This window comes from Micromonospora sp. NBC_01405 (assembly GCF_045040155.1).
Classification (GTDB): Bacteria; Actinomycetota; Actinomycetes; order Mycobacteriales; family Micromonosporaceae; genus Micromonospora.
Genome location: NZ_CP109532.1, coordinates 4,644,512 through 5,105,884, shown reverse-complemented (window position 1 = coordinate 5,105,884; position 461,373 = coordinate 4,644,512). Strand labels below are relative to the sequence as shown.

The following is a 461,373-nucleotide window of genomic DNA, read 5'->3' as shown; positions in this document are numbered from 1 at the left end:
GCTCGGTCTGGCGGCCGTTCGACTTGCCCATCGGCCGGCCGGTGCCGCAGACCGGGGTGGTGCTCCTCGACGGCACCGGGGAGATCGCACTCTCCGGTGACGGGCTGGCCCTGGGCTACCTCAACGACCCGGACGAGACCGCGCGCCGGTTCTTCGACCGGGACAGTGTCCGCTACTACCGCACGGGTGACCGTGGCGAACTCGGCCCGGACGGCGAGTTGCGGTACCGGGGCCGGATCGACCGGCAGTTCAAGATCCGTGGTGTGCGGATCGAGCCGGGCGAGGTCGAGGCGGTGCTGCGGTCGTACCCGTCGATCGCCTCGTGCGCGGTGCTGCGGGTGACGCGGCGCGCCGGTGCCGCGGAGCTGGCCTGCGTCTTCAGCTCCACCGACGGGCGTCCGGTGGAGCTCGCGCCGCTGCGCGACTTCGCCGCGCGCACCCTGCTCGACGCGATGAGCCCGACCCGGTTCCACCAGGTCAGCTGCGGCCGGACCGGTCCCGGCATCCCTTCTTCCAGGTCTGGGCGGTGCTCCAGGCGGAGACGCCACCGGTGACGATGGGCGCGGACGTCGTTGTCGAACGGGTCCGGGTCCGGCCCCCCACCACCGCCATCGAGCTGATGTTCGAAGCGTTTCCCCGCCCGGACGGTTCCTGGTCGCTGATCATGCTGTGGCGGGCCGACGGGATGACCGAGGACACCGCCGTGCGCCTGCTCGCCGAGATGGACGACGCCCTGCACACGCTGGGATAACGCACATCAACCCGGTCAGCGCAGATCTACACCTACGACCAGGCGGCCCGGCTCACCGGTGTCGCGGACACCGTCGCCGGTCAGTGCACCACCCGCAATACTCCACTCGGATCCGCTGCAACGAGTGCCGCTTGCGGGCCGTTTCGTGCACGACGATGCTTCGGCGCATGCGGGGGAAATCGACAAAGCCGGCAGTCCCTGGCACGGCGACATGGCCGTCGGGGCCGCCCTCGTCTCGGGCGGCCCCGCTCGCGGAGACCTTCGTGCTGGTCTTCGTCCGTCCGCTGGCCTAGCAGCCGACCGGGTTCTGGGAGTACACGACGAGCGTGTCGAAGCTGGCCCTCGCGCGGCAGTATCCCCGTTCGGCGGGGTCCATGAAGTAGGCGGTGGCTGCCGTACCGTCGGAGGACTGCTGCAGGTAGTAGAGCGCCTCCGGGTCCTCCTGGTACGGGCCGGCGGGCGCGTCCGCGCGTTCCAGGGCGATGTCGATCGGGCCACTGCACCCGCCCGAGAGCCTGGCGAAGGCGGTCTGCATGCCAATGGAGTAGTAGAGGTTGGTGACCGTCAGCGAGCACGCCGATTCTTGTTGGGGCGCGGCGGCGGGCGCGGCGGCGGCCGGCGCCGCTGCGGCGACCAGGCCCCCAGCGAGTATGGCTGCACTCACCATGCTGCGGATGCGCATGATTCGTCCTCCCCAGTCGAAGCGTGTAGAAATCTTCCACACGTGATGTGAATCCTGGCAAAGAATGCCGGGCGGGGGAACCCATCAAGGGAAGCCAGAGGGCCATGCTCGGCATCGCCCGGGCACCCGCCGATGCGGACACGGACACTCTGCCGCTCGTCGTTCTCCGCGTGGCCGCTGCGGCCCGAGCCGAGGGGTACGCCGAGGGCTACGTCGACGGCATCGCCAGCCCCCTACGAACCGAGTTCCCCCACCACGCCCCTACGACGACTCAGGCCCCCTCCACCGGAGGGGGCCTGAGCTGCTGTTTCAAAGATCAATTCTTGGTGTCCGAGGGGGGACTTGAACCCCCACGCCCTTTACGGGCACTAGCACCTCAAGCTAGCGCGTCTGCCATTCCGCCACCCGGACCTACTCGTTCAGCCTACCCTGTCGACCTGGGCGGCCTCACCGCCCGTTGGCCGACCCGGAGGGCCGCACGGGGCATTACTGTACACGGCGGCGATGGATCATGCACATCACCTTCCCGCCGGCCCGTTTGCCCAGTTCAGGGGGCTAAAGGACCCGACTGGGGTGGGCTGATTCGATCATGGCCGGCAGGGCGGGTGGCGTCGACCCCCCCTCTCCGGGCAGCATGACTGACGTGTCACAGCCCTCTCCCTTGGCCGCCCTCCAGCATCGGGCGCTGGCCCAACGCGCCGCCGGTGACATCGCCGGCGCGCGTCGGCTGCTGGCCGACGCGCTCGGACCGATCCGGGCCAGCTACGGCGAGGACCATCCGGAGGTGCTGCGCAGTGCGCACCTCCTGGCCCGCCTGCATCGTGAGGCCGACGACCCGGCTGCCGCGCGGCGCGTACTGGAGGAATGCCTCTCGGCCGGTGAGCGCCGGTGGCATCCCGCCGATCCGCTGATGCTCGCGCTCTCCCTCGACCTCGCCTCGGTCTCCGAGGAGCTGGGCAACCGGCACGAGGCCCGCCGCCACTACTCCCGCATCGCCGACGCCGGGCCCGCCGTGCTCGGCGCGGACCACCCGGCGGTACGCGAGGCGCGGCAATACCTCGGCGCCGCCGCGCCCGGGGCGGCCCCCATTCCTCAGCACAACCCATCCGCCGCCCCGCACCACCCAACCGCCCCTCAGCCCAGCCCGACGGTTCCTCAGCCCGGCGCGACGGCCCCCCAGCACGGTCCGCCGGCCGGCCAGCTTGGTCCGCCGAAGCTCGACGGTCCGACCATTTCCCTCGCACCGGTGCCGATGCTCCCGCCGCAGAGGCAGGCGCAGGCCGCCGCGCCCCGGCCGGCTGCAGCGCCGCCCCCGCCCCCGGTGTCCACCCCGCCACGGCAGTCGCCACCTCCACCGCCGGTCCCGGCAACGCAGCGTCACCTGCCGGCTCCGCCCCAGATTCCGGCGCCGCCCCAGCAACTCCCGCCGCGAATCCCACCTCCGCCCCGGGTTCCGGCCCCACCGACCGAGCCGCCGCCGACCCAGGCACCTGCACCTGCACAACGCCGTCCCGAGCCGCCCCGGGCACCGGGGCACGCGCCCGTGCCCCGGCTCCCCGCTCCCCCGCCCCCCACACCGATTGGCGTGCCGGCCCAGCAGGCGGGCTCCTCGTGGACTCCGGCCCAGATCGCCGCGCCGCCGGCATCCCGGGCCCCGGCTCCCCCACCGCGGGTCCCCAGCGCCCAGCCCGGGCCGCCGCCGCATCAGGCCCTCCCTCCGACCCCGGCCGCGCCGTCTCCGCGTACCGGACCGGTCACACCACCCCAGCCGCCGGCGCCGCCCGGGCCCGCCACCCCGGGGGTGCCACGGTCCGCATCGAGCGGCACCCAGCCCACGTCCGCCCCACCGGCACCCGCACCGGCCACGCCGCAGGCCACACCCACACCTCGCCCGCCCGTCGGCCCGGCAACGCAGCCGGCATCGCCGCCCGTCCCGGCACCGGGTTGGGACAAACCGACCATTCAGGTACGGCAGATCGACGCGCTGCTGCGGGAGGAGGCCGCCCGAACGGCCGGTACGCAGGCCGGACCGGTCAGCGGCGGCCCGGCGGCGGTGAGTGGTGCCCCGTCAGAGGGCGGTGCCCCGGTCAGCGCACCGCCCGCGAGCGGTCCCCCGGCCGTCCCGGCCAGCACGCCTCCCACGGCCGCACGGCCGGTCAGCGGCACACCGGTCAGTGGGCCACCGGTCAGCGCACCACCCGTGGGCGGCACACCGGTCAGCATGCCGCCCGTGGCCGGACCACCGGTGGGCGGCACACCGTTCACGACTCCGCCCGTGAGCGGAGCACCGATCAGCGGTACGCCATACAGCGCACCGCCCGTGAGCGGCACGCCCTTCAGCGCACCGCCGTACAGCGCACCGCCGGTCAGCGCACCGCCCGTGAGCGGCATGCCGTACAGCGCACCGCCGGTCAGCGGGCCGCCGGCGCCGCCCTGGGGCGTGACGGCGCCGCCGTGGAGCAGCGTCGCGCCGCCGCAGCCGCTGGCTCCGACCGTCGAGGAGCCGGACGCGGCCCCGGACCCGCGAGACGGGGTCGACCGTCCCGCCGAGAAGCCGGACGCGCCGTACGCCGGCTGGGAGCCGGAGGCCGGCCCTGCGCCGGCACCGCCGCCTCGGTCACCCGGTCCGGAGCCGTCGGTGCCGCGGCTCGACGCGTCCGCCGCCGCGCCGTTCCCGGTCCTACCGCCTCCGTCCACGGTCCCACCGTCTCCGCATCGGGACCACCGCTCCGACGCGACCGAGCGGGGACCGGGCGAGCGGGGAACGGGCGAGCGGGGACCGGGCGCGCTGGACTGGGCGGAGCAGCAGCCGGCCGAGCACAGACCGGCCGAACACGGCCAGGGGCAGGGGCAGCAGCAGGAGGGGCAGGCCTGGCACGAGCGGGACGGCTGGCGGGCCGACGACGGCTATCCCTCGCCGCCGGATGCCTGGCAGACGACGTACCAGGAGAAGGAGCGCGCCGGGCGCGGCCGGACGGTGGTCCTGGTCGCGGTGGTGGCGCTGGTGGCCCTGGCGATCGTGGTCGGCGTCGCGGTGCTGGTGTTCGGTCGCGATGAGGCCCCTTCCCCGGGCGCGACACCGGCGTCGGCGTCGGCGGGTCCGAAGGTGAGCGGCCCTCCGCCGGGTGGCCTGAAGCTGCGCGACGACAGCAGCACGATCAGCCTCACCTGGACGGATCCGTCCTCCGGCGCGGTGCCGTTCATGGTGGCCGGCGGGCGGACCGGGCAGAAGCTGGGCGTGCTGGCCACCGTGGACCCGGGGCAGACCAGCTACACGGTCAACGGCCTCAACTCGCGGGTGGACTACTGCTTCACCGTGCTGGCGGTCTACTCCACCGACGCCTTCGCCACGTCCGGGCAGGTCTGCACCGCGCGGGGTCCGGCCCCGACGCCGAGCTGACCGGTCGTCCACACCGCACACGCTGGGTGTCCACAGCCGGACCGTGCGGGTTTCCCCTGCCTCAGGGTGGCCATATGATGGCACCCGGCTCAGGGGAGGGTCGCCGGTCTCCGGCGCGCCGACCAGCATGACGACACGGGGAGGCAGCCGCTTGTGGCCACCAACGACGACGCCGTGAGCACCGGGCCGGAGATCCCCGCTCGCCGTTCCCGCTGGCGCGGCGGTCTGGTCACCGTCGGCACGGTGGGCGCGCTGCTGGCCGCGATGGGACTCACCGTCCTCGGGCTGGGCGCCGCCGACAACGCGGTGGCCAACTACGACGCCAGCAGTTGGCTGTGGAGCGCGGCGCGCAGCGAGATGGCCCGGGTCAACGGCATCACCGCGCGGGTGGACACCCGGGTGGAGGTCCCGGACGCCCGCCGGCATCCGATGCAGGTCATCCAGACCGACCGGCTGTTGGTCCTGCGTGACCTGAACACGGGACAGGTCAACTCGCTGGACCTGGCCACCCTCCAGATCACCGCCACCACCCGGACCACCCCCGGCCTGGGCGTCAACGTCGCACTGCACGAGGACGCCGCGTTCGTGGTGGACGCCGTGCAGGGCATCGTCCGGCAGCTCGACCCGCGTTCACTGGCCCCGGTGGGTGAGCCGGTGCGCTATCCCCCGGGCATCACCGGCGGGGCGTTCGACGGGGAGGGCCGGCTCTGGATCGCCGTCCCGGCCGAGGGCACCGTCTCGGCGGTCACGGCGGCGGAGCTGCCGTCCGAGCCGGGCTCGGCCGCGCCGGCCGACGCCGGCGTCAGCCCGAAGAAGGTCGAGACGTACGAGATCGCCGAGCCCAGCCACGAGTTGATCGTCTCCACGCTGGACGACGGGGTGGCGGTGCTCGACCGCACGTCGGGCGAGCTGGTGCGGGTGCAGCGCGGCGAGGTCAGCCGGACGCCGCCGCTGACGATCGCCGGGCCGGGTGCCCTGCCCGCGCGGACCAGCGGTCCGAAGGTGCCGGTGACCGTCCCCGGTGACCGGACGGTGCATGTGGTCGGCGCCGGCGGCGAGGAACGCGCGTTCACCGTGCCGGGCCGGGGCGACGGGCTCAGCCCGGCCGTGGCCTGGGCCGACCGCTACTACTGCGCCGACGAGACCACCGGCACCGTGTACTCCTTCGACGCCAACGGCCAGCTCGTCGACACGATCGGCGGCAAGGGCTCGACGGGCCCGCTTGAGCTGGAGGTGCGGGAGAACCGCCTGTTCATCAACGCGCCGGACTCGTCGACCGCCCGAGTGGTGGACGACAAGCACCAGGTGCGCGAGGTCGACAAGTACGCCAACGACGTGCTCGGCGGCGACCCGCCGCCGGTGCCCCCGCCACCGCCCCCGCCGAAGAAGCCGAAGGTGGGCAAGCCGAGCGCGCCGCGCAGCGTCACCGCGTCGGCCGGCAACGCGCAGGCCCGGGTGAGCTGGCGGCCGGCCGCCGCGAACGGCGCGGAGATCATCCGGTACGTGGTGGAGGGCGCCGGCCAGCGCCGGGAGGTGGGGGCCAACCAGCGGTCGGTGGAGATCACCGGCCTGACCAACGGCGAGACGTACCGGTTCTCGGTGCACGCGGTGAACGCCAAGGGCGACGGCCCGGCCCGGACCAGCAACCCGGTCATCCCGACCGCGGCCGTGCCGGACCCGCCGGCCAGCGTCACGGCCGAGGCCCGGCCGGACGGCACGGTGCTGGTCAAGTGGCCGGCCGCCAACGGCCAGGGCAACACCATCGCGAAGTACGCGGTGACGGCGGCCTCGGCCGGCGCGAACGCCCCGGCGGGCGAGTCGGCGAAGACGGAGCTGGTGGTGCCGGCCGGCGAGCTGGAGTACGGCACGCAGTACGCGTTCACCGTCGTCGCGGTCAACGACCGGGGCGCCGGGTCGACGGCGTCCCCGGTGAGCAACAGCGTGGTGCCGTTCGCGGCGCCCGGCCAGCCGGTCGGCCTGCGGGCGTCGACGGTGGCGGACCAGCCGGGCACCGTCGCGGTGCAGTGGTCCCCGGCGCCGGCCAACGGCCGGCCGGTGACGAAGTACCTGGTGGACGTGGGCGGCCGGGCCAGCGAGGTGACCGACACCCAGGCCACCGTGAACGGCCTGGGCGACGGGCAGAACGTCACCGTGAAGGTGAAGGCCGTCAACGAGGCCGGCCCGGGCCCGGAGGCCACCGCCACCGCGCGTACGGTCGCCGAGCCCCGGATCACCGTCACCGGCTCGTCGGCGACGGCCACGGCGGTCACGGTCACCTTCACCGTGGACGCCGGGGGCGGGAAGGCGAACTGCACGGTCAGCGTCCCGGGCGAGGCGCCGGTGCAGGCGAGGAACTGCGCCAGCGCGACCGTGTCCGGCCTGACGCCGGGCACGAGGTACACGGCCACGGTGACGGCGAGCAACGCCGCCGGCAAGGGCACCGCGACCCGGGCCCAGGACACCGACCCGCTGTACGGCATCGCGACCTGCAACAACGGTCCCGACGGCGACCAGCGGACGTACTGCGACAAGGAGATCGACGGCCGCAACGGCAACGAGGTCTTCCGGGTGACCCGGCAGGACAACGACCAGCAGGCCGGCTGGGCCAAGCCGGGCCGGCGGCTGAAGGCGTACTGCCGCAAGCAGGGCGAGAACGTCGACTCCTGGATCTACAACAACCAGAAGCAGAGCACCTGGTGGGTGCAGGTCGAGTTCGACGGGAAGAACTACATTCCGTGGGCCTGGCTCAACCTCGAGGGCGGGGACAACATCAACGTCCTGCCCACCTGCTGACCGCGCCACCAGGCAAGGAGCACCACCGTGAACACCAACGAACCGCTCACCCAGCCGGAGGTGCAGGGCTTCGCCGCCCTCGCCGCCCGGCTGGCGGAGAACGTCAACTCGGTGGTGCTGGGCAAGCCGCAGGTGGTCCGGCTCGCGCTGACGGCCTTGTTCGCGCAGGGGCACGTGCTGCTGGAGGACGTGCCGGGGGTCGGCAAGACCACCCTGGCCCGGGCGATCGCCGCCACCGTCAAGGGGCGGTGGCGGCGCATCCAGTTCACCCCGGACCTGCTGCCCTCGGACGTGTCCGGGGTGACCATCTTCAACCAGGCCACCCGGGGCTTCGAGTTCCACCCGGGGCCGGTGTTCGCCAACATCGTCATCGCCGACGAGATCAACCGGGCGTCGCCGAAGACCCAGTCGGCGCTGCTGGAGGTCATGGAGGAGCGCACGGTCACCGTGGACGGGGTCCGGCACCCGGTGCCGCAGCCGTTCCTGGTGGTGGCGACGCAGAACCCGGTGGAGATGGACGGCACGTACCGGCTGCCGGAGGCGCAGCTCGACCGGTTCCTGGTGAAGCTCTCCGTCGGCTATCCCGACGAGGCGGTCGAGGTGGAGGTGCTGCGCGGGGCGACGGTCCGCTCCCCCGAGGCGCTGTCGGCGATCGCCGACACCGACACCGTCGGGGAGATGGTGCAGATGGCCCGGCGGGTGCACATCGCCGAGCCGCTGTACGCGTACGCGGTCCGGCTGGCCGCCGCGACCCGCAGCCACCCGCAGGTGCGGGTGGGGGTGAGCCCCCGGGGGGTGATCGCGCTGACCCGGGCGGCGTGCGCGTACGCGCTGATCGACGGGCGGGGCTGGATCATGCCGGAGGACCTCAAGGCGCTGGTCGAGCCGGTGTTCGCGCACCGGCTGCTGCTCAGTTCGGACGCGCAGGTGCGCGGGGTGACCCCCGCCGAGGTGCTGCGTCAGGCGGTCGCCTCGGTGCCGGTGCCGCTGCCGTCGGGGCAGGTCGCCCCGGCCCGGGTTCAGGGCTGAGGCGGGCCGTACGGACGTGGGGATCACCGCCCGGGGCGCCGGGCTGCTCGTGGCCGCCGTGGCGCTGCTGGTCGCCGGGTTCCGGTTCGCGTACCCGGAGTTGACGCTGCTCGGTGCGGCGGCGGCGGTCGCGGTGGGGTACGCCCTGCTGGTGGCGCTGTGGCGGCCCCGGCTGGAGGTGACCCGGCATGCGGACCCGGACCGGGTGTCCCGGGGCGAGCCGGCGCGGATGGTGCTGACGGTGCGCAACGCGGGGCGGCTGCGGGCGGTGAACCTGCTGGCCGAGGACCGCTGCGGCGAGCGGACGGTGCCGGTGCCGGTGCTGCGGCTGCGCCCCGGCCGGGACACCACGATCAGCTACGACGTGCCGACCGACCGGCGGGGCGTGGTGCCGGTCGGGCCGCTGCGGGTGACCCGGCGCGACCCGCTGGGGCTGGTGGCGCTGGCCCGCCCGTACTCGGGCACGGTGCCCGTGTGGGTGCACCCGCGCATCCACCCGCTGGTGGCGGTGCCGAGGGGGGCTGGTCGCAGCCTCGACGGCCGGCTGGACGGGGTGCCGCACGGGTCGATCACGTTCGACTCGTTGCGGGAGTACGTGGTCGGCGACGAGTTGCGCCGGGTGCACTGGCGCACCAGCGCCCGGGTCGGCGAGCTGATGGTGCGGGAGAACGTGGACACCAGCCTGCCCCGGATCGTGGTGCTGCTGGACGACCGGGCCGCCGCCCACCCCGACCCGGAGTCGTTCGAGTCGGCCTGCGAGGCGGCGGCGTCGGTGGTCGCGGCGGCGCTGCGCGCCGACCTGCCGGTGGCGCTGCTGCTGGTGGCCCCGGAGCAGTCCACCGGCGAGGGACAGTCGGCGTCGGCCGGGAACCGGTGGGTCTCCCGGGTCGTGGGCCGGCTGCGGGCCCGTCCCGCCGCGCCGCCGGCCACCACGGTGGCGAGCCGGGCGGCCGGGGCCGCGACCCCGCCGCTGGACCGGCTCGCCGCGGTCCGGCTGGACCCGGGGGACGCCGGTGCGGCGCTGGGCGCGGCGACGGCCCGGCTGCGTCAGCAGCGCCTCGGTGACACGCTGGTCTTCCTCACCGGGCCGGGCGGCCGGGGTGACCTGGGACACCTCGGCGCGCTGCGCGGGGCGTACCCGTCGGTGGTGGTGGGGGTGTTCGGGGCGGCTGAGCCGACGCCGGCCGGCGCGACCGGGATGGTGGTCGTCGACGCGGCCGACGGGGCCGCGTTCGCGGCCGAGTGGGACGGGGTCCGCCGGTGGTGAGGGCGCTTCGGGCGGTGCCGCTGCCGCTCGCGCTGATCGCGATGGTCGCGCTGACCGGGGTGGTGCTGGGCCGGGTGTACGCCGGGGGCCTGCTGCCCCGGCTGGTGATCGGCGCGGCGGTGGGCTCGGTGCTGGTCAGCGTGGCCGCCCGGCGGCTGCCGTCCTGGCTGGTCGCCCCGCTGTCGGTGGCCGGCCTGGCCGGGTTCACGGCGTGGTCGTTGCGGCTGTCCGCCGACGCGGCCGGGCTGTCGGGCTCGCTGGCCGACGTGACGGCGGACGCGGCGCGCAACGGCATCCCCCGGCTGTTGACCGCGATGATCCCGGTCGAGCCGACCCCGGACACGGTGCTGGTGCCGTTGGTCGCGGCGTGGCTGGCCGGGCTGGCCGGCGCGGAGGTGGCGCTGCGGGCCGGCCGGGTGCTGCTGGGCTGTCTCCCACCGGCGCTGCTCTACGCCGGCGCGCTGTACGTGGTCGGGCCGAACGCGGACCCGGCGATCTGGCCGACGGTGGCGTTCGCGGCGGTCGCCGCGGTCGGGCTGGCCGCGCCGTCCCGGGGGCCGGGTCCGTCGGGCCCGGACCCGACCGCCGGCCTGGCCCCGGGGGTACGGGCGGCGGTGCGGGTACGTCTCGCCGCCACCACCGCCGCCGGGCTGGTCGTGGTGGTGGGACTGGCCGCCCTGCTCGGCCCGGTGGTGGCGGGCCGGGTCGACGACCGGCCGGTGGACCCGCGCCGGTACGTGGAGCCGCCGCAGGTGGAGTCCCTGGACGAGAACCCGCTGATCCGCATCTCCGGCTGGGCGTTGAACCCGCAGCAGAAGCTGCTGGACGTGACGACGCGCCGCCCCGGCGCGCCGGCCGACGCCCCGGACCCGGTGCCGACCCCGGCGGGGTCGACCGGGCCGGGCAGCGGCGACGGGGGCCGGTCGGTGCGGATCCGGCTCGCGGTGCTCAGCGACTACGACGGGGTGACGTGGCGGGTCGGGGCGACGTACCGCAACGCCGGGCGGATCCTGCCGGCAACCGAGCCCGCCCCCGGGGCCACGGTGGAGACGGTCCGGCAGGAGATCACCGTGGCGGACCTGAGCGGGCGGTTACTGCCCGCGGTGGCCACCCCGCGCGAGGTCAGCGGCGCCCGGGTGGCGTACGACCCGCAGACCGGGACGCTGATCCGGCCGGAGGGGCTGACGCCGGGGCTGCGGTACACGGTCACCTCGGCGGCGGAGCGGCCGGACGACAACCTCCTCGGCATGGCGGACGTGCCGGCCGGGGACGAGGTGGCCCGGGTGCTGCGGGTGGCCGACGGGGTGCCTGACCCGGTACGTCGGCTCGCCGCTCAGCTCGCCGAGGACAACGGCGCCCCGTACGCGCGGGCGGCGGCGATCGAGCAGTTCCTCGCCGAGCACTACCGGATGGTGGCGGACGCGCCGAGCGGGCACGCGTACCCGAATTTGGGCTTCTTCCTCTTCGGACCGCGCAACGCGGGCGGCCAGCGGGGCACCTCCGAGCAGTTCGCGGCGGCGTTCGCCCTGCTGGGCCGGTTGACCGGGCTGCCGACCCGGGTGGTGGTGGGCTTCCGTGCCTCCGGCGACGGGCCGGTCCGGGCCGGCGACGCGTACGCCTGGCCGGAGGTGCTCTTCTCCGGCCTCGGCTGGGTGCCGTTCGACCCGCTGCCCCGTCCGGACGACGAGCCGCGCCCAGTGGAGGAGGACTTCCGCCCCACGCCGGAGGATCCGCCCCCGTCGGAGGTGCCGGAGCCGACGGTCGGGCCGACCGCGACGCCGGAGCCGGTGGCCGGGCCGGGCGGGCCGGCCGAGGCAGGTGGGCCGTCGACGGCGCTGCTGGTGGGCGTCGGGGCGGGCGGCACGTTGTTGCTGGTCGTGGCCGGGCTGCTCACGCTCCTGCTGATGCGCCGCGCGCGGACCCGGGCGCGGCTGGAGCGGGGCGACCCCGGCCAGCGGATCGCCGGCGCCTGGCGGGAGGTCACCGACGCGCTGCGGCTGGCCGGCCGGCCGGTGGGCGGCGACCTCTCCGCCTCCGAGGTCGCCGCCCATGCCGGCCGGGCCGTCGCCGACGCCGGTCCCCCGTCCATCCCGGCCGCCGGTGCCGCCCCCGCCTTCGTCCCGGCCGCCGGGCCACGGAAAACCGGGACAGCCCCCGGGGATCTCGGCGCGCGGCTGGAGGAGTTGGCCGGTCTGCTCAACCGGACGGCCTTCGCCCCGGGCACGGCCACCGCCGAGCAGGCCACCCGGGCCGCCGCGACCGCCACCGACTACGTGGCCGCGCTGCGCGCCGGCCGTCCCTGGTGGGGCCGCCTCCTCTGGTCGGTCCGACCCGGTCCCCTGCGTTGGCCCCGCTGAGCGCTCGATGCCCAGCGCCGGGATCGGGCCGGTGCAGAAATCCGGCCAGTCCCACCCCCCTTCCCGGACGGGGTCGGAACCCAGAGCCTCGGCAAGGTCGTGAGGGTCTCCGGCTCGGCAGGCCCCAGGGGATACGCGCGCTACCGACATCGTCGGCCCCTGTCGGGTCGCCCTTCGCCCGGTCGACCCCGTCGGCGAGCCGGTCGAGGGTGGTGTGCGCGGCCGGTCCACCCTCCGTCGGGTCGGTCCACCCTCCGTCGTCCCTTTGGAGCTGCCCCGTTTGTGCTACCGATGGAGCGGGCGCGCAAACGGGGCAGCTCCAAAGGGACCGACAGACAGGTCCCCGACCGGATGCGGGAGGCAAACGTCCGGCCACCACCGGACTGCCCGATGCACGGGGCGGCATGGGGTGCCGTTGGTGCTCGGCGCTGCGGCGCTCGCGGTCAGCAGTTGCTCGTATGCGGGGAGTGTGAACGCCCCGTCAGGGATTAGTCACCACAGCGGCGTGCCGGTGATGTTCCACGTAGCGGCACCCTTGCCATCGTTGTTGATGTCGTAGGTGACCTTCGCGTCGGCTGACCAGTAGCCCTGCCAGCTGTAGCCAATCCACGGCATCCAGCAGACCTCACTGGGCAGGTTGGCTGGCCGCGGTCCGTTGACGTAAGCCTTCAGGTCACAGGTCCACCGAGAAATCACGTGGTCCGCGCTGGTTTTGGTGTCCCGCCGTTCGATGGTTACTTCGATGGTGTAGGCGTCGAACCGGACACCGGGCACGGGAGGGACGATGTCCTCGAAGTCCCAATAGGTCAATGACCTAGCGTCGGCCTTGCCGTCATCGAACGACCGGAAGCAAAGCATCACGTGGTGGATCACGTCCGGTTTACCCGGCAGAGCAAACGTCTTGCTCTGCACATGTTCGTTGCAACGCTGGCCGTTGTCAGCGGCTGCGGGCGCCGCTGGAACCAGTGACGCGACCACGACCGTCAGGCTGGCGGCCAGCGCGGCCAAGATCTTTCTCGTCAGTCTCTTGCGCACATCAGCTCCTCGTGTTCGCGTTGGGGTCGATCGGCACAGGCCGGGTATCGGCAGGACCAGCCCCGGCCTGATCACGATGGCGCCGGGCCAGTGGGTTCCCGCCGGAACCGGTCGGTCCTGGACACCGGCGCAGGGCGGGGTGGCCCGGTACGAAGACACTAATTCCCGTATCGACGGGCCGCGTCATCTCGGTGACTGACCCTCTTCCGCAACCACAGCGGCAACCGCCCAGGGTGCCTACCACTGTGGTTGCAGGCGTCTGCTCCACCGGACGGCCTTCGCCCCGGGCACGCACCGCGGAGCAGAAGCCCGGGCAGCGACTTGCCGACCGCTGCCACACCAGCTGACTACGATCAATCAATGCCACACCGCGAGGGCCCCCGACGGCGGTCGTCTGAGGTGCCCGCGACGGTCGTCGACGCCGCCGTCGCCATCGGGATCGTCGTGGTCACGTCGTGGATGGGCCGCGACTACCAGCTGCCCGGGTTCCGCGAGTTCGACGACACGGCCGTGGCGATGACCTGCCTGGCCAACTTTCCGCTCGCAGCGCGCCGCCGTGCCCCGATGACCGTCCTGCTGACCTGCTGCGCGGCGGGGGCCTGGTTCCTCAGCCTCGGCTACGTGCCCAGCCTGAACCTGTTCGGGCCGCTGCTCGCGATGTATACCGTGGCGGCGACGCACCGCACCCGCACGGCCATGCCCGGGGCCGCCGCCACGGCCGCCGTGATCTTCTACAGCGGGGTGGTGATCGACGTATACACCCCGTGGACGGCGCTCGCCCAGGCGATGGTGGCAACCCTGATCGCCTGGCTGTTCGGGGCCGGGTCCAGGCGGTTGGCCGACCGCAACAGGCGGCTGCTCGCCCTCGCCGAGGAACTGCGCCAGGAGCGGGAGGCCCGGGCCCGCAGCGCGGTCGTGGCGGAGCGGATACGTATCGCCCGCGAGCTGCACGACGTGGTCGCCCACCACATGTCGGTGATCTCGGTGCAGGCCGGCCTGGCCCGGTACGTGCTCTCCACCGATCCGGCGACGGTGGGCACGGCGTTGGACACCATCGCCGGCAGCAGCCACGAGGCGTTGGAGGAGATGCGTCGGATGCTCGCCCTGCTCCGGGTTCCCGACACCGATCCGCGCGGCGGAACCGGCGCCCACGATCCCGCACCGGGGCTGGGCCGGCTCGACGAGTTGGTCGAGCGGGTCAGGGCCGCCGGCATTCAGGTCAGCGTGGCGGTTGCCGGGTCACCCCGCCCGCTGCCGCCGGGGGCCGACCTCTGCGCCTACCGGGTGGTGCAGGAGTCGTTGACGAACGTCCTCAAACACGCGCCCGGCGCCCGGGCGGACGTGACGCTCGACTACGGCCGGCCGGGACAACTGACCATCCGGATCACCGACGACGGGCCGGGCGCCGCCGCCGGGCAGGTGGGCGGCCACGGTCTCGTCGGCATGGACGAGCGGGCCCGGCTCTACGGCGGAAGCGTGCACGCCGGCACCGCCCCGCAGGGGGGCTTCGCCGTCACCCTCACCCTGCCCGTCGGAGCCATCCCGGTCGACGGCCACGAGACGGTGCACGGCGACCCGCGGTCGCCGGCCCCGATCGGATCGAGCTAACCGGCCTGGTCGCCCCGGCCCGGTCGGACCAGCCCCGACTCGTACGCGAAGACCACCGCTTGCGCCCGGCTGGCCAGGTCGAGCTTGGCCATGGTCCGGTTCAGGTGGGTCTTGACGGTCGCCTCGGCGATGACCAGCCGCTCGGCGATCTCCGCGTTGGACAGGCCCGCGCCGACCAGTCGCAGCACCTCCCGCTCCCGTCCGGTGAGGACGTCGAGCGCCGGCAGCGCGTGGGGCGGCGACGCGGCGGAGCCGGCGAAGGCCTCGACGAGCCGGTGGGCGACGCGGGGCGTGAAGAGCATGTCCCCGCGCGCCACGGTCGTGACGGCGGCGAGCAGGCGTTCCGGTGGGGTGTCCTTGAGCAGGAAGCCGGTGGCCCCGGCCCGGAGCGCGTCGTAGACGTCCTCGTCGGTGTCGAACGTGGTCAGCACGAGGACCCGGGGCGGGTCGTCACCGGCTGCGGCGATGATCTCGCGGGTGGCCTCGACGCCTCCGACGCCGGGCATGCGGAGGTCCATCAGGATCACCTGGGGTCGGGTGGCGGCAGCCAGGGCCATCGCCTCGCGGCCGTCCGCGGCCTCGCCCACCACGCGGATTCCCGGTGCCGCCCGGAGCAGGGCGGCCAGGCCGGCGCGGATCAGCACCTGGTCGTCGACGACGAGGACCTCGACCGGCGCACTGCTGCGGGACATGAGCCTCCTGCCCTTCCGGTTCGACGCCGAAGATCGGCAGGCCTGAGCGTACGGTTACCGGCCCCGCCGGGGTCGAGCCGGCTGACCCGCCCACCATGGCCTGCCGCCGGAGCCGCGACGGGGCTAGGAACGGAGGCGGCGGACGAGCTTGCGCAGGCCGGACTGCCAGCCGTCCGGGTCCTCCGCCCGGCGTCGGGCGTAGGCGGCGACCTCGGGGTGCGGGAGGATGAGGAAGCGCTCCTCGGCGAGGCCGGCGACCACCGTGTCGGCGACCTGGTCGGCGGTGAGCACGGCGCCGGACGCGGCGATGACCCGGGCGCCCAGGTGGCCGGCGGCCAACCCGTCGGCGAGCATCGGGGTGTCCACCCCCTGCGGGCACAGCGCGCTGATCCGGACGCCCTGGTCCCGGTAGGTGATGGAGAGCCACTCGGCGAAGCCGACGGCGGCGTGCTTGGTCGTGGCGTACGGGGCGTCGCCGACGGAGGTCAGCACGCCCGCCGCCGAGCAGGTGTGCAGCAGGTAGCCGCCGCCCCGGGCCAGCATCGCCGGCAGCACCGCGCGGGCGGCGTAGACGTGGGAGAGCACGTTCACCCGCCAGGCCCGGTCCCAGCCGGCGTCGTCGACCTCCATCCCGCCGCCGGAGGTGACGCCCGCGTTCGCGCAGAACAGGTCGATCCGCCCGTACCGCCGCTCGGTGTCGGCGACCAGCGCGCGGACCTGCTCCTCGTCGGTGACGTCGAGCTGCACGGCATGGGCGACCGGGCCGACGCCCTCGGCGGCGGCGCGGGCCCCGGCGGCGTCGAGGTCGGCCACCACCACGGCCGCCGCGCCCTCGGCGGCGAACCGGCGGGCCAGGGCGGAGCCGATGCCGCCGGCCCCGCCGGTGACCACCACGATCCGGTCGGTCAGGTTCACCGCGACTCACCCCCGCCCAGGCGCGCGAAGAGGTCCCCCAGCGCCGCCGCGCCGCCGCCGGCCAGCTCGGGGGTGGGCAGCAGGGCCAGCACCGGCACGTCCACCCCGGCGTCGGCGTAGCGGCGTACCTGGTCGCGGCAGCGCTCGGGCGAGCCGTGCAGCACCAGCGCGTCGACCACCTCGTCGGGCACGGCGGCGCCAGCGCCGCGCCGGTCCCCCGCCGCCCAGGCCCGCCACATCGGCCCGAGCGTCTCCGCCCGGCCCAGCCAGCGGTGGAACTCCGCGTACGCGGGCACGGTGAGGTAGCTGGTGATCAGCCGGCGGCCGAGGGCGCGGGCGTGCGTGGCGTCCTCGGTGGGGCAGACGAAGATCCTGGCCACCACCTCGAAGCCGGCCCGCCGCTCCCCCAGCGCGCCGAGGGCGGTCGGCACGTCGGCGGCGGCGAGCCAGTTGAGGATCACCCCGTCGGCCTCGGCGCCGGCCAGCCGCAGCATTCCCGGACGCAGGGCGGCCAGCAGCAGCGGCGGCGGCACGGCCGGCGGCCGTTCCAGGGTGAACCGGCGCACCGCGAAGGTGTCGTACGCGCCGTCGACGGTCCGCCCGGCCAGGGCTGCCCGCAGGAAGCGCAGCATGTCCCGGGTGCGCTTGAACGGCTCGTCGAAGGGCACGGCGTTCCAGTCCCGCACCAGCACCGGCGAGGACGCGCCGAGGCCCAGGGCGAACCGGCCGGGGGCGGCCTCGGCGAGCGCGGCGGCGTGCATCGCGAGCAGGCCCGGCCCCCGGGTGAACACCGGGGCGATGGCGGTGCCGAGGCGCAGCTCGGGCTGCCAGGCGGCGGCGAGCGTCAACGGGGTGAACGCGTCGGCCCCGGCGACCTCGGACGACCAGAGGTCGGTGAAGCCCGCCCGGTGCAGGGCCGCGTAGACAGCCGCATGGTCGGCCAGCGGGATGCCGCTCAGCGGCACGGTCATACCCCATCGGTTCGTCACCGGCCGATCCTCCCGCTGGCCGGGCTGCCCGGCAAGGTCGGGCCGTCGGGCCGCCGTGCCGATCGGCCGGGTGTCCGGGAGCGGGCGGCCGACGCGCTGGTACCGGACGCCGCGGCGAAGGTCGGCGCGCTGGTGGAAGTCAGCCGCCAAAGGCGAGCCAGCGCAGCCCGGCTCCCTCGGCCGCGGCCCGATCCCGGTCGGTGAGCGGGGCCCGACCGGTGGCCTTACGGACCAGCGTCAGCCGGTCCCAGCCGAACTCCGCCGGGACGTCCCGGCCGCCGGTCAGCAGCGCCGCGACGACCTCGGCTGCGGCCGGCGTCAGCCACGGCGCGCGGCCCAGGGCGGCGGCCAGGTCCAGGCCGTGCACGCCGACCTCCACCACCCGGGTGACCAGGAACTCGGACAGGGCCATGGCGTCGCCGTGCCGGGTGCGGACCACCTGGTCGACCGGCTGGCGGCCCACTGCGGCGTCGGCCGCCCGCCAGGCCCGGCCGAATTCGGCCGCCACCGCCGCCGGGTCGGGCAGTTCGCGGGCCTCCCGGCGGGCGCTGTCGATCCGCGCCCGGTCGACTTCGGGGGCGAACTTCGCCGCGCCGAAGTACCCGGCCGCGTCCACCTCGGCCCGGCCGGGCGCCGGCGCGGCGAGCATGCCGGCAAGGCGGCCGGCGCCGGTGGAGACGTGGGCGATCAGTTCCCGTACCCGCCAGGGCGGGCAGCCGGTGGGCCGATCCAGGTCGGCGGGGCCGAGGCCGCGCAGGACCCCGCCCAGCGTGACGCACTCGTCGTGGAACGCCGCCCGTACCGCTCGCATGGGCCTCCCCGTCCGGTAGGTGACGGCTCCAGTTTCGCAACCCCGCTGGTCAGTTGCGGCCGGTTGCCGGGCCCGGGGCATCGAGGGTCTCGCCCTCGACCAGTTCGCAGGGAAGCAGCCGTTGGTGGTCGCTGATCCGGCCGTGCAGGATGTCGTCGAGCACCTCGATGGCCTGCCAGCCCATGTCCTCGCGGGGGATGCGGAAGCCGGTGAAGTCGAGGTCGGTCTCGGCCTGTTCGGTGGGATCGCCAAGCGCCAACAGGGACAGGTCACCGGGCACGGACAGGCCCCGGGCCCGCGCCGCCTCGGCCATCGCCACCGCCTCGACCAGTTCCTCGCAGAAGACGGCGGTGACCCTGGCCGAGCACAGTGCGTCGAGCAGTTCCGCCCGGGTGCGTCCGCCGACCGGTTCGTGCCGACCGTCGACTCCGGTCTCCCGGACCGCGGCGGTGAAGCCGGCCAGCCGGTCGATGGCGGACTCGGGGCCGTCACCAGCGCCGACGTACGCCATCACCCGGTGCCCGAGGTCGACGGCGCGGTGGACGAGGGCGGCGGTGGCCTGGGCGTAGTCCGCACCGACATGGGGCACCGGACCGCCCTTACCGGAGGGTAGATAGGCGTCGTCGCGTCGACCGACAGACACGAAGGGCATGTCCTCGGCGACCATCCGGGCCAGCTCGTCGCGGGGAATCTCCCGACCGAGCAGTACGCACCCGTCGGCGAGCCGGATGCGGTTGTTGTCGTGGAAGATCCGCCGGCTGCCGCCACTCACGGGGGCGCTCGTGAACAGCAACAGGTCGCACCCGATGCTCTCCGCGCACGCCTCGATGCCGGACAGGAACGGGTGGTAGAAGTTCCCGCTGGTGCTCGGGAACACCGACTCGTAGGTGAACACGCCCAGGATCTGGTTGTGCTGCTGGAGCAGCCGCCGGGCGAGCGGGTCGGCGACGTATCCCGTCTCGCGAATGACCCGCAGCACTCGTTCCCGGGTCTCCGGGGCGATCCGCCAGGCCGCATCACAACGGTTGTTGAGCACAAGGGACACCGTCGTCTGGCTCACCCCGGCCATCCGGGCGATCTCATTCTGCGTCAGCCTGCCCCGCCCTGCGGACACGGACACCGGCCACCTTTCGAGGTAGTAGGTATTGCCGACCGTTGTTGCGGAGAATGTTGCCCGGCCCGCGAAACCAGTGTCAAGGGTGGACAGAGGCAGTAATACGAATTACGGGCTCCGGCGGTCTTGACCCGGGGTTCCCGTTGATCCAACACTCAGCGCACCCCCCGGCAACGCAAGGAGCCGAAATGCCTGATCACGCCCTGTCCCGACGTGGCCTTCTCCGGGCAGCAGGCCTCGCCGGTCTGGCCGGCGCCGGCCTCGCCGCCCTCAGCCCCCCGGCTCACGCCCGGCCGAGGACCCGACGGCTCGGCGGTATCGCTCTTGTCCCGCTCGACGACCGGCCCTACACCTGGTACGCCCCGCAACAGATCGCCACCGGCGCCGGCTACGACACCCTGTTGCCGCCACGGAAGACCCTGGGCCGGCACTTCACCCCCGGCGACGGTCGCGCCGTCGGCCGGTGGCTCACCTCGTCCACCACGTCGGCGGACGCGCTGGTCGTCGCCCTACCGATGCTCGCCTACGGTGGGCTGCTCAACTCCCGCAACAGCTCCGTACCAGAGGCCGAGGTTCTCGCCCGGCTGGCGGCGGTACGGACCGTCCGACGGCGCCGCCCGCACCGGCGGCTCTACGCCTTCGACACCATCATGCGGCTCACCCCCGAGGGGCCGTGGCGCAACGAGCTGCGGGCCTGGGCGACGGTGAAGGACGAGGTCGACAACCTCGCAATGGTGGAGAAGCGTCCTCAGCTCGACGCGCTGGAGTCCCAGATCCCGGCCGACGTGCGAAGCGACTATCTGTCCACCCGGGCCCGGAATCACCGGGTCAACCTGACGATGATCGAATGGGCTGCCGAGGGGATCTTCGACTTCCTCGTGGTGGGCCAGGACGACGCCACCGGCAACGGCCTGCACCGACCGGAGTCCCAGGCACTCGCCGCCCGCATCGCCGAGCTGGGCGTCGGTGACCGGGTGGTGATCTACCCGGGTGCCGACGTGGTGGCCGCCCTACTCATCGCCAAGATCGCCATCAGCGACGCCGGCGTGCGTCCGAAGGTGAGCATCGAGTATTCCCGGGTGCCGGGTGACGCCTGGACCGCGCCCTTCCAGAACATCCCGTACGCCCAGCTCGTCCGGGGCTACATCGACATCCTCGGCGGGACGGTCGTGGACCAGCCGGAGCAGTCCGACCTGGTCCTGATGGCCAACACAGGTGGCAGTTCCGCGTCGGTGGCGCCTTTCGCCGACCGTCTGGTGGCCCACGTCCGGGCCGGCCGCCCCGTGGCCCTCGGCGACGACGCGATCGCCGGACACTCCGACCGGCGACTGCTGTCCCTGCTCAACGGCCGAATCCGGTACGTCGAGCTGGCCGGCTACTCCGGCTGGAACGTCGGGATCAGCCTCGCCCAGGCGATGTCCCGCTGGGCGCTGCGGCAACGATCGGCATGTGGTGACCTGCCACCCGGCGCGCGGGCCACCGCCGGTGAGCCGGTGCTGGCCGCACGACGGGCGCTCCTGCACGACGCGGCCCGAGCCAGCATCGAACTGTCCGTCTCGGAGCTGGTGCAGACCGACTCGTACCGCAACAACGTCCGCACCGCCACCACCGCCTACGCCTCCTCGCTGGGCGAGCCGGACCCGCAGATCATCAAGACCTACTTCTCCGAGATCAACACGTACGCGGTCGACAACACCACCCCGTACGCGGAGAAGCTGTTCGCCGACGAGTTCGCCGGGGCCACGCTCGCCCTCGGCAGCGATGGACGATCGCCGGTGACGGCCCGCGTGGACCGACTCGACGCCTGGAACATCCACCTACCCTGGGACCGTACCGGCGAGATAGCCGCTGAGCCCCGGATCGCCCTGACCTCGAATCGGGGGCACCGGTGAGGGCGCGGGCAGCGGCACTGGTGGCCGCGCTCATCGTCGGCGTCGCGGCACCGATCCCGGCCGCTCCGGCCGTCGCCTCCACCCCCGTCCCGCTCGTCGACAGCTACTTCGACTGGATCCTGGCGTCGTACGACGGGGTACGCAACGGGTTGCGCCGGGACATCGAACACATCTACGCCAACCAGTTCACGGTAGCCGGCCGGCCATGCTCCCCGGCGAGTCCGTGCACCGTCGGCGGACCGCAGCAGAGCACCGCCGCCTGCACCAGCCTCCAGTTCATCTCGGTCTACCTCGACCAGCGGGCCGCGTACGAGCAGCGGTCGCTGTCGAGCGTGGAGACCGGAATCATCGACGAGTTCGCCAACGCGGTACTCGCCCACCGACTGACCAAGAACCCGAACGCCCCGAAGATCTTCGACGATGCGGTGGCCAGTACCCCGGACGGTGCGATCCGCTACTTCACCTCGTTCGGCAACGCGGCGTGTGGCGAGGCTCTGCTGGCCGCCCACCAGGCGACCGGCACCTCCGGATACCTCGACGCGGCCACCGGCATCGGCGAGTTCCTGCTCCGTATGCAGGACCCGCGCGCCTACTACCTGTCCTACGGCATCCATCCGTTCGTCGACGCACTCGACCAGCCCACCACCCCGCCGGGCGGCTACGTGGACCAGATCTCCAGTTGGAGCAACCTCTACTCGACGATCTCCATCTGGAATCTCACGGCGATCGCGTTCATGCAGCGGTTGGAGACAGCCGTGGCACCGCTGGACAACAGGTACGGCCAGTCGGCCGCCACCGCCCGGCAGTTCCTCAGCACGGGCCTCCAAGCCGGTGCGGACTGGTACACCTTCGACTTCGACTCCCCCACCACCAGCCAGAACCGGGTGGTCGCGCAGAGCGCGTACAGCGCGGACTGCCGTGACAACCGGTGGCACCGCAAGGGATCCTGCACCTACACCAACGGCCAGATCGCCGGCGGAACCCTGGGCACCGACATGATCGAGTACGGACTGGCCGGGCTCTACGACCACGAACGCCAGCTCAACGGCGTCAGTTCCGCGGCTGCCGCCGTAGCGACCCTCTACACCACCTACACCAGCCTCCCGGGCTGGCACACCGCCTCGGCCAACGACCCGCTCGACTGTGTCGACGACACCGCGTCCGGAGCCGTGGACCCGTACTACCCACCGGACAACCAGGGGGCGACGCCGTCGGGTGACGCGTGGGACTACGACTCGCACCTGTCCTTCGGCGGCTTCTTCCGCCTCACCTCGCCCAACATGAACGCCGAGGCGAAGTACTACGACATCGTCGGCTTCGGCGTCCTCGCCGAGGTGCGCAAGGAGCTGGTACCGGCCAAGTTCACGGCGGGCTACCAACGGTTGCAGCAGGCGGACCGGCAGGACGCGCTCTACGCCCTGCTCGACCGCTCACTGGTCGCGATGTTCCTGCCCACCCGGGACACCAACGACCTCGACGGTGACAGCGACACCACCGAATACCTGTGCAAGGGCACCCGGGGCACTCTCCCGATCGCCCACAACGGGCTCGGCATCCTCAAGGCGGTCGGATACGCCGGCACCCGGTGACCGCGCCACCGACCGGCGCCCTTCACCGCCCATCACCGAACGAGAGAGAACCGATGCGTCGCACCAGACGACTCATACCTCGCACCCTCAGCATCATCACCACAACCGCGGTCACCCTCACCGTCGCGGTCGCCCTCCCGGGCACTCCGGCCGCAGCCGCCCGAACGCCCGCCAACCTGGGTCAGCTCGCCGTCGTACCCCTGGACGACCGGCCGTTCACCGCGTACACGCCGGTCGCGGTCGCCGAGGCCGGCGGGCACCAGGCACTGACACCACCGAAGAACCTGCTCGGCGAGTACTTCACCTATGGTCAGGCCGACGCGGTCGGCGCCTGGTGGCGGAAGGCCGCCGCCGGCGCGGACGGCTCGGTCGTCGCGGCCCCGATGCTCGCCTACGGCGGACTCGTCGCCTCCCGATCCTGCGACACCAGCCTGGCCGACGCGCGGCGGCGGCTCACCGTGCTGGACGAGGTGAAGCGGAAGAACCCCGACAAGCCCCTCTACGCGTTCGACGTGATCATGCGCCTCACCATCGAGCCGACCAGCAGCTATCCCGGCATGTACTCCGGGCCGATCCGGCGCTGGGCGATTCTGATGGACCAGGTGGAGAACCTCGGGCAGGAGGAGCACCGGGCCGAGTACGAGCAGGTCACCAAGGAGATCCCCGAGGAGATCAGGGCGGACTTCAGCTGTGCCCGGGCTCGGGACCACCAGATCAACCGGGACATGATCGAACGGGTCGCGAACGGCACCGTCGACTACCTGATCCTCGGCCAGGACGACGCCACCGAGTACGGCCCGCACCGCCTGGAGAAGGCGGGCCTGGCCGCGCTCGCGGCGAAACTCGGGGTCCAGGACCGGGTCAAGATCTACCCGGGCGCGGACATCGTCGGCGCGCTGCTGGTGGCCAAGCACATCACCAAACGGCTCGGCGAATCCCCGACGGTCGACGTCGAGTGGTCCCGTACCCCTGGCGACCAGTGGGTCGCGCCCTACCAGGACGTCCCCTACGCCACCCTGGTCGACGAATACGTGCGCACCCTCGGTGCCCGCCCCTCGGACCGGCCCGACGCCGACATCCTGTTGATGGCGAACACGGCCGGGGGCGGAGACCTGGAACCCTTCGCCGACCAGATCCACGACGCGGTGGCTCGGGGCCGCCTCGTCGCGGTCGGCGACGACGCGGTGGCCGGGAAGGTGGACAGCGAGCTACGTTCGCTGCTCGCCCCCCGGATTCGGTTCGGGGAACTGGCCGGCTGGTCCGGTTGGAACATCGGTCTGTCGATCTCCCAGTCGGTGGTCCGCGCGGCGCTGTTGCAGGCGAGCCGGAGCGGACGCCTGCCGGGTTTCCCGGGCAAGTCGAAGGGGCTTCCCTTCCAGAACGCACGCCAGGCCATCCTGCTGGGCGCCGCCACCGCACACGTCGAGTTGACGTTGCAGGAGCTGGCCCACACCGATGTCTACCGAAACGAGGTGCTCAGCCAGGTCCAGGCGTACGCCCGGGACAACGGCGACGATCCGCAGCACATGACGAAGGTGTTCGCGGGCGCCAACCAGATCGCGGTGGAACGGACCAGGCTGCTGGCCGACCAGCTCTTCGCCGACGAGTTCGCCGGCACCCCGATCCGAGCCGGCAACAACGGCTGGTACGAGGTGAGCGCGGTCGTGCACCGGCTGAAGTCCTGGGAGATGACGCTGGCCTGGTCGCGCTACCAGGAGCTGGAGGCTTTCCCCACTCTCGTCCTGAGCACCGCCCCCACCGACCGCAGCGCGCTGCTCACCGTCTCGGCCCTGCCCGTGCGAACCACGGTTCGGCCGGACTCGGACGTGGACGCCCGGATCACCGCGGTGCTCCGTAACGACGTCGGCATACCGGTGACGGCAAAGCTCGGTGCCGTCGTCCCGCAGGGCTGGGTCAGCCCGGCCCCGGTCGAGGTACGGCTCGCCCCGTTCGCGGTGGTGCAGGTTCCGTTGACCGTGGGGGTCCGACAGCTCGGGGCCGAGCAGAGCGCCACCGTCACGGTCGACGCCCCGCACGGTGTGCTGCCGAGCTGGTTCCGCCCGTTCACCGCGAGCGCCACCACGACCGTCAGCGCGGTGTGGCGCAACGTGGCGCTGGCGTCCGAGGGCGCCACGGCCACCGCGTCGGGCTGGTGGCAGAAGTACGTGCCAGCGCACGTGATCGACGGCAACCAGGTCAGCGCCGGTAGTCGCTGGATCACCGACCCGGCCGGCAGCCACTGGCTCCAGGTGGGGTTCGCCGACCCGGAGCTGATCGACACCGTGCAGCTCCACCAGTACGGCGGGTACGAGCTGACCGCGTACCGGATCTCGGGCCTCGTCGACGGGGTCTGGCAGGTGCTCAGCGAGATCACCGGAAACACGACCCAGGTCACCACGCACACGTTCACGCCGGTCCGCGCAACCGCGGTCCGCCTCGACGTGCTCCGCAGCCGGGACAGCCGGGCGCGGCTCTACGAGATCGAGGTGACCTGCCGGGCCGCCTCCTGCGGCTGACCGTCCGCCCCACCGGGCCCGCGGACCAACGTCAACACCACCGCTCGACCCAGGTCCGGTTACCGGATGGCTCTCCACCCGGTGACCGGACCGGCGGGCGGTCTGCGGGTCCGCGACGCTCCGGGTGCGGGTAGGGCCGGCGGCTGTTCCTCGCCGGCCCTACCCGTCCAGCTCGGCGGCCTGCTTCGGGTGCCGGGCCCGCCACTGCCCAGGCAGGTCGGCTGTCACCAGGCGTCGCCGGGGCGGCCCGTTTCGCGCCGGCCCCGGCGGGTACGCGCCCCAGACGAGGAAAGGGGCACCCAGAGATGGCCGGCATCATGCTACGCAGCACCGCGTTCAACGATCATGACCAGTTGCCCGGACGCTTCGCCCGTGGCGACGCGAACGTCTCGCCGCCGTTGCAGTGGGCCGACGTGCCCGACTCGGCGCAGGAGCTGGTGCTGCTCGTCGAGGACCCCGATGCCGGCCGGGAGCCGTTCGTGCACTGGCTGGTCACGGGGATCACGCCGGAAAGCGGCGGGGTGGCCGAGGGCGCGGTGCCCGACGGGGGGCGGGAGTGGCCGAACGGATTCGGCGCGGCCGGCTGGGGTGGCCCGCGCCCGCCGCAGGGCGAGGAGGCCCACCGCTACTTCTTCCGCCTGTACGCGCTGGACCGGCCGCTGGAGCTGCCCGCCGAGCCCTCCGCCGGGGAGGTGCACCGGGCGTTGGCCGGCCGGGAGCTGGCAAGCGGCACCATGGTCGGCACCTTCCGCCGCTGACCGAGCGCCGGCTGTGCGGGCCGGCAGCCGGGTGCCCCGGGCGTCGGGCCCGGGGTCAGCCCTTGATCCGGGGGACGAGCCGGTGCACGACTGCGAGCAACAGCGCCGCGACGATGGCCATGGTGCCGGCGATGCCGGCGGCGCTGCCCGCGTAGCCGACGAAGAGCGACCGGCGGCCCAGCTCGTCGGGGTCCAGCCGGGGCAGGTCGACCAGCCAGGACAGGGCCAGCGCCGAGCTGACCACGGCCAGTGCGCCGGCCAGGCCGAGCACGATGGCGGCGACGCGGTGGGCGTCGGCCGGTTCCACCTGGGCCTGTTCCCGCTGGGTGACCAGCAGCATCAGCCCGGCCAGCGCCGCCCAGGCCCCGACCACCAGGAACGCCGCCATGGCGTCGCTCGGGCGGTGCCAGCCCGCGGAGAGGGTGGCCACCCCGGCGACGGCCGCGTACCCGACGCCGACGAACGCGCCGAGCACCCGCACGTTACGCGGGAGGACCAGGATCAGCGCCAGGGCCACCGAGGCGGCCACGGCGGTGTGCCCGCTGGGCAGGCTGTTGCCGGCTACGGCCCGTTCGGGGTCGATGCCGTACTCGGGACGGACCAGGAAGTGCTTGAGCAGTTGGGTGGTCACGTTCGCCCCGGCGATCAGCAGGGTGGCCGTGATGGCCAGTGCGACCCGACGCCGGATCAGCGCGATGAAGCCGATCACCGCGGTCGCCACCAGCAGCGACAGGGCGGACATGGTGTTGAGGATGCGGTCCACCGGTGAGGCGATGGTGTCCTGGCCGATCCGGTTGCCGGTCAGCGCCACCGTGTCGACCCACTGGCCGAGCTCGGTGTGCAGGGCTGCGCGCCACACCACGACGAAGGCGGCTGTCTGGGCCAGGGCCAGTATGACCAACCAGACTGCCGTCCAACCTCTCGCCGTCGCACGCACCCGCACACCGTAGCGGCACGCCCGGGAGCGTCTCCCGGTGGCCCGCCGACACTATGGCGCTAGTTTGGGGCGGACCGACAGGAGGTTGCCGGTGACCGTCACACCCGAGCCTGGAGGGCCGTCCACCCGCGAGCCGCGCCCCGCCGGCCAGCCGGAGTCGCTCGCGGACCTGCTCGGCGGCCGGCAGGGCGCGGTCGACGCCACGCTGCCGCCGGTGGCTTTCGCGGTCGGCTGGCTGTCCACCGGTCACTCACTGGTCGGCGGGGTGGCCGCCGCGGTGCTGGCCGGGACGGCGGTGGCGGGCTGGCGGCTGCGCCGGGGGGACCGGCCTCGCTCGGTGCTGGTCGGCCTGCTCGCGGTGTGCGTGGCCGCGCTGATCGCGTTGCGCACCGGGCGGGCCACCGACTTCTTCCTCATCCAACTGCTGTCCAACGCGGCCAGCATGCTGGCCTGGGTCGTCAGCATCGTGGTCCGCTGGCCGCTGCTGGGCGCCGTGGTGGGGGTGGTGCTGCGCCAGCGGGGGCGGTGGCGGCGCGACCCGGCGCTGCTGCGGGCGTACTCGCGGGGAAGCTGGGTGTGGGCGGCCACGTACGTGCTGCGGCTGGCGGTCTTCGTGCCGCTCTACCTCGGCGGCCAGGTGGTGGCGCTGGTGGTGGCGCGGGTCGCGCTGACCTGGCCGCTGGTGGCGGCGGCGCTGGCGGTGAGCTGGCTGGTGATCCGCCGGTCGCTGCCGGCGGGGCATCCGGGGGTGCGGCACCCGGTCACCGTGCCCGGCCCCGCTGCCAGGGAGGCGGAGGCGGGCGGGGCCGACAGGTGAGGGCCGGGGCCCGGACGTGAAGGGAGAGGCCGCCACGGGGGGAGCGGCCTCTCCGGTGACGTACGTTACTCCGTCGACGACCGTCGCGTGATCCCTCGACGGCCGATTTTCGCGGCGCTTTTCGCGGCAACTTCGGTTTCGGGCGGTGGGACGGGCCGGCCGGTCCGCTGCGTCGACCGGACGGACGGCCCGTCCCGGCCTGACCGTGGAAGTCAGGCCGTCCGCCGACCGGGCTCATAGTTCCCCCTGGCCCGGCCGGGCTCCGGGTGGGCGGGCCGCGCCGCCCACCCGGAGGACCTGGGTCACCCGTTCGGGAACAGGTTCCCGTAGTCGGCGTACGCCATGGCGACGTCGGCCTGGGCCCAGAACCGGTGGTAGTTGAACGTCGGCTCCGCGCCGCCGTTCAGGTACGCCTGCACCTTCGGCCAGTCGGGGTCGTTCTTGTAGAACGACCGGATGTCGAGGAAGCTCTTGCCGGCGGCGATGGCGTCGCCGTTGGGCATCTTCCCGGTCCAGCCCGGCGGGACGTAGAGGCCCTGGCCGTCGGCGGCGTTGTAGACGTCGTCGAAGCGCTTGTAGTCGCCGCGCTTCTCCGGCATCGAGACGCCCTTGGCGTCGCTGGCCGCGTACAGCGCGTCGAGCAGGCCCTTGGCGGTGGTCTTGGCCGCCGCGTTGCCGGACTTCGCCGCGTACGCGATCAGGGTCCGGGCGTAGGCGGCGGCGACGCCGACGTCCTGGCCCTTGACGGTGACCTCGACGTGCAGGTTGGTGTTGGGCTGCGGGCTGGCCGGGTTCCAGTTGGTGGGCTGGCCGGTCCACTTCATGTCCGACGGAATCGACCAGTTGGCGCCCACCGTGGTGTTGGCGATCGCCCACGGCACCCACTTGTCCAGCAGGGCCTTGGCCTTGGCGTTGCCGGTCTCCAGGTACAGCTCGGCGATCCGCTGCATCGACCACGCCTGCATGCCGAACCACTGGTTCGACGGCGGGTCGTTGTAGACCGGGTCGACGTCGTAGAACATGCCGTAGAAGGTGGCGGTGCCGGCCGGCGGGGTGCCGTAGTTGCCGTCCCAGCTGTTGGTGGCGCCGCCGGCGATGCCGCCCTCGGCGGACTGGAGCCAGGTGTAGAACTCCAACTGCCGGTCGAGGCTCTTCTGCCAGTCCGCGACGGCGGTCGGGGACTGCGGCTTGAGCTCGGCCACGTTGGTCAGCGCCCAGGCCGCGAACGGGTTCTGGTAGCCGAAGTGGTTGTGGCTGGAGCCGATCCGCCACGACCAGTTCTGGTTGGCCTCGTACGCGCCGCCCCAGGCGTAGTACCAGGACATCAGGTAGTGCGCCGAGTCCTTGCCGGTGCCGGCCGGGCAGGCGCTGGCGCCGACGCAGTTGCCGATCTTCTTGAAGTACTTGTCGAACATCGCGTACCGCAGGTAGTCACCCATCTTCGCGGCCTTGGCCACGGTGGCGGCGACGTCGGCCTGCTTGCCCTGCGCCTTGGCCCAGGTCAGGGCCCAGTACGCGGCCTGCACGGCGCGGGCGTCCGCGTCGGGGGCGTTGGTGTACTTCCACTGCTTGGCGGGGGCGTTGGCCTCCTTGACGAACAGGTCGAGGTAGCCGTACTGGCCGCCGTGCTTGAACGTGTCGCAGGACGGCTGCGGCACGGTCTCCCACACCGACTCCTGGGTGCCCCGCTGGAAGGTGTTGATGTACGCCGGCCTGGTGGTGCCGTCGCCGCAGCGGCCGAAGCCGTAGGTGTTGTCGACGTCCAGCAGCCAGTGCATGCCGTAGATGTCGCCGGTGCCGTAGGTGCTCTGCAGCTCCGAGCGCAGCGGGTCCGCACCGACCGGGACGTTCGGCTGGAGCTGCGACGGGTACTGGTTGGGCAGCGGCCACTCCGCGGCGTACTGCGGGGTGCCCGCGGCGCCGGCGGTCGCCTGGTCTGCGTGCGACGGGATGATGTACTTCTCCATCACCGTCCAGGAGTTGTTGAACGGGGCCCAGTTCTGGGTGACCCGGCCGTACTGGGCCTCCAGCCACAGCCAGAAGCTGAACGCCTCGGACGTGGTCTCGTGGCCGTGGTCGGGCGCCTCGACGATCAGCGTCTCGATCGAGTGGTAGGGCACGCCCTCGGCGCTGAAGTAGCCCGAGTTCTTGATCTTGCCGTACTGGTCGAGGAAGCGCTTGATGTAGGCGTTGTCCCCGCCGGGGGTGTCGTTGTCGATCTCCGTGGCGGTGACGGCCAGGGGGGCGATGCCGGTGCCGGAGGCGGTGACGGTGGCCGTGCCCCCGACGGTGTCGGCGTCCTCCGCCGCGGCCACGGTGACGGTTGCGCCGGTGTTCCAGTTGGCGGGCGTCAAAGTGACCGAGGCCGGCGTGACGGTGATGTCGGCGTCGCCGGTGCGGGCGAGCGTCACCGGCACGTTGGCCGTCGGCGCCGCGCTGAGCTTGAGGTTGAACGTGGCGGTGCCGCCCTCGCTCACGCTGACGGCGGACGGGGTGGCCACCAACCTCGGGCCGGAGGCCGCGGTGACGGTGAACGCCTTCTCGTCGACGGCGATGCCGTTGGCGTTGTCGTAGGCCTTGGCCTGGACGGTGTAGCTGCCGGCCGGCAGGTCCTCCAGGGTGTAGCCGTACGGGGCGGTGGTGTCGGTGTTGACCAGCAGGCCGTTGCGGTAGAACTCGACCTTGCTGATCGTCCCGTCCGGGTCGCTGGCGGTGGCGGTCAGCGGCACGTCCGCCGGGGCCTCGAACGGGCCGGCCGGAACGCCCAGGGACACCGTCGGCGGCTTGTTGGCGGGGGTGCCGTTGCAGGTGACGCCGTTGAGGGTGAACGCGGTGGGCTTCGGGTTGCTGCCGGAGTAGCTGCCGTTGAAGCCGATGGTCGTCGACGCCCCGGTGCCGAGGCTGCCGTTGTACGACTCGTTGGTCGCGGTCACCTCGCTGCCGGTCTGGCTGTACTTCGCCGACCAGCCCTGGGTCACCTTCTGGCTGCTGTTGGGGAACGTCCACTTGAGCGCCCAGCCGTTGATGGCGTCGCCCAGGTTCTTGATGGTGACGTTGGCGGTGAAGCCGCTGCCCCAGTCGTTGGTGGCGTAGACCACGTCGCAGGCCGGGGCGGCCTGCGCGGCGCCGGCCGGCAGGGCGACCCCGCCGACGGCCAACGTGGCGGCGGCGAGCATCGCCGTCCGGCGACGTCTTGCCATGAGTCTCATGTGCGCGGTGTCTCCTCGGACCAGGCCGGGGCACGGGGCCCCGGCGGGAGCGCCTCCACGTGCGGGTCGCACGGGGGGACGGAGGTGCTCGGGATGGTGGTCGATCCGGCCCGGCCGGGTTCGGGACGGGACGTCGGCGCTGGCAGACAGCGGCCGTACGTCCTGTCGGGTGCCGTCCGGTGACCGGATGCCCTCGGCGACCCACGCTCACGCGAGCTGGCTCCTCGTCGCGGTAGGTCGACAGTGTGGCATGGAAGCGCTCCCACAACAAGGAGTCGCCAGGGAGAAGCAGGCAGATGTTTCGATCTCGTTTTGGGTCTTTCACAAACCCGTGACGGGCGTTACAGTCGCTTCATCCCCGATGGGAGCGCTTCCATCGATGGAGATCCACCGAAGATGTTGCCCGGGGTCGTCGTGCCCGCGACGTTCCCGGGACACTGCCCGAAGGCTGACGGCGGGCCAGCCCGGACGCCGCCGCCAGCCACCACCCACCGGCAATGGAGGGAGGTGGAACCAGAGCCACTCGCGTGGCCCGGCTCCCGCGCGACACGCACGGCAGGACGCCAATTCCACTCGTGCGTGTTTGCATCGAAGGTGGGGACGGGGGTTGCCCTCCCCCGTCCCCACACTAAACCCCCCGCCACGATGGGAAAAGAGGCCGACGGGTCAGGCGTGCCACGCCGCCCGGCCGGCCTCGCTCGCTATCGGCCCACACCCGCGCGCCCCGACCGTCGCCCGCAGCGCCCCACTTGGCGCGTCCGCGCGACCGGCCGCGCGCCAAACCATTCCGCACAGCAGAGCCGACCCGGCGCAGTGGGGTCGGCCGCCCCCGCCTGCCCTATGCTGGGAGCGCTCCCGGCCGGTTGCGGCGGGCACCCACCACAAGGAGAAGGCCCCATGTCGATGCTCAGCCGCCCCGCACTCTCCGCCACCGCCGGGACCACCGGCGCCGGCCCGCGCGCCGGCGGCCCCGCCTCCGCCGACGCCGCGCCCGCCGGCAGCCCGGCCGCCGGCTGCGGAACCGGGTCGGACCCCGACACCGACCCGACCGACCGGCCCCGGGGCGCGCTGCGCTTCCCGACCGGTTTCGGCTGGGGCGCGGCCACCTCGGCGTACCAGATCGAGGGCGCCGCCAAGGAGGACGGCCGGGGCGAGTCCGTCTGGGACACCTTCAGCCGCACCCCCGGCCGCACCCGCAACGGCGACACCGGCGACGTGGCCGCCGACCACTACCACCGCTACGCCGACGACCTCGACCTGATGCGCGACCTGGGGCTGCGCAGCTACCGGTTCTCCATCTCCTGGCCGCGCATCCAGGCCGACGGCGCCGGCACGGTCAACCAGCGCGGCCTCGACTTCTACCGCCGGCTGGTCGACGGGCTGCACGAGCGGGGCATCTCGCCGATGGCCACCCTGTTCCACTGGGACCTGCCGCAGGCGTTGCAGGACGCCGGCGGCTGGGAGAACCGGGACACCGCGTACCGGTTCGCCGAGTACGCCGAGGCGGTCTTCCGGGGCCTCGGCGACCAGGTGCCGGTCTGGCTGACCATCAACGAGCCGAAGACCGTCGTGCAGAACGGCTACCTGACCGGCCACCACGCCCCCGGCTTCCAGGACCCGCAGGCGGCGTACCTGGTCGCCCACCACCTCCAGCTCGCCCACGGGCTGGCCGTGCGGGCGCTGCGCGCCACCGGCAGCGCCGGCCGGATCGGTCCCGCGCTCAACCTGCACCCCTGCTACGCCGCCGACGACAGCCCCGAGGCCGCCCGCGCCGCGCGCCTCTACGACGGGTACGAGAACCGCCTCTACCTCGACTCGATCCTCAAGGGCAGCTATCCGACTGACGTGCTCGACGACCTCGGCGCCGACAGCCGGCTGGCCCGAGGCGTCGCCGACGGCGATCTGGAGATCATCTCCTCGCCCATCGACCTGCTCGCGGTGCAGTACTACACCCCGTACTACCTCACCGGCGACGGCGCGACCGTCACGCGCTGGCCCACCTCGCAGGCGGACTGGCAGCAGATCTACCCGGACGGCATGTACGACATCCTGACCCGGGTCACCCACGACTACGGACCCCTCCCGCTGACCATCACCGAGAACGGCCTGCCGCAGGCGGACACCCTCTCCGCCGACGGCACGGTCGACGACGCCGGGCGGATCAGCTTCCTGCGCGACCACATCGCCGCCGCGCACCGGGCCGTCTCCGACGGGGTGCCGCTGGAGAGTTACCACGTCTGGTCACTGCTCGACAACTTCGAGTGGGCCGAGGGGTACGACCAGCGCTGGGGCCTGGTCTACGTGGACTACCCCACCCAGCGCCGGGTGCCCAAGCGCAGCGCGCACTGGTACCGCGAGGTGATCCGGGCCAACGGCCTGTAGCCCGACCGCGTCCCACCCGGGCGGGCGTGGCACGGCCGCGCCCGCCCGGGTGGCGTCGAATGGTCGCGTCGTCCCGGCCCCGTCGGACGGGGCCGGGACGACGTGGTCAGCGGGGCAGCGCCTGCTGGAGTTCGGCCCGCAGCGCCGGAGTGAGCATCTCACCGGTCTGCTTGGCCAGCCGGGCCATCTCGTAGCCGACCACGCCGATGTCGGCGTCCCCGGCCGCCAGGGTGGCCAGGATCGAGCCGTCGCGGACCTGCATCACCAGGAAGTACCCGCGACCCATCTCCACCACCGTCTGCTTGACGATGTCGTCGTCGAACATCTGCGCCGCCCCGGCGGCGATGCTCATCAGGCCCGAGGTGACCGCGGCGAGCTTGTCGGCGTTGTCGCGGGGCAGGTGGTCGGAGATCGCCACGAGCAGCCCGTCGGACGAGACCACGATCGCGTGCGCCACACCGGGCACCCGCTCCGCGAACCCGCTCACCAGCCAGCTCAGGTCCCGGGCTTCCTGGCTCAACGTCATCACTGTTGTCCCCCTTCGGTGCTCCCGCCGGCCGGCGGCAGGATGATCTCGGTGGTCTCCTCAGCCTCGGCCCGCCGCACCCCGCTGTAAAGCCGGGACAGCATGCCGCCGACGGCTTCCGGGTCCGGGTCGTGCCGTGGAGTCGGCTCCTGCGGCCGGGCGGGCCGCGTCACAGCGGACAGCTGCGCCATCGGCACCCGCACCGGCAGGCCGCGCTCGTTGGTGCCCCCGGTGACCGGGACCGCCGGGGGCGCCGGGGCCGCCGGGGCGGAGCCCGGGGCCGGGCCCTCCCGCGACCACCAGCCGCCCCCGGCATCCGCGGGCATCCCGGCGGCCGGGGCGAGCACGTCATCCGCCCGCACCGGCACCGGCCGGGACTGCCGCGGCACGGTCACCCGTCGCGGCGGGCGACCGGCCACCGGCGGCTCGCCCGGGCCCGCCGGGCCGCCGTCGCCGGCCCGGCCCGCGGCGGTGCCGCCCGGCTGCGCGGACCCGGCGGCAACGGCGAAGCCGGCCCGCGCGGACCCCGCAACGCCGTTCCGCGCGGCAACGACCCCACCCGGGCGCGCCGTCGGGGTCAGCGCGGTGGTCAGCATCCGCCGTGACGGCGGCGGGTCGAGCTGGACCGGCGGGGCGTCGGTGAGCAGGGCCGCCGGAATCCGGACCAGGGCCACCAGGCCGTCCTCGCGGGGGTGCAGGCGCACCTGCACCGCGTGCCGGGCGGCCAGGTGGCTCACCACGAACAGGCCCATCCGCTCGGACGCCGCGACGTCGGCTGCCGGCGGGGACGCCAGCACCTCGTTCGCCTCGGCCAGCGCGGCCGGGCTCATCCCCAGCCCCCGGTCGGTCAGCTCCACCAGGGCGCCGGGGCCCTCGGATCGGGCGGCGACGAACACGACGGTGTCCGGCCGAGAGAACGCGGTGGCGTTCTCCAGCAGCTCGGCGAACAGGTGCACCAGGTCGCCGATGACGTGCCCGACGACGTGCAGGTCGGCCACCTGTCCGCGGTGTACCCGCTGGTAGTGCTCGATCTCGGCGCTCGCGGCCAGCAGCACGGCGGCGAGACTCACCGGGCGGTTCCACCGCCGGGTCGACTCGCTGCCGGCGAGCACCAGCAGGCTCTCGTCGTTGCGCCGCAGCCGGGCGGCGAGGTGGTCGAGCCGGAACAGGTTCTCCAGTTGGTCCGGGTCGCTCTCGTCGCGTTCCAGGCCGTCGAGGAGGTCGAGCTGCCGCTCCACCAGCACCTGGCTGCGCCGGGCCAGGTTGACGAACATCAGGTTGACGTTGCGACGCATGGTCGCCTGCTCCACCGCGACGCTGACCGCGCTGCGGTGCACCGCGACGAACGCCTCGGCCAACTCGCCGATCTCGTCCAGCGAGCGGACCACCGCCGGCGGCACCTCGATGTCGGACACCCCGCTGTTGACCTGCCGCAGCTGGTCGAGAGCGTCGGGCAGGTCGATCTGGGCGATCCGCAGCGCCTGGCCACGAAGCAACCGCATCGAGCGGGCGACGGACCGCCCGACCACCACCGAGATCAGCAGGGCGACCAGCAGCACCGTGCCGATCCCGCCGACCACCAGCAGGGTGGTCCGCAACTGCCCGGATCTGGCGTCATCGGCCCGGGTCACCGCGTCGCCGAGGACGCCCACCTCCAACTGTCGCAGCCGATCCTGGCGCTGCTCGCTGGCCACCCACCACTGCGGCGCGTTCAGCACCCGCGGCGCGGCGCCGCCGCTGGGCAGGCTCTGCTCCTCCAGCTTCGTGGCGGCGGCAAGGGCCGGCTCCGCCGAGGCCGCGTCGTACCGGCGGATCTGGTCGGCGGTGGCGGCCACCCGGAACGCGCCGAGGGCGGTGAGCTGCTGGGCCCGCAGGTCGGTCAGCTTGACCTGGTCCGCCACTCCGTACCGGCCGGCGCGGGCGGCGGCGTAGAGCTCGGCTCGGGCCCGGGAGGACAGCTCCTTGACCCGGGCGAGCTGGACGTAGCGCAGCACGCTGTCGTTGAGCACCCGCTGGCCCTCGCCCGGCGAGGGCTGGGCGAGCAGGGTCAGCAGCGCGTCGACCGCCCGGTGGTAGTTGCCGAGGACGGTGTCGCTGGCCAGCACCGCCGGGGGCACGGTCGGCCGGATGTAGATCACCTGGTCGTACGCCTCCAGCGCCTGCGAGTAGGCGATCTGCCAGGCGGCGTCGGCGTCGGCCAGCGGGCCGGCTGCCCGCCGCAGCTCCCGCACTGCGGCGTCGCTGGCGGCATACAACGGCCGCAGCGCGGCGATCGCGGCGTCCCGGTCGGCCCGGCCGCCGACCCGGCGCAGCTCGGCCAGCTCACCGGCGGTGCGGTCGCGTTCCTGTTGGAGCTGGTGCACCACGGCGGTGATCTCCCGGCCGATGCTGACCTGCCGGGCGAAGTCGCTCAGCGTCGTGGTCTGCCCGACCAGCCCCCGGGTCTGCACCCCGGCCAGCACCAGGAACGCCACCGAGGGAATGACGAGCACCGTGACGAGCTTGGTTCCCATCCGCCAGTCCCGCAGCCGAAACGGCGAGCGGCGGCGGTGCGGCACGACGCGGACGTCGAACCGGCGCCGACTGTGGTTGGACACCCCACTCCCGGCCGGGTCGGGACCTACGCCCACACATGCCTCCTAGGCCCTCGCGTCCGCCGCATCGGGGAGCGGGGTCCATCCAACCAGCCAAGCCGCCGCTGTCAACGGGCTCACCTGAGCAGAAGCTCAGGAAGGATACCGAGGGCTGCGCGGAGCTGACGGGGTCGGTGAGGACACCTCATCCGTCCGGCCGATGTCGCGGAGCGCCACCGGCGCGTCCAGCCGGCCCAGCGCCACCCGGGCCGCGCCGGTCGCGCCGATCTCCGGGTCGGGCCGGTAGCGCACCCGGCGAGGTGCCAGGACGGCCGCGAACGACTCCCGCCACCACTCGGACGCGGCCAGCGCGCCGCCGCCCAGCACCACCTCGACCGGCCCGTCCACGGTGGACTCCAGCTCGGCCAGGTCGGTGGCGACCAGCCGGCAGATCCCGGACATCAGTCCGGCGAGGATGTCGACCGCGCCGGTGCCGAGGCTCAGCCCGCGCAGCTCGCCGGCGCCGGCCGGGGCGTGCCCGGGCGGCCGGTCGCCGCCGAAACGCGGGTTGGCCGACACCCCGCCGCCCGGGGCGATCCGCGCCAGCGCGGCGTCCAGTTCGGCGCCCTCGGGCAGCCGCAGCTCCCGCCCGGCCCAGGCGAACAGGTTGCCCCCGCTGGAGTACGCCGCCCCGGTGACCACGTGGTCGTGGTCGACCCGGTACCGCCACAGCCCGGCGGGCAGCGGCGGCAGCTCCGCGCCGGCCGGCATGGCCTGGACCAGCCGGACGGCCGCTGACGTGCCGACGGTCACCGCCGCCCGGCCCGGGCCCACCGCGCCGGAGCCGACGTTCGAGGCGGCCCCGTCCCCCACCGGCGCAGCCCAGGCCGCGTCGGCGAGCTGCGGCCAGCGGCGGGCGTGCTCCCGCCGCAGCCGGCCCCGCCAACCGTCGGGGGCCAGCTCGGGCAGCTCTCCCGGGCCCGCGCCGGCCAGCTCGCACGCCTCGGCGTCCCAGGTCAGCGAGCCCAGGTCGAGCAGCCCGGTGCCGGATGCCTCGGACACCGACATCGGGGCCGCGTCGAGCAGGGCGCCGAGCACGAACTCGGCCAGGCCGAGGAACCGGGCCGGCCGGGTCGAGGTGCGCTCCCGCAGCCAGGGCAGCCGGACCGACCAGTAGCAGCGGTGCCACCAGGTGCCGGTGCGCCGGTGGTAGGCGGCCTCGTCGGCCGGGCCGGTCGCGCCGGCCGGGGGCGCCGGGCGGGTGTCCAGCCAGGTGAGCACCGGACCGAGCGGCTCGCCGGCCCGGTCCACCGGCAGCACCGAGTGCCACTGGGCTGAGACGGCGACCAGCCCGACGTCGCGCAGGTGACCGCCGGCGGCCAGCTCGTCCAGGCACTCGGCGAGGCAGGCCAGGTAGGTGGGGCCGTCGAGGGTGCCGGCGCCGTCGTCGTCGACGGTGAGGCGCACCTTGCGGCGGGCGAGGGCGCCGGGCCGCGGGGTCGCGCCGGTGTCCAGCACGAGACCCCGCACCGAGGAGGTGCCCAGGTCGAGGGCGAGGATGTCCATCGTCGATCACCGTACCCGGCGACCGGCCCGGCGGCCCGGCGGTCCGCGTCGCCGCAGGTGGCCGCCGCCCGGTCCCGTACCCCGGGATCGGGTTCCGGGCACGCGGCGGCGCGCGTAGGGTGATCACATGCCCGCGCAACCGACCTGCTGGTGGCCCGCCGACCCGGCGGCCCACCCCCGCGCGTAGCTTCCCACGCGGCCGCCCGACAAGGCGGTCGCCGGTTCTCTCCCCCGGCCCAGGGCCGCCCCCGACGGCGACGCCCGGCCCACAGGAGAAACCCCATGACCAGCCCGCACGACCTGCTCGCCGCCGTCGCCCGCGGCGTCGACCCCGGCCCCTTCGCGCTCGTGCGCCGCGAGGGCGCCGACCATCTGGAGCTCTTCACCGGCACGGTACGCCCCGTCGACCGGCTCGCCGACGTCCCGCTGCCCGACGGGCCGCCCGGCCCCCGCACCCTGGCGCTGGTGCCCTACCGGCAGGTCACCGAGCGCGGGTTCGACTGTGTGGACGACGGCACCCCGCTGGAGTGCCTGGAGATCGCCGGGCACGCCCGGTTGCCCCTGGCCGACGCGCTCGCCGCCCTGCCCGACGCCCCGGTGGCCACCGCCGACGCCGGGTTCGACATCGCCGACGCCGAGTACGCCGACATCGTCGCCCGGGTGCTCGCCGAGGAGATCGGCCGGGGCGAGGGGGCGAACTTCGTCATCCACCGCGCCCTGCGGGCCACCGTGCAGGGCTCCCCGCTGGTCGCCGCCCTGGCCGCGCTGCGCCGGCTGCTGCTGCGCGAGCGGGGCGCGTACTGGACGTTCGTGGTGCACACCGGGACGCGGATCCTCGTCGGGGCCAGCCCGGAGCGGCACGTCAGCGTCGACGACGGGCTGGTCATGATGAACCCGATCAGCGGCACCTTCCGGCACGGCGGGACGGCGGACCGGGCGGCGTTGCTGCGCTTCCTCACCGACCCGAAGGAGGTCGACGAGCTGTACATGGTGCTCGACGAGGAGCTGAAGATGATGGCCTGCGTCGCCGAGCACGGCGGGCAGGTCGTCGGCCCGTACCTCAAGGAGATGTCCCACCTGGCGCACACCGAGTACCTGCTGGCCGGGCGGGGCCGCCTGGACGTGCGGGAGGTGCTGCGGGAGACGATGTTCGCCCCCACCGTGACGGGCAGCCCGATGGAGAACGCCTGCCGGGTGATCGCCCGGCACGAGACGACCGGGCGGCGCTACTACGCCGGGGTGCTGGCCCTGCTGGGCCGCGACGACGCCGGCCGGCAGACCCTGGACGCGCCGATCCTGATCCGGACCGCCGAGATCTCCCCCGCCGGCGCGCTGCGGGTGCCGGTCGGGGCGACCCTGGTGCGCCACTCCACGCCCGAGGGCGAGGTGGCCGAGACCCACGCGAAGGCCGCCGGGGTGCTGGCCGCCCTCGGCCTGCGCCCCGACGCCCCCGACCGGGGTCCCGGCCCGGTCGACCGGCTCGCCGACGACCCGGAGGTACGGGCGGCGCTGGCCGCCCGCAACGCCCCGCTGGCCCGGTTCTGGCTGGATCAGCGGCCCACGGGGGCGGTGGCGCTGCCCGGGCTGACCGGTCGCCGGGCTCTGATCGTGGACGGCGAGGACACCTTCACGGGCATGCTCGCCCACCAGCTACGCGCCCTCGGGCTGGCCGTCGAGCTGACCCCGTGGCACCGCGCCGCCACCGACGGGTACGACCTGGTGGTGGCCGGCCCCGGCCCCGGTGACCCACGGGCGGTGGACCAGCCGAAGATGGCCGCCCTGCGCGGTCTGCTCGCCGGGCGGCTCGCCGTCGCCGCCCCCACCCTGGCCGTGTGCCTGAGCCACCAGCTCCTGGCCGGGCTGCTGGGGCTGCCGCTGCACCGCCGGGACGCGCCCTACCAGGGGTTACAGCGGGACGTCACGGTGTTCGGCACCAACCGGAGGGTCGGGTTCTACTCCACCTTCACCCCCGTCGCCGACGCCGACCGGGTGGCCACCGCGTACGGGCCGGTGGAGCTGTCCCGGGACCCCGTCGACCACGCGGTGCACGCGCTGCGCGGGCCCGGCTTCGCCGGCGTGCAGTTCCACCCCGAGTCGGTGCTCAGCCGCGACGGCCTGGCGGTGCTGGCCGACCTGCTCGGGCACCTGCTGTCGGTGCCACCGGGTCGCTCGCCGGCCGACGCGCACCCGACGCCGGCCGGTTCCGCGCCTGGATCCGCCGACCGGGGGTAGGGATGCCGGCGACCGGTGGCCGGACGAGGCTCTCGTACCGCCACCGGTCGCCGAACGAAGAGGAGTCAGCCGGCGGCCATGCCCTTCTTCAGCGCCGCGCCGATCCGCACCGCCCGCTTCGCGGTCAGCGCCGTCGCGCCGAGCGCCACGGAGTCCGGGGCCACCTCGCCGTTGTTGCTGGTGTGCGAGGCGCCGTACGGGTTGCCGGCGATGAACTGGCTCGGGTCGGTATAGCCGGGGGTGACCACGACGCCGCCCCAGTGGTAGAAGACCGTCAGCAGCGACAGCAGCGTGGACTCCTGCCCGCCGTGCGTGGTCGCCGTCGAGGTGAACGCGGAGTAGACCTTGTCGGCCAGCGCGCCCTGCGCCCACAGCGGGCCGGTGGTGTCGATGAACTGCTTGAGCTGCGCGGCGACCATGCCGTACCGGGTCGGCGAGCCGAAGATCACCACGTCGGCCCAGGACAGGTCGTCGGGCTCGGCCTCCATGACCTCCTGGGTCTCCAGGCGGTGCGCCTGCCACCCCGAGTTGGAGCGGATCGCCTCGTCCGGCGCCAGCTCACGCACCTTGCGCAGGCGGACCTCCGCACCGGCCTCCCCGGCGGCCTCGGCAGCCGCAACCGCCATCTGGTACGTGATGCCGGTCGCGCTGTAGTAGATCACCGCGACCTTGATCTGGCCGTCCATCAGATGTTCCTCTCCTCGATTCAGGTCAGCTCCCGCGCCTACCCGTTCCCCGCGACCGCAAACGCCGGGTCGGTGCCGCCGCCGGGCCGCGCGCTGGCATGCTCGGCGCATGCCGATCAGGGAGGCCACCGCCGCCGACTGGCCCGAGATCTGGCCGTTCCTGCGCCGGATCGTGGCCGCCGGTGAGACGTACACCTGGCCCCGGGACGTCGACGAGGCGACCGCCCGGCGGCTGTGGCTGCCCGGCCCGCCCGCCCGCGCGGTCGTCGCCGTCGACGACGACGGGACGGTGCTGGGGACGGCGAAGCTGGCCCCCAACCAGCTCGGCCCCGGCGACCACGTGGCCAACGCGAGCTTCATGGTCTCCCCTGCCGCCGCCGGGCGCGGGGTGGGCCGGGCGCTGGGCGCGCACGTGCTGGACCTCGCCCGGGCCGAGGGCTACCGGGCGATGCAGTTCAACGCGGTGGTGGCCAGCAACGAGCGGGCGGTCGCGCTGTGGCGGTCCCTCGGCTTCGCGGTGGTCGGCCGGATCCCCGAGGGCTTCCGGCACCCGAGCCGGGGGTACGTCGACCTGCTCGTCATGCACCGCCGGCTCTGACCGGCCGGCGGCCGGGCCCGCCAACGCGCAACCGGCGAAGTTCCGCACCGAAGCGCGGGTCGGCGATGGGCGACACGGCGCGTCCCGGTACGACCCTCGGCCGGCCGGCGCAACCGGGTCGACCCGACACCATCCGCCGTGATGCCGGGGCCGGGGGCCGGTCCGATCTCGCCAACATCAACACCACGCCGGAACCGGTTCCGTAACCGACTTATCCACCGTGGAGGCTACGGATGCTTTCGGGCCATGACGAACCATCGGCGATCATCATTTATCCAGAGTGGATCACAAAAGATGCCCCCCTACCAGGGAAAACGTATGGGATGGATCTTCACAGTGCCGGGTGGCTGCGGTAGCTTCGGGCCACCTTGCAAGGAGGCTGTCAATGTCTGCTGCGCGGTTCACCCGTGCTCTCGCCGCCGCCGTCACCGGCACGGCTCTGGTCCTGACCTCAACCCACCCGGCGCTCGCCGAACCGGCCACACCGGACGATCCGCCACCCCCGACAGCCCCGTCGGCCCCACGACCCGAACCGGGAGAGATCGGCACGCACCGCGTACCGCTGCTCACCGGTGACACGGTCACCGTGACCACCGGTGCCGACGGCCGATCGACGTACGCGGTCGACGCCGCCGACGATCCGACCCGGTCCGCCACGTTCACCGTTCAGGGCAGCGGCGACGACCTGTTCGTCATCCCGTCCGACGCGGCACCGTACGTGACCTCCGGTTTCCTGGAGCGCGACCTGTTCAACGTCCGCGAACTGGTCCGCCAGGGAATCACCGGCACCGCGAAGACCCTGCCGGTGATCGTCACCTTCCACGGCGACCCGGCCGCCAAGACCCTGACCCGACAGGCCGACGCGCTACCGGCCAGCGAGAACAAGCGCACGTTGGCCAGCATCGACGGGGCGGCGCTGAGCGTGTCGACGGCGGATGCCGGGGAGTTCTGGAACGCGCTCGCCCCGGCCACGCCCGACCGCACCGCCCGCGCCGCACTCGGCAGGAGCGTCGAAAAGGTCTGGCTGGACCGCAAGTTCAAGGTCAACCTGGCCGAGAGCGTGCCCCAGATCGGCGCCCCCGCCGCCTGGGCGGCGGGTGTCACCGGCACCGGGGTGAAGGTCGGTGTGATCGACACCGGCATCGACCCGACCCACCCGGACCTGTCCGGCAACATTGCCGGCATCGCCAACTTCACCGGCGAAGCGGACGGCGTCGACCACCACGGCCACGGTACCCACGTGGCCTCCACGGTGGCCGGCACCGGCGCCGCCTCCGGCGGACGTCACAAGGGTGTGGCACCGGGCGCCCAGGTGCTCTCGGCGAAGGCCCTCGACAGCAGCGGGTTCGGGCAGGACTCCTGGATCATCGCCAGCATGGAGTGGGCCGCCGCACAGGGGGCCGACGTGGTCAACATGAGCCTGTCGGCGCCCACCACCACCGACGGCACCGACCCGATGAGCCAGGCGGTCGACTCGCTGACCGCCTCCACCGGCACGCTGTTCGTGGTCGCCGCCGGCAACAACCAGGGTGACCTCGCCATCGGCAGCCCCGGCGCGGCGAACGCCGCGCTGACCGTCGGAGCGGTCGACAAGCGGGACGCGCTCGCGCCGTTCTCCAACCGTGGTCCCCGCTACGGCGACGCCGCGGTCAAGCCGGAGATCACCGCGCCGGGCGCCGAGATCGTGGCGGCCCGCGCGGCCGGCACCTCCCTCTGGCCGATCGTGGACGGGCAGTACACCAGGGTCAGCGGCACCTCGATGGCCACGCCCCACGTTGCCGGCGCAGCCGCACTGCTCGCCCAGGCCAACCCGGACTGGACCCCGGCGCAGCTCAAGGACGCGCTGGTGACCACCACCAAGGCCGGCGCCTACTCGTGGTGGCAGGGCGGCACCGGGCGGCTGGACGTTCCGCGCGCCCTCCAGCAGCATGTCTACGGCTCGGCCACGGTCAACGTGGGCAGGATCGCCGACGGCACGCAGGCACCGATCGAGCGGAAGGTCACCTACACCAACGCCGGCAGCGCCCCGGTCACGCTCAACCTCGCGCTGGACGTGAAGGCGTTCGACGGCAAGCCGGTGCCCGCCGGTTCCGCCACGCTCTCCGCGAACAGCGTCGTCGTCCCTGCGAAGGGTGCCGCCGAGGTGACGTTCACCGTGGACCCCAAGGCCGGCCCGACCGGTGGGTACGGCGGTCTGCTGCTCGCGAGCACCGCCGACGGCTCGGTGTCGGTGCGGACCGCGCTGTCCTGGTACAAGGAGACCGCGATGCAGCCGGTGACCATCCGGCTCGTCGGGTCCAGGGGCGACACCCCGCGCCCGGAGACGGTGGGCGCGATCAGGGTCGACAACCCGGTCGACAACGACCCGATGACGCTGCCGGCGTACTACGAGATGGCCCGCAACGGTGTCGTGACGATGCGCCTGCCGGTCGGGGTGTACGACATCCAGGTAGCGATGATGGAGCACGAGGAGGGCGTCCGGCGGGCGACGCTGATGACCGAGACCGAGGTAGAGGTCACCGCGCCGACCGAGGTGACGTTGGACGCCCGCACGGCGGTCAACGTCCGGCCGCCCACGGCTGCGCCGACCGACATGCCGAGCGTCAGCTACGGCACCCTTCGCGGGTTGGCCGACGGCTCGGTGCTGCCCTTCGCGATGCTCATCGGCGGCAGCCAGTACGAGGGCTACGCCACGCCGACCAAGCCGGTGAAGATCGGCTTCTTCGAGTTCCACAACCAGTGGACCCTGTCCGAGGCGCTCGTGGACCTGCGGGTGCGGGGTGGGGGCCGGCTCGCACCGGACTACGACCTGCTGTCCGCCAGCAGCCACCTGGACGGCAGGAAGCGAAACCTGCCGATGGTGTTCGCCGGTGCCGGTAGCCCGCAGGAGTTGGCCGCAGCCGGCGTCAGGGGCAAGGCGGCGCTGATCCGGATCCAGATCCCGACGGACATGGAGTGGCCGTGGCGGCACGCGTACGCGCAGAACGCGGCGCGTACGGCACGGGACAACGCGGCAGCCGCGGGGGCCGGGCTCACCCTGATCTATGTGGACGTCGCGAGGGCTCCCGCGCTGCTGGGCAACCTCGTGCCGAGCACCGACACGATGCTCGCCCTCACCCTGTCCCGCGACGAGGGTGAGTCGCTGCGCAGGCGCGGCAGGAGCACCGTCACCCTGGGCGGCACCAGCGGCCCGTCGTACGTCTACCACCTGCGTCGGGACCACCCCAACGGCGTGCCGGGCACGCCGGAGCGGCCGGTGGACCCGAAGGCGATGGTGAAGCTGAAGACGACCTACCACGCCGACAAGCCGCTCATGTTCGACTCGATCTGGGGGACGCTGGGTCCGAGGGACCCGTGGTCCTCGCAGAGCACCTGGCGGTTCCCCGGCCCGACCGCACGTACCGAGTACGTCGGTGAGGGTGACCACCTGCAGTGGCTGCGGTACATCGTGCAGGTGGGCAAGACCCAGGCGGGCGGGGAGGAACAGTTCTGGTGGACCTCGGACGACTACTTCCGGGCGGGCACCCGCAGCCGGGACGAGTCGTGGTTCGCCGCGCCCACCCGGATCGGGGCGCTCGAGGTCACGTCGCCCGTGGTGCGGCAGAACACCTGCGGGTTCTGCCGGGACGGCGACATCTTCCTCGCCGGGCAGTACTGGCTGGACGGCACCGCCGGACACAGCATGGTCGCCTCCACCGCCAACAGCACCTGGAAGCTGACCCGGAACGGCGTGGTGATCCCACCGCTGACCACGTCCCCGCGCCGCTTCCAGCTACCGGCCGGGTCGGGCGTCTACCGCCTGGAGACCACGGACACCGGCTACGGGCTCACCTCGGTCCAGACCCTCGCCCCCCGGGTGGACTCCGTCTACACCTTCCGCTCGGCGACCCCGACGAAGGGCACCCCGGCCGGGTACGCCTGTCCGATCGGCACCGGCTCGTGCGCGTTCCAGCCGGTGCTGCAGCTCGACTACGACCTTGAACTGGACCTGAACAACCAGGCCAAGGCCGGCCGGGGACACCAGTTCACGATCACCGCGGCCGCGCACGGGCTCACCCCCGACAGGTCGCGGGTGAAGGGGATGACCGTCTCGGCGTCGACTGACGGAGGGGCCACCTGGCACCCCGCGCGGGCGGTGTCGACCGGCGGCGGGAAGTTCAACGTCCGCACCGTTCACCCGGCGTTGTCCAGCACGGACGGCTACGTCTGGCTGAACGTCAACGCCTGGGACGCCGACGGCAACCGAACCGAGCAGACCGTCCAGCGGGCGTACGCCCTCCGGTAGCTCACCGTGGTGGGGCGCGGTCGGACACTCCCGTCCGCGCCCCACCGTCAGGGAGCCCGCTCAGCGGACCAGGGCGTCCAGCAGCCGGTCCAGCTCCGTCGCCGGGTCGGCGGTCAGCCCGGTGTGCACCGGGCTGGTCTGGATCATCGTGCTGCGCGGCGCGGCCAGCCAGCGGAACCGCTCCCCGCGCTTCATCCGCCCCGACGGCCCGTCCCCGGCACACGTCCGGTCCCAGGAACCCAGCGCCGCCGCGACGTCGGCCAGGTCCACGTCCGGCGCGAGGGCCCGGACGCGGTCGGCGTCCAGATGGGTACGCGCCGCGAGGAAGTCCCGCCCCTGGCAGTACAGGATCACCCCGACGTTGATCTGCTCGCCGCGCTCGATCCGGGGCACCAGCCGGATCACCGCGTACTCGAAGGGTTCTCTCACGCGGGGCTCCCCTGCGGCAGCCAGTCGGCGGTGCGCGCGACCCGGCGGGTGAGGTGGTCGACGTACGCGGCGCGGGCCGCGTCGGCGGAGTCGAAGTCCGGCCCGGCCAGCCAGGCGTCGGGGACCAGGGCCAGCACCTCGGCCAGCAGCCCGGGGGTGACCCGGGGCGTCAGGTCCGCGTCCGCCTCGGCCAGCCGACTCGCGTACGGGGCGAGCACGTGATCGTCGGCCCGATACGCCCGGTGCACCGCAGCCTCGGCACGCGGCCAGTTGTGGTGGAAGTACAGGCAGGCTCCGTGGTCGATCAGCCACAGCTCGCGGTGCCAGATCAGCAGGTTGGGGTTGCGCCAGCTCCGGTCGACGTTCTCGGTGAACGCGTCGAACCACAGCACCCGGGACGCCAGCGCCGGGTCGACCGGGTGCGCCACCGGGTCGTAGCCGAGCGCGCCGGGCAGGAAGTCCATCCCGAGGTTCGGCCCGCCGCTGCCGCGCAGCAGCTCCTGCACCTCCTGGTCGGGCTCGGCCCGGCCGATCACCGGGTCGATGCCGAGGACCACCAGCCGGGGCACCGCCAGCCCGAGCCGGCGGGCCAGCTCGCCGCAGATCACCTCGGCGACCAGCGCCTTCGGCCCCTGCCCCGCGCCCCGGAACTTCGCCACGTACGTGCCGAGGTCGTCGGCCTCGACCACACCGGGCAGCGAGCCGCCCTCGCGCAGGGGGGTGACATACCGGATCCCGGTGACCTGACGGAGCACGAGCCCACCCTAACCGGGCCGGCACGGGGGCGACCGCACGGGCACGCCCCCAGCTCACGGCGCACCACCCGCTCCCGCGTCCGGGCGCGCGGGCCCGGCGGGTGTCGGTGCCCGGTCCTATGCTGACCACCGACCCGGAGGAAGGCGGCTGACCACGTGGCAACGAGCGGCGCGAGGACAAGGACGGCGACGACACCGGTCGGGTCGGCGGCACTGACCGGCGCCGAGGCCCTCGCGCTGCGGACGACCAGCCTGCTGCTGCGCCCCCACCCCACCGCCCGGCCGACCGACGTGGCCGGCGTGGTCGAGTGGTTCGGCGCGATGCAGGCGCAGGACATGGCGAGCGGCCTGTGGTCGCTCGGGCTGCGGCTGCCCGGCTGGACGCAGGCCGACGTGCGGGAGGCGCTGGAGCGTCGGGAGGCGCTGCGCACCTGGCCGATGCGCGGCACCGTGCACCTGGTGCCGGCCCGGGACGCCCGTTGGATGCTGGAGGTGACCGGGGTGCGCATCCTGGCCGCCGCCGGGCCCCGGCGGGCGAGCCTCGGCCTCAGCCTGGAAGACGCCGACCGGGCCGCCGACGTGCTCGGCGAGGCGCTGGCCGGCGGCGTCCGGCTGACCCGCTCGGAATGCCTGGGCACGCTCAACGCGGCCGGCATCGACACCACCGGGCAGCGCGGCTACCACCTGATCTGGTACGCGGCCCAGCGCGGCGTCACCTGCATCGCCCCGCACGTCGGCACCGAGCAGACCTTCGCCCTGCTCGACGAGTGGGTGCCCGACCCGCACCGCCCCGACCGCGACGAGGCGCTGGGCATCCTGGCCCTGCGCTACTTCCGCAGCCACGGCCCCACCACCCGGAAGGACTTCGCCGGCTGGACGGGCCTGACCGCCGCCGACGCCAAGCGGGGCATCGCCGCCGCCGGGGCGGCGCTGACCACCGTGACGGTCGACGGGGTCGAGGCGGTGGTCGACCCGGCCCTGCTCGACGCGCCCCGGGAGCCGGTCGACGACGTGCACACCCTGCCCGGCTTCGACGAATACCTGCTGGGCTACAAGGACCGGTCGCTGATGCTCGACGCCGCGCACAAGCAGGCGATCATCCCCGGCGCCAACGGGGTCTTCCAGTCCACGGTGGTGCGCGGCGGCCGGGTGGTCGGCACCTGGAAGCGGACGCTGACCAAGACGAAGGTGAAGGTGGCGGCGCGCCCGCTGGTCGACCTCGACGCCGCCACCCGGGCCCGCGTCGACGCGGCGCTGGAGGCGTACACAGCGTTCGTCGGGCTGCCCCTGGCCGTCGAATGGACCACCGCCTGACCCACCGCGTTCGGTGTGGTCATTGCCGGGTTTCGGCCCCCGCCTGCCCGCATTCGCGATGCAACTCGACCAACGGGCCGCAGCCTTCCTCATCGCCACCTGACTACGCGACCGCCTCGCCGCACTGGCCCGTCGTCGTGCGATCGGCGGCGGCGCGAAGCACCGGTTCGGGTTCACCGATCCGGCTGCTGGCCACCCTGACCGCCCGTCGCCGCGACCTGGCTTTGGCTTCGTCCATGATCCGCCGGATGGAACCTGGCGGTGAGCCGCTCGATAACCAGTGGCGCAGCGCCGCTGTGCGCCATTACCGTGCTGCCGAACCAAGTCGTCTAGTCAAGGACGTGCCGTTGTACACCCTGTGAGTCCTTCCGAACGCTGATTTGTCGCGCGTCGCGCATATGCGCCGCGCTCCTTTTTGCTGCGGATTTCTCACTGAAACCGGTGTACTTCTATGCTCAAATACTGGGTGGTCGTGCCCACCTGCCTGCCGCTCGTTCTCCGCCGTTGCCACGTGTGCGCGTCCGAGCACTTCCGGGCAAGCGGTAAATTTCGCGTCAACGCAAACCACAAGCTTATCGACGTCTGGCTCCTCGCGCTCTGTACCGCTTGCGGGGAAACCGCAAAGTTCACGGTACTGGAACGGATGGCTGTGCGCTCCATACGCCCTGAGCTGCTGGACCGGCTACATGACAACGACCCTGGCCTGACAGCTGATCTGCTCCAGGATCCGGTCGTGCAGTCCCGTAATCGCATAGCCCTCGACTGGAACAACGCCTGGCGCCTCGACACCGGAGGATCGGATCACCTGGACCGTGAGGTGATCGACGTCTCGGTCCGCTTTGCTGCGCGGATCCCTGTCCGGCCGGTGCGACTAATCGCTGAAGGTTGCGGTCTTTCGAGGGCCGAGGTCGAGCGACTGATCACGGAGGGAAAACTCGTTTCGGCAGTCCGGCTGAGCGGCAAGCTCTCCAGCGACTTCACCTTCACGCTCAAGCGCTGAGCCCTCCTCGGGACCACGGGCCTGTCCGGCATGATCCGCCGGACAGGCCCTGCGGCCAACAGGCGCCGGGCACGAGAGGCGGCGACTTACAGCACCCGCAACGCCTCGACTGTCGAGGTGTCCGGGGCGTACACCAACTCGTACATCTCGGCGTCGAGCACCATCAGTGAGCCTTTTTCATCGTGACGGTGCAGGTCACGGCAGGTGGAACCCTGGCGCGCCAGTGCCGCGGCCGCGTCGGCTGCGAAAATCGCTGTCCGATTTTCGGAGCACACTGGTAGAAAGCCGGAGTGCAAAAGACTTTGACGTTCTCTGATCATCTGCGGCTGATTGACGAACGGTCGACCGCCTTCCGCGCCGCGGTCGCTGCGGCGCCCAGCCTCGACGTGCCGGTGCCGAGCTGCCCAGAATGGACGCTGTTCGATCTCGTGCAGCACCTGGGCATGGGCCGCCGCAGGTCGGCCGCCATCGTCGCCGCCGGGCCGGCCGACGCTCCCCCGGAGAAGTCCGCTTGGGACGACGGCACGGGTGCGCCTCGGGAACGCGAGGCTCTCCTGGCCTGGTGGACCGAGTCCGTCGAGCGACTGACGAGCGCGCTGCGTGAGGCCGGCCCGGACCGCGGTTGTTGGACGTGGTGGGGTGACTCGCAGTCACCGGAAACCTCCGGTGCATGGGCTCGGCGTCAGGTTCCCGAGATCGCGGTGCACACCTACGATGTCCAGCTCACCGTGGGGGACCCGGAGCCGCTACCAGTCGAGGTCGCCCTCGACGGTTTCGACGACTGCCAGTTCACCCTCTGCTCGACGGATGTCGCCTGGCCGCACGAACCCGCCGTCGTCGATTACTACGCCACCGAGGGCCGCTCTTGGCGCCTTCGGCTGTCCCGCGACGGCGCATGGGCCGCCCGCCTCGGCGTGCCGGCTGCCAGCGAGGACCCGGACCCGGACGCGGCCGATGCCTCCGCCCGGGGCACGGCCAGTGACCTGGTCCTGTTCTTTTACGGCCGCATACCGCTGGATTCTCTGAAGCTGGAGCTGGACGGCGACCGTCGCATCTTCGATCAGCTCATCGCCTGGGACCCGTCCGTGTAACAACGTGATATCTCAACACAGCGGTGAACGCGGATTCTCCCGGGAACCTGTCGGCCGGCCGGGTGGCCGAGCAGCCCGCCGCAGTCGCCGCCCGCTACCTCGGCCGCGGCAACACCTGAGCCGTTTCCACCGTAGTTGGGGCAGTCCTCGTAGCGGGTGATCGGCTGGAGGACCGCCAGCAACGCGAGGAAGATGACGCCCCCGACGAAACAGGCCCGGAACCCGCTGAGACGGGAGGCCGCTGCCGGTTTTCGATCATCAGCTCAGCTAGCGGCGTGCCGGTTCGCGACGTCATGACCAGCATGGGCCTCGGTGCGGCAAGCACCCATCCGCTCGGGAGGAGCGGGCCGGAACAACAAGACCAAGGCCCAAGCCGTCCGCGCACCCACCCGCGCGCAACGGACAGCCGTGCTCGACCGAGGCGCTCGGCTCGTCGCCCAAGTCAACGACAGGAAGCCGCAGTGCATCGAGAGCAGGGCCCGGCAAAGTCGCGGAGTGTCCGGTGCCGCGCAGATCGGAGCCCCGTACGTGGATGCCGCCGGCGCGGCGATCACCGCGCAACTCGGCTACTTAGCCGCGCCACCGCCGACCATCACCCCACCGAATCCTGTCCTGCCGCACTGTCCCCCGCCCCCGCCCCCGCCCCCGCCCCCGCCCCCGCCCCCGCCCCCGCCCAACGTGCCCGCAGCCGTCCACACAACGGTACTTGCGTTCCACTAATTGGGATGGCTGAAGATCTTGGAGGGAAGTGGCCCCTGGGGGGGCCAGATTCTTCCAAGATCTTGCATGGGGTCAGCCGTGGCCCGGGTGGGCGTCGGAAATGACGCTCGTAGGCGTGACGCGCGGTGTGAGGGGCCGGGGTATCGGTTCGAGAACTCGACGATCTTCTGAAACGGCTCTGCCTGCGCTGCTCCTGCCAGCAGGGGCGCGTCTCCGCCAGCCACCCCGGGCCGGGAGAGCCGCCCGGCTCTGAGATCCGCGAGTTCATGAGGTGAGAGTTCCGGTCCGCGCCTCGGGTTCAGCCGTTGGACCACTCTTCGAGCACTCGCTCAGGTCCGCCGTGGACGGCCTGACGAACACGAGGGCCGAGGCGGTGAGGGCGACACTGTCGTGTCCGAGTCCCCGAGTGCGTCCGCGAGCACCGCGGTCGCCTCGTCACCGGACATCTCGGCGATCGCCAGGACCGCGCGCCGCCGGATGTCGACGTTCTCCGAGTACACGCCGAACGCCACGCTCGCCACAGCGTCACCGCCCGCCCGCGCGAGGGCCCACCGCAGGGCACCGGCGACGGTCGGATCGGACTCGGCGAGGACCGCCCCAGCCATCAGCTCGGTGGGAAACCGGCACGTCCTCGGCCGGGGCCAGGACGGTCTGCTGTCGGCGGGCGGCGCTGGGCGAGTTGAGCCCGTGCAGGAGCTCGACGATGCGCAGGACGCCCTGCCAGCCGGAGGGCGGAGGCATCGACCGTACGGAGTCGTTCGAGTAGCTCCTGCTCCCGCTTCAGTCGGTCTTCGGTCCGTCGGATGAGGTCGCCGACCAGTGCGGACGGCGCGAAGGCGGGATCCTCCAGGGCACGTCCGATCTGTCGCAGCGACAGTCCCAGGGACCGCAGACTTTCCATGTGGAAGATCCGGCGAATGTCCTCGGCGGAGTACTCGCGGTAGCCACCCACGGTGCGGCCCGTTGGTCGCACCAGCCCGAGGGAGTCGTAGTGCCTGAGCATCCGGGTGCTCACCCCCGAGCGGCGTGCCACCTCGCCGATCAGCACGCTGTTCCCTCGACCCGTTCCGGGCCGAGGGCGACGATCCGTTTCGCCTCGCCGACGGCTGGGCCGAAACCGGCAGCCGGGTCGCGCAGGAGCCGCTCCGTGGCGTGAGCATGCGCACGCACTGTCGGGTCGGCGCTCGCCAGTCCCGTCTGCAGGGCCGGCTCGATCACGTCTCCGAGTGCGACGAGCGCTCGGCTGAGACTCAGTTGCACATTCCCGTCGCCGCGACCGAGTTGTGCGGCCAGCTCCGCGGCCAGCCCCTTTTGTTCCCCGGCGGGCACGAGGACGACGGCAGCACGCCATGCGCTTCGCGCGACCTCGTCGTCGGCGTCACGCAGCAACGACCGCGTGATCGCGGGCCACGCGCTCCCGTCCCCGATCTTGGACAGCGTATGCAACGCCTGGCTTCGGGCCTGAGCGCGCTCGGAACGGAGTTCCGCGCGGAGTCTGGGCACCGTGATCTCCGACGGGAAGCGGGTCAACGCCCAGGTGAGCGTGTCGCGCACGAAGAAGTCCGGCTCGATCGCGCACCGTGCCACGAGCGCATCGAGGAGGCCGGGGTCAGCGTGCGTGCCAACGGCCAGAGCCGCCTGGAGCCGCGCCGACGAGTCTCCGGCGCCCAACGCGTCGGGCAGACGTGTGTCCGGTGAATTCCTGTGTGTCGAGTTGACGGGGACCACCTCCTGCACCCAGTGAAGACCTTGTCACGGTGTCAACGTCAAGTGCAGGATGCCCGGGCAGGGCCCCGGCAAGTTCGCGGAGTGTCCGATCCCGCCCGAAGCTCATCCATCCTCCGGGAATCCCGTTCCGCTCCTTGCGGATGACCCGAAATCCTGGCCAGGGCCTCGGTCTCACCGGTCCTCAGCCATATCCCTCTGCCGCACATGCCCTGGGAAGGCCGCCGCTACGCCGCCCCATGCCGCCCCGCACAGCGGGCAGTCGGGTAGAGCGGGCCGACGAATACCCCCACCCGGTCGGGGACCCACCCTCCGGCCCCTATGGAGCTGCCCCGTCCACGCTCCCACTCCACAGACCGCACAAACGGGGCAGCTCCATAGGGACCAACGTAAGGCAGGCCGACCCGGTAAAGGCCGACCAGGCTGGGGCCGATGGTGTCGGCAGCACGCGCATCCCCTGGGGCCGGCCGCATCAGCGAGGCGTCGATCTGGGCGCGCGCCAACTGTCCGGTCCGGATGAACCTGGCACGCCCGGTCGCCCGCGACCTGCGGTGGTGCCAGGTAGCTCGGACGGTCCGGCCCGATGTTGTCCGGACCTACTTGGCGCTTTCTGTGATCCTCAAGGTCACTCAGCGCCGCAGCGTTCCGGCGCTGAGTGACCTGTCTCATTGAATCTTGCAGAGGTGGAGCCGATGAACTGCGGAGTGACAGGCTGCTTGCAGAGTTCGCCGGGTGTTTGTCAGTGGGCGTTCAGCGGATCGGTGTCGTCTGCGCCAGGGCAATGCGCCAGTCGTCGCCCCTGCGGGTCATGACGTAGGTCATGATGCCGGCCAAGGGCAGCTCGGATGAGTCCTCCGCCTCGGGCCGTTCGTCGTGGATCGTCTTTGTCAGGCTCACGATGGCGACGTCGGGGGTGGCGAACCGGATGTCGTTGACTTCCAGCACGGTCCGGATGTCCTTGAGCGGGGAGGAGAGCGCTTCGGCCATGGCCGAAGCGAAGGACTCGCGCCCGAAGAGGCGCCGCCCGGCGAGGTTGATGAGCACCAGGTCGGAGGTGTGCAGGGCGGGCAGTACGTCCGGGTCGATCTGCGCCTCCTGGGTCCGCGCGACGAGTTCGCGGATCCTCTTCTCGTCGTCGTTGGTGGGGGGAGTGGAGTTCGTGGTGTCCATGGGGACAACCTAGAACCTCAACTTAGGTTGAGATCAACTCCTCGGGCGACCCTCACCTGGACTGGACCACCCGCTGGACCAGATAGCCCGGACTGGGCCACTTTCACCCGGACGGGACACCAACGAGCGCGTAATCGCATCTGATCGAACAGGCGCCGGTCAGACCAAGACGGAACGATCATTACGAGAAGACGTCCACACTCGGGGGTTACCCCTGGGCAGTTGCCGTTGCGGTAGTCAGGAAAGGTCCCCTGCTATCAAAATCCGATAGCAGGGGACCTTTCCTTGCGCACATCGTTGCCGCGCTGGGGCCCCGTCCGGGCTGCCGCGCTGCCGCGTTAGACGCGGGTGATGCGGATCGCGTCGGCGATCACGTAGCCGGTGCTACCGGACCAACGGCTGATGCCCACCTTGTTGGCGTCCCCGGCGGCCAGGGTGAAGTTGCCCAGCGAGCGCCAACCACCACCGTTGGCCGACTGGTTCACGTTGACCGTCTGGTTGCCGCTGCTGGTCGCCACGATGTACGGCGTGGTGGCGTTGTAACCGGCGACGGCCGGGTACCAGACCTCCACCCGGTAGGTGGCGGTGGCCGGGATGTTCACCTTGTACCAGGCGGCGTCGCTGGCCGCGACAGGGTTGGCGTAGCGGTAGTCGGCCCCGTAGCGCTGCGACGAGTACGACGAGGTGCTCCAGTTGGCGCTCGCGGTGAACCGGCCGGCGGTGGTGTTGTCCACGATGGTCGACCAGGTCGGCGGCGGCGTCGTGGTGCCGGTGACGAGTTGCATGTAGTAGGTCCAGTTCCAGTTCGGACCCGGGTCGGTGTGCGTGGCGCCCGGCACCTGGTTGTGACCGATGATGTTGCTGCGGGTCTTCGGGATGCCGTACTTGTCGGCCAGGTGCCGCGTCAGCGCGGCCGACGACCGGTACATCGCGTCGGTGTACCAGGAGGCGTTGTCGACGTAGCCCTCGTGCTCGATACCGATCGACTGGGTGTTGTAGGTCCAGTTGCCGGCGTGCCAGGCGACGTCCTTGTCCCGCACCATCTGGGTCACCGCGCCGTCCGAGGAACGGAGCAGGTAGTGCGCACTGGTGCCGGCCGCTGCGTTCTGGAACCAGCTGATCGAGCCGGCGTAGCTGCCCTGCATGGTGTGGATGATGATGTAGTTGATCGGGTACGACGACTCGCGGCTGGAGGCCGTGTAGTTGGACGAGTTCGCCGCCACCCAGGCCGCCGGGCCGTAGTCGGTGCTCTGGGTGCCCATGTCGGCGGCGCCCAGCGGCGCCACCGCGGCGTAGTCGCCCCGCTGGGGCGCGACCGGACGGCCGTCCACGGTGACCTCGCCGGTGGCCGTGATCGCCCTGAAGCCGCTGCCGAGCAGATCGTACACGGCGTCGGCGTACAGCCGGGCGGTGGCCTTGTCCGACGAACCGCCGTAGCGGGCGATCAAGCCGTACCACTGGTTGACGTCGTCGCGCTGCTTCGCGGTGAGCCCGGCCTGATCGGCGTACGAGCGGAGCACCGCCGCCGCGCCGGCGACGTTCGCCGCGTCACGGGTGCGCAGTTCGGTGCGGTCCAGTCGGGCACGGCGCGCGGCCTCGTCGAGGGTCCGCACCTTCGGGTTGCTGGTCAGGTGCATCACGCCGTACCCGCCGGAGGCGCTGGGCTCGCCGTTGTGACCGTCCAGCCGGGTCTCCGCGTACCCGAGCGCGGCGAGCAGGTCGCGCGGCACGTCGGAGCGGGCCGCCGCCTGGTCGAAGGCGGCGGCGAGCGTCTCCGCGCCCTGCTGCGGCGCGGCCTGGGCCGGCTGGCTGGTCAGGCCGATCATCAAAATCGCTGCGCCGCCGAGCAGTTGGCTCACCCGACGCGAGGGTCTCCGAACAGTCACCGTCACTCCTCGTCGACTACAAAGGGCGACTGCAATCATGTCGCCCGGGTCGCCGCACCATATAGCGCGACATCTGTCTATGTCGAGACCTTGCATCGGGCTTGATGATGATGAAGAATTCCTTCACCTCGCGGACGTCGGGACAACAGCGGCGTGCCGCCCGGGGCACGCCGTCAGCCGGGCAGGATCGGCTCGCCGGTCAGCCCGGTGGCGACCACCCGGGGCCGGACCAGGGTGGCGCGGCCTTGCCGGAGTGAGTCCTCACTCCCTAGCATGAGGGTGTGACGGAGACACCGGCCCGGCGCCGAGCGCCGGGAATGAGTCCGGAGCGCCGACGCGAGATGATCGTGGCGGCGGCGCTGCCGCTGTTGGTCGAGCATGGTGCCGCGGTCAGCACCTTGCAGATCGCGAAGGCGGCCGGGATCGGCGAGGCGACAGTCTTTCGCGCCTTCGCAGACAAGGACGAGTTGTTGGACGCCTGCGTGACGGCGGCTCTGCGCAATGATCACGTCCTGGCCGAGCTCGACGCCGTACCGCTGGATCAGCCGTTGGCCGCCCGGCTGGCCGAGGTCGCGGCGACCCTGCAGGCCTATCTGGAGCGGGTGGGTGCGGTGATCGACGCGGTGCACGCGGCCGGCCGTCGAGGCCAGCGCGGCGAGCCGCGTGATCGCAGCGCGACCGGCGACCGGGCGACCGCGACCGGACGCACCCATCAGGCCGTGGTCCGGCTGCTGGAACCCGATCGGGCCGCGCTGCGACTGCCGGTCGAACAACTCGCCGTCATCTTCCTCGGCATGCTGTTCGGCCGGCGGGGAGCGCCCGGGGGCGCCGGGACCCCGATCGAGACGCTGGTCGACGTGTTCCTGCACGGCGTGGTGGGCTCCGCGGCCGACCCCGCTGTCATCGCCGGAGGAAGCGCATGAGTATCACGCTGAACCACACCATCGTGCCCGCCGTCGACAACGAGCAAGCCGCCGTGTTCTTCGCCGGCATCATGGGGCTGCCCTACTCCGGCAGGGTCCGCCACTTCGCGCCGGTACGGGTCAACGAGCAGCTCACCCTCGACTTCATGACCGTCGACCAGCCGGTCGGCCTGCACATGGCGTTCGACGTCGACCCGGCAACGTTCGACCAGATCCTCGCCCGGCTGCACGCCGGCGGCGTGCCCTATGGCAGCGAACCCGACGAGCCCGACAACGGCCGCACCGATCACGCGCTGAGCGCCCGCGGCCTCTACTTCAGCGACGACGCCGGCAACCTCTACGAACTCATGTCACCTGCGTGACCCTCCACTACCGGTGACGCCGGCGGTGGTCTGGAAGCGGCCGAGCGAGCAGGCCACTCGTCCCAGCGTCGGGCGACCGTGGCCCGCTGCGGTCCGGCCCGTCCCGCCGTACGCTCGGCCGATGGACGCCACCTTCTTCTTCGACCCCGCCTGCCCGTGGACCTGGCGCACCTCGCGCTGGCTGGTGGTCGTGGCCGACGCCCGCAAGCTGACCGTCGAGTGGCGGTCGTTCAGCCTGGCCATCCTCAACGAGGGGAAGGTGGCGCCGCAGTTCGCCGAGGCGATGGCCGCCTCCGGCCGGGCGCTGCGGCTGGTGGAGGCGCTGCGCGCCGAGGGCCGCGGCGACGACGCCGGCCGCTTCTACGCCGAGTTGGGCGCGCGCACCCACGACGCCGGCAACCCGCTGTCGGACAAGCTGGTCGACGCGGCCGTGGAGGCGGCCGGCCTCACCGCCGCCGCGCCGGCCCTCGACGACGACCGCTGGGACGAGGCGGTACGCGAGTCGCACGCCCTGGCGTACTCCTCGGCAGGCCCGGACATCGGCTCGCCGGTGCTGACGGTGCCCGGCGCGGAGCGCGGCATCCACGGCCCGATCCTGACCGAGGTCCCCGGCACCGACGACGCGCTGACCGTGTGGGACTCGCTGCTGCCGCTGCTGCGGCTGCCGGCCTTCCACGAGATCAAGCGGGGCCGCCGCTGACCGTTACGGGACGCGGCGTCGGGACCCGGCCAGCATAATGAACGGATGATCGCGCGCTTCAAGGCCCTCTGCATGGACGCCAACGACCTTTTCGGGCTGGCCGGCTTCTGGGCCGGCGTGCTCGACGGCGAGGTGGTCGACACCGGCGACGGAGACGCCCGGATCGACCCCCGGGGCGGCCCCGGCGCCGAGTCGATCTGGGTCAACCGGGTGCCCGAGCCGCGCGCCGCCAAGACCCGGGTGCATCTCGACCTGTGGCTGGCCGGGCCGGAGCCGACGGAGCTGCTGGCGGCCGGGGCCCGGCTGGTCCGCAAGCCGGACGCGGAGGTGAGCTGGTGGGTGCTGGCCGACCCGGAGGGCAACGAGTTCTGCGCCTTCGCCCCCCGGCAGGGCTCCCGGCCGGGCCCGTTCGAGCTGGTGGTGGACAGCGCCGACCCGGCCGCCCAGGCAACCTGGTGGGCGGGGATCGTCGGCGGCCGGGTGGAGACCCCCGCGGAGGACGCCGTCTCCGTCGTCGGCGCGGCGGGCTTCCCCTGGGACCACTGGGTCTTCGTCCCGGTGCCGGAGCGCAAGCGGGTGAAGAACCGGCTGCACTGGGACGTCGACCTGACCGGCCCCGACGCCACCCGGCTGATCGCCGCCGGCGCGACGCTGCTGCGCGAGCCCGACGCGGACATCGGCTGGTGGGTGCTGGCCGACCCGGAGGGCAACGAGTTCTGCGCCTTCGCGCCGCGCCCCAAGCCCTGAGCGCCCGCCAGGCGGCAGAAGCGTTCCGACCCGGCCCGGCGATGCCACCCAGCGTCCGCCGGCTGGAGCAGCGTTTCCCCAGCGCTCTCCCACCTCGGCCGCCAGCGCGTCGCCGTCTCAGGCCATACGCCTCCGGCCGGGCCCCGGCCTGCCCGATCGGTGGGTAATCGAGCGATCCCCCCGCTGCCGGTCCATTGGTTGGGCAGGATCGTTGACGACGAGGATCTCCTACCAGGTACAGAGGGCCGCCGTGCCGGCCGTGGTTTGACCGACGCCCGAGGTGGGGTACCGCGGACGCCGAGGAAGGGAGCGCCGATGTCGGAGCCACATGTCACGCTCGACCCGAGCGGGCTCGACCCCGTGCAGCAGAAGTTGCGGGGTCCGCTGGAGGATCAGCTGACCTCGGCCCTGCAGGCGGCCACCGAACGGATCCGGGTCAGCTACGCGGGCGAGCCGGTCGAGCAGGTCTGCCAGCGGCTGCTGGACGAGACCCGGTCCGGGCTGCACCCGGACATCGCCGCCGGCTTCCGGCCGGACATGGACGAGTTCTGCCGGGTGGCGGTGGCGATCGTCCGGGGCGAGATCTCCTGAACCACGGTCGCCGGCCCGCGACCGGCGGCGTCGGCCCGCCGGGTCGGCTCGGGTCAGGACCGGGTCCGCAACTCCCCGGCCCTGACCCACCAGCCGTCGTCCGGCATGGCAGCGGAATCCGCCGCGACGAGCGCGCGGGCGGGCGGGCACGCCGCCCACGCCGGGCTCAACGCGGCGAGCCAGCCCGCCCGCACCTCAGCTCCGCGGTGCTCCACCACCGGACTTCGGCACGCTCCCGACTCACCCCGACGAGCCGCGAGCGCCGGCCAAGGCTAGGTCCGTCACCACAGGTCGAACAAGATTTCCCACCGCCAGACGGGGATGATTGATGTCAATGCCGAATACCGGCATGTCCCCGTAACACGGTCAGCGGTCCGGGCGCTTTACCCACCGGGAGCGGGTCCGTCCGGGTGGTTCGCGGAAGCCGGACGAGGGCTCAGAAGTGCCGGAGCAGCTCCGGGAAGGCGGCCAGCCGGAGCACCCCGGCGTCCGTCGGGTCGAGGTCGTCGTGCTCCAGTACCCAGGTGTTCTCGTTCGGGATGAACACGGCCCGCATCCCGGCCGCCCGCGCCGGCAGGATGTCCGACCTCGGGGAGTTGCCGATCATCCAGGCGGCGGCCGGGTCGAAGCCGTGCTCCCCGACCAGCCACCGGTAGGTCTCGGCGTCCTTCTCCCGCACGATGTGCGCGGCGTGGAAGTGGTGCAGCAGCCCGGACGCGTCCAGCTTGCGCTGCTGCTCCTCGCGGTCGCCCTTGGTGAGCAGCAGCAGCCGGTGCCGCCCGGCCAGCGCGTCGAGCGTTTCGGCGACCCCGGGCATCAGCTCGACCCGGTGCGCGACGAGCGCCTCGGCCAGTTGGTCGATCTCCCGACGCTCGGCGTCGGTGGCGGGACGCTCGCGCAGCCGCTCCAGGCACTCGCCCAGGCTCCGCAGGAAGACCTTGCTGCCGTACCCGTGGGCGACGGCGTTGGCACGCTCCACGTCGTCGAGCACCTTCCGGATCTCGACCCGGTCGAGCGTGGGGTGGTCCAGCCAGTCGAGGAAGTCGTCGATCACCCGCTCGAACAGCACGTTGTTCTCCCACAGCGTGTCGTCGGCGTCGAAGACCATCACCTGCGCGCCCCGGCGCCGCCCCATGGCGTGTCCCATTGTTCTTCCCTCCCGCATAACCCGGGACACCGTACTGCCGGCGCGGGAACGGGGCATGCCGGTTTACGCCGGGCAGAACGGGTACCGCCAGGGGACGGGCCCGCGACGAGAGGACTGCTGGCCACGATCGGCTGACCCGGCGCCCCGGCCGGTCGGACTGGCCGGAGCCGGTCGGCGGGTCAGCGGCGCAGGGTGAGGATCAGGTCGGCGACCAGGGCCGTCCAGCCGGTCTGGTGCCACGCGCCCAGGCCCGCGCCGTTGTCGCCGTGGAAGTACTCGGGGAAGCAGATGAGGTCCCGCCAGTCCGGGTGGGTCTGGAAGAGCTGGGCGGCCCCGTAGATCGGTCGGCGGCCCCAGTCGTCCCGGGTGAACAGCGAAATCAGCCGGGCGGAGAGGTCGTCGGCGATCTCGTCGAGGGTGTGCTTCACCCCCGACCGGGTCGGGTACTCCACCTGGAGGTCGTCGCCGAAGAACGCGGCGTAGTCGCGCAGCGCGCTGATCAGCAGGAAGTTGGTCGGCATCCAGATCGGGCCGCGCCAGTTGGAGTTGCCGCCGAACAGGCCGCTGGTCGACTCGGCCGGCTCGTAGCCGACGCTGAACTCCTGCCCGCCGAGGGTGACGGTGAACGGCTTGTCCAGGTGGGCGCGGCTGAGCGTGCGCAGGCCGTACTCGGAGAGGAACTCGTCGGTGTCCAGCATCCGGGCCAGCAGCCGGACCACCTGCTCCGGGCCGACCATGGACAGCAGCCGCTGCTGGCTGCCGTCCGGGCCGATCCGGCGGGCGCCGATCACGTCGGCGTACTCGGGGCGGTTGGTGAGGAACCAGCGCAGCCGGGCGCCCAGTTCGGGCAGCCGGCGCAGGGTCCGCGCGGTGAGCCGGGTGGTCGCCGCCAGCGGCAGCAGCCCGACCACCGAGCGGACCTTCAGCGGCACCTGGCTGCCGTCGGCCAGCCGCAGCACGTCGTAGAAGAACGCGTCCTCGTCGTCCCACAGCCCCTGCTCGTACGCGGCGGCGGCGATGTAGGCGAAGTGTTCGAAGAACTTGGTGGCGGTGTCGGCCCAGGTGGGGTCGTGTTCGGTCAGGACGATGGCGATGTCGAGCAGGTTGAGCGCGTACATGCCCATCCAGCCGGTGCCGTCGGACTGCTCCAGCGTCCCGGCCACCGGCAGCGCCGCCGAACGGTCGAACGGGCCGACGTTGTCCAGCCCGAGGAAGCCGCCCTCGAAGACGTTGTTGCCGCCGGTGTCCTTGCGGTTGACCCACCAGGTGAAGTTGAGCAGCAGCTTGTGCATCACCCGGGCGAGGAACTCGTGGTCGCGGGAGCCGTCGATCTCGAACACCTTCAGTGCTGCCCAGGCGTGCACCGGCGGGTTGACGTCGCCGAACGCCCACTCGTACGCGGGGATCTGCCCGTTGGGGTGCAGGTACCACTCCCGCAGCAGGAGCAGGAGCTGCGACTTGGCGAAGCCCGGGTCGACCCGGGCGATGCTCACGCAGTGGAAGGCCAGGTCCCAGGCCGCGTACCAGGGGTACTCCCAGGGGTCCGGCATGGAGATCACGTCGAAGCTGGTCATGTGCCACCAGTGGCTGTTGCGCCCGTGCCGGCGGCCGGCCGGCGGGGGCGCGGAGCCGGGGTCGCCGGCCAGCCACCGCTGCACGTCGAAGTGGTAGAACTGCTTGCCCCACATCAGCCCGGCGATGGCCTGCCGGGCGACCAGCGCCTCGTCGGCCGTGGCGGCGTCCGGCACGACGCTGTCGTAGAACCGGTTCGCCTCGGCCCGCCGGGCCCACACCACCGCGTCGAAGCCGTCGCCCAGGTCGGCCCGGGGCGGTGGCGTCCCACCGGGCGGCGGGACGGTGCGGGTCAGCCGCAGCCGAATCTGCCGTCGCCCGCCGGCGGGCACGTCGAGCACGTAGTGCAGCGCCCCCTTGGTCCCCACCCGGTCCGGGTTGACCGTCGCCGCGCCGTCGACCACGTGGTCGTTGATCCCGTCCTTCGGGTACGGCGAGCGGCCGGGCAGCCCCCAGAGCCGCTCGGCGTTGGTGTCGTTGTCGCACAGCAGCGGGACGGGATCGCCGTCGCCCTCCAGCAGGATCTGGCCGAGCACCCAGTGCTCGCCGACCAGTCGGGCCCCGCCGCCCGAGCCCGAGCCGGTGCCGGAGCCCGAGCCGACGATCCGGGGCACCCGGTCGCCGCCGGGCAGTCCCCACGCCCAGGTGTTGCGGAACCACAGCGACGGCAGCACGTGCAGCCGCTCGTCGGTGTCCCCCCGGTTGGCCACGGTCACCACGACGCACATGTCGCTCGGGGACGCCTTGGCGTAGTCGACGGTCACCGCCCAGTACCGGTCGTCGTCGAAGACCCCGGTGTCGACCAGCTCGTACTCGGTGTCGTCGCGACCGCGCAGGGCGTTGACGGCGACCAGTTCGTCGTACGGGAAGGCGGCCTGGGGATAGTGGTAGCGCCAACGCATCCAGGAGTGGGTCGGCGTCGAATCCAGGTACCACCAGTAGTCCTTGGCGTCCTCGCCGTGGTTGCCGCCGTCCCCGCCCAGGCCGAACATCCGTTCCTTGAGGATCGGGTCCCGGCCGTTCCACAGGGCGAGGGCGAAGCAGAACGTCTGCCGGTCGTCGCAGACGCCCGCCATGCCGTCCTCGTTCCACCGGTAGGCTCTGGACCGCGCGTGGTCGTGGGGGAAGTAGTCCCACGCCGTACCGTGCTCGCTGTAGTCCTCCCGTACCGTCCCCCACGCCCGCTCGGACAGATAGGGCCCCCATGCGCGCCAGTCCTGCTCCCCCGAGTCGGCCTGGGCGAGCCGGAGCCGTTCGGCGTCGGGTGCGGACGCGGGTCCATGGGGCACGTCGGTGATCACGTGCCTATCTTCGACGCCGCCGGGGTACTTCACCACAGCGGCCATTCTCGTCGTGGCGTGTTACACCTCGGCGCTGCTGGAGGAAAGTTGATCGACATTCGTTTCGGCCCCCAGGTGTGCGGGGAGCTGACCGGCGGGGCCACCAGGGAGTGGCTGGTCCCGGACGGCCTGGGCGGGTACGCGATGGGCACCGTGAGCGGGCTGCGCACCCGCCGCTACCACGGGCTGCTGGTGGTCCCCGGCCAGACACCGGCGTCCCGCCGGATGGGACTGGTCAGCCTGGACCCGGCGGTCGTCCTCCCCTCCGGGGCCCGGCTGCGCCTCGGCGCGCACGAGTGGTCCTCCGGCGACATCGACCCGCGCGGCTTCGAGCTGCTGGAGGGCTTCGACCTGACCGACGGCCTGCCACGCTGGCGGTGGCGCATCGGCGACGTGGTCATCGAACGCGAGCTGGCCATGGCGTACGGGCGCTCGTGCGTTGCCGTGGTGCACCGGCTCGTCGCCGGCGGGCCGGTCCGGCTGGAGCTGTCGGCGGCCTGCACCTGGCGGGACGCGCACGGCGAGCGGCGCGCGGACGGCCCGGCGCCCCGGGTCGAGCCGGTGGACGGCGGCGCGGTGGTGGAGGGCGCGTTCCGCCTCGCCGGGCCGGGCTGGGCCCCGGAGGGCCAGTGGTGGGTCGGCGTGCACCACCGCGAGGAGGAGGCGCGGGGCCTGCACCCCGACGAGGACGTGTGGCACGCCGGGCGGTTCTCCGGCGCCCTGGAGCGCCCCGGCGACACGGTGTCGGTGCTGGCCTGGGCCGGCGACCTGGCCGCCGATCCGCCCCCGGCGGAGGAGATCGTCGCGGCGGCCCGGCGGCGCAACCGGCGGGTGGTGGCGCGGGCCGCGCCGGCCGACGCGGTCGAGGCCACCCTCGCGCTGGCCGCCGACGCGTTCGTGGTGCACACCGCCGCCGGCCCCGACGTGGTCGCCGGCTACCCGTGGTTCGGCGCCTGGTCGCGGGACACGATGACCTCCTACGAGGGGCTCTTCCTGAGCACCAACCGGGCCGACGAGGGGCGGGAGCTGCTGCGGGCGTACGCGGCGACGCTGTCGGAGGGGATGCTCGCCAACACCGCCGACACCGGGCAGGTGGAGTACAACACGGTCGACGCGACGCTGTGGTTCCTGCACGCGGTGAGCCGGCACGTCACCGTCAGCGGGGACACCGACCTCGGCGACGAGCTGCTGCCCGCGCTGCGCGGGATCGTCGACGCACACCTGGCCGGCACCCGGTACGGCATCGCCGTCGACCCGGCCGACGGGCTGATCACCCAGGGCGGCACCCCGGGCACGGCGCTGACCTGGATGGACGCCAGGGTGCACGGGGTGCCGGTCACCCCGCGCACCGGCAAGCCGGTGGAGGTCAACGCGCTGTGGGTCAACGGCCTCGCGGGGTTGGCCGAGCTGACCGAGCTGGCCGGCTCCGACGCCGCCGAACTGTGGCGGCTGCACGCCCGGGCCACCGCGTCGTTCGCCGCCCGGTTCCCCTCGCCGGTCGGCTGGCTGCACGACGTGGTGGACGCGCCCGCGCCCGCGTACCCGCTGGGTGGGGCGCCGTTCCACGACGACGACCTGCTGCGGCCGAACCAGCTGCTGGCCTGGTCGCTGCCGTACGCGCCGTTGGAGCCGGACGAGCCGACCCTGCGCCGGGTGGCCGCCGGGCTGCTCACCCCGCTCGGGCCGCGCAGCCTCTCCCCCGGCTGCCCCGGCTACGTCGCCCGGCACCGGGGCGGCCCGGCCGAGCGGGACGGCGGCTACCACCAGGGCACGGTGTGGCCGTGGCTGCTCGGGCCGTACGTGGACGCCGCCCGGCGGGCGAATATGGACGTCGACGGGTTGTTCGCGGGCGTCGACGCGCACCTGAGCGAGTACGGGCTGGGTTCGGTCAGCGAGACCGCCGACGGGGCGGCCCCGCACGGCGCGACCGGCTGCCCGTTCCAGGCGTGGTCGGTGGCCGAGGTGCTGCGCGCCCGGCGGGTCCGCCGGTAAGGCTTTACATCCCGGCAACGGTGACGTCTCCGCCGGTTATCCGGCCGGGGACAGGATGGGCCCCGATCCAGGGCGCGTCGGCGGCATCCGGTCTGCGGGTGCGGCCCGGCGCGCGCCGGAGCCAACTCCGAGGGGGCCGCATGTCACCTGACGCCGAAGTGATCGACATCCACCCCGCCCGGCGCCAGCGGGTGCTGATGCTGTCCTGGGAGTACCCGCCGGTGCTCGTCGGCGGCCTCGGCCGCCACGTCCACGCCCTCTCCGTCGCCCTCGCCACCGCCGGCCACGAAGTCACCGTCATCACCCGCCACACCGACGGCGCACCCCACGAGGAATACGCCGACGGCGTACGCATCCTCCGCGCCGCCGAAGACCCCGTCACCTTCCCCCTCGCCACCAGCAGCCTCCTCGCCTGGACCATGGCCTTCAACCACACCCTCACCCGCGCCGCCCTACGCGCCACCGAGAGCAGCACCTACGACATCGTCCACGCCCACGACTGGCTCGTCGCACACACCGCCATCACCCTCCGGGACCACCTCGACATCCCACTCGTCACCACCATCCACGCCACCGAAGCCGGCCGACACCAAGGCTGGCTCCCCGAAGAGATGAACCGCACCATCCACGGCGTCGAACACTGGATCAGCGGCGAATCCAACCGGGTGATCGCCTGCTCCGGATACATGCGCGAGCAGGTGACCCGGCTGTTCGACGTGCCGGCGGGCCGGGTCGACGTGGTGCCCAACGGGGTGGACGATCGGGCCTGGCACGCCCGCCCCCGGGCGGTGGCCTCGGCCCGGGCCCGGTTCGCCGGGAGCGGCCCCCTGGTCGGGTACGCCGGCCGGCTGGTCTACGAGAAGGGCGTGCAACACCTGATGCACGCGGTGCCGTACCTGCGCGAGCGGCACCCCGGGCTGCGGGTGGTGATCGCCGGCGACGGCCCGTACCGGGAGGAACTGGTGGACCAGGCGCACCGGCTGCGCCTTGGCGACACGGTGCGCTTCGCCGGCTTCATGAACTCCACCCAACTCCCGGCCATGCTGGCCGCCACCGACGCCACCGTGGTGCCGAGCCTCTACGAGCCGTTCGGCATGGTCGCCCTGGAGGCCGCAGCGGCCGGCGCGCCGCTGGCGGTCGCCGCGACCGGCGGCCTCGCCGAGATCGTCGAGCCCGGCGTCACCGGGGTCACCTTCCCGCACAGCGACCCGGACGCGCTCGCCGGCGCGGTCGACCGGCTCCTCGGCGACGAGGTCTTCGCCCGCCGGGTGGCCCGCCGGGCCCGCACGATGGTCAGCGAGCGGTACGGCTGGGCGACCGTCGCCGCGCACACCGCGAGCAGCTACGCCGCGGCCCGCCGCGAGCACGGCACGTTCCAGGACCGGCGGGCGGCGAGCCGGCTGGCCACCGGGCGCACCCGGATCGCCATTCCGGAGGGGAACCTGTTGACGACTGGCCATACGGCCTGCTGACAGCTTTCCCCGGCCTGTCGTCCGATAGGTCCACACCGATCCGCTGGCTATGGTGTACGTCGACCAGCGGTGAGGAGAACGGTGCAGCAGGTAGTGATCGCCGGCCGGTACCGCCTGCTCGACCTCGTGGGTCGCGGCGGGATGGGCCGGGTGTGGCGGGCGAGGGACGACGTGTTGCACCGCGACGTCGCGGTCAAGCAGGTCGTCCCGCCGGCCTGGTTGTCCGACGAGGAGCGCGACGAGCTGCGCCTGCGCACCCTGCGGGAGGGCCGGACGGCGGCCCGGCTCAACCACCCCAACGTGGTCCGGGTGTACGACGTGGTGCCGGTGGGCGACGACCCGTGGTTGATCATGGAGTACGTCCCGTCCCGGTCGTTGCAGAACGTGCTGGAAACCTCCGGGCCGGTGTCGCCCCGGCAGGCCGCGTCGATCGGGCTGGCGCTGCTGGCCGCGCTGCGCGCCGCGCACCACGCCGGGGTGCTGCACCGCGACGTGAAGCCGGCCAACGTGCTGATCGCCCACGACGGGCGGGTGATGCTCACCGACTTCGGGCTGGCCGTGTTCGACGACGGGGACCCGGCGATGACCCGGCCGGGGCTGGTGCTCGGCTCGCCGCAGTTCGTCGCCCCCGAGCGGGCCGCCGAGGGGTGCTCCAGCGTGGCGGCGGACCTGTGGTCGCTCGGGGCGACCCTGCACGCATCCGTCGAGGGCCGGTCCCCGTACGCCCGCAGCACCGCGATGGCGACGCTGAGCGCCCTGGCCACCCGGCCGCCCGACCCGGCGCCGCACGCCGGCCCGCTGGGCCCGGTCCTGGCCGGCCTGCTGCGCCGCGACCCGCGCGACCGCACCGACCACGACGAGACGCAGCGGCGGTTGGCCTCGGCCACCACCGGGGGTGGGGAGCCGCGCCCGCTGGCCCTCGCCGCGCCGGCCACGGTGCAGCCGCCGGACGACCTCGACCCGGGTGCCGCCCCGTGGCCGTCCGCCCCGGCCGGCCACGGCCGCCCGGCCGGATCCGGCCCGAACGGCCGGCGCTGGCCGTTGGCAGTGGCGGCCGGGGCGTTCGCCGCGCTCGCCGCGATCTCCACCGCGATCGCGCTCGGCCAACGCGAGCACGACCGGGGCGCGCCGCCGGGGACCGAGGCCGGGCGGACGGGAGCCGTACCGGACCAGACGGGAGCCGAGCCCGGAGCGGGGCCACCCGGAGCGGGGCCGCCCGGCAGGCGCGTGCCGCCTCCACCCTTCCCCTGTCTGCGGCCCTACCCCGCCGGCGAACCCGTTCCCACCGTCTCCCCCGCCCGGGGCGAGCGGCTCCGGCTGCCGGCGGGTTGGCGCTGGTACGCCGACCCGGCCGGGTTCCGGCTCGCCGTGCCGCCGGGCTGGCGGCACTACCGGGTGGGGGACGCGGTCTGCCTCCAGGATCCGACGGCCCGGCGGGTGCTGACCGTCGCCCCGGCCAGCGATCCCGACGCCGCCCCACTGGCCCAGCTACGGGTGAACGAACGGCGCGCGCTGGACGCGGGCGCCCTGCGCGGGTACGCGAGGCTCCGGCTGGAGACGGTGGCCGGCCGGGGGTCGGAGTGGGAGGCCGCCTGGGACGCCCCGTACGGGGGGCGGCTGCACGCGGTGCAGCTGATCCCGCGTGACGCCCAAGCGTGGTCGCTCGCCTGGAGCGCCCCCGACGCGGACTGGCCGACCGGCGTGACCGAGCGGAACACGGTGCGGGTCAGCTTCCGGCCCGGCACCCCGGGCTGAGGCCGGCGCGCGCCGACACCGTCCTATCTGGACCGTTTGGGTTGTTGCCCCCGGGCGGCGGCTCTGCCAGAGTGACGTAGTTTGTGGATCAAGAACCCTGGGGAGGGCGAGGCGTCATGATGGGACCGTCCCACGCGCTGTCGGGCGCGGCGGTGTGGCTGACCGGCTCCTGGGCGCTCGACCAGTTCGCCGACTACCACCAGTCGCCGCTGGCACTGGCGGTCGGCACCGCGGTCTGCGCCGGCGGAGCGCTCTTCCCCGACCTCGACCTGTCCGGCAAGGTGACCCGCAACCAGGGCGGCGCCACGGTGGCCCGCACCTTCGGGGTGGTCAGCCTCTTCGTCGCCGAGGTGATGGAGAAGATCTCGCTCGGCGTCTACTACGCCACCAAACTGAGCAAGGACCCGCGCCGCAACAACGGCCACCGCACGCTGACCCACACCATCCCGTTCACCGTGCTGGTCGGCTGGGGCACCACCGCGCTGTGTGCCGCGTACGGCAAGTGGGCCGTGGTCGGCATCCTGTTCTTCATGTTCGGGCTGGCCCTGCGCGGGCTGTTCGACCGGTGGGCGGAGCGCGCGGGCTGGGTCATCGTGACCCTGTCCTCGGCCGCCGCCGCCTGGTTCACCTTCGTCAACCTGCCCGGCGACCGGGGGTACCCGCTGATCGGGCTGGCCGTCGGGGTGGGCTGCTTCGTGCACATCCTCGGCGACATGATCACCCGTGCCGGGGTGCCGATCCTCTGGCCGATCCCGATCAAGCGCCGGATGTGGACGATGGTCGGCCTGCCGAACAGCATCGCCCTGCGCACCGGCAGCAAGGCCGAGGTCATCGTGCTGCGCGGCGTGCTGACCGCAATCACCGTGCTGGCCGCCGTGGGCCTGGTCGCCCCCTCGGTGCTGCGGAAGTTCAACATCGAGATCTGACCGCGCCCGGTCAGCCGCCCGAGTGGCGCCGCCGGACCGACCGCCCACCTCGCCTGCGGGTCCGGTCGGGGACGGCGCCGCGGGCCGGTTCCCGTCGGCGCCGTCCCCGACCGTTGGGCGTCAACCTCCGACGCCCAACGCGGGCTCGGCGGCCTCCAGCAGCGGCCCGCGCACGGATCGGCCGATTCGGTGGGCCTCGGCCAGGATGTGGGTGCGCCAGCGTCGCCACACCGGGGTGAGCCGGGAGGTGACCAGGACGACGTCGACGGCGTCGTCGGGCAGGACGGTGCGGATGCCGATGGCGTGGTGGGTCGGGTGCGCCGGGTCGGCGGGCAGCCGTTCGAGCAGCGTCTCGTCGTAGTCGAACAGGTCGGCGGGCGGGAACCCGGCCGGCAGGGTGTCGCCGCAGCCGAACACGGCGACCCGGGTGCCCGGCGGCAGGGTGTCACGCAGGTGGGCCAGCTCCGCCGTCACGTCCAGGCCGCGAACCCGGTTGGTCCCCCGGCGGATGGCGGGCAGTTCCAGCCTGACGTGCCAGTCGCGGGTGTCCTCGAGCTGGGGCAGGTGCTTGGAGTACCAGGCCCACAGCAGTTCTATCAATGGCTCGGGATGCTTGTGCAGGAACGTGAGCATGTTGCTGCGGTTGTCGCTGAGGTCCGGGTCCGACCGGCGCGGGTGCGGCGTGTCCACCGCCCAGCCATCGCGGCTGACCTCGAACGAGACGCCGTGCCGGTACAGGCGGAAGCCCAGCTCCGTGTCCTCGGCGCCCCAGGAGCGGAAGATCTCGTCGAAGCCGCCCACGGCCCAGAACTCCTCGGCCGGGACGGAACAGTTGCACGTCCAGAACAGTTGCCAGGGCAGCGCCGTGCGGGCGAGGAAGAAACGGGCGGTCGCGAAGAGGGAGTGCCGGGAGTCCTGGAATTCCGGGTCGCTGCCGTAGTCGCGTACGACCTCCTCGGGGGTGTGTGTCTGGAGGATCCCCTCCAGACCGGGGGTCGGGTAGTCGGGACGGAAGCCGTAGGTGTAGCCGATCACCGCCCGCGCCGGGCCGGGCTCCCGGTGCGCGGCCAGGTGCCCGGCGACGAAGTCGGGGCCGGGCAGGATGCCGCTGTCCACGAAGGCCAGGATCTCGCCACGGGCGAGGCGGGCGCCTGCGTTGCGGGCGGCGGCGGCCCGGAAGCCCAGGTCCTCCTGGAAGTGGTAGCGCAGGCGGAGCCGGCCGGTGAAGTCCTCCACCGTCTGGCGGGTGTCGTCGGTCGAACCGTCGTCGGCGACGATGACCTCGAACGCGTCCGTCGGTATCCGCTGGTCGGCCAGGGCCGTCAGCGTGCCGCGCAACAGACGCGAGCGGTTGTAGGTGGGGATGATGACGGAGATCATCGGCGTTGCGGCGCCAGAGGACATTGCGGCGACTCCGTGTGGTCGGGGCGTAACAACGTAACTGTCGCCGAGCGCCGGGGTCCATCATCCGTGAGGGTTGTTCATCTTCTCCTCGCTACCAGAACCGGAAAGACTCCGCCGAGCGGTCCACGTGGAGGTGGCACCGACCGCTGCCCTGGGGCCGTCACTGCGTGGCCGCCGCGACCCGTACGCCTTGTCTGGACCCGGCCGCCTGTCCGCAGGAACCGGGTAGGCCTAGCCATACCCGCGTTCCGCCTACTGATGCCAGTGACCGCCACGCGAAGCAGATGATCTCCTGGATCTTGCATTCGACGGGCGGGAGATAGGTGCAGTCGTGACGAGGAAAACCAAAGGCGTGCTGGCGTTCCTGGCCATTTCCTTCGGGGCGTCCTGGGTCTGGTTGCTCGGCGCGCGATTGGGCCTGGGAATCTCCCTGGTCAACCCGCTTGTTCAGCTTCCCTTTGGCTTCGCCCCGGCTGTCGCCGCCATAGTTGTACGCCGTTGGGTGACAAGGGAGGGGTTCCACGACGCAGGGCTTGCGCTGCGTTTACGAAGCGGATGGTCCTCCTATTTGATCGCTTGGCTCGCTCCACTGGCGATGGTCGGGGCGACCGTCGGGCTGGCGGCGTCGCTCGGGTTGTGGAGTCCGGACGCATCGAGCCTGGACGACGCCGTTCCTGGCCTTCCGGGGTGGGCGTTCATTCTCCTGCTGATGGCCGCCGTTCCGCTGCTCACGCCCCTCTACTGGGGTGAGGAGTTCGGCTGGACCAGCTACTTGAGGCTTCGCCTCTTCGTGGACCGCCCACTTCTGTCGGTTACCGCGACGGGGCTCATCTGGGCAGTTTGGCACTATCCACTCGCCTTCTTCGGCTACATCGAGTTCACCAACATCTTCCTTGGCCTGCTGGTGTGGACGGTGGGCTTTTTGTTGCAGGAGGTCATCCTTGCCTGGCTCAGGTCGCGCAGCGACAGTGTCTGGCCGCCGAGCTTGGCGCACGCTGGCAACAACATGGTCCTGTCTCTTCTCACGGGCGCACTGCTGACCGAGGGCGGCAGCCTCGACGAAATCGCCGTAATGCTCCTGGTGGCGGCGCCGATGACGGTCGTGTGCGCCTGGGTGCTTCTCGGCAGGCGACTCACCGCCCCGAGACCCGTCAGCGGCACAGTGACGGCGGAGAGCGGAGCGCAGCCAGAACTCGCCAAGAGGTAGCGGAGCCGGTGCAGATGGCCGGAGCCAGATGCCGCAAAGTCCATTCATCCGTCTTGTCCGCGCCGGGTGGCAGACCCCCGCCGGCGCTTGCCGGTGTGATCGGGGACGCCAGCGTCGCCACGTCCGTGGACGAGACCCCACCCCCTGGCGACCCACCCCGCCATCAACTATTGACGCCCTCGTGACACGTGTCCTACGGTCTGCCGAAACGCTTTCGTCGAAGCGTTTCGACTAGGCCCACGATGCTCGCCGGCCCGCCGGTGCAGGAGGTGCGCGATGTCCCGGGCCAGGCCGGCGTCGGTTGGGCCGCCGAGCTGGCCGCCGGAGTTCTGTCACCCGAGGCTGCGGACGTACCCGGACGCTGGTTGACTCGCCGCGACGTCACGGTAGGAGCCGAGAAGTGAAGTTCACCGACGGGTACTGGCTACTGCGGCCGGGGGTCAGCGTGCTGCGCCCCGGCCCGGTCGAATCGGTCGAGCCGGACGAACGGGGCTTCACCGTCTTCGCGCCGACCGGCCGGATCACCGGGCGGGGCGACACCCTCAACCGGCCGGTCGTCACCGTCCGGTTCTTCTCCCCCGCCCCCGGCGTCGTCGGGGTGACCATCGGCCACCATTGCGGCGGGCTGCCGAAGCAGCCCCGCTTCGCGCTGTCGGCCGGCGACGACCACCCGGTCACCGTGGAGGTCACCGGAGACAGCGCGTCCCTGACCACCGGCGAGCTGACCACCCGGGTCACGCTCGGCGACCGGTGGCGGGTCGACTTCCTGCGCGGCGACCGCCTGGTCACCGCGTCCACCGAGCGCAGCGTCGGCATCGCCACCGACGGCGAGGGCCGCACGTACGTCCACGAGCGGCTGGCGCTGGGCGTCGGCGAGACGGTGTACGGCCTCGGCGAGCGCTTCGGCCCGTTCGTCAAGAACGGTCAGACCGTCGACATCTGGAACGCCGACGGCGGCACCGCCAGCGAGCAGGCGTACAAGAACGTGCCGTTCTACCTCAGCAGCGCCGGGTACGGGGTCTTCGTCGACCACCCCGAGCACGTGTCGTTCGAGATCGGCTCCGAGGTCGTCTCGCAGACCCAGTTCAGCGTCGAGGGACAGTCGCTGACCTACTACCTGATCGACGGGCCCACCCCGAAGGACGTGCTGCGCCGCTACACCGCGCTGACCGGCCGGCCCGCCCGCGTCCCGGCCTGGTCGTACGGGCTGTGGCTGTCGACGTCGTTCACCACCTCGTACGACGAGAAGACCGTCACCGAGTTCATCGACGGGATGGCCGAGCGGGACCTGCCGCTGTCGGTGTTCCACTTCGACTGCTTCTGGATGCGGCAGTTCCACTGGGTCGACTTCGTCTGGGACCCGGCGACCTTCCCCGACCCGGAGGGCATGCTGCGCCGGCTGCACGAGCGCGGCCTGAAGGTGTGCGTCTGGATCAACCCGTACCTCGCCCAGCGCTCCTACCTGTTCGAGGAGGGCCGCCACGCCGGGTACCTGGTCCGCAACCCCGACGGGTCGGTGTGGCAGTGGGACAGGTGGCAGGCCGGCATGGCGCTGGTCGACTTCACCAACCCCGACGCCGTGGCCTGGTTCACCGGCAAGCTCAGGGCGCTGCTCGACATGGGCGTGGACTGCTTCAAGACCGACTTCGGCGAGCGCATCCCCACCGACGTGGTCTGGCACGACGGGTCGGACCCGCAGCGGATGCACAACTACTACACCCACCTCTACAACCGGGCGGTCTTCGAGCTGCTGGAGGCCGAGCGCGGGATCGGCGAGGCGGTGGTGTTCGCCCGGTCGGCCACGGCCGGCGGCCAGCAGTTCCCGGTGCACTGGGGCGGCGACTGCGAATCCACGTTCGCGGCGATGGCCGAGTCGCTGCGCGGCGGGCTGTCGCTGTCCGCGTCCGGGTTCGGCTACTGGAGCCACGACATCGGCGGCTTCGAGGGCACCCCCGACCCGGCGGTGTTCAAGCGGTGGATCGCGTTCGGGCTGCTCTCCTCCCACTCCCGGCTGCACGGCTCCGGCTCGTACCGGGTGCCGTGGGCGTTCGACGACGAGGCCGTCGAGGTGCTGCGCCACTTCACCCGACTCAAGCTGCGCCTGATGCCGTACCTCGCGGCGGCGGCCGAGGAGGCGCACCGCGACGGCGTGCCGGTGATGCGGCCGATGGTGGTGGAGTTCCCGGACGACCCGGCCGCGGCGTACCTGGACCGGCAGTACATGCTCGGCCCCGACCTGCTGGTGGCGCCCGTGCTGAGCGCCGACGGCCGGGTGACGTTCTGGGTGCCGGCCGGCACCTGGACCCACGTGGTCACCGGCGAGCAGCTCGCCGGACCGGCCTGGGTGGACCAGCGGCACGGCTTCGACAGCCTGCCGGTGCTGGCCCGGCCCGGCGCGGTGCTCGCCGTCGGGTCCACCCACGACCGGCCGGACTACGCGTGGGCCGACGGCGTCGAGCTGCGGCTGTACGCGCCCGCCGAGGGGCAGCGGACCCGGGTGCGGGTGCCCTCGCCCGGCGACGGGCCCGGGGCGGAGTTCGAGATCCGGTACGCCGACGGGGCGGCCACCGCCGACCTGGTGGGCGGAGAATCATCGGGGTACACCCTGGTGGTCGTGGGAGCGGAGGCGAACCGGTGACGAGGAGTTTTCCCGAGGGGTTCCTGTGGGGGGCCGCCACAGCGGCATACCAGATCGAGGGCGCGGCCACCGAGGACGGCCGGGGCCCGTCCATCTGGGACACCTACAGCCATACCCCCGGCCGCACCCTGAACGGGGACACCGGCGACGTGGCCGCCGACCACTACCACCGGTGGGTCGACGACCTCGGCCACCTGTCGGAGCTGGGGCTCGGGGCGTACCGGTTCTCGATCTCCTGGCCCCGGGTGCAGCCCGGCGGCTCCGGCGCGTTCAACCGGGCCGGGGTGGACTTCTACTCCCGCCTCGTCGACGGCCTGCTGGAACGGGGCATCCGCCCGGTGGCCACCATGTACCACTGGGACCTGCCGCAGGAGTTGGAGGACGCGGGCGGCTGGCCGGCGCGGGACACCGCGCTGCGCTTCCGGGACTACGCGGCCGGCATCGTCGGCGCGCTCGGCGACCGGGTGCACACCTGGACCACGTTCAACGAGCCGTGGTGCTCGGCGTACCTCGGCTACGGCTCCGGGGTACACGCGCCGGGCCGCACCGAGCCGGCCGGGGCGCTGGCCGCCGTGCACCACCTGAACCTGGCGCACGGGCTGGCCGGGCGGGCGGTGCGGGAGCTGGCCCCGGCGGCGGAGCTGTCGGTGACGCTGAACCTGCACGTGATCCGCCCGGCGTCGGACTCGGCCGCCGACGCCGACGCGGTGCGCCGCATCGACGCGCTGGCCAACCGGGCGTTCCTCGGACCGATGCTCGGCGGGGCGTACCCGGCCGACCTGATCGCCGACACCGCGAAGGTCACCGACTGGTCGTTCGTGCGCGACGGCGACGAGCGGGCGGCGGGGGCGCCGCTGGACGTGCTCGGGGTGAACTACTACTCGACCACCCTGGTCCGAGCCTGGGACGGCGCCTCGGCCCGTTCCGCCGCCGACGGGCACGGCAGCTCGGCACACACCCCGTGGGTCGGCGCTGCGAACGTCGACTTCCTGCCCCAGCCCGGGCCGCACACCGCGATGGGCTGGAACATCGACCCGAACGGGATGACCGAGCTGCTGCTGCGGCTGTCCCGGGAGCACCCGGGCCAGCCGCTGATGATCACCGAGAACGGCGCCGCGTTCGACGACGTGGTCTCCCCCGACGGCCGGGTGCACGACGACCGGCGCGTCGACTACCTGTACCGGCACGTCGACGCGGTCGGGGCGGCGATGGACGCGGGCGCGGACGTCCGCGGCTACTTCGCGTGGTCGCTGCTGGACAACTTCGAGTGGTCGTACGGCTACGATCGGCGGTTCGGCATCATCCGGGTCGACTACGACACCCAGGCCCGGACCTGGAAGGACAGCGCGTACTGGTACCGGGGTCTGGTCGCCACGGGCCAGTTGGAGCCGCCGGCCGGTTCCTGACCGGCCCTGCTCGCCCGGGCGGTCCGGCCCCGGCTGCTCCCCCTCCGAGAGCCGGCCGGCGCGCTCAGCGGAGCTGCTCGTCCGCCCAACGGACGAGCAGCTCCAGCAGCGGCCGGCGGCCGGCGAACATCTCGGCCTCGCCGCGCAGGTCGTAGGTCTGTGCGGTGCCGCCGCCGGCCCGGCCCAGCATCAGCGGGGCCAGCCAGAAGTACTTCGCCGCCCCGGTGAGCCGCACCGCGCGGGCGACCTCGGTCCGGTCGAGGGCACCGCGCAGGCCGTCGGCGTACCGGTCGACGACCGTGGTCGCCACCTCGTCGAGCAGGGCAACGTCGACCAGCCCGTCGAGGAAGGTGTCCAGCACCAGGTTGGCGGCGTCCTCGCCGACCGGCCCGGGGCCGACGAACGACCAGTCCAGCAGGACCGGGCCGGCGGCGCCGAAGACCAGGTTCATCGGCCAGCAGTCGTGGTGGCACAGGGTGCGCGGCAGCCCGTCGGCGGCGGCCAGCAGCGCGTGCCGGCGTTCCCAGAGGCCGCGCAGCGCGGCGCGCAGCGGCGCGGGCCACGCGGCCACGGCGACCGGGTGGTCCCACGGCACCGGCTCGACGACCGGCCGGGTCAGGGTGTAGTCGCGCAGCCAGTCCCGGGCCAGCCAGTCGTGACCGGGCGACCGGCCGAGCCAGGCGGCGTGCCCGGCACCGAGCCGGGCCGCGACGTCGCCGAGGTCGGCGACCGTGCCGGCGGTGCCGGGCCGCCCCGCGACGTCAGCCAGCCAGAGCGCCACGCTGCCGTCCGGGCGCTCGTCGGCCCCCAGCGGCTCGGGCGCGGCCAGCCCGGCGTCGGCGTACGCCCGGCCGGCCAGGCCGCCGCGGTACGCCTCGACCTCGCGCCGCCAGTAGTTCCAATGCCCGGGGTCGACGCTGCCGGCCCAGTGCGTCGGGCCCTCGCGGCCCGGCGGAGTGATCAGCTTCAGCACGGCCGGGCGGCCGTGGTGGCGGGTCCGCCAGATGCCGCCGGTCACCGCGTTGAGCGGGTTGTGGGTCAGTTCCTCGGCCGGCTCGTCGGCGGGCACCAGGCCGATGGGGGGGACGCGACACCCGTTCGACCCTACGTCCAGCGTCCCGCCCGTCGCACGGCGCTTGTCGTCATCACTGTTTGTCCCTCGAACGCTCCGCTACCCACAGGCCCCGGCCCTGCAGGCCGACAACCAGGCCACGGTCCTGCAAGATGATCACGGCTCGCTGCACGGTTGTCACGCTGACCTGGAACAGGTCGGAAAGCTCTCGGTACGTGGGCAGACGGTCACCCGGGGCGTACTCGCCGCTCTTGATCCGGGCGGAGATGTCCTCGGCGACCTCACGGTAGCCGCCAGTCGGTATGGGCATTGATCTCATCTATCGCCCTGGCAGGAGTGGCGGTGCTCCGGCTTCGCGGCTGGGCTGTTCCTGTTCACGGTCAAGTCGCGGTGGTGTCGGCGGTGCGGGTCGGTGTTGAGCTGCCCATGCTGTCGGGGCAGGGCCGACCGTGACAGCGCCGGAGCGGTGGAGGCATCGTAGCCAGTCATCGTTACCGGGCTTCCGGGTCCACGCCTCTAGCTTGATGCGGGCGGTGGACCTCGATCCACGCTTCTACATCTTCAACCAGCCAGACCGCTCCTCCGGCCAACCGGTCGAACGGGGACGGGAAGTCCGGCCGCGAAACGATCTGCACGATCCGGGCGCGGGAGACGCCAAGACGGTCCTGTAGCTCTGCGCTCCCGTACAACCTGCGGACCATGGATCGAAGCTATGCGACACGACACTGTCATATTCGACACCTGTCGCACTTGACACTGACGCGTGTGACACTGAATCGTATGCGCTGAGACCTCCGGGCAGCGGCTCGCGAGGGCGGCTCCGGGCCAGCCATGGCCAAGTGAGGGGAGGCGACCGAACTTGATCTCGTCTATCGCTCTGGCAGGAGCGGCGGTGCTCGGCTTCGCGGCTGGGCTGTTCCTGTTCACGGTCAAGTCGCGGTGGTGTCGGCGGTGCGGGTCCGTGTTGAGCTGCCCATGCTGTCGTGCAGGGCCGACCGTGACAGCGCCGGAGCGGCGGTGGCGGCGTGGACAGTGATCTCCTGCCGATAGGTCGGCGGGTCGCGCACTGGCGCGGGCGGCGGAGGATGTCGCAGCAGGTGTTCGCCGACCGGCTCGGCAAGTCGAAGAGCTGGGTCGACAAGATCGAACGCGGCGTCCGCTCCCTCGACAAGGTCTCCACCCTCCAGGACATCGCCGCCGTCCTGCGGATCGACACGACGGTGCTGCTCGGCCGGGAGGTCCGACCGGCCGACGTAACCGAGCGGGCCGAGGGTGTGGACCGGATCCGGTCGGCGCTTTCGGCGTACGAGATCGCTCTTGGTCTGCCGGCGGCCCGCCTTGTCGTGGTGCCGGCTGACCGGCTGGCCCGCAATGTCGAGCATGCGTGGACCACCTTCCAGCATGCCCGGTACCCGCAGTTGATCGCGCTGGTGCCGGACCTGCTGGCCGGCGCGCAGCGCACCCACGCCGACGATCCGGGGACAGGCCGCGCGCCGCTGGTCGAGGTGTACCGGGTGACCGCGTCGCTGCTGGTGAAGCTCGGCGAGGCCGAGCTGGGTTGGCTGGCCGCCGACCGGGCCATGGCCGTGGCGACCGGTGAACCGCTGCTGGTGGCCGCCGCAGCCGTGCAACTCGGCCAGGTGCTACGCGCATCGGGTCGGACCCGGGTGGCCATGTCGACGGTGCTGGCCGCCGCGTACCGGATCGCCCCACGCGATCCCGATGCCGGCACACCGGAGGAACTGTCGTTGTGTGGGACGCTGCTCGTCCAGGCGGCCCTGGCGGCAGCCCGACACGGCGACGACCGGGCCACCGCCGAGCTGATCGACGAGGCCGCCGACATGGCCGCCCGGGTGGGTGAGGGCCACGACCACCACCGGACCGCATTCGGGCCGACGGCGGTCGGCCTGGCCCGGACCGCCGCAGCCGTCGACCTGGGCGACGGACACGAGGCCATTGCCTGGCACGAGAGGGCCACCGCACGGGACGGCTGGCGCTGGCTGCCCGCCGAACACCGCGCCGCGCACCTGCTCGACGCCGCCCGCGCCTACCTCCACGTTGACGACCCGGCCAACGCCGGCCGGACGCTGATCGACGCCGACCACACCGCACCAGCCGAGTTACGCCATCGACCGGCGGCACGAACCGTGCTCGCCCAGGTCGCCCGCGACCCCCACGCTCCCGCCACGATCATCCAACTCGCCACCACCCTCGGGGTGACGTGAGGCCACGGATCACACGCCGAGGTACAATTTTCTGTACTTACCCTGGAGGTGATCATGCGGACCGTGAATTTCACCCAACTGCGACAGAACCTGGCCGCCGAACTCGACAGCGTCATCGACGACGCGGAGGAAGTGGTGGTGACCCGGTCGGGCCATGAGCCGGTGGTCATCGTGCCGCTTTCGGAGTACGAGGCGATGAAGGAAACCGAGTACCTGCTCCGCAGCCCGAGCAATGCCGCAGCCCTGCGTCGATCGATCGCGGAGCTTGAGGAGGGCGACGCCACCGAGCGGGAACTGATCGATCCGGCCGACATTCGGGACGTCGCGTGAGACTGGTCTTCACAGCGACGGCATGGAGCCAGTACCTCAGCCACACAGACCGCAAACTGGTGAAGCGCATCAACGACCTCATCGCGGACGTGATGCGCAACGGATACGAGGGCATCGGCAAACCGGAGCCCCTTCGGGGGGAGCTGTCCGGATTCTGGTCCCGGCGGATCGATCGCGAGCACCGGCTGGTGTATCGGATCACCAAGGACGACATCGAAATCATCGCCTGCCGGTACCACTACGGCGACAGGTAGCGGCCCAGAACCGGAGCGTCGGTCGCCCTGGTCACCGTGCCGGCTGACCGACCCGATCCGGCCGGCGCAGGGTCAAGCGCCGACGCGCTGGGGTGGGACGGTCAGGCCGTACAGGGCCATCAGCTCGGGGGTGTCCACGCGGCTGCCGTCGGCCACCGAGTCGCAGGCGATGTCCACGATCTGGTCCTTGTGCGCCAGCAGGTAGGGCCGGGCGCCGACGTCCGCGCTGGCCAGGGTGGCGATGCCGGCCCAGTGCCGGCGGCCGAAGAGCATCGGGTACCCGCGCAGCCCGCTGTAGGTGGCGCAGGCCAGCACGTCGGGGTACGGCAGCGCGGCCACCCGCCGCACCGCCGCCGGGGTGAGCCCCGGCATGTCGACGGGCACCACCACCACCGCCTCGACCGCCTCGTCGGTCAGCGCGGCCAGGCCCGCCCGGATCGACGAGCCGACCCCGGTCCCCCACGCGCGGTTGACCACCACCGTGGCCCGGGTCAGGTCGGCGGTCTGCCGGACCTGGTCAGCCGCCGCGCCCAGCACCACCACGAGCTGCTCGCAGCCCGCCTCGGTCATCGTTCCGATCATCCGGTCCACCAGGGGTTGCCCGCCCTGGTGGAGCAATGCCTCCGGGCCGCCGAGGCGGCGTCCCCCGCCCGCCGCGATGATCATTCCTGCGATTCGCACACCGGGTGCAACGAGCGCCCGACAGATCAGTGTCGGGGCGAAACGGGTATTTGCCACGCATCGCCCCGACGTCGACTCAGCGGCGGTACGCGTCGGCCAGCGCCGCGAAGGCCGCCTTGGGCTCCCACGGCAGGTCGGGGTACGTGTCGCCGAGCCGGTCCTCGAACACCTTCACCAGGCCGTACGAGGCCCGGTCCACGTCGCGCACCGGGTCCTCGCGGTGCGGCAGGTTGTACGTCGCAAAGGTGCACCAGAACGCCGTGTCCACCCCCTCGGCGGCGAAGATGCCGAGCAGCTTCCGCAGGTACCCGGCCTGCTCGTCCTCGTCGCGGGCGTAGTCGCCGGTCAGCCGGGCACCGTTGGCGCCGTCCCACTCGACGATGAACATGCCGCGCGCCCCGAGGTCGGCGGCCCCACGGTGGGTCGTACACCCGAACTCGGTGATCGCCACCGGCTTGCCCTGGGCGACGAGGGCGCGGATGCCGTCGACGTACGCGTCGGCGACCTCGGCCGAGTGGTAGGCGTCGGACGAGACGTAGTCGAAGGGCGTCCAGTCGATGCGCTCGCTCGGCAGCGAGGCGTAGCTGACCTCCCCGCCGAACCGCGCGCGGACGATCCGGACGGCCTCGCCGAGGAAGGCGTTCAGCCGGGCGGGCACCTCGGGCAGCACCTCGCGGAGGAGGTCCGGCCGGGTCAGCACGTCCAGCCGCTCGGCGAGCGTGTCGCCGGGCAGGAACCCCTTCGTGAACAGCGTCAGCTCGGCCCCGGTGACGAGGACGACCTCCGCGCCCCGCCGGCGCAGCCCCTCGGCACGCTCGGCGCAGTCGGCCAGGACGTCGAGCAGCTCGTCGGTGGTCAGGTCGCAGGTGAACGGGGAGAACCACACCTCCAGCCCGACGTCGGCGGCGTGCCGGGCGGCGACCTCCAGCCGCTCGGGGATGCCGCCGGTGACCCGGACCGCCGTGCAGTGCAGGTCCTCCCGGATGACCCGCATCTCGCGCCGCACGACGTCCGGGTCGAACGGCTCACGGGTGCTCTCGCCGGCGTCGACGAAGCCGGTGTCGTACGTGATTCCCTTGCCGCGCACAGCTGCCCACCTTCGTTAGGGTACGCAGCGTACCTTAAAGCGGTGGCGTGGCGCGGCGCAAGACGAGGGCTGGGGTACGATCCGTACCCGTCATGGCAGGCGACGGGGCGGAACGGACCGGGGCGACGCGGCGGCGCGGGGCGGCCCTGGAACAGGCGATCCTGCGCGCCGCCGCCGACGAGCTGCTGGAGTCCGGCTACGCCGGCCTCACCATGGACCGGGTCGCCCGGCGGGCCGGCACCAACAAGAACGCGATCTACCGGCGCTGGCCGAACCGGGCCGCGCTCGGCGTCGCCGCGTACCGGCAGCTCGCCGTGGCCAACCTGGATCCGCCGGACACCGGCGAGCTGCGCGGCGACGCGCTGGAGCTGCTGCGCCGGGCCAACTGCCACTGGACGTCCCCGCTGGGCGAGGTGCTGCGCGGCCTGCTGTCCGGCGTCGGCGAGGAGCCGGAGCTACTGGCCCGGTTGCAGGAGCAGGCCGGCGCCGCCGGGACGGCCGGCTGGCTGACGGTCCTCGACCGCGCCGTCGCCCGGGGGCAGGCGTCACCCGAGGCCCGGCACCCCCGGGTGGCCACGGTGGCCCTCGCGCTGCTGCGCAACGAGATCGTCACCCGCGGGATCGCCAGCGCGCCGGACGCCGTGCTCGTCGAGATCGTCGACGAGGTGTACCTGCCGCTGCTGCGCGGGCGCGCCCGCCCGGGCGTCGGCTGACCGGCGCGCGGACCCGACCAGCGCCGGCCCCGGGTGCGTTGGCGTCTCAGGCGTCGGCATAACAGTCGACGACGGACAGGTCCAGCGGGAACCTGACCGGGGTGTCGCCGAACAGCAACGCGGCTGCCCGCTCGCCGCTGGCGCGCACCACCTCGGCCACCGCGTCGGCCTGCGCCGCCGGGCAGTGCACGATCACCTCGTCGTGCTGGAAGAAGACCAGCTCGGCATCGGTGCCGGCGAGCGCCGTCCGCAGGGTGGCCAGCAGGGTGGAGGCCCACTCGGCGGCGGTGGCCTGGATGACGAAGTTGCGGGTGAACCGGCCCCGGGAGCGGGCCGCCCGAGCCCGGGGGCCCTGCGGGTCGGCCGCCGCGCCAGGGTCGACCCCGGCGTCGTCGCCGTCGGTGAAGCCGGCCGTGCCGGGCGGGCACGTCCGGCCCAGCCAGGACCGGACCAGCCCGCCCGCCTCGCCGGTGCGGGCCGCCGCCTCGACGTACGCGAAGGCGGTCGGGTAGTTGCGCCGCAGCACCGCGAGGGCGGGGACGGCCATCCCGCCGGTCTGCCCGTACATCGCGCCGAGCAGGGCCACCTTGGCCCGGGCGCGGTCGCCGCCGAAGGAGTCCCGGGCGAGGGCGGCGTAGAGGTCGCCGGCCCCGCCGGCGGCGGCGAGCCGGGCATCGCCGGAGACCGCCGCGAGCACCCTCGGTTCGAGCTGACCGGCGTCGGCGACGACGAGCCGCCAGCCCGGGTCGGCCGCCACCGCCCGCCGGATCACCTTCGGGATCTGCAACGCGCCGCCGCCCCGGGTGGCCCACCGGCCGGAGACCACCCCGCCGGGGACGTACTCCGGATGGAACCGGCCGCCGCGCACCCAGGCGTCCCGCCAGGCCCAGCCGTGCGCCGTCCAGATCCGGTAGAGCTCCTTGTGCTCCAGCACCAGCGGCACCGCGGGGTGGTCGACCCCGCGCAGCACCCAGGCCCGGGTGTTGGGCAGCTCCACCCCGGCCCGGGCGAACGCCTTGAGCAGCTCGGCCGGGGAGTCGGCGTGCACCTGGCGCAGCCCGAACGCCGCAGCGATCCCGGCGGCCAACTCGGCCAGCCGACGGGGCGGGCCGCCGACCGGGGACGGCTCGCCGAGCAGCTCGGTGAGGAGCTCGTCGTGCACCTCGGCGCGCCAGGGCAGCCCGGTCGCGCCCATCTCGCCCGCGATCAGGGCACCGGCCGACTCGGCGGCCACCAGCAGCCGAAACCGGCCGGGGTGCTCGGTGGCCGCGACCCGGGCGAGCTGGTCGGCGTACACCCGGGTCAGGGCCTCGACGCCCGGGCCCGGCGGGCCGGGCAGCGCGTCGAAGAGCGCGCCCTGCCCGTGGCCCGGCGGTTCGGCTGCGCGGGGCGGCGGGTCCGGCGGCACCGGCGCGCCGGTCAGCCGGGCCCAGGCGGCGGCGAGCGAGCGGGGCTCACCCCAGCGGCCGACGTGCCCGAGCAGCAGCGACTCGGTCAGCTCGACGTCGTGGCAACGGTCGAGCCGGACCCCGGCGCGCAGCAGCGCCGGGTAGACGGCCGCGCCGCAGGCCCAGACCCAGCGCGGATGCTCCGTGGCCTCCCGGGCGGCCACGGCGGCGGCGAGGTCGGCCACCGACTCGGCCGGGGCCGCGGGCCGGCCGACGGGGTCGAGGGGTTGCAGCACTCCCCCGCCCCGGTCGTCCGACACCACCGCCACCAGCACGGACGTGATTCTGCCTCGCCCCTCTGACACTCCGCGCCCCACCGCCCACCCGGCCACCCGCCCACCCGGCCGCCCGGCCGCCCGGCCGTGCAGATTCACGGAAAGAGTGGCCATTCGACGTGAAATGGCCACTCTTTCCGTGAATCTGCGCCCCCACAGGGGTGGGGTGGGGTGGGGCTACTTCACCGCGCCGGAGGTCAGACCGGACTGGATCTGCCGCTGGAACACGGCGTACACGATGATCATCGGCAGGATGGCGATGGTGAGGGCGGCAAAGAGGCCGGACCAGTCGGCCTCGTAGCCCGCATTGACCGAGATATCCGCGATGCCCTGGGTGAGCACCCACTTGTCCTTGGCGTTGGACAGCAGCACCAGCGGCAGCTGGTACTGCGCCCACTGGCCGATGATGTTGAAGATCGCGACGCTGATCAGGCCCGGCTTGGCCATCGGCACCATCACCTGGAAGAACAGCCGGGTGTGCGAGCAGCCGTCGATCATCCCGGCCTCGGCCACCGAGTTCGGCAGCGTCCGGAAGAACGCCGCGAGGAAGAACACGGTGAACGGCAGCGAGTACGCGGTGTAGACCAGGATCACGCCGGTGTGGGTGTCCAGCAGGCCCAGGTTCTTCACCACGAAGAACAGCGGCACCAGGGCCAGGAAGACCGGGAACGCCAGCCCCGAGACGAACAGGTAGTACACCGCCCGGTTGCCCCAGAACTTGTAGCGAGCCAGCACGTACGCGGCCATCGAGCCGAGCAGCATGGTGGCGAAGGTGCTGCACCCGACCACGATGACGCTGTTGACGAAGTATCTGCCGACGCGCGCCTTGGTCCACGCCCGGCCGAAGTTCTCCCAGCGCAGCTCGGCCGGCAGGGTCCAGGGGCTGCTGAAGATCTCGCCGGTGTTCTTGAACGCCGCGAGGAACGTCCACAGGATCGGCACGATGACGATCACCGCCCAGACTGCGAGCGCGACGTGACCGAGGCCGGCGAGCAGTCGCACCTCCGAGCGTTGGCTCTTCGGGTCGGGCCCGGTGGTGGACTTCCCGGTACGGGGTGGCAGCGCAGCCGGCGCCGACGGCAACGTGGTCTTCATGTCAGTACTCCACGCTTTCCCGCTTGGTCAGCCGCAGCGTCAGCGCCGCGAACGTGAGGGTGAAGAAGAACAGCGCCACGCCCATCGCCGAGGCGTAACCGTACTTCGAGTAGACGAACGCGTTGCGGTAGATCTCGTTCGCCAGCACCGTGGTCGCCCCGTCGGGGCCCCCGCTGTCCACCGAGAGCACCGCGACGATGGCGAACGCGTCGAACGCGGCGATGCCGAGATAGACCCAGGCCACCTGGAGGGTGTCCCAGAGCAGCGGCAGGGTGACCCGGAAGAAGAGCGTGACCCGGGTAGCCCCGTCCATCTCGGCCGCCTCGTAGATCTCGCCCGGGATGGAGGCCATCCCGGCCGAGAAGAGCACCACGTAGAAGCCGACGGCCTGCCAGACCAGCACCGCGATGATCGACCAGAGCGCCAGGTTCGGCTTGACCAGGAACAGCACCGGGTCGAGACCGAGCTCCATCAGCACGCCGTTGATCAGGCCGGACTCGTTGGGCCGGTAGACCATCTGGAACAGCACCGCGATGATCGCCACGGCCAGGACCTGGGGGAAGAAGAACACCACCCGGTAGAACCTCGCCCCCCAGACCCCCTGACGCTGACCGCCGACGCTCCGGCCGCCCACGTTGAGCTGGAAGGAGAAGAACAGCGCGATGGCGATCGTGATCAGCGGCAGGGCAAGCAGCAGTACGCCGTGGTGCTGGACCGCCTTCCAGAAGTTGCCGTCGTCCAGCAGCCTGCGGTAGTTGTCGAAGCCCACCCACTGGGGGGCGGACAGGCCCCGCCAGTTGGTCATCGAAATCTGGAACGCCTGGGCGTACGGTGCGATGACGAAGACCACGTACAGCGTGACCGGGGCGAAGAGGAACCCGATCACGAATGGATACTTGCCGTGCCGCATGACCCCGCTCCGATCAGCGCTTGAACTTGGTGATGGAGCTGTCCTTCTTGATGGCGTCGGCGCGCTTCTGCACCCGCTCGACGAAGGCGTCGGCCTTGATGCGGCCGAACATCAACTCGTTGGTGGCGGTGCGGACCTCGGTGTCCAGCTCCTTGTACCAACCGTCGAAGTAGATGTTGAACACGTCCGGGCCGGCCGCCTTGAGCGCGGCCTGCGAGCTGGCCACGCCGGGCGGGAAGGCGTACCCGTCCGAGCCGGCGGTGACGACGGTCGGGGCCTTGACCACCTCGGTGAAGCCCTTCGCGCCGGCCGTGGACAGCATCTGGCGCATGTACTCCAGGCCGCCGCGCGGGTTCTTGCTCTTGGCCGAGACGAAGTAGCCCTCACCCGCCGTGGCCCGCAGGGCGGTGGCCGGCAGCTTGTCGGACCCCGCCAGGCTCGGCACCGGCATGAGCTGGTACTCGAAGCCGGCCGGGGTGTCCTTCTTCTGCTCGCCCTCCAGCCAGTCGCCGCTGGGGTAGAAGGCCAACTTGTACTGGTTCTGCCGGAGCTGCACGTCGGTGTGCTTGAGCCCCTCGAAGCTCTTGTCGATGTACTTGGCACCGATTTCGGCCCACGCCGTGGCGGCCTGCTTGACGGCGTCCTGCTGCCAGGCGCCGTCCTCCAGGTTGTCGATGTTCTTCAACACGTCCGCGCCGCCGATCTTCGCGGCCTGGGTGAGGATCACGTTCCACTGGTAGTACGCGGCGTTCGCGCCGGCGTAGCCGTAGGGGGTGATGCCCTTGGCCTTGATCTTGTCGAGCAGGGCGGTGAACTCGCTCCAGTCCTTCGCGGGCGCCCAGCCGTTGTCCTTGAACAGCTTGCCGGAGTACCAGATGCCGAAGACGGTGGAGACGTAGTAGAGAACGTACGGCTTGCCGTTGAACGAGCCGGCATCGACGGTGCCGGGGACCACGGTGTCGCGGACCTTCTTGCTCGGGTCGTCGACCGACGGGGCGTCCCACAGCTCGGTGAGGTCCTGAAGCTGCCCGTCGGCGACCAGGGCGCCGAAGTCCATCAGCTTCTCGCCCGAGTTGTTGACGAACTCCGGCGGGTTGCCGGAGGCGAACCGGGGCTGGAGCACCGTGGAAACCGCCTGGGTCGCCTGGTGCTTGACCTCCGCCTTGGGGAACGCCTTCTTGTAGAGCGGCTCGTGCACGTCGGTGGCGTACTTCTCGCCGTAACCGCCGTTGAAGATGATCACCTCCAGCGGGGCGTCGTCCTTGACACCGAGCGGGTTGGTGGCGCTCTTGGTGCCGGTCTCGGCCTTGGTGTTGCCCTCCTCGTCGGAGCCGCTGGTCGCGCAGGCGCTGAGCAGGCCGGCGGCCGGGATGGCGAGCAGGCCCGCGGCGGCGGCGCGGCGCAGCAGGGTCCGGCGGTTCAGATCGGCCGGGTGCTCGGGGGTAACCGACATCGTTGTCTCTCCTTGGTGGTGTCGAATCAGGCGGTCCGCCGGAGACGCCCGGCGTACCGCGACTCAAGGGCGAGGTTGTGCTCGTCCCCACCGGGGACGTTGGCGGAGAGGTAGACAGGGGGTACCTCTCCGGCCTGGTGGAACCGTCGTACGACCTCGGCGGTCAGCAGCTGCGCCAGCAGCGCGGCGGTGACCGAGGAGACCGCACAGACCGCGCCGCCGCCCTCGAGCGGCAGCAGTGCGTCACCGTACGGCGCGCCGTTGTCCAGCACGACGTCGGCGAGGTCGGCGAGCCGGTGCCCCGACGGGTGCCGAGGGGCGACCCGAGCGGTGTGCTCGACGGAGGTGACCGCGATCAGCGGATGGCCGTTGCCCCTGACCAGCGTCGCCAGCTCGACCACCGAGCCGTTGATGCCGGACTGGGACGCGATCAGGAAGACGTCCCGCGGGCGCGGGGCGGCCAGGGCGTAGAGCTGGTGGGCGACGGCCGGGTCGCGTTCCAGCTTCGGGTCGGCGAGCAGGTCGCGGGGAGCGTCGCCGTGCAGCACCAGATCGTGCAGGGTGATCCGGTTGGTCGGGACCAGCCCGCCGGCCCGGGCCACCAGCTCGGCGGCCAACACCTCGGAGTGGCCGGCGCCGAACGCCTGGAGCACCCCGCCGGCGCGCAGGCTGGCGGCGATCAGGTCGGCGGCCCGGTCGACCGCCTCGGCCTGCGAGTCGACGACCCGGTCGAGGACGGGACGGACGGCGTCAGCGTACCCCCGTGCGCTGATCATGCGGCGGCCCCCTTTGCCGCCTTGTGCCCGTCGACGGCCTGGGCGGTGCGCCGGAAGGCCGCGTGGGCGCGGGCGTGGGTGCGCTGCGCCACCGCGATGTAGAGCAGGTCGAGCACGACGAGCTGCGGGTGCCGGGCGGACAGCGCGTCCGGTCGGAAGGTGGTGGCCTGGCTGGCGGTGAGCAGCACGATGTCCGCCAGTTCGGCCAGCGGCGAGCGGGGGAAGCCGGTGAGGGCGACGGTGGTCGTGCCCCGGCTGCCCGCCTCGGCGAGCATCTCGATGGTCTCCCGGGTCTGCCCGGTGTGCGAGATGCCCAGCGCCACGTCGCCGGGGCCCAGCAGCGCGGCGCTGGCCAGACCCTCGTGCACGTCGCTCCAGGCCCAGGCGGCCACCCCGATGCGGTGCAGGCTGAACTGCATCTCCGCGCCGACCAGGGCGCTGCCGGAGGCGCCGAAGATGTTGACCCGGCTGGCGCCGGCGATGGCCACCGCCGCCCGCTCGACCTCGGTCAGGTCGAGCAGCGCCGCGGTGTCGTGCATGGCCCGGGTGTCGGCTGCCATGATCTGGCCGAGCACCCGCTCCAGGGGATCGCCGGGCTGGATCTCCCGGCCGATGTCGACGGTCCAGCCGGCGGAGCGGGCCCGGCCGGTCTCGGCGGCGATGCCGAGCCGCAGGTCCGCGTACCCCTCGAAGCCCATCGCCCGGCAGAACCGGGTGATGGTGGCCGGGGAGGTGCCGCTGCGCTCGGCCAGCTCGACGATGGTCGCGCGGGCCGCGGACTCCGGGTCGCTGAGCACGTGCTCGGCGACCCGGCGCAGGGCGCCGGTCAGCTCGCCCACGCCGGCCCGGACCCGGGCGAGCACGCCGTCGGTGGGGAGCGCGCCCCGCCGGTCGGCCGTGTCGGCGTCGACCACGGCGGTGCCCCCGGGGGTCTCCACCTCGTGATCCACCATGCGACGCCTTTCGGAAAAGGTTCTTAACTGTTAGTGGTAAAATTTCTTACTAAAGGCCCCCCGGTGTCAAGACCGTGGGCGAAGTTTTCAAACCGTTACCTGGACAACAGCCGCCGACCGGGCCCGGGGTCTTGCCTCCGGCAGCCGGGCCGACCAGCATGAGTCCGCCCGCACCCGCAGTCCAGGGAGGCCCAAACGATGTCCGACACCGTCGTGGTCGGTCTCGACGTCGGGGGTACGTCCACCCGGGCGGTCGCCCTCACCCTGGCCGGGGAACGCCTCGGCGCCGGGCGGGGTGGCGGGGGCAACCCGACCAGCCACGGCGCCGAGCGGGCCGCCGGGGAGCTGTTGACCGCCCTGCGCGGGGCCCTGTCGGGGGCGGACCCGGCCCGGGTCCGGGCCGGTACCATCGGGCTGGCCGGTGCCGGCCGGCTGCTCGCCGACCCGGCCGGGAAGGCCGCCTTCGACCGGGCCTGGCGGGACGCCGGGCTACGCTGCCCCTACACGGTGCACGGCGACGCTCTGGTGGCGTACGCCTCGGGCACCGCCAGCCCGGACGGCACGGTGCTCATCGCCGGCACCGGCGCGATCGCCGCACAGGTCAGCGACCTGCGGCTGGATCGCGTGGCTGACGGGCACGGCTGGCTGCTCGGCGACGCGGGCTCGGGCTTCTGGCTGGGCCGTGAGGCGGTCCGTCGGCTCCTGGCCGACCTGGACCGGGGCCGGGCCGCGGGGCCGCTGGCCGCCCAGGTGCTCACCGAACTGGTCGGCTCCGACCGGGTGGCGGCCCGCCCCCGGGACACCGTCGACACGGTGGTCCAGGCCGTGACCCGCCGTCCGCCGGTGGAACTGGCCCGGCTGGCGCCGCTCGTGGTGGCCGCCGCCGCCGCGGGCGACCCGGTCGCCACCGGGCTGCTCGACGAGGCCGCCGGACAACTGGCGGAAAGCGCCGGGCGGATCCGTCCGCCCGGCGCTGTCGACCCGGTGGTCCTCGGTGGCGGCCTACTCACCGGCGACACCCCGCTGGCCGCGGCGGTCCGGGCGGAGCTGGGCCGGCGATGGCCGGACGCGCCGCTGCGCACCGCCGGCGACGGTGCCGCGGCGGCGGCCTGGCTCGCCGCCCGGGACCTGCCCGAGGTCACCGACCCGGCGGACCTTCATCCGCTGCTGGTGCCGCCGACGACATGACGGCGCCGGTCGAGCACGACCCACGCCCGCCGTTCCGAATTGGGACTGTCGCAGACCCGGAGCTTGATCAGGCTGCCCTCGTGCATGTCCTTGTTGCAGTACCCCCAACCGTTGGAGGTGAAGGTGCAGGTGCCCTGCCGGTAGAGCGTGCTGTCGCTCGGGTAGTAGTTCCACCAGACCGCGGTGGGCGTGCTGCCGAGCGTGCTGTTGTTGGAGATCAAGAGCACGTCACCGTACGGCTGCCAACACGCGACGGAATGGCTGAAGGGATCGTCATCGGTGCAATTCTTGGGATGTCCGTTGTCGACATCCCCGCCGGTGGCGGAATTCTTTTCCCAGGCGACCGCCGCCACGGCCGGGCCCGCCCACGACGTGGCGACACCCAGGCCGACCGTGAGCGCCACCAGGGCGGCTCCCGCCCTCCTCATCGCCGAAGGCCACCGCCCCGTTGCTGCACCTCGCCCACCCCTTGAACGGGCCGTAGTCGCACGAGATCCCCGCCGTGTACCTGTCGTTCCAGACCAACGAGCAGGCCGTGGCGGCCCCCGGCGGGTGCCGCCGCGGAGCCGGACCCCACGCCGGCGACCGCCTGGGCGGGCGCGGCGACCCCACCGATCGCGAGCACCGCGCCCAATGCGAGGGGAGCGATCATCAATCCATTCCGCATTGTTTCCTCCGAATCGATCGGTTATTGCCGGACCTTCGCCATGCGATTCGTCAGCTCGCCCAGCGAGGAGAGGGCACGCCATGGCCCAGGGAGCTCCTGAGGAGCGATCAGCCCGGGCACCAGGCGCTCCCCACCGGATCGACTCCTGTCCTCGAAGACGAGGCCCTGCGGGTGGGGAACCAACGTCCGTACCCGGGGAGCGAGTTCCGCATTCACCACCCGATTGGAAATCGTCGGCGCATCGGTGAGGAAGAGGGCGACCCTGGTCCCCCGCGGAACCTCACGCTCGAACACGTCCATTGAATTCAACGGCGTCTTTCCGTCCAGCGTGTTGATCGGTCCCCGGTCGAACTCGACGAACAGTCGTCCGTCCGCGAGCACACTGCGGTCGGCAGCGCCCTTGAACGCCCGATCCACCCGCACCACCATGTAGACCCGGGGATAGGGGGTGTCGGCCGGCTCCGTCAGGTACGTCACGCCCTCCCGGAAACCCTCGACGGTCCCGACCGCGGTGACTTTGACGAAGTCCGCCGCCGCCAACGCCTCCGGCGTCTGCTGGGGGGTGTAGGAGTACTCCTTGAACCGCAGCGCCCGGGGATCCACCACGGCTGCGCTGGCCACGGCCTCGTCCGACGTGCGGGCCGCGCCGTCACCGCAGCCCGGCATCAGGGTGATCACACACGCGGCGGTCAGGACGACGCCCAGCACGCGTGAGTTTCGCTGTCGCATGGGGCCGAGGCAGGGGCGAACCTCGGCGACACCCTGCGCGGGGCCGGCGACCCCGAGAGGGCCGCCGCCGCGTGGCGGCACGCGCTTGCCATCCTCGACGACGTCGACGACCCGAAGGCCGACGGGGTCCGGGCCAGCCTCGACGAGTTGGTCTGCGCCGAGCTGGACCCGGACGGCCCCCGAGCCGGCCGGCGGCGACGGCAGTCCGGGTGAGCCGACCGGCGGCGGGGTCGGCCGGGACCAGGTCAGCCGGGCCGACCCGCCGCGCGGTCGGTGGCGACGCCGCACCAGAACCGCTACCGGGTCAGCTACTTGAGCTGGCCGGCGGTGAGCCCGGACTGCACCTGACGCTGGAAGAGCAGGTACACCACCAGCACCGGGATCACCGCGATGGTGAGGCCGGCGAAGAGCTGGGCGTAGTCGCCGGCGTATCCCTGGCTGATCGACAGGGCGGCCAGGCCCTGGGCGAGCATCCACTTCGAATCGTCGCCCTGGAGCAGCACCTGCGGCAGCAGGAACTGGTTCCAGTGGCTGAGGAAGTTGAAGATGGCGACGCTGATCAGTCCCGGTCGGGCCATCGGCAGCATCACCCGGAAGAACAGCCGGAAGTGGCCGCACCCGTCGACCAGCGCCGCCTCCGCGACCGAGGTGGGCAGGGTGCGGAAGAACGCGGTGAGGAAGAAGACCGTGAACGGCAGCGAGTACGCCGCGTAGACCAGCACCAGCCCGGTCCAGGTGCCGAACAGCCCGGCACTGCGGACCACGAAGAACAGCGGCACCAGCGCCAGGAAGACCGGGAACATCAGCCCGCCGACGAACAGGTAGTAGGCGAGCTGGCGGCCCCGGAACTCGTACCGGGCGAAGACGTACGCGGCGGTGGCCCCCATCAGCATGGTGAGGGCGACCGAGCCGGTGACCACCACGGCGCTGTTGAGGAAGTACCGGCCGATGTGCGCCCCGGTCCAGGCCCGGGCCCAGTTGTCGAACCGCAGCGCGCCGGGCAGGCCCCACGGGTCGGCGATGATCTCGGCGTTGGTCTTGAACGAGCTGACGAGCATCCACAGCAGCGGCAGCACGGTCAACGCGCTCCAGAACAACAGGAAGCCGTGCGAGAGGAGATTCACGACTCCCCGCTCGCGGCGTACCGGCCGGGGTTCCCGGGCGGCCCGGTCACCGTCGACGACCACGCCGACGGGCCTGTCCAGAGCGGTCATGACAGCTCGATCCGTTCCCGCCGGCTGACCCGCAGCGCCAGCACGGCCACCGACAGGGTCAGGAAGAACATCACCACGCCGATCGCCGACGCGTAGCCGAACTTGGTCTCGCTGCCGAACGCCGTGTCGTACATCCGCACCCCGATCACGTCCGAGGAGAAGTTGGGGCCACCGTTGGTCATGAGCTGCACCAGGATGAACCCGTCCAGGGCCGCGACGGCCAAATAGATCCAGGCGACCTGCACGGTGTCCCAGAGCAGCGGGATGGTGATCCGGCGCAGGGTGGCCCACCGGGACGCCCCGTCGAGCAGCACCGCCTCGTAGATCTCCCTCGGGATCGCCGACATGGCGGCCCCGAAGAGCACCACGTAGAACCCGACGTTGGACCACACCATCACCGCCAGCACGCACCAGAAGGCGAAGTCCGGGTCGCCCAGCCAGGCCGGCCCGGACAGCCCCACCGTCCCCAGGATGCCGTTGAGCAGCCCGCTCGTGGGGTGGTAGACCTCCTTCCACAGCGCCGCGATGATCACCACCGAGAGCACCTGCGGGAAGAAGTAGACGGTGCGGTAGAACGCGCCGCCGCGTACCCCGGTGACCCCGGCCCGGCCCCGGCGCCCACCCATGCTGAGCATCGTGGCGAAGAACAACCCGAACGCGATGGTGAACACGGGCACCAGGGCGAGCAGGATCGCGTTGTTCTTCAGCGCGTTCCACACGTAGTCGTCGTGCCACAGGGCCTTGAAGTTGGCCAGCCCCACCGGGTTGGCCTCGGCCGAGTAGCCGAGCCAGTCGGTGGTGGAGATCTGGAACGCCTGAAGGTACGGCGACACGACGAAAACGACGTAGAGCAGCAGGGGCGGTACCAGGAAGGTGACGATCAGCGGGATTTTGCCGTGCTTCACGCCGACCGCTTGTACTTCTTGATCGAGGTGTCGGCGGCGATCGAGTCGGCGCCCTTCTGGCACTGGGCGAGGAACTCCGCCGGGCCGATCCGTCCGCTGAAGAACTCGCCGCAGGCGGCGTCGACGAGGTTGCGCTCCAGCTTGCGGTAGTAGTTGTTGTAGACCCAGTTGAAGCCGTTGGCACCGGACGCCTCCAGGGCCTTGACCACGCTGGTCAGCCCGAACGGCAGCTCGACGCCCTCGGTGGCACCGGCGATCACGGTGAGGCTGGAGACCTTCTTCGTGAAGTCCTGTGCGCCCTGCTTCGACAGCATGGTGCGGAAGTACTCCAGGCCGCCGGCGACGTTCTTCGCCTTGGCCGGCACCATGAACGGCTCGCCGGCGGTGCCCCGGACCGCCTCGAACGGCAGCTTGTCGCCGGCGCCCAGGCTCGGGGTGGGCGCGACGGTCATGTTGAACCCGGCCGGGGTGACCGCCTTCTGCTCGCTCTCCAGCCAGGAGCCGCAGGAGATGAACGCGGCCTTGCCCTGGCACCACGCGGTCTGCGACTGGACGTGGTCCAGGCCGGGCGAGCCGTCGAGGATGAACTTGTCCTTGACGATCTGGTGCCAGGCGTCGGCCGCGGCCTTCATCGCGTCGGACTTCCAGGCGTTCGGCTCCAGGTTGTCGATCGCCATGGCGACCGAGGGGCCACCGAACTTGATCGCGGTGGAGATCACCGGCCAGCTCATGTAGCGGGGGTGCTTACCCGCGTACGTCCAGGGGGCGATACCCGCGGCCTTGATCTTCTTGCACAGGGCGATGTGCTCGTCCCAGGTCTTCGCGTACTCCCAGCCCCGGTCGGCGAAGAGCTTGGTGGAGTGCCAGATGCCGTAGACGGTGTAGGTGTAGTTCATCACCAGGAACTTGCCGTCGTACGAGCCGACCTCGACCGCGCCCGGCAGCAGGGTGTCCTTGACGGTCTTGCCGGGAATGTCGAGGCTCGGGGCGGCGAGCAGCTCGCCCAGGTCGGCGAGGGCGTTCTGGGAGACCAGGCCGTTGAAGTCGATCTGCCCGGCGCCGGAGTTGTTCACCACGTCCGGCGGGGTGCCGTCGACGAAGCGCGGCTGGAGGGTCTTGCTGATCTCCGCGGTGGCCGAGTGCTTGATCTTGGCCTTCGGGTGCTTCGCGGTGTACATGGCCTCGTGGGCCTTGGCGTAGTCCTCGCCGAAGCCGCCGTTGAAGATGACGACCTCCAGCGGGGCGTCCTCGGCGACCCCGAGCGGGTTCTCCGCGGACTTGGTGCCCTTGTACACCTCGGCGTCGGCGGAGTCGTCGCCGCCGGAACTGGCGCAGCCGGCGAGCAGGCCGGCGGCGGGGGTGGCCAGCAGGCCGGCGGCGGCGCTGCGCCGCAGGATGTCACGCCTGTCCATCGTTGCTCCTCGGATCGTCCCGGGCGGATCTGTTTTTTCTCTTCACGTCACTGAAGTCGACTGAAGAATTTCTACGGCAGGAGGGCGTCGACTTCAAGCCCTGGCCACCGAACCGTTATCACCACCGGGCAGCCCGGCCTGGCATAGCCTGAGCCCATGCGCCGCCTCCGGCAGCTCGCCGAGCGCACGCCGGCAGGGCGCGAGCGCTACGTCGACCTGCTCCGGGCGGTCGCGATCGGGATGGTCGTCGTCGGTCACTGGGGCGTCACCGTGATCGGCCGGGACGCCGCCGGGCGGCCCACCGGGCACTCGGCGCTCGGCGACCTGCCGTGGGCGTACCCGCTGACCTGGGTCGCCCAGGTGCTTCCCGTGTTCTTCCTGGTCGGCGGGTTCGCCAACGCGGCCTCGCTGACCGCGCACCGGGGCCGGGGCGGCGACGCCACCGGCTGGCTGCTTGACCGCAGCGCCCGGCTGGTGCCGCCGACCACCGTCCTGCTGCTGGTCCTGGCCCTCGGCGCGGCGGGCGCCCACCTGTGGGGCATCGACCCGGCCCAGGTCCGCGAGGTGGTCTGGTTCGCCACCATCCCGCTGTGGTTCCTCGTGCCCTACCTGGCCGTCGTGGCCCTCACCCCGCCGATGCACGCGCTGCACCGCCGCTTCGGGCTCGCCGTGCCGGTGGCGCTGGTCGGGCTCGTGGCCCTCGGCGACCTGGGTCGGCTGGCCGGGCCGGAGGCGCTGGCCACCGGCAACCAGCTGGCCGGCTGGCTCGCCGTGCACCAGGTCGGCTTCGCCTGGTACGACGCCCACGCCCGGCCGGCCGGGGACCCGGGACGCGACAACGCCCGGCATCCCCTGCCGACCTCGCGGCGGGCGGCGACGGCCCTGCTGGTCGGCGGGTTCGGCGCGCTGCTGCTGCTCACCACCATCGGGCCGTACCCGGTCGCCATGCTGCACGTGCCCGGTGAGCGGCTGGAGAACGACGGCCCGCCCAGCCTGGCACTGCTCGCCCTGGCCACCGCGCAGCTCGGGCTGATCCTGCTGCTGGCCGACCCGGCGCGGCGGTGGCTGCGCCGGCCCGGCCCGTGGCAGGCGGTGATCGCGGTCAACTCCGTGGTGCTGACCGTGTTCCTCTGGCACCTCACCGCCGTCCTGCTGCTGATCGGGCTGCTGGACGCCGTCGGCCTGCTGCCCACCCCGGCGGCGGGGACCACGGCCTGGTACGCCTGGCGGGTGCCGTGGCTGCTGCTGCTCGCCCTGGTGCTGGCCGGCCTGGTCGCCGTCTTCGGGCCGGTCGAGGCACGGGCCGGCCGGCACCGGTCGGCCGGGGGACGGTCGACGGGCGGCCGGCGGGTCCGGACCGCGCTGGTGGTCGCCGGGTACGCCGCCGTGCTCGGCGGGCTGCTGGTCAACACCGTCACCCCGAAGAGCGCGCCCGCGCCGCTGGGGCTGCCCGCCCCGGCGCTGATCGCGTACCTGGCCGGGGCGGGGCTGCTCCGGCTACTCAGGTCTGGGTGGGGAACCCGAGGTTGACCCCGCCGTGCCGGGGATCAGGCCACCGGCTGGTGACCACCTTGCCGCGGGTGAAGAACGCCACCCCGTCCGCGCCGTGGGCGTGCAGGTCACCGAAGAGGGACGCCTTCCAGCCGCCGAAGGAGTAGTACGCCATCGGCACCGGGATCGGCACGTTGATGCCGACCATGCCGACCTCCACCTCGTGCTGGTAGCGCCGGGCCGCGCCGCCGTCGTTGGTGAAGATCGCCGTGCCGTTGCCGTACGGGTTGGCGTTGACCAGGTCCACCGCCTCGTCGTACGAGCCGACCCGCAGGACGCCGAGCACCGGGCCGAAGATCTCGTCGGTGTAGATCGACATGTCCGGGGTGACCCGGTCGAACAGGGTCGGGCCGAGCCAGAACCCGGCCGGGTCCCCGTCCGGGGTGACGCCCCGCCCGTCGACCACCGGGACCGCCCCGGCGGCCACCCCCGCCTCGACGTACCCGCGCACCCGGGCCGCGTGCGCGGCGGTCACCAGGGGACCCATGTCGCAGCCCCGCCGGCCGTCGCCGGTGCGCAGCCGGGCCATCCGCTCGGCGATCCGCGCCACCAGGGCGTCGGCGACCGGCTCCACCGCGACCAGCGCGGAGATCGCCATGCACCGCTCCCCCGCCGAGCCGAACCCGGCGTTGACCGCCGCGTCGGCGGCCAGGTCCAGGTCGGCGTCCGGGAGCACCACCATGTGGTTCTTCGCCCCGCCGAGGGCCTGCACCCGCTTGCCGGCGGCGGTGCCGCGCTGGTGCACATGCCGGGCGACCGGGGTGGAGCCGACGAACGACACCGCCCGCACGTCGGGGTGGTCGAGCAGGGCGTCGACCGCCTCGGCGTCGCCGTTGACCACGTTGAGCACCCCGTCGGGCAGGCCGGCCTCGGCGAACCACTCGGCCAGCAGCAGCGCCGCGCCCGGGTCCTTCTCGCTCGGCTTGAGCACCACCGCGTTGCCGCAGGCCACCGCGACCGGGACGAACCACAGCGGCACCATCACCGGGAAGTTGAACGGGGCGATCACCGCGACCACCCCGAGCGGCTGGCGCAGGCTGTACGAGTCGACCTCGGTGGAGACGTTCTCGCTGAACCCGCCGCGCAGCACCGAGGGGATGCCGCAGGCGTACTCGATGACCTCCAGGCCGCGCTGCACCTCGCCGGCGGCGTCGGCGAGCACCTTGCCGTGCTCGGCGGTGATCACCTCGGCGAGCCGGTCCCGGCGGGCGTTCACCAGCTCGCGGAAGGCGAACAGCACGGCCGTCCGCTTCGCCAGGGAGGCGTCCCGCCAGCTCCGCGCGGCCCGCCCGGCGGCCCGTACCGCGACCGCCACGTCCTCGGCGCAGGCCAGCGCCACCTGCCCGGTGCGCCGGCCGGTGGCCGGGTCGAAGACGTCGCCGCGCCGGGTGGACGTGCCGTCGACCCGCTCGCCGTCGACGAAGTGCCCGATCACCGGCCCGTCCCCCGCCGCGCTCACGCCGCCGCCCCGGGCGCCGCCGCCGAGGCGCGGATCGCCTCGACGAGGATGGCCAGCCCTTCGCGGGCCTCGTCCTCGGTGAGGGTCAGCGGCGGCCCCATCCGCAGCACGTTGCCGTACAGGCCGCCCTTGCCGACCAGCAGGCCGCCGGCCCGGCACGCCTCGAACACGAGCGTGGTCAGCGTCGGGTCGGGCTCGACGCCGCCGGGGTGGACGAACTCGACGCCGAGCATCAGGCCCTTGCCGCGTACCTCGGCGACGCAGTCGAGGCCGCCCACGGCGGCGCGCAGGCCGTCGGCGAGGATCGCCCCGGTGCGGGCGGCGTTGGCCTGCAGGTCGTGGTCGAGCAGGTAGTCCAGGACGGCGTTGCCGGCGGCCGTGGAGACCGGGTTGCCGCCGAAGGTGGAGAAGCTGATCGCCGGCACCGACTCCATGATCTCGGCCCGGCCGACCACCCCGGCCAGGGCGAAGCCGTTGCCGATGCCCTTGGCGAAGGTGAGCAGGTCCGGGGTGACGCCGTGCGCCTGGTACCCCCAGAAGTGCTCGCCGGTGCGCCCCCAGCCGGTCTGCACCTCGTCGGAGATCAGCAGGATGCCGTGGGCGTCGAGTTCCTTCTTCCAGGCGGCGAACAGGCCGTCCGGGCCGTGCACGAACCCACCGACGCCCTGGACCGGCTCGGCGATCAGGCAGGCCACATCGCCGGCCGTCTGGGTGGCGAGCACCTCGCGCAGGTCCTCCACCGCGGCGTCGACCCGGTCGGCCGGGTCGAGCCGGGACAGCAGGCCGCGCAGCCGCTCGCCGGAGTGCAGCCAGGCCACCTGGAGGGGGTTGAGCGCGCTGGCCGACCAGCTCCGGTTCCCGGTGACGCCCATCGCCGCGTACGACCGGCCGTGGTAGCTGTTGCGCACCGCGAGGATCTGGTGCGAGCGGCGGTGGTTGGTGGCGGCCAGCAGGGCGGCCTCGTTGGCCTCGGTGCCGGAGTTGGTGAAGAACACCCGGGCGTCGGGGATGCCGGAGAGCCGGGCGATCTTCTCGGCCAGCTCGACCTGCTGGCGGATCAGGTAGAGCGTCGAGCTGTGCACGACGCCCGTGCGGAGCTGCCGCTCGACGGCCTCCCGGATCTCCGGGATGTCGTAGCCGATCATGTTGGTCAGCACGCCACCGAAGAAGTCCAGGTAGCTGCGTCCCCGCGCGTCGGTGACCCGGCGACCGGAGCCGGCGACCAGCTCGATCGGCTCGGCGTAGTAGAGCGGCATCCAGGAAGGCAGCACGGCCCGGTGCCGGGCCAGCAGGTCGTCGGTCATTCGTCGCACCCTTCAGGGCGTTGGCGGTCACCGCACGCTCCCACCCGGACGGCGCGGGGACAACTGCCACTGTGTAGCGCACCGCCGGCCACCGCCTGACACCACGTCAACCGACCACCACGATTTCCGGCACGCTCCGGGCACCAGAGCGGCGTTTCCGGTGGTCAGATCCGGCCGAGACGACTCTTTCCGCAACAGGGGCCGGGTGGCGCGCCCACGGGGCCGCGGCCTCCGGGAGGGCGGCTGCCGGTACGATCCGGCGAGTGCCGATCATCCCGGACGACCTGTCGGCGCCGCGCCAGCGGCACACCGGCGCCCACGTGGCGCTGCCGAGCGGCGGGGCTGGCACGACCCCGCAGGAGATCGCCGACGGCGTGCGGTCCTGGGTGACCTCGCCGCCGCTGCGGGAGCTGGTGGCGCGCTTCGGCGGGGACTGGCCGGCCGGGAACCTGGCGGCGGTGCTGGCGTGGCTGGACGACTTCTCCGCCCGGCACTGGGACTTCCGGGGCGGCCGGGAACGCCCCGAGGCCCGGGAGCCGGCCCTCGACCCGCGCACCGCCGGGCTGGTGCTCGCCGCGGCGTCCGCGCTCGGCCTGGTCCGCCCGGTCCCGCCGGCCCGCCCCGGGTACGCCCACCTGGTCGTCCTCGGCGGGCTGGCGCACGCCTGCCTGCGCCGGGTCGGGTACGCCGCGCACCTGCTGCGTTCCGGCACGCGGGTGGCCGGCGAGGTGGCCGTGCTGGGCAGCTTCCGTCCGCTGTCCGGCGCCGAGCTGCGGGCGCTGGCCGAGGCGGGCGTGACGGGCGGCGACACCGAGGTGGACGCCCTCGACGCGGCGGTCCGGCTGGCGTTCCGGGTGGCCGGGCCGGCCGCGTCCGACGGGGCGGACGCCGGGCACCCGCACCACTCCTGGTCCTCGCGGACCTACCGGCCGGCGGGGCTGCCCCCGGTGCGGGTGCTCGCCGCCCCGTCCAGCGAGCCGGACCGGCGGCGGGCACACACGGCCGACACCCAGCGGTTCTGGGCCGAGCACGTGCGGCTCTCGCCGGGCGATCCGGTGCTGGTGGTCACCGCGCCGATCTACGTGCCGTTCCAGCACTGCGACGCGCTGCGCACCCTCGCCGTGCCGTACGGGTGCGCGATCGAGACCGTCGGCGTCGACCCGGAGGTGCCGGGCCTGGCCCGGCTGCCCGAGCCGGCGCTCACCCCGGGCCGCCACCTTCAGGAGATCCGCTCGGCGATCCGGTCGATGCGCGCCCTGCACGCGAGCCTCGCCGCCGGCTGAGGCGGCGCGGGCCGACGCCCGACGGGGATGTCGGACGCCGACCCGGACCGGGTGCGTGGGGTCAGTTCACGTAGACGATCGGGCTGCCCGCCTGGGTGGTGTCCCGGACCGGCGAGTACGTGGCGCTGAAGTACGCGGTCGAGAAGCAGGTGCCCGGCCCGGCGGACTTGGTGAAGGGCTGGTTGACGAAGGCGATCGAGGTGGTGGCGTTGGACGCCGTCCCCTTCACGGTGTTGCCGTTGGCCTTGTAGACGCAGGTGATGTTCCCGAGCAGGGTGCGCAGCGAGACGGTGCTCTGGATCGCCCCGGTGAGGGTGACCGCGCCGGCGCTGGTGACGGAGACGGAGTACGGCAGGTTGTTGACGAGCACGCTGTTGACGCCGAGCGTGCCGACCACGTTGGTGGTGCAGCTGGTGAAGGTCTGCCCGGTGAGGCTCTCGGTGGCGGTCCCCGGCGCGGCCGGGTTGGTCAGCACCTTGGCGGTGAAGGCGGACGCGGCGCACTTCACGCCGGTGGTGCCGGTGGCGGAGGAGTAGAAGTTGGCGGTGGTGGTGGCCTGAAGGCTGGCCTGCAGGACGTCCCCGACCGCGACGGCGGTGCCGGCAACGCTGCCGGTGGTGAGCACCGTGTTGGCGAGGGAGGCGGGCGGGGCTGCGGCAGCGGGGGCCGCCGCGACGAGGGAGCCGAGCAGCGCGGCGGCGGCGAGGCCGACGACGGCGCGTCCGTACCTGGGCATGGTGGATCCTTTCGACGGTGGTGCGACGGTGGCGGCCGGCCGGGGTCGACCGTGCCCGGCGTGGACCGGGCGCGACCGGATGGCCGCTCGGGGGACGGCCGCGTAGGGACACATCGCGGCCGATGGGCCGTCGCCGGGGACAGCCTCGGCGGCGGGTGGGGCCCGTCGCCGGGGACGGCCTCGACGGCGGATTGGACGCCGCCGGGGACAGCCTCGGCGGCGGGTTGGACGCCGCCGGGCGGCGCGACGTGCGCGCATCGGCGGCCGGGCGACCGGTGAACACCGGGCCCGAGAGCTTCCTGCCGGTCAGCGGGCGGTGCGGGCTGGTGCACTGCGGCGCAGCCGCGTCACCTGCGATCTTCCGGCCTTGGGTGCGAGGGTGCGGTCAGCGATAATGGCGAACATCGAGCCCTCCTTCGGCGCTGCTCGGTGCGGCCGTCCGGTGAGGATGACCATGAGTGACACGACCGGAACTCAACGTGGTGAAGTTATAAACCCCGGAGGGTCGCAAAGTCAATCGTTGATTCAGGGAGGTCGATGTCAATGTCGCTGGCACCGCACCCGGCGGCCGGGGCGACCCCCCTTCCCGGAGCCCGCCCCGGCCGCGATCCCGAACGGGCGATCAAACGCGGCCCGCGCCGCCTGTCCGCCGAGGCGGTGGCGGCGACCCAGCGCGACCGACTGTTCGACGGTCTCGTCCACGAGGTGGCGGCGAGGGGCTACGACAACGCCCGGGTCACCGACATCTGCCGCGCGGCCGGGGTGACCCGCCCCGCCTTCTACACCCTCTTCGCCGGCAAGGAGGACGCCTTCCTGGCCACCTACCGGCACGGCACCGCCGTCCTGCTGCGCCTGATGGACGACGCCTACGCCGCAGCCGGGCCGGACTGGACGGACACCGCGCGGGCCACCCTGCGGACCCTGCTGGAGGTGCTGGCCAGCGTGCCCGCGTTCGCCCGGATGGCGCTGGTGGAGATCGACGCCGCCGGCCCGGCCGCCCGGGGCGAGCGGGACCTGCTACTGGCGGAGTTCCACCGGTTCTTCCGCCCGCCCCGCCCCCGGTCCCCGCTGACCGAACAGGACGACGAACTGCTGGTCACCGCCGTGGTCGGCGGCATCCACACCACCGTCCGGCAGCGGGTCGCCCAGGGCCGCACGGCGGAACTGCCCCAGCTCCTGCCGGCGCTGACGTACGCCATGACGGCACCGTTCCTCGGCCCGGCCGCCGGCGGCCGGGCCGCCCAGGCCTCCGGCGCGGACGCCACCCCGGGCGCTACGGCCCCCTGCGCGGCCGACCCGGCCCACTCGCGCAGGCCGGGCGCCTGACCGACCCGCCGACCACGATCAGAAACCGCTGCGGTTTCTCACTATTGGCCGCATTTCGCAGATCCGCCGATTCCACCGGACGTCAATCTTGACCCGCCCTTTACTCGGCGGTAACTTCGCGGGGCAGCGACCCGAACAGCACAACGCGCAACCAATTCAGATCATCCCCCATGATCCGCGTCGCGTTCATCGCATTGTCGCGGACGAATCGATCTCGAAGAGGAGCCGTCATGTCGGACGACACCGTACCCATCGAGCCGGTCCCGCCCCAGGGCGGCGTGCGCTGGCGGCGGTTCGCGGCCAGCCTGGCCGTCGTCGGCGCCGGCGCCGCAGGAATGGTGGTGCTGACCGCCCAGGGAGTGCTCGGCGCTCAGTTCGCGATCTCCGGAATGCCCTTCGTGGTCACCGCCGACAAGCTCAGCGGGACCGGGTTCGAGCAGTTCGCCACCCTCGACCAGATGATCGAGGACAGCCCCAACCAGGGCGACACGGGCGGCCAGGTCGTCGTGATCGTCTCGGCGATCGACAAGGCCGAGCTGACCAACCTGTGCCAGAGCATCAACCTCGGCGGCATGTACATGAAGCTCACCGCCGGCAACGGCGGCAAGCCGGTCAGCGCCCGCACCCTGGTCGTGGACTCGGACGAGCTCTCCGGCAACGCCTCGTTCAAGTCCATCGACATCGGGCAGGACGCCAGCACGCTGGATCAGGTGCCCGGAGTGCGGGGCAACCCGGGGGTCTTCGGCCAGCAGGCCGACACGGTGACCATCACCGACCTGCGGCAGAACAACTACGCGACCACGGCGGCGGTCTTCACCCTGCCGAACCTGCGGATGCGGTTCACCTCCGAAGGGTGCTGAGATGACCGACGGTGGCGGGGCACGCGTGGCCAGGGCGTGGCGTGGTGGCGGGGCACGCGTGGCCGGGGCAACGCGCGGTGGCGAGACGCGGGGCGGCCGGTGGCGGGCCTGGCGGCGCAGCCGCCCCTTCTGGGGCGGGCTGCTGGTCGCCCTCGGCGGCGCCGAGATCCTGGTGACCCTGCGCGCCCCGCTGCCGGTGATCCTGCACATCGGGCCGCAGGGGCTGGCCGGCTACCTCGTGCCGGTCATCCTGCTGCTCTGCGGCGTGCTGCTGGTGGCCCACCCGCCCCAGCGGATCTTCTACGCGCTGGTCTCCCTGGTGCTCGCCCTGGTCTCCTGGCTGACCTCCAATTTGGGCGGGTTCTTCGTCGGGATGCTGCTCGCGCTGGTCGGCGGTTGCCTGGCGTTCGCCTGGACCCCGGCCAGGACGCCCCGCCCCGGCACCGCCCCGGCGACCCAACCCGCCGCGACGACCGCAGTGGACCCGATGGACCCGGAGGCTCCCGCCGGTCCGGAGGCTCCCGCCGGTCCGGAGGCTCCCGCCGGTCCCGAGCCCGTCCCCGTGACCGACGGGCGGCACCGGTGGGGAGTCGACCAGACGTAGCCGCGCGGGTGGGCGCACCGGACGGCCTGGCCTGCGGGGGCCGGTGAGGGCCGGCACCTTCGGCCAGGGAACGCGCGCCAGCCGGGTGCGCGGCCCCGGCGCCCACCCCCACGACGCGGTGAGCAGGCACTACGCGAGCGAACCGGCCGGGGATGGCTTTCCCGGTGCTGCGGACCCCCGGGCCGTCCGGTGCGTAACCTGTGCCCTGATCGGGTGGCCCTGCGGACAGACCGGCCCACCCGGGACGGGAGAAAAGCATGACCGACGTGCCCACACCAGGACCGGAGCCGTTCGTCCTGGGCCTGGTGGTTCATCCGCGCAACGACGTCAGCGAGTCGGTCGCGACGGTGACGCGGGCCGCCGCGCGTCACGGCTCACCCGTCGTGGCGCGCCCGGGCGACGCCGCCCGGCTGGGCGACGGCGTGCTGGCCATGAACGACCAGGAGTTCGTCGAGCGCGTCGACGCCGTGATCAGCCTCGGCGGGGACGGCACCATGCTCGGCGCCATGCGCCTGATGGCGGGGCGGCAGACTCCCGTGCTCGGCGTCAACCACGGCAACCTCGGGTTCCTCATCGAGGTCTCCCCGGTGCAACTGCCCGCGGCGCTCGAGGAGATGGTCAACGGCCGATTCAGCCTCGAACCACACAGCTGCCTGGAAGTCGACGGCGATACCGACTCCCCCGGGCCGGCGACCTCGTTCAACGACATCGTGCTCACCTGCGAACGGCCAGGGACGGCGGTGACCCTGGACCTGGAGATCAACGACGTCCGCCACGGCTACTACCGTTGTGACGCGGTGATCGCGTGCACGCCCACCGGTTCCACCGCCTACAACTACGCCGCGGGAGGACCGGTCATCTCCCCGTCGATCCCCGCGATCGGGCTGACGCCGGTCGCGCCCATGTCGGGCGTCAGCCGCACCATCGTCCTCGGCGGCGAGGAAACCGTCACGCTCCGCAACCCCTCCGAGGAGGAGACCCTGCGGATGTCCCTCGACGGCGCGGCCGTCAGCCGGATCGGGCCCAGGGGCCACGTGATCCTGCGGCTACGACCGAACGTCGTCAACGTGGTCCGGTTCGACGCCGCCGCACTCGGGCGACGCAACCGCATCAAGCTCAGCCTCCTCGACCTGCCGCTGCGCCCCGACCAACTGCTCGAACTCGTACCCGAGCACCTGCGGGAGCGCGCCCGGCGGCTGCGGCAGTCGCGGGACGAGGCGGCTGCGGCGGACTAGGTTCTGTCGCAATCCTGGGTTCTCCAGCCTCCGGGACTTTCGTTCCGCGCCTTGAGGCTGACCCGAGATCCGGGGGCAGGGCCCCGGCCTCGCCGGTCTGCGCTGTGTCCCCTCTTTCGCGAACGCCCCGGGAGATCACCGCCCCCTGCCGCCCCGCACGCCGGCCAGTCGTGCGGCGGCCGGCCGACTGCGCCCCGCGTCCGGTCGGGGACCTGCCATTCGGCTCCTGTGGAGCTGCCCCGTCTACGCTCCCGCTCAATCGGTAGCACAAACGGGGCAGCTCCACAGGAGCCGAAGGAGGATAGGCCGACCCGGTGAAGGCCGATGATGTCGGCAGCGCGCGCATCCCCTGGGGCCAACGCACGACGGCCGAAACCCTCGGCTGGTTACGCGCCGCCCCACCACCGAGCCTGCGGCAGAACCTAACCGGCGGCGGTGTCCCGGACCGCCTCGGCGAAGACCTCGGAGCGGTGCTCGAAGTTGCGGAACCGCCCGTAGCTGGGCGCGGCCGGGGAGAGCAGCACCACCCCGTCGGCCGGGGTCAGCTCCCGGGCCCGGCGCACGGCGGCGACCAGGTCCTCGACCACCTCGGTACGCACCTTCGGCAGCCCGGCGAGGGCACCCGCGATCCGCTCCCCGCTGTCCGGGATGCCGAGCACGGTCAGCTCCCGCTCGGCCAGGTGCTCGCGCAGCGGCGTGTAGTCCAGCCCCCGGTCGGCGCCCCCGACGATCACCGTCAACGGCCGCCCCTCGTACGCGTCGATCGCGTGCATCGCCGCGTACGGACTGGTGGCCAGGGTGTCGTCGACGAAGGTCAGCCCGGACGGGTCGGCGATCTCGGTGAGCCGGTGGGCCAGCCCCTGGAACCCGGCGACCGCGACGGCGAGGGTGTCCTTCCGGGCCACCACGTCCACGCCGATGGCGTCGAGCACGGCGAGTGCGACACACAGGTTGCCCTCGTTGTGCCGGCCCACCAGGGGCAGCACGGCGCGGGGGAACAGTGGCCGGTCAGCGAGGTGGAACCAGGGCGCGCCGTCCGGGCCGGTGGCCACGTGGGTGGTGTCCGGGGAGCCGGCGCGCACGGCCGACCGGTCGCCCAGTTCGGCGGCGAGCCGCGGATCGGCGCCGTTGACCACCACGGTCTCCGGCCCGTACGCCAGCAGGTTGAGCTTGTCCCGGTAGTACTCCCGCTCGCCGCCGTGCGCGTCCAGGTGCTCGGGGAAGAGCGAGGTGACCACCGCGACCCGGGGCGAGTCGGTCAGGTCGGTGCACTGGTAGCTGGACAGCTCCAGCACGTACAGGTCGGACTCGGGCAGGTCCAGCAGCGGCACCCCGATGTTGCCGCCGAAGACGTTCGACCGGTCGACCGCGGTGAGCAGATGGCTGATCAGGCTGGACGTGGTGGACTTGCCCTTGCTGCCGGTCACCCCGACCGTACGCCGGGCGTGGTCGGCCATCCACAACGCGCTGCCCTGGGTGACGGTGACGCCCCGGCGGCGCAGCTCGACCATCCACGGGTGGGTGTTCGGCACCCCGGGGGAGCGGACCACCACGTCGGCGGCGGCCAGCCGGGCGAGGCCCTCGTCGCCGGTGACCAGCGGGGCCGCCTCGGCCAGCGGGCTGTCCCACGGCAGGGCGAGGAAGTTGGCGCTGTCGTCCACGGCGACCAGGCCGGCCGGGCCGTGCGCGGCGATCGCGGTCACCGCCGCCCGGCCCTCCCGGCCGGCACCCCAGACGGCGACGGCACGTCCGCGCAGGTCAGACAGGCGCACAGGTGTTCTCCTCGGGCTGGGGGACGGTCGGCGGCCCGGTCCGGCGCAGCCGGGCACGGCCGGACGAACCAGGGCCTAGTATGGCGTGTGCCCAACGAGCAGCTCCGGCGGATGGACGCCTTCACCTTCCCGTCCTACTCGATCGACCTCGCCACCGGAGAGGCGTTGTTCGACTACGCCCTCACCGGCCCCGACGGCGAGCAACGGTTCACCGAGGTGATCACCCTGCCGCTGCCGGCCGGGCCACCCTCGGACGAGACGGTGGCCACCCTGGGCCGGGTCCTGGAGCTGCTGCACGTCGTCGCCGGGGTCAGCTACTACAAGGCCGCCGCGCCGCCCCGGCTGGTGCTGCCGGCGCCGCTCGGCCCGGCCGCCGCCGAGCTGGTCACCGCCGTCTACACCAGGGGCCTCGCCGAGTACGCGTACCGCAACCAGCTCCCGCACGTGCTGGAGCTGCTCCCGGAGATCCCCCCGGGCTCGGTGTCGCCCGCCCGCGAGTACGACAACTCCGACCTGCGCCCACTGTCGGCCGTCGGCGGCGGCAAGGACTCCATCGTCAGCCTGGAGGCGCTGCGCCGGGCCGGCCTCGACCCGGTGCCGTTCTCGGTGAACCCGAACCACGTCATCGTCTCCGTCAACGCGGCGTCCGGGCTGGCCCCCCTTGCCGCCCGGCGGCGGCTCGACCCGGTGCTGTTCGACCTCAACGCGGCCGGCGCGCGCAACGGCCACATCCCGGTCACCGCGATCAACTCGCTGATCGCGGTCGCCACGGCGGTGCTCAACGGGCTCGGCCCGGTGGTGATGTCCAACGAGCGGTCCGCGTCCGACCCGAACCTCGTCTGGAACGGGCACGAGATCAACCACCAGTGGTCCAAGGGGGTCGAGGCGGAGGGGCTGCTGCGGGCGGCGCTGGCCGAGCACGCGGGGCTCACCGAGCCGTACTTCTCGCTGCTGCGCTCGCTGTCCGAGCTGCACATCGCCCGGCTGTTCGCCGCGATCGACCGGTACGACGACGTGGTGACGAGCTGCAACGCCGCGTTCAAGCTGCGCGACGCGAGCGAGCGGTGGTGCCGCGACTGCCCGAAGTGCCGGTTCGTCTTCCTGGCCATGGCGCCGTTCATGCCGCGCGAGCGGATCATCCACATCTTCGGCGGCGACCTGCTGGCCGACGCGGCCCAGATCCCCGGGTACCGGGAGCTGCTGGGCGTCGACGGGCACAAGCCGTTCGAGTGCGTCGGCGAGGTCGAGGAGTCGGTGGTGGCGCTCAGCCTGTTGGCCGAGCAGGACCAGTGGCGCGAGGCCCCGACCGTCCGCGCCCTGGTCGACGCGATCCCGGAGACCGCCTGGTCGGCGGCGGCCAACTCGGACGTCTTCACCCCGGGCGGCCCCAACCACATCCCCGCCCCCTACGCCAAGGCCCTGACCGCCCAAACCTGACCCACCCACGCCGGCGGGGGCTGTTTCATGGTGGGCGGCCCCACCCCACCCGGCCCCACCCGGCCCCACCCGGCCCGGCCCCACCTGGCCCCGCCCCGCCCCCACCTGGCCCCGCCCCGGCCCCACCTGGCCCCGCCCCGCCCCGTTGATCATGAAGTTATTGCCGTCCGGCTCCGCGTGTCGTAGCAATAACTTCATGATCAACGGGGCCAGGGAGGGGTGGGGTGGGTCAGGGGGTGCGGACGGCGTCCAGGGCGAGCAGTGCGACGTGTAGGGAGATGCACGCCTCCACGGAGTGGAGGTCGACGTCGAGGATCCGGGCGATGCGGGCCAGCCGCTCGTAGAAGGCGGGCCGGGACAGGTGTGCCGCGGCGGCACCGGCCGACTTGTTCCGGCCCTGCTCCAGGTACGCCCGCAGGGTGCCGAGCAGCTGCTCCCGGGGGTGCCGGGCGTCGTACGCCAGCAGTGCGCCCAGCTCGCGCTCGACGAAGGTCTGGAGGCGCGGCTCGTCCCGCAGCAGGTGCAGCAGGCCGGCCAGCCCGACATGCGGCAGCCGGAAGATCGGCAGGTCCCTGCGGTCCCGGCGGGCCGCGTCGGCGACCTGCCGCGCCTCGACCAGCGAACGGCGTGCCTCCCGCAGGCTGCCCACCCCGGACCCGGCGGCGACGATCACCGAGGCCGGCCCGGCGGTCCGGAGCAGCGACGGCGGTGCGCCGGTCCCGGCGGTCCGGGCGTGCGGGGGCGCGCCGAGCCCGGCCAGGGCCGCAGGGCCGGCGCCGCCCGGCCGGACGGACCCGGCACCCGCAGCGGTCGTACCGGTTCGGGCGGACCCGGCACCCGCAGCGGTCGTACCGGTTCGGACGGACCCGGCACCCGCAGCGGTCGTACCGGTTCGGACGGACCCGGCACCCGCAGCGGTCGTACCGGTTCGGGCGGACCCGGCACCCGCAGCGCTCGTACCGGTTCGGGCGGACCCGGCACCCGCAGCGCTCGTACCGGTTCGGGCGGACCCGGCACCCGCAGCGCTCGTACCGGTTCGGGCGGGGGTAGCACCCGGGGCGGATCCGCCGGGGCGGGCGGGGACCGCGTCGGGCGGGCGGGGCGGGGCGGCGTCCATCCGGTTGCGGCGCAGCGCCGCGGCGAAGGCGGCCAGCGCCCGCTCCTCGGCCGCCGCGTCGGGCAGGGCGAGCAGCACGCCGACGGCCTGGTCGTCGATGGCGCTGCTCAACCCGATCAGCTTCGCCTCGTCCAGGGCCTGCCCGACCGCCTCGGACAGGTCCCGCAGCCGGGCCGGTCCGGCCTCCGGGTCGACCTGGCCGGACTCGCCCGGGCTGCCCACCTCGGCGGCCGGCTCGTCGGCCCGGTACCGCACCACCACGCCGACCAGGTGCCGGCGTTCCAGCACCACCCCGAGCGCCCGGGCCCGCAGGGCCACCTCGTCGACGGGGCGGGAGTGGTCCAGCAGGGCGGTGAGCAGCGTCCGGTGGATCTGCCGCTCCAACCCTTCCGCGTCGCGGCGGATCAGCCGCCCCAGCGCGAGGGCGGAGGCGGCCCGCTCGACGAGGATGGTCAGCCGGGTCGGCGGTCCACCCGGGACCTGCCCAACTTGACCCGCCTCCAGGTCCGGCATCCCGTCGGGGACCGGCGCGGGGGTGGTCAGCTCACCGCCGCCCGGCCAGCGCAGCAGCAGCCGGCCCCAGTCCTGCCCACGGGCCCCGACGGTGGTCACCAGCCAGCCACTGTCCGAGTCGTACGCGGTGCGCCCGGCCGGGCTGATCCGCCGCGAGTGCTGCTCCCAGCCGTCCAGCAGCAGCTCGGCGCTCTCCCCCGCCGGGTCGTACGCGAGCACCTGCCGGGACAGGTTCTCCAGCACCACCGGGCAGCCGGACAGCTCGGCGGCCTGCCGGACCACCTCCGCCGGGCCGGCGCCCTCGACCGACAGCTCGGTGAACCGCTGGTGGATCTCCTCGGTCGCCCGCAACTCGGTGAGCTGGGCGTCGACGATCAGCGCGTGCACGGCCTCGGTCACCCGGACGAACGGGGTGGCCCGGCGCAACTCCACCAGCGGCAGGCCGCGCCGCTCGGCGGCGGCGGCCATCACCCGGGGCACGCCGCTGACGTACCGGCGACCCAGCTCGACCACCAGACCGGAGACCCCGACGTCGGCCAGTGCGCCGATGAACACGCGCAGGCCGGCGTCGTCGGCGGGCAGCCCGATGCCGGTGGTGAGCACCAGTTCGCCGCCGCGCAGCAGGGTGGCGATGTCCGGCACCTCGGCCACGTGCACCCAGCGCACCGGCCGGTCCAGGCCAGCCTCCCCGGCGACCAGGCGGGGCGCGCCATGGCGGACCGGGTCCAACGCAAGGACCTCACGGACGGTAGGGAACACGGGCGACACGCTACCGTCCGTGACGTCGATCCTGTACCACCAGTCGGCCCGGCCGTGCCCCCTCGACATCGATCTTGTGCAGTACGGTGCCTTTCGATCACGACCAATCGGAAGGAGCGGCATGGACGGGACAACTGTCAGCCGGCGCGGGTTCGGCAAGCTGGTGGGCGCCGCCGCAGGGGCGGGGGCGCTGGGGGCGCTGGGGGTGGGCGCGACGGCGGCCCAGGCGTTGCCGGACACCTGGACCGCCACCGGCACCACGGTCGCCGCGCTGAGCGCGTTCGACAACGCGATGAAGGCGTTCATGCAGGCCAGACACATATCCGCCGGGCAGCTCGCGGTCACCTACCAGGGGCGGTTGGTGCTCGCCCGGGGGTACGGCGACAACTCCCCCCAGCCCATCCAGCCGACCTCGCTGTTCCGGGTGGCCAGCCTCTCCAAGTCGCTGACCGCCGCCGCGCTGGTCCGGCTGGCCCAGGACGGCAAGCTGGGCCTCGACGATCCGATCACGCAGTTCCTCCAGTTCACCCCGCCGGCCGGCCAGGCGACCGATTCCCGGCTGCCCCAGGTCACCCTCCGGCGGCTGCTCCAGCACACCGGCGGTTGGAACCGGGACCTGACGGCGTTCGACCCCCTGTTCAAGGACGGGGTCATCGCCAGCTCGCTCGGGGTGCCGATGGAGCTGACGCACGCCGATGTCATCCGGTACATGTCCGGCCAGCCGCTGTCGCACGCCCCCGGCTCGACGGTCTCCTACAGCAACTACGGCTACCTGCTGGCCGGTCGGATCGTGGAGAAGGTCAGCGGCCTGCCCTACGAGACGTACGTGCGGCAGAAGCTGCTCGCGCCGCTGGGCATCACCCGGATGGCGACCGGGTGGACGATCAGCCCGCACAGCGGCGAGGTCGGCTACGAGTCCCAGTACACGGGCCCGACCGTGCTGGACAACTCCGGCACGGTCGTCAACGCCCCGTACGGCACGTTCAGCATGCGGCTGCACGACGCCAACGGCGGCTGGCTCGCCTCGGCGGTCGACCTGGTCCGCTGGGCCCGCGCGTTCGAAAGTGGCAGCCCGGTGCTCAACAGCACCTCGACCGGGCAGGTCTTCGCCACGCCCGCCGGGCTCGGGGTGAACCCGGACGGTTGGTACTACGGGATGGGCTGGGCGGCCCGCCCGGTCACCGGCGGCACCGGACGCAACATCTGGCACACCGGCAGCTTCGCCGGTACGTACAGCCTGCTGGTCCGCACGTACCACGGGCTGAGCTGGGCGGCGGTGTTCAACCGGCGCGACGATCCCTCCGGGCTGAGCTACGCCCCGATCGACTCCGCGCTGTGGACGGCGTCGAGCGCCGTGACGAGCTGGCCGACCCACAACTTCTGGTCGACGTACTTCCCCGCCTGACCCGGCCGCCAGCGGTGGGCGGAACGTCGCCCGCCGCCGGCGCGGGGACGGAGACGCCCGTCCCGTGGCCCGGAACGGGCGGACGTTCCGGGCCCGCGGGCGCGGCTGATCCGCCGCGATTGCTGCTGCCGCCGCTCAGTCCCGGGCCCGCGCCCAGTTGAGGACCGGTACTCCACCAGCAGGCCGGGCCGGCTGGCCGGCCGCGGAGGTCGCGGATGGCGGTGGTGATCGGGGTCGAGACCACCGGAAGCAGGTCCCGCGTCGCGGCGGGGCGGTGTTCGGGGCGGGGCCGGACGCCGCGGCACCACCGTTGGACCTTCAAAACCCTCCGCAAGGTCAGCCCGCGTCCCTGGAAGATCGGGTACATCGTCACTGCGACCCTGGCCCAGGGCCCTGAGGGTCTCCGGCTTGGCAGGCCCCAGGGGACGCGCGCGCTGCCGACACCATCGACCCCTGCCGGGTCGGGTCGACCCGCCCTGCGTCGGCCCCTATGGAGCTGCCCCGTTTGTGCTGTCGGTGGAGTGGGAGCGTGGACGGGGCAGCTCCATAGGGGCCGAAGGGCAGGTCCCTGACCGGGTGGGGGCATTCATCAGGCCGCCGCCCGACCGCCCGGTGTACGGGCCGGCGTGGCGGCGACCTCCCGGGGGCATGTGCGGGAGAGGGGACATGGCCGAGGACCGGCCAGACCGAGGCCCTGGCCAAAGGATCTCGGGTCATCCGCAAGGAGCGGAACGGGATTCCCGGAAGATGAATGAACCCCGTCACTCGGAAACGCTCGTTCAGTCCCATAAATACCCGACGGGTACTGACGGATTCTGGACAGAAAGTGATTCGTGAGGCAACGGTCCGTCGCTGTTCGGTATTGTCGGCGACACCAACGCCGAGAAGTCACCCCGAGGAGCGGAATTGCTCTACATCAACAAGGTGCCGATCCCCGACCTGAGCGTCGAGGGCGCGGTGGCTCCGCACGCTCAAGACATTGAGAGCGCATTCACCAAGTTCATCGAATCAAGCGGGGAGGCCCTCGACAACCCCACCAAACAATCAGTTCTCGAACAGTTGATCAGGTGGTCCGGGCCGGCGGGAAAGGAAATGTTCCCGTCCTGGTTGGCGGCCGTACGCGCCGCTAACGCCAAAGTCAAGACCGGCGGGCTTCTCGGGGCCAGCCGCATGGAGGAGGCGAAAGCCCACAACGAAGAGCACTTCAACATGGCCATGGGCAGCGTCAACTGGGCCAACTGCGGCAAGACCTCCGACAACATCCTGTTCGAGCTGAAGAAACTCCACCCCGAACTCGCGGACGGAATCACGAACGTAGAGCGGCTGACGGTCCCCGCCGGCAAGGGCGAAGCGGCGAGGCAGGCTCTCAGCGCAGTGCCGCAACAAGGGCAGATCCTGCTCCTCGACTGCACCTTTCCCTTGGTCCACACATTCGTACTTGAGGTCCACTCGAACGGGAACCGCTACCTGTGCCAGGGTTACCAGGGCGCTTATTTCACCAGCTGGTGGACGGGCAAGGACGACAGCGGTCTGAACATCGGCAAAGAGCAGGACAAGGACGTCACCGAAGCGGACCGGATCCGGCTGAACGGGATCCGGGATGGATGGGGCCTCGGCAAGACCATTCCCGTCGACAGGTTCGAAGCCATGGTGCGCACCCTCGCCAAGGCGCTCGACATCGCTGGCGCGCAGGACATCGCCGAGGACCACAACGACAGCGACAAGGTGGCCGAACTCGCGGAACGCGAGACCGCCGCGTGGCGTGCGTTCGCGAATTTTTGGTTGGACCTGCCGTTCTTCCCGGTCAAGAGGGAGGCCGACAGCATCGGAAAGCGGACCACGCGCCCCGAGATCCAGATCACCCGCATCCAGTTGCCGGACCTCACCAAGGGCGCCGGCACCTCGATCTCCGTCTCGGTGGTGCCCAACTCCATCAAGGGCTGACGCCTCCTCAGGCCGGGTCGTCGCGGCCCAGCTCCCAGCAGGTCGCGGCGGCTGCGGCGGCCGCGGCGGCCGCGGCGGCCACGTTGAGCGAGTCCACGCCCCGGCGCATCGGGATCACCACCCGCACGTCGCTGGCGTCCATCGCGGCCCGGGTCAGCCCGGCCCCCTCCGCGCCGAGCAGCAGCGCCGAGCGGGCCCGGGCGGCGGGTTCGAGCCCTACGGCTTACCGATCCCGTCCCGAGGCGTCGCTCAGTCGACGCCGAACTCCATCGCGGCGCGGTCAAGTGCCTCGTCGTCGGCGGAGGAGACGCCCCGGGAGGCGATCGCTTCCGCGCCGCCCTGTGGCATCGCACCGATCAGCCCGGTCGAGGCTGCCTGTGCAGCGCCGACCATCCGCTGAGGGGTCGTGCCGCCGACCATGCCAAGGGTGGCGTACTGCTCCAGCTTCGCCCGCGAGTCGGCGATGTCCAGGTTGCGCATGGTGAGCTGGCCGATCCGGTCCGACGGGCCGAACGCCGAGTCCTCGGTACGCTCCATCGACAGCTTGTCCGGGTGGTAGCTGAACGCCGGGCCGGTAGTGTCCAGGATCGAGTAGTCCTCGCCCCGGCGCAGCCGCAACGTCACCTCGCCGGTGACCGCCGTGCCGACCCAGCGCTGCAACGACTCGCGCAGCATCAGCGCCTGCGGGTCCAGCCAACGCCCCTCGTACATCAGCCGACCGAGGCGGCGGCCCTCGTTGTGGTAGTTCGCCACGGTGTCCTCGTTGTGGATGGCGTTGACCAGCCGTTCGTACGCGGCATGCAGCAGCGCCATGCCCGGCGCCTCGTAGATGCCCCGGCTCTTGGCCTCGATGATCCGGTTCTCGATCTGGTCCGACATGCCCAGGCCGTGCCGGCCGCCGATGGCGTTGGCCTCCAGCACCAGATCGACGGGGCTGCCGAACTCCTTACCGTTGATCGTCACCGGGCGACCCTGGTCAAAGCCGATCGTGACATCCTCGGTCGGGATCTCCACCGACGGGTCCCAGAACCGGACTCCCATGATCGGGTTGACCGTCTCGATGCCGGTGTCGAGGTGCTCGAGGGTCTTCGCCTCGTGCGTGGCGCCCCAGATGTTGGCGTCGGTGGAGTACGCCTTCTCGGTGCTGTCCCGGTACGGCAGGTCGCGTTCGAGCAGCCACTCCGACATCTCCTTACGCCCGCCCAGTTCGGTGACGAAGTCGGTGTCGAGCCACGGCTTGTAGATGCGTAGCTGCGGGTTGGCCAGCAGGCCGTACCGGTAGAACCGCTCGATGTCGTTGCCCTTGAAGGTCGAGCCGTCGCCCCAGATCTGGACGTCGTCCGAGATCATCGCCCGTACCAGCAGGGTCCCCGTCACGGCCCGGCCCAGCGGGGTGGTGTTGAAGTACGCCCGCCCGCCCGAGCGGATGTGGAAGGCCCCGCAGGTCAACGCTGCCAGGCCCTCCTCGACCAGGGCGGCGCGGCAATCGACCAGGCGGGCGACCTCGGCGCCGTAGCTGAGCGCGCGACCGGGCACCGAGGCGATGTCTGGCTCGTCGTACTGGCCGATGTCAGCGGTGTAGGCGCAGGGAACGGCGCCCTTGTCGCGCATCCAGGCGACCGCGACCGAGGTGTCGAGGCCGCCGGAGAAGGCGATGCCGACACGCTCGCCGATGGGCAGGGAGGTGAGAACCTTGGACACCAGGAAGACTATGCACTAGACCGCATCATCATGCAAACCGAAGTGCTCGGCTGGACCGGCGTCAGCCCGGTGGGTCGTCGCGACCCAGTTCCCAGAACGCCACCGCCGCAGCGGCGGCGACATTCAACGAATCCACTCCGCGCCGCATCGGGATGACCACCCGTACGTCGCTGGCGGACTGGGCCGCCGCGGTGAGGCCGGGACCCTCGGCTCCCAGCAGCAGCGCTGCCCGCTCGCGCTGCGCCGGAGTCAACCGCTGGATCGGTACGGCGTCCGGAGCCGGCGTCATGGCGAGCACGGTGAAGCCCGCTTCCCGCACCTGGTCCAAACCCGCGGGCCAGCGCTCGTGCTTGGCGTACGGAACCGCGAAGACCTCCCCCATGCTGACCCGCACGCTGCGCCGGTAGAGGGGGTCGGCGCAGGACGGGGACAGCAGCACCGCGTCGATGCCAAGCGCGGCGGCCCCCCTGAAAACCGCGCCGAGGTTGGTGTGGTTGTTGACGTCCTCCAGGATCACCACCCGCCGGGCGTCGGCGAGCACCTCGGCCACGTCCGGCAGCGGCTTGCGGCGGAACGAGGCGAGCACCCCCCGGTGCACGTGGAAGCCGGTGGCCCGCTCCAGCACCTCCTGGGTGGCCGCGTACACGGGGGCGTCGCCGGTGTCGAGGTCGGCGAGCTGATCGGCCCGCTTGGCGTCGACCAGGAACGACCGGGCCGGGTAGCCGGCCCGCAGCGCCCGGCGCAGCACCAGCTCCCCCTCGGCGATGAACAGGCCGTGCGGCGGCTCCCACCGGGTGCGCAGCTCCACGTCGGTGAGGGCGCGGTAGTCGGAGATCCGGTCGTCGTCGGGGTCGGTGATCTGGTGGACGGACACCCGGCGATTCTGCCGGACCGCGCCGCCGGCCCCGCGCGCCGGTCGTCCCGGGGCGTTTTCCACGGGTACGACGGGGAACGCGCCCGAGGACAGCGGACGCGACCGGAGGGACCAGACGGGTGAGCGCGAACCAGGCAGGCGGGCCGACCCCGGACGGACAGGGTGGCCTGCCGAAGGGCGCCACCGTCGCCGACCACATCGTGGCCCGGCTGTCCCTGTGGGGCGTCCGCCGGTACTTCGGCCTCCCCGGCGACGGCATCAACGGCATGACCTCGGCGCTGCAACGCGCCGCCGGGCGGGCGGAGTTCGTCCAGGTGCGGCACGAGGAGACCGCCGGTTTCGCCGCCTCGGCCCACGTGAAGTACGGCGGCGGCCCGCTCGGCTGCGCCCTCGTCACCAGCGGCCCCGGGGCGGTCCACCTGCTCAACGGCCTGTACGACGCGAAGCTGGACCACCAGCCGGTGGTGGCCCTGGTCGGGAACACCGCGCTGACCGCCGAGGGCGGCGGCTACTACCAGGAGATCGACCTGCTCGCCCTCTACAAGGATGTCGCCTCGGCGTTCCTGGCCCAACTCGACGACCCGTCCCAGGTGCGGCATCTGGTGGACCGGGCCTGCCGGACGGCGCTGGCCCGGCGTACCGTCACCGCGCTGGTGCTCCCCCTGGACGTGCAGGACCGGCCGGCGGTGCCGGACCCGCCGCACGCGCACGGCTACTACCACACCAGCGCCGTGCCGAGCAGCGCCACCACCGTGCCGCCGGAGGCGGACGTGCGCCGGGCCGCCGAGGTGCTGCGCGGCGGCGAGCGGGTGGCGATGCTGGTCGGCCAGGGCGCGCTGGGCGCCGAGGCCGAGGTACGCCAGGTCGCCGAACGGCTCGGCGCCGGGGTGGCCGCCGCCCTGCTCGGGTTCGCCGCCGTCGACCACCGCGAGCCGTGGGTCACCGGGGCGATCGGGCTGCTCGGCACCCGGCCGAGCTGGCAGCTCATGCGCGACTGCGACCGGCTGCTGATCGTGGGCAGCAACATGCCGTACTCGGAGTTCTACCCGCCCGAGGGGCAGGCCCGGGCCGTGCAGATCGACGTGGACGGCAGCCGGATGGGGCTGCGCTACCCCACCGAGGTCAACCTCACCGGCGACGCCGGGCCGACGCTGCGGGCGCTGCTGCGCGAGTTGGGCCCCGGCCCGGCCCCGACCGCCTGGCGGCAGAAGATCGTCGACGCCACCTCCGCCTGGCGGCGTGCCCAGCGGGAGATCGCCGGCCAGCCCGCCGACCCGGTGAACCCGCAGTCGCTGTTCACGGCGCTGGACGACCAGCTACCGGGGGACGTGATGCTCTCGGTGGACTGCGGCACCAGCACCGCCTGGTACGCCCGGCACGTGCGGGTCCGCCCCGGGATGCTGGCCAGCCTGTCGGGCACCCTGCTGTCCATGGGCGGGGGCATGCCGTACGGGATCGCGGCCAAGTTCGCCCACCCGGACCGGCCGCTGGTGGCGCTGCTCGGCGACGGGGCGATGCAGATGAACGGGGTCAACGAGCTGATCACCGTGGCGAAGTACTGGCGGAGCTGGTCGGACCCCCGGTTCGTGGTGCTGGTGCTGAACAACCGGGACCTCGCCTTCGTCAGCTGGGAGCAGCGCTCCACCGAGGGCACGCCGATGTTCCCGGCCAGCCAGGACCTGCCCGACGTCGACTACCACCGGTGGGCGGAGGTGCTCGGCCTGCGCGGCGTCCTGGTCGACTCCCCCGACCAGGTGCCGAACGTGTGGCAGCGCGCCCTGACCGCCGACCGGCCGACGGTGATCAACGCGGTGGTGGACTCGGCGGAGCTGATGCTGCCCCCGCACTTCACCGCCGAACAGGCGCGCAACACGGCGGCGGCGATGCTGCGCGGCGACGCCGACCGGGCGGGGATCATCCGGCGCGGCCTGCCCAGCGCCGTCGCCACCTGGCGTCCCCGCCGCCGCTGAGCGCGCGCCTCAGCCTCGGCCGCGGTTGAGCCAGCGGAGCACGTCCGGCGGGAGGTTCCGTTCCTGCTGCCGGCGCTGCTGCGTGGGGCTCGGCTCCGGGGCCGGGCGGTGCACCTCGCCGGCCAGCTTCCGGCTGGGCGGGGTGAAGTCGCGCACCGGCTGGCCGTTGACGGCGGTGCGGATGGTCCGGGCCACCGCGTCGATCACCTTCGCCTGCACGGCCGAGCCGACCGAGTCGCCCGGGTCGTCCGGGTTGGCGGCGATGCCGGCGACGGCTACCTGCGGGGTGAATCCGACGAACGTCTCGGTGGCGTTCTTCTCCGAGCTGCCGGTCTTGCCGGCGACCTGGCGGCCCACGATCCGGTCCACCGAGGTCGCGGTGCCGCCGTCGCACTGGCCGAACGTGGTCTGCTGGCCGACCGGGCAGCGCGCCGCGTCGGTGGCCGCCCGGGCCACGTCGGCGTCGAGCACCTTGCGGCAGGACGGGTCGCCGACCGGAACCCGGTCGCCGTTTGCGGCGGTCACCGAGACCACCGGCAGCGGGGCGCAGTACGTGCCCTCGGCGGCCACGGTCGCGTACGCGTTCGCGAGGTCGAGGGGGGTGGTGGCGGCCACGCCGAGGGTGAACGACCCCCAGTTGGCGGCGTTGTCCTTCGCGAAGGCGGCGTCCGAGTCGGCCCGGAAGGTGATGCCGAGGCGCTGGGCCATCTCCACCACCTTCGCCGGGCCGACCTGTTCGGCGAGCCAGACGAAGTAGGTGTTCACCGAGCGGCCGAAGCCGTCCCACATGGTGCGGTAGCCGTCCATCCACTGCGGGTTGGCGTTCGCCGGGCACCACTTGCCGTCGCAGCTTGCCTCGCCCTCGGCGGCGTACCGGGTGGGCAGCCGGCTGGGCGCGTCGAAGCCGGTGGCGAGCTGCTTGCCGTTCTCCAGGGCGGCGAGCATGGTGAACAGCTTGAACGTCGACCCGGCCTGGTACCCGTCGACGCCGCCGCCACCGGAGATCAGCGGGTTGACGGTGTTGGGGTGGTTGGCCTTCCCGGCCGGGTTCGCGTCGAGGCTGTAGTGCCGGTTGACCGCCATGGCGAGCACCCGGCCGGTGCCGGGCTGCACGGCCGCGATCGGCAGGGCGCGCTTGTTGTCGTACCCGTAGACGGCGGTGGCCTGCTGCTGCGCCGTGGCCTGGATCTTCGGGTCGAGGGAGGTGACGACGGTGTAGCCGCCCCGGCGCAGCGCCTGCTCACGCTCCTCGACGGTCTCGCCGAACGTGGGCTGGGTGAGCCACCACTGGCGCAGGTAGTCGCAGAAGAAGCCCCAGTCGTCGTGGCCCTGCGCCACGGCGGTGCAGCCGTTGGGCTGCCGGGTGGGGCTCAGCGCCAGCTTCTCCGCCTTGGCCGCCGAGGCCTGCTCGGCGGTGATCGCGCCGGTGCCGGCCATCGCGTCGAGCACGTACCCGCGCCGGGCCAGCGCCGCGTCGGCGTCGCCGTCGATCGGGCTGTACGCGTCCGGCGACTGGACCAGGCCGGCGAGCAGGGCCGCCTCGGGCAGGGTCAGCTCGGCCGGGGACTTGGCGAAGTAGCGCTGGCTGGCCGCCGCGATGCCGTACGCGCCGGAGCCGAAGTACGCGATGTTGAGGTAGCCGTTGAGGATCTCGTCCTTGCTGAGCCGCTGCTCCAGCGCCGTGGCGTACCGGATCTCCTGGAGCTTGCGCCCGACGGTCTGCTCGGTGGCGGCCTGCCGCTCCTCGGCGGTGCGGTTCGGGTCGGTCTTGAGCACGTTGCGGACGTACTGCATGGTCAGCGTGGAGCCGCCCTGCTCGGTACCGCCGCCGGTGACGTTGGCGACCAGGGCGCGGGCGAGCCCGCGCAGGTCGGCGCCCCCGTGCGAGTAGAATCGCCGGTCCTCGGCCGCCACGATGGCCTGGCGCAGCACCGGGGCGATCTCGGCCAGCGGCACGTCGGTGCGGTTGACGTCGTAGAACGTGGTGATCAGCGTCTTGCCGTCGTTGGCGTAGAGGTACGACCGCTGCGGGGTGATCGGGGTGCGCAGCGCCTCGGGCAGCACGGCGTACGACCCGATCGCCGACTTCGCGGCGTACCCGAGCAGCAGGTTGCCCGGCAGCGCCGCGACCGCCAGGACGAGACCGGCGAGCACGCCGGCGAGGAGCACGGTGAACAGCCGCGACAGCGGCGACCGGGGTGGCGGCATGGAGCCAAGGATTGCCACGAAAGCCGCGATCCGACCAGCCCCGGGGGCGATTGTCAGGTAATTCACCGCGTCCCGCCAGGCGCTTCCCCACCTGGGCGGCAGGTAGCGGGACGAACCTCCCGAACGGCCGGCGGAGATCCGGGTCAGCCTGCGGCGAGCGGGCCGCCGCCGGGACCTGGCGCCGCGCCGCCGCCCGGGGCGGTGGCGGTGGCGACGCTGGCGCTGGCCGCGTCCCGGGCGATCGCGGCGGGGACCAGGCGGCCGGAGCGGTAGCCGATGCCGATGCCGGCGATCAGCACGAAGATCGCCCCGAAGGTCTGCAGGGAACCGATCAGCGCGCCGCCGATGCCGACCAGCGGGGCGGCGATCATCAGCATCGTGCCGTCGCCGATGCTGAACATGCCGGAACGGGCCACCGCCCATCCGGTGAGGAACCAGCCCACCGTGTAGCAGGTGGCCCCGAGCAGCACGAGCGTGCGGGCCGTGGTGCCGAAGACCGGGGCCTGCTCGGTCAGCCCGGCGAAGGGCAGCATGAGCACGGTGCCGGCGATGCTGACCAGCAGCCCCGCGGCGGCCACCCGACGGCTGCGGGTGGCGGCGAGCAGGCCGGTCAGGGCCAGCAGGGCGAGCAGCCCGAGCCAGACGGCGGCGACCCAGCCGATCAGGTAGAGCTGCCCCCCGTCGGCCGGGTACGGGGCGTTGCCCACGCCGCCGTCGCTGGCCATCGCGACCACGCCGTACAGCACCGCGTACGCCGGCAGCAGCCACACGGCGGCGCGGCCGAAGCGGCGCAGCGACCAGGCCCAGGTGGCGTCGGTCGCGGGACGGGCGGGCGTCGGCTCGCCGACGAACGGCAGTACCCCGAACCCTCCCCCGGCGCGTCGGGTGCCGATCGGCCCGGCCGGGTCGTGCGCGCCGGGCACCGGGGTGCTGGAGAAGAGCTTGTCCGCGGGATCCTTCATGCGTCACCTCGCTGCGCTGGTCGGCGGAGCGGGACGCGCCGCGGCGCCCCGGCTCCTGGTCACCACCCGTCCTTCGGACCGATCGTGTCAGGTGCCGGAGCGCCGCATGAGGGTTATTCGCATTCCGCCCCGGGGCCTCGCCCGGGTAGTCGTCAGCCCCGCTCGCGCTGGTCGGCCGGGTCGTGCAGCAGGCTCCCCGGGGACACCGGCTCGGGGGCCGGCAGCCCCTGCGGACCATGGCCGCCGGTGGCCTGCGCCTCGGCGACGCGTACCTCGTCGTGGATCTGCTGGGCGGCGGCGGCCGCGGCCTCGGCGGCCTCGGCGGCCTCCCGCTCGACGGCGCTCGCGTGGCCGGCCGCCTCGGGCGCGGGCTGGTCGCCGACCATCTGGCTCAGCCCGCCCAGCGCGCCGCCCATTCCCTCCAGGGCCTTGGTCAGCTCGGCCGGGACGATCCAGACCTTGTTGGCCGTGCCGTTGGCGATCTGCGGCAGCGCCTGGAGGTACTGGTAGGCGAGCACCTTCTGGCTCGGGTTGGCCTGGTGGATCGCGTCGAACACCGTCCGGATGGCCTTCGCCTGGCCCTCGGCCTGGAGGATCCGGGCCTGCCGGTCACCGTCGGCCCGCAGCACCGCGGACTGCTTGTCACCCTCGGCGGTGAGGATCTGCGACTGCTTGTGGCCCTCGGCGGTCAGGATCGCCGCCCGGCGGTCCCGCTCGGCGCGCATCTGCTTCTCCATCGAGTCGCGGATGCTGGCCGGCGGCTCGATGGCCTTGATCTCCACCCGGGTGACCTTGATGCCCCACCGGCCGGTGGTCTCGTCCAGCACGCCCGAGAGGTGCCGGTTGATCTCCTCCCGGCTGGTCAGCGCCCGCTCCAGGTCCAGCGAGCCGATCACGTTACGCAGGGTGGTGACGGTGAGCTGCTCGATGGCCTGGAGGAAGTTCGAGATCTCGTACGTCGCCCGAGCCGCGTCGATGACCTTGAAGTAGAGCACCGTGTCGATCGACACCACCAGGTTGTCCGAGGTGATCACCGGCTGCGGCGGGAAGCTGACCACCTGCTCCCGCATGTCGACCTTGGTGCGGACCGCGTCGACGAACGGGACCAGCAGGTTCAGGCCCGGGTTCAAGGTGCGCTTGTACTTGCCGAGCCGCTCGACCACGTCCTGGCGCTGCTGCGGCACGATCCGCACCGCCTTGACCAGCGTCACCATGACGATCAACGCCACGGCGACCAACAGCACCGTCACAAATTCCATGCCTTTCACCCTCTCGCTTCGGGCAGCTCACCCGAGGTGGAAACGTCGTCATCCCATACCAGGGCCGTCGCGCCCTGGATCTTGATCACCCGCACCCGTCGACCGGGGAGGAAGCTCTGCGTCGCGTCGAACGACCGGGCGGTCCACAGCTCCCCGTCGATCTTGACCAGTCCCTGGTCGGCGTCGACCCGCTCCAGCACCAGGGCGGTGGACCCCTCGATCGCCTCCACCCCGAACGGCTGCTCGCCGCTCTCCTGGGCGGAGCGGGCGTGCCGGCGGATCGCCGGCCGGGCCACCGCCACGGTGAGCGCCGAGACCACCGCGAACACCAGCGCCTGGATGCCGGTCGGCGCGCCCAGGGCCGCGGCCCCGGCGGCGGCGAACGCGCCGACCGAGAACATGATCAGGAACAGCGTCGTCGTGAAGATCTCGGCGACCGCCAACACCACACCCAGTACGACCCAGAACACCGCGTCCACCACCCAAGAGTGACACGTCGGAGCACGCGCGGCCCCTCGACAAGATCAGTAAGCTCGGCGGGAGCCATTTCGGGAGGACGCCGACAGCCGTCCCGCGAGCCGTGGAGGAGCCATGTCACTGCCATCCGAGACCGTCCGAGAGGTCGACGCCGCAGTCGCCCGGGCACAGTCCGCCGGGCGTACCCCGTCGCTCGTGCTCGGCGTGGTGCGCGACGGCGAGTTGGCCCACGTCGCCGCAGCCGGGGAGCATCCCCGCCCGGATTCCGACCGGCAGTACCGACTCGGCTCGATCACCAAGACGATGACCGCGGTGCTGGTCATGCAGCAACGCGACGCCGGGACGCTGGCCCTGGACGACCCCCTCGACGCGCACCTGCCCGGCACCGGCGTCGGCGCGCTCACCCTGCGCCAACTCCTCGGCCACGCCAGCGGCCTCCAGCGCGAGCCCGACGGCCCCTGGTGGGAACGGGTCGAGGTCGGCGACCTGGCGTCCGTACTGGCCGGGGTGGGCGAACACAAGATCGCCTACCCGCCGCACCGGGCCTACCACTACTCCAACCTGGCGTACGGGCTGCTCGGCGGGGTGCTGGAGACGGTCACCGGTACGGGCTGGTTCGACCTGCTCCGGGAGCGCATCCTTGAGCCGCTGGGCATGACCCGCACCACGTACCAGGCCACCGAGCCGTACGCCCGGGGGTACGTGGTGCACCCGTGGCACGACACGCTGCGGGAGGAGCCGCGCACCGACACCGGGGCGATGGCCCCCGCCGGGCAGCTCTGGTCGACGATCACCGACCTCGGCCGCTGGGCCGCGTTCCTGGCCGACCCCGACCCGGCCGTCCTCGCCCCGACGACGCTCGCCGAGATGTGCGCGCCGGTGGTGATCAGCGACCTCGACTCGTGGACCGGCGGGCACGGCCTCGGCATCGAGCTGCACCGGGTCGGCGACCGGGTGTACGTCGGCCACGGCGGGTCGATGCCCGGGTACGTCGCCGGGCTGGCCGTGCACCGCCCCACCCGCACCGCCGTGGTGGGCTTCGCCAACTCGTACGGCCTGCGGGTCGGCCACGTCGGCGGCCTCGGCCGGGAGGTGCTGACCACCGTACTGGACGCGCTGCCGGACCCGGTCGAGCCGTGGCGCCCGGCCGACGCCCCGCCCCCGGCCGAGCTGGCCGAGCTGACCGGCCGCTGGTGGTGGATGGGCGCGGAGGTCGAGTTCAGCGCCGACGCCGCCACCGGCGAGCTACGGGCCGGCCCGGTCGGCAGCCCAATCATGCGGTTCACCCGGGAGGGCCCGGACCGCTGGCGGGGCATCTCCGGCCCGCAGGACGGCGAGATCCTCACCGTGCTCCGCGACGCCGAGGCCCACCCCGTCGCCCTGGACATCGCCACCTTCGTCCTGACCCGCACCCCCGACGAACAACCCTGACCCCCACCCCCACCCCACGCCACCCCCACCCCCGCCCCGACGCCGCCCCGACGCCGCCCCGACGCCGGTCCCGGTGCCGCCCCGACGCCGGTCCCGGTGCCGGCTAATTCACGGAAAGCGTGGCCATTCGCCGAGGAATGGCCACGCTTTCCGTGAATTTGCGCGGCCGGGATGGGTGTGGGGTGGGTGGGGTGGGTCAGGACGGGGGCGTGGTGACGAAGTCGATCAGGCGTTCCATGGCGTTGATCAGCGGGGTCTCCACGTCGGCGAAGCTGTCCACCCGGGACAGGATGTGCCGCCACATGTCGGCCGGCTCCGCCACCCCGAGGGCCGCGCAGACCCCCTCCTTCCACGGCCGCCCCGGCGGCACCACCGGCCACGCCGCGATGCCCAGCGCGGCCGGCTTGACGGCCTGCCACACGTCGACGTAGGGGTGGCCGGTGACCAGCACGTGCGGGGAGTTCACCCGGGCCACGATCCGGCTCTCCTTCGAGCCGGGCACCAGATGGTCGACCAGCACGCCGAGCCGCCGGGAGGGGCCGGGGGCGAAGTCGCGCACCTGCGCGGAAAGCTCGTCGATGCCGTCCAGCGGCTCCACCACCACGCCCTCGACGCGCAGGTCGTCGCCCCAGATCCGCTCGACGAGGGCGGCGTCGTGCACGCCCTCGACCCAGATCCGGCTGGCCTTCGCCACCTGCGCCCGCACGCCGTCGACCGCGATCGAGCCGGACGCGGTACGTCGGCGGGCCGCCGGCACGGGCGCGCGGGCCGGACGGCGCAGCGTGACCTGCCGGCCGTCGAGCAGGAACGCCGCCGGCAACAGCGGGAAGTTGCGCCGCCGGCCGTGCCGGTCCTCCAGCACCACCGCCCCCGACTCGAAGCCGACCACCGCGCCGCAGAACCCGGAGTCGGCGTCCTCGACCACGAGATCGGGTTCCGCGTCCACCTCGGGGGTCGTCTTCCGCCGCCGCCAGTCCCCCGCCAACACGTCCTCGCCGTACCGCCCCACCATCCCGCCACGCTAACCCCCGCCCCACCCCGGGGGCGCGTCAGCCGCGCCGATCATTGAGTCGAAGCACCTCCGCAAAAGGCGCACGAACGGAATATCCGGTCACCATGAGTCCATGGTCGACGCTAACCGGAGCGGGGCACGCGGCAGTCGAGACAGGGGCGGCGCACACCACGTACCCTCTCTTGCATGTCCTCCCCCGCAGCGGGCGCAGTCACCCTCGCGCCCCGCCGGTCGAGCCGGTTCGTTGCCTGGGTGCGCGCGTGGCGCGCCGGCCTCGTGCCGTACGACGAGGTCGCCGAGGAGATCGCCGGCGACGAGGAGCACCTCGTCTCGGACGCACCCGGCACCTGGACCGACGTCCCACTACGGGACGCGCTGCCCACCCTGGCGAAGCTCTCCCCGGACGAGATCCGGCTGGTGCTGCCCGCGCCCGGCGATCCTCGGGGGCTGCCCGGGCCGGGCGACTTCGCGGGCACCGCGCTGGTCACCGGCGAGGCGGTGGTGGCCGGCGGGATCGGGCTGATCCCGCAGGTGCGCACGCACACCTCCGGCTCCGGGATGACCTTCGAGACGGTGCTCTGGCGCTGCTACCCGCTGCCCGCCGACGCCCCGGCCGCCTCGCTGGCCTCGCCCGGCGCCGCCGAGGCGGAGGCGGAACTGGCCAGCGCGCTAGCCGAGACCACTGCGGCGCTGACCCGGCTCGACGTGGCCCAGTGGCGGCCCGAGCTGGCCGGCGCACTGGCCGCGCTGCGCCGCCCCGACGGGACCACCGACCTGCCACCGGGCTTCGACCCCCGGGCGCGGCGGCTGTTCGCCCGCGCCGCCGTGCTGGACCGGGTGCTGGCGCTGGCCGGGCACAGCGCGCTGGGCGGCGCGATCAACAACTACGAGGCCCAGCAGCGCGACGCCGCGCTGCGCCCGCTCACCACCGCCTGCCGGCAGGCCCTCGTCGCCGCCTGCAACGCCCCGCTGCGCCCCTGACCCCTCGCCGGCCCTCAGCCCCCTGGCACCCGCCTGGCCCTCAGCGCCCTGGCACCCGCCTGGCCCGACCCCTGGCCAGGTCGGCCACCGCGTTGACGACCGTCGGGTCAGATGTCGTCCATCAGGTCGGCAACCGAGTTGACGATCCGCGACGGGCGGTACGGGTACCGCTCGGCCTCGGCCCGGGTGCTGATCCCGGTCAGCACCAGGATCGTCTCCAGCCCGGCCTCCAGGCCGCACAGCACGTCGGTGTCCATCCGGTCGCCGATCATGGCGGTCGTCTCGGAGTGCGCGTCGATGGTGTTCAGCGCCGAGCGCATCATCATCGGGTTGGGCTTGCCGACGAAGTACGGCGCCACCCCGGTCGCCTTCGAGATCATCGCCGCGACCGAGCCGGCCGCCGGCAGCGCGCCCTCGACCGACGGGCCGGTGACGTCGGGGTTGGTGCAGATGAACCGCGCCCCCTCGTTGATCAGCCGGACCGCCTTGGTGATCGCCTCGAAGCTGTACGTCCGGGTCTCCCCCAGCACCACGTAGTCGGGGGCGAAGTCGGTGAGCACGTAGCCGACCGCGTGCAGCGCCGTGGTCAGCCCGGCCTCCCCGATCGCGTACGCGGTGCCGCCCGGCCGCTGGTCGGCCAGGAACTGGGCGGTGGCCAGCGCCGCCGTCCAGATGGCGTGCTCGGGCACCTCGAAGCCCATCCGGGTCAGCCGGGCCCGCAGGTCGCGCGGGGTGTAGATGGAGTTGTTGGTCAGCACCAGGAACGGCTTGCTGGAGGAGCGGAGCTTGTTGATGAACTCCGGCGCGCCGGGTACGGGCTGGCCCTCGTGCACCAGCACGCCGTCCATGTCGGTCAGCCAGCTCTGCACCGGCTTACGTTCGTGCATTCGTCGTCCCAGGGGATGTCGGGGCGGGGCCGTCGGACGGTGACCCGCACGGGTGTCGGAGGCGGCGGGTCAGGGCCGGCGGGTCGGCACGCAGCACACCGTCGGGCAGGTGTCCCACAGCGGCAGCTCGCCGAGGCGGCGGCGCAGCCGCTCCCCGCCCGGCTCGGTGCGCTCGGCGACCAGTTCGCGCGCCATGGCCACGAAACGCGGATCGGTGCCCGGGGTGCCGGCCCGGACGAAGTCCAGCCCGAGTTGTTTGGCCGTCTCCGCCGCCTCGGTGTCGAGGTCCCACACCACCTCCAGGTGGTCGGAGACGAACCCGATCGGGCTGACCACCACGGCGGTGGTGGTGCCGGCCTCGGCGAGGGCGGCCAGGTGGTCGTTGACGTCCGGCTCCAGCCACGGCACCTGGGGCGGGCCGGAGCGGCTCTGCCACACCAGGTCGTACGGCAGGTCGGGCGCGGCGGCGGCGTGCACCAGCCGGGCCACCTCCGCGAGTTGGGCGGTGTACCGGCCGCCGTGCGGGCCGGCGTTCGCGGCCATCGAGACGGGGACGGAGTGGGCGGTGAAGACCAGCCGGGTGGTGGCCCGCTTCGCCGGGTCGAGCCGGCCCAGCGCCGCCCTGACCGCGTCGGCGTGCGGCTCGACGAAGCCCGGGTGGTCCCAGAACTGGCGCAGCTTCTCGATCACCGGGGCGTCCGGGCCGACGGCCGCGCGGGCCTTCGCGATGTCCTCCTGGTACTGGCGGCAGGAGGAGTAGCCGCCGTACGCGCTGGTCACGAGCGCCAGGGCGTTGGTGACCCCGTCGTCGCGCATCCGGGCCACGGTGTCGGCGAGCATCGGGTCCCAGTTCCGGTTGCCCCAGTAGACCGGCAGGTCGACGCCGTGGGCGGCGAAGTCCGCCCGGATGGCGGCGAGCAGGTCGCGGCACTGCTGGTTGATCGGGGAGACCCCGCCGAAGTGCTGGTAGTGCTCGACGACCTCCGCCAGCCGCTCCGGGGGCACGCCCCGCCCCCGGGTCACGTTCTGGAGGAAGGGCAGCACGTCCTCGGGCCGCTCCGGGCCGCCGAAGGAGACCAGCACCAACGCGTCGTACGCCATGGGCCTATTCTTCCCCGCCCCCGGCGGCGGCCGGGCGACGCCCCCTGGTCCGGGGTGTGCGGGGGCGGGCCCCCGCGCCGGCGGGCCCGCCCGCGACGTCAGGCGCCGATGGCGTGGTAGCCGCCGTCGACGTGGACGATCTCGCCGGTGGTGGCCGGGAACCAGTCCGACATCAGCGCCAGGCAGGCCCGGGCGGCCGGCTCCTGGTCGGTGAGGCTCCAGCCCAGCGGGGCGCGCTCGGCCCAGGCGTCCTCGAACTGTTCGAAGCCGGGGATCGACTTCGCCGCGATGGTGCGCAGCGGGCCGGCGGCGACCAGGTTGCTGCGGATGCCCTGCTTGCCCAGGTGCATCGCGAGGTAGCGGGAGGCGGACTCCAGCCCGGCCTTGGCCACGCCCATCCAGTCGTAGACCGGCCACGCCTTGGTGGCGTCGAAGGTCAGCCCGACCACCGCGCCGCCCGGCTGCATCAGCGGCAGCGCCGCCATGGCCAGGGACTTGTAGGAGTACGTCGAGACGTGCAGCGCGGTGGCCACGTCCTCCCACGGCGCGTCGAGGAACCCGCCGCCGAGGCAGCTCTGCGGGGCGAAGCCGATCGAGTGCACCACCCCGTCGAGGCCGTCGACGTGCTCCCGGACCTTGTCGGCCAGGCCGGCGAGGTGCTCGGCGTTGGACACGTCCAGCTCGATCACCGGGGCCGGCTCGGGCAGCCGCCTGGCGATCCGCTCGACCAGGGAGAGCCTGCCGTAGCCGGTGAGCACGACCTGCGCGCCGTTCTCCTGGGCGAGCTTCGCCACGGAGAAGGCGATCGAGGCGTCGGTGATGACGCCGGTGACCAGCAGCCGCTTACCGGCCAGCAGTCCGGACATGTCGGGGTTCCTCCGTTGAGTCGGTGCGATGAGCAGCGTCAGTGGCCCATGCCCAGGCCGCCGTCGACCGGGATCACGGCGCCGGAGATGTAGCCGGCGGCGTCCGAGGCCAGCCAGGCGACCACCGCGGCGACCTCGTCGGGGGTGGCGAACCGGCCGGCGGGGATGGACTTGAGGTACTCGGCCCGGCGGTCCTCGGGCAGCGCGGCGGTCATGTCGGTGTCGATGAAGCCGGGTGCGACGACGTTGGCGGTGATGTTGCGTCCGCCCAGCTCCCGGGTGATCGAGCGGGCCACGCCGACCATGCCGGCTTTGCTCGCCGCGTAGTTGACCTGACCGGGGCCGCCGTACAGGCCGACGACCGAGGAGATGAAGATCATCCGACCCCACCTGGCCCGGAGCATCTTCGTCGAGGCCCGCTTGGCGCAGCGGAACGCGCCGGTGAGGTTGGTGTCCACCACCCGGGTGAACTGCTCCTCCGACATCCGCATGATCAGGGTGTCGTCGGTGATGCCGGCGTTGGCCACCAGCACCTCGACCGGGCCCAGCTCGGCCTCGATGGTGCCGAAGGCCGCGTCGACGGAGGCGGAGTCGGTCACGTCGCACCGCACCCCGAACAGCCCCTCGGGTGCGTCGCCACTACGGTGCGTCACCGCCACCCGGTCGCCCTGCTTGGCGAAGGCCTGCGCGATGGCCAGGCCGATCCCCCGGTTGCCGCCGGTCACCAGCACGGTTCGGGCCACGGGTCCCCCCTCTGCTCCGCTGATCCACGTCGGTGGGGAGCCTAGGCGTTACCGACAGGTAAGCGCTAACGGCGGGGCGCGTCGCCCGCCCCTGGCACCGCTCGGGGACCGCCGGGCGGGTGCGGGCGGGCGGGCGCCCGGGTGTACGATCATCAGCGTTCCGGACCAGGCCGACCGCAGGAGGTGATCGCTGTGCGAGATAGCGATCCTCCCAGTCGTGGCCGGGCCGATCGTCAGCCCCGCTGAGCCACGACTCAGCAGGTGAGCTGACCCAGCTCCGCTCCCCGCCGCCCGCCCCCGCCCACCGGCGAGGGGGGCCGCGCCGCGTCGTCCGATGAGGACGGCGCCGGGAGCCCCCGGTCACGACTTCGTGTGCGCGTCCTGCCTACCCCTGCGGTCCCGCGACAGCGCGGACCGTCGAGCCGCCACCGGAGCCTTCCCATGAGCCGTTACGTCGCCCCGCTGGGCTTCACCCTCGCCGCCGTCTGGGTGGCCGTCGTCTTCGTCCTCACCTCCGCCGGCCACTGACCGCCCGCCCCACGCCGACCTCCACGGGTCGACGCGGGCCGGGGTCGGTCAGATCAGGCGGGAGGACCACAGGAGACTCGTGGCGCCCGCGCAGAGGGCCAGCAGCAACGCGATCCCGGCGTACCACTGGGTGATCTCGCGGGGCTCGGTGCGGAACCCGATCGAGCTGCCCATGTCCTGGTAGACCTGCTTGAGTTCGCTGACCGAGGCCGCCTCGTAGAAGTACCCGTCGGTGGTCTCCGCCAGGTCGGCCAGCGCCAGTCGGTCCACCGGCACCCGCTGGAGCTGCCCGCCGATGTCGACCTGGCCGGCGTCGGTGCCGAAGGCGATGGTGGAGACCGGCACGTTGGCCGCCTGGGCGGCGGCGGCGGCCTCCTCCACCGACCGCCCGGAGGTGCGGAAGCCGTCGGAGAGCAGCACGATCCGGGCCGGCGGGATGCCCGCCGCGCCGTCGGCCGGCACCGACCGGATCGCCTCCAGGCAGGTGAACACCGCCTCGCCGGTCGCCGTCGCCTCGGCCAGCACCAGCCCGTCGATCGCGCTGGTCACCGCGCCCCGATCCTTGCCGGGCGGCACCAGCACGTTCGCCGACTTGGCGAACGAGACCAGGCCGAGGTTGTAGCTCTCCGGCAGTTCGCCGACGAACTGCTTGGCCGCCTCCTGGGCGGCCTCCAGCCGGTTCGGCGGCACGTCGTCGGCCTGCATGGACAGCGAGACGTCGATGGCCAGCATGACGGTGGCCCGCTCCAGCGGCTCCCTGGTGTCGATCGCCGGCCGGGCCAGGGCGGTGGACAGCACCAGCAGGCAGAGCAGGAACGCCACCGCCGGCACGTGCCGCCGCCAGCCCAGCCCCTTCGGTGCCAGGGTGCGCAGCAGGTCCACGTTGGTGAACCGCATCGCGTACGCCCGGCGGTGCAGCTGCCGCCACACGTACAGCGCGGCGAGGGCGAGCACCGGCAGCACGGCCAGCAGCCACCACGGTTGCAGAAAACGGATCATCGTGTCGTCCCCCGGGTGCGGGCGTGCCGCTGAGCGGCGACGAAGCGCACCATGTCGAGCAGCCAGTCGGTGTCGGTCCGCAGTCGCAGGTGGGCCGCTCCGGCGGCGCGGAGCTGGGCGGAGATCTCCGCGCGCTGGGCGGCGGCGGCCTCGGCGTACCGGCGGCGCAGCCGCGGGTCGGCGGTCTGCACCTCGTGCAGCTCCCCGGTCTCCGGGTCGACCACCGGCAGCACCCCCACGTCGGGCAGCTCCAGCTCGCGCGGGTCGACCACCTCGATCGCCAGCACGTCGTGCCGGACCCGCAGCTTACGCATCGGCCGCGCCCACTGCGGCGGCGGCGCGAGGAAGTCGGAGATGACCACCGCGACCCCCCGCCGGCGGGGCGGCCGGTTCAGCATGTCGACCAGCGCGCCCAGGTCGCTGCGCCCGGGCCGGATCTCGGTGCCGGCGATCGCCCGCAGCAGCCCCTGCGCCTCCTTCCGCCCGGACCGGGCGGGCAGCCGGACCAGCCGGCCGGGGCCGGGCGGCGGCGTGCCCCGGCGGCGTCCGGCCGGGGCTGCCGGAGCTGCGCCGCTGCCGACCACCGCCCCGATCCGGTTGCCGCCGCGCACGGTCAGGTGGGTCAGCGCGGCGGCGGCGGCCACCACCACGTCCCGCTTCAGCCATTGGCCGGTGCCGAAGTCCAGGCTCGCGGACAGGTCCACCGCGAGCCACGTCTCCAGCTCCCGGTCGGCGACCGTGCGCCGCACGTGCGGCGTCGTCGTGCGCGCGGTCACCGGCCAGTCCATCCGGCGTACGTCGTCGCCCGGGCGGTACTCGCGCGACTCCCCCGCCTCGCTGCCCGGGCCGGGCAGCAGTCCGGCGTAGTCGCCCTGGAGCAGGCCGTCGAGCTTGCGGGTGACCATCAGCTGGAGCCGGAGCAGCAGCGCGTCGCTGCGGGGGGCGGCGGGTGAGGGCGACCACCGCGTACCCCCGCTGGGGGTGGGGGTGGGTGAGGTCACGGCCGCTGCCCGGGCCACCCGGCGGCGGCCGGCGGCGGGCCGTTCGGGGTGGCCTGCTGGCGCGGGGCCACCGACGGCAGCGGGATGGTCGACATCACCCGGTGCACCACGTGGTCGGCCGGCACGTCGTCGGCGAGCGCGTCGTAGCTGAGCACCAGCCGGTGACGCAGGATGTCCGGCGCGATGTCCTGCACATCCTGCGGGAGGGCGTAGTCCCGGCCACGCAGCAGCGCCAGCGCCCGGGCGGCCCGGACCAGTCCGAGCGAGGCGCGCGGGCTGGCACCGTACTGGATCAGTTGCGCGACGTCGGGCATGCCGTGCTCGGCGGGGGCGCGGGTGGCCAGCACCAGCCGAACCGCGTAGTCGACCAGCGCGTTGTGCACGAAGACCTGGTCGGCCTTGCGCTGCAGGGCGATCAGGTCCTCGGTGTCGAAGACCCGCGTCGACTGCGGCGGGGTCACCCCCATCCGGTACACGATCTCCCGCTCCTCGGCGTCGGTCGGATACCCGACGACGATCTTCATCAGGAAGCGGTCCCGCTGCGCCTCCGGAAGCGGGTAGACGCCCTCCTGCTCGATCGGGTTCTGGGTGGCCATCACGAGGAACGGGTCCGGCACCCGGTGGGTCTGGCCGCCGATGGACACCTGCCGCTCGCCCATCACCTCCAGCAGGGCCGACTGCACCTTTGCCGGGGCCCGGTTGATCTCGTCGGCGAGCAGGAAGTTGACGAAGACCGGGCCCAGCTCGACGTCGAACTTCTCGCTGGACTGCCGGTAGATCCGGGTGCCCATGATGTCGGCGGGGACCAGGTCCGGGGTGAACTGCACCCGGGCGAAGGATCCGCCGACCACCTTGGCGAGGGTCTCCACGGCGAGGGTCTTCGCCACCCCGGGCACCCCCTCCAGCAGGCAGTGCCCCCGGGCGAGCAGCGCCACGAACATCCGCTCGACCATCCGGTCCTGGCCGACGATCACCCGCTTGATCTCGAACAGCGCGCGCTCCAGCAGCGTCGCGTCCTGGGCGGGGGTGGTCGTCGGCGGCGCCGACGTCGGGGGGATGTCCGGCGCGCTGCCGTTCGGCGTCGGGGTGTCGGGCGTGGTCGGCTGGGCCACCGGTCCTCCACAGCATGATCGATTGTCGCGGCGTGGTGCGTGTCAAGACTCGCATGCCCGGCTGAGTGCCGAGGCGGGGAGAAGCCGTTTTCCGCCACGCCGTCCCACCGTCCCGAATCGCCGGTCACGGGTTTACACCAAGGGGTCCGGCGTGTGTACCATTCACCCCGTCGCCGGGCGGCTCCCCCCGTGGCCGCCCGGCGCTCAGCCTTCTCACCGCGCGCCTAGACTGGCCCGGATGAGCCTCCCCCTCCCCACCGACGCGGCACCGATCTGCTCGGCCCGAGGCTGTCGCGCGCCCGCCGAGTGGGCGCTGCGCTGGAACAATCCCCGCCTGCACACCGCCGACCGGCGCAAGACCTGGCTCGCCTGCGCCGACCACCGGTCCTCACTCGGCGACTTCCTCGACGCACGCGGCTTCCTTCGGGAGGTCACGCCGCTCGCCGGATCGCCTACGCTCGACTGGTGAACGCGCAGAGCGGACCCTCCCGGTGACCGGCGACCCCGTCGGCGGCCCACCGGCCGTCCCACCCGGCCCGCACCCCGCGCCACCGCCGGCCCCGGCCTGGTCGGCGCCGTTTCCGCCGGGCCCGCTGGAGCCGTGGCCGGACACCGTGCGGTGGCAACCGGTGTCCGGCGACCTGATCTGGGTGGAGCTGCTGCGGCTGGCGGCGCTGCTCGGGGTGCTGCTGCTGGGTCTCGCCGTCGGTTGGGCGTTGAGCGGGCACTGGCTGTTCGGCGCCGCGCTCGGCGCGGTCGTGCTGGCCGGCGCGTGGCGGGTCGTCACCATCGTGCGCGCGGTGCACGCCTGGGGGTACGCCGAGCGCGAGAACGACCTGCTGGTGCGACACGGGCTGCTGGTCCGCCGGCTGTCCATCGTGCCGTACTCGCGAATGCAGTTCGTCGACGTCAGCGCCGGCCCACTGGAGCGAGCCTTCGACCTGGCCACGGTGCAGCTGCACACCGCCGCCGCGGCCAGCGACGCCCGGGTGCCGGGGCTGCGCCCGGCGGAGGCGTCCCGGCTGCGCGACCGGCTCACCGCGCTCGGCGAGGACCGCGCGGAGGGCCTGTGAACCAGGGCCAGCACAACACCGACCCCGCCGGCGCCCCCCACCCCCCGCAGTTCCCGACCCCCGCGCCCGCCGTGCCGCCCGCCGGCCCCCCGTACGGGCCCGAGGTGGCCGTCGCCCCGCCCGGCGGGCCGGGGCAGCAGCTCCCTGACCAGCGGGCCGGGGGCGGGGAGCCCCGGCAGCGGTTGCACCCGCTGAGTCCCGCGCTGCACGGGGCCAAGTCGCTGGTCGTGGTCATCGCCGGGCTGTCCTGGTCGACCCTGTCCCGGGTCGGCTTCGGCTGGTTCGCGGCGATGGTGGCCGTGCTGGCCCTCGGCGCGACCGTGCTCGCGGTGGTCAGTTGGTACAACACCGGCTATCACGTGGTCGGCCGCGAGCTGCGGGTGTACGAGGGCCTGCTCTGGCGGCGTACCCGGGCCATCCCGCTGGAGCGCCTCCAGGCCGTCGAGGTGGTCCGCCCGCTGCTCGCCCAGCTCACCGGCCTGGCCGAGCTGCGGCTGGAGGTGGTCGGCGGCGGAAAGACCGAGGCGCCGCTGGCGTACCTGGGGGTGGCCGAGGCCGCCGCCCTGCGGCAGCGGCTGCTCGCGCTCGCCGGTACCGGGGCCACCCCCGGCCCCCAGCCGGCGACCACGGCGACGGACGGACCGGGGGTGGAGCACGCGGCCTCGCCGGTCCCGCCGGGGCGGGCGCTGCACGACGTGTCGAACCGGGACCTGCTGGTCAGCCAGCTACTCACCCCGCAGGCGCTCCTGCTCCCCCTCGGCGTGGCCTTCGTCGTGGCACAGTTCCTCTCCGAGGACTCCTGGTCGTTCATCGCGGTGGCGAGCACGCTCACCGCGATGGCCGGCGTGCTGCTGCAACCGGTACGCCGCGTCCTCGACGACTGGAACTTCCGGCTGGCCCGGGACGAGGGCACCCTGCGGATCCGCAACGGTCTGCTGGAGACCCGGGCGCAGACCGTGCCGCTGAGCCGGGTACAGACTGTCGGGGTCACCTGGCCACTGCTCTGGCGCGCCAAGGGCTGGCTTCGGCTGCGGCTGGAGGTGGCCGGTTACGCGGCCGGCGAACCGGACGACCGCAACCGGCCCGACCGGCTGCTGCCGGTGGGCGACGCGCACACCGGGGAACGGATCGTGACGGAGGTGCTGCCGGGGGTGCGGCTGAGCGGGCTGGCGACGAGCCTCCCGCCGGCCCGGGCCCGGTGGCTGCGCCCGCTGAGCCGCCGGGCCGTCGGCGCCGGGCTCGACGAACGGGTCTTCGCCGCCCGGTCCGGGCTGATCACCCGGCAGCTCACCGTCGTGCCGTACGCGCGGATCCAGAGCGTGCGGGTGACCCAGGGCCCGGCGCAGCGGCGGCTACGGCTGGCGACCGTGCACGCGGACACCGCGGGCGGCGCGGGCGCCGCCGCCCTCGACCGCGACCTCGCCGAGGCGTGGTGGCTGGCGGCGGAGCTGACCGCGCGGGCGCACGCCGCCCGCAACCCCGGCTGAGCCGGCCCACCGCGCGGCCGGGACATCGGCCGCGACGACGGTCGCGACGACGGTCGCGGCGGCAGCCCGCGCAGAGTCCTCAGCGCGCGGCCGGGACCGCCGGCGGATCGCCGGCGGCGGCGGGACCGACCGGCTCGGGCCCCCCGTCGGCCGGCTCCGGACCACCCGGCCCCCCGTCGGCCGGCTCCGGCGCGACCGGTGCCCGGCGCGACCGACGGGCCGCCCACCAGCGCTCGGCCAGGCCGACCACGAGGAAGGTCATCCCCACGTACGCCCAGCCGACCAGCACGTCGATGACGTAGTGCTCGCCGGAGTAGACCAGGGTGAAGGTCATCGCCAACGGGTACGCCAGTAGCAGCGGCCACCACCGGCGGCGGGTCGCCCCCAGGAAGAACAGCACCACGAACAGTGCCCACGCGGTGTGCAGCGACGGCATCGCGGCCACCGGGTTGGAGGCGATCTGCCCGGCGTTGAGCAGGTTGCCCGCGCCGTGCATGCCGAACGCCTTCCAACCCCGGGTGGAGATCCGGGCCACCTCGGTGAGCAGGCCGTTCTGCGCCGCCCACCAGGGCGGGGCGGCCGGGTAGAGGAAGTACGTGACCAGCCCGGCCGCGCAGAGGAACCCGAAGCGCCGCATGAAGGCGGCCCACCGGCGCCGGTTCCGCATCCAGAGCACCGCGGCGGCGGCGAGGGTCACCACGAAGTGGGAGAAGTAGACCCAGCTGGCGAGCACGTCCCACCAGCGCACCTCGGGCCGGTAGAAGTGCTCCTGCAACCAGACGGTCGGCACCTCGCCGCCGGTCGCCCAGCCGAACATGAACCGGTCGGCGACGATCAACTCCATCGCGTGCGGGGTGGCGCCGTTGTCGGCGAACCCCCGGGACAGGTTGTAGGCCGCGAGGAGCAGCACCACCGGCACCCAGTCCCGGGCGAACAGCAGGTGGGTGCGCCACGGGCGGTGCGAGTTCCAGGCGACGGCGGCCGCCCAGATCCAGAGGAACGCGTACGCCGGGTCGGTGGGCAGGCCGATGCCGAGCCAGCCGGCCACGAAGGCGACGGCCCAGATCGACATGGCGATCACCCGGCGGCGACGACCGCCGTCGGGCGGGGCGGGCGGTCCGGCGGGGGCGGGGGTCTGTGGGTCAGTCACAACGGCCATCGCCGTCCAGGTTAACGGCGGCACCGCGACCCGCCGACGGCGACCACCTAGGGTGGGCGCATGCAGGAGCAGTCGGAGCAATCCTTCGCGCCGGGCCTGTCGGCCCGGGTCGAGCTGACCGTGACCGACGCCGACACCGCGCGGGCCCTCGGCTCCGGCGACGTGCCGGTGCTGGGCACCCCCCGGGTGCTCGCCCTGGTCGAGGCGGCCACGGTCGCGGCCACCGCCGACGGCATGCCGCCGGGCCGGACCACGGTCGGGCTCCGGGTCGAGCTGGACCACCTGGCACCCACCCCGGTCGGCCGCACGGTGGCGGCGCACGCCCGGCTCGCCACGGTGGACGGGCGACGGCTGCGGTTCGAGGTGAGCGTCACCGACGGCGCGGAGACGGTCGCCCGGGGGCTGGTGGACCGGGTGCTGGTCGACCGGCAGCGCTTCGTCGAGCGGGCCGGCGGGACTCGGCCCGGCTCTCCGGCAGGCGGGGGGCCCGCCGACGCGCCGGCCGGCGGTCGCCCCGGTGACCGTGCGGCGGCGGCCGGGCCGTGACGCTGCGGTTCGTCGAGGTCGCCGACGGGGTGCACGTGCTGCGGGAGCCGCTGCTCGACGTCAACGTCACGCTGGTCGTCGGCGACGGCGCGGCGCTGGTGGTGGACACCCTCTCCACCGCCGGGCAGGCCACCGAGCTGGCCGCCGCAGCCCGCGCGGTCACCCCGCACCCATGGACGGTGGTGAACACCCACCACCACTTCGACCACTGTTTCGGCAACGCCACGCTCGCCGCCGACCCGGCCCGCCCGGTGTACGCGCACGAGGTCGCCGCTGCGGCTCTGCGCGAGCGCCCCGACGAGCTGCGCCGGGCGGCGTACGAGGAGATGCGCGGTGAGCGGCCGGGGCTGGCCGCCGAGCTGACCGGCACGGCGCTGCTGGCCCCGACGCATGTCGTGCGCCGGGAGACGGTGCTGGACATCGGGGGCCGGCGGGTGCTGCTGCGCCATCCGGGGCACGGGCACACCGACGCCGACCTGATGGTGCACGTGCCGGACGCGGACGTGCTGGTCGCCGGGGACCTCGTCGAACAGGGCGGGCCGCCGGCGTTCGAGGAGTCGTACCCCTTGCGGTGGCCGGACGCGGTGGCCGAGCTGCTGCGGCTGACCACCCCGGGCACGGTCGTCGTGCCGGGGCACGGCGAGCTGGTCGACCCGGAGTTCGTCCGGGCCCAGCACGGCGAACTGGTCGAGCTGGCCCGGCTGATCCGGGCCGGCCACACCGGGGGCGCCCCGCCGGAGCGGGTGGCCGCCGAGGCCCCCTTCGGTGCCCGCGCCGCCCTGCTCGCGGCCCGCCGGGGCTACGCCGAACTCGACGGCGCCGGCTGACCCGACCGGGTCAGCCGGCGGGGGTGATGAGGGCGGCCAGGCGGGGCAGGTGGGGCAGGGCCTCCGCCAGGGCCCGGCGGGCGGCCGGGTCGAGGGCGGCGAGGGCGTCGGCGAGCAGCTCGGCCCGGTGCCGCTCGTAGTCGGCCATCCACTGCCGCGCGGCGTCGGTGAGGCGCAGCAGGACCAGCCGCCGGTCGCCCGGGTCGCGCTCGCGGTGCAGCAGCCCGGCGCCGGCCAGGTCGCCGACCAGGGTGCTCACCGTGTTCGGCGCGGTGCCCAGCCGCCGGGCCGTCTCCTTGACGCTGATGTCCGGGTGGGCGCGGACCACCAACAGCAACTCCACCTGCGCCTCCGGCAGCGCCGGCCGGTTGGCCCGCCGGACGGTCGATCGGCGCAGCAGCCGGTGCAGCTCCGCCACGGCGGCGCCGAGCCGCGCGGGGGTCTCGTCGGTGGACACGAGTCACCTACTTCACAGCGCAACATCTCTGGATACAGAGCTAAGGTTACCCGGATCCGACTTCTTCTGGGGGCCTCGTGGCGCGTGTGGTGCAGTCGACCGGCAGTCCGACGCCGGTCACCGGGCGGCGGGGCTCCGGCGTCCCGGCACCCGGCGGGCGGACCGCGGGACCCGGGGTGCCGCCCCAGCGCGCCGGGGCAGCCGCCCCGGGGGCCGGGACCGGGGCCGCCGACCGGGGCACCGGGATCGGGCTGCTGGTGCTGCTCGGGGCGCTCACCGCCGTCGGCCCCCTCTCGCTGGACATGTACCTGCCGGCGTTCCCGGCCATGGCCGACGAGTTGGGTGCCAGCCAGGCCCAGATCCAGCTCTCGCTCACCACCTGCCTGATCGGCATGGCCCTCGGCCAGCTCGTCACCGGCCCGCTCAGCGACCGTTGGGGCCGCCGCCGGCCGGTGCTCGTCGGCCTCGTCGGGTACGCGCTGCTGGCCCTGGTCTGCGCGGTCGCCCCGAACGCCGGCACGCTCGCCGCGGCCCGCTTCATGCAGGGCTTCGCCGGCGGGACGGGCGTGGTGGTGGCCCGGGCGATCGTCCGCGACCTGTACGCCGGCCGGGCCGCCGCGAAGTACTTCTCCCGGCTCACCCTGATCTTCGGGGTGGCCCCGGTGGCCGCGCCCGGCGTCGGCAGCCTGGTGCTGCGGTTCGGGTCCTGGCGGGCGGTCTTCGTCACCCTCGCGGTGATCGGCCTGCTGCTCGCCGCCGCGGCGGCCTGGCGGCTGCCCGAGACGCTTCCCGTCGAGCGGCGCAGCACCAGGGGCGTGACCGGCACCGCCCGGACCATGGGGTCGCTGCTGACCGACCGGGTCTACCTCGGGTACGTGCTGACCCAGGGGCTGGCCTTCGCCGCCCTGTTCGCGTACATCTCCGGCTCGCCGTTCGTCTTCCAGGACGTGTTCGGTGTCTCCAGCGGCACGTTCAGCCTGATCTTCGGCCTCAACGCGCTCGCCCTGGTCGCCGCCGGGCAGGCCAACGCCCGGCTGCTCGACCGGTTCAGCCCACGCGTCCTGCTGGTCGCCACCCTGCTGGTCGGTGCCGTGGCCGCCGTGGGCGTGCTGACCGGCGCGGTGGCCGGCAGCCTGTGGCCGCTCGCCGTGGCGTTGTTCGTCTTCGTCGGCACGATCGGCATGGTGATGCCCAACAGCACGGCGCTGGCGCTGGACCGGCACGCCAGCCACGCCGGTACGGCCGCCGCGCTGCTGGGGGCGCTCCAGTCGGTGATCGGCGCGCTGGCCGCGCCGCTCGTCGGGCTGGGCGGCGAGGGCAGCGCCGTGCCGATGGCGGCGGTACTGGCCGCCGCCGCCGCGCTCTCCCTGGCCGCCGTGCTCACCCTGGCCCGGTCCGGTCGGCCGTAGGCAGCCAGGGTCGGCGAAGGCAGCGGAGGTCGGCGGAGGCAGCGGGGTCGGGCGGAGGCAGCCGGGGTCGGGCCGGAGCCGGCCGGGGTCAGCCGGCGAAGCGGCGTAGCACCTCGGCGCGGCTGGGCATGGCCACCGCGCCGCCCCGGGACTCGCAGACCAGGCTGGCGACCCGCAGCGCGAACGCGACCCGCCGGTGCCAGTCGGCCGGGTCGGCCGGCTCGCCGTCGAGAAGCAGGTCGGCGACGAGCGCCCCCATCACCGAGTCGCCGGCGCCGGTGGCGTCCACCGCGCGCACCCTGGGCGCGGGCACGCGTACCGGATCGGCGCCCGCGGCGGCGACCACCGCGCCGGCCGGGCCGAGGGTGACCACCACGGTCGCAGCCCCCAGTTCGCGCAGGTACGCCGCGACCCCCTCGACCGGCTCGCCGGGGTAGAGCAGCTCGGCGTCGGCGGTACTCAGCTTGACCAGGTGGGCGGAGGCGGCGAACTCGGCCACCGTCTCGCGCAGCCCGGCCAGCGCGGCCGGCCCGTCGAGCAGCCGGGGCCGCACGTTCGGGTCGAAGACCCGCAGCCCGGGGGCGATCCCCCAGGCCCGGCGCGCGGCAGCCAGCACCGACGGCTGGAGCAGCACGATCGACCCGCAGTAGACGACGTCGGCGCCCGCGACCAGGTCGGTGTCGAGGTCGTCGGGACCGAGCAGGCCGTAGGAGGGCGGCTCGCCGTAGAACCGGAAGTCAGGCTCGGGACCGGCGAAGGTGGCCACCGCCAGCGTGGTCGGGACGGGGACGGTGGCCACCCCGGCCAGGCCGACGCCCGCCCCGGTCAGGAAGTCACGGATCCGCCCGGCCAGGACGTCGTCGCCGAGCGACCCGACGAACTGCACCGCACCGCCGAGCCGGGCGACGGCGACCGCCACGTTCAGCGGCCCGCCGCCGACGGCCTGCCGGTAGACCGGCTCGCCGGCGCACTCGGTGTCGAGCAGGTCGACCAGTGCCTCGCCGAGCACCACCGCGTATCCCATTCCGGTCCCTCCGTCCACACCGCGCGCCGAGCGATCTTGTGGTACCAGGCTGGCACAGTACGCGAGGTGACGAGCGCCGAAGCCACCGTATTGGCTTAGTCAGGTGTGCGGGGCAGGGACTGGGAGGCCGCACCTGCCCCTACTGACACATCGAGCAACAGCTATTGCGCGCCGTCGGCGTCCCGTGGTGGGATGGCGCTTGCCGGGCGGTGCGGGGGCTGCCGTGCCGCCGGCGCCGGGTTCACATCCACGCGAGGGCACCGGTCCGCGAGTCGGACCGCCGACGGCGCACGTACGCCGGCCATCCGCCGGGGCACGTCCGCCTCGCCCGCCGTATCCGCGTCGGGCGGCGCTGCCGCCCCGCGTTGCCCGCGGGGCGCCCGCGTCCCGCGAGTGAGGAGAACCCGTGTCCCACCGTTCGCGTACGGCCGCCTTGCTCACCGCGGCCACCACTCTTCTCCTGGGCGCCGTCGCCCTGACGGCGGGGCCCGACCCCGCCGTCGCGCACGGCGCCGCGATGACCCCCGGCAGCCGGACCTACCTGTGCTGGAAGGACGGCCTCAGCCCCACCGGTGAGATCAAGCCGATCAACCCGGCCTGCACGGCGGCGGTCGCCCAGAGCGGGGCGAACTCGCTGTACAACTGGTTCAGCGTGCTGCGCTCCGACGCTGGCGGCCGAACCGTCGGCTTCATCCCCGACGGCAAGCTGTGCAGCGGCGGAAACCCCGGCTACACCGGGTACGACCTGGCCCGCACCGACTGGCCGCTGACCCACCTGACCGCCGGGGCCCGGCACAACTTCAAGTACAGCAACTGGGCCCACCACCCGGGCACCTTCTACTTCTACGTGACGAAGGACAGTTGGAGCCCGACCCGGGCGCTGGCCTGGAGCGACCTGGAGGAGCAGCCCTTCCTCACGGTGACCAACCCGCCGCAGAACGGCGGGGTGGGCACCAACGAGGGGCACTACTACTTCAGCGGCAACCTGCCGTCGAACAAGAGCGGCCGGCACATCATCTACTCACGCTGGGTCCGCTCCGACAGCCAGGAGAACTTCTTCGGCTGCTCCGACGTGGCCTTCGACGGGGGCAACGGCGAGGTCACCGGAGTGGGCAACGGCGGCTCGCCGAGCCCGACCACCCCGCCGCCGAGCCCGACGACTCCCCCGCCGAGCCCCACCAGCCCGCCGCCGAGCCCGACCACGCCGCCGCCGCACAGCGGGGACTGCATGGCGGTCTACAAGGTGGTCGGCGCCTGGTCCGGCGGATTCCAGGGCGAGGTGACGATCATGAACCACGGCGCGACGTCGTTCGCCGGCTGGAAGGCGACCCTGGTCTGGCCCAGCGGTCAGACGGTCAACAGCCTGTGGAACGGCTCGTACACCACGTCCGGGTCGACCACCACGGTGACCAACGCGGCCTGGAACGGCACGGTCGCCCCGGAGGGGACGACGTCGTTCGGCTTCCTCGCCAGCAGCCCCGGCGCCAACGCCCTGCCCACGGTGAGCTGCGCCCGGGCGTGACCCCGCCCGGGTGAGAACGGCGGTCCCCTGCCACGCGGCGGCAGGGGACCGCCCTCACCGGCTCAGCGGACCATGGAGCCGACCACCGGCTTGGTCAGCAGCGCGGACTGGTTGCGCTGGATGCCCGGGTCGAGCGTCTTGGCCACGAAGATCGCGTGCCAGATGCAGAAGATCAGCACCGTCCACACCTTGCGGGAGTTGTCGGCCTCCTCCCGCTTGTGCTCCTCCAGCAGCCGCATCGCGTACGACAGGTCGATCAGCTCGCCCGCGCCGGAGTTGGAGATCACCCAGCGGGCCCACTCGTACATCTCGCCGCGCAGCCACACCCGCGTCGGGGTGGGGAAGCCGAGCTTTCTGCGGTTGACGATGGCCGGGGGCACCACGCCCTGGAGGGCCTGGCGCATGGCGTACTTGGTGGCGTCGGAGCGCGGCGGGAGCTTCAGGTCCACCGGGATGGTGGCTGCCACGTCGAACACCGCCCGGTCCAGGAACGGCACCCGCACCTCCAGCGAGTGCGCCATCGAGATCCGGTCGGCCTTGACCAGGATGTCGCCGCGCAGCCAGGTGTACAGGTCGATGTACTGCATCTTGGTGACGTCGTCGAGCTCGGTGCACTCGGCGTAGATCGGGGCGGTGACGTCGGTGTAGCGCACCGAGGGGTCGTAGCGGCGCATCAGGTGCTGCTTCTCCTCCTCGGTGAACATCCGCGCGTTGCCGTAGTAGCGCTCCTCGATCGGGGTGGTGCCGCGCTCCAGGAAGCTCTTGCCCTTCACCCCCTGCGGGATGGCCTTCGAGACCGCGCGCAGGCCCTTCTGCACCCCGCCGGGCAGGCCGTTGACCGTGCCGAGGGAGAGCGGCTCCCGGTAGATGGTGTACCCGCCGAAGAACTCGTCGGCGCCCTCGCCGGAGAGGACCACGGTGACGTGCTCGGCGGCCTTCTTCGCCACGAAGTACAGCGGCACCAGCGCCGGGTCGGCGACCGGGTCGTCCAGGTGCCAGACGATCTTCGGCAGCGCGTCGATCATGTCCTGCGGCCCGATCTTGGTCGGCATGATGGTCACGTCGAGGTGCTGGGCCGACTCCTGGGCGACGTCGATCTCCGAGTACCCGGGGACGTCGTAGCCGACGGTGAAGGTGAGGATGTGCGGGTTGAACTCCCGGGCCAGGGCGACCACGGCGGTGGAGTCGATGCCGCTGGACAGGAACGAGCCGACCGGCACGTCCGAGCGCATGTGCACCCGGACGCTCTCGCGCAGCGTCTCCCGGATCTCGTGGTAGAGCCGCTGCTCGTCGCTGACCGGGGCCGGCCGGAACACCGGCCGGTACCACCGGCGCACGTCGATCCGGCCACCCGGGGTCCAGGTCAGGTACTCCCCCGAGCCGATCCGGTTGATCCCCCGGTGCAGGGTGCCGGGCTCCGGAACGTACTGGAGGGTCAGGTAGTGGCTCAGGTTCGCCGGGTCGATCCCGGCGTCCCCGGCGTACGCGGACTGCGCGAACGGCAGCAGCGCCTTCTTCTCCGAGGCGAGGTAGAGCCCGTCGGCGGTCTCCAGGTAGTGCAGCGGCTTGATGCCGAAGTAGTCGCGGGCGCCGAACGCGCGGCGCTCCTGCCGGTCCCAGATCACGAACGCGAACATGCCGCGCAGCCGGGTGAGCACCTGCTCGCCCCAGAAGTGGTAGCCGGCGACGATCACCTCGCCGTCGCCGGCGGTGGCGAACTGGGCCCCGTAGGTGCGCACCAGCTCGTCGCGCAGCTCGATGTAGTTGTAGATCTCGCCGTTGAAGGTCAGCAGGTAGCGCCCGCCCGCGTACGGCAGCGGCTCGTGGCTGGACGCCACGTCGATGATCGCGAGCCGCTTGTGCCCGAACACCCCGTCCGCGTACTGGCCGGTCGCGTCGCCCACCACCTCGACACCTGTCTCGTCCGGTCCGCGGTGGTGCAGGCACTCCAACGCCCCCGCGATGTGGTCGCGGTGGGCGGCGGCGTTGCCGTTCGCGCTGAAGAAGGCCAGGAGTCCGCACATGCCGGTCATCTTTCCACGCGGCTGGGACCGACGTCGCAGGCACCGCAGGCACCCCACATCCGCGCGCGAGGGGTAGCGTCTGGGCCAGCGGCCTGGCGGAGGGAGCGGATCATGAGCGAGAAGCGGGCGGGCGACCAGCCTACGGACGGCACCGAGTCACACGACCCCGATTTCCCGGAGGCGTTCCTGTCGTTCATGCGCCAGGGCTGGCGGGACACGGCCCTTCCGGTCGGCCCCCGGGTGGAGGTGCCCAACCACGCCAAGCGGCGGGCCGCGCTCTCCGCGGCCTTCCCGGGCGAGACGCTGGTGATCCCCACCGGCGAGGAGAAGGTACGCGCCAACGACACCGAGTACCGGTTCCGGCCGGGCAGCGACTTCGCGTACCTGACCGGCGACCACGACCCGGACGGCGTGCTGGTGCTGCGCCCGAACGGCTCGGGGCACGACGCCACCCTGTACACGCGGCCCCGGTCCTCCCGGGAGACCGACGAGTTCTTCCGCAGCCGGCACGGCGAGCTGTGGGTGGGCCGGCGGCACACCCTGGCCGAGAAGTCGACCGAGCTGGGCCTGCCCACCGCCGACCTGACCGAGCTGGACGCGGCGCTGGCCGAGCTGGCGCCGGGGCGTACCCGGGTGCTGCGCGGCTTCGACGCCCGGGTGGACTCGGCCGTGCGCCCGTACGACGGGCCGCGCGAGGAGGGGCAGCCCGCCCGGGACCGGGAGCTGGCGATCGCGATCTCCGAGGCCAAGCTGGTCAAGGACGAGTGGGAGATCGCCCAGCTCCAGGACGCGATCGACGCCACGGTGCGGGGCTTCGAGGACGTGGCCCGGGTGCTGCCGGCCGACCGGGCGGTCTCCGAGCGGCTGCTGGAGGGGATCTTCGCGCTGCGCGCCCGGCACGACGGCAACGACGTCGGCTACGGCTCGATCGTCGGGGCCGGCGAGCACGCCACGATCCTGCACTGGGTGCACAACCACGGCGTCACCCGGCCGGGCGAGCTGCTGCTCATGGACATGGGCGTGGAGAACCGCAACCTCTACACCGCCGACGTGACCCGGGTGTTCCCGGTCGACGGCCGGTTCACCCCGCTGCAGCGGCAGGTCTACGACATCGTGTACGCCTCCCAGCAGGCCGGCATCGACCTCATCAGGCCGGGGGTGCAGTTCAAGGACGTCCAGCTGACGTGCATGCGGGTGCTGGCCGAGGGCCTGCACGACCTGGGCCTGCTGCCGGTGAGCGTGGACGAGGCGATGGACGAGAAGTCGACGGTCTACCGCCGGTGGACGCTGCACGGCTTCGGCCACATGCTCGGCATCGACGTGCACGACTGCGCGAACGCCCGCAAGGAGACGTACCGCGACGGCGCGCTCGGCGAGGGCTACGTGCTCACCGTCGAGCCGGGCCTGTACTTCCAGCCGGAGGACGAGCTGGTCCCCGAGGAGCTGCACGGCATCGGCATCCGGATCGAGGACGACGTGCTGGTGACCGCGACCGGCGCGGTCAACCTCTCGGCCGGGCTGCCGCGCCGGGCCGACGAGGTGGAGACGTGGCTGGCCGAGCAGCGCGAGGCGGGTCCGCGCCTGCCCGGCTGATCCTCAAGTACGACCACGGCGGGCTCCGCCGCCGGTACGCGACGTTTCGACCGTCGACGCACCGGTGGCGGGGCCCGCCGCCGTTTCCCCCTGCGGCACCTTCGTGCACAGCATCGCCCGACTGCGGACTCCCGTCCCATCCGAGAACAATGCGGGGTTTTTTCGGATACGTCCTCCTCGTGAGGAACGCTCTCATACGGTGGGGATCAGAAGGCTGCAACCCATTTGTAGCTGGTCGCGCCCCTTCGGGCGGTGCGGCCCCGTCTGGTAGCAGGAAAGGGCGGAAGGTTCTGATGTCCAACGACGAAACGACTCCCGGCGGCGGGGTGCACGCCACCCCGCCGGCGAAACGACGGCGGGCTCTCTGGGTCGCCACCGGCGTTGCCGGCCTGACCGGCGTCGTCGGTCTGGCGGCGCTCGGCGGACTGGCCACCCGCGAAGACAAGTCAGACGACGCGAACCGACTGTCGGATCAGCACTCGGCCACCGCGAAGCAGAACGTCAGCGACGCCGGCCGGGCCGACGAGGAACGCGGCAAGGAGAACGACGGCCAGGATCCCGGCAAGCAGGACGACTGGAGCGACGCCGAGTGGTCCGGCCAGGACGACTGGTCGGGCAAGGACCGGGACAAGGACCGGGGCGGCCGGGGTGAGCGTGACGAGGAGGGCCGGGTCCGTGAGGTGCCCTGCGACGACGACGCGCTGGTCGAAGCGGTGGTACGGGCCAACAACGAACTCGGCGGCACGCTGAAACTCGCCCGGGACTGCAAGTACGAACTCAGCGACCACGACCGCAAGAACGGCTCCGCCCTGCCCACGATCCGCCAACGGATCACCATCAAGGGCGACAAGTCCATCATCAAGCGCGACTCCAGCAACGCCTTCCGCATCTTCACCGTCGGCGAAGGCGGCGAACTCACCCTCAAGGGCGTCACCGTCAAGGACGGCAACGCCGCCCGCGAGAAGAAGAAGGAACAAGAACCCTGGCCCACCACACCCGACAACACCACCCCACCGAAGACCGACACCCCACCGACCGGCACCAAGCCAGACCCGGCAACCGCACCGGTCGTACCGGTCGTACCGGTCGCGCCGGCCGTGCCGGTCGTGCCGGTCGTGCCGGGTGAGTCCGGTGAGTCGGGTGAGTCGGGTGAGTCGGGTGAGGGTTCGAAGCCCGGCACCTACGACGAGGGCGCCGACGGCGGCGCGATCCTCGTCAAGCCCGGCGGCAGCGCCTTCCTCGAAGACAGCAACCTGTTCAACAACAACGCCAGCGGCAACGGCGGCGCCATCGCCAACTTCGGCCGCGTCCACCTCGACCGCACCACCGTGGAAAACAACCACGCCAAGGAAAACGGCGGCGGCATCTTCAACGCCGGCATCCTCAGGATCAAGGAATCCCACATCACCAACAACACCGCCGGCAAAAACGGCGGCGGCATCGCCAACGGCAACACCCACGAACCCAAGACCAACACCTACGAACCCACAATCACCATCGGCACCACCGCCACCGGCACCGTCGAAATCACCAAGAGCACCATCAACAGAAACACCGCCAACCACAACGGCGGCGGCATCTACACCGCCAACGGCTTCCTCGACATCACCTCCACCGACATCAAGGACAACACCGCCTGCCACAGCGGCGGCGGCATCTACGCCACCGACACCAACCTCCACCTCCGCCACGTCACCATCGACAACAACAAAGCCAGCCAAGACGGCGGCGGCATCTTCAACACCAGCACCACCAACAAGCCCAAAACCACCACCGAACACGACAACGACGACAACAAAGACCGCGGCAGCGCCACCATCGACGACAGCGCCATCCGCGGCAACACCGCCGGCCGCCGCGGCGGCGGCATCTTCAACGGCGACCCCGACCTCAAACCCGGCCCCAACAAAGACAACCGCGCAACCCTCACCCTCCGCAACAGCGAGGTCAAGGGCAACACCGCCGGCAACGGCGGCGGCATCTTCAACAACCGCGGCCACGTCAACATCATCAACACCAAAATCACCAAGAACACCGCCACCGACACCAACAAGCCCTACGACATCGCCGGCGGCATCGTCAACAACGACGGCAAAGTCCGCCTCGACGACGAATCCATCGTCATCGACAACGACCCCACCAACTGCACCGGCCACATCCCCAACTGCTTCGCCTGACCGAGGCTGCACCACATAGCGGAGACAGGGCCCCTTCCGACCGCCGACCGGCGGCGGGAGGGGCTCCTCGCGCCCCGACAGCTACGTCCGGATTAGGGCCAGCCTGAGCGTGCCGTACCCCTAATGTGCGGTTCCTTCGGATATGACCGCGCTACGAAGAACATTCTCATAAGGTGTTCTTAAGTAGCTACAACCGATTTGTAGCCAAGGCGCCTCGCGATGGCGAAGCACCTTGTCTGGTACGAGGAGAGAGCAGAGAGCTCCGATGTCCAACTACCTTCCGAAGAGCACCGATACGGCGCGGGAAACCGGGGCGGCGCCGCGCCACCGCAAGCTGTGGCTCGCCACCGGCGTGGCCGGCCTGACCGGCGTTGTCAGCCTCGTCACCGTGGGTGCCGCCACCGGCGCGGGGGCGGCGGGAATGAACCGGCTGGACAACCTCAAGTGGTCCACCGCCGAGCAGGTCGTCAAGGACGACGGGCCCGGCAGGGACGCTCGTGACGAGCACCGCGACAAGGACCGGGACAAGGACCGGGACGGCCGGGGTGAGCGTGACGAGGAGGGCCGGGTCCGTGAGGTGCCCTGCGACGACGACGCGCTGGTCGAAGCGGTGGTACGGGCCAACAACGAACTCGGCGGCACGCTGAAACTCGCCCGGGACTGCAAGTACGAGCTCAGCGACCACGACCGCAAGAACGGCTCCGCCCTGCCCACGATCCGCCAACGGATCACCATCAAGGGCGACAAGTCCATCATCAAGCGCGACTCCAGCAACGCCTTCCGCATCTTCACCGTCGGCGAAGGCGGCGAACTCACCCTCAAGGGCGTCACCGTCAAGGACGGCAACGCCGCCCGCGAGAAGAAGAAGGAACAAGAACCCTGGCCCACCACACCCGACAACACCACCCCACCGAAGACCGACACCCCACCAACCGGCACCAAGCCAGACCCGGCAACCGCACCGGCCGCCAAGCCAGACCCGGCAACCGCACCGGCCGCCAAGCCAGAGCCGGCAGCCGCACCGGCCGCCAAGGCAGAGCCGGCCGCCAAGCCGGGCCCGGCAGCCGCGCCGGTGGTCAAGGCAGATTCGGCCGCCGCACCGGTAGCCGCACCGGCCGCCAAGCCGGACCCGGCAGTCGCCGCACCGGTTGCCGGGACCACTCCGGCCGCGCCAACCGCGCCGGTCATGCCGGGGATGCCAGCCGCGCCGGCCGCGCCGGTCGCACCGGCCGCACCGGCCGCACCGGCCGCACCGGCCGCACCGGCCGTGCCGGTCGTGCCGGGTGAGTCGGGTGAGTCGGGTGAGGGTTCGAAGCCCGGCACCTACGACGAGGGCGCCGACGGCGGCGCGATCCTCGTCAAGCCCGGCGGCAGCGCCTTCCTCGAAGACAGCAACCTGTTCAACAACAACGCCAGCGGCAACGGCGGCGCCATCGCCAACTTCGGCCGCGTCCACCTCGACCGCACCACCGTGGAAAACAACCACGCCAAGGAAAACGGCGGCGGCATCTTCAACGCCGGCATCCTCAGGATCAAGGAATCCCACATCACCAACAACACCGCCGGCAAAAACGGCGGCGGCATCGCCAACGGCAACACCCACGAACCCAAGACCAACACCTACGAACCCACAATCACCATCGGCACCACCGCCACCGGCACCGTCGAAATCACCAAGAGCACCATCAACAGAAACACCGCCAACCACAACGGCGGCGGCATCTACACCGCCAACGGCTTCCTCGACATCACCTCCACCGACATCAAGGACAACACCGCCTGCCACAGCGGCGGCGGCATCTACGCCACCGACACCAACCTCCACCTCCGCCACGTCACCATCGACAACAACAAAGCCAGCCAAGACGGCGGCGGCATCTTCAACACCAGCACCACCAACAAGCCCAAAACCACCACCGAACACGACAACGACGACAACAAAGACCGCGGCAGCGCCACCATCGACGACAGCGCCATCCGCGGCAACACCGCCGGCCGCCGCGGCGGCGGCATCTTCAACGGCGACCCCGACCTCAAACCCGGCCCCAACAAAGACAACCGCGCAACCCTCACCCTCCGCAACAGCGAGGTCAAGGGCAACACCGCCGGCAACGGCGGCGGCATCTTCAACAACCGCGGCCACGTCAACATCATCAACACCAAAATCACCAAGAACACCGCCACCGACACCAACAAGCCCTACGACATCGCCGGCGGCATCGTCAACAACGACGGCAAAGTCCGCCTCGACGACGAATCCATCGTCATCGACAACGACCCCACCAACTGCACCGGCCACATCCCCAACTGCTTCGCCTGACGGCAGGCAGGGCTGGTAGCCGGCAACGGTGACACCGGCCACGGGCAGTCCACCGGCCCCGCTCGGGAAGGATCCGCACACGGATCCCACCGGGCGGGGCCGGCGGCCGTCTCCGGTGCCGACGGGCCGGACACGGGCCGGCCCCCTTCCGCCACGGACGGAAGGGGGCCGGTCGGTCGACGGCTACCTCTGGACGAAGACCGCCACGCTGCGCGCCGGCACCGTGAAGGTTCCGGTGCCCCGGTCGAACGACGCGGTGCGCAGCACCGGGTCGGCGGAGGCCCTCAGCACCGGGTGCAGCGCCACGTCCGCCCCGCGCAGCCCGGCGACCCGCTGCCGCGCCGCCCCCGGGGTGGCGTTGAAGACGACGGTCACCGACCGCCACTTCCCGTCGAGCCCGCGGGTGTCGAGGGTCATGGTGAGCACGCCCGGGGTCTCGGCGGTGCCGGAGAGCGGGAAGGCGACCCGCTTCTGCACCTGCTCGGCGGTGGCCAGCCCGAACACCGGCGAGGACTCGCGGATACGCAGCAACTCCGCGTACCGGGCATCGGCCAGGTCGATCGCCGCGCAGCCCGGCACCAGCGACGGATCGGCCAGCAGCGGCTTCGCGTACGGCCACTTGTCCTGGTTGTCCGCCGCCGGCGGGAGGCCGGCACCGAAGCCGTTGCCCTCGGTGCAGTCCCAGCGGATCTGGTTGAACCAGTCACCGGAGTTGTACGAGTTGCGGTCCAGCGACTTCGAGCGCAGCCGTTCCGAGCCGGCCGTCACGAACCCGGTCCCCTGGCCCATCACCACCGTGGAGAGGGCGAGCACCTGCATCCGGGCCCGGTCCGCCGCCGAGGTGGCCTGCGGCAGCTTGTACGCCAACGCGTCGTACAGGATCTCGTTGTCGTGCGCGTCGACGTAGGTGACCGCCTCCCCCGGCGCGGCGGTGTAGCCGGCGGGCGAGCCGTTGTAGTCGACCTGGCCGCCGGTGACCTGCCGGCCGGCCGAGTCGGTGAACCGGTAGCCGCGCAGGTTGCCCGTCAGCCCGACCTTGATCAGGTCGTGGGCGTGCAGCAGCCGGGCCTTCTGCTCGGCAGCCGACCCGTTCACCGGGTCGCCGTTGGGGTCGGTGAACAGGCCCGACGCGAAGCCCTGCACCCGCGGGTTCGGGTCGAACGGCCCGCCGCCGCGCACCGCGTCACGGAGCCGGTCGTTGAACGTGCCGATCCCGGTCCCCGCCATGTTGGCCTGGGTGGCCTGCACGAACCGGGCGTCGTCGGCCACCTCGCCGAAGTTCCAGCCCTCGCCGTACAGCAGGATCTTCTGCCCGTCCACGCCGTCGCGGGCGACGGTGAGCCGGTCCAGGGCGGCCCGCACGGCCAGGATGTTCGCCTTCGGGTGGTGGCCCATCAGGTCGAACCGGAACCCGTCCACCTTGTACTGCTTCGCCCAGGTGACCAGGGAGTCGACCACCAGCTTGCCCATCATGGCGTGCTCGGGGGCGGTGTTCGCGCAGCAGGTCGAGTTGGCGACCGTACCGTCGGACAGCAGCCGGTGGTAGTAGCCCGGCACGACCTGGTCGAGCACCGACTTGCCGTCGGTGCCCGAGGCCGACGTGTGGTTGTAGACCACGTCCATGACCACCCGCAGGCCGGCGCCGTTGACCCCGGCGACCATCTGGCGGAACTCGGTGGTCCGCTTCGCCCCGGCCGGGTCGACGGCGTAGCCGCCCTCCGGCACGGTGTAGTGCAGCGGGTCGTACCCCCAGTTGTAGCCGTCGGACTCCGCCACCGCCGCCACGCACTTCTGCTGCTCGTCGGAGTCCGGGGGCAGCTTCGCCAGGTCACAGGCCGGCTGCCGCTGGTCGGCCCGGCGCTCGGGGATGGTGGCGAAGTCGAACGCCGGCAGCAGGTGCAGGTAGTCGACCCCGGCGCCGCCGAGCGCCCTCAGGTGCCTCATCCCGGCCGTGTCCGGGTCGGTGAAGGCGAGGTAGGTGCCCCGCCGCTCGGCCGGCACGGTGCTGTCGGCGATGGAGAAGTCCCGGACGGAAACCTCCTGGACCTGCGCCTTCGCGGCGGGTGGCGCGGCAGGCTTGCGCAGGTTCGCCCACCCTCTCGGGGCCAGCGCCGGGTCGGCCAGGTCGACGACCTGGCTGTGCGTGGAGTCCGGCGCGAGCGCCACCGAGTACGGGTCGGTCACCGAGGCGGTGACCACCTTCTGCGCCGCCGGCTGCCACGCCTCGACCCGGTACCGGTAGTACTTCCCGGTCCAGCCCCGGTCGCCGCGCGCCGACCAGACGCCGGTGCGGTCGTCGCGGCGCATCGACACGGTACGCGGCGCGGCGGTCGGCGAGTCGAACAGTTCCAGCGCCACCGTCCGCGCGGTGGGCGCCCACACCGCGAGGGTGGGCACCCCGCCGGCGAAGGTCGCCCCGAGCCTCGCCTCGGTGGCGGCGGCGTAGACGTCGTCGAGCACGCCCGGGACCTGCACCCCGGTCGCGCCGAGCAGCGCGCCCCGCGCGTCCCGCTCGGTCACCACGAGCTGCCCGCGCAGCGCCGCCGGGACCTTCGCCAGGTCGCCCCGGTCCAGGCTGAACGCCTGGTACGCCCACAGGTGCGGGTGCTTCGCGCGCTGGGCCTCGGTGAGCCCGTTGCGCTGCGCCCGCAGCGGCAACGTGGTGTACGTCCCGGACAGCTCCCCGTCGACGACGCTCAGCCCGCCGGCCGGGGCGGCCGCCAGGGCGTACGTCCGGCCGTCGGTGGGCCCGGCCTGCCAGGCCACGGTGGACCGGTCGATCCACTGTGCCTTTTGCTGGGTGATGTCCACGTCCCTGGACGCCCCGGACGAGGTCGACGGCAGCAGCCGGCCCGGCGTGCCGGCGAGCAGCCACACCTCCCGGCCTGCCGCGGCGAAGTCGAGCCGCTGGTCGTCCGGCAGGTCCTTGGCGTCGCCGTTGTGGATGATGTAGCTCAGCCCGGTGGCCCCGGCCGCCAGCGGCACCCGGAAGACCGCGCCGAACGCGTCGGTCCGCTCCGGCTTGAGCGGGGCGGACCACTCGGTCGGGTTGGCCGCGCCGTCCCACAGGTGCAGGCCCCAGCCGTCGTAGTTGTTGTCGGCCCGGCGGTAGTGGATCAGCGCGGTGCCCTCGTCGACCGGCGGATCCGGCTCGCCGGTGGCCGCCTGCCGGGTCGGGTAGAGCGCGGCGTCGCCCTGTTTCACCCACACCTCGCCAGTTTGCGTGACGTCGATGGTCCGGTCGTTGGCGACGTCCTTGTTCCCATCGGAGTCGACCACCAGGAAGCCGACCGACTTCGCGCCCGGCTTCAGCTTCACCCAGGCGAACCGGCCGAACGAGTCCTCGCCGGCGAACGGCTGCCCCTTCGGCCACTCGGTGACGTACGCGGGGTCGATGTCGCCCCAGGCGTACAAACCCCAGTCGTCGTACCCGCCGGCCGGGCGCTGGTAGTGCACCACCGCCCAGTCCCGCGACGCGCCCTGCGCCGGCGTGCCGACGGTGGCGGTGGAGCGGGTGCTCGCGGTGCGCCCCCTGCCGTCGCGGACGACGGCCTTGTACTCGATCCGCGTGCCGCCGGCCAGGCCGGTCAGGTCGTGGTGCACGGTGTACGGGGCCCGGTGGGCGCTGCCCAGCAGCGTCCACCTGCCGCCGGCGACCCGGGCGGCGACGGTGACGGTGGCCAGCGGATCGCCGGTGACCTGGGCGGTGACGGCGGCGCGGGTGGCGACCGGGGCGTCCGGGGCGGGGGCGGTGATGCCGATCGACGGCTTCGCGTCGGCCTGCGGGATCGCCTGGCCGGCCCGGTACACCACGGCGGACAGCGCCGGCACGGTCACGGCCAGCCTGCCGTCGGCCCCGGCGGTCGCGGTCGCCGCGCCGCCGTAGATCCCGGCGAAGGCCGCCCCGGCCGACCAGGTGTCCACGGTGACGGTCTGCGCGGTGCCGGCGTTGTTCACGGCGACGACGTACTCGGTGCGGCGCTTCGGGTCGATCCGGGAGAAGGCGAAGACGCCGGGCCCGTCGGCGGCGTACCGGGTGACCTGGACGCCGTCGCGCAGCGCCGGGTGGGCCTGCCGGAGCCGCCCCAGCTCGGCGATGGTGCGGTAGAGCGGGTGCGTCGGGTCGAACTGGTCGCCGGCATGGGTGCGGTCGGTCCCGATCAGGTCGTCGTCGAGGTAGTCGGGCACCTCCGACGCGAACATGTCCTGCCGGGCGTCCTTGTCGCCGCCCGGGCCGGTGAAGCCCTGCTCGTCGCCGGAGTACACCACCGGCTGGCCCCGGGTGAGAAACATGAGCTGGTGGGCGAGCTGGTCGCGGCGTAGCTGCGCGGCGTCGTCGCCGCCGGAGGCCGCGATGAACGAACCGATCCGGCCCATGTCGTGGTTGCCGAGGAAGGTGGTCAGCCGGTTGGCGTCGGTGTCCCGGGAGGCGTAGAGGTCGTCGCGGGCGTACACGTCGGCGAGCGCCTTCGCGGAGCCGTCGGCGGCGGTGTAGCCCCGGGCCGCCTCCTGGAAGGCGAAGTCGAGGGTGGCCGGCAGGCCGCCACGCCGCACATAGCTGGAGGTGATCTCCGGGTCGGCACTGTAGACCTCGCCGAACATGAAGAAGTCCTTCTTTCCGGCGGCTTCGGCGGCCCGCTGGATGCCCCGGCTGAACTGCGGCCAGAACTCCAGGTTGGTGTGCTTGACGGTGTCCAGGCGGAACCCGTCGACGCCGGTGCCGCCGATCCAGTCGCCGTAGACCTTGGTCAGGCCGCGCACCACCTCGGGGCGCTCGGTCCACAGGTCGTCCAGGCCGTAGAAGTCGCCGTACTCGCTGTTCTCGCCGGAGAAGGTCGAGTCGCCCCGGTTGTGGTACATGGTGGCGTCGTTGAGCCACGCCGGGACCTTGGCCTTCGCGTCGGCCGGGGTGTCGAAGGCCGGGGTGTACGGGAAGGAGTCGGTGTTCACCTTCGGGAAGTCCCGGCTGCCGTCGGCGTAGTTACTGTCCTCGAAGGCCCGCCCCCGCGCATCGGTGTACGGCGCGGTCTTCTTGTCGATGTACGCGTACTTGCCCTCGGCGTACTTGATGACGTCGGCGGTGTGGTTGACGATGACGTCGAGGTACACCTTGATGCCCCGCTGGTGCGAGAGCTTGACCAGCCTCTTCAGCTCCTCATTGGTGCCGAAGTGCGGGTCGACCTGGGTGAAGTCGGTGATCCAGTAGCCGTGGTAGCCGGCCGACACGTCCGCGCCTGCGCCCTGCACGGGCCGGTTCTTGAAGATCGGGGCGAGCCAGATCGCCGTGGTGCCGAGCCCCTGGATGTAGTCGAGCTTGTCCAGCACCCCCTTGAGGTCGCCGCCGTGGTAGAAGCCCTTGTCCTTGGGGTCGAGGCCGGTCTTCAGCCGGTCCCCGGCGAGCCCACCGGAATCGTTGCGCGGGTCGCCGTTGGCGAACCGGTCCGGCAGGACGAAGTAGAACTGCTCGGCGCGGGCGTCGCCGGAGCCTGCCTTCAGCAGGGCCTCGACGGAGGGTTCGGAGCGCCACTGCACCGCGCCGGCGGCGGCGAGAGGGTCGGTGCCGGTCGGGTTCGGGGCGGCCTCGGCGGCGAGCTGGTGCGCGGCGACGGGGGTGCCGACGAGGGCGAGTGTGAGGGTGGAGACCAAGGCGAGCAACGCCTTACGGGACATCGGCGAGCGTTTCATCGACGGCCTTCCTCTGGTCGTGATTCGCCCGCACGCTAGCCCTTGCCGAAACGTTCTGCAAGACCTTGCAAACGAGAGCGCAACAATGCCGACATCTTGCAAGCGCCGGCTCGCGGGTGGACGCCATCGCGGGCGGCGGGCGCGGGCGGCGCGGGCGGCTGCAGCCGGCAGCGACCGGGCCCGGCTGCGGCCCCGGCGGGAACCTTGCGGCTCGGCGGGGTCAGGCGATGCGGATGACCGTGCAGATGGCGGGGCCCTTGTCGGTGCCGCGCAGCAGATACCGGTAGCGCTCGCCGGGCACCCGCCGCCCCTGGCTGTCCAGGAACTCCCACTCCACGGCCACCTCGATGAGCAGCGCGGAGACCCGCTGCACGTCCTCGATCAGGGCGTTGGCCGCCACCAGCTCGCGCTCCTGGTAGTCCGGGGCCGCGCCGACGAAGGAGAGCGCCACCGCGGCCGGGGAGACGAACGAGAAACTGTAGGTGTCGGCGACCACCAGCCCGGGCAGGGCGTAGCAGCCGGCCACGGCCGCCACGTCACCGGTGGTGAGCGCGACGCCGTACCGGTCGAAGAAGTCGGTCAGCGCGTCGAGATCGGCTGGGGCTGTCACGAGGACTGTCAATTGCCACCCGGCCGCCCCGGCAAACCGGCCCCTGGCAGCGCCCCGGCGGGCGACGCCGCCGTCGCTCAGCGTTGCGGGATGTGTACCTCGATCTCGGCGCCGAGCTGGGCCCCGGCGGCCAGGCCGAGGTCGTCGCCGCTCCAGAACCGGCCCGGGTCGTACCAGTTCGGCCGGCGGCCCGCCGGCAGCAGGCCCATCGCCTCGTAGGTCACCGCGACCACCTCGGCGCAGTACGCCGTCTCCAGCGCCCGGTCACGTACCGCGACGTCGCCGGGGGTGTCCCGCCGGGCCGGCAGGGGCAGCCGCACCCGTGGCATCCGGCCCCGCGCCCAGCGCCAGGCGAGCTGGGCGGTGGAGGGGAAGGGGGTGCCGTCGAGGCGGGCGACGGTACGCAGCACCGCCTTCTCCATCTCCGCGTCGGCGGACGGTTCGAGCTGCCGGAGCCAGGCCCGCTGGCCGTACCGGTTGGCCCAGACGCAGACCGCGTTTCGCAGGTCGTGCAGCTGCACCCCGCGCTGGTGGGTGCCGGTCCACATGTCCGGCAGCGACCGGCCCAACTCGGCGTGCCACATCAGCGGCGGCATGTCGTCCAGCACCACCGCCATGCCGACGTGGTTGACCGGGCTGTTGGTGGTGAACTGGATGGCGCGGTCGGGCGCGCTACGGCCCCGGAACACCCATACGTCGCCGGTTCGGGTCAACTCCACGGCCTCGTCCAGGCTGATGCTCATACCCTCACCCCGGCACCGTCGGCGCTCTGTTCGCTCATGGGGGTCTACCCTAAGCGGATGCGGCAAAGGATGCGGTGGTGGAAGGTGCTCGGGCTGGCTGGTCTCGCTGGTGTCGCCGCGACCGGGGTGGTCGTCGCCCGGGCGGAACGGCGGCGGCGGGCGTACACCCCGGAGGAGATCCGGGCCCGGCTGCGCGACCGGCACGCGGAGGCCAGCGCCCCCGGCACCGGCCCCGACACCCCGGCCTGAGCCCTCCGGCCCGTCGGCCCGTTCCCCAACGGTGCTCTGCACCACCGCCTCAGGCCGGTCACCCCTTGGGGTGCGCGTCCACCCCGGCCGGGAGGTTTCGCCGGGCGCTTCCGGCCCCGGGCATCCGGTCCAGCACCCACAGGTCGTGTTAATCAAGAGGTTTGTGTCGGAATCCCCGCTTCGATGGGGGCCGAAGGCAAGCAGCATCCGTCGTCGCCGGCCGGCGGGTGATACCTGTTCGACCCCCTTTGCTCTGCTGCCCTCCGTGCAACGCTCAGGAGCGTGGCCGATGTTTCCTGCCGTCCGTGTTGGCCCGCGGCCCGAAGCGGATGCGCGGTGCCGGTGTTGCGGTGACGGCAGCAGAGCAAAGGGACCGGGGGCACTCCGGCTTGAGGATGGCCGGAACCCGTCTGCAGCAGCCAGCTTCGTCGGTGGCGGCGGTCGGCCATCCTGCCTGCCATCGGACCCGGCAAGCCGAGCAGAAGGCAGCCCGCCGTACGGACCGCGCCCCGGCCTCACCCCGTTGATCAAGCGGCTTGTGTCGGATTTCGCCTTTTTGACAGGAGCCTCTTGACCAAGCCAACGGGGTGGTGGGTGGTTTGGGGTGGGGTGTCCGGTGGTCGGGGTCACCGTGGGGGTGGAATCGGTGGGGGGTCGGGGGCGTTGTACATGGTTCACCCGGGCGAGACCGGCCCGGGGTAGCTCCCGGGGCCGGGGCCGTGTGTGGAATGCGGGGCCGGCCGGGATGGTTACACCCCCCGGACAACGCGAGCAGGTGAGTTCCCCCGAGCCGCCGTGGTTGTCCCCCTGAACTGATCCCCCCTTTCGCGGTGCACGTCGCTTCCTTGCGGGTGTTGCCGCGTGTCCCCCGAACCAGAGGAGCACGCTCATGCGTACCGATCTGATCCGTAGGACCGCTCTGGCCGCTGGTGTTTTCGCCGCCACCGCTGGTGGTATCGCCGCTCCGGCCGTCGCCGCTCACGCGGCCCCCGCCGCCGAGAAGGCCCCCGTCGTGTCGGTGCACGCCGACCGCAAGGCGGGTGGGGAGCGGCAGCTCGACGTGCGGTATGAGGCGCAGCCGAACTTCTACTTCTGTGGTCCGGCCGCCGCCCGTAACGCCCTGTCGGTGCAGGGCAAGGCCATCAGCGTGGACGCGATGGCGAAGGAGATGGGCACCACCGAGGACGGCACCGACTCGATCAACGACATCACCCCCATCCTGAACAAGGAGACCGGTAAGGGCGACGCGTACCGCAGCGTCGAGATCAAGAGCGGTAAGGCCGACGGCGGGCAGACCGACAAGCTGCGCGCTGACATCGTCCGCACCGTCGACGACGGCCGGGCTGTGGTGGCCAACATCGCCGGCACGGCAACCGACACCGACGGCACTGTGCACTCCTTCGAGGGCGGCCACTACATCAGCGTCGTGGGCTACCGCGACGACGGCCGGACGGTGAAGATCGCCGACTCGGCCAACCCCGCCCAGGCCAGCTACGACATCACCGTCGACAACCTCGCCGACTGGATCGCCACCCGCGGCTACGCCACCTCCTGACCCACACCCACAAACGACAAGGGCCGGCCCCCACCCGGGAGCCGGCCCTTTCGTCGGTCTGGCACCGCTCAAGAGGGTCAGCGGTCGGTGCCCGCGCGGACCGGCTCGGCGTCGGCGTCCGCATCGGCCGGCTCCACCGGCTCCAGCCGCCGGGCCCGCCGCCGCAGCCACCAGGTGCTGCCCAGGCCGGCGAGCACCGCGAGGACCAGCCCGGCCCAGGAGATGTCCTTGAGCCAGTGCTCGGCGGCCCGGCCGACGCTGTACAGCAGGTAGGTGGTGCCGAAGGCCCAGACCAGGCCGCCGGCCGCGTTGGCCAGCAGGAACCGGCGGTACGGCACGTGCAGCGCACCGGCCAGGGGGCCGGCGAGGATCCGCAGCAGCGCCACGAACCGGCCGAAGAAGACCGCCCACACCCCGTGCCGGGCGAAGCTCTGCTCGGCGCGGGCGAGGTGTGCGGGGCCGAGGTGTTTGGGGAAGCGTCGGCCTAGCCGGGCCAGCAGCGGACGGCCGCCCCGGCGGCCCACCGCGTACCCGATCGAGTCGCCCGCGATGGCGCCGAAGGCCGCGGCGATCGCCACCCACTCCGGCTCGACCACGCCGGTGGCCGCGAGCAGGGCGGAGCTGACCAGGACGATCTCGCCGGGCAGCGGGACGCCCATGCTCTCCACGCCGATCACCCCGGCGACGATCAGGTAGACCGCGACCGGGGGCAGCGCGGACAGCCAGTGCGACACATCGATCACGGCCCCCCCTCTCAGGTCCGGGCCTCGAACCCTACCCGGGCCGCAGGGGCACCGGGGCCCCTCGCCGCCGGCACCACCCGCTCGGGCGGCCCGGTGGCTGGTCAGAGCGGGGTTACGAACTCCAGGCGGTTGCCGTGGGCGTCCTCGGTGTGGAAGCGCCGCATCCCGGGCAGCTCGTCCTCGCCGCCCCAGTCGACCGGGTGGCCGGCGGCGGCCAGCCGGGCGGCGAGGTCGTCGAGGTCGGGGCGGAGCAGGGCGACGTGGGCCTTGCGGGCGGGGCGGAAGTCGTCGGAGACGCCGAGGTGCAGCTCGGCGCCGTACCCGGTGAACCAGCAACCACCGCGGCGGGCGAGGGCCGGGGGTTTGGGCTTCTCGGCCATGCCGAGCAGCCCGCCGTAGAACGCCCGGGAAGCGGCCTCGGAGCCGGGTGGGCAGGCGAGCAGAACGTGATGGATCATGGTGGCACCTCCTCGTCCCGGAGCCTGGCACGAGGTTGCGCCGATAGCAAGACGGACGTACGGTTTTGTAGGAAGCGGGAATCACGGTAAGTGTCACCTAACCGGGGCGTCGTCCCGGACGGTGCGAAAGACTGCTCAGGACTACTCACGGTCGCTGGTGTGAAGGAGTACGACGTGGCGAGCCTCGACACCTTCGGTGCGAAGACCCAGCTACGCGTCGGAGACGCGAGCTACGAGATTTTCAAGATCAGTAAGGTGGAGGGGCAGGAGCGGCTGCCATACAGCCTGAAGGTCCTGCTGGAGAACCTGCTGCGGACCGAGGACGGCGCGAACATCACCGCCGACCACATCCGCCAGCTCGGCGGCTGGGACGCGACGGCCGACCCGAGCGTGGAGATCCAGTTCACCCCGGCGCGGGTGCTCATGCAGGACTTCACCGGCGTGCCCTGCGTGGTCGACCTGGCCACCATGCGCGAGGCGGTCCGCGACCTCGGCGGCGACGCCACCAAGGTCAACCCGCTCGCCCCGGCCGAGCTGGTCATCGACCACTCGGTCATCGCCGACCTGTTCGGCCGCGCGGACGCCTTCGAGCGCAACGTCGAGCTGGAGTACGAGCGCAACAAGGAGCGCTACCAGTTCCTGCGCTGGGGCCAGAGCGCGTTCAACGAGTTCAAGGTCGTCCCGCCGGGCACCGGCATCGTGCACCAGGTCAACATCGAGTACCTGGCCCGTACGATCATGGAGCGCAACGGCCAGGCGTACCCGGACACCGTGGTCGGCACCGACTCGCACACCACGATGGTCAACGGCCTGGGCGTGCTCGGCTGGGGCGTCGGCGGCATCGAGGCCGAGGCCGCGATGCTCGGCCAGCCGGTCAGCATGCTGATCCCCCGGGTCGTCGGCTTCAAGCTGCACGGCGAGATGCCGGCCGGCACCACCGCCACCGACCTGGTGCTCACCATCACCGAGATGCTGCGCAAGCACGGCGTGGTCGGCAAGTTCGTCGAGTTCTACGGCCCCGGCGTCAGCGCGGTGCCGCTGGCCAACCGGGCCACCATCGGCAACATGTCCCCGGAGTACGGCTCCACCGTGGCGATCTTCCCGATCGACGCCGAGACGATCCGCTACCTGGAGCTGACCGGCCGGGACCCGCAGCAGGTCGCGCTCGTCGAGGCGTACGCCAAGGAGCAGGGCCTCTGGCACGACCCGGCCGCCGAGCCGGAGTACTCCGAGCGGCTGGAGCTCGACCTGGGCACCATCGAGCCGTCCCTGGCCGGCCCGAAGCGCCCACAGGACCGGGTGCCGCTGGGCAGCGCCAAGACCCTGTTCCGCTCCGCGCTGACCGACTACGTAGCCGACGACTCCGCCGGCGAGCGGGACCTCAAGCCGGGCGTCGCCCGCGAGCAGCTCCCCCGGGGCGCCAACGGCCCGGCCGACGAGGCCAGCGCCGAGTCGTTCCCGGCCAGCGACCCGCCGGCCAACGAGTTCAGCGACCCGGCCGACGAGCCGCGCGACCTGGAGACCGCCGCCGTGGGCTCGGGCGGCCGGGCCAGCAACCCGATCCAGGTCACCAGCCCCGACGGCGTCTCCTACGAGCTCGACCACGGCGCCGTGGTGATCGCCGCGATCACCTCCTGCACCAACACCTCGAACCCGCAGGTGATGATCGGCGCGGCGCTGCTGGCCCGCAACGCTGTCGACAAGGGCCTGTCCCGCAAGCCGTGGGTGAAGACCACGCTGGCGCCGGGCTCCAAGGTCGTCATGGACTACTACGACCGCGCCGGCCTCACGCCGTACCTGGAGAAGCTCGGCTTCAACCTGGTCGGCTACGGCTGCACCACCTGTATCGGCAACTCCGGCCCGCTGCCGGAGGAGGTCTCCGCCGCCGTCAACGAGGCCGACCTAGCCGTCGTCTCGGTGCTGTCGGGCAACCGGAACTTCGAGGGCCGGATCAACCCGGACGTCAAGATGAACTACCTGGCGTCCCCGCCGCTGGTGGTCGCGTACGCGCTCGCCGGCACCATGGACATCGACCTGGCCAACGAGCCGATCGGCGAGGACAGCCAGGGCGACCCGGTCTTCCTGCGCGACATCTGGCCGAACAGCGCCGAGATCCAGGACGTCATCGCCCAGGCGATCGGCGCGACCGGGTTCAGCGCGGCGTACGCGGACGTGTTCGCCGGTGACGAGCGCTGGCAGTCGCTGCCGACCCCGACCGGCGACACCTTCGCCTGGGAGAGCGAGAGCACCTACGTCCGCAAGCCCCCGTACTTCGAGGGCATGGAGCGGAAGCCGAAGGCGGTCGTCGACATCGCCGACGCCCGGGTGCTGGCCAAGCTGGGCGACTCGGTGACCACCGACCACATCTCCCCGGCCGGCTCGATCAAGGCCGACTCCCCCGCCGGGACGTACCTCGCCGAGCACGGCGTGCCGCGTCACGAGTTCAACTCGTACGGCTCGCGCCGGGGCAACCACGAGGTGATGATCCGGGGCACGTTCGCCAACATCCGGCTGCGCAACCAGCTCGTCCCGGGTGTGGAGGGCGGCTTCACGGTCAATCACCTGACCGGCGAGCAGACCTCGATCTACGACGCCTCCACCGCCTACCAGGAGGCGGGCGTGCCGCTGGTCATCCTGGCCGGCAAGGAGTACGGCTCCGGCTCGTCGCGGGACTGGGCGGCCAAGGGCACCATGCTGCTCGGCGTCCGGGCGGTCATCGCCGAGTCGTACGAGCGGATCCACCGCTCGAACCTGATCGGCATGGGCGTCCTGCCGTTGCAGTTCCCGGTCGACTGCACCGCCGAATCGCTCGGCCTCACCGGTGCCGAGACCTTCTCGATCACCGGCGTGACCGCGCTGAACGACGGCGAGACCCCGCGCACCGTGAAGGTCACCACCGACACCGGCGTCGAGTTCGACGCCGTGCTCCGGATCGACACTCCCGGTGAGGCGGACTACTACCGCCATGGTGGCATCCTGCAGTACGTCCTGCGCCGCATGATCGCCGGCTGACCCGTACCCGCACGACGAGGGGCCCCTGCCGCGGCGGCAGGGGCCCCTCGTCGGGAACCGGAGCGGCTGCCCGGCGACACGCGCCGGCCGGAGCCGGGCTACTCGGTCGACGCGGCGCGGCGGGCGTCGCGGGTCTTCATGGCGTGCTCCATCAGCGTGATGAGCACCTCCTTGCTCGACTCCCGCTGCCGGGCGTCACAGAGCAGCACCGGCACCCCCGGGTCGAGGTTGAGCGCGGCCTGCACCTCGTCCAGCCGGTACTGGCGGGCCCCCTCGAAGCAGTTGACCGCCACCACGAACGGGGTGCCGCGCCCCTCGAAGTAGTCGATCGAGGGGAAGCAGTCGGCGAGCCGGCGGGTGTCGGCGAGCACCACCGCGCCGAGCGCGCCGAGCGCCAACTCGTCCCAGACGAACCAGAAGCGGTCCTGCCCGGGCGTGCCGAACAGGTAGAGGACCAGGTCGTCGCTGATGGTGATCCGGCCGAAGTCCATCGCCACCGTGGTGGTGGTCTTGCCCTCCACCCCCGACAGATCGTCGATCCCGACCCCGGTCTCGGTCAGCACCTCCTCGGTGCGCAGCGGCCGAGTCTCGCTCACCGCGCCGACCATGGTGGTCTTGCCGACGCCGAAACCGCCCGCGATCAGGATCTTGATCGCGGTGGGCAGCGGCACGGCTCCCGCCGGCCGCTCAGAGTGCCCGTAGTCCATTGATAACCGCCTCGAAAATGCTGTCGTCGGGAAGGCCCGCGGTGACCCGGGGCTCGCGCACCTCGACCAGGTCACGGGCCACCAGGTCACCGAGCAGGACCCGGATGGTGCCCACCGGCAGGTCCAGGTGGGCGGCGACCTCGGCGACGGACTGGATCCGCTGGCAGAGCGCGACGATGGCCAGGTGCTCGGGGCCCAGCCCGACCTCCGGTGACGCCTCCACGCGGGTGGCCGTCACCAGGGAGATCAGGTCGAACGTGCCGGTGACCGGCCGGGCCCGGCCACGCGTCACCGCGTACGGGCGGACCACCGGGCCTGCGTGGTCGTCGACCCACTGTTCCTCCGTGGACTCCCCTGGGGCCGTCATCGCGGCTACTTCTCGCCGACCGGCGGCTCGGGGAGCCGGGTCGGGGAGGCCACGTACTTGCCCACCCGGGTGACCAGCATGGCCATCTCGTACGCGATGAGCCCGACGTCGGCGTCCTCGGAGGCCAGCACCGCGAGGCAGGCGTTGCGGCCGGCGGCTGTGACGAAGAGGAAGGACGACTGCATCTCGATGATGGTCTGCTGGACCTGCCCGCCACCGAACCGCTTCCCCGCGCCCCGGGCCAGGCTCTGGATCCCGGCCGCCATCGCCGCGAGGTGCTCGCCGTCGTCCCGGCCCAACTCCCGCGACGACGCCATCAGCAGGCCGTCTGTGGAGAGCGCGACAGCGTGTTCGGCCTGCTTCACCCTGCCGACCAGATCATCCAGCAACCACGTCAGGTCGGCACTCGATGCCGTCTTCTGCCCCACTCGTCGTCCTCTTCTTCCCGGCTGGTGTCGCCGTTGTCGTCTGGGACCTGCCGTCCCGCCAAGGAGTGCGGGTTCCCCCGCGCCGCCCCTCAGGTGGCCTCGCGCCCACCGGCGTCGCCGTCGGCGGGCTCCGTCCCATCGGTCTCGCCGGCACCGTCGAGCAGCCGGGCCGCGTCGGTGCGGCCACGGAGGGTGCCGGTCTGGTAGGAGCTCATCATCCGGCGGACCTGCTCCGGCGGCCGGATCGTGTCCTCGTCGTCGTCCACCTGCTGCGCGGACGGATCCTCCCGCAGCTCGGGCACGATGTTCGCCTGCCGGACCCGCACCGGCAGCCCGGAGCCGGTCTGCTGCGCCGGCGACGCCGCCGGGGTCAACCCGGCCGACTCGTCCGGGGCGTGCGGGCTGTCCGGGGCCGGCGAGCCGGCCTCCTCCGCGACCGGACGGGGCGCGGTCATCGGGAACCCGCCCGGCACGGTCGGCGCGTCCAACGCCGACTGTCCGGCCGGGCGGCGCGGGCGTACCGGCAGCCCCGCGCCCTCCCCGGCCGGCGCGTCCAGGGTGGCCGGGGCCGTGCGCGGGCGCGCGCGGGTGGGCAGGGCCGGTCCGCCGCCGGCCCCGGCGGGCTCCGGGGCCGGCGGCGCGACCGGGGCCGTCACGGGCTCCGCCACCGCGACGGGCGCGGACGGGCGGGCGGCCGGCCTCCCGGCCGTCGGGGCCGGCGGGGCCACCGCGACCGGGGCGGACGTCCCCGGCAGGCCGGGACGCTCCGGGGCGGCGGCGTCGCCGTTCGGGTCGGCGACCATGTCCGGCGGGATCAGCACGACCGCGGTGGTGCCGCCGTACGCCGACTCCTTGAGCTGCACCCGGACGCCGTGCCGCTCGGTGAGCCTGCTGACCACGTACAGCCCGAGCCGGGCGGCGTTGGCCAGGTTCAGCTCGGACCGGTCGACGATCCGGTGGTTCGCGGCGGCGAGGTCATCGTCGCTCATCCCGAGGCCCCGGTCCTCGATCTCCAGGACGAAGCCGTTGGCCACCATCTGGCCGCGCACCTCGACGGTGGTGTGCGGGGGCGAGAAGGACAGGCCGTTCTCGATCAGCTCGGCCAGCAGGTGGATGACGTCGCCGACGGCCCGGCCGGCCAGCGACACCGCCCCCAGCGGCAGCACGTTGACCCGGGTGTAGTCCTCCACCTCGGCGACCGCGCCGCGCACCACGTCGACCATCGGGACGTTGCGTCGCCAGGCCCGGCCCGGGGTGGAGCCGGAGAGCACGATCAGGTTCTCGGCGTTACGCCGCATCCGGGTGGCGAGGTGGTCGACCCGGAACAGGTCCTCCAGTTCCTCGGCGTCATGCTCGCGCCGTTCCATCGCGTCGAGCAGGGTGAGCTGGCGGTGCACCAGGGCCTGGGTGCGCCGGGCCAGGCTGAGGAAGACCTCGCGGACGTTGCGGCGCAGCTCGGCCTGCTCGACGGCGGTGCGCAGCGCGGTCTCCTGGACCGCGTTGAACGCCTTGCCCACCTGCCCGACCTCGTCGTCGCCGAACTCCAGCGGTGGCGCCTCTTTGGCGACGTCCACCTCCTCGCCGTGGCCCAGCCGTTCGACCACGCTGGGCAGTTGGTCGTTGGCGAGCGTGAAGGCCGCCTCGCGCAGCCGCTCCAGCTGCCGCAGCAGCGCCCGGGCGGTGGTGATCGACACGATGACGGACGCCACGACGGCGAGCAGGCCCAGGCCGGTGGCGAGCACCAGCCGGACGACCACCATGACGGCGACCGGGACGGCCCGGTCCACGACGTCGTCGCCGCCCTCGACCACCACCTCGCTCCACCGGGCCAGCGCCGGCGCCACGGCCTCGTCCCACTCGGGGGCCTCGAACCCCAGTCGGGGGTCGCTGCCCCGGCTCTGGAGGATGCCGTCCTCCAGGGCGCGCAGCTTCTCGAACGCCGAACCGCCGACCATGGCGTCGTAGCGCTGACGGTCGGCGGCCGGCAGCCGGCTCACCGCGAGGTCGGCGGCGAACCGCTGCGCGCCGATGATCTGGGCGACCTGGGCCCGCTCGGCGTCGGTCACCCGGCCCGCCGCGAGCACGCCGGTGAGCAGGGCGTCCTCCTGGGAGAGCAGCTCGCGGGCGCGGTTGAGCTCGATCAGCGCGGTGGTGTCCTCGGCGACCTGCTCGTCGTCGAGCAGGCCGAGGGCCGTGTAGACGTCGAAGATGGACCGCACCACACTGCCGTACGCGGTGAAGGTGGACGCCCGGTCCGCGCTACGGGCGTCCACCTCGGAGCGGGCCTGCCCCAGCCGGGACAGCTGCCCGTAGGCCACGTCGAGCCGCTGTTCCAGGGTGTCGCTGGCGGCCACGGCGGTGAGCCACTCGCCGGACGACTCTCGGAACGCCGCCGCCAGTTCGTCGGTGCGCCGCCGCTCCGCGCCCAGCGTCTCCCGCCGCGCGTCGTCCGGTCGCCCGAGGTACGCCAGCGATGTCCGGCGTTCCCGCTGCAACTGGAGCACCAGCGTCTCGCTCGGCTCGGACACCGACTCGTTGAGCGTCTGCACACCGAGGAGGTTGAACCCGTCCCGCACGGTCACCCACGCCGCGAAGGCCCAGAGCGCGACGAGCGACGCCAGCAGAGCGACGACTTTGGTACGGAGATTCGTACTGCGGGAACGCATCACACCGTCCTGGCCGGGTGTTCGAGGGGGATGCCGGAGCGCCCGTGGCCGGTACACCGTCGGCCACGGGCGCACGCTAGCAGCGTCCGATTGTTCACTCAAGCGGCACTGATCAACGAGGGCGTCCGATTCCCGGGCCCCTCGGCGGTGCCGTCACCGGCCCCGGCGCGGACGAGATGGCGGGCGGCGACGACGGCGGCGCGGACGATCACGGCGGGCCGGTACAGGTCCTTGTCGTGCCAGAGCGCGGGCTCCCCGTCGCGTCCCTCCATGGTGGCCAGGTAGCACCGGGCGCGCCCGAGCGCCGCCCCGACGCCGGCCGGCGCGGCCGGACCGGCAGCGTGCAGGGCGTGCACGGCGTACGCGGTCTCCTCGACGGTGCCGCCCCAACGCCCCCAGGAGCCGTCGGCGCGCTGCCCCGCCAACACCCACCCGGCGGCCCGGGTCACCGCGCCCGCCACGGCCGCCCCCCGGCCGTAGCCGGCCAGGGCGAGCACCGCGCAGCTCGTGGCGTAGTACGGCGAGGCGTGCCAGCGGTCGGACCACCGACCGTCGGGCTGCTGCCGCTCGACGAGCCAGCCGGTGAGCCGCCGCACCACCTCGGCGAGCCGGGCGTCGTCCGGTGCCCGGCGCCCCAGGTGCCAGCCGAGCGCGTCGAGCACGTGGGCGTTGGTGGTGACCGAGGCCCCGTCCTCCCCCCGCCAGGTGCAGAAGTGCTCGCCGGTGTCGTACCCCCAGAGGCTGTCCGGGCCGACCGGGCGGCCGAGCCGGGCCAACGCGTACAGGGTCACCGCGGTGGTGTCGGCGTCGGCGGGCAGGCCGGGGGCGGTGGCGGTGCCGGCGGGACCGATCGTCGCCACCAGGCCGGCCAGCAGCCGGGGCGGTACCGGCAGCGCGATGCCGGCCCGGCTCATCGTGCTCAGCGCCCAGGCCCGCTCGAACACGGTGATCGGGGTGGCGCAGGGCACCGGCCCGCCCTGCTGACGGGCCACGTCCTCCAGGTAGGACACCGCCGCGCGGACCCCGGCCCCGGGGACGGGCACGCCGAGCCAGGCCGCGGTGGCCGCCGGCGAGGCACCGACGGTGCCCGGCCCGACGGGGGCGACATCGGCGGCGCGGTGGGCCGCCGGGCCGCCGACCTCCAGGGCGTGCAGCAGCTTCTCCGGCAGCGGCCGGCCGGCGGTGAGCAGCGCGCGGACCCGGTCGAGCCGTGCGCCGTCCAGCCCCGACGGCAGCGGCAGCGCCCGGAAGTCACGCCAGGCGGTCAGGCCGGGCAGCGGGGCGGCACGTAGCGCGTCGAGGTGCGCGTTGAGCGAGCCGACCAGCGCCGGGACGGTCAGGTCGGTGGCCGGCAGGTCGGGCAGCTCGGGGCCGGCCGGGCCGGTGAGCCGGGCGTACAGGACGCGCAGGCCGCCGTCGACGGCCCCGGTCAGCCGCTCGGCGGCACGGGGCTCGCGCAGCCAGGCGGCGTCGCCGCGACGTAGGGCGGTGAGCAGCGCCTCGGTGGCGCTCAGCGTCGGCACCAGGGCGTACCCCTCCGGGCCGCCCCACGCCCCGTCCGGGCGCTGGGCGTCCAGCAGGTACGCGATCCGCTCCACGTGGTGGGTCAGCCACGGCGCGAGGCCGACCAGGCGGGCGGTCTCGTAGACCGACACGGAGGACTGCCCCGAGGAGGTGAGGGTCATCGCGGAGACCAGCTCGCGGGCGTCGGCCGCGGACTCCGGGTCCCGCGGGGGCGGGTGGGCGGCGCCGTCGCCGGTGGCCTGCGGGGGCCGGTGGGCGGTGTTCCCGGACCCGCCGTCGCGGCGGGTCCACGACCGGACGGCCGTCACCGTTCCCCCCAGAAGTCGGCCGACCGGTAGAAGCCGCTGCTGAAGCCGATCTGCCGGGACAGGTACGCCGCCTGCAACGGGCAGCCGCCGGCCAGCGGGGCGAGCAGCTCGGTGCACCGCTCGACCAGCTCGACGATGCGCTGGTCCACCTCGGCGCGGTCGGCGACGAGGAGCAGTGCGTTCAGGTCCCCCCACTGGAGGTCCCGCTCGTAGGTGGCCAGGTCGTTGACCAGCCGCAGCACCCGCTGAACCTCGTCGCTGACCGTGACCAGCCGGTCGAGCCGCCGGTGCGTCTCGGCGTCTCCCGTCCAGATCCAGTGCGCGACGTTGACCACGGTGCAGGCGAGGTTGTCGGCGTTGTCGAGGTACTCGGCGAAGCCGGGCAGCGGCGCGCCGTCGCGCTCCCGGCCGGTCTTCCAGTCCCACTCGCGGGCCATCGCGGTGACCGTCCGGCGTACCGCCGCACGCCAGGCGTCGCCCAGTTCGGCGAAGGCCGGAACTCCGGCCAGCTCGTCGCGCAGCTCGGCGAGCAGGCGGCCGAGCGGGTCGTCGGCGTCCGGGCTGGCGCCGTCGGCGACCGCCAGGGCGCCGGCCACCACCCGGTCGACGTCCGCCCGGGACTTCGCCAGGTAGTCGATCTGCCAGTCCAGGGCGAACCCCCACAGCACCGCCCGGTTGGTCAGTCGCAGCTGCTCGGCGGTGCACCAGGGCGCCCCGAAGGCGATGGCCAGGGCGATGTTGCTGAACAGGGCGCCGTCGAAGGGCGGGCCGGAGAAGAGGTCCGGGTACCGGGCGGCCTGCCGTTGCAGGTCCCGCTGTCCCTTGGCGGCGAGCGCGCAGATCCGGCCCTGCTCGGCGGCGGCGGAGAGCTGGTCGGGCAGCACCGCCGAGGGGCGGGCGGAGACGTTCATGCGACGCCCACGGGGTGGGCCGGGCGCAGTTCCAGCTCCACGCGGTCCTTGGTGCGCAGCGCGGCGGCGAGTTGCATGGCGGGCAGGCGTGGGCTGTGCACTCGCAGCCGGTAGCGGCTCAGCATGTTGGCCACGATCAGTTGCGCCTCCAGATAGAACAGGTGCATCCCCAGGCACTGGTGCGGCCCGCCGCCGAAGGGGAAGAAGGCGTACCGGTGCCGGGCCCGGACCCGGTCCGGGGCGAACCGGTCCGGGTCGAAGACCTCGGGTCGCTCCCAGTACCGCTCCAGCCGCTGGGTGATCAGCGGGCTGACCAGCAGCGTCGCCCCCTCCTCCAGCTCCACCCCGCCGAGGGAGACCGACCGGACCACCTGTCGGGGGGCCAGCCAGGCCACCGGGTAGAGCCGGATCAGCTCGTCCAGCACCATCCGGGTGTAGCGCAGCTGCGGCAGGTGCTCCGGGCCGACCCGGTCGCCACCGACCACCTGGTCGATCTCCTCCTGGAGCCGGGCGGCGACCTCGGGCGAGCGTTCCAGGTGCGGCCAGAGCCAGGTCAGCACGTTGACGGTCGTCTCGGTGGTGACCGCGACCATCGCGACGGTGTCGTTGCGGACCTGCCGCTCGTCCAGTGGCCGCCCGTCGTCCGTGGTGCCCCGCCACAGGGTGGAGATGATGTCGTCGCCGCCGTGCGCGGCGGTGGCCCGCGCCGAACGGACGATGGGCACCAGCACCTCGTCGATGCGCCGGACGGCGTCGCGGAAGGTCCGGTCGCCCGGCATGGGCAGCGAGAGCGGGACGAACGGCACCAGCACCCGGGGGATGACCGAGGTGGCGATCGCGTCCTGGGCCTCGATGACGCGCAGCGCGTCGGCAACCGAGATGCGGTCGGCGAACAACGCCTTCATCATCGCCCGGCAGACGATCCGGGCCTGTTCGGCACCGATGTCCACCGGGCGGCCGGCCCGGGCCGGGGCGTCCAGCTCGGCGACCGCGTCGGCGATCGTCTCGGCGATCCCCCCCATCATCGCCTCGACCCGTCTGGCCGTGAATAGGGGCTGGAGGATGCGCCGGCTGTCCGACCACGCCGGACCGTCGCTGAGGATGCCATCGCCGAACAGCCGGCGCAGCGGGCCCCAGAACGGCCCGTCACCGGCGCGGCCGAAGTTGTCGGCCCGATCGCCCAGCACCTGCTGCACGTGGGCCGGGTCGGTAACCAGGTAGGGGCGGAACGAGCCGAGGTTGAGCCGGACGACCTCGCCGGCGGCGCGCTCGCCGAACCCGATCAGGGCCCGGACCGGGTCTCGTGCCAGGCCCGGCAGCACCTGCCACAGTGGAACGGATCTCGCTCGCCGGGCGCGGGTCGGGGCGGTGTGTGGGGTTGCCACGGCTGGTTGAGCTCCCCTTATCGCAATGCGTCGCGGGACGACTGTGCAAAGTCACGGTCTGCCCGAGCATGCCATTGAGCAGGGCAACTTCTCCATAGGCAAGGGGAGAAATTTTCGCGGACAGAATTTGACGAGTCCACAAAAGAACCGGCGTGGGCCTCCTACCAGCGCAGATCCCGCCGGTAGCGCCACTGGTCCGCGACCGGCCGGTAACCGAGCCAGGCGTTGAGGCCGAGCATCGCGTCGTTGCCGGCGTCGTTGACCGTCACCGCGTGGCGGAAACCGGCTGCCCTGGCCCGGGCCAGGGCGGCGTGCTTGACGAGCCGGGCCAGGCCGCGCCGCCGGTACGCCTGCCGGGTGCCGGTCATCCCGGACTGGTGCCGGTCCCGGCCGTCGGTCAGCGCCACGGTGAACGCGGCCACCTCCCCGTCCACCACGGCCACCGTGGTCAGCGTCCGGTCCAGGTCGGGGCGGTCCCAGTAGGCGGCCAGCCAGTCGGCGTACCCGATCTCGTCCATCCCGACCTCGCCCGGCTCGTCTCGCGCCGCGTCCAGGTCAGCCACGTACAGCGGGCGCGGGTCGGGCAGGTCGGCGGCGCTGAGCACCCGGACGCCCCGCGCCGGCACCGGCGCCGGGGGCAGCGGCGCCGCCAGGTCACGGACCAGCAGCCGGGAGCGCCAGCCCCGCCGGTAGCCGCGCCGCCCGGCGAAGGCCAGGTCCGCAGGCACGTCGGCGACCGTCGCGTACGCCGTCCGGACGCCGAGCCCGGCCAGCCGACGCTCGGCGGCGGCGAGCAGGGCCGACCCGGCCCCCCGGCCCCGCCGGTCCGGGCGCACCGCCAGATTGACGAACCCCAGCCCTGGCTCGGCGCTCTCGTGCAGCAGCCCGGTGCGCGCCAGCCCGACCGGCACGCCGTCGCCCTCGGCCACCAGGGCGCCGAACCGCTCGGCGGCCCGGACGCCGCCGACCTGCCAGCGGATCAACGCAGGGGTGGCCACCAGATGCGGATGGGTCGCCCGGAGCACCTCGACGGCGGCGCCGGTGTCGGCATCGGTGAACGGCCGCACGGTGAGCGTCATGGTGTGGCAACGTATCGTAGCCGCCCGGCCCGCGCGACAGCTCCCGCCTCTCCGGCGCGCCGGAGAGGCGGGCACGCCCCCGGCCGCTGTGCCAGGCTCAGGGCATGGACGACAAGACCATTCTGAACCGCATCTCCGAGCTGGTCGACGAGGAGCACCGGCTCCGCTCGACGGCGCAGGCCCACGAGTCCGGCACCGAGGGCGACCGGGACCGGCTGCGCGCGCTGGAGGAGTCCCTGGACCAGTGCTGGGACCTGCTGCGCCGGCGGCGGGCCGCGCGCGAGACCCACGGCGACCCCGACGCCTCGGGGGTACGCCCCAGGCCGGAGGTGGAGCGGTACCTGCAGTAGCCGACGCCGGGGACGGACGGCGCACCGCCCGTCCCCGGAGCCGACGGCCCACTCAGCGGATGCCGGCCTCGCGCAGCAACAACCCGGTCAGGGCGGCCGGGTCGGTCCGCTCGGCCGGCAGGCCGCGCGCCGCGAACCAGGCCGCCACCACCCGGACGTCCCGGGCCAGGAACTCCGGGCCCTGCGGGTTGGCCACCACGTCGACCACCTGCGGCAGGTCGATCATGACCAGCCGCCCGTCGTGCACCAGCAGGTTGTACGGGGACAGGTCCCCGTGCGCGTGCCCGGCCCGGGCCAGCACCACCAGTGCGTCGACGAGCTGCTCCCACAGGGAGCGCAGCTCGGCCGGCTCGGGGCGACACTGCGCCAGCCGGGGTGCCGCCCGCCCCTCGGCCGGGTCCCCCACGAACTCCAGCATCAGCTCGGTGCCGATCAGCTGCACCGGGTACGGCACGGCGATCCGGCCGTGCGCCGCGCCGATCTCCCAGAGCTGAGACAGGGCGGCGAACTCGGCGGCGGCCCACTGCCCGGCAATCATCTGCCGGCCGAACGCGGTCCGCCCGGCCATCGCCCGGTTCTCCCGGGACCGGCGCACCCGGCGGCCCTCCAGGTAGCCCGCGTCCCGGTGGAACAGCCGGTGCTGGGCATCCCGGTAGCGCTTGACCGCCAGCAGGCAGGACCGGTCGGTCTCCGGCACGGCGCGGCGGACCAGGTGGACGTCCGCCTCCTTGCCGGTCTTGAGCACGCCCAGCTCGGTGTCCCGGGCGGCCAGCTCGGTGACCAGCCAGGCCGGGTGCGGCTCGGGGCCGTGCACGGCCCGGTCCCAGCTCGACCAGGCGTCGTTCGGTGCCTGGTCGCCGGGGGTGTCGTCGTCGGGGGTGTGGTCCGGGTCGGTCAGGACCGGCTCGGCGGGCCGACCACGCTTCAGGAACTGCGGTTCGTCATCGTCGAAGCGGCTCTTGCCGCGGGTCCGGCGCCCGCGCGCCGGGAAGTCATCGTCACGCACTGTGCTGGTGATCCCTTGATCGAGGCTGGTGGAGGCAGGTGGAAACGCCCTGCGAAGACGGCCATGACCGACCTCCCCTCCTCGACCGGGAACACCCCGGCTGCGCACTCGCGCGGCACCATGCTCGGCCGCGCCGACCCGATTCGCAACCGATTTACCCGCCCCGCCGACGCCGGCCCGGACGACGGGGGGCTCGGGCGGGCGCACCGCCGCGGCCCGGAGGACTCAGGCGGCGAGCACCGTAGCGACGGCGGCGATCAGGCCGTCCACGGTGAACGTCGGGGCGAAGCGGGTGTCCGTCCAGGCCCGACCCCGGTGCAGCCAGACGCTGGGCAGACCCACCGCCGCCGCCCCGCCGATGTCCGCCTCCGGGCCGTCCCCCACCACCCAGGCCCCGTGCAGCGGCATCCGGACCCGCCGGGCCGCCAGCGCGAAGATCCTCGGGTTGGGCTTGCTGACCCCGACCTCCTCGGAGATCACCCAGTCGGCGACAAACCGGTCGAGGCCGGTTCGGCGGATCATCGCGCCCTGCTGGCGTACGGCGCCGTTGCTGACCACCACCGGCATCCAGCCGGCCCCGTCGGCGATGCGCAGCGCGCAGGCCACCAGCGGGTCCAGGCGGCTGTTGGCCAGCACCCCGTCGTGCAGCTGCTCGACCAGGTCGATCGAGGGGATGAGCAGGCCGTACCGGTCCCGGATCGCGTCCGCGACGTCCCAACGGTCGGTCAGCCCGTCGGCGTCGACGGACAGCAGCCAGTCGATGTCGGTGGCCGGGGCGCCGACACCGTCGAGGAAGCGCTCGCCCCAGACACGGAACGGGCCGGCCCGGTCGAGCAGGGTGTTGTCCAGATTTAGCAGGAGCAACGGCACTCGGGCACCTTAAGGCAGAGGAGCCACCGGCCGACAGGGTCAGCCTGCGGCCACCTCGGTCAGCTCAGCCGCGCAGCGCCGCGCGGGCCGCCCCGGCGTCGGCGGGAATATCGGCCAGCATGGAGTGCTCCGCCCGGGTGGCCACGAGCACCGCCGGGTCGAGGACGGCCACCAGCACGTCCTCGCCGGTGTCCGCGCCCCGGGCCAGCGGCCGGCCCTCCGGGTCGTAGACCGCCGCACCGCCGTTGAACCGCCACGGGTCCACCCCGTCGACGGCGTTGGCGAACACGACGAACATGGTGTTGTCCAGCGCCCGCGCCGCGTAGTAGAGGTCCCTGCGGTGGGCGGAGCCGGCGAGGTAGCCACTCGGGCAGAGGTAGCCGTGCGCCCCGTCGGCCGCGGCGGCGCGGGCGTGCTCGGGGAAGCAGCCGTCGTAGCAGATGCCCAGACCGAACCGCCAGTCGTCGACGAGCAGGGTCGCCCCACGCCGGCCGGGCTGGAACAGCTCGCGCTCGTCGCCCCAGAGCTGCTGCTTGTCGTACGCCACGTGGGCGACGCCGCCGCGGTCGACGACCAGGGCGGAGACGGTCCGCCGGCCGTCCGGGTGCCGGACCGCCGCGCCGACCACCACGACCGCGGCGCCGTCGCGGGCCGCGGCCCGCAGCGGGTCGAGCCGGGCGTCGTCCACCGTGCCGTCCCCGGCCGCCGCGAGGTCGGTGCCGGCCGGATCGGCGGCCAGCGTCGGCAGGTGGTACGCGGGCAGGAACAGCTCCGGCAGCACCACCACCCGCGCGCCCTCGGCGACGGCCCGGCCGGTGAGCCGGGCGGCGGTGATGGCGTTGCCGGCGACATCCCCGGGCACCGGGTCGGCTTGGACGGCCGCCACGGCCAGCGGCGCGACGGGGGCGGGGGCGGCGGGGGGTGTCATCACCGGGCGATCGTAACCGGCCGCAGGCGGTCGATCATCGCGCGCGGCCCGCCGGCACCCGTCGCCGCTGCGGGCGACCTCCCGCCACCGCCTCCAAGCCGTACGTACGGTTTGCAGAGCGTCCGGGCACCTGACACGATCAGTGCCGTGCCCAGAGTAAGTCAGGACCAGCTCGACGCCCGCCGGCAGGAGATCCTCACCGCGGCCCGGGCGTGTTTCGCCCGGCACGGGTACGAGGGCGCCACGGTCCGGCGGCTCGAGGAGGCCACCGGGCTCTCCCGCGGCGCCATCTTCCACCACTTCCGGGACAAGGACTCGCTCTTCCTGGCGGTGGCCGAGGACGACGCGGCGGCCATGGTGGAGACGGTCGCCCGCAACGGCCTGGTCCAGGTGATGCGGGACCTGCTGGCCCGGGCCGTCTCGCCCGACACCACCGGCTGGCTGGGCAGCCAGCTGGAGGTGTCCCGGCGGTTGCGCACCGACCCCGCGTTCGCCCGGCGCTGGGCCGAGCGCTCCGCCGCCATCGCCGAGGCCACCCGGGAGCGGTTGATCCGCCAGCGGGAGGCCGGCGTGCTCCGCGAGGACGTGCCGATCGACGTGCTGGCCCAGTTCCTCGAACTCGCCTACGACGGCCTGGTGCTGCACCTGGCGATGGGGCGCCCGGCCGGCGACCTCGGCCCGGTGCTCGACCTGGTCGAGGAGGCCGTCCGTCGCCGCTGACCGGCACCCGCCCGGCCCGGTCTCGGTCCGGTAACTGCGCTCCCCGGCCGAGGCCGCCCGTGGCGGGCCTGTTCCACAATGGGGCCGCGTTCCCTCGCGCGACAGGAGAGCAGCATGACCGTCATCGCGGCGCCCGGCGACACCTGGGGCATCTCCGGTCCCACCTTCCTCTGGGTCTACCTGCTGGCGGCCCTCGTGGTCGTCGTCGGCTCGATCGTGCACCGGCGCCGGATCCTCGCCGGCCCTCCGGCCGCCGACGTCAGCCAGCTCGGTCCCCAGCAGGTGGCCTTCCTCAACGGCGGCAACCAGCTCGCGATCTGGGCCTCGGTCAGCGGCCTGCGCGGCACCGGGATCATCGGCGTCCAGCCCAACCGGCGGCTGGCGGTCGGCAGCCAACTGCCGGCCGGGTCCACCCCGCTGGACCGGGCGGTCCACCACGCCGCCAGCCGCAACCTGTACGCCAGCGAGCTGGGCCGCGACGGGTGGGTGCTGCGGGCGCTCGAACAGCTGCGTGACGGCCTGCAGCGGCAGGGCCTGGCGCTGACGCAGGCGCAGCGGCTCTCCGCCCGACGCGGGTCGTTCCTGCTGCTCTCACTCGTGCTGCTCGGCGTTGCCCGGGTCGTCGCCGGGCTGGCCAACGACCACCCGGTCGGCTTCCTGATCCTCGCCCTGATTCCGCTGGCCGTCGCCGCCGCGCTGATCGCCCGGGTGCCCTGGCGGACCCGGGCCGCCGACGTCGCCCTGCGCGAGCTGCGCCGGCGCAACCTGCACCTCGCCCCCGATTCCGCCCCGGCCTACGCCACCTACGGAGCGGCCGGCGCGGCGCTGGGCGTCGCCCTGTTCGGCACCGCCTCGCTCTGGGCGATGGACCCGGGCTTCGCCGAGCAGGCCGAGATCCAGCGGCAGGCGCTCTCCTCCGGTGGCAACTCCAGCGGCGGTACCTCATGCAGCGGCGGGGGGAGCTCGTGCAGCGGTGGCAGCTCCTGCGGCGGCGGGGGCGGGTGCGGAGGCGGAGGCGGGTGCGGCGGATGACCGACCCGGGAACCGCCACGACCGACCCGGGCGCCTGGGTGGCCGAGGCGGGCCGGGACGCGGCCGGCGCGGGCGAGGCGGCCGGGGGCGGCCCGGGTCCCACCGGGGTCGGCATCGGTTGGCGGCCGGAGATCGCCGGGTTCGTGGCCGAGCTGCCGGGGCTGCGGTTCGTCGAGGTGGTGGCGGAGGCCGTCGCCCCGCAGGGGCCGCCGCCGGCCGGTCTCGCCGAACTGGTCGAGCGCGGCGTCACCGTCGTACCGCACGGTGTGCGGCTCTCCCTCGGCGGCGCGGAGCCGGTCAACCCGGCCCGGGTCGCCCACCTGGCGCGGGTGGCCGAACTGGTCGGGGCACCGCTGGTCAGCGAGCACATCGCCTTCGTCCGGGCCGGCGGGCTGGAGGCCGGTCACCTGCTGCCGCTGCCGCGCAGCCGAGAGGCCGTCGCCGCGGTGGTGGCAAACGTCCGCCGGGCGCAGGCCGAGCTACCGGTGCCGCTGGCGTTGGAGCCGATCGCGGCGCTGTTCGACTGGCCGGACGACGAGCTGGACGAGGCGGACTTCCTCACCGAGATCCTGGACGCCACCGGCGCGACGCTGCTGTTGGACATCGCCAACGTGCACGCCAACGCCCGCAACCGGGGCACGGACCCGCTCGCCCTGCTGGATCGGCTGCCGCTGGACCGGGTCGCGTACGTGCACGTCGCCGGCGGCGCCGAGCAGGGCGGCTTCTACCACGACACGCACACCGACCCGGTGCCGCCGGTCGTGCTCGACCTGGTCGGCGCGCTGTGCGCCCGGCACCGCCCACCGGCGCTGCTGCTGGAGCGCGACGGCCGCTGGCCGCCCGCGCCGGAGCTGCGCGCCGAACTGGACGCGATCGCCGCCGCGTCCGGGTACCCGGTGGTGACGTGAGCGACGACCGGGGCCACCCCGCTGCGTCCCACCGGCCCGGCACCCTGGCCGCCCGGCAGGCCGAGCTGGTGGCGACCCTGGTCGCGGGCGGACCACTGCCGCCCGGGTTCGCCCCGGGGCCGGTCGATGCCGCCCGCCGGGCCCTGCTGCGCAAGCGGGCCGGCGACGTGGCCCGGCACTGGCCACTGCTCGCCGCCGGCCTCGGTGCGGCCTGGCCGGCTACGTTCACCGGATGGGCCGCCGGCCGGCCCACCAACGGCTCGTTGCGCGACGGCTGGGACCTGGCCCGGGAGCTGCGCGAACGGGGCCAGCTGCCGCCGCTGGGCGCCGAGGAACTGGCCGCCCGGGAAGCGGCCAGCCGTTACGACGGCGCGGGGGCGCCGCGCCGCCGCCGGCTGCCGGCCGTGGCCCGCACCGGCGGCGCCGTCGCGGTGCAGCTCGCCGGCCGGGTACGCCTGCTCCGCCCGGCCCGTCGCTGACCGACTCCCGCGTCGTACGGCAGGATCGGTCCCATGGATCTGGGACTCACCGACCGGGTGTACGTGCTGACCGGCGCCTCGCGCGGACTGGGCTTCGCCACCGCCGAGTGTCTCGTCGCCGACGGGGCGCGGGTGGTCGTCTCCGCCCGGGCCCCCGAGCGGGTGGCCGAGGCGGTGCAGCGGCTCGGCGGCCCGGAACGGGCCATCGGGCTGGCCGCCGACCTGGCCGACCCGGCCACCCCCGACCGGCTGGTCGCCGCCGCCCGGGAACACTTCGGCCGACTCGACGGCGCGCTGGTGTCGGTCGGCGGCCCACCCCCGGGCACGGCGGCCGGGGCGACCGACGCGCAGTGGCGCGAGTCCTTCGAGACCGTCTTCCTCGGCACCGTCCGCACCGCCCGGACGGTCGCCGCCGGGCTGTCCGACGGTGGCGCGATCGGGCTGGTCCTGTCCAGCTCGGTGCGCAGCCCACTGGCCGGGCTGGGCATCTCCAACGGGCTTCGGCCGGGCCTGGCCGGGGTGGCCAAGGACATGGCCGACGAGTACGGCCCCCGGGGCGTGCGGGTCGTCGGCCTGCTCCCGGGGCGGATCATGACCGACCGGAACCGGGAGCTGCTCGCCGCCTCCGGGGATGCGGGGCGGGCCCGGGCCGAGGCCGAGGCCGGCATCCCACTGCGCCGCATCGGCGAGCCGGCGGAGTTCGGCCGGGTCGCCGCGTTCGTCCTCTCCCCCGCCGCCGGCTACCTGACCGGGATCACCCTCCCGGTCGACGGCGGCGCGCTGCGCGGCCTCTGATGCCCGCCCGCGCCCCCGGGCCCAGCCGGGAGCCGACGCCGACCTCCCCGACACCGACCGGACCGACGCTGAGCGGACCCGCCCCGACCGGAGCGAAGCCCGCCGGAGCGAAGCCGACCGGACCGACGCTGAGCGGATCCGCCCCGACCGGAGCGAAGCCCGCCGGAGCGGCCCCGGCCAGGGCCGGCGGGGCGGACCGGGGCCGGCGGCCGACGCGGGAGGAGTTGGCCGCCGCGGCGGACCGGGTCATCCCCGACGTCATCGCGCCGGGGCTGGCCGTGCTCTTCGTCGGGATCAACCCCGGGCTCTGGTCGGCGGCGACCGGCTGGCACTTCGCCCGGCCCGGCAACCGGTTCTGGCCGGCCCTGCACCAGGGCGGCTTCACCCCCCGGCAGCTGCACCCGAGCGAGCAGGACGCGCTGCCCGGGTACGGGCTGGGCATCACCAACATGGTGGCCCGGGCCAGCGCCCGGGCCGACGAGCTGACCGCCACCGAGCTGGTCGACGGGGCGGAGATCCTGGCCGACAAGGTACGGCGGCACCGGCCTGCCTGGGTGGCGGTGGTCAGGGTGACCGCGTACCGGATCGGGTTCGGTCGACCGAAGGCGACCTTCGGGCCGCAGCCGACGCTGCTCGGCGACGCCCGGCTGTGGGTGCTGCCCAACCCGAGCGGGCTGAACGCCCACTTCACGGCGGAGACCCTGGGCGTGGCCTTCGGCGAGCTACGCGCCGCGACCGCCGCCCCGGCCTGACCCGGCCGACAGGACGGGCCGACAGGACGGCCGGTCAGTTGGCGGTGGCCGGGGGCATCGCCTCGTCGGCGACGTAGTTGGCCATCGGCATGGTGATCACGGTCTCCCGCCCGGTCGCGTCGACGTACGGCGCGGGCGACTCGGCCAACGCGAACTGGGTGCGGTACAGCTCGGCGTAGAGCCCGCCGACAGCGACCAACTCCTCGTGCCGGCCCCGCTCGATGATCCGGCCCTCGTCGAGGACCAGGATCTGGTCGGCGTCCCGGACGGTGGAGAACCGGTGCGCGATCACCAACGCGGTACGCCCGGTCAGCGCCACCGACAGGGCCCGCTGCACCGCCGCCTCACTCTCCGAGTCCAGGTGCGCGGTCGCCTCGTCGAGGATCACGATCGACGGGGCCTTGAGCAGCAGCCGGGCGATCGCGATGCGCTGCTTCTCGCCGCCGGAGAAGCGGTACCCCCGCTCGCCCACGGTGGTTGCCAGCCCGTCGGGCAACGACCGGACCAGGTCGGCGACCTGCGCCCCCGCGAGGGCCGCCCAGATCTCGTCGTCGGTGGCATCCGGTTTGGCGTAACGCAGGTTCTCGGCGATCGTCTCGTGGAAGAGGTGGGAGTCCTGGGTTACCACGCCGATCTCGTCGCGCAGCGAGGCGAGCGTGGCGTCCCGGACGTCTACCCCACCGACCAGCACCTGGCCGTCGCTGACGTCGTAGATCCGGGAGATCAGCATGGACAGGGTGGACTTGCCGGCGCCGGACGGGCCGACCAGGGCCACCATCTGGCCCGGCTCCACGGCGAACGAGACGCCCTTGAGCACCGGCTCGTTGACGGTGCGGTCCAGCGTGGTGACCTCCTCGAGGGAGGCCAGCGACACCTCGGCGGCGCTCGGGTAGCGGAACCGGACGTCGTGGAACTCGACCCGGCCGTTGCCGCGTGGCACGGCGACGGCGTCCGGCTTCTCCTCGATGCCGGGGCGCAGGTCGAGCACCTCGAAGACCCGGTCGAAGGAGACCAGCGCGCTCATCACGTCCACCCGGACGTTGGACAGCGCGGTCAGCGGGCCGTAGAGGCGGGTGAGCAGCAGCGCCAGTGTCACCACCGTGCCGGCGCTGACACTGCCGGTGACCGCCAGCCAGCCGCCGAGGCCGTAGGTGAGCGCCTGGGCCAGCGAGGCGACCAGCAGCATCGCCACGAAGAACGTCCGGGAGTACATGGCTGACTGGATGCCGATGTCGCGGACCCGCTCGGCCCGGCCGGCGAACCGGCGCGCCTCCATGTCGGGCGAGCCGAACAGCTTGACCAGCAGCGCCCCGGCCACCCCGAACCGCTCGGTCATCGTGGCGCTCATCTTGGCGTTGAGGTCGTACGACTCGCGGGTGATGTCGGCCAGCCGTCGGCCGACCCGGCGGGCCGGGATGATGAAGATCGGCAGCAGGATCAGCGACAGCACGGTGATCTGCCAGGAGAGGGTCAGCATCACCACGGCGGTGAGCACCAGCTGGATGACGTTGCTGACCACCCCGGAGAGGGTGGAGGTGAACGCCCGCTGCGCCCCCATCACGTCGTTGTTGAGCCGACTGACCAACGCGCCGGTCTGGGTGCGGGTGAAGAACTGCAGCGGCATCCGCTGGACGTGGTCGTAGACCCGGGTCCGCAGGTCGAGGATGATCCCCTCGCCGATCCGGGCCGAGTACCACCGCTGGGCCAGCGAGAAGAGCGCGTCGGCGACCGCCAGGGCGGCGATGACCAGGGCCAGCCGGACCACGGTCGACCCGGCGTCCGGGCCACTGCGGCTGATCGCGTTGATCACGTCACCGGCAAGCACCGGGGTGGCGACGCCGATCACCGCGGCGATCACCACGGTGACCAGGAAGACGACCATGTCCCGCCGGTAGGGCCGGGCGAACTCGACGATCCGCCGGGCGGTGCCGCTCTTGAGCCGGTGGGCGGAGACCTCGTCCCGGTTACGCATCGATCGGATCATGTTCCAGCCGGCCATGCCGCCGTCAGACATCGCGCGTCACCTCCGGGTCGTGGGCGGACTCGTGCCGTCAGGTCGATTCTCCCGACGCCTACGACAACCTCGGCCGTAACCCGATTCTTCCCGGGCAGTCCTTACTGTCCGGACCGCCCGGCGAGACCGTTCCGGCCTGCGCGGCGCGGCTATTCGCCGCGGCCGGCGAGGTCTCGGAGGCGGCGGGTCTGGGCCTCCCGCTCGGCCCGCTGCTGCTCGGCGTGGGACCGGCCGGCGGCGCCGGCGAGCAGCGCCTTGATCTCCACCACGGCGTTCCGGTCGTTGGCGAGCAGACCGGCGGTGAGGTCACGCACAGCGGCATCCAGCTCGGCGTTCGGCACCACCAGGGTGGCCAGCCCGAGCCGGTCGGCCTCAGCGGCGTCCATCCGCCGGCCGGTGGCGCAGATCTCCAGGGCGCGGGCGTAGCCGACCAGCTCGACCAGCCGCTTGGTGCCGGCCAGGTCGGGGACGAGGCCCAGGGTCACCTCGGCCATGGAGACCTTGGCATCGGTGGCCAGCACCCGCAGGTCGCAGGCGAGCGCGAGCTGGAACCCGGCGCCGATGGCGTGCCCCTGCACGGCCGCCACCGAGATCACGTCTGGCCGATGAAGCCAGGTGAAGCCGCCCTGGAACTCCGCGATCCGGTCGGCGCACTCCTGCTCGGGCAGGGTGGCCAGCTCGGCGAAGGAGCCCGGGCCGGAGGCACCGGCCACCGACAGGTCGAGACCGGCGGAGAACGCCCGCCCCTCGCCGCGCACGACGACGACCCGCACGTCACCGGGCAGGTCGCGGGAGAAGTCGCTCATCGCGCGCCACATCGCCGGGGTCTGGGCGTTGAGCACGTCGGGCCGGCACAACGTGACCGTCGCGACCGGCCCGTCGCAGTCGAGTCGTACCCCGGCCGCGCCGGGGGTCACCGGGCGGCCCGGGGGACGGCGCTGGTGGACGACGTCGGTGGGCGGGTCACGCCTTCTTGCGACGCCGGGCGCCGCCGCGTTGACGCAGCTGGACGCCGGATTCGGTGAGCACCCGGTGGATGAACCCGTAGGAACGCCCGGTGGAGGCCGCGAGCGCGCGGATGCTCTCCCCCGAGGTGTACCGCTTTACCAGGTCCTTGGCGAGCGTCTGACGCTCGGCTCCGACGATCCGGCGACCCTTCTCAGTGCTGGTGGCTGTGCCAGTGGCTGCCATGCTGATTCCTCACGTCCCAGACTGTGCGGTTCGGATACGGTCCCACCTATTAGACCGCCTCGAACGATCATGCGCCAGATATCAACTATTCGCCAACCGACACGCTATGCAGTGTCGGTTAACCGATAGGGTGACGGTTGCGGACGGCTGACGGTGCCCCTGCGGGCGGCGGCCGGGGCGGGCGAGCGGCGGCCGTACCCTGCCTGGCGTGACCGACCTGATCGCGACCGCGGCCGCCGCGGCGCTGGTGTTCGCCGCCACCAACGTCGACGACGTCATCGTGCTGACCGTGCTCTTCGTGGCAGCCCGGAGCACCGGGCGGCCCCGGCCGTGGCACATCGTCGGCGGCCAGTACCTGGGCATCGGCGCGCTGGTCACCGCCGCCATGGTGGTCGCCGCCGGGCTGCTCGTGGTGCCCGACCCGTGGACCGGCCTGCTCGGCCTGCTGCCGATCGCGCTCGGCGTGCGCGCCCTGTTGGCCCGGCGCGACGACGCCGAGCCGCCGGCCGTGGTCGGCGGGCTGCTGGGCGTGACCGGGGTGACGATCGCCAACGGCGCCGACAACATCGCCGTGTACGTGCCGGTGTTCCGCGCCCTCGACCCGGTCGACGGACTGGTCTGGCTGGTGGTGTTCGCCGCGCTGGTCGGGCTGTGGTGCGCGGTCGCCGCCGGCCTCGGCGGCCACCCGGCGGTGGTCCGGCTGGTCGGCCGGGCCGGCCACTGGCTGGTCCCGGCCGTCTTCGTCGCCATCGGCGTGGTGATCCTGGTCAGCTCCGGCGTGCTGACCCAGTTGACCGCCTGACCCCCGCCCCGCCGGGAGGTCATGGAGTGCGGCACTTCGCGAAAGGTGCGTAAAGTCGCTTTCCGCCCAGCACTGCTCCGCGATCGACGCGGCGGCGGCTCAGGCCAGCTCGACCAGTTCGAGCAGGTCGTCGCTCCAGGCGTCCTCGTCGCCGTCGGGGAGCAGGATCGCCCGGTCCGGCTTGAGCGCCAGCACCGCGCCGGGATCGTGGGTGACCAGCACGATCGCGCCCGGGTAGTTGGCGATGGCGTCGAGCACCTGCTCCCGGCTGACCGGGTCGAGGTTGTTCGTCGGCTCGTCGAGCAGCAGCACGTTGGCGCCGGAGCAGACGAGGGTGGACAGGGCCAGCCGGGTCTTCTCCCCACCGGAGAGCACCCCGGCCGGCTTGTCCACGTCCTCGCCGGAGAACAGGAACGCGCCGAGGATCTTCCGCAGCTCGGTGTCGGTCTGCTCGATGGCGGCGGCGCGCATGTTCTCCAGCACCGTCCGGTTCACGTCCAGGGTCTCGTGCTCCTGGGCGTAGTAGCCCAGCCGCAGCCCGTGCCCGGCGTGCACCTCGCCGGTGTCCGGCTTGAGCAGGCCGCCGAGCATCCGCAGCAGGGTGGTCTTGCCGGCGCCGTTGAGGCCGAGGATGGCCACCCGGGAGCCCCGGTCAACCGCCACGTTGACGTCGGTGAAGATCTCCAGCGAGCCGTACGACTTGGACAGCCCGGACGCGGTGAGCGGCGTCTTGCCGCACGACGCGGGATTCGGGAAGCGGACCTTGGCCACCCGGTCGGAGACCCGGACCTCCTCCAGCCCGGAGATCAGCTTCTCGGCCCGGCGGGCCATGTTCTGCGCGGCGACGGTCTTGGTGGCCTTGGCCCGCATCTTGTCGGCCTGGGCCATCAGCGCGCCGGCCTTCTTCTCGGCGTTGGCCCGCTCCCGGCGGCGACGCCGCTCGTCGGTCTCCCGCGCCTCCAGGTACGCCTTCCAGCCCAGGTTGTAGACGTCGACCACGGAACGGGTGGCGTCGAGGAACCAGACCTTGTTGACCACCGACTCCAGCAGCGCGCCGTCGTGGGAGATCACGATCAGCCCGCCCTTGTGGTTGGCGAGGAAGCCGCGCAGCCAGGTGATCGAGTCGGCGTCGAGGTGGTTGGTCGGCTCGTCGAGCAGCAGGATGCCGCCGCCGTTCTCCCCGGCGTCGCGGAACAGGATCCGGGCCAGCTCGATGCGGCGGCGCTGACCGCCGGAGAGGGTGCCGATGGTCTGGGCGAGGGCCCGGTCGGGCAGGCCGAGGTTGGCGCAGATCCGGGCGGCCTCGGCCTCGGCCGCGTACCCGCCGAGGGCGGCGAACTGGTCCTCCAGGGCGCCGTAGCGGCGGACCAGCTTGTCCTCGACGCTGTCGGCGAGCTTGGCCTCGACCTCCTGCATCTGGGCCATCAGCACGTCGAGGCCCCGGGCGGAGAGCACCCGGTCCCGGCCGGTGACCTCCAGGTCACCGGTGCGCGGGTCCTGGGGGAGGTAGCCGACGGCGCTGCGCCGATCGATCTGGCCGGCGTACGGCTGCCCCTCCCCCGCGAGCACCTTCAGGGTGGTGGTCTTGCCGGCACCGTTGCGGCCGACCAGGCCGATGCGGTCGCCCGGCTGCACCCGCAGGGTGGTGTCGGACAGCAGGATCCGGGCGCCGGCGCGCAGTTCCAGGCCGGTGGCAGTGATCATGTGAGGGGCTCGCTCTCGAGGTCTGGAAGGGCTGACTCAGGGCACGCGAAAGCGCCGGCGGGTCGATGGTTCCCGTCGGCGCGGGGCGGTTCAGCCTTCGCAGAGCAGCACGCCGCAATTGTACCGGGCGTCCCGGAGGACGCCGCCACGGTTACCGATCAAGATCATCGGGTACCAGAAACGCCGTCCGGACCCGGTCCGGTACCGCAACCGCCAAACGTGATGAATCGGTGATCGGGGTCAACATGGAGCTGAACGAGAACGCGCGGGTCGACACCAGTCAGGTGGACGATCGGCGGGGGTCCGGAGGAGGCGGCGGCCTGGGTGGCATCCCCATCCCGATCGGCGGTGGGCGCGGCGGCATCGTCGGCATCATCGTCGCGGTGCTGGTCGCCCTGGTCGGCGGCGGCTTCGGGCTGAACGCGATGACCGGCGGAGACGGCGGCTCCGAGCAGGGCGACAACACCTCGCTCACGCAGAAGTGCTCGGCCGACGACGCCCTGAAGCAGCTCGACTGCCGCAACACCCTCTACGTCAACTCGATCCAGGCGTACTGGCGCACCGCCCTGCCCGAGACCTTCGGCGAGCAGTACCAGCCATCCAAGACCGTCTTCTTCAGCCAGGGCGTCAACACCCGCTGCGGCCAGGCCGACTCGGGCGTCGGGCCGTTCTACTGCCCCGCCGACGACCTGGTCTACATCGACCTGACCTTCTACCGGCAGCTCGCCGACCAGCTCGGCGCGAAGGGCGAGTTCGCCCAGCCGTACGTGCTGGCCCACGAGTACGGCCACCACGTGCAGGACCTGCTCGGCACCGAGGCACAGATGCGCCGCCAGCAGCAGCGCGACCCGAACAACGCCAACGCGCTGTCGGTGAAGCTGGAACTCCAGGCCGACTGCTACGCCGGCGCGTGGGCCAAGAACGCCACCGGCACCGCCGACGAGAAGGGCCAGAAGATCTTCAAAAGCATCACCGAGCAGGACATCCAGCAGGCCATCGACACCGCCGAGAAGATCGGCGACGACGCCATCCAGCAGCGCTCGGGCCGCCCGGTGAACCCGGACGAGTTCACCCACGGCACGTCCGAGCAGCGCAGGCAGTGGTTCACCAAGGGGTACGACACCGGCGACCCGAAGTCCTGCGACACCTTCGGCGGCAGCCTCTGACCCGCCGCTCCGGTACACGCGGGACGGGCCCGGTCGCCACCACGGCGACCGGGCCCGTCCCGTCCCTCGAGAGGGCTCAGACCTGCTGCCACAGGGCGGGGACGATCGGCGGCTCCCAGCCCACCTGGGCCGTGTGCCCCTGCAGGCACCGGTACGACTGGCCGGCGTAGGTCACCGTCGCCCCGGCGGCGTACCCGGTGCCCGCCTGCCAGGTCGTGCCGCCCGGCGGGGTGCCGGTCGCGGTGGGCGTCGGCGTCGGCCCCGGACCGGAGGTGATCAGGCTCAGTCCGTACGCGGCCAGGATCGGGTTCACCGGCTGGAAGTACATGGTGCCGCCGCTGGTGCAGTTGCCCGAGCCACCGGAGGTGACCCCCTGGGCCTGGCTGCCGGCCAGCCAGGAGCCGCCGGAGTCACCCGGCTCGGCGCAGGCGTTGCTGCGGGTCAGCCCGGAGACGGTGCCCTCGGGGTAGGTGACGGAGGCGTTCTTCTGCTGGATGGTGCCGCAGCGCCAACCGGTGGTGGACCCGGACCGGCAGACCGCCGCGCCGACGGCGGCCTCGGTGCTGCCGGCCACGGCGACCGTGCCGCCGGTGTAGTTGTTCACCAGCCCGCGCGGGGTGTTGCCGGCGTCCACCTGCACCCAGGCGTAGTCCCGGCCGGGGAAGGTGGAGCCCCGGAACGTGCCGCCCGGCTGGGAGGTCCGGGCGCCCGTGCTACCGCAGTGCCCGGCGGTGACGAACCCGCCCTGCACGGAGAAGCCGATCGAGCAGCGACTGCTGCCGATGTAGTACGCGTTGCCGCCGATCACGTCGGCGTACGGCCGGGGGTCCTCCGTGGTGGCCTGGACCCGGACCGTGCCGGCCGGCGCGCCGGCGGCGAACGACTCGGCCTCGGCGGCGCCGCCGGGGCGGGCAATCACCACGACGCTGTTCGTGGGCAGGTCGGCGTACCAGCCGGCCACCCCGTCGGGCGCGTCGCCGGCCCGCCGGTCCAGCCGGTCCACCACCGCCGCCAGGGCCTGCTCGCCGTGCCGCACCCGGGTGGGGACCGCGCCGAGGCCACGCACCGTCGCGGCGTCGGCGGCAGTGGTGACTCCGACGGTCACGGCGGTGCCGTCGGGCGTCACCCAGGCGCCCCCGTAGCGGCTGCCGAGGGTGGCCATCAGCACCTGCTGGACCCGGACGGCCCGGGCGTCCGTGTCGAGCCGGGCGCGGGCCTGCGCCGGGGTCAGCCGCAGGTCCCGTTGGAGCGCGGCGAACATCTCCGGCGCGATGCCGTCGGGAGCCGCCACGCCGGCCGGGCCGCCGGCGGCCGGACCGGCACCGGGGTCGGCCTGCGCGTTCAGGGTGAAGGTGAGCACCGTGGCGGCGGCGCCCAGGAGGGCGACAGCCATGGTGGCGGATCGTCGGCGCATGGGGGATCTCCTCGCGAACGGGGGGGGAGGGAGCGGGTGGGCGGCGGGCACGGGTGACCGCCGCCCGCCGCGCTACCGGCGAGCCAACTTTTGTTGTTAACTCTGTTGCCAGTACGGTAAGTGAGGCATCCGAATGCGTCAATAAGTTCCCCGGTCGGCCGCATCCGGCTGCCATGACCGCCTGGAGTGGCCGTTGTCCACCTCGCCCCGCCCCGCCCCTGCCCGCCGCCGGGCAGACCCCGGCCCGCCACCGGCTCTGCCCCGCCACGAGCTGGACGTCCCCACGCCCGACGAGATCCCCTTCGCCGTCGGCTCCTTCGCCGAGCTCGGGCCGCTGTCCCGCGCCGACTTCCCGCACCGGCACACCTTCTACGAGCTGGTGTACGTGACCCACGGGCACGCCACCCACGTCGTCGACCTCGTCGCGTACGCCGTCCGACCACCCCAGCTCTTCCTCGTCACCCCCGGCCAGGTGCACCACTGGCGCGACGCGGACGACCTGCGGGGGCACGTCGTGCTGTGCGCCCCAGAGTTCCTGCTGGCCGACCCGGGCGACCGGGACGCGCTGCACCGCTCGGGCCACCGCTCGTGGCACCCGCGCGACGCCGCACACGCGGGCCGGATCCGGTCGGTGCTGGACCGGATGGCCGGGGAGCAGGGCCGGGCCGAGCCGAGCTGCCGCAGCGTGCTCCGGGCGTACCTGCACATCCTCGTCGTCGAGGTGGGCCGCTCGAAGCCGGCCGGACCAGCGGGGCACCCGTGCGGCGACGCCCCGGCACCCGCGGGCCGGGCCGCGGCGGTGGCCCGCCGCTTCGACGAGCTGCTCGCCGAGCCGGCCCTGCTCGGCGAACCGACCCACGCCTACGCGCGCCGCCTCGGTGTCTCGGTACGGCACCTCAACGAGGCGGTCCCCCGGGCCACCGGCGCCACTCCGGCCCAGCTCATCCGCCGGGCCCGGGTGCTGGAGGCGAAGCGGCTGCTGGTCCAGACCGACCTCACCGTGGCCCGGATCGCCGACCGGCTGGGCTTCGCCGACGCCGCCTACTTCTGCCGGTTCTTCCGCCGCGAGGTCGGCGACACCCCCGGCGGCTTCCGCCTGCACGGTGGAAAACACCACGACCCGGGCATCGATTACATCGACGCCGGCGGATAAATCTCCCTAGGGTCGGTGCAGCGGCCGGCCCGACCGGGTCGGCTCGGAAGGTCACCACCGAGCGACAAGGAGCTGCCATGACCGGCGCATCCACCGGCGCGGACGAGCCCCGCGACACCAAGGGTGTCACCCGCAAGACCGTGCTGAGGGCCGTGGCCCTCACCCTGCCCGCCCCGCTGCTCCTCGGCGGCGCGGCGCGGGCGCTGGCGACGGGCGGCGGCCCCGCCGGGCCGGCGCTGACGCCCACCCCGATGTGCGACGACGGCGACGACCCGACGCCGGCGCAGATGGAGGGCCCCTACTTCAAGCCCAACTCACCGCGCCGCACCTCCCTGATCGAGGCCGGCACGGTCGGCACCCGGCTGACCGTCAGCGGTTACGTCTTCGGCCTGGGCTGCCAGGCGATCCCCAACGTGCTGCTCGACTTCTGGCAGGCCGACGCGAACGGCGGCTACGACAACGCCGGCTACCGGTTTCGCGGGCACCAGTTCACCGACGCGGCGGGCGCGTACCGGCTGACCACGATCGTGCCGGGCCTCTACCCCGGCCGGACCCGGCACATCCACGTCAAGGTCCAGGCCCCGGGCCGACCGGTGCTCACCACCCAGCTCTACTTCCCCAACGAGCCCCGCAACAGCACCGACTCGCTGTTCAACCCGGCCCTGCTGATGACCGTGCGCGCGGTGGACGGCGGCCGGGAGGCCACCTTCGACTTCGTGCTCAACGTGCCGCAGAACCCCTCCCCCACCCCCACCCCCACCGCCACCCCCACCGGCACCCCGCCGCCGTCGGGCACCTGGGCGGTGGGGACCGCGTACCGGGCCGGCGACCGGGTGACGTACGGCGGCGTCGGCTACCGCTGCCTCCAGGCGCACACCGCCCAGGCTGGCTGGGAACCGCCGAACACCCCGGCGCTCTGGGCCCGCGACTGAGCGGCCGACCGGACGGCCGTGACGGGGTGGTGCCCGGCGGGCGGCCCGCCACACCCGACAGGCGGGCGACCGAAGGACGGCTGGTGGGCGTCAGGTGGCCGGGCGCACCGCCGAGGGTGGCCGCTCGCCAAGCCGCTCCACCGCGCGCAACCCCTCACGCATCAGGTCCAACGCCTCGGCGGGCCGGCCGGCGGAGGCGAGGTGATCGGCCAGCGCCAGCACGGTGCCCGCCAGCTCGCGCCGCCGGCCGGCGGCGCGGAACCCCTCGGCCGCCGCCCGTAGGTAGCGCTCCGCCCCGGGCCGGTCGCCGGCGTCCGCGCGGAGCAGTCCGCGCACCCGCGCCGCCCGGGCGACGCCGGGGCCCTCGCCACCCCGGTCCAGCACCTCCCCCACCAGGGCGTCCGCCGTCGCCGGCCGCCCGAGCGCCCGGTACGCCTCGGCCAACTCGACCGCGGCGTCCCCGGCCAGCCCCGGCTGGCCGGCCGCGCGCAGCGCGTCGTACGCGGTGGTGAGGTCCGCCAGCGCGCCCGGGACGTCCCCGGCGGCCCACCGGCCGCGCCCACGGGCCCGGTGGCACGACGCCAACTGCACGTCCAGCGTGGCCTGCCGGGCGGCCTGCCAGGCCTGTTCCACCGCCGTGGCCGCCTCCGCCGTGCGGCCCCCGGCCAGCAGGCTGCCCGCCACCGTCAGGTGCAGCCCGGCCACCCGGGCCGGCTCGGCCAGCACCGCCAGGGCCAGGGCCTCCGCCGCAGCCTCCGCCGCAGCCGGCTCGTCGTCCAGCTGGAGATGGCAGACCGCGAGCTCCGCGTGCAGGGTCAGCAGCGCAGCGGGATCCGGAAAGCCGTCCCGCACCAGCCCGTCCCGGGCCGACGCCAGCAGGTACGTCGCGTACCGGAGGTCGCCACCGCGGCCCACCAGCACCGCGCGGACGGCGGTCGCCTCGGCGCGGACGTGCGGCGCCGCCCCCGCCAGCAACTCCTCGGCCCGTTCGAGCTGCGCCGCCGCCTCGCCGGCGTCCCCCCGCCGCAGGGCGAGGCCGGCGAGGCCGAGCCGGGCCCGGGCGACCAGGACCGGGGCGTCCAGCGACGCGGCGGCCGAGAACACCTCCCGGTAGCCCGTGCCCGCCCCGGCGGGATCGGCCGGCCCGGCGCAGTCGGCCTCGACCAGCCGCAGGTGCAGACACACCACCTCGGCCGGTGAGCGGCCGGTGGTCAGGTCGACCGGGGTGACTCCGAGCCGCTCGGCGAAGTGGGCGACGGCGTCGGCCGAGGGGGTGCGCCGGCCGCCCTCCACCGCGGAGACGTAGGCCGCGGTGTAGCGCGGCTCGGCCAGGGCTCGCTGGGTCAGCCCCCGCGCGGCGCGCAACTGCTGGAGGCGGGCACCCACCTGGTCCCGTCGCTGCGTCACCGACGCCGCCCCGCCGCGCGCCGGCCACCCGCGTCAGCCGTCCCACCGCACCCCGCCGCGCGCCGGGCGCTCACGTCAGTCGCTCCGCCGCGCGCAGGCCCCGGCGCAGCACCTCGGCCGCCCCCGGGTGGTCCCCCTCGGCGAGCAGCGACTCGCCGAGGTGTCGGCAGGCGACGACGACCTCCCCCATCAGCCCGGCCTGCTCGTACCTGTCGGCCGCCCGGGACAGCAACCGGCGGGCATCCTCGCCGTCGCCCCGGCCCACGCGCACCAGGCCGAGCACGAGGTCGGCCTCCGCCATCAGCTCCCGGTGCCGATACTCGGCCGCCGTCCGGGCGGCCTCCCCGGCCAGTTCCTCCGCCTCGTCCAACGCGCCCTCCCGGCGGCGGGACTCGGCCAGCTCCAGGGTCGCCCCCGCGTGGTCGAGCACGGCACCGACCGCGCCGAGCATCTCCCGGGCCCGGCGCAGCTCCGGACCGGCCTCGCCGGGCCGCCCGGCCCGGCGCAGAACGTACCCCCGGGCCCAGTGACACAGCGCGATCTCCCGGGTGAGTCCCAGCTCGGCGTAGCGGCGGACCGCCTCGCGCAGGTAGCGGTCGGCCTCGTCCAGCTCGCCGTCGCGCCGGAGCTGGCCCGCGACGGCGTAGAACTGGGCCACCCACTCTCCCCGGGTGGCCCGGCTCAGCAGCGGCAGCGCGTCCCGTTCCAGCCGGCGGGCCCGGTGCCGCCAGCTCAGTTCCAGGAACGTGTACATCAACGCGTTGGTCAGCCGCAGCTCGGCGTCAGGGTCCACCGGCGTCGATGCCCGCAGCTCCCGCAGCCCATCCTCCAGCACGGCCACCGCGCGGGGGGCGTCCCCGTCGACGAGCAGGCAGTAGGACTGCCGGGCGAGCACCGCCGCGCGCAACGCGGGGCAGTCCGCCGGCGGCTGCGCCGCCAGCCGCGCGTAGCCCGCCGCGGCGGCCGGTGCCCTGCCCCGGTGCAGGTCCGCCTCCGCCGCGTAGTACCGCGCCCAGCCGCCCACCTCAGGCAGGTGGTAGTCATCGGCCCGGCGACCGATGTCGGCGAGCGCGCGGTCTGCGGCGTCGAGATCGCCGGCCGACAGTGCCCGCCGGGCCGCCGCCAGCTCCCCGCCCAGTCGGGCCGCCGCGTCGGCCGGCCGCCCGTAGCGCAGGTCGTCGACCGGCAGCCCGAGCCGGCCCGCGACGTAAGCCAGCGCCTCCGGGCTGGGGGTACGGGTGCCGGACTCGATCGCGCCGAGGAACGCCCGGGTGTACCGGGGCGCGGCGACCTGCTGCTGGGTCAGCCCTCGGGCGGTGCGCAGGCGGCGGATCCGGTCGCCGAGACGCTCCCCGCCCGGGCCGGCGCCACCGGAGACGCCGTCCGTCGCCTCCATCCCGACCCCCTTCGCGCGCTGCCGCCAGCCTAGTGGCCCGGGCATGCGCGTCGATCGGTCAGGGGGCGGCCGGCCCGGGATCCCGGACCAGGACCCGCACGGCGCGGGCCGCGTCCACCGCGGAGACCAGCACCGCGCGCCGGGGCTCCGGCACGTCGAGCAGCCGGTCGGCGCGCAGCGCGGCCAGCGGGGCCAGCCGCCGGTCCGCCAGCACGGTGTCCACCGCCCGCCGATCGCCCCCGCCGACCAGGGCGGTGAGCGTGGCGGCCTCGGGCAGCAGCAGGCGGACGGCCAGCTCGACCGCGTCGCCCAGCGCCGCCTTCGCCTGGTTGTCCCGGCGGCGGGCGAAGCGCTGCTGGGACCAGCCGCCCGCGGCGGTGCGCCCCTGCACGTACCGGGTGTCGACCTTGGACACCACGATGTCGCCCCCCTCGGCGATCCCGACCGCCACCGCGCCCTTACGGGCGAGCAGCAGCCCGATCCGGCGCGGCGCGACGACGGCCGCCACGAACCCGGCAACGTCGGGGGTCGGGGGTACGCCCGGCGGGGCGTGCAGCTCTGCGGTCGCCCCGTCCGGGGCGGCGAGCAGCAGGCCGTACTCCTGGGGGGTGGTGGTCGGCGGGCCGTGCCGGTCGGCGAAGCCCTCGGCCCAGCGGGCGACACGGGCCGGGTCGACCTCGACCCACCGGCCGCCCCCTGCTGCGGGTCGACTGGTCACCGCCCGACCGTACGGCACCACCGGGCCGCGCCGGGAGCGGCATCCGGTTCCGGTCGAGGCCCCCGATCAGCCGAACGGCCCCAGTCAGCGCGCGAGCAGCATGACGACCGCGAGCGCCCCGATGATCGCGCTGGAGACCAGGGCGGTCACCAGCCTGCCCCGGGGCCCGGTCAGCGCCCGGCCGACCAGGGTGCCACCGCCGGCGATCAGCAACTGCCAGCTCGCCGAGGCGAGGAACGCTCCGGCCACGAAGAGGGCGGCGGATGGGCGGTCCGGGCCGACCGCCTCGCCGTGCCCCAGCACGAGCGCCACGAAGTAGACCACCGTCGCCGGGTTGAGCAGGGTCAGCGTCAGCACCCCGGCGAAGGCCCGCCCGGGGGTGCCGAGACCCCGTCCGCCGCCCGCACCGGCGGATGTGGCGCGCGGGCGCAGCGCCCGCCACGCGGTGTGCCCGGCGAGGGCGAACAGCATGGCTGCCGCCACCAGCCGCAACGGCTCGGCGATCGGGGTCACCAGTTCGGCGACCGCCACCCCACCGAGCACGGCGACGGCGGCGTAGAGACCATCGGCGGTCGCCACGCCGAACGCGGCGGCGGCACCGACCCGGAACGACGTCCGCGCGCTGAGCCCCAAAATCAGCACGGCGATCGCGCCGACGGGCACAGCGACACCGTAGCCGGCGACCAGGCCGGCGAGGAACGCCGCCGTCATGACGAAGTGCGGCGGGTCGAGACGCCACCGGGCAAGGTCCGCTGTCGGGGCGCGGTGTCGGCCGCGCGGACAGGGACCTGCTTCGAGTACGCCTCGATCATGGGCTCATCATCGGCCCTGGCCACTTCGGCTCGCGAGCGATTTTCTGGCTCCCGCGCCTCTGGCGGCACCACCCATGAGCATGGTCACGCTACGTCGGCCCGCTGCTTCAGGGTGCCGACACGGACCCGCCCCTTTGCTCTGCTGCCGTCAGCGCAACACCGACGCTGAGCAGCCACTTCCCGTCGCAGGCCAGCACGGACGGACGGTAGGGAGCATCACGCTCCGCAAGCGTTGCATGGGGCGCAGCAGAGCAAAGGTGGCCTTAGCAGGTGTCGCCCGCAGGGCGGCGACCATGGGGGGCGCGAGGGTGGGGCGAGCTGCGCCCCGACATGTCAGAAGCCAGCGGGCCCAGGCGGCGGGCGGGCGGCGTACCGGGAACCCGGGCGGGTTGCAAGTGGGTGGGGCCGCCGGGCGGCGACGCGGAGCAGGCGGGCCGGACGAAGAGAACGCCGCGAGCGTTCCCCGGGCGGGGACACGCTCGCGGCGCGATGCGTGGTACGGGCCGACTTCAGACGTTGAAGCCGAGGGAACGGAGCTGGTCGCGTCCCTCATCGGTGATCTTGTCGGGGCCCCACGGGGGCAGCCAGACCCAGTTGATCCGGATGTCGTCGACCAGTCCCCCGCCGGGGCCGGTGGTCAGTGCCTGCCGGGTCTGGTCCTCGATCACGTCGGTCAGCGGGCAGGCCGCCGAGGTCAGCGTCATGTCCAGGGTGGCGACGTTGTCGTCGTCGACGTGGACGCCGTACAGCAGGCCGAGGTCGACCACGTTGATGCCCAACTCCGGGTCGACGACGTCCTTCATCGCCTCCTCGACGTCGGCGACGGCGGCCTTACCGCCAGCCGCCGCACCGTTGGCCGCCGCACCGTTGGCCGCCGCACCGTTGGCCGCCGCACCGTTGGCCGCCGACGTGGCCGTGCCCTCGGTGGCCGGTGCCGCACCGTCGGTCGCCACGGCGCCGGCGCCCGGCGTGGTGGCAGTTTCCTCGCTACTCATGCCGTCCCCTCGTTTCGCTCGGCACCGGCATGAGCTGTGCCGGCACTGTGCCGATGATTCGCTCGCTGACGCTCGCTCATGCCTTCACCTCCGGGCTCGCGCCCACCCCGGCGCGTGCCGCGGCGTCCTTGAACGCCATCCACGGCAGCAGCGCGCACTTGACCCGGGCGGGGTAGCGCGCGACACCCGCGAACGCCACCCCGTCACCGAGCACGTCCTCGTCCGGCGTGACCTGGCCACGGCCGGACATCAACTCGACGAACGCCTCATGCACCGTGAACGCCTCACCCGCGCCCCGACCCCGCAGCAGCTCGTGCAGCACGCTCGCCGACGCCTGGCTGATCGAGCAGCCCATGCCGTCGTACGAGATGTCGTGCAGCACGTCGCCGTCGGTGGCGACCCGGACGGTCACCTCGTCGCCGCAGGTCGGGTTGACGTGGTGCGCCTCGGCGACCTGATCGGTCGGGTCCTCGGCGTCGCGCAGGCCACGGCCGTGCGGGTGCTTGTAGTGGTCCAGGATGATCTCCTGGTAGAGCTGGTCGAGCTGCATCAGTCGAACACCTTCCGCACCTGCTCCAGACCGCCCACCAGGGCGTCGATCTCCTCGGTGGTGGTGTACAGGTAGAACGAGGCCCGCGTCATGGCCGGCACGCCGAACCGGGTGCACAGCGGCTTGGCGCAGTGGTGGCCGACGCGCACCTGCACGCCGAGCGAGTCGAGCACCTGGCCCACGTCGTGCGGGTGGATGTCACCGAGCGCGAACGAGATCGTCCCACCCCGGCCAACCGGCACGGTCGGCCCGAAGATCCGCAGGTCGGGCACGGTGGCGAGGGCGTCCAACGCGTACGCCGTCAGCTCCTTCTCGTGCCACTGGATCGCCCGCATGCCGATCCCGGTGAGGTAGTCCACCGCCGCGCCGAGCGCCACGGCCTCGGCGATCGGCGGGGTGCCCGCCTCGAACCGGGCCGGCGGGGCGGCGAACGTCGACCGGGCCATGGTGACCGTCTCGATCATCGAGCCGCCGCCGAACACCGGGGGCATCGCCGCGAGCAGCTCGCCCCGGCCCCAGAGCACGCCGATGCCGGTGGGGCCGCACATCTTGTGCCCGGTGAAGACGATGAAGTCGGCGTCGAGGTCGACCACGTCGATCGGCAGGTGCGGCACCGACTGCGAGCAGTCGAGCAGCAGCAGCGCCCCCACCTCGCGGACCCGCGCGGTGATCCGGGCGGTGGCGTTGACGGTGCCGAGGATGTTCGACATGTGCACCAGCGAGACGATCTTCGTCCGCTCGGTGACCAGTTCGTCCAGCCCCGACTCGTCCAGTCGACCCTGGTCGGTGACCGGGAACCAGCGCAGGGTCGCACCGGTGCGCTCGGCCAGCAACTGCCACGGGACGATGTTCGAGTGGTGCTCCATCTCGGAGATCACGATCTCGTCGCCGGGGCCGAGCCGGAAGCGTGGGTCGGCGTCGGTGCGCGGCGAGGCGTTGGAGAACGCGTACGCCACGATGTTGATCGCCTCGGTGGAGTTCTTGGTGAACACCACCTCGTCCACGCTCGGCGCGTTGACGAACGCGGCGATCTTCGCCCGCGCGCCGTCGTACGCCTCCGTCGCCTCGGTGCCCAGCGTGTGCACCGAGCGGGACACGTTGGCGTTGTGCAGCGCGTAGTGCTCGGCGAGCGCGTCGAGCACCTGGCGCGGCTTGTGCGAGGTGTTCGCGCTGTCGAGGTAGACCAGCGGGTGTCCGTTGACCTCCCGGTCGAGAATCGGGAAGTCCGCACGCACCGCCGCCACGTCGAAGCGCGGCACGTCGTCGAACTGCGGCATCCCCTCGGGGATCGTGATGGTGGTCATCTGCGTGACCGGCCCCTTCCTCAGGCCCGCGCCGAGCCGGCCCCGGCGACGTACCGCTCGTAGCCCTCGGCCTCAAGCTTGTCGGCCAGCTCCGGACCGCCCTGCTCGACGATCCGGCCGGCGACGAAGACGTGTACGAAGTCCGGCTTGATGTAGCGCAGGATACGCGTGTAGTGGGTGATCAGCAGCAGGCCCGTGTCGCCGGTGTCGCGGACCCGGTTGACGCCCTCGCTGACGACGCGCAGCGCGTCCACGTCGAGGCCGGAGTCGGTCTCGTCGAGGATGGCGATCTTCGGCTTGAGCAACTCCAGCTGCACGATCTCGTGCCGCTTCTTCTCGCCGCCGGAGAAGCCCTCGTTGACGTTGCGCTGGGCGAACGCCGGATCCATCTGGAGGCGCTCCATGGCCCCGCGCAGCTCGCCGCCCCAGGTGCGCAGCTTCGGCGCCGTGCCGTCGATCGCGGTCTTGGCGGTACGCAGGAAGTTGGCCACCGAGACGCCGGGCACCTCGACCGGGTACTGCATGGCGAGGAAGAGCCCGGCGCGGGCCCGCTCGTCGACGGACATGGCGAGCACGTCGACGCCGTCGAGGGTCACCGAGCCGCCGGTGATCTCGTACTTCGGGTGACCGGCGATGGAGTACGCCAGGGTGGACTTGCCGGAGCCGTTCGGGCCCATGATGGCGTGGGTCTCGCCCGACCTCACGGTCAGGTCGACGCCGGCCAGGATCGGCTTGAGCTCACCCTCGGGCAGCTTGACCGACACCTTCAGGTCGCGGATCTCCAGGGTGTTCATTATCGGGTCACTCCATTGCTCGGCATCGGGCGGCCGTCGGCGCCCACGGGAAGGTAGATGTCGCCGTCGCGGATCTCGACGGCGTAGACGGGAATGGGTTCGGTGGCGGGCAGCCCGGTCGGCTCACCGGTATGCAGGTCGAAACGGGAGCCGTGCAGCCAGCATTCCAGCGTGCAGCCCTCGACCTCACCCTCGGAGAGGGCAACCGCGGCGTGCGAGCACTCGTCGTGCACGGCGTAGAACCGGTCGTCCTCGCCGTGTACGAGGGCGACCTGCGTGCCGTCGACGTCGGCGCTGATCACCGTGCCCTTCGGCACGTCCTCGGTGGCACAGATCCGGATCATCAGGCGCCCGTCCTGGCCAGCCGGGCCTCGATCGCGTCACCGAGCCGCTCGCGCAACTCCTCGACCGGGATCTTGTTGATCATCTCGGCGAAGAAGCCGCGGACCACCAGGCGGCGGGCCTCGCCCTCCGGGATGCCCCGGGCCATCAGGTAGAACAGTTGCTCGTCATCGAAACGGCCGGTCGCGCTGGCGTGCCCGGCGCCGGCGATCTCGCCGGTCTCGATCTCCAGGTTCGGCACGGAGTCCGCCCGGGCACCGTCGCTGAGCAGCAGGTTCCGGTTGATCTCGTACGTGTCGGTGCCGGTCGCCTCGGCCCGGATCAGCACGTCTCCCACCCAGACCGTGTGCGCGTCCGCGCCCTGCAACGCGCCCCGATAGCCGACGTAGCTGCGGCAGTCGGGCACGTTGTGGTCGACGAGCTGGCGGTGCTCCAGGTGCTGGCCGCCGTCGGCGAAGTAGACGCCGTACAGCTCGGCCTCGCCGCCGCGCCCGGTGTACTCCACCGAGGTGTACTGCCGGACCAGGTCGCCGCCGAGGCTGACCTGGATGTGCACCACCTTGGCGTCCCGGCCGAGCTTCACCCGCAGGTGCTGGGCCTGCACCGCGTCGGCGGCCCAGTCGGCCACGGTGACCAGGGTCAGCTTCGCCCCGTCGGCCACCGACACCTCGACGTTGTCGGCGAGGGTCGCCGAGCCGACGTGCTCCAGCACCAGGGTCACCTCGGCGAACCGGCCCACGTCGACGAAGGTGTGCCCGAACGCCAGGTGATCGGCGCCGTCGCCGACCACCCGCAGGACCACCGGCTCGCCGACCACCGCGTCGCGGGCGACCTCCACCAGCAGCGCCTCGCCGGCACCGCCGTACGCCAGCGCGCTGACCCGGTCGACCGGGGTGAGCACGCTGCCCACCCGTGGGTCGTCCCTGCCGATCCGGGAGACGGCGACGCCGGAGGGCAGGTCGCCGTACTCGTGCCGGACCGCGCCGGTCGAGGCCTGGGCCTCGCCGACCAGCCCACGCAGCCGCTTGAGCGGGGTGAATCGCCACTCCTCCTCCAGGCCGGTGAGGGCCGGGAAGTCGGCGACGTCGTACGAGCGGAGCGCCTGCGACTTGGTGCTGGGCGGCGCGGAAGCCTGGGTAGTCATCTCTTCCTTGGTCTGTTCTGCGACGACGATGTCATCAACCGGAGGGCGGGTTGGGCTGGTCGCGACGCGACGCGACGGGTCGGGGCCGCGCCGGGTCAACCGACCGCGCCCTCCATCTGGAGCTCGATCAGGCGGTTCAGCTCAAGGGCGTACTCCATGGGGAGCTCCTTGGCGACCGGCTCGATGAAGCCGCGCACGATCATCGCCATCGCCTCGTCCTCGCTCAGGCCCCGGCTCATCAGGTAGAAGAGCTGGTCGTCGCTGATCTTGGAGACGGTCGCCTCGTGCCCCATCGACACGTCGTCCTCGCGGATGTCGACGTACGGGTAGGTGTCCGAGCGGGAGATGGTGTCGACCAGCAGCGCGTCGCACTTGACCGTGCTGCGGCTGTGGTGCGAGCCCTCCAGCACCTGCACCAGGCCCCGGTACGAGGTGCGGCCGCCGCCCCGGGCGATCGACTTGGAGATGATGGTGGAGGAGGTGTGCGGCGCGGCGTGCACCATCTTGGCGCCGGCGTCCTGGTGCTGGCCCTCGCCGGCCATGGCCACCGAGAGCACCTCGCCCTTGGCGTGCTCGCCGGTCATGTAGACCGCCGGGTACTTCATGGTGACCTTGGAGCCGATGTTGCCGTCGACCCACTCCATGGTCGCGCCCTCGTGGCACACGGCCCGCTTGGTGACCAGGTTGTAGACGTTGTTCGACCAGTTCTGGATGGTCGTGTAGCGGCACCGGGCGTTCTTCTTGACGATGATCTCCACGACCGCGCTGTGCAGCGAGTCGGACGAGTACAGCGGCGCGGTGCAGCCCTCGACGTAGTGCACGTACGCGCCCTCGTCGACGATGATCAGCGTCCGCTCGAACTGGCCCATGTTCTCGGTGTTGATCCGGAAGTACGCCTGCAGCGGGATCTCGACCTGCACGCCCTTCGGCACGTAGATGAACGAGCCGCCGGACCACACGGAGGTGTTCAGCGCGGCGAACTTGTTGTCGCCCACCGGGATCACCGTGCCGAAGTACTCCTTGAAGACGTCCTCGTGCTCCTTGAGCGCGGTGTCGGTGTCCAGGAACAGGACGCCCTGCTCCTCGAGGTCCTCACGGATCTTGTGGTAGACCACCTCGGACTCGTACTGGGCCGCGACGCCGGCGACCAGCCGCTGCTTCTCCGCCTCGGGGATGCCCAGCCGGTCGTAGGTGTTCTTGATGTCCTCGGGCAGGTCCTCCCAGCTGGTGGCCTGCTTCTCCGTGGACCGGACGAAGTACTTGATGTTGTCGAAGTCGATCCCGGTGAGATCGGCGCCCCAGGCCGGCATCGGCTTGCGGCCGAACAGCCGCAGACCCTTCAGGCGCAGGTCGAGCATCCAGGCCGGCTCGCTCTTCTTCGCCGAGATGTCCCGCACCACAGCCTCGTTGAGGCCGCGCTGGGCGGTGGCGCCGGCGACGTCGGAGTCGGACCAGCCATACTCGTAGCGACCGAGGGCGGCGAGCTGCTCCTCCTGGGTCAGGGGCTGGACGATCTGCTCGGTCATCTATCTGTCCTCACAGTGGTGACGGTTCTACCGGACTGGGCACGCCCCGGCTGGGCGGGGATGTGCGTGGTGCACACCCCGTCGCCGTGCGCGATGGTGGCCAGACGCTGCACGTGGGTGCCGACCAGGCGGGAGATCACCGTGGTCTCGGCCTCGCACAGCTGGGGGAACTCGGCGGCCACGTGCGCCACCGGGCAGTGGTGCTGACAAAGCTGGCCGCCGGAGGCGATCGTGGACGCGCTGGCGGCGTAGCCCTCGGCGGTCAGCGCCCCGGCGAGCGCCTCGGCCCGCGCAAGGGGGTCGTCGCCGGCGTCCTCCATGGCGGCCCGACAGCGGTCCTCCAGGGCGGCGACCTGGTCGGCCGCGAACGCCTCCACCGCCTTGGAACCGCTGTTGCGGGCGATCCAGCGCAGCGCGGCGGTGGCGATGTTGTCGTAGTGGTGGGTGCCGCAGCGGCCCCGGGCCGCGTCCGTCAGCACGAACACCTTCGCGGGGCGGCCCCGCCCCCGGCTGCCCCGGACGGTCTGCTCACGGGCGGTCACGTCGCCCTCGACGAGCATCGCGTCGAGGTGCCGGCGGATCGCCGCCGGGCTGAGCCCGAGCGCCGAGCCGAGCTGCGCGGCGGTGGTCGCCCCCCGCTCCAGCAGCAGCTGGGTCACCCGGTCCCGGGTGGAGAGGTCGGTCGCGGCGGAACCGGCGGACACGGGCGCACCGGCGACCGGACCGGTCACCGGCTGTCGCCCGGAAAGCGCCGCCGCGTTTTTCACAACGCCAACGTTACGTAATTCGCCGGAGGCCCGCAAACCCGGGGCGGTGATCCGAGCCACCGGCGCGGCGGAGTCACCCGATCGGGCTCCACTACGTTGCGTAGGATTTGCCCCGTGAAGCGATCCGTCCGGTTCCCGGCCTCCACCACCCTGCTGCGCCGCCTGGCGCTCGCCTCGATCATCGCGAACGTGGCCATCGTGGTCACCGGCGGGGCGGTCCGGTTGACCGCGTCCGGCCTCGGCTGCCCCACCTGGCCCAGGTGCACCGACGCGTCGTACACGACGACGTCGGAGATGGGCGTGCACGGCGTCATCGAGTTCGGCAACCGGCTGCTCACCTTCGCCGTCGGCGCGATCGCGCTGGCGGTGGTGGTGGCCGTGCTGCTGCACGGGGCGCGGCGGCGGGCCCTGCTGCCGCTGGCGATCGGGGTGCTGTTCGGCATCCCCGCGCAGGCGGTCATCGGCGGGATCACCGTGCTGACCAACCTGAACCCGTGGGTGGTCGGCCTGCACTTCCTCGCCTCGATGGCGGTGATCGCGGTCGCGTACGCGCTCTGGCGGCGCATCAACGAACCGGACGGCCCGACGGCGCCCACGGTGCCGGGGCCGCTGCGGACGCTGGCGCTGGTCACCACCGTGGTGAGCGTCGCGGTGCTGGTGATCGGCACCTGGGTCACCGGCAGCGGCCCACACGCCGGCGACCAGGGCGCGGCCCGCAACGGCCTCGACCCGCAGTCGATCTCGCAGGTGCACGCCGACGGGGTGTTCCTGCTGATCGGGCTCTCGGTGGCACTGGTCTTCGCGTTCCGCGCGGTCGGCGCCCGACGGGCCGAGCGAGCTGCCCTCGTGCTGGTCGCGGTGGAGCTGAGTCAGGGCCTGATCGGCTTCGTCCAGTACTTCACCCACCTGCCCGGTGTGCTGGTCGCAGCGCACATGCTCGGCTCCTGCCTGGTCCTGCTCGCCACCCTGGCGGTGCTCTGGTCGACCCGGGAACGCCACCCGACCGACACCCCGGCGCCGACCAGGACCCCCACCGTCCCGGCAACCATCTGACCCCACCCCGCCCGGCGCGGGGCCCGACCGCGCCGGGCGCAACCGCACCCCGCGCCGGGCGCAAATTCACGGAAAGAGTGGCCTCCGCGAGGGTGCGAGGCCACTCTTTCCGTGAATTTGCGCGATCAGGTCGGGGCGGCGCGCCCCGCGGGGCCCGCGGGTCGGGGCGGGGCGGGTTCAGCGGGGGTGGGACAGGTGGGTGAGGATCGCTTCGGCCAGGCGGTCGGGGGCGCCGTCGGCGTACCCGAGGAACAGGGACGGCTCGGTCAGTTCCAGCTCGACCAGCACGGGTGACCCGTCGGGGCCCGGGATGAGGTCGACCCGGGCGTAGAGCAGGCGCTCCGACCCGCCGGGGACCGCCGCCAGGGTCCGCTCGGCGACGGCGAGCTGGTCGGGGGTGGCCGTCCGGGAGCTGATGTTCTCGGCCTTGTACAGCCCGCCGGGGCCCAGGTCGGGGCCGGTGAGCATCGGGCCCTTGCGGATCGCGTGACTGAACCGGAGCCCGTCCGGCCCGGCCAGGTACAGCAGCGCGGTCTCCCCGGCGGTGTCCACCGCCGTCAGGTACGGCTGGACCATGGTCACCCGGCCGGCCCGGGACAGCCGACGCACGTGGGCCGTGGCCAGCTCGCGGTGCCCGGGGTCGGCCAGGTCGTACCGGCCGGTGTCCTGGCTGCCGGCGCTGACCGCCGGCTTGAGCACGTACTCGCCGTGGGTGGCCGGCGGTTCCCAGCTCTCCCCCGGCAGGACCCAGCCGGTCGGTACGGTGGGCACGCCGGCGGCCGACAGTTCCCCGAGGTAGCGCTTGTCGGTGTTCCAGCGCACCACGTCGGCCGGGTTGACCAGCCGGGGCACGGTGTCGGCCCAGGCCACGAACTCGTCGCGACGCAGCGCGTAGTCCCAGGGCGAGCGGATCACGACCAGGTCGTACGCGGCCCAGTCGACCGCCGGGTCGTCCCAGACGGCGACGGTGACCGAAACGCCGCGCCCGGTCAGCGGGGCGAACAGAAGCCGCTCGTCCGGGTCTAGGTCGGACAGCTCGGCGCACGTCACGAGGGCGACCCGGGGTTCCCCCCGGGTCGACTGGTGGTGGTGTTCGGTCATCTCGGGTGTCAACGGGCCATCGCGCGCCGGGCCATCGACCGCCACAGGTCGTTGCTCGGGCGCATCTGGTCCATCAGCTCCCGCTCCCAGGCGTTCTCGACGGTGACTCCCGCCCTGGCGCACGCCTCCCGCGCGACGCCGGTGTCCTCCGCGAACTGGTCGCCCCAGGCCCCGTCGGAGCCTACGAGGACGATGCGCGCGCCGCGCTTGCCGACGTACTCGATGACCGCCTTCGCCCCGCCGTGCCCGGCGGCGAACGACTTGATGCCCGCGACCAGACCGTTGGGGGTCTGGTCGGCGACGGTCTGCTGAGCCGCCAGCGTCGTATCGGAACCTTCTGCCATGACGCGAAGCCTAAGCAGAGTTCCCTTCTTAGGTGCGAGAACCATGAACTATTTGTGATGCCCATTACCCGACCGTTTAAGGAAGCCCACAGGCACTTTGCGCGGATTTATCCGGCTTAAGGGGCTATAACTCAGCGACAAAGTCACCCGTTGTTACCTGAGTTGAGTGAACCCGACTCAGGGTGAAAATCATTCCGATAGGTCACCAAAGGTGGACAACTCATCAATGATGATGATTTGTCGGAGCGATACGGGAGGCCGGCGCACACCGGACCGCCGGAGCCGGACCCGCCAGAGCCGGACCGCCGGAGCCGGGCGGTGATGCGGCGCGGGCCGGGGCCCGAACGGCCCCGGCCCGCGCCCTCGCGGAGACCGCGGCTAGATCAGGGCGTCCACGGCGACGGCGGCGAACAGGATGGTCAGGTAGACGTACGACCAGTGGAACAGTCGCATCGGCCTGACCGCCCCGCCCCGGGCCACCTGGCGGCACAGCTTGTGCGCCTCGTACACGAAGACGCCGCCGGACACCAGCGCGGTGACGCCGTAGATGGCGCTCATCCCGAGCGGCCAGACGGCCAGCGAGGAGAGCAGGGTCAGCCAGGCGAAGCCGATGATCTCGGCGTTGACCCGGCGGGTCGAGGCGACGACCGGCAGCATCGGGATGCCGGCGCGGGCGTAGTCCGCCTTGTACTTCATGGCGAGGGGGTAGAAGTGCGGCATCTGCCAGAAGAAGACCACCGCGAACAACGCCCACGCCGCCGGGGCCAGCGAGCCGGTCACCGCGGCCCAGCCGATCAGCACCGGGGCCGCACCGCACGCGCCGCCCCAGAAGGTGTTCTGCGGCGTGGTCCGCTTTAACCAGAGCGTGTAGACCAGGTCGTAGTAGGCGATCGCGGCCAGCGTCAGCCCGGCGGCCAGCCAGTTGGTGAACGCGGCCATCAGGGTCACCGAGATCACCGCCAGCACCAGCCCGAAGGTGAGCGCGCTGCGCGGCGAGACGATGTGCGTCGGCAGCGGGCGGCGCTTGGTGCGCCGCATGAGCTGGTCGATGTCCCGGTCGATGTAGCAGTTGAGCACGCTGGCCGCGCCGGCGGCGAGCGAGCCGCCCACCAGCACCACCGCCATCAGCCACAACGACGGCAGGCCCCCCTGGGCCAGCATCATCGCCGGGACGGTCGTGACCAGCAGCAGCTCGACGATGCGGGGCTTGGTCAGCGAGACGTACGCCGAGACCACCGCCCGGACGTCCCGCCGGGACGCCGCCGGTGTCTCGGTCACCGTGCGCACCGGCGGCTGCCCGGCAGAGTCGCTGACGGGGCGCTCGGTGATCATGCTCACGGATAGCCACCTTCCGGCGTCGGCAGGGGGGTTGGGTCGGTCGGACCCGTCCGGGTCCACACACCGATCCACACACTACGCGTCGTCGTTTTGGCTGCCCGCGCGACCCGACAACGGTGCGGGCCGTCACACCCCGGTGGAAGTCGGACCCGCACGGACGGGCGTGCAGAGATCCCTGGGCGCAGGTTTAGGGCCGCTCGATAGGGTCATCAGTGAGGGTTCCGCCCAACTGCCGAGGAGCACAACCATCGTGGCTGCCAACCGACCCGAGCAACCCGCACTCAACTGGTCCGACCTCGACCGCCGGGCCGTCGACCTCGTCCGCGTGCTGGCCATGGACGCCGTGGAGAAATCCGGCAACGGCCACCCCGGTACGGCGATGAGCCTCGCCCCCGCGGCGTACCTTCTGTTCAACCGGGTGATCCGGCACAACCCGACCGACCCGAACTGGGCGGGCCGGGACCGGTTCGTGCTCTCCGCCGGCCACTCCAGCCTGACCCTCTACATCCAGCTCTTCCTCTCCGGGTACCCGCTGGCTCTGGACGACCTCAAGTCGCTGCGGCAGTGGGACTCGCTCACCCCGGGCCACCCGGAGCACGGGCACACCCCGGGCGTGGAGACCACCACCGGCCCGCTCGGCCAGGGCCTGGGCAACGCGGTCGGCATGGCGATGGCGGCCCGCCGCGAGCGCGGCCTGTTCGACCCGGAGTCCGAGGCGGGCGCGTCGGTCTTCGACCACGACATCTGGTGCATCGTCTCCGACGGTGACATCGAGGAGGGCATCAGCCACGAGGTCAGCGCGCTCGCCGGGCACCAGCAGCTCGGCAACCTCACGGTGATCTACGACGACAACGAGATCTCGATCGAGGACGACACCCGCATCGCCAAGAGCGAGGACGTCGCGGCCCGCTACGAGGCGTACGGCTGGCACGTGCAGACCGTCGACTGGCGCACCGGCGACGCCGACCAGGGCGACTACCACGAGGACGTCGAGGCGCTGCACCGGGCGCTGCTGGCGGCGAAGGCCGAGACCGGGCGTCCCTCGTTCGTCGCACTGCGCACCATCATCGGCTGGCCCGCCCCGAACAAGCAGAACACCGGCAAGATCCACGGCTCGGCGCTGGGCGCCGACGAGGTGGCCGCCACCAAGCAGCTCCTCGGCTTCGACCCGGCCCAGAGCTTCGAGGTCGACGAGGAGGTCCTCGGCCACGCCCGCCGGGTGCTGGAGCGCGGCGCGCAGGCCCAGCAGGAGTGGGAGAAGGCGTACGAGGGCTGGGCGAAGGCCAACCCGGAGCGCAAGGCGCTGTGGGACCGGATGTCCCAGCGGGTGCTGCCGGAGGGCTGGACCGAGGCGCTGCCGACCTTCCCGGCCGACGCCAAGGGCGTCGCCACCCGGGCCGCGTCCGGCAAGGTGCTGGAGGCCCTCGCCCCGGTGCTGCCCGAGCTGTGGGGTGGCTCGGCCGACCTGGCGGAGAGCAACAACACCACGATGAAGGGCGAGCCGTCGTTCATCCCGGCGGCGCACGCGACCAAGGACTTCCCGGGCCACGAGTACGGCCGCACGCTGCACTTCGGCATCCGCGAGCACGCCATGGGCGCCATCCTCAACGGCATCTCCCTGCACGGCGGCACCCGCCCGTACGGCGGCACCTTCCTGGTGTTCAGCGACTACATGCGCCCGTCGGTGCGGCTCGCCGCGCTGATGAAGCTGCCGGTCGTCTACGTCTGGACGCACGACTCGATCGGCCTCGGCGAGGACGGCCCGACCCACCAGCCGGTGGAGCACCTGACCGCGCTTCGGGCGATCCCCGGCCTGGACGTGGTCCGGCCGGCCGACGCCAACGAGACCGCGTGGGCGTGGCGGCAGGCGCTGGAGCACACCGACCGGCCGACCGCGCTGGCGCTGAGCCGGCAGGCCCTGCCGACCCTGGACCGTTCGACGCTGGGCGGCGCCGAGGGCGTCACCAAGGGCGGCTACGTGCTGGCCGAGGCGTCCAACGGCAAGCCGCAGGTGATCATCGTCGGGACCGGCTCCGAGGTGCAGCTCTGCCTCACCGCCCGGGAGCGGCTGGAGGCCGACGGCACCCCCACCCGGGTGGTGTCGATGCCGTGCCAGGAGTGGTTCTACGCGCAGGACGAGGCGTACCGGGAGTCGGTCCTGCCGCGCGGGGTAAAGGCACGGGTGAGCGTGGAGGCGGGCATCGGCATGTCCTGGCGCGGGATCGTCGGTGACTCCGGCGAGAGCGTGAGCCTGGAGCACTACGGCGCGAGCGCCCCGCACTCCGTGCTCTTCGAGCAGTTCGGGTTCACCCCCGACCGGATCGTGGCCGCCGCGCACGCGGCGCTGACCCGGGTGGGCGACATCACCGGTTTCACGACCGGCAACTGAGGGGAGCGTGGACGGCATGACGGACAGGATTAGCAAGCTCACCGCCGCCGGGGTGGCGGTCTGGCTCGACGATCTCTCCCGGGTGCGGCTCAGCTCCGGCGGGCTGGACCAGCTCCGCCGGGAGAAGCACGTGGTCGGGGTGACCACCAACCCGACGATCTTCGCGAAGGCGCTCGCCGACGCCGACGAGTACGACTGGCAGCTGCGCGACCTCGCCACCCGTGGGGTGGAGGTGGAGGAGTCGGTGCGCATGCTCACCACGTACGACGTGCGGTGGGCGTGCGACGTGATGCGGCCGTCGTACGACGCCAGCCACGGCGTCGACGGCCGGGTCTCCATCGAGGTGGACCCGCGGCTGGCCCACGAGACCGACAAGACGGTCGCCGAGGCCAAGGCGCTGTGGTGGCTGGTCGACCGGCCGAACCTGTTCATCAAGATCCCGGCCACCGAGGCGGGCCTGCCGGCGATCACCGCGACCCTGGCCGAGGGGATCAGCGTCAACGTCACGCTGATCTTCGGCCTGGACCGGTACTCGCAGGTGATGGAGGCGTTCCTCGCCGGCCTGGAGCAGGCGAAGGCCAACGGCCACGACCTGTCCAAGATCGGCTCGGTGGCGTCGTTCTTCGTCTCCCGCGTCGACTCCGAGGTCGACAAGCGGCTGGAGAAGATCGGCTCCGACGAGGCCAAGGCGCTGCGCGGCAAGGCCGCCGTCGCCAACGCCCAGCTCGCGTACGAGCGCTACAGCGAGGTCTTCTCCTCCGACCGGTGGCAGTCCCTGGCCGACGCGGGCGCCCACCCGCAGCGCCCGCTGTGGGCGTCCACCTCGACGAAGAACCCGGACTACCGGGACGTCATCTACGTCGAGGAGCTGATCGCCCCCGGCACGGTCAACACGATGCCGGAGTCGGTCATCCACGCGTACGCCGACCACGGTGAGACCCCCGGCGACACCATCACCGGCGCGTACGACGCGGCCCGCAAGGTCTTCACCGACCTGGAGGCCGTCGGCGTCGACATGTCCGACGTCATCGCCGTCCTGGAGCAGGAGGGCGTGGAGAAGTTCGAGGCGAGCTGGCTGGAGCTGCTCGACGGGGTGCGCAAGTCGCTCGCCGCGGCGGGCCAGGGCACCGGGCGGCCCGGCCAGGCCGCGCAGGGCAACGCGCAGGCCGCCCAGCAGGCGGGGGGCAACGCGTGACCGACGCTCACGTGGCCGCACCGGGGCACCACCCCGGGACGGCCGCGTGAGCGACCTGCTCGCCGGCCCGGCGGACGCGTCCGCCGGGCTGGTCGTGCACGGCGCGGACGCGGTCGACCGGTCCGCGCCCGCGTCGACCCGGGACGCCCTGGTGACCCGGGGCGTCCCGGCGGGACTGGCCGCGAAGGACCCCACGCTGTGGGGGCCGGAGGTCGAGGCCGAGGCGAGGGCCCGGCTCGGCTGGCTGGACACCCACCGGCGCAGCTGGGAGCTACTCCCCCAGCTCGCCGAACTGACCGCCGAACTGGCGGACCTGGACCACGTGGTGCTCGCCGGGATGGGCGGCTCGTCGCTGGCCGCCGAGGTGATCACCCGCACCCTGGGCCGGCCGCTGACCGTGCTGGACACCACCGACCCGGGCCAGGTCCGGGCGGCGCTGGCCGACCGGCTGGAGCGCACCGTGGTGGTGCTGGCCAGCAAGTCCGGCAGCACGGTGGAGACCGACAGCCACCGGCGGGCCTACCTCCAGGCGTTCCTCGACGCCGGGCTGACCGAGGCGGAGGCCGGCCGGCACTTCGTGGTGGTCACCGACCCGGGCTCCCCGCTGGAGTCCGTCGCCGCCGAGTTGGGCGCGGTCACCGTGCTCGCCGACCCGCAGGTGGGCGGCCGGTACTCGGCGCTGACCGCGTTCGGGCTGGTGCCGGCGGCGTTGGCCGGGGTCGAGGTGACGGAGCTGCTCGAACAGGCCGAGGCGCTGTCGCAGTCGCTGGCCCGGGACACCGACAACCCGGGCCTGGCGCTGGGCGCCGCGCTCGGCGCGGCGGCCACCGGGGGCCGGGACAAGATCGCCCTGATCGGCGACGGCACCGGGATCGACGGGCTCGGCGACTGGATCGAGCAGTTGCTCGCCGAGTCCACCGGCAAGGCCGGCCTCGGCATCCTGCCGGTCGTGCTGGAGTCCCCTGACGCCCCCGGCGGCGCCGGCCCGGACGTGCTCACCGTCAGCTACGGCGGGGCGCTGCCCCCCGGGGCCGTCCCCGGCGGCGGGTGCGCGCCGGACGTCGCGGTCAACGGTCCGCTCGGCGCCCAGTTCCTGGCCTGGGAGTACGCCACGGCGGTGGCCGGCGCGGTGCTCGGGGTGAATCCGTTCGACCAGCCGAACGTCGCCGAGAGCAAGGAGAACACCGCACGCATCCTGGCCTCGGCCGCGCCGGCGGAGCCGCCGTCTTCCACCGCGGGCGCGATCGAGGTGTACGCCCCGGCGGGCAGCCCCGGCGACCTGGCCGGCGCGCTGCGTCACCTGCTCGACGGCGTCGGCGACGGCTACCTCGCCGTGCTGGCGTACCTGGACCGGCTCGCCGACGCCGACGCCGCCCGGCTGCGTCCGCTGCTCGCCGAGGCGTCCGGCCGGCCGGTCACCTTCGGCTGGGGGCCGCGCTTCCTGCATTCCACCGGCCAGTACCACAGGGGTGGTCCTCAGGTGGGCCGTTACCTCCAGGTGACCGGTACCGTCGACAATGATCTGCACGTGCCCGGGAAGCCGTATTCCTTCGGGGAGCTTCAGGCTGCCCAGGCTGCGGGCGACCGGCAGGCCCTGGCCGGCCGGGGGCGTCCGGTGCTGCGGCTGCACCTGACCGACCGGTCGGCGGGAGTGGCCCAGCTGCTCGACGCGGTCCGGCAACTACGAACCTGACGATGGACGATGTGACACCAGCGGAGCGAGGAGGCGGCGTGAACCCGCTGCGCGACGCGCAGGACCGGCGGCTGCCGCGGATCCCGGAGCCCTGCGCTCTGGTGATCTTCGGGGTGACCGGTGACCTGGCGCGGAAGAAGCTGCTACCGGCGGTCTACGACCTGGCGAACCGGGGGCTGCTGCCACCCGGTTTCGTGGTCCTGGGCTTCGCCCGGCGCGACTGGGGCGACGGCGACTTCGAGTCGCTGGCCCACGAGGCGGCCAAGAAGCACGCCCGGACGCCCTGGCGGGAGGAGGTCTGGGCGCGGCTGGCCGGCAACATCAAGTTCGTCGGCGGCTCGTTCGACGACGACAACGCCTTCGACCAGCTCAACCGGACACTGGACGAGCTGCGCGGCACCCACGGCATCCACGGCAACGCGGCCTTCTACTTCTCCATCCCCCCGGCGGCGTTCCCCGTGGTGCTCAAGCAGCTCGCCCGCACCGGAATGGCCGACAACGACAAGTGCGGCGGCTGGCGCCGGGTGGTGGTGGAGAAGCCGTTCGGGCACGACCTGCCCTCGGCGAAGGAGCTCAACGACCTCGTCGACGACGTGTTCACCCGGCAGGACGTCTTCCGGATCGACCACTACCTGGGCAAGGAGACCGTCCAGAACATCCTGGCCCTGCGGTTCGCCAACAGCCTGTTCGAGCCACTGTGGAACTCCAAGTACGTCGACTCGGTGCAGATCACGATGGCCGAGGACGTCGGCATCGGCAGCCGGGCCGGCTTCTACGACTCGGTCGGCACCGCCCGGGACGTCTTCCAGAACCACCTGCTCCAACTCCTGGCGCTGGTGGCGATGGAGGAGCCGACCAGCTTCGACGCCGACGAGATCCGGGCCGAGAAGCTGAAGGTGCTCAAGGCGATCACCCTGCCGAAGGACGTCTCCCGGGGCACCGTGCGCGGGCAGTACCTGCCGGGCTGGGTCGCCGGGCAGCGGGCGGTCGGCTACCTGGACGAGGAGGGTGTCCCGGCGGACTCCACCACGGAGACGTACGTGGCGGTGGAGCTGGGCATCCAGAACCGCCGCTGGGCGGGGGTGCCGTTCTACATCCGGGCCGGCAAGCGGCTGCCCCGGCGGGTGACCGAGGTCGCCATCATGTTCAAGAAGGCCCCGCACCTGCCGTTCAACGCGGCCGACATGGAGATGCTCGGCAACAACCAGCTCGTCATCCGGGTGCAGCCGGACGAGGGCGTGGTGCTGAAGTTCGGCTCCAAGGTGCCGGGCACCACGATGGAGGTCCGCGACATCGCGATGGACTTCCAGTACGGCGAGGCGTTCACCGAGTCCAGCCCCGAGGCGTACGAACGGCTGGTGCTGGACGTGCTGATCGGCGACCGTACCCTCTTCCCCGACGCCGCCGAGGTCGAGCAGAGCTGGGCGGTGGTGGACCCCCTGGAACACGCCTGGGAGGGCACGAAGCCGGAGCCGTACCGGGCCGGCGAGTGGGGCCCCCGGGCCTCCGACGAGATGCTGGCCCGCGAGGGCCGGGCGTGGCGGAGAGCGTGAGCGGGCACAGCGAGCGAACCAGGAGGTTCCATTGATCGGGCTCTGGGACACCACCGGCAACGAGGTGGTCAAGGCGCTCGCCGCGGAGCGGCGCAGCGCGGGCGGGGTGGCCAGCGGCATGGCGCTCACCCTGATCGTGGTGGTCGACGAGAAGCGGGTCCGCGAGGCGGAGGCGGCGGCGACCATCGCCGCCGCCGCCCACCCGTGCCGGCTGCTCGTGGTGGTCCGAACCGACGTCGAGCGGGAGCGCAACCGGCTGGACGCGGAAATCGTCGTCGGCGGCCGGCTCGGCCCGTGCGAGGCGGTGGTCACCCGGATGTACGGCCGGCTGGCGCTGCACGCCGAGTCGGTGGTGATGCCGCTGCTGGTGCCGGACGTTCCGGTGGTGACGTGGTGGCACGGCGAGCCGGCGGCGGAGATCGCGACGGACTTCCTCGGGGTGGTCGCCGACCGGCGGATCACCGACACGGCGCAGGCCGCCGACCCGATCGAGGCGCTACGCCAGCGGGCCCGGGACTACGCCCCGGGGGACACCGACCTGGCGTGGACCCGGATCACCCCGTGGCGCACCCTGGTGGCCGGCGCGTTCGACACCACGGAGGCCCGGGTCACCGAGGCCCGGGTGGTGGCCCCGCCGACCGACCCGACGGCCGCGCTGATGTGCGGCTGGCTGGGCAGCCGGCTCGGGATCACCCCGCGCTGGGAGCCCAGCGACGCGTCCCCCCGGATGCGGGAGGTGCAGCTGAGCTGCGCCAACGGCGAAGTGCTCACCCTGACCCGGGAGGACAGCCTGGCCACGTTCCGGCGCACCGGGCAGGACGACCGGCAGTTGCCGCTGATGCGCCGGCCGCTCGGTGACGAGTTGGCCGAGGAGCTGCGTCGGCTGGACGCCGACCAGGTCTACGCCGAGGCGCTGGGCGCCATGGCCGGTGTCTCCGGGCTGGACGAGCGGCCCGCCCAGCGGGTGCACGTCTGGAAGGACCCGGCGACCGCGAAGCGGGCCGAGGCGGGGGTCACCGCCCACACCGGCACCAGCGCGAGGTCCTGACGACGGCGCCGGCGGGCCGGGTCCGGCCCGCCGGCCCGGTTCGCGGGCACGCGCGACGGAGGGCCGCCGGCCCCCGGGCACCACGAACAGGGACCGCGCGGGCGGTCCGGAGACGAGGGCACAACACATGAGTGAGACGAGTGTCGCCGTCCACGCCGATGCCGAACTGCTGGCGCAGGCGGTGGCGGCCCGGTTGCTGGTGAAGCTGCTCGACGCGCAGGCGGATCGCGGCCAGGCGGCGATGGTGCTGACCGGCGGCCGGATCGCCGCCGCCGTGTACCGGGCGGTGGACGCGCTGCCGGCGCGGGACGCGGTCGACTGGTCCCGGGTCGACGTCTGGTGGGGCGACGAGCGGTTCCTGCCGGCCGGGGACCCGGAGCGCAACGAGACGCAGGCCCGGGCGGCGCTGCTGGACGCGCTGCCGCTGGACCCGGCCCGGGTGCACCCGATGCCGGCCTCCGACGGCCCGGCCGGGGCCGACCCCGAGGCCGCCGCCGCCGGGTACGCCGCCGAGCTGGCCCGGGCGGCCCGCCCCGGGCACGCCGTGCTCCCCCACTTCGACGTGCTGATGCTCGGGGTGGGCGAGGACGGGCACGTCGCCTCGGTCTTCCCGGAGCACCCCGTGCACCACGACAGCCGGCCGGTCAGCGCTGTGCGGGGCAGCCCCAAGCCGCCGCCGGTGCGCACCACGCTCACCCTCCCGGCGATCAACACCGCCGAGGAGGTCTGGCTGGTCGCCAGCGGCGCCGACAAGGCCCGCGCGGTCGCCATGGCGCTGGCCGGGGCCGGCCAGGTGCAGCTCCCGGCGGCCGGGGCGCAGGGCGTCGGGCGCACCCTCTGGCTGCTGGACCGGGCGGCGGCGGCCGACACCCCGCCCCGACTGCGCAGCCTGCGCTGAGCCCTACGGAAGGGCCCCCGCGGGGGCCCTTCCTTGTGTCCGGCGGGGCCGGCCGCTCAGGCCATACCCCGGCTGCTCAGGCCCCGGCCCGGCGCTCAGGCCCGGCCCCGGCGGCGGCGCAGGGCGGCCAGGGCCTCGGCCAGCAGGGCCTCACCCTCCTCCGGGGTGCGCCGTTCCTTCACGTACGCCAGGTGGGTCTTGTAGGGCTCCGGGCGCGCCCGGCCCGGCGGGTTGCCCTGGTCCTGGCCGGCCGGAACCCCGCAACGGGGGCAGTCCCACTGCGGCGGCGGCTCGGCATCCGCCGCGATCGGGACGTCGATCCGGTGGTCGTTGCGGCACCAGTAGGTGACCGACCGGCGCGGGGCCGGCGCGTGCCGCTCGTTGAAGCGTTCCGGGCCGGATCCGGTCCGGGCACCCCGAATCAGGTTGCCACTCGCCACGGCTGCTCGCTCCTGTCATCGGAGGGGACCACCGCTCGGGCGGGCGGCGGGCGACGCGGTGCAGCGGGAAAAACAACTGCGCGCGGCCCGTCGGTGACGGACCGCGCGCAGATTGTACGACTCGGCGGGCTCGCTCTCAGGCCCCGCTGCTGAGCTGGAGTCGCAGCCAAAGCCCCAGCCCGACGATACAGGCGAACCAGACGATGCCCACCAGGACCGTGTAGCGGTCGAGGTTCTTCTCGGCCACCGAGGAGCCGGCGAGGCTGGAGCTGACCCCACCGCCGAACATGCTCGACATCCCACCGCCCTTACCGCGGTGCAGCAGGATGAGCATGGTGAGCATGACGCTCGTGATGACCAGCAACACGATCAACGTGTATGCGAACCAGATCGGCATGGCTGGGGTCAGTCCTCTCGTAGCGATCCTCGCCCGGACAGGTCGGGCACTGCGGCACCGACCGACGGACGGGCGGAGTCAAGGATAGCGAGCCGTCAGCGGGTGATGTGCTCCGGGAACCGGCAGATCTTGGCGAATTCCTCGCCGTCCAGGCTCGCGCCGCCCACCAGGGCACCGTCCACGTCCGGCTTGGCCATGATCGAGGCGATGTTCGAGGACTTCACCGACCCGCCGTAGAGGATCCGGACCTGGTCCGCGGTCGTCTGGTCGAAGGTCTCGACCAGCCGCTTGCGGACCTCCCCGCACACCTCCTGGGCGTCCTCGGGGGTGGCCGTCTTGCCCGTCCCGATCGCCCAGACCGGCTCGTACGCCACGACGACCTTGGTGATCTGCTCGCGGCTGAGCCCGCGCAGCGCGCCGTCGAGCTGGTCGCAGCAGTGCGGCACGTGCCGGAGCTGCTCGCGGACCTCCAGCCCCTCCCCGATGCACAGGATCGGGGTGAGCCCGTTGGCCAGCGCGGCGGACACCTTGTCGTTGACCAGCGCGTCGTCCTCGTGGTGGTACTGCCGCCGCTCGGAGTGGCCGACCAACACGTACGTGCAGCCGAGCTTCGCCAGCATCGCCCCGGAGATGTCGCCGGTGTAGGCCCCCGACTGGTACGGCGACAGGTCCTGCCCGCCGTAGCCGATCAGCACCTTGTCGCCGTCCACCGCGGTCTGCACGCTGCGCAGGTCGGTGAAGGGCGGCAGCACGACGCACTCGACGTCGGTGAGCTGCTTCTCGGTCAGGCTCGCGGCCAGCTTCTGCACCAGCGCGTTGGCCTCGAAGTGGTTGAGGTTCATCTTCCAGTTGCCGGCCATCAGCGGCCGGCGGTTGGTCACCGCCATCAGTCCTCCAGCGCCGCGATGCCGGGGAGGGTCTTGCCCTCCAGGTATTCCAGGGAGGCGCCGCCGCCTGTGGAGATGTGGTTGAAGGCGGACTCGTCCAGCCCCAACGCACGGACCGCCGCGGCGGAGTCGCCGCCGCCGACCACGCTGAACGCGTCGGCGGAGGTGATCGCCTCGGCGACGCCCCGGGTGCCGTTGGCGAACGCCGGCATCTCGAACACGCCCATCGGCCCGTTCCAGAAGATCGTCTTCGCCTGGGCCAGGGCCGCCGCGAAGCCGGCCACCGTCTCCGGGCCGATGTCGAGCCCGAGCCGGTGGCTGGGGATGGCGTCGGCGCGGACCGTGTCGTGCGCCGCGTCGGGGGCGAAGGCGTCCGCCACCACCACGTCGACCGGGAGCATGATCTTGCCCTCGGACCGCTCCAGGAGGTTGCGGCAGGTCTCCACCATCTCCTTCTCCAGCAGCGAGGTGCCCACCTCGTGGCCCTGGGCCTTGAGGAAGGTGAAGCACATCCCGCCGCCGATGAGCAGCCTGTCCACCTTCGGCAGCAGCGCCTCGATCACCGCGAGCTTGTCGGACACCTTGGAGCCACCGAGCACCACCACGTACGGCCGCGCCGGCTCGCCGGCGAGCTTCGCCAGCACCTCCACCTCACGCAGCACCAGCCGACCGGCGACGTGCGGCAGCCGGGCCGGCACGTCGAAGACGCTGGCGTGCTTGCGGTGCACCGCGCCGAACGCGTCGTCGACGTACGCCTCGCCCAACGCGGCGAGCTGGTCGGCGAACGCGCCCCGCTCGGCGTCGTCCTTGCTGGTCTCTCCCTTGTTGAAGCGGAGGTTCTCCAGCAGGGCGACCTCGCCGTCGGCGAGCGCGTCGACCGTGGACCGGGCGGAGTCGCCGACGGTGTCCTCGGCGAACCGCACCTGCGCGTCGAGCAGCTCGCCGAGGCGGGCCGCGACCGGGCGGAGGCTGAACTGCGGGTCGGGCGAGCCCTTCGGGCGGCCCAGGTGCGAGAACACCACGACCTTCGCGCCGGCCCCGGTCAGGGCGGTCAGCGTCGGCAGCACCGCGCGGATCCGGCCGTCGTCGGCGATCGCGCCGGTCTGCTTGTCGAGTGGGACGTTCAGGTCGGCGCGTACCAGTACGCGCCGACCCGACACCCCCTCGGCGAGCAGGTCGTCGAGGTTGCGGATACTCACAGCGAGGAACCCACCAGCTTGACCAGGTCGACCAGGCGGTTGGAGTAGCCCCACTCGTTGTCGTACCAGCCGACGACCTTGACCTGGTTGCCCACGACCTTGGTCAGCGGCGCGTCGAAGATGCACGACGCCGGGTCGGTGACGATGTCCGAGGAGACGATCGGGTCCTCGTTGTAGACCAGGATGCCCTTGAGCGGGCCCTCGGCGGCGGCCTTCAGCGCTGCGTTGACCTCGTCCACCGTGGTTTCCCGGTTGACGTTGACCGTGAGGTCGGTGGCCGAGCCGGTCGGGATCGGCACCCGCAGCGCGTACCCGTCGAGCTTGCCCTTCAGCTCCGGCAGCACCAGGCCGATGGCCTTCGCGGCGCCGGTGGAGGTCGGGACGATGTTCAGCGCGGCGGCCCGGGCGCGACGCAGGTCGGAGTGCGGCGCGTCCTGGAGGTTCTGGTCCTGGGTGTACGCGTGGATCGTCGTCATCAGGCCGTGCTGGATGCCGAACGTGTCGTGCAGCACCTTCGCCATCGGGGCGAGGCAGTTGGTGGTGCAGGAGGCGTTCGAGATGATCGTGTGCTTGGCCGGGTCGTACTGGTCCTGGTTCACGCCCATGACGACCGTGACGTCCTCGTTCTTCGCCGGGGCGGAGATGATGACCTTCTTGGCCCCGCCGGCGACGTGCGCCTTCGCCTTGTTGGCGTCGGTGAAGAAGCCGGTGGACTCGATGACCACGTCCACGCCGGCCTCGCCCCACGGCAGCTTCGCCGGGTCCTTCTCGGCGTACGCCTTGATGGCCTTGCCACCCACGATGATCTCGTCGGCGGTCGCCTTGACCTCGTGCGGCAGGCGACCCAGGATGCTGTCGTACTTGAGCAGGTGAGCGAGCGTCGCGTTGTCGGTCAGGTCGTTGACGGCCACGACCTCGATGTCCGCGCCGGACGCCAGCACGGCCCGGAAGAAGTTACGGCCGATGCGGCCGAAGCCGTTGATGCCAACCCGGATGGTCACAGGTCCCGTCTCCTCGCGTTCTGATCCGCCGGCGTCAGCTTCGGCCGGCGAGGTGATGTGCGCCGGCCGTTGGAGCCGGCCGTTGACAGTTCATGTCGGCCACCCCGCCGCGGTCCGCAGGACCATGACCGCCCGAGGCGGTGAGCACGGCGAGGAGTGCCGGTGCCGGCCCCCTTGCCGTATGCAGCGACCCTATCCGAGCGCATGGCGGCGTGCTGCGCCGGGTGGTGATCCGCTTCGCGTTCCCGGGCCGGGTCCCGGCCCGGGGACGTGCGGCGGGGCGGGCCGCCGCCCGCCGCCGCGCGCGCCGCCGTCCGCCTACCGCCACCGTCCTATCAGACCACGAGCATGTCGGGCGTGACGGCCGCTTCCGTATCCGGGATGCCCAGGTCACGGGCTCGCTTGTCGGCCAGCGCCAGCAGCCGGCGGATCCGCCCGGCGATGGCGTCCTTGGTCAGCGGCGGGTCGGCGAGCGCGCCCAGTTCCTCCAGGGACGCCTGCCGGTGCTCCAGTCGCAGCTGGCCGGCGGACGTGAGGTGGTTCGGGGCGTCGTCGGCGAGAATCTCCAGGGCCCGGGTCACCCGCGCGGCGGCGGCCACCGCGGCCCGCGCCGAGCGGCGCAGGTTGGCGTCGTCGAAGTTGGCCAGCCGGTTGGCCGTCGCCCGCACCTCACGGCGCACCCGGCGTTCCTCCCAGGCCAGCACGCTGGAGTGTGCCCCCACCCGGGTGAGCAGCGCGGCGATCGCGTCGCCGTCCTTGACCACCACCCGGTCCACGCCGCGCACCTCGCGGTTCTTCGCGGTGATGCCGAGCCGGCGGGCCGCGCCCACCAGCGCCAGCGCCGACTCCGGGCCGGGGCAGGTGATCTCCAGGGCGCTGGAGCGGCCCGGCTCGGTCAGGGAGCCGTGTGCCATGAACGCCCCCCGCCACGCGGACACCGCGCAGCAGACGTTCGCGGCCACCACGTGCGGGGGCAGCCCTCGCACCGGCCGGCCCCGGACGTCGAGCAGCCCGGTCTGCCGGGCCAGGGCCTCGCCGTCCTTGACCACCCGGACGATGAAGTGGCTGCCCTTGCGCAGCCCGCCGGAGGCCAACACGTGGATCTCGCTGGAGTAGCCGTAGACCTCGGCGATCTCCCGGCGCAGCCGCCGGGCCACCGCCCCGGTGTCGAGTTCGGCCTCCACCACCACCCGGCCGGAGACGATGTGCAGCCCGCCGGCGAAGCGCAGCAGCGCCGCCATCTCTGCCCGCCGGCAGCAGGGCTTGGGCACGTCGACCCGGCTCAGCTCGTCCTTGACCGCAGCCGTCATCGCCATTGTGCGCCCCCTCACGGACCGGTTCCGGCGTATCGCCGGAGATTACGTACGTGCTTAACGATCGGCGCCCAGGACAGGCACCAGGGCTGCGCCCAGGGCTGCCGGATCGTGATGGGGCCCGCCGTCGGTGACGGCGACCGGGGCGAGGAGCAGCCGGGCACCCAGCGATTCTGCCGCACGCTCGACGGGGCCGGGATCGCCCACCGCCTTGGAGTCCGCCAGCACGGCGTCCACCGTCAACTCGGGCAGGTAGTGCCGCAGGGTGGCCAGGTGGTCGGCCAGGGAGAGCCCGAGGGTCTCCTTCTCCGCCGCCAGGTTGAGGGTGACCAGCCGGCGGGCCGGGCTGGCCACGATGGCGGCGGCCAGCCCCGGCACCAGCAGGTGCGGCAGCAGGCTGGTGTACCAGCTCCCCGGCCCGAAGATCAACCAGTCCGCCTCGGCGGTGGCCGCAACGGCCTCCGCGCAGGCCGCCGGGGCGGTCGGGGTGAGTCGCAGCGCCTCCACCCGCCCGGTGGTGACCGCCACCTGGTGCTGCCCGCTCACCGTACGCGCCTCGTCCGGGCACGCCGGGTCGACGCCGCGTACCCGGGCCTCGATGCCGACCGGCTGGCGGGACATCGGCAGCACCCGGCCCACCGCGCCGAGCATCGCCCCGGCGTGTTCCAGCGCGGCGACCGGGTCGCCGAGCAGCTCGATCAGCCCGCACAGGACCAGGTTGCCGACGGCGTGCCCGGCGATCCCGTCGTCGGTGTCCGCCGGGTCACCGGGGGTGCCGGCGAAGCGGTGCTGGAACAGCGTCGCGCTGCGCCTGGTGGCCGGGTGGTCGCCGGCGAGGGCCACCAACGCCTGGCGCAGGTCCCCCGGCGGCAGGCCGCCGCGCCGGGCCCGCAGCCGCCCGCTGGAGCCGCCGTCGTCGCCGACGGTGACCACGGCGGTGATGTCCAGGTCGAGCTCGGGCGCGCAGCGGCGCAGCGCCCGCAGGGACACCGACAGGCCGTGCCCGCCGCCGAACGCGACCACCCGCGTCGGCGTCATTCCCGCCCCAGGTCGCGGTGCTGGGCCTTGGCGGCGAGGCCGGCGTGACGCAGCCGGGCGGCCAGCTCCTCGGCGATGGCGACGCTGCGGTGCTTGCCGCCGGTACAGCCGACCGCCACGGTGAGGTAGCGCTTGCCCTCCCGCTCGAAGCCGGCGGTGGTGGCGTTGACCAGGTCCGCGTACGTGCCGACGAAGGCGTCCGCGCCCTCCTGGCCGAGCACGTACGCGCTGACCGCCTCCTCCCGGCCGGTGTGCTCGCGCAGCTCGGGCACCCAGTACGGGTTCGGGAGGAACCGGGCGTCGAGGACGAAGTCGGCGTCGGGCGGGAGGCCGTACTTGAAGCCGAAGGAGAGCACGGTGACCCGCAGCCGGCGGCTGTCCTCGCCGCCGAACAGCTCCTCGATCCGGCGGCGGAGCTGGTTGACGTTCAGGTGGCTGGTGTCGATGATCACGTCGGCCTGGTCCCGGGCCTCCTCCAGCAGGCCCCGCTCCACGGCGATGCCGTCGGCGAGCCGCCCGTCGCCCTGCAACGGGTGCGAGCGCCGGACGCTCTCGAACCGGCGGATCAGCACCTCGTCGTCGGCGTCGACGAAGACCACCCGGGGGGAGAAGCCCCGCTCCTTCAGCTCCCGGATCGCCCCGACCAGGTCGGTGGAGAAGGCGCGCGAGCGCACGTCCAGCACCATCGCGGTACGCCGGGCCGCGCCGCCGGCCTTGACGGCCAGCTCGGCCATGTCGAGCATCAGCGCCTGGGGCAGGTTGTCGACCACGTAGTAGCCGACGTTCTCCAGCGCCCGCGCCACGGTGCTGCGACCACCGCCGGACACGCCGGTCACCACCACCAGGGTGGTCTCCGCTTCCGATGTCGGATCGCTGGTCACCGGAACCTCGGGCGTCCGCGCCTCGTTCACTGCCTACTCCCCCACGGGTGACGCCACGGTCGAGATGACCGCGCACGGCCAATCTGCGACTCTATCCCGCCGAACCCCGCCCCCGGCGCAGCCCACACCGCAACACCCCACCCCACCCACCCTCCCCCGCTCCCACCCATCCCCGCTCCACCCCCCAAGCCCCGCTCCACGCCCCCCCAAGCCCCGCTCCATGCCGATCTTGCACTTGCGGCCCAGACATAGGGCGCGTGAGCGACATATCGAGGGCCGCAAGTGCAAGATCGCGGTTCCGGGGGTGCTGGGGTGGCGGGATTGGGCACGGGGTGGCGGGATTGGGCACGATGGAAGAAGTCAGTCGGCGAAAGCCGCGCCACACTGCGATTGGACATTGATCCGTGTCAATCTACTGCGTTTCGGTGGGTTGGGCGGGTGCGTCCACGCGGCCGGCGGTCACCGGCCTCCCGGTCCGGGCGTCGTCGCCAGCGTCGCCGTCGCGCCCGCGCCCGGGTCTCGTCCCCCCAGCGTGAGGAGCGCAGCGTGACGCAGACCCACAATTCCCCCCGACGGCCCGAGGTGCCGGCAGGGCTCCGGCCGGACACCGGGCAGGAGGGGACGTCCGCCTTCGTCAACGGGCACTTCCCCCGGCGGCGGGCGCTGATCGTCCTGCTCAGCGTGCTCGGCGGCTTCCTGCTCACCGTGATCTGGTCGGCGGAGTTCGTGGACCAGACCATCGGCGACAACGTGGCCAACACCCTCCTCGGCCACGACGCCAAGGAGACCCCGATCCAGGGGATCGCGGCGGGCATCGTGTTCGCCTTCGTCTCCGGGATCGCCGGTACGTTCACCGCCTGCAACATCGCCGCCTTCGGCGCCCTCGCCCCGCTGACCGGCACCACCACCGGAAGCAGGTTCAGCAGGTTCGTCCAGCCGCTGAAGCCGCTGGGCTGGATGTCGGTGGGCATGATCGCGGTGTCGGCCGTCTACGGCGCGATCGTCGGCATCGTCGGCACCTCCATGCCGCAGTTCTCCACCGCCCCCACCACGCCCGGCGGCCTGTCGCCGAGAAGCATCCAGTCGATGGTCGTCTTCGGCGTGATCGGGCTGGTGATGGTCTATCTCGGGCTGGCCTCGATCGGCGTGGTGCGGGACCCGTTCGCCCGGCTCGCCCGCCGGTACCCCAACGCCCCGATGATCTTCATGGGCGTGCTGATCGCCGGCTTCCTGATCGGTCGGCCGTTCGGGCTGTTCCGGCAGATGTTCCGCGACGCCGCGGAGAGCGGCAACCCGCTGTACGGGGCGGCGGCGTTCACGCTCCAGTCCATCGGCAACATCGTCATCATGGCGGTGCTGTTCCTGCTGCTGGCCTGGCTCGCCGGTTCCCGACTGCAACGGTGGTTCACCGAACGGCCGACCCGACTGGCGGTGCTGACCGCGGTCGCGTTCATCGTCGCCGGCGCGTTCACGTTCCTCTACTGGGACGTACGGCTGCTCGCCCGCCGCGAGATCATCCCCTGGTACCCGCTGGCCCCCTGGGCCTGACCCGGCACGCCGCCGCTGGTGACCACCAGCGACGAGAACGCAAATTCACGGAATGAGTGGCCTTCCCGTGCGGGAAGGCCACTCATTCCGTGAATTTGCACGACTTCGGGGGGCGGGAACCGCCCCGGGGCAGAGCCGAGTTGAGGTGACGGGCCCAGCAGTGCGACTGCGACCTGACCGCCCGGCAGCCGCCGACCACCCGTGGGCCGGCGGCGCGGATCGTGACGGCCGTCAGCGGCGATTCCGTAGCGCCTTGACCCGGTCGCGGCCGAGCACGCCGAGGTAATCCCACGGCTCGTCGAGGCAGGAGTCGACCTCGGCCGCTCCGACGATCCCGGCCAGCCGCTCCGACAGCCCATCCGGGTCCGGCTGCACCTGCTCGCAGAGCTGGACGTGGACCGCCCGTAGCGCGCCGCCGATCTCGCCGGGCTCCTCCTCGTACGTCTCCCAGGCGTCGAGGAAGGGCGGGACGATCCGGTCCCAGGCGCGGGCGGCCCGCTCGACCACCAGCAGGGCTTCCTCCGTCGCCGGCCGCTCGGCCAGCACCCGCACCTCTTCGACGATCGCCCGGCCGGCCTTCTCGACGTCGTGCAGGTCCCAACGGTCACCGCTGGTCGCCTCGTGGGCGATGTTGTCGATGGTCCGGCCGACGTCGTCCAGCTCGGCGGCGGTGAGAGGCGCGAGCTGCCCGGCCTGTGCCAGCAGCCTTGTCTCCAAAATCCGATCCGTGGCCGCCCACTCGGCGACCAGCAACGCGAGCCGCTTGGTGGGAATGCCCCGCGCGAGTTCGGCCAGCTCGGCAACCCTCGGGTCGATCTCCGGAGCCGACACCGAGATGGCCGCCGAGGACCAGTCGAACTCGTCCTGCACGGCGACGACGGTGAGAGCGACCGCGTGGGCGCACAGTTCCGCACTGGATCGACAGTCGCAATCGGAGGTGAAGCCGTCCGCCGTAATTCCTACCCAAACCTCGTACGGCGGCTGCCCGGCCTCCCGGATCACGCAGGACGCACCCCCGCCGTCCAAGGTGATGGCCGCCGGCTGCCCTGCCGCCAGCAGCTTGTCCGCCGCGTCGCAAGCCACGGCCCCGGCCTCGCCCCGCAGAGCGTCGATGTCGATACGTACCGCCATCCGGCCATCTAACCGGGCGGGGCGATGCCCCCGGCATCAGGGCAGCGACCAACTCGCCGAGGGCGTCAGGCTCGCAGGCCGCACCGCAGGCCGACGACGAATGACGACCAGGCGTCCCGGTCGAAGAGGAGCGCAGGCCCGTCCGGGTCTCCACCAGCCATTCTGCCGGGACTACCGGGCGCGCGATCTTGCGACTGCGACCCCGTCGGCGCGACCGCGCCGACCGCGACCGCGCTGGCGCGGGATGCGCGCGGGGCCGCGGGTCAGATCGCGCGGGATGCGCGGGGGCGGCGGGTCAGGTCGCGCGGGCCACGCGGATGCGGGCGCCGAGGCGGGGGCCGGCCTCGTAGAGCATGTACGACACCCCGCCGTCCGTGCCGAACGTCGGCGCGGCCACCCGGCCGTTGTCCGAGGCGACCGGGGTGTGGAAGACGCCCAGGTGCACCTCCCGGTCGAAGGCGTTGCCGACCTCGGTGAGATACATGTTGCCGCTGTTGCCGTGGTAGACGACGTACGTGGTGTTGTTGCGGTGCAGCAGATGCGGGCCGGAGATGTCGGTGAGCCCGTCGCCGGACGGTGAGACCAGCGGCTGCGGGTCGAAGCTCCACCGGTCCCAGCCGTTGGGCGACCAGCCCCAGAAGATCTTCCGGGTGCCGGGCTTCACGGTGTGCGCGCCCATGAAGAGCATCACGTACTTGTTGCCCAGCCCCGGCACGGCGTGCTCGAAGACCCGGGCGTACGAGGTCTCGGTGGTGTTCGGGACCAGCCTGGTGCTCAGGATCGGCGTCTCGTCGGTGAAGGTGACGCCGTCGCGGGACCGGGCGACCCGGGTGGTGAAGTTCTCCCCGTGGAAGTAGAGGAAGAACTCGCTGGTGGAGGCGTTCCAGACGACGTGCGGCGAGGAGACGTGGCTGACCGTCGCGCCGCCGGGCAGGAACCGGTCGATGATCGGGTTGCCCGGGTGCTCGGTGTAGGGGCCCTCCATCCGGTCGGCGTAGGCCAGGCAGATGCCGCCGGGGTTGTCGTGCGGGGCGTAGTACAGGTAGTACCGGCCCTTGGCGCCGGAGATCTTGTCGTAGACGCCCCGGACACAGGGGAAGATCGTCTCGCCGGTCGGGTTGTAGACCAGCGGCTTGTCGAACGCGTCGCGGACGTACCGGTAGCTGGGGAAGCCGGCCGGGCCGGCGAGCGCGGGGGTGCCGGCGGCCAGGGCGCCGAGGCCGCCGCCGGTCGCGGCGGCGGTGCCGAGCAGCGCCGCCCCCTGGAGCAGGCCGCGGCGGGTGACGGTGGACGGCGGTTGTGAGGTCGGCACGGGGGTCTCCGATCACGAGGGGGCACCCGGTGATCGCGGTCGCGACGAGGCCGGCCAAGCGACGGCGATCACCGAGCGTGACAATGCTGCGGGACGGTGAGCATGCCCTGTGATCGATGAGTTTGCGCCGGTCGGCGAGGCGGGTCAAGGTGCTAATACGGATTATCAAAGCGGGCCGCGCCGACCGCCCGTTGATCCGGCCGAACTGAGGGCTGCGGAACGGGAACTAGACGTCACTCACCGTGTCTGATTCGGGGGGCGCGGGGGGCGGCGCGTCCGAGGTCGGGTTGAGGGCCGCGGTGATCGCCTCGGCGGTGCGCCGGCCCACGCCGGGGACCTCGGTGATCTCCTCCACCGACGCGGCGGCGAGCCGCTTGAGCGAGCCGAAGTGGCGCAGCAGCGCCTTGCGCCGCACCTCGCCGAGCCCGGGCACGTTGTCCAGCGCCGACTCGGTCATCCGCTTGGAGCGGCGCTGCCGGTGGAACGTGATGGCGAAGCGGTGCGCCTCGTCGCGCACCCGTTGCAGCAGGTAGAGCCCCTCGGAGGTGCGCGGCAGGATGACCGGGAACTCGTCGTCGGGCAGCCACACCTCCTCCAGCCGCTTGGCCAGGCCGCACAGCGCCACGTCGTCGATGCCCAGCTCGGCGAGGGCCTGGGCCGCCGCCGCGACCTGCGGCGCGCCGCCGTCGACCACCACCAACTGCGGCGGGTACGCGAACTTGCGGGGCCGCCCGGTCGTCGGGTCGATGCCCGGCCGGTCCGGGTCGGAGGCGGTCTCCTCCCCCAGCTCGCCGGTCTCGGCGCGGGCGTCGAGGTAGCGGGCGAAGCGCCGCCGCAGCACCTCCGACATGGCCGACAGGTCGTCGGTGGCGCCCCGGACGATGAACCGGCGGTACTCGCCCTTGCGGGGCAGGCCGTCCTCGAAGACGACCATGCTGGCCACCACGTCGGTGCCCTGGATCTGGGAGACGTCGAAGCACTCGATGCGCAGCGGCGCGGTGCGCATGCCGAGCGCGTCGCTGATCTCGTCGAGCGCCTGGCCGCGGGTGGTCAGGTCGCCCGCGCGCTTGAGCTTGTGCCGGGCCAGGCCGTCCTTGGCGTTGCGTTCCACCGTCTCCAGCAGGGACCGCTTGTCGCCGCGCTGCGGCACCCGCAGGGACACCCGGCTGCCCCGGCGGCCCGACAGCCAGTCGGCCAGCGCGTCGGCGTCGGCGGGCAGGGCGGGGACCAGCAGCTCGCGGGGCACGTCGGCCTCGCCCTGCTCCCCGCCGTACACCTGGGTGCAGAAGTGGTGCACCAGGTCGCCGGCGGTCAGGTCCTCCGTCTTCTCCACCACCCAGCCGCGCTGGCCCCGGACCCGGCCGTCGCGGACGTGGAAGACCTGGACGGCGGCCTCCAGGGGGTCGTCGGCGAACGCGACCACGTCGGCGTCGGTGCCGTCGCCGAGCACCATGGTCTGCTTCTCCATGGCCCGGCGCAGGGCCGCGACGTCGTCGCGCAGCCGGGCGGCCTTCTCGAACTCCAGCGCCTCGCTGGCCTCGGTCATCTCGCGTTCGAGCCGGCGGACCATGGTGTCGGTGCGCCCGCCCATGAAGTCGCAGAAGCCGTCGACGATGCGCCGGTGTTCCTCGGCGGAGACGCTGCCCACACAGGGCGCGGAGCACTTGCCGATGTAGCCCAGCAGGCAGGGGCGGCCCACCTGGCCGGCGCGCTTGAACACGCCGGCCGAGCAGGTGCGCGCGGGGAAGACCCGCAGCAGCAGGTCGAGCGTCTCGCGGATGGCCCAGGCGTGCGAGTACGGCCCGAAGTAGCGCACCCCCTTGCGCTTGGCGCCGCGCATCACCTGGAACCGGGGGAACTCCTCGTCGACCGTGACGGCGAGGTACGGATACGACTTGTCGTCGCGGTAGCGGACGTTGAACCGGGGGTCGTACTGCTTGATCCAGGTGTATTCGAGCTGGAGGGCCTCGACCTCGGTGCCGACGGTGACCCAGTCGACCGACTCGGCGGTGGTGACCATCTGCTGGGTGCGCTGGTGCAGGCCCCACAGGTCGGCGAAGTAGGAGTTGAGCCGGCTGCGCAGGCTCTTCGCCTTGCCGACGTAGATCACCCGGCCGGTGCCGTCGCGGAACCGGTAGACCCCCGGGGAGTCGGGGATCGTGCCGGGCGCGGGACGGTAGGTGGAGGGATCAGCCACGCCTGGAAGACTAGCCGCCGGCCCCGACAGCCCAGATCACGCCGAGCTGGTCGACCTCGCTGCCGGAGCGGCCGAAGAAGCCGGCGAGCCGCCCGCCGGGCGGGGCGGTGAAGGTCACCGAGTCCGCGGTCGGCGTGCCGCCGGAGAGGGTGCGCCCGAGGTTGGTGGTGAACCGGGCGGAGAAGATCCGCAGCTTGCCGTCCTTCTTCCCCTGGGTGAGGGTGACCTGGGTGACGTGCTCGCCCTCGGCCAGGGCGAGGGTGGCCGGGGTGCCACCCGTGCCGCCGTGGGTGAGGGTGGCGCCACCGGCGAGGCCGGCGCCGACCTGGTCGAGCCGGGCGCCCCCGCGCAGCGAGACGGCGGTGACCCGGGGGCCGACCCGGTCGGCGTCGGTGAACGGGGTGCCGTACGGGCCGCCCCAGGTGTCGCTGGCCCGCAGCCCGTCGGTCAGGGTCCAGCCGAACCAGGCCGCGTGCGGGTAGTGGTCGGACAGCGGGTCGCCGGCCGGGTCCAGGAACCGGGCGTGCTCGTTGTGGTAGCGGGTCAGGCCGAGCCGGACCAACCGGTTGCCCCGGTAGAGGATCTTGTCGACCACCTCGCAGGCGTTGGTGACGTTCGCCGGGTCGCAGGTCAACGCCGGGCTGCCGAGCACCGGGGGCACCCCGCCGCGTTCCTGCTGCACCCAGGCGTCGGTGAGGCCGTTGGCGGACACCAGATCGCGGACGTTGTCGCCGACCCGGGTGTAGCGGGAGTTCAGGTCGCCCATCACGATCACCGCGTTGCCGGCGGAGTTGGCCGCGACGTACGCGGAGAGCTGGCTGACGTTGGACCGGCGGGCGGTGAAGTCGGCCTCGGTCGTGCCGGCGTTGGTGTGCACGTCGTACAGGTCCACGAAGGCGCCCTCGGCGAGCCGGACCCGGGACCGGCTGAAGCCCTTCGGGGTGAGGCAGTCGAAGCCGTTGCACTTGCTCCACTTGACCCGGACGAAGTCCGACACCGGGTAGTTGGACATCGTGTTGAGGCCGTCGCCGATGGGCACCCCGCCGCTGGTCGGCGTGCGGTGCGGGTGCCGGTCGGTGGCGTACAGGTCCGCGTGGTAGTTGAAGTCCTCCTGGACGTGCACGATGTCGTACGCGTTGACCCGCTCGCCGATGGGCCGGGTGTTGACCGCCGGCTTGCTGCCGGACAGCGGTTCGGGCAGGCCGGCGACGTTGTAGGTGAGCACCGAGAACGCGCCGGACGTGACGGCGGCCGGCGCCGGCGCGGATGCCGCGGCGGGCCCGGCGACGGCGGGCGCGGACGGGGGCAGCAGAACGGCGAGCAGCGCCACGGGGGCGAGCAGGCGGGCAGGTCTCATCCGACGTCCCTTCTCGACAGCGGGACCGGGTCCGGCCGACACCGGCTCGGGGGATCGAAGGGTATCGAATGATTCCGGCCGGCTCAACACTCGCGGGTGACGACGGACGATCCACGGATTGCCATCTTCCAATATCGGGGCGCGGAGATTACCATCCGGTAACTGAATGTTCTTCACGTAATGATCGGCACCCGTCCCTCGCCCTGATCCCCATCCCCCCGGAGGATCACCATGCCCCGTCCCACCACCACGCGCCGCCTACTGGCCGGCGCGACCGCCGCCGTCGGCGTCGCGGCCCTGCTCGTCGCCTCCCCCACCCCGACTCCCGCCGTGGGCGCGCCGGCCAACACCGCCGCCACCGCCGCCACCGCCACCGCCGCCGCCGCGTTCGCCGCCAACGACTACTGCCTTGGCGAGTGCGGCGACATCGTGCCGCCCGGCCAGAACGGCAACGCCACCCTCGTCGAGATCCTCGCCAACCAGACGCTGGGCACCCTGCCCCGGCACTCCGCCGACCAGCTCGGCAAGTACGCCGACCTGGTCTACGGCTACGCCGGCCTGCGCGAGGAGCAGATCGGCAGCTTCTTCAACGACGCCTCCTTCGGCGTACCGGCCGGACAGGTCGAACGCGACTACTCGCCCCGCTCCGACGTACGCATCCTGCGGGACAGGGCGTCCGGCGTCCCGCACGTCACCGGCACCACCCGCGGCGGCACCATGTACGGCGCCGGGTACGCCGGCGCCGAGGACCGACTGTTCACCATGGACCTGCTGCGCCACGTCGGCCGGGGAACCCTCACCCCGTTCGCCGGCGGGTCGCCGGGCAACCGGGCCCTGGAGCAGAGCGTCTGGCGCAACTCGCCCTACACCGACGCGGACCTCCAGTCGCAGGTCGACGCGCTGCGCACGAAGGGCCCGCGCGGCGAGCAGCTCTACACCGACGTGCAGGAGTACATCGCCGGCATCAACGCCTACATCGGCGTCTGCATGGCCAACCGCAACTGCCCCGGCGAGTACGTGCTGACCGGGCACCTCGACGCGATCACCAACAAGGGTGGCCCCGAGCCGTTCCGGATGACCGACCTGATCGCCATCGCCGGCGTGGTCGGCGGCCTGTTCGGCGGCGGGGGCGGCAACGAGATGCAGTCCGCGCTGGTGCGAATCGCCGCCCGGGCCAAGTACGGCCCCGTCGAGGGCGACAAGGTGTGGGCGGCCTTCCGCAACCAGAACGACCCCGAGACGGTGCTGACCCTGCACAACGGGCAGAGCTTCCCGTACGGCGCCGCCTCCCCGGACGCGGCCAGCGTGGCGCTGCCCGACGCCGGCTCCGCGAAGGCCGAACCGGTCTTCACCGACCCCACCGGCTCCGCCACCACCACCGCAGGCAAGGGCTCCGAGCTGGCCGCCGCGCTGTCCGGGCTGACCATCGACCCGGCGCACCGGGGCATGTCCAATGCGGCCCTGGTCTCCGCCGCCAACTCCGCGACCGGTCACCCGGTCGCCGTGTTCGGGCCGCAGACCGGCTACTTCTCCCCACAGCTCCTGATGGTCCAGGAGTTGCAGGGCCCGGGGATCAGCGCCCGGGGCGCCGCGTTCGCCGGCCTGAACCTCTACGTGCTGCTCGGCCGGGGCCAGGACTACGCCTGGAGCGCCACCTCGTCGACCCACGACATCACCGACACGTACGCGGTGCCGCTGTGCACCACCGACGGCAGCGCGCCCACCCTGGCCAGCGCCAACTACCTCTACCGGGGCCAGTGCCTGGCGATGGAGCAGCTCGCGCACACCAACAAGTGGAACCCGACCGCGGCGGACAGCACGCCCGCCGGGTCGTACAAGCTCACCGCCTGGCGGACGAAACTCGGCCTGGTCGCCTGGCGCGGGACCGTCGGCGGTAAGCCGCACGCCTTCACCCAGCTTCGCTCCACCTACCGGCACGAGGCCGATTCCGCGATCGGCTTCCAGATGTTCAACGACCCGTCCCAGATGGGCTCCGCCGACGCCTTCATCGCCTCGGCGAACAACGTCGAGTACGCGTTCAACTGGTTCTACGTCAACTCCACCCAGTCGGCGTACTTCAACTCCGGGCTCAACCCGATGCGCGCCGCCGGGTCGAACCCGAACCTGCCGATGAAGGCCGAGGCCGCGTACGAGTGGCAGGGCTACCAGCCGGCGACGAACACCGCGACGTACGCCCCGCTGGCCGCCCACCCCCGCTCGGTCGACCAGGACTACTACGTGAGCTGGAACAACAAGCAGGCCAAGGACTTCGGGGGGGCCGACGGCAACTTCAGCTTCGGCGCCGTGCACCGGGGCAACCTGCTCGACCGGCCGCTCAAGGCGGCCCTCGCGACGGGGAAGAAGTTCGACCGGGCGTCGCTGACCAGCCTCGTGGAGCAGGCCGGGCTGACCGACCTGCGCGGGGCCGAGGTGCTCGACGAACTGATCCGGGTGCTGGAGAGCCAGCCCGTCGGCGACGCCGCCCTGGCCGCCGAGATCGGCCGGCTGAAGGCGTGGCGGCAGGCCGGCGCGCTGCGGGTGGAGACGGCCAAGGGCTCGAAGGTGTACCAGCACGCCGACGCGATCCGCACCTTCGACGCCTGGTGGCCGCTGCTGGTCCGGGGGATGTTCTCCGCGCCGCTCGGCCCGGACCTCTACCAGGCGCTGGTCAACACCCTCCAGATCAACGAGTCCCCCGCCGAGGTGTCGCACAAGGGCTCGTCGTTCCAGTACGGCTGGTGGGGGTACGTCGACAAGGACCTGCGCGCGGTGCTCGGCGACCCGGTAGCCGGCGGACTCGGCCGCACGTACTGCGGCGGCGGAACCCTCGCCGGCTGCCGGCAGGTCCTGCTCGACACGCTGCGCGGCGCGGCGGCCACCCCGGCCGCCCAGGTCTACCCCGGCGACGCCACCTGCTCGGCCGGCGACCAGTGGTGCGCCGACGCGATCATCCAGTCGCCGCTGGGCGGGATCAAGCACGCCACGATCGCCTGGCAGAACCGGCCCACCTACCAGCAGGTGGTCTCGTTCCCCGCGAAGCGCGGCGACGACGTGACCAACCTCGCCGCCGGCCGGCCGGTGACCGCGTCGAGCACTCAGTTCCTCTACCCCGCGGGCAAGGCGGTCGACGGGAACCTCGGCACCCGGTGGGCCAGCTCCCGCAACGACGACCAGACGCTCACCGTCGACCTGGGCTCCGCCCGAGCCGTGGGCCGGGTGGTGCTGGACTGGGAGGCGGCGTACGCCCGGTCGTACCGGATCGAGGTGTCCGCCGACGGGACGACCTGGCGCACGGCCTGGTCGACCACGGCCGGCGACGGCGGCACCGACGTGGCGGCGTTCCCGGCCGGGAACGCCCGGTACGTGCGGATGCGCGGCCTGACCCGGGGCACCGAGTACGGCTTCTCGCTGTGGGAGATGTCGGTGTACGCCCGCTGACCCCCCCGCGCGGCGGCCGGCACGGATCATCCGTGCCGGCCGCCGCCGTCGTCAGGCGAGGGTGATCTGGTCGCCGTCGACCTTGATCTCCTTGGCCGCCAGCGGCTTCGTCGCCGGGCCCTGCTTCACCGAGCCGTCGGTGATGGAGAACTTGCTGTTGTGGCAGGTGCAGTTGATGGTGCCGCCGTCGACGTTCGACACCGGGCAGCCCTGGTGGGTGCAGATCGGGTCGAAGCCCTTGAACGTACCGGCCTCGGGCTGGGTGATCACCACGCCCTTGCTCGCGTACACCGCGCCACCCCCGACCGGGATGTCGGCGGTGCGGGCCAGCGGGGCGGACGTGTCCCGGTCGCCGCCCTCGGCGTCGCCCACGCCGGTCGCGCCCGGGCCGCCGCTGGTCGGGGCGGAGCCGCCTGCGGTGTCGTCGTCGCTCCCGCAGGCCGACAGGACGACCGCCGCACCCACCGCACCGGCACCGGCGAGGAGGACGCGGCGTGTCTGCGTGCCCGGAGGAGTCTGCGCCTGCTCGTCACTCATGTCTGGCCTCTCTGTCGACTGCCGCCGCCGTCACGATCCGCGGCCGTACCCGCTGTCCACGGATCACGGCGCCTGACGGTTCAACGAATAGACCACCGTGATCGCTTCGGGTCGGCGGCCCGGCGGTGCCCGTCACCGGGAGACCGCCGCGGCGCTCGCCTTCGGCCGGGTCCGGGTCCTCGGGTCGCCGCATACGTCGCCGGCCCGGAGCCGGTCCAGGGGTCAGCGCGCCCCGGCCGTGGCCTTCCGGCCGGGCCGGGCGCGGGTGGTGCCGTTGGCCTTCGCGGCCCGGCCGGTGGCCGCCTTGGCGCCCTTGGCCGCGCCGTCGAGCCTGAGCACCTGGCGCAGGAACTGGCCGGTGTGGCTCTCGGGCACCTCGGCGACCTCCTCCGGGGTGCCGGTGGCCAGCACGCTGCCGCCCCGGTGGCCGCCCTCGGGGCCCATGTCGATCAGCCAGTCCGCCGTCTTGATCACGTCGAGGTTGTGCTCGATGGTGATGACGGTGTTGCCCTTTTCGACCAGGCCCTCCAGCACCATCAGCAACTTGCGGATGTCCTCGAAGTGCAGGCCGGTGGTCGGCTCGTCGAGCACGTACACCGTCCGGCCGGTGGAGCGTTTCTGCAGCTCGGAGGCGAGCTTGACCCGCTGCGCCTCGCCGCCGGACAGCGTCGGCGCGGACTGGCCCAGCCGGACGTAGCCCAGGCCCACGTCGACCAGCGTCTTGAGGTGCCGGTGGATGGCCGGGATGGCGGAGAAGAACTCCGCCGCCTCCTCGATCGGCATCTCCAGCACGTCGGAGACGGTCCTGCCCTTGTAGTGCACCTCCAGGGTCTCCCGGTTGTACCGGGCGCCCTTGCAGACCTCGCACGGGACGTACACGTCGGGCAGGAAGTTCATCTCGATCTTGATCGTGCCGTCACCGGAGCACGCCTCGCACCGGCCGCCCTTGACGTTGAACGAGAACCGGCCCGGCCCGTACCCCCGGACCTTGGCCTCGGTGGTCTCGGCGAACAACTTGCGGACGTGGTCCCACACCCCGGTGTAGGTGGCTGGGTTGGAGCGTGGGGTGCGGCCGATCGGCGACTGGTCGACGCCGACGACCTTGTCCACGTGCTCCAGGCCGGTGATCCGGGTGTGCCGGCCCGGCACGTGCCGGGCCCCGTTGATCTGGTTGGCCAGCACCGCGTGCAGGATGTCGTTGACCAGCGTCGACTTGCCCGAGCCGCTGACCCCGGTGACCGCGATGAGCTGGCCCAGCGGGAACGACACGGTCAGGTTGCGCAGGTTGTGCTCGCGGGCGCCGTGCACCACCAGCTCCCGCTCCGGCGTCTGCGGCCGGCGCCGGCTCGGCGTCGGGATCTCCCGGCGCCCCGACAGGTACGCCCCGGTGACCGACTCCGGGTTCTCCAGCAGGGCGGGCACCGAGCCGGAGTGCACGATCCGGCCGCCGTGCTCGCCCGCGCCCGGGCCGATGTCGACGATCCAGTCGGCGGCGCGGATGGTGTCCTCGTCGTGCTCGACCACGATCAGCGTGTTGCCCAGGCCGCGCAGCCGGATCAGGGTCTCGATGAGCCGGTGGTTGTCGCGCTGGTGCAGGCCGATGGACGGCTCGTCGAGCACGTAGAGCACGCCGACCAGGCCGGAGCCGATCTGGGTGGCCAGCCGGATGCGCTGCGCCTCGCCGCCGGAGAGGGTGCCGGCCGGGCGGTCCAGGGAGAGGTAGTCCAGCCCGACGTCGAGCAGGAACTTCAGCCGGGCGTTGATCTCCTTGAGCACCCGCTCGGCGATCATCTTCTGCCGGTCGGTCAGCTCGATGCCGGCCAGCAGCTCGGCGCACTCGCCCACCGACAGGTTGCAGACCTCGGCGATGCTCTTGCCGGCCAGGGTGACCGCGAGCACCTCCGGCTTGAGCCGGGCCCCGCCGCAGGCCGCACAGGGCACGTCGCGCATGTAGCCCTCGTACTTCTCCCGCGACCACTCCGACTCGGTGTCGGTGTGCCGGCGCTCGATCCACTGCACCACGCCCTCGAAGCCGGTGTAGTAGGAACGCTCGCGGCCGAACTTGTTGCGGTAGCGCACGTGCACCTGGTCGCCGGAGCCGTGCAGGATGGTCTTCTGCGCCCGCGCCGGCAGGGCCCGCCACGGCGTGTCGACGTCGAAGTGCTCGGCCTCGCCGAGGGCCTCCAGCAGGCGCAGGAAGTATTCCAAATTGTGCCCGGTGGACCAGGGCTGGATAGCACCCTCACGCAGGCTGCGCTCCGGGTCGGGGACGACCAGCTCCGGGTCGATCTCCTTCCTGGTGCCCAGGCCGGTGCACTCGGGGCAGGCGCCGTACGGGGCGTTGAAGGAGAAGACCCGGGGCTCCAGGTCCTCGATCGCCAGGGGGTGGTCGTTGGGGCAGGCCAGGTGCTCGGAGTAGCGACGCTCGCGGTCGGGGTCGTCCTCGGCGAGGTCGACGAAGTCGAGCAGCACCAGGCCGCCGGAGAGGCCGAGCGCGGCCTCGACCGAGTCGGTCAGCCGCCGCTTGGCGCTGGGCTTGACGGTGAGCCGGTCGATCACCACCTCGATGGTGTGCTTCTCCTGCTTCTTGAGCTTCGGCGGCTCGGTCAGCGGGTGCACCACGCCATCGATCCGGGCCCGGGCGTACCCCTTGCCCTGGAGCTCGGCGAAGAGGTCGACGTACTCGCCCTTGCGGCCCCGCACAACCGGGGCGAGCACCATGAACTTGGTGCCCTCGGCCATCGCCAGCACCCGGTCGACGATCTGCTGCGGGCTCTGCCTGGAGATCCGCTCGCCGCAGACCGGGCAGTGCGGCTCGCCGACCCGGGCGTAGAGCAGGCGCAGGTAGTCGTAGACCTCGGTGATGGTGCCGACGGTCGAGCGCGGGTTACGCGAGGTGGACTTCTGGTCGATGGACACGGCGGGGCTGAGCCCCTCGATGAAGTCGACGTCCGGCTTGTCCATCTGACCGAGGAACTGCCGGGCGTACGAGGAGAGCGACTCCACGTACCGGCGCTGCCCCTCGGCGAAGATCGTGTCGAAGGCCAGGCTCGACTTGCCGGAGCCGGAGAGCCCGGTGAAGACGATCAGGGCGTCCCGGGGCAGGTCGAGACTGACGTCACGCAGGTTGTGCTCGCGCGCGCCACGGATGATCAGTCGGTCGGCCACGGTCCGTGTACTCCCGGGAGAAGAAGGCGAGGAGAATCTGTCCGCTCCGGGGCGGTCCGGGGGCTTCCAGGACGGCCCTGAGCGGTTGTGCGGGCGCAGAAGAAGCGCCTCGGCAACTCTAGCCCCGAGGTACGACAACTTCCCGCGCCCGCACATTCCCCCAGCTCATGCCGGTCGCGCCGGACCGCCGCCCCGCCCTGCGGGCAGCCATCGGCGGCGGCGTGACCCCGGCCACGGCGACGCCCGGGCAGCCCGGCCCACCCGAGCGCGCGGGGCGACGCCGCGGCAACCGTGCGTCACGACACCGGTGCCTTCGCGCGCCGGCCGGCCGCACTGTCGAGGTGCGGACGCAGTGGCCGTGCGGACATTCCGCGTCACGGTCGGCCCGTCCGGCGGCGCCCGCCGCGCCAGCCGCCCCGGCGTTCGGCGGCCAGCCGGGTCTCCCGCCGCCGGGTCTCGAAGGCCACCTCCCGTTGCAGCTTGCGCCAGCTGTCGTACCGGCGGGCGGTCAGCTCCCCGGCGGCAAGGGCGTCGCGGACCGCGCAGCCCGGCTCGGCGTCGTGCGCGCAGTCGGCGTACCGGCAGTCGGTGGCCAGCTCAGCGATGTCGGCGAAGGCCCGGTCCAGCCCGACCGCGGCGTCGAGCAGGCCGACCGCCCGCACCCCCGGGGTGTCCAGCACCGCGCCGCCGCCGGGGACCGGGACCAGCGCCCGCCAGGTGGTGGTGTGCCGACCCTTGCCGTCGACCCGGCGGATCGCCTGGGTCGGCATCACCACCGCCCCGGCCAGGGCGTTGACCAGGCTCGACTTGCCGGCCCCGGACGGCCCGAGCAGGGCCAGGGTGCGGCCCGGGACGACGTGGGCGCGCAGCGGGTCGAGGCCGACGCCCCGCTCGGCGCTGACCGGCAGCACCGGAACCCCGGGCGCGATCCCGGCGAACTGCCGGGCGATCGCAGCCGGGTCGGCGGCGAGGTCGGCCTTGGTGAGCACCACCAGCGGGGTGGCGCCCGAGAGGTGGGCCAGGGCGAGCAGCCGCTCGACGCGGGCGACGTCCGGCTCCGGGTGCACCGGCTCGACGACGGCGGCGGCGTCCAGGTTGGCGGCGAGCACCTGCCCGCTGGCGTCCTTGCCGGCGGTACGGCGCACCAGCGCGGTGCGCCGGGGCAGCACGGCCTCGATGGTGACCGGCCCGTCCGGCCAGGTGTGCAGGAGCACCCAGTCCCCCGCGCAGGGCAGCCGGGTCAGGTCACGGGCGGCGGCGGCCATTACCGCCGCGCCCAGGGTGGCGCGGACCGGGCCGTCGGCGCCGAGCACGGTGCACACGCCCCGGTCGACCCGGGCCACCCGGCCCGGCCGCTGGGTGCGATTACGTACGTGGGCCGCCCACTCGGCGTCCCAGCCGAGGGCGATCAGGTCGATGGTCATCGGAACCTCTCCGGTGTCGAGGTGAGCAGTGGCGCGACTCGCGTGCTACGACCGGCATGGGCACCACCTCCTCCGATGTCCCGGGTGCCGCCTACGACGCCGACGGTAGGGGGCGGACCGACGCGCCGAAAGCGATTTCCACGGCGAGCAGGGGGCGGGCCGACGCGCCGAATGCGATTTCCACGGCGACGCGGCGGGAACGGACCGCTAGGGTCGGGGCGTGACCGCAGATCCGCTGCTGCTGACCGGTGACCTCGACGATGCCACGGCCCGCCTGCTACGCACTGCGGCCGCCCTCGACACCGCGGGCGTCGCCGGGCCGTCCCTGCTGCCCGGCTGGACCCGGGGGCACGTGCTGACCCACCTGGCCCGCAACGCCGACGGGTTCGTCAACCTGCTCACCGCCGCCCGCACCGGCGAGCACATCCCGATGTACGCCAGCACCGCGGCCCGCGCCGCCGACATCTCCGCCGGCGCCTCCCGGCCGCCCGCCGCCCACCTGGACGACCTGCGCCGCTCGGCCGAGCGGTTCGACGAGGCGGTCGCGGCCATGCCGGTCGAGGCGTGGGCGGCCACGGTGCAGACGCGACGCGGCCCGTGGCCGGCCCCCATGCTGGTCTGGGGGCGGCTGCGCGAGATCGAGGTGCACCACGTGGACCTGGCCACCGGGTACCGCCCGGCCGACTGGTCGGAGGCGTTCGCCCAGCGGCTGCTGCACGAGGTCGCGACCGGCCTGTCCGGCCGGCCCGACGCGCCGGCACTGGTGCTGCGCTTCGACGGCAGCCACCACGAGCTGGTCGTCGGGGACCGCGGGGCGGCGCCCACGATCACCGGCCCCGCCCCCGAACTCGCCGCCTGGCTGACCGGCCGCGGTGCCGGCGAGACGCTCGCCGTCGCCCCCGACGGTCCCCTGCCGAACCCACCGGAATGGATGTAGAACCATGACCTACAGCGGAGACGTCAGCCCCGGCGGGGCGCCGGCCGTACGCGAACTCGACGGGCTCACCATCACCAAGGTGTCGGTGGGACCGATGGACAACAACGCCTACCTGCTGCGGTGCACGGGCACCGGCGAACAGTTGCTGATCGACGCCGCCAACGAGGCCCCCCGGCTGTTGGAGCTGGTCGGCGACGCCGGCCTGGCCACCGTGGTCACCACCCACCAGCACATGGACCACTGGGTGGCCCTGGAGGAGATGGTCGCCAAGACCGGCGCCCGTCCCCTGGTGCACGCCGACGACGCCGCCGGCCTGCCGATCGGGGCGGACACCCTCGCCGACGGGGACACCGTGACCGTCGGCGACCGCGAGCTGGAGGTGATCCACCTGCGAGGACACACTCCGGGCTCGATCGCCCTGCTCTACCGCGACCCGGCCGGGACCCCGCACCTGTTCACCGGGGACTCGCTCTTTCCCGGTGGCGTGGGCAATACGGACAAGGACCCGGAGCGCTTCGGTCAGCTCGTCGACGACGTGGAGCACCGACTGTTCGACCGGCTGCCGGACGAGACGTGGTTCTACCCGGGACACGGCGGGGACAGCACCCTCGGCGCGGAGCGTCCGTCGCTGCCCCAGTGGCGGGCGCGCGGCTGGTGACCTCGGCTGCGGCGCGCCTCCCCCGTGCCGGCGCGCCGCAGCCCACCGCGTCCTGATCCCTTCTCGGGGCACTCCCCTGAGCCGGGGCGTCAGCGGGGGCTGAGCACCTCGACGCGGCGCACCGGGGTGTCGACGGCGGGTTCGGTGGTGGGCACCTGGTAGCTGGCCACCAGGTCCAGCCGGTTGCGGGGCAGGTGGCCGCGGCCGGGGTCGCCGACCAGCACGTGGCTGCCCCGGGCGGCGGCGCGGCGCAGGAACGGCAGCATCCGGTCGGCCAGTTCCTGGTCGTAGAAGACGTCCCCGGCGACCAGCAGGTCCGTGTCGTCGGGGTCGGAGTCGAGCAGGTCCTCGCCGGTGGCGGCGAGGGTGACCCGGTTGGCCTGGGCGTTGAGCGTGACGGCGGCGACGGCGTACGGGTCGATGTCGTTGGCCACGACCCGGTCCGCGCCGGCCAGCGCGGCGGCGATCGCCACCAGGCCCGAGCCGGCGGCCAGGTCCAACACGCGGCGGCCGGCGACGAGCTCGGGGTGGTCGAGCAGGTGCCGGGCGAGGGCCTGCCCGCCGGCCCAGACCGACGCCCAGTACGGCGCCGGCAGGGCGTGCCCGGAGGCTGCCTCCATCCGGGCCCACCAGACGATGGCGTCCTCGGCCAGGTGCAGCCGCACCTCGGGGACGAAGGGGGTGGCGACCAGCCGGAGCCGGTCCAGCCCGTCCCCGGGCGCGCCGACCTCGCGTTCCAGCTCAGACAGCGCGGCGGCTGCGGGTCCTTCCACCGGGCAAGCATGCCCGAGCGGCCCGAACTCCGGGCGGCTTTCCCCCCGGCGTGGCCGGTGTGAATTTTTTTACCGGCCTTCCTGCGGCACTTCGACCAGCGGATCGGGGTTTCGCCAGTTACTCTCAGGGAGGTACAGGGCGATCATCGGCCGGCGGTCGGTGGTCTCCCGCTTTGAACAGGGAGAAATGCATGGCTACCGGCACGGTCAAGTGGTTCAACTCGGAAAAGGGCTTCGGCTTCATCGAGCAGGACGGCGGGGGTCCGGACGTCTTCGTCCACTACTCGGCCATCGCGTCCAGCGGTTACCGGGAACTCAATGAGGGCCAGAAGGTCGAGTTCGACGTGACCCAGGGGCAGAAGGGCCCGCAGGCGGACAACGTCCGTCCGATCTAGCTTCGTGCCGGTGGCGGCGGCCGGGTGTATCCGGCCGCCGTCACAGCGCGTGTCGGCCCGGGACGATTCACCCCGCCGCCGGCCAATCTCAAGTCCGCCATCCGCCGGGCGATCTCGTCGGCCACCTGCCTTGCCAGGCTGAGCGGCGGTGCGGCGGTGATCTTCTCCGAGGCCAGGACGCCGGCCACGATCGCCAACTCGTCCGTGAAGTCCTTGTCGGACAGGATGGCGTGCTGCGCCGCCCGAGCCGGTCCCACCGCCGGACCGTGGTCCCGTCCGGGGAGTAAATGATCTCGCGAATGTCCCGGGTGTCGTCCGCCCCGGCGACGCACTGCGCGACGCACCAGGCGAAGAAGGAACGCAGGTCGTGGACGTCTCCGCCCGAGATGGCTGAGAACCGGCCGCCGTTCAGCGCGGAGGCGTCGAGGGTGAGCCCCACGGCGTCCCGGGGCGACTCGACCATCGAGTAGGCGCCGGCGACGACTCGGTCGGAGCCGCAGTGGTAGCCCCGACGTGGGCGGCGTCGCCGAAAGTGCCGACCTCGGCCGGCTCCAGGCCCTCTGGTCGTGCGGCGGCGGGATCAAGGTCGAGATGGGTCAGCAGGAGACTTCGGACCGCCAACAGGTTCGTCGGGGCCCGGGTCATGGCGTCCCCTTCCGGTGGCGGGCCCGCCGGGCGGTGGCGACCCGTGCTCCTGGGCGGAGGCGAGCCCGGCCGGGGTGCACGAGCGCCGGGCAGGTGACTCGAAAGCAGCCGGGCTTTCTGGCGTTTCGCCAGTTCAGCGGCCTGTTTCTCGAAATAGGGCAACGGTCCGCCCAACCGGGCGGAGTTGTCGCGGCGGCGACCGGCGCGGTCAGCGGGTGCGCGGTCAGCCGGCCGGGCGGCGGGGCGGGGCGGGGCGGGCGGCCCGCACAATGTCGCGGTGCTCCCGCATCGCGGTGACCATCGTCGCCATGAAACGGTGCACGATCTCCAGCTCGGCGTCGCCGAAGTCGGCCATCACCCGGTCGGTCCGCCGGCCCAGCGGCTGGAAGAACTCCATGGCCAGCGCGGCACCCCGGTCGGCGTAGTGCAGGAACACCTTGCGCCGGTCGGCGGTGTCCCGGTCCCGGCGGATGTGGCCGGCCCGCTCCAGCCGGTCGACCAGCGCGGTGACCGAGCCGGAGGAGAGGTTGAGCTGCTCACCCAGCCGCCCCGGGGTGATCGGCGTGCCGAGCAGCTCGGCGTCCATGACGGCGATCAGGGCGTGCAGGTCGGTGGGGTTGAGCCCGTGCAGCCCGGCGAAGGCGTGCCCGATGTGCTGGGCGTCGACGGAGTACCGGCGCAGGTCGTTGGCGATCTCGGCGACGAGCTGGTCGCGCCGGCTGTCGCGCCGCCGATACATGCCGTGCCGTGTCACGCCGTCGTTTCCCCTGCCGTTGCGGTCCCGCTTGCAGCATAGAGGAGCGGCGGATAATCTCGCCTGTCAAGATACTCGACAGGCGTGCTAAATCGCACGGCCGCGTCGAACCGCACCGCGTACCCGGGACCACGTCCCGGCAACCCTGAGGGAACCCGATGTCTGTGTTCACCCGCGTCGCCCGGGGGCGGCTCGCCGCCTGGCTCACCGTGGCCGTCGCGATCGTCCTCGGCGCGGCCGTCTTCGGGTTCCCGGAGCCGGACAATCCCGCCCCCGTCTCGTCCACCGGATTGTCGGTGCAATGGCAGTCGACCCAGGTCGAACGGCTCCAGGAGGAGCTGCCCGCCAGCGACGTCGAACCGGCGATCGTCGTCGTCAGCCGCGCCGACGACGGGCCGCTCACCGAGCCGGACCGCGCCGAGGTCACCGGCATCTCGGGCGAGCTGGGCCGGTTCGCCGTCGGCGGGCGGGTCGCCCCGCCGCAGATCTCCCCGGACGGCACCGTGGCGCTCATCGCCGTCCCGCTGTCCACCGCCGGCGGCCAGGAGGCCGTCGCGACGACGGTGGCCGACCTCCGCGCGGCCCTCGACGGCCTGCCCGACGGGCTCACCGCCGAGGTGACCGGAGCCCCGGCGTTCTCCGCGGACCTCACGAAGGTCTTCGACGGCGCGGACATCACGCTGCTCGCCGTCACCGCCGGCGTCGTCGCCCTGCTGCTGCTCATCACCTACCGCAGCCCGTTCCTGTGGATCGTGCCGCTCGTCGTCGTCGCGGCCACCGAGCAGCTCACCCTGCGGGCCGTGGACACCATCGTCCCGGCCTTCGGCATCAACCTCCAGGAGGGTCAGGTCACCGGCATCGCCAGCGTCCTGGTCTTCGGCGCCGCCACGGACTACGCCCTGCTGCTCATCGCCCGCTACCGGGAGGAGCTGCGCCGCGAGGAGGACCGCTTCGCCGCCATGCGCGCCGCCCTGCGACGCACCGCCGAACCCATCCTGGCCAGCGGCGGAACCGTGGTCCTCGGCGTGCTCACCCTGCTGCTGTCGGAGCAGGAGACCAACCGGGCCCTCGCCGTGGCCTGCGCCACCGGCGTGGTGTTCGCCATGCTGTCGGCGCTGTTCCTCCTCCCCGCCGTGCTGGTGATCTTCGGCCGGGGGCTGTTCTGGCCGTTCGTGCCCCGGGTCGGCGGCCCCGCCCGCGAGGGCCGGCTCTGGGGCCGCCTCGGTGCCGCCGTCGTCCGCCGGCCCGTGCCGGTCGCGACCCTCGCGACGCTGCTGCTCGCCGGCCTCGCCCTCGGCGGGCTCGGCATCCGCACCGGGTTGTCGGAGACCGAGCAGTTCCGGGTCAAGCCCGAGGCGGTGGCCGGCGCGGAGACCCTCGCGAAGGCCTTCCCCGCTGGCACGACCCAGCCGGTCGCCGTGCTCACCACCCCCGCCGCCGTGGCGGCCGTCACCGACGCCGCCGCGAGCGTCCCCGGCGTGGCCTCGGCCCGGCCGGGAGACGCGGGCACGAGCGTCGCCCAGGTCGACGTGGTGCTGGAGGCCGAGCCGGGCACCGCCGCCTCGGACCGGGTGGTCGAGGCGCTGCGGGACGCCGTCGCCGCGGTCCCCGGCTCCGCGCCACCGGCCGTCGAGGGCACCGACCCGTTCACCGGCGCCGTGGTCGGCGGCACGGTCGCCGCCACCTACGACTCCGACAAGGCCGACGCCAAGGACCTGCGGCTGATCCTGCCGATCATCCTGCTGCTCGTCGGCGCGGTGCTCGTGCTGCTGCTACGCGGCCTGGTCGCGCCGCTGCTGCTGGTGCTCACCGTCATCGCGTCGTTCTTCGCCAGCCTCGGCGCGGCGTGGCTGCTGTTCGACCACGTCCTCGGCTTCCCCGCGCTGGACAGCGGCGTCCTGCTGCTCGCCTTCGTGTTCCTGGTGGCCCTCGGCGTGGACTACAACATCTTCCTGGTCACCCGGGCCCGCGAGGACGCCCGGCGCACCGGCACCCGGGACGGCATGCTGTCGGCGCTGCGCGTCACCGGCGGCGTGATCACCAGCGCCGGCATCCTGCTCGCCGCGGTCTTCGCCGTCCTCGGCGTCCTGCCGCTGATCACGCTGACCCAGATCGGGATCATCGTGTGCATCGGGGTGCTGCTCGACACCCTGCTGGTACGCACGGTGCTCGTGCCGGCGCTCGCGTTCGTGCTCGGCGAACGCTTCTGGTGGCCGGGCCGGATCGACCGGACGCCCGAGGACGCACCGGCGGACCGGGGCCACGGGCCCACGGAACCGGCCGCCACCCGCGACTGACCGCCCGCCCCGCCCTTCCGATCCCGGGCCTACCCCGTGTCGGGCCGCTGCCCCGTACCGGCGCAGCGGCCCGACCGCGCCTCGCCGTCGACCGCCGGCGGCGGGCCCTGCTCGGGGATCACCTCGCGCGCTCCCCCGCCGCCGCCCGCAGCCCGGTCCCGGGTGGCCCAGGCGACCATGAACAGCGCGGTCCAGGCCGATCCGAGCAGCACCGAGGTGACGGTGCCGCTGGCGGTGCTCAACCCGAGGTAGAGCCGGGCGCTGCCGATCGCCGACACGCCGGCCGCGGCCACCGTCCAGGCGGCCACCGCCACCTGCCAGCGCGCGCTCCGGGACAGCAGCCAGGCCAGCGTGCACAGGCTCGCCGCAACGACGGCGTTCTGCGTCGGGAACAGCGCGCTCTCCTCCCCCGACGCGGCCGGCCCCGGCGCGGTCAGGTCGGTGACCACGGCGAGGACCACCAGCGGCAGGAACGCCCCGACCGAGCCCACCACGCTGAGCAGGTCGGCCCGCCACGGCCGCTGCCGCCAGGCCAACCCGGCGGCCACCACCGCGACCAGCCCGATCAGCACCGAGCCGCGCAACACCGAGACCAGGGCGAACGCGACGTCGGCCGCGCCGGCGGTGCGCCGGTCGCTGAACCAGCCGGCGATCGCGTCGTCGACAGCGGCCAGCCCGCTCCACCGCATCGCCGCCCCGAGCAGCCAGGCGATGGCGAGACCGGCGGTGAACAGGAGCGCGAGCCCCGCCAAAAGGTTGATCAACAATGTCCAGGCCGGGCCGATCCGCATGGCCAGCAGGAAGAACAGCACGCCGTACCGGGCGGAGAGCCAGCGCACCGGCGGCAGCGCCGCCACCCGGCCCAGCAGCGCCCGGGCCGGGTCGGGGTGACGGCCCAGCCAGCGGCCGACCAGCAGCACGGCGAGGAGCCCGCCGAACAGCACCAGCACCGCCCCGGTGGCCCGCCCGAGCAGTCGGGACACCGTCCCGTACGACTCCCCGGCCACGTTGCCCAGCAGCACCGACCCGCCCACCCAGGTCGCCACCCCGGCGAGGTTCCACGGCGCGAACCGGCAGTACGGCATTCCGGCGGCCCCGGCCAGCCGGGGAGCCAGGGTCCGGGCGAAGGCGATCCAGCGGGCGGCGAGGACCCCCCGCCCGCCGAGCCGTTCCAGCAGCTCATCCGCCCGCCGCCAGCGGCCCGGTCCCACCCGGGCGCCCAGCCCCGAGGCCCGCAGCCGGGGCCCGTACCGGCGACCCGCACGGAATGCCACCGCGTCGCCGGTCACCGCTGCGACAATCATCACCAGCAGCGCCGGTCCCAACCGGAGGGCACCGGTGTACGTGAGAAAGCCGACCAGCAGGAGGGTCGCCTCCCCGGGCACCAGCAGCCCGACGATCACGGCGGTCTCGCCGGCCACGATCGTCGCGGCGGCCAGGTAGACCAGCAGGGGCGGCAGGTCCCGCACCGAGTTCAACAGATCGTGCACGACAGCCCGGGGGTCACGGCGGCCAGCATGCCAGCCGGGATAAGCAGGGCAACAGCGGTTTCGGCACAGATCCGGGAAGCGCCGGGGTGACCCCGACGCCGCCCCTGATCCGCACAGGCGGGAGGATGGAACCCATGCAGCTTCGCACCGACCTCCGTAACGTCGCCATCATCGCTCACGTCGACCACGGCAAGACCACCCTGGTCGACGCCATGTTGCGGCAGGCCGGTGCCTACGGCGCCCGCGGTGAGACGACCGAGCGGGTGATGGACTCGGGGGACCTGGAACGGGAAAAGGGCATCACCATTCTCGCCAAGAACACCGGCGTGCGGTACCTGCCGGCGGACGGCTCCGACCCGGTCACCATCAACATCATCGACACCCCCGGGCACGCCGACTTCGGCGGCGAGGTGGAGCGGGGCCTCACCATGGTCGACGGCGTGGTGCTGCTCGTCGACGCGAGCGAGGGCCCCCTGCCGCAGACCCGCTTCGTGCTGCGCAAGGCGCTTCGCGCCCGGATGCCGATCATCCTGGTGATCAACAAGGTGGACCGCCCCGACGCCCGGATCAAGGAGGTCGTGGACGACACCTACGAACTCTTCCTCGACCTGGACGCCGACGAGGAGCAGATCGACTTCCCGATCGTCTACGCCTGCGCCCGCGACGGCATCGCCTCGCTCACCCAGCCCGCCGACGGCTCGGTCCCTGAGGACAGCGAGAGCCTGGAGCCGCTGTTCCGCGCCCTGTTGGACACCATCCCGCCGCCCGCGTACGACGAGGGCGCGCCGTTGCAGGCGCACGTGACCAACCTCGACGCCTCGCCGTTCCTCGGCCGGCTGGCCCTGTGCCGGGTCCGACAGGGCACCATCGCCAAGGGCCAGACCGTCGCCTGGTGTCGCACCGACGGCACCAACCAGCGGGTCCGCATCTCCGAGATGCTGATGACCGAGGGCCTGGAGCGCAGGCCGGCCGAGTCGGCCGGACCGGGCGACATCATCGCGGTCGCCGGCATCCCGGAGATCATGATCGGCGAGACCCTCGCCGACGCGGAGAACCCGGTCGCGCTGCCGCTGATCACCGTCGACGAGCCGGCCATCTCGATGACCATCGGCACCAACACCTCGCCGCTGGTCGGCCGGGTCAAGGGCGCCAAGGTCACCGCCCGGATGGTCAAGGACCGCCTCGACAAGGAGCTGGTCGGCAACGTCTCGCTGCGGGTGCTGCCCACCGAGCGGCCCGACGCCTGGGAGGTGCAGGGCCGTGGCGAGCTGGCCCTGGCGATCCTGGTCGAGCAGATGCGCCGCGAGTCCTTCGAGCTGACCGTCGGCAAGCCGCAGGTGGTCACCAGGGAGATCGACGGAAAGATCTGTGAGCCGGTGGAACGGCTGACCATCGACGCGCCGGAGGAGTACCTGGGCGCGATCACCCAGCTCCTCGCGACCCGCAAGGGCCGGATGGAGCAACTGGTCAACCACGGCACCGGCTGGATCCGGATGGAGTGGCTGGTCCCGGCGCGCGGCCTGATCGGCTTCCGCACCGAGTTCCTCACCGACACCCGGGGCACCGGCATCCTGCACCACGTCTTCGAGTCCTACGAGCCGTGGTTCGGCGAGCTGCGCACCCGCAACAACGGCTCGCTCGTCGCCGACCGGTCCGGCGCGGTCACCTCGTTCGCCATGATCAACCTTCAGGAGCGCGGCCAGCTCTTCGTCGATCCGACCACCGAGGTGTACGAGGGCATGATCGTCGGGGAGAACTCCCGCTCCGACGACATGGACGTCAACATCACCAAGGAGAAGAAGCTCACCAACATGCGGGCCTCTTCCTCCGACGAGACCGAGAAGCTGATCCCGCCGCGCAAGCTGTCCCTGGAGCAGGCCCTGGAGTTCTGCCGCGAGGACGAGTGCGTCGAGGTGACCCCGGCGTCCGTGCGCATCCGCAAGGTCGTCCTCGACCAGACGCAGCGCGCCCGCGCGACCGCCCGCCGCAAGCACGCCGGCTGACGGCCGAGCACGACGTACCGGACGGGCCGGGAGGGACCACCTCCCGGCCCGCTCCGCGTCCGGCCCCCCCGCACCCGGCCCGCCGGCGGCCGGATCCGCTACGGTCACCGGCATGATCTGGGACGAGCTCGACGCGCATCTGGACACGCTGCCGGGCACCGTGTCGGCGTACCTGGGCCGGCTCGACGCCGCCCCCACCTGGACCCGCCACCCCGACGCCACCCACTACGCGGCCAGCACCATGAAGGTCGCCGTGCTGCTGGCCCTGCACCGGGCGGCCGAGGCCGGCACCCTCGACCTGGCCGCCCCCGTCGACGTACGCAACGAGTTCGACTCCGCCCGGCCCGGCGCGCCCCGATTCTCCTGCGCCCGGCACTACGACAACGACGAGGCCGTCTGGCAGCGGGAGGGCCACGGCGCGCCCCTGCGCTGGCTCGCCGAGCGGATGATCGTGCGCTCCAGCAACCTGGCCACCAACGTCTGCCTCGGCCACGTCGGGCTGCCCGCCGTGGCCGACGCCTGGGCGCTCGCCGGCGCCCGGCACAGCGTCACCGGGCGTGGCATCGAGGACTTCGCCGCCCGGGAGGCCGGGATCACCAACCTGGTCACCGCCGCCGACCTGGCGGCCCTGCTCGGCGGGCTGGCCGCCGGGGCGATCCGGCCCGGGCCGCTCGCCTCCCCCGCCGGCTGCGCCGCCATGCTCGATGTCCTGTTCGCCCAGGAGTTCCGCGAGGACCTCGCCGCCGGGCTGCCCGAGGGGGTCCGCATCGCCCACAAGAACGGCTGGGTACGCGGCGTCCGGCACGGCGCCGGGGTGATCTACCCACCCGACGCCCCGCCGTACGTGCTGGTCGTCTGCACCACCACCGAACTCGCCGACGGGGGTGCCACCGGCGACGAGTCCTCCGACGACGCCTGCCTGGTGCTCGCCGACGTCTCCGCCCGGGCCTGGGCTGCCCGCCACGACCTGCGCAGCGCCGGCTAGTCCCGCCCCGGCAGGCGCCGCCCCGGCAGGCGCCGCCACTGCGGCCCGCCACGCACCCGGCGGACGCCGCGCCGGCACAGCACGCGCACCCGGCGGACACCGCGCCGGCCCGCCACGCACCCGGCAGGCCGGCGCGGTGGCGTTCCCACCCCCGCCGCGCGCCGGCCTCAGTCCAGCAGGCTGTCCCGCAGCGCCGCCAGGTGCGCGTCGGTCAGGCCCAACCCGTCGCGCAGATACCGGTCGAACGAGCCGTGCACCCGGCGGACCTCGTCGTACGCGGCGTCCAGGTACTCACCGCGCACCTCCATCAGCGGCCGGATCGCCGCCTCCGCCAGCTCCGGCTGCCGGGCCCGCATCGCGGTGAGGATGACCTCCTTGAGGCTCTCCGTCTGCGCGTTGGTCCGCAGGTAGTCCGCCCGGATCGCCGCCTCGTCCACGCCCACCGCGGTGAGCAGGACCACCGACAGCCAGCCCGTGCGGTCCTTGCCGGCCGAGCAGTGGAACAGCAGCGGCAGGTTCCCCGCGTCGGCGGCCAACCGGGCCGCCGCGCCGAAGCCCGCCCGGGCCGGCTCCCCGGTGACGAACCACCGGTAGATCCCCGCCATCGCCGCCGGGCTGCCCTGCATGGCCAGCGTCGCCTCCGCACCCAGGTTGTGTCCGAGCAGCACCTCCGACACCGCCGTGAAGACCGGGTGGGCCTCGTCGTACACCGGCAGTCGAACCACCCGGGGCTCGCCGGCCAGCCGGTTCGGCGGGCCCGCCGCGATCTCCGAGTCGTCGCGCAGGTCCACCACGCAGGCCGGGGCGATCCTCCCCAGCGTCGACAGGTCGTCGTCGGTCAACCGGCCCAGCGCCGGTGTCCGGATCAACCGGCCCGCCCGCACCCGCCGCCCGTCCGCACCCACCATGCCGCCGAGGTCACGCGCGTTCGGCGCGCCTACCAGCTCCCAGCCCTGCCCCGTCATCCGGCCTCCCCTGTCGTCGTGCGCTGCCGTATAGGGTGCCGCACATGACAATCGCCGTGGTACGCACCCACCGGCTCTCCGCGCCCCTGCACACCCCGTTCGTGACGGCGCTGCGGCGTACCACCACCGTGGACACCCTGATCGTGGAGCTGGTCGACGAGGACGGGCGGTCCGGGTTCGGCGAGGCGCCGCAGGTGTGGCAGGTGACCGGGGCGTCGCTGGCCGGCGCCGAGGCATGCGTCCGGGAGATGCTCGCACCGGCCCTGGTCGGGCGGGACGCCGACGACCTGGTGGCCCGCTGCGTCGAGGTGCAGCGCGCGGTGGCCGGCAACGAGGCCGCCAAGGCCGCGGTGGACACCGCGCTGCACGACCTGGCCGCGCGCCGGCTCGGCGTACCCCTGGTGCGGTTGCTCGGCGGCACGGCCCTGCGGGTGCCGACGGACGTCACCCTGGCCGCGGGCGACGCCGCCGACCTGGCCGCTGCCGCGCGGCAGCGGCGGACCGAGGGATTCGCGGTGCTGAAACTGAAGGTGGGCACCGACGCGGCGGGCGACCTGGAACGGGTCCGCGCGGTCCGCGCCGCCGTCGGCCCGGGCGTGCAGATCCGGCTGGACGCCAACCAGGGCTGGACGCCCCGCGAGGCGGTCCGGGTGATCCGCGGCATCGAGGACGCGGGGCTGGACGTGGAGCTGGTGGAGCAGCCGGTGGCCCGCTGGGACCTCGACGGGCTGGCCTGGGTCAGCGACCGGGTCGGCGTGCCGATCCTGGCCGACGAGTCGGTGTTCGGCGTGCGCGACATGGTCGAGGTCATCCGCCGCCGGGCCGCCGACATGGTCAACGTCAAGCTCGCCAAGTGCGGCGGCCTGCACGCCGCCCGGACCCTGCTCGACCTGGCCGCCGCGCACGGCGTCGGCACCATCGTCGGTTCGATGATGGAGAGCCAGGTCGGGGTGGGGGCCGCGGCCAGCCTGGTCGCCGCGTACCGGACCACCGCAGTCTCCGACCTCGACGCCGCCTGGTGGCTGGCCTGGTCGCCGGTGCGCGGCGGCATCCGGTACGACGGGGCGACGGTGCTGCTGCCGGACGCCCCCGGCCTCGGCATCACCTCCGTGTCTGTAGCAAAGATGCGATCGCCCAGTTGATGCTCGGCACTTTCTTTCATAGGGTCACGGCAGGTGACTTCGGAGCTGGGAGTGGACGTGGAACTGCAAGCGGGCCATGAGGCCGTCGTCCGGGTCGCGGTCGCGACCCTGTGGACCAGCCCCGAGGAGGTACGCCCCGTCGACCGTCCCGCCCTCGACCCGCAAGCCGACGTCGCCGCCTGGATCTCCGGCATGGACCACGAGCAGCAGGTGGGTGACTGCGTCCTGAGCCAACTGCTGTTCGGGGAACGGGTGCTGGTCACCGCGCTGCGCCCCGACGGCTGGGCGCACGTGGTGGCCGTCGAGCAGCCGTCGGCCACCCATGACTCGCGCGGCTACCCGGGCTGGCTGCCCACCGCCCAGCTCGCCCCCGTCGCATCCGACGACCCGCAGGGACCGGACGCCCCCTGGGTCGTCGACGCGACCGTCACCGCCCTGCGTACGGCCCCGGGCGGCGAGCCGGTCGTCTCCGGCATCGTCCTCGGCACCCGGTTGGCCCCGGCGGGCCCGCCGGCCGACGGCTGGCGCCCCGTGCACGCCGCCGGGCACGACCGGCCGCTCTGGCTTCCCGACAGCCACCTCGTGCCCCTGCCCACCGAGCCGCCGCCCGCCCGGGACGTGCTGGCCGTCGCCGCCCGGCTGCGCGACGTGATCTACGTCTGGGGCGGATTGTCGACGTACGGGATCGACTGCTCCGGCCTGGTGCACCTGGCCTGGCGGCGGTTCGGCGTGGTGCTGCCCCGCGACGCCGCCGATCAGGCCCGGGCGACCACCCCGCTGCCGCTGGGCGCCGAACGACCCGGCGACCTGTACTTCTTCGCCCGGCCCGGCCAGCAGATCCACCACATCGGCTTCGTCAGCGCCGAGCCGGACGCCGCAGCGAACCGGCGGCTCCTGCACGCCTGCTACCAGCATCGGGGCGTGGTGGAGGAGGCGATGCCGGCCGGCCGGACCGCCACCCTGGTCGGCGTGCACCGGGTCTGACCCGTCGCCCGGCACCGACGCCGAGGGGCGCTCCCGCATTGGGAGCGCCCCTCGGCGTTCAGGGGGGTTGTCAGCCCCGGGCGGCGGTCAGCTCTCGCCGCCGGTCCCGGGCCGACTTGATCAGGCTGGCCACGGTCGCCACCAGCAGGGCGCCGAGGATGACCACCAGGGAGAGCCAGATCGGGATGTGCGGGGCCCAGCCCACCGGCTCCCCGCCGTTGACGAACGGCAGGTTGTTGTCGCCCAGCGCCTCCAGCACCAGCTTCACGCCGATGAAGCCGAGGACCACGGACAGCCCGATGCTCAGGTAGATCAACCGGTCCAGCAGCCCGCCCAGCAGGAAGTAGAGCTGGCGCAGCCCCATCAGCGCGAACACGTTCGCGGTGAAGACCAGGTACGGCTCCTGGGTGATGCCGAAGATCGCCGGGATCGAGTCCAGCGCAAAGATCAGGTCGGTGGTACCGATCGCGATCATGACGACCAGCATCGGGGTGAACAGCCGGCGGCCGCGCTCGTGCGTGGTCATCTTCGCGCCGTCGTAGTCCCGGGAGATCGGCAGCGCCCGCCGGCTCCACCGGATCAGCAGGTTCTCGGAGAAGTCGTCCTCGTTCGGCTCACCCTGCCGGAAAAAGTTGATCGCCGTGTAGATGAGGAACGCGCCGAACAGGTAGAAGACCCAGGAGAACTGCGAGATCAGCGCCGCACCGGCGGCGATGAATCCGCCACGCATGACCAGCGCCAGCACGATGCCGATGAGCAGCACCTTCTGCTGGTACGGCCGGGGCACCCCGAAGCGGGCCATGATGATCACGAAGACGAAGAGGTTGTCCACCGAGAGGCTGTACTCGGTGAGCCAGCCGGTGTAGAACTCGCCGGCCACGCCGGGGCCGGCTGCGAGCCAGAGCCCCACGCCGAAGACCAGGGCCAGCCCGACGTAGAAGGCGACCCAGAGACTTGACTCGCGGACGCTCGGCTCGTGCGGCCGGCGACCGATGATCAGCAGGTCGACGACCAGAACCGCTGTCAGTGCGACGAGGGTTACCGCCCACACCAATCCGGACACGTTCAATCCAATCCTCCGGCAGACACGCGGCGTCGGGCACACCGTACGCCCCGTGCGGGCGGGCGGGTTGCGGCAACGCGAAACAGTGGTGGCTGTCGGAGGTCTCTTCCGCCAGCGGCCCAGGTGTGGACCGCTGACCGACGGAGCCGGGTCGCGCCACCGGGGCGATGGTCGACCGTGCTGACGACTCCGTCACGGGGGAATACTCCCCTCCTTCGCCGCCATTCTTCCCCATCGAGGCCTCCGGCCGCATCTCCGGGCCCACACATCGACGATCCCACCACGTTCGGCGTGACGGAAGTCTCTGCCCGCAGAGCTTCCTAGGAGGCCATCCCGGGGCCGGTCCGAGGGGCGGGACAGTCCCCCCGCGTCGTCCTTCCCGGCCGGGGACGTGGCAGGCTCAGGGGCATGGTGCTTGAGGTCGCGCTCATCGATGTGGTGCCCGGACACGAGGACACGTTCGCAGCCGCGTACGCGCAGGGTCACGAGATCCTCGCGACGACGCCCGGCTGCCGCTCGGTGCGGATGACCCGCGGCATCGAGTCGCCGTCGCGATTCGTGCTGCTGGTCGAGTGGGACTCCGTCGAGGCGCACGAGGCGAACTTCCGGGGCACCGAGCGGTTCACCCGGTGGCGGGAGCTGATCGGCCCACACTTCGCCGGCCCGCCGCTGGTCGAGCACTTCGTCGACGTCCCTGCCTGAGCGACCCCGGCACCGCGGGTACGCCCGCCGTAGCGGTCGGCCGCGGAATGTCGTACCCCCCGCCTACAGTGCGCCTGACGCGCCGGCCACCGGTGCCGACGGGCTCGGGGCCGCCGGGCCCGGTGGCGGCGCGGCGACAGTCCGGGCTCAGTCCTGCGGCGGGCGGGGCCGGGGCACCGCCGCCACCTCCTCCGTCCGCACCCGGAAGGCCAGTGGATGGCCGCCCGGACCGGTCGGCGACGGCAGCGCCGGATCGTCGGCCAGCCGGGCCAGCAGCGCCGTCGTCTCGGCTGCCGGGAGGGCTGCGTCGAGCATCCGGTCGACCACGGTGTCGTACCAGGCGAGGTCGGCGGCGGAGACCAGCCGGACATCGGTGGTCAACGCCTCAAGCATCACGGTGCGCGGGTCGGCCGGGTCGGGGAAGGAATACCGGGCGAACGGGGTCAGCGGATGGGCGTCGCCGGTCGTGACGCCGGGCGGCACCACCCTGATCGTCACGTTCGGCTTGCGGGACAGGAGGGCCAGGTGGCGGACCTGCTCGCGCCAGACCCCTTCCGGCAACCCACCCGGGCCGCAGGCGGTGAACTCCAGCAGCGCCGTGTACTGCGGCGGCTCGGCCCGGTGCAAGACCTCCTGCCGAACCAGCCGGGCCCGTACGTCGGCCTCCACGTCGACGTCGGGGTGCAGCAGCCGGGCGACCCCGAGACGCAGCCGGGCGTACGCCGGGGTCTGCAACAGGCCCGGCACGACGGCCGGCTGGTACTCCACCACGGTCGCCGCCCCGGCCTCCAGCTCGGCATACGCACGCTGGCGCTCGCCCATCGCGCCGAGGGTCTTCCACCAGCCACGACCGATGGCCGCGTCCCGGGCGATGACGATCAGCGCGTCGCGTTCCTCGGCGGCGACCCGGTAGACGTCCAGCAGGTCGAGCACGTCGGCGAGATCGGGGCGGCTCTGGCCCAGCTCGATGCGGGACAGCTTGGAGGTCGACGCCCAGCCCAGCCGCTCGCAGACCTGCTCAAGGGTGAGCTCCTCCCGCCTGCGTAGCTGGCGCAACTCGGCACCGAGTCGCGCACGTCGAATCACCGGACTCGTTGGCAACGGCATCCCCGCCTCCCAGGACGGAGAGTACGCAGATCGATCACACGCTGCAATACCTCGCTCGCCGTCCGCAACGGCCGCAGGTGGTTTCCCCGGTCAACCGCCCTCGGTCACTTCACGCCGGCCGCGTCCATCCCCCGCAACTCCTTCTTGAGGTCGGAGACCTCGTCGCGGATGCGGGCGGCCAACTCGAACTGCAGCTCCCGGGCGGCGGCCAGCATCTGGTCGCTGAGCTCCTGAATGAGCTGGGCCAGGTCGGCCCGGGCCATCCCCTCACGGGACGGGCCCGCCGCGCCGATCCGGCTGCGGCTGCGGGTCTCCTTGACCGGTGCCTTGCCCCGGGAAAGCTGCCGCGCCGCCCCGCCGATCCGGGAGTTCTCGGTGTCCTCCGCCTCCCGGTAGATGTCGTCGAGGATGTCGTGAATCTTCTTGCGCAGCGGCTCGGGGCTGATGCCGTGCGCCTTGTTGTGGGCGATCTGCTTGTCCCGGCGCCGGTTGGTCTCCTCGATCGCCGTCGCCATCGAGGGGGTGATCTTGTCCGCGTACATGTGCACCTGGCCGGAGACGTTCCGGGCGGCCCGGCCGATGGTCTGGATCAAGGACCGGCCGCTGCGCAGGAAGCCCTCCTTGTCGGCGTCGAGGATCGCCACGAGGGACACCTCGGGCAGGTCGAGGCCCTCCCGGAGCAGGTTGATGCCGACCAGCACGTCGTAGTCGCCCTTGCGCAGCTCGCGCAGCAGCTCCACCCGGCGCAGCGTGTCCACCTCGGAGTGCAGGTAGCGCACCCGGATGCCGTTCTCCAGCAGGTAGTCGGACAGGTCCTCGGCCATCTTCTTGGTCAGCGTGGTGACCAGGACCCGCTCGTCCCGCTCGGTGCGCAGCTTGATCTCGTGCATGAGGTCGTCGATCTGCCCCCGGGTGGGCTTCACCACCACCTCGGGGTCGATCAGGCCGGTCGGGCGGATCACCTGCTCGACGAACTCGCCCTGGGCCCGCTCCAGCTCCCACGGGCCGGGAGTGGCGGAGAGGAAGACCATCTGGCCGACCCGCTCCAGGAACTCGTCGAAGCGCAGCGGCCGGTTGTCGCCGGCGCTGGGCAGCCGGAAGCCGTGGTCGATGAGCATCCGCTTGCGGGAGGCGTCGCCCTCGTACATGCCGCCGATCTGGGGGATCGTCACGTGCGACTCGTCGACGACGGTGAGGAAGTCGTCCGGGAAGTAGTCGATCAGGCAGTGCGGCGGGCTGCCGGGCTGCCGGCCGTCGATGTGCATGGAGTAGTTCTCGATGCCGGAGCAGAAGCCGACCTGACGCATCATCTCCAGGTCGTAGGTGGTGCGCATCCGCAGCCGCTGCGCCTCCAGCAGCTTGCCCTGCCGCTCCATCTCGGCGAGCCGCTCGGCCAGCTCGGCCTCGATGTCGCGGGTGGCCCGCTCCATCCGCTCCGGACCGGCGGCGTAGTGCGTGGCCGGGAAGATCATCAGAGCGTCGACCTCGCGGACCACGTCACCGGTGAGCGGGTTGAGGTAGTAGAGCTTCTCCACCTCGTCGCCGAACAGCTCGACCCGGATGGCCAGCTCCTCGTACGCCGGGATGATCTCCAGGGTGTCGCCGCGCACCCGGAACGTGCCCCGCTGGAAGGACATGTCGTTGCGGGTGTACTGGATGTCGACGAGGCGACGCAGCAGCTGGTCGCGGTCGAGCTCCTGCCCGACGGCGACCCGGACGGCCCGGTCGAGGTACTCCTCCGGGGTGCCCAGGCCGTAGATCGCCGAGACCGTGGCCACCACGACCACGTCGCGGCGGGTGAGCAGCGACATGGTCGTCGAGTGCCGCAACCGCTCGACCTCCTCGTTGACCGAGGAGTCCTTCTCGATGTAGGTGTCGGTCTGCGGGATGTAGGCCTCGGGCTGGTAGTAGTCGTAGTAGGAGACGAAGTACTCCACCGCGTTGTGCGGCAGCAGCTCGCCGAACTCCTTCGCCAGCTGGGCGCAGAGCGTCTTGTTGGGGGCGAGCACCAGGGTGGGGCGCTGCAACCGCTCGACGAGCCAGGCCGTGGTGGCGCTCTTTCCCGTGCCGGTCGCGCCGAGCAGGACCGTGTTGCGATCTCCGCGCCGCACCCGACGCTCCAGATCGTCGATGGCTGCCGGCTGGTCGCCGGCCGGCTGGAAATCGCTGACCACCTGGAATCGGCCGTCGAGCCGGGGAATGTCGAGCGCCATGACCCCAACCGTACGCCGGGGGCCCGACACAACGCGGCGACCACCGTCAGTCAGTGATTGGCTTCAATATTCGCATTGTGTGGCACATCTCACCGCGCTAGGGTATGGGCCGTAGGCCGCTCGCGGCGGCCGTCCGGGCCGGCGGCCTGGCCTCAACGGCCGGCGCCCCCGGCACAGGGGGTCGCAGCACCCGGCATCACCGGCGTGCGCACCCCCGGTGGTCGCGCGACGCGCAGACCGGCCGCCGCGAGCGCCCCACCAGGTGGGGCGATTCGTGCGTCACCTGTGACACGCGCCGGAAGTTCATCCTGCCGTGGACAACTCCCCCGACCCGACGCCCCGACCCGACCGGGACCGCCGCCCACCGGGCGCCTGCGGCACCGAATTCGACCGGGACCCGCGTAAGCCGGACGCCGACGTCGGACCCGACCGGAACAGTCACCTTTCGGCAACCGACGGTGCAAGCGACCGGCGCGACAGCCGGCGTCGGCGTACCACCGTGGTCGCCCTCGGGGTGATCGCCGTCGCCTCCGCCGCGGGCCTGGCCGCCGGTCTGCTGACCTGGGCGCCGGCGGCCCCGGAGCCGGCCCGGCCGCTGACCCCCGCCGAGGCGGAGCGGCTCGCCGCCGTCCGGGTCACCAACCACCGGGACGTCCGGTCCGGCCTGCGGATCACGATCGGCACCGCCGCCGCCCGCACCGACGTGGTGGGCTGGGTGGACTGGTCCCGGCCGCTGGCCTACGTGGACGTCGGCGGCCCGGGGGCCGGGCGGGGCCGGGGCCTGGTCCAGGCCACCCCCGGGCTGCTGATGGCCCGACCCGACCCCACGGCGGTGCCGGCCCCGGCCTCCCCGCCCATGGTGCCCCCGGTCGACGGGTGGCGGGTCGTCGACGGGTCCGCCGCCCGCCCCCTGCGCCCCACCCTCGACCTGCTCTTCGCGCTCGCCGCGCCCCGGGCCGAGCCGGCCGGGGCGATCCCTGCCGGCACCGCCCGGTGGCTGGCCCGCGCCGAGGCCGGCAGGCAGCCCGTGGACGTCCTCCAGGCTCCGCTGCCCGACGACGCCGGCCGGCAAGGACAGCAGGACGCCCCGGAAGCCGGCCGACCGGCCACGTCGACCCCACGCACCGCTTCCCACCCGTCCGGCCCCACGGGCCCGCCCACGGCGTCCCCACCGCGATCCGGCACCGCGGGTCGGCCCGCGGGCTGGCCCGGCCCGGCGGTGAGCCTGCCGGCCGCAGCCGCCAGGCCCGCCGGGACCGCGCTCCTCGACGGGGCAGCACGCTGGTGGCTCGATCGGGACGCCCGCTTGCACCGGTTGGAGGGACGCCTCCCCGGCGGCGTGCCGGTGACGGTGGAACTGCAACGGGCCAACCGGCCGGTGCTGTGGCCGGTGGCGGCGCTGGGCGGCCGGGCGGGGCTGCCCAGAGCGCTCACCGGGCCCGAGGAGGACCGGTTCGCGCGAGCGGCGGCCCGGATGCGCGCCGCGGGTGGCGCCGCGGCGACCCTCACCGCGCCCGTCGCCCCAGGCGTCACCCTGCGCGGCAGTGGCTGGATCAGCTGGACCGAACGGGCCGCGTACCTGTCGGTCGGCACCCGCGACGCACCCGCCGGGCGGACCCTGCGCCGCTACGACGCCGCCGGGGTCTGGTCGGCGCCGTACGCCGGGGACGCGCTCGTCGCGCCGCCGCTGCCGCCCCCACGCGCCGGACCCACCTGGGAACGCGGCAGGCCCGGCGCTGACGACGTCGACGTGCTGCTGGCCGCCGCGCTGCGGGTGGGCTCGGCGACCAGGCCGCCCCGGCCAGCCACCCGGATCCGTGGGGACCGCCTCGCCGACCGGACCGTCGACGTCATCGAGGTGGACGCCCGACACGGCCGGTTGCGCTACTGGATCGACAAGACAGGCCTGCTCCGCCGGCTGGAGCTGCGTACCCGGCTCGGCACGTACGCCCAGCTCGACCTCGTGCCGGGGCGGGCGCCGGCGCTGCCCTCGCCCGTCCCGCCCGCCCGCGAGCCGGGGCGCTGACGCCCGGTCGCCGCCCCACCCGGGGCACAGGACGGATACGACGGGTCAGGGCCGCCAGCCGCTCCGTGCGGCCCACTCCTCGGCGAGGTGGTGCTCCTCGTCGAACCACGGGTCCTTGGCGGTGGTGTACGTCATGGTGTCCGGCGCGCTGGCCGCCAGCTCCCGCTTGAGCGCCAGGTACGCCGCCCGCTGGTCCGGGTCCGCGCGCAGGTGGTCCCGCATCAGCAGGGCGTAGCGCCAGCCGGGCGAACCCGCCGGACGCAGGTGCAGGTTCACCGGCCGGTCGGGGTCGGCGCTGCCGTGCAGACGCTTCTCCCACCGGTCGCAGCCCTCCGGCCGGGGGTTGTCCCACCACTGGCCGGGCAGCCGGGGAAACCCCGCGGCGGCGAGTCGGTCCGCCAGCGGACCGTCCGCCTCGGCCAGGCTCTGCACCGTGAGCTGGATGTCGATGACGTCCTTGGCCGCCAGGCCGGACACGGCGGTCGACCCGATGTGGTCGATCCGCAGGTCGGCGGGGGCGATCGCGTGCCGGATCCGGGCCGCCAGCCGGGCGTACTGCTGGGGCCAGGTGGGGTCGGGTTCGGTCAGCCTCACCCGCTCGGGGCGCACCGCGCGCCGGTCTCGCACGTTCGCCTCGTACGGCAGCAGCCGGTCCTGCCACAGCCGGTCCACCACGGCGTGCAGCTCGTCGAGGGTGCCGTCGTTGGACAGCACCACGTCGGCCGCCGCCCGGCGGCGGTCGTCGTCGGTCTGCGCGGCGATCCGCCGCTCGGCGTCCGCCCGGTCCATGCCCCGGTCGCGCTCCAGCCTGGTCAGCCGGGTCGCCACCTCCGCCCGCACGACGACCACCAGGTGGTACGTCGGGGCGAGCCCGACCTCGACCAGCAGCGGCACGTCGTTGACGACGACCGCGTCCGGGGCCGCCGCCGCGACGAGTGCGGCGCTGCGGGCCCGGACCCGGGGGTGGGTGATCGCCTCCAGCCGGCGGCGGGCCGCCTCGTCGGCGAAGACGACCGCGCCCAGCGCGGCCCGGTCCAGTGCGCCGTCGGGGCCGAGCACCCGGTCGGAGAAGGCGGCGACGATCTCCGCCAGTCCCTCGCTGCCCGGGGCGACCACCTCCCGGGCGATCCGGTCGGAGTCGATCAACACCGCGCCGAGCGCGGCCAGCCGCGCCGCGACAGCACTCTTGCCGGACGCGATTCCGCCGGTCAGTCCCACCATCAACACCGGACCAGTCAACCGGATCGCGGGCGCCGAGCCAAACCGGCCCGACGGCCGGCGCCGGTGCCGGGTGCCGGCACCGGCTGGTGGCCCACGATCGTGCTCGATCATGCGGGGGCCGGGCATTCCCGCAGGGCCGGGCACGGCGAGGGCCCCGCCCCCGGCGACCCGGTGAAACCGGATCGCGGGGACGGGGCCCGTCGTCGTCAGCGGGTCACTTGCCGCCGGCGAGCTTCTCCCGCAGAGCGGCGAGCGCCTCGTCGGTGGCCAGGGTGCCGGCCGGCTCCTCGGCCTGCCGGCTCGGGGCCGAGCTGGTCGAGGTGGTGGTGGTGCCGCCAGCGGACACCGGCGGAGCCGGGTTGGCAGCGGCCTCGGCGTCGGCAGCCCGAGAGGTCTGCACCTGCTTGGTGTGGGCCTCCCAGCGCACCCGAGCCTCGGCGTACTGGTTCTCCCAGGTCTCGCGCTGCTTGTCGTACCCCTCGAGCCACTCGCCCGTCTCGGGGTCGAAGCCGTCCGGGTAGATGTAGTTGCCCTCGGTGTCGTACGTCGCGGCCATGCCGTAGAGGGTCGGGTCGAAGTGCTCCTCGCCCTCGACGAAGCCCTCGTTGGCCTGCTTGAGCGACAGCGAGATCCGACGACGCTCCAGGTCGATGTCGATGACCTTGACCATGACCTCGGAGCCGACCTGGACGACCTGCTCCGGGATCTCCACGTGGCGCTCGGCCAGCTCGGAGATGTGGACCAGGCCCTCGATGCCGTCGTCCACCCGGACGAAGGCGCCGAACGGCACCAGCTTGGTGACCTTACCCGGCACGATCTGCTGGATCGCGTGGGTGCGGGCGAACTGCCGCCACGGGTCCTCCTGGGTCGCCTTCAGCGACAGCGATACCCGCTCGCGGTCCAGGTCGACGTCCAGGACCTCGACCTCGACCTCCTGGCCCACCTCGACGACCTCGGAGGGGTGGTCGATGTGCTTCCAGGACAGCTCGGAGACGTGCACGAGGCCGTCCACGCCGCCCAGGTCGACGAACGCGCCGAAGTTGACGATCGAGGACACGACGCCCTTGCGGACCTGGCCCTTCTGCAGCTTGTTGAGGAACTCGGTGCGCACCTCGGACTGCGTCTGCTCCAGCCAGGCCCGGCGGGACAGGACCACGTTGTTGCGGTTCTTGTCCAGCTCGATGATCTTGGCCTCGAGCTCGCGGCCGACGTACGGCTGCAGGTCACGCACCCGCCGCATCTCGACCAGGGACGCCGGCAGGAAGCCGCGGAGCCCGATGTCGAGGATGAGGCCACCCTTGACGACCTCGATGACCGAGCCGCGGACGACGCCGTCCTCGTCCTTGATCTTCTCGATCGTGCCCCAGGCCCGCTCGTACTGCGCCCGCTTCTTGGAGAGGATCAGACGACCCTCCTTGTCCTCCTTCTGGAGGACCAGGGCCTCGATGTGGTCACCGACCGAGACGACCTCGGCGGGATCCACGTCGTGCTTGATCGACAACTCACGAGAGGGGATGACGCCCTCGGTCTTGTAGCCGATGTCGAGCAGGACCTCGTCCCGATCGACCTTGACGACGGTGCCTTCGACAATGTCGCCGTCGTTGAAGTACTTGATGGTCTCGTCGATCGCGGCGAGGAAAGCCTCCTCGGAACCGAGATCGTCGTGGGTGACCCGGGTGGCGCTCGAGGGGGCCTCGATGCTGCTCGTCATGTGGGCGGTTGCTCCGGTCGGATGGGTTTTGGGTTGTCACAGCAGGCTGGTGCGGTGACCTGTTCGCGCCAACGGATCCGTCGCCGGGTACACCGAACGATCGCTGAGTGAGATCCTGATGTAGCTCCGTCGACCGCGCACCTGCTCCCTGCCGAGGCACACGATCCGCGAGCGCATCGTCCAGCCTACCGTGTGCATTACCACAGCGTGCAAGCCCCGGGCATAAGTGATCCAGCCCGCTTTCGCGATGCGCCGTCTCTTACGTCCTGACAGGCGGTGTTTTGCCCCCGTCCGGCCGGCGCCGCGCCGGGCGGCGGGCCGCCTCGGCGCGGAACCGGGGACCAGGCCGGGTGGCCACTAGACTGCCGCGATGACCGACGATCGGGCGGGTGCCGCCACCCACGCCGACCACGCCGACCCGCAGGGCGTGCTGCGGCGCCCGGTCACCGACGCGGAGAGCCGCCGGGCCAACCGTGGCTGGTGGGACGCCGACGCCGACGACTACCAGGCGGAGCACGGCGCGTTCCTCGGCGATGTGGAGTTCGTCTGGTGCCCCGAGGGGCTGCGGGAGTCCGAGGCCCGGCTGCTCGGCGACGTCGCCGGGCGGCGGGTGCTGGAGGTGGGCGCCGGGGCGGCGGCCGTCGCCCGCTGGCTGGCCACGGCGGGGGCGAGACCGGTCGCGCTGGACCTGTCCATCGGCATGCTGCGGCACGCCGCGGCGGCAGCCGACCGCTCGGGTGTACGGGTGCCACTGGTGCAGGCCGACGCGCTCGCGCTGCCCTTCGCGGACGCGGCGTTCGACACCGCGTGCACGGCGTTCGGGGCGATCCCGTTCGTGGCCGACTCGGCGGCGGTGATGCGCGAGGTGTTCCGGGTGCTGCGGCCCGGTGGCCGATGGGTGTTCTCGGTGACCCACCCGATGCGCTGGGTCTTCCTCGACGACCCGGGCCAGGGCGGCCTGACGGCCGTGCACTCGTACTTCGACCGCTCCCCGTACGTGGAGCAGGACGAGTCGGGCACGGCGACGTACGTCGAGCAGCACCGCACCCTCGGCGACCGGGTCCGCGAGCTGGTCGACGCCGGGTTCCGGCTGGTCGACCTGGTGGAGCCGGAGTGGCCGGAGGACCACGAGGGGATCTGGGGGCAGTGGAGCCCGTTGCGCGGCCGGCTCTTCCCCGGCACCGCCATCTTCGTCGCGGAGAAGCCCGCCGACTGAGTGGTGTCGCACAGCGGGTGCGACGTCCCGGGCGAGGGCCAGGGTTACGCTGGCCGGGTGAGCGCCGAACCGATCGCGACACCACCTGGCCCCTGGTGTCCGGACCCGATCCGGCAGCAGCGTGCCGACTACACGCTGGAAGACCTGCCCAATTTGCCGGACGACGCCCCGCGCGTCGAACTCGTCGACGGAGTCATCCAGGTGACACCCTCCCCCACCCTGGGCCATCAGGACATCTCCCTGCTCCTGGCCCGCTGGTTGTTGCAACACGCGCCCGACCATCTCCGCGCCACGCAGGCCGTCGGGGTGGCGCTCAACGCGAACACCAGCCGACAGCCCGACGTGCTGCTGCGCCGCGCCGAGGTGCGGTCCGACCGTTCCCTGCTCCTGCCGGAGGACGTCGTCCTCGCGGTGGAGGTGGTGTCCCCCGGCACCCAGCGGGTCGACCGCTTCGCCAAGCCGGGCGAGTACGCCGCCGCCGGCATCCCGTTCTACTGGCGCATCGAGCAGGACCCGGTGCACGTGTACGCATACCGGCTCAGCGGCCAGCTCAGCCTGAGCGGTGAGCGGCAGTACGAGCTGGTCGCCGACAGCGCGGAGCTGATCGAGCTGACCGAGCCGTTCGAGATCAAGCTGCCGGTCGCCGAGCTCACCGCGTAGCCGCCGCCCGTTTGGCCGGGGGCGCCCCGGGTAGCCAGCCTCATGGCCGAGAACAAGTTCCGCAGGGGTGACCACGTCTCCTGGGCCAGCCACAGCGGCCGCGCCCACGGAGTGGTGCGGGAGGAGCTGACCGAGCGGACGCACGTGCGCGGGCACACCGTGAACGCGTCGCAGGACGAGCCGCAGTACCGCATCCGCGTCGACGACTCGGGACGGGACGTCGCCCACCGGCCGGAGGTGCTGCGCCGTGAGCAGGGCTGAGCGGGGGCGCGACACGTACCGGGAGTTCGCCGAGGCGGTGAACATGAAGCCGGGCGAGCTGTCGACGTGGCTGGAGACCGACGAGTCGAAGCAGGTCGGCTCGCACAAGGGCGGCCGGGCGGGCGGCGGCGAGTCGGTCGGGCACGAGTCCGGCCGGAAGATCATCAACCTGCTGCGGCGCGGCCGGGCCGGGCTGTCCGAGGCCGACTACCAGCACATGCGCAAGGTCGTCGGGTACGTCCGCCGGCACATGGCGCAGCGGCCGTCCGGGAACGTGCGCGACACGAAGTGGCGGTGGTCGCTGATGAACTGGGGCCACGACCCGCTCAAGTGAACGGGCCACGGCCCCGGTGCACGTCGACCTACCGCCACGGCGACTCGGTGGAGCCTCAGTGGTCGGCGCTGTTCCAGTCCCGGCCCTCTCCGACGGACACCTCCAGCGGCACCGACAGCGGGTACGCCCCGCCCATCTCCTTGCGGACCAGCGCCTCCAGGGCGTCCCGCTCGCCCGGGGCCACCTCGAAGACCAGCTCGTCGTGCACCTGGAGCAGCATCCGCGACCGCAGGCCGGCGGCGCGCAGCGCCGCGTCGACGTGCAGCATGGCGACCTTGATGATGTCGGCCGCCGAGCCCTGGATCGGGGCGTTCAGCGCCATCCGCTCGGCCATCTCCCGGCGCTGCCGGTTGTCGCTGACCAGGTCGGGGAGGTATCGCCGGCGGCCCAGGAGGGTGGAGGTGTAGCCGTCGTGCCGGGCCCGGGCGACGACCTCGTTGAGGTAGTCGCGGACGCCGCCGAAGCCGGCGAAGTAGTTCTCCATCAGCCCGCGCGACTCCTCGGCGGTGATCCCGAGCTGCTGGGACAGGCCGAACGCGCTCAGCCCGTACGCCAGGCCGTAGTTCATCGCCTTGATCTTGCGGCGCTGGTCGGCGGTGACCGCCTCCACCGGCACCCCGAACACCGACGACGCGGTGGCGGCGTGGAAGTCCCGGCCGGAGTTGAACGCCTCGATGAGCGCGTCGTCCGACGACAGGTGCGCCATGATCCGCATCTCGATCTGGCTGTAGTCGGCGGTGAGCAGGCAGTCGTACCCCTGCCCCACGACGAAGGCCCGGCGGATCCGCCGGCCCTCCTCGGTGCGGATCGGGATGTTCTGCAGGTTGGGGTCGGTGGAGGAGAGTCGGCCGGTGGCGGCCACCGTCTGCTTGAACGTGGTGTGGATGCGGCCGTCGTCGGAGACCGACTTGAGCAGGCCGTCGACGGTCGACTTGAGCTTGGCCACGTCCCGGTGGCGCAGCAGGTGCTCCAGCACCGGCAGCGGGTTCTGCGCGTGGAGCCACTGGAGGGCGTCGGCGTCCGTGGTGTAGCCGGTCTTGATCTTCTTGGTCTTGGGCAGCCCCAGCTCGCCGAAGAGCAGCTCCTGGAGCTGCTTCGGCGAGCCCAGGTTGAACTCCCGCCCCACTGCGGCGTACGCGCCCTGGGCGGCGGCCTTGACCTCGCCCGCGAAGTGCGCCTCCAGCTCCTGGAGGTAGTCCAGGTCGGCGGCGATGCCGACCTGCTGGATCGTGGCGAGCACCTCCGACAGCGGCAGCTCGACCCCCGCCATCAGCCGGGCGGACTGCTCGCCGTCGCGGGACAGCTCGGCGTCGATCGCGTCGGCCAGGTCGAGGGTGGCCCGGGCCTGGAGCATCAGGTTCTGCTCGGCCTCGCCGTCGTCGCCGAGGCCGTCGAGGGTGAGCTGACCGGTCTCCGGGGCGTCGACCCGCAGCTCCCGGTGCAGGTAGCGCAGCGCCAGGTCGGTCAGGTCGTAGGAGCGCTGGTCGGGGCGGGCCAGGTAGGCGGCCAACTCGGTGTCGCGGGCCACGCCCGTCAAGTCCCAGCCGCGGGCGGCGAACGCCAGCCGGGCGTGCTTGCTGTCGTGCACCACCTTGGGCCGCTGTGGGTCGGCCAGCCAGCCGGCCAGGGCCCGCTCGTCGGCCTCGGCCAGCTGCGCCGCGAACCAGGCCGCCTGGCCGGCCGCCAGCGCGAGGGCCACGCCGTCGAGCTGCGGCTCGTACCGCTCCCGGGGGGTGGACGGCTTCGCCGGCGTCTTTACCGCGACGCCGACCTGGACGCCGGCCGGGGCGTGCGCGTCGAGCCAGCCGGCCAACGCGCCGGGCTCGGTGAGCTTCTCGCCGGTCAGGTCGAACCCGGCCTCCGCCTCCGGCTCCACGGCCTCCAGGTACTGGTAGAGCCGGTCGCGCAGGATGCGGAACTCCAGGGTGTCGAAGACCTGGTGCACCGCCTCCCGGTCCCAGCCGGCCCAGCGGGTGTCCTCGGGGCGGACCGGCAGCTCCAGGTCGGAGACCAGGCAGTTGATCTCGTAGTTGCGGATCACGTCGGCGAGCCGCTCGCGCAGGCTGTCGCCGGCCTTGCCCTTGATCTCGTCGGCGTGCGCGACGACGCCGTCGACCCCGCCGTACAGGTTGATCCACTTGGCGGCGGTCTTCGGCCCCACCCCGGGCACGCCCGGCAGGTTGTCGCTGGTCTCGCCGACCAGGGCGGCCAGGTCGCGGTAGCGCTGCGGGCCGACGCCGTACTTCGCCTCGATCGCGGCGGCGTCCATCCGGGCCAGGTCGGAGACGCCCTTACGCGGGTAGAGCACCGTGATGTTGTCGTCGATGAGCTGGAAGGCGTCCCGGTCGCCGCTGGAGATCAGCACCGTCATGCCCTGGTCGCGGGCCTGGCAGGCGAGGGTGGCGATGACGTCGTCGGCCTCGTAACCCTCCATCTCCACCACCGGGATCTGGAGCGCGGCCAGGACCTCCTTGACCAGGCTGACCTGGCCCTTGAAGTCCGCCGGGGTCTCGCTGCGGCCCGCCTTGTACTCCGCGTACTTCTCGGTGCGGAAGGAGCGGCGGGACACGTCGAACGCGACGACGATGTGGGTCGGCCGCTCGTCGCGCAGCACGTTGATCAGCATCGAGGTGAAGCCGTAGACGGCGTTTGTCGGCTGCCCCGTCGTGGTGGAGAAGTTTTCCACCGGCAGGGCGAAGAACGCCCGGTATGCCAGGGAGTGTCCGTCGACGAGGAGTAGGCGCGGCGTCGTAGCTGTCACGCAGGCGACTCTAGTCCGGGGCGGTGACAACCCGGGACACCGGCACGTCCCCGGCGCGGGCCTCCGCCCGCGCCGGGGCGCCGATCAGAGCACCTTCGCCAGGAAGGACCTGGTCCGCTCGTGGCGGGGGTTCGCGATCACCTCACGGGGGTTGCCGGACTCCACCACCACGCCGCCGTCCATGAAGACCAGCGAGTCGCCGACCTCCCGGGCGAAGCCGATCTCGTGGGTCACCACGATCATCGTCATGCCGTCGCGGGCCAGGTCCTTCATCACGTCCAGGACCTCGCCCACCAGCTCCGGGTCCAGCGCGCTGGTCGGCTCGTCGAAGAGCATCAGCTTCGGCTGCATCGCCAGGGCCCGGGCGATCGCCACCCGCTGCTGCTGGCCGCCGGAGAGCTGAGCGGGGTACGCGCCGAGCTTGTCGCCCAGCCCGACCCGCTCCAGCAGCGCCGCCGCCCGCTCCCGGGCTGCGGCCCTCTTCTCCTGCCCGAGCAGCACCGGCGCCTCGACGACGTTCTGGAGCACCGTCATGTGCGGGAACAGATTGAACCGCTGGAACACCATGCCGATGGCGCGGCGCTGCGCGGCCACCTCCCGCTCCCGCAGCTCGTGCAGCTTCCCGCCGTACTCCCGGTAGCCGATCAGCTCGCCGTCGACCCAGATCCGGCCGGCGTCGATCTTCTCCAGATGGTTGATGCAGCGCAGGAAGGTCGACTTGCCGGACCCGGACGGGCCCAGCAGGCAGCACACCTCCCCGGCGCGGACCTCCAAATCGATGCCCTGGAGCACCTCCAGCGGCCCGAACGACTTGTGCACCTGCTCGGCCCGGACCATCACGTCCGACTCAGCGGCTGGCGCGTCGGCCTGGGCGGGGACTATCAGCTCGGTCACAGCTCCCCCTTCCCCGGGCTCCCGCCGGTCTCCGCGGCCATCCCGCGCAGCCGCAGCCGGGCCCGTCCGGCGCTGCCGTACCCCCTGCCGAAGTGCCGCTCCAGGAAGTACTGGCCGACCAGCAGGAGGCTGGTCAGGAACAGATACCACAGGCACGCCGCGACATACATCGGGAAGATCTGGAACGTCCGCTTGCCGACCGCGTCGAGCTGGAAGAACAGCTCGACGCTCACCGGCACGTACAGCAACAGCGAGGTGTCCTTGAGCATGGCGATCGTCTCGTTGCCGGTCGGTGGGATGATCACCCGCATCGCCTGCGGCAGCACCACCCGGCGCAGCAACTGGCCCCGGCCCATGCCCAGCGCCTGGGCCGCCTCGGTCTGCCCGGGATCCACCGACTGGATGCCGGCCCGGACGATCTCGGCCATGTACGCCGCCTCGGACAGCGCGAGCCCCAGCAGGCCGGCCATGAACCCGGTGAGGATGTCCCGGGAGGAGAAGCCGAACAGCCGCAGTTGCAGGTTGTCGATGCCGAAGAGCTGGCCCAGTTGGGTGTCGAACGGCACCCCGAACTCGATCCGGCTCCACAGGATACCGATGTTGCCGAAAACCGCAAGCAGCACCAGCCGGGGCACCGCGCGGAAGAACCAGGTGTAGAGCCACCCGACCCCACGCAGGATCGGGTTGTCGGACAGTCGCATCACCGCGATGACCACGCCCAGCACGACGCCGATCAGCATCGCGCACACCGTCATCAGCACGGTGCCGCGCAGCAGGCCCTCGATGATCGGCGGGCGGAACATCTTGTCCACCATGAACGACCAGTTGAAGGCCTCGTTGGTGACCAGCACGTGGACGAACATCGCGGTGAGCACGGCCAACACGGCCACCGTGACCCAGCGCCCCGGATGCCGCACGGGCACGGCGCGGATCGGCTCCGGCCGTGCCCGTGCGGTTGTCGCTTCGTCGGTCGTCATGTCGGGTTACGGGTTGACCGCGGGGTCCGTGATGGCACCGTCGGCCACCTTCCACTTGTCCAGCACCGTCTTGTACGACCCGTCGGCGATCAGCGCCTTCGTGGCGTCCCGGACGGCCTCGGCGAACGCCGCCTGGTCCTTGCTCACCACGTAGCCGTACGGCGCGGCCTCGTACTGCTTGTCGAGCAGGTCGAGGGCACCGTTGGACTGGGTGACCGCGTACACCCCGACCGGGTAGTCGGCGAGCATGGCGTCGTCCTTGCCGGACACCACCGCGGCCGTCGCGGCGTCCTGGCCCGGGAACTGCTCCACCGTGATCGCCGGCTTGCCGGCGTCGGTGCACGCCTTCGACCGCTTCTGGATGTCCTCCACCTGGACGGTGTCCTTCTGAACGGCGATCTTCTTGCCGCAGGCGTTGTCGAGGGTGACGCCCGCCGGGTTGCCCTTCTTGGTCACCCACTGGGTGCCGACCTGGAAGTAGCTGACCATGTTGGCCTGCTGCTTGCGCTCCGGGTTGACGGTGAACGAGGAGACGCCGACCTCGTACTTGCCGGTGTTGACGCCGGAGATGATGTCGCCGAACGGAGCCGAGACGAACTCCGCCTTCAGGCCGAGCTTCTGGGCCACCGCCGAGAACAGCTCCACGTCAAAGCCGATAACCGTCTTGCCGTCCGAGTCGAGGAACTCCGCCGGGGCGTACGTCGAGTCGGTGCCCACGACGATCTTGCCGTCGGCCTTGATGGCGGCCGGCACCTTGTCGGCCAGGGACGAGTCGGCGGAGGCGCTGACCGAGGGGCCGGCGCCGGGCTGTTGGGTGCTCTCCTCCTCACCGCACGCGGCGAGGGAGAGCAGGAGCACTGCCGCGCCGGCGGCACCGAACGCCGCCCGCCGACCACCGTTGAGCTGGAACATGAGGGGACACTCCTTACTGAGGGGGTCGGCCGGTCAGGCCACGCCGAGGTACGCCTCTTTGATCGACGGGTCGTGCAACAACTCGGCGCCCGTACCGGACTTGACGATCCGGCCGGTCTCCAGCACGTACGCCCGGTGGGCGCGGGCCAGCGCCTGCTGGGCGTTCTGCTCCACCAGCAGAATCGTGGTGCCCTGCTGGTTGATCTCGGTGATGATGGTGAAGATCTGCTGGATCAGCATCGGCGCCAGCCCCATCGAGGGCTCGTCGAGCAGCAGCAGCTTCGGCCGGCTCATCAGCGCCCGGCCGACCGCGAGCATCTGCTGCTCGCCGCCGGAGAGGGTGCCGCCGGCCTGCTTGCGCCGCTCGGCCAACCGGGGGAACAGCTCCAGCACCCGCTTGAGGTCCTGGGCGACGCCGGCCCGGTCCCGCCGGGTGTACGCCCCCATGTCGAGGTTCTCCAGCACCGTCATGCCGGGGAAGATGCCCCGGCCCTCGGGCGCCTGGCACAGCCCGCGCCGGACCCGCAGGTCCGCGCGGAGCTTGGAGATGTCCTCGCCGTTGAACCGGATGGCGCCGGTGGCGATCGGCCGGATGCCGGAGATCGCCCGCATGGTGGTCGACTTGCCGGCGCCGTTCGCGCCGATCAGGGCGACGATCTCGCCCTCGTCCACGGTCAGGCTGATGCCGTGCAGCGCCTGGATCCGTCCGTAGAGCAGGCTCACGTCCTCGATCTCAAGCAGCATCGTCCGGCACCCCCAGGTACGCCGCGATCACCTTCGGGTTGTCCCGCACCTCGGCGGGCAGCCCTTCGGCGATCTTCTTCCCGAACTCCAGCACCACGATCCGGTCGGTCACGCCCATCACCAGCCGCATGTCGTGCTCGATCAGCAGCACGGTGACGCCGGTGTCGCGGATCTGCCGGATGAGCTGGAGCAGTTCTTCCTTCTCCGCCGGGTTGAAGCCGGCGGCGGGCTCGTCCAGGCACAGCAGCACCGGATCGGTCGCCAGCGCGCGGGCGATCTCCAGGCGGCGCTGCTCGCCGTACGAGAGGTTGCGGGCGAACTCGTGCATCCGGTGCCGGATGCCGACGAACTCCAGCAGGCGCTCGGCCTTCTCCCGACCCTCGCGCTCCTCCCTCCAGTACCGCGGCAGCCGGAACAGCGCGGCGACCACGCTGGTCTTATGGTGCGCGTCCGCGCCGACCTGGACGTTCTCCAGCGCGGTCATCTCCGGGAAGAGGCGGATGTTCTGGAACGTCCGCGCCATGCCCATCTTGGTGATCTGGTGGCGCTTCTTGCCGCTGATCTTCTGGCCACGGAACCGGATCTGCCCCTCGGTGGGCTGGTAGATCCCGGTCATCGCGTTGAAGCAGGTGGTCTTGCCGGCACCGTTCGGCCCGATCAGGCCGAGGATCTCCCCCTTGTAGAGGGTGAAGTCCACGTCGTTCAGTGCCACGACGCCGCCGAAGCGCAGCGTCACGTGGTCGACCTCCAGCAGCGGCTCGCGCCGCGACACCGTCTCGACGGCGGGCGCACCCGCCTGGGCCGGAACGGCCGGGGTCTGTTCGGTGTCACTCACCGACGATCACCTCCTTGCGACGGTCCTTGAACTCCGCCGCCCGTCGTCGGTTCGGGATGAGGCCCTGCGGCCGGAAGATCATCATCACCACGAGGACCAGGCCGAAGAAGAGGAACCGGTACTCGTAGAGCTCGACGCCGAACAGCTCGATGCCGCGGAACCGCTCGATCATGTACGCCACCAGGCCGCCGCCGACGATCGCGCCGACGATGTTGCCCGATCCGCCGAAGATCACCGCGGCGAGAATGATGATCGAGTTGAGCAGCTCGAAGTTCTGCGAGTTCACGAAGTTCTGCTTGCCCGCGAAGAGCGCGCCGGCCAGGCCGGCGATCGCCGCGCCCGCGGCGAACGCCCACAGCTTGAACTTGAACGTCGGCACGCCCATGAGCTGGGCCGCGTCCTCGTCCTCCCGGATCGAGATCCAGGCCCGGCCCACCCGGCTGTGGGTCAGGTTCCGCACCCCGATCACCACCAGGATGATCAGCGTGAGCACCAGCCAGTAGTACGGCCGGGCGTCGAGCACGCCGAAGAACGGCTTGCCGTCGGCGTACTTGCCGGGCGGGTGCGGGATCTGGTTGAAGCCCCGCTGCCCCTTGAGGAACGCCGAGCTGGTCGCCGCGATGCGGATCATCTCGGCGAAGCCGAGGGTCACCAGCGCCAGGTAGTCGCCGCGCAGCCGCAGGGTCGGCGTGCCGAGCATGACACCGGAGACCATGGTCAGGGCGATCGCGATCGGCACCACCAGCAGCCACGGCCACAGTGTCTTGACGTTGCTGCTCGGCGAGGTAAGCACCGCCACGGTGTACGCCCCGACGGCGAAGAAGCCGAAGTAGCCCAGGTCGAGCAGGCCGGCGAAACCGACCACGATGTTCAGCCCGACCGCCAGCAACACGTAGATCGAGACGGTGAACAGCACCTGGGTGAAGTTCGCGCCCGGGGTCGGGATCGGCCCCAGGTACTGGTAGAATTCTCTGTTCGGCAGCGCGTAGAAGAACACGATCACCGCGGCCAGCAGCACCCAGCGCACCCAGCGTGGGGCATCGTGCCAGCGCTCGCCGACCGCCTCGCGGCCGGAGCGCACCTTCTCCAGGACGGTCGTCATGCCCGTGCCCTCCCCAGCGATTCACCCAGCAGGCCGGTCGGCCGGAACATCAGCAGCACCACCAGGACGGCGAAGGCGGCGAAGTCCTTCCACTGGCTCCCGAACAGGCCCGAGGCGTAGTTCTCCACCACGCCCAGCAGCAGGCCGCCCACCAGCGCGCCACGAAGGTTGCCGATGCCGCCCAGCACCGCGGCGGTGAACGCCTTGAGCCCCAGCAGGAAGCCCACGCTGTAGGTCAGGGTCTGGATCCGCACGTCGTAGAGCAGGCCCGCCACGCCGGCCATGCTGCCGCCGGCGATGAAGACCATGAGGATCACCCGGTCCTTGTTCACGCCCATCAGCGCGGCGGTGTTGGCGTCCTGGGCCACCGCCCGGATACCCCGGCCGGTCCGGCTGCGGTTGATGAACAGGTCGAGGGCGATCATCATCGCCAGCGCGGCGCCGACGGTGAGCAGCTGCACCCCGTCGATCGGCACTCCGAACAGGTGGAACAACGGCTTTGGGCTGACCAACTGGGGGGCGCCCTGCGGCAGGCGGCGGGTGTAGACGCCGAACGCCTCGGAGATCGCGATCGAGGCGCCGATCGCGGTGATCAGGAAGGCCAGCGGCGGCGCGTTGCGCTTGCGCAGCGGCCGGTACGCCACCCGCTCGATCACCGTCGCGGTGCCCGCCGATGCGATCGCCGCGACGATCATGGCCACCAGCAGGTAGAAAAGGATCGACCCGAGCCCGCTCACCGACGAGTCCTGGTCAAGACCGAACCCGTTCCAGGTCCAGATCGCGGCGAACGCGCCCGCGATGAAGACCTCGGAGTGAGCGAAGTTGATGAGTCTGAGCACGCCGTAGACCAGCGTGTAGCCGAGCGCCACCAGGGCGTAGATCGCGCCCTGCGTCAGGCCGGTCGTGGTCAGGGTGCCGATGTTGGAAAAGAGTCCGTCGAAGTCCAAGGGAGGGACGCTCCGTCAGGTGTGGAGAAAAAGAGGGTGCGGCCGGGAGCGAGCTCCCGGCCGCACCCGCGATCACTACTCAATCGCTTGTCGCAGCGACCGGCTTCAGGACTTGGGGATCTCCTGGTCCGGAACGACCTTGCCGCCCGTCACCTTGAACGCCCAGACCTTGACCTGCGCCGGGTCCAGCTCGCCGCCCTCGACGAACTTGTAGCTGGCGGCGACACCCTCGCCGTTGTAGCCCTTCACGAACTCCAGCAGCCCCTGACGGGTGGTCTTGCCCGCCTTGATCCCGGCGAGCAGGATGTTCGCCGCGTCGTAGGCGGTGTCGCTGTAGGTGCCCGGGTCCGTGCCGTTGAGGGCCTTGAAGTCGGCAGCGAAGGTGCCCCGAGCCTCGGTGGACGGCTGGCACGGGCAGGTCAGGATGGTGCCCTCGGCAGCGGCCTGGCCGGCGGAGGTGATGTACGCACCGTCGTTGACGCCGTCGCCGGCGATCAGCGGCGCGGTGACCCCGGCAGCGGTGAGCTGCTTACGGATCAGACCGGCCTCCTGGTAGTAGCCACCGTAGAAGACGGCCTTCACGTTGGCGGCCTTCACCTTGGTGACCACGGCGGAGAAGTCGGTCTGCTTGCCCTCGCCCTGGACCTTGTCCGAGCCGGCGACCGCCGGGCCGAGAACCTTCTTGACCTCGTCGGCCAGGCCCGCGCCGTACGCCGACTGGTCGTCGATGACGTACGCCTTGTCGGCCTTGAGGACGTTCCTGATGTAGTTGCCGGCCGCCGGGCCCTGGCTCAGGTCGTTGCCGACCGCGCGGAAGAAGGTCTTCCAGTTCTGCTTGGCCAGCGTCGGGTTGGTCGCGGAGGGGGTGATGGTGACCAGACCGGCCTCGTTGAACAGCGGGCCGGCGGCCTCGGACTCACCCGAGTAGGCCGGGCCGACGACGCCGAGGATCTTGGTGTCGTCGATCGCCTTCTGGGCCAGCCCCGGGGCCTGGTCCGGGCTGCCCTGCGAGTCCAGTTCGGTGAGCTCGACCTTGCAGTCCGCGTTCTCCTTGTTGTACTTGTCGACCGCGAGCTTGACGCCGTTCTTCTCGTTGATGCCCAGCGCGGCCGAGCTGCCGGTCAGGGCGCCGAAGAACGCGATCTTGCTGCCGCAGGCGCTGCCTCCGGCCTCCTCCTCGTCGCTGCCGCTGGAGCAAGCGGTGCCACCGGCGACGAGCGCCAGCATGGCGACGCCACCGATCACGCGTGCGAGCTTCTGCCTCAAGGCCCGAACCCTCCTCCGTCCCATGGCCCGAACCACCCGCTGCCTATTGGCTCTTGCGGGGGCGGACGAACCAGACCGTCGTCGCCGGTCTGGGGCGGGACGTTATCCCACCAGGAAGCTGTGACGTAAGCCCCAGGCAGCGGGGTTGACCGAACCGTTACACGCCGTGGCGAAGCGGAGACGATCGCTGTAAGAAATTTCTATCCTGAAATGTCCTCACCTGCGCTACATCGGTAACGGGCATCATCCGGACCATCCGCTACCGGTCGATCCACGGCGGCACCGCCCACCAGGCACGGGACGATCCACCGTCGTCCGCCAGCAACAACAGTCGCTCTTCTCCACCGGCCACCGCCACCGCCGTGTCCCCGCTGTCCGGCACCGCCGCCGGTCCCGGCACCGTCACCGCCCGCCACGACACGCCACCATCCGCCGAGGCCCACAACCGCCGGCCGGCCCCGTCGCCGGTCACCGCCACCAATCGGCGCCCCACCACCGCCAGGCCGACCACCGACAGCACCCCCGGACCGGCCGCCCCGAACCCGCCGACCCGCCGCCACTGCGCCGCCCGACCCGATTCCGTGGGCGGTCCCGACGGGCTGAGCTCCCCCACTGACTCGGCCGCTGCCGGCCGCCATACCGCGAAGCCATCCCGCACCGGACCCACCGCCACCGGCTCGCCGTCGAGCAGGACCACCCGCTGCGCCCGGCCCCGCCCGTCCGGGGTGGGCAACTCGGCCCGCCGCCAGGCCCGCCCGTCCGCCGATGTCCACGCCAACGGGGCCAGCGCCGCGCCACCGGCCGGCAGCAGCGAGCCCACCACCAGCCATCCGGACGACCCGGCCACCGCGTCGTACGCCGCCGTGCGACCCCGGCCGTCGCCCGCCAACTCCGGCGCGCCCTCCAGGATCGCGAACCTGGACGCGTCCGGCGACGTCCACACCGCCGCCCCGTCCACCCGGGCCCCGGCGATCAACCAGCCGCCCGGCCCCGCCGCCAGCCGGCCCGCCGCCACGGCCCGCTGCCCGCCGAACAGCTCGAACCCCGCCAGCACCTCGCGCACCGACCCGTCCGGCCGCTGCACCCAGGTGCCCGTACGCGGGTTGCCGTGCACCCCGCCGTTCTTCGCCCCCAGCGCCGCGATCCGGCCGTCCCGGCAGGCGACCGCGTACAGCACGTGCTGGCGGCCGTAGAACGACTCGCCCCGCACCGGCAGCACCGACCAGGAGACCCCGTCCACGCTGGACCACGCCGCCGGCCGGGTCGCGCCCGCCGCGTCCGCGACCGCGCCCACCACGAACCAGCGCCCACCGCAGGCCGCCGCGTCGCGCAGCAGCAGCCGCCCCGGAGCGCCCGGCGGCGTCGGCAGGGTCACCGCCCGCCAGTCAGGGCGCAGAGGGGTCGGCTCCGGCGCGGGACGCGGGGCCGACCAGCACCCGGCCAGCAGCACCGCGCACGCGGCCACCACGCCGGGCATCGCCCGCAGGCGCCGAGAAGGCATGGACGCGATCGTATCGATCAATCGCAACGACGGGGAGCCCGCGATGCGCGCGGCTCCCGCCGGACGGCGCCCCGTCAGGAGGCGGGCTGGGCCGCCTCGCCGCCGGCGGTCTCGGCGAGGATCCGCTCGGCGACCTCCTTCATGGTCAGCCGGTGGTCCATCGCCGTGCGCTGGATCCACTTGAACGCCTGCGGCTCCGTCATCCCGTACGTGGTCATCAACGCGCCCTTGGCGCGCTCGACGGTCTTGCGGATCTCCAGCCGGTCGGTAAGGCCGGCGACCTCGGCCTCCAGTGCGGCGACCTCCGAGTACCGGGACAGCGCGATCTCCACCGCCGGCACCAGGTCGCTCTTCTGGAACGGCTTCACCAGGTACGCCATCGCGCCGGCCGCCCGGGCCCGCTCCACCAGGTCACGCTGGCTGAACGCGGTCAGGATGATCACCGGGGCGATCCGGGCGCCGGCGATCCGCTCGGCGGCGGCCAGCCCGTCCATGATCGGCATTTTGATGTCGAGGATGACCAGGTCGGGCTTCAGCTCCTCGGCGAGCCGGACGGCGGTCTCGCCGTCGCCTGCCTCGCCGACGACGTCGTAGCCCTCCTCGACCAGCATCTCGGCCAGGTCCAGCCGGATGAGCGCCTCGTCCTCGGCGATCAACACCCGCCTGCGCTCGGCATCCGTCTGCGTCTCGGCCACGAGCCACTCCCACCAGTCTGTGCCCGACACCGCCGTGCCGGGTGTCGCCCTCCCTAGCGTAGTGGGTAGGCTGTCATGGTCGAATCATGGAAGGCCCTCGTAGCCCAACCGGCAGTAGGCAATGCACTCAAACTGCATACAGTGTGGGTTCGAATCCCACCGAGGGCACAAAACTTGTCATACAGGCGTTCGAAGATGGGCGCGTGCATCCACCTGAGATCCGAGCGCGCGCCCGCCGCCTCTACCTCTCCGGGGCCACGGTTGCCGAAACCGCCCGCAGCGTAGGGCACCCCTATCCGACGGTCCGCCACTGGTGCAAGGACCGTCCCGAACCGAAGCAGCAGAGCACAGCCCTCCGCTGCTTCCGGTGCCGTCCCGACCTCGACAAGCCGACAGACCCGGGTTCCTATGCCTATCTCCTGGGGCTCTACCTTGGCGACGGTCACCTGGTCACCACCGCGCGGATTCCGGTGCTCCGCATCTACTGCGCAAACGTCTGGCCTGGGCTGATCGACGCCTGCGAGGCTTCCATGAAGGCCGTGTTGGCGGCGAAAGTGCAACGGGTTCAGCAGCAGGGGTGCGTCAGCGTGCAGAGCTACGGCTTGCACTGGCCCTGCCTGCTGCCGCAGCACGGGCCGGGAAAGAAGCACGAGCGGCCCATCGTCCTCGCCGACTGGCAGCGCGAGATCGTCACCGCCCACCCCGGCGACTTCGTGCGCGGCCTCTTCCACTCCGACGGCTGCCGGTTCGCCAACCGGGTGACCGCGCACGGTCGGGCCTACGTCTATCCCCGCTACATGTTCACCAACGAGTCCGCCGACATCATGGGGCTCTGCCAGTGGGCGCTGTGCCTGCTGGGCGTCGCCTGGCGGATGAACCGCCGCAACTCGCTGTCGGTGGCGCGCCGCGAGGCGGTCGCCGCGCTGGACCGGCACGTCGGCCCGAAGTCCTGAACGGGCGGGCGCCGGTCAGCCGGAACGGGGCACCCGCCGGTCAGCCGAGCGCGGCGAGCGCCTGCTCCAGGTCGGCCCGCAGGTCCTCCGGGTCCTCCAGGCCGACGGAGATCCGCAGCAGACCGCCGACCGGCTTGGCATCGCCGGAGACCGGCCGGTGGGTGAGCGAGGCGGGGTGCTGGATGAGAGTGTCCACGCCGCCGAGGGAGACGGCATGGGTGATCAGCCGGCAGGCCCCGGCGACGGCGGCGGCGGCGGGCGCGCCACCGCGTACCTCGAAGGCGAGCAGGCTGCCGGTGCCGGCCATCTGTCGGCCGACGAGCCCGGCGGGGTCGTCGATGCCGGGGTGGTGCACGCGGGCGACGGCGGGGTGGCGGGCGAGCCAGCCGGCGAGCTTCTCGGCCCCGGCGGACTGGGCGCGGACCCGCACGGGCAGGGTCTGGAGGCCGCGGTGCAGCAGGTACGCGCCGAGGGGGTGCAGGATCGCGCCGGTGAGGGCGCGGACCTGGCGCAGCCGGGCGGCCCACTGCTCGTCGCACGCGACGACGCCGGCGAGGACGTCGCCGTGGCCGCCGATGCTCTTGGTGGCGCTGTGCAGGACGAGCGCGGCGCCGTGCCGGGCGGGCTGCTGGAGGACGGGGGTGGCGACGGTGTTGTCGACGAGCAGGGGCACGTCGCCGGCGGCGGTGGCCAGGGCGGCGATGTCGACGAGGTCGAGGGTGGGATTGGCGGGGGTCTCGACGATGACGAGGGCGGTGTCGGGGCGGACGGCGTCGGCGACGCCGTCGGGGTGGGCCCAGGTGACCTCGGTGCCGAGCAGGCCGGTGGCGAGGACGTGGTCGGTGCCGCCGTAGAGGGGGCGGACGGCGACGATGTGGTGCTTTCCGTCCCGGGTGGCGGCGAGGACGGTGGCGGTGAGGGCGGCCATGCCGCTGGCGAAGGCGACGGCGGCGGCGGTGCCTTCGAGCTCGGCGAGGGCGGTCTCGAAGCGGGCGACGGTGGGGTTCCAGAGGCGTTGGTAGACGGCGCTGCCGCCGGGTGGGAGGGTCCCGCCGGTGGCGAGGAGCTCGTACGCGTCGCCGCCGTCGGTGACCGACGGCAGGGGGTTGGTGGTGGACAGGTCGATGGGTGGGACGTGGACGCCGAGGGCGGCCAGGTCGGCGCGGCCGGCGTGCACTGCTCTGGTGTCCACGGTCGTCATGCGGGAAGCGTCGAACATCAGGGCGACAATCGGCAAGAGAGTCGCAGAAGATTCTGTTTGTCGGTCTTTGACAACGCGATGATTCGGAGCAGGATGGTGGAATGCCCCTCGCACCGAATGATGTACGGCCCTTCGCCGCCCTGGACGACGTCGATCGCGCGATCCTGACCGAGTTGGCCGTGGACGGCCGACTGCCGAACAACGCCCTGGCGGACCGGGTGGGGGTGGCACCGTCGACATGCCTGACCCGGACCCGGTCGCTGCGGGAGTCCGGGGCGATCCGGGGGTTCCACGCGGAGGTGGACCCGGCGGCGGTGGGACTGCCGTTGCAGGCCCTGGTGTCGGTGCGGCTGACGGCGCACGCGCGGGCGGCGGTGGACGCGTTCCGGGCCCGGTCGGTGCGGCTGCCCGGGGTGGTGTCGGTGTTCCACGTGGCGGGCGCGGAGGACTACGTGTTGCACGTGCGGGCGGCGTCGGGGGACGCGTTGCGGGACTTCGTGCTGGACCATCTCGCGGTGGACCCGGCGGTGCAGCACACCCAGACCAGCCTGATCTTCGAGCAGGCGCGCGGGATGGGTTGAGCCACACGTACCCGGCGAGGGGAACAATTCCGGCACGGGGCGGGTTGGACGATCGCGTGATCAACGTACCGATGTCTGTTCTTGATCTTGCCCCGGTCGCGGCCGGCGCCACCGCCGGCGCGGCCCTGCGGCACACCACCGAGCTGGCCCGGCGCACGGAGGAGTTGGGCTACCGCCGGTTCTGGGTGGCCGAGCACCACAACATGCCGGCGATCGCGAGTTCCGCGCCGGCGGTGCTGCTCGCGCACCTGGCAGCCAACACCTCGACGATCCGACTGGGCTCGGGCGGGGTGATGCTGCCCAACCACACCCCACTGGTGGTGGCCGAGCAGTTCGGCACCCTCGAGGCGCTGCACCCGGGCCGGATCGACCTGGGGATCGGCCGGGCCCCGGGAACCGACCAGGTCACCGCGCTGGCGTTGCGCCGGACGATGGAGGGGCTGTCGGCCGAGGGGTTCCCCCGGGAACTGGCCGACCTGATGAACTACTTCTCCGGGGAGCGCCCGGGGCCGATCACGGCCACGCCGGGGCGGGGCCTGCAGCCCGCTGTCTGGCTGCTGGGGTCCAGCGGATTCAGCGCGCAGCTCGCCGGGTTGCTGGGGCTGCCGTTCTCGTTCGCGCACCACTTCAGCGCGCAGAACACGGTGCCGGCGCTGGCGCTGTACCGGCAGCACTTCCGGCCGTCGCGGTTCCTGGACAAGCCGTACGCGATGGTGGCGGTGAACGCGGTCTGCGCGGACACCGACGAGCGGGCGGAGTGGCTGGCGGGGCCGAGCGCGCTGTCGTTCCTGAGGCTGCGCTCGGGGCGACCGGAGCCCCTCGCCACGCCGGACGAGGCGGCGGCGTACCCGTACACGGAGGCGGAGCGGGAATTCGCGCTCGCCCGGCGGGAGGGGCAGGCGCTGGGGTCGCCGGAGACGGTGCGCCGGCAGCTCACCGGCCTGCTGGAGCGCACCGACGCGGACGAGCTGATGCTGACCACGCTGGTGTACGACGTGGCCGACCGGGTGCGCTCGTACGAGCTGATCGCGGACCAGGTGGCGGGCGGGCTGCGCCGGGACGGGTGAACCTTGTTGGAAACGCCCGAAACACGGTCTTCATAACGGCGTCACCCCCGCGTCGCGGACGGCGCGTAACTTTGGTTCCGGTGGTGGTACGGCACTCCCCGGTCGGGACGGGTCGGGGGTGCCGCGGTGTGGTGCACCGGGCCGGAGCTGTGCGGATTCCGCGGCTGCGGCCCGGTGCCTGCCACCCTGCCTCGCCGGTGTCCCCGGTGGGCAGGGGGCATCCAGCACGGCGAGCGCTCAGCGCAGGTAGATGTTCGGCACGGGCGGGGTTCCCATGCCGTCCCCGATGAAGAAGCCCGGGTGCGGCGGCTGGTTGTAGGCCGTGTTCTGCCACGCGATGGCGGCCCGGTACTGCGGGTCGTGCATCAGGGTGTGGATCCGGGTGCCGGTCGGGGTCGGGGTGCTGTAGATGCGCAGGGCGGTGCTGTCGCTGGTGCGCCACACGACCTCCTCGCGCCAGTCGCCGAGGATGTCGCCGGACAGCGCCGGGGTCGACTTCGTGCCGTTGTTGGAGCTGACGCCGCTGCCGGTGAGCAGTCGGGTCTCGCCGCCGGTGCCGTACTTGTCGATCTTCGTGCCGTCGAGGAGTTCGCGCACCGGGTCGCCGTCCCACCAGGCGAGGAAGTTCGCCGAGGACGGCTTGCGGCCGACGTTCTGGCCCCTGGTGTTGGCCAGGCCGTCGACGGCGGAGGACCAGGACTCGGCGCCGGGGCTGCCGGCCCAGATGTCGGCGCAGACGCCCCGGCCGTTGTCGCCGGAGGCGGCGGTCGACCAGATGATCTGCCCGGTGCGGGCGTCGGCGAACCAGGAGCTGGGCTTGCTGGCGTCCTCGTCGACCTTGAAGATCTCCAGGCCGGCGCGGCTGGGGTCCAGATCGCCGACGTGCAGGGCGTCGCCGTGGCCGTTGCCGGTGGAGTAGAGCAGCCGGCCGTTGTCGTCGATGGTGGCCGAGCCGTAGACGATCTCCTGCCGGCCGTCGGCGTCGACGTCGGCGACGGAGAGCTGGTGGTTGCCCTGGCCGGCGGCGGAGGAGTTGCCGGAGGCGTTGGAGTCGAACGTCCACCGCTTCGTCAGGGCGCCGTTGCGGAAGTCCCAGGCGGCGATGACGGCGCGGGTGTAGTAGCCCCGGGCCATGATCAGTGAGGGGCGCTGGCCGTCGAGGTAGGCGGTGCCGGCGAGGAACCGGTCGACCCGGTTGCCGTAGCTGTCGCCCCAGGAGGAGACGGTGCCGCGCGGCGGGTCGTAGTTGACGGTGGACAGGATCGCGCCGGTCCGGCCGTCGAACATGGTCAGGTACTCGGGGCCGGACAGGACGTACCCGCTGGAGTTGCGGTGGTCCGCCGAGGAGGAGCCGACGAGCTGGCCGGTGCCGGAGCGGGTGCCGTCGGCGGTCTTCATGGCCACCTCGGCCCGGCCGTCGCCGTCGTAGTCGTACACCTGGAACTGGGTGTAGTGGGCGCCGGCCCGGATGTTGCGCCCGAGGTCGATGCGCCACAGCCGGGTGCCGGTCAGGGTGTACGCGTCGACGTGGACGTTGCCGGTGTAGCCGGACTGGGAGTTGTCCTTGGCGTTGGACGGGTCCCACTTGAGCACGATCTCGTAGCGGCCGTCGCCGTCGAGGTCGCCGACGCTGGCGTCGTTGGCGGCGTAGGTGTACGCCTCCCCGGTCGGGGTGGTGCCCCCGGCCGGCGGTTGGATCGGCACGTCGAGGTAACCGGCCCCGAACTGGAGCGCCGGCCCGGACGCCGCCTGCTCAACGCCGTTCACCACGGCCCGCACCGTGTACGCCGACCCGGCGGCGGCCCCGCTGTCGAGGTGGTTGGTGGCACCCGCGATCGGGCTGCCGTTGACCCTGGTCGAGCCCCGGTAGAGGTTGAACGACACCCCGGCGGTCTCGGTGCCCAGCAGCCGCCAGGAGACGAGGTTCCCGCTGCCGGAACGGACGCTGATCAGACCCCGGTCGAGGTCCTCGACCTGCTTCGCCCCGGCGGGCGGCGTGGTGGGGGGCGGCGTGGTGGGGGGCGGCGTGGTGGGGGGCGGCGTGCTGGGCGGCGGCGCGGTGGGGGGCGGGGTGGTGGTCGGCGGCGCGGTGGGGGGCGGGGTGGTGGTCGGCGGTGGGGTGGTGCCGGTGCAGGTCGTGCCGTTGAGCGTGAAGCTCGCCGGAACGGGGTTGCTGGCGTCGTTCCACGAGGCGTTGAAGCCGAAGTTCGCGGTGCCGCCGGTGCCGATGGCGGCGTTGTAGCCGACATCGCGGGCGGTGACCTGGGCACCGGACTGGGTGACGGTGGCGTTCCACGCCTGGGCGACCTGCTGACCGGCGGCGTAGGACCAGGTGAGGGTCCAGCCGTTGACCGGGTCGCCGAGGTTGGTGACGGTGACGTCGGCGCCGAAGCCGCCGCCCCACTGGTTGGTGATCTTGTAATCGACGCGGCAGCCGGCGGCGGCCGAGGCTGCCACGGCGCCGAGGGTGCCGGCGGTCAGGGTGGTGGCGGTGAGGGCGGTGGCCGCCGCCGCGGCGAGCAGGGCGGCGCGGCGACGGGATCTGCTGGGGTGCACGGGCGTGCCTCCGGGGAGGTCGGGCGCGCGGCGACGCGATGCCCGTCGGCCTGCCCTGGGCCGGCGGTGGCGGTGCGCCGCGCTGGGGCGGTGGGGGGACGCATTGGCGTCCATAGTTCGACTCCGCGCTGCACGAATGCTAGGACAACGCTTTCCGGCAGGCAACAGCCGCGCCGACCCCGCCCGTCGGAAGCACCCCCGGACGGGACCTTGCCCTCGGCGGTGGGATTTGATCGACTCGGCGGATGGCTGAGCACATGGACCCCGAGGAGTTCCGCCGGGCCGGGCACGCGGCGGTGGACTGGATCGCCGACTACTGGGCGACGCTCGGGCGGCGCCCGGTCACCTCACCCGCCCCGCCGGGGACGCTGGCAGCCGCGCTGCCGACCGGCCCGACCACGCACGGCGAGCCGGTCGAGGCCCTGCTCGCCGACCTGGACGACCTGGTCACCCCGCACCTGACCCACTGGCAGCACCCGAGCTTCTTCGGTTATTTTCCGGCGAACACCTCCGGCCCGAGCGTGCTGGGCGACCTGATCAGCTCCGGGCTCGGCGTGCAGGGCATGCTGTGGGCAACCAGCCCGGCCTGCACCGAACTGGAGACGGTGGTGCTGGACTGGCTGGCCGGGCTGCTCGACCTGCCGCAGCGGTTCCGCTCCACCGGCAGCGGCGGCGGCGTGATCCAGGACTCCGCCTCCTCGGCGACCCTGGTGGCCACCCTCGCCGCGCTGCACCGGGCCAGCGGAGGCCAGTGGCGGGCCGCCGGGATCGACCGCCGCTACCGCGCCTACACCTCCAGCCAGGGCCACTCGTCCATCGAGAAGGCGGCCCGGATCGCCGGGCTGGGCCTCGACGGGGTACGGGTGGTCGACGTCGACCCGGAAACCCTGGCCATGCGCCCGGACGCGCTGCGCGAGGCGATCCGGGCGGACCGGGCGGCCGGCGACGTGCCCGCGATCGTGGTGGCCACGATCGGCACGACCTCCACCACCGCCGTCGACCCGCTGCCGGAGATCGGCGCGATCTGCGCGGAGCTCGGCGTCTGGCTGCACGTCGACGCCGCGTACGCCGGGGCGGCGGCGGTCTGCCCGGAGCTGCGCTGGTCGCACGCCGGTCTGGAGTACGCCGACTCGTACTGCTTCGACCCGCACAAGTGGCTGCTCACCGGCTTCGACTGCGACGCGTTCTGGGTGGCCGATTCCGGTGAGCTGATCGAGGCGCTGACGGTGCTGCCGGAGTACCTGCACAACGCGGCGACCGAGACCGGCGCCGTGATCGACTACCGGGACTGGCAGGTGCCGCTGGGGCGTCGGTTCCGCGCCCTGAAGCTGTGGTTCGTGCTGCGCTGGTACGGGGTGGAGGGGCTGCGGGCGCACATCCGCTCCGGGGTGGCCCTCGCCGACCGGTTCGCCGCCCACGTCCGCGCCGACGGCCGGTTCACGCTCGCCGCACCGCACCCGTTCTCGCTGGTCTGCTTCCGGCTCACCGCCGGCGACGAGGCCAGCACCGAACTGCTGTCCCGGGTCAACGCCACGGGCCGGGTGTTGCTCACCCACACCCGGGTCGCCGGCCGGTACACGCTGCGCCTTGCGGTCGGCTCGCCACTGACCACACAGGCGCATGTGGACGAGGCATGGGAGCTGCTCTCCACCATCGCGGGGACGATGCTGGAGGAGCCCGGAGCCAGCGGCTGAAGATCCGCGACAGCCTGACGGCACGCCGGGGGTGATACGCCTTCCGGGCGCTATGGAGCTGCCCGCACCAACGGGGCATCTTCGCGTCACGGTGGGCACCGTCGGCCGAGGACATGCGCTACCGGTAGCGCAGACGGGGCAGCTCCGTAGGCAGCCCGACAGCCCATGCAGCTGCCCTCCCATGGTCCTGAGGCACAGGGCAACGTCGAGGAGCGCCGGGCGACGTTTCGGCTCCACAGCCCGGCGAGGCGTACCCCAGCTCTGCCGGACCGCCTCAGCGACCAGCGGCCAGCGACCAGCGACCCTGAGTCCAGGGCCCAGGGCCCAGGGCCCTCCGACCGTCAGCCCTCGGCGGTGGCAGTCACCGGGACGGGCCGCGACGGGGCGTCGTCCGCCACCGGGGCAGCCGAAGCAGCGACGGCGGCCTCGACCGTGGCGCGGGCGTCGCGGACGCGGCGCAGCGCGCGGACGGCCAGGACGATCGCGACGAGCCAACCGGCGGCGAGGAGCCCGTAGACCAGCCACTGGGCCCCGCCGGGTAGGCCGCCGACGCGGATCAGGGTGCGGGCGTTGGTCAGCACGATCACGCCGCCGATGGTGGCGCCGAGGAGTTGTGCGGGGACGATCCGGACCAGCCAGGCGGCGATCGGGGCGGCGATCAGGCCGCCGATCAGCAGGGCGGCGACGGTCGGCAGCAGGAAGCCCTCGGTGCCGAGGCCGATCAGGAAGCCGGCGCTGGCCGCGCCCGCCACCACGAACTCGGCGGTGTCGACCGAGCCGATGACCTTGCGGGGCTCCATCCGGCCGGAGACCAGCAGCGCCGGGGTGGCGACCGGACCCCATCCCCCACCGCCGGTCGCGTCGACGAAGCCGGCGACCAGGCCGAGCGGGCCGAGGAACCGGCCGCGCAGCCCACCGGCGGCGCGGTTGACGCGCAGCGGCCGGGAGAAGCGCACCAGCAGGTACGCGCCGAGGGTGAACAGGATCGCGGCCATCCAAGGCGCGGCCGCCTCGGTGGAGATGGCGCTGAGGAAGGTGGCGCCGGCGAACGCGCCGAGCGCGCCGGGAACGGCGATGCGGGCGACCACCCGCCAGTCGACGTTGCCGAACCGCCAGTGGGCCACCCCGGCCGCGAGCGTGGTGCCGATCTCGGCCAGGTGCACCGAGGCCGACGCGGCGGCCGGGGCGACCCCGGCGACGAGCAGCAGGGTGGACGAGGTCAGCCCGTAGGCCATGCCGAGCGAGCCGTCGATCAGTTGCGCGACGAGCCCGACCAGGGCAAGGACCAGCAGCTTGCGCACGAGCGCCCCCTGACTTTGCGGCATATCCTATCGACTTGGTCGACAATGCGGCACGGGTCGCCCCGGGTCAAGTCCCCGATCGGCTGATGGGACGCGCCGGACGGCCGCCACCCGTGGCGCGGTCGGCGATCCGTGGCGGTGGCGGTGGCGGTGGCGGGTGGCGCGGGTAGTGCGGGTGGCGCCGGTCAGCTCCAGGCGCGCGGGTCGGCGGCCAGCTCGTTGACCCGCGCGGGGAGCGTGCCGTTGGCCACGTCCGCGACGGTGACCAGTTCGAGGATCTCCCGCTCGCTGGCCCGCAGGGCGATCCACACGTCCTGCAACGCCCGGGCGGCGCCGAGGTAGCCGAGTTGCTCCGGGCGCTGCCCCCGGACGTGTGCCAGCGGCCCGTCGATCACCCGGATCACCTCCGCCAGGGAGATGTCGGCGGCCGGCCGGGCCAGCCAGTACCCGCCCTCGGGGCCGCGCTGGGCGTGCACGATCCCGCCGCGGCGCAGTTGCAGCAGGATGCTTTCCAGGAACTTCGGCGGAATCTCCTGCGTCTTGGCGATCTGCTCGGCCGTCACCGGGCGGGCCCGGCCGGCACCGGCACCGTCGGCGACCGCCGCGAGTTCGGCGGCCGCGCGGAGGGCGTAGTCGACCCGAGCGGAGAGACGCATGTCGGCCAGGTTAGTCGCCGAGCCGACCGGCCAGGCTGCCGCCCCTCGGCCGAACGGTCGAACCGCCCTCGTCCCACCGCCCGGCCGGGCGGCTCTCGTCGGTGGCGCGGTCGTGGCACCATACCCGTGTCGTCGCACGACGGGGACCCGACGACGCGTCAGCGCGCAGAGCGGAAGACAGCCAGGCCGATAGGGGCAGCGACAGCGATGCCGGACATGACGCCGCTGGGTCCGCGGGATCCGGACCGGACGGGCCCCTACGAGCTGCTCAGCCGACTCGGCGCGGGCGGCCAGGGCGTGGTCTACCTGGGCCGCGACCAGCAGGGCACGCTGGTCGCCGTCAAGATGATCAACCTCGACCTGCACCTCAACCCGCGCGCCAAGGCCCAGTTCGCCAAGGAGATCGCCGCCGCCCGGCGGGTAACGCCGTTCTGCACCGCGCAAATCCTTTTCGCGGACGTGGACAGCGACCCGCCGTACGTGGTGAGCGAGTACATCGAGGGCCCGACCCTGCAACGGCACGTCCGCGAGTTCGGCCCGGTCACCGGCAACGCCCTGCACCGACTGGCCGTGGGCACCGCCACCGCGCTCGCCGCGATCCACCAGTCCGACGTGGTGCACTGCGACCTCAAGCCCGACAACGTCGTCCTCGGCGCGGACGGGCCCAGGGTCATCGACTTCGGCATCGCCCGGGCCCTCGACGTCACCGAGACGATGACCAGCAGGGTCATGGGCACCGCGCCGTACATGGCGCCGGAGCGGTTCCGCGACGACGAGGTGGGCCCGGCCAGCGACGTGTTCGCCTGGGCCGCGACCATCGCGTTCGCCGCGGCGGGCCGACCGCCGTTCGGCACCGGGACGGTCGTCGCGGTGATGAACCGGGTGCTGCACGACCCGCCGGATCTGGCCGGCCTCTCCGGCCCGCTGGGCGAGCTGGTCGGGCAGTGCCTGGACAAGGACCACCGGGCCCGGCCGCCGGCCGAACAGGTCCTGCTGCGCCTGCTGGGGCACACCCCGCGCGCCGGGGCGCCGGTGCCGATCCAGACGGCGCTGCAGGCGGGCACCGACGCGGCGGCCACCCAGGTGGTCCCCCGCCAACCGGCGATGCACGAACCGACCGTTCACCCACCGACGACGCGTGGGCCGACCACGTACCAGCCCACGACGCACGGGCCGACGGCTCCCCCGCCCACCGCCTACCAGCCCACGACCTACCAGCCCACGACGCACGGGCCGACCACGTACCGACCGGCGGGGCGCGGGCCTGAGCGGGACACGTGGTCGCGGCGGGTGCGCCGGCAGTACGCCGATGCCTGGGGGATCTCGGCCGCCATCTTCCTGGGCGCGGCCGGCGGGGCCGCCGGGTACGTGGCGACCACCGCCCCGGGCCCCGCCGCCGCCGTGGGGGCGGTGACTTTCGTCGTGGTCTACGGTGTCCGTCTGCTCGTCGCCACCGCGCTGCCCGGAGCCGCCGCACCGGACGCCCCCGCACCGGACGGGTCCGGGGCGCCCACGTCCGACCGGGGCGGCCCCACGGCCCACCCCGGCACCTGAACCCGCGAACCCCTGGAGGATCCGATGGCCCCTGGTCAGCCTTCCGCCCGGCCCTGGTTGCCGTTGACGGTGGCCGTGGTCGCCGGGCTCGCGGTCATCGCCGCGGCGTACGTGATCGTGCGGCCGGATTCCGGCGCGGACCGCTCCTCGTGCGTGGCGCTGGAGGTGAACTCCTCGACGGAGAAGGACCAGTTGCTCGGCCAGCTCGCCGCGAAGTACAACGACAGCGACCGGCGCTTCGGCGGGCGCTGCGCCCAGGTGACCGTGCACGGGCTCAACTCGGGCAAGGCGATGGAGGCGCTGGCGGGCGGTTGGGCCAGGCAGCAGCCGGCGATCCCGGCGCCGCAGGTGTGGCTGCCGACGTCGTCGCTGTGGACCGGTCGGCTGCGGCTGCTGAACGAGACGAACGGTCGGCCGGCGCAGACCCCCGGCCGGTACCCGTCGATCGCGAACAGCCCGCTGGTCATCGCCATGCCCAAGGAGAAGGGCGAGCTGGTGCAGCAGCGCGGCCCCCTCGGCTGGGCGGACGTCCTCGGGCTGTCCGGGGACCAGGGCTGGGCGGCCTTCGGCCGGCCCGAGTGGGGCCGGTTCACCTTCGGCAAGGACAACCCCAACCTGTCCACCTCGGGGCTGGCGGCCACCATCGCGACCTACTACGCGGCGGTGCAGCGCTCCAGCGACCTGACCGAGCCCGACCTGGCGCAGCCCGCGGTGACCCGGTTCGTGCGCGAGATCGAGGCGAACGTCTCGCACTACAGCGACGACTCGGTGGACCTGCTGCGCGACCTCGCCGAGGCGGACCTGGGCGCGGGCGGCGACGCGCGGACGCGGGACATGAGCGCGGTCGTGGTGCAGGAGGAGCTGGTCTACCAGTACAACCAGGGTCAGCTCAGCCCCACGCCGGGCCAGAAGCCCCGGGTCCCGCTGGTGGCGGTGCACCCGAAGGAGGGCACCTTCAACCTCGACCACCCGTACGTGGTGCTGCCCTCGGCCGACGAGGCGCAGCGCGCGGCGGCGCAGGACTTCCTGCGCTTCCTCCAGGACCGCCCGCAGCAGCGCAGCTTCGCCGAGCTCGGCTTCCGCGACCACGAACGCCGGCCCTCGGACGAGCTGGTCGCCGCCGTGCGGGGCGGGCCCGCCGGGAACCTCAACTACTTCGATCCGCCGGAGCCGGAGGTGGTGGACGCGATCCTGCGCGGGTGGAGCACGCTGCGCAAGAAGGCGAACATCCTGTTCGCCGTGGACGTCTCCGGCTCGATGACCAAGAAGGTCGGCGGCCAGTCCCGGCTCCAGGTCGCCACCGGTGCCGCCGGCAAGGCGGTCGGCCTGCTCAACTCGGCCGACCAGGTCGCCCTCTGGTCGTTCTCCTCCGAGACGTCGCAGCGCCCGAAGCCGCACCGCGAGGAGCTTCGGCTCTCGCCGTTCAACGAGGCCCGCTTCACCGGCAAGCTCGGCGGCCTGAAGGCCGACGGCGGCACCGCGCTGTACGCGACGGTCCGCGCGGCGCACCGCCAACTGCTCGACGACTACGACCCGGACCGGATCAACGCGGTGGTGGTCCTCACCGACGGCAAGAACGAGTACCCGAAGGACAGCGACCTCGCCCGGCTGCTGAAGGACATCGCGCTGGACCCGGAGCGGCCGGTGAAGGTCTTCTGCGTCGCCTTCGACCAGGACTCCGACTTCGCCACCCTCGACAAGATCGCCAAGGCCAGCGCCGGCAAGGCGTTCGACGCCAGGGACCCGGGGACGATCGACGAGGCGTTCGTGAAGCTGGTCAGCAGCTTCTGATCAGGTGCCGACCCGGCGCAGCAGGCCCTCCTGCACGACGCTGGCGACGTGCCGGCCGTCGGTGGTGAAGACCCGGCCGGTGGCCAGCCCGCGCGCGCCGGAGGCGGACGGGCTGCCGCAGTCGTACAGGAACCACTCGTCGGCCCGGAATGGCCGGTGGAACCACAGGGCGTGGTCGAGGCTGGCCCCGACCACGCCGCCGGGCCCCCACACCTCGCCGTGCACCGACAGCACCGAGTCCAGCAGGGTCAGGTCGGAGGCGTACGTCAGGGCGCAGGCGTGCAGCAGCGGGTCGTCGGGCAGCTTGCCGTCGATGCGCATCCAGACCCGCTGGTGCGGGTCGGCGGGCCGGTCGCCGGGGCGAACCCAGCCGGGCTCGCCCACGTAGCGCACGTCGATCGGGCGCGGGATCTGCCCCCAGATGCCCAGCCGCTCCGGGTAGCGGGACAGCCGGTCGGCCATCGTGGGCACGTCGTCCGGCGCGGGCACGTCCGGCGGGGTGGGGTCCTGGTGGTCCAGGCCCTCCGCGGTCCGCTGGAACGACGCCGACATGAAGAAGATCGGCTTGTCGTGCTGGAGCGCCACCGAGCGGCGCACGGAGAACGACCGGCCGTCGCGGACGTTCTCCACCTGGTACTCGATGGGCTCGGCCGGGTCGCCGGGCCGGACGAAGTACCCGTGCAGCGAGTGCACGAACCGCTCCGGGTCGACGGTGCGGCCGGCGGCGACCAGGGCCTGGCCGGCGACCTGGCCGCCGTACACCCGCTGCGGACCGACCGTCGGACTCATCCCCCGGAAGGTCATCTCGTCGGTCCGCTCCAGGTCGAGAACCCCGAGAAGCTGGTCGACGGCAGCCTGGCCGACGGCGGCCGGGTCGGTCACTGCAACGCCCGCGCGGACGCCGCGTCGACCAGCGAGCCGAGCTGGTGCACCCGCAGGGTGTTGGTGGAGCCGGGGGTGCCGGGCGGGCTGCCGGCGACGATCACCACGTAGTCGCCGGGGTTGGCCCGGTTGAGCCCGAGCAGCGCCTGGTCGACCTGGCGGAACATGTCGTCGGTGTGCTCGACGAACGGCATCAGGAACGTCTCCACGCCCCAGCAGAGGGCGAGCTGGCTGCGCACCTCGGGCACCGGGGTGAAGGCCAACAGCGGCAGGTCGCAGTGCAGCCGGCTGAGCCGCTTGACGGTGTCACCGGTCTGCGAGAAGGCCACCAGGGCCTTCGCGCCGATGGCCCGGGCGATCGAGGACGCGGCGACGGTGAGCGCCCCGCCGTGGGTGCGCGGGTCGTGCTGGAGCCGGGGCACCCCGATCGAGCCGGCCTCGGTGGTGGTGATGATCCTGGCCATGGTGCTGACCGTGAGCACCGGGTACTTGCCGACGCTGGTCTCGCCGGACAGCATCACCGCGTCGGCGCCGTCGAGGACCGCGTTGGCCACGTCGGAGGCCTCGGCGCGGGTCGGCCGCGAGCTCTCGATCATCGAGTCGAGCATCTGGGTGGCCACGATGACCGGCTTGGCGTTCTCCCGGCAGAGCTGCACGGCGCGCTTCTGCACCAGGGGGACCTGGTCCAGCGGCATCTCGACGCCGAGGTCACCGCGGGCGACCATGACGCCGTCGAAGGCCAGCACGATCGCCTCGAGGTGGTCGACCGCCTCGGGCTTCTCGACCTTGGCCAGCACCGGCCGGTACAGGCCCTCCTCGGCCATGATGTTGTGCACGAGCTTGATGTCCTCCGCCGAGCGGACGAAGGAGAGCGCGATCATGTCGACGCCGAGGCCGAGGGCGAAACGCAGGTCCTCGGCGTCCTTGTCCGACAGGGCCGGGACGCTGACGGCCACGTTGGGCAGCGAGACGCCCTTGTTGTTGGAGACCGGGCCACCCTCGGTGACCAGGCAGCGGATGTCGTTGCCGACCACGTCGCTGACCTCGATGGCCACCCGGCCGTCGTCGATCAGCAGCCGGTCGCCGGCCTTCACCTCCTGCGGGAGCTTGCGGTAGGTGCAGGAGACCCGCTCCTTGGTGCCGAGGATCTCGTCCCCGGTGATCACCACGGAGTCGCCGGTGCGCCACTCGTGCGGGCCGTCGGCGAACCGGCCGAGCCGGATCTTCGGGCCCTGAAGGTCGGCGAGCAGGGCCACCGGCCGGCCGGCGGCGTCGGAGGCCTCGCGGACGAGTCGGTAGACCGCCTCGTGGTCCGCGTGGCTGCCGTGGCTGAAGTTGAGTCTCGCCACGTTCATGCCCGCCTCGACAAGCCCCCGGATGCGCTCCGGGGACGAGGTGGCGGGGCCGAGAGTGCAGACGATCTTCGCGCGGCGTGTCACGCCCATCAGGCTAGTCTCTCCTCCGGGTCGGTCTACGGGCCGACCCCTTTCGGATTGCGGAACAGTTCTGCGACGACGCGCCACACCCGCGCACCCGGCGGGCGGACTCACACCCGGAACCATTGTCCGGAATCGTCGTGTCGGCGGGCATCGGCGACCGCGCGCCGGGAATCGTACCGCCCGGCGTCACCTCCCTCGGGCGCGCGCTCCCCACCACTGGGCGACGGTATCAGCGGACGGGCCGCGACCGCCGTCACGATGCCGACACCCCGCCGGCCGCCGAGCGGTCAGCTCTCCGTCTTGGCCAGGGGAAACTCCACCGCGCCGGCCGGGCAGAGGAACGTCAGCACGTCCACCCGGTAGAGCCCGGCCTGCACCGCCGGGTCGGCCTCCATGACGCCGCGCACGTCGTCCACCGAGCCGGTGCGGGCCAGCCCGAAGCCGATCGGCGGGTCGGGCTCGCGGGCGGGGCCGTCGATCGAACCGGCGACCAGCACGATGCCCCGTCGTTGCAGGGCCCGCATGTGTTCGGTGTGTTCGGCCTGCAACCGCTGGACCGTCTCGTCGGGCAGGGCCCGCCCGGAGGGACCCGGGTAGAGCACGATGCACTCGTAGGTGTCGAGCGCGAAGTCGACCTGCGGCATCCCCGTCATGGCGCTCCTCCCCCTGGCCAGCGTCGCACGGGCGGGGCCGGCGGCGGGGCCACTCGACCCGATCCGCCACGCCGGGTGACCCGACGGACGCGCGGGGCGACCCCGACCTTTCCCCTCGGTGATCGAGCAACTACCTTCTGAGTGGTTCTCGTATCCATCGAAGCGGGAGGCCCCGTGCAGGAGTACGACTACGTCGTGGTGGGCGCGGGCGCCGCCGGGTGCGTGCTGGCGAACCGGCTGAGCGAGGACCCGGCGACCCGGGTGCTGCTGGTCGAGGCGGGCGGCTGGGACCGCAGCCCCTTCGTGCGGCTGCCGAAGGGGTTCAGCCGGCTGATGGACGACCGACGCACCGCGTGGCACTACCCGGCGGAGGCGACGCCCGCGCGGCGCGAGGTGTGGCAGCGCGGCCGGCTGATCGGCGGGTCCAGCTCGATCAACGGCATGGTGTACGGCCGGGGCGACCGGGTCGACTGGGACGGGCTGGAACGGCTGGGCAACCCGGGCTGGGGCTGGGACACCCTGCTGCCGATCTTCAAGCGGCTGGAGGACCACCCGCTGGGGGCCTCCGAGATGCGCGGCGCGGGCGGGCCGCTGCGGCTGTCCTCGGCGACCGACACCGACGAGCTGTGCGAGGCGACGATCGGCGCCGGGGAGGCGCTGGGCTGGCGTCGGGTGGACGACCTGAACGCCGAGGACGGCGAGCGGATCGGCTATGTCACCGCGACGATCCGCGACGGACGCCGGGTCAGCGCCGCCGACGCGTTCCTGCACCCGGTCCGGGACCGACCCAACCTGACCGTGGCCGTGGAGACGGAGGTGCTGCGGGTCCTCGTCCATGCCGGCCGGGCCATCGGGGTGCGGACCCGCCGCGCGGGACGGACGGTCGACTACGCCGCCTCGGCCGAGGTGATCCTCGCCGCCGGGGCGATCGCCAGCCCGCAACTGTTGCAGGTCTCCGGGGTCGGGCCGGCGGACACGCTGCGCCGGGCCGGGGTGGCCGTGCTGCTGGACCGGCCCCGGGTGGGGCGCGGGCTGCGCGAGCACCGGTCGACGCCGGTGCAGTTCCGGCTGGCCGGCAACGGCGGCTACAACCACATGCTGGGCAGCCTGGTCGGGCAGGGGCTGGCCGCGCTGCGGTACGCGCTGACCCGGCGCGGACCGCTGAGCCTGCCCGTGCAGGACATCGGGGCGCACTTCCGCTCCGCCCCCGACGTCGATCATCCGGACGCGCAGTTGCTGGTCGCGCCCTTCTCGGCGGCGCCACGCCGCCCCGGTCACGCGCTGGAGCTGGAGTCCGAGCCGGGGATGATGGGGCTGTGCACGGTCACCCGGCCGGACAGCGAGGGCAGCCTCACCATCACCTCGGCCGACCCGTCGGCCCCGCCCCGGATCGTCGCCAACTACCTCGACACCCCGCACGACCGGCGAGTCGCCGTGAACGCCTTCCGGCGGATGCGGGAGCTGTTCGCGACCGACCCGGTCGCCGGGCGCATCGCGGTGGAGACCGTGCCCGGCCCGGAGGTGCGCGACGACCGGGAGATCGTCGAGGCGACGCTGGCGCTGGGCTACTGCGGGTACCACGCGGTGGGCACCTGCGCGATGGGGCCGGGCGACGAGCACGTCGTCGACCCCGAGCTGCGGGTGCGCGGGGTCGACGGGCTGCGGGTGGTGGACGCCTCCGTGCTGCCGGTGCTGGTGTCGGGTTACCTCAACGCCCCGGTGATGGCGCTGGCCTGGCGGGCGGCGGACCTGATCCTGGGCCAGGTGCCGCAGCCGACGGGTGTCGGACCGGCGTCGTAGCGTCCCCGGGCATGGGAACGAGTTATCAGAGCATTCTGGCCGTCGGCGACCTGGCCGCCGTGCGCGCGGCGGTGGGCGACGCCGGCCGGGAGGCGTACGTGACGGCGGTCGGGCCACGGCGGTGGGCGGTCGTGCCGCGCGAAGAGGAGGAGAGCGGCTACGCCGAGGTCGACGACCTGGCCGAGCTCATCAGCGTGGCGACGGGCGAGCCGGCGGTGGCCTTCAACGTGTTCGACTCCGACGTCATGTCGGCCACCGTCCACGTCGCCGGCGAGCTGGCGCACGAATACATCTCCGACCGCTCCTGGGTCACCGAGTACTGGGACGACGACGACAACGAGTTCCTGGCCGGCTTCGATGGCACCCTGCACCCGGTGGACGGCCCGCTGCCACCACCCGGCCCGTCCGGGGCCGACCCGGCGGCGTTCGTGGCGCTGGGCGTGGGCGAGGTCGACCCGGAGCGCCTGGACGCGGCGCTGCGCGGCGACGTGCCGCTCGCCGGCGCGCCCCGGCTGTTCGCCGAGAGTCAGCATGCCGAGATCCTCGACGCGCTGGGTCTCCACCCGTGCCCGCTGACCCGACCGTTCCGGCACGCCCACCTCGATCACGTGCCCGCGCCCCTGCACCTGGTCGCTACCCTCCGGGGGGACGCAGGGGGTGTCCCGCGAGCGCGAGGAGGCGACGGCATGGCCGCACCGGAGCAGGACGAGTCGATTGAGGAGAGCCCGGTCGGCTGGGTGGCCGCGCACGTGCAGCGGTACGTGGCGACCGACGGCGCCGAGGGGGCCACGTACCAGGGCTACGACGCGCTGCTGGTCACCACCCGGGGCCGCAGGTCCGGCAAGCTGCGGCGGACCGCGTTGATCTACGGGCGGGACGGCGACCGGGTCGTGCTGGTCGCCTCCAACGGGGGCGCGGCGGCGCACCCGTACTGGTACCTGAACCTCGTCGCCGACCCGGAGGTGGAGGTGCAGATCGGTGCCGAACGCTTCCAGGGGCGGGCCCGGACGGCCGCCGCCGAGGAGCGGCCCCGGCTGTGGGAGCTGATGACGAAGGTCTTTCCCCAGTACGCCCGCTACCAGCGCGACACCGACCGGGAGATCCCGGTCGTGGTGGTCGAGCGGGCCTGACCGCCGAGGCTCCCGGTCGTGCCACGCGTGCGGGTCCGGGCCGGTCCGGCCCGCCCGTGCGGGGTGCGCCCCGCACGGGCGGAGGCGGGGCCGGCGGAGCCCGCGCGGGCTCGTCGATCAGGCGGCCGGGCCGGCCGGGCCTGCCGGGTCGGCACCCGCTCCCCCGGCCTGCCGCAGCGCGCGGGTCGCCTGGTCGATCAGCTTCGTCGCGTCCGTGCGGCCGTTGACCTGGACCTCCACCTCGGAGTCGCCCACCTGGATGCGGATGCTCACCTCGGTGCGCTGCTGGTCGACCCAGCTCTGCAACAGGCCGAACAGCCCCGGCAGCAGCGCCTGGGCCACCACCGCGATGATCACCGCGTCGCTGAACCCGGGCCGGCCGCCGGTCCGGCCGCCGGAGTCCCGCACCCCGGCACGGAACTCGGGGCGCTGGTGCAGCCAGTCCAGCAGCGGCACCCGGGGTGGCCGGGCGGTGCGCGGCACGAGCACCAGCCGCACCGGCTGCCGGGCCCCGGTCGGGGTCTCGGTCACGTGGTCCCTCTCCTTCACTCGTCTCCTCCGCCGGCCACCAGCGAACGGGCCGTTCCCGTCATCGGCGGTCCACCCTCACTCGCCTGGCTGGAACGTCAGCCTGCCGTCCACCACCGACAGGACGCCGGTGACACCGAACGTGTCGTCCTCGGTGAACGGGCTGGTTCCGTAGAAGCCCTGGGTGGTGCCGGTGGCCAGGGCCGTCCCCTGCGCCTCGTACGGCGTCGAGACCTGGGCCGTGGTGGGGCCGGTCAGGGTCAGCTCCACCTTCGGGTACTCGGTGATCTTCCAGGCGATCTTCTTGACCGTCTCCCCGGTGTAGTAGCGGAACGGGCAGTTCTCCGGCGCGGCCATCTGCTGCGCGGCGCAGGCGTCCAGGTACTTTCGTACCTCCTGATCGGCCGTCGACCGGGCGGTCGGCGTCAGGGTCGGTGTCAGCCGCACGTCGCCGACGTTGCCCTGTCCGGGTACGGCCAGGACGACCTGCGGCGGGGTCTCGGCGAGCAGGTTGGACTGCCCGCCCACCTTGTAGGCGCCGGGCAGCACGGGGATGCTCCTCCCCTCCGGCCCGACCGGCACCGGCACCCCGTTGATCGTCAGGCCCGCCTGCCCGGCCGGCAGGTCGAGCCATGGGGAACTCTCGCTGATCGCCCAGCCGTGGAAGAACCCCAGGGTGGCGGACTCCTCCCGCTCCAGGTGCAGCTTCGCGGTCGTCTTCCGGCCGGCGAGGGTGAAGTCGACCGTGGCGACCGCCTCGTCGCCGTCCCGCTCGATCGACGTCACGTCGACGTCCTCGGGCGGCTGGTAGTCCTTCGCCTCGACCAGCGCGGCGAGCATCTCCAGGTCGCCGCCGGACGGCCGTACGTTGGGGGCCAGCGACTCCAGGGCCGCGCGGGCGTCGTGGTCGGCCAGCCCCGAGAAGTACCCGTCGACGACCGTCGCCGGCCGGAAGAACGCCCACTGCGCCGCCCCGAGCAGGGTGCCACCGAGGCCGCAGGCCAGCGCCAGCAGGCCGGCCACCAGCACGGCCCGCGGGGATGCGATCGCCCCCGGCCGCCCGAACAGGTCCTCGGCGGTGACCGGGGCGACGTCCCCGGCGGGCCGCTCGGCACCGTCGGCCGCGTCGGCAGGCGGTGCGAGCCGCTCCAGCCGGTCCAGCCGCAGCTCGGACGCGGGGTGGGTGGCGCAGACAGCCTCGTCCCAGCCGCTGCGCCCGCTCTCGAAGGACTTGCGCCGCTCCAGCATGTCCCGCATGCCCCGGGCGTGGCCGGCGAGCACGGCACCGGCGTCGGCGCGGTACTCGGCGGCCCGGACGTCCCGGGAGTGCGGGGGCAGAACCACGTACTTCATGGTGAGCAGCACGGGCCAGAAGAAGACGAACACCACGAGGTTGGTGGCCGGGTGCGGGAAGGTCCGCATCAGCCACGCCGGCACCGCGTGCACCAGCACCAGCGGCAGCGCCACCCCCCGGACGAACGCGCCGGTCACCTCGTCGCCGGTGTGCCAGTGCACCAGCTCGTGGCTGAGCAGCGCCGCGATGTCCTCGTCGGACTCGTCGAGCAGACTGCTGGTGACCACCACGTGCCGGGCGTACGCGCGGGCGTTGGTCAGCACCGGGTCGTCCTCGATGAGCAGCCTGGGCACGTTGGGCAGGCCGAGGGCGCTCGCGCAGTCGTACAGGATGGGTCGGAGCCGTGCGGCCTCGCGGCGGCTGAGCTGACGCGCCCCCGAGACGGTCAGCAGCCAGGGTTCCCACAGCACCCGGTAGAGGGTGTAGAGCACGCCGACCAGCGCGGCGGCCGCCACCATCCCGGCCAGGCCGGTGAACAGGTTCGCCGGCTCGTCGAACGCGTCGCGCCACGGCAGCACCAGCACCACGAGGAAGCCGGCCAGGAAGCCGATCGCGAAGCCGGCGAAACCGCCGAGCACCCCGCCGGACCGGTTGAGGAAGGCGTCGAGCAGGGCACCCACCAGGGGCGCGTCGCGCAGCACCGGCGGCACGGCGTCGGCGAACCCACTGCCGCCGGCGATCAGGCCGTAGACGGCGAGGCCGACTCCGCCCCACACCGCGAGGAGCAGGGCGACGGGTACGTAGAACCAGGTGGCCAGGAACGCGCCCAGCACGCCGCGCCAGTCGCGCAGGATGCCGGTGCGCAGCCAGACCAGGGCGTTGGGGTAGCCGAGGGGACGGTTGGCGAAGCTCCTGCCGAGCCGGGACCCGTCGCCCGGCTCGGTGGCCGGCTCGGGGTCGGTGGGTGTCTCCACGGTGGCGGGCCTGACCTGCCGGTCAGTTTCCGGGTCGCGCACGGCGGCTCCTCGACTCGGCCGCCACCGGGGCGGGTGGCGAGCGGGGACGGTTCACGGGCACGGCGTATCGGACGGGCGGCTCGGCCGACCGTCGGAGGAATTGCGCAGGTGCGGAGAATAGCGTCGTCCCGCTGATGGAATCGACGTCGGCACGTTACCTGTCCTGAATGGATCTCGCTACCAATATTCCTACAGCGCTTCGTGACAGACGTAAGGTTGACAAAGCGCGACCACGGCAGTTCCGCGAAAGTGGGGCTGCCTCGCCATTCGCCAAGGCGAACACCGATGCCGCCCGATCATGAAGAAGCGCGGGGAACTATGAACCCGCGAGCGGTGCCGACCTTCGAGGGGCCGGCTGTCGCGACCGTCGCGCTCGGCGGTCGGCCGGGGTCGGGGCCAGCGCGGAGGGGGCCAGCACCCGGAGCCCGGCCTTCTGGACGAAGATCGACCGTCGCGCCACCGCGTCGCCCCTGTCGTCGAGCTGGTAGCCGTCGAGCCAGATCCAGGCGTCGTAGGTGATCCAGTCCGCGTGCACGCGGATCAATCGGAAGAAGATCGGCTGTACGAACTGAGGACTCGCCGCCCGGGCCACGACGTACCGCCACCTGATCCACCACCGCACCAGCTTGTGCCGACAGGCCAGGGTCACCGCCGTGGCGAGCAGATCCTCCTGGTAGGACACCCTTCGTGGTTCACGGTCACGATCCCAGTAGGACAGACCAAGTCACACACGCGTCTACCCTGTACCCGGCGGTCACCGCCGCGTCATGGTCAGTCACACAACGTCCGTGATTGACGGTGGCTGCCTTCGTTTCCGCACCAACCTCGACCCGTAGCTCAGCCAAGCACATCCCGGCTTGAGCAGCCACGGGGTGTGCTCGGACGGCGAGTTGTCGCTCAGCTCCCACACCCTTTCTCCCCTGTCAGACAAGGACGTCTCGATGAGCAGCACACCGCATCTCGGTCCCGTTCCCCAGCGCATTGCCGTCGACGCGGAACAGGTGCGTCGGCTTGTCGCCGACCAGTTCCCTCAATGGGCCGGCCTCCCCGTTCAGCCCGTAGCCGTCGGTGGCTGGGACAACTGGACCTTCCACCTCGGCTCCCGAGCGTTGGTGCGGCTGCCCAGCGCATCGGAGTACGCCCTGGCGGTCGACAAGGAACACCGGTGGCTTCCGGCGCTCGCCCCCCGACTCCCGCTGCCCATCCCCATCCCACTGGCGAAAGGTGAACCCGGCGCAGGCTACCCCTACCCATGGTCGATCTACCCATGGCTCGACGGCGAGACGGCGAGTGCCGACCGCATCGCCGACCCCGTCCGGTTCGCGCTCGACCTGGCCGAGTTCCTGACGGCCCTGCAAAGCGTCGATACCACCGACGGGCCCCGCCCCGGACAGCACAACTGGTACCGGGGCGGCACGCTGCGCACCTACGACGGCGAAGCCCGGCGCGCGCTCACGGCACTCGACGGTCACGTCGACGTCGACCTGGCTCGTGAGGTCTGGCAGAGCGCACTGGACGCACGCTGGGACGGCGTGGAGCGCTGGTTCCACGGTGACGTCGCGCAGGGAAATCTCCTGCTCAACGACGGGGAGCTGGCAGCCGTCATCGACTTCGGGACATGCGGCGTCGGCGATCCGGCCTGCGACCTGGCAATCGCGTGGACACTGCTGACCGCCGAAGGCCGGCAGGCGTTCCGGGAGCGGCTGTCCGTCGACGAGGCGACATGGGCGCGCGGGCGCGGCTGGGCCCTCTGGAAGACGCTCGTCACCTGTGCCCGGACCTTGCGCAATGCCGACGAGCCGGCCGACGGCGCACTACGCGTCATCGGCGAGATCTTCTCGGAGTACGAACTCGCGCAGCGCCGCCTGTAGGTCCTCGACGATCTCCTGCGCGATGGCCTCGGGCGGCAGGAGCGCGTCGGCGTCCTTCAGCCAGGTGAGGTCGAGTTCGACAGGCCGGGCGGCACCGCAGGCTCAGCCGGGGTGGACCTGCGTGAGCACGGCCCGCAGCTCCGCCTCCGGCACCCGCTCCGGGTCGGCCAGCACGTCGACCGCCACGCCCGGCTCGACCAGCCGGAACGCTTCGCCGTCGCCGATCAGGCCGGTGACGTCGCCGTCGACGAACTCGGTCGGCCGCCACGACGCGGCGTCCCGCTCGTGGTAGCCGGCGAGGAAGTCGCGCAGCTCGTCGAGGGTGCCCAGCCCGCCGCCGCGCAGGACGTGCACCCGCAGGTCGACCCGGTAGCCCTCCTCGACCTGCCGCTCCCACACCCGGGTACGGAAGCGCACGTCCTCCCACTCGCTGGCGAAGTCGGACACCTCCGCGCCGATCCCCGCCGGCACGTACCCGATGACGAACCCGTCCAACTCGCCGCTCACCGGCACCTCCCCGTCGCCCGACCCGGCCCGCCGCCGATTCTTGGACACCTATCGTCCACAGCAGACGACGATTGTCCAAGGTCCGCGAATGCCGAAAGAGAAAGCGGCGAGTCGCGGCCCTGGCCCTGGGGCGGTCAGTCGTCGTCGAGTAGGGCGAGGAGGTGGTGGACGGCCGGGTTCGTGGTGTCGCGGGGCCAGGCCAGGCGCACGTCCACGGTGGGCGTCGGGGCGGTGAACCGGCGCAGCCGTACGCCCGGCACCTTGAGCGCCCGGGCGCGACCGGCCGGCACCGCCGCGACCACGTCTCCCCCGGCCACCGCGCGGAGCAGTTGCTCGTCGTCCGGCTCCTGCCGGACGAGGCGGAAGCCGCCCTGCGGCCACACCTGGGCGATGGTCCGGTCGAACATGCCGGGGCCGTTCTCGCGCGGCCACATCACCGCAGGCAGGTCGACCGCCTCGGCCCGGCTGATCCGGCGGCGGCCGGCGGCCAGCGGATGCCCGGCCGGCAGGGCGAGCAGCAGCTCCTCGGTGTCGACGAGCCGGCACCTCAGGCCCGGCTCCTCGACCGGTGTGCGGACGAACGCCACGTCGAGCCGGCCGGCGAGCAGGCCGGCGACGTTGGGGGCGGTCCAGGCGGTCTCGGCGACCACCTCCACGTCGGGGTGGGCGGCCCGGAACCGGGTCACCAGGGCGTCCACCCGGCCGCCCCGGGCCGAGCGGGTGTACGCCAGCCGGAGCCGGCCGTCCCGGCCCCGCACCAGGTCGCGGATGCGGGCGGTGCCGGCGTCGACCTCGGCGAGCAGCCGACCCGCCTCGGCGGCGACCCGCTGCCCCACCTCGGTCAGCGTGCAGCCCCGGCTGGTGCGGTGCACGAGCGGGACGCCGAGCTGGCGTTCCAGGGCCCGGATCTGCTGGCTGAGCGCCGGCTGGGCGATGTGCAGGCGGGCGGCGGCCCGGGTGAAGTGCAGTTCCTCGGCGAGCACCGCGAAGTACCGCAGCCGGCGCAGATCCCACCAGGGATCCCGGGTTGCGGAGTCGGGCATGGCAGCCATTATAAGCGCCGCTTATCGCCAACTGTGGTTTCCGTCTTGGACGGCGCACCGCCCGCCCGGGCACGATCCGAAGTCACGGCGTGACAGAACGCAACGCGACGACCGCAGCGCGACGACCGTGGACGACAGGCAGCGGACGACAGCCACGGCACCGACAGCCGTGGACGACCGGAGGGAGCGGGCGATGACGGAGAAGACGACGGACGTGGTGGTGGTCGGTGGCGGGGTGATCGGGCTGACGGCCGCCGTGGCGCTTCAGGAGCGGGGCGCGCGGGTGACGGTGTGGGCCGCGGACGATCCGGCCGACATCGTGTCGACGGTGGCTGCGGCGGTCTGGTACCCGAGCCACACCGACGAGGACCCCCGGGTGCTGCGCTGGGCCCGGGAGACCCACGCGGAACTGGGCCGCCAGGCGGCCGGCGGGGTGCCGGGGGTGGTGGCCCGGGCGACCCGGATGCTGCTGCGCCGCCCCGACGCGGGCCCGCCGTGGTGGGCGGATGCGACCGGGGACCTGACGGCCGAGCCGGCCGCCGCGCCGTACACGACGCTGCTGCGGTTCACCGCGCCCACGGTGGAGATGACGCCGTACCTGGCGTGGCTGACCGAGCGGGTCGAGGCGGGCGGGGGGCGGGTGCTGCGCCGCCGGGTGCAGCGGCTGGACGAGGCCTTCGAGGCGGCCCCCACCGTGGTGAACGCGACCGGGCTGGCGGCCGGCTGGCTCGCCGCCGACCCGGCGGTGCATCCGGTGCGCGGGCACGTGGTGCTGGTGGCGAACCCGGGCCTGACCACCTCGTTCCGCGACGAGGACGATCCGGCCGGGATCACCTACGTACACCCGCGCCGGCACGACGTGGTGCTCGGCGGCACGTTCCAGCCGGGGGTGTGGGACACCCGGCCGGACCCGGAAACGGCGGCGGCGATCCGGCGCCGCTGCGTGGCGCTGGTGCCGGAGCTGGCCGACGCGCCGGTGCTCGATGAGCGGATCGGGCTCCGCCCGGCCCGGCACGGCGGCCCCCGGGTGGAGGTGCAGCCGGCCGGACCGGGCGGCGGCCGGCTCGTGCACGCGTACGGGCACGGCGGCGCGGGGGTCACCCTCTCCTGGGGCTGCGCCGCCGAGGTCGCCCGGCTCGCCCTGGACGGCTGACCCGCCCGGTGGCCGGCGCGGTCAGCGCACGAGGCGGAACAGCAGCAGGTAGCCGCAGTAGGCGAGGGGCACGAGCAGCACGCAGGTGACGAAGCCGAGCGGGACGAACCGGGGCGGCTGCTCCGAGCCCAGCGCCGGCCGCCCCCACCGGCCCAGCACCAGATATCCGGCGACGAAGGAGAGCACCGGCAGCCCGGCGCAGGTGGCGGCGTAGAGGGCACCGAGGCCCACCACCGCCAGGTCGGCGGCCACCACCATGATCAACATCAGCACCACCCCGGCCGCCGCGCAGCCGGCGTACACGGCCAGGGCCCGGGCCAGCGGCGACCAGGTCGGCAGCAGCGGCGGTTGCCGGGCGACGGCCTCGGTGACCTGGACCAGCCGGTCGGTCTCGTCGGCGAGCCGCCGGGCCTCGGCCAGCTCCGCCGCCGGGTCGGCAACCCCGGCGCGGGGCGCGGGCACCCCGGCCGCCGCCGGCAGCGCCACCACCGCCCCGCCCGGGGCACCCGGTGGGTACGCCCCGACGCCCGGCCGCCCCGGCGCGGCGGCTGCGCCGCCGTCGGCCACCGCCCCCGCCCCGGAGGTCCCGCCGGACGACGTCGCCCCGGGGGTGCTGCTTGCAGGGGCGGTCGTCCCGGAGTGGTCTCCCCCGGCGGCTGGTGGCGGGTCGGCGGGCAGGCCGATGGCGTGGCCGAGCTGGCCGAGGCGGTGGGACTGGACGGCGAGGCGCCGGGTGAGCTGGTCGAGCGTGGTGTGCAGGGCGCGGCGGCGGCCGGCCTCGGCGGCGGCGTCCTGGTCGGTCTCGCGGCGCTGGTCGGCGAGTTGCCGGGCCAGGGCGGCGTACTCGGAGAAGGTGGACACCGTCAGCTCTCCTCGTCCCGCTCGTGCCCGGCCCACGCGAACGGCACGATCAGTCGGGTGCGCTGGTCGTGCCGGTCCACCAGGAGAGCCCGGTCGGCGCGCGGGGTGTGGGCGAGGTCGTGCTCGCCCAGGTACAGCCCCAGCTCCGCACCCGGGACGTTCAGCGCGACGAGGCAGGCGGCGTCGTCGCGGTGGTGCGACCCGCCGAGGTCGTCGGCGAGCCGGCGCAACCCGCGCCACCAGCCGAGCAGGTGCACCCCGCGGGCCGGGCCCTCGCGCAGCAGGGCGCGCAGGTCGTCGTGGCCGGAGCGGAAGGTGACCGGGTCGGTGCCGGCGAGGGTGGCCGAAGCCGCGTCCGCGCCGAACAGCACCAGGTAGGTCCGGCCGACGGCCGAGGCGGCAGCAGGCGGGGCTGTGGCGGGCGGGATGGCGGCAGGCGAGGTGGTGGCAGGCGGGGCTGTGGCGGGCGAACCGGCGGCAGGCGGGGTGGCGGCGGGTGGGGTGGCGGCGGGTGGGGTGGCGGCGAGGGCCGCGAGCCGGTCCCGCAGGGCGGCCTGGTCGAGCCGCTCGACCGGGTGGCCGGCGGCGGCGAGCGCGGCGGCGGTGTCGTCGGCCGCCGGGCTCGCGGCGGCGACCAGCGGGGCGAGCAGGAACCGGGCCTCGCCGGGCGCGTGCTGCCGGGCGAGGCTCAGGGCGGCGGCCCGCAGCACGTCCGCGCCGGCGGTCGAGGTGCCGACCACGGCGAGGTGCCGGCCCGGGGTGGAGTCCAGGGTGAACGACGCGGTGCTGCCGGCCACGTCGACCGTGCGGCCGACCAGGGCGACCGGGGGCCCGACACCGGGGCGCAGCCCGGCGAAGGTGGGATCGTCCTCCAGCCGCGCTGGCTCGTACCCCCGGAAGACGGCCGGGGGGCCGTCGCCGGCCGGCCGGTCCCGCCACAGCTCGTGGCGCAGCCGGGCCAGGTCGGCGCGGGCGGCGTACGCGTCGGGGAAGCGGACCACGGTGTCGGCGCCGGCCGCCCCGGCGGCGGTGTTCAACACGGCCGCGCCGATCGGCAGCGCGTTGGCGGCGCTGTTGAGCGGGTCGAGCGCCCCCGCGCCGCCAGGCAGCGCCACCCGCAGCGGGAACTGCCCGAAGATCGCCTCGGCGCGCCCGTACAGCGACTCGATGCCGGTGGTGGCCTGGCTGGCCAGCACCAGGTGCACCCCGTACGAGCGACCCTTGCGGGCCAACTCCTCCAGCAGGTCGACGGCCTCCCGCGCCACGGCGTCGGTGCCGGCGAGCAGCACCTGGAACTCGTCGACGACCGCCACGATCCGGGGCACCGCCGCGTCGCCGGGCAGGTCGGCGAGCTTGGTGACCCCGTGCCGCTTCAGCACCGCCGCCCGCCGGTTCAGTTCCCGGCGCAGCTCGCGCAGCACGGCGAGGCCGTACTCCCGGTCGGATTCGATGCCGACGGCGCGGGCGTGCGGCAGCCAGGACGGATCCCGCTCGGTGGGGACGAACTCGGTGAAGCTGACGCCCTCCTTGAAGTCGAGCAGCCAGAGCTGGAGCTGCGCCGGGGAGTAGCGGGCGGCCAGCCCGTAGAGGACGTCGAGCAGGAAGACGGTCTTGCCGGCGCCGGTGCGCCCGGCGACCAGCCAGTGCGGGGTGGCGTCGTCGAAGGCGACGGTGACCGGCTGCCGCCCGGCCCGGCCGACCACGGTGGACAGCCCGGCGGCGCTCGACCCGGCCCAACGTCGGGCGGGCAGCAGGTCGGCGAAGGTGGGCGGCGCGTCGCGTCGCACGGCCGGGCCGAGGTGCCCGGCGAGGGCGGCCACGGTGGCCGGCGGCAGGTCGCCGTCGAGCACGACGGGGGCGGCCAGCCCGGAGCCGTCGCCGCTGAACGGATACCCGGGCGGGTCGCCGACGTGGGCGTACCGCTGCATGAGCCGCAGCGCGGTGGCCGCGCCCAGCGGCGGCGGGTCGGCCGCGCCGGCCTGCGGGTGACCCGCGAGCAGCACGCAGACCGCGGCGGACGGGCCGGCGTGGGTGAGCGCGGCGAGCCTGGCCAGCTCCGGGGGCGAGGGCGCGGCGGCGGCGACCAGGACCAGCAGCTCCCGGGCGGCCGGGGCGGCGTGCTGCGCCGCCCGGGCGTGCCGCTCGGCCTCGTCGAGCAGCGCGGCGACCTCGGCGGCGGTGGTGGCGGGCGGGGCGAGCACCCCGGCGTCGAGCAGCGGGCGCAGCGGCAGGAAGGTGGCCCCGAAGGCCACCGTGTCGATCCCGGCGACCCGGACCGTGCCGGCCGGGGCGGTGGCGAGCAGCCGCAGCACCAGCGCGCGCAGCAGCTCGCCGACGCGGGGATCGCGGGCGTCGGCGTCGACGGTGAGGTGGCAGCCACCGCCGAGCGGGACGAGCACCGGGAAGCCACCGTCCAGGGTGGCCGCCTCGCCGACCCGGACTCCGGCGGGTGCCTCGGTCAGCGGGGTCGCGCCGGGGGTGGGAGCGGCGAGCCGCCCGCCGAGGCGGGCCAGCCGGGCGGCGACCTCGGCGGCGCCGGTCACGGCCGCCGGTGGCGCGCCGAGGGCCAGCCGGGCCCGTTCCAACCGGTCGCGGGCCTGCCGGTGGGCGGTGACCGCCTGGCCGTACGCCGCCGCGAGCCTGCCCACCCTTGTGCCCCCCACGCGATGGCCGTCCGGTCCAGCGAACCCTAACGGACGCGTGGCGGCGACGGACAGCCCCGCAGCCAGGACGGCCGCGGGGCTGGCCCGGGTCAGCCGGTGACGGCGGTCAACGCCGGCAGGAAGCCGTGGCGGTAGCCGTCGGCGTTCGGGTGGTACGCCTCGATGACGCCGCTGACGTCGCGGATCCACGGGGCGGCGGCGCAGACGCCGTGCCCGGCGAAGTACGGGCGGGTGTCGGCGAAGGTGGCCCTGGCCGCGGCGGCCCGGCTGGCGGTGACCGAGGCGAGCAGGTCGGCGGCCTCGTTGAGGATGGTGCGCTTGTAGGTGCTCATCGCGAGCAGCCCGCACGAGCCCGTCTCGAACAGTCGCGGGTAGCCGAGCACGATCAGCCGGGCGTTCGGGGCCCGGTTGCGGATCGCGGCGTAGGTGCGGTCGAGCCGGCCGGGCAGCTCGCCGGTGGCGAAGGCCTTCGCCTCGTTCACCGCGTTCGTGCAGCTGCTGGTGCTGCCGAACCGGCAGCTGGTGATGACGTCGGCGAAGCCGGCGTCGTTGCCGCCGATGGTGATGGTGACCAGGGTGGTGCCGGTGCTCAGCGCGCTCACCTGACTGTCGATGACGTCGGCGGTGACCGCGCCGCCGCAGGCCGGGAACTTGAAGCTCGTCACCTGGTGGGCGGCGGCCCAGAGCGGGGCGTACGACTTCTCGCTGCGCAGGCAGGTGGACAGGTCGTACGGGCCGGCGCCGACGCCGGAGGAGTACGAGTCGCCGAGGGCCACGTAGTTGACGGCTGCGGCAGCCTGGGCGGCACCGGGGACGGCCACCGCCCCGGCGGCGGCGGTGAGGACGGCGACCAGCGCGGTGAGGGCGCGGGCCAGCGGGCGTTGGGGCATGGAGAACCTCCACGGGACAGGGGTGGTGGATCCTCGGAACCGCGCGCGTGGCCAAGGCTGGCGGTTGTTACTGGACGGTAATGCTATCGAAACATCTAGATGGAAGGAATAGGTCGGGGAACTCGCCTGCGGGACACACATGTTCACAACCGTCGATTAGTTTGATTGTGCGTACACCCCGACGGAGGGAGTCCACCTCGTGCGACGCGTTCTCGCGGCGGCCATCGCCGCCCTGACCGTCACCACCGCCGGCACAGCCATGACCGGCGCCCCCGGCCAGGCCGCAGCCCGATCGGGCTGGGGCCGGCCGGCCCTCGCCCCCGCCGCGCCGAGCCCCGGCAGCCCCGGCCTGGGCGACAGCTACTTCCCCGACTACGGCAACGGTGGCTACGACGTAGACCACTACGACATCCGGCTGCGCTACGAGCCGGCCACCGACCAACTCAGCGGCACCACCACGATCTTGGCCCGGGCCACCCAGGACCTGTCCCGGTTCAACCTGGACTTCGTGCTCGGCGTCGAGTCGGTGCGGGTCAACGGCTGGTCGGCCACCTTCGCCCGGGAGGGCGTCCACGAGTTGGCGATCACCGCGCCCCGGCCGATCGTCAAGGGCCAGTCCCTGACCATCGTGGTGAAGTACGCCGGGGTGCCGTCGACGACCCGGGTCAACGGCTACAGCGGCTGGACCCGCACGTCTGACGGTGGGCTCGCCGTGAACGAGCCCGAGTCGGCCTGGTGGTGGTACCCGAGCAACGACCACCCCCTCGACAAGGCGAACTGGGACGTGTCGGTGTCGGTGCCGGCCGGCGTCGAGGTCATCAGCAACGGCGTGCAGCCGCGCCCGCCGCTGGCCGAGGCGGGCAACCGGATGCGGTGGAGCTGGCGCAGCACCAGCCCCGGCGCGGCGTACGAGTCGTTCCTGGCCGTCGGGCAGTACGACATCGTCACCGACACCGCCCCCAACGGGCAGCCGGTGGTCAACGCGTACAGCACCACGCTGGGCCCGCTCGCACCCGCGGCGCGGGCCAGCATCGAGCGGACCGCCGAGATCGTCGACTGGGAGAGCACGATCTTCGGGCCGTACCCGTTCGAGGCGCAGGGCGGCGTGGCCGGGCCGGTCGACGGAATCGGCTTCGCCCTGGAGACGCAGACCCGCCCGGTGTACGGGCCGGGCTTCTGGCGGCGCGGGTCCAACACCTACGTGGTCGTCCACGAGAACGCCCACCAGTGGTTCGGCGCCTCGGTCTCGGTGGCGGACTGGCGGCACATCTGGCTCAACGAGGGCTTCGCCTCGTACGCCGAGTGGCTCTGGTCGGAGGAGCAGGGCGAGGGCACGGCGCAGGAGCTGTTCGACTTCACCTACGCCACCTACCCGGCCGACGACGACTTCTGGCAGGTCCGGCCGGGTGACCCGGGCGCGGACAACGTCTTCGACGGCGCGGTCTACGACCGGGGCGCGATGGCCCTGCACCAGATCCGGCTGGCCGTCGGCGACGACGCGTTCTTCCGGATCCTGCCCGCGTGGACCGCCGCCCACCGACACTCCACCGGCACCGTCGAGCAGTTCCAGGCGCTCGCCGAGCAGGTTTCCGGCCAGGACCTGGACGCGGTGTTCGCCACCTGGCTGTTCACCAGGGGCCGCCCGGAGCTGTCCGGTGGGGCCGCCGCCCGCAGCGCCGCAGCGCCGGCCGAGCCGAAGTCGTGGGCCACGCTCCGCGAGTCCCACCGCCTGCTCGCCCACTGACCCAGCACCCCGGGCACGGGCACCGGCACCGATCGGGGCTCCACGGTGGCGGCATTGCGGCATCGCACGACAGGGATGCCGCGATGCCGCCGCACCGTACTGCCCGAGAACCGCCGGTCCGGCGAATCGGGCGGCCGACCATGAGCGCGGGTGCCGTTAATCGCTTGTCGGCCCTCGCGCGCAGCGCCGATGATGATTCATGAGTACGCCCGCCACACGGGTCACGCGGACCTGTTGCGCGAGCGGGTCGGCGGACGCACAGGCCAGTAGCCCAGCCAGCCAGATGACCGGGGAACCGCCATGGATGTCGCCAGTCGCCGTGAGCTTGCCCGCAGGGCGCTCGATGGCTACGTGAGTGGCCCCGCCGCCCCGGTCCAGGCGACGGCCCGCGCCCTGGCGAAGGTCCACAACGCCGTGGCCGTGGTGCTCGTCGAGGGCATCAGCGACCAGATCGCCCTGGAAACGGCCGCCGTGGGCCGCAGCCGGGATCTCGATGCGGAGCAAGTCGTGATCGTGCCGATCGGCGGGGCGCACGCGATCGGCCGCTTCCTGACGAGGCTGGGCCCGCTGGGTGCCCGGGTGCGGCTTGCCGGCCTGTGCGACCTGCACGAGGAGGAGATCTTCCGGCGCGGACTGGACGCGGCCCATGCCGGTCCACCCCGCACGCGCACCGACATGGAGCACCTCGGGTTCTACGTCTGCGTCGACGATCTGGAGGACGAGCTGATCCGCGCCGTGGGCAGCGCCGGGGTCGAAGCACTCTTCGACTCGCAGGGCGACCTCGGGTCGTTCCGCTCGTTGCAGAGCCAGCCCGCCTGGCGCGGCAGGGAGCCCGAAGCGCAGATGCGGCGGTTCCTGAGCAGCGGCTCGCGCCGCAAGCTGCGCTACGCGCGGCTGCTCGTCGAGGCGGCGGTTGGCCGGGATGCCCTGCCTCGCCCGCTCGACGCGCTGCTCACCGCCGTTCGCCCCCTCGACGGTCAGGCCCTCGACCAACGGCCCGAAAGGCAGCCCACCGTGCAGCCCACTCATGCCGGGACCGCCGGCCGGGACCGCACCTGATCTGCCACGGCATCTGCGGATTCGGCTCAAAACGCGGCCCGTGACCGTAGCGGTTTCCGGTGGCCGGCGGACGACCGTCGATTCGGCGAGCCCGCCTGTGCCAGGCACGCCCGCTGCCGGGCACAGGCGCTGCCGGGCACAGGCGTTGCCGGGCACAGGCGTTGCCGGGCACAGGCGTTGCCGGGCGCAGGCCGGCCTGGAGCCGACGCGCCGGGCTCAACCGGCAGGTCGTCGATGACCGACCACTACAGGATCGGCGGGACAGGCCCGAGACGGACGACCCGACGCGGAGCCCTTTGGAGCTGCCCCGTCCACGCTACCGGTGGGCGGGACGGTCGCCAGGAGACCCCACCACGGCGGGACCGCCGGCACGAGACCCCACCACGGCGGGACGGCCATCCCTGCGCCAGCCCTGTCCCGGGCCGGATGCCGATCTGCGGTCTGCCGGCCCGCAGGCCGCATCAGACCGCCACGGCGGCCCTGGGCGCACAAACGGGGCAGCTCCATAGGCACCACGCGGCCAGCAGCGCGTGAAGAGCCAGCACCACGCGAACCGACCCGACCAGCCGCCAACGGGTGCCCCCAGACCGGGCCGGCCGGGGACACGGCCAGCAGGCCCGGGACACGAGGGCCCGCCGGGCCGGCCGAGGACACGGCCGGCGGGTCCGGGACATGAGGACACGGGCCGCCGGCCGTTACGGGGCTCCGCAGGTCAGCGGGCGGCCAGGGGCTGCCGCGCGGGGTCGACCGGGGCGGGCAGCTCGCCCACCCCGCCGAGGTACGCGTGGATCGCGGCGGCCGCCGCGCGCCCCTCGGCGATCGCCCAGACGATCAGCGAGGCGCCACGGTGCATGTCCCCGGCGACGAAGACGCCGTCGGCGTCGGTCTGCCAGTCCGGCCGGGCGTCGATCGCGCCCCGGCCGTTGCGGGCCACCCCGAACTGTTCCAGCAGCGGCTGTCGCTCGGTGCCCTCGAAGCCGATCGCCAGCAGCACCAGGTCCGCCGGGAGTTCCCGCTCCGAGCCGGGCAACGGGGTGACGATCCGCCGGCCGTCGCGCTTCTCGACGCTCACCTCGGCGATCCGCACCGCCCGTACCTGGCCGGTGCCGTCGTCGACGAACTCCTGCACGGCGGCGGCGAACACCCGGTCGCCGCCCTCCTCGTGGGCGGGGTAGTTGCGCAGCAGCCACGGCCAGGTCGGCCACGGGTCCCGTTCGGCGTCGCGGGAATGCGGCGGCTCCGGGTACAGGTCGAGCTGGTGCACCCCGGCCGTGCCCTGGCGGTGGGCCACGCCGAGGCAGTCCGCGGCGGTGTCGCCGCCGCCGATGATCACCACGTGCTTGCCGGCCGCGTCGATCGGGGTGCCGTCGGGCAGCACGGCGAGCGCCGGCCTGCCCTCGCCGGCAGCAGCGACCACCCGGTTCGCCGCGACCAGGTGCGTCATCGCCTGGTGCACGCCGCGCAGTTCCCGCCCCGGGGTCTCGGGGGTGTCCCGGCCCTGGAGCGCGCCGCAGGCGAGCAGCACCGCGTCGTGCGCCTCGCGCAGCTGCTCGGCGGTCACGTCGACGCCGACGTTCACCCCGGTGCGGAACCGCACGCCCTCGGCCGCCAACTGGGCCAGCCGCCGGTCGATGTGCTGCTTCTCCAGCTTGAAGTCGGGGATGCCGTACCGGAGCAGGCCGCCGATCGCGTCGTCACGCTCGTACACCGTCACGGCGTGGCCGGCGCGGGCGAGCTGCTGGGCGGCGGCCAGGCCGGCGGGACCGGAGCCGACCACGGCGACCGACCGGCCGGTCGGGGCCACCGGCGGGCGGGGTGCCAGCCCGCCCCGGGTCACCGCCGCATCGGCGATCTCCACCTCGACCTGCTTGATGGTGACCGGGTCGCCGCCACCGATGCCGAGGACACAGGCGGCCTCGCACGGGGCCGGACAGAGCCGGCCGGTGAACTCGGGGAAGTTGTTGGTGGCGTGCAGCGACTCGACCGCCGCGTCCCAGCTACCGGTCCGGACCAGGTCGTTCCAGTCCGGGATGCGGTTGCCCAGCGGGCAGCCGTCGTGGCAGAACGGGATGCCGCAGTCCATGCACCGGGTGGCCTGCTCGCGGACGAGGTCCTCGCCGGCCGGCGGGTACACCTCCCGCCAGTCGCTGATCCGCACCGGCACCGGGCGGCGCGCGGGCAGCCGCCGGTGGTAACGCAGGAAGCCGTTCGGGTCAGGCACGAGCCACCTCCTGGGCGACCGCCCGCGGGGCGGGCGGCATGGACGCATCGGTTGGCGCCGGCGGCGCTGGGGCGGCTGTCGCCGCCAGTGCGCTCATCACCGCGTCGTCGACGTCACGGCCGGCGGCTTCGGCGGCCCGCATGATCTCCAACACCCGGCGGTAGTCCCGGGGCACCACGGCGGTGAACTCCTCCACCGCCTCCGGCCAGCGCTTCAGCAGCGCCTCGGCGACCGCCGAGCCGGTCTCGGCGAAGTGCCGGTGCACCAGCTCGTGCAGCCGGTCCCGCTCCTCGTCGCGCAGCGGCGACAGTTCGACCAGCTCCCTGTTGATCCGGCGCCGGTCGAGGTTCCAGACGAACGCGGTGCCGCCGGACATGCCGGCGGCGAAGTTGCGCCCGGTCTCGCCGAGCACCACCACCGTGCCGCCGGTCATGTACTCGCAGCCGTGGTCGCCGACGCCCTCGACGACCGCCACCGCGCCGGAGTTGCGCACCGCGAACCGCTCGCCGACCCGGCCGCGCAGGAAGACCTCGCCCGCGGTGGCCCCGTACAGGATGGTGTTGCCGGCGATGATCTGGTCCTCGGCGCGCTGGCCCGGCATGGCCTCGCCCTCGACGAACGGCGCGGCGGCGTCCGGGCGGACAACGATCCGGCCGCCGGACAGGCCCTTGGCGACGTAGTCGTTGGCGTCGCCGTGCAGGCGCAGGGTGACCCCGCTGGGCAGGAACGCGCCGAACGACTGCCCGGCGGTGCCGCGCAGCAGGAACTCGACGGTGTCGGCGGGCAGGCCGGCCCCGCCGAAGCGGCGGGTGACCTCGCCGCCGAGCATCGCGCCGACGCTGCGGTGCTCGTTGCGCACCGCCACCTCGACCCGCACCGGCGTGCCGTCGGTGAGCGCCGGCCCAGCGAGGGCGATCAGCTCGTTGTCCAGCGCCAGCTCCAGACCGTGGTCCTGGGCCCGCACGCCGCGCCGGGCCGCGCCGGCCGGCAGCTCCGGCAGGTGCAGGACGCGGGCGAGGTCGAGGTCCCGGGCCTTCCAGTGGTCGATGGCGTCGACGACGTCGAGCAGCTCGGTGTGGCCGATGGCCTCCTCGATGGTGTGCAGGCCCAGCTCGGCGAGGTATCCCCGGACCTCCTCGGCGAGGAAGAGGAAGAAGTTCTCCACGAACTCCGGCTTGCCGGTGAACCGCTCGCGCAGCACCGGGTTCTGGGTGGCGATGCCGACCGGGCAGGTGTCCAGGTGGCAGACCCGCATCATCACGCAGCCCTCGACGATCAGCGGGGCGGTGGCGAAGCCGAACTCCTCGGCACCGAGCAGCGCCGCGACCAGCACGTCCCGGCCGGTCTTGAGCTGGCCGTCGACCTGCACGGTGACCCGGTCGCGGAGCTTGTTGAGCAGCAGGGTCTGCTGTGCCTCGGCCAGCCCCAGCTCCCACGGGGTGCCGGCGTGCTTGAGCGAGTTCAGCGGGGACGCCCCGGTGCCGCCGTCGTGGCCGGAGATCAGGATGACGTCGGCCTTGAGCTTGGCCACGCCGGCCGCGACCGTGCCGACGCCGACCTCGCTGACCAGCTTGACGTGCACCCGGGCAGCCGGGTTGACGCACTTGAGGTCGTGGACGAGCTGGGCCAGGTCCTCGATCGAGTAGATGTCGTGGTGCGGCGGCGGGGAGATCAGGCCGACGCCCGGGGTGGCGTGCCGGGTCCGGGCGATCCACGGCCAGACCTTGTTGCCGGGGAGCTGTCCACCCTCGCCGGGCTTCGCCCCCTGGGCCATCTTGATCTGGAGGTCGTCGGCGTTGACCAGGTATTCGCTGGTCACGCCGAACCGGCCGCTGGCGATCTGCTTCACCGCGGAGCGGCGCTGCGGGTCGTGCAGGCGCTCGGCGTCCTCGCCGCCCTCGCCGGTGTTGGACTTGCCGCCGAGGCGGTTCATGGCGATGGCGAGGGTCTCGTGCGCCTCGGCCGAGATGGACCCGTACGACATGGCGCCGGTGGCGAACCGCTTGACGATCTCGGTGGCCGGCTCGACCTCGTCCAGCGGCACCGGCGGGTGGACCCCGGTGCGCAGGGTGAACAGGCCACGCAGCGATCCGGCCTTCGCGGCCAACTCGTCGACCTTCGCCGTGTACTGGCGGAACACGTCGTACTGGCGGCTGCGGGTGGCGTGCTGGAGCAGGAAGACCGTCTCCGGGTTGAACAGGTGCAGCTCGCCCTCGCGGCGCCACTGGTACTCGCCGCCGACCTCCAGCCGGTCGGACGCCACGGCGCCCGGCGGCGGCCAGGCCAGCGAGTGCCGGGCGGCCACCTCGGCGTGGATGCCGTCCAGCCCGACGCCGCCGATGGTGCTCGGGGTGCCCCGGAAGTACCGCTGGACGAGGCGGGTGTCCAGGCCGACGGCCTCGAACACCTGCGCCCCGCAGTACGACGAGACGGTCGAGATGCCCATCTTCGACATGATCTTCAGGACGCCCTTGCCGAGCCCCTTGACATAGTTGCGCACCGCCTTGACCGGCTCCACGCCGGCCAGGGCACCTGTGGCGATCATGTCTTCCACCGACTCGAAGGCCAGGTAGGGGTTGACGGCCGCGGCGCCGTACCCGATCAGCACGGCCGCGTGGTGCACCTCGCGGCAGTCGCCGGACTCGACGATCAGCGCCACCTGCGTGCGGGTCTGCTCGCGCACCAGGTGCTGGTGCACGGCGGCGGTGAGCAGCAGCGACGGGATCGGGGCGAGGTCGGCGTTGGAGTCCCGGTCGGAGAGCACCAGGATGCGTACGCCGTCCTCGATCGCCTCGGAGACGTGCCGGCAGATCTCGGTGAGCCGGGCCTTGATCCCGGCCCCGCCGTCGCGGACCCGGTACAGCCCGGAGACCCGCACGGCCTTGAAGCCGGGCAGGTCGCCGTCCTCGTCGATGGAGAGGACCTTGGCCAGCTCGTCGTTGTCGATCACCGGGTACGGCAGCACGATCTGCCGGCAGCTCGCCGGGCCCGGGTCGAGCAGGTTGCCCTCCGCGCCGATGGTGTGCTGGAGGCTGGTCACCAACTCCTCGCGGATGGCGTCCAGGGGCGGGTTCGTGACCTGGGCGAAGAGCTGGTGGAAGTAGTCGTAGAGCAGCCGGGGCCGGGTGGACAACGGGGCGATCGGCGTGTCGGTGCCCATCGAGCCGAGCGGCTCGGCGCCGGTGCGGGCCATCGGCCCGAGGAGGATCTTCAGCTCCTCCTCGGAGTACCCGAAGGTCTGCTGCCGGCGGCGCACCGAGTCGTGGGTGTAGACGGTGTGCTCGCGCGGCGGCAGGTCGGCCAGGTCGATCAGCCCGGCGTGCAGCCACTCCTGGTACGGCCGCGCGGCGGCCAGCTCCGCCTTGATCTCGTCGTCGGAGACGATCCGGCCGGCGACGGTGTCGACCAGGAACATCCTGCCCGGCTGGAGCCGCCCCTTGGCGACCACGGTGGCCGGGTCGAGGTCGAGCACGCCGGCCTCGCTGCCGAGCACCACCAGCCCGTCGGCGGTACGCCACCAGCGGCCCGGGCGCAGGCCGTTGCGGTCCAGCACCGCCCCGACGACCTCGCCGTCGGTGAACGCGACCGACGCCGGCCCGTCCCACGGCTCCATCAGGCTGGCGTGGAACCGGTAGAAGGCGCGCTTGTCGGCGCGCATGTCCGGGTCGTTCTCCCACGCCTCGGGGATCATCATCAGCACCGCGTGCGGCAGGCTGCGCCCGGCCAGGTGCAGCAGCTCCAGGACCTCGTCGAAGTTCGCCGAGTCGGAGGCGGCGGGGGTGCAGACCGGGAAGACCCGGCGAATGTTGCCGGGGATGTTCGGGCTGCGCAGCAGCGCCTCGCGGGCCTGCATCCAGTTCCGGTTGCCGCGGATCGTGTTGATCTCGCCGTTGTGGGCGATGATCCGGTACGGGTGGGCCAGCGGCCAGGACGGGAACGTGTTGGTGGAGAACCGGGAGTGCACCAGCGCGATGGCGCTGTCGACCCGCTCGTCGGTCAGGTCGGGGAAGAACTCGGGAAGCTGGTCGGGGGTGAGCATCCCCTTGAACACCATGGTCCGGCCGGACAGCGACGGGAAGTACGCCGGCACGCCCCGCTCGGCGGTCTCCCGCTCGGACTGCTTACGCACGCAGAAGGCCACCCGGTCCAGGTCGAGGCCGGACAGCGGGGAGCCGGCCGGGCCGGCCGGGGTACCGGTGAGCCGGCGCGCGGCGAGGAAGACCTGCCGGACCCGGGGCATCGCCGCGAGCGCGGTCTCGCCGAGACCGCTCGGGTCGGTCGGCACGTCCCGCCAGCCCAGGATCTCCGCGCCCTCGACCAGGGCGTACTTTTCGAGCACCCGGCGGGCGCGGGCCTCGCCGGCGTCATCGGTCGGCAGGAAGACCAGGCCGGTGGCGTACTCGCCGGCGGGCGGCAGCGGGAAGTCGACCACGGCGCGCAGATACGCGTCCGGCACCTGGATCATGATGCCGGCGCCGTCGCCGGTGTTGTGCTCCGCGCCCCGGGCGCCCCGGTGGTCCAGCCGAAGCAGGGCACCGAGGCCGTTGGCCACGACCGCGTGGGAGCGCCGGCCGTAGAGGTCCGCCACGAAGGCCACCCCGCACGCGTCGTGCTCGTACGCGGGATCGTAGAGCCCGGTCGCGCGCGGGGCCGACTGCTGGCTGGGAGGGTACGGAAAGGCCACCGGGCCTCCTGTCGTCACTCAGGTGGATCATGGTCGGGACGACGTCGGCCCTTATGGGTTTATTGAGTCTACGTTAGGGGTTGCGGCGCAAGGCCAGTTCAGATTGATCACACTTCCAGATGCTGGGAACGATAGTCTCGCGCGGTGGATCACGTACGTACTGAGACGACTACGACGTTCGACCGGCTCGAGCACTTTTACGACGCGGTGCCCCGGGACTCCGCCCGGGCCGAGGAATACGGCCCCCTGGTGCTGTTCGTCCGGGAAGGGGCGGGTTGGCCGTTCTACGCCCGCCCCCGCCTGGACGCCACCGAGCCGCCCTCGCTGGCCGACGTGACCGCCGTACGGGAACGACAGCGGGAGCTCGGCGCGCCGGAGGCGTTCGAGTGGGTGCACGAGCGTAGCCCGGACCTGCTGGCGGTGGCCCGCTCGGCGGGGCTGGCCGTGCTGGAGGCCCCGCTGATGATGCTCGACCCGGCCGCGTTGGCCGTTCCCGAGGAGTTCACCGACGTACCGGTGCGGCTGCTGGACCCCGCCGCGCCCGGCTTCGCCGCCGACGTGGCCGCCCGCCGGGCGGTCGCCGCGGTCGGGTTCTACGCCGCTGGCACCGCCCGGGGCGAGGCCGGCCCGGCGCAGCGGGACGCCGCGGTCACCGAGCTGGACGTGGCGGCGCTGGAGGAGGAGCGGGCCCGAGTCTCCGACGGCCGACGGCTGTCCGCGCTCGCCGGGACGCCCACCGAGGGTCCGCTGGCCAGCGGGATGGCGATGCGGGTCGGGGAGGTGGCCGAGATCGCCGGGGTCGCCACCCTGCCGGCGGCCCGCCGCCGGGGCCTCGGCGCGGCGGTCACCGCCGCCCTCGCCCAGGCGTTGCGCGCCGCCGGCACCGACCTGGTGTTCCTCTCCGCCGGCAGCGAGGAGATCGCCCGGGTCTACGTCCGGGTCGGCTTCCGCCGGGTCGGCACCGCCTGCATCGCGGAGCCCGCCGCGCTCATCTGAGCGCACCCCGCCGCCCGGTCCCCGTCCCCCCGGCACCCGCCCGGCCGACCGGAACGGGCCCGGCCGACCGGGTGAGCCGAGCTGCTCAGGACGGGGGGCGCCACTGGGCGGCGACGGAGGCCGCGGTGGAGAGCAGGCGGGGGCTGATGGTGCCCAGGGCGGCGTCCCGGGCCCGCAGGGCGAGCCGGCCCCGGGCCTGGAGCACCGCCGACATCCGCCGGGTCTGCCGGACCACGATCGCCGCCCGGGGCCGGCGCAGCCGGTCGTAGGTGGCCACGGCGTCCGGGAGGCGGGCCTCGCGCAGCAGCGAGGCGAGGGTGGCGGCATCCTCGAAGGCCAGGCAGGCGCCCTGGCCCAGGTGCGGGGGCATGGCGTGGGCGGCGTCGCCCAGCAGCACCACCCCGCCCGGCCCGGCCGGGAAGCCGTAGGCGCGGGGCAGCGGGCGCAACTCGCGGATCTCCTGCTGGACCACGTCGGCCGGGTCGGTGGCGTCGAGCAGCTCGCCGATCGGGGCGGGCCAGCCGGCGTACCAGCGGCGGAGCAGCGCGAGCTGGGTCTCCGGGGACTCCGGCCGGGGCGCGCCGGCCGCGGTGGCCACCCAGTAGATGCCGCCCCGGCTCGACCCGCCGGACGAGCCACGCTCGCCCAGCGAGGCGGCCACGAACCGGTACCCGGCACCCAGGGTCTCCCCGCCGGCCGGCTGGTCCGCCGGAAGCCGGGGCGCCCGGTACCAGGGGATGACCGCCCGCCACGCGGCGCAGCCGGAGCTGACCACCCCCGCCTCGGGGGCCAACTGCCGGCGGATCTCGCTGTCGGTGCCGTCCGCCCCGACCACCAGGTCGGCCTCGAAGCGCTGCCGGCCATCGCCGACCGAGGGCCGCTCACCAGGATCGGCCCGGACCGTGCGCACCGTCACGCCGGTGCGCAGCTCCACCCGCTCGCCGAGGCCCGCGATCAGCGTGTCGTGCAGATCCTCCTGGTGCACCACCACCGGCATCCGGTCGGCCGGGGTGGGGCGGGGCTGCACCAGCCAGTGCCCGTCGGGCCGGCGTATCCCGCCGTCGGGCAGCGGGGTGGCGATCGCGTCCAGGCCCGCGCCGAGGCCGAGGGCGCGCAGCGCGCGTACCCCGTTGGGCCAGAGCACGACGGCCGCCGGATCCGGGCGGACCCGGTCGGCGCGCTCCAGGAGGGTGACCTGCCACCCGGACCGGGCGAGCGCGCCGGCGACCGCGAGGCCGCCGATCCCGGCCCCGACCACCACCGCCGTACGCATGCCGCCCCTCCCCCGCTCAGCTCTCCCGGTCGGCGGCGCGCGGGCCGGTCGTGCCGGCCCGCTCGTCGCCCGCCGGCACGTCGCCCGCCTCGCGGTCGCCCGGCGCGTCGTCCCCGGTTGCCACGGGGCCCGGCGCGTCGTCGTCATCCACGGCCGCGTCGGGCTCGGCGGGGCCCGGCGTGTCGTCGTCCACGGCCGCGTCGGGCCCGTCGGGTACCACGCCCGTGTCCCGGTACGCGCGGAACTGTTCCTCGCCCACCACCCGGTACCCCTCCGGGGCGGTCGCCTGCGCACCGGCCCCGCGCTGGGACAGGTCGACCTGGGAGACGTCGCCGCCGGTGGCGGCCGGGGCGGGGGTGGGCCCGCCGATCGGAACCAGGTATTCCCGGGGGCCACGGACCCGCAGGAAGTAGATCAGCGCGCCGACGAAGACCAGGGCGGACGTGAAGACGTTGAGCCGGACGCCGAGGATGTGGGTGGCCTCGTCGGTGCGCATCAGCTCGATCCAGAACCGGCCGGCGGTGTAGCCCATCACGTAGAGCGCGAATGCCCGCCCCTTGCCGAGGCGCAGCTTCCGGTCGAGGAAGAGGACCAGGGCGGCGACGCCGACGTTCCACAGCGCCTCGTAGAGGAAGGTCGGGTGGTACAGCCCGGGAAGCAGCACCGGCTCGCCGTCGACGACCTTCGCGTGGCCGGGGTTGCTCGGGTCCATGTCGTGCACCCGCAGCCCCCAGGGCAGGGTCGTCAGGCCACCGTAGAGCTCGTTGTTGAACCAGTTGCCGAGCCGGCCCACCGCTTGCGCCAGCGGCAGCCCCGGGGCGAGCGCGTCGGCCACCACGGTCAACGGGATGCCGAGCTGGCGGGCGGCGATCCAGGCGCCGAGCGCCCCGCCGGCCACCGCGCCCCAGATGCCCAGGCCGCCCTCCCAGATGGCGAACGCCTTGAGCGGCTCGCCGCCGGCGCCGAAGTACTTCTCCGGGGAGGTGATCACGTGGTAGATGCGGGCGCCGATGATGCCGGTCGGCACCGCCCATACGGCGATGTCGAGGACCGCGCCGGGGGCGACGCCGCGCTGGCGCAGCCGCCGCTCGGTGACCACGCAGGCCACCACGATTCCGGCGATGATGCAGAGCGCGTACGCCCGCAGCGGCAGCGGGCCGAGCTGCCAGACGGCTGTGCTGGGGCTCGGCAGGGCCGCCTGGGGAATCGTCGAGGCGAGGGTCACGGGTGCACACGCTACCGCTGTGCACCGCCGTAGCGGCACCCCGGTCGGTCAGCGACGCGGGTTGCGCACCCCGTCGGCGAGTTCGGCGCTCAGGGCGCGCAGGGCGGCCAGGCCGGCGGCCGGGTCGGGCGCGTCGAGCAGGCAGCGGATCAGCGCGCTGCCGACGATCACCCCGTCGGCGTACCCGGCGACCGTGCCGGCCTGCGCGCCGGTGCCGACGCCGAGCCCCACGCCGACCGGCAGGTCGGTGACCTCGCGCAGCCGGGAGACCAGGACGGGGGCCGCGTCGGAGGTCTGCGAACGGGCGCCGGTGACCCCCATGATCGCGGTGGCGTAGACGAATCCCCGGCAGTGCTCCACGGTCATCTTCAGCCGCGCGTCGGTGGACGACGGGGAGACCAGGAAGGTGCGGTCCAGCCCGTGCGCGTCCGAGGCGGCCAGCCACTCGTCGGCCTCGTCGGGGATCAGGTCGGGGGTGATCAGGCCCGTGCCGCCGGCCGCGGCCAGGTCCCGGGCGAACGCGTCGACGCCGTACTGCTCGATCGGGTTCCAGTAGGTCATGGTGACCACCGGGGCGCCGGTGGCCGCGACCGCCTCGACGATGCGCAGCGTGTCGGCGACCCGGACGCCGCCGGCCAGGGCCATGTCGCTGGCCTTCTGGATCACCGGGCCGTCCATCACCGGGTCGGAGTACGGGATCTCCACCTCGATGACGTCCACCCCGGCGGAGACCATGGCGGTCATCGCGGCGATGCTGCCCTCGACCGTGGGGAACCCGGCCGGCATGCAGCCCACCAGCACGGCCCGCCCGTCGGCACGGGCCTTGTCGAACGCCACCCCGATCCGGCTCACGTTCTCACTGCTCCTTGTCGAGGATGCCGAAGTACTCGCCGGCGGTGTGCACGTCCTTGTCGCCCCGGCCGGAGAGGTTGACCACGATGACCGGCTCCCGGCCCAGCTCGGCGGCGAGCCCCGGGGCGATCTTCAGCGCGCCGGCGAGCGCGTGCGCGCTCTCGATCGCCGGAATGATCCCCTCGGTGCGGCAGAGCAGCTCGAACGCGGCCATCGCCTCGCGATCGGTCACCGGCGTGTACGTCGCCCGGCCGCTGTCGTGCAGCCACGCGTGCTCCGGGCCGACGCCCGGGTAGTCCAGGCCGGCCGAGATCGAGTGCGACTCGATCGTCTGCCCGTCAGAGTCCTGGAGCACGTACGTGCGGGTGCCGTGCAGCACCCCCGAGGAGCCGCCGGTGATGCTGGCCGCGTGCCGCCCGGTCTCCATGCCCTCGCCGCCGGCCTCGAAGCCGTACAGCCGCACACCGGGGTCGCCGACGAAGGCGTGGAAGATGCCCAGCGCGTTGGAGCCGCCGCCGACGCAGGCCGCGACCGCGTCCGGCAGCGCGCCGGTCAGGTCGAGGCACTGCTGGCGGGCCTCCTCGCCGATGCCCCGGACGAAGTCCCGGACCATCTCGGGGAACGGGTGCGGGCCCGCGGCGGTGCCGATCAGGTAGTGGGTGTCGTCGACGTTGGCAACCCAGTCCCGCATCGCCTCGTTCATCGCGTCCTTGAGGGTGCGCGAGCCGGTGGTGACCGGGACGACGGTGGCGCCGAGCATCCGCATCCGGGCCACGTTGAGCGCCTGCCGCCGGGTGTCGACCTCGCCCATGTAGACCACGCAGTCGAGGTCGAACAGGGCGGCGGCGGTCGCGGTGGCCACGCCGTGCTGGCCGGCGCCGGTCTCGGCGATCACCCGCCGCTTGCCCATCCGCTTGGTCAGCAACGCCTGACCGAGCACGTTGCGTACCTTGTGCGCACCGGTGTGGTTGAGGTCCTCCCGCTTGAGCAGCACCCGGGCGCCGATCTTCGCGGAGAACCGCTCGGCCGGGTAGAGCAGCGAGGGGGTGCCGGCGTAGCCGCGCAGCAGCCCGTCGAACTCGGCGAGGAACTCCTCGTCGCCCATCGCCTTGCGGTACGCCGCGTCCAGCTCGTCGAGCGCCGCGACGAGCGCCTCCGGGACGAACCGGCCGCCGAACCGGCCGAAGTGACCGGCGGCGTCGGGGAGCCGGCCGGACGGGGCGGGGGCGTCGGCGCTCATCGCGGTGTCCTCTCGCTGCTGCTTGTCGCCCCGGGCGCGGGTCAGCGCGCCGGTCGGGGCGTGGCCGGGTGGTTGCCGGCGTTGACCAGTCCGGCCACCGCATCGCGGGGGCTGGACTGGGTTACCAGGCCCTCGCCGACCAGCACTGCGTCGGCGCCGGCCGAGGCGTACCGGATCAGGTCGTGCGGGCCACGCACCCCGGACTCGGCGATCTTGACGACGCTGCTGGGCAGGCCGGGGGCGATCCGCTCGAACACCGAGCGATCGACCTCCAGCGTACGCAGGTCACGGGCGTTGACCCCGATCACCTGGGCGCCGGCCTCCATGGCCCGGTCGGCCTCCTCCTCGGTGTGCACCTCGACCAGCCCGGTCATCCCGAGGGACTCGATCCGCTCCAGCAGCCCGACCAGGGCGTTCTGCTCCAGCGCGGCGACGATCAGCAGGACCAGGTCGGCGCCGTGCGCGCGGGCCTCGTGCACCTGGTAGCTGGAGACCACGAAGTCCTTGCGCAGCACGGGGACCTTCACCGCGGCCCGGACGGCGGCCAGGTCGTCCAGCGACCCGCCGAACCAGCGCCCCTCGGTGAGCACGCTGATCGCCCGGGCGCCACCGGCCGCGTACTCCGCGGCCAGCTCGGCCGGGTCGGCGATCTCGGCCAGCTGTCCCCTGGACGGCGACGAGCGCTTCACCTCGGCGATCACGGCCACGCCGGGCCGGCGCAGGGCCGCGTACGCGTCCAGCGGCGGAGGCGCGGCGGCGGCCAGTTCGCGGATCCGCTCCAGCGGAACCTGCTCCTGCCGCCGGGCGACGTCCTCTCGGACACCGGCCAGGATCTCGTCGAGCACGCTTCCGGACGCTGCCGGACCGGCCCCGTCCCCCTCCGCGTGCGCATGGTCAGCAGTCACCAACGGACTCCCCTCTCCGGGTGTCATGGGCCGATGCTAGGGGGCGCCACCTGGGACCGGATGCCGGGGGGTATGGCGCTCCTCACGAAATGGGCTGCGGCATAATGCCCGACTTCCGGTGAACGCCACGTCACACAGCGCCACCAGTCCCGTCGATCGCGGTGACCCCGCGGCCGGCGGGTGCGCCGGTCGGCCCATCGACGGGTACCCATTCCCATTCGACCATTGTCAGCCCGCGCTCACCCCCCGCGCATCTCGGTGGGTGCTGTGACGTAGGTCAAGGCGGAACGGCCCTGTCCAGGTCGCCCGCTCCGGGGGAGAGTTGACGTGCCGGTGACCGGGGCGAAACGTGAGCCGGGCATCGTCTTTCTCGGGCAGACTCGTTTACGCGCCTGCCCGGGGCGTCGGGTGACGCGGCGACGCGCAGCCCGAGACCGTCGGAACGATCTTCGTGCGGGGTGACCATGAGCAACGTCGAGCCCAACCCGACCATTCGACTGACCACCATCTCCCGTACCGTCGCGTCGCTCGCTGTCGGGGTGGTGCACACCCTGGAGCGCGCCGTGGTGGGGGACGGCCGGATCCGTACCGCGCGCGGCAACGCCTGGGAGGCGGTCTGCGCCGACCGGGCCCGCGCCGACCAGCGCGCCGAGCTGGACCGCCTGGTGGCCGAGCTCGTCGCCACCCGGGCCGCCGCCGCCCGCGAGCGCCAGCCGGTCGGCTGACCGCCCGTCAGCCGGCCGTCGGGTCCTCGCCACGGTCCAGCGCGTCCCACGCCTCGGTGGTGCGCCGCCCGGTCACCGGTCCGGCCGCCGCCGGCCCCGGCTCGGTGGCGACCCGCCGGGCCGGTCGGTCGTAGCGGGCCCCCATCGCCGGCCAGCCCGCGCCGCGCAGTGCGGTGAGCGCCCCGCCGGCGCCGGTGAGCAGCCCGCCGACCAGGCACAGCGCCGGCCACTGCCGGCTGATCTCGCCGTCGAACGCGGCGACCAGGCCGTACCCTCCACCGGCCGCCACGGCGACGCCGAGCGCCAGCAGCAGCACACCGATCAGCCGGCGCAACGCCCCCCGGGTGGCCAGCACCGCGCCGCCGCCGGCCAGCCCGACCACGGCCAGCGCCGACAGCCAGGGCAGCAGCCCCGCCCCGGTGCGCGCCTCGCGCACCGGCGGCAGCGGCGTGGGCCGGACGGTCAGCTCGATCGACCAGGTCCGGGTCGACGCCCACAGCGCCAGGCCCGCCCCGGCCAGGCAGAGCAGCACCGCGTACGTCATCTCACGCCGGCGCCGCGCGGCCGGCGCGCCCGCCCCCGCCGCCGTTGTCGGGCCGGTCACCGGGCCGGTCACCGGGCCGGCCGGAGGGTCTCGGCGGCGGCGATGGCGGCCAGCACCGCGGCGGCCTTGTTGCGGGTCTCCTGGTCCTCGGCGGCCGGGTCGGAGTCGGCCACCACCCCGGCGCCGGCCTGCACGTACGCCCGGCCGTCCCGGATCAGCGCGGTGCGGATGGCGATCGCCATGTCCAGGTCCCCGCCGAAGTCGAAGTACCCGACGGTGCCGCCGTACAGGCCGCGCCGGACCGGCTCCAGCTCCTCGATGATCTCCATGGCCCGAACCTTCGGCGCACCGGACAGGGTGCCGGCGGGGAAGGTCGCCGCGAGCGCGTCGAAGGCCGTCCGGTCCTCCCGCACGGTGCCGACCACGGTCGAGACGATGTGCATGACGTGGCTGTACCGCTCGATGGTGGCGAACTCGGACACCTCGACGGTGCCCGGCCGGCAGACCCGGCCCAGGTCGTTGCGGCCCAGGTCGACCAGCATGACGTGCTCGGCGCGTTCCTTCGGGTCGGCGAGCAGTTCGGCGGCGAGCCGGGCGTCCTCCTCCGGGTTGTCGCCGCGCGGGCGGGTGCCGGCGATCGGGTGCAGCAGCGCCCGGCGCTGCCCGTCCGGGCCGGCGCTCACCTTCAGGTGCGCCTCCGGCGACGAGCCGACGACGTCGAAGCCGTCGAAGCGCAGCAGGTACATGTAGGGGCTGGGGTTGGTGGTGCGCAGCACCCGGTACACGTCCAGCGGGTCGGCGTGGGTCGGCCGCTCGAAGCGCTGGGCGAGCACGATCTGGAAGCACTCGCCGGCCCGGATCGCCTCCTTGGCCGCTTCGACGGCCTTCGGGTAGCCGCCCTCCTCGGTGCGGCTGATCACGTCGCCGACCACCGGCCGGTCGACCGTGGAGATCATCGGCGGGATGGGCCGGGACAGCGCGGTGGTCATCGCGTCCAGCCGCCCCACCGCGTGGTGGTACGCGGCGGAGATCAGGGCGTCGCGGTCCGGCTCGTCCGGCGGCGGGAGCACCGCGTTGGCGATCAGGATCGCCGAGCCGTCATAGTGGTCGAGGACCACCAGGTCGGTGGCGAGCATCATGCCCAACTCGGGCACGCCGAGGTCGTCCTCGGTCAGCTCGGGCAGCCGCTCGAAGCGGCGGATCAGGTCGTACCCCAGGAAGCCGACCATGCCGCCGGTGAGCGGCGGCATGCCGCTGGCCGGGTCCCAGGCCGGGCCGGCCAGGGCGTTGACCGTCTCGCGCAGCACCCGGACCGGGTCGCCCCCGGTGGGCAGCCCGGTGGGCGGCTGGCCGGTCCAGTACGCGGTCCCGTCCCGCTCGGTGAGCGTCGCGCCGCTGCGTACCCCGATGAACGAGTACCGCGACCAGGCCGACCCGGCCGGGCCGGCGCCCTGCTCGGCGGACTCCAGCAGGAACGTGCCCGGCCCGCCGGCCAGCTTTCGGTACACCCCGACCGGGGTCTCCGCGTCGGCGAGCAGCCGGCGGGTGACCGGGACGACCCGCCAGCGGGCCGCCAGGTCGGCGAAGGTGACCCGGTCCGGGCTGACGGAGCCGTCGGTCATGAGGGGTCTCCCGGGGTGGAGGTGACCGGAAGCTCCGTGAAGAAGCAGGTCCGCTCGCCGGTGTGGCAGGCCGCGCCCACCTGCTCGACGCTGACCAGCAGCGCGTCGCCGTCGCAGTCGAGGGCGACGGAGCGGACGTACTGGTGGTGGCCGGAGGTGGCGCCCTTGACCCAGTACTCCTGGCGGCTGCGCGACCAGTAGGTGGCCCGACCGGTGGTGAGGGTGCGGTGCAGCGCCTCGTCGTCCATCCAGGCGACCATCAGCACCTCGCCCGTGTCGTGCTGGCGGACCACGGCGGCCACCAGGCCGTCGGGGTTGCGGCGTAGCCGGGCGGCGACGGCCGGGTCGAGCCGGGACGGGCCGGCCGGCGCATCGGCCGCCGGCGGGTTCGCAGGGGCGTTGGCGCCGGTCGTCGGCGCGTCAGGTACGGGCACAGTGACCCATTGTCCCGGACGCGGCGCGGGCACCGGCGACGGCTCCCGCCGCGGCCGTGGTACGGCCGTCGCGACGCCGGTGAGCTGGGCGAGGTAGCGGTCCAGCCGCCCGTCGGCGAGGGCGTCGGCCAGGTCCGTGCCGGCCACCGCGGCGATCTCGTCGGCGTACGGGCGGACCAGCGGGACGGTGCCGGTGACCAGCCGCCCGGCGGCGGCCCAGAGCTGCCCGGTGGAGCCGGGCCGCCCGCCGAGGCAGAGCAGCATGTCGTCGCGGTACCCGGGCGGGGCGACCGGCAGGTCGAGGGCGGCGGTGAACGCGGCCCGCCGGGACACCACCCGCACCGACGGGTTGGCCAGCCGGAGCACGGACGGGCAGAGTCGGGCCAGGTCGGCGGCGGCGAGTCGGACGCCGAGGTGGTCCTCTCGGGCCCGGGCCCCGGCGACCTTACCGAGAGTGGCGATCAGCTCCTCCAGCCGCGGCTCGTCGGCGGGCTGACAGAGCACCGTCAGGTCGATCCGGTCGCGCCAGTGCTCGTCGGCCCACAGCAGCCGGGTGGGTGTGGTGACCGGCAGCCCGAACGCCCAGTCGGCCGGCTGGGCCAGCCGGTCCAGCCAGGAGCGGACGTCCCGGACCGCCACCGAGACGTGGGTCAGCCGACCGCCGGATTCGGCGAGGTAGGCGCGGCGGGCGGCGTACGGGGCGTTGATCGGCGGGGCGGCCGACCGGGGCGGCGCCCCGTCGGTGACGAGCACGTCGAGGTCGACGTCGCTGTGCGCCGTGGCGGCCCGTCGGGCGTGGCTGCCGCGCAACAGGATGCCGACGACGGGCCGCTCGGCCCCGTGCCGCAGCCGCGCGGCCCAGTCGTCGAGGAACCCAGTCTCAGGTGACGCAGCGTGACCCACCGCGCCATCGTGCCGTACGCCCGTTCAGGGCGCAATGCCCGATGCCGGACCGGCTGTCCGGGTCCGAAGGCTAGTGCCCGGTCCGAAGGCTAGTGCCCGGTCGTTCTCATTCCTGCCTCGGGGTACCTTTCGCCGGCCACGGCATCCGGCGGCACCGCAGCGGCCAGCCGGGCCAGCTGCTCGGCGCTGAGCCGCAGGTCGGCCGCGGCGGCGTTCTCCTCCAGGTAGGAAATCCGCTTGGTGCCGGGAATGGGCAGAATGTCCTCACCCTGGGCGAGCAGCCAGGCCAGCGCGGCCTGGGCCGGGGTGCGGCCGACCTCGGCGGCGACCGCCCGGACCTCGTCGACCAGTTTCAGGTTGGCGTCGAGGTTGCCCTCGGCGAACCGGGGCGCACCGGCTCGCCAGTCGCCGGCGGCGAGCTGGTCGCGGCGGGTGATCGCCCCGGTGAGCAGGCCCCGGCCCACCGGCGAGTACGCCACCAGCGCCGCCCCCAGTTCCCGGCAGGTGGCCAGCATCTCGCCCTCGACGTCCCGGGTGAACAACGAGTACTCCATCTGCACGGCGGCCACCGGGTGCACAGCGTGCGCCGCCCGCAGGGTCGCCGGGCTCACCTCGGACAGCCCGATCAGCCGGACCTTGCCGGCCGCCACCAGCTCGGCCAGCGCCCCGACGGTCTCCTCGATCGGGGTATCCGGGTTGCGCCGGTGCAGGTAGTACAGGTCGATGGTGTCCACCCCGAGCCGGGTCAGCGACGCGTCGCAGGCCTGGCGGGCCCAGGCGGCGCTGCTGTCGACGTACGCCCCGGGGGCGCCGGTGCCGCCGAAGGACCCGCCGCTGGTGCGATTGCCGAACTTGGTGGCCAGGAAGACCTCGTCCCGGCGCTGCCGGACCACGGGGGCGAGCAGCCGCTCGTTGGCGCCCTGGCCGTACATGTCGGCGGTGTCGAGGTGGTTGACCCCGAGGTCGAGGGCCCGGTGCAGGGTCCGGGTCGACTCGGCGTCGTCGGCACCGCCGTACGCGAAGCTCATCCCCATGCAGCCGAGGCCGATCGCCGAGACCTCCGGCCCGTGCGCCCCCATCCGTCGACGCCTCATCCGCAGCCCTCCGTCCGCTGGTACATGTCGATCTTGTAGTTGAGCACCTTGAGGTCCTCCTCCAGTTCGCCGATCTGCCTCAGTACCCGGGCCCGGTGCGCCTCGAACAGCGCCCGACGGGCGGCCCGCGTCCGGTCGCCCTGCCTGGCAAGTTCCGCGTAGCGGCGCATGTCCCGCACCGGCATCCCGGTACGCCGCAGCCGGGTGAGCAGGCGCAGCCACTCCACGTCGGCGGCGGTGTACCGGCGGCGGCCCGCCGAGTCCCGGCCGACGGGGGCGACGAGGCCCTCCTGCTCGTACCAGCGCAGCGTGTAGGTGGTGAGGCCGACCAACTCGGCCGCCTCGCCGACGGAGAGGCTGGTCTCCGGCGGGCCGATCTCCTGCGTGCTGACGTCCACGCGACACAGGCTGTCAGTTGGAGCGCACTCGAAGTCAACCCCCCGTTGTGCACCGGGAGGAATTCATCTAGCGTTGATTTCATTAGGTGATGAAATCTGGAGGTGACGATGGACCACGCGATCGCAGTCCGCGACCTGGTCGTGGAGCGTGGCCGGCGGCGGGTGCTGCACGGCGTGAGCTGCGCGGTGCCGCGCGGCTCGGTGACCGGGCTGCTCGGGCCGAGCGGCAGCGGCAAGACCACCCTGATGCGGGCCGTCGTCGGCGTGCAGACCGTCCGCTCCGGCTCGGTGACCGTGCTCGGCCGTCCGGCCGGCTCGGCCCCGCTGCGCAGCCGGGTCGGCTACCTGACCCAGGCGCCCAGCGTGTACGCCGACCTCACCGTCCGGGAGAACGCCCGCTACTTCGCCGTCCTGCAGGGCCGGGGCCGGGCCGAGGCGGACCGGTCGGTGGCCGACGTCGGGCTGGCGGAGGCGGCCGACCAGCTCGTCGGCACCCTCTCCGGCGGCCAGCGCAGCCGGGCGTCGCTGGCCTGCGCCCTGGTCGGCGAGCCGGAGCTGATCGTCCTCGACGAGCCGACCGTCGGGCAGGACCCGGTGCTGCGCGCCGACCTGTGGGCCCGGTTCCACGCCCTCGCCGCAGCCGGGACGACCCTGCTGGTGTCCAGCCACGTCATGGACGAGGCGGCCCGCTGCGACCGACTGCTGCTGATCCGTGAGGGCCGGCTGATCGCCGACGACACCCCGGACGCGGTCCGCACCGCCGCCGGGGTCGACGACCTCGACGAGGCGTTCCTGCGCCTGATCCGGGCCGGCGGCACGGCCGGGACCACGGCCGACGGCACGGGCCGCTCCACCGGCCCGGACGGGGGCGCGTCGCGGCCGGGCGGCCCGGACGGGGGCGCGTCGTGAGCCCGCGCATCCTGGCCGCCACCACCGGACGCATCCTGCGCCAGCTCCGGCACGACCGACGCACCGTCGCCCTGCTCGTGGTGGTGCCGACACTGCTGCTCACCCTCGTCTACTTCATGTATGCCGATCAGCCCACCCCACCCGGCCGGCCGAGCATGTTCGACCGGGTGGCGCTGGTGCTGCTCGGCGTCTTCCCGTTCGTGATCATGTTCCTGGTGACCAGCATCGCGATGCTGCGCGAGCGCACCTCCGGCACCCTGGAGCGGCTGCTCACCACCCCGCTCGGCCGGCTCGACCTGCTGTTCGGCTACGGCATCGCGTTCGGCGTCGCCGCCGCCGGGCAGGCCGCGATCGCCGCGGCCGTGGCGTATTGGGTGTTCGGGCTGACCACCGCCGGCAGCAGCGCCCTGGTGATCGGAATCGCGGTGGTCAACGCGGTGCTCGGGGTGGCCCTCGGGCTGTTCTGCAGCGCGTTCGCCCGCACCGAGTTCCAGGCCGTACAGTTCATGCCGGTCGTGGTGATCCCCCAGCTGCTGCTCTGCGGGCTCTTCGTCGCCCGCGACGAGATGGCCGGCTGGCTCCAGGCGGTCAGCTACGCCCTCCCCCTGTCGTACGCGGTCGAGGCGTTGCAGGAGGTCGGCGCGCACGCCGAACCGACCGGCACGATGTGGCGGGACCTCGGGGTGGTGGCCGGCGCGGTGGTGCTGGCGCTGGTGCTCGCCGCAGCCACCCTGCGCCGGCGCAGCGGCTGAGTCGCCGGGGCGCGGACGGCACGACGACGGACGAGCAAAGGGCGGCGATGGCGCGGCGGACCGGTCGACGACCCGGCAACCCGGACACCCGGGAGGCGATCCTCGACGCGGCCCGGGCCGCATTCGCGGAGCGGGGCTTCGACGCGACCTCGATCCGGTCGATCGCCGGGGCGGCGGGGGTGGACCCGGCGCTGGTGCACCACTACTTCGGCACCAAGGACCGGCTCTTCCTGGCCTCGATGGACGCCCCGGTCGACCCCGGCGAGCTGTTCCCCCGGATGCTCGGCGGGGACGCCGACGGCGTCGGCGAGCGGCTGGTCCGCACGTTCCTGGAGATCTGGGACTCCCCGACGGGCGCCGGCGCCGTGGCCCTGCTCCGATCCGGGGTGAGCAACGAGTGGACCGCCCGGCTGCTGCGCGAGTTCCTGGTCACGCAGGTGCTGCGCCGGGTCCTGGACCACCTCGACGTCGACCCGGCCGAACGGCCGCTGCGCGGGTCGCTGGTGGCCACCCAGATGATCGGGCTGGCCATGATGCGGCACGTGATCCGCCTGGAGCCGGTCGCCTCCGCGCCGGCGGAGACCCTGGTCGCCGCGATCGCCCCGACGGTCCAGCGATACCTGTGCGGCGACCTCTCGTAGTGCCCCGGTCGACGCCTCCGGCGGAGCTGGTCCCCCGCTCGCGCCGGGACGCGGGCGCGGGTGCGGGTGCGGCGGGTCGGTCAGGCGGGGCCGGTCAGGCGGGGTGACTCGGCGTGCCGGAAGAACACGGGGTGCAGCATCCGGGCCAGCTCGCCGTGGTCGGCCACCGGGCTCGGGAAGGCCAACCGGGCCCGCCGCCGCGCGCCGGGGGAACCGAAGGAGACCACCAGGCCGTACCGGTCGACCCGCACCACCCGGGGCGGGTCGGCCCGGGCCGCGTCGGCCAGGCCGAGCTGCCGCCGGACGTACGCCGTCATCTCCCGGCCGTGGTGCACGGTGAGCTCGGCCAGCAGCTCCGCCTCCACCGGGTGCAGCGGGTCCGGCTCGGCCTCCGCGTACGCCAGCGGGTCGATCCGGAGCAGTCCGTCGGGGCGCTCCAGGCGGGCCTCGGCCACCTCGAAGCGGTACAGCTGGAACCGGGTGCCGACGTCGAGCAGGTCTCCCGTCGGGTCCACCTCGGCGTAGTCCAGCGCGGCACGGCGGGCGGCGTCGCCGTGCAGCGCGGCCGCCCAGCCGGAGACCCAGGCCCGACCCAGCGACGGGGCGCCGGCAGCCGGCGGCAGGTCCAGCACGTCGAGCGCCACGGCGACGTCGTCGCCCGGCGGCAGCGCCGCCGCGAGGTCGCTGTGCACCGGTACGAGCAGCAGCACGCGGCCCTCGGCGTCGGTGACGTGCCGGACGTGGAACGGGCCGGGCCGCTGGGCGAGGTAGGCCAGGCCCGGCAGCCGGCCGGCGGCCAGGGTCCGGACGATCTCGGCGGGACTGGGCCGCAGGGCGGTGCTGGGGCGCACGACCCACCTCCAAAGGTTAGGCTTACCTAAGTGGCACGGTAGACCACCCGCGCCCCCCACGTCCACCGCCTTGCCGGTTCCAGCCGGTCCACCGGTCAGCGGGTCTGCTCCAGCCAGGAGGCGTAGAGCAGCCCGTAGACCGAGCCCTGCTCGCGGACCAGCTCGTCGTGCGGGCCGCGCTGCACGATCCGGCCCTGATCCACCACGATCACCTCGTCCGCGGCCTGCGCCGTGGAGAGCCGGTGCGCGATCGCGAGGGTGGTCCGGCCCCGGGTCACCGCGTCCAGGGCTCGCTGTAGGCGGACCTCGGTGGCCGGGTCGACCGCGCTCGTCGCCTCGTCCAGCACCAGCAGGTCAGGGTCGGCGACATACGCCCGCGCCAGCGCGACGAGCTGCCGCTCCCCCACGCTCAACGCCTCGCCGCGCTCGCCGACCGGGGTGTCCAGCCCGGTGGGCAGCCCGTCCAGCCAGTCCACCAGCCCCAGCTCGGTGAAGGCTGCCGTCAGCTCGGCGTCGGTCAGCTCCGGCCGGGCGAACCGGACGTTCTCCCCGACAGTGGCGTCGAAGAGGAAGCCGTCCTGCGGAACCATCACCACCCGCGCGCGCAGCGAGGCGAACCGGACCTGTGGCAGCGGCACCCCGGACAGCAGCACCTCGCCGTCGGTCGGATCCATCAGCCGGGTGAGCAGCTTGGCGAAGGTGGTCTTGCCGCTGCCCGTCTCCCCCACCACGGCCACCCGGCTCTTCGCCGAGATCTCCAGGCTGACGTCGTGCAGCACCGGCGGGCCACCCGGGTAGGCGAAACCCACCCCGGCGAAGCGGATGTCCAGCGGGCCGGACGGCAGCTCCCGCCCCCGCTCGCCCGGGTCGGCCACGTCCGGGACGGCGTCCAGCACGTCGAGCACCCGCCGCCAGCCGGCGATCGCGTTCTGCGCCTCGTTGAGCACCTCGGTGGCGATCTGCACCGGCTGGATGAACAACGTCACCAGGAACAGGAACGCCGTGAGCTGGCCGACCGACAGGGTGCCGTCCACCCCGAGGGTGATCCCGAGGACGACGACGCCGGCCAGCGCCAGCCCGGCCGCCAGCTCCCCCACCGAGCTGCCCAGGATGCTGATCCGGATCGCCCGCTGCTGGGCCTGCCGCTGCCCCTCGATCGCCACGTCCAGCCGACGGGCCGTCCGCCCCGCGATCCCGTACGCCCGGATGACCGGCGCCCCCACCACGCTCTCGGCGATCGTCCCGAGCAGCGTCCCCATCCGCTGCCGGACCACCCCGTACGCCCCGGCGAGGCGGCGCTGGAGCAGCCGGATCACCAGCACCGCCGGCGCGAACGCGGCGAGCACCACCAGGGTGAGCTGCCACGAGTACGCCAGCATCACCGCCGCGGTCACCACGAGCTGACCGAGGTTGACGATCAGGATCACCCCGCCCCACTGAAGGAACTGGGTGATCTGGTCGACGTCGCTGGTCACCCGGGAGACCAGGGAGCCGCGCCGCTCGGACTGCTGGTGCAGCATCGACAGGTCGTGCACGTGCCGGAACGCCCGGGTGCGCACGTTGGCCAGGGCAGTCTCGCTGACCGTGAACAGCCGCCGCATCATCAGGTAGCCGCAGATGGTGGTCACCACCAACACGGCGACCGCAACCGCCACCACCGTCCAGACCACATCCAGGTTGAGCCCACCGACGATGCCCTTGTCGATGCCCTGCTGCACGGCCACCGGCACGGCCACCCGGCCGACCATGTAGACCAACGCCAGGGCGAGCGTGCCGACCAGGCCGGTGCGCAGCTCCGGGGAGAGGGCCAGCCCCCGCCGCAGGGTCTGCCAGGTGCTCTCCTCCGCGGGGCTCGCAAGCTCACTCCTCGCGCTCACCGGTCCCGCCCTCCGTTCACGACTGCGGGGCTCGCAAGCTCACTCCTCGCGCTCACCGATCCACCTCGATCTCCAGGCCCGAGGCCAACGGCTTGACCTCGTCGGGCGTGCGCTCCTGCTGGGGGTCGGTCTCAGCCTGCTCGTAGGCGGTGACCAGGTCGGCGTAGCCGGCAACGGTGGCGAGCAGCTCGGTGTGGGTGCCCCGGGCGAGCACCCGGCCGTGCTCCAGGTAGATCACCTCGTCGGCGAGCGCGATGGTGGCCCGCCGGTACGCCACCACCAGGATCGAGGCGGCCGGCCCCCCGGCGGCCGGGGCGCGCAGCCCGGCCAGGATGGCCGCCTCCACCCGGGGGTCCACCGCGCTGGTGGCGTCGTCGAGAACCAGCAGCCGGGGTCGCCCGGCCAGCGCTCGGGCCAGGGTGAGCCGCTGCCGCTGCCCGCCGGAGAGCGAGGTGCCCCGCTCGCCGACCATCGTGTCCAGCCCGTCGGGCAGCGCGGCGACGAAGCCGTCCGCCTCGGCCAGCCGCAGCACCGCCCAGACGTCCTCGTCGGCGATGTCGGGCCGGTCCAGGGTGATGTTGGCCCGGACCGTGTCGTCGAAGACGAACGGCACCTGGGCCACCAGCGCGGCGGCGCCCGCCAGCGATGTGGCGGTGAGCTGGCGGACGTCCACCCCGTCGAGGCGGACCGCGCCCGTGTGCGGGTCGACCAGCCGCACCGCCAGCGCGGTGATCGTCGACTTCCCGGAGCCGGTCGGCCCGACCAGGGCCACGGTCTTCCCGGCCGGCACGGTGAAGGAGACCTCACCGAGCACCTCGACGCCGGGCAGGTGCGCCTCGGCCGGCTCGTACGCGAAGCCGACGTCGGCGAAGGTCAGGGTGGCCGGGGTGGGGTCGGCCGGGTCGAGCGCGACGTCCCCGTACGACATCTCGCCGGTGGCGTCGAGCACCCGGCGCACCCGGTCCCAGCCGGCGACGCTGCGCGGCAGCTCGGCCAGGACCCAGCCGATGGCCCGCACCGGGAACGCCAGGACGGTGAACAGGAACGCCACGCTGACCAGCTCGGTGACCGTGATGGCGCCCTGCCGGAGCCGGAACGCGCCGACCACCAGCACGGCGAGGGTGCCGAGACCGGGCAGGGTCTCCAGCAGCGGGTCGAACACGCCGCGCAGCCGGCCGACGGCGATCAGCGCGTCACGCAGCTCGCCGGCCCGGGCGGAGAACCGGGCGGTCTCCTGGGCCTCGCGGCCCATCGTCTTGACCACCAGGGCACCGTCGAAGCTCTCGTGGGCGATCCCGCTGACCTCCGCGCGCAGCCGCTGGGCGCGGGCCTGGCGGGGGGCCATCCAGCGGGAGTAGACCACGTTGAGGGCGAACAGCGCCGGGAACACGGCCAGCCCGACCAGGGCCAGCGCCCAGTCGGTGACGAAGAGCGAGGCGACCGCGCCGACCAGCATCACCAGCGTGCCGACCGCGAACGGCAGCGGGGCGATCGGGTACCAGGCCGCCTCGACGTCGGAGTTGGCGTTGGACAACAGGGTGCCGGTGGCGTTGCGCTGGTGCCAGGACAGCGGCAGGTCCAGGTAGCGACGGGTGACCCGGCGACGGTAGGCGGCCTGGAGCCGGAACTGCATGTAGCCGGCGCCGAGCCGGCGGCCGAAGATGCCGACCACCCGCAGCACGCTGATCCCGAACAGGGCCCCGGCGGCGAGGGCGATGGCCGCCACGCCCACCGACCCGCGCTCGACCGCCGGCACCACCACGTCACCGACCACCGCGCCGACGATGTACGCGCTGGCGATGACCAGCCCGCCGAACAGCACGCTGCCGGCCACCGCGACCGCGAAGATCCGGGGCTGTTCCCGGATCGCCCGGCCGAGCACGGACAGTCCTCTGCCGAGCACGTCCCGACTTGCCCTGCTGGTCACGCTCTCCCCCGCCGTAAGCCGCAATTATCCCCCTCATCCTTACCGGGTCCGGTCCACCTCGCCGTCCCGTACCGGGTATGTCGGTGATCACGTCCCGGCCTTCGCCGCCGCCGCGCCGACCACGCCGGACCGGCCTACGATCGGGCGATGACGCGGTACGCCCGGTCGGAGCGCGACGCGCTCGCCGACCTCATGCTGAGCCTGGGTCCGGACGCGCCGACGATCAACGAGGGCTGGTCGGTCCGCGACCTCGCCGCCCACCTGATCGTCCGGGAACGCCGGCCGGACGCCGCCGGTGGGATCATGCTGCCACCCCTGCGCGGATACGCCGAGGGGGTGCGGGCCCGGATCGCGGCCCGGCCGTTCGCCGAGCTGGTCGGCCAGGTCCGCCGCCCGCCGGTGTGGAGCCCGGTGAGCAACCCGCTCACCGACGAGCTGGTCAACACCATGGAGTTCTACATCCACCACGAGGACGTCCGCCGGGCCCGGCCCGGGTGGCAGCCGAGGGACCTGCCGGCCGGGCTGCACGCCGTGCTGTGGCGCCGGGCCGCGGTGCTGGGCCGGCTGGCGCTGCGCCGCTTCCCGGCCGACCTGCTGGTGCAGGCGCCCAGGCACGGCGAGCTGTCGGCGGGGCGGGGCGGGCAGCGGGCCCGACTGGTCGGCCCGCCGGGCGAACTGGTGCTGTTCCTGACCGGCCGGCAGCGGGTGGCCCGGGTACAGGTGGACGGGCCTGCGGAGCTGGCCGAGCGGCTGAGGTCCGCCAAGCTGGGCATCTGACGGACCGCGACTCTCCGTTCACACCCGGGTGTGAACCATTCGTGACCGAATTATGAATGTCGATCGGTGCTGACATACCCTCGTCCGGCCGTCGCCCCACCCCGGGGCGGCCACATCCGGAAGGGCGACATGCGAAGTTTCGCGGTCTCGGCCCTGAACGAACCGCCGTTTCCCCCGCGCCGGCACGCCGAGACCGACCTGGCCGCCGAGGCGAGCCTGGCCTGGGCGCAGGAACTCGGCCTGATCACCACCGGGCACCGGCTGATCCGGCTGCGCGGGGCGGCCGCCGCCGAACTGGCCGGGCGCACCTGTCCGGACGCGGCCGGCGAGCGCCTGCGCCTGCTCACCGACCTGGTCACCTGGCTGTTCGTGGTCGACGACGCCTGCGACGAGGACGGCCTCGGCGCGGCGCCCACCCGGCTGGCCCCGGCCGTCGCCGACCTGCTCGACGTTCTCGACCGGCACGGCGCACCGGGGAACCCGGGCGGCGACCCGCTCGGCAGCGCCCTGGACGACCTGTGCCGACGGACCCGGACCCACGGCTCCCCCGGGCTGCTGCTGCGCTTCGTCGGCCAGCTGCGCGACTACCTGCTGGCCCTGCTCTGGGAGGCGACGAACCGGGAGCGCCGGCGCACCCCCGGGGTGGCGGAGTACGTCCGGCTACGCCGGCACACCGGCGCCGTGCACCCCGCATTCACCCTGACCGACCTGGCGTACGACGCCCCGCCCGCGGCGGCACGCCGGGTCGAGCCGGCGCTGGTCGACGTCGAGACCCTCGCCGCTGACCTGGTCTGCTGGTGCAACGACCTCTTCTCGTACGGCAAGGAGAACCAGTCGGGTCCGGACGCGCACAACCTGGTCAGCGCCATCGCGGCCGAGACCGGCCGAGACGAGCCGGCGGCGCTGCGCGCCGCCGCCGACCGGTTCAACCGCACCCTCGCGGTGTACGCCGAGCGGGAGGCGGCCCTGCTCGCCGACGACCCGACGGTGCGCCCGTTCCTGGCCGCCCGGAGCAACTGGGTGCGGGCCACCTACGACTGGTCCACCCGTGCCGCCCGGTACGCCTGAGGCCACACCCCGCGGCGCAGCCGGGGACAGCCTGGGATCACCAGGGCTAGCCGACGGGCGGTGCAGGCAATACCCTTCGGTAACCGCAGAATGACGTGACCCCCGTCACGCCTCCAGCCCTGAAGGCGGCTACAGCGATGGCTCTCGATGTACCGTACCGTTCCATCCCCGACATGTTCCTCAAGCGCGTCGCGGCGTCCCCCGACCGCCACGCCTTCGGCCACCCCGCCCCCGACGACTCCGGGCCGGTCTGGCTGACCTGGGAGCAGGTCGGCCACCGGGCCAAGGCGGTCGCGGCCGGGCTGCACGGGCTCGGTGTCGGCCAGGAGGACCCGGTGGCGATCCTGGCGAACACCCGGCTCGACTGGGTCATCGCCGACTTCGGCATCATGTGCGCCGGCGGCGCCACCACCACGGTGTACCCGACCACCGAGCCCGAGGAGGCGGCGTACATCGTCGCCGACTCCGGCTCCCGGGTGCTGTTCGCCGAGAACCCGGCCCAGGCCGCGAAGCTCGCCGGCGCGGAGCTGCCGGCGCTGACCCACGTGGTGCTCTTCGACGGCGCGGCCGATCCCGCCGCGGCCGTGCCCCAGCTCACCCTGGCCGAGCTGGAGGAGCAGGGCGCCCGGGTGCTCGCCGCCGAGCCGGGGCTGATCGAGCGGCTGGTGGCCGGGATCGGGCCGGAGCACCTGGCCACCCTGATCTACACCTCGGGCACCACCGGCCGACCCAAGGGCGTCGAGCTGCTGCACGGCGGCTGGTGCTGGGAGGGGGTGGCGCAGGACAAGGTCGGGCTGCTGCGCGAGGACGACCTGCAGTACCTGTGGCTCCCGCTGTCCCACTCGTTCGGCAAGACCCTGCTCTGCGGGTCCACCCACGTCGGCCTGCCGACCTACGTCGACGGCCGGGTGGAGAAGCTGGTCGACCTGCTCGGGGTCATCCGGCCGACGCTGATGTGCGGGGCGCCCCGGGTGTTCGAGAAGATCTACAACAAGGTGGTCACCACCGCCCGGGACGCCGGCGGCGCCAAGGCGAAGATCTTCTCCTGGGGCGTCGGGGTGGGCCAGGCGAAGGTGGCCCTGGAGCAGGCCGGCCGTCCGGTGCCGACCGGGCTGAGGCTGAAGTACGCGCTGGCCGAGAAGCTGGTGTTCAGCAAGCTCCAGGCCCGCCTCGGCGGGCGGATCCGGGTGCTGGTCTCCGGCGCCGCGCCGCTGAGCAAGGAGATCGCCGGCTTCTTCGCCGCCGCCAACCTGCCCATCTCGGAGGGGTACGGCCTCACCGAGACCAGCGCCGGCAACTTCGTCAACCCGCCGGACGGGCTGCGGATCGGCACCGTGGGCCGGGCGATGGGCGACCTGGAGTGCCGGATCGACACCGACGGGGAGATCCTGGTCCGGGGCCGCCCGGTGATGCGCGGCTACCACAACCTGCCCGAGGACACCGCCGCCGCGTTCACCGACGACGGATTCTTCCGCACCGGGGACATCGGCAGCCTCGACGAGGACGGCTACCTGCGCATCACCGACCGGAAGAAGGACCTGGTCAAGACCTCCGGCGGGAAGTACATCGCGCCGTCGCACATCGAGGGCATGTTCAAGGCGCTCTGCCCGTACACCTCGCAGGCGATCGTGATCGGTCAGGCCCGCAACTACTGCACCATGCTGGTCAGCCTCGACCCGGACGCGATCACCGGCTGGGCGGCCGGCGGTCCCCTGGAGGGCCGCGGGTACGCCGAGATCGTCGCCTCCGACGAGGCCCGGCTGATGGTCGAGGAGTACGTCGCCCAGCTCAACGCAAAGCTGAACCGCTGGGAGACGATCAAGAAGGTCGCCGTCCTCCCCCGGGACCTGACCATCGAGCACGGCGAGATGACCCCGTCCCTGAAGATCAAGCGTCGGGGCGTGGAGGGCAACTTCGCGGCCGAGATCGAGAAGATGTACGCCGGCACGCTCGCCGAGCTCTGACCGCAGTCCCGCCGGCGGCCGTGTCCCCCCGTCCCGGGACACGGCCGCCGCCGCCGTCTCACAGGTGCTCGCCCCGCCACCGGCTCTCCTCGATCTCGGCCGCCCGCTGCTCCTCCAGCGCGAGCTGCCGGACCCGGTTCCGGCGGCGCCGCCCGCCCAGCGTCTCCCCGGCGGTGAGGGTGACGCAGACCACGGCCAGCAGCACCAGCGCCTGCAGCTCCGGCAACCGGGCGGCCACCGGGGCGAGCAGGGCCAGCAGCGCCACCTCGGCCAGCAGCGGCCAGCGGAGCACCCGCAGCGCCACCATCCCGCACGCGACGAGGCTGAGCAGGTAGAGGGCGCCCCCGCCGTAGAGGACGAGGGCCCAGAACGCACCCAGCGGATCCCCCCAGGGCGGGGTCTCGGGGTTCGCCCGGCACTGTGCTGTGGTGGACCTGGTGTCTCGCGTCGCACCAGCGGCGTACGGCGAACAGTTCGTCGACGGTGACGGTGCCGGTGGCCGCGACGCGGGCCAGGTCGTTGCGTTCCAGGTCGACGATCATGATGTGTTCGCAGCCCCAGCACCAGCAGGCAGCGGTACAGGTTGGTGGCGGAGGGTTGCCTCGTGGTCAGCGCGGTCACGTTGAGGAAGGCGAGGACGAAGACGAGGTCGTAGAAGAGTTCCAGCCGGGTGGTCCGGGAGCCGGGCGCACCGGGGCGGACCCACGGCGACCAGCCCACGTTGCCCACTCCGGAAGTCTGTCAAGCCACGGCCCCGCCCCACCCCGCGATCGCCGCATCGGGTGCCGGGCCCGGCCGGGACGTCGTCCGGGCCGCGGCGCGCCGCTCAGGCGATGACGGCCGGCTCCCGCCACCGCGGCCGGCCGCCGCGGTCCAGGTCGTACCGGACCGCGGCGAGCCGCCCCACGGCGTCGACCAGGTCCGCGGCCGGCAGGGTGAACGGCAGCCGCAGGAACCGCTCCAGCGTCCCGTCCAGGCCGAACCGGGGGCCGGGGGCCAGCCGTACGCCGACCTCCTCGGCGGCCCGGGCGAGCGCGCTGGAGATCGGCCCGTCCAGCTCGGCCCAGAGCGTCACCCCGCCGCGCGGGACGGTGACCCGCCAGTCGGGCAGCCGCTGAGCGAGCGCGCCGGTCAGCGCGTCGCGCTGGGCGGCGAGCTGCACCCGCCGGGCGGCCACGATGGTCGACGCGTCGGCCAGCAGGTGGACCGCGACCAGCTGGTCCAGCACCGGGCCGGCCATGTCCACCCCGACCCGGGCGGCGGCCAGCCGCTGCACCTGGGGTGCGGAGGCGCGCACCCAGCCGATGCGCAGGCCACCCCAGTACGGCTTGCTCATCCCGCCGATGGAGATCACCCGGGAGTGCCGGTCGAAGGTGGCCACCGGCGGCGGCAGCGGGGTGCCGTCCAGCGGCAGGTCCACGAACGACTCGTCGATGACCAGGTCGGTGCCGGCGGCGTGGGCCGCGCCGACCACCCGCTCGCGCAGCTCGGCGGGCATCAGGTGCCCGGTCGGGTTCTGGAACTCCGGGATCAGGTACGCCAGCTTCGGCCGCCCCTGACGCAGGCTGCCCAGCAGCAGGTCGGCATCCCACCCGGCGCCGTCGGTGGCCAGCCCGTGGGTGGTGATCCGGGCCCGCCGGGCGGCCAGCGCGGCGAGGGCGTTGGGGTAGGTCGGCGACTCGACCAGCACGCTGCCGCCGGGGGCCAGGGCCAGCCGCAGCACCAGGTCCAGCGCGTGCTGGGTGCCGCTGGTGACCATGATCTGGTCGGGCGAGGTGGGCAGGCCCCGGTCGGTGTACCCGGCGGCCACGGCCTCGCGCAGCTCGATGATGCCGGTCGGGTGGTAGCCGGCGCCGCCCAGGTAGCGGGGCAGGTCCTCGGCGGCGGCGCGGGCGGCGGGCATCAGCTCCGCCGGGGCGGCCAGCGCGGCCACCCCGAGGTCGATCATGTCCCGGTCGTCCTGCGGGGTCCACAGCCCGGTGCTGGCGACCCGGTGGGTGCCGGGGAGCATGGTCCAGCTCCCCGCGCCCCGCCGGCTGGCCAGGTGGCCGGTCTCCCGCAGCAGCCGGTACGCGGCGGTGACCGTGGTCCGGCTGATCCGCAGCGCCTCGGCCAGCTCCCGCTCGGCGGGCAGGCGCACCCCCAGGGGCAGCCGGCCGTCGGCGAGCAGCCCTCGGACTGCGGCGGCGAGCGCCGCGTAGTCCGGGCTGCGGCGGCGGCCCGGCAGGGCGTGCCACTGCCCGAGCAGTCGGGCCAATTGGGTGCCACGCACCTGACTTGTCATGGCCACCCTCCCGATATTGGCTCCTTATGCCGCTCCAATTGGACCCTAGGGTGGCATGCATGGCACCGATTGGCAATCTCCGGCAGCGGCCGGTCCGGCGGCTGACCCAGCTCTACGCGGGCCTGCTCCTCTACGGCGTCAGCATGGCGCTGATGATCCGCTCCGGGCTCGGCCTCGATCCCTGGGACGTGTTCCACGAGGGGCTCTCCCGGCTCACCGGGCTGTCGTTCGGCACCGTCACCATCGCGGTCGGCGCGCTGGTGCTGCTGCTGTGGATCCCGCTACGGCAGCGTCCCGGCCTGGGCACGGTGAGCAACGTGCTGGTGATCGGGCTGGTGGTGGACGCCACCCTGGCCCTGCTGCCCGGCGGCGGCCCGCTCGCGGCACGGGCGGCGCTGCTGGTCGCCGGGATCGTCGCCAACGGCGCCGCCACCGCCCTCTACCTCGGCGCGCGGCTCGGACCGGGCCCCCGCGACGGCCTGATGACCGGGTACGTGGCCCGCCGACCCGGACGGTCCGTCCGGCTGGTACGCACCGTCATCGAGATCACCGTGCTGGCCCTGGGCTGGCTGCTCGGCGGCACGGTCGGCGTCGGCACGGTCGCCTACGCGCTCACCATCGGGCCGCTGGCCCAGTTCTTCCTGCCCGTCTTCACGGTGGACCTGCCGCCCCGGGAACCCGCCGCGCCGGGGCCCGCCGGCCCGGAGCGGGACGATCGGATCGCGGCCGGCCCGGAGCCGGACGGCCATAATGTGGTCGAAGCACCGGCGACGGACTGCGGTCAACCGCGCTGAGCTGCGGAAATGCCGGGCCGGGAAAAGTGGGTGTTTCCTTGCTCGGCGGCGCACGGCATCATTCCTGCATGGGGGAGAACGGATGGCTTTGGGCCGACGCCTGGATCTTCGTTTCACTGGTGATCGCGAACGGTGCGGGGCGACACCGCCGGGCGGCGTCCACCCGACGGCCGGAGGGCGTCCGGCTCGCTGACGTGCTCTCCACAGCCGACCACCTCAACCACGCCATCCCCGAACGGCACGAGGTGGAGACGGCGGTCCGACGGCTCGCCGGCGCCGGCCTGGTCAGCGTCTCGGACGGCTGGTTCCGGCTCACCGCCGACGGAGAGCGGCTGTGGCGCACCCGGCCGAACGCCGGCCTGTCCACCGCCGTGGACACCGTGCAGGGCGTGCTGTGCCGGCGGCACACCCCCGGCAGCGCCGACTGGACGCTGGAGAAGGAGGAGCACGCCGCCGCCGTGCAGGAGTACGTGGTCCGCTCGATCCCGGCCCCGCGCCGCTCCCCCGAGGGCCACTCCGGCCGGGGCTGACCCCGGCCCCGCCCGGAGGGCGACGTCAGCGGACGGGGTGACCCGAGCCGCGCAGCACGCCCTTGACCTCGCCGACGGTCAGCTCGCCGAAGTGGAAGACGCTGGCCGCGAGCACCGCGTCCGCCCCGGCGGCGATCGCCGGCGGGAAATGGGCGATCTCGCCCGCGCCGCCGCTGGCCACCACGGGCACGTCGACGACCCGGCGGACCTCGCCGATCAGCTCCAGGTCGAAGCCGGCCTTCGTGCCGTCGGCGTCCATCGAGTTGAGCAGGATCTCCCCCGCGCCCAGCTCGGCGCCGCGCCGCGCCCACCGGACGGCGTCGATCCCGGTGCCCCGGCGACCACCGTGGGTGGTCACCTCGAAACCGCTCGGGGTGACCCCGGCCGGCGCCCGGCGCACGTCGAGGGAGAGCACCAGCACCTGCCGGCCGAACCGGTCGGCGATCTCCGCGATCAGCTCCGGGCGGGCGATGGCGGCGGTGTTCACCCCCACCTTGTCGGCGCCGGCGCGCAGCAGGGTGTCGACGTCGGTGACCTGCCGGACGCCGCCGCCCACGGTGAGCGGGATGAAGACCGACTCGGCGGTGCGCCGCACCACGTCGAGCATGGTGCCCCGCTCGCCGGAGGAGGCGGTCACGTCCAGGAAGGTCAGCTCGTCCGCGCCCGCCCGGTCGTACGCCGCCGCCAGCTCCACCGGGTCGCCGGCGTCGCGTAGGTCGAGGAAGTTGACCCCCTTGACCACCCGCCCGGCGTCCACGTCCAGACACGGGATGACCCGTACCGCCACCGTCATGCCGCGAAGCCTATCCTCTCCCCGCCCGCCCCCTCCGTGACCGCCCACCACCCACCCGCCCACCCCACCTGCGCGCACTTTCACGGAATCTGTGGCCATGGCGCGCGCCGATGCCAACACATTCCGTGAAAGTGCGCGCACCGGAACAAGGAGGGGCGCGGGATGGGTGGGAGTTTGGGCGTCGGGGCGGGTGGGGCGGGGGTCTACAGCCGGACGAGCATCTTGCCGAGGTTCTCGCCGCGGAGCAGGCCGAGGAAGGCCTCCGGGGCGCGGGTGATGCCGTCGACGACCGTCTCGTCGTACGAGAGCTTCCCCTCGCGCAGCCAGCCGGCGACCTCCTGGACGAACCGGTCGCGCAGGTGGTTGTGGTCGCGGACCAGGAAGCCGCGCAGGGTGAGCCGCTTGCCGATGACCAGCGCCAGGTTGCGCGGGGCCGCCGGCGGCTCGCTGTCGTTGTACTGGGCGATCATCCCGCAGATCGCGGCCCGGCCGTGCAGCCTCATCGCACCGATGGCCGCCTCCAGGTGGTCCCCGCCGACGTTGTCGAAGTAGACGTCGATCCCGTCCGGCGCGGCGGCCCTGAGCGAGTCGCGCACCGGGCCGTCGTGGTAGTCGAACGCGGCGTCGAGGCCCAGTTCCTCCAGCCGCTCGACCTTGGCCGCCGAGCCGGCGCTGCCGACCACCCGGCCGGCGCCCCTGAGCTTGGCGATCTGGCCGACCACGCTGCCCACCGCTCCCGCCGCGCCGGAGACGAAGACCGTCTCGCCCGGCTTCATCGCGGCCACGTCGAGCAGCCCCGCGTACGCGGTCAGCCCGGTCATGCCGAGCACGCCCAGGTACGTGCTCACCGGGGCCAGGTCCGGGTCGACCTTGCGAGCGTCCCGGGCGTCGACCAGGGCGTACTCCCGCCAGCCGAGGCCGTGCAGGACCGTGTCGCCCGGGGCGATCCCGTCGGCCTCACCGGCCACCACCTCGCCGAGCGCGCCGCCGTCGAGCGGGGCGTCGAGGGCGAAGGGCGGCGCGTAGGACTTGACGTCGTTCATCCGCCCCCGCATGTACGGATCGACGGACATGAACTGGTTGCGCACCACGAGCTGGCCGGGCCCCGGGGTGGGCACCTCGGTCTCCACAAGGCGGAAGTTCTCGGCGGTCGGCCAGCCCTGCGGGCGGGAGGCCAGGTGGATCTCACGGTTGACGGTCACGGTGTCGTCCCTTCGGTCGCTGGTCGGGCTGCGCTGCGCGAGGTGTCAGGCGGCCCGCCTCAACCCGCCCTCACCGGAGCCGGGCGGGGCGGGGCGGTCTAGCGGTCGTCGAGGTACGCCTCCAACTCCACCTCGACCAGGTGGTCCGGGTCCAGCAGGGCGGCCACCACGACCAGGGTCGCCACCGGGCGGACCGCGCCGAACACCGCGTTGTGGGCCCGGCCCACCTCGTCGGCGTACGCGCGGTCGGTCACGTACATCCGGGTGCGCACCACGTCCCCGGGCTCCGCGCCGACCTCGGCCAGGGCCGCCAGGCCGATCCGCAGCGCCTGGGCGGTCTGCGCCGCGGCATCCCCCACGTGCACGACACGCCCGTCGACCGTGGCGGTGCAGCCGGCCGTGACGGCCCGGTCGCCGGCCCGGACCACCCGGGAGTAGCCGTAGAGCTGCTCCCAGGGGCCGCCCGAGCCGAGCCGGGTGACGGTCACGCGGCGGCCAGCACGTCGAGGGCCTGCCGCACGGTGAACGCGCCCGCGTACAGCGCCTTGCCGGCGATCACACCCTCCACGCCCACCGGCTCCAGGGTGGCCAGGGCCCGCAGGTCGTCCAGCGCCGAGACGCCGCCGGAGGCGATCACCGGGGCGGCGGTGCGGGAGCACACCTCGCGCAGCAGGTCCAGGTTCGGCCCCCGCATGGTGCCGTCCTTGGTGATGTCGGTCACCACGTACCGGGCGGCGCCGGCCTTGTCGAGCCGCTCCAGCACCTCGAACAGGTCGCCGCCGTCGCGGGTCCAGCCGCGCGCCGACAGGGTACGACCCCGCACGTCCAGCCCGATGGCGACCCGGTCGCCGTACTCGCCACAGACCCGGTCGCACCACTGCGGGTCCTCCAGCGCGGCCGTGCCGATGTTGACCCGGGCCGCGCCGGTGCCCAGGGCGGCCCGCAGCGACTCGTCGTCCCGGATGCCGCCCGACAGCTCCACCTTGACGTCGAGCCGGCGAACCACCTCGGCCAGCAGGGCCGCGTTGGAGCCACGACCGAACGCGGCGTCCAGGTCCACCAGGTGGATCCACTCCGCGCCGTCGCGCTGCCAGGCCAGCGCCGCCTCCAACGGGTCGCCGTAGGTGGTCTCGCTGCCGGCGGCGCCCTGCACGAGCCGGACGGCCTGGCCGTCGGCGACGTCCACGGCGGGCAACAGGGTGAGGCTCAACGCTCTTCTCCTCGAATCGGGAACACGGTGGATCAGGACCGGCGGCCCAGGGCGAGCACCACGGCCGCCGGCAGGACCAGCAGCAACAACACGACCAGCACCAGCCGCAGCGCCAACTCGTCGACGAAACTCCAGATGCCGAGCACCGCCACCCCGGTCAGCCCCACGATCGCGGCCCGCTCGCCCCGGGTGTGCCGGGCCAGCCGACCCGAACGGCGGCGCGACCAGTGGGGCAGCAGCCGGCGTACCAGCGCGCGGCGGCGCTCCCGGCGGGCCACCCGGCGGCGGCGGACGGCCCGCTCCCGCTCCAACTGGGCCTCGCGGGCCTCCCGGCGGCGGGCCCGCTCCTTGCTCATCGGACGCCCCGGCCCGGCGTCGCCGGGCCGACGGGCGGCCGGCCCGCGGCGGCCCGGCCCGGCCCGGTGACCCGCTCAGCCACCGACGGTCACGGTGGCCAGCCAGTTGCGCAGCAGCGCCGCGCCGGTGTCGGCCGACTTCTCCGGATGGAACTGGGCTGCCGACAACGCGCCGCGCTCGACCGCGGCCACGAAGTCCGTCTCGTGGTGCGCGGTGGTCACCGTCGCCCCGGCCGCGGCCAGCGCCGCCGGGTCGGTCACCCCGTAGGAGTGGACGAAGTAGAAGCGGCTGTCGGCCGGCAGGCCGGCGAAGAGCGTCGACGACGCCGGGGCGTGCACGGTGTTCCAGCCCATGTGCGGCAGCCGGGCGGCGGCCAGCCGCGTCACCGCGCCGGGCAGCAGCCCGAGCCCCTTGGTGACCACCCCGTGCTCGTCCCCGTGCTCGAAGAGCACCTGCATGCCGACGCAGATGCCCAGCACCGGACGGCCGGCCGCGACCCGTTCGGCGATCACCGGGCCCGCGCCGATCGCCTCGATCCCGGCCATGCAGGCGGCGAACGCGCCGACGCCCGGAACGACCAGGCCCTCGGCCTCGGCGGCGGCGGTCAGGTCGCCGGTCACCGTGACGTGCGCGCCGGCCCGTTCCAGGGCCCGCTCGGCCGAGCGCAGGTTGCCCGAGCCGTAGTCGAGCACCACGATCCGCTCGCTACGCTCGCTCATGCCGGCACTCCGCTGCGCTCCGCGCCACCATGAGACACCACGGCACTGTGCCCGACGATTCGCTCGCCACGCTCGCTCATGAGCCCTCCCCGGGCAGCAACCAGAGCACCCCGCCGACGGTGGCCACCACCGCGAGCAGCGCGGTGATCACCACCGCGCTACGCGGCGCGCCCTGGCGGTGCAGCGACCACACCCCGCCGACCAGCACCCCGGCGAGGATCAACAGCAGCATCGGCAACACAGACCCCATCAGGATCGTCCCTTCCGCGCGCCCGGCCTCACAGCGCGCCCTTCGTGCTGGGGATCGCGCCGGCCGCGCGCGGATCGATGGCGGTGGCCTCGCGCAGGGCGCGGGAGACCGCCTTGAACTGGGCCTCCACCACGTGGTGGGCGTCCGGGTGGCCGCCGGGTCGGGCCGCCCGCAGCACGTCCACGTGCAGGGTGATCCGGGCCGCCTGGCCGAAGGACTCCCAGATGTGCCGGGTCATGCTGGTCGGGTAGACCGGCCCGATGTACGGCGCGAGCGGCGGCTCGTCGTGCACCACGTACGGGCGGCCGGACAGGTCGACGGCGGCGCGGACCAGGACCTCGTCCATCGGGACGGTCGCCGAGCCGTACCGCCGGATGCCGGCCTTGTCCCCCAGCGCCTCGTCGAACGCGGCGCCCAGGGCCAGCGCCGTGTCCTCCATCGTGTGGTGGGCGTCGATCTCCAGGTCGCCGACGGTGCGCACGGTCAAATCGAAGCCGCCGTGCCGGGCGATCTGGTGCAGCATGTGGTCGTAGAAGCCGACCCCGGTGCCGATCTCGGCCGCTCCGGTGCCGTCGAGGTCGATCTCGACGAACACCTTGGTCTCCTTGGTGATCCGCTCCACCCGGGCGGTCCGGCTCATTGAAGTCTCTCCATCGCGGTGAGGAAGGCGTCGGTCTCGGCGGGGGTGCCGGCGGTGACCCGCAGCCAGCCGGGCAACCCGACGTCGCGGACCAGCACGCCGGCGTCGAGCAGGGCGCGCCAGGCCACCGCCTGGTCGCCACCCACGGCGAACAGCACGAAGTTGGCGTCGCTGTCGGCCACCCGGTGACCCCGGGCGCGCAGCTCGGCGACGATCCGGTCCCGCTGCCCCATGATCGCCTCGACCGTACCGAGCAGGGCGTCGCGGTGCGCCAGCGCCGCGCGGGCGGCGGCCTGGGTGAGCGCGGAGAGGTGGTACGGCAGCCGGACGAGCTGCACCGCGGCCACCACAGCCGGGTCGGCGGCCAGGTAGCCGAGCCGGCCGCCGGCGAAGCCGAACGCCTTGCTCATCGTCCGGGTCACCACCAGCCTCGGGTGGCCGGGCAGCACCGCGAGGGCGCTGACCGTGCCCGGGCGGGCGAACTCGGCGTACGCCTCGTCGACCACCACCATGCCGGGGGCCTCCGCCAGCACCGCGGCGACCACCGCCGGGTCCAGCGCGGTGCCGGTGGGGTTGTTCGGCGAACAGAGGAAGACCACGTCGGGGCGGTGCTCGCGGACCTGGGCCACCGCCTCGTCGGCGGTCAGCCCGAAGTCCGCCCCACGCCGGGCCGGCACCCAGCGGGTGCCGGTGCCCAGGGCCAGCAGCGGATGCATCGAGTACGCCGGGGCGAAGCCGAGCGCGCTGCGCCCCGGGCCACCGAACGCCTGGAGCAGCTGCTGCTGGATCTCGTTGGAGCCGTTGGCCGCCCACACCTGCTCGACGGTGAGCCCGTGACCCAGGTACGCCGCCAGGTCGGCGCGCAGCGCCACGGCGTCGCGGTCCGGATACCGGTTGAGGTCGCGCAGCTCCGCCGCGAGGGCCTTGCCGATCGCGTCGACCACCGGCTCGGGCACCGGGTAGGAGTTCTCGTTGGTGTTCAGCCGCACCGGCACGTCGAGCTGCGGCGCCCCGTACGGGGACAGCCCGCGCAGGTCGTCGCGGATCGGCAGGTCGTCGATGGCACTCGCGCCCGCCACCCTGCCTCGCTCGTTCACGGGGTGTCTCCCGGGAAACGCACGCTGACCGCCTGGCCGTGGGCCGGCAGGTTCTCCACCCCGGCCAGGGTGACGACGTGTGGGGCCACCTCGCGCAGCGCCTGCTCGGTGTACTCGATGAGGTGGACGCCGCGCAGGAAGGACTGCACCGACAGGCCCGAGGAGTGCCGGGCGCAGCCGCCGGTGGGCAGCACGTGGTTGGAGCCGGCGCAGTAGTCGCCCAGCGACACCGGCGACCAGGCGCCGACGAAGATCGCCCCGGCGTTGCGCACCCGCAGCGCCCACTCGCGGGCGTTCTCGGTCTGGATCTCCAGGTGCTCGGCGGCGTACGCGTCGACCACCCGCAGGCCGGCCTCCAGGTCGTCGACGAGGACCACGCCGCTCTGCTCACCGGTGAGCGCGGTGGTGACCCGCTCGGCGTGCTTGGTCGCGGGCACCTGTCGGGCCAGCTCCCGCTCGACCGCCTCGACCAGCGCGGGCGACGGGGTGACCAGCACGCTGGCCGCGAGGGGGTCGTGCTCGGCCTGGCTGACCAGGTCGGCGGCGACGTGCGCCGGGTCGGCCGTGTCGTCGGCGAGGATGGCGATCTCGGTCGGGCCGGCCTCGGCGTCGATGCCGACCACCCCGCGCAGCAGCCGCTTCGCGGCGGTCACCCAGATGTTGCCCGGGCCGGTGATCATGTCGACCGGGTCGCAGCGCTCCGCGCCGGCCGGGTCGACCGCCGAGCCGTACGCGAGCATGGCCACCGCCTGGGCGCCGCCGACGGCGTACACCTCGTCGACGCCGAGCAGCGCGCAGGCCGCGAGGACCCGGGCGTCGGGCAGGCCGCCGTTGTCCTGCTGCGGCGGGCTGGCCACCACCAGGGAACGGACCCCGGCCGCCTGGGCGGGGACCACGTTCATCACCACCGTCGACGGGTACATCGCCAGGCCGCCGGGAACGTACAGGCCGACCCGGTCCACCGGCACCCAGCGCTCGGTGACCGTGCCGCCCGGCACCACCTGCGTGGTGTGGTCGGTGCGCCGCTGGTCGGCGTGCACCTTCCGGGCGCGGCTGATCGACTCCGACAGCGCTGCGCGGACCTGCGGGTCGAGCGTCCCCTCGGCCTCGACGATCGCCTCGGCGGGGACCCGCAGCCGCTCCGGCGAGACGCCGTCGAACCGCTCGCTCGCCTCCCGGATCGCCGGGTACCCATGCTCCCGGACCGCCTCCACGAGTGGGCGGATCCGCTCGACGGCCACGGAGACGTCGAGCTGGGCACGGGGCAGCAGGCGGCGCGGGTCCTGGACGCCGCCGCGCAGGTCGATCCGATTCAACACCCCTGCGAGTCTAGGCGGACCGCCCGGCGCAGGCCCGCGCCGCCCGCAGGCCGGGACGGTGAGCCGAGCCACGCCGACGCGGCGCGGGCGGGCTACGCTCGACCACGTGACTGCACGGTTGCCGATCTTCCCCCTCGGGACGGTGCTCTTCCCCGGTCTGGTGCTGCCCCTGCACATCTTCGAGGAACGCTACCGGGCCCTGGTGCGCCATCTGGTGGGCCTGCCCGAGGGCACGCCCCGCGAGTTCGGGGTGGTGGCGATCCGGGCCGGCTGGGAGGTGGCCCCCGGGGCCACGGAGCGACCCGTCCCCGGCGTCGGGGACGTCACGCTGCACGAGGTGGGCTGCACCGCCGAGGTGCGTCAGGTGACCGAGCTGGCCGACGGCGGGTTCGACATCGTCACGGTGGGACGGCGGCGGTTCCGCATCACCGACGTCGACGAGCGTGCCGAGCCGTACCTGACCGCCGAGGTGGAGTGGCTGCCGGAGCCGGGCGGCCCGGACGAGGGCAGCGACCTGCTGGCGGCCCGGGTGATCTCGGTGTTCCGGCAGTACCTCGGGCTGATCCGCCCCGACCCGGAGGATATCTCCGAGCAGCTCCCGGAGGACCCCACCGTCCTGTCCCACCTGGTCGCCGCGACGGCCATGCTGACCGTGGACGACCGGCAGCGGCTGCTCGCCATCGACGACACGACCGCCCGGCTCCGCGCCGAGCTGCGGCTGCTCAACCGCGAGGCGGCTCTGCTGCGCCAGGTGCGGGCGGTTCCGGTGCCGCTGTCGGAGCTGGCGAGCCCGCCGGCCCCCAACTGACCCCCGGCGGGGCGGCCGGGAAGCCGCCGGGCGGGGCGGCCGGGACCCAGGCCAGGTCGGGCGTCGGCTCCCGGCGCAGCGACGGCCATCGGGACCAGCCAGCCAGCAGGGTGTACGTCACGGCCGCGGCGAACGCCGGCAGCAGCAGGTTGCCGTACGGCACCGGGAGCACGTCGAGGAACCAGTGCACGCCCCCGGCGCGCAGGTCGGCGGGCTTGGTGAACGCCCGCCCCACCGGGGCGTCGGCCAGCAGACGGTCGTACGTCGACAGGCCGACCCGGCGGCCGACCTGCCAGGCCACCGGCGCCGCCGCGAGCCCGCCGAGCACACCGGCGAGCAGCCCGGCGGGGCCTCGGCTGCGACGCAACAGCACCCACAGGGCCAGCGCGGCGAGCACGCCGAACCCGAGCCCGAGCATGCTGAACCAGCCGTCCGCGGCGATCGGCTGCTCCGGCTGCGGCTGGGCGTAGACGGCACCCGCGGCGGTCTTGACCACCGGGGTGTCGGGCGCGACGGCCGCCCAGAGAAGCCCCAGCGGAACGCCCAGCGCGGCCAGCGCCGCCGCCGCGCCGAGCGCCACTGCGATCGACCGCCCCGGCCGACGCGCCGGCCGGTCGGCGTCGGGGAACAGGACGTAGCCGGCGTCGGGAGTCGCCGGTCCGGACGCCCCGGGGTCGGGGGCCGGCCAGGCGAGCGGGTCCGCGCCGGGCGCGGCGGCGGGGGTGCCCGCCGGCACCGGCAGGCCGGCGGACCAGCCGGGGGCCTCCGGGCCCGCCACCGGCCGGGGGTGCGCCCCGGGCTCGGGCCCGCCCGGCGCGGCGGGTGGGGGCAGGGGGCGGTCGGGATCGGAGGTGTCCGGGCTCACCGGTTGATCCTTCCAGACCGGACCCACCCCCGGGGCGTCGGTGCCGCCGGACGGTCTCAGTCGGCGAAGGGTTCGAGCATGGTCGACGCGGCGCGCAGCCAGGCCTGGCGGGTCTCCGGCTGGAGCTGCTGGTACTCGATCGAGGACCCGGTCTCCAGCGCCGGGTCGTACGGCACCACGGTCACGGCCCTCGTCCGGGTGGCGAAGTGCCGCTCCAGGTCGTCCTGCAGCGGCGAGCGGCCGGGCGTCGGGCAGGAGATCAGGGTGACCGCGTTCTCGGCCAGCTCGCCCATGCCCACCTCGTGCAGCAGGTCGAGCATCCAGTCCGCGCTGAACGCGGCGTCCTCCCGGGGCACGGTGGTGACCACCAGCTGGTCGGCGGCCTGCATCACCGTGCGCCAGTTCGGGCTCTCCACGTTGTTGCCGGTGTCCACGCAGACCACGTCGTGGGTTCGGCGCAGCAGCTCCAGCACCCGCTTGACGGTGAACTGGTCCAGCCGCTGGGCGAACCGGGGGCTCTCCTCCCCGGCCAGCACGTCGTACGAGCCGTCGGAGGCGTGCCGCAGATAGTCGTCCAGGCTCGCCAGCAGCTCGGCGCCCTCGCGGATCTCGATCTGGGCGAGGTCGCCGATCAGGTGCCGGATGGTCCGGGCGTGCCGGGCGCTGCCGGCGCGCAGCCCGAGGGTGCCGCGCAGCTCGTTGTCGTCCCACGCGAGCACGCCCCGGCCCCGCACGCTGCCCACGGTGGCGGCGGCCAACACCGTGGCGGTGGTCTTGTGCACCCCGCCCTTGGGGTTGGCGAAGGCGAGCACCCGGGAGGTGCCCAGCTCGCGGCGGAGCACCCCGGCAGACCGCTCCAGCTCGCTCTCCGGGCTCTGCGGTCGCCACTCGATCCGGGCCGGGTAGCCCCGGTCCACCACTGCCGGCGGCCCGGCCTGGAAGGCCGGCTCGACCGGAGGCTGGTACACCGGCTCGACCGGGGACTGGTACACCGGCTCGACCGGGTAGGCCGGCTCGACCGGGGACTGGTACACCGGCTCGACCGGGTAGGCCGGCTCGATCTGCGGCTGGTACGTCGGCCCGGGCCGGTACCCGCCGTTGTCCAGCAGCGCGTACCGCGACTCGACCGGTGACGGCTCGGACCGGTAGCCGTTGTCCAGCATCGCGTACCGGGACTGGGCGGGCGGGGCGAGGTCGGCACGGCGCGCCGGCTCCGGCTCCGGATGGGCCGGCTCGTGGCGGGCCGGCTCGGCCCGCCACACCGGCTCGACCGGGTACACCGGCTCGACCGGATAGGCGGGCTCGGACTGGTATGCCGGCCCGGGCTGGTAGGACGGCTCCGCCTGGTACGTCGGCTCGGGCTGGTAGGAGGGCTCGGGCTGGTAGCCCGGGTCGATCCGGTAGGCCGGGTCCACCCGGTAGCTCGCCCCGGCCCGGTAGCCCGCGTGGGGTGGCTCGGCCGGGTGGCCGGGCTCCGCGCCGTACGACGGCTCGGCGGAGCGGCCGATCGCCGGCGCCCGCCCGGCGTAGCCGTTGCCCGACGTGCGCCGGGGCAACGGCTCGGGGGCCGCCCTGGACGCCTCCTCGGCACGATGGTCGGCCTCGGCCTGCTCAGCGGTACGACCGCCGTGGCGGGCCCGGTCGAGCAGCGCCCGCCACCGCGGTGCTGGCTCGGCCGGTCGACCCCAGCCGGTCTCCGTGCCGTCCAAGGCTCGCCCTCCCAGCGCCATCGATCTCCGCCTGACAGGCTACGAACGAAACCCTATTCGGACCACACCGGTCTGCGCACATTCTGGTCCGTCTTTGTCACCGAGGCACCGCCTCCGGGCCGCCGTCGGCCGCGTACGGCGAGGTCGCGGCGCTCGGCGGGACCTCCCCGGCCGACGCCGGGCCGACAGGCGGTGACGACACCACAACCTTCGGTGCCGCTTCCGACGTTTCGCCCACCCCCGGCACCGGCCCGGTGTCGGCCGGCGGGCGGGCCACGTCGCGCTGTTCGGGCAGCGGTGGGGTGACCACCGTGCGGTCCAACCGGCGCAGCTCCGGGGCAGGTTCGACGGACCGGACCCCCGGCCGACCGGCCAGCACGCGCAGCGCCTCCGGCACGCCCCGCACCATCGCCGCGTACAGGCAGGCACACCCCGCCCGATATGCCGCCGCCTCGTCCGCCGCGACCTGCGCCCCGGTCTCGTACCCCCGGCGCAGCTCGGGATCGGCGGCACCGGCGGCCCGGGCCCGCTGGTCGGCGGCCTCGCGGTCCTTGCGGGCGGCCACCCCGGCCATCCCGGCGGTCACGTCCTGCGGCAGCCACTGGACCGGCAGCCGGACGATCTCGCTCTGCCGGCCGGGCAGCGGCACCCGGGCCACCACCTCCGCGACGGACACGCCGTCGAGCAGCGCCGCCAGCCCGCCCGGGGCGACGTACGCCGAGAACGACACCAGCGCGTACGTTCCGGCCGGCGACCCGCCGGCCGGCAGGGCCGCCAGCTCGGCCGCGGCGGCGCGCAGGTACCCGGGGATCGGGTCGCCGGAGGCGATTCCGACCCGGGTCACCTCACCCACCGTGCGGTCCCCCGCCGGCCGGTCCTGGCGGCTCGCCCACCCGGCGGTGAGCAGCACCGCCGCCACCGCCAGCAGCGCGGCCGAGGTGAGCAGGCCGGGCCGGCGGGCCACTCCGGCCGGGGCGCGACGGGCGGCGGGGCCGGTCGCGGCGGCCGGCCCGGGTTCCGGGCCCGACGACGGCTGGTCGGACCGCGGTGGTTCGGTAGCGCGCACCGCGCGGGCCCTCTCGTCGGCAGAGTCTCGGTGGGACGTCAGGTCAGTCGCGGAGGATCTCCAGCGCCCGTTCCAGGTCGGCCGGGTAGTCGCTGACGAAGGTCACCTCGTCGCCCGTACGCGGGTGCAGGAAACTCAGCGACCGGGCGTGCAGCCACTGCCGGCCCAGGCCCAGCCGGGCGGACAGCGTCGGGTCCGCGCCGTAGGTGAGGTCGCCCACGCAGGGGTGGCGCAGGGCGGAGAAGTGCACCCGGATCTGATGGGTCCGGCCAGTCTCCAGCCGGACGTCCAGCAGGCTCGCCGCCGGGAACGCCTCCAGCGTGTCGTAGTGGGTGACGCTGGGCTTGCCGTCGGAGACCACGGCCCACCGGTAGTCGTGGTTCGGGTGCCGGTCGATCGGGGCGTCGATGGTGCCGCGCAGCGGGTCCGGGTGGCCCTGCACCACGGCGTGATAGCGCTTCTCCACCTCGCGGTACTTGAAGGCCCGCTTCAACGCGGTGTACGCCTGCTCGCTCTTGGCCACCGCCATGATCCCGGTGGTCCCGACATCGAGGCGGTGCACCACGCCCTGCCGCTCGGCGGCGCCGCTGGTGGAGATCCGGTGCCCGACGCCGGCCAGCCCGCCGATCACGGTCGGGCCGGTCCAGCCGGGGCTGGGGTGGGCCGCCACGCCCACCGGCTTGTCCACGACCACGATGTCGTCGTCGGCGTACACCACCCGCAGGCCGGGAACCGTCTGCGGCACCACCGTCGGCGGGGCGGCCGGGGCCGGCAGCGTCACCTCCAGCCACGAGTTGGCCTTGACCTTGTGCGAGTTGGGCCGGGCAGCGCCGTCGACCAGCGCGTCACCGGCGTCGACCAGGGCCGCGGCGGCGGTGCGGGAGAGCCCGAAGAGCCGGGACACGGCCTGGTCGAGCCGCATGCCGTCCAGGCCGTCCGGCACCGGCAGGGAACGCTGGTCGCCGCCCGCGGCGAACGCCGCGGTCATGCCCGCTCCCGCTGTCCGGCCGGGACCGCGTCGGCGGCCTTGTCCCTGCCGAGCCGGGAGCCGTCGCGCTGACGCCCGGTGAGTTCCAGCACCACGGCCAGCACCACCCCGCAGAGCAGCGAGCTGTCTGCCAGGTTGAACACCGGCCACACCTGGCCGTACGGGTCGAACAGGCTGATCATGTCGACCACGTGGCCGACGAAGTGGCCGGGGGCCCGGAAGATCCGGTCGCCCAGGTTACCCAGTGCCCCGCCGAGCACCAGACCGAGCGAGACCGCCCAGGGCAGCGAACGCAGCCGCAGGGCCATCCACCCGATCCAGCCGACCACCCCGATGGTGATCAGCGGGAAGACCCAGGTGTGGTCGCCGCCGATGCCCCACGCCGCGCCGCTGTTGCGGGTGAGGCTGAGGTAGACCGCGCCGCCGAGCAGCTTCACCGGCTCCCTGTCGCTGAGTTCGAGCAGGGCGAGGTGCTTGGTGAGCAGGTCGGCCAGGAACGCCACCAGGGCGACCGCGACGAGGATCACGATCGCCCGGCGCCGGGCCGGGGGCGTGGCCCCGCCCGGCTCGGCGGTGCCGGTCTCGGACCCGGCGGGCGGTGTAGCCGTCATCTGCTCCCCATCGACGCTCTCGGCGGTGATCGCTCACCGTCCTGATCGGCCGGGGAGCGAATTCAGCGCCGCTCCTCCAGCTGCTTGCACTTCACGCAGAGCGTCGCCGACGGGAAGGCGGCGAGCCGCTCCACCGGGATCGGGTCGCCGCACCGCTCGCACCAGCCGTAGCCGCCCTCGTCGAGCCGCTCCAGCGCCCGCTCGACCTGCGTGATCCGTTCCCGGATGCTGTTGGCGAGTGAGATCTCCTGCTCCCGCTCGAACGTCTTGGTGCCGGTGTCGGCCTGGTCGTCCCCGGCCGAGTCCGTCAGCCGATCGCGCTGCAGCTCGGTGATCTCGCTCAACGTCTGATCGTACTCGGCGCGCAACTCGTCCCGCCGCGCCGCCAGGGCCGCCCGGATCTTCTCGGTCTCCGCGACGCTGCGGGTGGCCTTGGCCACCGGCTTGCGGCCGGCGGTCCTGGTGTCGGCTGGCTTCGCCATCGTCGCTCCCTAGCGCCGCGGCGCCGCGGCGCTGCCGCGGCCCCTGGACAGGGGTCGCCGGCCTGGCGCCCCCAGGTAACAAAACGGGCGCACGGCAACGGTCGCCGCGCACTCCGGAGGTTGGCAAGAATACGGAACGTACAGGCGTCCGACAACGTGCCGCACCGCCGCCCCGTCATTCCGCCCCGAAAAGCCCTCAAATGGGCAAAACGAACGCTAGCAGATCAATCGTCGCGATCCTCGCCGTACTCCCCAAACCACCGGGCCAGGCGTCCCCGGCGGCTGACCGCGCGCAGCCGCCGCTCAGCGGCGTCCCGCGCCCCCGACGTCGCCACGATCAACAGGCTGTCGCCGGTCTTCAGCCGGGTGTCCGGGCCGGGCACGAAGCCCACCCCGTCGCGCAGCACCAGGGTCACCGAGGCGCCCACCGGCAGCCGCAGCTCGTCCACATGGACGCCGGCCAGCCGCGACTGCGGGGGCACCTCCAGCTGGAGCAGGTCCGCCCGCATCCGCTCCAGCGGGGCGATCTCCACCCGGATCTCCGCCGGCTCGGCCGGCGCGGTCACTCCCAGCCAGCGGGCGGCCGGGGCGAGGGTGCCCGCCTGGAGCAGGGTGAAGATGACCACCAGCACGAAGACCGCGTCGAAGAGCCGCTCCGCGCCCGGCACCCGCTCCGACAGCGGGATGGTCGCCAGCACGATCGGCACCGCCCCGCGCAGCCCGGCCCAGGACAGGAACGCCTGGTCGCGCAGGCCGAAGCGGAACGGCCAGGCGGACACCACCACCGACAGCGGCCGGGCCGCCAGCACCAGCGCCAGCCCGGCGACAATCGCCGGCAGCAGCGCCGCGTCCAGCCGGGCCGGTGAGGCCAGCAGCCCGAGCAGGACGAACAGGCCGATCTGGGCCAGCCAGGCCAGCCCGTCGGCGAAGCCGAGGATGGCCTGCCGGTGCGGCAACCGGGCATTACCCAGCAGCACCCCCGCGACGTACACGGCCAGGAAGCCGGAGGCGTGCAGCACCGCGCCCGCCGCGTACGCGAGCACGGTGAAGCCGACCGCCGCGATCGGGTAGAGCCCGGCCGAGGGCAGCGCCGCCTTGCGCAACGCCGCCCGGCCGGCGAGCCCGACGCCCAGCCCGACCGCGACGCCCACGCCCAGCTCGTAGCCGAGCAGCAGACCCTCGTACCACCACGGGTGGGCGGCCTCGGCGGCCGCCCGGGACAGCAGCACCACCAGCAGCACCACCGGGGCGTCGTTCATCCCCGACTCGGCCTCCAGGGTGGCGACCAGCCGGGGCGGCAGGCGCAGCCGGCGCAGGGTGGCGAAGACGGCGGCGGCGTCGGTCGAGGAGAGCACCGCGCCGTAGAGCATGGCCAGCCGCCAATCCAGCCCGAGCAGCAGATGCACCGCCAGGCCGACCACCAGAATGCTCACCACCACCCCGGCGGTGGACAGCACCGCGGCCAGCCCGAGCACCGGTCGCAGGGCGCTCCACCGGGCGGTCAACCCACCCTCGGCGATGATCACGATCAGGGCGCAGAAGCCGAGGGTGCGGGTCAGCTCGACGTCGTCGAACCGGATGCCCAACCCGGACTCGCCGATCGCCATGCCGAGCGCGAGGTAGACCAGGAGGCTCGGCACGCCGAGCCGGGTGGAGAAGCGGACCGCGCCGACGGCCACCAGCAGCACCGCGGCGCCGAGCAGCAGCGTGAGGTCGAAACCGGGGGTCATGCCGGCCCGGGGCGGGCAGCCGTCACCGGTCGGCCCCATCGCGCAGCCGGCGCAGCGCCTGCGCCAGCTCCGGCGACGGGCGCTCGACGAGGAAGAGCTTGTCCCGGCTGGCCGAGCCGGCCCGCAACGACACGGCCGCAGGCCGGACGCCGAGCGCCTCGGCCAGCGCCCGACGAGCCGCCTCGGTGGCCCGGCCGTCGACCGGCGGGGCGTTCACCGCGATCACCAGGGCCGGCCCGTGCGGGCCGTCGTGCCGGCCGCCGACCCGGGCCCGGGCTGCCCCCGGCTTCACCCGCACGGCAACGGTGAGCGCGTCGTCCATGGGGCGTCAGAGTGGCCGGGCGTCGGCGAGCAGGAAGGTGTCCGGCGCGCAGCCGGCGCACGGGGTGAAGCCCAGCCGGACGGCCTCGGCCACCGGCAGCGGCTCGGCGACACGGCCGAGCAGGTGCGGGCAGTCGGCCAGGTGATAGCGGGGCCGCCCGTCGATGACCTCGACCTCGTCGTCGAGCTGAGCGACCAGCGCGGCGTCCGACGGGGACACCCGCAGCGCGGGCGGCTCGTCCGGCGGCGCCGCGACCTGGTCCGGGTCGGCCGGACCCGCGTACGGGTCCTCGCCGGCGTACGGCTGCCCGTCGGCGTGCGGGTCGAGCGGGTCCTCGGCCGCGTACGGCTGCCCGTCGGCGTGCGGGTCCTCCCCGACGACGGCCGACGACCCGGGTGGTTGCCGCCACCCGGTGTCGTCGGCACCGATCGTCGGGGGAACATGTTGGGCCGGGATGTCCGGCCCGGTCTGGAAGTGGGCCTCGGACTCCGGGTCCTCGCCGGCCGGTCGCCGGCGGACCCAGGTGGCGTCCGGGTCGGAACGCCCGGCTGCCGCCCGGGTGGCGGCCGCCTGGCGGGCACCGACCACCAACGCGACGGCGGCCAGCAGGCTGGCCGCGATGGAGCCGGTCAGCGGCAGGCTGGAACCACCGGTGAGGCCGACCACCAGGAGCACGACGGCGACGAGGATGAGCAACAGGCTTACGACTATCACGGCTCACCCCCGCCGCGTCGGATTCAGATGGGCGTGGTCGGCGGTCGTCCCCACGACGACCGCCGTACCGGAATCAGCGACCCGACTCCAGGGCGCCGGACCGACCGCCGCTGTACGAGCCGGCGAGGCTGGCTGCCGCGAGGCCGTTGCTGCCGCCCACGGCCCGGCTGCCCTCGCGGGTCATCTCGGCCTCCAGGCCCTGACCGCGGCCGTCGAGGTCGCGCAGTTGGCTCTCCAGGTACGCCTTGAGCCGGGTGCGGTACTCCCGCTCGAACTGCTTGAGCTCCTCGATGTGCTTCTGCAGCGCGGTGCGCTTGGCGTCCAGGCCGCCCATGGCCTCCTGGTGCCGCTGGCGGGCGTCGCGCTCCAGGGCGTCAGCCTTGGAGCGTGCCTCACGGGTGACCTCCTCGGCGTTCGAACGGGCCTCGGAGAGCAGCTGGTCGGCCTCCCGACGGGCGTCGGAGACGTGGTCGTCGGCGGTGCGCTGGGCCATCATCAGCACCCGCAGCGCCTGCTGCTCGCCGTCGCCGGCCACGGCAGGGCCGCCCTGGGTGCGGACCTGCTCCAGCTCGGCCTGCATCGCGCGGGCGGCCTGCTCGGCCGCCGCCTTGTCACGCTGCACCCGGTCGAGCTGGGCCTTGACGTCGTTCAGCTCGGCGGCGAGCCGGGCGTCACCGCCGGGGCCGGCGGGAGCGCCGCCACGGCCGCCACGCTCCACCTGGGCGCGCAGCTCGTTGTTCTCCTCGATCAGACGGGCAAGCTCACGCTCGACCTCGTCCAGGAAGGCGTCGACCTCCTCCTCGTCGTACCCCCGCTTGCCGATCGGCGGCTTTTTGAAGGCGACGTTGTGTACGTCGGCCGGGGTCAGCGGCATCGAAACTCCTCGGGTCAGTTGCGGCCGCGTAGCGGGCTGGGCCTGCGGGTGTTCACCACCCGCGGATCAGCCGCTTCAACACGAACTCCATCAGCACGAACAGGATAACCAGGAGCACAAGGGAGGCCAGGTCGATGCTCACGGTACCAATGCGCAGCGGAGGGATCACACGCCTCAACGCCTTCAGAGGCGGATCAGTGACGCTCCACACGGATTCCAGTCCCGCCGTCGCCCCCCGCCCCGGCTGCCAGCGGCGGCCGTAGGCGAGCACCGCGCTGAGGACAAACCGGGCCAGAAGAATGATCAGGAAGACATACAGAATCAGGTACAGGACTTGCAGCAGGATCGACAACACAGCAGGCGACGTCCCTCGGTCGGCCGGGGCTAACTCAGGCTGAAGAACCCGCCCTCGGCAATCTTGGCCTTGTCCTCTGCGGTGACCTGGACGTTGGCCGGTGAGAGCAGAAACACCCGGTTGGTCACGCGCTCGATCGTACCGCGCAGGCCGAACGCCAACCCGGCGGCGAAGTCGACCAGTCGGCGGGCATCCGCCTCGTCCATCTCGGTGAGGTTGATGATCACCGGAACGCCGTCGCGGAAGTGCTCCCCGATCGTGCGGGCCTCACGGTACGTGGTCGGGTGCAGCGTGGTGATCTGGTACCGCTGCTCCTCCTCGGCCGGCACCGCCCGCTCCCGGGCCTGCCCCTGCGGGGCCAGTGCCAGGTTGTCCCGGGTGTGATAGCTCAACGTGCCCGAGCCGTCGCCGGCGGAGTTGCGGGTGATCGACCGGACGCTGGACCGGTCGGCACGCTCGCGCTCGCGCTCGACCCGCTCCGGACGGTCGGACTCGGCCCGGTCGGTGTCCAGCGCGCGGCTCGCGGAGCGTTCGGTCAGCCGGCCCCGCTCCCCGGCCCGGGGTCGGGGAGCCGGCGGCTCGTCGGCCTCGTCGTCCTCGTCGTCGGCGAACTCCTCCGCGTACCGGCCCTGCCGGTAACGCGACTCGCGGTAGCCACCCTTTTCGTAGCCACCGTCGTCGTAGGCCCGCTCGTCGTCCTCCTCGACCAGACCGAGCCAGACCCCCGCCTTGCGCAGTGCACCCATCCCGCGCCCTTCCGTCCGCCGTGCGGCACGCGCCCCCGTGCCGTGTCGCTTCTCGCGGGTGGACAACTGCCCACCGGACCGGAACGGCAATCCCCGGCCCGTGATTCGCGTTCACGGGCCCGGCCCCCTGGCAACGGGACGCCGCTCCTGAAACAACACTGATGTAATTTGCTTCTCGCGGTCAGGCTACCGCAGCGTGGAACGCATTCCGAGCAACGCGCTGCCGACGCGGACATGTGTCGCGCCATACCCGATCGCGGTTTCCAGGTCGCCGCTCATTCCGGCGGAGAGCATGACCGCCTCCGGGTGGGCGGCCCGGAACTCCCGCGCCACCTCGGCCAGCCGGGCGAACGCCCGCTCCGGCTCCCAGCCCAGCGGGGCCACCGCCATCAGCCCGGCCAGCCGCAGCCCGTCCGCGCGGGCCACCGCCTCGGCCACCGGGTGCAGTCCGGCGTCCGGGTCGGCGGAGCCCGGCAGCGCGCCGCCGCGGGTCGGGTCGCCGTCGATGCTGACCTGGATCAGCGCGTCGAGGGGCCGATCCCGGTCGGCCACCGCCGCAGCGCCCAGCGCCCGGGCCAGCCGGGCGCTGTCGACCGACTGGACGACGTCGGCGTACCTGACCACCGAACGGCACTTGTTGCGCTGCAACTGCCCGATGAAGTGCCACCGCGGCCTCGCCCCGGCGGCGGCCACCTCGGCGGCCTTGCCGGCCGCCTCCTGGTCCCGGTTCTCCCCCACCTCGGTCACCCCGAGCCCGGCCAGGGCCAGCACGTCGGAGGCCGGGTACGTCTTGGTGACCGCGACCATGGTGACCTCGGACCGGGCCCGCCCGGCGACCGCGCAGGCGTCGGCGATCCGGGCCTGGACCTGAGCCAACCCGGCCGCCAGCTCGGCCTGGCGGTCCGGGAGCACGGTCGGCTTCGCGTCGGTCATGGCCGCCGGTCAGGATCCGTTCTTGAGGAAGTCCGGCACGTCCACGTCGTCGAAGAGCACGCGACGCGGCGACTGGGTGGGCGCCGGCATGGTGGTCTGCGGCGTGGCCGGCGGGGTGGGCTGGGTCGGCTGGTTCTGGTTGGTCTTGCGGCTCGGCTCGACCGCCTTGTACGCCGGGGTGCCGCCGTCGAAGCCGGCGGCGATCACGGTGACCCGCACCTCGTCGCCGAGCGCGTCGTCGATGACCGCGCCGAAGATGATGTTGGCGTCCGGGTGGGCCGCGTCGGTGACCAGCTGGGCCGCGTCGTTGATCTCGAACAGGCCCAGGTCGGAGCCGCCGGCGATGGAGAGCAGCACGCCACGCGCGCCGTCCATGCTCTGCTCGAGCAGCGGGCTCGAGATGGCCGCCTCGGCCGCCTCGACCGCGCGGTTCTCCCCGCGCGCGCTGCCGATGCCCATCAGGGCGCTGCCCGCGCCGCTCATCACGCTCTTGACGTCGGCGAAGTCCAGGTTGATCAGACCCGGAGTGGTGATCAGGTCGGTGATGCCCTGGACACCGGAGAGGAGAACCTGGTCGGCGGTGCGGAACGCGTCCATCATGCTGATGTTGCGGTCGCCGAGCGCCAGCAGCCGGTCGTTCGGGATGACGATCAGCGTGTCGCACTGGTTGCGCAGTTCGTCTATTCCCGCCTCGGCCTGCACCTGGCGGCGCTTGCCCTCGAACGAGAAGGGCCGGGTGACCACGCCGATGGTCAGCGCGCCGAGCTTGCGGGCGATGTTCGCCACCACCGGCGCTCCGCCGGTGCCGGTGCCGCCGCCCTCGCCGCAGGTCACGAAGACCATGTCGGCGCCCTTGAGCACCTCCTCGATCTCGTCGCGGTGATCCTCGGCGGCGTTCTTACCCACGTCCGGGTTGGCGCCCGCGCCGAGCCCGCGGGTCAGCTCGCGGCCGACGTCCAGCTTCACGTCGGCGTCGCTCATCAGCAGCGCCTGCGCGTCGGTGTTGATCGCGATGAACTCGACGCCCTTGAGCCCAACCTCGATCATCCGGTTGACGGCGTTGACGCCGCCGCCCCCGATGCCGACGACCTTGATGACCGCCAGGTAGTTGTGCGGAGGTGTCATCTCCGGTCCTTTCCCTTCGAGATTGGCATGGGCCGACCCCACACGGCTTGGCCAGACCAGCGTCGACATCAGCTTGTCCCTGCGAGGCCGAGCTGAACCCTCACCCTCTACTAGAGGCTTACAGTTATGTCAACTACTGATCCTCTTCGGGGCAACGTAAGCGGCCTCACGCCCGGAGCCAAGGACCCGCCCGGCGTGTCGCCGTCCGGAGAGGGCCACGCCTCACTTCCGCCGCCCACCAGCCACCCCCGGACCAGGGACCACTGACCGGCCGGTCATTTGAAGGTGACCACGTCCGGAGCGCTGACGTCGATGGTGTCGGCCTCACGACCGAGCAGGGCCGTGGCCACCCGGGCCTTGTCCGCGCCCCGGGTGGCGTCCCCCCAGACCACGGTCCGGTCGCCGCGCAGCCGCAGGCTGATCCGGGCCAGCCCCTCCACGGTCACCTCCACCAGTTGCCCGCGGAGCTGGGGAGTGAGCACGCCCAGCACCTCCAACCCGGCCCGGGTGCCGGGGTCCTCCGGGCCCGGCCGGCCGACCCGCACCACCGGCAGGCCGTCCGGCTGCCGCGGCAGGGACCGGAAGACCACCCCGGAGCGGTCGACCACCGCGAACGCGCCGCCCTGTGGCACCGCCGCCACGGGCGTCCGCTCCACCACCCGCACCACCAGCGTGCCCGGCCAGTCCCGGGTGACCGTCGCCCGCTCCACCGGGGCCAACGTGCCGATCCGCCGGCCGGTGCCGGCCAGGTCAACCCGGGCCAGCGGAAAGTCGTCCGGCACTGCGGCGGCCTCACGGACCTGCACCTCGCTGACCAGTTCGGCGCCCTCCACCCGGACCTCACGCACCCCGAGCAGGCCGGTGCCGAAGACCGTCCAGCCCACCAGCGCGGCCAGGGCGAACACCCCGGCGGCCACCGCCCAGGGCAGCGCCGCGCGCATCCGGCGCTGCCGGGCCCGGGCCATGAACCGCCGGGTGGACGGCGGCACCGCGTCGGTGCCGGCCCGGACCAGCTGCCAGCGGCGCACCGGCCCCCGCCGACCCCCGCCCGGGTCCACGCCGGCGGTACGGCCGCGCGCCGGACCGGGGCTCATCCGGCGGTGGCCGCCGAGCCGTCCGGGTCGACGGCGGCGGCGTCACCGGAGCGGGCCGACAGGGCGTCCAGGAGCTGGTCGCCCATTAGCGAGATCGGCGGCGCGCCCATGGTCACCACCACGTCGCCGGGGCGGGCCCGGCGGACCACCTCCACCGGCGCGTCGTCCCAGGAGTCCACGAAGACCTTCCGGTCGGCCGGCAGCGGCACGGCCTCGACCAGCGCGGCCGAGCCCTCACCCGGCTGGCGCAGCTCGCCCGGCCCGAAGACCTCCAGCAGCACCAGCTCGTCGGCGATGCCCAGCGCCGCGGCGATCTCCGCCTGGAGGTCCCGGGTCCGGTAGAGCCGGTACGGCTGGAACACCACGATCACCCGCCCGTCGCCGGCCACCTCACGCAACGTCTGCAACGCCAGGGTCATCGACGTCGGGTGGTAGGCGTACTCGTCGTAGACCAGCACGCCGTCGGCCACACCCTTGCGCTCGAAGCGCCGCCGCACCCCCGGGAACGCGCCGAGCGCGGCCTCCGCCGCCTCGACCGGCAACCCCAGCAGGTACGCGGTCAGCACCGCCGAGGCGCTGTTGAGCCCCATGTGCCGCCCCGGCACCGGCAGCCGGATCTCGCCCAACGAACGGCCGTCCACCTCGGCCAGGTAGCGCACCCCCTGGGCGGACGAGACGATGTCACTCAGCCGCAGGTCGGCGTCGGACGCCTCGCCGTACGTGTGCACCCGGCGGCCCTCGGCCCGCAGCGTCTCGGCCAGCCGCCGCCCGCCCGGGTCGTCGGCGCAGGTGACGATGAACCCGTCGGGGTCGGTGAGCCGGGCGAACTCGGCGAACGCCGCCTCCAGGGTGGCCAGGTCGCCGTAGGTGTTGAGGTGGTCCGCCTCGATGTTCGTGATGACCGAGACGTACGGGCGGTAGATCAGGAACGAGCGGTCGCTCTCGTCCGCCTCGACCACGAAGTGTTCGCCGGTGCCGTGGTGCGCCCCGGAGCCGACCTCGGAGATCTCCCCGCCGATGACGAAGGACGGATCGACGCCGGCCTGCTGAAGCACCATCGTCACCATCGAGGTGGTGGTGGTCTTGCCGTGGGTGCCGGCCACCGCCACGGTCCGCCGGCCGGTCATCGCCGCGGCCAGGGCCTCGGAGCGGTGCAGCACCCGCAGCCCGCGCCGACGCGCCTCCACCATCTCCAGGTGGTCCTGCGGGATCGCCGAGGAGTAGACCACGGTGTCGACGCCGTCGAGGTTGGACACCTCATGACGGGAGTGGATGGTCCCGCCGAGGGCGCGCAGCCCGGCCAGCGACGGCCAGTCCCGCAGTTCGCTGCCGGAGACCGGCAGGCCCCGGGTGAGGAAGAGCCGGGCCAGCCCGCTCATTCCGACCCCGCCGACCCCGATCAGGTGGATCCGGCCCAGGTCCTCGGCGGTCAGTGTGCCGGCCGGGGTGAACTGCGCGGTCTTCATGACGGGTACCTTCCGGTATCGACGGTCCTCACGCTCACGGTGCCGACTCTGTTCGCGACTGCGGGGCTCGCAAGCTCACTCCTCACGCTCACCGTGCCACCTCTGTTCGCGACTGCGGGGCTCGCAAGCTCACTCCTCGCACTCACTTGGCCACCGCCTCGTAGACGAAGTTCAGCAGCGCCTCGTCGCCGTCGCGCCGCCCGTAGGCCGACGCGGCGGCGCCCATCGCGGCGAGCCGGTGCGGGTCGCGGATCAGCGGGATGACGGTGCGCTCCACCCAGGCCGGGGTCAGCTCGGCGTCGTCGACGAGCAGACCGCCGCCCGCCTCCACCACGGGCAGCGCGTTGCGCTTCTGCTCCTGGTTGCTGTGCGGGTACGGCACGTAGACGGTGGGCAGGCCGATCGCCGCGACCTCGGCGCAGGTCATCGCCCCGCCCCGGCCGAGCATCAGGTCTGCTGCCGCGTAGCCGATCTCCATCTGGGACAGGTACGGCAGGGTCACGTACGGCACCGGCAGGTCGGTGGGGATCGGCACCGGCTCATTGCGGGCGCCCATCACGTGCAGCACCTGCACCCCGTGCCGGGCCAACTCCTTCGCCGCCCCGGCCACCGCGAGGTTGATCGAGCGGGCGCCCTGCGAACCGCCGGCGACGAAGAGCACCGGCAGGTCGGGGCGGAGTCCGAAGTGGGCGCGGGCGGCGGCGGCGTTGGCGGCCCGGTCCAGCCCCGCGATGCCCCGGCGCAGCGGCACGCCGACGACCCGGGCGTCGCGCAGCGCCTCGGCCTGCGCCGGCTGGTGCGGGAAGCCCACGGCCACGTTGTCGGTGAACTTCATGCCGAGCCGGTTGGCCACCCCCGGCGGCACGTTGACCTCGTGGATGACGATCGGAAGCTCGCGTCGCCAGGCGGCGAGGTAGCCGGGCACCGAGACGTACCCGCCGAAGCCCACGACCACATCGGCCCGGACCTCGTCGATCACCTTGCCCGCCGCGCGGGCCGCCTTCCACATCCGGTCCGGGGTGCGGACCAGGCTCATGTTCACCGACCGGGGAAGCTGGTACGCCGGGATCTGCCGCAGGTCGTAGCCGGCCGGCGGGATCAGCTCGTTCTCCAGGCCCTTCGGTGTGCCGAGGCAGGTGATCCGGACGCCCGGGTCGTGTCGGCGCAGGCAGTCGGCGAAGGCGAGCAGCGGGTAGATGTGGCCACCCGTGCCGCCTCCGCAGAGCACCACCGAACGCAGCGGACCCATCAGCGTCTCCTCTCGCTCGCCGTCCCGCCGCGGGCCCGGTCGGGCCGGGCGCCGCGGGATGCGGCCTGGTCGTCCTCGCGCCGCGCCCGGGACCGGGGTACGGACCCACGGTCCGGCGGCGGCGCCGGACGGCGGCGCCGGCCGGGAAGCGGCGGCAACGGGGCCCAGAGTAGTCGGACCCATCGGGCGGGCGGACGGGCATGCAGGGCTCGGGCCGCATCGGGTTCCGCGCGGGCGAACGAGGCCAGCATCCCGATCGCCGCCAGGGTCACCACCAGGGCGCTTCCGCCGTCGGAGATGAACGGCAGCGGCACGCCGGTCAGTGGCATCAGGCCGGTGACCCCGCCGATGTTGATGACGGCCTGGCCGACCAGCCAGGCGGTCACGCCGGCGGCGGCGAGGCGGCGGAACGGGTCCTCCACCCGGCGGGCGATCCGCAGCCCGCTGTACGCGAGCACGGCGAAGAGCACCAGGACCACGGTGCAGCCGACCACGCCCAGTTCCTCCGCGACGATCGCAAAGATGAAGTCGTTGTGGGCCTCGGGGAGCCAGCCGAACTTGAAGCTGCTCTGCCCCAGGCCGACGCCGAACCAGCCGCCGTTGCCGATCGCGTAGCGGGCCTGGATGAGCTGGTAGCAGTTGTCCAGTTGCAGTTCCATGCAGGTCTGCGGGGAGGGCGGGTCGAGCCACACGGTGAGCCGGCCCAGCCGGTAGTTGTCGGCGTCCCGGGAGCCGGAGCCGGCGCCGAGCGAGGCCGCGGCGACCAGCAGGCCGATGCCGGCCAGGCCGATCGCGGAGAGCGCGGCGAAAATCCAGGCCCGCACGCCGGCCGCCCAGAGCAGACCGACGACCAGCGCCAGCAGGCAGAGCATGCTGCCCAGGTCGTTGTAGCCGACCAGCACGAACAGCAGGCCGACCACCGGGAAGAACGGGGTGGCCAGCTCCTTCCACCAGCCGAGCCGGGCGCCCTTGCGGGCCAGCACGTGTGCGCCCCACAGCACGAGCGCGAACTTCGCCAGCTCGGAGGGCTGGAGCTGGATGCCGCCGAGGCCGAGCGAGAGCAGGTCCGCCTCCAGCGGGCCGACCCGCGCGATGCCGAAGAACGAGTCCAGGGCCGTGAGGAGGTTCAGCAGCAGCAGCAGCGTCACTGCGACGCCGAGGGCGATCCGGGCGATCGAGCGGTAGGTGCTCGCCGGCAGCCGCTGGCAGACCCAGAACGCCAGCACGCCAATCACCGCGAAGATCGCCTGCTTCGTGGCGTCGGCGAAGGCGTTGCCCTCCTCCGCGTAGCTCTTCACGCTGGTAGCCGAGAAGACCATGGTCAGGCCGATCACCAGCAGCAGGCCGGCGCTGGAGATCAGCAGGTAGTACGAGGCCAGCGGCCGGGCCAGCAGGCCACGCAGCGCCGCCAGCCCGCCTGCGGCGTCCAGGCCGAACCCCGGCGCCGGGCCCGGCGGATCGGCGGTGCGCCCACCCCCCGCCGCCTGCCTCGGAGACGTGTCGGTTGTCGTCGTGCCGGTACCTCGGTCCTCCCCCACCCGCCCATCATGGCGAATGCGACCGGCCCGTTCCCGCCGAACGCCGTGGTCGGCGTGTCGGACCGGCGAAAAGGAGGGCCCCCTGCTATCGCAGGGGGCCCTCCGGACGGCTCAGGAGCCGCGGGGCGGCTCAGCCCATCGCGGCCAGGAAGTCGCTGTAGAACAGCCCCAGCGCGATGGCCACGCCGATCCCGGCGATGATCCAGAATCGGACCACGATGTTGACCTCGCTCCAGCCGGCGAGTTCGAAGTGGTGCTGCAGGGGCGACATCCGGAACACCCGCTTGCCGGTGGTGCGGAACGAGATGATCTGGATGACCACCGACATCGTGATGATCACGAACAGCCCGCCGATGATGGGCAGCAGCATGATGGTCCGGGTGGACATCGCCATGCCGGCGATCAGGCCGCCCAGGCCCAGCGCCCCGGTGTCACCCATGAAGATCCGGGCCGGCGAGGTGTTCCACCACAGGAAGCCGACGCAGGCCCCGGCCGCCGCCCCGGCGATCAGCGCGATCTCCAGCGGATCCCGGACGGTGTAGCAGTAGTTGTTCGGGTTCGCCGTGTACGCCGGGTCGGCGCACCAGTGCCGGTACTGCCAGAACGCGATCAGCGCGTACGCCGCGAGGACCATCACCGACGCGCCGGTGGCCAGGCCGTCGAGGCCGTCGGTGAGGTTCACGCCGTTGGTCGCCGCCATCACCACGAAGATGAAGATGACCACCGCGCCGATCTTGCTGACCTCCAGGACAGGGATGTCCCGGATGAAGCTCAGCGTGCTGGCGCCCACCGTCTCGGTGTTGGTGGCCGCGCCGCTGGCGTCGGTCATGCTGCTCGGGAAGTACAGCGCGACGACGCCGAAGAGCGCGCCGACCAGGATCTGACCGGCCAGCTTGCCCCGCTTGTTGAGCCCGCCGCTGTTCCGCTTGCGGACCTTGAGGAAGTCGTCGATGAAGCCGACCGCGCCGGAGAAGACCATCAGGCCCAGCAGGAACAGCGCGGTGATGGTCGGCTCGACCTGGGCGATCTGCGCGTCCGGCAGGGTGGTCAGGGCCAGGTGCCCCGCGACGTACGCGATGACCGTGGCCAGGATGAAGACCACGCCGCCCATCGTCGGCGTGCCCTTCTTGCCCTCGTTGCTGGCAAGCCCGAGGTTCGATCGGATCGGCTGGCCGGCCTTCAGCCGGGCGAACACCTTGATCGCGATCGGGGTGCAGAACAGCGAGACGAGGAACGCCACCCCGATGGCGATGATCACTGCCCTCATGCGGCGGCCCCCTCGTCCGTGGCGTCGACGCGCAGCGCGTCGGCCACCTCCCAGGTGCGGTACCGGGAGCCCTTCACCAGGACGACATCACCCGGTCGTAGTTCGCCCCGCAGCATCTCGACGGCCGCCGCCTGATCGGTGAGCAGCACCGACTCTCCTCCCCAGTCCTCTACCGCTGTCGCGCCCTCATGGATCGGCGCCGCCGGCTCGCCCACCACGAGCAGCCGGTCCACCCCCAGCCCGGCCGTGAGCCGGCCGACCTCCAGATGTCCGTCCCGTTCGTACGGCCCCAGCTCGGCCATGTAGCCGAGCACCGCGAGCGTGCGCCCCCCGCCGCGCATGCCGGCCAGCGCCCGCAGCGCCACCGCCATCGACGCTGGGTTCGCGTTGTACGAATCGTCAATCACCGTCACACCGTCGGGCCGCTCGAAGACGTCCATCCGACGGGTGGAAACCAGACCCAGCTCGCCCAGCGCGGCGGCCAGCTCGGTCAACGACATGCCCAGCTCCCGGGCCACCGCGGCGGCGGCCAGCGAGTTGGAGACCTGGTGCCGGCCGGTCAGCCCGAGCCGCACCGGCGCGCTCCCCTCCGGCGTCACCAGGGTGTACGACGCCCGGCCCCGCCCGTCCAGGGTGACGTCCATGGCCCGGACGTCGGCGTGCGCGGCCTCGCCGTAGCGGACCACCCGGGCCCGGGTACGCCCGGCCATCGCGTCGACGAGCGGGTCGTCGGCGTTGAGCACGGCCAGCCCGTCGGCCGGCAGCGACTCGACCAGCTCCCCCTTGGCCAGCGCGATGTTCTCCACCGAGCCGAACTCGCCGAGGTGCGCCACGCCGACGTTGAGCACCACGGAGATCCGGGGCGGCACCACCTCGCACAGGTAGCGCACGTGCCCCACCCCCCGGGCGCCCTTCTCCAGCACCAGGAACCGGGTGTCCGGATCGGCCCGCAACGCCGTCCACGGGTGCCCCAGCTCGTTGTTGAACGACCCGGGCGGGGCCACCGTGGGGCCGAGCCGGACGGTGAGCTGGGCGATCAGGTCCTTCGTGGTGGTCTTGCCGGACGAGCCGGTCAACCCGATCACGGTCAGCTCGGGCAGCCGGTCCACCACGGCCCGGGCCAGCCGGCCCAGCGCGTCCAGGGCGTCGGCGACCAGCACCATCGGCACCCCGGGCACCTCCCGGGTGCCGAGCACCGCGACCGCGCCGGCCTCGACGGCCGCGGCGGCGTAGTCGTGGCCGTCGACCTGCTCCCCGGGGAACGCCACGAACAGTGTCCCGGCGGACACCTTGCGTGAGTCGAACTCGACCGGGCCGGTCACCCGGGCGGCCGGGTCGACGGCGAGCAGCCGGCCGTCGACCGCCCCGGCCACCTCGGCCAGCGTCAGCGGGATCACCGCTGACCCGCCAGGTCACCGAAGCGGGCGCGCAGCGCGTCGGCCAACTCGGTCCGGTCGTCGAACGGCAGCACCTCGCCCCCGACCTCCTGCCCGCGCTCGTGGCCCTTGCCGAGCACGGCCACCACGTCGCCCGGGGCGGCCAGCCGGACCGCCTCGTCGATCGCCGCCCGGCGGCCGGCCACCTCGACGATCCGGGCCGGGGTCCCGGCACCGTACGCCCCGGCCAGCACCTCCGCCCGGATCGCGCCCGGGTCCTCGGTGCGCGGGTTGTCGTCGGTCACCAGCACCATGTCGGCCCCCTGCGCGGCGGCGGCGCCCATCGCCGGCCGCTTGCCCCGGTCCCGGTCGCCGCCGGCGCCGATGACGCAGATCAGCCGCCCGGCGCTCAGCTCGCGCAGCGCGGCCAGGGCGGCCACGATCGCGTCGGTCTTGTGCGCGTAGTCGACCACCCCACGCACCGGGCCGGCCGTGGAGACCAGCTCCAGCCGGCCGGGGACCCCGCCGCAGGCGGCCACCCCGGCGGCGGCGGTCTCCGCGTCCACCCCGGCGGCGACCAGCACGGCGATGGCCAGCAGGGCGTTGGCCACGTTGTGCCGCCCGGGCAGCGCCACCCCGGCCGGCACGGTCAGCCCGTCGGGGCCGTGCGCGGTGAACCGCTGGGCGTAGCCCTCGCCGTCGACGTCGCCGGCGTACCAGGTGGCGGTCGGGTCGCCGGCGGCCGAGTAGCTGACCGTGGCGGGCTTGAACAGCGGGCGCAGGGCCGGGTCGTCGTGGTTGAGCACCTCGACCGCGCAGCGCCCGTCGAACAGCTGGGCCTTCGCGGCGAAGTAGTCCGCCGAGTCGGCGTGGAAGTCCAGGTGGTCGGAGCCGAAGTTGGTGTACCCGCCGACGGTGAACCGCACCCCGCCGACCCGGCCCATCGCCAGGGCGTGGCTGGAGACCTCCATGACCAGCGCGGTCACCCCGCGCTCCCGGGCGGCGGCGAGCATGGCGTGCAGGTCGGTGGCCTCCGGGGTGGTCCGCACACTCTCGATTGCCAGGTCGCCCAGCCGGGTCTCCACCGTGCCGATCAGCCCGGTCACGTGGCCGGCGGCGCGCAGCCCCGACTCGACGAGGTAGGCGGTGGAGGTCTTGCCGGCCGTGCCGGTGATCCCGATGACGGTCAGCCCGGCGGTGGGGTCGCCGTAGACGGCGGAGGCGAGGGCGCCGAGCACCGCGCGGGGGTCGGGCACGATCAGCGCGGGCAGGCCCGCCGCGGCCACCGCCGGGGCGCCGGCCGGGTCGGTCAGGGCGGCCACCGCGCCCGCCGCCGCCGCGCCTTCGGCGAACTCCGCTCCGTGGCGGCGGGCGCCGGGCAGCGCGGCGTACAGGTCGCCGGGGCGGACCTCCTGGCTGGCGTGGGTCACCCCGGTCACCGTGACGTCGGCGGCGCCTGACGGCGGCTCGACGGCGAGCCGGTCGGCGAGATCGCCGAGCCGGAGTCCGGTCACGGTACGGGGGCGTGGATTGCCGGGCACGGCGTCAGACCCTACCCGGTCGCGCGGCCCCGACCGCACAGCCGCCCCGGTGGTTCGTCCCCACTCACCGATGATGTCCCCCCGCACCTGGTCAGCGCGGAAAGACCTCGAACTTGGGCGGCTTTGCCGCCGACGGGGGAACCCGGTACCGGCTGAGCGTGAAGCCCATGATCTCGCGGAAGGCCGGCGCGGCGACCGCCCCGCCGCCGCCCTCCGGGCTCCACACGAAGACCGCCACCACGAACCGCGGGTTGTCCGCCGGGGCCATCCCGATGAACGAGCCGACCTCGCCGGGCTGCTGCTTGCCGTCGACGAAGCGCAGGCCGGTGCCGGTCTTGCCGGCCACCTGGTAGCCGGGCACCGCCGCGGCGAGCCCGGTGGCCCCGTCGACCGTGGTGACCGCCTGGAGCAGGGTGCGCAGCGCCGCCGCGTTCTGCCGGCTGAGCACCGAGCGGGTGACTGGCGCCTTGCCCGGGGTCCGGCTGCCGTCCTTCCCGTTGATCACCGCTTTGATCAGGTGTGGCTGGACGTAGGTGCCGTTGTTGGCGATCGCCCCGTACGCGGCGGCCATCTGCAGCGGCGTGGCGTCGACGCTGTGCCCGATCGGCACCGACCCCTCCGACGACCCGCTCCACGCCTCGGCGGGGAGCAGCCGGCCGCTGGCCTCGCCCGGCATGCCCTCGCCGGTGGGCTGGCCGAGCCCGAAGCGCTTCTGGTAGTCGATGAGCCGGTCCCGGCCGAGCTTGTCGGCGATCTCGATCGTGCCGACGTTCGACGAGTACGCCAGCATCCCGGCGAGGCTCATCTTCTGCCCGTTGGCCGGGTGGGTGTCGCGGAAGACCGTGTCGCCCTTGCGGATGGTGTTGGCGATCGGCAGCGCGGTGTCCGGCGTGACGACGCCCTCCTGGAGCGCCGCGCCGAAGGTGATCGCCTTGTGGATCGAGCCGGGGTCGACCACGAAGCTGGTGGCGGCGTCCTCCCGGTCGGTGGGGTCGCTCTCCTCGTGCTTCGCGGCGTTGTAGGTGGGGTGGCTGGTCTGGGCCAGCACCTCGCCGTTGGGCGCGTCGAGCACGACGACCGCGCCGACGCTGCCCTTGGCCTTGTCCATCTGCTCCTTCAGCACCTGCTGCGCCTTGAACTGGAGGTCCCGCAGGATGGTCAGCTCCAGGGAGCTGCCCGGCTTGGGCGGGGTGGTGCGGCTGTAGCCGCCCGGGATGGGGGCGCCCAGGTCGCCCTGCCCGGCCTCGTACACCCGGCGGCCGATCTCGCCGCGCAGCAGGTCGTCGTAGCGGGCCTCCAGGCCCTCCAGGCCGACCATGTCCTGGCTGGTGAAGCCGAGCAGGTTCGCGGCCAGGTCGCCGCCGGGCACCTCGCGCCGCTCGTCGCGGTGCACGCCGATGCCGGCCAGCTCCAGCGCCATGATCTTCTTGGCGGTGGGGATGTCGACGCCACGCGCCAGGTACTCGAACTGGGAGGCGCTGCCGTTGTCCCGGGTGCGTGGTTTCATCCGCCCGGCCAGTTCGGAGGCGGGCAGGCCGAGCAGGGGTGACAGCGCGCGGGCCGTCGCCGTGCGGTCCTTGACCTTGGTGGGGTCGGCGAAGATGTACCGGGCCTCGACGCTGTTCGCGAGCGGGGCCCCGGTGCGGTCGTAGATGGCGCCCCGGGGGGCGGGCAGGTCGACCCCGGTCAGCCGGTCGGCGAGTCCGCCCCCGGCGTACGCCGGGGTGTCGACGGCCTGGAGGAAGACCAGCCGGATGCCGATGGTGGCGAACAGCACGAGGACGAGCAGGGTGCCCAGGCGCAGCCGGCGCCGGGGGTCGGCCAGCCGGGGCGGCTTACGCGGCTTACGCGACCCGCGCCGGGCGGTGGGCCGCTCCGGGCGGCGCGGGGCGCGCGGGCCGGGCCGGCGGCGCGGCGGGGGTGACGCGTCATCGCCGTCGTCGGCCGGCGCGCGGGCCGGCCTGGCCTGGACGGTCCGGATCACCCCGGAGCGCCCGGCCGGGACGCCCTCCCGCCGGCCCGCGCGGGTCGAGCCGACCCGGCCGCCGTCGAGCACCTGCAACGCCGGTCGGAACGGGTCGCCGCCGGCCCGGGTGCTGCGGGGGGTACGCCGCTGCTCGGCGCCCCCGGCGCCCGGCCGGCCGAGCGCGCCGTCCTCCTCGCGGATGGTCCGTCCCCGGGGGGTGTACGCCCGCGCGTCGGAGATGCCGCCGACGCCGGGCTCGCCCCGACCGCTGGTGGAGCGCGACGAACCGCGCCGGGACCCCGTGGGGTCCCGGCGCGGCTCCTCCGATCTCGGCGGCACCGGTCAGCCTCCCGCGCCCTGCTGGCTGGTGACCGAGGGCTGGCCGTTGGCCGGCTGCGGCACGCCGATGATCCGGCCGTCCGGCAGTCGGATGTACGCCGGCTCCTCGGCCTCGACCATGCCCAGCCGCTTGGCGGCGGCGGTGAGGCTGCCGGGGGCCTCTGCGGCGGCGATCTCCTTCTCCAGCTGCTGCTGGTCCACGTCGAGCTTGGCCTGCTGCTGCTGGAGCCTCTCCAACCGGAAGGAATTCTCGTTGATCTTGGTGTTGACCAGCAGGATGCCGAGCACCCCGCCGACGACCAGCACCAGGATCAGCGCGACGAAGGGCGCCCGCGGCACCGTCACCGGCGGCGGCGGAGCGACCCGCAGCCGTGGCGACGGGGTCGCCGCCGGACTGGTCCGCTCGGCCGGGCGCAGCGCGGCGCTGCCGTTGGTCGGGAACTCGCGCGCCCCCCGGGCGCGAGTCTCCCCCTGCCGGTCGAACCGGCCGGCCCCCGCCGCCGGAACGCCGGTCCGCGTGGTCCGCTGCGCCGCGGTCCGGCCCCCCGACCGCGGTGCGCGCTGCCCAACGCCGGTGTCCCGGCCGTCGCGCTTGTCAACGTTCATCTTCCCTCCCCCTCTTCGTCCGTCCCTGCCCCTCGCCCGACGCCGGCCTCGGATCCGCCGATCCCGCCGACCCCGGTTGGTGCATCGCCCTGACCCGCCGGCGGTACCGTTCGCGGTCGGCCCGCCCCTGCTGCTCCGCCTCCGGGTCGATCCGTTCCGCAGCCCGCAGGCGCACCGATGCGGCGCGCGGGTTCGCGGCGACCTCCTCCTCCCCGGGCAGCTCCGCGCCCCGGCTGAGCAGCCGGAACGTCGGAGCCGAACCGGGAAGTTCGACCGGGAGGTCGACCGGGCCCTTACTGCGGACCCGGTCGGCGAGGGCCGCCTTGGTGAGCCTGTCCTCCAGCGAGTGGTAGGACAGGACCACCATGCGACCACCCACGGTGAGCGTGTCGAGAGCAGTTGGCAGCGCCGTCTCCAGCGCTGCCAACTCCTTGTTTACCTCGATCCGTAAAGCCTGAAACGTTCTCTTGGCCGGGTGTCCGCCCGTCCGTCGGGCTGCTGCCGGGATGCTCTCCCTGACCAGTTCCGCCAGCCGCGCCGACGAGGTGATCCGGGCCCGCTCGCGCTCCCGGAGGATCGCCGAGGCGACCCGCACGGCGAACTTCTCCTCGCCGTACACCCGCAGCACCCGGGCCAGGTCCGGGTGGGGATAGCTGTTGACCACCTCTTCGGCGGTCACCCCCCGGGTCTGGTCCATCCGCATGTCCAGCGGGGCGTCCTGCGCGTAGGCGAACCCGCGGTCGGGCGCGTCCAGCTGGAGCGAGGAGACGCCCAGGTCGAACAGGATGCCGTCGATCGCCGGGTAGCCGAGCCGGTCCAGCACCTCGGGCAGCTCGTCGTAGACGGCGTGCTCCAGGTGGACCCGGTCGGCGAACCTGGCCAGCCGGACCCGCGCGTGGGCGAGGGCCTCGGTGTCCCGGTCCAGCCCGATCAGCACCGTGCGCGGATGCCGTTCCAGCACCGCCTCGGCGTGACCGGCCAGACCCAGCGTGGCGTCGACGTGGATCGTGCGGTCGCCCCTGTCCAGCGCGGGGGCCAGCAACTCGAGACACCGCTCGAGCAGCACAGGCACGTGCGTGCCGCGAAGCTCCCCCATGTCGACCCCCACTTGGATTGAACCGTCCGTTTCTCTTCGCGCCTGCCGTCGCGACGACGCCTCCGTCGTACCGCCAGATCCCCATCCGCTCCCGCCCGCCGGAGGCCGCGGCCCTCCGATGAGATCGTGCGCCTGGCACCGGGGAAGGGGTGCCAGGAACTCGAAAGCGGCTGGAGATCTCGCAGTACGTCGGGCGCCGTCACGCCCTACAGACCGCCCGGCAGCACCCCCTCCTCGATGTCGGCGAAGTCGTCCTCGCTCTCGGAGAGGTAGGCCTCCCAGGCCACCTTGTCCCAGACCTCCACCCGCGTGCTCGCCCCGATCACCACCAGGTCCCGGTCGAGCCCGGCGTACGCCCGCAGGTGGGGCGGGATGGTGACCCGGCCCTGCTTGTCCGGGACCTCGTCGTGCGCGCTGGCGAAGAAGACCCGGCTGTACGCCCGGGCCGCCTTGTGCGTCATGGGTTGCGCGCGCAACTGGTCGGCGATGCGCTGGAACTCGGGCATCGGGAAGACGTAGAGACAGCGATCCTGCCCTTTGGTGATCACGACACCCCCCGCCAGCTCATCCCGGAACTTCGCCGGAAGGATCAACCGGCCCTTGTCGTCCAGGCGCGGAGTGTGGGTGCCGAGAAACACCGGCCCAACCCCCTCGCCCATTCAGCGGCGTTCGCGGCGCCGCTTCCCCCCGGGCCGGTGGGCCCTACCGACCTCACCATTGGGCCCCACTCTACTCCACTTCCCTCCACCTGCAACCAGAATCGCCCGCGCGGCGCGGCGTTTCGGAACGCAAAACCGCACGTCAGAGGGGGTGGAGCGGAGTGGAGGGCCAGAGCGCCCCCACCCGGGCGTCCACTACCCGACATAGATCGACTCCATCCGGTCGAGCGTGCGCTGACCGTCCGCCGGACGCCCCCGGCCGAACGGTTCGCCGTCGGCGGCGATCTGGCGGGGGCGTCGGTCCGGTAACCTCGCTCGCGTGACGGACGCGAAGATGCCCCTGCGGGCGAAGGTGGCCAGCTCGGTGTCGCGGACCGCCGCGGCGCTGTCGAGAGCCGCGGGTCGTGGTGACGGTTCGGTGATCGGCGGGTGGATCGGCCTGAAGATCGACCCGGACCTGCTCGCCCACCTGTCTGCCGGACGTGCCATCGCGCTCGTCTCCGGCACCAACGGCAAGACGACCACCACCCGGCTGGCCGCCGCGGCGGTCGGCGTCCTGGGCCGGGTGGCCACCAACTCCTTCGGCGCCAACATGCCCACCGGCCACACCTCGGCGCTGGCCAAGGCCGGCAGCACCCCGTACGCGGTGCTGGAGGTCGACGAGCACTACCTGGCCCAGGTCCTGGAGGCCACCGAGCCGCACGTGGTGGCGCTGCTCAACCTCTCCCGGGACCAGCTCGACCGGGCCAAGGAGGTCGCCATGATGGCGCAGCTCTGGCGGGCCGCGCTGATCAACCACCCGGACGTGCGGGTGGTGGCGAACGCCGACGATCCGATGGTGGTGTGGGCCGCCACCCCGCCCGGCGACCCGGCCCGCGGCATCCGGCCGCCGCACGTCACCTGGTTCAGCGCCGGCCAGCGCTGGCACGACGACTCGTGGGTCTGCCCCGAATGCGGCCACACCATCCAGCGCTCCGGCGAGCAGTGGTGGTGCAGCGGCTGCCCGCTGCGTCGCCCCGGCCCGCAGTGGACGGTGGAGGACGACGGCGTGCTCGACCCCACCGGGGCCTGGCACAAGGTGACCCTCCAACTCCCCGGCAAGGTCAACGTGGGCAACGCGGCGACCGCCCTGGCCGTCGCCGCCGAGTTCGGCGTACGCCCCGTCGACGCGGTCTCCCGGCTGGGCTCCGTCACCTCGGTCGCCGGCCGCTACGCCCAGGTCGACCGGGACGGGCGCAACATCCGGCTGCTGCTGGCGAAGAACCCGGCGAGCTGGCTGGAGGCGTTCGAGATGGCCGACGTGGCCCCGACGCTGCTGTCCATCAACGCCCGGGACCCCGACGGGATGGACACCTCCTGGCTGTTCGACGTCGACTTCGCCCCGTTGCGCGGCCGGCAGGTGCTGATCACCGGCGACCGGGCGTACGACCTGGCGGTCCGCCTCGACGTCAACGGGGTGCCGTTCCAGCACATCCGGACGTTCGCCGAGGCGGTCCGGGCCGTGCCACCCGGCCGCCTGGAGGTCATCGCCAACTACACCGCCTTCCAGGACATCCGAGCGGAGCTGGACCGTGTCAACTGAGAGCCTGCGTATCGTCTGGATCTACCCCGACCTGCTGTCCACCTACGGCGACCGGGGCAACATGCTGATCCTGGCCCGCCGGGCGCAGCAACGCGGGATGCCGGTGGAGGTGCTGGAGGTCCGCTCCGACCAGCGGCTGCCCGCCACCGCCGACATCTACCTCATCGGCGGCGGCGAGGACGGCCCACAGGCGCTCGGCGCGCAGCGGCTGCGGGCCGACGGCGGCCTGCACCGGGCCGCCGCCCAGGGGTCGGTGGTGTTCGGCGTCTGCGCCGGCTACCAGCTCCTCGGCACCTCGTTCTTCGCCAAGGGCGTCCAGTGCACCGGGCTGGAGCTGCTCGACCTCTCCTCCGACCGGGGCCCGAGCCGCGCCGTCGGCGAGCTGGCCGGCGACATCGACCCCCGGCTCGGCGTGCCGGCGCTCACCGGCTTCGAGAACCACGGCGGCCGGACCCACCTCGGCCCGGGGGTGTCCCCGTTGGCCCGGGTGACCGCCGGGGTCGGCAACGACGGCGCCACGGAAGGCGCGTGGCGGGGCAAGTTGCTCGGCACGTACTCGCACGGCCCCGCCCTGGCCCGCAACCCCGCCCTGGCCGACCTGCTGCTGCGCTGGGCGACCGGCGCGCACCAGCTCCCGCCGCTGGACGACACCTGGGCCGACCGGCTCCGCGCCGAGCGCCGCGCCGCCGTGGCCGCCGCCCGGGCATGATCCAGGCGGCCCGGCGGCTGCTCCGGCAGCCGTCGGCCGTCCGATTCGCGCTGCTGCTGCTCCTGCTCGCCGCCTTCGGGGCGGCCCTGCTCGTCGTCCCCCTGCCCGAGGCGGAGGAGTTTCCCGGGCTGGCCGACCGGCTGGGCGGGCTCGCCCCCGTGGCGGCGGTCGGCGGCGGGGCGCTGTTGCTGGTCGCGCTGGTCCCCCGGACCTTCATCACGCTCGCCTCGGGGGCGATCTTCGGCGCGCTGGAGGGCGCCGCGTACGCGCTGGGCGCCGCGCTGCTCGCGGCGGCGCTGGGCTTCACGGTCGGCCGCCTCCTCGGCCGGGAGTTCGTCGCCGACCGGGTACGCGGCCGGCTGGCCCGCCTCGACGGCTGGTTCGCCCGGCAGAGCGTCCTCGGTGTGATCACCGTACGGCTGCTGCCGATCGCCGGGTTCGGGCTGGTCAGCTACGGGTACGGCACCACGGGCGCCCGGGTGCTGCCGTTCCTGGCCGGCAGCGTCCTCGCCTCCGCCCCCACCGCCTTCGGCTACGCGGCGCTCGGCGCGGCGGCCACCTCCCCGGGCGACGTCAACTGGTACGCCGCCGCCCCCGCCGGCCTCGGCCTGATCGCTAGCGCGGTGTTGATCCACCGCTGGTGGCACGCCGAACGCCGCCGCCACGCGCCACCACCCCCCTGACCCACAGGCAGGCTCCACGCACTTTCACGGAAAGAGTGGCCTCCCGGCGCGGAATGGCCACTCTTTCCGTGAAAGTGCCGCAGCTGGGGCGGGGCGGGGCGGGGGCGGGGGTCAGTTGGTCGGGGACGCCAGCCCCGCCTCGTAGGCCGCGATGACGAGGTGCACCCGGTCGCGGGCGCCGAGCTTGGTGAACAACCTGGCTACGTGCGCCTTGGCGGTGGCCACGCTGATCACCAGCTCGGCCGCGATCTCACCGTTGGACAGGCCCCGGCCGACGAGGGTCAGCACCTCGCGCTCCCGTTCGGTGACGCCGTCGAGGGACCGGGTCGGGGTGACCGGGGTGGGCCGGCGGGCGAACTCGGCGATGAGCCGGCGGGTGACCCCGGGAGCGATCAGCGCGTCCCCGGCGGCGACCACCCGGACCGCGCCGAGGATGTCGTCCAACGCCATGTCCTTGACCAGGAACCCGCTCGCGCCGGCGCGCAGCGCGGCGTGCACGTGCTCGTCGTCGTCGAAGGTGGTGAGCACGAGCACGCGGGTCGCGCCGCCGTGCGCCGCGATCGCCCGGGTGGCCTGGATGCCGTCCATGCCGGGCATCCGCAGGTCCATCAGCACCACGTCCGGCACGACCTCGCGGGCCAGCCGCACCGCCTCGGCCCCCGTGGCCGCCTCGCCGACGACGTCGATGTCGGGGGCGTCGGCGATGAGCACCCGCAGGCCGGCGCGGATCAGTGGCTGGTCGTCGACGAGCAGCACCCGGACGGTCACCGGTCCGGAGTCCCGGCCCGCGATCCGACCGGCTCCTCGGCCACCGGTGGCACCGGCAGCCACGCCGCCACCCGGAAGCCGCCCTCCGGGCGCGGCCCGACGTGGAACCGGCCGCCGGCCAGGGCGACCCGCTCGCGCATGCCGACGAGCCCGTGCCCCGCACCGCCCACCGCGCCGCCCCGGCCGTCGTCGACGACCTCCACCGCCACCTCGTCGGGGCCCTGCGTGACGGTGACCCGGCACCGGTCGGTGCCCGCGTGGCGTACCACGTTGGTGAGCGCCTCCTGGACGATCCGGAACGCGGCGAGGTCGAGGTCGGCCGGGACGGGCCGCCGCTCGCCGCACTGCCGCAACTCCACCCGCACCCCGGCGTCGGCGGCGGCCGAGACCAGCCGGTCGAGGTCGTCCAGCCCGGGCGTCGGATCCAACGACGCCGACTCCGACTGGGGGCGACGCAGCGCGCCGAGCGTACGCCGCAGGCCGGCCAGGGTGTCGCGGCTGGTCGCCTCGATGGTGGCCAGCGCGGCGCGGGCCTGCGCCGGCTGGGTGTCGATGACCCGGGCCCCCACGCCGGCCTGGATGGCGATCACCCCGATGCTGTGGGCGACCATGTCGTGCAGCTCGCGGGCGATGCGCAGCCGCTCGGCGGTGACCGCCTCGGAAGCGGTGTGCGCCCGGACGGCCTCTGCGTAGCCGCGCCGGGCCCGTACGGAGTTGCCGACCGTCCACGCGGTGACGACCGCCAGCACGGAGAGCGTGGCCCGGCTGAGGGGGTCGCTGGCGAGGTTCACGAAGCCCGCGGCGATCTGCACGGCGAGCGCCCCGACGGCCACCGGCACCGAGACGCGGCGGGACCGGCTCGCCGCGATCAGCCCCACCACCAGGTCGATCGCCAGGAACTGCGTGTACCAGATGTCGGTCAGGTAGCCGTTCTCCGGGCCGCCGACGACCACGGTGACCACGCACGCCGCGAGGAGCATCAGCGCCAGGGCGAGCACCGGCCGGCGTCGCAGCAGGCCGGCGGGCAACCCCACGGCCAGCAGTGGCACCAGGTAGCGCTCCGGAATCCACCAGTCGCCGAACCCCACCCCGCCCCGGCTCGACGCCATCGGCGGGGCGAGGAGCAGTGCGACCGGCAGCAGCGCGACGCCGGCCCAGGGCAGGACCGCCCGCGCCAGCGACGAGGCGCGGCGCGACAACGGCACGGTCGGGTCCATGCGCCCACGGTAGTCAGCCGACCGCCGCCCGGGCATCGGCCCACGGGCGTACGCCCCGGGGCGCAGGCCCGGCCGCCCGTTGTGGCCGTCGGGGCGACGCTGCGCCGGCCGCCGCCCGGCAGCGTGGGGCAGGTGATCGAACTTCGAGCCCTGACGAGACGGTACGGCCGCACGACGGCCGTCGACGACCTCACCCTGACCGTGCGTCCCGGCCACGTCACCGGCTTCCTCGGGCCCAACGGGGCCGGCAAGTCCACCACGCTGCGGATGATCCTCGGGCTCACCGCGCCGACCAGCGGCACCGTCACCGTCGACGGGGTCCGGTTCGCCGACCGGCCGCGCGGGCTGCGCCACGCCGGCGCGCTGCTCGACGCCGGTGACGTGCACGGTGGACGGAGCGCCGCGGCCCACCTGTCGGCCCTGGCCCGCGGCAACGGCATCGCGCGCGGCCGGGTCGACGAGGTGCTGCGGGACGTGGGGCTGGCCGGCGTCGCCCGGCGGCGGATCGGCGGCTTCTCGCTCGGCATGCGGCAGCGGCTCGGCATCGCCGCCGCGCTGCTCGGTGACCCGCCCGTGCTGCTCTTCGACGAGCCGTTCAACGGCCTCGACCCGGAGGGGGTGCGCTGGGTGCGGGACCTGTTCCGGCGGCTGGCGGCGCAGGGGCGCACGGTCTTCGTCTCCAGCCACCTGATGACCGAGATGGAGCACTGCGCCGACCGGCTCGTGGTGATCGGCCGGGGGCGGCTCATCGCCGAGCAGAGCCTCGCCGAGTTCGCCGCCCGGAGCACCCGGGCCAGCGTGTCCGTCCGTACGCCCGACCCGACGACGCTGGCCGCCGTGCTGGAAGCCGAGGGTGCGGACGTCCTCCCGGCCGACGCCGGGGCGCTCCTCGTGACCGGCCTGACGGCCGCCCGGATCGGCGACCTCGCGCTCGCCCACGGCATCGGGCTGCACGAACTCGCCACCCGCACCGCCTCGCTGGAGGAGGCCTTCATGGAACTCACCGCCGACAGCGTCGAGTACCTCGCCGGGGAGGCGACCCGATGACCGCCGTGACCGAACCGACCCGCCGACCGACCGTGAGCGAGACGCCGGCCCGGTTCCGCGACCTGCTGGCCGCCGAATGGATCAAACTGTGGTCGCTACGGTCGACCCGCTGGACGCTGCCGCTGGTCTTCCTGTTCGTGGTCGGGGTCGCCGTCAACGCCAGCCTCGCCGACCACCGGAACTGGCCGAGGTACACCGAGGGGCGCCGGGAGATGTTCCACCTGTACGGGCCGGTGCGCGACGCCTTCCCGGAGGCCGGCTATCTGCTGCTGATCCTCGCCTCGGCCACCATCGGCGCCCTGACTGTCGTCGGCGAGTACCAGAGCGGGCTGATCCGGGCCACGTTCGCCGCGGTGCCCGCCCGGCGGGCGGTGGTCGCGGCGAAGGCCGCCGTGCTGGCCGGGGTCATGCTCTCCTTCGGCGCGGTCACCGCGTCGACCTCGTTCTGGGCGTCCCAGGCGATCCTCGCCGACCGGAACGCCGGCTGGTCGATCGGCGAGCCGGGGGTGCTGCGCGCCGTCGTGGCGAGCGCCGTGCTGGTGCCCGTGTGCGCGCTGGTCGGGATGGGTCTGGGCGCGCTCACCCGGCACGCCGCCGGGGCCGTGGCCGCCGCCACGGCGGTGCTCGTGCTGGTGCCGATGGTGGTGGACAGCGACGAGCACCGGTGGATCGCCGAGCTGTACAACGCCCTGCCCCTCACCGCCTGGCTGCGCCTGATCGAGGTGCACCCCGACGTCATCAGCCGGGACCCGTACCCGGCCACCATCACCGGCTCCTGGCTGACCCTCGCCGCCTGGTCCCTGGCCGCGACGCTGGCGGCGATCACTCTCATCCAGCGCCGCGACCCGTAACCCCCGCCCGCCTGCCCTTCCCCCGCCCTTGCCCGCCCCGCCCCGCCCCGCCCCGCACAAATTCACGGAAAGAGTGGCATCCACGCATGGAATGACCACTCTTTCCGTGAATTTGTCGCCCCGCTCCCGCGACGGCGGGGCGGGGCGGGGCGGGGGCGGGGCGGGGGCGGCGGGGAGGGGGTCAGGCGACGACGGAGACCATGCGGCCCTTGATGACGATGACCTTGCGGGGTTCCTTGCCGGCCAGGGCGGACGCGACCGCCTCCAGGGCCGCCGACCGCACGTCGTCCTCGGACGCGTCGGCGGGGACCTCGACGCGGCCACGGACCTTGCCGTTGATCTGCACCGGGTACGTCACCGTCTCGGCGACCAGCAGCGCCGGGTCGGCGACCGGGAAGTCCGCGTACGCCAGCGAGGCGTCGTGGCCCAGCCCGCGCCACAGCTCCTCGGCGACGTGCGGGGCGAACGGGGCCAGCATCAGCACCAGCGGCTCGGCCACCTCGCGGGGGGTCACCGGCAGCCGGGTCAGCGCGTTGGTCAGCTCGATCAGCTTGGCGATCGCGGTGTTGAACCGGATTCCCTCCATGTCGCCGCGTACCCCGTCGATCACCTTGTGCAGCAGCCGCCGGGTGGCCTCGTCGGCCGGGGCGTCGGTGATCCGCAGCGCGCCGGTCTGCTCGTCGACGACGGCCCGCCAGACCCGCTGCAGGAACCGGTACGACCCGACGACCGCCCGGGTCTCCCACGGGCGGGACACCTCCAGCGGGCCCATCGACATCTCGTACAAACGGAAGGTGTCCGCGCCGTACGCGGCGCACATGTCGTCGGGGGTGACCACGTTCTTCAGCGACTTGCCCATCTTGCCGTACTCGCGGCGCACCTCCTCGTCGCCCAGGAACCAGGCGCCGTCGCGCTCGACGACCTCCTCGGCCTGCACGTAGGAGCCCCGGGGGTCGACGTACGCGTACGCCTGGATCATGCCCTGGTTGAACAGCTTGCGGTACGGCTCGAACGACGAGACGTGGCCCAGGTCGTACAGCACCTTGTGCCAGAGGCGCGCGTACAGCAGGTGCAGCACGGCGTGCTCGGAGCCACCGACGTACAGGTCGGTGCCCCCGCAGTCGCCCTCGGCGCGCGGACCCATCCAGTACCGCTCGTTCTCGGCGTCGACGAACCGGTCGACGTTGGTCGGGTCCAGGTAGCGCAGCTCGTACCAGCAGGAGCCGGCCCACTGCGGCATCACGTTGGTCTCCCGGGTGTACCGCTTCGGCCCGTCGCCCAGGTCCAGCTCCACCTCGACCCAGTCGCGCCGGCGCGACAGCGGGGTCTCCGGGTTGCTGGCGGCGTCGTCGGGGGCGAACGTCTTCGGGGAGAAGTCGTCCACCTCGGGCAGCTCGACCGGCAGCATCTCCTCCGGCAGCGCGATGGTCGCCCCGGTCTCGTCGTACACAATGGGGAACGGCTCGCCCCAGTAGCGCTGCCGGGAGAACAGCCAGTCGCGCAGCCGGTAGGTGACCGCGCCGGTGCCGTGCCCCTCGGCCTCCAGCCAGGCGATGATCGCCGCCTTGGCGTCGGCGACCCCCAGGCCGTTCAGGTCCAGGCCGCGCTCGGGCACGGCGCTGTTGATCGCCGGGCCGTCCCCGGTGTACGCCTTGCCGTCGAAGCCGTCGGCCGGCTGCACGGTGCGCACGATCGGCAGGTCGAAGACCTCGGCGAACGCCCAGTCCCGCTCGTCCTGCGCGGGCACCGCCATGATCGCGCCGGTGCCGTAGCCGGCCAGCACGTAGTCGGCGATGAAGATCGGGACCTGCCCGCCGGTGACCGGGTTCGTGGCGTACGCGCCGACGAAGACGCCGGTCTTCTCCTTCGTGTCGGACTGCCGCTCCACCTCCGTCTTGGCCGCCGCCGCCTTCCGGTACGCCTCGACGGCCGCCCGGGGGCCGGTGTGCCCGCCGGTCCAGGCGTCCTTCGTGCCCTCCGGCCAGGCCGCCGGCACCAGCGCGTCGACCAGCTCGTGCTCGGGGGCCAGCACCATGTAGGTGGCCCCGAAGACGGTGTCGGGCCGGGTGGTGAAAACTCTGACCCGGGCTTCGCCCGCGAAACCGGAATCAGTGGGCACGACCGGGAAATCGATGTGCGCCCCTTGCGACCGGCCGATCCAGTTGCGCTGCATCAGCTTGATCGACTCGGGCCAGTCCAGCGTGTCCAGGTCGTCCAGCAGCCGGTCGCCGTACGCGGTGATCCGCATCTTCCACTGCTTCAGGTTCCGCTTGAACACCGGGAAGTTGCCCCGGTCCGAGCGCCCGTCGGCGGTGACCTCCTCGTTGGCCAGCACGGTGCCCAGCCCTGGGCACCAGTTCACCGGCGCTTCCGAGACGTACGCCAGCCGGCGGTCGTCGACGATCCTCCGCCGCTCGGCGACGGTCAGCTCCGCCCAGGGGCGGCCGTCCGGGGTGGGCCGGGTGCCGCCGGCGAACTCGGCGATAAGCTCGGCGACCGGGCGGGCCTTCTTCGCGTCCTGGTCGTACCAGGAGTTGAAGACCTGCAGGAAGATCCACTGGGTCCAGCGGTAGAAGTCGGTGTCGAAGGTAGCCACCGAGCGGCGGTCGTCGTGGGCCATTCCCAGCCGGCGCAGCTGCTCCTTGTACCGGGCGATGTTCGCCACGGTGGTGGTGCGCGGGTGGGTGCCGGTCTGCACCGCGTACTGCTCGGCGGGCAGCCCGAACGCGTCGAAGCCCATCGCGTGCAGCACGTTACGCCCGGCCATCCGCTGGTAGCGGGCGAAGCAGTCGGTGCCGATGTACCCCAGCGGGTGCCCGACGTGCAGGCCCGCCCCCGACGGGTACGGGAACATGTCCAGCACGTACAGCTTCTCCGCGCCGGCCCGCGGGTGGTCGGGGTCGGCCAGCGGACCGGTCGGGTTCGGGGCGTGGAAGGTGCCCTCCCGCTCCCAGGTGTCCTGCCAGCGCCGCTCGATCTCGTCGGCCAGGGCCGCGGTGTACCGGTACGGGGGGATGTCGCCCGTTGGTGCTGCCTCACTCATGGTGTCTCCTCGCTTCGCTCGTCGCCGCCGGCCATCCCTCGGCCGTGCTGGGTGCTGACCTCGCTCGGCGCGGTCATGTCGTCATGGGGAGTGCTCCGCCGCCGCGCGGCGGCGGGAACCCGTTGCCGCCCGTCGCCGGAGCGGGCCCGACCGGCGGAGGGCACAAAAAAGCCCCCCGCGCAGGAGGGGCCGCCGTGCTGTCGCGCGTCAGCGCATCAGCACGGCCCGGTAAGAAGCAGGAAGACTCCGGCCATGTCGAGCAGTGTACCCCGCGGGCCGGGCGCGCGTCGCCCGCCTCGGGGAGGCGGAGCGCCGGCGCGGCCCCTCCACCGACGGTGCGGACTCTGCTTCCCCCCGTCCGAACTCCCCCCGTCCGGCGAATATTCGGGGTGTAACCGGCCGAGTTCCTGCAGGAGTCGGCGATCACGACAAACATGGTTAGCCTGAGGGGCCTGTGAGATTTCTGCGGCAGACGAGAAGATTTGTTCCCGCTGCGAACCCGACGGCGGGTCCAGGTGCTCTGTACAGAGCTGCCGTTCCGGCGACGAGGAGGAGGCCCGTGACACAACAGACCTGGGACGAGGTGGGCGGTCTGCTGCCGCACGACGAGTTCCGCGCCGCCAGCGAGGCCATCGTGGCCAACATCGAGCAGGTCATCGAGGGCAAGACCGCCACGATCCGGCTCGCCCTCGCCGTCCTGCTCGCCGAGGGCCACCTCCTCATCGAGGACGTCCCAGGCGTCGGCAAGACCAAGCTGGCGAAGGCCCTCGCCCGGTCGATCGACTGCTCCGTGCGCCGCATCCAGTTCACGCCGGACCTGCTGCCCAGCGACGTCACCGGGGTGAGCGTCTACAACCAGGAGACCCACGACTTCGAGTTCCGACCCGGGGCGGTCTTCGCCAACCTGGTCGTCGGCGACGAGATCAACCGCGCCTCGCCGAAGACCCAGTCCGCGCTGCTGGAGTGCATGGAGGAGCGACAGGTCACCGTCGACGGGGTCACCTACCAGTTGCAGACCCCGTTCATGGTGATCGCCACCCAGAACCCGATCGAGATGGAGGGGACGTACCCGCTGCCCGAGGCGCAGCGGGACCGGTTCGCCGCCCGGATCGCCATGGGATACCCGGACCCCGCGGCCGAGCTGGCCATGCTGGACGGGCACGGCGCGGCCGACCCGCTCCAGGAGCTGGGGGCCGTCTCCGACGCCGACACGGTCCGCCGGCTGATCGCCACGGTCCGCGAGGTGCACGTCGCCGACGCGGTGAAGCAGTACGCCGTCGACCTGGTCACCGCCACCCGGGAGGCCCCCGACCTGCGACTGGGCGCGTCCCCCCGGGCCACTCTCCAGCTCCTGCGCACCGCCCGGGCCGTCGCCGCCCTGGAGGGCCGCGACTACGTCCTGCCCGACGACCTCCAGGCGCTCGCGGTGCCGGTGCTCGCCCACCGGATCATCCCGACCGCCGACGCCCAGCTCGCCCGGCGCACCACCGACGCGATCGTGTCCGAGCTGGTGCACCGGCTCCCGCTGCCGCACGACCGCCAGCGCTCCCCGTACGACAACCGGCCCACCGGCGAGGGCAACGGCCGAGCGACGTACGAGCCCCGGAGGCGGTGACCGTGCGCGAAGGGCTCCGGGGCCTGACCACCCGCGGCCGTTCCTTCCTGGCCGCCGCGCTGGCCGCTGGCGTCTCCGCCGCCATCCTCGGCGAGAAGGACCTGCTGCGGGTGGCGGTGCTGCTGGCCGCTCTGCCGCTGCTCGCCGCCGCGTACGTCGGGCGCAGCCGGTACAAGCTGGCCGGCAACCGGTCCCTGGAACCGCACCGGGTGCCGGTCGGGGCCAGCTCCCGGGTGGTGCTGCGGTTGCAGAACATGTCCCGGCTGCCCACCGGCACGCTGCTGCTGGAGGACCGGCTGCCGTACGCGCTGGGCAGCCGGCCCCGGGTGGTGCTGGAGCGGCTCGGCGCGCACCAGGCCAGCTCTGTGGCGTACACCGTCCGCGCGGACGTGCGCGGCCGGTACGGGCTGGGCCCCCTGGTGGTCCGGTTGACCGACCCGTTCGGGCTGTGCGAGCTGAGCCGGGCCTTCCCCGGCACCGACCACCTCACGGTGATCCCGCAGGTCACGGCCCTGCCCTCGGTCCGGCTCCCCGGCGAGTACGCGGGCAGCGGCGACAGCCGGGCCCGCTCGGTGGCGGTGCACGGCGAGGACGACGCGGCGACCCGGGAGTACCGGGTGGGCGACGACCTGCGCCGGGTGCACTGGAAGTCGACCGCCCGCACCGGGGAGCTGATGGTCCGCCGCGAGGAGCAGCCCTGGGAGAGCCGGGCCACCGTCGTCCTGGACACCCGGGGGTACGGCCACCGCGGCGACGGGCCGACGGCGAGCTTCGAGTGGACCGTGTCCGCGGCGGCCAGCATCGCCGTGCACCTGCGCCAGGCCGGGTACAAGCTGCGTCTGGTCACCGGCGGCGGCGCGGACGTCGACGCGACCGAGGGCGCCGGGGACGGGGTGCTCCTCGACCACCTCGCCGAGGTTCGGCTCGACGGGCGCGGCGAGATCACCACGCTGGTGCAGCGGGTCCGGCAGCGCTCCGACGGCGGCCTGATCATCGCGCTGTTCGGCTCGCTGAGCACCGCCGAGGCCGAGCTGCTCGCCGGGCTGCGCGGCAACGGCGCCACCTGTGTCGGCTTCCTGCTGAACAGTTCCACCTGGCTGAACCTGCCGGACCGGGCCCGGGCCGAGGCCGACCACGCGCACGGCGCCGCCGCGCTCGCCCTGGTGCGCAACGGGTGGCGGGTGATCGGGGTCGACCACGGGGCCCGGCTGCCCGCGCTCTGGCCGCAGGCCGGCCGGGGCTCGCAGGGATTCGCCCTACGGGCGGCGCTGGCCGAGACGGTCGCGGGTGGCGTGAAGTGACGTTCGGGCCAGGGCGGCGGACCGACGCTCCGGCTCGGGCGTGAGGTGACGCTCCCCTCCCCGGGTGGAGCACGCGAGGGGCCCGGCACGCCGGGCATGACACACACCGGAAGGGTGGTCCCGTGACCGCGACCCGCAACCTCGGCTTCGTGGCCGCCGGCGCGACCCTGCTCTCGGCGGCCCCGCTGTCGGCCATCTTCGAACGCTGGACCTGGCTCATCCAGGCCGCCATCGCGGTCGCGGTGGTGGCCGGCGTGGCGGCGTTGACCCGGCTGGTCCGGGCGCCGCTGTGGGGGCAGGTCCTGGGCATGCTCGCCGGGCTGGTACTCGCGCTGACCTGGCTCTTCCCCAGCGGCGGGGAGCTGGTGGCGTTCCTGCCCACCCCGGCCACCTTCGCCCACTTCGGCGAGTTGCTCGGGGCGTCCGCGCAGGACATGCGCTCGTACGGGGTCAAGGTGCCCGACACCGACCCGCTGCTGTTCATCAGCGTGCTCGGCATCGGCGGGGTGGCGATGGTGGTGGACGTGCTCGCCGTCGGGCTGCGCCGCCCGGCGCTGGCCGGCCTGCCGATGCTCGCCATCTACTCGGTGCCGGTCGCGGTGTACATCGACAGCGTCCCCGCCGTGCCGTTCATGGTCGGCGCCGCCGGGTACCTCTGGCTGTTGGTCGCCGACAACGTCGACCGGGTACGCCGGTTCGGCCGCCGGTTCACCGGTGACGGCCGGGACGTCGACGTGTGGGAGTCGTCCCCGCTGGCCGCCGCCGGCCGCAGGCTGGCCGTGGTGGGGGTCGCGCTGGCTGTGGTGCTGCCGCTGGCCGTGCCGGGGATGACCGGCGGGCTGCTCGACGCCCTCAGCTCCGGGACGGGCAACGGCACCGGACGCGCCGGCCAGGGCGGCAGCCCGGGCAAGGTCGACCTGTTCGCCGCGCTGAGCGGCGAGCTCAACCAGTCCGAGGTCGTCGAGATGGTGAAGGTGACCACCACCGAGCCGAGCCCGTTCTACCTGCGCTTCGGCGTCGCGGACAGGCTCCGGGCGGACGGCTTCCGGGAGAGCGACCCGAACGGACGGCCGGTGAACCGGGGGCTGCCCGACCCGACCCGGGCCGGGGAGGGCGTCGAGCAGCAGGAGTACCGGGCCACCGTCGAGGTGACGAAGAACTTCCCCATGCCCCTGCTGCCGGTCTACGGCGAGCCGGTGCGGACCGAGGAACTGGGCGGCAACTGGCTGTACGACCCGGCCCTGCAGCTGATCTTCTCCAAGCGGGACAACGCCCGCGACAAGCGCTACTCCTTCGACTACGTCCGGTCGACGTACAGCCCGGCGGCACTGCGCCGCGCCCCCTCGCTGCCGGCCGACCATCCCGTCCGGGTCCAGCAGACCGAGACCCCGCCGGTGTCGCAGGTGGACACCCTGGTCTCGGACCTCGTCCGGGGCAAGCGCACCGACTACGACAAGGTGCGGGCGATCTACGACTACTTCTCCTCGGACAACGGCTTCACCTACAGCCTGACCACCAAGGGCGGCACCAACGGGCAGGACATCGTCGACTTCCTCAACAACAAGGCCGGCTTCTGCCAGCAGTACGCGGCGTCGATGGCGTGGCTGGTCCGAGCGGCCGGCATCCCGGCCCGGGTGGCGTTCGGCTTCACCAACGGCACCGGCCGCACCGGCGAGGGGTACGTGCTGACCAACCGGAACCTGCACGCCTGGACGGAGGTCTACTTCGACGGGATGGGCTGGGTGCCCTTCGACGCCACCCCGGCGTACGGAGTGCAGGGCTCAGCCCGCTCGGCGTGGGCCCCGGACACCGACGCCCCGGAGTCCGTCACCCCCGAATCCGGCGCTCCGAGCGCCCCGGGCGACGACGGCCCCTCCTCGGAGGCCGCCGGCCCGGACGCCGCCGACCGGGACACCGACGCGGGGCTGGCCGTCGGGGCCGGCGACCCCACCCGGCAGGCACCCGCCTGGCTCTGGTGGACGGCGGGTCTACTCGCCCTGCTCGTCCTGCTCGCGGTGCCGGCACTGCGCCGGGCTGCGCTGCGTCGACGCCGGGGAACCCGGGTGGCGGCGGCCCCGAAGGCGACCATGGTGGACGCCGGCACCGGCCGGGACGGGGTCGAACGGGCGATCGTGGTCGGGGTGGACCCCGCCCGGGCCCGGGCAAAAGCGCACGCGGCCTGGGACGAGCTGCTCGACACCCTGGTCGACTACCGGGTCCGGGTGGACCGGACGGAGACCCCCCGGGCGACGGCCGAGCGGCTGGCCACCGACGCGCTGACCGAGGACGCCTCCGCCGCCGCGGCGGCGCGGCTGCTCGGGCGCGCCGAGGAGCGGGCCCGCTACGCCCGGGACCCGCTCGCCGGCGAGGAGCTGACCCCGGCCCTGCGCAGCGTCCGCGGCGTGCTCGCCGCCCGGGCCGACCGGCGGACCAGGCTGCTGGCCGCCGCGCTGCCCCCGTCGGTGCTGCTGCGCTGGCGGACGGCGGTGAGCGACACGTCCTCGCGGGTGGTGGCCACCACCGGCGACGCCCGGTACCGGCTGCTGCGCTGGAACCCCCGGCGGCTGTTGGCCAACCGCACCAGCCGCTGACCCCGCCGGGGAGCACGAGGCGTGGGGTAAGCACGAGGCGTGGAGAAGCCCGGGTTGTGTGCCGGCCGCGGGCGTGGAACGCCGGCCCGTCGTCGGACGGGCCGGAGTCGGCGCGGCCCCGCCGGGTCGGCGGGACCGGGGATCAGTGGAGGGGCCGGGTCAGCGGTGCCCCTCCGGGCGCTGCCGCCACCGGTCCTCCATCCGGTCCAGGAACGACGACCGCCGGCCTGACCGCCCACGCGGACGGCGCCGACTCGTCGTCCCGCCGACCACGTGCAGGTCGGGGGACTGCGCCCGCCGGTGCGACTGCACCGCGTACGCCGCTGAGCCCAGCATGACGACGAAACCCGCCACCGCGAGCGGTGGAGTCTTGATCACCGCACCGTAGACCAGCAGGGCCAGCCCAACGATGATCGCGCCGGCAGCGACGAGCAGGCGACGCCGCGCATGGAAGCGCGGATCGCTGGCACGCACGGCCGAGGCGAATTTGGGGTCCTCGGCAAGCGACCGCTCGATCTGCTCGAACAGCCGCTGCTCGTGCTCCGAGAGCGGCACGGCACTCCTCCCCGGTCACGTGGGTCGGCCCGGGCGGGCCGATAGACCGTGGCAGCCAACCGGCTGCTTACCGCCAAGTCTACGAGGGGGGTCGCGCGTCGGAAAGCGGGACGACCTATGGGCCGGGTGGATTTTCATTTCGCCCTCGGTCGCGACGACGAAGCAGGCTCGCCGGACCTATGACGGACCGCCCGAAACGGGCAGCTGCGGCGTCCGCGGCCGCCTCCGCCTCCCGCCAGCCGCGCTCGGGGGCGCCGAGGGTGAGCTGCTGCGGGGTCTGCTCCGCCGGCGCGAGGCCCTCCAGCCGCACCCCGACGAGGCGGATCCGCTCGCCGGGGTCGAGAACGGTGTAGAGCGCCCATGCGGTGTCGAAGATCTCCCGGGCCGTGTCGGTGGGGACGCCGAGGGTGCGGGAGCGGTTGACCGTGCGGAAGTCGGCCATCCGCACCTTGATCGACACCGTCCGGCCGACCTGGCCGGCCCGGCGCAGCCGGACGCCGACCTTCTCGGCGAGGGCCAGCAGCGCCCGGCGGATCTCCAGCGGATCGCCGACGTCGACGTCGAAGGTAACCTCGGCGCCGATCGACTTCTCCACCTGCTCCGGGGTGACCCGGCGCGGGTCCCGCCCCCAGGCCAGCTCGTGCAGGTGGCCGGCGGCGGCCGCCCCGACCGCCTTGCGGAGCATGCCGAAGGGCGCCTCGGCCAGGTCACCGACGGTGTTCAGCCCCAGCCTGCACAGCGTCTCGGTGGACCGCTCCCCCACCCCCCAGAGCGCGGAGACGGGCAGCGGGTGCAGGAATTCGAGCACCCGGTCGGCGGGCACCACCAGCAGCCCGTCGGGCTTGGCGCGGGTGGAGCCGAGCTTGGCCACGAACTTGCTCGGCGCGACCCCCACCGAGCAGGTCAGCTCCTGCTCCCGCTCGACCCGGGCGCGGATGCGCCGGGCGATCTCGGCCGGTGCACCGAAGAGCCGGCGGGCGCCGGCCACGTCGAGGAACGCCTCGTCGAGCGAGAGCGGCTCGACCAGCGGGGTGACGTCCCGGAAGATCTGCATGACCGCCCGGGAGGCCGCCGTGTACTGCGCGAAGTCGGGCGACAGGTAGACCGCGTGCGGGCAGAGCGCCCGGGCCCGCCCGGTGGGCATGGCGCTGCGGACGCCGTACCGTCGGGCCTCGTAGCTGGCGGAGCTGACCACGCCGCGCGGCCCGACCCCGCCGACCACGACGGGCCGGCCGCGCAGCTCGGGGCGGCGGCGCACCTCGACAGAGGCGAAGAAGGCGTCCATGTCGACGTGCAGGATCGGGCAGCCGGAGTCGTCGCCGTCGGGCCCGAAGCGCGGGTCACCCCCGCGCGGCAACGACTGACTGCGGCCCATCCCCGCAGGCTAGCCCCCGGGTACGACACCCCGGGGGCCGCACGGCGGCTCAGCCGCGGACCACCAGCAGCGGGATCGTCATCTCGGCAGCCGTGTCCGCCCCGTGGTACGCCACCAGGCGCGACTCGATCGGTTTCTCCGACCGGGTGGCCACCACCGCGGACGTGCCCCGGCAGACCACCACCACGTCGCCGACCCGGCGCAGGTGCTCCTCCGGCACCGGGCCGAACAGGCCGGTGGCCACCGCCTCTCCCCGGTGCAGCACCCGGGCCGCGTCGCCGAGCACCGCCGACCAGGCCGCCACCACGTCGTCGGCCGCGCCGGGCTCGACGTGCAGGTAACGGACCCGGGGTTCGCCGGCCAGCACCCGCACCCCGGCCCGCAACCCGGGGTCGGCGTCGAAGTCGACCCGGTCCGCCACCGGCACGTCGAGCTGGCCGTGATCGGCCGTGACCAGCAGCGCGGCGTCCTTCGGGAGGCCGTCGACCAGCCGGGCGAGCAACCCGTCCACCACGGCGGCGGCGACCCGCCACGGCGCGGAGTCGACCCCGCTGAGATGGCCGTGCCGGTCCAGGTCGGGGTGGTATCCGGAGACCAGGTTCGGCCCGGTCCCGGCGGCCAGCGCGGTGAGCATCGCGGCAGCGAGCGCGTCGGCGTCGGCGGCGCCCCGGTAGTCGCCGCCCCGGTTGGCGGCCAGGGTGAGGCCGCTGCCTGCGTACTCGGGACGGCTCACCACGGTCACCGCGACCCCGGCGGCGCGGGCCCGTTCGAACTGGGTGGCGACGGGCTGCCAGCGCAGCGGCTCCGGGTCGCCGGCCCACTCGATGTGGCTGAGCACCCGGTCGGTGCCGGGTACCCGGACCTTGAAGCCGAGCACCCCGTGCGCGCCGGGGGCCACGCCGGTGCCCAGGGTCACCAGGCTGGTCGGGGTGGTCGACGGGAAACCGGAGGTGAGCGGGCGGCCGACGGTCGCGGCCAGCCCGGCCAGGGTCGGGGCGTACGGGGCGGCGGTGGGGATCTGGTACCAGCCGAGCCCGTCGACCAGCAGCACGGCGACCCGCCGCACCCCGGCCAGCCGGGGGGCCAGCCCGAGCAGGTCCACGGCCCCCGGCACCCCGAGCACCGCCAGCGCGCTGGGCAGCACGTCGGCCAGGCTTGCGCCGCCGTACCGGGGCGCGACCGGCTCCAGCGGCGCGACCGGGAACTCCGGCCCCGGCGCCGAGCGGGCCGGCGCGACCGGGAACTCCGGCCCGCCCGACGGCGCCGAGCGGGCCGGATCGCCGGGTAGGGGCGGCACGGGCCCGGTCATACCGGCCGGCGCGCGAACAGATGCAGCTGGGCGGCGAGGTCCCGGTACGGCGGCCGGGCGGCCAGGGCCCGCTCCAACTCGACCAGGGCGGCCGGTTGGCCGTCCGCGACGGCGGCGGGGAGCAGGTCGGCCAGGACGCGTACCCCGTGGATCTCCTCGACCGCGAGGCCCCCGTCGGTGAGCAGCGCCGCGGCGCGGTCGGCGTCGTAGCGCCGACGCAGGGTGTCCGGGGGGCCGGCGGCGCCGGCCGGGTCGGCGGCCACGGCGGCAGCCAGGTCGAGGTGGCCGTTCATCGCCCGGCCGAGCACCGCGGCGGCCTGCCCGGCGACCAGGACGCTGGCCGCGCCGCCCGGGCGCAGCGCGGCGACCAGCGCGGCCACCACCGGCGCGGGGTCGTCGACCACCTCCAGCACGGAGTGGCAGAGCACCAGGTCGACGCTTGCCGGCTCGACCAGCCCGGCGAGCGCGTCGCCGTCGCCCTGCACGGCGCGTACCCGGTCGGCGACGCCGGCCTCGGCGGCCCGGCGGGTCAGCGCGGCGAGGGCGTCGGGGCTGGCGTCGACCACGGTGACCCCGTGCCCGGCCTGGGCCAGCGGCACGGCGAACCCGCCGGTGCCGCCGCCGACGTCGAGGACGGTGAGCCGGTCATCGGCGCGGCGGTCCAATTCGGCCCGGAGCACGGACCAGATGACGGCGGTACGGGGGGTCAACGGCGGGCCGGTGAGCCGGCCACGGGTCTGCTCCACGCGGTCGAGCCTAGTCACCTGGTCCAGCCGCCCGGCGCATCCGGTGGCCGGAGAACGGCGACCGGTGGAGCCGGGCGGGCTCCGGACCGGGTGATGTCAGGACTCGCCACCGCCGGCCGGGTCCTCCTCGGCACGGGACCGGCGGGCGTTGGCCACCGGGCCGTCGGTCACCGAGTATTCGCGAATCTCGGTGGTGTGCGCCGCGACCCAACCGGCATCGAGCCGGGTGCGTCGGGCGTTCGCTACCGCACCGGTGTAAGTGTCGTTACCCGCCACTTGCTCTTACCCCCTCATGGAACCCGGGCGACTCTGCCCGCGCGATCACAAGTCTCCCTCGCGATCGCCCGCCACACTGTAACGTCGGTCACCGGAAGTCGCGGGAGACCGGGGCGACCGGCGGCTCGATCGGGTCGAGCCGGTCGGCGGTGAGGCTGGTCACCCCCTCGTGCCGCTGCAACCGGCCGCGCACCACCAGGGCGGCGCTGGTCCGCGCCACCCACCGGTGGCGCTGCCACAGCCCCGGCGAGCAGGTGACGTTGAGCATCCCGGTCTCGTCCTCCAGGTTGAGGAAGGTGACCCCGCCGGCGGTGGCCGGCCGCTGCCGGTGGGTGACGATCCCGCCGACCCGGATCCGCCGACCCGGCTCCACCCGGCCGAGCCGGGCGATCGGCACCGCGCCGAGGGCGTCGAGGCGGTCCCGGATGAACCGGGCCGGGTGGCTCTCCGGCGACAGCCCGGTCGCCCAGACGTCGGCGACGAGGCGGTCCACCGCCTCCATCCCCGGCAGGGTCGGGGCGGTCGTGCCGGTCACCGTGCCCGGCAGCCGGCCCGGCCGGTCCTGGGCCGCCGCCCCGGCGGCCCAGAGCGCCTGCCGCCGGGTCAGCCCGAAGCAGGCGAAGGCGTCCGCGGTGGCCAGCGCCTCCAGCTGCGCGGCGGTGAGACCCACCCGCCGGGCCAGGTCCGGCATGTCCCGGTACGGCCCGTGCGCCGCCCGCTCCGCCTCGATCCGCTCGGCCACGCCGTCGCCGAGGGTACGCACGCCGCCCAGCCCGAGCCGGACGGCCGGCCCGCCGAGCCCCCACTCGTGCGGGGGCTCCCCGGGCGCGCTGCCCCACCGGGTGGTCGGGGTGGATTCGAGGACGGCCTTCGCGCCACTGGCGTTGACGTCCGACCGGCGAACCTCCACCCCGTGCCGGCGGGCGTCGTCGACCAGGGTCTGCGGCGAGTAGAAGCCCATCGGCTGGGCGTTGAGCAGGGCGGCCAGGAACGGGCCCGGGTGGTAGCGCTTGAGCCACGAGCTGGCGTACACCAGGTAGGCGAAGCTCATCGCGTGGCTCTCCGGGAAGCCGTAGCTGGCGAACGCGGTGAGCTTGCGGTAGACGTCGTCGGCCAGCTCCCCGGCGATGCCCCGCTCGGCCATCCCGGCGTAGAGCCGCTCGGCGATCTGCGCCATCCGCTCCACCGAGCGCTTGGCCCCCATCGCCCGGCGGAGCTGGTCGGCCCCGGCCGCGTCGAAGCCGGCCAGGTCGATGGCGAGCTGCATGAGCTGCTCCTGGAACAGCGGCACGCCGAGGGTCTTCTCCAGCGCGTTGCGCATCAGCGGATGGGCGAACGTCACCGGCTCCTGGCCGTTCTTGCGCCGGATGAACGGGTGCACCGAGCCGCCCTGGATCGGGCCGGGACGGATCAGCGCCACCTCCACCACCAGGTCGTAGAACTCGCGGGGCTTGAGCCGGGGCAGGGTGGCCATCTGGGCGCGGCTCTCCACCTGGAAGACCCCGACCGAGTCGGCCCGGCAGAGCATGTCGTACACCTCTGGGTCGTCCAGCGTCATGTCGCCCAGGTCGAGGGTCTCGCCGATCATGTCGTAGCCGTAGTGCAGGGCGGAGAGCATGCCGAGGCCGAGCAGGTCGAACTTGACCAGGCCGACGGCCGCGCAGTCGTCCTTGTCCCACTGGAGCACGCTGCGGCCGGGCATCCGGCCCCACTCCACCGGGCAGACCTCGATCACCGGCCGGTCGCAGATGACCATCCCGCCGGAGTGGATGCCCAGGTGCCGGGGGAACGTCTGCAACTCGTCGGCGTACGCGACGACCTGCTCGGGGATGCCCTCGACGTCGACCGACGCGACGGAGCCCCAGCGGTCGATCTGCCTGCTCCAGGCGTCCTGCTGGCCGGGCGAGAAGCCGAACGCCTTCGCCACGTCCCGCACCGCCGACCGGGGCCGGTACGAGATGACGTTGGCGACCTGGGCGGTGTGCTCCCGGCCGTACCGGGCGTAGACGTGCTGGATCACCTCCTCCCGGCGGTCGGACTCGATGTCCACGTCGATGTCCGGCGGGCCGTCGCGCTCCGGGGCGAGGAAGCGCTCGAAGAGCAGCCGGTGCCGGACGGCGTCCACGTTGGTGATCCGCAGCGCGTAGCAGACCGCCGAGTTCGCCGCAGACCCCCGGCCCTGGCAGTAGATGTCCTGCTGGCGGCAGAACGTGACGATGTCGTACACCACCAGGAAGTAGCCGGGGAAGCCCAGCTCGTCGATCATCCGCAGTTCGTGGTCGAGCTGCCGGTACGCGTCCGGGTGCGCCCCGGGTGGCCCGTACCGCTCCCGGGCGCCGTCCAGGGTGAGCCGGCGCAGCCAGGTCATCTCGGTGTGCCCCGGCGGCACCGGGTACGCCGGCAGCCGTGGCGCCACGAGCTGGAGGTCGAACGCCAGCTCCGCGCCGAACTCGGCGGCCCGGGCCACCGCACCCGGGTACGCGGCGAACCGGGCCGCCATCTCCTCCCCGCTGCGCAGGTGCGCGGTGGACGCGGCGGGCAGCCAGCCGTCGATCTCGTCCAGGCTGCGCCGGGCCCGCACCGCGGCCAGGGTGGTGGCCAGCCGGCGCCGGCCCGGCGTGGCGTAGTGCACGTTGTTCGTGGCCACCGTGGGCAGCCCCGCCCCGGCGGCCAGCTCGGCGAGGGCGTCGTTGCGGTCGGCGTCGACCGGATGGCCGTGGTCGGTCAGCTCCACCGCCACCGTGTCCGCGCCGAACAGCGCGGTCAGCCGGTCCAGCTCCCGGGCCGCCGCGTCGACGCCCTCGGTGAGCAGCGCCGCAGGCACGTGCCCCTTGCGGCAGCCGGTGAGCACCAGCACGTGGTCGCGCAGCTCGGCGGCGACCTCCTCCAACTCGCCGTAGTCCGGGCGGCCCTTCTCCCCGCCGCGTAGCTGGGCGCGGGCGATGGTACGGGCCAGCCGGGCGTACCCCTCGGGGCCGTGGGCGAGGGCGAGCAGGTGGGCGCCGTGCGGGTCAGGCTCGCCGTTCTGCGGGCCGGGCAGGCCCAGCGACAGCTCCGCGCCGATCACCGTGGGCAGTCCCAGCGCACGGGCCGACTCGGCGAAGCGGACCACGCCGTAGAAGCCGTCGTGATCGGTGACGGCGAGCGCGGTGAGCCCGAGCCGGGCCGCCTCCTCAGCCAGTTCCCCGGGGTGGCTGGCCCCGTCCAGGAAGCTGAAGTTGCTGTGCGCGTGCAACTCGGCGTAGGGCACCGCGCCGCCGGGGTGGAGCAGCTCCGACGGCCGGGACGGCTCCTGCCGGTGCCCCCGGGCCGGCGCGTCGCCCCCGTCGGCGTCGACGGCGAGTGGATCCACCACGTGCAGGTGCCGCCCACCCGCCATCGCGCCGCCGGACCGCCCGGAGAGCACCCGCTCCAACTCCGCCCACTGCATCCGCGGATTGTGGAAACTCACCACGCCCCCGGTTCGGCGGAGATCTTGGAAGATTCCGGCCCCTGGAGGGGCCGGAATCTTCCAAGATCTGCAGGTAGGGCGGCCCGTCGGTCAGTCATAGATGGCCTCCACCAGCCACTGGCCGGCCTCGACGGCGAGGAGGAGGGCGGCCCCGTCGGCCAGGCAGACCTGGAACCGGGCCCGGCGGCGGGCCTCGGCCGGCGCCCACCAGCGCTCGTCCACCGGCCACGGGCCGGCCCAGCCGACGATGTCCACCGGACGGGCCGTGCCGACCACCAGTCGGGCGGGGGCGGCGCTCACCTGGAGCCGGGCGCTGACCCCGACCGGCTCGCCGACGGCGTCGTACACCGTCGCGGCCAGCGGCGCGGGGAGCACCACGGCCGGCGCGGGCGGCGGAAGGCGTCCCGGCCACGGAGGAACACCGGGTCCGGTGGCACCACCGACCCCGACGGCGGACCCGACGACACCACCAGCTCCGACAGCACCACTGGACCCGGTGACACCGCCGGACCCGACAGCACCGCCGGACCCGGTGACACCGCCGGACCCCGCCGGTTCCACCGGTGCCGGCAGGGCATCCTGGCCCGGCCAGGTGGGCTCGCCCGGGCGGGCGGGCAGCCGCTCGTCGCCCCAGGGCACCAGCCGCACCTGGTCGGCCGGGGACCGCCCGCCGCCGAGCACCGCCGTGACCACCGCCTCGGGGCCGAGGATGCCCTGCACCCGGCTCAGCGCCCGGTGCGCCCGCTCCCGCTCCTCGCCCGCCTCCCCCCACAGCCCGGGTTGCAGGCCGGCCTGGGCGAGCACCCCGTCGGGCACCAGCCGCAACCGGATGATCCCGGCTGTCGGCCGGGCCGGGCGGGCGCCGGGCCGCCCGGTGCTGCCGGAGAGCCAACCGTCGAGCTGCCACCGCACCCGGTCGGCGATGGCCGCGGCGGTGAGCAGGCCGTCGTGCCGCCAGACCCGGTGCAGCTCCTGGCCGTGTGCGGTAACCGCCTCGATGCCGAGCCGGGTGCAGGCCAGGCCGTGCGCGGCCAGCCGGTCGTGCAACCGCTCGGCCAGCGCACGGGCGGCGAAGGCCGCCGCGTCCACTCGGTCGATCGGCTCGTCGTGGTCGGCGGTGACCGCCAGTTCGGCCGGGGGCTGACGGACGGCCAACGGCCGGTGGTCCCGGCCGGCGGCGAGCCGGTGGGCCAGCGCACCGTCGAACCCGAACCGGGCCAGCACGTCCCCCGCCGGCAGCGCGGCGAAGTCCCCGAGGGTACGGACACCGAGCCGACGCAGCAGGTCGGCCAGGGCCGGCCGGCCGAGTGCCTCCACCGGCAGGCCCGCCAGGAACCCGGGCGTGCCGCCGGCGGGCACCACCTGTCCGACGCGGGCGGCGAGGCCTGCGGCGAACACCCCGTCGGCGATCCCCACCTGGCTCTCCACCGCGCAGGTCTGCGCGACGTGCTCGACGAGCCGCTCGGCGGCTGGCTCCTCGCCGCCGAGATAGCGGCTCGGACCCCGCGCGCCCAGCGCGCAGGCGCCCGGGCGGACCACCTCGACCCCGGCGGCGACCTCCTCGACCGCGGCGACCACCGGCTCGAACGCCCGGGCGTCCCGGCCCGGGTCGTGGTCGACGACGGTCAGCTGCGGGCAACGCCCCTGTGCCTCCCGCTTGCGCAGCCCTCGACGGACGCCCTCGGCGCGGGCCCGCTCGGAGCAGGCGACCACCCGATTGGCGTGCAGCACGGCGACCGGCCCGATGGCCGGTACCCCGTCGACGATCTCGGCGGCCAGCACCGGCCAGTCCGGGCACCAGAGCAGCAGCGTGCGCGTCGGCACCCCGGTCACCCGGGACCGACCACGGCAAGCCCGCCACGGTCGGGCGGGAAGTCGGAGGCGGACGCACCACGATGGTCCGCCCCGTCGCGACGGGGCGGGACGTCGCGGACGAGCCCGCCACGGGCGGGCGGGACGTCGAGGGCGGGCGGGACGTCGAGGGCGGGCGGGACGTCGAGGGCGGGCGGGAACACCGGGGACACCGGCCGGAGCCGGCCGGCGGCCGACCGGCCGGTGACGGAGGCGGCCGGGACGGCTGCCGGGCGGGGGATGACCCGGGTGAGCCCGTCGCCGGGGAGCCAGACCTTGATCTCCTTGGGCCGGGCGGCCGCGCCCCGCCCCCGGGCGGAGACGGTGACCTCGCGCCGACGCAGCCGGCCCCGGCCCTGTCCCAGCCCCTCCCAGACGCCCCGGACCACCTGCAACGTGATGTCCGCGCCGTCCCAGCGGCCGTACGGGACGAGCACGCTGCCCCGCTGCCGGGCCCGGGCGGCCAGCCGGTTGGCGACCGAAGCCGAGACGGTGGCCGGCACGGCGGCCACCACGACGTCGACCCCGTCGATCAGCGCGGCGACGACGGTGGGCCACTCCGGCCCCGGCTGCGGCACCAGGGCGAGCCGGTCCAGGGCGAGCCCGGCCTCGGCCGCCGCGCCCGCGCCGAAGGTCGGCACCCCCACCACGGCGCACCACGAGCCGGCTCGGGACGCCTCGGCGAGCAGCGCCAGCAGCAGCGACGTGCCGCCGCTACGCCGGGGCTGGCCGGTGGCGACCGCGATCGTGCTGCCCCGGCGCAGCCCTCGGTTGGGCAGCAGGCCGGTCAGCTCGGGGGGCACCGGGAGCACCCGCTGCCCGCCGGCCGGGTCCGGCGCGCTCGCCGGGCGTACCAGGCCCGCGAGCGCGGCGGAACCGATCACCATTCGGCCCGCCATCGGACCTACCCCCCGTCGTGCTCGTCGTGCCGGAATCGGAGCCCTGCGCGGGCTGGGCGGAGGCCGCCCCTCCGGGGGCAGCGCCCGCCGGGCGGCGCTCGTTCAGGCGGCGCTCGTTCAGGCGGCCAGGCCGTCGAGCGCCGGCTGATGGGCCAGCCCGAGGGTGCTCTCCACCACCGTCACGAACTGCTCGGCCGCCCGGAGCAGGTCGTCTGCCTGCCGGGCGGTGACCACCCGGGGGATGCCGGCCTCGGCCGCGGCGCGCTTGCTGGCACCGGCGGCGAAGAACGCCGCCCACTCGTCGAGCTCGGGGGCGACGGTGGAGAGCAGGACCCAGACGCTGGTGATCCGGTTGCGCCGGGCCGGGGCGGGACGGGCCCGGGCTGCGAGCAGGGCTGCGGCGGCACGGAGCGCCGCCAGGTGGGCCGCCGCGTAGCGCAGCCCGTCCGGGCCGGTCCGGGCGGCTTCGGTCAGCCCGTGGCGGGCCACCGCGAGAAGCTGGGCCGGGGTGCGGTGCGGCAGCACATGTGCCGGCACCGTCGGTGGCTGGGCCGGGTTGGTCGGCATGGGCTGTCTCCTCCACGTGGCCGGGGCGGGGCGCGGGCGACCGGGGCCGCCGGCGCACGGGCCGTCGAGTGGTGCGGAGGAAGACGCACCGTTGGGGGGCCGGCCGGGTGTGGACGCTTCCCCACACCACACCCGGCCGGCGTACCGGCGGGTTCGTCGCCCGCCGCCCGGGGGTCGTGGGCGGCGGGCGACGCTCCTGCCTGACGGGCCCGGACTCGCGACTGCCCGGGACCCAGGTGCGGCCCGCGGAGCCGCACCGCCCGGGGCCGGTGCCGCGAAACACCGCCCGGGCTGTTGGAACGAATGTTCTAGACAATCGAACACTCGTTCTAACTGCTGCTGACAGTACACCCCGTGCCAGACGAAAATGCAACGTACGGCGGACGGGCGCGGTGCAGCGACAACGACCGGTCGGCCCCACGCGCCGGACCGGCTCCCCGCACCCGACGAGGCCCGACCGCCCGGTGCCCGCGCGGGGCGCGGACGGGTAACGAGCGCCCACCCCTACGCCCCTGACGACCACGGCGCTAGCCTCTGCTCGTGACGACCCCCCGCCCCGCCCTCGGCGTCGCCATGGTGCTCGGCTCGGGAGCCCTGTTCGCCGTCAACGGCACGGTCTCCAAGCTGGTGCTCCGGGCCGGCCTGAACGCCCAGCAGCTCACCCTGCTGCGCGCGCTCGGCGCCGTCGCGGGCCTGCTCCTGCTGAGCCTGGTGCTGCGCCCGGGCGTGCGCCGGCTCCGGACCACCCCCCGGCAGATCCCGCTGCTGGTCGCGTACGGCCTGACCGGCTTCTTCCTGGTGCCGATGCTCTACTTCGTCGCCATCTCCCGGCTGCCGGTCGGCCTCGGCCTGCTGTTCGAGTACTCCGCCCCGCTGCTGGTCGCCCTCTGGGCCCGGTTCGGCCAGCGACACCGGGTCCGCCCCCGGCTCTGGGCCGGCCTGGCACTGAGCCTCGCTGGGCTGGGCTGCGTGGCCGAGGTGTGGGGCGAGCTGAAGCTGGACGGGCTCGGCATCCTCGCCGGCCTCGGCGCGGCGGTCTTCCTGGCCGTCTACTACGTGCTCGGCGCGCGTGGCGTGCAGGGGCGGGACACCCTGTCGCTGTGCACCTGGGCGTTCGGCGCGTCCGCCGTGGCCGGGTTGCTCACCCGGGCGGTCACCGCCGGCACCGGCGGCTGGGAGCCGTTGACCGGCAGCGCGGCGGGCGTCCCGGTCGCCCTGCTCTGCGGGTACGTGGTGGTGCTCGGCTCGATCGTGCCGTACCTGCTGGTGGCGGGCGCGATGCGGCACCTGCCGGCGACCAGCGTCGGGATCGTCGGCATGGTGGAGCCGGTACTCGCCGCGGCGGTCGCCTGGGTGGTCATCGGCGACGGCGAGACGCTCAACACCGCACAACTCGGCGGCGGGATGCTGGTGCTGCTCGGGGTGGCGCTGGCCGAGACGGCCCGGGTGGCCACACCCCGGGCGGCCACGCAGCCCGCGCCCGACACCGTCACGCTCGACCCGGCCCCGCCCGCCCGGCCGCTCAAGGGGCCGGGGAACGAGCGGGCCGGACGAGGCTCTGGCCGCCCCTGGGAGCTGGGCGGGAACGGGCCGGGAAGAATAGGCGTCATGCAGTCACACCCGAACGTACGGGCGATGCGGGAGGCCCTCGACGCCGCGGGCGCGCTCGACGGCGCCGGCCGACCCAGCGCGGTCCGCCTGCTGCCCGAGGCGGTGCACACCGCCGCCGCGGCGGCCGAGGCGCTCGGCGTGGGCGTCGGCGCCATCGCCAACTCGCTGGTCTTCGCCGCCGACGACGCCCCGCTGCTGGTGCTCACCTCCGGCGCGCACCGGGTGGACACGGCCGGCCTGGCCGCGTCCCTCGGGGTCACCCACCTGCGCCGGGCCACCCCCGAGTTCGTCCGGCAGCACACCGGCCAGGTGATCGGCGGGGTCGCCCCGCTCGGCCACCCCGCGCCGCTGCGCACCCTGGTCGACACCGCCCTGGAGGGGTACGACGAGGTCTGGGCGGCCGGCGGGGTGCCCCGGGCGGTCTTCCCCACCACGTACGCGGAGCTGCTCCGGATCACCGCCGGCACCCCGGCCGAGGTGGCGTGAGCGGCGTACCCGAGCTTGTCACCCTGCACGTCTGGCGGATTTCTCGGGCGGCGCTGCCCGGGGCGCTGGCCCGGATGGCGACGCACCCGACGCGGCTGCGCCGCACCGACGGGGTGCGGTTCGGCAAGGTGCTCGGCACCGGAACCGGCACCGGCTTCGGCCCCGGCGACGCCGACCTGACCCGCTGGGCGGCGCTGGCCGTCTGGGACTCACCGGCCGCCGCGGCCGGCTTCGCCGACTCGCCCGTGGGCCGCTCCTGGGCGCGCGTCGCCCGTTCCTCGGCCCGGGTGGACCTGCGCCCGCTGACCAGCCGGGGCGAGTGGTCCGGGCGGCGGCCGTTCGGCGAGCCGTCCGGCGGCCGGGTCGCCGGCCCGGTGCTGGCGCTGACCCGGGCCCGGCTGCGGGCCCGCCGGGCGGCCACCTTCTGGCGGGCGGTGCCGCCGGTGGCCGCCGCCCTGCACGCCGCGCCCGGCCTGCTGGCCCGGTTCGGCGTCGGCGAGGCCCCGCTGGGTTGGCAGGGCACGGTCAGCGTGTGGCGCGACACGACGGACCTCGTCGCGTTCGCGTACCGTCACCCCGAGCACCGCGCCGCGATCACGCGCACCCCCACTGCGGGGTGGTACGCGGAGGAACTCTTCGCGCGGTTCGAGGTGCGCGACGTGGTCGGCGACCGGTCGGTGCTGGGTTGGGTCGCCGACGGCGATCCGGAGACGGCGAAGGATGGACGGGCATGAGGTTGGTGCGCTGGACGCCGGACGACCTGGTCCGGCGGCTGGACGACGTGGTGGCCGTCTACGGCGAGGCGATGAACTACCGGACGGACCTGTTGGCGGCCCGGCGCGGCTACATCGCCACCCACGTGCGCCGCCCCGGCTTCCGCGCCGTCGCCAGCCTCACCTCCGAGGGCCACCTGGCCGGCTTCGGGTACGGATACCTCGGCGCGGCGGGCCAGTGGTGGCACGACCAGGTGCACGGGGCGCTGGACGGCGACGCCCGGCGGCGCTGGCTCGCCGACTGCTTCGAGGTGGTCGAGCTGCACGTCCGGCCGCCCGCGCAGGGGCACGGCCTGGGCGCCCGCCAGCTCACCGCCCTGCTCACCATGGCACCGGGCAGCACCACCCTGCTGTCCACCCCGGAGGCCGACGAGCAGCACTCCCGCGCCTGGCGGCTGTACCGCCGGTTCGGCTTCGTCGACGTGCTGCGCCACTTCCACTTCCCCGGCGACGAGCGCCCGTTCGGCATCCTCGGCCGGGACCTCCCACTCACCCCGCAGGCCCCCGTGGACCGGGCGGCCGCCGCCCCGGGCCCGGGCGTGCCGTGACCCGACCCCGACCACCTCGACCCCGGCTGTCCTGGGCCGGGCCGGACCGCCAGCTACCCCGAGCTGGGCTTAACCGGGCCGGGCTGGACCGCCGGCTGCCCTGGGCCGGGCTGGGCGTGCTGGTCCTGGCCCAGATCTGCTACCCGCTCACCACCGGCGCCACCCGGGCCGGGCTGACCGTGGCCACCGTCGTGCTCGGGTGCCTGCTCTCGGTCGGTCACGCGCTGCTGAGCCGGGGGCCCCGCGCGGCGGCGGCGCTGGTCGCCGTGGCCGCCGGCGGCGGCTTCGCGATCGAGGCCCTGGGAGTGGCCACCGGCTTCCCGTTCGGCAGCTACGACTACTCCGGCGAGCTGGGCCCGAAGCTGGCCGGGGTGCCCCTGATCATCCCGCTCGCCTGGACGTGGATGGCCTGGCCGGCCTGGCTGACCGCGGCCCGACTCACCCCGCCCGGGGTCGGCCGGGTGGCGCTCGCAGCCGTCGGGCTGGCCGCCTGGGACCTCTTCCTCGACCCGCAGATGGTCGCCGAGGGCTACTGGGTGTGGCGGGACGCCACCACGGTGCTGCCCGGCCTGCCCGGCGTGCCGGTCAGCAACTACCTCGGCTGGCTGTTGTTCGCGGTGTTGCTGATGGCGGCGCTGCGCCCGCTGGCCGGGCCGGTGGTCGACCACGCGGACTCCCGGGACGCCCCGATGTTCGCGCTCTACCTGTGGACGTACCTGTCCAGCATCCTGGCCCACGCGGTCTTCCTCGGCCTGCCCGCCTCGGCGGTGTGGGGCGCGGCCGGGATGGCGGTGGCCGCCGTGCCGCTGGCCCTGGCACTGCGCCGGGAACACCGGGAACGCCGAAGGCGCCGGCCGCCCCGGCCGGTCGACGCCACCGCATGACCGGCGTCCTGCTGCTGGTCGCGGGCGTCGCCGGGCTCACCCTGCACACCTGGGTCAACGCCACCCGGTGGCTGCGCCGCCCCGCCGACGGGCCGGTCGAGGTCGCCGAGACCGTCGCGGTGCTGCTGCCGCTGCGCGACGAGGCCGCCCGGGTCACCCCGTGCCTGCGGGCGCTGCTCGCCCAGCGGGGCGTGCCCGACCTGCGGATCGTGGTGCTCGACGACGGCTCGACCGACGGCACCGCCGACGTGGTCCGCGCGGTGGCCGGCGACGATCCCCGGGTCGCCCTGCTCACCGGGGTCGCCCCGCCGCCGGGTTGGCTGGGCAAGCCGCACGCCTGCCACCAGCTCGCCACCCGGGCCGGCCCGGCCGCCACCGTGCTGGCGTTCGTCGACGCCGACGTGGTGCTCGCCCCGTACGCGGTGGCGGCGGCGGTGGCGGAGCTGCGCGCCGCGCGGGTGACGCTGCTGTCGCCGTACCCCCGGATCGTGGTGGCGACGGCGGCCGACCGGCTGGTGCAGCCGCTGTTGCAGTGGCTGTGGCTGACCTTCCTGCCGTTGCGGGCGATGGAGCGCTCGCCGCGGCCGTCGCTGGCCGCGGCCGGCGGGCAGTTCCTGGTGGCGAACCGGGCCGGGTACGACGCGGCCGGCGGGCACGCCGCCGTGCGCGCGCGGGTCCTGGAGGACATCGAGCTGGCCCGGGCGGTCAAGCGGTCCGGCGGCCGGATCGCCCTCGCCGACGGCTCCCGGCTGGCCACCTGCCGGATGTACGACGACTGGCCGCAGCTGCGCGACGGCTACACCAAGTCGCTGTGGGCCACGTTCGGCCACCCGGGCGCGGCTGCGGCCGTGCTGGCCCTGCTGCTCCTGCTGTACGCCGCTCCCCCGCTGATCGCGCTGGTCGCCCTCGCGGCCGGCGCGCCGGCGGTCGCGGCGCTGGCGTCGCTCGGCTACCTGCTCGGGGCCGCCGGGCGGGCGGTCAGCGCCCGGGCGACCGGCGGCCGGTGGTGGCCCGACGCGCTCGGCCACCCCGTGTCGGTCGTGGTCCTCGGTTGGCTGACCCTGCGGTCGTACCATCTGCGGAAGCGGCGCCGCCTGTCCTGGCGAGGCCGCCCGGTCAGCTAGGAGGGCACGTCATGGCGCGGATCGTGGTCGTCGGCGCCGGGGTGGGCGGGTTGGCCACCGCCGCCCGGTTGGCCGCCACCGGGCACGAGGTGACCGTCTTCGAGCGGGCCGACACCGTCGGCGGCAAGCTCGGCCGGTACGTCCACGACACCCCCGACGGGTCGTTCCACTTCGACACCGGGCCGAGTCTGCTCACCCTGCCGGAGGTCTTCCACGACCTGTTCGAGGCGACCGGGGCGAAGCTCGACGAGTACCTCGACCTGGTCCCGGTGGACCCGATCGTCCGGCACGTCTTCCCCGACGGGGCCACGCTCGACTCGTGCGCCGACCCGGCGGAGTTCGCCGCCCGCGTCGGGGCGGCGTTCGGCGACCGGGCCGCCGCCGACTGGCAGCGGCTGTGGCGACGCGCCGCCCGGGTCTGGGACGCCTCGCACTCCGACGTCCTGAGCCGGGCCGTCGACTCCCCGCTGGACCTCGCCGGGCTGGCCTGGCGGCTGGGCGACCTCGCCGCGATCGGGCCCGGCCGCACCCTGCGCGGGCTGGGCCGCCGACACCTGTCCGACCCCCGGCTGCGGATGCTGCTGGACCGGTACGCCACCTACACCGGGGCCGACCCCCGCCGGGCCCCGGCCGCGCTGGTCGCCGTGCCGTACGCCGAGCTGACGTTCGGCGGCTGGTACCTGCGCGGCGGCCTGGGCACCCTCGCCGACGCGCTGCTGACCCGGTGCCTGGACCTCGGCGTGGTCGTGCGGACCGGCACCGCGGTCACCCGGATCGACGCCGCGGGCGGCCGGGTGCACGGGGTACGCCTGGCCGGCGTCGCCGCGCCCGTCCCCGCCGACGTGGTGGTGGCCAACGTGGACGCGCTGACCGTCTACCGGGACCTGCTGCCCAGCCCGCGCCGGCTGGCCGGGCTCACCGACCGCAGCCTCGCCGGCTTCGTGCTGCTGCTCGGGGTGACCGGTGACACCGGGCTGGCCCACCACAACGTGTTCTTCCCGCGCGACTACGACGCCGAGTTCGACGCGGTCTTCGGCCACCCGGGGCGCGGGATCCGGGCCCGTCCCGCGCCCGACCCGACGGTCTTCGTCACCGTCGCCGACGACCCGGCCGTCCGCCCCGAGGGCCACGAGGCGTGGTTCGTGCTGGTCAACGCCGCCCGGCACGGCACCGCCACCGGGGCGGTGGACTGGCGCCGGCCGGGGCTCGCCGACGCGTACGCCGACCGGGTCCTCGACGTGCTCGCCGAGCGGGGCGTGGACGTGCGGGACCGGCTGGCGTTCCGGGAGGTCCGCACCCCGGCCGACCTGGACGCCACCACCGGCGCGCCCGGCGGGTCGATCTACGGCACGGCCGGCGGCCTGCTCCGCCCGGCCAACCGGGGCCCGGCGGCCGGCCTCTGGCTCGTCGGCGGCTCCACCCACCCGGGCGGCGGCCTCCCGATGGTCGCCCTCTCCGCGCAGATCGTCGCCGACGAGATCGGCCCCGCCTGGGCCTAAGAGAAGCCGATCGCACCCATCGCCCCGCGCCCACAACCCCAAGATCCCTCGCAGTTTCACGGAAAGAGTGGCCTCCAGGCTCGTCGAGGCCACTCTTTCCGTGAAAGTGCATGACGTCGGGGGCGTGGGGTGAGGTGGGGTGTCGTCAGTCGGCGTCGATGAGGGCGCGGCGGACGGTGGAGAGGAGTTGGCCCAGGCCGAAGCCGGCGAGCAGCACCCAGACGGCGGTGGCCATGGTGATGGTGCCGGCGGTCAGGTCCGGGTCGATCAGTCCGGCCAGCCCGGCCAGCAGCAGCCCGACCAGGGCCACGCAGACCCGGGTGGGACGCTCCCCCACGGTGACCACGCTGATCTCCCGCATCCCGGCCGAGACCGCCCGGGCCCGGACGTACTCGTGCAGCCAGGACAGCCCGCCCGCGGCTACGACCAGCGGGCCCGGCGCGCCCAACAGCCAGAACGCGGCCAGCCAGGCGACCTCGCCGAGCCGGTCGGCCACGGAGTCGTAGACGTACCCGAGCCGGGTGGTGCGGTTGGTGGCGACCGCCACCGCACCGTCGACGCTGTCGGCCACCGAGGCGGCCAGCACGAACAGCGCCCCGATGATCGGCCCGTTCACGGGCCGGACGGCGAACAGCGGTACGCAGAGGCAGAGCAGCACGCCCGCCACGGTGACCGCGGTCGGGGCGACCCGCAGCCGGCCCAGCACGTACCCGACGTGGTAGGCGAACCGCAGCCAGGCGCGGACCACCGGGGCCGCCACCCGGGGATCGAAGCCCCCGTGCAGCCGCGCCCACGCCGTCGCGTATTCGTCCCAGTTCAGCTGACTGCCCACCACGGAACAACCGTCGCACCGGCGCTCAGGTGTCGCGCCACGGGGGTCACACCCGGGTGTCGACCTGCAACTGCTGCCAGACCTCCCGGGTCGCGGTGGACCGGTTGAGGGTGATGAAGTGAATCCCGGGGATGCCCTCGTCCAGCAGTCGTCGGCACATCTCGGCCGCCTGCTCGATGCCGAGCCGGCGGACCGCCTCCGGGTCGTCGGCGACCTGGGCGAACCGCGCGGCCAGGGCCGGCGGGAACGGCGCCCCGGAAAGCTGCGCCGAACGCTCGATGGTGCTCAGCTGGGTGACCGGCATCACCCCGGCCAGAATGGGGGTGGCGCAGCCGGCCGCCGCCACCCGGTCGCGCAGCCGCAGGTAGTCGTCGGCGTCGAAGAACATCTGGGTGATCGCGAACTCCGCACCGGCCTGGCACTTGCGGACGAAGTTCGCGGTGTCGCCGGCCACGTCGGCCGAGCGCGGGTGCTTGTACGGAAAGGCGGCCACCCCGACGCTGAAGTCGCCGGCGTCGCGGACCAGCCGGACCAGGTCCTCGGCGTAGAGCACGCCCTCGGGGTGGCGGACCCACTCCCCGCCCGGGTCGCCCGGCGGGTCGCCCCGCACCGCCAGAATGTTGCGCACCCCGACGCCGGCCAGCCGGCCGATGACGTTGCGCAGCTCGGCGACGGAGTGGTTGACCGCGGTCAGGTGCGCCATCGGCAGCAGGGTGGTCTCGGTGGCGATCCGCTCGGTCACCGCGACCGTGGTGTCCCGGGTCGACCCGCCGGCCCCGTAGGTGATCGACACGAACGACGGGCGCAGCGACTCCAGCTCGCGGATCGCCTGCCAGAGCAGCCGCTCGCCCTGCGGGGTCTTCGGCGGGAAGAACTCGAACGAGAAGGTGGGCTGACGGTCGCGGATCAGCTCCCCGATCGCCGGCTGCGGATTGGGGAGGACCGAGGGAAGACCGAGCGCCACGCCTGAACTCTAGCGGCCGGCACCTGCCGGGCCCAGAGCTTTCCCACCTGGCGCGACCGCACCAGGATCCGCGAGACGGAACCGGTCGTCCCGGTGCCCGGAAGGCGGGCCGTACCGGCCCTGCGGTTCCTCTCGCACCACGCCACGACGGCCACCGTCGTACCCCCGGAGTAGACAGGTGGGCAGCGCGGACGGGGCTGGCTCCCGGGGGCCCGCGCGGGGGTCAGCACCGACCGGCGGCGTCCGGTCCCGCCCGTTCTGGCAGGTCGACGCCGCCACCGCGCCGACCCCTCCCGGAGGACCGATGACGCCGCCCATGCCACCCGGCCCCGAGCCGCTCGGGCCGCTGCTCGCCCGGCTCCGGTTGGCCCGGGGCCGCAGTCAGCAGTTCCTCGCCGCCGAGCTGTGCGCCGCCTCGGGCGTGCCCACGCTGAGTCGGCACGAGGTGTCGCGCTGGGAGCGGCAGCTCCGCGTGCCGGGGGACTTCTGGCTGGGGTGGCTGGCAGTGACCCTCGCCGTGCCGGTCGAGCTGCTGGCCGAGGCCGCCGAGCACAGCCGGCCAGCGCGCCGGGGCACGCCGCCGGCCGGCCCGGCACGCCCGCGAGCCGGCGGTACGGCGACACGCCGCCCTCGCCTGCGCGGCGGCCCGTCACCTGCCCCGACCGGCGCCACCACCCGACCGGCGCCACCGTCCGGTCGGCCCGTCCACCGGGCGGGCCGGCGATCACCGCCCGCGACCAGGCGCTGACTCCGGCGCGACGGCGCTCGGCAGCCGGGGTGGCCTACGGCGCGCCACGGGCCACGGATGCGACGCGGTCCCGGGCGACCCGCTAGCGTCGGGGGCGTGACCCACGCTGCTCCCGTGTCCCCCGTCGACCGCGCTGGCCTGCGTCAGCGGGTCGACAAGGCCCTGACCGAGTTCCTGGCCGGCCAGCACGCCTGGATGAAGGGCGTCGACGAAGACCTGGTGCCGGTGGCCGAGGCGATCGAGGCGTTCGTGCTGGGCGGCGGGAAGCGGCTGCGCCCGGCCTTCGCGTACTGGGGGTTCCGGGGCGCCGGCGGGGGCGACTCGGACCAGGTGGTGACCGCGCTGGCCGCACTGGAGTTCGTGCAGGCCAGCGCGCTGATCCACGACGACCTGATGGACCGCTCGGACACCCGGCGCGGCGAGCCGGCGGTGCACCGGCGGTTCGCCGCCCGGCATCGCAGCGCCGGCTGGGGCGGCAACGCCGACGGGTTCGGCGACGCGGCGGCGATCCTGCTCGGCGACCTGTGTCTGGTCTGGTCCGACGAGCTGCTGCACTCCGCCGGGCTGGACCCGCGGATCGTGGCCCGGGCCCGCCCGGTCTTCGACGAGATGCGCACCGAGGTCACCGTCGGGCAGTACCTCGACGTGCTCACCCAGGCCACCGGCGACACCTCGGTGGAGCGCGCGGGCAAGGTCGCCCGGTACAAGTCGGCGAAGTACACGGTCGAGCGTCCGCTGCTGCTGGGCGCCGCGCTGGCCGGCGCGACGGCGGACGTCCGGGCGGCCTACTCGGCGTACGGGCTGCCGCTGGGCGAGGCGTTCCAGTTGCGCGACGACGTGCTGGGGGTGTTCGGCGACCCGTCGCAGACCGGCAAGCCGGCCGGCGACGATCTGCGCGAGGGCAAGCGGACGTACCTGGTCGCGGTGGCCGTGGAGGCCACCGACGCGGCCGGCCGGGAGCTACTGCTCGGCCGGCTCGGCGACCCGGGCCTGGACGAGGACGGGGTGGCCCGGCTGCGCGAGCTGATCACTTCGACCGGGGCGCTGGCCCGCACCGAGGAACGGATCGCCACGCTGACCGACACCGCGCTGGCCGCGCTGGGCGCCGTCGACCTGGAGACGGAGGCCCGCCAGGCCCTGGTCGACCTCGCCGTCGCCGCCACCCGCCGCGCCGACTGACCCCGTCCCGCCCGGCCGACCCGCCATCCCGGCCGAGCCCACCCGGTACGGCCGAGCCCGCCCGGTGCGGCGCAGCCCGCCCGACCCGCCGGTGCGACGGGAAACAGGGGTCGGGCGGGGTGGGTCAGGGGGTCAGAAGCCGAGGGCCTGGGCGCGGCGCTTGACCTCGCGGGCGTGGTCGCCGCCGAGCGTGGCGGCCGGGGTGCCGCCGGACAGGGTGTCGTCGGGCTCGTAGAGCCAACGCAGCGCGGCCTCGTCGTCGTAGCCGGCGTCGGTCATCAGGGTGAGCACCCCGGGCAGGTGCTTGAGCACGGTTTGGTTGGCCACCAGGTCGACGGGAATCCGGCGGACGCCGTCGCGGCGCACCGCGAGCAACTCCCGGTCCCGGATCATCTGGTGGATCTTGCTGATCGACAGGTCGAGGCGCTCGGCGACGTCCGGCAGGGTCAGCCAGCGGGCCGGATCGGTCGGGCCGGCGGGGCCGGCGCCGGAGGCAGCCTGGTCGGAGGGTACGGAGTCGGTCACCCGATCACCCTGCCACGTTGCCGGCAGCAGCGGCGAGGGCACCCCCTCAACCGGTCCGGACGCGCACCGGGAGGGCTCCGGGGACGACGTGAGCGCGGCGGGACGGACCCTCTCGCCAACCATCTGTAGCATCCTGTTCAACCTCTGCCCTCTGGACACATAGACTGCCTGCCGATGGACACACAGGTCGCCGACACGTTGCTGGGCTCGCTGATCGACGGGCGCTACCGCATTCGCGGTCGCGTGGCCCGTGGCGGCATGGCGACCGTGTACACCGCCACCGACGAGCGCCTGGAGCGCACCGTCGCGGTCAAGATCATTCACCCGACCCAGGCCGCCGAGACGCGGGCCCGGATGGCCGGGTTCCTGGAGCGGTTCACCGACGAGGCGAAGACCATCGCCCGGCTGACCCACCCGAACGTGGTGGCGGTCTACGACCAGGGCACCCACGCCGGCCTGCCGTACCTGGTGATGGAGTACGTGCGCGGCCGGACGCTGCGCGACGTGCTCGCCGAGCGGCGCCGGCTGCACCCGGACGAGGCGCTGGCGATCATGGAGCAGATGCTCGCCGCGATCGCCGCCGCGCACCGGGCCGGCCTCGTGCACCGCGACGTCAAGCCGGAGAACGTGCTGGTCGCCGAGGCGCCCACCGGCGGGGTCGCCAACCTGGTCGACAGCGTGGTCAAGGTCGCCGACTTCGGGCTGGCCCGGGCGGTGGAGGCCAGCGCCGAGGACGAGCCGGGCAACCAGCTCATGGCCACGGTGGCGTACGTCGCGCCGGAACTGGTCACCGACGGGCACTCCGACACCCGCACCGACGTCTACTCGGCCGGCATCGTGCTGTTCGAGATGCTCACCGGCCGGGTCCCGTACGACGGCGACCGGCCGGTGGACGTCGCCTGGCAGCACGTCGACAACGACGTGCCGGCCCCGTCGACGCTGGTGCCGGGGCTGCCGAAGGCGCTCGACGACCTCGTCGCCCGGGCCACCCGACGCGACCCGGAGGCGCGGCCGGCCGACGCCGGCGTCCTGTTGGCCGAGGTCCAGGTCGCCCGCGACGAGCTGGGTAACCCGAACGCGCACACCGCCGTGCTGCGCGCGGTGACCGACGACGCAACCCCGCTGACTCAGCCCACCATGGTGGTAGCGGCGGTCCGGCCCGCGGAGCGCCCTGCCTGGGCCCGGCTGCCCGAGCACAAGGAGCCGCGCCCGCACCGGCGGCGGGCCGAGCCGGAGAGCCCCGGTCCGGGCGGCCGGATCGCCGCCCTGCGGGCCCGGGTGCTTGGCGACCGGCGGGGGCGCATGGGCCTGCTGGCGGCGGCCGTGGTGCTCGTCCTGATCGCCGCGCTCACCGGCTGGTGGTTCGGGGTGGGCCGGTACACGGTGGCCCCGGAACTGGTCAGCCTCAGCAAGGCCGAGGCGCAGGCGCAGGCGACCCGGGGCGGTTTCACCCTCGAGTACGCCGAGCCCCGCTACGACGAGAAGGTCCCGCGCGACGGCGTGGTGGCACAGAGCCCGGTCTCGGCCGCCCGGATCCTCAAGGGCGGTGCCATCACCCTCACCCTCTCGCTGGGGCCGGACCGGTTCCCCGTGCCGGACGTGGTCGGCAAGGAGTTCGAGCTGGCCCAGGCCGATCTGGTCAACGCCAAGCTGGTGGTCGCCAAGGGCACCCCCCGGTACGACGACAACCTGCCCGAGGGCGTGGTGGTGGACACCAACCCGAAGGTCGGTGCCGAGGTCAAGCCGGGCGCGAAGGTCACCGTCATCCTGAGCAAGGGCAAGGCCCCGATCTCGGTGCCGAACCTCGTCGGCAAGAGCGTCAACGAGGCCCGCACCACCCTGTCCCAGCTCGGCCTGGTGCCGGTCGAGACGTACAAGGACTCGGACAAGCCGAAGGACGAGATCCTCGGGCAGAGCCCGGCGGACGGCGCGGGCGTGGAGAAGGGGGCCCAGGTCAAGCTGGACGTCAGCAAGGGCCCCGCCCCGGTGGTCGTGCCCCGGGTGCTCGACCTGCCCTGTCAGCAGGCCAAGCAGCAGTTGGAGAGCCAGGGCTTCCCGGTGAACGTGCAGTTCAACCCGAACGGCATCGTCCGGTTCCAGAACCCGGGCGAGAACGCCCAGGTGGCGCCGGGCACTCAGATCACGATCGGGTGTCTGTAGAGATGTCGGCGTCCGCTCTCCGCCGGCCGGTCGGCTCGCACACCCCCACGTCGGGCGGGCTGGCGAAGGCGGCCCTGCCGTACGTCGACGCGGCCGGCTCCGAGGCCGTCCAGGTCTACGTCTCCAACTCCCGGGGCTGGGCGCTCCCGGCGGGCGACCCGGCCCAGGACGCGCTGTTCCGCGACGGCTGCGCCGAGCGGGGCGTGCCGGTGTTCGTCCACGCGTCGCTGCTGGTTAACCTCGGCTCCCCCACCCCGGCCACGGTCGAGCGGTCGGCGCAGACCCTGGCCCACGCGCTGCGCCGGGGGCGGGCGATCGGCGCCCTCGGGGTGGTCTTCCACGCCGGCAGCGCGGTCGACCCGGGTCACGCCGACGCGGCCATGCGTCAGGTACGCGAGGCGCTGCTGCCCCTGCTCGACGAGACGCTGGCGGCGGGTGGCCCGCTGCTGCTGGTCGAGCCGAGCGCGGGTGGCGGCCGGTCGCTGGCCGCCCGGGTGGAGCATCTCGGCCCGTACCTGGACTCGGTGGACCGACACCCCGGCCTGGGCGTCTGCTTCGACACCTGCCACGCCTGGGCCGCCGGGCACGACCTGGCCGTCGAGGGCGGCATGACGGCCTGCCTGGACACGTTGGTCGCCACGGTCGGGCCGGACCGGCTCCGGCTGGTGCACGCCAACGACTCGAAGGACCTGTGCGGCTCGACCCGGGACCGGCACGAGAACATCGGCAAGGGCGGCATCGGCGAGCCGGCGTTCGCCGAGCTGATGTCCCACCCCGCCACGGCGGGCATCCCGGTGGTGGTGGAGACCCCCTCCGAAAAACACGAGGGCCACGCCGCCGACATAGCCACCCTCACCCGCCTCCACCCCTGACCCCCCCCACCGGCCGGCCGGGCCACGGTCCCCGGCCGACCGGGGACCGCACCCGCGACAACGCAATGACCCTGCTTGATCACCGGGGCGATCTGGAGGTCAGGGGTGGAGGAGGGTTGTCAGGATCTGGCTGGCGTGGGCGATGGCGGTGTCGTCGACGTCCAGGTGGGTGACCAGGCGGGCGGTGCGCGGGCCGAGGACCGAGATCAGCACGCCCTCGGCGCGGGCGGCGGCGGCCAGGCCCCGCGCGTCCAGCGGAGACTTGGTCAGGTCCAGCGGGACGATGTTCGTCCGCACCGCCGAGGCGAGCACCCCGAACGGCGCGACCGCCTCGGCCAGTCGGGCGGCCTTCGCGTGGTCGTCGGCGAGCCGCTCGACGTGGTGCGCGAGGGCGTACCGGCCGGCGGCGGCGAGCACGCCCGCCTGGCGCATCCCGCCGCCCATCCGCTTGCGGACGAACCGGGCCCGCTCGATCTTCTCCGCGCTGCCGACGACGAGCGAGCCGACCGGCGCGCCGAGGCCCTTGGACAGGCAGACCGACATGGTGTCGAACAAGGCTCCGTAGGTGGCCAGCGGCACGGCGTCCGCGACGTGCGCGTGCCAGACCCGGGCGCCGTCGCAGTGCAGGGCCAGCCCGTTGGCGTCGGCGACCCGGCGCAGCTCACGCAGGGTGGCCAGCGGGATCACCCCGCCGCCGCCGCGGTTGTGGGTCTGCTCCACGGCGATGGCCCGGGTCGGCACCGCGAAGTAGCCATCCGGCCGGACCATGCCGGCGACCAGTTCGGGGTTGATGTCCGCGCCGTACGCCGGCCAGGTCCGCGACGAGATCCCGCCGTACGCCGCCGCCGCGCCGATCTCGTACGTGACGATGTGCGCGTCGGCGTCGCAGAGCAGCTCGTCGCCGGGCGGCACCACCAGTTGCAGGGCGATCTGGTTGGCCATCGACCCGGTCGGGGCGAACAGCGCCGCCTCGTGCCCGAACAGGGCGGCGACCTCGGCCTCCAGGGCGTTGACCGTCGGGTCCTCGCCGTAGACGTCGTCGCCGACCTCGGCGTTGGCCATCGCCTCCCGCATCCCCGCGGTGGGCCGGGTCACGGTGTCCGATCGCAGGTCGACGAGAAGATCAGCCACAGTCATCCCTTCGGCCGCCGACTGCGGGGCTCGCAAGCTCATTCCTCGCGTCAGCCACGGAGCATCTCCGCCACCAGGAACGCCAGCTCCAGCGACTGCTGGGTGTTCAGCCGTGGGTCGCAGGCGGTCTCGTACCGGTCCGGCAGGTCGAGGTCCTCGATGCCCTGGGCGCCGCCGAGGCACTCGGTGACGTTTTCACCGGTCAGCTCGACGTGCAGGCCGCCCGGGTGGGTCCCCAGGCCCCGGTGCACCTCGAAGTAGCCGAGAACCTCGTCGACGATCCGGTCGAAGTGCCGGGTCTTGTAGCCGTTGGAGGACTCGTGGGTGTTGCCGTGCATCGGGTCGCACTGCCAGACGACCTTCGCGCCGGCGGCGGTGACCTTCGCCACGATCGGCGGCAGGGCGTCGCGGACCTTGTGGTTGCCCATCCGGCTGATCAGGGTCAGCCGGCCGGGGATGTTGTCCGGGTTGAGCTTCTCGCAGAGCTCGATCGCCTCGTCCGGGGTGGTGGTCGGGCCGAGCTTCACGCCGATCGGGTTGGCGATTCGGGAGATGAAGTCGATGTGTGCGCCGTCGATCTGCCGGGTCCGCTCGCCGATCCAGAGGAAGTGCCCGGACAGGCCGTACCCCCGGTTGCCGGAGACCCGGGTGAGCGCCCGGTCGTACTCCAGCGCGAGGGCCTCGTGGGAGCAGTAGAGGGTGACGGTGCGCAGCGCGTCGTCCTCGGTCATCCCGCAGGCGTTGATGAAGGCGAGCGCCCGGTCGATCTCCCGGGCGATCGCCTCGTAGCGCTCGCCGGCCGGGGAGCTCTTGACGAAGCCCTTGTTCCAGTCGTGCACCGCGTGCAGGTCGGCCAGCCCGCCCGCCAGGTACGCCCGGAGCATGTTCATCGCGGCGGCCGAGTTCGCGTACGCCCGGATCATGCGCTGCGGGTCGGCGACGCGCGCCTCCGGCGTGGCCTCCAGCGAGTTGATCAGGTCGCCGCGGTAGGCGGGCAGCCCTCGGGCGTCGGTCGGCAGCGACCGGGGCTTGGTGTACTGCCCGGCGACCCGGGCGACCTTGATCACCGGCAGCGACGCGCCGTAGGTCAGCACGATCGCCATCTGGAGCAGGGTGCGGGCGTTGGCGAGCAGGTGATGCTCGGTGTTGTCGACGAAGGTCTCCGCGCAGTCGCCGCCCTGGAGCAGGAACGCCTTGCCCTCGCAGACCAGCGCGAGGCGGTTCCGGAGTTGGTCCACCTCGTAGGGCGCGACGACCGACGGCACGGTGTCGAGCACCTTGCAGACCTCGGCGACCGCGGCCGGGTCCGGCCACGGCGGGATCTGTGCCCGGGGCAGGTCCCGCCAGCGGTCCAGGCCGAGGGCTGCGTCCTCGGCGGAGTCGACGGTCGGACGGCTGGTCTGCAGGCCGGGGCTGCCCACCGCGGGATGGCTCAGCTGATGCCACTCATGGCGCATGGGGAAAGCGTACGGCGGCCCCCGGAGGGACCGGGCGTCGAGGGGGACGGTTCCGGAGGTTGGGAGCTCCGGGACGCCGCAGCCCGGCGTGGCGGGAGGATGTCAGGGGGTAACCGTCGGCCCCGGGGTGTGCCCGCCCGGCGCTTCCCCCGCGACGCACCAGTCGGCGCCGCTGCGGGTGACGGTGAACAGCAGCGGCCGGTTGGCCTCGCGGGCGCCGACGGTGACGGTGACCGACGTGCTGACCTCCTGCCCGGCCGCACCAGGGCGGACGTCGGTGATGGCCGCCTCCGTCACGGTGAAGTGGTCGGCGAAGTCGCCGTTCGGGCCGGTGGCGGCGGAGTCGAAGCCACCCTGGGCGGGGGCGCAGAGCTGGCTGCGCCCAGCCGCGGCGTCCTTGGCGATCATCGCGTCGAGGTACGCCTGCACCCGCTCGCGGGCCTTGGTGGCCGCCTCCTCTGCGGGCGCCCGCCCGGGCTGCTCCGCCGCCGCCTTCTCCTCGTCGTCGCCGAGCCCACACCCGAACAGGGCGAACGGCAGCAGCGCGAGCGCCGCGACGAGCGCCGACCTGGAGTGAGTCACAGCCATCCGTCCCTCCCCTGGACCCGGCACGGGCAGGTGCCGATGCGCGAGTCTGACACATCGCCCCGGCCCCGCCGAGCATCCGGTGCGCCACGCGGGGGCCACGACGGGGCAGGCGGGGCGGGTGTGGCGAGGTGTCGACGGGACGGGCGTCACCGGGGCGTCGGCGGGGTGCCGGCGGCACGAGCGGGCGGGGAGGGACCGGTGTCCGGTCCCTCCCCGCCGTGTGGGTGTTGCGTCGGCCCTCGGCTCAGCCGAGGCCGCCCTTGATGGCGCCGATCAGCTCACCGTTGCTCGTGTCGCCGGAGAGCTCCCAGAAGAACGCGCCACCGAGGCCCTGGTTCTTCGCGTACGTCATCTTGCCGCCGATGGTCGACGGGGTGTCGTAGCTCCACCAGTTGCTGCCGCACTTGGCGTACGCGGTGCCGGCGATGGTGCCGGTGGCCGGGCAGGTGTTCTTGAGGACCTTGTAGTCCTCGATGCCGGCCTCGTACGTGCCGGGGGCCGCGCCGGTGGCGGTGCCGCCCGGGGCGGCCTGGGTGACCCCGGTCCAGCCTCGGCCGTAGAAGCCGATGCCGAGCAGCAACTTGTCGGACGGGATGCCCTTGCTCTTGAGCTTCTGGATCGCCGCGTCGCTCCAGAAGCCCTGCTGCGGGATGCCCGCGTACGAGGTGAGCGGCGAGTGCGGGGCCGTGGGACCCTGCGCCGCCCAGGCGCCGAAGAAGTCGTACGTCATCGGCATGATCCAGTTGAGGTTCGCCGCCGCGCCGGCGTAGTCGGTGGCGTCGATCTTGCCGCCGTTGCTGCCGTCCGCGGTGATGGCGGCGGTGACCAGCGCCGAGGAGCCGAACTTGGTCCGCAACGCGCCGACCACGTTCTTGAAGGCGTTGGGGCCGCTGGTGTCACAGGTGAGGCCGCAGGCGTTCGGGTACTCCCAGTCGACGTCGATGCCGTCGAAGACGTCCGCCCAGCGCGGGTCCTCGACCATGTTGTAGCAGCTCTCGGCGAACGCGGCCGGGTTCTGCGCGGCCTGGGTGAAGCCGCCCGACCAGGTCCAGCCGCCGACGGAGTAGATGACCTTGAGGTGCGGGTACATCTTCTTCAGCTTGCGGAGCTGGTTGAAGCTGCCGCGCAGCGGCTGGTCCCAGGTGTCGGCGACGCCGTCGACGCTGTCCGCGGCGGTGTACGCCTTGTCGTAGTCGGCGTAGCTGTCGCCGATGCTGCAGCGACCGCCGGCGGTGTTGCCGAAGGCGTACAGGATGTGGGTCAGCTTCGCGGCGGACCCGCTGGTGTGGATGTTCTTGACGTGGTAGTTGCGGCCGTAGACGCCCCACTCGGCGAAGTAGCCGACGACCTTCTTGCCGCCCGGCGGCGGGGTGGTCGGCGGCGGCGTGGTCGGCGGCGGGGTCGTGGGGGGCGCGGTGGTCGGCGGGGTCGTCGTCGGCGGCGGGGCGCTGGTGGTCGGGGTGGTGCCCCCGCCGCACGGCGCGCCGTTGATGGTGCAGTTCAGCGGCGCCTTGTACGCCCCGGCGCCGTTGTAGCCCCAGTTGATGCTCGCCCCGGGGGCGAGCGGGCCGGCCCAGCTCTTCTTCACCGCGACGTAGTGGTTGCCGCTGCTGGTGACGTCGGCGTCCCAGGAGCTGCTGATGGTGGTGCCGGCCGGCAGGTCGAACTCGATGCGCCAGGTGCTGATGCTGGCGGCGGAGCCGTTGGCGACGGTCACCCGGGCTTCGTGACCGGTCCCCCAGTCCTGCGCCTTGGCGAACGTGGCGGTCACACTTCCGGCGCCGAACGCCGAGGTCATCGGGACCGCTGCGGCGGTCACCGCGACCACGGCGCCGGCCCAGAGGGCCCGGCGGAACGATCTCTTCATCTGGCGTCTCCCCAAACAGTTAGGAAACTTTCCTAAAGGATGGTGAGACGCTACTCACGGCGTCATCACTTCGTCAAGATGTACATGCGTCGATCTACGAAAAACCGGGTCCCGTCCGGCCGTCGCGGCCGGTCGGTAACCTCGGCGGATGACCGTTTTCGACACTCAGATCGACGCGCTGACCGGTGGCCCGGCGGACCTCGACCGCCACCGGGGCCGGGCCCTGCTGGTGGTGAACGTGGCGTCCCGCTGCGGCCTCACCCCGCAGTACGCCGGCCTCCAGGCCCTGCACGAGACCTACGCCGACCGGGGCCTGGTGGTGCTCGGCGTGCCGTGCAACCAGTTCGCCGGCCAGGAGCCGGGCACCGCCGCCGAGATCGGCGAGTTCTGCCAGGTCAACTACGGGGTGACCTTTCCGCTCACGGAGAAGGTGGACGTCAACGGCCCGGCCCGGCACCCGCTGTACGCGGAGCTGGTGACCACGCCGGACGCCGACGGGCACGCCGGAGACGTGCGGTGGAACTTCGAGAAGTTCCTGGTGGCGCCGGACGGCACGGTGGCCGCCCGGTTCGCCCCGACCGTCGCGCCGGACTCCCCCGAGCTGCGCGCGGCGATCGAGAAGATCCTGCCGGCGTAGCCCCCGGGCCCACCTACCCGAATTGATCGAGGCCGCGCGCCCACCCGTCGGGGTGGGGGCGCGGCCTCGGAGGTCACCGGCCGGGGCCGGCCCGGTCAGCCCGCGGCGGAGCGGAAGACCGGGTAGTAGCCGCCGGCCTGGCCGGCCGCCGTGGGGTGGTACGAAACGCCGATGTTGAGGAAGTTCAGGGCGTGCATCCACTTCTCGCCGTAGCTGCACAGCTGGTGGCCGACGAAGGCCGACCGCACGTCGGCGAACTTGAACCCGGCCGAGGTGGCGGCGGTGCGGATGATGTCGTCGACCAGGTTGATGCCCGCGTTGAGCCTCGTCCGGGAGGTCGTGGTGAGCCCGACGCAGGGCGTGCCGAGCTGGTAGAAGACCGGGTAGCCGACGACCACCACGCGGGCCGAGGGCGCCTTGGCCTTGATTCCGTTGTAGACGTTCGCCAGCTTGCCGGGCAGCTCCGTGCGCGCCTTGGTCTCGGCGGCGGCCACGGCGGCCACGCACTGGCTCTCGCCCTGGAGCACGCAGGTCTGCATGATGGTGGAGAAGCCGACGTCGTTGCCGCCGATGGTGACGCTGACCAGCGTGGTGCTCGACGACAGCGCCGAGATCTGCTTGTTGATCACGTCCGACGTGATCGCCCCGGAACAGGCCACCGACTTGTACGAGGCGGGCTTGATCTTGGTGTTGTACAGCGCGGAGTACGCGTTTGTGCTGCGCTTACAGGCACCGCTCTCGGCGGTGTAGTTGTCGGCGCCGACGCCGGAGGCGTACGAGTCGCCGAGGGCGACGTAGTGGTCGCTGGCGGACGCCTGGGCGGGAACGGCCAGCGTGAGCGTGGCACCGAGGGACGCCGCAACACTCACGGCGAGGGTAATGAAGCGGGATCTCCGCACGTAGCACTCCTGGGGGTGGGAAGTCGTGGTGAGAGATAGGTATCACTGAATGCAGGTTCGATGGAAGATCACCGATTGCCTACAGGGGTGAATAGGGGTGCTTCGGCCCGCAACCGTCCAGAGTGGCGGAAGGCGGTAACCAACCGGATCGGTCGGGAATGCGCCGAGCGGCGCCGCCGATCCGGCCACCCGAACGGAGCGGCGCCCGGGCCGGTCGTCGGCGATCCCGGGCAGACGCCCGGCCGGCACGTACTCGAAGATCATCTCCAGACTCACCAGCAACTCCCACAGGAGATCTCCGAGATGATCAACAAGTACGCCGGGCGCTGCGGCACGTGCAGCGCACCGGTGGAGGCCGGCGCCGGTCAGGCCGTCAACGTCGACGGTCGCTGGAACTCGTACCACCACGGGTGCGTCCCGGTCCGTGTCGCGCCGCCGGTCGGCCGGCACGCCGGGTGGCACGACCTGCCGGTGGTGGGCTTCGACCTTGAGGGCACGCTGCCCGAGCCGACGGAGACCCGGATCATCTCCGCTGCCCTGGTCCACTCGGACGGGACGACGCAGGAGTGGCTCATCGACCCGGGTGTGTCGATCCCCGCCGACGCGACGGCCCGGCACGGCATCACCGACGAGATGGTCCGCAGCGGCGGCCAGCCCGCCCGGGAGGCGCTGGCGGACCTGGGCACGGCGGTCGCCAAGCTGATCGCCGACGGAATCCCGCTGGTGGCCTTCTGCGCCCCGTACGACGTCACGGCCCTGCACACGGAACTGGCCCGGCACGGCCTGCCCGCCATCGACTGGGACCGAGCCGTCATCATCGACCCGTCGGTGCTGCACAAAGAGGTCGAGCCCCGCTGGTACGGCAGCAAGCAGTTGGGCGATCTGTGCCGGTACTACGAGGTCACGCTGAAGACCGCCCACGAGGCGGCCAGCGACGCGCGGGCGGCGGCCGACATGGCCCGGTCGATCGCGGCCCGGCACGGGCGCATCGCCCGGATGCGGCCGGACCTGCTGCACCAGGCACAGATCGGCTGGTACGCCGAGCAGTCCCGAGACCTCCAGAGCTACTTCGACAGGCAGGGCCGGGACGAGACGGTCAGCACGCAGTGGCCCCTGGAGACGAAGCCGCGCGGCTGACGGCGGACCGGCCGCGGGCAGCCGTCAACGGGTGAAGGTCTCGGGCAGGCGACTGCGCTCGGCGGGCGGGCCGAGCCAGAGCGGCTCGCCGGGGCGTACCTCGTGGACGAGACTGCGCCGGCGTCGACGGCGCGGACACGCAGCTCGACGGTTCCGTCGGGGCGCGGCGCGTTGGCCGGGGAGCACCAGCGCCACATGCCGGGCCTGCGAGGTGTGCAGACCGGCACGGCCTGGCCTGTGGCCGGGGGCTCGGCCTCGTCGGCGAACGCCCGGCCCGCGGCCTCGACCGCTGCCGCCGGCAGGTCGCGCGCCAGCAACACCCCGGTCAGGTGGTCGACCACCCGCCGGCATTCTCAACGAACTTCTCACGTCGGGCCTGCCGATCCTCGCCTCCCCGTACGGCGAGACGGGCGGTGACCAGGGGTCGACGAAGCAGCTCGTCGCCCCTGGTCACCGTGTCTGGCCCGATGACGGGACGCCTCGATCGCGCGGGCGCGTCGGCCGGTTAGCGGATCAGCCACACCTGGGCGGGGTTGTCGTTGGTGCAGGCGTAGATCTGGATGGGCGCGCCGTCCGCCAGTGACCCACCCGCCACATCGAGGCACCGGCTGCCGATCGCGGAGACGATCCGGGCCGGTACGGAGTTGGGGATCGCGGGGGTGACCTGCCATTTCTCGTTGCTGATGCTGTTGCAGGCCCACGTGTCGACGGGTGTCTTGTTGGCGTTCGGGCCGTGGGCGTCCAGGCATCCGCCGGTGCTCTGGTTCAGGAACCGGTACTGCCCGCCGCCGAGGGAGATGGGCGCCCAGCGCTGGGCGGCACTCCCGTTGCACGTCATCTGCACGAGTTGCACGCCGATGTCCGTGGAGTTGGCCGGGGGCGGCTGGATGCACTTGCCGCTGCCGAAGTTCTGGATCGTGTAGAAGGTGGCCGCGCTGGCCGGTTGTGCGGGTGCCAGGGCGACCGTGGTCGAGGCCGCGGCGGCGAGCAGTAGGGCGGCGAGCCCGCGTGGGTGCTTCATGTTCCTCGTCCTCCAAGGTATGCCGGCTCGGCCGCCCGGTGGTGGTGTTCCGGGTGCCCCCGTCCGCCAGCGGACAGCCGGCCGGCCTCTGACGGTCGGGCGCGTTCGCGCCTTCTCCGTAACTCTGGCGGCCGGGGCTGGAACGGGCCTGATGCGACGCTGAAACGGCTACGGCGCGGTCGACGAACCGGCGTCCAGGTGGTTCGGCGAAGCCGGGCCGAGCGGCCGCGGCGGTTGCGGGAACCGGCGGAGCTTCACGCGGACCCGTTCGGCGTCGGAGTGGCCGAGCGCGTCGAGGATGTCCAGGGCCCGCAGCCAGGACCGGCCTGCGGCGTCCAGGTCGCCTGCCGCAGCTGGGCGTACTGCCAGCCGACCGTGTTGAGGGCCCTGGCCTGCATCGGACGGTCGCCGACCGACCGATTCGAACAGTTCGAGCGCGCGCAGCGCGTGGACGAGTCCCCGCCGGTGCTGTCCCTGCCGGGAGTACAACCAGGCGATGCTGCAGTCGGCGTGTGCCTGACCGGCCGGGTCGTCGAGCTGGCCCGACAGTCTGGCCACCCACCGGAAGTGGGCATGGGCGTCGGCGAACCGGCCGAACTGGGCCCGGGCGCGGCCGAGGCCGCAGTGGACCCTCGGGCCACGGCGTTGAGCAGCACCGGATGCTCGGCGTCGAACCAGGCCATCGCCTGCTCGGCGTCCGCCGGCGACACCGTCGTGACGCCGGGCAGGGCGGGTTCCAGGTCGATCAGCTCACGGAAACGGCTGCAACAGCCGGGCACCGGCGTACGCGACGTGCAGGTGGTGGTCGAGCAGCCGGCGCACCGCCGTGCGCCGGTCGGCCTCGCTGTCGAGGTCGTGGGTCAGCTCGGTGGCATAGGTCCGCAACAGGTCGTGGAAGAGGTACCGCCCCGGCGCGTGCTCGATGAGCAGGTGGGTCCGGGCCAGCTCGGCCAGCAGGATCCGCGCCCGGCGCGGCGCGATGCCGGCGAGGCTGGCGGCGGGGGCACGGCGATGTCCGGGCCGGGATGTCGTCCACCATCACGTCGACCGGTCCGAGAAGCCTGACCTGCATTGACCCGCCCCCGCTTCGAGCAAAGACCTGCCCAGGCCAACGGCGGGGCAGCCGGCTCCGGGCGGCTCAGTCGGACACCGGACCGTGGCGGGGCGGACGGTCGTCGTCGGCGTGACGCCCTGCGCTCACACCGGGCGGCGGCCGGCGAAGCCGCACTCGACGCGGTGGTACCAGCGCACGTCGGAGTCGCCCTCCAGCCAGCACCACAGCACCGGGCGGCCGGCCCGCTCGCCGGGAAAGTCCAGCAGCACCGGGGCGATGCCCTTGATCTGGATGTCGTGCTCGTGCAGCTCGTCCACGATCCCGTGCAGCCGGGCCTCCAGGCCCTTGACCTCGGCCAGGCCGCCGAGCGAGCTCAGCCCGCCGTCGGCGAGGTCGGCCCGCAGCTCGGCCAGGTCGGCCCGGAGCCGGATCAGCTCGTCGACGCGTGGGTGCAGGGTGGCCACCAGGTACCGCGCCTGGGCGAGTGTGAACACCGCGACAGTATGGGGCTTCCACCCTCGCCCTGCTGGTCCTGACCATCGGCACGCCCACACCAGCCCTTACTGAGGCGACTGATCGCCCGATACGAGAACAGGCGTTACAGCTCACGAGGGTCAGCCGCTGTCACCTCGCTCTCCAACCCGATGCCGACGCGATCCAGGTCCGACCACCGAGAAGCCCGGTCAGTGCGGGGTCGGCGAGCGCGAAGACCCGCTGCAACACCTCGTCGAAGCTCTGCGGCAGCCGATCATCGAGGCGATGCTTGCGCCGCCAGGTGGCCCACCGCCGCTGCGCGAGCGTCGCGTAGCCTTCGAGGCCCTGACTCAGCGGTGCGAGCGTCACCTCGCGGTATTCGGCCACCCTTTGCACGGCTGTGGCCAGCTCGTCGCCATCGACGTCGTGGCGGCCTGACAGCAGATAGACGTCGGCGAAGTCGCGCCAACGGGTATTCGCCACGCCGCGCTGCAACGCCGTCACCAACTTCTCGGCGTACACCATGGAGAGCGGATAGCCCGTCACCACGATCTCGCCGTCGAGCAGGCGCGGCAGCTTGATCGGCTGCGGATCCGGCCAGATCGGGTCGCCGACGTTGACGTCGACGTGGAAGGTCAGACGGGCAGCGGCGAGGTGGCCGCTGAGGCTGACACGTACGCCGGTGTAGACGTCGTCGTCTCGGATGGTTTCCGCCGTTGCGCTCGCCGCCTCGAGCGCCAAGCCGTCGTGGAGGTCCAGGGCGGCGATGTGACGGACGATACCGAGCACCTGATCCGCGTCGTTGGAGATCCATCGACCCTGGAGATCCACGTCCCGGGTCGGTCGGCGGGCGGCGTAGGCGGCCAGCAGTACGCCGCCTTTGAGGACGAGTTTGTCCGCGTACGGGGATTGGGCCAAGCGGGCGAGGAAGCCCTCCAGGGCATAGACCTGGTGCAGCTCGTCGGTGGGTCGGCCGGTGCGGCGCGCGAGATTTTGAAGGTCGAGGTAGGCACGGCCGGCCACGGTGGCTCGGGTCGGGCGCACGGTCACAGCAGGATCACCAGAGCCTCTCGGAGTGGTCGTTCGGCCTGCGGGAAGTATCGAGCCGTCGCCAGCAGCTTCGCCGGCGCCGCGCCGTCCCGTCTCAGCCACCGACGCAGAGCCGTGTACGCCAGTTCCGAGCCCTCACGGTGGCGGAGGCGAAGGGCATCGATGATGCTGCGCTCAGCACCGTAGAGACCGATCGAGGTCTCCGGATCGATTGGCAACTCGGTACGGCCGACCTCGAAGGTGGCCGGGTCGAACGTGTGCCAGGCGACCGGGGCGGCCGTCGTCGGTCGGTGCCGGCCACGAGGCAGCGCGACATCGATGCGGGAGGGAATCTCGTCGGTGAGGCCATGACGAGCCAGCGCGCTGGTCAGACACAGGGTGGCGGGCGGAGCCCGGCGGACAAGCTCGATGAGGTCAATGTCCGCGGCCTCGGCGTTGTGGCGTCGATAGAGCCCGTGGCCCAAGGGCTCGATCAGCCCTTGGTCCCGCAACCGGTAGAGCCGCCACCGAGTCAGGCCGGCCTCCAGAGCCTGGGAGTAGCTGAAGGTTGCCGGCAACAAGCGCATCGCCGCTGCCTCGGCCTCTCCCCCCACCAGAGAAACTTTACACACCCCTGATGGACCTGTAAGGAATTCCTCCGGGAATTCCTTAGGTTTCAGACACCCGTAAACCGCGCCGCCCGCCCGGCCCCGGGTCGTCTCCACCGCCGGCCAGCCGGCCCAGGGCGGCCATGGCGACGAGATGACTTAGCGGTGGAGCATGCCAGGAACGGGGCGGTGGCGACCCATGACCATTCGATGAGGGATCACCACGCCATTGGCCCGGTGGCCGACCAACACCCGCTGAACGGAAATCAGTCAACCCTCTACCGCCGGACCCAAAGTCGGAAACCCGACTCTTCCTCGGCTCACTCGGACTGGGCGGCCAGTTCCCGGGCCCGGTCGCGGGCCGCCTCCAGCGCGGCGAGCATGGCCGCGCGGACGCCGTGGTTCTCCAGCTCCCGGATGGCGGAGATCGTGGTGCCGGCGGGCGAGGTGACCGCCTCGCGCAGCTTCACCGGGTGCTCGCCGGAGTCGCGCAACATGACCGCCGAGCCGATCGCGGTCTGCACGATCAGCTCGTGGGCGACCTGGCGGGGCAGGCCGAGCAGGATGCCGGCGTCGATCATCGCCTCGACCAGCAGGTAGAAGTACGCCGGCCCGGAGCCGGACAGGGCGGTCACGGCGTCCTGCTGGGACTCGGGGACCCGGACGGTCGCGCCCAGCGGCTTGAACATCTCCTCGGCCAGGGCCAGGTGCTCGCCGGTGGCGTGCGCGCCGGCCGAGATCGCGCTCATCGCCTCGTCGACCAGGGCGGGGGTGTTGGTCATGACCCGGACCACCGGGGTGCCCTCGGGCAGCCGCCGGTTGAAGAAGGTGGTGGGCAGGCCGGCGCAGAGCGAGATGACCAGCTTGTCGGCCGGCACCTTCGGCCCGATCTCGTCGAGCAGGGCGGAGGCGTCCTGCGGCTTCACGGAGACGGCCAGCACCGCCGCCTCGTCCACCGCGGTCAGGTTGTCGACCACCCGGACGCCGTAGCGGGCGGTCAGCTCCTCGGCCCGGCTCGGCCGCCGGGCGGTGGCGAGCAGCCGTTCCACCGGCCACCCGGAGCGCAGCAGACCGGAGAGCATCAGCTCGCCGATCTTGCCGGCCCCGATCACCGCCACGGTGTGTTTCCCCGCCGCCATGGCCGTACCCCCTCAGTCGCCCGCCTCGCGTCGCTCCAGGGTGTCGTCGCCCGGCCGGACGCCCGACCCGGCGGCCCCGGCCCGCGCGACGGCCGCCGCGGACGCCCTGGACCGGCCGCGGCGGAAGCCCGGCGGCGCGTGTGGCGCCCCCCGCCAGGGGGTGCCGCACGCGCCGCGTGGGCGTCAGCTGCCGAAGAAGACCTCGGCCTCTTCGTACCGCTCCAGCGGCACGGTCTTCAGCTCGCGGGTGGCCTCGGCCAGCGGCACCCGGACGATGTCCGTGCTCTGCATCGCGACCATCTTGCCCCAGTCGCCCTCGTGCACCGCGTCGATGGCCTGGAGGCCGAGCCGGGTGGCGAGCACCCGGTCGAACGCGGTCGGGGTGCCACCGCGCTGGATGTGGCCCAGCACGACGGTCCGCGCCTCCTTGCCGGTCTTGGCCTCCAACTGCTCGGCGAGCCACTGGCCGATGCCGCCGAGGCGGACGTGGCCGAACGAGTCGAGCTCCTGGTTGTGCAGCACCATCTGGCCGTCCAGCGGCTGGGCGCCCTCGGCGACCACGACGATCGGGGCGTACTGGTGCTGGAAACGCTTCTCGACGTACCCGGCGACCTGCTCGACGTCGAACTGCCGCTCGGGCAGCAGGATGACGTTGGCGCCGCCGGCCAGGCCGGCGTGCAGGGCGATCCAGCCGGCGTGCCGGCCCATCACCTCGACGACCAGGGTGCGGTGGTGGCTCTCCGCGGTGGTGTGCAGCCGGTCGATCGCCTCCATGGCGATGTTGACGGCGGTGTCGAAGCCGAAGGTGTAGTCGGTGGCGCCGAGGTCGTTGTCGATCGTCTTCGGCACGCCGACCACGTTGACGCCCAGCTCGTACAGCTTGGTGGCGACACCGAGGGTGTCCTCGCCGCCGATCGCGATCAGCGCGTCCACGCCCTGGGCGGCAAGGTTGTCCTTGATCCGCTCGACCCCGTTCTCGATCTTGAACGGGTTGGTGCGGGACGAGCCGAGGATGGTGCCGCCGCGCGGCAGGATGCCCCGCACCTCGGCGATGCCCAGGGGCTTGGACAGGCCCTCGAGCGGACCCTTCCAGCCATCCTGGAAGCCCACGAACTCGTGACCGTAGTTGGCGACGCCCTTGCGGACCACCGCCCGGATTACCGCGTTGAGACCCGGGCAGTCGCCGCCGCCGGTGAGCACGCCAATACGCATGATCTGCTCATCCTCCTGGAGCATCAGGTGAAGCCCGATTTGCCCCAGGATATGTGTCAGATCAGACCATCGGCGCCATTGCCGGCCCGGGGCGGGCCGTCAGTGCGAACTGTAGCCGTCGTAGCTGCGCGTCGACCGCGCGCCCCGGGCCGGCCCGGCCGCCGCTCAGAAGATCACCTCCCGGTTCTCCCCCGCCCTCGGCTGCTTCCCGACAACCGCTGACCTGGCGAAGCCGAGCAGGTTGACCACGGTGCCGCTCGGCGAGCCCCAGTACTCCGCGGAGCTGACGTGCACCTTGATCAGCGTCAGCCCGGGGGTGTCCGGGCCGTCCGGGAACCAGGTCTTCAGCAACGGGTTCCACAGCTGCTCGGCGCGGGCCCGGTCGTACCCCTCCTGCGCGGTGCCGGACAGCGACACCCAGGCGTTGTTCCGCTGGTCGGAGAAGCCCACGTTGACCTCCGGGTTCACCCGGAGCTGGCGGACCTTCGCCGAGTCGGTGTGGGCGAAGAACCACAGGTCGCCGTCGAACTTCGCCGCCTGGAGCCCCATCGGCCGGCTGGCCAGCCGCCCGTCCAGGGCGATGGTGGTCAGCATGCAGATCCGCGCCTCGCGGATCAGCTCGGTGACCCGGTGCCGGGCGTCGGCGGCACTTGTCGGCTCACTGCTCATGGCGGTACCCCCTCGATCGACCGGATGTCGACGCGGTGCCCGGGACAGACCCGACCAAACCTGAAGGAGCCGACGAGGTCAGCGGGCGGTCATCGCGCGCCAGCGGGCGAGGTTGTGCCGGGCGTCGACCAGCGCGTCGTGCCGGGCGGCGTCGGCGTTCGGCAGCGGCGGGCGCCCCCGGTCGTCCCAGAGTTGCCGCAGGTCCTTGGTGAACCGGGGGATCTCCCGGGGCAGCGCCGGCATCGCACCCCAGAGCTGGGCCAGCACCACGTGGTCGTACGCGGCGTACCAGGCCCACAGCTCCAGTTGCTCGCCCGGCCGGTCCCGGACCGGCTCGACCAGGAACTCGTGGAGGTCGTCGCGGATCCGCTCCCGTGACCGCCAGGCCCGGTCGGCCGGTGAGGGGAGCTTGTCCAGCACGTTGCGGCGCACCCAGGGCACGGCCCGAGAGTCATCGAACTCGGTGGAGACGGCGTAGAACTCGCGCCCGTTCTCGTCGACGACGCCGATCGACACCAGGTCGACGGTGCGCCCGTCCTCGATGAACTCGCAGTCGTAGAAGTAGCGGTAGACCATCGTGCCCATCCTGGCCCACCCGCGTCACCCGCCGTCGGCCGGGGCCCGCCCCGCCGCCCTTCGTCGCAGCTCGGGAGTGTCACGGAAGTGTTTCCAGGGGTGTACAGCAAGCGACTGGACCGTCATGATCTGATGTGTACCGCTACCGGACGCCGAACCGGTTCAGAACCTCGTACCGGGGCTGTCAGGTTCACCCGGCTGCGAGTTGTGGTCCTTGACCGGGGAGGGGTTGGGCCGTGGAGATGCGCCTGCCGGAGCCGGGTGACGCCCTCACCGGCGTCGACATGTTCGCCGGCCTCGAGCCGGAGGTGCGCCAGCGGGTGATCGCGGCGGCGGTGCCGCGAACGTATCGCAAGGGCCAACTGCTCTTCGTCGAGAACGACCCGGGCGAGTCGCTGATCGTGCTGCGCCGGGGCGCGGTGGCAGTGTTCCGCACCGCGCCGACCGGCGAACGGGCCGTGCTGTCGGTGATCCGCCCCCCGGACGTGCTCGGCGAGGTCTCCCTGCTCGACGCGTCCACCCGCTCGGCGTCGGCCGAGGCGATCGAGGACTCCGCGGCGCTCGCGCTGTCCCGCCCCGCCTTCATGGAGCTGGTGCACTCCAACCCGCGCATCCTCGACGCGGTGATGCGCTCGCTCGGCGGACTCATCCGCCGGCTGACCGAGCAGAACGCCGACCATGTCTTCCTGGACCTGCCCGGTCGGGTCGCCAAGACGCTGGTCCGGCTGGCCGGCGAGAGCCAGGCCCCGATGATCACGATCGAGCTCAACCAGAGTCAGCTCGCGGAGATGGCCGGCGGCTCCCGGCAGAGCGTCAACCAGGCGATCGGCTCGTTCGCCAGCCGTGGCTGGCTGCGTACCGAGGGCCGGCGGATCGTGGTCACCGACGTGGGGGCGCTGCGCCGCCGGGCCGGCATGAACGACCGCTGAGCCACCCCGGCCCGGCGACCCCTGACGACGAGAAGGGCCGGCGGGCGAGGCCCGCCGGCCCTTTCACCGGTTATTGACGTATCCCGTTATTCAGTTGCCCGGCTCGTCCGCGGGCGGTGCACCCGGGCCGGGACCGATCTTTGTCGGATCGGTCGGCTTGGGCGTCGGCGGGGGCGTCGACGTGGTGTTCGTGGTGTTCTCGGGACCAGTACCCTGGCCGTCCGGTGCTTCAACCATGCCTTGCTCCTCCAGTGAGGCGAGAGTGACGGCGTCGACCTCGACCGTGTCGCCCGGGGCCCACACGGTCCCGCGCGAATCCATCCACGGGGCGGACAGTCGTACGTGCACGGCACTCTCCTGACGGGGTATCTCCTGAGTGGAAGGTTAGTCTGGCCCGATCAGCCGCACAGTCCGTCCACATATCGGGTAGCCGACTCAGCGGCGGGGGCGTGATACTGGGGTCACCTCGCGCTACGGAGCCGACCATCGACCTGAAGTGTGGACACTGCTCACGCGAAGCCGGTCCCGACGACCGCTTCTGCGGCGGGTGCGGGCAGGCATTGAGCCGGAGCTGCGCCCGCTGCGGGCACGCCAACGGTGCCGAGGCCAACTTCTGCACGAGCTGCGGCCAGCCGCTGCACGACCGGCCGGTGGCGGCGCAGGAGGACCGCCGCCAGGTCAGCGTCCTGTTCATCGACATCGTCGACTTCACGACGTACGCCGAGCGGGCCGACCCGGAACAGGCCCGCGGCCTCCAGCAGCGCTACTTCGCCACCGTGCGCCAGCTGGTGCACCAGTACGGCGGGGTGGTCGAGAAGTACATCGGCGACGCGGTGATGGCGCTGTTCGGGGCGCCGGTGGCCACTGACAACGACGCACTGCGCTGCGTACGCGCGGGGTTGGAGCTGCAACGGAACCTGGCCCGTCAGCCCGCCGGCCCGCACCCGCCGCTCGGGTTCCGGGTCGGCATCGCCACCGGCGAGGCGCTGGTCGACCTCTCCGCGGCCCGCGACGGCGGGCAGGGCTTCGTCACCGGGGACGTGGTGAACACGGCCTCCCGGTTGCAGTCCCTCGCCCCCTCCGGCGGAGTGGTGGTGGACGAGAGCACCTGGACGGCCACCCGGCACGACATGGAGTACGCCGTCCAGCCCTCGGTGACGCTGCGTGGCCGCTCGGCGATCAGCCGGATCTGGCTGGCCGTCCGCGCGCTGCCCCAGCGGGACCTGAGCACCGCCGAGCTGACCCCGATGGTCAACCGGGAACACGAGCGCGGCCTGCTGGTCAACGCCCTGCACCGGACGATCACCGAGCGCACCTCGCAGTTGGTCACCGTCTTCGGCCCGGCGGGGGTGGGCAAGAGCCGACTGCTGCGCGAGTTGGCCCGGCACGCCGCCAGCCTGCCCGGGCCGCCGGTCACCTGGCTGGTCGGGCAGTGCCCGCCGTTCGGCGAGAACGTCACCTACGCTGCCCTCGCCGACATCGTCAAGGGGTGGGTCGGCGTGTCGGACGTCGACGACCCGACGGCCCTCGACGACCTGCTGCGGCGCCGCCTGGGCGGGCTGGCCGACCGGCACGGCGTCCGGCTGGCCGGTCAGCTCGGCCCGCTGATCGGCCTGCCCGGCGAGCGGCTCACCCCGGGCGAGACCGAGGCGTCCTGGCGGCGGTTCCTGCTCACCCTGGCCGCCGCCGGCCCGACGGTGCTGGTCTTCGAGGACATGCACTGGGCCGACCAGGCCATGCTCGCCTTCGTGGAGCAGCTCGGCGCGGCGGCACGCGGCGTGCCGCTGCTGGTGTTGGCCACCGCCCGGCCAGAGCTGCGGGAGCGCCACCCGGCCTGGACCGGGACGATCAGCGGGGCGATGTCGATCTCGGTGCCGCCGATGCACGACGCGGACATCGACACCCTCTACTCGCTGCTACTCGGGCAGGCCGCGCTGCCGCCCGAGTCCCGGGGGCCACTGATCGAGTTCGCCGACGGCAACCCGCTCTACGCCCAGGAGTACGCCCGGATGCTGCTCGACGGCGGGCTGCTCGACGCGACCCGGCCGGACGTCCGGCTCGACCCGGTCGGCTCCCCGGGTATGCCGCGCACCGTGCAGGCGGTCATCGCCAACCGGCTCGACCTGCTCGACCCGTCCGACCGGGCCGTGCTCCAGGCCGCCGCGGTGGTCGGCGTGCAGTTCTGGCCGGGGCCGGTGGCCACCGCGCTGAGCCGGCCGGTGGAGTGGGTCGAGCGGGCGCTGGACCGGCTGCAACGCCGCGACCTGGTGTACGAGCAGTCCACCTCGGCGATGCCCGGGCAGCCCGAGTACCGCTTCCGGCACATCCTGGTCCGGGACGTCTGCTACCAGCGGCTTCCCCGCGCCGAGCGGGTGCTGCGCCACCAGCGCACCGCCGACTGGCTGGAGCAGGTCACCGACGGCCGGCAGCACGACCTCGTCGAGGTGCTGGCCAACCACCGCTGGACGGCGCACGAGATCGCCCGCACAGTCGGCCTGGACACCGCCCCGTACGCCCCGGCGGCACGGGCCGCCCTGCACCGTGCGGCCCGGCGGGCGAACGAGCTGCACGCGCTGGACACCGCCGCGACCCTGGTCGGGCGGGCGCTGGCCCTGGCCGGCGGGCCCGACCCGACGCTGGAGCTGTTCGACGCCGAGCTGGCGTTCTACCGCGACGGCGACGCGTTCCTGGTGGCCGAGGGCGCGGGCAAGCTGACCGAGCTGGCCGACCGGCTGGCCGAGGCCGGCGAGTGGACGGGGGCGGCCCGGGCCTGGACGCTGCTCGCCACGGCGGCGTGGAGCCGGGCCGACCGGTCGGAGACGCTGCGCTGCCTGGACCGGGCGCTGGGCATCTACGTCGACCTGCCGGACACCGAGGAGAAGGCGGGCGCCCTGCTGGAGCTGGCCCGGGTGCACATGCTCAACGCGGAGACCGACCCGGCCTGCGCGGCGGCCCGGACCGCCGCCGGGCTCGCCGAGCGCCTGCAACTGCGCGAGGTGAGCGCGAACGCCCGGATCACCCTCGCCGTGGCCCGCTACCTGTCCGGCGTCGGCGAGGCGTACGCCGAACTGGCCGAGATCACCGAGCACTGCCGGGTGGAGCGGCTGACCAGCCGCCGCCGGGCGGTGCACAACCTGGCCTGGGTGTTGCAGGAGGAGGGCGACCTGGCCGGGTCGGCCCGGCTCGTGGACGAGCAACACTCGCTGGACCTCGGCGGCGAGCACAGCCTCGCGACGAGCTTCGAGGACCAGTGGGCCCGGTCGTACTACGCCGGGGACTGGGGTTCGGCGGCAGCGCTGGTGGCCGAGTCGACCCGGCGGCCCACCGCCGAGTGGGACCTGCACATCGTCGCGGTCTCCGGCTGGCTGCGGGCGCTGCGCGACCACCCGGAGCAGGCCGCCGGCGGGCCGGGCGGGGCCGGCGGGGCCGGGGCCGAGGAGGGCGGCGAGGGCGGCCAGGTGGAGCGGGCGGTGCTGGCCGCCCGACGCTCGGGCTTCCACCGGGTGCTCCGCTCGACGCTGGCCCACGCCGCGCTCTGCCGGGCGGTGCAGGGACGCGACGCCGAGGCGCTGCGACTGCTCGCCGAGCTGGACGACGACTGGCGGCGGACCCGGATGATCCCGTTCGCCGAGTGGGTTCCCGCGATCGGGCACGTCGCGGTGGTGCTCGGCGGGGACGCCGCCCGGCAGGTCCGGGAGCTGCTGGCCCGCTCGCCGCGGACGACCCCGTGGGCCCTGGCCGCCGGCCAGGAGGCAGAGGCCGCACTCGCCCGGGCGGCCGGGGACACCCCCGCCGCCGCCGGGCTGTTCCGGTCGGCGGCCGAACAGTACCGCCGGATGGGCGACGTCACCGACCACGCGCTCGCCCTCGCGCTCGCGCTGCCCACCCTCGGCGAGGTGGACCCGCCGGGCGCGGCCGAGGTGCTGGCCCAGGTGCGGGAGTTCGCCGCCCGCAACCACGCGCCGGGCCTGCTCCGCCTCGCCGGTGCTGCTGGTGCTGGCCCGCAGGCGTAGCCCTTCCGGCCGCCCATCCGGGCTGGAGACGACCTGAACTGTCCACCGGGATGGCGCCGGAACCGACGAAGAACAACTTCGTCAGCCAACCCTTGAGCCCCTTACCGGTGAGGTACTCCGCTTTGGCGATGAATGTGACTTTTTGCTTGACGACCAGCGGCATGAAGATCGAATCGGAGAAGGACGGGTGGTTGCCCGCGAGGACGACCGGCCCGCCGTCGGGCACGTGGCGCAGGCCCCCGGCCCGAGGGCCAATGATCAGCCTCAGCAAGGGGCCGAGGATGATGTACTTCATCAGCCAGTACAGCACCGGCGTCCTTCCCGAGGGTTGGCCGCGACGCCACCGCGGCCGGCGGGCCGGGCCCCGGGACGCGCCCGGGTGGGCCGGCGGGGCGCCTTCGGCGAGCGGGACTGTCGGCCATGAGCCGACGAACCAGGAGCGGCACGCCACAACGCACTCCCGGAACAGGGCCCCGACGTGTCACGATTCAGGGCACGGCGTGCGGGGCGCCGGGGCAACCGCACCGTGAGGTGCGCCGAGGGAGGATGTCCGGTGTCAGCGGGTGGGGCCCGCCGAGGGCGGCGGGACAACGGGCTCGACGCGAGCGAGTACGCCGTCGCCGGCGACGTGGATCCGCGCGTCGGCGAGCATCTGCTCGACGTGCTGGCCGCCGGCGGCATCGCGGCGTACCTTCAGCCGTCAGCCGACCTGAACCCCGTCACCCGCACCACCACCGTTCCGTCCCGGCCGGTCGACCGGCTCTACGTCGACCGGTCGCACCTGACCACGGCGCGTGACTACCTCACCCAGCTCGCCGAAGAGACCCCCGCCGAGCCGGCCCGGAACGAGCCGGACGTGGACGCCGAGTGGGCCCGCATCGTGGCCGGCTTCCACACCGCCCCGGCCGCCGGGGCGCACCCCTGGCCCGCGGCGGAGGACGTCGACGACGAGCCGGGTGAGCCGGCGGCGGGCGGAGCCGGCCGGGTCGGGACGGACGAGGGCGGGACCGCCACCGACGTGCGCCGGCTGCCCTGGGCCGCCGACATCTCCGGCGTCTCCGTGGGCCAGGGCCGGCAGGACGAGCCGTCGCTGCTGGACGGGCTGGACACCTTCGGCGCCGACCTGCCCGACGGCGCGGAGGAGCGCTACACCCCGCCGCCGCCCCCACCCCTGCCCCGGATCTCCAAGTACGCGGTGGCCGGCGTGCTCGCCATCATCGCCGGCTTCGTGCTCTTCCTGAATCCGTCGCTGCTGCCGGTGGACAGGTCGGTGGTGACCCTGTTCGGGTTCACCGGGATACTGGCCGGCTTCGTAACGCTGATCTGGCGGCTGCGCCCCGGTGACTCCGACGACGACCCGGACAACGGCGCCCGGGTCTGAGGCGGCAGGTGCACGCTCCGTCGCGTACCGTTCCCGGGCACGGACGCCGGGTGCCCGGATTGCGGGACGCCGCCGCCCACCGCGAGAGGCGTAACAGTGGTGTAACTTACTGTCAGTAGGAATACCGCTGTACGTCACTTCCCCCACTGACTGCCCGGTTGTTCCTCGCTCGCGGTGGTCGGTCTCTGCTGATCGGAATGCCCGAGATGCGACAGAGTTCACTCGTGGTGGTGGCAAACCGCCTCCCCATCGACGACAGTGTGGCGCCCGACGGCGCCTGCGAGTGGCGAAGCAGCCCCGGCGGGCTGGTGAGCGCCCTGCACCCCCTGCTCCGGCACACCCCGGCCACCTGGGTCGGCTGGGCGGGCGGCACCGGGCCGGCACCGGCCCTGCCCGACGTCGACCGCGTCCGGATGCACACCGTGCCGCTGAGCTCCGAGGATCTTCGCGACCACTACGAGGGCTTCGCCAACTCCACCCTGTGGCCGCTGTACCACGACGCGGTCGAGCAGCCCGAGTACCACCGCCGCTGGTGGGAGGCGTACCAGCGGGTCAACCAGCGGTTCGCCGAGGCGACGGCCGAGGTGGCCGAGCGGGGCGCGGTGGTCTGGGTGCAGGACTACCACCTGCAACTGGTCCCCGGCCTGCTCCGCGAGCTGCGGCCTGACCTGCGGATCGGCTTCTTCCTGCACGTGCCGTTCCCGCCGCCGGAGCTGTTCATGCAGCTCCCCCGCCGGGCCGAACTGCTGCGCGGCATGCTCGGCGCCGACCTGATCGGCTTCCAGCGCGCCCAGGCCGCGCACAACTTCGCCCAGCTGGTGGCCAAGGTGCTGGAGCTGCCCGCGACCGACCGGCGGATCGGCATCGGCGACCGGGTGGTCCGGATCGGGGCGTTCCCGGTCTCGATCGACGCCGCCGAGATGGCCGCCCTGGCGGGCCGCCCCGACGTGGCCGCCCGGGCCCGGCGGCTGCGCCACGACCTCGGCGACCCCGCCCACGTCATCCTCAGCGTCGACCGGATGGACTACACCAAGGGCATCGAGCAGCGCCTCAAGGCGTACAGCGAGCTGCTGGCCAGCGGGCACGTCAAGGTGCGCGACACGGTGCTGGTGCAGGTGGCGGTGCCCAGCCGGGAGCGGGTGACGCAGTACCAGATCCTCCGCGACCGGGTCGAGCGCGAGGTGGGGCGGATCAACGGGGAGTTCGGCCGGGTCGGCGAGCCCGCCATCCACTACCTCACCCAGCCGTTCGACCGGGCCGAGCTGGCCGCGCTCTACCGGATCGCCGACGTGATGGCGGTGACCCCGCTGCGGGACGGGATGAACCTGGTCGCGAAGGAGTACGTGGCGGCGCGGGTGGACGACACCGGTGCGCTGCTGCTCAGCGAGTTCGCCGGCGCGGCGGCGGAGCTGCCGCAGGCGTACCTGGTCAACCCGCACGACCTGGAGGGACTCAAGCAGGAGCTGCTGGCCGCGCTCCAGGCCGACCCGGCCGACGTGACCGCCCGGATGCGCGCGATGCGCGAACACCTGCACCGCAACGACATCCACGCCTGGGCGCGCTCCTACCTCAGCGCCCTCGACGACGACGGCTCGCTGCTGAACCACATCAGCACGACCGGCTGAACCGGCCGGCCGCGTCGGCGCGGGTCAGGCCGGGGCGTGCTCCTTCTCCAGCCAGTCCAGAATCGCGTCGATCGGCTCCCGCCAGCGGGCGTCCAGCATCAGGTCGTGCCCCATCCCGGGGAAGAGCAGCGGCGCGCCGCCGTGCCGCCGGGCGGCCCGGGTCAGCGCGGCCGGCGGGACCACCCGGTCGTCGGGGCTGCCCAGCACCAGCACCGGCGGGTGACCCACGGCCGGCTCCGGGTCGCGATGGGTCAGCAGTTGCCACTGTGCGCGCCTGCTCGCCCGACCGAGCCGGGAGGCGTACCGGCGGGCCTCGGCGTCGGGCAACTCGCGGCTGAACAGCTGCCGGCGGCTCAGCCGCAGCCCGCCGCCGACCAGGGCTGGCAGGGTGCCGCCTGGGTTGCGGCGCAACGCGGCACCCAGCGTCCCCCACTCGCCGAGCACCGGGGCGACCAGCACCGCTGCCCGGGCCGGGTAGCGGGCCAGGGCGTGCCGGACCACCAGTGCCCCGGCGCCGTGCCCCACCAGCACCGCCTGGCGCGGCAGGCCCGCCGCCACCTGCGTCACGTCGTGGGTGTACGCCCGCAGCGTCGCCTCCGGCGCCGGCTCGCTGCCGCCGTGCCCGCGCAGGCTCAGCGCGTACGCCGGGAAGCCGCGCCCGGCGGCGTGCTCCAGCCAGTGCTCGGCGAACGCCCACGCGCCGTGCCCGAAGCCGGGCACGAACAGCAGCGGGGGGCGGCCCTGCTCCAGCTCGGGGAGCGCGCTGAGCACCTCGCGGCGGGCCGGGCGGACCGGGCGGGCCCACTCCCGGCCACGCATGATCCGCACCCGCTCCCCGCCGCTCACTTCTCCTCCAGGTCGTACATCGCGCGCTGCACGGCGCGCAGGTAGTCGGCGTGGCCGACCTCGAACCAGTGCCGGCTACTGTCCTTGACCTTGCCGGAGTAGCGCTCGCCGGCCCCGGCCGCGGCCCGCTTCGCGAACACGGCGGCCCGGTCGGGCCGGGTGAGGCGCAGCGTGAGCAGCCGGGCGAAGAGCACGGTCTGCCAGTGCGACAGGGTGAAGATCCCCGAGTCGGACTGGACCAGGCCGGCGACGGCGAGGGTCGGATGGCCGGGGGCGAAGGCGTTGAGCCACAGCCGGGGCCGGCCCGACCCGTCGGCGTCGCCGAGGATCCTCGGGTCGAGGAACTCGAAGCGGGGAAGGTAGCCGGTGGCGAAGACGACCAGCTCCGGCTCGATCCGGCGGCCGTCGGTCAGCTCCACCGCCTTGGCGTGGAACCGGGCCACGTCCGGCACCGGGGCGACCTCGCCGTGCCCGACGTAGTAGACGAGCTGGCTGTTGGCGATCGGGTGGGTCTCGTAGACCCGGTGGTCGGGCTTCGGCAGGCCGAACCGGGTCAGGTCGCCGACGGTGAGCCGCAGCGTCCAGTGGTAGAGCCACTGCCGGATCCGCAGCGGCACCCGCAGCGCCAGCAGACGGTCGTTGACCTGGTCGGCGGGGCGCCCGAGGACGTACTTCGGGGCGTACCAGTAACCGCGGCGAGTGGAGTGCCAGCAGTGGGACGCCTGCTGGGCCGCCTCGACCGCGATGTCGCATCCGGTGTTGCCGGCCCCGACGACCAGCACCCGCTTGCCGCGCAACTGGGCCGGGTCCTTGTAGGACGAGGCGTGCATGATCTCGCCCCGGAACTCCTCCAGCCCCTCGTAGCGGGGCAGCTTCGGCGACCAGTTGTGGCCGTTGGCGACGACCACGGCGGCGTACCGGGAGGTGCGCTCCGGGCCGTACCCGCCGGTGCTGCGGGTGGTGACGTCCCACCGGTCGCCGGCGACCGGCTCGACCCGGACCACCTCGGTGCCGAACCAGACGTGCTGGCGCAGGTCGAAGTGGTCGGCGTAGCGCTCGAAGTAGGACAGCAACTGGCTGTGGTGCGGGTAGTCCGGCCAGTCGTCCGGCATCGGGAAGTCGGGGAACTGGGTGAACGGCGGCGACGAGATCAGGTGGGTGCTGGCGTACACGGGGCTGCGGTCGTGCCGCCAGTTCCACGCGCCGCCGACGCCGGTCTCCCGTTCGTAGCAGTCGACGCCGAAGCCGTGTTCGCGCAGGTTCTTCACCGCGGTCAGGCCGCTGGCCCCGGCCCCGATGACGCAGACCGTGTCGCCCCGGTCGGAAACCGGGCGGCCCTCCCGGGTCGGGGCGGGCGTCGCCGCTTCCGGCTCGGGACGGCCGGGGTCGGTGGAGGGGGACACCGGATTCTCCTTAGGTGCGGCACGAGTGCCGGTCGCTGCGAAATCCTTCCGGTAACCCAACCGGTTTGTCCAGCCCCTGTGGAGGGTCGGACGCCCCGGGACGGTCAGCCGGCGGCCGGCAGCAGCAGGTCGACCAGGACGGGGAAGTGATCACTGGCACGGCGGGTCTGCGGGGTGTCCACCACGTCGTAGTCGACCACGGTGATCCGGGGGTCGACGAAGACCGCGTCGATCCGCCGGCGCGGGTCGGCGCACGAGTAGGTGTGCCGGTCGGCCCGGTCGGCCGCGACCGCCGCGTCGGTCAGCCCCTCCCCCACCGTCGCCCAGGCCGGGCCGTCGGGGCCCTCGTTGAGGTCGGCACCGGCCACCACGGGCAGGTCGGCGGCTGCCAACTCCCGCTTGAACGCCGCCGCCTGGGCGGGCCGCTCGGCCGGGTCGGTGGACAGGTGCGAGCCGGCCAGCAGGAACCGCGCCCCGCCCACCCGGCACTCGGCGTACGCGGCGCCGCGCAGGTGCCGGCCCGGGGTCAACGGGTAGCGCTGGCAGCGGGTGTCGAGCACCCGCACCCGCAGGCTGGTCAGCAGCAGGTTGCCCAGCGACGGCAGCCCGCCGGCGGCGACCACCAGCCCGAACGACCCGGCCAGCGTGGCCGACTTCTGCCGCCACCGGAACCGCCGGGGGGCCTCCTGCACGATCACCACGTCCGGCGCGGCCTCGCGGACCACCGCGGCCAGCGCGGCGGTGTCGTCGCGCTGGCTGTGAATGTTGTACGACACGACGCGCAGCGGCACGCCCGCGTTCTCGCTCATCCCGGCCCGCCTCAGACCCGACGGGCCAGGTCGGCGGCGCCGATCACGCCGGCGGTGTTGCCCAGCTCGGCGGGGCGCACCTCGGCGACCGGGAGCCGGCTGCGCTGGGCCAGCGCGTCGGTGAAGGACCGCCGGGTCGGGCCGAGCAGCAGGTCGCCGGCCTCGACGACGCCACCGCCGACGACCAGCACCTGCGGGTCGAGGATCTGCGCCATGTCGGCGAGGCTGGTGCCGAGCCAGCGCCCGACCTGGGCGAACGCCTCGGCGGACACGGGGTCGCCGCCCTGGGCGGCGGCGGTCACCATCGGGCCGGTGACGGCCTCGGCCTCGCCGCCGGCCAGTTCCAGCAGTGCGGTGGCCCGGTGCGGCTCCTGGCGGGCGGCGGCGCGGGCGAACCGGACCAGGGCGCTGCCGCTGGCGTACTGCTCGATGCAGCCGAGCCGGCCGCAGCCGCACTGGTGGCCGTCGGGGACGGTGAGCATGTGGCCCAACTCGGCGGCGATGCCGTTGGCCCCGCGCACCAGTTCACCGCCGAGCACGATGCCGCCGCCGACGCCGGTGCCGATGGTGAACATGACCATCGAGTCGTCGGCGTGCCGGGCCGCGCCGTAGCGGAACTCGGCCCAGGCTGCGACGTTGCCGTCGTTCTCCACGATCACCGGCAGGCCGGTCGCGACGCTGACGTACTCGCGCAGCGGCTCGTCGCGCCAGGCCAGGTTCGGGGCGAAGAGGACATTTGATCGGCTGACGTCGATCCAACCGGCCGCGCCGATGCCGACGGCGTAGATCTGCCGGCCGGCGGCGAGTTCGGTGACCACATCGATGATGACGTCGCGGGTCTTGGCCACGTTGTCGGCGGGGGTGTCCCGTCGGGCCTGCACGAGAACCTTGCCGGTGTCGTCCACGACACCGCCGGCCACCTTCGTGCCACCGACGTCGACTCCGATGGTCAGCGTCACCGCTGCCACTCCCCTCTGCTGTGCTGTCCGGCACCGTCACGGCGAACCGCCGTGGGGTGGGTCGGGATGTCCGGTGGTCAGGCCTCGTCGCCTGGTGCGTCCTCGCCCGCGCCGCCGGGCGTCCGCGAGACGGGCACCCCGGGTTGGCCGGCCGTCGGCCGGGGGGCTCCCGGCGCGGCCGACCCGGCGTCGTCGGCGGGTGGCACGGCGGCAGCCGGAACGCCCCGACCCTCCCCCCGGGTCGCGGCGGACCACACGTCCTGCTCCGGCGCCGGCTGAGAATCATGCCTGGTACGGGTGGCCTCGCGCCACACATGATCGCCCGACTCCTGGCGCGCCCCGGCCCGGGGCGGGGGCGGCGCTGCGTCGCCCGGCTCCTGCGGGCCATGGGCGGGATCGCCGGCCGAGGCGAACGCGCGCAGCAGGCTGGTCACGCCGGCGGCCAGATCACCCGCTCCGGTGGCGAGCCGCTCGGCGAATTCCGGACTCGGGTCGCGTAACGCCGCGATACCGCGGCATACCGGGCAGATGCAGCACTCTGCCGCGCCGGTGGCGAACCCGCCCCGGCCGGCCCCGGCGGGACCACCGGTCGTCCGCCCGCCGGCACTGTGACCGAGGACACTCGACAGGATCCCACCGACCGGACCCCACGGGCCCGCCCCGGAACCGGAACCGGCGCCCGCGCGAGCCCCGGCCAGCCGGGCCGCCGCGAGCGCCGTGGCGACCAGCCGCTCCGCCTCTTGCCGGGCCGAACCCGGCTCGGTACCCCCCATGGTCGGCTCCTCTACCGTGCCGGGCGTGCCGCAGCAGGTCGCGTCAACGCGCCGCACCGGATTCTTCTACCCGGAGCTTGAGCTGCTTCAACGCCGTGTCCATGATCATCTTTTCGGCCTTGCGCCGAAACATGCCCAGCATGCCCACGGAGAGCTCCACCTCCAGGGTGTAGGTCACCGTGGTCGTCCCGTCCGGGTTGCCGACCAGGTCGTACGACCCGTGCTGGGAGCGCTGCATCTTCGAGGGCGCCACCAGGTGCCACTCGATGCGGGTCAGGTCCTCGGAGTACTCGTAGGCGAGGACGTACTCGTCGGCCATCACCCCGGCGTCGATGGTGAACCGGACCTGACTGGCGTAGCCGTCCTCGTACTCCTCGACGACCTCGGCCCGGCGCATCGCCTCGGTCCACTCGGGGTAGCGCGCGAAGTCGCAGATCACCGCCGCGACCCGATCCGGTGACGCGCCGATGACGATCGACTGGGTGGAGGAGTCCGCCATGTGGGGGAGGCTACCCGGCGGCGGGCGGGAACGCCCCGGTCCACCCCCGCCACGCGGCGGCCCGTCGCCGGTGGACCCGTCCGGCGAGCCCCACGTTCGGGGCCGATTCGGGAGGCGGTGCGGGCAACCTCCTACCGCAGTCACCTGGGCGGGCAGGTAGGTTTCGACAGAGCCGACCCGTCCGGGCCCCCGCCCGCCCGGCCAGTGCGAGCACGAGGGAGTGCAGGTGCGCGAGTTCTCCGTTCCGCCGATCGTCACCGTCGGCGACTCGGCCAACCTGACCCAGCCGGTCTGGGACAACGCCGAGGCGGCCCCGGAGGCGGTGCAGTTCGTCCGCCCCGTCCCGTCGGCCGCAGAGGCGGGCGCGGGCCGGGAGGACGTGACCTGCCGGCAGTTCCGCGACGAGGTGGTCGCGGTGGCCCGCGGGCTGGTCGCGGCCGGCGTGTCCCCCGGCGACCGGGTCGCCCTGATGAGCCGCACCCGGTACGAGTGGACCCTGTTCGACTACGCGATCTGGGCGACCGGCGCGGTCACCGTGCCGATCTACGAGACCTCCAGCGCCGAGCAGGCCGCCTGGATCCTGGAGGACTCCGGCGCGGTCGCGGTCGTGGTCGAGAGCACCGCGCACGCCACCCTGGTCGCCGGCGTCCGGGACCGGCTCCCCGAGCTGGCGCAGGTCTGGCAGATCGAGCTGGGCGCGGTCGGCGAACTGGTCGCCGCCGGCGCCCCGGTCGACCCGATGGAGATCGACCGGCGCCGCACGGCGGTCCGGGCCGACGACGTGGCGACCATCATCTACACCAGCGGCACCACCGGCCGCCCCAAGGGCTGCGTGCTGACCCACCGAAACATGTACGCCGACATCGCCAACGCGGTGCCCGTACTGCCGAACCTGTTCCTGCGGCCGGGCGCGTCGACCCTGCTGTTCCTCCCGCTCGCGCACGCCTTCGCCCGGCTCATCCAGATCGGCATGGTGCAGGCGCGGGCCACCATGGCGCACTGCCCCGACCCCAAAGACCTGATGCCCGAGCTCCAGGCGTTCCGGCCGACCTTCGTCCTCTCGGTCCCCCGGGTCTTCGAGAAGGTCTACAACGGGGCCAGGCAGAAGGCCGAGGCCGACGGCAAGGGGAAGATCTTCGACCGGGCCGAGCAGGTCGCGGTCGCGTACAGCGAGGCCCTGGACAAGCCGGGCGGGCCGGGCCTGGCGCTGCGTGCGCAGCACGCGGTCTTCGACAAGCTGGTCTACCGCAAGTTGCGCGCCGCCCTGGGCGGCCGGTGCCGGGACGCGATCTCCGGTGGCGCGCCGCTCGGCGCCCGGCTCGGCCACTTCTTCCGGGGCATCGGGGTGACCATCTGCGAGGGGTACGGGCTCACCGAGACCTCCCCGGCCGCCGCCGCGAACCTGCCCGACGCCACCCGGATCGGCACCGTCGGGCGCCCGCTTCCCGGCGTGACCGTCCGGATCGAAGACGACGGCGAGATCCTGATCTCCGGCGACCTGATCTTCCGGGGGTACTGGCGCAACGAGGCGGCCACCGCCGAGGCGCTCAGCGCGGACGGCTGGTTCCGGACCGGCGACCTGGGGAAGCTTGACGACGACGGCTTCCTCAGCATCACCGGCCGGAAGAAGGAGATCATCGTGACCTCCGGCGGCAAGAACGTCGCCCCGGCGATGCTGGAGGACCAGGTCCGGGCGCACCCGCTGATCAGCCAGTGTGTCGTGGTCGGTGACCGCCAGCCGTTCATCTCCGCGCTGGTCACCATCGACGAGGAGGCGCTGCCGAAGTGGCTGGCCGCCCACGGCCGCCCGGAGACCACCCCGGTCGCCGACCTGCGCGAGGACGAGGCGCTGCGCGCCGAGGTGCAGGGCGCGGTCGACCAGACCAACCAGTCGGTCTCCAAGGCCGAGGCGATCAAGGTGTTCCGCATCCTGCCGCACGACTTCACCGAGGCCACCGGCGAACTCACCCCGTCGCTGAAGGTCAAGCGGCAGACCGTGCACAAGACGTACGCGGCGGAAATCGCCGACATCTACCGGCGCTGACTACGATCCGTCACGTGCCAGCCTCCTCGACACCCGTCCGGCCGCCCACGCAGCCGCTCGCCACCGCCGCGCGCCTGGTCATGCTCGCGCTGGTGGCCGTCCTCACCTTCCTCGCGACCCGCGACGTCGGGCAGCTCTGGTGGATCGCCCTGCTGGGAGCCGCCGGCCTGCCCGCCGTCCTGGCCCCCCAGCACCGGCTGCTCGGCCCGCTCAGCCGCTTCGCCGAGGTCGTGGTGCTGGGGCTGGCCGCCAGCCAGGTCGCCGCCGTCACCACGCTCGACGGCGCCACCGGCGGGCTGGGCGCCTCGGCCGTGCTGGCCTACCTCGCCGTCCCCGTGACCGTGACCGCGCTGCGCCGCCGGTTCCGTGAGGGCGCGGCGCTGCTCGCCGTCTGCGCCGCCACCCTGCTGATCAGCGCCGCGCTCACCGGGGTCGACGGCGGTCGCCAGCTCGGCCAGCCGGGATACCTCGCGGTCTGCGCCCAGTGGCTGATCCTGGCCGGGCTCGGGCTCTACACGGCCGGCACCCTGCACCGGGTGATGCGGGTCCGCAGCGAGGGCAAGCCCCAGCCGTACGCCGAGGCCACCCGGCTGCTGACCCAGCTCCGCACGGTCGCCCGGCAGCTTCCCGGTGCCACCCTCGACCCGGGCGGCATCTCCGAGCACCTGCTGGAGGAGTTGCGCACCGTGGCCCGGGCCGAACGGGCGGCGGTGCTCTCGGCCAGCGGCGGCGGGCGGCTGGTGGTGCTCGCCCAGGTGGGCGTGGACCGGGTCGACTGGGAGACCACGCTCGACGCGGACTCGGCGATCGCCGACGCCTGGGCCAGCCAGCAGCCGCAGACCGCGAGCCGCTCGCAGGCCCGCTCGCACTCCGGCGGCGACGTGTCGGCGCTGATCGTGCCCCTGGTCGCCGGCGTCCGCACGATCGGCATGCTGGTGATGGAGGCGGACGCCGCGCAGGCGTACCCTCCGCCGGTGGTGTCCCGGGTGACGGCGCTGACCCGCCCGGCCGCGCTGCGGCTGGAGGCCGCCCTGCTCTTCGACGAGGTGCGCTCGCTGGCCACCAACGAGGAGCGGCAGCGGCTGGCGCGGGAGATCCACGACGGGGTCGCCCAGGAACTGGTCATGGTCGGGTACGGCATCGACAACGCCCTGGCCACCGTCTTCGAGGACGCCGACGAGACCGCCGAGTCGCTGCGCCAGCTGCGCCATGAGGTGACCCGGGTGATCACCGAGCTGCGGCTGAGCCTGTTCGAGCTGCGCAGCGAGGTGGACCGGCAGGGTGGCCTGGCCGCCGCGATCGCCGAGTACGCTCGCACCGTCGGCGCGTCCGGTGGGCTGCGGGTGCACCTGTCGCTGGACGAGTCGAGCGCCCGGCTGCCCGCCGCGACCGAGGCGGAACTCCTGCGCATCGCCCAGGAGGCGGTCACCAACGCCCGCAAGCACGCCGGGGCGTCGAACCTGTGGGTCACCTGCGAGGTGGACCCGCCGTACGCGCAGATCGAAGTGTCGGATGACGGTCACGGCATCGGTGAACAGCGCCCGGACGGGCACTACGGTCTTGCGATCATGGCCGAGAGGGCGGAACGTATCCGGGGCCGGTTGGAGATCAGGCCGCGGCAACCCAGCGGCACGACGGTGGCGGTGGTTCTCGGCTCCTCGCCCCGGCGCGATAGGGTGCGCGGCAACGCCGCAGCAGCAGAAGGGGAGTAACCCGAGGATGACCACAAGCCCGACACCGGCGACCCGCACCAAGGTCCTCCTTGTCGACGATCACGACCTGATCCGCAAGGGACTGCGGCACGCCTTCGAGCGGGACCGGCAGTTCGAGGTCGTCGGCGAGGCCGCCACGGCGGCGGAGGGGGTCCGGCAGGCCGGCGCCCTCCAGCCCGATGTGGTGATCATGGACCTGCGACTGCCCGACGGCAGTGGCCTGGAGGCCACCCGCGCGCTGCGCAAGTCCAGCGCTTCGATGGGCATCGTCGTGCTCACCATGTACGCCGGCGACGACCAGCTCTTCGGTGCCCTGGAGGCCGGGGCGAGCGCGTTCGTGCCCAAGACGGCCCCGGCCGACGAGGTAGTGGCCGCCGCCCGGCATGCCGCCTCCTCGCCGAGCGCGTTCACCGCGGCCGACCTGGCCGAGGCGATGAAGCGGCGGCTCGCGCCGTCCGGTCCGCAGCTCTCCCCCCGGGAGGGCCAGGTGCTGCGGCTGCTCGCCGACGGCATGAGCGTGGCGGGCATCGCCAAGCAGCTCTTCGTCAGCGAGTCGACGGCCAAGACCCACATCTCGAAGCTCTACGAGAAGCTGGGCGCGGCCAACCGGGCGCAGGCGCTGATGACGGCGCTGAGGCTCGGCCTGCTCGAGGCGCCGGACGCCCCGAAGTTCTGACCGCTTCCCCGTCCGACCGGCAGTCGCCGGTCGGGGGTTTCGCGACGGCCGGTGGGTCCGGTCAACGGGACCGCCCGACCGGCCGGTCGGGCGGGGAGCGGCCCTCTCTGGTCACCCGTGTGGCGGGCGGGGCAGAATACCCGGATGACCCGCGCGGGACGACGTGTTCCGCGTCGTTGACAAAGGGGTAGGGCATGCAGCGGCCGGACTGGGCACCCGACACCATCGACATCGAGCGTCCCAGCGTGGCCCGCATGTACGACTACTACCTCGGCGGCTCGCACAACTTCGCCGCCGACCGCGCCGCCGCGCGGGCGATGGTGGACGCGGTGCCCGAGGCGCCGCTGATGGCCCAGGCGAACCGGGCGTTCCTGCGCCGGGCGGTGCACTTCCTCGCCGAGGCCGGGATCCGCCAGTTCCTCGACATCGGCTCCGGGATCCCGACGGTCGGCAACGTGCACGAGATCGCCCAGCGGATCGACCCCGCCTCCCGGGTGGTCTACGTCGACGTGGACCCGGTGGCGGTGGCACACAGCCGGGAGATCCTCAGCGGCAACAACCGGGCCGCCGTGGTCCAGGAGGACCTGCGCCACCCCGAACGGATCCTGACCCACCCCGACGTCACCGGGATGCTGGACCTGTCGCAGCCGGTCGCGGTGATGATCGTGGCGGTGCTGCACTTCGTCCCGGACTCCGACCGTCCGGCGGAGATCCTGCGAACGCTGCGCGAGGCGCTGGTGCCGGGCAGCTACCTGGTGCTCTCCCAGGCCAGTGACGAGGACCGGCACAACACCGGGGAGCGCGCGGAGGCCGAGGCGGTCTACCGCCGCACCGACAACCCGCTGTTCATCCGCAGCCGCGCCGAGCTGACCTCCCTCTTCGACGGCTTCGAGCTGGTCGACCCGGGAGTGGGCTGGGTGCCGCAGTGGCGCCCCGAGACACCGGAGAGCGCGGAGGACGCCGAGCAGGCGGTCTTCATGGGCGGCGTCGGGCGGCTCGGTGGGTAAGCGGTCCGACGGCCCGGTGGGCCCGGCGGGCCCGAGGTCGTTCGCCTCGTATCCGGGGCCGCCCGCTCCGCACCGGGGGCACCTCACCCCGCGTCCCGGGGCCTTCGCCCGGGCCTGGGCGAAGGCGGTCTCCGGCACCAGCTACCTGCCGATGACCCAGGCCCAGTTGGAGGCGCTGCTGCAACGGTTCACCGATCGGCTGGCCGAGGTGCTGGTGGCCGAGCCGTTCGACCTGCGGGTCGGCCACCAGGTCGGGGCGGAGCTGGTCGAGTCGCACATCGCCTCCGCCGAGGGGCTGGGCCGCACGATCGAGGTCGTGCAGCTCCGGCTGCTGCGCGACCTGGGCCTGGTCGGCGAGGACGTCGAGGACCGGCTGGCCCGGCTGCTGGCCACGGTGGCCACCGGCTACGCCCGGGCGCTGCGGGGCCGCACGCTGGACGAGCAGGAGTCCATCCGCCGGGCCGCGATGGTGGCCCGGGCGCAGGCCGAGCGGGCGCTGCGCGACAGCGAGGCCCGGTTCCGGCACCAGGCCACCCACGACCCGCTGACCAACCTACCCAACCGCACCCTGTTCACCGAGCGGCTCGCCGCCGCGATCGACGCCCCGGGCCGGGGCGCCGACCGGGTCGGGGTGTGCTTCCTCGACCTGGACCGCTTCAAGGTGGTCAACGACTCCCTCGGCCACCAGGTCGGGGACCGGCTGCTGGTCTCGGTCGCCGACCGGCTGCGCCGGGCGCTCGACGAGCATCTGGTCGCCCGCCTCGGCGGTGACGAGTTCGTCATCCTGGTCGAGCGGACCGCCTGCACCGACGACGTGGTGAAGGTGGCCGAGGCGGCGCTCGCCGCGGTCAGCGAGCCGGCCCTGGTCGACGGGCACGAGCTGACAGTGTCGGCGAGCATCGGCATCGTCGAACGCCCGGTGGCCGGGACCACCCCCGTCGACCTGATGCGCGCCGCCGACGCCACGCTGCACTGGGCCAAGGCCGCCGGGGGTGCCCGCTGGTCGCTGTACGACGCCGACCGCAACCGCCGGGAGCTGGCCCGGTACGCGCTCTCCGCGGCGATCCCCGCGGCGCTGGAGCGGGGTGAGTTCTACCTGGACTACCAGCCGCTGACCTCGCTGTGCGACGGCACCGTGCTCGGCGCCGAGGCCCTGGTCCGCTGGCGGCACCCCGCGCTCGGCGAGCTGCGCCCGGACAGCTTCATCGGGTTGGCCGAGGAGACCGGGCTGATCGTCCCGCTCGGCGGGTGGGTGCTCGCCGAGGCGTGCCGGGAGGCGGCGACCTGGTCCGAGCCGGGGGGTGCCGCGCCGTTCGTCAGCGTCAACCTGGCGGTGCGGCAGGTGCACCGGCCCGACCTGGTGCACCTGGTGCGCGCCGTGCTCGACCGCACCGGCCTGCCGCCCGAGCGGCTCCAGCTGGAGGTCACCGAGAGCACCATGATGAGCGCCGTCGAGGAGCCGGTGCGCGCCCTGCGGGTGCTGGCCGACCTCGGCGTGCGGATCGCCATCGACGACTTCGGCACCGGCTACTGCAACCTGGCGTACCTGCGGGACCTGCCGGTGACCGAGCTGAAGGTGGCCGGGGATTTCGTGGCCGGGCTGCGGGCCCCCGCGGACGACCCGGCCAGCCGCACCGACGAACGGATCCTCGCCTCGCTGGTCTCGCTGGCGCACGCGCTGGACCTGACCGTCACCGCCGAGGGGGTGGAGACCGCCGGGCAGGCCGACCGGCTGCGTGCCATCGGCTGCGACGCCGCCCAGGGCTGGCACTTCGGCCGACCAGCACCGCCGCCGCCCTCCTGGAGCACCTGACCCTCCGACCGGACGCCGGCCTGACCGAGACGCCGGCCCCTCCGAGACGCCGACATGGTCGGGGCACCGGCCTCGTTGGGATGTCACCACATGGTCAGGGCCGTCGCGGGCCGCAGGCCCTCGCTGGCCACCGGCCCTCGCTGGCCACCGGCCGTCACTGGTCACCGGCCCTCGCTGGTCACCGGCCCTCGCTGGCCACCGGCCGTCACTGGTCACCGGCCCTCGCTGGTCACCGGCCTGACGCTGGTCGCGCTGAACACCTCTATCGGGGCGCGGCTCCCGCAGGGACACTCTCGGCACGTCCTTTGGAGCTGCCCGCGCAAACGGGGCACCGGGCCGATGACAGCCAGGGCAGGGGCCGTCACAGCCCTGGGCGCAGGTAAGGACGGGAGACAGCCCGGGCGTAACTAAGGGCGGAAGACAGCCCCAGCGGCCGACGCGGGCACCAGCACCAGCACCAGCACCAACCAGCAGAGAGCAGCCGACATGCCGGCGCGGCCTGGGCACGAGCCTCAGCCGGCGCAGAGCAGCCGACATGGCGGAGCCATGGGGCACAGGCACCACGTGCGGCGGCCGACACGGCGCGGGTGCACAGACGGGGCAGCTCCACAGGGCCGCGACCGGCGTCCCCGGCGGCGACTCACTCCCGATCTTGCGCCAACCTTGGGGACGACGACCGACCAAGAACGGCAACCAACCAAGAGCGGCAACCGGCGGAGAGCGAGCAGCCAAGCCGCAGTCGGCCAGAGGCAGCCGGCCGAGGGGCAGCGGTCAGCCGGCGAGGAGGGTGGCCATCCGGGCGGCCTGGGTCTCCCAGCGCCACTCCCGCTCCACCCAGGCCCGGCCGGCCGCGCCGAGCTGCCGGGCCAGGTCCCGGTCGGCGAGCAGGGTGGCCACCCGGTCGGCGAGCTGGGCGACGTCGTGGCCGGAGACGACGTACCCGGTCTCGCCCTCGCGGACGGCGTCGGGCGCACCCCCCGAGTCGCCCGCCACCACCGGCAGGCCGGTCGCGGACGCCTCCAGGTAGACGATGCCGAGCCCTTCAACGTCCAGGCCCCGGTTGCGGGTGCGGCAGGGCATGGCGTAGACGTCACCGGCGGCGTAGTGGGCGGGCAGGTCCGCCGAGGGCACCGAGCCGGTGAAGACCACGTCCCGCTCGACGCCCGTCTGCCGGGCCAGCTTCTCCAGGGTGTCCCGGTACGGCCCGCCGCCGACGACCAGCAGCGCCGCGTCCGGCACCCGGCGGCGGATCGCCGGCAGGGCGCGGATCAGCATGTCCTGGCCCTTGCGCGGCACCAGCCGGGAGACGCAGACCACCACCGGCCGGTCGGCCAGCCCGAGCCGGGCCCGGACCGGCTCGCCGTCGACCGACGGGTGGTACGTCTCGACGTCCACGCCGGGAGCCAGCCGGTGCAGCTCGGTCGCCCCGTGCAGCGCCCGCTCCAGCCGGACCCGGGTGTACTCGCCGAGGTACGTCACCACGTCCGCGCCCCGGCCGATCCGGCGCAGCGCGGCCCGGGCCACGGGCAGAGCCGCCCAGCCCACCTCGTGCCCGTGGGTCAGGGCCACCACGCGGCGGACGCCGGCGCGGCGGCGCAGCCCGGCGGCGAGCAGCCCGAGCGGGGCCGCCGCGCCGAACCAGACGGTGTCGCAGTTGTGCTCGCGGGCCAGCCGGGCGGCCCGGCGGGCGACCAGCGGGGTGGGCAGCAGCACCCGGGTGCGCTCCCGGACGACCTCGAACGGCTGGTCGGCGTCGAACTTCTCCGCCCCGCGCCAGCTCGACGCGTAGACCACCACGGATCCGGTGGGCTGGCGGACGGCGAGGTTGTGCACGAAGGACTGGATGCCGCCCGCGCGGGGCGGAAAGTCGTTGGTGATCAGCAGCGTGCGGCTCATCGGCCGGCCTCCCTGGCGTAGGCGCGGGCGGCGGCCATCCGCTCGACCGTGGACGGGTGCGACGCCGAGTAGAGGTACTCCCAGCGGGGTGGATCGGGATCGGCCAGGTTCACCCCGGCCAGGCGGCGCTGCATCGCCTCGAAGGTCGCCGGGTCGCCGGTGAGGGCGAGGGCGTGCGCGTCGGCCCGGACCTCGACCCG

385 protein-coding genes, 2 tRNA genes and 12 pseudogenes (2 of these 399 only partly in view) are annotated in these 461,373 nt (G+C 73.4%); 153 read left to right on the top strand and 246 right to left on the bottom strand.

Going from position 1 to position 461,373, the window contains the following annotated elements:
- Together OG559_RS22380 and OG559_RS22375 are read left to right on the top strand one after the other, a co-directional pair.
- Positions 1 to 554 carry the 3' portion of a hypothetical protein gene (locus OG559_RS22380; RefSeq protein ID WP_405106613.1) on the top strand. The gene continues 253 nt to the left of window position 1, outside the view, so only the last 554 of its 807 coding nucleotides appear in the window; the start codon falls outside the window, past its left edge; the stop codon is at positions 552 to 554.
- Positions 527 to 751: a hypothetical protein gene (locus OG559_RS22375; protein WP_405106611.1), complete on the top strand. Its 225-nt coding sequence runs from the start codon at positions 527 to 529 to the stop codon at positions 749 to 751. Before OG559_RS22380 ends, OG559_RS22375 begins: the two co-directional genes overlap by 28 nt.
- Positions 752 to 1,040: 289 nt before the next feature.
- On the opposite strand, the gene OG559_RS22370 is transcribed toward OG559_RS22375, so the two are convergent.
- Together OG559_RS22370 and OG559_RS22365 are read right to left on the bottom strand one after the other, a co-directional pair.
- Positions 1,041 to 1,418 (bottom strand): hypothetical protein, encoded by a 378-nt coding sequence (locus OG559_RS22370; protein ID WP_405106609.1) that lies wholly within the window; start codon positions 1,416 to 1,418, stop codon positions 1,041 to 1,043.
- 339 nt (positions 1,419 to 1,757) lie between these two features.
- Positions 1,758 to 1,844 (bottom strand) — tRNA-Leu (locus OG559_RS22365).
- Positions 1,845 to 2,022: 178 nt separating this feature from the next.
- Between OG559_RS22365 and OG559_RS22360 the strand changes: the two are divergent.
- Positions 2,023 to 2,250: pseudogene (locus tag OG559_RS22360) on the top strand (hypothetical protein); the annotation flags it as partial.
- A gap of 1,145 nt (positions 2,251 to 3,395) precedes the next feature.
- Here the strand turns inward: OG559_RS22360 and OG559_RS22355 are convergent.
- Complete coding sequence (locus OG559_RS22355; RefSeq protein ID WP_405117111.1) at positions 3,396 to 3,824, bottom strand: hypothetical protein; 429 nt, start codon at positions 3,822 to 3,824, stop codon at positions 3,396 to 3,398.
- Between OG559_RS22355 and OG559_RS22350 the strand changes: the two genes are divergently transcribed.
- From OG559_RS22350 to OG559_RS22330, 5 genes are all read left to right on the top strand, one after another.
- Positions 3,823 to 4,833, top strand: coding sequence for a fibronectin type III domain-containing protein (locus tag OG559_RS22350; RefSeq protein ID WP_405117108.1), 1,011 nt, complete (start codon positions 3,823 to 3,825; stop codon positions 4,831 to 4,833). The genes OG559_RS22355 and OG559_RS22350 overlap by 2 nt on opposite strands.
- Before the next feature lie 153 nt (positions 4,834 to 4,986).
- A complete protein-coding gene (locus tag OG559_RS22345; protein ID WP_405106607.1) occupies positions 4,987 to 7,626 on the top strand; it encodes a fibronectin type III domain-containing protein in 2,640 nt (879 codons plus the stop codon).
- A 27-nt stretch (positions 7,627 to 7,653) separates the two neighbouring features.
- Positions 7,654 to 8,655, top strand: a complete 1,002-nt coding sequence (locus OG559_RS22340; RefSeq protein ID WP_405106605.1) for an AAA family ATPase — start codon at positions 7,654 to 7,656, stop codon at positions 8,653 to 8,655.
- A gap of 16 nt (positions 8,656 to 8,671) precedes the next feature.
- Positions 8,672 to 9,922: a DUF58 domain-containing protein gene (locus tag OG559_RS22335; RefSeq protein WP_405106603.1), complete on the top strand. Its 1,251-nt coding sequence runs from the start codon at positions 8,672 to 8,674 to the stop codon at positions 9,920 to 9,922.
- Between the two features lie 41 nt (positions 9,923 to 9,963).
- Positions 9,964 to 12,279, top strand: coding sequence for a transglutaminaseTgpA domain-containing protein (locus OG559_RS22330; protein ID WP_405116884.1), 2,316 nt, complete (start codon positions 9,964 to 9,966; stop codon positions 12,277 to 12,279).
- 492 nt (positions 12,280 to 12,771) lie between these two features.
- On the opposite strand, the gene OG559_RS22325 is transcribed toward OG559_RS22330, so the two are convergent.
- Positions 12,772 to 13,314, bottom strand: a complete 543-nt coding sequence (locus tag OG559_RS22325) for a hypothetical protein (RefSeq protein ID WP_405106601.1) — start codon at positions 13,312 to 13,314, stop codon at positions 12,772 to 12,774.
- Between the two features lie 360 nt (positions 13,315 to 13,674).
- Between OG559_RS22325 and OG559_RS22320 the strand changes: the two genes are divergently transcribed.
- The gene (locus OG559_RS22320; protein ID WP_405106599.1) at positions 13,675 to 14,922 is read left to right on the top strand and encodes a sensor histidine kinase; all 1,248 of its coding nucleotides are present in this window, start codon (positions 13,675 to 13,677) and stop codon (positions 14,920 to 14,922) included.
- On the opposite strand, the gene OG559_RS22315 is transcribed toward OG559_RS22320, so the two are convergent.
- From OG559_RS22315 to OG559_RS22295, 5 genes are all read right to left on the bottom strand, one after another.
- Complete coding sequence (locus tag OG559_RS22315) at positions 14,919 to 15,614, bottom strand: response regulator (protein ID WP_405106597.1); 696 nt, start codon at positions 15,612 to 15,614, stop codon at positions 14,919 to 14,921. The genes OG559_RS22320 and OG559_RS22315 overlap by 4 nt on opposite strands.
- Positions 15,615 to 15,737: 123 nt before the next feature.
- Positions 15,738 to 16,529, bottom strand: a complete 792-nt coding sequence (locus OG559_RS22310; RefSeq protein ID WP_405106595.1) for an SDR family oxidoreductase — start codon at positions 16,527 to 16,529, stop codon at positions 15,738 to 15,740.
- Entirely contained in the window at positions 16,526 to 17,500 is a 975-nt protein-coding gene (locus tag OG559_RS22305) for an LLM class F420-dependent oxidoreductase (RefSeq protein ID WP_405116881.1), read from the bottom strand. The genes OG559_RS22310 and OG559_RS22305 overlap by 4 nt, the downstream gene beginning before the upstream one ends.
- Positions 17,501 to 17,657: 157 nt before the next feature.
- Complete coding sequence (locus OG559_RS22300; RefSeq protein ID WP_405106593.1) at positions 17,658 to 18,329, bottom strand: maleylpyruvate isomerase N-terminal domain-containing protein; 672 nt, start codon at positions 18,327 to 18,329, stop codon at positions 17,658 to 17,660.
- Positions 18,330 to 18,378: 49 nt separating this feature from the next.
- Positions 18,379 to 19,449: a LacI family DNA-binding transcriptional regulator gene (locus OG559_RS22295; RefSeq protein WP_405106591.1), complete on the bottom strand. Its 1,071-nt coding sequence runs from the start codon at positions 19,447 to 19,449 to the stop codon at positions 18,379 to 18,381.
- A 182-nt stretch (positions 19,450 to 19,631) separates the two neighbouring features.
- On the opposite strand from OG559_RS22295, the gene OG559_RS22290 reads away from it, so the two are divergent.
- From OG559_RS22290 to OG559_RS22275, 4 genes are all read left to right on the top strand, one after another.
- Complete coding sequence (locus OG559_RS22290; RefSeq protein WP_405106589.1) at positions 19,632 to 21,335, top strand: DUF4127 family protein; 1,704 nt, start codon at positions 19,632 to 19,634, stop codon at positions 21,333 to 21,335.
- Positions 21,332 to 22,924, top strand: a complete 1,593-nt coding sequence (locus OG559_RS22285) for a hypothetical protein (RefSeq protein WP_405106588.1) — start codon at positions 21,332 to 21,334, stop codon at positions 22,922 to 22,924. The genes OG559_RS22290 and OG559_RS22285 overlap by 4 nt, the downstream gene beginning before the upstream one ends.
- A 53-nt stretch (positions 22,925 to 22,977) precedes the next feature.
- Positions 22,978 to 25,440, top strand: a complete 2,463-nt coding sequence (locus tag OG559_RS22280; protein WP_405106586.1) for a DUF4127 family protein — start codon at positions 22,978 to 22,980, stop codon at positions 25,438 to 25,440.
- 305 nt (positions 25,441 to 25,745) lie between these two features.
- Positions 25,746 to 26,198, top strand: a complete 453-nt coding sequence (locus tag OG559_RS22275; RefSeq protein ID WP_405106584.1) for a YbhB/YbcL family Raf kinase inhibitor-like protein — start codon at positions 25,746 to 25,748, stop codon at positions 26,196 to 26,198.
- A 55-nt stretch (positions 26,199 to 26,253) separates the two neighbouring features.
- Here OG559_RS22275 and OG559_RS22270 read toward each other — a convergent pair whose 3' ends face one another.
- Positions 26,254 to 27,141, bottom strand: a complete 888-nt coding sequence (locus tag OG559_RS22270) for a phosphatase PAP2 family protein (protein WP_405106582.1) — start codon at positions 27,139 to 27,141, stop codon at positions 26,254 to 26,256.
- A gap of 85 nt (positions 27,142 to 27,226) precedes the next feature.
- On the opposite strand from OG559_RS22270, the gene OG559_RS22265 reads away from it, so the two are divergent.
- Entirely contained in the window at positions 27,227 to 27,952 is a 726-nt protein-coding gene (locus OG559_RS22265) for a DUF3159 domain-containing protein (RefSeq protein WP_405106580.1), read from the top strand.
- A 302-nt stretch (positions 27,953 to 28,254) separates the two neighbouring features.
- Here the strand turns inward: OG559_RS22265 and OG559_RS22260 are convergent, their stop codons facing one another.
- The gene (locus tag OG559_RS22260) at positions 28,255 to 31,152 is read right to left on the bottom strand and encodes a glycoside hydrolase family 48 protein (protein ID WP_405106578.1); all 2,898 of its coding nucleotides are present in this window, start codon (positions 31,150 to 31,152) and stop codon (positions 28,255 to 28,257) included.
- Positions 31,153 to 32,058: 906 nt separating this feature from the next.
- Between OG559_RS22260 and OG559_RS22255 the strand changes: the two genes are divergently transcribed.
- The gene (locus OG559_RS22255; RefSeq protein WP_405106576.1) at positions 32,059 to 33,543 is read left to right on the top strand and encodes a GH1 family beta-glucosidase; all 1,485 of its coding nucleotides are present in this window, start codon (positions 32,059 to 32,061) and stop codon (positions 33,541 to 33,543) included.
- Between the two features lie 106 nt (positions 33,544 to 33,649).
- On the opposite strand, the gene OG559_RS22250 is transcribed toward OG559_RS22255, so the two are convergent.
- The 3 genes from OG559_RS22250 to OG559_RS22240 form a co-directional block, all read right to left on the bottom strand.
- Positions 33,650 to 34,063 (bottom strand): roadblock/LC7 domain-containing protein, encoded by a 414-nt coding sequence (locus OG559_RS22250; RefSeq protein WP_387025571.1) that lies wholly within the window; start codon positions 34,061 to 34,063, stop codon positions 33,650 to 33,652.
- Between the two features lie 5 nt (positions 34,064 to 34,068).
- On the bottom strand, positions 34,069 to 36,699 hold the full coding sequence (locus OG559_RS22245; protein ID WP_405106574.1) for a nitrate- and nitrite sensing domain-containing protein: 2,631 nt from the start codon (positions 36,697 to 36,699) through the stop codon (positions 34,069 to 34,071).
- A 96-nt stretch (positions 36,700 to 36,795) separates the two neighbouring features.
- Positions 36,796 to 38,208, bottom strand: coding sequence for an FGGY family carbohydrate kinase (locus OG559_RS22240; RefSeq protein ID WP_405106572.1), 1,413 nt, complete (start codon positions 38,206 to 38,208; stop codon positions 36,796 to 36,798).
- Positions 38,209 to 38,490: 282 nt separating this feature from the next.
- Here OG559_RS22240 and OG559_RS22235 point away from each other — a divergent pair, with 282 nt between their 5' ends.
- Positions 38,491 to 40,440, top strand: coding sequence for a chorismate-binding protein (locus OG559_RS22235; protein ID WP_405106570.1), 1,950 nt, complete (start codon positions 38,491 to 38,493; stop codon positions 40,438 to 40,440).
- A 65-nt stretch (positions 40,441 to 40,505) separates the two neighbouring features.
- Here OG559_RS22235 and wrbA read toward each other — a convergent pair whose 3' ends face one another.
- The gene (gene wrbA, locus OG559_RS22230) at positions 40,506 to 41,126 is read right to left on the bottom strand and encodes an NAD(P)H:quinone oxidoreductase (protein WP_387025565.1); all 621 of its coding nucleotides are present in this window, start codon (positions 41,124 to 41,126) and stop codon (positions 40,506 to 40,508) included.
- Between the two features lie 109 nt (positions 41,127 to 41,235).
- On the opposite strand from wrbA, the gene OG559_RS22225 reads away from it, so the two are divergent.
- Together OG559_RS22225 and OG559_RS22220 are read left to right on the top strand one after the other, a co-directional pair.
- A complete protein-coding gene (locus OG559_RS22225) occupies positions 41,236 to 41,724 on the top strand; it encodes a GNAT family N-acetyltransferase (protein WP_405106568.1) in 489 nt (162 codons plus the stop codon).
- Between the two features lie 385 nt (positions 41,725 to 42,109).
- Positions 42,110 to 46,009: a S8 family peptidase gene (locus OG559_RS22220; protein ID WP_405106566.1), complete on the top strand. Its 3,900-nt coding sequence runs from the start codon at positions 42,110 to 42,112 to the stop codon at positions 46,007 to 46,009.
- Between the two features lie 60 nt (positions 46,010 to 46,069).
- On the opposite strand, the gene OG559_RS22215 is transcribed toward OG559_RS22220, so the two are convergent.
- Together OG559_RS22215 and OG559_RS22210 are read right to left on the bottom strand one after the other, a co-directional pair.
- A complete protein-coding gene (locus OG559_RS22215) occupies positions 46,070 to 46,438 on the bottom strand; it encodes a DUF3037 domain-containing protein (RefSeq protein WP_405106564.1) in 369 nt (122 codons plus the stop codon).
- Entirely contained in the window at positions 46,435 to 47,193 is a 759-nt protein-coding gene (locus tag OG559_RS22210) for a HipA family kinase (protein ID WP_405106563.1), read from the bottom strand. The genes OG559_RS22215 and OG559_RS22210 overlap by 4 nt, the downstream gene beginning before the upstream one ends.
- 156 nt (positions 47,194 to 47,349) lie before the next feature.
- Here OG559_RS22210 and OG559_RS22205 point away from each other — a divergent pair, with 156 nt between their 5' ends.
- Together OG559_RS22205 and OG559_RS22200 are read left to right on the top strand one after the other, a co-directional pair.
- Positions 47,350 to 48,507, top strand: coding sequence for a winged helix DNA-binding domain-containing protein (locus OG559_RS22205; protein WP_405106561.1), 1,158 nt, complete (start codon positions 47,350 to 47,352; stop codon positions 48,505 to 48,507).
- 451 nt (positions 48,508 to 48,958) lie between these two features.
- Positions 48,959 to 49,507, top strand: a complete 549-nt coding sequence (locus OG559_RS22200) for a DUF1062 domain-containing protein (RefSeq protein WP_405106559.1) — start codon at positions 48,959 to 48,961, stop codon at positions 49,505 to 49,507.
- Between the two features lie 86 nt (positions 49,508 to 49,593).
- Here the strand turns inward: OG559_RS22200 and OG559_RS22195 are convergent, their stop codons facing one another.
- On the bottom strand, positions 49,594 to 49,944 hold the full coding sequence (locus OG559_RS22195; protein ID WP_405117105.1) for a hypothetical protein: 351 nt from the start codon (positions 49,942 to 49,944) through the stop codon (positions 49,594 to 49,596).
- On the opposite strand from OG559_RS22195, the gene OG559_RS22190 reads away from it, so the two are divergent.
- Complete coding sequence (locus OG559_RS22190; protein ID WP_405116878.1) at positions 49,828 to 50,598, top strand: maleylpyruvate isomerase N-terminal domain-containing protein; 771 nt, start codon at positions 49,828 to 49,830, stop codon at positions 50,596 to 50,598. The two genes, OG559_RS22195 and OG559_RS22190, sit on opposite strands and share 117 nt — an antisense overlap.
- Positions 50,599 to 51,701: 1,103 nt before the next feature.
- Here OG559_RS22190 and OG559_RS22185 read toward each other — a convergent pair.
- The 4 genes and pseudogenes from OG559_RS22185 to OG559_RS22170 form a co-directional block, all read right to left on the bottom strand.
- A pseudogene (locus OG559_RS22185) lies at positions 51,702 to 52,366 on the bottom strand (MerR family transcriptional regulator); the annotation flags it as partial.
- Positions 52,360 to 53,046 carry a HEAT repeat domain-containing protein gene (locus tag OG559_RS22180; RefSeq protein ID WP_405116875.1) on the bottom strand — a complete coding sequence of 229 codons (687 nt, stop codon included), beginning with the start codon at positions 53,044 to 53,046 and terminating at the stop codon, positions 52,360 to 52,362. The pseudogene OG559_RS22185 and the gene OG559_RS22180, both read right to left, overlap by 7 nt.
- 747 nt (positions 53,047 to 53,793) lie before the next feature.
- Positions 53,794 to 54,213, bottom strand: coding sequence for an SgcJ/EcaC family oxidoreductase (locus OG559_RS22175; RefSeq protein ID WP_405106557.1), 420 nt, complete (start codon positions 54,211 to 54,213; stop codon positions 53,794 to 53,796).
- Positions 54,214 to 54,551: 338 nt separating this feature from the next.
- Positions 54,552 to 56,072, bottom strand: coding sequence for an N-acetylmuramoyl-L-alanine amidase (locus OG559_RS22170; protein ID WP_405106555.1), 1,521 nt, complete (start codon positions 56,070 to 56,072; stop codon positions 54,552 to 54,554).
- Positions 56,073 to 56,440: 368 nt separating this feature from the next.
- Between OG559_RS22170 and OG559_RS22165 the strand changes: the two genes are divergently transcribed.
- The 5 genes from OG559_RS22165 to OG559_RS22145 all read left to right on the top strand — a co-directional run bounded on the left by OG559_RS22165 (position 56,441) and on the right by OG559_RS22145 (position 59,422).
- Positions 56,441 to 57,022, top strand: coding sequence for a TetR/AcrR family transcriptional regulator (locus OG559_RS22165; RefSeq protein ID WP_405116872.1), 582 nt, complete (start codon positions 56,441 to 56,443; stop codon positions 57,020 to 57,022).
- Positions 57,019 to 57,384, top strand: a complete 366-nt coding sequence (locus OG559_RS22160; protein ID WP_405106553.1) for a VOC family protein — start codon at positions 57,019 to 57,021, stop codon at positions 57,382 to 57,384. Before OG559_RS22165 ends, OG559_RS22160 begins: the two co-directional genes overlap by 4 nt.
- 121 nt (positions 57,385 to 57,505) lie before the next feature.
- Positions 57,506 to 58,084 carry a DsbA family protein gene (locus OG559_RS22155; protein WP_405106551.1) on the top strand — a complete coding sequence of 193 codons (579 nt, stop codon included), beginning with the start codon at positions 57,506 to 57,508 and terminating at the stop codon, positions 58,082 to 58,084.
- A gap of 45 nt (positions 58,085 to 58,129) precedes the next feature.
- Positions 58,130 to 58,831, top strand: a complete 702-nt coding sequence (locus tag OG559_RS22150; protein ID WP_405106549.1) for a VOC family protein — start codon at positions 58,130 to 58,132, stop codon at positions 58,829 to 58,831.
- A 315-nt stretch (positions 58,832 to 59,146) separates the two neighbouring features.
- Entirely contained in the window at positions 59,147 to 59,422 is a 276-nt protein-coding gene (locus tag OG559_RS22145; RefSeq protein ID WP_387025537.1) for a hypothetical protein, read from the top strand.
- Between the two features lie 436 nt (positions 59,423 to 59,858).
- Here OG559_RS22145 and OG559_RS22140 read toward each other — a convergent pair whose 3' ends face one another.
- The gene (locus OG559_RS22140) at positions 59,859 to 60,557 is read right to left on the bottom strand and encodes an HAD family hydrolase (RefSeq protein WP_405116869.1); all 699 of its coding nucleotides are present in this window, start codon (positions 60,555 to 60,557) and stop codon (positions 59,859 to 59,861) included.
- Between the two features lie 191 nt (positions 60,558 to 60,748).
- Positions 60,749 to 63,487, bottom strand: a complete 2,739-nt coding sequence (locus tag OG559_RS22135; protein ID WP_405106546.1) for an MGH1-like glycoside hydrolase domain-containing protein — start codon at positions 63,485 to 63,487, stop codon at positions 60,749 to 60,751.
- A 42-nt stretch (positions 63,488 to 63,529) separates the two neighbouring features.
- On the opposite strand from OG559_RS22135, the gene OG559_RS22130 reads away from it, so the two are divergent.
- From OG559_RS22130 to OG559_RS22115, 4 genes are all read left to right on the top strand, one after another.
- On the top strand, positions 63,530 to 65,473 hold the full coding sequence (locus OG559_RS22130; protein ID WP_405106544.1) for an amylo-alpha-1,6-glucosidase: 1,944 nt from the start codon (positions 63,530 to 63,532) through the stop codon (positions 65,471 to 65,473).
- 140 nt (positions 65,474 to 65,613) lie between these two features.
- Positions 65,614 to 66,945 (top strand): glycosyltransferase family 4 protein, encoded by a 1,332-nt coding sequence (locus OG559_RS22125; RefSeq protein WP_405106542.1) that lies wholly within the window; start codon positions 65,614 to 65,616, stop codon positions 66,943 to 66,945.
- A gap of 81 nt (positions 66,946 to 67,026) precedes the next feature.
- On the top strand, positions 67,027 to 68,700 hold the full coding sequence (locus OG559_RS22120) for a serine/threonine-protein kinase (RefSeq protein ID WP_405106540.1): 1,674 nt from the start codon (positions 67,027 to 67,029) through the stop codon (positions 68,698 to 68,700).
- 116 nt (positions 68,701 to 68,816) lie between these two features.
- The gene (locus tag OG559_RS22115) at positions 68,817 to 69,626 is read left to right on the top strand and encodes a metal-dependent hydrolase (RefSeq protein WP_387026209.1); all 810 of its coding nucleotides are present in this window, start codon (positions 68,817 to 68,819) and stop codon (positions 69,624 to 69,626) included.
- A 120-nt stretch (positions 69,627 to 69,746) separates the two neighbouring features.
- On the opposite strand, the gene OG559_RS22110 is transcribed toward OG559_RS22115, so the two are convergent.
- Positions 69,747 to 71,030: a glycosyltransferase gene (locus OG559_RS22110; RefSeq protein ID WP_405106538.1), complete on the bottom strand. Its 1,284-nt coding sequence runs from the start codon at positions 71,028 to 71,030 to the stop codon at positions 69,747 to 69,749.
- Positions 71,031 to 71,361: 331 nt separating this feature from the next.
- Between OG559_RS22110 and OG559_RS22105 the strand changes: the two genes are divergently transcribed.
- From OG559_RS22105 to OG559_RS22095, 3 genes are all read left to right on the top strand, one after another.
- Positions 71,362 to 72,237 carry a CPBP family intramembrane glutamic endopeptidase gene (locus OG559_RS22105; RefSeq protein ID WP_405106536.1) on the top strand — a complete coding sequence of 292 codons (876 nt, stop codon included), beginning with the start codon at positions 71,362 to 71,364 and terminating at the stop codon, positions 72,235 to 72,237.
- Between the two features lie 400 nt (positions 72,238 to 72,637).
- Positions 72,638 to 74,875: an alpha-xylosidase gene (gene yicI, locus OG559_RS22100; RefSeq protein ID WP_405106534.1), complete on the top strand. Its 2,238-nt coding sequence runs from the start codon at positions 72,638 to 72,640 to the stop codon at positions 74,873 to 74,875.
- Positions 74,872 to 76,281: a GH1 family beta-glucosidase gene (locus OG559_RS22095; protein WP_405106532.1), complete on the top strand. Its 1,410-nt coding sequence runs from the start codon at positions 74,872 to 74,874 to the stop codon at positions 76,279 to 76,281. The genes yicI and OG559_RS22095 overlap by 4 nt, the downstream gene beginning before the upstream one ends.
- A 64-nt stretch (positions 76,282 to 76,345) precedes the next feature.
- Here the strand turns inward: OG559_RS22095 and OG559_RS22090 are convergent, their stop codons facing one another.
- Both OG559_RS22090 and OG559_RS22085 read right to left on the bottom strand, forming a co-directional pair.
- Positions 76,346 to 77,350: a phosphotransferase gene (locus OG559_RS22090; RefSeq protein WP_405106530.1), complete on the bottom strand. Its 1,005-nt coding sequence runs from the start codon at positions 77,348 to 77,350 to the stop codon at positions 76,346 to 76,348.
- A 76-nt stretch (positions 77,351 to 77,426) separates the two neighbouring features.
- Positions 77,427 to 77,663, bottom strand: coding sequence for a winged helix-turn-helix domain-containing protein (locus tag OG559_RS22085; protein WP_405106528.1), 237 nt, complete (start codon positions 77,661 to 77,663; stop codon positions 77,427 to 77,429).
- 715 nt (positions 77,664 to 78,378) lie between these two features.
- On the opposite strand from OG559_RS22085, the gene OG559_RS22080 reads away from it, so the two are divergent.
- Genes OG559_RS22080 through OG559_RS22070 form a run of 3 tightly spaced genes read left to right on the top strand, consistent with a single transcriptional unit; the run spans position 78,379 to position 80,162 of the window.
- Positions 78,379 to 79,578 (top strand): helix-turn-helix domain-containing protein, encoded by a 1,200-nt coding sequence (locus OG559_RS22080; RefSeq protein WP_405106526.1) that lies wholly within the window; start codon positions 78,379 to 78,381, stop codon positions 79,576 to 79,578.
- Between the two features lie 54 nt (positions 79,579 to 79,632).
- Positions 79,633 to 79,908 (top strand): type II toxin-antitoxin system Phd/YefM family antitoxin, encoded by a 276-nt coding sequence (locus tag OG559_RS22075; RefSeq protein ID WP_405116867.1) that lies wholly within the window; start codon positions 79,633 to 79,635, stop codon positions 79,906 to 79,908.
- Entirely contained in the window at positions 79,905 to 80,162 is a 258-nt protein-coding gene (locus tag OG559_RS22070; RefSeq protein ID WP_396783694.1) for a Txe/YoeB family addiction module toxin, read from the top strand. The genes OG559_RS22075 and OG559_RS22070 overlap by 4 nt, the downstream gene beginning before the upstream one ends.
- 72 nt (positions 80,163 to 80,234) lie before the next feature.
- Here the strand turns inward: OG559_RS22070 and OG559_RS22065 are convergent, their stop codons facing one another.
- Positions 80,235 to 80,828, bottom strand: a complete 594-nt coding sequence (locus tag OG559_RS22065) for an NTP transferase domain-containing protein (protein WP_405106523.1) — start codon at positions 80,826 to 80,828, stop codon at positions 80,235 to 80,237.
- A gap of 91 nt (positions 80,829 to 80,919) precedes the next feature.
- Positions 80,920 to 81,930 carry a hypothetical protein gene (locus tag OG559_RS22060; RefSeq protein ID WP_405106521.1) on the bottom strand — a complete coding sequence of 337 codons (1,011 nt, stop codon included), beginning with the start codon at positions 81,928 to 81,930 and terminating at the stop codon, positions 80,920 to 80,922.
- Positions 81,931 to 82,022: 92 nt separating this feature from the next.
- On the opposite strand from OG559_RS22060, the gene OG559_RS22055 reads away from it, so the two are divergent.
- Positions 82,023 to 82,643, top strand: coding sequence for a TetR/AcrR family transcriptional regulator (locus tag OG559_RS22055; RefSeq protein WP_405106519.1), 621 nt, complete (start codon positions 82,023 to 82,025; stop codon positions 82,641 to 82,643).
- 46 nt (positions 82,644 to 82,689) lie between these two features.
- On the opposite strand, the gene OG559_RS22050 is transcribed toward OG559_RS22055, so the two are convergent.
- The 6 genes from OG559_RS22050 to OG559_RS22025 form a co-directional block, all read right to left on the bottom strand.
- Positions 82,690 to 84,396: a bifunctional 3'-5' exonuclease/DNA polymerase gene (locus tag OG559_RS22050; protein ID WP_405106517.1), complete on the bottom strand. Its 1,707-nt coding sequence runs from the start codon at positions 84,394 to 84,396 to the stop codon at positions 82,690 to 82,692.
- Positions 84,397 to 84,543: 147 nt separating this feature from the next.
- The gene (locus tag OG559_RS22045; RefSeq protein ID WP_405106515.1) at positions 84,544 to 85,461 is read right to left on the bottom strand and encodes a carbohydrate ABC transporter permease; all 918 of its coding nucleotides are present in this window, start codon (positions 85,459 to 85,461) and stop codon (positions 84,544 to 84,546) included.
- Position 85,462: 1 nt separating this feature from the next.
- Positions 85,463 to 86,371, bottom strand: coding sequence for a carbohydrate ABC transporter permease (locus tag OG559_RS22040; protein ID WP_405106513.1), 909 nt, complete (start codon positions 86,369 to 86,371; stop codon positions 85,463 to 85,465).
- A gap of 13 nt (positions 86,372 to 86,384) precedes the next feature.
- The gene (gene ngcE, locus OG559_RS22035; protein WP_405106511.1) at positions 86,385 to 87,824 is read right to left on the bottom strand and encodes an N-acetylglucosamine/diacetylchitobiose ABC transporter substrate-binding protein; all 1,440 of its coding nucleotides are present in this window, start codon (positions 87,822 to 87,824) and stop codon (positions 86,385 to 86,387) included.
- Between the two features lie 26 nt (positions 87,825 to 87,850).
- Positions 87,851 to 88,600 (bottom strand): SIS domain-containing protein, encoded by a 750-nt coding sequence (locus tag OG559_RS22030; protein WP_405106509.1) that lies wholly within the window; start codon positions 88,598 to 88,600, stop codon positions 87,851 to 87,853.
- Positions 88,597 to 89,553: a MurR/RpiR family transcriptional regulator gene (locus OG559_RS22025; protein ID WP_405106507.1), complete on the bottom strand. Its 957-nt coding sequence runs from the start codon at positions 89,551 to 89,553 to the stop codon at positions 88,597 to 88,599. The genes OG559_RS22030 and OG559_RS22025 overlap by 4 nt, the downstream gene beginning before the upstream one ends.
- A gap of 198 nt (positions 89,554 to 89,751) precedes the next feature.
- Here OG559_RS22025 and OG559_RS22020 point away from each other — a divergent pair, with 198 nt between their 5' ends.
- Complete coding sequence (locus OG559_RS22020; RefSeq protein ID WP_405106505.1) at positions 89,752 to 90,741, top strand: N-acetylglucosamine kinase; 990 nt, start codon at positions 89,752 to 89,754, stop codon at positions 90,739 to 90,741.
- On the opposite strand, the gene OG559_RS22015 is transcribed toward OG559_RS22020, so the two are convergent.
- The 5 genes from OG559_RS22015 to ngcE (OG559_RS21995) form a co-directional block, all read right to left on the bottom strand.
- A complete protein-coding gene (locus tag OG559_RS22015) occupies positions 90,711 to 91,145 on the bottom strand; it encodes a hypothetical protein (RefSeq protein ID WP_405106503.1) in 435 nt (144 codons plus the stop codon). The genes OG559_RS22020 and OG559_RS22015 overlap by 31 nt on opposite strands.
- Before the next feature lie 284 nt (positions 91,146 to 91,429).
- Positions 91,430 to 92,137, bottom strand: coding sequence for a hypothetical protein (locus tag OG559_RS22010; RefSeq protein ID WP_405106501.1), 708 nt, complete (start codon positions 92,135 to 92,137; stop codon positions 91,430 to 91,432).
- Positions 92,138 to 92,445: 308 nt separating this feature from the next.
- On the bottom strand, positions 92,446 to 93,351 hold the full coding sequence (locus OG559_RS22005; protein WP_405106500.1) for a carbohydrate ABC transporter permease: 906 nt from the start codon (positions 93,349 to 93,351) through the stop codon (positions 92,446 to 92,448).
- Complete coding sequence (locus OG559_RS22000) at positions 93,348 to 94,256, bottom strand: carbohydrate ABC transporter permease (protein WP_405106498.1); 909 nt, start codon at positions 94,254 to 94,256, stop codon at positions 93,348 to 93,350. Before OG559_RS22000 ends, OG559_RS22005 begins: the two co-directional genes overlap by 4 nt.
- Entirely contained in the window at positions 94,253 to 95,668 is a 1,416-nt protein-coding gene (gene ngcE, locus OG559_RS21995; protein WP_405106496.1) for an N-acetylglucosamine/diacetylchitobiose ABC transporter substrate-binding protein, read from the bottom strand. The genes OG559_RS22000 and ngcE (OG559_RS21995) overlap by 4 nt, the downstream gene beginning before the upstream one ends.
- 156 nt (positions 95,669 to 95,824) lie before the next feature.
- Between ngcE (OG559_RS21995) and OG559_RS21990 the strand changes: the two genes are divergently transcribed.
- Positions 95,825 to 97,198, top strand: a complete 1,374-nt coding sequence (locus OG559_RS21990) for an acyltransferase (protein ID WP_405106494.1) — start codon at positions 95,825 to 95,827, stop codon at positions 97,196 to 97,198.
- On the opposite strand, the gene OG559_RS21985 is transcribed toward OG559_RS21990, so the two are convergent.
- Both OG559_RS21985 and OG559_RS21980 read right to left on the bottom strand, forming a co-directional pair.
- Complete coding sequence (locus OG559_RS21985) at positions 97,170 to 98,654, bottom strand: CoA-acylating methylmalonate-semialdehyde dehydrogenase (RefSeq protein WP_405116864.1); 1,485 nt, start codon at positions 98,652 to 98,654, stop codon at positions 97,170 to 97,172. The genes OG559_RS21990 and OG559_RS21985 overlap by 29 nt on opposite strands.
- 20 nt (positions 98,655 to 98,674) lie before the next feature.
- The gene (locus tag OG559_RS21980) at positions 98,675 to 99,982 is read right to left on the bottom strand and encodes an aspartate aminotransferase family protein (protein WP_405106492.1); all 1,308 of its coding nucleotides are present in this window, start codon (positions 99,980 to 99,982) and stop codon (positions 98,675 to 98,677) included.
- A gap of 263 nt (positions 99,983 to 100,245) precedes the next feature.
- On the opposite strand from OG559_RS21980, the gene OG559_RS21975 reads away from it, so the two are divergent.
- Positions 100,246 to 101,265, top strand: a complete 1,020-nt coding sequence (locus tag OG559_RS21975) for a hypothetical protein (protein ID WP_405106490.1) — start codon at positions 100,246 to 100,248, stop codon at positions 101,263 to 101,265.
- A 61-nt stretch (positions 101,266 to 101,326) separates the two neighbouring features.
- Here OG559_RS21975 and OG559_RS21970 read toward each other — a convergent pair whose 3' ends face one another.
- Positions 101,327 to 102,001 carry a Tat pathway signal sequence domain protein gene (locus tag OG559_RS21970; RefSeq protein ID WP_405106488.1) on the bottom strand — a complete coding sequence of 225 codons (675 nt, stop codon included), beginning with the start codon at positions 101,999 to 102,001 and terminating at the stop codon, positions 101,327 to 101,329.
- 543 nt (positions 102,002 to 102,544) lie between these two features.
- Here OG559_RS21970 and OG559_RS21965 point away from each other — a divergent pair.
- The 4 genes from OG559_RS21965 (at position 102,545) to OG559_RS21950 (ending at position 106,026) form a co-directional block, all read left to right on the top strand.
- A complete protein-coding gene (locus OG559_RS21965) occupies positions 102,545 to 103,327 on the top strand; it encodes a TetR/AcrR family transcriptional regulator (RefSeq protein ID WP_405106486.1) in 783 nt (260 codons plus the stop codon).
- Positions 103,328 to 103,557: 230 nt separating this feature from the next.
- On the top strand, positions 103,558 to 104,187 hold the full coding sequence (locus tag OG559_RS21960; RefSeq protein ID WP_405106484.1) for a DUF6230 family protein: 630 nt from the start codon (positions 103,558 to 103,560) through the stop codon (positions 104,185 to 104,187).
- Position 104,188: 1 nt separating this feature from the next.
- On the top strand, positions 104,189 to 104,791 hold the full coding sequence (locus OG559_RS21955; RefSeq protein ID WP_405106482.1) for a DUF6114 domain-containing protein: 603 nt from the start codon (positions 104,189 to 104,191) through the stop codon (positions 104,789 to 104,791).
- 257 nt (positions 104,792 to 105,048) lie between these two features.
- On the top strand, positions 105,049 to 106,026 hold the full coding sequence (locus tag OG559_RS21950) for an NAD(+)/NADH kinase (protein ID WP_405106480.1): 978 nt from the start codon (positions 105,049 to 105,051) through the stop codon (positions 106,024 to 106,026).
- A gap of 422 nt (positions 106,027 to 106,448) precedes the next feature.
- Here the strand turns inward: OG559_RS21950 and murD are convergent, their stop codons facing one another.
- Positions 106,449 to 107,798, bottom strand: a complete 1,350-nt coding sequence (gene murD / locus OG559_RS21945; protein ID WP_405106478.1) for a UDP-N-acetylmuramoyl-L-alanine--D-glutamate ligase — start codon at positions 107,796 to 107,798, stop codon at positions 106,449 to 106,451.
- Between the two features lie 87 nt (positions 107,799 to 107,885).
- Here murD and OG559_RS21940 point away from each other — a divergent pair, with 87 nt between their 5' ends.
- Positions 107,886 to 109,235 (top strand): hypothetical protein, encoded by a 1,350-nt coding sequence (locus OG559_RS21940; protein WP_405106476.1) that lies wholly within the window; start codon positions 107,886 to 107,888, stop codon positions 109,233 to 109,235.
- A gap of 229 nt (positions 109,236 to 109,464) precedes the next feature.
- Here OG559_RS21940 and OG559_RS21935 read toward each other — a convergent pair whose 3' ends face one another.
- The gene (locus OG559_RS21935; RefSeq protein ID WP_405106474.1) at positions 109,465 to 111,624 is read right to left on the bottom strand and encodes a PucR family transcriptional regulator ligand-binding domain-containing protein; all 2,160 of its coding nucleotides are present in this window, start codon (positions 111,622 to 111,624) and stop codon (positions 109,465 to 109,467) included.
- Positions 111,625 to 111,745: 121 nt separating this feature from the next.
- On the opposite strand from OG559_RS21935, the gene OG559_RS21930 reads away from it, so the two are divergent.
- Together OG559_RS21930 and OG559_RS21925 are read left to right on the top strand one after the other, a co-directional pair.
- Positions 111,746 to 113,029, top strand: coding sequence for a serine hydrolase domain-containing protein (locus OG559_RS21930; protein ID WP_405106473.1), 1,284 nt, complete (start codon positions 111,746 to 111,748; stop codon positions 113,027 to 113,029).
- A gap of 906 nt (positions 113,030 to 113,935) precedes the next feature.
- Entirely contained in the window at positions 113,936 to 114,973 is a 1,038-nt protein-coding gene (locus OG559_RS21925) for a hypothetical protein (protein ID WP_405106471.1), read from the top strand.
- A gap of 7 nt (positions 114,974 to 114,980) precedes the next feature.
- Here the strand turns inward: OG559_RS21925 and OG559_RS21920 are convergent.
- The 3 genes and pseudogenes from OG559_RS21920 to OG559_RS21910 form a co-directional block, all read right to left on the bottom strand.
- Positions 114,981 to 115,187, bottom strand: a pseudogene (locus OG559_RS21920) (TrmH family RNA methyltransferase); the annotation flags it as partial.
- Positions 115,188 to 115,222: 35 nt separating this feature from the next.
- Positions 115,223 to 116,674, bottom strand: a complete 1,452-nt coding sequence (gene argG / locus OG559_RS21915; RefSeq protein WP_405106469.1) for an argininosuccinate synthase — start codon at positions 116,672 to 116,674, stop codon at positions 115,223 to 115,225.
- Positions 116,675 to 116,735: 61 nt separating this feature from the next.
- The gene (locus tag OG559_RS21910) at positions 116,736 to 117,611 is read right to left on the bottom strand and encodes a TrmH family RNA methyltransferase (protein WP_405106467.1); all 876 of its coding nucleotides are present in this window, start codon (positions 117,609 to 117,611) and stop codon (positions 116,736 to 116,738) included.
- Positions 117,612 to 117,667: 56 nt separating this feature from the next.
- On the opposite strand from OG559_RS21910, the gene OG559_RS21905 reads away from it, so the two are divergent.
- Positions 117,668 to 119,518, top strand: coding sequence for a thiamine pyrophosphate-requiring protein (locus tag OG559_RS21905; RefSeq protein WP_405106465.1), 1,851 nt, complete (start codon positions 117,668 to 117,670; stop codon positions 119,516 to 119,518).
- A 9-nt stretch (positions 119,519 to 119,527) separates the two neighbouring features.
- Here OG559_RS21905 and OG559_RS21900 read toward each other — a convergent pair whose 3' ends face one another.
- From OG559_RS21900 to OG559_RS21885, 4 genes are all read right to left on the bottom strand, one after another.
- Positions 119,528 to 121,726: a transglycosylase domain-containing protein gene (locus tag OG559_RS21900; protein WP_405106463.1), complete on the bottom strand. Its 2,199-nt coding sequence runs from the start codon at positions 121,724 to 121,726 to the stop codon at positions 119,528 to 119,530.
- A gap of 143 nt (positions 121,727 to 121,869) precedes the next feature.
- The gene (locus tag OG559_RS21895; RefSeq protein ID WP_405106461.1) at positions 121,870 to 122,688 is read right to left on the bottom strand and encodes a hypothetical protein; all 819 of its coding nucleotides are present in this window, start codon (positions 122,686 to 122,688) and stop codon (positions 121,870 to 121,872) included.
- Between the two features lie 152 nt (positions 122,689 to 122,840).
- Entirely contained in the window at positions 122,841 to 123,947 is a 1,107-nt protein-coding gene (locus tag OG559_RS21890; RefSeq protein WP_405106459.1) for an SPFH domain-containing protein, read from the bottom strand.
- Between the two features lie 5 nt (positions 123,948 to 123,952).
- Positions 123,953 to 124,426: an NfeD family protein gene (locus OG559_RS21885; RefSeq protein ID WP_405106457.1), complete on the bottom strand. Its 474-nt coding sequence runs from the start codon at positions 124,424 to 124,426 to the stop codon at positions 123,953 to 123,955.
- 112 nt (positions 124,427 to 124,538) lie between these two features.
- Between OG559_RS21885 and OG559_RS21880 the strand changes: the two genes are divergently transcribed.
- A complete protein-coding gene (locus tag OG559_RS21880; protein WP_405106455.1) occupies positions 124,539 to 125,855 on the top strand; it encodes a serine hydrolase domain-containing protein in 1,317 nt (438 codons plus the stop codon).
- 196 nt (positions 125,856 to 126,051) lie between these two features.
- Here the strand turns inward: OG559_RS21880 and OG559_RS21875 are convergent, their stop codons facing one another.
- Positions 126,052 to 126,867 (bottom strand): DUF3097 domain-containing protein, encoded by an 816-nt coding sequence (locus OG559_RS21875; RefSeq protein ID WP_405106453.1) that lies wholly within the window; start codon positions 126,865 to 126,867, stop codon positions 126,052 to 126,054.
- Between the two features lie 186 nt (positions 126,868 to 127,053).
- Here OG559_RS21875 and OG559_RS21870 point away from each other — a divergent pair, with 186 nt between their 5' ends.
- Positions 127,054 to 127,848, top strand: a complete 795-nt coding sequence (locus OG559_RS21870; protein WP_396674629.1) for a hypothetical protein — start codon at positions 127,054 to 127,056, stop codon at positions 127,846 to 127,848.
- A gap of 107 nt (positions 127,849 to 127,955) precedes the next feature.
- On the opposite strand, the gene OG559_RS21865 is transcribed toward OG559_RS21870, so the two are convergent.
- The 7 genes from OG559_RS21865 to OG559_RS21835 all read right to left on the bottom strand — a co-directional run bounded on the left by OG559_RS21865 (position 127,956) and on the right by OG559_RS21835 (position 135,085).
- Entirely contained in the window at positions 127,956 to 128,735 is a 780-nt protein-coding gene (locus OG559_RS21865; protein WP_396674631.1) for an HAD-IIA family hydrolase, read from the bottom strand.
- A gap of 69 nt (positions 128,736 to 128,804) precedes the next feature.
- Entirely contained in the window at positions 128,805 to 129,836 is a 1,032-nt protein-coding gene (locus tag OG559_RS21860) for a ferrochelatase (protein WP_405106450.1), read from the bottom strand.
- Positions 129,837 to 129,934: 98 nt separating this feature from the next.
- Complete coding sequence (gene fabI / locus OG559_RS21855; protein WP_405106448.1) at positions 129,935 to 130,702, bottom strand: enoyl-ACP reductase FabI; 768 nt, start codon at positions 130,700 to 130,702, stop codon at positions 129,935 to 129,937.
- Positions 130,703 to 130,740: 38 nt separating this feature from the next.
- Positions 130,741 to 131,445 (bottom strand): 3-oxoacyl-ACP reductase FabG, encoded by a 705-nt coding sequence (gene fabG / locus OG559_RS21850; RefSeq protein ID WP_405106446.1) that lies wholly within the window; start codon positions 131,443 to 131,445, stop codon positions 130,741 to 130,743.
- A 576-nt stretch (positions 131,446 to 132,021) separates the two neighbouring features.
- Positions 132,022 to 132,972 (bottom strand): VWA domain-containing protein, encoded by a 951-nt coding sequence (locus OG559_RS21845; RefSeq protein ID WP_405106444.1) that lies wholly within the window; start codon positions 132,970 to 132,972, stop codon positions 132,022 to 132,024.
- On the bottom strand, positions 132,969 to 133,991 hold the full coding sequence (locus tag OG559_RS21840; RefSeq protein WP_405106442.1) for a DUF58 domain-containing protein: 1,023 nt from the start codon (positions 133,989 to 133,991) through the stop codon (positions 132,969 to 132,971). The genes OG559_RS21845 and OG559_RS21840 overlap by 4 nt, the downstream gene beginning before the upstream one ends.
- Positions 133,970 to 135,085, bottom strand: a complete 1,116-nt coding sequence (locus tag OG559_RS21835; protein ID WP_405106440.1) for an AAA family ATPase — start codon at positions 135,083 to 135,085, stop codon at positions 133,970 to 133,972. Before OG559_RS21835 ends, OG559_RS21840 begins: the two co-directional genes overlap by 22 nt.
- A 238-nt stretch (positions 135,086 to 135,323) precedes the next feature.
- Between OG559_RS21835 and OG559_RS21830 the strand changes: the two genes are divergently transcribed.
- The 3 genes from OG559_RS21830 to OG559_RS21820 all read left to right on the top strand — a co-directional run bounded on the left by OG559_RS21830 (position 135,324) and on the right by OG559_RS21820 (position 137,645).
- Complete coding sequence (locus tag OG559_RS21830; RefSeq protein WP_405106438.1) at positions 135,324 to 135,554, top strand: hypothetical protein; 231 nt, start codon at positions 135,324 to 135,326, stop codon at positions 135,552 to 135,554.
- A 22-nt stretch (positions 135,555 to 135,576) separates the two neighbouring features.
- Positions 135,577 to 136,158 (top strand): PH domain-containing protein, encoded by a 582-nt coding sequence (locus tag OG559_RS21825; protein WP_396674647.1) that lies wholly within the window; start codon positions 135,577 to 135,579, stop codon positions 136,156 to 136,158.
- A 104-nt stretch (positions 136,159 to 136,262) separates the two neighbouring features.
- Entirely contained in the window at positions 136,263 to 137,645 is a 1,383-nt protein-coding gene (locus tag OG559_RS21820) for a PH domain-containing protein (protein ID WP_405116863.1), read from the top strand.
- Between the two features lie 79 nt (positions 137,646 to 137,724).
- Here OG559_RS21820 and OG559_RS21815 read toward each other — a convergent pair whose 3' ends face one another.
- On the bottom strand, positions 137,725 to 138,804 hold the full coding sequence (locus OG559_RS21815; RefSeq protein ID WP_405106436.1) for a phosphatase PAP2 family protein: 1,080 nt from the start codon (positions 138,802 to 138,804) through the stop codon (positions 137,725 to 137,727).
- A 60-nt stretch (positions 138,805 to 138,864) separates the two neighbouring features.
- Between OG559_RS21815 and OG559_RS21810 the strand changes: the two are divergent.
- Positions 138,865 to 139,254, top strand: a pseudogene (locus OG559_RS21810) (thioesterase family protein); the annotation flags it as partial.
- Between the two features lie 92 nt (positions 139,255 to 139,346).
- Entirely contained in the window at positions 139,347 to 140,177 is an 831-nt protein-coding gene (locus OG559_RS21805; RefSeq protein ID WP_405106434.1) for an MBL fold metallo-hydrolase, read from the top strand.
- A gap of 10 nt (positions 140,178 to 140,187) precedes the next feature.
- Here OG559_RS21805 and OG559_RS21800 read toward each other — a convergent pair whose 3' ends face one another.
- On the bottom strand, positions 140,188 to 140,634 hold the full coding sequence (locus tag OG559_RS21800; protein WP_405106432.1) for a MarR family winged helix-turn-helix transcriptional regulator: 447 nt from the start codon (positions 140,632 to 140,634) through the stop codon (positions 140,188 to 140,190).
- Positions 140,635 to 140,810: 176 nt separating this feature from the next.
- Here OG559_RS21800 and OG559_RS21795 point away from each other — a divergent pair, with 176 nt between their 5' ends.
- Positions 140,811 to 142,043, top strand: a complete 1,233-nt coding sequence (locus OG559_RS21795) for a multidrug effflux MFS transporter (protein WP_405106430.1) — start codon at positions 140,811 to 140,813, stop codon at positions 142,041 to 142,043.
- 88 nt (positions 142,044 to 142,131) lie between these two features.
- Here OG559_RS21795 and OG559_RS21790 read toward each other — a convergent pair whose 3' ends face one another.
- Entirely contained in the window at positions 142,132 to 143,067 is a 936-nt protein-coding gene (locus OG559_RS21790) for a carbohydrate kinase (protein WP_405106428.1), read from the bottom strand.
- Between the two features lie 406 nt (positions 143,068 to 143,473).
- Between OG559_RS21790 and OG559_RS21785 the strand changes: the two genes are divergently transcribed.
- Positions 143,474 to 144,589 carry a lytic polysaccharide monooxygenase gene (locus OG559_RS21785; protein ID WP_405106426.1) on the top strand — a complete coding sequence of 372 codons (1,116 nt, stop codon included), beginning with the start codon at positions 143,474 to 143,476 and terminating at the stop codon, positions 144,587 to 144,589.
- Between the two features lie 62 nt (positions 144,590 to 144,651).
- Here OG559_RS21785 and asnB read toward each other — a convergent pair whose 3' ends face one another.
- A complete protein-coding gene (asnB, locus tag OG559_RS21780; RefSeq protein ID WP_405106424.1) occupies positions 144,652 to 146,613 on the bottom strand; it encodes an asparagine synthase (glutamine-hydrolyzing) in 1,962 nt (653 codons plus the stop codon).
- 111 nt (positions 146,614 to 146,724) lie between these two features.
- Between asnB and OG559_RS21775 the strand changes: the two genes are divergently transcribed.
- The 3 genes from OG559_RS21775 to OG559_RS21765 all read left to right on the top strand — a co-directional run bounded on the left by OG559_RS21775 (position 146,725) and on the right by OG559_RS21765 (position 152,703).
- The gene (locus tag OG559_RS21775; RefSeq protein ID WP_405106422.1) at positions 146,725 to 148,206 is read left to right on the top strand and encodes an aminopeptidase P family protein; all 1,482 of its coding nucleotides are present in this window, start codon (positions 146,725 to 146,727) and stop codon (positions 148,204 to 148,206) included.
- Positions 148,207 to 148,532: 326 nt separating this feature from the next.
- Positions 148,533 to 150,383, top strand: coding sequence for a hypothetical protein (locus tag OG559_RS21770; RefSeq protein ID WP_405106420.1), 1,851 nt, complete (start codon positions 148,533 to 148,535; stop codon positions 150,381 to 150,383).
- Between the two features lie 265 nt (positions 150,384 to 150,648).
- Positions 150,649 to 152,703 carry a hypothetical protein gene (locus tag OG559_RS21765; RefSeq protein WP_405106418.1) on the top strand — a complete coding sequence of 685 codons (2,055 nt, stop codon included), beginning with the start codon at positions 150,649 to 150,651 and terminating at the stop codon, positions 152,701 to 152,703.
- A gap of 183 nt (positions 152,704 to 152,886) precedes the next feature.
- On the opposite strand, the gene pulA is transcribed toward OG559_RS21765, so the two are convergent.
- From pulA to OG559_RS21750, 3 genes are all read right to left on the bottom strand, one after another.
- A complete protein-coding gene (gene pulA / locus OG559_RS21760) occupies positions 152,887 to 158,388 on the bottom strand; it encodes a pullulanase-type alpha-1,6-glucosidase (protein WP_405106416.1) in 5,502 nt (1,833 codons plus the stop codon).
- A 220-nt stretch (positions 158,389 to 158,608) separates the two neighbouring features.
- The gene (locus tag OG559_RS21755; protein ID WP_405106414.1) at positions 158,609 to 158,998 is read right to left on the bottom strand and encodes a hypothetical protein; all 390 of its coding nucleotides are present in this window, start codon (positions 158,996 to 158,998) and stop codon (positions 158,609 to 158,611) included.
- Between the two features lie 77 nt (positions 158,999 to 159,075).
- Positions 159,076 to 159,741: a hypothetical protein gene (locus OG559_RS21750; protein WP_405106412.1), complete on the bottom strand. Its 666-nt coding sequence runs from the start codon at positions 159,739 to 159,741 to the stop codon at positions 159,076 to 159,078.
- 69 nt (positions 159,742 to 159,810) lie between these two features.
- On the opposite strand from OG559_RS21750, the gene OG559_RS21745 reads away from it, so the two are divergent.
- Both OG559_RS21745 and OG559_RS21740 read left to right on the top strand, forming a co-directional pair.
- Positions 159,811 to 159,990 (top strand): hypothetical protein, encoded by a 180-nt coding sequence (locus tag OG559_RS21745; protein WP_405116861.1) that lies wholly within the window; start codon positions 159,811 to 159,813, stop codon positions 159,988 to 159,990.
- Between the two features lie 889 nt (positions 159,991 to 160,879).
- The gene (locus tag OG559_RS21740; RefSeq protein WP_405106410.1) at positions 160,880 to 161,545 is read left to right on the top strand and encodes a C39 family peptidase; all 666 of its coding nucleotides are present in this window, start codon (positions 160,880 to 160,882) and stop codon (positions 161,543 to 161,545) included.
- Between the two features lie 77 nt (positions 161,546 to 161,622).
- On the opposite strand, the gene OG559_RS21735 is transcribed toward OG559_RS21740, so the two are convergent.
- Both OG559_RS21735 and OG559_RS21730 read right to left on the bottom strand, forming a co-directional pair.
- Complete coding sequence (locus OG559_RS21735; RefSeq protein WP_405106408.1) at positions 161,623 to 162,288, bottom strand: DedA family protein; 666 nt, start codon at positions 162,286 to 162,288, stop codon at positions 161,623 to 161,625.
- Between the two features lie 101 nt (positions 162,289 to 162,389).
- Entirely contained in the window at positions 162,390 to 162,746 is a 357-nt protein-coding gene (locus OG559_RS21730) for a VOC family protein (protein ID WP_396670778.1), read from the bottom strand.
- Between the two features lie 159 nt (positions 162,747 to 162,905).
- Here OG559_RS21730 and OG559_RS21725 point away from each other — a divergent pair, with 159 nt between their 5' ends.
- Positions 162,906 to 165,758, top strand: a complete 2,853-nt coding sequence (locus tag OG559_RS21725; RefSeq protein WP_405106406.1) for an aconitate hydratase — start codon at positions 162,906 to 162,908, stop codon at positions 165,756 to 165,758.
- Between the two features lie 98 nt (positions 165,759 to 165,856).
- Here the strand turns inward: OG559_RS21725 and OG559_RS21720 are convergent, their stop codons facing one another.
- The 8 genes from OG559_RS21720 to OG559_RS21685 form a co-directional block, all read right to left on the bottom strand.
- Positions 165,857 to 166,465 carry a GTP-binding protein gene (locus tag OG559_RS21720; RefSeq protein ID WP_396670780.1) on the bottom strand — a complete coding sequence of 203 codons (609 nt, stop codon included), beginning with the start codon at positions 166,463 to 166,465 and terminating at the stop codon, positions 165,857 to 165,859.
- Complete coding sequence (locus OG559_RS21715; protein ID WP_161689993.1) at positions 166,446 to 166,832, bottom strand: DUF742 domain-containing protein; 387 nt, start codon at positions 166,830 to 166,832, stop codon at positions 166,446 to 166,448. Before OG559_RS21715 ends, OG559_RS21720 begins: the two co-directional genes overlap by 20 nt.
- 5 nt (positions 166,833 to 166,837) lie before the next feature.
- Complete coding sequence (locus tag OG559_RS21710; RefSeq protein WP_350888154.1) at positions 166,838 to 167,260, bottom strand: roadblock/LC7 domain-containing protein; 423 nt, start codon at positions 167,258 to 167,260, stop codon at positions 166,838 to 166,840.
- 89 nt (positions 167,261 to 167,349) lie between these two features.
- Entirely contained in the window at positions 167,350 to 169,926 is a 2,577-nt protein-coding gene (locus OG559_RS21705; protein ID WP_405106403.1) for a nitrate- and nitrite sensing domain-containing protein, read from the bottom strand.
- Between the two features lie 98 nt (positions 169,927 to 170,024).
- Entirely contained in the window at positions 170,025 to 171,758 is a 1,734-nt protein-coding gene (locus tag OG559_RS21700) for a prenyltransferase/squalene oxidase repeat-containing protein (protein WP_405106401.1), read from the bottom strand.
- Positions 171,755 to 172,669, bottom strand: coding sequence for a terpene synthase family protein (locus tag OG559_RS21695; protein ID WP_405106399.1), 915 nt, complete (start codon positions 172,667 to 172,669; stop codon positions 171,755 to 171,757). Before OG559_RS21695 ends, OG559_RS21700 begins: the two co-directional genes overlap by 4 nt.
- Complete coding sequence (locus OG559_RS21690; RefSeq protein ID WP_405106397.1) at positions 172,666 to 173,991, bottom strand: cytochrome P450; 1,326 nt, start codon at positions 173,989 to 173,991, stop codon at positions 172,666 to 172,668. The genes OG559_RS21695 and OG559_RS21690 overlap by 4 nt, the downstream gene beginning before the upstream one ends.
- 224 nt (positions 173,992 to 174,215) lie before the next feature.
- Positions 174,216 to 175,133, bottom strand: coding sequence for a GNAT family N-acetyltransferase (locus OG559_RS21685; RefSeq protein ID WP_405106395.1), 918 nt, complete (start codon positions 175,131 to 175,133; stop codon positions 174,216 to 174,218).
- A gap of 104 nt (positions 175,134 to 175,237) precedes the next feature.
- On the opposite strand from OG559_RS21685, the gene OG559_RS21680 reads away from it, so the two are divergent.
- A complete protein-coding gene (locus OG559_RS21680) occupies positions 175,238 to 175,483 on the top strand; it encodes a DUF2630 family protein (RefSeq protein ID WP_350888148.1) in 246 nt (81 codons plus the stop codon).
- A 52-nt stretch (positions 175,484 to 175,535) separates the two neighbouring features.
- Here the strand turns inward: OG559_RS21680 and OG559_RS21675 are convergent, their stop codons facing one another.
- From OG559_RS21675 to OG559_RS21665, 3 genes are all read right to left on the bottom strand, one after another.
- Positions 175,536 to 176,489, bottom strand: coding sequence for a serine protein kinase RIO (locus OG559_RS21675; protein ID WP_405106393.1), 954 nt, complete (start codon positions 176,487 to 176,489; stop codon positions 175,536 to 175,538).
- Between the two features lie 225 nt (positions 176,490 to 176,714).
- The gene (locus OG559_RS21670; RefSeq protein ID WP_405106391.1) at positions 176,715 to 177,359 is read right to left on the bottom strand and encodes an HAD family hydrolase; all 645 of its coding nucleotides are present in this window, start codon (positions 177,357 to 177,359) and stop codon (positions 176,715 to 176,717) included.
- 64 nt (positions 177,360 to 177,423) lie between these two features.
- Complete coding sequence (locus OG559_RS21665) at positions 177,424 to 178,287, bottom strand: carbon-nitrogen hydrolase family protein (protein WP_405116859.1); 864 nt, start codon at positions 178,285 to 178,287, stop codon at positions 177,424 to 177,426.
- Positions 178,288 to 178,434: 147 nt separating this feature from the next.
- Here OG559_RS21665 and OG559_RS21660 point away from each other — a divergent pair, with 147 nt between their 5' ends.
- From OG559_RS21660 to mug, 6 genes are all read left to right on the top strand, one after another.
- Positions 178,435 to 179,007, top strand: a complete 573-nt coding sequence (locus OG559_RS21660) for a TetR/AcrR family transcriptional regulator (protein ID WP_405106389.1) — start codon at positions 178,435 to 178,437, stop codon at positions 179,005 to 179,007.
- Positions 179,008 to 179,121: 114 nt separating this feature from the next.
- Positions 179,122 to 180,039 (top strand): TIGR04222 domain-containing membrane protein, encoded by a 918-nt coding sequence (locus tag OG559_RS21655; protein ID WP_405106387.1) that lies wholly within the window; start codon positions 179,122 to 179,124, stop codon positions 180,037 to 180,039.
- A complete protein-coding gene (locus tag OG559_RS21650) occupies positions 180,036 to 180,947 on the top strand; it encodes a DUF692 domain-containing protein (RefSeq protein WP_405106385.1) in 912 nt (303 codons plus the stop codon). Before OG559_RS21655 ends, OG559_RS21650 begins: the two co-directional genes overlap by 4 nt.
- Positions 180,944 to 181,426, top strand: a complete 483-nt coding sequence (locus OG559_RS21645) for a hypothetical protein (RefSeq protein WP_405106383.1) — start codon at positions 180,944 to 180,946, stop codon at positions 181,424 to 181,426. Before OG559_RS21650 ends, OG559_RS21645 begins: the two co-directional genes overlap by 4 nt.
- A gap of 33 nt (positions 181,427 to 181,459) precedes the next feature.
- Entirely contained in the window at positions 181,460 to 182,221 is a 762-nt protein-coding gene (locus OG559_RS21640) for an SDR family oxidoreductase (RefSeq protein WP_405106381.1), read from the top strand.
- Between the two features lie 224 nt (positions 182,222 to 182,445).
- Positions 182,446 to 182,973 carry a G/U mismatch-specific DNA glycosylase gene (gene mug / locus OG559_RS21635; RefSeq protein ID WP_405106379.1) on the top strand — a complete coding sequence of 176 codons (528 nt, stop codon included), beginning with the start codon at positions 182,446 to 182,448 and terminating at the stop codon, positions 182,971 to 182,973.
- 34 nt (positions 182,974 to 183,007) lie between these two features.
- Here the strand turns inward: mug and OG559_RS21630 are convergent, their stop codons facing one another.
- The 3 genes from OG559_RS21630 to OG559_RS21620 form a co-directional block, all read right to left on the bottom strand.
- Positions 183,008 to 184,987, bottom strand: coding sequence for an ABC transporter ATP-binding protein (locus OG559_RS21630; protein ID WP_405106377.1), 1,980 nt, complete (start codon positions 184,985 to 184,987; stop codon positions 183,008 to 183,010).
- A 149-nt stretch (positions 184,988 to 185,136) separates the two neighbouring features.
- Positions 185,137 to 185,904 (bottom strand): enoyl-CoA hydratase/isomerase family protein, encoded by a 768-nt coding sequence (locus OG559_RS21625; RefSeq protein WP_405106375.1) that lies wholly within the window; start codon positions 185,902 to 185,904, stop codon positions 185,137 to 185,139.
- A 46-nt stretch (positions 185,905 to 185,950) separates the two neighbouring features.
- Complete coding sequence (locus OG559_RS21620; protein ID WP_007462679.1) at positions 185,951 to 186,178, bottom strand: helix-turn-helix domain-containing protein; 228 nt, start codon at positions 186,176 to 186,178, stop codon at positions 185,951 to 185,953.
- Positions 186,179 to 186,386: 208 nt separating this feature from the next.
- On the opposite strand from OG559_RS21620, the gene OG559_RS21615 reads away from it, so the two are divergent.
- The gene (locus OG559_RS21615; protein WP_405106373.1) at positions 186,387 to 186,980 is read left to right on the top strand and encodes a cadmium resistance transporter; all 594 of its coding nucleotides are present in this window, start codon (positions 186,387 to 186,389) and stop codon (positions 186,978 to 186,980) included.
- Between the two features lie 99 nt (positions 186,981 to 187,079).
- Here OG559_RS21615 and OG559_RS21610 read toward each other — a convergent pair whose 3' ends face one another.
- Positions 187,080 to 188,684 carry an ABC-F family ATP-binding cassette domain-containing protein gene (locus tag OG559_RS21610; RefSeq protein WP_405106371.1) on the bottom strand — a complete coding sequence of 535 codons (1,605 nt, stop codon included), beginning with the start codon at positions 188,682 to 188,684 and terminating at the stop codon, positions 187,080 to 187,082.
- Between the two features lie 245 nt (positions 188,685 to 188,929).
- Here OG559_RS21610 and OG559_RS21605 point away from each other — a divergent pair, with 245 nt between their 5' ends.
- Positions 188,930 to 189,850 (top strand): neutral zinc metallopeptidase, encoded by a 921-nt coding sequence (locus OG559_RS21605; RefSeq protein ID WP_405116857.1) that lies wholly within the window; start codon positions 188,930 to 188,932, stop codon positions 189,848 to 189,850.
- Positions 189,851 to 189,926: 76 nt separating this feature from the next.
- On the opposite strand, the gene OG559_RS21600 is transcribed toward OG559_RS21605, so the two are convergent.
- Entirely contained in the window at positions 189,927 to 191,243 is a 1,317-nt protein-coding gene (locus tag OG559_RS21600; protein WP_405106369.1) for a carbohydrate-binding protein, read from the bottom strand.
- Positions 191,244 to 191,457: 214 nt separating this feature from the next.
- Here OG559_RS21600 and OG559_RS21595 point away from each other — a divergent pair, with 214 nt between their 5' ends.
- Positions 191,458 to 192,417 (top strand): helix-turn-helix domain-containing protein, encoded by a 960-nt coding sequence (locus OG559_RS21595; RefSeq protein ID WP_405106367.1) that lies wholly within the window; start codon positions 191,458 to 191,460, stop codon positions 192,415 to 192,417.
- 77 nt (positions 192,418 to 192,494) lie between these two features.
- Positions 192,495 to 193,349: a carbohydrate-binding protein gene (locus OG559_RS21590; protein WP_405106365.1), complete on the top strand. Its 855-nt coding sequence runs from the start codon at positions 192,495 to 192,497 to the stop codon at positions 193,347 to 193,349.
- Positions 193,350 to 193,439: 90 nt separating this feature from the next.
- On the opposite strand, the gene OG559_RS21585 is transcribed toward OG559_RS21590, so the two are convergent.
- The 12 genes from OG559_RS21585 to OG559_RS21530 all read right to left on the bottom strand — a co-directional run bounded on the left by OG559_RS21585 (position 193,440) and on the right by OG559_RS21530 (position 205,104).
- Positions 193,440 to 194,756, bottom strand: coding sequence for a helix-turn-helix domain-containing protein (locus OG559_RS21585; protein WP_405106363.1), 1,317 nt, complete (start codon positions 194,754 to 194,756; stop codon positions 193,440 to 193,442).
- Between the two features lie 70 nt (positions 194,757 to 194,826).
- The gene (locus tag OG559_RS21580) at positions 194,827 to 196,152 is read right to left on the bottom strand and encodes a helix-turn-helix domain-containing protein (protein ID WP_405106361.1); all 1,326 of its coding nucleotides are present in this window, start codon (positions 196,150 to 196,152) and stop codon (positions 194,827 to 194,829) included.
- A gap of 58 nt (positions 196,153 to 196,210) precedes the next feature.
- Complete coding sequence (locus OG559_RS21575) at positions 196,211 to 196,870, bottom strand: acVLRF1 family peptidyl-tRNA hydrolase (protein ID WP_405106359.1); 660 nt, start codon at positions 196,868 to 196,870, stop codon at positions 196,211 to 196,213.
- 84 nt (positions 196,871 to 196,954) lie between these two features.
- A complete protein-coding gene (locus OG559_RS21570; protein ID WP_405106357.1) occupies positions 196,955 to 197,581 on the bottom strand; it encodes a LysE/ArgO family amino acid transporter in 627 nt (208 codons plus the stop codon).
- Positions 197,582 to 198,191: 610 nt separating this feature from the next.
- Positions 198,192 to 198,677, bottom strand: coding sequence for a metal-sulfur cluster assembly factor (locus OG559_RS21565; protein WP_405106355.1), 486 nt, complete (start codon positions 198,675 to 198,677; stop codon positions 198,192 to 198,194).
- A 76-nt stretch (positions 198,678 to 198,753) separates the two neighbouring features.
- Positions 198,754 to 199,227, bottom strand: coding sequence for a Fe-S cluster assembly sulfur transfer protein SufU (gene sufU, locus OG559_RS21560; protein ID WP_405106353.1), 474 nt, complete (start codon positions 199,225 to 199,227; stop codon positions 198,754 to 198,756).
- Complete coding sequence (locus tag OG559_RS21555; RefSeq protein WP_405106351.1) at positions 199,227 to 200,531, bottom strand: cysteine desulfurase; 1,305 nt, start codon at positions 200,529 to 200,531, stop codon at positions 199,227 to 199,229. The genes sufU and OG559_RS21555 overlap by 1 nt, the downstream gene beginning before the upstream one ends.
- 20 nt (positions 200,532 to 200,551) lie before the next feature.
- Positions 200,552 to 201,325, bottom strand: coding sequence for a Fe-S cluster assembly ATPase SufC (sufC, locus tag OG559_RS21550; protein ID WP_405106349.1), 774 nt, complete (start codon positions 201,323 to 201,325; stop codon positions 200,552 to 200,554).
- Complete coding sequence (locus OG559_RS21545) at positions 201,325 to 201,669, bottom strand: non-heme iron oxygenase ferredoxin subunit (protein WP_405106347.1); 345 nt, start codon at positions 201,667 to 201,669, stop codon at positions 201,325 to 201,327. Before OG559_RS21545 ends, sufC begins: the two co-directional genes overlap by 1 nt.
- Positions 201,669 to 202,811 (bottom strand): Fe-S cluster assembly protein SufD, encoded by a 1,143-nt coding sequence (gene sufD, locus OG559_RS21540; RefSeq protein ID WP_405106345.1) that lies wholly within the window; start codon positions 202,809 to 202,811, stop codon positions 201,669 to 201,671. Before sufD ends, OG559_RS21545 begins: the two co-directional genes overlap by 1 nt.
- A gap of 95 nt (positions 202,812 to 202,906) precedes the next feature.
- On the bottom strand, positions 202,907 to 204,337 hold the full coding sequence (sufB, locus tag OG559_RS21535) for a Fe-S cluster assembly protein SufB (protein ID WP_350888123.1): 1,431 nt from the start codon (positions 204,335 to 204,337) through the stop codon (positions 202,907 to 202,909).
- On the bottom strand, positions 204,334 to 205,104 hold the full coding sequence (locus tag OG559_RS21530) for a helix-turn-helix transcriptional regulator (RefSeq protein ID WP_405106343.1): 771 nt from the start codon (positions 205,102 to 205,104) through the stop codon (positions 204,334 to 204,336). Before OG559_RS21530 ends, sufB begins: the two co-directional genes overlap by 4 nt.
- 96 nt (positions 205,105 to 205,200) lie before the next feature.
- On the opposite strand from OG559_RS21530, the gene OG559_RS21525 reads away from it, so the two are divergent.
- Positions 205,201 to 206,157 carry a COX15/CtaA family protein gene (locus OG559_RS21525; RefSeq protein WP_405106341.1) on the top strand — a complete coding sequence of 319 codons (957 nt, stop codon included), beginning with the start codon at positions 205,201 to 205,203 and terminating at the stop codon, positions 206,155 to 206,157.
- Between the two features lie 177 nt (positions 206,158 to 206,334).
- Here the strand turns inward: OG559_RS21525 and OG559_RS21520 are convergent, their stop codons facing one another.
- The 3 genes from OG559_RS21520 to OG559_RS21510 form a co-directional block, all read right to left on the bottom strand.
- Complete coding sequence (locus OG559_RS21520; RefSeq protein ID WP_405106339.1) at positions 206,335 to 207,258, bottom strand: RimK family alpha-L-glutamate ligase; 924 nt, start codon at positions 207,256 to 207,258, stop codon at positions 206,335 to 206,337.
- An 8-nt stretch (positions 207,259 to 207,266) separates the two neighbouring features.
- Complete coding sequence (locus tag OG559_RS21515) at positions 207,267 to 207,602, bottom strand: hypothetical protein (protein WP_387023893.1); 336 nt, start codon at positions 207,600 to 207,602, stop codon at positions 207,267 to 207,269.
- A 378-nt stretch (positions 207,603 to 207,980) separates the two neighbouring features.
- Positions 207,981 to 208,940 (bottom strand): heme o synthase, encoded by a 960-nt coding sequence (locus OG559_RS21510; RefSeq protein WP_405106337.1) that lies wholly within the window; start codon positions 208,938 to 208,940, stop codon positions 207,981 to 207,983.
- Positions 208,941 to 209,190: 250 nt separating this feature from the next.
- Between OG559_RS21510 and tkt the strand changes: the two genes are divergently transcribed.
- From tkt to pgl, 6 genes are all read left to right on the top strand, one after another.
- Positions 209,191 to 211,329 carry a transketolase gene (tkt, locus tag OG559_RS21505; RefSeq protein ID WP_405106335.1) on the top strand — a complete coding sequence of 713 codons (2,139 nt, stop codon included), beginning with the start codon at positions 209,191 to 209,193 and terminating at the stop codon, positions 211,327 to 211,329.
- A gap of 16 nt (positions 211,330 to 211,345) precedes the next feature.
- A complete protein-coding gene (tal, locus tag OG559_RS21500) occupies positions 211,346 to 212,524 on the top strand; it encodes a transaldolase (RefSeq protein ID WP_405106333.1) in 1,179 nt (392 codons plus the stop codon).
- Positions 212,525 to 212,570: 46 nt separating this feature from the next.
- A complete protein-coding gene (locus OG559_RS21495) occupies positions 212,571 to 214,217 on the top strand; it encodes a glucose-6-phosphate isomerase (protein ID WP_405106331.1) in 1,647 nt (548 codons plus the stop codon).
- 2 nt (positions 214,218 to 214,219) lie between these two features.
- Complete coding sequence (zwf, locus tag OG559_RS21490; RefSeq protein WP_396670816.1) at positions 214,220 to 215,770, top strand: glucose-6-phosphate dehydrogenase; 1,551 nt, start codon at positions 214,220 to 214,222, stop codon at positions 215,768 to 215,770.
- Between the two features lie 31 nt (positions 215,771 to 215,801).
- Positions 215,802 to 216,818: a glucose-6-phosphate dehydrogenase assembly protein OpcA gene (locus OG559_RS21485; RefSeq protein WP_405106329.1), complete on the top strand. Its 1,017-nt coding sequence runs from the start codon at positions 215,802 to 215,804 to the stop codon at positions 216,816 to 216,818.
- A gap of 127 nt (positions 216,819 to 216,945) precedes the next feature.
- On the top strand, positions 216,946 to 217,716 hold the full coding sequence (gene pgl, locus OG559_RS21480) for a 6-phosphogluconolactonase (RefSeq protein ID WP_405106327.1): 771 nt from the start codon (positions 216,946 to 216,948) through the stop codon (positions 217,714 to 217,716).
- Between the two features lie 95 nt (positions 217,717 to 217,811).
- Here the strand turns inward: pgl and OG559_RS21475 are convergent, their stop codons facing one another.
- From OG559_RS21475 to rapZ, 8 genes are all read right to left on the bottom strand, one after another.
- A complete protein-coding gene (locus OG559_RS21475; protein WP_396670819.1) occupies positions 217,812 to 218,156 on the bottom strand; it encodes an RNA polymerase-binding protein RbpA in 345 nt (114 codons plus the stop codon).
- Between the two features lie 136 nt (positions 218,157 to 218,292).
- Positions 218,293 to 218,553, bottom strand: a complete 261-nt coding sequence (secG, locus tag OG559_RS21470) for a preprotein translocase subunit SecG (RefSeq protein WP_350888110.1) — start codon at positions 218,551 to 218,553, stop codon at positions 218,293 to 218,295.
- Positions 218,554 to 218,648: 95 nt separating this feature from the next.
- The gene (gene tpiA, locus OG559_RS21465) at positions 218,649 to 219,440 is read right to left on the bottom strand and encodes a triose-phosphate isomerase (RefSeq protein ID WP_405106324.1); all 792 of its coding nucleotides are present in this window, start codon (positions 219,438 to 219,440) and stop codon (positions 218,649 to 218,651) included.
- Positions 219,440 to 220,639 carry a phosphoglycerate kinase gene (locus OG559_RS21460; RefSeq protein ID WP_405106322.1) on the bottom strand — a complete coding sequence of 400 codons (1,200 nt, stop codon included), beginning with the start codon at positions 220,637 to 220,639 and terminating at the stop codon, positions 219,440 to 219,442. The genes tpiA and OG559_RS21460 overlap by 1 nt, the downstream gene beginning before the upstream one ends.
- A complete protein-coding gene (gene gap / locus OG559_RS21455; RefSeq protein WP_396670823.1) occupies positions 220,636 to 221,640 on the bottom strand; it encodes a type I glyceraldehyde-3-phosphate dehydrogenase in 1,005 nt (334 codons plus the stop codon). Before gap ends, OG559_RS21460 begins: the two co-directional genes overlap by 4 nt.
- A gap of 335 nt (positions 221,641 to 221,975) precedes the next feature.
- A complete protein-coding gene (whiA, locus tag OG559_RS21450) occupies positions 221,976 to 222,956 on the bottom strand; it encodes a DNA-binding protein WhiA (protein WP_350888106.1) in 981 nt (326 codons plus the stop codon).
- A gap of 54 nt (positions 222,957 to 223,010) precedes the next feature.
- Positions 223,011 to 223,991, bottom strand: coding sequence for a uridine diphosphate-N-acetylglucosamine-binding protein YvcK (gene yvcK / locus OG559_RS21445; RefSeq protein WP_405106320.1), 981 nt, complete (start codon positions 223,989 to 223,991; stop codon positions 223,011 to 223,013).
- Positions 223,988 to 224,902: an RNase adapter RapZ gene (gene rapZ, locus OG559_RS21440; protein WP_396670825.1), complete on the bottom strand. Its 915-nt coding sequence runs from the start codon at positions 224,900 to 224,902 to the stop codon at positions 223,988 to 223,990. Before rapZ ends, yvcK begins: the two co-directional genes overlap by 4 nt.
- 516 nt (positions 224,903 to 225,418) lie before the next feature.
- Between rapZ and OG559_RS21435 the strand changes: the two genes are divergently transcribed.
- A complete protein-coding gene (locus OG559_RS21435; protein WP_405106318.1) occupies positions 225,419 to 226,420 on the top strand; it encodes a hypothetical protein in 1,002 nt (333 codons plus the stop codon).
- Between the two features lie 231 nt (positions 226,421 to 226,651).
- Here the strand turns inward: OG559_RS21435 and OG559_RS21430 are convergent, their stop codons facing one another.
- From OG559_RS21430 to OG559_RS21415, 4 genes are all read right to left on the bottom strand, one after another.
- On the bottom strand, positions 226,652 to 227,551 hold the full coding sequence (locus tag OG559_RS21430; RefSeq protein ID WP_405106316.1) for an SWIM zinc finger family protein: 900 nt from the start codon (positions 227,549 to 227,551) through the stop codon (positions 226,652 to 226,654).
- 295 nt (positions 227,552 to 227,846) lie between these two features.
- Positions 227,847 to 228,863 carry a hypothetical protein gene (locus tag OG559_RS21425; protein WP_405106314.1) on the bottom strand — a complete coding sequence of 339 codons (1,017 nt, stop codon included), beginning with the start codon at positions 228,861 to 228,863 and terminating at the stop codon, positions 227,847 to 227,849.
- Between the two features lie 226 nt (positions 228,864 to 229,089).
- The gene (uvrC, locus tag OG559_RS21420) at positions 229,090 to 231,060 is read right to left on the bottom strand and encodes an excinuclease ABC subunit UvrC (RefSeq protein WP_405106312.1); all 1,971 of its coding nucleotides are present in this window, start codon (positions 231,058 to 231,060) and stop codon (positions 229,090 to 229,092) included.
- Positions 231,061 to 231,070: 10 nt separating this feature from the next.
- Positions 231,071 to 232,417 carry a jacalin-like lectin gene (locus OG559_RS21415; protein ID WP_405106310.1) on the bottom strand — a complete coding sequence of 449 codons (1,347 nt, stop codon included), beginning with the start codon at positions 232,415 to 232,417 and terminating at the stop codon, positions 231,071 to 231,073.
- Positions 232,418 to 232,648: 231 nt separating this feature from the next.
- Here OG559_RS21415 and OG559_RS21410 point away from each other — a divergent pair, with 231 nt between their 5' ends.
- The gene (locus tag OG559_RS21410) at positions 232,649 to 235,855 is read left to right on the top strand and encodes a penicillin acylase family protein (RefSeq protein WP_405106308.1); all 3,207 of its coding nucleotides are present in this window, start codon (positions 232,649 to 232,651) and stop codon (positions 235,853 to 235,855) included.
- Positions 235,856 to 235,906: 51 nt separating this feature from the next.
- Here the strand turns inward: OG559_RS21410 and OG559_RS21405 are convergent, their stop codons facing one another.
- The 3 genes from OG559_RS21405 to rsgA all read right to left on the bottom strand — a co-directional run bounded on the left by OG559_RS21405 (position 235,907) and on the right by rsgA (position 240,984).
- Positions 235,907 to 236,392 carry a Rieske (2Fe-2S) protein gene (locus OG559_RS21405; RefSeq protein WP_405106306.1) on the bottom strand — a complete coding sequence of 162 codons (486 nt, stop codon included), beginning with the start codon at positions 236,390 to 236,392 and terminating at the stop codon, positions 235,907 to 235,909.
- Between the two features lie 222 nt (positions 236,393 to 236,614).
- Entirely contained in the window at positions 236,615 to 239,560 is a 2,946-nt protein-coding gene (gene uvrA, locus OG559_RS21400; RefSeq protein ID WP_405106304.1) for an excinuclease ABC subunit UvrA, read from the bottom strand.
- A gap of 374 nt (positions 239,561 to 239,934) precedes the next feature.
- Positions 239,935 to 240,984, bottom strand: a complete 1,050-nt coding sequence (gene rsgA, locus OG559_RS21395; RefSeq protein ID WP_405106302.1) for a ribosome small subunit-dependent GTPase A — start codon at positions 240,982 to 240,984, stop codon at positions 239,935 to 239,937.
- A gap of 220 nt (positions 240,985 to 241,204) precedes the next feature.
- Between rsgA and OG559_RS21390 the strand changes: the two genes are divergently transcribed.
- Both OG559_RS21390 and OG559_RS21385 read left to right on the top strand, forming a co-directional pair.
- Complete coding sequence (locus OG559_RS21390; RefSeq protein ID WP_405106300.1) at positions 241,205 to 241,921, top strand: maleylpyruvate isomerase family mycothiol-dependent enzyme; 717 nt, start codon at positions 241,205 to 241,207, stop codon at positions 241,919 to 241,921.
- Between the two features lie 4 nt (positions 241,922 to 241,925).
- On the top strand, positions 241,926 to 242,579 hold the full coding sequence (locus OG559_RS21385) for an MBL fold metallo-hydrolase (protein WP_405106298.1): 654 nt from the start codon (positions 241,926 to 241,928) through the stop codon (positions 242,577 to 242,579).
- 89 nt (positions 242,580 to 242,668) lie between these two features.
- On the opposite strand, the gene OG559_RS21380 is transcribed toward OG559_RS21385, so the two are convergent.
- Positions 242,669 to 243,352, bottom strand: coding sequence for a class I SAM-dependent methyltransferase (locus tag OG559_RS21380; RefSeq protein WP_405106296.1), 684 nt, complete (start codon positions 243,350 to 243,352; stop codon positions 242,669 to 242,671).
- A gap of 191 nt (positions 243,353 to 243,543) precedes the next feature.
- On the opposite strand from OG559_RS21380, the gene OG559_RS21375 reads away from it, so the two are divergent.
- The gene (locus tag OG559_RS21375; RefSeq protein WP_161690055.1) at positions 243,544 to 243,747 is read left to right on the top strand and encodes a cold-shock protein; all 204 of its coding nucleotides are present in this window, start codon (positions 243,544 to 243,546) and stop codon (positions 243,745 to 243,747) included.
- Here OG559_RS21375 and OG559_RS21370 read toward each other — a convergent pair.
- Positions 243,744 to 244,004 carry a hypothetical protein gene (locus tag OG559_RS21370; protein WP_405106294.1) on the bottom strand — a complete coding sequence of 87 codons (261 nt, stop codon included), beginning with the start codon at positions 244,002 to 244,004 and terminating at the stop codon, positions 243,744 to 243,746. The genes OG559_RS21375 and OG559_RS21370 overlap by 4 nt on opposite strands.
- A 42-nt stretch (positions 244,005 to 244,046) precedes the next feature.
- Between OG559_RS21370 and OG559_RS21365 the strand changes: the two genes are divergently transcribed.
- On the top strand, positions 244,047 to 244,217 hold the full coding sequence (locus tag OG559_RS21365; RefSeq protein ID WP_405106292.1) for a hypothetical protein: 171 nt from the start codon (positions 244,047 to 244,049) through the stop codon (positions 244,215 to 244,217).
- A gap of 398 nt (positions 244,218 to 244,615) precedes the next feature.
- Here the strand turns inward: OG559_RS21365 and OG559_RS21360 are convergent, their stop codons facing one another.
- Positions 244,616 to 245,131, bottom strand: coding sequence for a MarR family winged helix-turn-helix transcriptional regulator (locus OG559_RS21360; RefSeq protein WP_396671447.1), 516 nt, complete (start codon positions 245,129 to 245,131; stop codon positions 244,616 to 244,618).
- Positions 245,132 to 245,304: 173 nt separating this feature from the next.
- Between OG559_RS21360 and OG559_RS21355 the strand changes: the two genes are divergently transcribed.
- A complete protein-coding gene (locus tag OG559_RS21355; protein ID WP_405106290.1) occupies positions 245,305 to 247,443 on the top strand; it encodes an MMPL family transporter in 2,139 nt (712 codons plus the stop codon).
- A gap of 29 nt (positions 247,444 to 247,472) precedes the next feature.
- Here the strand turns inward: OG559_RS21355 and OG559_RS21350 are convergent, their stop codons facing one another.
- The gene (locus OG559_RS21350; protein ID WP_405106288.1) at positions 247,473 to 248,933 is read right to left on the bottom strand and encodes a VTT domain-containing protein; all 1,461 of its coding nucleotides are present in this window, start codon (positions 248,931 to 248,933) and stop codon (positions 247,473 to 247,475) included.
- A gap of 134 nt (positions 248,934 to 249,067) precedes the next feature.
- Between OG559_RS21350 and typA the strand changes: the two genes are divergently transcribed.
- Both typA and OG559_RS21340 read left to right on the top strand, forming a co-directional pair.
- Positions 249,068 to 250,936 (top strand): translational GTPase TypA, encoded by a 1,869-nt coding sequence (gene typA, locus OG559_RS21345; RefSeq protein WP_405106286.1) that lies wholly within the window; start codon positions 249,068 to 249,070, stop codon positions 250,934 to 250,936.
- Positions 250,937 to 251,048: 112 nt separating this feature from the next.
- Positions 251,049 to 251,921 carry a serine hydrolase gene (locus OG559_RS21340; protein ID WP_405106284.1) on the top strand — a complete coding sequence of 291 codons (873 nt, stop codon included), beginning with the start codon at positions 251,049 to 251,051 and terminating at the stop codon, positions 251,919 to 251,921.
- 167 nt (positions 251,922 to 252,088) lie between these two features.
- On the opposite strand, the gene OG559_RS21335 is transcribed toward OG559_RS21340, so the two are convergent.
- A complete protein-coding gene (locus OG559_RS21335; RefSeq protein WP_405106282.1) occupies positions 252,089 to 252,886 on the bottom strand; it encodes a tyrosine-protein phosphatase in 798 nt (265 codons plus the stop codon).
- Positions 252,887 to 252,930: 44 nt separating this feature from the next.
- On the opposite strand from OG559_RS21335, the gene OG559_RS21330 reads away from it, so the two are divergent.
- Together OG559_RS21330 and OG559_RS21325 are read left to right on the top strand one after the other, a co-directional pair.
- Positions 252,931 to 254,028 (top strand): mandelate racemase/muconate lactonizing enzyme family protein, encoded by a 1,098-nt coding sequence (locus OG559_RS21330; RefSeq protein ID WP_405106280.1) that lies wholly within the window; start codon positions 252,931 to 252,933, stop codon positions 254,026 to 254,028.
- Between the two features lie 33 nt (positions 254,029 to 254,061).
- Positions 254,062 to 255,012, top strand: coding sequence for an NlpC/P60 family protein (locus tag OG559_RS21325; RefSeq protein ID WP_405106278.1), 951 nt, complete (start codon positions 254,062 to 254,064; stop codon positions 255,010 to 255,012).
- Positions 255,013 to 255,082: 70 nt separating this feature from the next.
- Here the strand turns inward: OG559_RS21325 and OG559_RS21320 are convergent, their stop codons facing one another.
- Complete coding sequence (locus tag OG559_RS21320) at positions 255,083 to 256,081, bottom strand: TerC family protein (RefSeq protein ID WP_405106276.1); 999 nt, start codon at positions 256,079 to 256,081, stop codon at positions 255,083 to 255,085.
- Between the two features lie 402 nt (positions 256,082 to 256,483).
- Here OG559_RS21320 and OG559_RS21315 point away from each other — a divergent pair, with 402 nt between their 5' ends.
- Positions 256,484 to 256,777: an antibiotic biosynthesis monooxygenase family protein gene (locus tag OG559_RS21315; RefSeq protein ID WP_396670848.1), complete on the top strand. Its 294-nt coding sequence runs from the start codon at positions 256,484 to 256,486 to the stop codon at positions 256,775 to 256,777.
- Positions 256,778 to 256,924: 147 nt separating this feature from the next.
- On the opposite strand, the gene OG559_RS21310 is transcribed toward OG559_RS21315, so the two are convergent.
- The gene (locus tag OG559_RS21310) at positions 256,925 to 257,884 is read right to left on the bottom strand and encodes a helix-turn-helix domain-containing protein (RefSeq protein WP_405106273.1); all 960 of its coding nucleotides are present in this window, start codon (positions 257,882 to 257,884) and stop codon (positions 256,925 to 256,927) included.
- A gap of 104 nt (positions 257,885 to 257,988) precedes the next feature.
- The gene (uvrB, locus tag OG559_RS21305) at positions 257,989 to 260,097 is read right to left on the bottom strand and encodes an excinuclease ABC subunit UvrB (RefSeq protein ID WP_405106271.1); all 2,109 of its coding nucleotides are present in this window, start codon (positions 260,095 to 260,097) and stop codon (positions 257,989 to 257,991) included.
- A 313-nt stretch (positions 260,098 to 260,410) separates the two neighbouring features.
- On the opposite strand from uvrB, the gene OG559_RS21300 reads away from it, so the two are divergent.
- Positions 260,411 to 262,123 carry a hypothetical protein gene (locus tag OG559_RS21300; RefSeq protein ID WP_405106269.1) on the top strand — a complete coding sequence of 571 codons (1,713 nt, stop codon included), beginning with the start codon at positions 260,411 to 260,413 and terminating at the stop codon, positions 262,121 to 262,123.
- Positions 262,124 to 262,168: 45 nt separating this feature from the next.
- On the opposite strand, the gene coaE is transcribed toward OG559_RS21300, so the two are convergent.
- Together coaE and rpsA are read right to left on the bottom strand one after the other, a co-directional pair.
- Positions 262,169 to 263,350, bottom strand: a complete 1,182-nt coding sequence (coaE, locus tag OG559_RS21295; RefSeq protein WP_405106267.1) for a dephospho-CoA kinase — start codon at positions 263,348 to 263,350, stop codon at positions 262,169 to 262,171.
- Between the two features lie 208 nt (positions 263,351 to 263,558).
- The gene (gene rpsA / locus OG559_RS21290; RefSeq protein ID WP_387023818.1) at positions 263,559 to 265,055 is read right to left on the bottom strand and encodes a 30S ribosomal protein S1; all 1,497 of its coding nucleotides are present in this window, start codon (positions 265,053 to 265,055) and stop codon (positions 263,559 to 263,561) included.
- 370 nt (positions 265,056 to 265,425) lie between these two features.
- Between rpsA and OG559_RS21285 the strand changes: the two genes are divergently transcribed.
- From OG559_RS21285 to OG559_RS21270, 4 genes and pseudogenes are all read left to right on the top strand, one after another.
- A complete protein-coding gene (locus OG559_RS21285; RefSeq protein ID WP_405106265.1) occupies positions 265,426 to 266,271 on the top strand; it encodes a class I SAM-dependent methyltransferase in 846 nt (281 codons plus the stop codon).
- A 57-nt stretch (positions 266,272 to 266,328) separates the two neighbouring features.
- A complete protein-coding gene (locus OG559_RS21280; RefSeq protein WP_405106263.1) occupies positions 266,329 to 266,931 on the top strand; it encodes a Uma2 family endonuclease in 603 nt (200 codons plus the stop codon).
- Between the two features lie 42 nt (positions 266,932 to 266,973).
- Positions 266,974 to 267,192 carry a DUF2945 domain-containing protein gene (locus OG559_RS21275; protein ID WP_405106261.1) on the top strand — a complete coding sequence of 73 codons (219 nt, stop codon included), beginning with the start codon at positions 266,974 to 266,976 and terminating at the stop codon, positions 267,190 to 267,192.
- A pseudogene (locus tag OG559_RS21270) lies at positions 267,179 to 267,523 on the top strand (DUF3140 domain-containing protein); the annotation flags it as partial. The gene OG559_RS21275 and the pseudogene OG559_RS21270, both read left to right, overlap by 14 nt.
- Before the next feature lie 58 nt (positions 267,524 to 267,581).
- Here the strand turns inward: OG559_RS21270 and polA are convergent.
- The 11 genes from polA to OG559_RS21215 form a co-directional block, all read right to left on the bottom strand.
- Positions 267,582 to 270,287, bottom strand: coding sequence for a DNA polymerase I (gene polA, locus OG559_RS21265; RefSeq protein ID WP_405106259.1), 2,706 nt, complete (start codon positions 270,285 to 270,287; stop codon positions 267,582 to 267,584).
- 84 nt (positions 270,288 to 270,371) lie between these two features.
- Positions 270,372 to 271,124 carry an amino acid ABC transporter ATP-binding protein gene (locus OG559_RS21260; protein WP_405116853.1) on the bottom strand — a complete coding sequence of 251 codons (753 nt, stop codon included), beginning with the start codon at positions 271,122 to 271,124 and terminating at the stop codon, positions 270,372 to 270,374.
- Between the two features lie 53 nt (positions 271,125 to 271,177).
- Positions 271,178 to 272,158: an amino acid ABC transporter permease gene (locus OG559_RS21255; RefSeq protein ID WP_405106257.1), complete on the bottom strand. Its 981-nt coding sequence runs from the start codon at positions 272,156 to 272,158 to the stop codon at positions 271,178 to 271,180.
- A 6-nt stretch (positions 272,159 to 272,164) separates the two neighbouring features.
- The gene (locus OG559_RS21250) at positions 272,165 to 273,070 is read right to left on the bottom strand and encodes an ABC transporter substrate-binding protein (RefSeq protein WP_405106255.1); all 906 of its coding nucleotides are present in this window, start codon (positions 273,068 to 273,070) and stop codon (positions 272,165 to 272,167) included.
- Between the two features lie 33 nt (positions 273,071 to 273,103).
- Entirely contained in the window at positions 273,104 to 273,814 is a 711-nt protein-coding gene (locus OG559_RS21245; protein ID WP_405106253.1) for an ABC transporter ATP-binding protein, read from the bottom strand.
- On the bottom strand, positions 273,804 to 274,649 hold the full coding sequence (locus OG559_RS21240; protein WP_396681911.1) for an ABC transporter ATP-binding protein: 846 nt from the start codon (positions 274,647 to 274,649) through the stop codon (positions 273,804 to 273,806). Before OG559_RS21240 ends, OG559_RS21245 begins: the two co-directional genes overlap by 11 nt.
- On the bottom strand, positions 274,642 to 275,751 hold the full coding sequence (locus OG559_RS21235) for a branched-chain amino acid ABC transporter permease (protein WP_405106251.1): 1,110 nt from the start codon (positions 275,749 to 275,751) through the stop codon (positions 274,642 to 274,644). Before OG559_RS21235 ends, OG559_RS21240 begins: the two co-directional genes overlap by 8 nt.
- On the bottom strand, positions 275,748 to 276,698 hold the full coding sequence (locus OG559_RS21230; RefSeq protein WP_405106249.1) for a branched-chain amino acid ABC transporter permease: 951 nt from the start codon (positions 276,696 to 276,698) through the stop codon (positions 275,748 to 275,750). Before OG559_RS21230 ends, OG559_RS21235 begins: the two co-directional genes overlap by 4 nt.
- Positions 276,699 to 276,803: 105 nt before the next feature.
- On the bottom strand, positions 276,804 to 277,964 hold the full coding sequence (locus OG559_RS21225) for a branched-chain amino acid ABC transporter substrate-binding protein (RefSeq protein ID WP_405106247.1): 1,161 nt from the start codon (positions 277,962 to 277,964) through the stop codon (positions 276,804 to 276,806).
- A 259-nt stretch (positions 277,965 to 278,223) separates the two neighbouring features.
- On the bottom strand, positions 278,224 to 279,465 hold the full coding sequence (locus OG559_RS21220; RefSeq protein ID WP_405106245.1) for a hypothetical protein: 1,242 nt from the start codon (positions 279,463 to 279,465) through the stop codon (positions 278,224 to 278,226).
- A gap of 74 nt (positions 279,466 to 279,539) precedes the next feature.
- Positions 279,540 to 280,160, bottom strand: a complete 621-nt coding sequence (locus OG559_RS21215) for an ANTAR domain-containing response regulator (protein ID WP_405106243.1) — start codon at positions 280,158 to 280,160, stop codon at positions 279,540 to 279,542.
- A 93-nt stretch (positions 280,161 to 280,253) separates the two neighbouring features.
- On the opposite strand from OG559_RS21215, the gene OG559_RS21210 reads away from it, so the two are divergent.
- Both OG559_RS21210 and OG559_RS21205 read left to right on the top strand, forming a co-directional pair.
- Positions 280,254 to 280,328, top strand: a tRNA-Leu gene (locus OG559_RS21210).
- A 35-nt stretch (positions 280,329 to 280,363) separates the two neighbouring features.
- Positions 280,364 to 281,113, top strand: coding sequence for a transcriptional regulator (locus OG559_RS21205; protein ID WP_405106241.1), 750 nt, complete (start codon positions 280,364 to 280,366; stop codon positions 281,111 to 281,113).
- Positions 281,114 to 281,153: 40 nt separating this feature from the next.
- On the opposite strand, the gene OG559_RS21200 is transcribed toward OG559_RS21205, so the two are convergent.
- Complete coding sequence (locus tag OG559_RS21200) at positions 281,154 to 282,332, bottom strand: trans-sulfuration enzyme family protein (RefSeq protein WP_405106239.1); 1,179 nt, start codon at positions 282,330 to 282,332, stop codon at positions 281,154 to 281,156.
- Between the two features lie 83 nt (positions 282,333 to 282,415).
- Here OG559_RS21200 and OG559_RS21195 point away from each other — a divergent pair, with 83 nt between their 5' ends.
- Positions 282,416 to 282,895 (top strand): Lrp/AsnC family transcriptional regulator, encoded by a 480-nt coding sequence (locus OG559_RS21195; RefSeq protein WP_405106237.1) that lies wholly within the window; start codon positions 282,416 to 282,418, stop codon positions 282,893 to 282,895.
- 71 nt (positions 282,896 to 282,966) lie between these two features.
- On the top strand, positions 282,967 to 283,962 hold the full coding sequence (locus OG559_RS21190) for an LLM class flavin-dependent oxidoreductase (protein WP_405106235.1): 996 nt from the start codon (positions 282,967 to 282,969) through the stop codon (positions 283,960 to 283,962).
- 237 nt (positions 283,963 to 284,199) lie between these two features.
- Here the strand turns inward: OG559_RS21190 and OG559_RS21185 are convergent, their stop codons facing one another.
- Complete coding sequence (locus OG559_RS21185) at positions 284,200 to 286,518, bottom strand: cellulose binding domain-containing protein (protein WP_405106233.1); 2,319 nt, start codon at positions 286,516 to 286,518, stop codon at positions 284,200 to 284,202.
- Between the two features lie 245 nt (positions 286,519 to 286,763).
- On the opposite strand from OG559_RS21185, the gene OG559_RS21180 reads away from it, so the two are divergent.
- A complete protein-coding gene (locus OG559_RS21180; protein ID WP_405106231.1) occupies positions 286,764 to 288,212 on the top strand; it encodes a pyridoxal-dependent decarboxylase in 1,449 nt (482 codons plus the stop codon).
- Between the two features lie 341 nt (positions 288,213 to 288,553).
- Here OG559_RS21180 and OG559_RS21175 read toward each other — a convergent pair whose 3' ends face one another.
- Positions 288,554 to 289,513: a sulfite exporter TauE/SafE family protein gene (locus OG559_RS21175; RefSeq protein WP_405106229.1), complete on the bottom strand. Its 960-nt coding sequence runs from the start codon at positions 289,511 to 289,513 to the stop codon at positions 288,554 to 288,556.
- 185 nt (positions 289,514 to 289,698) lie between these two features.
- Positions 289,699 to 290,169, bottom strand: coding sequence for an Rrf2 family transcriptional regulator (locus OG559_RS21170; protein ID WP_350885060.1), 471 nt, complete (start codon positions 290,167 to 290,169; stop codon positions 289,699 to 289,701).
- Between the two features lie 216 nt (positions 290,170 to 290,385).
- Here OG559_RS21170 and OG559_RS21165 point away from each other — a divergent pair, with 216 nt between their 5' ends.
- Positions 290,386 to 291,723 (top strand): protein kinase domain-containing protein, encoded by a 1,338-nt coding sequence (locus tag OG559_RS21165; protein ID WP_405106227.1) that lies wholly within the window; start codon positions 290,386 to 290,388, stop codon positions 291,721 to 291,723.
- 24 nt (positions 291,724 to 291,747) lie between these two features.
- Positions 291,748 to 293,514, top strand: coding sequence for an extracellular solute-binding protein (locus OG559_RS21160; RefSeq protein WP_405106225.1), 1,767 nt, complete (start codon positions 291,748 to 291,750; stop codon positions 293,512 to 293,514).
- Here OG559_RS21160 and OG559_RS21155 read toward each other — a convergent pair whose 3' ends face one another.
- The 3 genes from OG559_RS21155 to OG559_RS21145 form a co-directional block, all read right to left on the bottom strand.
- Positions 293,515 to 294,396, bottom strand: a complete 882-nt coding sequence (locus tag OG559_RS21155) for an acyl-CoA thioesterase (protein WP_405106223.1) — start codon at positions 294,394 to 294,396, stop codon at positions 293,515 to 293,517.
- Positions 294,393 to 295,841 carry a pyruvate kinase gene (pyk, locus tag OG559_RS21150; protein WP_405106221.1) on the bottom strand — a complete coding sequence of 483 codons (1,449 nt, stop codon included), beginning with the start codon at positions 295,839 to 295,841 and terminating at the stop codon, positions 294,393 to 294,395. Before pyk ends, OG559_RS21155 begins: the two co-directional genes overlap by 4 nt.
- A 281-nt stretch (positions 295,842 to 296,122) precedes the next feature.
- A complete protein-coding gene (locus tag OG559_RS21145) occupies positions 296,123 to 296,488 on the bottom strand; it encodes a YciI family protein (RefSeq protein ID WP_405098887.1) in 366 nt (121 codons plus the stop codon).
- A gap of 174 nt (positions 296,489 to 296,662) precedes the next feature.
- Between OG559_RS21145 and OG559_RS21140 the strand changes: the two genes are divergently transcribed.
- Positions 296,663 to 298,288, top strand: a complete 1,626-nt coding sequence (locus OG559_RS21140; protein ID WP_405106219.1) for a GMC family oxidoreductase — start codon at positions 296,663 to 296,665, stop codon at positions 298,286 to 298,288.
- A gap of 686 nt (positions 298,289 to 298,974) precedes the next feature.
- On the top strand, positions 298,975 to 299,418 hold the full coding sequence (locus OG559_RS21135; RefSeq protein WP_405116851.1) for a nitroreductase family deazaflavin-dependent oxidoreductase: 444 nt from the start codon (positions 298,975 to 298,977) through the stop codon (positions 299,416 to 299,418).
- Positions 299,419 to 299,535: 117 nt separating this feature from the next.
- Here the strand turns inward: OG559_RS21135 and OG559_RS21130 are convergent, their stop codons facing one another.
- From OG559_RS21130 to OG559_RS21120, 3 genes are all read right to left on the bottom strand, one after another.
- Positions 299,536 to 299,949 (bottom strand): effector-associated constant component EACC1, encoded by a 414-nt coding sequence (locus OG559_RS21130; RefSeq protein WP_405106217.1) that lies wholly within the window; start codon positions 299,947 to 299,949, stop codon positions 299,536 to 299,538.
- Positions 299,950 to 300,024: 75 nt separating this feature from the next.
- The gene (locus OG559_RS21125; protein WP_405106215.1) at positions 300,025 to 302,256 is read right to left on the bottom strand and encodes a M48 family metalloprotease; all 2,232 of its coding nucleotides are present in this window, start codon (positions 302,254 to 302,256) and stop codon (positions 300,025 to 300,027) included.
- 316 nt (positions 302,257 to 302,572) lie between these two features.
- Positions 302,573 to 302,878 carry a hypothetical protein gene (locus OG559_RS21120; protein ID WP_405116849.1) on the bottom strand — a complete coding sequence of 102 codons (306 nt, stop codon included), beginning with the start codon at positions 302,876 to 302,878 and terminating at the stop codon, positions 302,573 to 302,575.
- Positions 302,879 to 303,197: 319 nt separating this feature from the next.
- Between OG559_RS21120 and OG559_RS21115 the strand changes: the two genes are divergently transcribed.
- The gene (locus OG559_RS21115; RefSeq protein WP_405106213.1) at positions 303,198 to 304,127 is read left to right on the top strand and encodes an aminoglycoside phosphotransferase family protein; all 930 of its coding nucleotides are present in this window, start codon (positions 303,198 to 303,200) and stop codon (positions 304,125 to 304,127) included.
- A 102-nt stretch (positions 304,128 to 304,229) separates the two neighbouring features.
- On the opposite strand, the gene OG559_RS21110 is transcribed toward OG559_RS21115, so the two are convergent.
- Together OG559_RS21110 and OG559_RS21105 are read right to left on the bottom strand one after the other, a co-directional pair.
- Positions 304,230 to 304,682: a hypothetical protein gene (locus tag OG559_RS21110; protein ID WP_405106211.1), complete on the bottom strand. Its 453-nt coding sequence runs from the start codon at positions 304,680 to 304,682 to the stop codon at positions 304,230 to 304,232.
- Between the two features lie 86 nt (positions 304,683 to 304,768).
- Entirely contained in the window at positions 304,769 to 305,677 is a 909-nt protein-coding gene (locus tag OG559_RS21105) for a LysR family transcriptional regulator (RefSeq protein WP_405106209.1), read from the bottom strand.
- Between the two features lie 193 nt (positions 305,678 to 305,870).
- On the opposite strand from OG559_RS21105, the gene OG559_RS21100 reads away from it, so the two are divergent.
- Positions 305,871 to 306,830: an FAD-dependent oxidoreductase gene (locus OG559_RS21100; RefSeq protein WP_405106207.1), complete on the top strand. Its 960-nt coding sequence runs from the start codon at positions 305,871 to 305,873 to the stop codon at positions 306,828 to 306,830.
- Between the two features lie 21 nt (positions 306,831 to 306,851).
- On the opposite strand, the gene OG559_RS21095 is transcribed toward OG559_RS21100, so the two are convergent.
- From OG559_RS21095 to OG559_RS21085, 3 genes are all read right to left on the bottom strand, one after another.
- A complete protein-coding gene (locus OG559_RS21095) occupies positions 306,852 to 307,691 on the bottom strand; it encodes a hypothetical protein (protein WP_405106205.1) in 840 nt (279 codons plus the stop codon).
- A gap of 2 nt (positions 307,692 to 307,693) precedes the next feature.
- Positions 307,694 to 310,339, bottom strand: a complete 2,646-nt coding sequence (locus tag OG559_RS21090; RefSeq protein ID WP_405106203.1) for an FtsK/SpoIIIE domain-containing protein — start codon at positions 310,337 to 310,339, stop codon at positions 307,694 to 307,696.
- Between the two features lie 104 nt (positions 310,340 to 310,443).
- Positions 310,444 to 311,244: an SGNH/GDSL hydrolase family protein gene (locus tag OG559_RS21085; RefSeq protein WP_405106201.1), complete on the bottom strand. Its 801-nt coding sequence runs from the start codon at positions 311,242 to 311,244 to the stop codon at positions 310,444 to 310,446.
- A 199-nt stretch (positions 311,245 to 311,443) separates the two neighbouring features.
- On the opposite strand from OG559_RS21085, the gene OG559_RS21080 reads away from it, so the two are divergent.
- The 3 genes from OG559_RS21080 (at position 311,444) to OG559_RS21070 (ending at position 314,047) form a co-directional block, all read left to right on the top strand.
- Positions 311,444 to 312,988, top strand: coding sequence for a M1 family metallopeptidase (locus tag OG559_RS21080; protein ID WP_405106199.1), 1,545 nt, complete (start codon positions 311,444 to 311,446; stop codon positions 312,986 to 312,988).
- A 189-nt stretch (positions 312,989 to 313,177) separates the two neighbouring features.
- A complete protein-coding gene (locus OG559_RS21075) occupies positions 313,178 to 313,258 on the top strand; it encodes a DUF664 domain-containing protein (RefSeq protein WP_405116846.1) in 81 nt (26 codons plus the stop codon).
- 30 nt (positions 313,259 to 313,288) lie between these two features.
- Entirely contained in the window at positions 313,289 to 314,047 is a 759-nt protein-coding gene (locus OG559_RS21070; RefSeq protein ID WP_405106197.1) for a TOPRIM nucleotidyl transferase/hydrolase domain-containing protein, read from the top strand.
- Between the two features lie 712 nt (positions 314,048 to 314,759).
- On the opposite strand, the gene OG559_RS21065 is transcribed toward OG559_RS21070, so the two are convergent.
- Positions 314,760 to 316,268: a glutamate synthase subunit beta gene (locus OG559_RS21065; RefSeq protein WP_405106195.1), complete on the bottom strand. Its 1,509-nt coding sequence runs from the start codon at positions 316,266 to 316,268 to the stop codon at positions 314,760 to 314,762.
- On the bottom strand, positions 316,261 to 320,952 hold the full coding sequence (gene gltB, locus OG559_RS21060; protein ID WP_405106193.1) for a glutamate synthase large subunit: 4,692 nt from the start codon (positions 320,950 to 320,952) through the stop codon (positions 316,261 to 316,263). The genes OG559_RS21065 and gltB overlap by 8 nt, the downstream gene beginning before the upstream one ends.
- A gap of 144 nt (positions 320,953 to 321,096) precedes the next feature.
- Here gltB and OG559_RS21055 point away from each other — a divergent pair, with 144 nt between their 5' ends.
- Positions 321,097 to 321,948 (top strand): GNAT family N-acetyltransferase, encoded by an 852-nt coding sequence (locus OG559_RS21055; RefSeq protein WP_405106191.1) that lies wholly within the window; start codon positions 321,097 to 321,099, stop codon positions 321,946 to 321,948.
- A gap of 85 nt (positions 321,949 to 322,033) precedes the next feature.
- On the opposite strand, the gene OG559_RS21050 is transcribed toward OG559_RS21055, so the two are convergent.
- Genes OG559_RS21050 through trpC form a run of 5 tightly spaced genes read right to left on the bottom strand, consistent with a single transcriptional unit; the run spans position 322,034 to position 327,383 of the window.
- On the bottom strand, positions 322,034 to 323,221 hold the full coding sequence (locus OG559_RS21050) for an FAD-dependent oxidoreductase (protein WP_405106189.1): 1,188 nt from the start codon (positions 323,219 to 323,221) through the stop codon (positions 322,034 to 322,036).
- A 16-nt stretch (positions 323,222 to 323,237) separates the two neighbouring features.
- Positions 323,238 to 324,446, bottom strand: coding sequence for a prolipoprotein diacylglyceryl transferase (gene lgt / locus OG559_RS21045; protein WP_405106187.1), 1,209 nt, complete (start codon positions 324,444 to 324,446; stop codon positions 323,238 to 323,240).
- A gap of 48 nt (positions 324,447 to 324,494) precedes the next feature.
- Positions 324,495 to 325,298: a tryptophan synthase subunit alpha gene (gene trpA, locus OG559_RS21040; protein ID WP_405106185.1), complete on the bottom strand. Its 804-nt coding sequence runs from the start codon at positions 325,296 to 325,298 to the stop codon at positions 324,495 to 324,497.
- Positions 325,299 to 325,302: 4 nt separating this feature from the next.
- Entirely contained in the window at positions 325,303 to 326,538 is a 1,236-nt protein-coding gene (gene trpB / locus OG559_RS21035) for a tryptophan synthase subunit beta (protein WP_405106183.1), read from the bottom strand.
- A 41-nt stretch (positions 326,539 to 326,579) separates the two neighbouring features.
- Positions 326,580 to 327,383: an indole-3-glycerol phosphate synthase TrpC gene (gene trpC, locus OG559_RS21030; RefSeq protein WP_405106181.1), complete on the bottom strand. Its 804-nt coding sequence runs from the start codon at positions 327,381 to 327,383 to the stop codon at positions 326,580 to 326,582.
- A gap of 524 nt (positions 327,384 to 327,907) precedes the next feature.
- On the opposite strand from trpC, the gene OG559_RS21025 reads away from it, so the two are divergent.
- The gene (locus tag OG559_RS21025) at positions 327,908 to 328,168 is read left to right on the top strand and encodes a hypothetical protein (protein ID WP_405106180.1); all 261 of its coding nucleotides are present in this window, start codon (positions 327,908 to 327,910) and stop codon (positions 328,166 to 328,168) included.
- A gap of 7 nt (positions 328,169 to 328,175) precedes the next feature.
- Here OG559_RS21025 and OG559_RS21020 read toward each other — a convergent pair whose 3' ends face one another.
- The 6 genes and pseudogenes from OG559_RS21020 to OG559_RS20995 form a co-directional block, all read right to left on the bottom strand.
- Positions 328,176 to 328,712 carry a Trp biosynthesis-associated membrane protein gene (locus OG559_RS21020; RefSeq protein ID WP_405116843.1) on the bottom strand — a complete coding sequence of 179 codons (537 nt, stop codon included), beginning with the start codon at positions 328,710 to 328,712 and terminating at the stop codon, positions 328,176 to 328,178.
- 68 nt (positions 328,713 to 328,780) lie between these two features.
- Positions 328,781 to 330,334: an anthranilate synthase component I gene (locus OG559_RS21015; RefSeq protein ID WP_405106178.1), complete on the bottom strand. Its 1,554-nt coding sequence runs from the start codon at positions 330,332 to 330,334 to the stop codon at positions 328,781 to 328,783.
- Positions 330,331 to 330,768 carry a phosphoribosyl-AMP cyclohydrolase gene (gene hisI / locus OG559_RS21010; protein ID WP_405116840.1) on the bottom strand — a complete coding sequence of 146 codons (438 nt, stop codon included), beginning with the start codon at positions 330,766 to 330,768 and terminating at the stop codon, positions 330,331 to 330,333. Before hisI ends, OG559_RS21015 begins: the two co-directional genes overlap by 4 nt.
- A gap of 180 nt (positions 330,769 to 330,948) precedes the next feature.
- Positions 330,949 to 331,272 (bottom strand): annotated as a pseudogene (locus OG559_RS21005) (phosphoribosyl-AMP cyclohydrolase); the annotation flags it as partial.
- 488 nt (positions 331,273 to 331,760) lie between these two features.
- Positions 331,761 to 332,765: an aldo/keto reductase gene (locus OG559_RS21000; RefSeq protein WP_405106176.1), complete on the bottom strand. Its 1,005-nt coding sequence runs from the start codon at positions 332,763 to 332,765 to the stop codon at positions 331,761 to 331,763.
- Complete coding sequence (locus tag OG559_RS20995; protein ID WP_405106174.1) at positions 332,762 to 333,163, bottom strand: MerR family transcriptional regulator; 402 nt, start codon at positions 333,161 to 333,163, stop codon at positions 332,762 to 332,764. The genes OG559_RS21000 and OG559_RS20995 overlap by 4 nt, the downstream gene beginning before the upstream one ends.
- A gap of 108 nt (positions 333,164 to 333,271) precedes the next feature.
- Here OG559_RS20995 and OG559_RS20990 point away from each other — a divergent pair.
- From OG559_RS20990 to OG559_RS20980, 3 genes and pseudogenes are all read left to right on the top strand, one after another.
- A pseudogene (locus tag OG559_RS20990) lies at positions 333,272 to 333,997 on the top strand (ABC transporter ATP-binding protein); the annotation flags it as partial.
- A 71-nt stretch (positions 333,998 to 334,068) separates the two neighbouring features.
- A complete protein-coding gene (locus OG559_RS20985) occupies positions 334,069 to 334,824 on the top strand; it encodes an ABC transporter permease (protein ID WP_387023735.1) in 756 nt (251 codons plus the stop codon).
- Between the two features lie 47 nt (positions 334,825 to 334,871).
- Entirely contained in the window at positions 334,872 to 335,465 is a 594-nt protein-coding gene (locus tag OG559_RS20980) for a TetR family transcriptional regulator (RefSeq protein WP_405106172.1), read from the top strand.
- A gap of 80 nt (positions 335,466 to 335,545) precedes the next feature.
- Here OG559_RS20980 and OG559_RS20975 read toward each other — a convergent pair whose 3' ends face one another.
- From OG559_RS20975 to OG559_RS20965, 3 genes are all read right to left on the bottom strand, one after another.
- A complete protein-coding gene (locus OG559_RS20975) occupies positions 335,546 to 336,298 on the bottom strand; it encodes a DUF2470 domain-containing protein (RefSeq protein ID WP_405116837.1) in 753 nt (250 codons plus the stop codon).
- A gap of 113 nt (positions 336,299 to 336,411) precedes the next feature.
- Positions 336,412 to 338,193 (bottom strand): ABC transporter ATP-binding protein, encoded by a 1,782-nt coding sequence (locus OG559_RS20970; protein ID WP_405106170.1) that lies wholly within the window; start codon positions 338,191 to 338,193, stop codon positions 336,412 to 336,414.
- 52 nt (positions 338,194 to 338,245) lie between these two features.
- A complete protein-coding gene (locus tag OG559_RS20965) occupies positions 338,246 to 340,120 on the bottom strand; it encodes an ABC transporter ATP-binding protein (protein WP_405106168.1) in 1,875 nt (624 codons plus the stop codon).
- Positions 340,121 to 340,267: 147 nt separating this feature from the next.
- Here OG559_RS20965 and OG559_RS20960 point away from each other — a divergent pair, with 147 nt between their 5' ends.
- From OG559_RS20960 to OG559_RS20950, 3 genes are all read left to right on the top strand, one after another.
- On the top strand, positions 340,268 to 340,897 hold the full coding sequence (locus tag OG559_RS20960) for a TIGR03085 family metal-binding protein (protein ID WP_405106166.1): 630 nt from the start codon (positions 340,268 to 340,270) through the stop codon (positions 340,895 to 340,897).
- 129 nt (positions 340,898 to 341,026) lie between these two features.
- Complete coding sequence (locus OG559_RS20955; RefSeq protein ID WP_405106164.1) at positions 341,027 to 341,965, top strand: terpene synthase family protein; 939 nt, start codon at positions 341,027 to 341,029, stop codon at positions 341,963 to 341,965.
- 137 nt (positions 341,966 to 342,102) lie between these two features.
- Complete coding sequence (locus OG559_RS20950) at positions 342,103 to 343,929, top strand: AMP-dependent synthetase/ligase (RefSeq protein WP_405106162.1); 1,827 nt, start codon at positions 342,103 to 342,105, stop codon at positions 343,927 to 343,929.
- A 58-nt stretch (positions 343,930 to 343,987) separates the two neighbouring features.
- Here the strand turns inward: OG559_RS20950 and OG559_RS20945 are convergent, their stop codons facing one another.
- The 3 genes and pseudogenes from OG559_RS20945 to OG559_RS20935 all read right to left on the bottom strand — a co-directional run bounded on the left by OG559_RS20945 (position 343,988) and on the right by OG559_RS20935 (position 346,213).
- Complete coding sequence (locus OG559_RS20945; protein ID WP_405106160.1) at positions 343,988 to 344,236, bottom strand: hypothetical protein; 249 nt, start codon at positions 344,234 to 344,236, stop codon at positions 343,988 to 343,990.
- Between the two features lie 245 nt (positions 344,237 to 344,481).
- Positions 344,482 to 344,658: pseudogene (locus OG559_RS20940) on the bottom strand (low temperature requirement protein A); the annotation flags it as partial.
- 97 nt (positions 344,659 to 344,755) lie between these two features.
- Entirely contained in the window at positions 344,756 to 346,213 is a 1,458-nt protein-coding gene (locus OG559_RS20935; RefSeq protein WP_405106158.1) for a PLP-dependent aminotransferase family protein, read from the bottom strand.
- Positions 346,214 to 346,272: 59 nt separating this feature from the next.
- Between OG559_RS20935 and OG559_RS20930 the strand changes: the two genes are divergently transcribed.
- Together OG559_RS20930 and OG559_RS20925 are read left to right on the top strand one after the other, a co-directional pair.
- Positions 346,273 to 347,007: a YitT family protein gene (locus tag OG559_RS20930; protein ID WP_405106156.1), complete on the top strand. Its 735-nt coding sequence runs from the start codon at positions 346,273 to 346,275 to the stop codon at positions 347,005 to 347,007.
- 68 nt (positions 347,008 to 347,075) lie between these two features.
- Complete coding sequence (locus tag OG559_RS20925; RefSeq protein ID WP_405106154.1) at positions 347,076 to 347,537, top strand: hypothetical protein; 462 nt, start codon at positions 347,076 to 347,078, stop codon at positions 347,535 to 347,537.
- 25 nt (positions 347,538 to 347,562) lie between these two features.
- Here the strand turns inward: OG559_RS20925 and hisF are convergent, their stop codons facing one another.
- The 10 genes from hisF to hisD all read right to left on the bottom strand — a co-directional run bounded on the left by hisF (position 347,563) and on the right by hisD (position 355,124).
- Positions 347,563 to 348,330, bottom strand: a complete 768-nt coding sequence (gene hisF, locus OG559_RS20920; RefSeq protein WP_405106152.1) for an imidazole glycerol phosphate synthase subunit HisF — start codon at positions 348,328 to 348,330, stop codon at positions 347,563 to 347,565.
- A gap of 203 nt (positions 348,331 to 348,533) precedes the next feature.
- Positions 348,534 to 349,532 (bottom strand): NADP-dependent oxidoreductase, encoded by a 999-nt coding sequence (locus OG559_RS20915; protein WP_405106150.1) that lies wholly within the window; start codon positions 349,530 to 349,532, stop codon positions 348,534 to 348,536.
- Positions 349,533 to 349,630: 98 nt separating this feature from the next.
- A complete protein-coding gene (locus OG559_RS20910; RefSeq protein WP_405106148.1) occupies positions 349,631 to 350,020 on the bottom strand; it encodes a RidA family protein in 390 nt (129 codons plus the stop codon).
- On the bottom strand, positions 350,017 to 350,742 hold the full coding sequence (gene priA, locus OG559_RS20905; protein WP_405106146.1) for a bifunctional 1-(5-phosphoribosyl)-5-((5-phosphoribosylamino)methylideneamino)imidazole-4-carboxamide isomerase/phosphoribosylanthranilate isomerase PriA: 726 nt from the start codon (positions 350,740 to 350,742) through the stop codon (positions 350,017 to 350,019). The genes OG559_RS20910 and priA overlap by 4 nt, the downstream gene beginning before the upstream one ends.
- A 32-nt stretch (positions 350,743 to 350,774) precedes the next feature.
- The gene (locus OG559_RS20900) at positions 350,775 to 351,098 is read right to left on the bottom strand and encodes a hypothetical protein (protein ID WP_405106144.1); all 324 of its coding nucleotides are present in this window, start codon (positions 351,096 to 351,098) and stop codon (positions 350,775 to 350,777) included.
- 75 nt (positions 351,099 to 351,173) lie between these two features.
- Positions 351,174 to 351,818, bottom strand: a complete 645-nt coding sequence (gene hisH / locus OG559_RS20895; RefSeq protein ID WP_405106142.1) for an imidazole glycerol phosphate synthase subunit HisH — start codon at positions 351,816 to 351,818, stop codon at positions 351,174 to 351,176.
- Positions 351,819 to 351,894: 76 nt separating this feature from the next.
- Positions 351,895 to 352,068, bottom strand: coding sequence for a hypothetical protein (locus OG559_RS20890; RefSeq protein WP_405106140.1), 174 nt, complete (start codon positions 352,066 to 352,068; stop codon positions 351,895 to 351,897).
- A gap of 28 nt (positions 352,069 to 352,096) precedes the next feature.
- On the bottom strand, positions 352,097 to 352,708 hold the full coding sequence (gene hisB, locus OG559_RS20885) for an imidazoleglycerol-phosphate dehydratase HisB (protein ID WP_405106138.1): 612 nt from the start codon (positions 352,706 to 352,708) through the stop codon (positions 352,097 to 352,099).
- A complete protein-coding gene (locus OG559_RS20880) occupies positions 352,705 to 353,787 on the bottom strand; it encodes a histidinol-phosphate transaminase (RefSeq protein ID WP_405116834.1) in 1,083 nt (360 codons plus the stop codon). Before OG559_RS20880 ends, hisB begins: the two co-directional genes overlap by 4 nt.
- 14 nt (positions 353,788 to 353,801) lie before the next feature.
- Positions 353,802 to 355,124, bottom strand: a complete 1,323-nt coding sequence (hisD, locus tag OG559_RS20875; protein WP_405106136.1) for a histidinol dehydrogenase — start codon at positions 355,122 to 355,124, stop codon at positions 353,802 to 353,804.
- Positions 355,125 to 355,230: 106 nt separating this feature from the next.
- Between hisD and OG559_RS20870 the strand changes: the two genes are divergently transcribed.
- Complete coding sequence (locus OG559_RS20870; RefSeq protein ID WP_405106134.1) at positions 355,231 to 355,932, top strand: LON peptidase substrate-binding domain-containing protein; 702 nt, start codon at positions 355,231 to 355,233, stop codon at positions 355,930 to 355,932.
- Here OG559_RS20870 and OG559_RS20865 read toward each other — a convergent pair.
- The 25 genes and pseudogenes from OG559_RS20865 to mraZ all read right to left on the bottom strand — a co-directional run bounded on the left by OG559_RS20865 (position 355,847) and on the right by mraZ (position 382,628).
- Positions 355,847 to 356,797: a DUF2567 domain-containing protein gene (locus OG559_RS20865; RefSeq protein ID WP_405106132.1), complete on the bottom strand. Its 951-nt coding sequence runs from the start codon at positions 356,795 to 356,797 to the stop codon at positions 355,847 to 355,849. The two genes, OG559_RS20870 and OG559_RS20865, sit on opposite strands and share 86 nt — an antisense overlap.
- Positions 356,798 to 356,853: 56 nt before the next feature.
- Entirely contained in the window at positions 356,854 to 358,506 is a 1,653-nt protein-coding gene (locus OG559_RS20860; protein WP_405106130.1) for an AAA family ATPase, read from the bottom strand.
- Positions 358,507 to 358,603: 97 nt separating this feature from the next.
- Positions 358,604 to 359,572 carry a hypothetical protein gene (locus tag OG559_RS20855; RefSeq protein WP_405106128.1) on the bottom strand — a complete coding sequence of 323 codons (969 nt, stop codon included), beginning with the start codon at positions 359,570 to 359,572 and terminating at the stop codon, positions 358,604 to 358,606.
- Positions 359,573 to 359,615: 43 nt separating this feature from the next.
- Entirely contained in the window at positions 359,616 to 360,560 is a 945-nt protein-coding gene (locus OG559_RS20850; RefSeq protein ID WP_405106126.1) for an RluA family pseudouridine synthase, read from the bottom strand.
- Positions 360,557 to 361,171 carry a signal peptidase II gene (gene lspA, locus OG559_RS20845; protein ID WP_396670930.1) on the bottom strand — a complete coding sequence of 205 codons (615 nt, stop codon included), beginning with the start codon at positions 361,169 to 361,171 and terminating at the stop codon, positions 360,557 to 360,559. The genes OG559_RS20850 and lspA overlap by 4 nt, the downstream gene beginning before the upstream one ends.
- 62 nt (positions 361,172 to 361,233) lie before the next feature.
- Entirely contained in the window at positions 361,234 to 361,653 is a 420-nt protein-coding gene (locus tag OG559_RS20840; protein WP_405106124.1) for a TraR/DksA family transcriptional regulator, read from the bottom strand.
- A 224-nt stretch (positions 361,654 to 361,877) separates the two neighbouring features.
- Positions 361,878 to 363,383 carry a potassium/proton antiporter gene (locus OG559_RS20835; RefSeq protein ID WP_405116832.1) on the bottom strand — a complete coding sequence of 502 codons (1,506 nt, stop codon included), beginning with the start codon at positions 363,381 to 363,383 and terminating at the stop codon, positions 361,878 to 361,880.
- Between the two features lie 22 nt (positions 363,384 to 363,405).
- Positions 363,406 to 363,705, bottom strand: coding sequence for a DUF167 domain-containing protein (locus tag OG559_RS20830; RefSeq protein ID WP_405106122.1), 300 nt, complete (start codon positions 363,703 to 363,705; stop codon positions 363,406 to 363,408).
- 6 nt (positions 363,706 to 363,711) lie between these two features.
- A complete protein-coding gene (locus tag OG559_RS20825) occupies positions 363,712 to 364,419 on the bottom strand; it encodes a hypothetical protein (RefSeq protein ID WP_405106120.1) in 708 nt (235 codons plus the stop codon).
- Between the two features lie 73 nt (positions 364,420 to 364,492).
- On the bottom strand, positions 364,493 to 365,293 hold the full coding sequence (locus OG559_RS20820) for a DivIVA domain-containing protein (RefSeq protein ID WP_396670935.1): 801 nt from the start codon (positions 365,291 to 365,293) through the stop codon (positions 364,493 to 364,495).
- A gap of 52 nt (positions 365,294 to 365,345) precedes the next feature.
- Positions 365,346 to 365,648 carry a YggT family protein gene (locus tag OG559_RS20815; RefSeq protein ID WP_161690198.1) on the bottom strand — a complete coding sequence of 101 codons (303 nt, stop codon included), beginning with the start codon at positions 365,646 to 365,648 and terminating at the stop codon, positions 365,346 to 365,348.
- Positions 365,649 to 365,677: 29 nt separating this feature from the next.
- Positions 365,678 to 366,394 carry a cell division protein SepF gene (locus OG559_RS20810; protein WP_405106118.1) on the bottom strand — a complete coding sequence of 239 codons (717 nt, stop codon included), beginning with the start codon at positions 366,392 to 366,394 and terminating at the stop codon, positions 365,678 to 365,680.
- Between the two features lie 186 nt (positions 366,395 to 366,580).
- Positions 366,581 to 367,327 (bottom strand): YggS family pyridoxal phosphate-dependent enzyme, encoded by a 747-nt coding sequence (locus OG559_RS20805; protein ID WP_405106116.1) that lies wholly within the window; start codon positions 367,325 to 367,327, stop codon positions 366,581 to 366,583.
- Positions 367,328 to 367,336: 9 nt separating this feature from the next.
- The gene (ftsZ, locus tag OG559_RS20800) at positions 367,337 to 368,452 is read right to left on the bottom strand and encodes a cell division protein FtsZ (RefSeq protein WP_387023476.1); all 1,116 of its coding nucleotides are present in this window, start codon (positions 368,450 to 368,452) and stop codon (positions 367,337 to 367,339) included.
- 275 nt (positions 368,453 to 368,727) lie between these two features.
- The gene (locus OG559_RS20795) at positions 368,728 to 369,510 is read right to left on the bottom strand and encodes a cell division protein FtsQ/DivIB (RefSeq protein ID WP_405116830.1); all 783 of its coding nucleotides are present in this window, start codon (positions 369,508 to 369,510) and stop codon (positions 368,728 to 368,730) included.
- A gap of 32 nt (positions 369,511 to 369,542) precedes the next feature.
- Positions 369,543 to 371,012 carry a UDP-N-acetylmuramate--L-alanine ligase gene (gene murC / locus OG559_RS20790; protein WP_405106113.1) on the bottom strand — a complete coding sequence of 490 codons (1,470 nt, stop codon included), beginning with the start codon at positions 371,010 to 371,012 and terminating at the stop codon, positions 369,543 to 369,545.
- A 142-nt stretch (positions 371,013 to 371,154) separates the two neighbouring features.
- The gene (gene murG, locus OG559_RS20785; RefSeq protein WP_405106111.1) at positions 371,155 to 372,261 is read right to left on the bottom strand and encodes an undecaprenyldiphospho-muramoylpentapeptide beta-N-acetylglucosaminyltransferase; all 1,107 of its coding nucleotides are present in this window, start codon (positions 372,259 to 372,261) and stop codon (positions 371,155 to 371,157) included.
- Positions 372,261 to 373,799: an FtsW/RodA/SpoVE family cell cycle protein gene (locus tag OG559_RS20780; protein WP_405106110.1), complete on the bottom strand. Its 1,539-nt coding sequence runs from the start codon at positions 373,797 to 373,799 to the stop codon at positions 372,261 to 372,263. The genes murG and OG559_RS20780 overlap by 1 nt, the downstream gene beginning before the upstream one ends.
- Before the next feature lie 130 nt (positions 373,800 to 373,929).
- Entirely contained in the window at positions 373,930 to 375,066 is a 1,137-nt protein-coding gene (gene mraY, locus OG559_RS20775; protein ID WP_405106108.1) for a phospho-N-acetylmuramoyl-pentapeptide-transferase, read from the bottom strand.
- Positions 375,063 to 376,463 carry a UDP-N-acetylmuramoyl-tripeptide--D-alanyl-D-alanine ligase gene (gene murF / locus OG559_RS20770; protein WP_405106106.1) on the bottom strand — a complete coding sequence of 467 codons (1,401 nt, stop codon included), beginning with the start codon at positions 376,461 to 376,463 and terminating at the stop codon, positions 375,063 to 375,065. The genes mraY and murF overlap by 4 nt, the downstream gene beginning before the upstream one ends.
- Positions 376,460 to 378,022: a UDP-N-acetylmuramoyl-L-alanyl-D-glutamate--2,6-diaminopimelate ligase gene (locus tag OG559_RS20765; RefSeq protein WP_405106104.1), complete on the bottom strand. Its 1,563-nt coding sequence runs from the start codon at positions 378,020 to 378,022 to the stop codon at positions 376,460 to 376,462. The genes murF and OG559_RS20765 overlap by 4 nt, the downstream gene beginning before the upstream one ends.
- A gap of 52 nt (positions 378,023 to 378,074) precedes the next feature.
- Complete coding sequence (locus OG559_RS20760; RefSeq protein WP_405106102.1) at positions 378,075 to 380,288, bottom strand: peptidoglycan D,D-transpeptidase FtsI family protein; 2,214 nt, start codon at positions 380,286 to 380,288, stop codon at positions 378,075 to 378,077.
- Between the two features lie 3 nt (positions 380,289 to 380,291).
- Positions 380,292 to 380,894, bottom strand: a complete 603-nt coding sequence (locus OG559_RS20755) for a hypothetical protein (protein ID WP_405106100.1) — start codon at positions 380,892 to 380,894, stop codon at positions 380,292 to 380,294.
- Positions 380,891 to 381,990: pseudogene (gene rsmH, locus OG559_RS20750) on the bottom strand (16S rRNA (cytosine(1402)-N(4))-methyltransferase RsmH). Before rsmH ends, OG559_RS20755 begins: the two are co-directional and overlap by 4 nt.
- A 206-nt stretch (positions 381,991 to 382,196) precedes the next feature.
- Entirely contained in the window at positions 382,197 to 382,628 is a 432-nt protein-coding gene (mraZ, locus tag OG559_RS20745) for a division/cell wall cluster transcriptional repressor MraZ (RefSeq protein WP_405106097.1), read from the bottom strand.
- A 355-nt stretch (positions 382,629 to 382,983) separates the two neighbouring features.
- On the opposite strand from mraZ, the gene OG559_RS20740 reads away from it, so the two are divergent.
- From OG559_RS20740 to OG559_RS20730, 3 genes are read left to right on the top strand one after another with little or no spacing between them, the layout of a single operon-like run.
- Positions 382,984 to 384,231 (top strand): MurT ligase domain-containing protein, encoded by a 1,248-nt coding sequence (locus OG559_RS20740; RefSeq protein WP_396671457.1) that lies wholly within the window; start codon positions 382,984 to 382,986, stop codon positions 384,229 to 384,231.
- Positions 384,221 to 384,940 carry a glutamine amidotransferase gene (locus OG559_RS20735; protein ID WP_350884884.1) on the top strand — a complete coding sequence of 240 codons (720 nt, stop codon included), beginning with the start codon at positions 384,221 to 384,223 and terminating at the stop codon, positions 384,938 to 384,940. The genes OG559_RS20740 and OG559_RS20735 overlap by 11 nt, the downstream gene beginning before the upstream one ends.
- Entirely contained in the window at positions 384,937 to 385,623 is a 687-nt protein-coding gene (locus OG559_RS20730) for a TVP38/TMEM64 family protein (protein WP_405106095.1), read from the top strand. The genes OG559_RS20735 and OG559_RS20730 overlap by 4 nt, the downstream gene beginning before the upstream one ends.
- A 111-nt stretch (positions 385,624 to 385,734) precedes the next feature.
- On the opposite strand, the gene OG559_RS20725 is transcribed toward OG559_RS20730, so the two are convergent.
- Positions 385,735 to 386,391 (bottom strand): response regulator, encoded by a 657-nt coding sequence (locus tag OG559_RS20725; RefSeq protein ID WP_405106093.1) that lies wholly within the window; start codon positions 386,389 to 386,391, stop codon positions 385,735 to 385,737.
- Positions 386,388 to 387,608 carry a sensor histidine kinase gene (locus OG559_RS20720; protein ID WP_405106091.1) on the bottom strand — a complete coding sequence of 407 codons (1,221 nt, stop codon included), beginning with the start codon at positions 387,606 to 387,608 and terminating at the stop codon, positions 386,388 to 386,390. The genes OG559_RS20725 and OG559_RS20720 overlap by 4 nt, the downstream gene beginning before the upstream one ends.
- 132 nt (positions 387,609 to 387,740) lie before the next feature.
- Here OG559_RS20720 and OG559_RS20715 point away from each other — a divergent pair, with 132 nt between their 5' ends.
- Positions 387,741 to 388,655, top strand: a complete 915-nt coding sequence (locus OG559_RS20715; protein ID WP_405106089.1) for an ABC transporter ATP-binding protein — start codon at positions 387,741 to 387,743, stop codon at positions 388,653 to 388,655.
- Complete coding sequence (locus tag OG559_RS20710; protein ID WP_405106087.1) at positions 388,652 to 389,506, top strand: ABC transporter permease subunit; 855 nt, start codon at positions 388,652 to 388,654, stop codon at positions 389,504 to 389,506. The genes OG559_RS20715 and OG559_RS20710 overlap by 4 nt, the downstream gene beginning before the upstream one ends.
- 181 nt (positions 389,507 to 389,687) lie before the next feature.
- On the opposite strand, the gene leuS is transcribed toward OG559_RS20710, so the two are convergent.
- Complete coding sequence (gene leuS / locus OG559_RS20705) at positions 389,688 to 392,549, bottom strand: leucine--tRNA ligase (RefSeq protein ID WP_405106086.1); 2,862 nt, start codon at positions 392,547 to 392,549, stop codon at positions 389,688 to 389,690.
- 559 nt (positions 392,550 to 393,108) lie between these two features.
- Here leuS and OG559_RS20700 point away from each other — a divergent pair.
- The 3 genes from OG559_RS20700 (at position 393,109) to OG559_RS20690 (ending at position 398,056) form a co-directional block, all read left to right on the top strand.
- Complete coding sequence (locus OG559_RS20700) at positions 393,109 to 394,164, top strand: AAA family ATPase (RefSeq protein ID WP_405106084.1); 1,056 nt, start codon at positions 393,109 to 393,111, stop codon at positions 394,162 to 394,164.
- A gap of 2 nt (positions 394,165 to 394,166) precedes the next feature.
- Positions 394,167 to 395,465 carry a DUF58 domain-containing protein gene (locus OG559_RS20695; RefSeq protein ID WP_405106082.1) on the top strand — a complete coding sequence of 433 codons (1,299 nt, stop codon included), beginning with the start codon at positions 394,167 to 394,169 and terminating at the stop codon, positions 395,463 to 395,465.
- Positions 395,466 to 395,587: 122 nt separating this feature from the next.
- On the top strand, positions 395,588 to 398,056 hold the full coding sequence (locus OG559_RS20690) for a transglutaminaseTgpA domain-containing protein (protein WP_405106080.1): 2,469 nt from the start codon (positions 395,588 to 395,590) through the stop codon (positions 398,054 to 398,056).
- Between the two features lie 159 nt (positions 398,057 to 398,215).
- On the opposite strand, the gene OG559_RS20685 is transcribed toward OG559_RS20690, so the two are convergent.
- From OG559_RS20685 to OG559_RS20645, 9 genes and pseudogenes are all read right to left on the bottom strand, one after another.
- Positions 398,216 to 398,611, bottom strand: a complete 396-nt coding sequence (locus OG559_RS20685; protein WP_117668892.1) for a DUF3040 domain-containing protein — start codon at positions 398,609 to 398,611, stop codon at positions 398,216 to 398,218.
- Positions 398,612 to 398,726: 115 nt separating this feature from the next.
- Positions 398,727 to 399,986, bottom strand: a complete 1,260-nt coding sequence (locus tag OG559_RS20680) for a DNA polymerase IV (protein ID WP_405106077.1) — start codon at positions 399,984 to 399,986, stop codon at positions 398,727 to 398,729.
- A 49-nt stretch (positions 399,987 to 400,035) separates the two neighbouring features.
- Complete coding sequence (locus OG559_RS20675) at positions 400,036 to 401,295, bottom strand: alkaline phosphatase family protein (protein ID WP_405106075.1); 1,260 nt, start codon at positions 401,293 to 401,295, stop codon at positions 400,036 to 400,038.
- Positions 401,292 to 402,059, bottom strand: a complete 768-nt coding sequence (locus OG559_RS20670; RefSeq protein ID WP_405106074.1) for a methyltransferase domain-containing protein — start codon at positions 402,057 to 402,059, stop codon at positions 401,292 to 401,294. The genes OG559_RS20675 and OG559_RS20670 overlap by 4 nt, the downstream gene beginning before the upstream one ends.
- A 78-nt stretch (positions 402,060 to 402,137) precedes the next feature.
- On the bottom strand, positions 402,138 to 402,317 hold the full coding sequence (locus tag OG559_RS20665) for a hypothetical protein (protein ID WP_405106072.1): 180 nt from the start codon (positions 402,315 to 402,317) through the stop codon (positions 402,138 to 402,140).
- A gap of 88 nt (positions 402,318 to 402,405) precedes the next feature.
- Positions 402,406 to 405,768, bottom strand: a complete 3,363-nt coding sequence (locus OG559_RS20660) for an error-prone DNA polymerase (RefSeq protein ID WP_405106070.1) — start codon at positions 405,766 to 405,768, stop codon at positions 402,406 to 402,408.
- A 90-nt stretch (positions 405,769 to 405,858) separates the two neighbouring features.
- The gene (locus OG559_RS20655; RefSeq protein ID WP_405106068.1) at positions 405,859 to 407,601 is read right to left on the bottom strand and encodes a DNA polymerase Y family protein; all 1,743 of its coding nucleotides are present in this window, start codon (positions 407,599 to 407,601) and stop codon (positions 405,859 to 405,861) included.
- Positions 407,602 to 407,747: 146 nt separating this feature from the next.
- Positions 407,748 to 408,518, bottom strand: a pseudogene (locus OG559_RS20650) (hypothetical protein); the annotation flags it as partial.
- A gap of 117 nt (positions 408,519 to 408,635) precedes the next feature.
- Positions 408,636 to 409,085, bottom strand: a complete 450-nt coding sequence (locus OG559_RS20645) for an SAV_6107 family HEPN domain-containing protein (protein WP_405106066.1) — start codon at positions 409,083 to 409,085, stop codon at positions 408,636 to 408,638.
- A gap of 573 nt (positions 409,086 to 409,658) precedes the next feature.
- On the opposite strand from OG559_RS20645, the pseudogene OG559_RS20640 reads away from it, so the two are divergent.
- The 7 genes and pseudogenes from OG559_RS20640 to OG559_RS20610 form a co-directional block, all read left to right on the top strand.
- Positions 409,659 to 410,504, top strand: a pseudogene (locus OG559_RS20640) (EamA family transporter); the annotation flags it as partial.
- A gap of 189 nt (positions 410,505 to 410,693) precedes the next feature.
- Positions 410,694 to 411,182 (top strand): YbaK/EbsC family protein, encoded by a 489-nt coding sequence (locus OG559_RS20635; RefSeq protein WP_350882954.1) that lies wholly within the window; start codon positions 410,694 to 410,696, stop codon positions 411,180 to 411,182.
- Positions 411,179 to 411,916, top strand: a complete 738-nt coding sequence (locus OG559_RS20630) for a monooxygenase (protein ID WP_405106064.1) — start codon at positions 411,179 to 411,181, stop codon at positions 411,914 to 411,916. The genes OG559_RS20635 and OG559_RS20630 overlap by 4 nt, the downstream gene beginning before the upstream one ends.
- A complete protein-coding gene (locus tag OG559_RS20625; RefSeq protein ID WP_405106062.1) occupies positions 411,913 to 412,503 on the top strand; it encodes a GNAT family N-acetyltransferase in 591 nt (196 codons plus the stop codon). The genes OG559_RS20630 and OG559_RS20625 overlap by 4 nt, the downstream gene beginning before the upstream one ends.
- Before the next feature lie 83 nt (positions 412,504 to 412,586).
- Positions 412,587 to 413,387, top strand: a complete 801-nt coding sequence (locus tag OG559_RS20620; protein ID WP_405116827.1) for a carotenoid biosynthesis protein — start codon at positions 412,587 to 412,589, stop codon at positions 413,385 to 413,387.
- On the top strand, positions 413,384 to 414,511 hold the full coding sequence (locus OG559_RS20615) for a glycosyltransferase (RefSeq protein WP_405106060.1): 1,128 nt from the start codon (positions 413,384 to 413,386) through the stop codon (positions 414,509 to 414,511). Before OG559_RS20620 ends, OG559_RS20615 begins: the two co-directional genes overlap by 4 nt.
- 11 nt (positions 414,512 to 414,522) lie before the next feature.
- Positions 414,523 to 416,010, top strand: coding sequence for a phytoene desaturase family protein (locus tag OG559_RS20610; protein WP_405106058.1), 1,488 nt, complete (start codon positions 414,523 to 414,525; stop codon positions 416,008 to 416,010).
- A 145-nt stretch (positions 416,011 to 416,155) separates the two neighbouring features.
- On the opposite strand, the gene OG559_RS20605 is transcribed toward OG559_RS20610, so the two are convergent.
- Together OG559_RS20605 and metF are read right to left on the bottom strand one after the other, a co-directional pair.
- The gene (locus OG559_RS20605; RefSeq protein ID WP_405106056.1) at positions 416,156 to 416,845 is read right to left on the bottom strand and encodes a CDP-alcohol phosphatidyltransferase family protein; all 690 of its coding nucleotides are present in this window, start codon (positions 416,843 to 416,845) and stop codon (positions 416,156 to 416,158) included.
- Between the two features lie 43 nt (positions 416,846 to 416,888).
- Positions 416,889 to 417,806, bottom strand: coding sequence for a methylenetetrahydrofolate reductase [NAD(P)H] (gene metF, locus OG559_RS20600; RefSeq protein ID WP_405106054.1), 918 nt, complete (start codon positions 417,804 to 417,806; stop codon positions 416,889 to 416,891).
- Positions 417,807 to 418,110: 304 nt separating this feature from the next.
- On the opposite strand from metF, the gene OG559_RS20595 reads away from it, so the two are divergent.
- Together OG559_RS20595 and OG559_RS20590 are read left to right on the top strand one after the other, a co-directional pair.
- Complete coding sequence (locus OG559_RS20595) at positions 418,111 to 418,554, top strand: helix-turn-helix domain-containing protein (RefSeq protein ID WP_405106053.1); 444 nt, start codon at positions 418,111 to 418,113, stop codon at positions 418,552 to 418,554.
- 96 nt (positions 418,555 to 418,650) lie between these two features.
- Positions 418,651 to 419,733 carry a polyprenyl synthetase family protein gene (locus tag OG559_RS20590; RefSeq protein WP_405106051.1) on the top strand — a complete coding sequence of 361 codons (1,083 nt, stop codon included), beginning with the start codon at positions 418,651 to 418,653 and terminating at the stop codon, positions 419,731 to 419,733.
- Between the two features lie 132 nt (positions 419,734 to 419,865).
- Here OG559_RS20590 and OG559_RS20585 read toward each other — a convergent pair whose 3' ends face one another.
- Entirely contained in the window at positions 419,866 to 420,258 is a 393-nt protein-coding gene (locus OG559_RS20585; RefSeq protein WP_396670968.1) for an Rv2175c family DNA-binding protein, read from the bottom strand.
- A gap of 174 nt (positions 420,259 to 420,432) precedes the next feature.
- Here OG559_RS20585 and pknB point away from each other — a divergent pair, with 174 nt between their 5' ends.
- Together pknB and OG559_RS20575 are read left to right on the top strand one after the other, a co-directional pair.
- On the top strand, positions 420,433 to 422,418 hold the full coding sequence (gene pknB / locus OG559_RS20580) for a Stk1 family PASTA domain-containing Ser/Thr kinase (protein ID WP_405106049.1): 1,986 nt from the start codon (positions 420,433 to 420,435) through the stop codon (positions 422,416 to 422,418).
- A 2-nt stretch (positions 422,419 to 422,420) separates the two neighbouring features.
- Positions 422,421 to 423,290: a deoxyribonuclease IV gene (locus OG559_RS20575; protein ID WP_405106048.1), complete on the top strand. Its 870-nt coding sequence runs from the start codon at positions 422,421 to 422,423 to the stop codon at positions 423,288 to 423,290.
- Between the two features lie 99 nt (positions 423,291 to 423,389).
- On the opposite strand, the gene OG559_RS20570 is transcribed toward OG559_RS20575, so the two are convergent.
- The 4 genes from OG559_RS20570 to OG559_RS20555 form a co-directional block, all read right to left on the bottom strand.
- Entirely contained in the window at positions 423,390 to 424,421 is a 1,032-nt protein-coding gene (locus OG559_RS20570) for a threonine aldolase family protein (protein ID WP_405106046.1), read from the bottom strand.
- Positions 424,422 to 424,471: 50 nt separating this feature from the next.
- On the bottom strand, positions 424,472 to 425,878 hold the full coding sequence (locus OG559_RS20565; protein ID WP_405106044.1) for a class II 3-deoxy-7-phosphoheptulonate synthase: 1,407 nt from the start codon (positions 425,876 to 425,878) through the stop codon (positions 424,472 to 424,474).
- A 102-nt stretch (positions 425,879 to 425,980) separates the two neighbouring features.
- The gene (locus tag OG559_RS20560; protein WP_405106042.1) at positions 425,981 to 426,466 is read right to left on the bottom strand and encodes a hypothetical protein; all 486 of its coding nucleotides are present in this window, start codon (positions 426,464 to 426,466) and stop codon (positions 425,981 to 425,983) included.
- A gap of 244 nt (positions 426,467 to 426,710) precedes the next feature.
- Entirely contained in the window at positions 426,711 to 428,333 is a 1,623-nt protein-coding gene (locus OG559_RS20555) for a glycosyl hydrolase family 18 protein (RefSeq protein ID WP_405106040.1), read from the bottom strand.
- A gap of 148 nt (positions 428,334 to 428,481) precedes the next feature.
- Between OG559_RS20555 and OG559_RS20550 the strand changes: the two genes are divergently transcribed.
- On the top strand, positions 428,482 to 428,970 hold the full coding sequence (locus OG559_RS20550) for a glutathione peroxidase (RefSeq protein ID WP_405106038.1): 489 nt from the start codon (positions 428,482 to 428,484) through the stop codon (positions 428,968 to 428,970).
- A gap of 95 nt (positions 428,971 to 429,065) precedes the next feature.
- Here the strand turns inward: OG559_RS20550 and OG559_RS20545 are convergent, their stop codons facing one another.
- A complete protein-coding gene (locus OG559_RS20545; protein ID WP_405106036.1) occupies positions 429,066 to 429,839 on the bottom strand; it encodes an SGNH/GDSL hydrolase family protein in 774 nt (257 codons plus the stop codon).
- A 72-nt stretch (positions 429,840 to 429,911) separates the two neighbouring features.
- Complete coding sequence (locus OG559_RS20540) at positions 429,912 to 430,145, bottom strand: hypothetical protein (RefSeq protein WP_405106034.1); 234 nt, start codon at positions 430,143 to 430,145, stop codon at positions 429,912 to 429,914.
- Between the two features lie 27 nt (positions 430,146 to 430,172).
- On the opposite strand from OG559_RS20540, the gene OG559_RS20535 reads away from it, so the two are divergent.
- On the top strand, positions 430,173 to 431,006 hold the full coding sequence (locus tag OG559_RS20535) for an exonuclease domain-containing protein (protein WP_405106032.1): 834 nt from the start codon (positions 430,173 to 430,175) through the stop codon (positions 431,004 to 431,006).
- A 505-nt stretch (positions 431,007 to 431,511) separates the two neighbouring features.
- Here OG559_RS20535 and OG559_RS20530 read toward each other — a convergent pair.
- The 10 genes from OG559_RS20530 to OG559_RS20485 form a co-directional block, all read right to left on the bottom strand.
- Entirely contained in the window at positions 431,512 to 432,027 is a 516-nt protein-coding gene (locus tag OG559_RS20530) for an RICIN domain-containing protein (protein ID WP_405106030.1), read from the bottom strand.
- Between the two features lie 168 nt (positions 432,028 to 432,195).
- Positions 432,196 to 432,585 (bottom strand): hypothetical protein, encoded by a 390-nt coding sequence (locus tag OG559_RS20525; RefSeq protein ID WP_405106028.1) that lies wholly within the window; start codon positions 432,583 to 432,585, stop codon positions 432,196 to 432,198.
- A gap of 192 nt (positions 432,586 to 432,777) precedes the next feature.
- Positions 432,778 to 432,912, bottom strand: coding sequence for a hypothetical protein (locus tag OG559_RS20520; protein WP_405106026.1), 135 nt, complete (start codon positions 432,910 to 432,912; stop codon positions 432,778 to 432,780).
- A gap of 312 nt (positions 432,913 to 433,224) precedes the next feature.
- Positions 433,225 to 433,575 carry a DUF2203 domain-containing protein gene (locus OG559_RS20515; protein ID WP_405106024.1) on the bottom strand — a complete coding sequence of 117 codons (351 nt, stop codon included), beginning with the start codon at positions 433,573 to 433,575 and terminating at the stop codon, positions 433,225 to 433,227.
- Positions 433,576 to 433,705: 130 nt separating this feature from the next.
- Complete coding sequence (locus OG559_RS20510; RefSeq protein WP_405106022.1) at positions 433,706 to 434,605, bottom strand: nucleotidyl transferase AbiEii/AbiGii toxin family protein; 900 nt, start codon at positions 434,603 to 434,605, stop codon at positions 433,706 to 433,708.
- Positions 434,602 to 435,198 (bottom strand): type IV toxin-antitoxin system AbiEi family antitoxin domain-containing protein, encoded by a 597-nt coding sequence (locus OG559_RS20505; RefSeq protein WP_405106020.1) that lies wholly within the window; start codon positions 435,196 to 435,198, stop codon positions 434,602 to 434,604. Before OG559_RS20505 ends, OG559_RS20510 begins: the two co-directional genes overlap by 4 nt.
- 314 nt (positions 435,199 to 435,512) lie before the next feature.
- Complete coding sequence (gene proC, locus OG559_RS20500; RefSeq protein ID WP_405106018.1) at positions 435,513 to 436,331, bottom strand: pyrroline-5-carboxylate reductase; 819 nt, start codon at positions 436,329 to 436,331, stop codon at positions 435,513 to 435,515.
- 183 nt (positions 436,332 to 436,514) lie between these two features.
- Positions 436,515 to 437,543: a 6-phosphofructokinase gene (locus OG559_RS20495; RefSeq protein ID WP_350882946.1), complete on the bottom strand. Its 1,029-nt coding sequence runs from the start codon at positions 437,541 to 437,543 to the stop codon at positions 436,515 to 436,517.
- Between the two features lie 165 nt (positions 437,544 to 437,708).
- Positions 437,709 to 438,212, bottom strand: a complete 504-nt coding sequence (locus OG559_RS20490) for a pyridoxamine 5'-phosphate oxidase family protein (RefSeq protein WP_405106016.1) — start codon at positions 438,210 to 438,212, stop codon at positions 437,709 to 437,711.
- A 78-nt stretch (positions 438,213 to 438,290) separates the two neighbouring features.
- Positions 438,291 to 438,788 carry a polyadenylate-specific 3'-exoribonuclease AS gene (locus OG559_RS20485; protein WP_350882944.1) on the bottom strand — a complete coding sequence of 166 codons (498 nt, stop codon included), beginning with the start codon at positions 438,786 to 438,788 and terminating at the stop codon, positions 438,291 to 438,293.
- Between the two features lie 236 nt (positions 438,789 to 439,024).
- Here OG559_RS20485 and OG559_RS20480 point away from each other — a divergent pair, with 236 nt between their 5' ends.
- Positions 439,025 to 439,717: a Crp/Fnr family transcriptional regulator gene (locus tag OG559_RS20480; RefSeq protein WP_161690328.1), complete on the top strand. Its 693-nt coding sequence runs from the start codon at positions 439,025 to 439,027 to the stop codon at positions 439,715 to 439,717.
- Between the two features lie 90 nt (positions 439,718 to 439,807).
- Here the strand turns inward: OG559_RS20480 and OG559_RS20475 are convergent, their stop codons facing one another.
- Positions 439,808 to 440,065 carry a hypothetical protein gene (locus tag OG559_RS20475; RefSeq protein ID WP_405106014.1) on the bottom strand — a complete coding sequence of 86 codons (258 nt, stop codon included), beginning with the start codon at positions 440,063 to 440,065 and terminating at the stop codon, positions 439,808 to 439,810.
- 101 nt (positions 440,066 to 440,166) lie between these two features.
- On the opposite strand from OG559_RS20475, the gene OG559_RS20470 reads away from it, so the two are divergent.
- The gene (locus OG559_RS20470; RefSeq protein ID WP_405106012.1) at positions 440,167 to 443,730 is read left to right on the top strand and encodes an ATP-binding protein; all 3,564 of its coding nucleotides are present in this window, start codon (positions 440,167 to 440,169) and stop codon (positions 443,728 to 443,730) included.
- A gap of 55 nt (positions 443,731 to 443,785) precedes the next feature.
- Here the strand turns inward: OG559_RS20470 and OG559_RS20465 are convergent.
- Positions 443,786 to 444,025: pseudogene (locus OG559_RS20465) on the bottom strand (lysophospholipid acyltransferase family protein); the annotation flags it as partial.
- A gap of 258 nt (positions 444,026 to 444,283) precedes the next feature.
- Here OG559_RS20465 and OG559_RS20460 point away from each other — a divergent pair.
- Together OG559_RS20460 and OG559_RS20455 are read left to right on the top strand one after the other, a co-directional pair.
- Complete coding sequence (locus OG559_RS20460; protein ID WP_405106010.1) at positions 444,284 to 445,111, top strand: DUF308 domain-containing protein; 828 nt, start codon at positions 444,284 to 444,286, stop codon at positions 445,109 to 445,111.
- A 206-nt stretch (positions 445,112 to 445,317) separates the two neighbouring features.
- Entirely contained in the window at positions 445,318 to 446,736 is a 1,419-nt protein-coding gene (locus OG559_RS20455) for a trehalose-6-phosphate synthase (RefSeq protein ID WP_405106008.1), read from the top strand.
- Between the two features lie 24 nt (positions 446,737 to 446,760).
- Here the strand turns inward: OG559_RS20455 and OG559_RS20450 are convergent, their stop codons facing one another.
- The 6 genes from OG559_RS20450 to OG559_RS20425 all read right to left on the bottom strand — a co-directional run bounded on the left by OG559_RS20450 (position 446,761) and on the right by OG559_RS20425 (position 452,025).
- On the bottom strand, positions 446,761 to 447,555 hold the full coding sequence (locus tag OG559_RS20450) for an alpha/beta hydrolase (protein WP_405116825.1): 795 nt from the start codon (positions 447,553 to 447,555) through the stop codon (positions 446,761 to 446,763).
- Between the two features lie 23 nt (positions 447,556 to 447,578).
- Entirely contained in the window at positions 447,579 to 448,985 is a 1,407-nt protein-coding gene (locus OG559_RS20445; RefSeq protein WP_405106006.1) for a flavin-containing monooxygenase, read from the bottom strand.
- Between the two features lie 104 nt (positions 448,986 to 449,089).
- Complete coding sequence (locus tag OG559_RS20440) at positions 449,090 to 449,794, bottom strand: endonuclease/exonuclease/phosphatase family protein (RefSeq protein WP_396670986.1); 705 nt, start codon at positions 449,792 to 449,794, stop codon at positions 449,090 to 449,092.
- Positions 449,795 to 449,805: 11 nt separating this feature from the next.
- Entirely contained in the window at positions 449,806 to 450,753 is a 948-nt protein-coding gene (locus OG559_RS20435; protein WP_387023575.1) for an ROK family glucokinase, read from the bottom strand.
- Positions 450,754 to 450,830: 77 nt separating this feature from the next.
- Complete coding sequence (locus OG559_RS20430; RefSeq protein WP_405106003.1) at positions 450,831 to 451,526, bottom strand: hypothetical protein; 696 nt, start codon at positions 451,524 to 451,526, stop codon at positions 450,831 to 450,833.
- Positions 451,527 to 451,569: 43 nt separating this feature from the next.
- Positions 451,570 to 452,025, bottom strand: coding sequence for an SRPBCC family protein (locus OG559_RS20425; protein WP_405106001.1), 456 nt, complete (start codon positions 452,023 to 452,025; stop codon positions 451,570 to 451,572).
- 226 nt (positions 452,026 to 452,251) lie between these two features.
- Here OG559_RS20425 and OG559_RS20420 point away from each other — a divergent pair, with 226 nt between their 5' ends.
- The 5 genes from OG559_RS20420 (at position 452,252) to OG559_RS20400 (ending at position 459,277) form a co-directional block, all read left to right on the top strand.
- On the top strand, positions 452,252 to 454,069 hold the full coding sequence (locus OG559_RS20420; RefSeq protein ID WP_405105999.1) for an AMP-dependent synthetase/ligase: 1,818 nt from the start codon (positions 452,252 to 452,254) through the stop codon (positions 454,067 to 454,069).
- A 74-nt stretch (positions 454,070 to 454,143) separates the two neighbouring features.
- A complete protein-coding gene (locus OG559_RS20415) occupies positions 454,144 to 455,781 on the top strand; it encodes a GAF domain-containing sensor histidine kinase (RefSeq protein WP_405116823.1) in 1,638 nt (545 codons plus the stop codon).
- A 7-nt stretch (positions 455,782 to 455,788) separates the two neighbouring features.
- Positions 455,789 to 456,457 carry a response regulator transcription factor gene (locus OG559_RS20410; RefSeq protein WP_007072219.1) on the top strand — a complete coding sequence of 223 codons (669 nt, stop codon included), beginning with the start codon at positions 455,789 to 455,791 and terminating at the stop codon, positions 456,455 to 456,457.
- 194 nt (positions 456,458 to 456,651) lie between these two features.
- Positions 456,652 to 457,464 carry an SAM-dependent methyltransferase gene (locus OG559_RS20405; RefSeq protein ID WP_396670990.1) on the top strand — a complete coding sequence of 271 codons (813 nt, stop codon included), beginning with the start codon at positions 456,652 to 456,654 and terminating at the stop codon, positions 457,462 to 457,464.
- A gap of 151 nt (positions 457,465 to 457,615) precedes the next feature.
- Positions 457,616 to 459,277, top strand: coding sequence for a putative bifunctional diguanylate cyclase/phosphodiesterase (locus tag OG559_RS20400; protein WP_405116821.1), 1,662 nt, complete (start codon positions 457,616 to 457,618; stop codon positions 459,275 to 459,277).
- A 771-nt stretch (positions 459,278 to 460,048) separates the two neighbouring features.
- Here the strand turns inward: OG559_RS20400 and OG559_RS20395 are convergent.
- Together OG559_RS20395 and OG559_RS20390 are read right to left on the bottom strand one after the other, a co-directional pair.
- A complete protein-coding gene (locus OG559_RS20395) occupies positions 460,049 to 461,173 on the bottom strand; it encodes a glycosyltransferase family 4 protein (protein ID WP_405105997.1) in 1,125 nt (374 codons plus the stop codon).
- Positions 461,170 to 461,373, bottom strand: partial view of a M48 family metallopeptidase gene (locus OG559_RS20390; protein WP_405105995.1) — the final stretch only. It continues 1,056 nt past the right edge of the window; 204 of the gene's 1,260 nt are visible here — the last part of the coding sequence; its start codon lies off the right edge, out of view — the gene reads right to left on this strand; it ends in the stop codon at positions 461,170 to 461,172. The genes OG559_RS20395 and OG559_RS20390 overlap by 4 nt, the downstream gene beginning before the upstream one ends.

Excerpts from the sequence above, each read along its gene's own strand:
- OG559_RS22320 (WP_405106599.1), top strand. The coding sequence starts at position 13,675 with ATGCCACACCGCGAGGGCCCCCGACGGCGGTCGTCTGAGGTGCCCGCG.
- OG559_RS21765 (WP_405106418.1), top strand. The coding sequence starts at position 150,649 with ATGTCCAACTACCTTCCGAAGAGCACCGATACGGCGCGGGAAACCGGG.
- OG559_RS22055 (WP_405106519.1), top strand. The coding sequence starts at position 82,023 with ATGGCAGGCGACGGGGCGGAACGGACCGGGGCGACGCGGCGGCGCGGG.
- OG559_RS21405 (WP_405106306.1), bottom strand. The coding sequence starts at position 236,392 with ATGAGTGACGAGCAGGCGCAGACTCCTCCGGGCACGCAGACACGCCGC.
- OG559_RS21900 (WP_405106463.1), bottom strand. The coding sequence starts at position 121,726 with ATGCCGCCACCCCGGTCGCCGCTGTCGCGGCTGTTCACCGTGCTCCTC.
- OG559_RS21135 (WP_405116851.1), top strand. The coding sequence starts at position 298,975 with ATGGCCGCACCGGAGCAGGACGAGTCGATTGAGGAGAGCCCGGTCGGC.
- OG559_RS21750 (WP_405106412.1), bottom strand. The coding sequence starts at position 159,741 with ATGAGCATCAGCCTGGACGAGGCCGTGGAGTTGACCCGAACCGGCGAC.
- OG559_RS20530 (WP_405106030.1), bottom strand. The coding sequence starts at position 432,027 with ATGAAGCACCCACGCGGGCTCGCCGCCCTACTGCTCGCCGCCGCGGCC.
- OG559_RS21115 (WP_405106213.1), top strand. The coding sequence starts at position 303,198 with ATGAGCAGCACACCGCATCTCGGTCCCGTTCCCCAGCGCATTGCCGTC.
- OG559_RS21715 (WP_161689993.1), bottom strand. The coding sequence starts at position 166,832 with ATGACGGCCCCAGGGGAGTCCACGGAGGAACAGTGGGTCGACGACCAC.
- OG559_RS21655 (WP_405106387.1), top strand. The coding sequence starts at position 179,122 with ATGACCGTCATCGCGGCGCCCGGCGACACCTGGGGCATCTCCGGTCCC.
- OG559_RS20805 (WP_405106116.1), bottom strand. The coding sequence starts at position 367,327 with ATGACCGACGCGAAGCCGACCGTGCTCCCGGACCGCCAGGCCGAGCTG.
- OG559_RS20410 (WP_007072219.1), top strand. The coding sequence starts at position 455,789 with ATGACCACAAGCCCGACACCGGCGACCCGCACCAAGGTCCTCCTTGTC.
- OG559_RS21705 (WP_405106403.1), bottom strand. The coding sequence starts at position 169,926 with ATGCGTTCCCGCAGTACGAATCTCCGTACCAAAGTCGTCGCTCTGCTG.
- OG559_RS21250 (WP_405106255.1), bottom strand. The coding sequence starts at position 273,070 with ATGTTCCAGCTCAACGGTGGTCGGCGGGCGGCGTTCGGTGCCGCCGGC.
- OG559_RS22315 (WP_405106597.1), bottom strand. The coding sequence starts at position 15,614 with ATGTCCCGCAGCAGTGCGCCGGTCGAGGTCCTCGTCGTCGACGACCAG.
- OG559_RS21180 (WP_405106231.1), top strand. The coding sequence starts at position 286,764 with ATGGCTGAGCACATGGACCCCGAGGAGTTCCGCCGGGCCGGGCACGCG.
- OG559_RS20980 (WP_405106172.1), top strand. The coding sequence starts at position 334,872 with ATGGCGCGGCGGACCGGTCGACGACCCGGCAACCCGGACACCCGGGAG.
- OG559_RS20950 (WP_405106162.1), top strand. The coding sequence starts at position 342,103 with ATGGCTCTCGATGTACCGTACCGTTCCATCCCCGACATGTTCCTCAAG.
- OG559_RS21315 (WP_396670848.1), top strand. The coding sequence starts at position 256,484 with ATGGTGCTTGAGGTCGCGCTCATCGATGTGGTGCCCGGACACGAGGAC.
- OG559_RS20945 (WP_405106160.1), bottom strand. The coding sequence starts at position 344,236 with ATGGTGGCGCTGCGGGTGCTCCGCTGGCCGCTGCTGGCCGAGGTGGCG.
- OG559_RS21355 (WP_405106290.1), top strand. The coding sequence starts at position 245,305 with ATGTCTGTGTTCACCCGCGTCGCCCGGGGGCGGCTCGCCGCCTGGCTC.
- OG559_RS21050 (WP_405106189.1), bottom strand. The coding sequence starts at position 323,221 with ATGCGTACGGCGGTGGTGGTCGGGGCCGGGATCGGCGGCCTCGCGGTC.
- OG559_RS20820 (WP_396670935.1), bottom strand. The coding sequence starts at position 365,293 with ATGCCGCTGACCCCGGCCGACGTACACAACGTCGCCTTCAAAAAGCCG.
- OG559_RS20440 (WP_396670986.1), bottom strand. The coding sequence starts at position 449,794 with ATGAGCGAGAACGCGGGCGTGCCGCTGCGCGTCGTGTCGTACAACATT.
- OG559_RS21020 (WP_405116843.1), bottom strand. The coding sequence starts at position 328,712 with ATGACGTACGCGGTGCTGCTCTGCCTGGCCGGGGCGGGCCTGGCGCTG.
- OG559_RS21415 (WP_405106310.1), bottom strand. The coding sequence starts at position 232,417 with ATGAGACCTGCCCGCCTGCTCGCCCCCGTGGCGCTGCTCGCCGTTCTG.
- OG559_RS22165 (WP_405116872.1), top strand. The coding sequence starts at position 56,441 with ATGATCGTGGCGGCGGCGCTGCCGCTGTTGGTCGAGCATGGTGCCGCG.
- OG559_RS21720 (WP_396670780.1), bottom strand. The coding sequence starts at position 166,465 with ATGGACTACGGGCACTCTGAGCGGCCGGCGGGAGCCGTGCCGCTGCCC.
- pgl (WP_405106327.1), top strand. The coding sequence starts at position 216,946 with ATGAGTGAGACGAGTGTCGCCGTCCACGCCGATGCCGAACTGCTGGCG.
- OG559_RS22275 (WP_405106584.1), top strand. The coding sequence starts at position 25,746 with ATGGCCGGCATCATGCTACGCAGCACCGCGTTCAACGATCATGACCAG.
- OG559_RS21570 (WP_405106357.1), bottom strand. The coding sequence starts at position 197,581 with ATGACGGCGGCGTTCCTCGCCGGCCTGGTCGCCGGCTACGGTGTCGCT.
- OG559_RS21990 (WP_405106494.1), top strand. The coding sequence starts at position 95,825 with ATGCGCCGCCTCCGGCAGCTCGCCGAGCGCACGCCGGCAGGGCGCGAG.
- asnB (WP_405106424.1), bottom strand. The coding sequence starts at position 146,613 with ATGTGCGGACTCCTGGCCTTCTTCAGCGCGAACGGCAACGCCGCCGCC.
- tpiA (WP_405106324.1), bottom strand. The coding sequence starts at position 219,440 with ATGGCGGTGACCAACCGCCGGCCGCTGATGGCCGGCAACTGGAAGATG.
- OG559_RS21870 (WP_396674629.1), top strand. The coding sequence starts at position 127,054 with ATGTCCTCCCCCGCAGCGGGCGCAGTCACCCTCGCGCCCCGCCGGTCG.
- OG559_RS21410 (WP_405106308.1), top strand. The coding sequence starts at position 232,649 with ATGCCCCGTCCCACCACCACGCGCCGCCTACTGGCCGGCGCGACCGCC.
- proC (WP_405106018.1), bottom strand. The coding sequence starts at position 436,331 with ATGGCGGCGGGGAAACACACCGTGGCGGTGATCGGGGCCGGCAAGATC.
- OG559_RS20890 (WP_405106140.1), bottom strand. The coding sequence starts at position 352,068 with ATGGGGTCTGTGTTGCCGATGCTGCTGTTGATCCTCGCCGGGGTGCTG.
- sufC (WP_405106349.1), bottom strand. The coding sequence starts at position 201,325 with ATGAACACCCTGGAGATCCGCGACCTGAAGGTGTCGGTCAAGCTGCCC.
- OG559_RS21070 (WP_405106197.1), top strand. The coding sequence starts at position 313,289 with ATGGATGTCGCCAGTCGCCGTGAGCTTGCCCGCAGGGCGCTCGATGGC.
- OG559_RS22305 (WP_405116881.1), bottom strand. The coding sequence starts at position 17,500 with ATGACCGTGCCGCTGAGCGGCATCCCGCTGGCCGACCATGCGGCTGTC.
- OG559_RS20455 (WP_405106008.1), top strand. The coding sequence starts at position 445,318 with ATGCGACAGAGTTCACTCGTGGTGGTGGCAAACCGCCTCCCCATCGAC.
- OG559_RS21105 (WP_405106209.1), bottom strand. The coding sequence starts at position 305,677 with ATGCCCGACTCCGCAACCCGGGATCCCTGGTGGGATCTGCGCCGGCTG.
- OG559_RS21830 (WP_405106438.1), top strand. The coding sequence starts at position 135,324 with ATGAGCCTCCCCCTCCCCACCGACGCGGCACCGATCTGCTCGGCCCGA.
- OG559_RS21730 (WP_396670778.1), bottom strand. The coding sequence starts at position 162,746 with ATGATCCATCACGTTCTGCTCGCCTGCCCACCCGGCTCCGAGGCCGCT.
- OG559_RS21745 (WP_405116861.1), top strand. The coding sequence starts at position 159,811 with ATGCGGTGGTGGAAGGTGCTCGGGCTGGCTGGTCTCGCTGGTGTCGCC.
- OG559_RS20495 (WP_350882946.1), bottom strand. The coding sequence starts at position 437,543 with ATGCGTATTGGCGTGCTCACCGGCGGCGGCGACTGCCCGGGTCTCAAC.
- OG559_RS20595 (WP_405106053.1), top strand. The coding sequence starts at position 418,111 with ATGACGCCGCCCATGCCACCCGGCCCCGAGCCGCTCGGGCCGCTGCTC.
- OG559_RS21865 (WP_396674631.1), bottom strand. The coding sequence starts at position 128,735 with ATGCACGAACGTAAGCCGGTGCAGAGCTGGCTGACCGACATGGACGGC.
- OG559_RS20425 (WP_405106001.1), bottom strand. The coding sequence starts at position 452,025 with ATGGCGGACTCCTCCACCCAGTCGATCGTCATCGGCGCGTCACCGGAT.
- OG559_RS20555 (WP_405106040.1), bottom strand. The coding sequence starts at position 428,333 with ATGAAGAGATCGTTCCGCCGGGCCCTCTGGGCCGGCGCCGTGGTCGCG.
- OG559_RS21665 (WP_405116859.1), bottom strand. The coding sequence starts at position 178,287 with ATGACACCCCCCGCCGCCCCCGCCCCCGTCGCGCCGCTGGCCGTGGCG.
- pknB (WP_405106049.1), top strand. The coding sequence starts at position 420,433 with ATGGACACACAGGTCGCCGACACGTTGCTGGGCTCGCTGATCGACGGG.
- OG559_RS20565 (WP_405106044.1), bottom strand. The coding sequence starts at position 425,878 with ATGCGCCATGAGTGGCATCAGCTGAGCCATCCCGCGGTGGGCAGCCCC.
- OG559_RS22260 (WP_405106578.1), bottom strand. The coding sequence starts at position 31,152 with ATGGCAAGACGTCGCCGGACGGCGATGCTCGCCGCCGCCACGTTGGCC.
- secG (WP_350888110.1), bottom strand. The coding sequence starts at position 218,553 with ATGCCGATCTGGTTCGCATACACGTTGATCGTGTTGCTGGTCATCACG.
- OG559_RS21190 (WP_405106235.1), top strand. The coding sequence starts at position 282,967 with ATGTCTGTTCTTGATCTTGCCCCGGTCGCGGCCGGCGCCACCGCCGGC.
- OG559_RS20755 (WP_405106100.1), bottom strand. The coding sequence starts at position 380,894 with ATGAACGTTGACAAGCGCGACGGCCGGGACACCGGCGTTGGGCAGCGC.
- OG559_RS21170 (WP_350885060.1), bottom strand. The coding sequence starts at position 290,169 with ATGCGTCTCTCCGCTCGGGTCGACTACGCCCTCCGCGCGGCCGCCGAA.
- OG559_RS21980 (WP_405106492.1), bottom strand. The coding sequence starts at position 99,982 with ATGACCGACGACCTGCTGGCCCGGCACCGGGCCGTGCTGCCTTCCTGG.
- OG559_RS20430 (WP_405106003.1), bottom strand. The coding sequence starts at position 451,526 with ATGGGGGGTACCGAGCCGGGTTCGGCCCGGCAAGAGGCGGAGCGGCTG.
- OG559_RS22240 (WP_405106572.1), bottom strand. The coding sequence starts at position 38,208 with ATGGACATCCTCGCCCTCGACCTGGGCACCTCCTCGGTGCGGGGTCTC.
- OG559_RS22110 (WP_405106538.1), bottom strand. The coding sequence starts at position 71,030 with ATGTCCTCTGGCGCCGCAACGCCGATGATCTCCGTCATCATCCCCACC.
- OG559_RS20835 (WP_405116832.1), bottom strand. The coding sequence starts at position 363,383 with ATGACCCCCGGTTTCGACCTCACGCTGCTGCTCGGCGCCGCGGTGCTG.
- OG559_RS20615 (WP_405106060.1), top strand. The coding sequence starts at position 413,384 with ATGACCGGCGTCCTGCTGCTGGTCGCGGGCGTCGCCGGGCTCACCCTG.
- OG559_RS20925 (WP_405106154.1), top strand. The coding sequence starts at position 347,076 with ATGGGGGAGAACGGATGGCTTTGGGCCGACGCCTGGATCTTCGTTTCA.
- OG559_RS20535 (WP_405106032.1), top strand. The coding sequence starts at position 430,173 with ATGATCAACAAGTACGCCGGGCGCTGCGGCACGTGCAGCGCACCGGTG.
- hisF (WP_405106152.1), bottom strand. The coding sequence starts at position 348,330 with ATGACGGTGGCGGTACGGGTCATCCCGTGTCTGGACGTGGACGCCGGG.
- OG559_RS20930 (WP_405106156.1), top strand. The coding sequence starts at position 346,273 with ATGGCACCGATTGGCAATCTCCGGCAGCGGCCGGTCCGGCGGCTGACC.
- OG559_RS22040 (WP_405106513.1), bottom strand. The coding sequence starts at position 86,371 with ATGCGGCACGGCAAGTATCCATTCGTGATCGGGTTCCTCTTCGCCCCG.
- OG559_RS21220 (WP_405106245.1), bottom strand. The coding sequence starts at position 279,465 with ATGCCTTCTCGGCGCCTGCGGGCGATGCCCGGCGTGGTGGCCGCGTGC.
- OG559_RS20900 (WP_405106144.1), bottom strand. The coding sequence starts at position 351,098 with ATGAGCAAGGAGCGGGCCCGCCGCCGGGAGGCCCGCGAGGCCCAGTTG.
- murC (WP_405106113.1), bottom strand. The coding sequence starts at position 371,012 with ATGAAGACCGCGCAGTTCACCCCGGCCGGCACACTGACCGCCGAGGAC.
- typA (WP_405106286.1), top strand. The coding sequence starts at position 249,068 with ATGCAGCTTCGCACCGACCTCCGTAACGTCGCCATCATCGCTCACGTC.
- OG559_RS22160 (WP_405106553.1), top strand. The coding sequence starts at position 57,019 with ATGAGTATCACGCTGAACCACACCATCGTGCCCGCCGTCGACAACGAG.
- OG559_RS21860 (WP_405106450.1), bottom strand. The coding sequence starts at position 129,836 with ATGGCGTACGACGCGTTGGTGCTGGTCTCCTTCGGCGGCCCGGAGCGG.
- OG559_RS22235 (WP_405106570.1), top strand. The coding sequence starts at position 38,491 with ATGACCAGCCCGCACGACCTGCTCGCCGCCGTCGCCCGCGGCGTCGAC.
- OG559_RS21590 (WP_405106365.1), top strand. The coding sequence starts at position 192,495 with ATGACCGGCGCATCCACCGGCGCGGACGAGCCCCGCGACACCAAGGGT.
- OG559_RS21950 (WP_405106480.1), top strand. The coding sequence starts at position 105,049 with ATGACCGACGTGCCCACACCAGGACCGGAGCCGTTCGTCCTGGGCCTG.
- OG559_RS20850 (WP_405106126.1), bottom strand. The coding sequence starts at position 360,560 with ATGACCGCGGCGTTCGCCGCGGGCGGCGACCAGCGTTCCCTGCCGGTG.
- OG559_RS21160 (WP_405106225.1), top strand. The coding sequence starts at position 291,748 with ATGGCCCCTGGTCAGCCTTCCGCCCGGCCCTGGTTGCCGTTGACGGTG.
- OG559_RS20550 (WP_405106038.1), top strand. The coding sequence starts at position 428,482 with ATGACCGTTTTCGACACTCAGATCGACGCGCTGACCGGTGGCCCGGCG.
- yvcK (WP_405106320.1), bottom strand. The coding sequence starts at position 223,991 with ATGACGCCGACGCGGGTGGTCGCGTTCGGCGGCGGGCACGGCCTGTCG.
- OG559_RS21565 (WP_405106355.1), bottom strand. The coding sequence starts at position 198,677 with ATGAGTAGCGAGGAAACTGCCACCACGCCGGGCGCCGGCGCCGTGGCG.
- leuS (WP_405106086.1), bottom strand. The coding sequence starts at position 392,549 with ATGAGTGAGGCAGCACCAACGGGCGACATCCCCCCGTACCGGTACACC.
- OG559_RS20830 (WP_405106122.1), bottom strand. The coding sequence starts at position 363,705 with ATGGACGACGCGCTCACCGTTGCCGTGCGGGTGAAGCCGGGGGCAGCC.
- OG559_RS21555 (WP_405106351.1), bottom strand. The coding sequence starts at position 200,531 with ATGACCACCATCACGATCCCCGAGGGGATGCCGCAGTTCGACGACGTG.
- rpsA (WP_387023818.1), bottom strand. The coding sequence starts at position 265,055 with ATGACGAGCAGCATCGAGGCCCCCTCGAGCGCCACCCGGGTCACCCAC.
- OG559_RS21680 (WP_350888148.1), top strand. The coding sequence starts at position 175,238 with ATGGACGACAAGACCATTCTGAACCGCATCTCCGAGCTGGTCGACGAG.
- OG559_RS22330 (WP_405116884.1), top strand. The coding sequence starts at position 9,964 with ATGGTCGCGCTGACCGGGGTGGTGCTGGGCCGGGTGTACGCCGGGGGC.
- OG559_RS21790 (WP_405106428.1), bottom strand. The coding sequence starts at position 143,067 with ATGGGATACGCGGTGGTGCTCGGCGAGGCACTGGTCGACCTGCTCGAC.
- zwf (WP_396670816.1), top strand. The coding sequence starts at position 214,220 with ATGGACGATGTGACACCAGCGGAGCGAGGAGGCGGCGTGAACCCGCTG.
- OG559_RS22355 (WP_405117111.1), bottom strand. The coding sequence starts at position 3,824 with ATGCCGCTCACGGGCGGTGCGCTGACCGGCGGTGCGCTGTACGGCGGT.
- OG559_RS20935 (WP_405106158.1), bottom strand. The coding sequence starts at position 346,213 with ATGACAAGTCAGGTGCGTGGCACCCAATTGGCCCGACTGCTCGGGCAG.
- OG559_RS21200 (WP_405106239.1), bottom strand. The coding sequence starts at position 282,332 with ATGTTCGACGCTTCCCGCATGACGACCGTGGACACCAGAGCAGTGCAC.
- OG559_RS22280 (WP_405106586.1), top strand. The coding sequence starts at position 22,978 with ATGCGTCGCACCAGACGACTCATACCTCGCACCCTCAGCATCATCACC.
- OG559_RS22075 (WP_405116867.1), top strand. The coding sequence starts at position 79,633 with ATGCGGACCGTGAATTTCACCCAACTGCGACAGAACCTGGCCGCCGAA.
- OG559_RS22135 (WP_405106546.1), bottom strand. The coding sequence starts at position 63,487 with ATGGCCGCTGTGGTGAAGTACCCCGGCGGCGTCGAAGATAGGCACGTG.
- OG559_RS21260 (WP_405116853.1), bottom strand. The coding sequence starts at position 271,124 with ATGGTCCGGGCCGAGCAGGTGCACAAGTCGTTCGGGCCGCTGGAGGTG.
- OG559_RS20450 (WP_405116825.1), bottom strand. The coding sequence starts at position 447,555 with ATGCGTGGCCGGGAGTGGGCCCGCCCGGTCCGCCCGGCCCGCCGCGAG.
- OG559_RS22290 (WP_405106589.1), top strand. The coding sequence starts at position 19,632 with ATGCCTGATCACGCCCTGTCCCGACGTGGCCTTCTCCGGGCAGCAGGC.
- OG559_RS22085 (WP_405106528.1), bottom strand. The coding sequence starts at position 77,663 with ATGCCCATACCGACTGGCGGCTACCGTGAGGTCGCCGAGGACATCTCC.
- tal (WP_405106333.1), top strand. The coding sequence starts at position 211,346 with ATGACGGACAGGATTAGCAAGCTCACCGCCGCCGGGGTGGCGGTCTGG.
- OG559_RS21335 (WP_405106282.1), bottom strand. The coding sequence starts at position 252,886 with ATGACGGGGCAGGGCTGGGAGCTGGTAGGCGCGCCGAACGCGCGTGAC.
- OG559_RS21000 (WP_405106176.1), bottom strand. The coding sequence starts at position 332,765 with ATGAGGCGTCGACGGATGGGGGCGCACGGGCCGGAGGTCTCGGCGATC.
- OG559_RS21360 (WP_396671447.1), bottom strand. The coding sequence starts at position 245,131 with ATGTATCGGCGGCGCGACAGCCGGCGCGACCAGCTCGTCGCCGAGATC.
- hisB (WP_405106138.1), bottom strand. The coding sequence starts at position 352,708 with ATGAGCCGGACCGCCCGGGTGGAGCGGATCACCAAGGAGACCAAGGTG.
- wrbA (WP_387025565.1), bottom strand. The coding sequence starts at position 41,126 with ATGGACGGCCAGATCAAGGTCGCGGTGATCTACTACAGCGCGACCGGC.
- OG559_RS21235 (WP_405106251.1), bottom strand. The coding sequence starts at position 275,751 with ATGACGACCGTCCTGGAGAAGGTGCGCTCCGGCCGCGAGGCGGTCGGC.
- OG559_RS21285 (WP_405106265.1), top strand. The coding sequence starts at position 265,426 with ATGACCGACGATCGGGCGGGTGCCGCCACCCACGCCGACCACGCCGAC.
- OG559_RS22220 (WP_405106566.1), top strand. The coding sequence starts at position 42,110 with ATGTCTGCTGCGCGGTTCACCCGTGCTCTCGCCGCCGCCGTCACCGGC.
- lspA (WP_396670930.1), bottom strand. The coding sequence starts at position 361,171 with ATGACGGCTACACCGCCCGCCGGGTCCGAGACCGGCACCGCCGAGCCG.
- OG559_RS22350 (WP_405117108.1), top strand. The coding sequence starts at position 3,823 with ATGCCGTACAGCGCACCGCCGGTCAGCGGGCCGCCGGCGCCGCCCTGG.
- OG559_RS21580 (WP_405106361.1), bottom strand. The coding sequence starts at position 196,152 with ATGGAGGCGACGGACGGCGTCTCCGGTGGCGCCGGCCCGGGCGGGGAG.
- OG559_RS21310 (WP_405106273.1), bottom strand. The coding sequence starts at position 257,884 with ATGCCGTTGCCAACGAGTCCGGTGATTCGACGTGCGCGACTCGGTGCC.
- OG559_RS22145 (WP_387025537.1), top strand. The coding sequence starts at position 59,147 with ATGTCGGAGCCACATGTCACGCTCGACCCGAGCGGGCTCGACCCCGTG.
- OG559_RS21740 (WP_405106410.1), top strand. The coding sequence starts at position 160,880 with ATGCGTACCGATCTGATCCGTAGGACCGCTCTGGCCGCTGGTGTTTTC.
- OG559_RS21195 (WP_405106237.1), top strand. The coding sequence starts at position 282,416 with ATGCCCCTCGCACCGAATGATGTACGGCCCTTCGCCGCCCTGGACGAC.
- OG559_RS20675 (WP_405106075.1), bottom strand. The coding sequence starts at position 401,295 with ATGACCGGGCCCGTGCCGCCCCTACCCGGCGATCCGGCCCGCTCGGCG.
- OG559_RS20405 (WP_396670990.1), top strand. The coding sequence starts at position 456,652 with ATGCAGCGGCCGGACTGGGCACCCGACACCATCGACATCGAGCGTCCC.
- OG559_RS21255 (WP_405106257.1), bottom strand. The coding sequence starts at position 272,158 with ATGACGACCGACGAAGCGACAACCGCACGGGCACGGCCGGAGCCGATC.
- sufU (WP_405106353.1), bottom strand. The coding sequence starts at position 199,227 with ATGCAGCTCGACCAGCTCTACCAGGAGATCATCCTGGACCACTACAAG.
- OG559_RS22065 (WP_405106523.1), bottom strand. The coding sequence starts at position 80,828 with ATGATCATCGCGGCGGGCGGGGGACGCCGCCTCGGCGGCCCGGAGGCA.
- OG559_RS22225 (WP_405106568.1), top strand. The coding sequence starts at position 41,236 with ATGCCGATCAGGGAGGCCACCGCCGCCGACTGGCCCGAGATCTGGCCG.
- OG559_RS20680 (WP_405106077.1), bottom strand. The coding sequence starts at position 399,986 with ATGGGCCGCAGTCAGTCGTTGCCGCGCGGGGGTGACCCGCGCTTCGGG.
- OG559_RS22030 (WP_405106509.1), bottom strand. The coding sequence starts at position 88,600 with ATGATCAGCGCACGGGGGTACGCTGACGCCGTCCGTCCCGTCCTCGAC.
- OG559_RS21515 (WP_387023893.1), bottom strand. The coding sequence starts at position 207,602 with ATGGCAGAAGGTTCCGATACGACGCTGGCGGCTCAGCAGACCGTCGCC.
- OG559_RS21930 (WP_405106473.1), top strand. The coding sequence starts at position 111,746 with ATGGACGGGACAACTGTCAGCCGGCGCGGGTTCGGCAAGCTGGTGGGC.
- OG559_RS21895 (WP_405106461.1), bottom strand. The coding sequence starts at position 122,688 with ATGAAGGATCCCGCGGACAAGCTCTTCTCCAGCACCCCGGTGCCCGGC.
- OG559_RS21875 (WP_405106453.1), bottom strand. The coding sequence starts at position 126,867 with ATGGTGGGGCGGTACGGCGAGGACGTGTTGGCGGGGGACTGGCGGCGG.
- hisH (WP_405106142.1), bottom strand. The coding sequence starts at position 351,818 with ATGAGCGAGCGTAGCGAGCGGATCGTGGTGCTCGACTACGGCTCGGGC.
- OG559_RS21605 (WP_405116857.1), top strand. The coding sequence starts at position 188,930 with ATGGAGCTGAACGAGAACGCGCGGGTCGACACCAGTCAGGTGGACGAT.
- OG559_RS22200 (WP_405106559.1), top strand. The coding sequence starts at position 48,959 with ATGCTCAAATACTGGGTGGTCGTGCCCACCTGCCTGCCGCTCGTTCTC.
- pulA (WP_405106416.1), bottom strand. The coding sequence starts at position 158,388 with ATGAAACGCTCGCCGATGTCCCGTAAGGCGTTGCTCGCCTTGGTCTCC.
- OG559_RS22140 (WP_405116869.1), bottom strand. The coding sequence starts at position 60,557 with ATGGGGCGGCGCCGGGGCGCGCAGGTGATGGTCTTCGACGCCGACGAC.
- OG559_RS22150 (WP_405106549.1), top strand. The coding sequence starts at position 58,130 with ATGATCGCGCGCTTCAAGGCCCTCTGCATGGACGCCAACGACCTTTTC.
- whiA (WP_350888106.1), bottom strand. The coding sequence starts at position 222,956 with ATGGCGATGACGGCTGCGGTCAAGGACGAGCTGAGCCGGGTCGACGTG.
- OG559_RS20720 (WP_405106091.1), bottom strand. The coding sequence starts at position 387,608 with ATGGACCCGACCGTGCCGTTGTCGCGCCGCGCCTCGTCGCTGGCGCGG.
- rsgA (WP_405106302.1), bottom strand. The coding sequence starts at position 240,984 with ATGACCATCGACCTGATCGCCCTCGGCTGGGACGCCGAGTGGGCGGCC.
- OG559_RS22005 (WP_405106500.1), bottom strand. The coding sequence starts at position 93,351 with ATGACCGCTCTGGACAGGCCCGTCGGCGTGGTCGTCGACGGTGACCGG.
- sufB (WP_350888123.1), bottom strand. The coding sequence starts at position 204,337 with ATGACCGAGCAGATCGTCCAGCCCCTGACCCAGGAGGAGCAGCTCGCC.
- OG559_RS20625 (WP_405106062.1), top strand. The coding sequence starts at position 411,913 with ATGAGGTTGGTGCGCTGGACGCCGGACGACCTGGTCCGGCGGCTGGAC.
- OG559_RS22255 (WP_405106576.1), top strand. The coding sequence starts at position 32,059 with ATGTCGATGCTCAGCCGCCCCGCACTCTCCGCCACCGCCGGGACCACC.
- OG559_RS20645 (WP_405106066.1), bottom strand. The coding sequence starts at position 409,085 with ATGCCGACCAACCCGGCCCAGCCACCGACGGTGCCGGCACATGTGCTG.
- trpB (WP_405106183.1), bottom strand. The coding sequence starts at position 326,538 with ATGAGCGCCGACGCCCCCGCCCCGTCCGGCCGGCTCCCCGACGCCGCC.
- OG559_RS21640 (WP_405106381.1), top strand. The coding sequence starts at position 181,460 with ATGGATCTGGGACTCACCGACCGGGTGTACGTGCTGACCGGCGCCTCG.
- OG559_RS21600 (WP_405106369.1), bottom strand. The coding sequence starts at position 191,243 with ATGGCTGTCGCCCTCCTGGGCGCCGCCGCCACGGTGCTCACCTTCACC.
- OG559_RS21385 (WP_405106298.1), top strand. The coding sequence starts at position 241,926 with ATGACCTACAGCGGAGACGTCAGCCCCGGCGGGGCGCCGGCCGTACGC.
- OG559_RS21880 (WP_405106455.1), top strand. The coding sequence starts at position 124,539 with ATGTCACTGCCATCCGAGACCGTCCGAGAGGTCGACGCCGCAGTCGCC.
- OG559_RS21845 (WP_405106444.1), bottom strand. The coding sequence starts at position 132,972 with ATGATCCGTTTTCTGCAACCGTGGTGGCTGCTGGCCGTGCTGCCGGTG.
- OG559_RS20395 (WP_405105997.1), bottom strand. The coding sequence starts at position 461,173 with ATGAGCCGCACGCTGCTGATCACCAACGACTTTCCGCCCCGCGCGGGC.
- OG559_RS21620 (WP_007462679.1), bottom strand. The coding sequence starts at position 186,178 with ATGGCAGCCACTGGCACAGCCACCAGCACTGAGAAGGGTCGCCGGATC.
- OG559_RS21245 (WP_405106253.1), bottom strand. The coding sequence starts at position 273,814 with ATGCTGCTTGAGATCGAGGACGTGAGCCTGCTCTACGGACGGATCCAG.
- OG559_RS20710 (WP_405106087.1), top strand. The coding sequence starts at position 388,652 with ATGACCGCCGTGACCGAACCGACCCGCCGACCGACCGTGAGCGAGACG.
- OG559_RS21545 (WP_405106347.1), bottom strand. The coding sequence starts at position 201,669 with ATGATCCGGATCTGTGCCACCGAGGACGTGCCGAAGGGCACGGTGATC.
- OG559_RS21275 (WP_405106261.1), top strand. The coding sequence starts at position 266,974 with ATGGCCGAGAACAAGTTCCGCAGGGGTGACCACGTCTCCTGGGCCAGC.
- OG559_RS21955 (WP_405106482.1), top strand. The coding sequence starts at position 104,189 with ATGACCGACGGTGGCGGGGCACGCGTGGCCAGGGCGTGGCGTGGTGGC.
- OG559_RS21015 (WP_405106178.1), bottom strand. The coding sequence starts at position 330,334 with ATGACCGACGGCTCCGTCAGCCCGGACCGGGTCACCTTCGCCGACCTG.
- OG559_RS22010 (WP_405106501.1), bottom strand. The coding sequence starts at position 92,137 with ATGCGACAGCGAAACTCACGCGTGCTGGGCGTCGTCCTGACCGCCGCG.
- OG559_RS22025 (WP_405106507.1), bottom strand. The coding sequence starts at position 89,553 with ATGGTGGATCACGAGGTGGAGACCCCCGGGGGCACCGCCGTGGTCGAC.
- OG559_RS22300 (WP_405106593.1), bottom strand. The coding sequence starts at position 18,329 with ATGCGAGCGGTACGGGCGGCGTTCCACGACGAGTGCGTCACGCTGGGC.
- OG559_RS20730 (WP_405106095.1), top strand. The coding sequence starts at position 384,937 with ATGATCCAGGCGGCCCGGCGGCTGCTCCGGCAGCCGTCGGCCGTCCGA.
- OG559_RS21165 (WP_405106227.1), top strand. The coding sequence starts at position 290,386 with ATGACGCCGCTGGGTCCGCGGGATCCGGACCGGACGGGCCCCTACGAG.
- OG559_RS21520 (WP_405106339.1), bottom strand. The coding sequence starts at position 207,258 with ATGACCGAACACCACCACCAGTCGACCCGGGGGGAACCCCGGGTCGCC.
- OG559_RS21815 (WP_405106436.1), bottom strand. The coding sequence starts at position 138,804 with ATGGCCGTTGTGACTGACCCACAGACCCCCGCCCCCGCCGGACCGCCC.
- OG559_RS20610 (WP_405106058.1), top strand. The coding sequence starts at position 414,523 with ATGGCGCGGATCGTGGTCGTCGGCGCCGGGGTGGGCGGGTTGGCCACC.
- OG559_RS21340 (WP_405106284.1), top strand. The coding sequence starts at position 251,049 with ATGATCTGGGACGAGCTCGACGCGCATCTGGACACGCTGCCGGGCACC.
- OG559_RS21075 (WP_405116846.1), top strand. The coding sequence starts at position 313,178 with ATGATGATTCATGAGTACGCCCGCCACACGGGTCACGCGGACCTGTTG.
- OG559_RS20740 (WP_396671457.1), top strand. The coding sequence starts at position 382,984 with ATGCCCCTGCGGGCGAAGGTGGCCAGCTCGGTGTCGCGGACCGCCGCG.
- OG559_RS21610 (WP_405106371.1), bottom strand. The coding sequence starts at position 188,684 with ATGATCACTGCCACCGGCCTGGAACTGCGCGCCGGCGCCCGGATCCTG.
- OG559_RS22115 (WP_387026209.1), top strand. The coding sequence starts at position 68,817 with ATGATGGGACCGTCCCACGCGCTGTCGGGCGCGGCGGTGTGGCTGACC.
- OG559_RS21960 (WP_405106484.1), top strand. The coding sequence starts at position 103,558 with ATGTCGGACGACACCGTACCCATCGAGCCGGTCCCGCCCCAGGGCGGC.
- ftsZ (WP_387023476.1), bottom strand. The coding sequence starts at position 368,452 with ATGACACCTCCGCACAACTACCTGGCGGTCATCAAGGTCGTCGGCATC.
- OG559_RS20635 (WP_350882954.1), top strand. The coding sequence starts at position 410,694 with ATGCAGTCACACCCGAACGTACGGGCGATGCGGGAGGCCCTCGACGCC.
- OG559_RS21085 (WP_405106201.1), bottom strand. The coding sequence starts at position 311,244 with ATGCCCCAACGCCCGCTGGCCCGCGCCCTCACCGCGCTGGTCGCCGTC.
- OG559_RS20575 (WP_405106048.1), top strand. The coding sequence starts at position 422,421 with ATGTCGGCGTCCGCTCTCCGCCGGCCGGTCGGCTCGCACACCCCCACG.
- OG559_RS20810 (WP_405106118.1), bottom strand. The coding sequence starts at position 366,394 with ATGGGTGCACTGCGCAAGGCGGGGGTCTGGCTCGGTCTGGTCGAGGAG.
- pyk (WP_405106221.1), bottom strand. The coding sequence starts at position 295,841 with ATGGGCGTGACACGCCGCGCGAAGATCGTCTGCACTCTCGGCCCCGCC.
- OG559_RS21025 (WP_405106180.1), top strand. The coding sequence starts at position 327,908 with ATGAGCAACGTCGAGCCCAACCCGACCATTCGACTGACCACCATCTCC.
- fabI (WP_405106448.1), bottom strand. The coding sequence starts at position 130,702 with ATGTCCGGACTGCTGGCCGGTAAGCGGCTGCTGGTCACCGGCGTCATC.
- OG559_RS22175 (WP_405106557.1), bottom strand. The coding sequence starts at position 54,213 with ATGGACACCACGAACTCCACTCCCCCCACCAACGACGACGAGAAGAGG.
- OG559_RS20400 (WP_405116821.1), top strand. The coding sequence starts at position 457,616 with ATGACCCAGGCCCAGTTGGAGGCGCTGCTGCAACGGTTCACCGATCGG.
- ngcE (WP_405106511.1), bottom strand. The coding sequence starts at position 87,824 with ATGTCGGTTACCCCCGAGCACCCGGCCGATCTGAACCGCCGGACCCTG.
- OG559_RS22125 (WP_405106542.1), top strand. The coding sequence starts at position 65,614 with ATGTCACCTGACGCCGAAGTGATCGACATCCACCCCGCCCGGCGCCAG.
- OG559_RS21330 (WP_405106280.1), top strand. The coding sequence starts at position 252,931 with ATGACAATCGCCGTGGTACGCACCCACCGGCTCTCCGCGCCCCTGCAC.
- OG559_RS21430 (WP_405106316.1), bottom strand. The coding sequence starts at position 227,551 with ATGGCGGTACGTATCGACATCGACGCTCTGCGGGGCGAGGCCGGGGCC.
- sufD (WP_405106345.1), bottom strand. The coding sequence starts at position 202,811 with ATGACTACCCAGGCTTCCGCGCCGCCCAGCACCAAGTCGCAGGCGCTC.
- murG (WP_405106111.1), bottom strand. The coding sequence starts at position 372,261 with ATGGGTCCGCTGCGTTCGGTGGTGCTCTGCGGAGGCGGCACGGGTGGC.
- OG559_RS22045 (WP_405106515.1), bottom strand. The coding sequence starts at position 85,461 with ATGAAGACCACGTTGCCGTCGGCGCCGGCTGCGCTGCCACCCCGTACC.
- OG559_RS20560 (WP_405106042.1), bottom strand. The coding sequence starts at position 426,466 with ATGGCTGTGACTCACTCCAGGTCGGCGCTCGTCGCGGCGCTCGCGCTG.
- OG559_RS21630 (WP_405106377.1), bottom strand. The coding sequence starts at position 184,987 with ATGTCTGACGGCGGCATGGCCGGCTGGAACATGATCCGATCGATGCGT.
- ngcE (WP_405106496.1), bottom strand. The coding sequence starts at position 95,668 with ATGGACAGGCGTGACATCCTGCGGCGCAGCGCCGCCGCCGGCCTGCTG.
- mraY (WP_405106108.1), bottom strand. The coding sequence starts at position 375,066 with ATGAGGGCAGTGATCATCGCCATCGGGGTGGCGTTCCTCGTCTCGCTG.
- OG559_RS20485 (WP_350882944.1), bottom strand. The coding sequence starts at position 438,788 with ATGGTCTACCGCTACTTCTACGACTGCGAGTTCATCGAGGACGGGCGC.
- OG559_RS20840 (WP_405106124.1), bottom strand. The coding sequence starts at position 361,653 with ATGGCGAAGCCAGCCGACACCAGGACCGCCGGCCGCAAGCCGGTGGCC.
- OG559_RS21100 (WP_405106207.1), top strand. The coding sequence starts at position 305,871 with ATGACGGAGAAGACGACGGACGTGGTGGTGGTCGGTGGCGGGGTGATC.
- OG559_RS21965 (WP_405106486.1), top strand. The coding sequence starts at position 102,545 with ATGTCGCTGGCACCGCACCCGGCGGCCGGGGCGACCCCCCTTCCCGGA.
- OG559_RS21145 (WP_405098887.1), bottom strand. The coding sequence starts at position 296,488 with ATGACGGGGATGCCGCAGGTCGACTTCGCGCTCGACACCTACGAGTGC.
- OG559_RS20490 (WP_405106016.1), bottom strand. The coding sequence starts at position 438,212 with ATGAGCAGTGAGCCGACAAGTGCCGCCGACGCCCGGCACCGGGTCACC.
- OG559_RS21650 (WP_405106385.1), top strand. The coding sequence starts at position 180,036 with ATGACCGACCCGGGAACCGCCACGACCGACCCGGGCGCCTGGGTGGCC.
- uvrB (WP_405106271.1), bottom strand. The coding sequence starts at position 260,097 with ATGGCGCTCGACATTCCCCGGCTCGACGGCCGATTCCAGGTGGTCAGC.
- OG559_RS21365 (WP_405106292.1), top strand. The coding sequence starts at position 244,047 with ATGTCCCGGGTGTCGTCCGCCCCGGCGACGCACTGCGCGACGCACCAG.
- OG559_RS21685 (WP_405106395.1), bottom strand. The coding sequence starts at position 175,133 with ATGACGCTCACCGTGCGGCCGTTCACCGATGCCGACACCGGCGCCGCC.
- OG559_RS21890 (WP_405106459.1), bottom strand. The coding sequence starts at position 123,947 with ATGGAATTTGTGACGGTGCTGTTGGTCGCCGTGGCGTTGATCGTCATG.
- OG559_RS21970 (WP_405106488.1), bottom strand. The coding sequence starts at position 102,001 with ATGCCCAGGTACGGACGCGCCGTCGTCGGCCTCGCCGCCGCCGCGCTG.
- OG559_RS22370 (WP_405106609.1), bottom strand. The coding sequence starts at position 1,418 with ATGGTGAGTGCAGCCATACTCGCTGGGGGCCTGGTCGCCGCAGCGGCG.
- OG559_RS20960 (WP_405106166.1), top strand. The coding sequence starts at position 340,268 with ATGACGCGGTACGCCCGGTCGGAGCGCGACGCGCTCGCCGACCTCATG.
- OG559_RS21695 (WP_405106399.1), bottom strand. The coding sequence starts at position 172,669 with ATGAACGTCTCCGCCCGCCCCTCGGCGGTGCTGCCCGACCAGCTCTCC.
- OG559_RS21375 (WP_161690055.1), top strand. The coding sequence starts at position 243,544 with ATGGCTACCGGCACGGTCAAGTGGTTCAACTCGGAAAAGGGCTTCGGC.
- OG559_RS20955 (WP_405106164.1), top strand. The coding sequence starts at position 341,027 with ATGCGAAGTTTCGCGGTCTCGGCCCTGAACGAACCGCCGTTTCCCCCG.
- OG559_RS22020 (WP_405106505.1), top strand. The coding sequence starts at position 89,752 with ATGTCCGACACCGTCGTGGTCGGTCTCGACGTCGGGGGTACGTCCACC.
- OG559_RS21775 (WP_405106422.1), top strand. The coding sequence starts at position 146,725 with ATGAGCGAGAAGCGGGCGGGCGACCAGCCTACGGACGGCACCGAGTCA.
- OG559_RS22155 (WP_405106551.1), top strand. The coding sequence starts at position 57,506 with ATGGACGCCACCTTCTTCTTCGACCCCGCCTGCCCGTGGACCTGGCGC.